General features: G+C 54.1%; 459 protein-coding genes, 8 tRNA genes and 9 pseudogenes (2 of these 476 running past the window's edge). 204 read left to right on the forward strand and 272 right to left on the reverse strand.

The genetic code is table 11. The features are described from left to right. From rpsD to lgt, 44 genes are all read right to left on the reverse strand, one after another. A protein-coding gene (gene rpsD, locus ABHF33_RS05575; protein ID WP_157670820.1) for a 30S ribosomal protein S4 crosses the window boundary here: on the reverse strand, positions 1 to 11 show its 5' end (the start). It extends 613 nt beyond the left edge of the window; the window shows 11 of its 624 coding nt (coding positions 1-11); the start codon lies at positions 9 to 11; the stop codon falls past the left edge of the window. A 14-nt stretch (positions 12 to 25) separates the two neighbouring features. Next, entirely contained in the window at positions 26 to 418 is a 393-nt protein-coding gene (gene rpsK, locus ABHF33_RS05580) for a 30S ribosomal protein S11 (protein WP_028448413.1), read from the reverse strand. Between the two features lie 15 nt (positions 419 to 433). After that, positions 434 to 796 carry a 30S ribosomal protein S13 gene (gene rpsM, locus ABHF33_RS05585; RefSeq protein ID WP_179355199.1) on the reverse strand — a complete coding sequence of 121 codons (363 nt, stop codon included), beginning with the start codon at positions 794 to 796 and terminating at the stop codon, positions 434 to 436. A gap of 58 nt (positions 797 to 854) precedes the next feature. Continuing rightward, a complete protein-coding gene (gene rpmJ, locus ABHF33_RS05590; RefSeq protein ID WP_018748524.1) occupies positions 855 to 968 on the reverse strand; it encodes a 50S ribosomal protein L36 in 114 nt (37 codons plus the stop codon). 255 nt (positions 969 to 1223) lie between these two features. Then, positions 1224 to 2531: a preprotein translocase subunit SecY gene (gene secY, locus ABHF33_RS05595; RefSeq protein WP_348946016.1), complete on the reverse strand. Its 1308-nt coding sequence runs from the start codon at positions 2529 to 2531 to the stop codon at positions 1224 to 1226. Positions 2532 to 2556: 25 nt separating this feature from the next. After that, positions 2557 to 2991, reverse strand: coding sequence for a 50S ribosomal protein L15 (gene rplO, locus ABHF33_RS05600; RefSeq protein WP_157670823.1), 435 nt, complete (start codon positions 2989 to 2991; stop codon positions 2557 to 2559). A 1-nt stretch (position 2992) separates the two neighbouring features. Then, positions 2993 to 3178, reverse strand: a complete 186-nt coding sequence (rpmD, locus tag ABHF33_RS05605; RefSeq protein WP_157670825.1) for a 50S ribosomal protein L30 — start codon at positions 3176 to 3178, stop codon at positions 2993 to 2995. Further along, positions 3175 to 3690 carry a 30S ribosomal protein S5 gene (gene rpsE / locus ABHF33_RS05610; RefSeq protein ID WP_179355202.1) on the reverse strand — a complete coding sequence of 172 codons (516 nt, stop codon included), beginning with the start codon at positions 3688 to 3690 and terminating at the stop codon, positions 3175 to 3177. The genes rpmD and rpsE overlap by 4 nt, the downstream gene beginning before the upstream one ends. A 14-nt stretch (positions 3691 to 3704) precedes the next feature. Continuing rightward, positions 3705 to 4058 carry a 50S ribosomal protein L18 gene (gene rplR, locus ABHF33_RS05615; RefSeq protein ID WP_157670828.1) on the reverse strand — a complete coding sequence of 118 codons (354 nt, stop codon included), beginning with the start codon at positions 4056 to 4058 and terminating at the stop codon, positions 3705 to 3707. A gap of 13 nt (positions 4059 to 4071) precedes the next feature. Then, positions 4072 to 4605, reverse strand: a complete 534-nt coding sequence (gene rplF, locus ABHF33_RS05620) for a 50S ribosomal protein L6 (RefSeq protein WP_348946017.1) — start codon at positions 4603 to 4605, stop codon at positions 4072 to 4074. Between the two features lie 12 nt (positions 4606 to 4617). Beyond that, complete coding sequence (gene rpsH, locus ABHF33_RS05625) at positions 4618 to 5010, reverse strand: 30S ribosomal protein S8 (RefSeq protein WP_348946018.1); 393 nt, start codon at positions 5008 to 5010, stop codon at positions 4618 to 4620. 15 nt (positions 5011 to 5025) lie between these two features. Further along, on the reverse strand, positions 5026 to 5331 hold the full coding sequence (rpsN, locus tag ABHF33_RS05630; protein ID WP_157670831.1) for a 30S ribosomal protein S14: 306 nt from the start codon (positions 5329 to 5331) through the stop codon (positions 5026 to 5028). A gap of 7 nt (positions 5332 to 5338) precedes the next feature. Continuing rightward, positions 5339 to 5878: a 50S ribosomal protein L5 gene (rplE, locus tag ABHF33_RS05635; RefSeq protein ID WP_157670832.1), complete on the reverse strand. Its 540-nt coding sequence runs from the start codon at positions 5876 to 5878 to the stop codon at positions 5339 to 5341. 11 nt (positions 5879 to 5889) lie between these two features. After that, positions 5890 to 6210: a 50S ribosomal protein L24 gene (gene rplX, locus ABHF33_RS05640; RefSeq protein WP_348946019.1), complete on the reverse strand. Its 321-nt coding sequence runs from the start codon at positions 6208 to 6210 to the stop codon at positions 5890 to 5892. Between the two features lie 12 nt (positions 6211 to 6222). After that, positions 6223 to 6591 (reverse strand): 50S ribosomal protein L14, encoded by a 369-nt coding sequence (gene rplN, locus ABHF33_RS05645; protein WP_157670834.1) that lies wholly within the window; start codon positions 6589 to 6591, stop codon positions 6223 to 6225. Between the two features lie 197 nt (positions 6592 to 6788). Next, positions 6789 to 7052, reverse strand: a complete 264-nt coding sequence (gene rpsQ / locus ABHF33_RS05650; protein WP_348946020.1) for a 30S ribosomal protein S17 — start codon at positions 7050 to 7052, stop codon at positions 6789 to 6791. Between the two features lies 1 nt (position 7053). Then, positions 7054 to 7242, reverse strand: coding sequence for a 50S ribosomal protein L29 (gene rpmC / locus ABHF33_RS05655; protein ID WP_157670849.1), 189 nt, complete (start codon positions 7240 to 7242; stop codon positions 7054 to 7056). Continuing rightward, the gene (gene rplP, locus ABHF33_RS05660; RefSeq protein WP_157670836.1) at positions 7242 to 7658 is read right to left on the reverse strand and encodes a 50S ribosomal protein L16; all 417 of its coding nucleotides are present in this window, start codon (positions 7656 to 7658) and stop codon (positions 7242 to 7244) included. The genes rpmC and rplP overlap by 1 nt, the downstream gene beginning before the upstream one ends. Then, positions 7642 to 8346: a 30S ribosomal protein S3 gene (rpsC, locus tag ABHF33_RS05665; protein WP_157670837.1), complete on the reverse strand. Its 705-nt coding sequence runs from the start codon at positions 8344 to 8346 to the stop codon at positions 7642 to 7644. Before rpsC ends, rplP begins: the two co-directional genes overlap by 17 nt. Before the next feature lie 10 nt (positions 8347 to 8356). Further along, positions 8357 to 8686 carry a 50S ribosomal protein L22 gene (gene rplV, locus ABHF33_RS05670; protein WP_157670838.1) on the reverse strand — a complete coding sequence of 110 codons (330 nt, stop codon included), beginning with the start codon at positions 8684 to 8686 and terminating at the stop codon, positions 8357 to 8359. 9 nt (positions 8687 to 8695) lie between these two features. Continuing rightward, entirely contained in the window at positions 8696 to 8971 is a 276-nt protein-coding gene (gene rpsS, locus ABHF33_RS05675; protein ID WP_157670839.1) for a 30S ribosomal protein S19, read from the reverse strand. A gap of 6 nt (positions 8972 to 8977) precedes the next feature. Beyond that, a complete protein-coding gene (gene rplB / locus ABHF33_RS05680; protein ID WP_157670840.1) occupies positions 8978 to 9811 on the reverse strand; it encodes a 50S ribosomal protein L2 in 834 nt (277 codons plus the stop codon). 12 nt (positions 9812 to 9823) lie between these two features. Further along, complete coding sequence (gene rplW / locus ABHF33_RS05685) at positions 9824 to 10126, reverse strand: 50S ribosomal protein L23 (RefSeq protein ID WP_198314672.1); 303 nt, start codon at positions 10124 to 10126, stop codon at positions 9824 to 9826. Beyond that, entirely contained in the window at positions 10126 to 10746 is a 621-nt protein-coding gene (rplD, locus tag ABHF33_RS05690) for a 50S ribosomal protein L4 (RefSeq protein WP_157670842.1), read from the reverse strand. Before rplD ends, rplW begins: the two co-directional genes overlap by 1 nt. Beyond that, the gene (gene rplC / locus ABHF33_RS05695) at positions 10746 to 11390 is read right to left on the reverse strand and encodes a 50S ribosomal protein L3 (protein ID WP_348946021.1); all 645 of its coding nucleotides are present in this window, start codon (positions 11388 to 11390) and stop codon (positions 10746 to 10748) included. Before rplC ends, rplD begins: the two co-directional genes overlap by 1 nt. Positions 11391 to 11532: 142 nt before the next feature. Further along, the gene (gene rpsJ, locus ABHF33_RS05700; RefSeq protein WP_157670844.1) at positions 11533 to 11844 is read right to left on the reverse strand and encodes a 30S ribosomal protein S10; all 312 of its coding nucleotides are present in this window, start codon (positions 11842 to 11844) and stop codon (positions 11533 to 11535) included. A gap of 12 nt (positions 11845 to 11856) precedes the next feature. Beyond that, positions 11857 to 13047 carry an elongation factor Tu gene (gene tuf, locus ABHF33_RS05705; protein ID WP_348946022.1) on the reverse strand — a complete coding sequence of 397 codons (1191 nt, stop codon included), beginning with the start codon at positions 13045 to 13047 and terminating at the stop codon, positions 11857 to 11859. 20 nt (positions 13048 to 13067) lie between these two features. Then, the gene (gene fusA, locus ABHF33_RS05710; RefSeq protein ID WP_348946023.1) at positions 13068 to 15164 is read right to left on the reverse strand and encodes an elongation factor G; all 2097 of its coding nucleotides are present in this window, start codon (positions 15162 to 15164) and stop codon (positions 13068 to 13070) included. A 27-nt stretch (positions 15165 to 15191) separates the two neighbouring features. Further along, positions 15192 to 15662, reverse strand: a complete 471-nt coding sequence (gene rpsG / locus ABHF33_RS05715) for a 30S ribosomal protein S7 (RefSeq protein WP_157670999.1) — start codon at positions 15660 to 15662, stop codon at positions 15192 to 15194. Between the two features lie 111 nt (positions 15663 to 15773). After that, a complete protein-coding gene (gene rpsL / locus ABHF33_RS05720) occupies positions 15774 to 16148 on the reverse strand; it encodes a 30S ribosomal protein S12 (protein ID WP_179355219.1) in 375 nt (124 codons plus the stop codon). Positions 16149 to 16328: 180 nt separating this feature from the next. After that, positions 16329 to 20552 carry a DNA-directed RNA polymerase subunit beta' gene (rpoC, locus tag ABHF33_RS05725; RefSeq protein WP_157671001.1) on the reverse strand — a complete coding sequence of 1408 codons (4224 nt, stop codon included), beginning with the start codon at positions 20550 to 20552 and terminating at the stop codon, positions 16329 to 16331. 85 nt (positions 20553 to 20637) lie between these two features. Beyond that, positions 20638 to 24810, reverse strand: a complete 4173-nt coding sequence (gene rpoB / locus ABHF33_RS05730) for a DNA-directed RNA polymerase subunit beta (protein ID WP_348946602.1) — start codon at positions 24808 to 24810, stop codon at positions 20638 to 20640. Between the two features lie 200 nt (positions 24811 to 25010). Beyond that, positions 25011 to 25385 (reverse strand): 50S ribosomal protein L7/L12, encoded by a 375-nt coding sequence (gene rplL / locus ABHF33_RS05735; protein WP_157671002.1) that lies wholly within the window; start codon positions 25383 to 25385, stop codon positions 25011 to 25013. A gap of 53 nt (positions 25386 to 25438) precedes the next feature. Further along, entirely contained in the window at positions 25439 to 25978 is a 540-nt protein-coding gene (gene rplJ / locus ABHF33_RS05740) for a 50S ribosomal protein L10 (protein ID WP_157671003.1), read from the reverse strand. A 235-nt stretch (positions 25979 to 26213) separates the two neighbouring features. Next, positions 26214 to 26906 (reverse strand): 50S ribosomal protein L1, encoded by a 693-nt coding sequence (rplA, locus tag ABHF33_RS05745; protein ID WP_157671004.1) that lies wholly within the window; start codon positions 26904 to 26906, stop codon positions 26214 to 26216. Continuing rightward, entirely contained in the window at positions 26907 to 27338 is a 432-nt protein-coding gene (gene rplK / locus ABHF33_RS05750) for a 50S ribosomal protein L11 (protein ID WP_157671005.1), read from the reverse strand. 96 nt (positions 27339 to 27434) lie between these two features. Continuing rightward, a complete protein-coding gene (gene nusG / locus ABHF33_RS05755) occupies positions 27435 to 27968 on the reverse strand; it encodes a transcription termination/antitermination protein NusG (protein WP_348946024.1) in 534 nt (177 codons plus the stop codon). A gap of 18 nt (positions 27969 to 27986) precedes the next feature. Then, positions 27987 to 28340 (reverse strand): preprotein translocase subunit SecE, encoded by a 354-nt coding sequence (gene secE / locus ABHF33_RS05760; protein WP_157671007.1) that lies wholly within the window; start codon positions 28338 to 28340, stop codon positions 27987 to 27989. Positions 28341 to 28407: 67 nt separating this feature from the next. Continuing rightward, positions 28408 to 28483 (reverse strand) — tRNA-Trp (locus ABHF33_RS05765). Positions 28484 to 28529: 46 nt separating this feature from the next. Then, positions 28530 to 29720, reverse strand: coding sequence for an elongation factor Tu (gene tuf, locus ABHF33_RS05770; protein WP_348946025.1), 1191 nt, complete (start codon positions 29718 to 29720; stop codon positions 28530 to 28532). 53 nt (positions 29721 to 29773) lie between these two features. Continuing rightward, positions 29774 to 29848 (reverse strand) — tRNA-Thr (locus ABHF33_RS05775). 9 nt (positions 29849 to 29857) lie between these two features. Beyond that, a tRNA-Gly gene (locus ABHF33_RS05780) sits at positions 29858 to 29931 on the reverse strand. Between the two features lie 50 nt (positions 29932 to 29981). Beyond that, positions 29982 to 30067, reverse strand: a tRNA-Tyr gene (locus ABHF33_RS05785). A 99-nt stretch (positions 30068 to 30166) separates the two neighbouring features. Continuing rightward, a complete protein-coding gene (lgt, locus tag ABHF33_RS05790; RefSeq protein WP_348946026.1) occupies positions 30167 to 30976 on the reverse strand; it encodes a prolipoprotein diacylglyceryl transferase in 810 nt (269 codons plus the stop codon). 168 nt (positions 30977 to 31144) lie between these two features. Here lgt and ilvD point away from each other — a divergent pair, with 168 nt between their 5' ends. Next, on the forward strand, positions 31145 to 33004 hold the full coding sequence (gene ilvD, locus ABHF33_RS05795) for a dihydroxy-acid dehydratase (protein ID WP_348946027.1): 1860 nt from the start codon (positions 31145 to 31147) through the stop codon (positions 33002 to 33004). Positions 33005 to 33178: 174 nt separating this feature from the next. On the opposite strand, the gene ABHF33_RS05800 is transcribed toward ilvD, so the two are convergent. After that, a complete protein-coding gene (locus ABHF33_RS05800; protein WP_157671057.1) occupies positions 33179 to 33382 on the reverse strand; it encodes a cold-shock protein in 204 nt (67 codons plus the stop codon). 329 nt (positions 33383 to 33711) lie between these two features. On the opposite strand from ABHF33_RS05800, the gene ABHF33_RS05805 reads away from it, so the two are divergent. Then, positions 33712 to 34422 (forward strand): hypothetical protein, encoded by a 711-nt coding sequence (locus ABHF33_RS05805; protein WP_348946028.1) that lies wholly within the window; start codon positions 33712 to 33714, stop codon positions 34420 to 34422. A gap of 132 nt (positions 34423 to 34554) precedes the next feature. Here ABHF33_RS05805 and ABHF33_RS05810 read toward each other — a convergent pair whose 3' ends face one another. The 3 genes from ABHF33_RS05810 to ABHF33_RS05820 form a co-directional block, all read right to left on the reverse strand. Further along, a complete protein-coding gene (locus ABHF33_RS05810; RefSeq protein ID WP_348946029.1) occupies positions 34555 to 34974 on the reverse strand; it encodes a BLUF domain-containing protein in 420 nt (139 codons plus the stop codon). A gap of 11 nt (positions 34975 to 34985) precedes the next feature. Then, positions 34986 to 35693, reverse strand: coding sequence for a GTP cyclohydrolase I (gene folE / locus ABHF33_RS05815; protein ID WP_348946030.1), 708 nt, complete (start codon positions 35691 to 35693; stop codon positions 34986 to 34988). A gap of 188 nt (positions 35694 to 35881) precedes the next feature. Continuing rightward, a tRNA-Phe gene (locus ABHF33_RS05820) sits at positions 35882 to 35957 on the reverse strand. A gap of 188 nt (positions 35958 to 36145) precedes the next feature. Between ABHF33_RS05820 and ABHF33_RS05825 the strand changes: the two genes are divergently transcribed. Beyond that, on the forward strand, positions 36146 to 36625 hold the full coding sequence (locus ABHF33_RS05825) for a DUF456 domain-containing protein (RefSeq protein WP_348946031.1): 480 nt from the start codon (positions 36146 to 36148) through the stop codon (positions 36623 to 36625). Between the two features lie 59 nt (positions 36626 to 36684). On the opposite strand, the gene corA is transcribed toward ABHF33_RS05825, so the two are convergent. The 4 genes from corA to rpiA form a co-directional block, all read right to left on the reverse strand. Further along, positions 36685 to 37803, reverse strand: a complete 1119-nt coding sequence (gene corA, locus ABHF33_RS05830; RefSeq protein WP_348946032.1) for a magnesium/cobalt transporter CorA — start codon at positions 37801 to 37803, stop codon at positions 36685 to 36687. Further along, entirely contained in the window at positions 37752 to 39245 is a 1494-nt protein-coding gene (locus ABHF33_RS05835) for a Ppx/GppA phosphatase family protein (protein WP_348946033.1), read from the reverse strand. Before ABHF33_RS05835 ends, corA begins: the two co-directional genes overlap by 52 nt. 183 nt (positions 39246 to 39428) lie before the next feature. Next, positions 39429 to 40142, reverse strand: coding sequence for a phosphate signaling complex protein PhoU (gene phoU, locus ABHF33_RS05840; RefSeq protein WP_157670178.1), 714 nt, complete (start codon positions 40140 to 40142; stop codon positions 39429 to 39431). A gap of 180 nt (positions 40143 to 40322) precedes the next feature. Continuing rightward, complete coding sequence (rpiA, locus tag ABHF33_RS05845) at positions 40323 to 40979, reverse strand: ribose-5-phosphate isomerase RpiA (RefSeq protein WP_348946034.1); 657 nt, start codon at positions 40977 to 40979, stop codon at positions 40323 to 40325. Positions 40980 to 41318: 339 nt separating this feature from the next. Between rpiA and rarD the strand changes: the two genes are divergently transcribed. After that, positions 41319 to 42194 (forward strand): EamA family transporter RarD, encoded by an 876-nt coding sequence (gene rarD, locus ABHF33_RS05850; RefSeq protein ID WP_348946035.1) that lies wholly within the window; start codon positions 41319 to 41321, stop codon positions 42192 to 42194. A gap of 2 nt (positions 42195 to 42196) precedes the next feature. Here rarD and ABHF33_RS05855 read toward each other — a convergent pair whose 3' ends face one another. From ABHF33_RS05855 to gltB (ABHF33_RS05875), 5 genes are all read right to left on the reverse strand, one after another. Continuing rightward, positions 42197 to 42796 carry a MarC family protein gene (locus tag ABHF33_RS05855; RefSeq protein WP_157670175.1) on the reverse strand — a complete coding sequence of 200 codons (600 nt, stop codon included), beginning with the start codon at positions 42794 to 42796 and terminating at the stop codon, positions 42197 to 42199. Between the two features lie 63 nt (positions 42797 to 42859). Beyond that, entirely contained in the window at positions 42860 to 43903 is a 1044-nt protein-coding gene (locus ABHF33_RS05860) for a tetratricopeptide repeat protein (protein ID WP_348946036.1), read from the reverse strand. Next, a complete protein-coding gene (locus tag ABHF33_RS05865) occupies positions 43903 to 45201 on the reverse strand; it encodes a tetratricopeptide repeat-containing diguanylate cyclase (protein ID WP_348946037.1) in 1299 nt (432 codons plus the stop codon). Before ABHF33_RS05865 ends, ABHF33_RS05860 begins: the two co-directional genes overlap by 1 nt. A 63-nt stretch (positions 45202 to 45264) precedes the next feature. Beyond that, complete coding sequence (locus ABHF33_RS05870) at positions 45265 to 46677, reverse strand: FAD-dependent oxidoreductase (RefSeq protein WP_348946038.1); 1413 nt, start codon at positions 46675 to 46677, stop codon at positions 45265 to 45267. 140 nt (positions 46678 to 46817) lie between these two features. Next, positions 46818 to 51263, reverse strand: a complete 4446-nt coding sequence (gene gltB, locus ABHF33_RS05875) for a glutamate synthase large subunit (RefSeq protein WP_348946039.1) — start codon at positions 51261 to 51263, stop codon at positions 46818 to 46820. A 407-nt stretch (positions 51264 to 51670) separates the two neighbouring features. Between gltB (ABHF33_RS05875) and ABHF33_RS05880 the strand changes: the two genes are divergently transcribed. Next, entirely contained in the window at positions 51671 to 52234 is a 564-nt protein-coding gene (locus tag ABHF33_RS05880; RefSeq protein ID WP_348946040.1) for a hypothetical protein, read from the forward strand. A 215-nt stretch (positions 52235 to 52449) separates the two neighbouring features. Here ABHF33_RS05880 and ABHF33_RS05885 read toward each other — a convergent pair whose 3' ends face one another. The 3 genes from ABHF33_RS05885 to gltB (ABHF33_RS05895) form a co-directional block, all read right to left on the reverse strand. Further along, complete coding sequence (locus tag ABHF33_RS05885) at positions 52450 to 52770, reverse strand: hypothetical protein (RefSeq protein ID WP_348946041.1); 321 nt, start codon at positions 52768 to 52770, stop codon at positions 52450 to 52452. A 124-nt stretch (positions 52771 to 52894) separates the two neighbouring features. Next, positions 52895 to 54358: a glutamate synthase subunit beta gene (locus ABHF33_RS05890; RefSeq protein WP_348946042.1), complete on the reverse strand. Its 1464-nt coding sequence runs from the start codon at positions 54356 to 54358 to the stop codon at positions 52895 to 52897. Then, positions 54358 to 59016: a glutamate synthase large subunit gene (gene gltB, locus ABHF33_RS05895; protein WP_348946043.1), complete on the reverse strand. Its 4659-nt coding sequence runs from the start codon at positions 59014 to 59016 to the stop codon at positions 54358 to 54360. Before gltB (ABHF33_RS05895) ends, ABHF33_RS05890 begins: the two co-directional genes overlap by 1 nt. Before the next feature lie 387 nt (positions 59017 to 59403). On the opposite strand from gltB (ABHF33_RS05895), the gene ABHF33_RS05900 reads away from it, so the two are divergent. The 12 genes from ABHF33_RS05900 (at position 59404) to ABHF33_RS05955 (ending at position 73020) form a co-directional block, all read left to right on the forward strand. After that, positions 59404 to 60498, forward strand: coding sequence for a methyl-accepting chemotaxis protein (locus ABHF33_RS05900; protein WP_348946044.1), 1095 nt, complete (start codon positions 59404 to 59406; stop codon positions 60496 to 60498). 29 nt (positions 60499 to 60527) lie between these two features. Continuing rightward, complete coding sequence (locus ABHF33_RS05905; protein WP_157670167.1) at positions 60528 to 60896, forward strand: response regulator; 369 nt, start codon at positions 60528 to 60530, stop codon at positions 60894 to 60896. A gap of 62 nt (positions 60897 to 60958) precedes the next feature. Then, positions 60959 to 61288, forward strand: coding sequence for an STAS domain-containing protein (locus ABHF33_RS05910; protein ID WP_348946045.1), 330 nt, complete (start codon positions 60959 to 60961; stop codon positions 61286 to 61288). Further along, positions 61285 to 63477: a chemotaxis protein CheA gene (locus ABHF33_RS05915; RefSeq protein ID WP_348946046.1), complete on the forward strand. Its 2193-nt coding sequence runs from the start codon at positions 61285 to 61287 to the stop codon at positions 63475 to 63477. Before ABHF33_RS05910 ends, ABHF33_RS05915 begins: the two co-directional genes overlap by 4 nt. A 29-nt stretch (positions 63478 to 63506) precedes the next feature. Beyond that, on the forward strand, positions 63507 to 65147 hold the full coding sequence (locus ABHF33_RS05920) for a methyl-accepting chemotaxis protein (protein WP_348946047.1): 1641 nt from the start codon (positions 63507 to 63509) through the stop codon (positions 65145 to 65147). Positions 65148 to 65156: 9 nt separating this feature from the next. After that, the gene (locus ABHF33_RS05925; RefSeq protein ID WP_348946048.1) at positions 65157 to 65717 is read left to right on the forward strand and encodes a chemotaxis protein CheW; all 561 of its coding nucleotides are present in this window, start codon (positions 65157 to 65159) and stop codon (positions 65715 to 65717) included. A gap of 11 nt (positions 65718 to 65728) precedes the next feature. Further along, positions 65729 to 66583, forward strand: a complete 855-nt coding sequence (locus ABHF33_RS05930; protein ID WP_348946049.1) for a CheR family methyltransferase — start codon at positions 65729 to 65731, stop codon at positions 66581 to 66583. Then, positions 66580 to 67089: a chemotaxis protein CheD gene (locus ABHF33_RS05935; RefSeq protein WP_348946050.1), complete on the forward strand. Its 510-nt coding sequence runs from the start codon at positions 66580 to 66582 to the stop codon at positions 67087 to 67089. The genes ABHF33_RS05930 and ABHF33_RS05935 overlap by 4 nt, the downstream gene beginning before the upstream one ends. A gap of 79 nt (positions 67090 to 67168) precedes the next feature. Then, entirely contained in the window at positions 67169 to 68254 is a 1086-nt protein-coding gene (locus ABHF33_RS05940; protein ID WP_348946051.1) for a protein-glutamate methylesterase/protein-glutamine glutaminase, read from the forward strand. Then, positions 68244 to 69500, forward strand: a complete 1257-nt coding sequence (locus ABHF33_RS05945; RefSeq protein WP_348946052.1) for an EAL domain-containing response regulator — start codon at positions 68244 to 68246, stop codon at positions 69498 to 69500. Before ABHF33_RS05940 ends, ABHF33_RS05945 begins: the two co-directional genes overlap by 11 nt. 11 nt (positions 69501 to 69511) lie before the next feature. After that, positions 69512 to 72289, forward strand: coding sequence for a response regulator (locus ABHF33_RS05950; RefSeq protein ID WP_348946053.1), 2778 nt, complete (start codon positions 69512 to 69514; stop codon positions 72287 to 72289). Continuing rightward, positions 72286 to 73020: a response regulator gene (locus tag ABHF33_RS05955; RefSeq protein WP_348946054.1), complete on the forward strand. Its 735-nt coding sequence runs from the start codon at positions 72286 to 72288 to the stop codon at positions 73018 to 73020. Before ABHF33_RS05950 ends, ABHF33_RS05955 begins: the two co-directional genes overlap by 4 nt. A 6-nt stretch (positions 73021 to 73026) precedes the next feature. On the opposite strand, the gene hemF is transcribed toward ABHF33_RS05955, so the two are convergent. Continuing rightward, on the reverse strand, positions 73027 to 74040 hold the full coding sequence (gene hemF / locus ABHF33_RS05960; RefSeq protein ID WP_348946055.1) for an oxygen-dependent coproporphyrinogen oxidase: 1014 nt from the start codon (positions 74038 to 74040) through the stop codon (positions 73027 to 73029). 295 nt (positions 74041 to 74335) lie between these two features. Between hemF and dusB the strand changes: the two genes are divergently transcribed. From dusB to prfA, 9 genes are all read left to right on the forward strand, one after another. Continuing rightward, positions 74336 to 75373, forward strand: a complete 1038-nt coding sequence (gene dusB / locus ABHF33_RS05965) for a tRNA dihydrouridine synthase DusB (protein ID WP_348946056.1) — start codon at positions 74336 to 74338, stop codon at positions 75371 to 75373. A 22-nt stretch (positions 75374 to 75395) separates the two neighbouring features. Continuing rightward, on the forward strand, positions 75396 to 75635 hold the full coding sequence (locus tag ABHF33_RS05970) for a helix-turn-helix domain-containing protein (protein ID WP_180305985.1): 240 nt from the start codon (positions 75396 to 75398) through the stop codon (positions 75633 to 75635). An 84-nt stretch (positions 75636 to 75719) separates the two neighbouring features. Beyond that, a complete protein-coding gene (gene purH, locus ABHF33_RS05975; RefSeq protein WP_348946057.1) occupies positions 75720 to 77282 on the forward strand; it encodes a bifunctional phosphoribosylaminoimidazolecarboxamide formyltransferase/IMP cyclohydrolase in 1563 nt (520 codons plus the stop codon). 420 nt (positions 77283 to 77702) lie between these two features. After that, on the forward strand, positions 77703 to 78977 hold the full coding sequence (purD, locus tag ABHF33_RS05980; protein WP_348946058.1) for a phosphoribosylamine--glycine ligase: 1275 nt from the start codon (positions 77703 to 77705) through the stop codon (positions 78975 to 78977). A 178-nt stretch (positions 78978 to 79155) separates the two neighbouring features. Then, positions 79156 to 79422 (forward strand): FeoA family protein, encoded by a 267-nt coding sequence (locus ABHF33_RS05985; protein WP_348946059.1) that lies wholly within the window; start codon positions 79156 to 79158, stop codon positions 79420 to 79422. Continuing rightward, complete coding sequence (gene feoB / locus ABHF33_RS05990) at positions 79419 to 81191, forward strand: ferrous iron transport protein B (protein WP_348946060.1); 1773 nt, start codon at positions 79419 to 79421, stop codon at positions 81189 to 81191. The genes ABHF33_RS05985 and feoB overlap by 4 nt, the downstream gene beginning before the upstream one ends. Positions 81192 to 81336: 145 nt before the next feature. After that, a complete protein-coding gene (locus ABHF33_RS05995) occupies positions 81337 to 82641 on the forward strand; it encodes an NAD(P)/FAD-dependent oxidoreductase (RefSeq protein ID WP_348946061.1) in 1305 nt (434 codons plus the stop codon). Between the two features lie 147 nt (positions 82642 to 82788). Further along, a complete protein-coding gene (gene hemA / locus ABHF33_RS06000) occupies positions 82789 to 84042 on the forward strand; it encodes a glutamyl-tRNA reductase (RefSeq protein WP_348946062.1) in 1254 nt (417 codons plus the stop codon). A gap of 139 nt (positions 84043 to 84181) precedes the next feature. Further along, the gene (prfA, locus tag ABHF33_RS06005) at positions 84182 to 85261 is read left to right on the forward strand and encodes a peptide chain release factor 1 (RefSeq protein WP_348946063.1); all 1080 of its coding nucleotides are present in this window, start codon (positions 84182 to 84184) and stop codon (positions 85259 to 85261) included. Between the two features lie 96 nt (positions 85262 to 85357). On the opposite strand, the gene ABHF33_RS06010 is transcribed toward prfA, so the two are convergent. Continuing rightward, a complete protein-coding gene (locus tag ABHF33_RS06010) occupies positions 85358 to 88297 on the reverse strand; it encodes an AAA family ATPase (RefSeq protein WP_348946064.1) in 2940 nt (979 codons plus the stop codon). A 200-nt stretch (positions 88298 to 88497) separates the two neighbouring features. Between ABHF33_RS06010 and ABHF33_RS06015 the strand changes: the two genes are divergently transcribed. From ABHF33_RS06015 to ABHF33_RS06030, 4 genes are all read left to right on the forward strand, one after another. Continuing rightward, positions 88498 to 90348 (forward strand): ribonuclease catalytic domain-containing protein, encoded by a 1851-nt coding sequence (locus ABHF33_RS06015; protein ID WP_348946065.1) that lies wholly within the window; start codon positions 88498 to 88500, stop codon positions 90346 to 90348. A 70-nt stretch (positions 90349 to 90418) separates the two neighbouring features. Beyond that, complete coding sequence (locus ABHF33_RS06020) at positions 90419 to 91003, forward strand: hypothetical protein (RefSeq protein ID WP_348946066.1); 585 nt, start codon at positions 90419 to 90421, stop codon at positions 91001 to 91003. 80 nt (positions 91004 to 91083) lie between these two features. Continuing rightward, a complete protein-coding gene (panD, locus tag ABHF33_RS06025) occupies positions 91084 to 91464 on the forward strand; it encodes an aspartate 1-decarboxylase (protein WP_348946067.1) in 381 nt (126 codons plus the stop codon). A 262-nt stretch (positions 91465 to 91726) separates the two neighbouring features. Further along, positions 91727 to 93691, forward strand: coding sequence for a M60 family metallopeptidase (locus ABHF33_RS06030; protein WP_348946068.1), 1965 nt, complete (start codon positions 91727 to 91729; stop codon positions 93689 to 93691). Positions 93692 to 93788: 97 nt separating this feature from the next. Here ABHF33_RS06030 and ABHF33_RS06035 read toward each other — a convergent pair whose 3' ends face one another. From ABHF33_RS06035 to ABHF33_RS06055, 5 genes are all read right to left on the reverse strand, one after another. Next, positions 93789 to 94142 (reverse strand): 4a-hydroxytetrahydrobiopterin dehydratase, encoded by a 354-nt coding sequence (locus ABHF33_RS06035; protein WP_348946069.1) that lies wholly within the window; start codon positions 94140 to 94142, stop codon positions 93789 to 93791. A gap of 21 nt (positions 94143 to 94163) precedes the next feature. Further along, positions 94164 to 95054: a histone deacetylase family protein gene (locus ABHF33_RS06040; RefSeq protein WP_348946070.1), complete on the reverse strand. Its 891-nt coding sequence runs from the start codon at positions 95052 to 95054 to the stop codon at positions 94164 to 94166. A 156-nt stretch (positions 95055 to 95210) separates the two neighbouring features. Beyond that, on the reverse strand, positions 95211 to 95450 hold the full coding sequence (locus ABHF33_RS06045; RefSeq protein WP_157670137.1) for a CDGSH iron-sulfur domain-containing protein: 240 nt from the start codon (positions 95448 to 95450) through the stop codon (positions 95211 to 95213). A gap of 61 nt (positions 95451 to 95511) precedes the next feature. Beyond that, on the reverse strand, positions 95512 to 96018 hold the full coding sequence (locus tag ABHF33_RS06050) for an SRPBCC family protein (RefSeq protein WP_348946071.1): 507 nt from the start codon (positions 96016 to 96018) through the stop codon (positions 95512 to 95514). A gap of 74 nt (positions 96019 to 96092) precedes the next feature. Then, positions 96093 to 96437 (reverse strand): YkgJ family cysteine cluster protein, encoded by a 345-nt coding sequence (locus ABHF33_RS06055; protein WP_348946072.1) that lies wholly within the window; start codon positions 96435 to 96437, stop codon positions 96093 to 96095. A gap of 223 nt (positions 96438 to 96660) precedes the next feature. Here ABHF33_RS06055 and ABHF33_RS06060 point away from each other — a divergent pair, with 223 nt between their 5' ends. Further along, on the forward strand, positions 96661 to 98289 hold the full coding sequence (locus tag ABHF33_RS06060; protein ID WP_348946073.1) for a methyl-accepting chemotaxis protein: 1629 nt from the start codon (positions 96661 to 96663) through the stop codon (positions 98287 to 98289). Between the two features lie 1589 nt (positions 98290 to 99878). Here ABHF33_RS06060 and ABHF33_RS06065 read toward each other — a convergent pair. The 7 genes from ABHF33_RS06065 to gatC are packed head-to-tail and all read right to left on the reverse strand — an operon-like array spanning position 99879 to position 105865. After that, the gene (locus tag ABHF33_RS06065) at positions 99879 to 100325 is read right to left on the reverse strand and encodes a hypothetical protein (RefSeq protein WP_348946074.1); all 447 of its coding nucleotides are present in this window, start codon (positions 100323 to 100325) and stop codon (positions 99879 to 99881) included. Between the two features lie 28 nt (positions 100326 to 100353). Next, positions 100354 to 101241, reverse strand: a complete 888-nt coding sequence (locus ABHF33_RS06070; protein WP_348946075.1) for a GTPase domain-containing protein — start codon at positions 101239 to 101241, stop codon at positions 100354 to 100356. A gap of 26 nt (positions 101242 to 101267) precedes the next feature. Further along, entirely contained in the window at positions 101268 to 102725 is a 1458-nt protein-coding gene (gene gatB / locus ABHF33_RS06075; RefSeq protein ID WP_348946603.1) for an Asp-tRNA(Asn)/Glu-tRNA(Gln) amidotransferase subunit GatB, read from the reverse strand. Positions 102726 to 102740: 15 nt separating this feature from the next. Further along, positions 102741 to 103487: a GNAT family N-acetyltransferase gene (locus ABHF33_RS06080; RefSeq protein ID WP_348946076.1), complete on the reverse strand. Its 747-nt coding sequence runs from the start codon at positions 103485 to 103487 to the stop codon at positions 102741 to 102743. Between the two features lie 3 nt (positions 103488 to 103490). Then, positions 103491 to 104057 carry a Uma2 family endonuclease gene (locus ABHF33_RS06085; protein WP_348946077.1) on the reverse strand — a complete coding sequence of 189 codons (567 nt, stop codon included), beginning with the start codon at positions 104055 to 104057 and terminating at the stop codon, positions 103491 to 103493. Between the two features lie 12 nt (positions 104058 to 104069). After that, positions 104070 to 105521, reverse strand: a complete 1452-nt coding sequence (gene gatA, locus ABHF33_RS06090) for an Asp-tRNA(Asn)/Glu-tRNA(Gln) amidotransferase subunit GatA (RefSeq protein ID WP_348946604.1) — start codon at positions 105519 to 105521, stop codon at positions 104070 to 104072. 56 nt (positions 105522 to 105577) lie between these two features. Beyond that, on the reverse strand, positions 105578 to 105865 hold the full coding sequence (gene gatC / locus ABHF33_RS06095; protein ID WP_157670677.1) for an Asp-tRNA(Asn)/Glu-tRNA(Gln) amidotransferase subunit GatC: 288 nt from the start codon (positions 105863 to 105865) through the stop codon (positions 105578 to 105580). Positions 105866 to 106097: 232 nt separating this feature from the next. Here gatC and ABHF33_RS06100 point away from each other — a divergent pair, with 232 nt between their 5' ends. From ABHF33_RS06100 to ABHF33_RS06130, 7 genes are all read left to right on the forward strand, one after another. After that, complete coding sequence (locus tag ABHF33_RS06100) at positions 106098 to 107144, forward strand: rod shape-determining protein (protein ID WP_157670678.1); 1047 nt, start codon at positions 106098 to 106100, stop codon at positions 107142 to 107144. Positions 107145 to 107282: 138 nt separating this feature from the next. Beyond that, the gene (gene mreC / locus ABHF33_RS06105) at positions 107283 to 108167 is read left to right on the forward strand and encodes a rod shape-determining protein MreC (RefSeq protein ID WP_348946078.1); all 885 of its coding nucleotides are present in this window, start codon (positions 107283 to 107285) and stop codon (positions 108165 to 108167) included. Next, positions 108167 to 108673, forward strand: coding sequence for a rod shape-determining protein MreD (gene mreD / locus ABHF33_RS06110; protein WP_348946079.1), 507 nt, complete (start codon positions 108167 to 108169; stop codon positions 108671 to 108673). Before mreC ends, mreD begins: the two co-directional genes overlap by 1 nt. Before the next feature lie 37 nt (positions 108674 to 108710). Continuing rightward, positions 108711 to 110657, forward strand: a complete 1947-nt coding sequence (gene mrdA / locus ABHF33_RS06115) for a penicillin-binding protein 2 (protein ID WP_348946080.1) — start codon at positions 108711 to 108713, stop codon at positions 110655 to 110657. After that, entirely contained in the window at positions 110650 to 111762 is a 1113-nt protein-coding gene (rodA, locus tag ABHF33_RS06120; RefSeq protein ID WP_348946081.1) for a rod shape-determining protein RodA, read from the forward strand. Before mrdA ends, rodA begins: the two co-directional genes overlap by 8 nt. A 182-nt stretch (positions 111763 to 111944) precedes the next feature. After that, on the forward strand, positions 111945 to 112904 hold the full coding sequence (locus ABHF33_RS06125; RefSeq protein WP_348946082.1) for a septal ring lytic transglycosylase RlpA family protein: 960 nt from the start codon (positions 111945 to 111947) through the stop codon (positions 112902 to 112904). Positions 112905 to 113102: 198 nt separating this feature from the next. Beyond that, positions 113103 to 113450 (forward strand): DUF805 domain-containing protein, encoded by a 348-nt coding sequence (locus ABHF33_RS06130; protein WP_348946083.1) that lies wholly within the window; start codon positions 113103 to 113105, stop codon positions 113448 to 113450. A gap of 69 nt (positions 113451 to 113519) precedes the next feature. Here the strand turns inward: ABHF33_RS06130 and ABHF33_RS06135 are convergent, their stop codons facing one another. The 18 genes from ABHF33_RS06135 to ABHF33_RS06220 all read right to left on the reverse strand — a co-directional run bounded on the left by ABHF33_RS06135 (position 113520) and on the right by ABHF33_RS06220 (position 135023). Continuing rightward, positions 113520 to 113855, reverse strand: coding sequence for a YnfA family protein (locus ABHF33_RS06135; protein ID WP_432803958.1), 336 nt, complete (start codon positions 113853 to 113855; stop codon positions 113520 to 113522). Positions 113856 to 113955: 100 nt separating this feature from the next. Beyond that, positions 113956 to 114315 (reverse strand): membrane protein insertion efficiency factor YidD, encoded by a 360-nt coding sequence (gene yidD, locus ABHF33_RS06140; protein WP_348946084.1) that lies wholly within the window; start codon positions 114313 to 114315, stop codon positions 113956 to 113958. 144 nt (positions 114316 to 114459) lie between these two features. Further along, positions 114460 to 117279, reverse strand: coding sequence for an EAL domain-containing protein (locus ABHF33_RS06145; RefSeq protein WP_348946085.1), 2820 nt, complete (start codon positions 117277 to 117279; stop codon positions 114460 to 114462). Between the two features lie 138 nt (positions 117280 to 117417). After that, on the reverse strand, positions 117418 to 118728 hold the full coding sequence (argA, locus tag ABHF33_RS06150; RefSeq protein WP_348946086.1) for an amino-acid N-acetyltransferase: 1311 nt from the start codon (positions 118726 to 118728) through the stop codon (positions 117418 to 117420). Between the two features lie 98 nt (positions 118729 to 118826). Next, positions 118827 to 120299, reverse strand: coding sequence for an undecaprenyl-phosphate galactose phosphotransferase WbaP (gene wbaP, locus ABHF33_RS06155; protein WP_348946087.1), 1473 nt, complete (start codon positions 120297 to 120299; stop codon positions 118827 to 118829). Between the two features lie 14 nt (positions 120300 to 120313). Then, positions 120314 to 121399 (reverse strand): glycosyltransferase, encoded by a 1086-nt coding sequence (locus ABHF33_RS06160; protein WP_348946088.1) that lies wholly within the window; start codon positions 121397 to 121399, stop codon positions 120314 to 120316. Next, entirely contained in the window at positions 121396 to 122226 is an 831-nt protein-coding gene (locus ABHF33_RS06165) for a glycosyltransferase (RefSeq protein WP_348946089.1), read from the reverse strand. The genes ABHF33_RS06160 and ABHF33_RS06165 overlap by 4 nt, the downstream gene beginning before the upstream one ends. Then, the gene (locus tag ABHF33_RS06170) at positions 122217 to 123038 is read right to left on the reverse strand and encodes a glycosyltransferase (protein WP_348946090.1); all 822 of its coding nucleotides are present in this window, start codon (positions 123036 to 123038) and stop codon (positions 122217 to 122219) included. The genes ABHF33_RS06165 and ABHF33_RS06170 overlap by 10 nt, the downstream gene beginning before the upstream one ends. Next, positions 123035 to 124168, reverse strand: a complete 1134-nt coding sequence (locus ABHF33_RS06175) for a glycosyltransferase (protein ID WP_348946091.1) — start codon at positions 124166 to 124168, stop codon at positions 123035 to 123037. The genes ABHF33_RS06170 and ABHF33_RS06175 overlap by 4 nt, the downstream gene beginning before the upstream one ends. Then, complete coding sequence (locus ABHF33_RS06180) at positions 124165 to 125175, reverse strand: glycosyltransferase family 2 protein (RefSeq protein ID WP_348946092.1); 1011 nt, start codon at positions 125173 to 125175, stop codon at positions 124165 to 124167. The genes ABHF33_RS06175 and ABHF33_RS06180 overlap by 4 nt, the downstream gene beginning before the upstream one ends. Further along, a complete protein-coding gene (locus ABHF33_RS06185) occupies positions 125172 to 126503 on the reverse strand; it encodes an oligosaccharide flippase family protein (RefSeq protein ID WP_348946093.1) in 1332 nt (443 codons plus the stop codon). Before ABHF33_RS06185 ends, ABHF33_RS06180 begins: the two co-directional genes overlap by 4 nt. Before the next feature lie 160 nt (positions 126504 to 126663). Then, positions 126664 to 126969, reverse strand: coding sequence for a hypothetical protein (locus tag ABHF33_RS06190; protein WP_348946094.1), 306 nt, complete (start codon positions 126967 to 126969; stop codon positions 126664 to 126666). Further along, positions 126966 to 127580 carry a hypothetical protein gene (locus tag ABHF33_RS06195; protein ID WP_348946095.1) on the reverse strand — a complete coding sequence of 205 codons (615 nt, stop codon included), beginning with the start codon at positions 127578 to 127580 and terminating at the stop codon, positions 126966 to 126968. The genes ABHF33_RS06190 and ABHF33_RS06195 overlap by 4 nt, the downstream gene beginning before the upstream one ends. Beyond that, complete coding sequence (locus tag ABHF33_RS06200) at positions 127580 to 129154, reverse strand: hypothetical protein (protein WP_348946096.1); 1575 nt, start codon at positions 129152 to 129154, stop codon at positions 127580 to 127582. The genes ABHF33_RS06195 and ABHF33_RS06200 overlap by 1 nt, the downstream gene beginning before the upstream one ends. Further along, a complete protein-coding gene (locus ABHF33_RS06205) occupies positions 129151 to 130347 on the reverse strand; it encodes a type II secretion system F family protein (protein ID WP_348946097.1) in 1197 nt (398 codons plus the stop codon). The genes ABHF33_RS06200 and ABHF33_RS06205 overlap by 4 nt, the downstream gene beginning before the upstream one ends. Before the next feature lie 2 nt (positions 130348 to 130349). After that, positions 130350 to 132050 (reverse strand): GspE/PulE family protein, encoded by a 1701-nt coding sequence (locus ABHF33_RS06210; protein WP_348946098.1) that lies wholly within the window; start codon positions 132048 to 132050, stop codon positions 130350 to 130352. Continuing rightward, positions 132034 to 133176, reverse strand: a complete 1143-nt coding sequence (locus ABHF33_RS06215) for a tetratricopeptide repeat protein (RefSeq protein ID WP_348946099.1) — start codon at positions 133174 to 133176, stop codon at positions 132034 to 132036. The genes ABHF33_RS06210 and ABHF33_RS06215 overlap by 17 nt, the downstream gene beginning before the upstream one ends. Then, positions 133173 to 135023 (reverse strand): hypothetical protein, encoded by a 1851-nt coding sequence (locus tag ABHF33_RS06220; RefSeq protein WP_348946100.1) that lies wholly within the window; start codon positions 135021 to 135023, stop codon positions 133173 to 133175. Before ABHF33_RS06220 ends, ABHF33_RS06215 begins: the two co-directional genes overlap by 4 nt. A 324-nt stretch (positions 135024 to 135347) precedes the next feature. Between ABHF33_RS06220 and ABHF33_RS06225 the strand changes: the two genes are divergently transcribed. The 16 genes from ABHF33_RS06225 (at position 135348) to hisD (ending at position 145955) form a co-directional block, all read left to right on the forward strand. Then, positions 135348 to 136139, forward strand: coding sequence for an ABC transporter ATP-binding protein (locus tag ABHF33_RS06225; RefSeq protein ID WP_348946101.1), 792 nt, complete (start codon positions 135348 to 135350; stop codon positions 136137 to 136139). A 7-nt stretch (positions 136140 to 136146) separates the two neighbouring features. After that, a complete protein-coding gene (mlaE, locus tag ABHF33_RS06230) occupies positions 136147 to 136938 on the forward strand; it encodes a lipid asymmetry maintenance ABC transporter permease subunit MlaE (protein ID WP_348946102.1) in 792 nt (263 codons plus the stop codon). Next, positions 136939 to 137409: an outer membrane lipid asymmetry maintenance protein MlaD gene (gene mlaD / locus ABHF33_RS06235; protein WP_348946103.1), complete on the forward strand. Its 471-nt coding sequence runs from the start codon at positions 136939 to 136941 to the stop codon at positions 137407 to 137409. A 1-nt stretch (position 137410) separates the two neighbouring features. Further along, on the forward strand, positions 137411 to 138022 hold the full coding sequence (locus tag ABHF33_RS06240) for an MlaC/ttg2D family ABC transporter substrate-binding protein (RefSeq protein WP_348946104.1): 612 nt from the start codon (positions 137411 to 137413) through the stop codon (positions 138020 to 138022). Further along, positions 138022 to 138294: an STAS domain-containing protein gene (locus ABHF33_RS06245; RefSeq protein ID WP_348946105.1), complete on the forward strand. Its 273-nt coding sequence runs from the start codon at positions 138022 to 138024 to the stop codon at positions 138292 to 138294. Before ABHF33_RS06240 ends, ABHF33_RS06245 begins: the two co-directional genes overlap by 1 nt. A gap of 58 nt (positions 138295 to 138352) precedes the next feature. After that, positions 138353 to 139177 carry an MlaA family lipoprotein gene (locus ABHF33_RS06250; protein WP_348946106.1) on the forward strand — a complete coding sequence of 275 codons (825 nt, stop codon included), beginning with the start codon at positions 138353 to 138355 and terminating at the stop codon, positions 139175 to 139177. After that, positions 139174 to 140067: an ABC transporter ATP-binding protein gene (locus tag ABHF33_RS06255; protein ID WP_348946107.1), complete on the forward strand. Its 894-nt coding sequence runs from the start codon at positions 139174 to 139176 to the stop codon at positions 140065 to 140067. The genes ABHF33_RS06250 and ABHF33_RS06255 overlap by 4 nt, the downstream gene beginning before the upstream one ends. Before the next feature lie 208 nt (positions 140068 to 140275). After that, the gene (locus ABHF33_RS06260; RefSeq protein ID WP_348946108.1) at positions 140276 to 141031 is read left to right on the forward strand and encodes an ABC transporter permease; all 756 of its coding nucleotides are present in this window, start codon (positions 140276 to 140278) and stop codon (positions 141029 to 141031) included. A 69-nt stretch (positions 141032 to 141100) separates the two neighbouring features. Continuing rightward, positions 141101 to 141349, forward strand: a complete 249-nt coding sequence (locus tag ABHF33_RS06265; RefSeq protein ID WP_157670720.1) for a BolA family protein — start codon at positions 141101 to 141103, stop codon at positions 141347 to 141349. Then, positions 141346 to 141528 carry a hypothetical protein gene (locus tag ABHF33_RS06270; protein WP_348946109.1) on the forward strand — a complete coding sequence of 61 codons (183 nt, stop codon included), beginning with the start codon at positions 141346 to 141348 and terminating at the stop codon, positions 141526 to 141528. Before ABHF33_RS06265 ends, ABHF33_RS06270 begins: the two co-directional genes overlap by 4 nt. A gap of 137 nt (positions 141529 to 141665) precedes the next feature. Next, positions 141666 to 142916 (forward strand): UDP-N-acetylglucosamine 1-carboxyvinyltransferase, encoded by a 1251-nt coding sequence (gene murA / locus ABHF33_RS06275; RefSeq protein ID WP_348946110.1) that lies wholly within the window; start codon positions 141666 to 141668, stop codon positions 142914 to 142916. After that, positions 142916 to 143320, forward strand: a complete 405-nt coding sequence (locus ABHF33_RS06280; protein WP_348946111.1) for a DUF4870 domain-containing protein — start codon at positions 142916 to 142918, stop codon at positions 143318 to 143320. Before murA ends, ABHF33_RS06280 begins: the two co-directional genes overlap by 1 nt. A gap of 51 nt (positions 143321 to 143371) precedes the next feature. Next, positions 143372 to 144025, forward strand: coding sequence for an ATP phosphoribosyltransferase (gene hisG, locus ABHF33_RS06285; RefSeq protein ID WP_348946112.1), 654 nt, complete (start codon positions 143372 to 143374; stop codon positions 144023 to 144025). A gap of 11 nt (positions 144026 to 144036) precedes the next feature. Continuing rightward, the gene (locus tag ABHF33_RS06290; RefSeq protein WP_348946113.1) at positions 144037 to 144267 is read left to right on the forward strand and encodes a hypothetical protein; all 231 of its coding nucleotides are present in this window, start codon (positions 144037 to 144039) and stop codon (positions 144265 to 144267) included. A 78-nt stretch (positions 144268 to 144345) separates the two neighbouring features. Continuing rightward, positions 144346 to 144486 (forward strand): hypothetical protein, encoded by a 141-nt coding sequence (locus tag ABHF33_RS06295; protein WP_348946114.1) that lies wholly within the window; start codon positions 144346 to 144348, stop codon positions 144484 to 144486. A gap of 170 nt (positions 144487 to 144656) precedes the next feature. Then, on the forward strand, positions 144657 to 145955 hold the full coding sequence (hisD, locus tag ABHF33_RS06300) for a histidinol dehydrogenase (RefSeq protein ID WP_432803959.1): 1299 nt from the start codon (positions 144657 to 144659) through the stop codon (positions 145953 to 145955). A gap of 28 nt (positions 145956 to 145983) precedes the next feature. On the opposite strand, the gene ABHF33_RS06305 is transcribed toward hisD, so the two are convergent. From ABHF33_RS06305 to ABHF33_RS06315, 3 genes are all read right to left on the reverse strand, one after another. Further along, on the reverse strand, positions 145984 to 147024 hold the full coding sequence (locus ABHF33_RS06305; protein ID WP_348946115.1) for a hypothetical protein: 1041 nt from the start codon (positions 147022 to 147024) through the stop codon (positions 145984 to 145986). A gap of 126 nt (positions 147025 to 147150) precedes the next feature. Continuing rightward, positions 147151 to 147978, reverse strand: a complete 828-nt coding sequence (locus ABHF33_RS06310; RefSeq protein WP_348946116.1) for a polysaccharide deacetylase family protein — start codon at positions 147976 to 147978, stop codon at positions 147151 to 147153. A 10-nt stretch (positions 147979 to 147988) separates the two neighbouring features. Next, positions 147989 to 148426 carry a nuclear transport factor 2 family protein gene (locus tag ABHF33_RS06315; protein ID WP_348946117.1) on the reverse strand — a complete coding sequence of 146 codons (438 nt, stop codon included), beginning with the start codon at positions 148424 to 148426 and terminating at the stop codon, positions 147989 to 147991. A gap of 182 nt (positions 148427 to 148608) precedes the next feature. Here ABHF33_RS06315 and ABHF33_RS06320 point away from each other — a divergent pair, with 182 nt between their 5' ends. From ABHF33_RS06320 to ABHF33_RS06390, 15 genes are all read left to right on the forward strand, one after another. Further along, a complete protein-coding gene (locus tag ABHF33_RS06320) occupies positions 148609 to 149157 on the forward strand; it encodes a TetR/AcrR family transcriptional regulator (RefSeq protein WP_348946118.1) in 549 nt (182 codons plus the stop codon). A 201-nt stretch (positions 149158 to 149358) separates the two neighbouring features. Further along, positions 149359 to 149952 carry an imidazoleglycerol-phosphate dehydratase HisB gene (hisB, locus tag ABHF33_RS06325; RefSeq protein ID WP_157670246.1) on the forward strand — a complete coding sequence of 198 codons (594 nt, stop codon included), beginning with the start codon at positions 149359 to 149361 and terminating at the stop codon, positions 149950 to 149952. Between the two features lies 1 nt (position 149953). After that, complete coding sequence (gene hisH / locus ABHF33_RS06330) at positions 149954 to 150598, forward strand: imidazole glycerol phosphate synthase subunit HisH (RefSeq protein WP_348946119.1); 645 nt, start codon at positions 149954 to 149956, stop codon at positions 150596 to 150598. A gap of 80 nt (positions 150599 to 150678) precedes the next feature. Next, positions 150679 to 151419 (forward strand): 1-(5-phosphoribosyl)-5-[(5-phosphoribosylamino)methylideneamino]imidazole-4-carboxamide isomerase, encoded by a 741-nt coding sequence (hisA, locus tag ABHF33_RS06335; protein WP_348946120.1) that lies wholly within the window; start codon positions 150679 to 150681, stop codon positions 151417 to 151419. 5 nt (positions 151420 to 151424) lie between these two features. Further along, positions 151425 to 151778: a hypothetical protein gene (locus ABHF33_RS06340; RefSeq protein ID WP_348946121.1), complete on the forward strand. Its 354-nt coding sequence runs from the start codon at positions 151425 to 151427 to the stop codon at positions 151776 to 151778. Between the two features lie 36 nt (positions 151779 to 151814). After that, positions 151815 to 152582: an imidazole glycerol phosphate synthase subunit HisF gene (gene hisF, locus ABHF33_RS06345; RefSeq protein WP_180305909.1), complete on the forward strand. Its 768-nt coding sequence runs from the start codon at positions 151815 to 151817 to the stop codon at positions 152580 to 152582. Between the two features lie 15 nt (positions 152583 to 152597). Next, complete coding sequence (locus ABHF33_RS06350; RefSeq protein ID WP_348946122.1) at positions 152598 to 152930, forward strand: hypothetical protein; 333 nt, start codon at positions 152598 to 152600, stop codon at positions 152928 to 152930. Beyond that, entirely contained in the window at positions 152927 to 153322 is a 396-nt protein-coding gene (gene hisI, locus ABHF33_RS06355; RefSeq protein ID WP_348946123.1) for a phosphoribosyl-AMP cyclohydrolase, read from the forward strand. Before ABHF33_RS06350 ends, hisI begins: the two co-directional genes overlap by 4 nt. 75 nt (positions 153323 to 153397) lie before the next feature. After that, complete coding sequence (locus tag ABHF33_RS06360) at positions 153398 to 153724, forward strand: phosphoribosyl-ATP diphosphatase (protein ID WP_348946124.1); 327 nt, start codon at positions 153398 to 153400, stop codon at positions 153722 to 153724. Positions 153725 to 153735: 11 nt separating this feature from the next. Beyond that, positions 153736 to 154056 carry a histidine triad nucleotide-binding protein gene (locus ABHF33_RS06365; protein WP_348946125.1) on the forward strand — a complete coding sequence of 107 codons (321 nt, stop codon included), beginning with the start codon at positions 153736 to 153738 and terminating at the stop codon, positions 154054 to 154056. Between the two features lie 66 nt (positions 154057 to 154122). Further along, entirely contained in the window at positions 154123 to 154326 is a 204-nt protein-coding gene (tatA, locus tag ABHF33_RS06370) for a Sec-independent protein translocase subunit TatA (RefSeq protein WP_348946126.1), read from the forward strand. Positions 154327 to 154329: 3 nt separating this feature from the next. Continuing rightward, the gene (gene tatB / locus ABHF33_RS06375) at positions 154330 to 154809 is read left to right on the forward strand and encodes a Sec-independent protein translocase protein TatB (RefSeq protein WP_348946127.1); all 480 of its coding nucleotides are present in this window, start codon (positions 154330 to 154332) and stop codon (positions 154807 to 154809) included. 19 nt (positions 154810 to 154828) lie between these two features. Then, entirely contained in the window at positions 154829 to 155575 is a 747-nt protein-coding gene (gene tatC / locus ABHF33_RS06380; RefSeq protein ID WP_432803960.1) for a twin-arginine translocase subunit TatC, read from the forward strand. Positions 155576 to 155588: 13 nt separating this feature from the next. After that, on the forward strand, positions 155589 to 157397 hold the full coding sequence (locus tag ABHF33_RS06385) for a PglL family O-oligosaccharyltransferase (RefSeq protein WP_348946128.1): 1809 nt from the start codon (positions 155589 to 155591) through the stop codon (positions 157395 to 157397). An 8-nt stretch (positions 157398 to 157405) separates the two neighbouring features. Next, the gene (locus tag ABHF33_RS06390) at positions 157406 to 158335 is read left to right on the forward strand and encodes a pseudouridine synthase (RefSeq protein WP_348946129.1); all 930 of its coding nucleotides are present in this window, start codon (positions 157406 to 157408) and stop codon (positions 158333 to 158335) included. Between the two features lie 207 nt (positions 158336 to 158542). On the opposite strand, the gene ABHF33_RS06395 is transcribed toward ABHF33_RS06390, so the two are convergent. The 3 genes from ABHF33_RS06395 to ABHF33_RS06405 are packed head-to-tail and all read right to left on the reverse strand — an operon-like array spanning position 158543 to position 160643. Further along, a complete protein-coding gene (locus ABHF33_RS06395) occupies positions 158543 to 159340 on the reverse strand; it encodes a TlyA family RNA methyltransferase (protein WP_348946608.1) in 798 nt (265 codons plus the stop codon). Further along, a complete protein-coding gene (locus tag ABHF33_RS06400) occupies positions 159303 to 159860 on the reverse strand; it encodes a cold shock domain-containing protein (RefSeq protein ID WP_348946130.1) in 558 nt (185 codons plus the stop codon). The genes ABHF33_RS06395 and ABHF33_RS06400 overlap by 38 nt, the downstream gene beginning before the upstream one ends. Positions 159861 to 159878: 18 nt before the next feature. After that, positions 159879 to 160643 (reverse strand): pseudouridine synthase, encoded by a 765-nt coding sequence (locus ABHF33_RS06405; protein WP_348946131.1) that lies wholly within the window; start codon positions 160641 to 160643, stop codon positions 159879 to 159881. A gap of 178 nt (positions 160644 to 160821) precedes the next feature. Between ABHF33_RS06405 and ABHF33_RS06410 the strand changes: the two genes are divergently transcribed. Further along, positions 160822 to 161208, forward strand: coding sequence for a SirB2 family protein (locus ABHF33_RS06410; RefSeq protein WP_348946132.1), 387 nt, complete (start codon positions 160822 to 160824; stop codon positions 161206 to 161208). A 43-nt stretch (positions 161209 to 161251) separates the two neighbouring features. Here ABHF33_RS06410 and moaC read toward each other — a convergent pair whose 3' ends face one another. From moaC to moaA, 6 genes are all read right to left on the reverse strand, one after another. Continuing rightward, on the reverse strand, positions 161252 to 162388 hold the full coding sequence (gene moaC, locus ABHF33_RS16930) for a cyclic pyranopterin monophosphate synthase MoaC (RefSeq protein ID WP_432803961.1): 1137 nt from the start codon (positions 162386 to 162388) through the stop codon (positions 161252 to 161254). Then, positions 162330 to 162848: a molybdopterin synthase catalytic subunit MoaE gene (gene moaE / locus ABHF33_RS06425; protein WP_348946133.1), complete on the reverse strand. Its 519-nt coding sequence runs from the start codon at positions 162846 to 162848 to the stop codon at positions 162330 to 162332. The genes moaC and moaE overlap by 59 nt, the downstream gene beginning before the upstream one ends. A gap of 1 nt (position 162849) precedes the next feature. Next, on the reverse strand, positions 162850 to 163098 hold the full coding sequence (gene moaD, locus ABHF33_RS06430) for a molybdopterin converting factor subunit 1 (protein WP_348946134.1): 249 nt from the start codon (positions 163096 to 163098) through the stop codon (positions 162850 to 162852). Then, positions 163099 to 164319 (reverse strand): molybdopterin molybdotransferase MoeA, encoded by a 1221-nt coding sequence (locus ABHF33_RS06435; protein WP_348946135.1) that lies wholly within the window; start codon positions 164317 to 164319, stop codon positions 163099 to 163101. Further along, the gene (gene mobB, locus ABHF33_RS06440; RefSeq protein WP_348946136.1) at positions 164312 to 164827 is read right to left on the reverse strand and encodes a molybdopterin-guanine dinucleotide biosynthesis protein B; all 516 of its coding nucleotides are present in this window, start codon (positions 164825 to 164827) and stop codon (positions 164312 to 164314) included. The genes ABHF33_RS06435 and mobB overlap by 8 nt, the downstream gene beginning before the upstream one ends. Before the next feature lie 166 nt (positions 164828 to 164993). Further along, a complete protein-coding gene (moaA, locus tag ABHF33_RS06445; protein ID WP_348946137.1) occupies positions 164994 to 165965 on the reverse strand; it encodes a GTP 3',8-cyclase MoaA in 972 nt (323 codons plus the stop codon). 379 nt (positions 165966 to 166344) lie between these two features. Between moaA and ABHF33_RS06450 the strand changes: the two genes are divergently transcribed. Continuing rightward, complete coding sequence (locus ABHF33_RS06450) at positions 166345 to 166935, forward strand: hypothetical protein (RefSeq protein ID WP_348946138.1); 591 nt, start codon at positions 166345 to 166347, stop codon at positions 166933 to 166935. After that, positions 166835 to 167947, forward strand: coding sequence for a mechanosensitive ion channel family protein (locus ABHF33_RS06455; protein WP_348946139.1), 1113 nt, complete (start codon positions 166835 to 166837; stop codon positions 167945 to 167947). The genes ABHF33_RS06450 and ABHF33_RS06455 overlap by 101 nt, the downstream gene beginning before the upstream one ends. Here ABHF33_RS06455 and ABHF33_RS06460 read toward each other — a convergent pair. Continuing rightward, positions 167936 to 168466 (reverse strand): NAD(P)H-dependent oxidoreductase, encoded by a 531-nt coding sequence (locus tag ABHF33_RS06460; RefSeq protein ID WP_348946140.1) that lies wholly within the window; start codon positions 168464 to 168466, stop codon positions 167936 to 167938. The two genes, ABHF33_RS06455 and ABHF33_RS06460, sit on opposite strands and share 12 nt — an antisense overlap. Positions 168467 to 168901: 435 nt before the next feature. Here ABHF33_RS06460 and ABHF33_RS06465 point away from each other — a divergent pair, with 435 nt between their 5' ends. Continuing rightward, entirely contained in the window at positions 168902 to 169633 is a 732-nt protein-coding gene (locus ABHF33_RS06465; RefSeq protein WP_348946141.1) for a peptidylprolyl isomerase, read from the forward strand. Between the two features lie 73 nt (positions 169634 to 169706). On the opposite strand, the gene ABHF33_RS06470 is transcribed toward ABHF33_RS06465, so the two are convergent. Continuing rightward, positions 169707 to 171818 (reverse strand): ATP-binding protein, encoded by a 2112-nt coding sequence (locus tag ABHF33_RS06470; RefSeq protein ID WP_348946142.1) that lies wholly within the window; start codon positions 171816 to 171818, stop codon positions 169707 to 169709. Positions 171819 to 171820: 2 nt separating this feature from the next. Then, positions 171821 to 172297, reverse strand: coding sequence for a molybdopterin-dependent oxidoreductase (locus ABHF33_RS06475; RefSeq protein ID WP_348946143.1), 477 nt, complete (start codon positions 172295 to 172297; stop codon positions 171821 to 171823). A 151-nt stretch (positions 172298 to 172448) separates the two neighbouring features. Between ABHF33_RS06475 and ABHF33_RS06480 the strand changes: the two genes are divergently transcribed. The 6 genes from ABHF33_RS06480 to ABHF33_RS06505 all read left to right on the forward strand — a co-directional run bounded on the left by ABHF33_RS06480 (position 172449) and on the right by ABHF33_RS06505 (position 181478). Further along, positions 172449 to 174452: a methyl-accepting chemotaxis protein gene (locus tag ABHF33_RS06480; protein ID WP_348946144.1), complete on the forward strand. Its 2004-nt coding sequence runs from the start codon at positions 172449 to 172451 to the stop codon at positions 174450 to 174452. A 352-nt stretch (positions 174453 to 174804) separates the two neighbouring features. After that, the gene (locus ABHF33_RS06485; protein WP_348946610.1) at positions 174805 to 176091 is read left to right on the forward strand and encodes a D-amino acid dehydrogenase; all 1287 of its coding nucleotides are present in this window, start codon (positions 174805 to 174807) and stop codon (positions 176089 to 176091) included. A 237-nt stretch (positions 176092 to 176328) separates the two neighbouring features. Next, positions 176329 to 178362 (forward strand): BCCT family transporter, encoded by a 2034-nt coding sequence (locus ABHF33_RS06490; protein WP_348946145.1) that lies wholly within the window; start codon positions 176329 to 176331, stop codon positions 178360 to 178362. A gap of 128 nt (positions 178363 to 178490) precedes the next feature. Then, complete coding sequence (hemB, locus tag ABHF33_RS06495; RefSeq protein ID WP_348946146.1) at positions 178491 to 179492, forward strand: porphobilinogen synthase; 1002 nt, start codon at positions 178491 to 178493, stop codon at positions 179490 to 179492. After that, positions 179477 to 180064, forward strand: a complete 588-nt coding sequence (locus ABHF33_RS06500; RefSeq protein WP_348946147.1) for a hypothetical protein — start codon at positions 179477 to 179479, stop codon at positions 180062 to 180064. The genes hemB and ABHF33_RS06500 overlap by 16 nt, the downstream gene beginning before the upstream one ends. A gap of 322 nt (positions 180065 to 180386) precedes the next feature. Further along, a complete protein-coding gene (locus tag ABHF33_RS06505; protein WP_348946148.1) occupies positions 180387 to 181478 on the forward strand; it encodes a carbohydrate-binding protein in 1092 nt (363 codons plus the stop codon). Positions 181479 to 181646: 168 nt separating this feature from the next. On the opposite strand, the gene ABHF33_RS06510 is transcribed toward ABHF33_RS06505, so the two are convergent. The 4 genes from ABHF33_RS06510 to ABHF33_RS06525 form a co-directional block, all read right to left on the reverse strand. After that, positions 181647 to 182996, reverse strand: coding sequence for an MATE family efflux transporter (locus tag ABHF33_RS06510; RefSeq protein ID WP_348946149.1), 1350 nt, complete (start codon positions 182994 to 182996; stop codon positions 181647 to 181649). A gap of 154 nt (positions 182997 to 183150) precedes the next feature. After that, the gene (locus tag ABHF33_RS06515) at positions 183151 to 184020 is read right to left on the reverse strand and encodes an AraC family transcriptional regulator (RefSeq protein WP_348946150.1); all 870 of its coding nucleotides are present in this window, start codon (positions 184018 to 184020) and stop codon (positions 183151 to 183153) included. Between the two features lie 79 nt (positions 184021 to 184099). Beyond that, positions 184100 to 184723 carry a hypothetical protein gene (locus ABHF33_RS06520; protein WP_348946151.1) on the reverse strand — a complete coding sequence of 208 codons (624 nt, stop codon included), beginning with the start codon at positions 184721 to 184723 and terminating at the stop codon, positions 184100 to 184102. A gap of 137 nt (positions 184724 to 184860) precedes the next feature. Then, positions 184861 to 185820 carry a LemA family protein gene (locus ABHF33_RS06525; RefSeq protein ID WP_348946152.1) on the reverse strand — a complete coding sequence of 320 codons (960 nt, stop codon included), beginning with the start codon at positions 185818 to 185820 and terminating at the stop codon, positions 184861 to 184863. Positions 185821 to 186229: 409 nt separating this feature from the next. Here ABHF33_RS06525 and ABHF33_RS06530 point away from each other — a divergent pair, with 409 nt between their 5' ends. Then, the gene (locus ABHF33_RS06530) at positions 186230 to 187003 is read left to right on the forward strand and encodes a substrate-binding periplasmic protein (protein WP_348946153.1); all 774 of its coding nucleotides are present in this window, start codon (positions 186230 to 186232) and stop codon (positions 187001 to 187003) included. Between the two features lie 64 nt (positions 187004 to 187067). Here ABHF33_RS06530 and ABHF33_RS06535 read toward each other — a convergent pair whose 3' ends face one another. The 4 genes from ABHF33_RS06535 to ABHF33_RS06550 form a co-directional block, all read right to left on the reverse strand. Then, entirely contained in the window at positions 187068 to 187523 is a 456-nt protein-coding gene (locus ABHF33_RS06535; protein ID WP_348946154.1) for a hypothetical protein, read from the reverse strand. Positions 187524 to 187536: 13 nt separating this feature from the next. Next, positions 187537 to 188013 carry a cupin domain-containing protein gene (locus ABHF33_RS06540; RefSeq protein WP_348946155.1) on the reverse strand — a complete coding sequence of 159 codons (477 nt, stop codon included), beginning with the start codon at positions 188011 to 188013 and terminating at the stop codon, positions 187537 to 187539. Between the two features lie 101 nt (positions 188014 to 188114). Then, positions 188115 to 189215: a carbohydrate-binding protein gene (locus tag ABHF33_RS06545; RefSeq protein ID WP_348946156.1), complete on the reverse strand. Its 1101-nt coding sequence runs from the start codon at positions 189213 to 189215 to the stop codon at positions 188115 to 188117. A gap of 144 nt (positions 189216 to 189359) precedes the next feature. Then, positions 189360 to 190574 (reverse strand): glycoside hydrolase family 18 protein, encoded by a 1215-nt coding sequence (locus tag ABHF33_RS06550; RefSeq protein ID WP_348946157.1) that lies wholly within the window; start codon positions 190572 to 190574, stop codon positions 189360 to 189362. Positions 190575 to 190772: 198 nt separating this feature from the next. Here ABHF33_RS06550 and ABHF33_RS06555 point away from each other — a divergent pair, with 198 nt between their 5' ends. Then, complete coding sequence (locus ABHF33_RS06555; RefSeq protein ID WP_348946158.1) at positions 190773 to 191111, forward strand: zinc ribbon domain-containing protein YjdM; 339 nt, start codon at positions 190773 to 190775, stop codon at positions 191109 to 191111. Positions 191112 to 191151: 40 nt separating this feature from the next. Here ABHF33_RS06555 and ABHF33_RS06560 read toward each other — a convergent pair whose 3' ends face one another. Continuing rightward, positions 191152 to 191376, reverse strand: coding sequence for a hypothetical protein (locus ABHF33_RS06560; RefSeq protein ID WP_348946159.1), 225 nt, complete (start codon positions 191374 to 191376; stop codon positions 191152 to 191154). A gap of 347 nt (positions 191377 to 191723) precedes the next feature. Continuing rightward, the gene (locus tag ABHF33_RS06565; protein ID WP_348946160.1) at positions 191724 to 192320 is read right to left on the reverse strand and encodes a YitT family protein; all 597 of its coding nucleotides are present in this window, start codon (positions 192318 to 192320) and stop codon (positions 191724 to 191726) included. A 138-nt stretch (positions 192321 to 192458) separates the two neighbouring features. Between ABHF33_RS06565 and ABHF33_RS06570 the strand changes: the two genes are divergently transcribed. Next, positions 192459 to 193088, forward strand: a complete 630-nt coding sequence (locus tag ABHF33_RS06570; RefSeq protein WP_348946161.1) for a hypothetical protein — start codon at positions 192459 to 192461, stop codon at positions 193086 to 193088. A gap of 42 nt (positions 193089 to 193130) precedes the next feature. Here ABHF33_RS06570 and ABHF33_RS06575 read toward each other — a convergent pair whose 3' ends face one another. Both ABHF33_RS06575 and ABHF33_RS06580 read right to left on the reverse strand, forming a co-directional pair. Next, complete coding sequence (locus tag ABHF33_RS06575; RefSeq protein WP_348946162.1) at positions 193131 to 194177, reverse strand: hypothetical protein; 1047 nt, start codon at positions 194175 to 194177, stop codon at positions 193131 to 193133. Positions 194178 to 194320: 143 nt separating this feature from the next. After that, a complete protein-coding gene (locus ABHF33_RS06580; protein ID WP_348946163.1) occupies positions 194321 to 195232 on the reverse strand; it encodes a LysR family transcriptional regulator in 912 nt (303 codons plus the stop codon). Positions 195233 to 195364: 132 nt separating this feature from the next. Here ABHF33_RS06580 and ABHF33_RS06585 point away from each other — a divergent pair. Then, positions 195365 to 196180 (forward strand): annotated as a pseudogene (locus ABHF33_RS06585) (DMT family transporter); the annotation flags it as partial. Positions 196181 to 196210: 30 nt separating this feature from the next. On the opposite strand, the gene ABHF33_RS06590 reads toward ABHF33_RS06585, so the two are convergent. From ABHF33_RS06590 to creD, 4 genes are all read right to left on the reverse strand, one after another. Beyond that, on the reverse strand, positions 196211 to 197440 hold the full coding sequence (locus tag ABHF33_RS06590) for a TIGR03862 family flavoprotein (protein WP_348946164.1): 1230 nt from the start codon (positions 197438 to 197440) through the stop codon (positions 196211 to 196213). 81 nt (positions 197441 to 197521) lie between these two features. Beyond that, the gene (locus ABHF33_RS06595) at positions 197522 to 197722 is read right to left on the reverse strand and encodes a SlyX family protein (RefSeq protein ID WP_157670203.1); all 201 of its coding nucleotides are present in this window, start codon (positions 197720 to 197722) and stop codon (positions 197522 to 197524) included. A gap of 130 nt (positions 197723 to 197852) precedes the next feature. Continuing rightward, on the reverse strand, positions 197853 to 198248 hold the full coding sequence (locus tag ABHF33_RS06600) for a hypothetical protein (protein ID WP_348946165.1): 396 nt from the start codon (positions 198246 to 198248) through the stop codon (positions 197853 to 197855). A gap of 61 nt (positions 198249 to 198309) precedes the next feature. Then, a complete protein-coding gene (gene creD, locus ABHF33_RS06605) occupies positions 198310 to 199737 on the reverse strand; it encodes a cell envelope integrity protein CreD (RefSeq protein WP_348946166.1) in 1428 nt (475 codons plus the stop codon). 197 nt (positions 199738 to 199934) lie between these two features. Between creD and ABHF33_RS06610 the strand changes: the two genes are divergently transcribed. Next, positions 199935 to 200693, forward strand: a complete 759-nt coding sequence (locus ABHF33_RS06610) for a M48 family metallopeptidase (protein WP_348946167.1) — start codon at positions 199935 to 199937, stop codon at positions 200691 to 200693. Positions 200694 to 200763: 70 nt separating this feature from the next. On the opposite strand, the gene ABHF33_RS06615 is transcribed toward ABHF33_RS06610, so the two are convergent. From ABHF33_RS06615 to creB, 3 genes are all read right to left on the reverse strand, one after another. Beyond that, the gene (locus ABHF33_RS06615) at positions 200764 to 201495 is read right to left on the reverse strand and encodes a substrate-binding periplasmic protein (RefSeq protein WP_348946168.1); all 732 of its coding nucleotides are present in this window, start codon (positions 201493 to 201495) and stop codon (positions 200764 to 200766) included. A gap of 131 nt (positions 201496 to 201626) precedes the next feature. After that, complete coding sequence (gene creC, locus ABHF33_RS06620) at positions 201627 to 203054, reverse strand: two-component system sensor histidine kinase CreC (RefSeq protein WP_348946169.1); 1428 nt, start codon at positions 203052 to 203054, stop codon at positions 201627 to 201629. 179 nt (positions 203055 to 203233) lie between these two features. Further along, the gene (gene creB, locus ABHF33_RS06625; protein ID WP_348946170.1) at positions 203234 to 203986 is read right to left on the reverse strand and encodes a two-component system response regulator CreB; all 753 of its coding nucleotides are present in this window, start codon (positions 203984 to 203986) and stop codon (positions 203234 to 203236) included. A gap of 161 nt (positions 203987 to 204147) precedes the next feature. On the opposite strand from creB, the gene ABHF33_RS06630 reads away from it, so the two are divergent. The 3 genes from ABHF33_RS06630 (at position 204148) to ABHF33_RS06640 (ending at position 205929) form a co-directional block, all read left to right on the forward strand. After that, positions 204148 to 205029, forward strand: coding sequence for an HDOD domain-containing protein (locus ABHF33_RS06630; protein WP_348946171.1), 882 nt, complete (start codon positions 204148 to 204150; stop codon positions 205027 to 205029). A 91-nt stretch (positions 205030 to 205120) separates the two neighbouring features. Then, positions 205121 to 205384, forward strand: a complete 264-nt coding sequence (locus ABHF33_RS06635) for a hypothetical protein (RefSeq protein WP_348946172.1) — start codon at positions 205121 to 205123, stop codon at positions 205382 to 205384. A gap of 41 nt (positions 205385 to 205425) precedes the next feature. Further along, positions 205426 to 205929 (forward strand): hypothetical protein, encoded by a 504-nt coding sequence (locus ABHF33_RS06640; protein WP_348946173.1) that lies wholly within the window; start codon positions 205426 to 205428, stop codon positions 205927 to 205929. Positions 205930 to 206020: 91 nt separating this feature from the next. On the opposite strand, the gene ABHF33_RS06645 is transcribed toward ABHF33_RS06640, so the two are convergent. Further along, positions 206021 to 206239, reverse strand: a complete 219-nt coding sequence (locus ABHF33_RS06645; RefSeq protein WP_348946174.1) for a hypothetical protein — start codon at positions 206237 to 206239, stop codon at positions 206021 to 206023. A 351-nt stretch (positions 206240 to 206590) separates the two neighbouring features. After that, complete coding sequence (locus ABHF33_RS06650) at positions 206591 to 207772, reverse strand: PQQ-dependent sugar dehydrogenase (RefSeq protein ID WP_348946175.1); 1182 nt, start codon at positions 207770 to 207772, stop codon at positions 206591 to 206593. 107 nt (positions 207773 to 207879) lie between these two features. Here ABHF33_RS06650 and ABHF33_RS06655 point away from each other — a divergent pair, with 107 nt between their 5' ends. Both ABHF33_RS06655 and ABHF33_RS06660 read left to right on the forward strand, forming a co-directional pair. After that, entirely contained in the window at positions 207880 to 208731 is an 852-nt protein-coding gene (locus tag ABHF33_RS06655; protein WP_348946176.1) for an NAD(P)H-hydrate dehydratase, read from the forward strand. Between the two features lie 97 nt (positions 208732 to 208828). Beyond that, entirely contained in the window at positions 208829 to 209464 is a 636-nt protein-coding gene (locus tag ABHF33_RS06660; protein ID WP_348946177.1) for a hypothetical protein, read from the forward strand. 566 nt (positions 209465 to 210030) lie between these two features. On the opposite strand, the gene ABHF33_RS06665 is transcribed toward ABHF33_RS06660, so the two are convergent. The 5 genes from ABHF33_RS06665 to ABHF33_RS06685 all read right to left on the reverse strand — a co-directional run bounded on the left by ABHF33_RS06665 (position 210031) and on the right by ABHF33_RS06685 (position 213351). After that, the gene (locus ABHF33_RS06665; RefSeq protein ID WP_348946178.1) at positions 210031 to 210621 is read right to left on the reverse strand and encodes an IMPACT family protein; all 591 of its coding nucleotides are present in this window, start codon (positions 210619 to 210621) and stop codon (positions 210031 to 210033) included. 211 nt (positions 210622 to 210832) lie between these two features. After that, positions 210833 to 211306: a hypothetical protein gene (locus tag ABHF33_RS06670; protein ID WP_348946179.1), complete on the reverse strand. Its 474-nt coding sequence runs from the start codon at positions 211304 to 211306 to the stop codon at positions 210833 to 210835. A gap of 206 nt (positions 211307 to 211512) precedes the next feature. Continuing rightward, positions 211513 to 212496, reverse strand: coding sequence for a TerC family protein (locus ABHF33_RS06675; RefSeq protein WP_348946180.1), 984 nt, complete (start codon positions 212494 to 212496; stop codon positions 211513 to 211515). Positions 212497 to 212536: 40 nt separating this feature from the next. Then, positions 212537 to 212977: a hypothetical protein gene (locus tag ABHF33_RS06680; protein ID WP_348946181.1), complete on the reverse strand. Its 441-nt coding sequence runs from the start codon at positions 212975 to 212977 to the stop codon at positions 212537 to 212539. 41 nt (positions 212978 to 213018) lie between these two features. Then, positions 213019 to 213351, reverse strand: coding sequence for an HPF/RaiA family ribosome-associated protein (locus ABHF33_RS06685; RefSeq protein WP_348946182.1), 333 nt, complete (start codon positions 213349 to 213351; stop codon positions 213019 to 213021). 109 nt (positions 213352 to 213460) lie between these two features. Between ABHF33_RS06685 and nhaR the strand changes: the two genes are divergently transcribed. After that, complete coding sequence (gene nhaR, locus ABHF33_RS06690; RefSeq protein ID WP_348946183.1) at positions 213461 to 214360, forward strand: transcriptional activator NhaR; 900 nt, start codon at positions 213461 to 213463, stop codon at positions 214358 to 214360. A 35-nt stretch (positions 214361 to 214395) separates the two neighbouring features. Here nhaR and ABHF33_RS06695 read toward each other — a convergent pair whose 3' ends face one another. After that, positions 214396 to 215439: a site-2 protease family protein gene (locus tag ABHF33_RS06695; protein WP_348946184.1), complete on the reverse strand. Its 1044-nt coding sequence runs from the start codon at positions 215437 to 215439 to the stop codon at positions 214396 to 214398. Positions 215440 to 215661: 222 nt separating this feature from the next. Continuing rightward, positions 215662 to 217143 carry a B12-binding domain-containing radical SAM protein gene (locus ABHF33_RS06700; RefSeq protein WP_348946185.1) on the reverse strand — a complete coding sequence of 494 codons (1482 nt, stop codon included), beginning with the start codon at positions 217141 to 217143 and terminating at the stop codon, positions 215662 to 215664. A 386-nt stretch (positions 217144 to 217529) separates the two neighbouring features. On the opposite strand from ABHF33_RS06700, the gene ABHF33_RS06705 reads away from it, so the two are divergent. The 3 genes from ABHF33_RS06705 to ABHF33_RS06715 all read left to right on the forward strand — a co-directional run bounded on the left by ABHF33_RS06705 (position 217530) and on the right by ABHF33_RS06715 (position 220386). Next, entirely contained in the window at positions 217530 to 218627 is a 1098-nt protein-coding gene (locus ABHF33_RS06705) for a hypothetical protein (RefSeq protein ID WP_348946186.1), read from the forward strand. Beyond that, a complete protein-coding gene (locus ABHF33_RS06710) occupies positions 218600 to 219049 on the forward strand; it encodes a GGDEF domain-containing protein (RefSeq protein WP_348946187.1) in 450 nt (149 codons plus the stop codon). The genes ABHF33_RS06705 and ABHF33_RS06710 overlap by 28 nt, the downstream gene beginning before the upstream one ends. Before the next feature lie 578 nt (positions 219050 to 219627). Then, the gene (locus ABHF33_RS06715) at positions 219628 to 220386 is read left to right on the forward strand and encodes a substrate-binding periplasmic protein (RefSeq protein WP_348946188.1); all 759 of its coding nucleotides are present in this window, start codon (positions 219628 to 219630) and stop codon (positions 220384 to 220386) included. Positions 220387 to 220395: 9 nt separating this feature from the next. Here ABHF33_RS06715 and ABHF33_RS06720 read toward each other — a convergent pair whose 3' ends face one another. Then, positions 220396 to 220842, reverse strand: coding sequence for an MEKHLA domain-containing protein (locus ABHF33_RS06720; protein ID WP_348946189.1), 447 nt, complete (start codon positions 220840 to 220842; stop codon positions 220396 to 220398). A 104-nt stretch (positions 220843 to 220946) separates the two neighbouring features. On the opposite strand from ABHF33_RS06720, the gene ABHF33_RS06725 reads away from it, so the two are divergent. The 7 genes from ABHF33_RS06725 (at position 220947) to ABHF33_RS06755 (ending at position 225083) form a co-directional block, all read left to right on the forward strand. Then, on the forward strand, positions 220947 to 221336 hold the full coding sequence (locus tag ABHF33_RS06725) for a VOC family protein (RefSeq protein WP_348946190.1): 390 nt from the start codon (positions 220947 to 220949) through the stop codon (positions 221334 to 221336). A gap of 5 nt (positions 221337 to 221341) precedes the next feature. Beyond that, on the forward strand, positions 221342 to 221794 hold the full coding sequence (locus ABHF33_RS06730; RefSeq protein WP_348946192.1) for an EVE domain-containing protein: 453 nt from the start codon (positions 221342 to 221344) through the stop codon (positions 221792 to 221794). Further along, positions 221791 to 222591 (forward strand): sulfite exporter TauE/SafE family protein, encoded by an 801-nt coding sequence (locus ABHF33_RS06735; protein WP_348946193.1) that lies wholly within the window; start codon positions 221791 to 221793, stop codon positions 222589 to 222591. Before ABHF33_RS06730 ends, ABHF33_RS06735 begins: the two co-directional genes overlap by 4 nt. Further along, a complete protein-coding gene (locus ABHF33_RS06740) occupies positions 222588 to 222986 on the forward strand; it encodes a hypothetical protein (RefSeq protein WP_348946194.1) in 399 nt (132 codons plus the stop codon). The genes ABHF33_RS06735 and ABHF33_RS06740 overlap by 4 nt, the downstream gene beginning before the upstream one ends. Before the next feature lie 83 nt (positions 222987 to 223069). Beyond that, positions 223070 to 223444, forward strand: coding sequence for a PliI family lysozyme inhibitor of I-type lysozyme (locus tag ABHF33_RS06745; RefSeq protein WP_348946195.1), 375 nt, complete (start codon positions 223070 to 223072; stop codon positions 223442 to 223444). Then, complete coding sequence (locus ABHF33_RS06750) at positions 223441 to 224307, forward strand: DMT family transporter (RefSeq protein ID WP_348946196.1); 867 nt, start codon at positions 223441 to 223443, stop codon at positions 224305 to 224307. The genes ABHF33_RS06745 and ABHF33_RS06750 overlap by 4 nt, the downstream gene beginning before the upstream one ends. A 269-nt stretch (positions 224308 to 224576) precedes the next feature. Beyond that, a complete protein-coding gene (locus tag ABHF33_RS06755) occupies positions 224577 to 225083 on the forward strand; it encodes a hypothetical protein (RefSeq protein WP_348946197.1) in 507 nt (168 codons plus the stop codon). A gap of 23 nt (positions 225084 to 225106) precedes the next feature. On the opposite strand, the gene ABHF33_RS06760 is transcribed toward ABHF33_RS06755, so the two are convergent. Then, a complete protein-coding gene (locus ABHF33_RS06760) occupies positions 225107 to 226246 on the reverse strand; it encodes a PLP-dependent aminotransferase family protein (RefSeq protein WP_348946198.1) in 1140 nt (379 codons plus the stop codon). A gap of 61 nt (positions 226247 to 226307) precedes the next feature. On the opposite strand from ABHF33_RS06760, the gene ABHF33_RS06765 reads away from it, so the two are divergent. Next, positions 226308 to 226769 (forward strand): MarR family winged helix-turn-helix transcriptional regulator, encoded by a 462-nt coding sequence (locus ABHF33_RS06765; RefSeq protein WP_348946199.1) that lies wholly within the window; start codon positions 226308 to 226310, stop codon positions 226767 to 226769. A gap of 14 nt (positions 226770 to 226783) precedes the next feature. Here ABHF33_RS06765 and ABHF33_RS06770 read toward each other — a convergent pair whose 3' ends face one another. Genes ABHF33_RS06770 through waaC form a run of 3 tightly spaced genes read right to left on the reverse strand, consistent with a single transcriptional unit; the run spans position 226784 to position 229825 of the window. Then, positions 226784 to 227452, reverse strand: coding sequence for an HD domain-containing protein (locus ABHF33_RS06770; RefSeq protein ID WP_348946200.1), 669 nt, complete (start codon positions 227450 to 227452; stop codon positions 226784 to 226786). Positions 227453 to 227510: 58 nt separating this feature from the next. Further along, entirely contained in the window at positions 227511 to 228809 is a 1299-nt protein-coding gene (gene waaA, locus ABHF33_RS06775) for a lipid IV(A) 3-deoxy-D-manno-octulosonic acid transferase (RefSeq protein WP_348946201.1), read from the reverse strand. After that, the gene (gene waaC, locus ABHF33_RS06780; RefSeq protein ID WP_348946202.1) at positions 228806 to 229825 is read right to left on the reverse strand and encodes a lipopolysaccharide heptosyltransferase I; all 1020 of its coding nucleotides are present in this window, start codon (positions 229823 to 229825) and stop codon (positions 228806 to 228808) included. Before waaC ends, waaA begins: the two co-directional genes overlap by 4 nt. Before the next feature lie 158 nt (positions 229826 to 229983). Between waaC and ABHF33_RS06785 the strand changes: the two genes are divergently transcribed. From ABHF33_RS06785 to ABHF33_RS06805, 5 genes are all read left to right on the forward strand, one after another. Beyond that, on the forward strand, positions 229984 to 230595 hold the full coding sequence (locus ABHF33_RS06785) for a GGDEF domain-containing protein (RefSeq protein WP_348946203.1): 612 nt from the start codon (positions 229984 to 229986) through the stop codon (positions 230593 to 230595). 73 nt (positions 230596 to 230668) lie between these two features. Further along, a complete protein-coding gene (gene cobT / locus ABHF33_RS06790; protein ID WP_348946204.1) occupies positions 230669 to 231715 on the forward strand; it encodes a nicotinate-nucleotide--dimethylbenzimidazole phosphoribosyltransferase in 1047 nt (348 codons plus the stop codon). Between the two features lie 2 nt (positions 231716 to 231717). After that, positions 231718 to 232326 (forward strand): histidine phosphatase family protein, encoded by a 609-nt coding sequence (locus tag ABHF33_RS06795; RefSeq protein WP_348946206.1) that lies wholly within the window; start codon positions 231718 to 231720, stop codon positions 232324 to 232326. Further along, complete coding sequence (gene cobS / locus ABHF33_RS06800; protein WP_348946207.1) at positions 232326 to 233060, forward strand: adenosylcobinamide-GDP ribazoletransferase; 735 nt, start codon at positions 232326 to 232328, stop codon at positions 233058 to 233060. Before ABHF33_RS06795 ends, cobS begins: the two co-directional genes overlap by 1 nt. Before the next feature lie 103 nt (positions 233061 to 233163). Beyond that, on the forward strand, positions 233164 to 233430 hold the full coding sequence (locus ABHF33_RS06805) for a hypothetical protein (protein ID WP_348946208.1): 267 nt from the start codon (positions 233164 to 233166) through the stop codon (positions 233428 to 233430). Positions 233431 to 233482: 52 nt separating this feature from the next. Here ABHF33_RS06805 and msrB read toward each other — a convergent pair whose 3' ends face one another. The 9 genes from msrB to yihA all read right to left on the reverse strand — a co-directional run bounded on the left by msrB (position 233483) and on the right by yihA (position 246725). Further along, positions 233483 to 233875 (reverse strand): peptide-methionine (R)-S-oxide reductase MsrB, encoded by a 393-nt coding sequence (gene msrB, locus ABHF33_RS06810; protein ID WP_348946210.1) that lies wholly within the window; start codon positions 233873 to 233875, stop codon positions 233483 to 233485. A gap of 22 nt (positions 233876 to 233897) precedes the next feature. Beyond that, positions 233898 to 234953 carry a hypothetical protein gene (locus tag ABHF33_RS06815; RefSeq protein ID WP_348946212.1) on the reverse strand — a complete coding sequence of 352 codons (1056 nt, stop codon included), beginning with the start codon at positions 234951 to 234953 and terminating at the stop codon, positions 233898 to 233900. Continuing rightward, positions 234950 to 236596, reverse strand: coding sequence for a GGDEF domain-containing protein (locus ABHF33_RS06820; RefSeq protein WP_348946214.1), 1647 nt, complete (start codon positions 236594 to 236596; stop codon positions 234950 to 234952). Before ABHF33_RS06820 ends, ABHF33_RS06815 begins: the two co-directional genes overlap by 4 nt. 91 nt (positions 236597 to 236687) lie before the next feature. Continuing rightward, a complete protein-coding gene (locus ABHF33_RS06825; RefSeq protein WP_348946216.1) occupies positions 236688 to 242204 on the reverse strand; it encodes an Hpt domain-containing protein in 5517 nt (1838 codons plus the stop codon). Positions 242205 to 242261: 57 nt separating this feature from the next. After that, a complete protein-coding gene (locus tag ABHF33_RS06830; RefSeq protein WP_348946218.1) occupies positions 242262 to 244325 on the reverse strand; it encodes a methyl-accepting chemotaxis protein in 2064 nt (687 codons plus the stop codon). A 151-nt stretch (positions 244326 to 244476) separates the two neighbouring features. Further along, positions 244477 to 244950, reverse strand: coding sequence for a chemotaxis protein CheW (locus ABHF33_RS06835; protein WP_348946220.1), 474 nt, complete (start codon positions 244948 to 244950; stop codon positions 244477 to 244479). A gap of 63 nt (positions 244951 to 245013) precedes the next feature. Further along, positions 245014 to 245376, reverse strand: coding sequence for a response regulator (locus tag ABHF33_RS06840; protein ID WP_157315073.1), 363 nt, complete (start codon positions 245374 to 245376; stop codon positions 245014 to 245016). Positions 245377 to 245403: 27 nt separating this feature from the next. Further along, the gene (gene pilG / locus ABHF33_RS06845) at positions 245404 to 245787 is read right to left on the reverse strand and encodes a twitching motility response regulator PilG (protein WP_348946222.1); all 384 of its coding nucleotides are present in this window, start codon (positions 245785 to 245787) and stop codon (positions 245404 to 245406) included. A gap of 308 nt (positions 245788 to 246095) precedes the next feature. Continuing rightward, entirely contained in the window at positions 246096 to 246725 is a 630-nt protein-coding gene (gene yihA / locus ABHF33_RS06850; protein WP_348946224.1) for a ribosome biogenesis GTP-binding protein YihA/YsxC, read from the reverse strand. Between the two features lie 133 nt (positions 246726 to 246858). Between yihA and ABHF33_RS06855 the strand changes: the two genes are divergently transcribed. From ABHF33_RS06855 to ABHF33_RS06870, 4 genes are all read left to right on the forward strand, one after another. Further along, complete coding sequence (locus tag ABHF33_RS06855) at positions 246859 to 247473, forward strand: c-type cytochrome (RefSeq protein WP_348946226.1); 615 nt, start codon at positions 246859 to 246861, stop codon at positions 247471 to 247473. Positions 247474 to 247544: 71 nt separating this feature from the next. Continuing rightward, positions 247545 to 249569 carry a cytochrome c biogenesis protein ResB gene (locus tag ABHF33_RS06860; RefSeq protein ID WP_348946227.1) on the forward strand — a complete coding sequence of 675 codons (2025 nt, stop codon included), beginning with the start codon at positions 247545 to 247547 and terminating at the stop codon, positions 249567 to 249569. Positions 249570 to 249574: 5 nt separating this feature from the next. Next, complete coding sequence (gene ccsB / locus ABHF33_RS06865; protein ID WP_348946228.1) at positions 249575 to 250693, forward strand: c-type cytochrome biogenesis protein CcsB; 1119 nt, start codon at positions 249575 to 249577, stop codon at positions 250691 to 250693. Positions 250694 to 250938: 245 nt separating this feature from the next. Next, positions 250939 to 251460, forward strand: a complete 522-nt coding sequence (locus ABHF33_RS06870) for a hypothetical protein (protein ID WP_348946230.1) — start codon at positions 250939 to 250941, stop codon at positions 251458 to 251460. On the opposite strand, the gene ABHF33_RS06875 is transcribed toward ABHF33_RS06870, so the two are convergent. The 9 genes from ABHF33_RS06875 to ABHF33_RS06915 form a co-directional block, all read right to left on the reverse strand. After that, a complete protein-coding gene (locus tag ABHF33_RS06875) occupies positions 251457 to 252563 on the reverse strand; it encodes a CobW family GTP-binding protein (RefSeq protein WP_348946232.1) in 1107 nt (368 codons plus the stop codon). The two genes, ABHF33_RS06870 and ABHF33_RS06875, sit on opposite strands and share 4 nt — an antisense overlap. Positions 252564 to 252576: 13 nt before the next feature. Beyond that, positions 252577 to 253194 (reverse strand): aminoacyl-tRNA hydrolase, encoded by a 618-nt coding sequence (gene pth, locus ABHF33_RS06880; RefSeq protein WP_348946234.1) that lies wholly within the window; start codon positions 253192 to 253194, stop codon positions 252577 to 252579. Between the two features lie 74 nt (positions 253195 to 253268). Continuing rightward, complete coding sequence (locus ABHF33_RS06885; RefSeq protein WP_348946236.1) at positions 253269 to 253721, reverse strand: GNAT family N-acetyltransferase; 453 nt, start codon at positions 253719 to 253721, stop codon at positions 253269 to 253271. Between the two features lie 78 nt (positions 253722 to 253799). Continuing rightward, entirely contained in the window at positions 253800 to 254378 is a 579-nt protein-coding gene (locus ABHF33_RS06890) for a 50S ribosomal protein L25/general stress protein Ctc (RefSeq protein WP_157315063.1), read from the reverse strand. 155 nt (positions 254379 to 254533) lie between these two features. After that, positions 254534 to 255484 (reverse strand): ribose-phosphate pyrophosphokinase, encoded by a 951-nt coding sequence (locus ABHF33_RS06895; protein WP_157315062.1) that lies wholly within the window; start codon positions 255482 to 255484, stop codon positions 254534 to 254536. Between the two features lie 62 nt (positions 255485 to 255546). Further along, positions 255547 to 255623: transfer RNA gene (locus ABHF33_RS06900), tRNA-Gln, on the reverse strand. Positions 255624 to 255653: 30 nt separating this feature from the next. Next, positions 255654 to 256574 carry a 4-(cytidine 5'-diphospho)-2-C-methyl-D-erythritol kinase gene (ispE, locus tag ABHF33_RS06905; RefSeq protein WP_348946239.1) on the reverse strand — a complete coding sequence of 307 codons (921 nt, stop codon included), beginning with the start codon at positions 256572 to 256574 and terminating at the stop codon, positions 255654 to 255656. After that, positions 256553 to 257089: a lipoprotein insertase outer membrane protein LolB gene (lolB, locus tag ABHF33_RS06910; RefSeq protein WP_348946241.1), complete on the reverse strand. Its 537-nt coding sequence runs from the start codon at positions 257087 to 257089 to the stop codon at positions 256553 to 256555. The genes ispE and lolB overlap by 22 nt, the downstream gene beginning before the upstream one ends. After that, a complete protein-coding gene (locus ABHF33_RS06915) occupies positions 257090 to 258844 on the reverse strand; it encodes a tetratricopeptide repeat protein (RefSeq protein ID WP_348946243.1) in 1755 nt (584 codons plus the stop codon). It lies immediately after the preceding gene. Between the two features lie 181 nt (positions 258845 to 259025). On the opposite strand from ABHF33_RS06915, the gene mutM reads away from it, so the two are divergent. The 4 genes from mutM to ABHF33_RS06935 all read left to right on the forward strand — a co-directional run bounded on the left by mutM (position 259026) and on the right by ABHF33_RS06935 (position 263640). Further along, positions 259026 to 259841: a bifunctional DNA-formamidopyrimidine glycosylase/DNA-(apurinic or apyrimidinic site) lyase gene (mutM, locus tag ABHF33_RS06920; protein ID WP_348946245.1), complete on the forward strand. Its 816-nt coding sequence runs from the start codon at positions 259026 to 259028 to the stop codon at positions 259839 to 259841. A gap of 88 nt (positions 259842 to 259929) precedes the next feature. After that, entirely contained in the window at positions 259930 to 261924 is a 1995-nt protein-coding gene (locus tag ABHF33_RS06925; protein WP_348946247.1) for a dynamin family protein, read from the forward strand. 175 nt (positions 261925 to 262099) lie between these two features. Then, positions 262100 to 262852, forward strand: coding sequence for a copper homeostasis protein CutC (locus tag ABHF33_RS06930; protein WP_348946249.1), 753 nt, complete (start codon positions 262100 to 262102; stop codon positions 262850 to 262852). A gap of 74 nt (positions 262853 to 262926) precedes the next feature. Continuing rightward, positions 262927 to 263640, forward strand: a complete 714-nt coding sequence (locus ABHF33_RS06935) for a hypothetical protein (protein WP_348946251.1) — start codon at positions 262927 to 262929, stop codon at positions 263638 to 263640. Between the two features lie 198 nt (positions 263641 to 263838). Here ABHF33_RS06935 and ABHF33_RS06940 read toward each other — a convergent pair whose 3' ends face one another. The 6 genes from ABHF33_RS06940 to ABHF33_RS06965 all read right to left on the reverse strand — a co-directional run bounded on the left by ABHF33_RS06940 (position 263839) and on the right by ABHF33_RS06965 (position 270548). Continuing rightward, the gene (locus ABHF33_RS06940; RefSeq protein ID WP_348946253.1) at positions 263839 to 264885 is read right to left on the reverse strand and encodes an oxidoreductase; all 1047 of its coding nucleotides are present in this window, start codon (positions 264883 to 264885) and stop codon (positions 263839 to 263841) included. Positions 264886 to 264996: 111 nt separating this feature from the next. Continuing rightward, positions 264997 to 265350 carry a YkgJ family cysteine cluster protein gene (locus ABHF33_RS06945; RefSeq protein WP_348946255.1) on the reverse strand — a complete coding sequence of 118 codons (354 nt, stop codon included), beginning with the start codon at positions 265348 to 265350 and terminating at the stop codon, positions 264997 to 264999. After that, positions 265343 to 265804 (reverse strand): GNAT family N-acetyltransferase, encoded by a 462-nt coding sequence (locus ABHF33_RS06950; RefSeq protein WP_348946257.1) that lies wholly within the window; start codon positions 265802 to 265804, stop codon positions 265343 to 265345. The genes ABHF33_RS06945 and ABHF33_RS06950 overlap by 8 nt, the downstream gene beginning before the upstream one ends. 100 nt (positions 265805 to 265904) lie before the next feature. Next, positions 265905 to 268130 (reverse strand): ATP-binding protein, encoded by a 2226-nt coding sequence (locus ABHF33_RS06955; protein ID WP_348946259.1) that lies wholly within the window; start codon positions 268128 to 268130, stop codon positions 265905 to 265907. Positions 268131 to 268246: 116 nt separating this feature from the next. Next, on the reverse strand, positions 268247 to 269635 hold the full coding sequence (argH, locus tag ABHF33_RS06960; RefSeq protein ID WP_348946261.1) for an argininosuccinate lyase: 1389 nt from the start codon (positions 269633 to 269635) through the stop codon (positions 268247 to 268249). Positions 269636 to 269828: 193 nt separating this feature from the next. Next, positions 269829 to 270548: a pseudouridine synthase gene (locus ABHF33_RS06965; RefSeq protein ID WP_348946262.1), complete on the reverse strand. Its 720-nt coding sequence runs from the start codon at positions 270546 to 270548 to the stop codon at positions 269829 to 269831. A gap of 220 nt (positions 270549 to 270768) precedes the next feature. Between ABHF33_RS06965 and ABHF33_RS06970 the strand changes: the two genes are divergently transcribed. The 3 genes from ABHF33_RS06970 (at position 270769) to ABHF33_RS06980 (ending at position 272655) form a co-directional block, all read left to right on the forward strand. Further along, the gene (locus ABHF33_RS06970; protein WP_348946264.1) at positions 270769 to 271800 is read left to right on the forward strand and encodes an extracellular solute-binding protein; all 1032 of its coding nucleotides are present in this window, start codon (positions 270769 to 270771) and stop codon (positions 271798 to 271800) included. A gap of 83 nt (positions 271801 to 271883) precedes the next feature. Continuing rightward, a complete protein-coding gene (locus ABHF33_RS06975; RefSeq protein ID WP_348946266.1) occupies positions 271884 to 272405 on the forward strand; it encodes a GNAT family N-acetyltransferase in 522 nt (173 codons plus the stop codon). A 22-nt stretch (positions 272406 to 272427) separates the two neighbouring features. Continuing rightward, positions 272428 to 272655 (forward strand): TIGR02450 family Trp-rich protein, encoded by a 228-nt coding sequence (locus ABHF33_RS06980; protein WP_348946267.1) that lies wholly within the window; start codon positions 272428 to 272430, stop codon positions 272653 to 272655. Positions 272656 to 273050: 395 nt separating this feature from the next. Here ABHF33_RS06980 and ABHF33_RS06985 read toward each other — a convergent pair whose 3' ends face one another. Together ABHF33_RS06985 and ABHF33_RS06990 are read right to left on the reverse strand one after the other, a co-directional pair. Then, positions 273051 to 273329 (reverse strand): peptidylprolyl isomerase, encoded by a 279-nt coding sequence (locus tag ABHF33_RS06985; protein ID WP_348946269.1) that lies wholly within the window; start codon positions 273327 to 273329, stop codon positions 273051 to 273053. A 101-nt stretch (positions 273330 to 273430) separates the two neighbouring features. Beyond that, positions 273431 to 273778, reverse strand: coding sequence for a hypothetical protein (locus tag ABHF33_RS06990; protein ID WP_348946271.1), 348 nt, complete (start codon positions 273776 to 273778; stop codon positions 273431 to 273433). Positions 273779 to 273850: 72 nt separating this feature from the next. Here ABHF33_RS06990 and ABHF33_RS06995 point away from each other — a divergent pair, with 72 nt between their 5' ends. The 3 genes from ABHF33_RS06995 (at position 273851) to ABHF33_RS07005 (ending at position 277098) form a co-directional block, all read left to right on the forward strand. Beyond that, positions 273851 to 274606 (forward strand): competence/damage-inducible protein A, encoded by a 756-nt coding sequence (locus ABHF33_RS06995; protein ID WP_348946273.1) that lies wholly within the window; start codon positions 273851 to 273853, stop codon positions 274604 to 274606. Between the two features lie 90 nt (positions 274607 to 274696). After that, positions 274697 to 275791, forward strand: coding sequence for a patatin-like phospholipase family protein (locus tag ABHF33_RS07000; protein ID WP_348946275.1), 1095 nt, complete (start codon positions 274697 to 274699; stop codon positions 275789 to 275791). A 194-nt stretch (positions 275792 to 275985) separates the two neighbouring features. Further along, positions 275986 to 277098, forward strand: coding sequence for a GGDEF domain-containing protein (locus tag ABHF33_RS07005; protein WP_348946277.1), 1113 nt, complete (start codon positions 275986 to 275988; stop codon positions 277096 to 277098). Between the two features lie 26 nt (positions 277099 to 277124). Here the strand turns inward: ABHF33_RS07005 and ABHF33_RS07010 are convergent, their stop codons facing one another. After that, complete coding sequence (locus ABHF33_RS07010) at positions 277125 to 278324, reverse strand: MFS transporter (protein ID WP_348946279.1); 1200 nt, start codon at positions 278322 to 278324, stop codon at positions 277125 to 277127. Positions 278325 to 278411: 87 nt separating this feature from the next. Further along, positions 278412 to 279716, reverse strand: a complete 1305-nt coding sequence (locus tag ABHF33_RS07015) for a hemolysin family protein (RefSeq protein WP_348946280.1) — start codon at positions 279714 to 279716, stop codon at positions 278412 to 278414. Between the two features lie 130 nt (positions 279717 to 279846). Between ABHF33_RS07015 and ABHF33_RS07020 the strand changes: the two genes are divergently transcribed. Continuing rightward, positions 279847 to 280266, forward strand: a complete 420-nt coding sequence (locus ABHF33_RS07020) for a hypothetical protein (protein ID WP_157315040.1) — start codon at positions 279847 to 279849, stop codon at positions 280264 to 280266. 64 nt (positions 280267 to 280330) lie between these two features. Here the strand turns inward: ABHF33_RS07020 and ABHF33_RS07025 are convergent, their stop codons facing one another. Both ABHF33_RS07025 and ABHF33_RS07030 read right to left on the reverse strand, forming a co-directional pair. After that, positions 280331 to 280540: a cysteine-rich CWC family protein gene (locus ABHF33_RS07025; RefSeq protein WP_348946281.1), complete on the reverse strand. Its 210-nt coding sequence runs from the start codon at positions 280538 to 280540 to the stop codon at positions 280331 to 280333. Next, positions 280530 to 281138, reverse strand: coding sequence for a purine phosphorylase (locus tag ABHF33_RS07030; RefSeq protein ID WP_348946282.1), 609 nt, complete (start codon positions 281136 to 281138; stop codon positions 280530 to 280532). Before ABHF33_RS07030 ends, ABHF33_RS07025 begins: the two co-directional genes overlap by 11 nt. Before the next feature lie 160 nt (positions 281139 to 281298). Between ABHF33_RS07030 and ABHF33_RS07035 the strand changes: the two genes are divergently transcribed. Beyond that, positions 281299 to 281793 carry a hypothetical protein gene (locus ABHF33_RS07035; RefSeq protein WP_348946283.1) on the forward strand — a complete coding sequence of 165 codons (495 nt, stop codon included), beginning with the start codon at positions 281299 to 281301 and terminating at the stop codon, positions 281791 to 281793. Between the two features lie 58 nt (positions 281794 to 281851). On the opposite strand, the gene ABHF33_RS07040 is transcribed toward ABHF33_RS07035, so the two are convergent. Further along, entirely contained in the window at positions 281852 to 282133 is a 282-nt protein-coding gene (locus ABHF33_RS07040) for a hypothetical protein (RefSeq protein ID WP_348946284.1), read from the reverse strand. Positions 282134 to 282230: 97 nt separating this feature from the next. Further along, positions 282231 to 283172, reverse strand: a complete 942-nt coding sequence (rlmF, locus tag ABHF33_RS07045; protein WP_348946285.1) for a 23S rRNA (adenine(1618)-N(6))-methyltransferase RlmF — start codon at positions 283170 to 283172, stop codon at positions 282231 to 282233. Positions 283173 to 283325: 153 nt separating this feature from the next. Here rlmF and ABHF33_RS07050 point away from each other — a divergent pair, with 153 nt between their 5' ends. The 7 genes from ABHF33_RS07050 to ABHF33_RS07080 all read left to right on the forward strand — a co-directional run bounded on the left by ABHF33_RS07050 (position 283326) and on the right by ABHF33_RS07080 (position 291549). Continuing rightward, complete coding sequence (locus ABHF33_RS07050) at positions 283326 to 284621, forward strand: tryptophan--tRNA ligase (RefSeq protein ID WP_348946286.1); 1296 nt, start codon at positions 283326 to 283328, stop codon at positions 284619 to 284621. 77 nt (positions 284622 to 284698) lie between these two features. Next, the gene (locus ABHF33_RS07055) at positions 284699 to 285439 is read left to right on the forward strand and encodes a substrate-binding periplasmic protein (protein WP_348946287.1); all 741 of its coding nucleotides are present in this window, start codon (positions 284699 to 284701) and stop codon (positions 285437 to 285439) included. 205 nt (positions 285440 to 285644) lie between these two features. Continuing rightward, positions 285645 to 286208 carry an alkyl hydroperoxide reductase subunit C gene (gene ahpC, locus ABHF33_RS07060; RefSeq protein WP_348946288.1) on the forward strand — a complete coding sequence of 188 codons (564 nt, stop codon included), beginning with the start codon at positions 285645 to 285647 and terminating at the stop codon, positions 286206 to 286208. 295 nt (positions 286209 to 286503) lie between these two features. Continuing rightward, a complete protein-coding gene (gene ahpF, locus ABHF33_RS07065; RefSeq protein WP_348946289.1) occupies positions 286504 to 288075 on the forward strand; it encodes an alkyl hydroperoxide reductase subunit F in 1572 nt (523 codons plus the stop codon). Positions 288076 to 288258: 183 nt separating this feature from the next. Continuing rightward, a complete protein-coding gene (locus ABHF33_RS07070; RefSeq protein ID WP_348946290.1) occupies positions 288259 to 289173 on the forward strand; it encodes an esterase-like activity of phytase family protein in 915 nt (304 codons plus the stop codon). Next, positions 289137 to 290768 carry an esterase-like activity of phytase family protein gene (locus ABHF33_RS07075; RefSeq protein ID WP_348946291.1) on the forward strand — a complete coding sequence of 544 codons (1632 nt, stop codon included), beginning with the start codon at positions 289137 to 289139 and terminating at the stop codon, positions 290766 to 290768. The genes ABHF33_RS07070 and ABHF33_RS07075 overlap by 37 nt, the downstream gene beginning before the upstream one ends. Before the next feature lie 160 nt (positions 290769 to 290928). After that, entirely contained in the window at positions 290929 to 291549 is a 621-nt protein-coding gene (locus tag ABHF33_RS07080) for an NUDIX hydrolase (RefSeq protein WP_348946292.1), read from the forward strand. A 6-nt stretch (positions 291550 to 291555) separates the two neighbouring features. Here ABHF33_RS07080 and ABHF33_RS07085 read toward each other — a convergent pair whose 3' ends face one another. The 4 genes from ABHF33_RS07085 to ABHF33_RS07100 all read right to left on the reverse strand — a co-directional run bounded on the left by ABHF33_RS07085 (position 291556) and on the right by ABHF33_RS07100 (position 294883). Next, positions 291556 to 292827 carry a chloride channel protein gene (locus ABHF33_RS07085; protein ID WP_348946293.1) on the reverse strand — a complete coding sequence of 424 codons (1272 nt, stop codon included), beginning with the start codon at positions 292825 to 292827 and terminating at the stop codon, positions 291556 to 291558. Positions 292828 to 292942: 115 nt separating this feature from the next. Next, positions 292943 to 293680, reverse strand: coding sequence for a dihydrodipicolinate reductase C-terminal domain-containing protein (locus tag ABHF33_RS07090; protein ID WP_348946294.1), 738 nt, complete (start codon positions 293678 to 293680; stop codon positions 292943 to 292945). A 22-nt stretch (positions 293681 to 293702) separates the two neighbouring features. Then, positions 293703 to 294224 (reverse strand): NUDIX hydrolase, encoded by a 522-nt coding sequence (locus tag ABHF33_RS07095; protein ID WP_348946295.1) that lies wholly within the window; start codon positions 294222 to 294224, stop codon positions 293703 to 293705. 176 nt (positions 294225 to 294400) lie between these two features. Then, positions 294401 to 294883: a MarR family winged helix-turn-helix transcriptional regulator gene (locus ABHF33_RS07100; RefSeq protein WP_348946296.1), complete on the reverse strand. Its 483-nt coding sequence runs from the start codon at positions 294881 to 294883 to the stop codon at positions 294401 to 294403. Positions 294884 to 295210: 327 nt separating this feature from the next. On the opposite strand from ABHF33_RS07100, the gene ABHF33_RS07105 reads away from it, so the two are divergent. After that, positions 295211 to 296440: a tyrosine-type recombinase/integrase gene (locus ABHF33_RS07105; protein ID WP_348946297.1), complete on the forward strand. Its 1230-nt coding sequence runs from the start codon at positions 295211 to 295213 to the stop codon at positions 296438 to 296440. A 19-nt stretch (positions 296441 to 296459) separates the two neighbouring features. Here the strand turns inward: ABHF33_RS07105 and ABHF33_RS07110 are convergent, their stop codons facing one another. Genes ABHF33_RS07110 through ABHF33_RS07120 form a run of 3 tightly spaced genes read right to left on the reverse strand, consistent with a single transcriptional unit; the run spans position 296460 to position 300438 of the window. Next, complete coding sequence (locus tag ABHF33_RS07110) at positions 296460 to 297776, reverse strand: caspase family protein (RefSeq protein WP_348946298.1); 1317 nt, start codon at positions 297774 to 297776, stop codon at positions 296460 to 296462. Positions 297777 to 297826: 50 nt separating this feature from the next. Further along, positions 297827 to 298834: a DUF4384 domain-containing protein gene (locus tag ABHF33_RS07115; protein ID WP_348946299.1), complete on the reverse strand. Its 1008-nt coding sequence runs from the start codon at positions 298832 to 298834 to the stop codon at positions 297827 to 297829. 8 nt (positions 298835 to 298842) lie between these two features. Beyond that, positions 298843 to 300438 carry an ATP-binding protein gene (locus ABHF33_RS07120; RefSeq protein ID WP_348946300.1) on the reverse strand — a complete coding sequence of 532 codons (1596 nt, stop codon included), beginning with the start codon at positions 300436 to 300438 and terminating at the stop codon, positions 298843 to 298845. A 26-nt stretch (positions 300439 to 300464) separates the two neighbouring features. Here ABHF33_RS07120 and ABHF33_RS07125 point away from each other — a divergent pair, with 26 nt between their 5' ends. Next, complete coding sequence (locus ABHF33_RS07125; RefSeq protein WP_348946301.1) at positions 300465 to 301100, forward strand: response regulator transcription factor; 636 nt, start codon at positions 300465 to 300467, stop codon at positions 301098 to 301100. Between the two features lie 36 nt (positions 301101 to 301136). Here the strand turns inward: ABHF33_RS07125 and ABHF33_RS07130 are convergent, their stop codons facing one another. The 8 genes from ABHF33_RS07130 to ABHF33_RS07165 form a co-directional block, all read right to left on the reverse strand. Further along, on the reverse strand, positions 301137 to 301499 hold the full coding sequence (locus ABHF33_RS07130; protein WP_348946302.1) for a hypothetical protein: 363 nt from the start codon (positions 301497 to 301499) through the stop codon (positions 301137 to 301139). 23 nt (positions 301500 to 301522) lie between these two features. Continuing rightward, positions 301523 to 302221 carry a hypothetical protein gene (locus ABHF33_RS07135; protein WP_348946303.1) on the reverse strand — a complete coding sequence of 233 codons (699 nt, stop codon included), beginning with the start codon at positions 302219 to 302221 and terminating at the stop codon, positions 301523 to 301525. Then, positions 302212 to 303084, reverse strand: coding sequence for a hypothetical protein (locus ABHF33_RS07140; protein ID WP_348946304.1), 873 nt, complete (start codon positions 303082 to 303084; stop codon positions 302212 to 302214). The genes ABHF33_RS07135 and ABHF33_RS07140 overlap by 10 nt, the downstream gene beginning before the upstream one ends. Positions 303085 to 303104: 20 nt before the next feature. Then, positions 303105 to 303692, reverse strand: coding sequence for a hypothetical protein (locus tag ABHF33_RS07145; protein WP_348946305.1), 588 nt, complete (start codon positions 303690 to 303692; stop codon positions 303105 to 303107). After that, complete coding sequence (locus tag ABHF33_RS07150) at positions 303670 to 303903, reverse strand: hypothetical protein (RefSeq protein WP_348946306.1); 234 nt, start codon at positions 303901 to 303903, stop codon at positions 303670 to 303672. Before ABHF33_RS07150 ends, ABHF33_RS07145 begins: the two co-directional genes overlap by 23 nt. Positions 303904 to 303949: 46 nt before the next feature. Continuing rightward, positions 303950 to 304804 carry a DUF4852 domain-containing protein gene (locus ABHF33_RS07155; RefSeq protein WP_348946307.1) on the reverse strand — a complete coding sequence of 285 codons (855 nt, stop codon included), beginning with the start codon at positions 304802 to 304804 and terminating at the stop codon, positions 303950 to 303952. Positions 304805 to 304827: 23 nt separating this feature from the next. After that, positions 304828 to 305517 (reverse strand): hypothetical protein, encoded by a 690-nt coding sequence (locus ABHF33_RS07160; RefSeq protein ID WP_348946308.1) that lies wholly within the window; start codon positions 305515 to 305517, stop codon positions 304828 to 304830. A gap of 280 nt (positions 305518 to 305797) precedes the next feature. After that, a complete protein-coding gene (locus ABHF33_RS07165) occupies positions 305798 to 306964 on the reverse strand; it encodes a hypothetical protein (RefSeq protein WP_348946309.1) in 1167 nt (388 codons plus the stop codon). Positions 306965 to 308925: 1961 nt separating this feature from the next. Here ABHF33_RS07165 and ABHF33_RS07170 point away from each other — a divergent pair. The 20 genes and pseudogenes from ABHF33_RS07170 (at position 308926) to ABHF33_RS07250 (ending at position 318155) form a co-directional block, all read left to right on the forward strand. After that, on the forward strand, positions 308926 to 309183 hold the full coding sequence (locus ABHF33_RS07170) for a hypothetical protein (RefSeq protein WP_348946310.1): 258 nt from the start codon (positions 308926 to 308928) through the stop codon (positions 309181 to 309183). An 11-nt stretch (positions 309184 to 309194) separates the two neighbouring features. Beyond that, on the forward strand, positions 309195 to 309812 hold the full coding sequence (locus ABHF33_RS07175) for a TolC family protein (protein ID WP_348946612.1): 618 nt from the start codon (positions 309195 to 309197) through the stop codon (positions 309810 to 309812). Positions 309813 to 309846: 34 nt separating this feature from the next. Next, a complete protein-coding gene (locus ABHF33_RS07180) occupies positions 309847 to 310047 on the forward strand; it encodes a hypothetical protein (RefSeq protein WP_348946311.1) in 201 nt (66 codons plus the stop codon). 228 nt (positions 310048 to 310275) lie between these two features. Then, complete coding sequence (locus tag ABHF33_RS16935; protein WP_432803972.1) at positions 310276 to 310452, forward strand: heavy metal-binding domain-containing protein; 177 nt, start codon at positions 310276 to 310278, stop codon at positions 310450 to 310452. A 32-nt stretch (positions 310453 to 310484) separates the two neighbouring features. Further along, the gene (locus tag ABHF33_RS07185) at positions 310485 to 310706 is read left to right on the forward strand and encodes an efflux RND transporter periplasmic adaptor subunit (RefSeq protein ID WP_348946313.1); all 222 of its coding nucleotides are present in this window, start codon (positions 310485 to 310487) and stop codon (positions 310704 to 310706) included. Then, positions 310676 to 311390, forward strand: a pseudogene (locus tag ABHF33_RS07190) (efflux RND transporter periplasmic adaptor subunit). Before ABHF33_RS07185 ends, ABHF33_RS07190 begins: the two are co-directional and overlap by 31 nt. A 59-nt stretch (positions 311391 to 311449) precedes the next feature. Then, positions 311450 to 311674: a copper-binding protein gene (locus ABHF33_RS07195; protein WP_348946314.1), complete on the forward strand. Its 225-nt coding sequence runs from the start codon at positions 311450 to 311452 to the stop codon at positions 311672 to 311674. Continuing rightward, entirely contained in the window at positions 311671 to 313152 is a 1482-nt protein-coding gene (locus ABHF33_RS07200; protein ID WP_348946315.1) for an efflux RND transporter permease subunit, read from the forward strand. The genes ABHF33_RS07195 and ABHF33_RS07200 overlap by 4 nt, the downstream gene beginning before the upstream one ends. Continuing rightward, positions 313149 to 313370: a hypothetical protein gene (locus ABHF33_RS07205; protein ID WP_348946316.1), complete on the forward strand. Its 222-nt coding sequence runs from the start codon at positions 313149 to 313151 to the stop codon at positions 313368 to 313370. Before ABHF33_RS07200 ends, ABHF33_RS07205 begins: the two co-directional genes overlap by 4 nt. Continuing rightward, positions 313294 to 313803 (forward strand): efflux RND transporter permease subunit, encoded by a 510-nt coding sequence (locus ABHF33_RS07210; RefSeq protein WP_348946613.1) that lies wholly within the window; start codon positions 313294 to 313296, stop codon positions 313801 to 313803. Before ABHF33_RS07205 ends, ABHF33_RS07210 begins: the two co-directional genes overlap by 77 nt. Beyond that, positions 313742 to 314146: an efflux RND transporter permease subunit gene (locus ABHF33_RS07215; RefSeq protein WP_348946317.1), complete on the forward strand. Its 405-nt coding sequence runs from the start codon at positions 313742 to 313744 to the stop codon at positions 314144 to 314146. Before ABHF33_RS07210 ends, ABHF33_RS07215 begins: the two co-directional genes overlap by 62 nt. Then, on the forward strand, positions 314146 to 314808 hold the full coding sequence (locus tag ABHF33_RS07220; RefSeq protein ID WP_348946318.1) for an efflux RND transporter permease subunit: 663 nt from the start codon (positions 314146 to 314148) through the stop codon (positions 314806 to 314808). The genes ABHF33_RS07215 and ABHF33_RS07220 overlap by 1 nt, the downstream gene beginning before the upstream one ends. Positions 314809 to 314981: 173 nt before the next feature. Further along, positions 314982 to 315491, forward strand: coding sequence for a hypothetical protein (locus tag ABHF33_RS07225; protein WP_348946319.1), 510 nt, complete (start codon positions 314982 to 314984; stop codon positions 315489 to 315491). A gap of 242 nt (positions 315492 to 315733) precedes the next feature. After that, entirely contained in the window at positions 315734 to 316138 is a 405-nt protein-coding gene (locus ABHF33_RS07230; protein ID WP_348946320.1) for a disulfide bond formation protein B, read from the forward strand. Beyond that, positions 316135 to 316362, forward strand: a complete 228-nt coding sequence (locus ABHF33_RS07235) for a thioredoxin domain-containing protein (RefSeq protein WP_348946321.1) — start codon at positions 316135 to 316137, stop codon at positions 316360 to 316362. Before ABHF33_RS07230 ends, ABHF33_RS07235 begins: the two co-directional genes overlap by 4 nt. Further along, the gene (locus ABHF33_RS07240; protein ID WP_348946322.1) at positions 316359 to 316664 is read left to right on the forward strand and encodes a DsbA family protein; all 306 of its coding nucleotides are present in this window, start codon (positions 316359 to 316361) and stop codon (positions 316662 to 316664) included. The genes ABHF33_RS07235 and ABHF33_RS07240 overlap by 4 nt, the downstream gene beginning before the upstream one ends. Before the next feature lie 321 nt (positions 316665 to 316985). Continuing rightward, a pseudogene (locus ABHF33_RS16940) lies at positions 316986 to 317033 on the forward strand (hypothetical protein); the annotation flags it as partial. A 10-nt stretch (positions 317034 to 317043) separates the two neighbouring features. Further along, a complete protein-coding gene (locus tag ABHF33_RS07245; RefSeq protein ID WP_348946323.1) occupies positions 317044 to 317205 on the forward strand; it encodes a hypothetical protein in 162 nt (53 codons plus the stop codon). Next, positions 317202 to 317405 (forward strand): SEC-C metal-binding domain-containing protein, encoded by a 204-nt coding sequence (locus tag ABHF33_RS16945; RefSeq protein WP_432803973.1) that lies wholly within the window; start codon positions 317202 to 317204, stop codon positions 317403 to 317405. Before ABHF33_RS07245 ends, ABHF33_RS16945 begins: the two co-directional genes overlap by 4 nt. Before the next feature lie 507 nt (positions 317406 to 317912). Beyond that, complete coding sequence (locus ABHF33_RS07250) at positions 317913 to 318155, forward strand: hypothetical protein (protein ID WP_348946325.1); 243 nt, start codon at positions 317913 to 317915, stop codon at positions 318153 to 318155. Positions 318156 to 318183: 28 nt separating this feature from the next. Here ABHF33_RS07250 and ABHF33_RS07255 read toward each other — a convergent pair whose 3' ends face one another. Then, entirely contained in the window at positions 318184 to 318327 is a 144-nt protein-coding gene (locus tag ABHF33_RS07255; protein WP_348946327.1) for a hypothetical protein, read from the reverse strand. Between the two features lie 67 nt (positions 318328 to 318394). Then, positions 318395 to 318619, reverse strand: coding sequence for a MerR family transcriptional regulator (locus tag ABHF33_RS07260; protein WP_348946328.1), 225 nt, complete (start codon positions 318617 to 318619; stop codon positions 318395 to 318397). Positions 318620 to 318850: 231 nt separating this feature from the next. Here ABHF33_RS07260 and ABHF33_RS07265 point away from each other — a divergent pair, with 231 nt between their 5' ends. The 7 genes and pseudogenes from ABHF33_RS07265 to ABHF33_RS16955 all read left to right on the forward strand — a co-directional run bounded on the left by ABHF33_RS07265 (position 318851) and on the right by ABHF33_RS16955 (position 323555). Then, complete coding sequence (locus ABHF33_RS07265; protein WP_348946329.1) at positions 318851 to 319000, forward strand: hypothetical protein; 150 nt, start codon at positions 318851 to 318853, stop codon at positions 318998 to 319000. A 266-nt stretch (positions 319001 to 319266) separates the two neighbouring features. Further along, a complete protein-coding gene (locus ABHF33_RS07270) occupies positions 319267 to 319515 on the forward strand; it encodes a hypothetical protein (protein WP_348946330.1) in 249 nt (82 codons plus the stop codon). Between the two features lie 19 nt (positions 319516 to 319534). Further along, on the forward strand, positions 319535 to 319717 hold the full coding sequence (locus tag ABHF33_RS07275; RefSeq protein WP_348946614.1) for a hypothetical protein: 183 nt from the start codon (positions 319535 to 319537) through the stop codon (positions 319715 to 319717). Further along, positions 319708 to 319854, forward strand: coding sequence for a hypothetical protein (locus ABHF33_RS07280; protein WP_348946331.1), 147 nt, complete (start codon positions 319708 to 319710; stop codon positions 319852 to 319854). The genes ABHF33_RS07275 and ABHF33_RS07280 overlap by 10 nt, the downstream gene beginning before the upstream one ends. Continuing rightward, positions 319842 to 320156: a hypothetical protein gene (locus tag ABHF33_RS07285; RefSeq protein WP_348946332.1), complete on the forward strand. Its 315-nt coding sequence runs from the start codon at positions 319842 to 319844 to the stop codon at positions 320154 to 320156. The genes ABHF33_RS07280 and ABHF33_RS07285 overlap by 13 nt, the downstream gene beginning before the upstream one ends. 2170 nt (positions 320157 to 322326) lie before the next feature. Then, a pseudogene (locus ABHF33_RS16950) lies at positions 322327 to 322412 on the forward strand (signal peptidase II); the annotation flags it as partial. A 921-nt stretch (positions 322413 to 323333) separates the two neighbouring features. Next, positions 323334 to 323555 carry a TSUP family transporter gene (locus ABHF33_RS16955; RefSeq protein ID WP_432803974.1) on the forward strand — a complete coding sequence of 74 codons (222 nt, stop codon included), beginning with the start codon at positions 323334 to 323336 and terminating at the stop codon, positions 323553 to 323555. Positions 323556 to 324752: 1197 nt separating this feature from the next. Here ABHF33_RS16955 and arsJ read toward each other — a convergent pair. From arsJ to ABHF33_RS07300, 4 genes are all read right to left on the reverse strand, one after another. Further along, positions 324753 to 325592 carry an organoarsenical effux MFS transporter ArsJ gene (gene arsJ / locus ABHF33_RS07290; protein ID WP_348946333.1) on the reverse strand — a complete coding sequence of 280 codons (840 nt, stop codon included), beginning with the start codon at positions 325590 to 325592 and terminating at the stop codon, positions 324753 to 324755. Positions 325593 to 325683: 91 nt separating this feature from the next. Beyond that, positions 325684 to 326412 (reverse strand): hypothetical protein, encoded by a 729-nt coding sequence (locus tag ABHF33_RS07295; protein WP_348946335.1) that lies wholly within the window; start codon positions 326410 to 326412, stop codon positions 325684 to 325686. Between the two features lie 5 nt (positions 326413 to 326417). Next, a complete protein-coding gene (locus ABHF33_RS16960; RefSeq protein ID WP_432803962.1) occupies positions 326418 to 326582 on the reverse strand; it encodes a glyceraldehyde 3-phosphate dehydrogenase NAD-binding domain-containing protein in 165 nt (54 codons plus the stop codon). Next, positions 326551 to 326691 (reverse strand): glyceraldehyde 3-phosphate dehydrogenase NAD-binding domain-containing protein, encoded by a 141-nt coding sequence (locus ABHF33_RS07300; RefSeq protein ID WP_348946336.1) that lies wholly within the window; start codon positions 326689 to 326691, stop codon positions 326551 to 326553. The genes ABHF33_RS16960 and ABHF33_RS07300 overlap by 32 nt, the downstream gene beginning before the upstream one ends. 557 nt (positions 326692 to 327248) lie before the next feature. On the opposite strand from ABHF33_RS07300, the gene ABHF33_RS07305 reads away from it, so the two are divergent. The 11 genes and pseudogenes from ABHF33_RS07305 (at position 327249) to ABHF33_RS07340 (ending at position 331886) form a co-directional block, all read left to right on the forward strand. Continuing rightward, positions 327249 to 327383: a hypothetical protein gene (locus ABHF33_RS07305; protein WP_348946337.1), complete on the forward strand. Its 135-nt coding sequence runs from the start codon at positions 327249 to 327251 to the stop codon at positions 327381 to 327383. Between the two features lie 433 nt (positions 327384 to 327816). Beyond that, positions 327817 to 327894, forward strand: a pseudogene (locus ABHF33_RS16965) (hypothetical protein); the annotation flags it as partial. 41 nt (positions 327895 to 327935) lie between these two features. Continuing rightward, on the forward strand, positions 327936 to 328496 hold the full coding sequence (locus tag ABHF33_RS16970) for a hypothetical protein (protein ID WP_432803963.1): 561 nt from the start codon (positions 327936 to 327938) through the stop codon (positions 328494 to 328496). Between the two features lie 20 nt (positions 328497 to 328516). Next, positions 328517 to 328690, forward strand: coding sequence for a hypothetical protein (locus ABHF33_RS16975; protein ID WP_432803964.1), 174 nt, complete (start codon positions 328517 to 328519; stop codon positions 328688 to 328690). Between the two features lie 46 nt (positions 328691 to 328736). Continuing rightward, entirely contained in the window at positions 328737 to 328928 is a 192-nt protein-coding gene (locus tag ABHF33_RS16980; RefSeq protein ID WP_432803975.1) for a hypothetical protein, read from the forward strand. Between the two features lie 23 nt (positions 328929 to 328951). Further along, on the forward strand, positions 328952 to 329308 hold the full coding sequence (locus tag ABHF33_RS16985) for an arsenic resistance protein (RefSeq protein ID WP_432803965.1): 357 nt from the start codon (positions 328952 to 328954) through the stop codon (positions 329306 to 329308). Positions 329309 to 329381: 73 nt separating this feature from the next. Then, positions 329382 to 329621, forward strand: a complete 240-nt coding sequence (locus ABHF33_RS07320) for a hypothetical protein (protein ID WP_348946338.1) — start codon at positions 329382 to 329384, stop codon at positions 329619 to 329621. Between the two features lie 252 nt (positions 329622 to 329873). Beyond that, positions 329874 to 330287 carry a hypothetical protein gene (locus ABHF33_RS07325; RefSeq protein ID WP_348946339.1) on the forward strand — a complete coding sequence of 138 codons (414 nt, stop codon included), beginning with the start codon at positions 329874 to 329876 and terminating at the stop codon, positions 330285 to 330287. Positions 330288 to 330336: 49 nt separating this feature from the next. Continuing rightward, positions 330337 to 330681, forward strand: a complete 345-nt coding sequence (locus ABHF33_RS07330) for a hypothetical protein (protein WP_348946340.1) — start codon at positions 330337 to 330339, stop codon at positions 330679 to 330681. 129 nt (positions 330682 to 330810) lie between these two features. Continuing rightward, positions 330811 to 331104, forward strand: a complete 294-nt coding sequence (locus tag ABHF33_RS07335) for a phosphatase domain-containing putative toxin (RefSeq protein ID WP_348946341.1) — start codon at positions 330811 to 330813, stop codon at positions 331102 to 331104. A 221-nt stretch (positions 331105 to 331325) separates the two neighbouring features. Then, complete coding sequence (locus ABHF33_RS07340) at positions 331326 to 331886, forward strand: NAD(P)H-dependent oxidoreductase (protein WP_432803966.1); 561 nt, start codon at positions 331326 to 331328, stop codon at positions 331884 to 331886. A gap of 241 nt (positions 331887 to 332127) precedes the next feature. Here ABHF33_RS07340 and ABHF33_RS07345 read toward each other — a convergent pair whose 3' ends face one another. The 11 genes from ABHF33_RS07345 to ABHF33_RS07395 form a co-directional block, all read right to left on the reverse strand. Further along, the gene (locus ABHF33_RS07345; protein ID WP_348946342.1) at positions 332128 to 333621 is read right to left on the reverse strand and encodes a multicopper oxidase family protein; all 1494 of its coding nucleotides are present in this window, start codon (positions 333619 to 333621) and stop codon (positions 332128 to 332130) included. A 173-nt stretch (positions 333622 to 333794) separates the two neighbouring features. After that, a complete protein-coding gene (locus ABHF33_RS07350) occupies positions 333795 to 334166 on the reverse strand; it encodes a hypothetical protein (protein ID WP_348946343.1) in 372 nt (123 codons plus the stop codon). Positions 334167 to 334201: 35 nt separating this feature from the next. Next, a complete protein-coding gene (locus tag ABHF33_RS07355) occupies positions 334202 to 337303 on the reverse strand; it encodes an efflux RND transporter permease subunit (protein ID WP_348946344.1) in 3102 nt (1033 codons plus the stop codon). A gap of 10 nt (positions 337304 to 337313) precedes the next feature. Beyond that, a complete protein-coding gene (locus ABHF33_RS07360; protein ID WP_348946345.1) occupies positions 337314 to 337595 on the reverse strand; it encodes a hypothetical protein in 282 nt (93 codons plus the stop codon). 38 nt (positions 337596 to 337633) lie between these two features. After that, the gene (locus tag ABHF33_RS07365; protein WP_348946346.1) at positions 337634 to 338077 is read right to left on the reverse strand and encodes an efflux RND transporter periplasmic adaptor subunit; all 444 of its coding nucleotides are present in this window, start codon (positions 338075 to 338077) and stop codon (positions 337634 to 337636) included. After that, a complete protein-coding gene (locus ABHF33_RS07370; protein WP_348946347.1) occupies positions 338059 to 338364 on the reverse strand; it encodes a hypothetical protein in 306 nt (101 codons plus the stop codon). The genes ABHF33_RS07365 and ABHF33_RS07370 overlap by 19 nt, the downstream gene beginning before the upstream one ends. A gap of 46 nt (positions 338365 to 338410) precedes the next feature. Beyond that, positions 338411 to 338719 carry a hypothetical protein gene (locus ABHF33_RS07375; RefSeq protein ID WP_348946348.1) on the reverse strand — a complete coding sequence of 103 codons (309 nt, stop codon included), beginning with the start codon at positions 338717 to 338719 and terminating at the stop codon, positions 338411 to 338413. Then, the gene (locus ABHF33_RS07380; RefSeq protein ID WP_348946349.1) at positions 338670 to 338981 is read right to left on the reverse strand and encodes a hypothetical protein; all 312 of its coding nucleotides are present in this window, start codon (positions 338979 to 338981) and stop codon (positions 338670 to 338672) included. Before ABHF33_RS07380 ends, ABHF33_RS07375 begins: the two co-directional genes overlap by 50 nt. Beyond that, entirely contained in the window at positions 338978 to 340159 is a 1182-nt protein-coding gene (locus ABHF33_RS07385) for a TolC family protein (RefSeq protein ID WP_348946350.1), read from the reverse strand. Before ABHF33_RS07385 ends, ABHF33_RS07380 begins: the two co-directional genes overlap by 4 nt. 177 nt (positions 340160 to 340336) lie before the next feature. Next, positions 340337 to 340693, reverse strand: coding sequence for a DUF2946 family protein (locus tag ABHF33_RS07390; RefSeq protein WP_348946351.1), 357 nt, complete (start codon positions 340691 to 340693; stop codon positions 340337 to 340339). Between the two features lie 167 nt (positions 340694 to 340860). Then, entirely contained in the window at positions 340861 to 341067 is a 207-nt protein-coding gene (locus tag ABHF33_RS07395) for a helix-turn-helix domain-containing protein (protein WP_348946352.1), read from the reverse strand. A gap of 152 nt (positions 341068 to 341219) precedes the next feature. Between ABHF33_RS07395 and ABHF33_RS07400 the strand changes: the two genes are divergently transcribed. Then, positions 341220 to 342260 carry an HD domain-containing protein gene (locus ABHF33_RS07400; protein WP_348946353.1) on the forward strand — a complete coding sequence of 347 codons (1041 nt, stop codon included), beginning with the start codon at positions 341220 to 341222 and terminating at the stop codon, positions 342258 to 342260. 378 nt (positions 342261 to 342638) lie between these two features. Continuing rightward, positions 342639 to 342827: a helix-turn-helix transcriptional regulator gene (locus ABHF33_RS16990; protein WP_432803967.1), complete on the forward strand. Its 189-nt coding sequence runs from the start codon at positions 342639 to 342641 to the stop codon at positions 342825 to 342827. 174 nt (positions 342828 to 343001) lie between these two features. Here the strand turns inward: ABHF33_RS16990 and ABHF33_RS07405 are convergent, their stop codons facing one another. After that, positions 343002 to 345137: a hypothetical protein gene (locus ABHF33_RS07405; RefSeq protein ID WP_348946354.1), complete on the reverse strand. Its 2136-nt coding sequence runs from the start codon at positions 345135 to 345137 to the stop codon at positions 343002 to 343004. Positions 345138 to 345511: 374 nt separating this feature from the next. Next, positions 345512 to 345587 (reverse strand) — tRNA-Thr (locus tag ABHF33_RS07410). Positions 345588 to 345844: 257 nt separating this feature from the next. Here ABHF33_RS07410 and ABHF33_RS07415 point away from each other — a divergent pair. Then, positions 345845 to 346534 (forward strand): SPOR domain-containing protein, encoded by a 690-nt coding sequence (locus tag ABHF33_RS07415; protein WP_348946355.1) that lies wholly within the window; start codon positions 345845 to 345847, stop codon positions 346532 to 346534. A 48-nt stretch (positions 346535 to 346582) separates the two neighbouring features. Beyond that, positions 346583 to 347236, forward strand: a complete 654-nt coding sequence (locus ABHF33_RS07420; RefSeq protein ID WP_348946356.1) for a thiol:disulfide interchange protein DsbA/DsbL — start codon at positions 346583 to 346585, stop codon at positions 347234 to 347236. Positions 347237 to 347292: 56 nt separating this feature from the next. On the opposite strand, the gene ABHF33_RS07425 is transcribed toward ABHF33_RS07420, so the two are convergent. From ABHF33_RS07425 to ABHF33_RS07510, 18 genes and pseudogenes are all read right to left on the reverse strand, one after another. Then, the gene (locus tag ABHF33_RS07425; protein ID WP_348946357.1) at positions 347293 to 348081 is read right to left on the reverse strand and encodes a hypothetical protein; all 789 of its coding nucleotides are present in this window, start codon (positions 348079 to 348081) and stop codon (positions 347293 to 347295) included. 206 nt (positions 348082 to 348287) lie between these two features. Beyond that, positions 348288 to 348515, reverse strand: coding sequence for a hypothetical protein (locus ABHF33_RS07430; protein WP_348946358.1), 228 nt, complete (start codon positions 348513 to 348515; stop codon positions 348288 to 348290). Between the two features lie 150 nt (positions 348516 to 348665). Beyond that, positions 348666 to 348881: a VF530 family DNA-binding protein gene (locus ABHF33_RS07435; protein WP_157315021.1), complete on the reverse strand. Its 216-nt coding sequence runs from the start codon at positions 348879 to 348881 to the stop codon at positions 348666 to 348668. Between the two features lie 131 nt (positions 348882 to 349012). After that, complete coding sequence (locus ABHF33_RS07440) at positions 349013 to 349795, reverse strand: ChaN family lipoprotein (protein ID WP_348946359.1); 783 nt, start codon at positions 349793 to 349795, stop codon at positions 349013 to 349015. A 47-nt stretch (positions 349796 to 349842) separates the two neighbouring features. Continuing rightward, positions 349843 to 350220: a VOC family protein gene (locus tag ABHF33_RS07445; RefSeq protein WP_348946360.1), complete on the reverse strand. Its 378-nt coding sequence runs from the start codon at positions 350218 to 350220 to the stop codon at positions 349843 to 349845. After that, positions 350221 to 351033: a heme ABC transporter ATP-binding protein gene (locus tag ABHF33_RS07450; RefSeq protein WP_348946361.1), complete on the reverse strand. Its 813-nt coding sequence runs from the start codon at positions 351031 to 351033 to the stop codon at positions 350221 to 350223. Next, positions 351030 to 352067: a FecCD family ABC transporter permease gene (locus ABHF33_RS07455; protein ID WP_348946362.1), complete on the reverse strand. Its 1038-nt coding sequence runs from the start codon at positions 352065 to 352067 to the stop codon at positions 351030 to 351032. Before ABHF33_RS07455 ends, ABHF33_RS07450 begins: the two co-directional genes overlap by 4 nt. Continuing rightward, positions 352064 to 352915 (reverse strand): heme/hemin ABC transporter substrate-binding protein, encoded by an 852-nt coding sequence (locus ABHF33_RS07460; RefSeq protein WP_348946363.1) that lies wholly within the window; start codon positions 352913 to 352915, stop codon positions 352064 to 352066. Before ABHF33_RS07460 ends, ABHF33_RS07455 begins: the two co-directional genes overlap by 4 nt. Positions 352916 to 352988: 73 nt before the next feature. Beyond that, positions 352989 to 354059 (reverse strand): hemin-degrading factor, encoded by a 1071-nt coding sequence (locus tag ABHF33_RS07465; protein ID WP_348946364.1) that lies wholly within the window; start codon positions 354057 to 354059, stop codon positions 352989 to 352991. A 498-nt stretch (positions 354060 to 354557) separates the two neighbouring features. Beyond that, the gene (locus ABHF33_RS07470; protein ID WP_348946365.1) at positions 354558 to 356726 is read right to left on the reverse strand and encodes a TonB-dependent hemoglobin/transferrin/lactoferrin family receptor; all 2169 of its coding nucleotides are present in this window, start codon (positions 356724 to 356726) and stop codon (positions 354558 to 354560) included. Positions 356727 to 356873: 147 nt separating this feature from the next. Then, the gene (gene hemP, locus ABHF33_RS07475; RefSeq protein WP_348946366.1) at positions 356874 to 357038 is read right to left on the reverse strand and encodes a hemin uptake protein HemP; all 165 of its coding nucleotides are present in this window, start codon (positions 357036 to 357038) and stop codon (positions 356874 to 356876) included. Positions 357039 to 357285: 247 nt separating this feature from the next. Then, a pseudogene (locus ABHF33_RS07480) lies at positions 357286 to 358229 on the reverse strand (IS110 family transposase). A gap of 395 nt (positions 358230 to 358624) precedes the next feature. Further along, positions 358625 to 359602, reverse strand: coding sequence for a sulfite exporter TauE/SafE family protein (locus ABHF33_RS07485; RefSeq protein ID WP_348946367.1), 978 nt, complete (start codon positions 359600 to 359602; stop codon positions 358625 to 358627). Between the two features lie 155 nt (positions 359603 to 359757). Then, positions 359758 to 360099: an FKBP-type peptidyl-prolyl cis-trans isomerase gene (locus tag ABHF33_RS07490; RefSeq protein ID WP_348946368.1), complete on the reverse strand. Its 342-nt coding sequence runs from the start codon at positions 360097 to 360099 to the stop codon at positions 359758 to 359760. Positions 360100 to 360137: 38 nt separating this feature from the next. Beyond that, positions 360138 to 361478, reverse strand: a complete 1341-nt coding sequence (locus ABHF33_RS07495; protein WP_348946369.1) for an ATP-binding protein — start codon at positions 361476 to 361478, stop codon at positions 360138 to 360140. Next, positions 361475 to 362167 carry a response regulator transcription factor gene (locus ABHF33_RS07500; protein ID WP_348946370.1) on the reverse strand — a complete coding sequence of 231 codons (693 nt, stop codon included), beginning with the start codon at positions 362165 to 362167 and terminating at the stop codon, positions 361475 to 361477. The genes ABHF33_RS07495 and ABHF33_RS07500 overlap by 4 nt, the downstream gene beginning before the upstream one ends. 18 nt (positions 362168 to 362185) lie before the next feature. Then, on the reverse strand, positions 362186 to 362425 hold the full coding sequence (locus ABHF33_RS07505; RefSeq protein WP_157314993.1) for a PepSY domain-containing protein: 240 nt from the start codon (positions 362423 to 362425) through the stop codon (positions 362186 to 362188). A gap of 97 nt (positions 362426 to 362522) precedes the next feature. Next, positions 362523 to 363074: a glycine zipper 2TM domain-containing protein gene (locus ABHF33_RS07510; RefSeq protein WP_348946371.1), complete on the reverse strand. Its 552-nt coding sequence runs from the start codon at positions 363072 to 363074 to the stop codon at positions 362523 to 362525. 157 nt (positions 363075 to 363231) lie between these two features. Here ABHF33_RS07510 and ABHF33_RS07515 point away from each other — a divergent pair, with 157 nt between their 5' ends. After that, a complete protein-coding gene (locus tag ABHF33_RS07515) occupies positions 363232 to 363909 on the forward strand; it encodes a hypothetical protein (RefSeq protein WP_348946372.1) in 678 nt (225 codons plus the stop codon). A gap of 72 nt (positions 363910 to 363981) precedes the next feature. Here ABHF33_RS07515 and ABHF33_RS07520 read toward each other — a convergent pair whose 3' ends face one another. Both ABHF33_RS07520 and ABHF33_RS07525 read right to left on the reverse strand, forming a co-directional pair. Next, positions 363982 to 364698 (reverse strand): EAL domain-containing protein, encoded by a 717-nt coding sequence (locus ABHF33_RS07520; RefSeq protein WP_348946373.1) that lies wholly within the window; start codon positions 364696 to 364698, stop codon positions 363982 to 363984. 124 nt (positions 364699 to 364822) lie between these two features. Continuing rightward, positions 364823 to 365995 carry an AAA family ATPase gene (locus ABHF33_RS07525; protein ID WP_348946374.1) on the reverse strand — a complete coding sequence of 391 codons (1173 nt, stop codon included), beginning with the start codon at positions 365993 to 365995 and terminating at the stop codon, positions 364823 to 364825. Between the two features lie 238 nt (positions 365996 to 366233). On the opposite strand from ABHF33_RS07525, the gene ABHF33_RS07530 reads away from it, so the two are divergent. Together ABHF33_RS07530 and ABHF33_RS07535 are read left to right on the forward strand one after the other, a co-directional pair. Next, positions 366234 to 368930, forward strand: coding sequence for a carbohydrate-binding protein (locus ABHF33_RS07530; protein WP_348946375.1), 2697 nt, complete (start codon positions 366234 to 366236; stop codon positions 368928 to 368930). Beyond that, complete coding sequence (locus ABHF33_RS07535) at positions 368914 to 369477, forward strand: hypothetical protein (protein ID WP_348946376.1); 564 nt, start codon at positions 368914 to 368916, stop codon at positions 369475 to 369477. The genes ABHF33_RS07530 and ABHF33_RS07535 overlap by 17 nt, the downstream gene beginning before the upstream one ends. Before the next feature lie 50 nt (positions 369478 to 369527). On the opposite strand, the gene ABHF33_RS07540 is transcribed toward ABHF33_RS07535, so the two are convergent. Both ABHF33_RS07540 and ABHF33_RS07545 read right to left on the reverse strand, forming a co-directional pair. Further along, entirely contained in the window at positions 369528 to 370232 is a 705-nt protein-coding gene (locus ABHF33_RS07540; protein ID WP_348946378.1) for a DsbA family protein, read from the reverse strand. Next, positions 370226 to 371092 carry an MBL fold metallo-hydrolase gene (locus tag ABHF33_RS07545; RefSeq protein WP_348946379.1) on the reverse strand — a complete coding sequence of 289 codons (867 nt, stop codon included), beginning with the start codon at positions 371090 to 371092 and terminating at the stop codon, positions 370226 to 370228. The genes ABHF33_RS07540 and ABHF33_RS07545 overlap by 7 nt, the downstream gene beginning before the upstream one ends. A gap of 145 nt (positions 371093 to 371237) precedes the next feature. Between ABHF33_RS07545 and ABHF33_RS07550 the strand changes: the two genes are divergently transcribed. Together ABHF33_RS07550 and ABHF33_RS07555 are read left to right on the forward strand one after the other, a co-directional pair. Then, positions 371238 to 372128 carry a LysR family transcriptional regulator gene (locus ABHF33_RS07550; protein ID WP_348946380.1) on the forward strand — a complete coding sequence of 297 codons (891 nt, stop codon included), beginning with the start codon at positions 371238 to 371240 and terminating at the stop codon, positions 372126 to 372128. A gap of 44 nt (positions 372129 to 372172) precedes the next feature. Beyond that, the gene (locus ABHF33_RS07555; RefSeq protein WP_348946381.1) at positions 372173 to 372670 is read left to right on the forward strand and encodes a GNAT family N-acetyltransferase; all 498 of its coding nucleotides are present in this window, start codon (positions 372173 to 372175) and stop codon (positions 372668 to 372670) included. A gap of 17 nt (positions 372671 to 372687) precedes the next feature. Here the strand turns inward: ABHF33_RS07555 and ABHF33_RS07560 are convergent, their stop codons facing one another. From ABHF33_RS07560 to ABHF33_RS07605, 9 genes and pseudogenes are all read right to left on the reverse strand, one after another. Next, positions 372688 to 373380: a M24 family metallopeptidase gene (locus tag ABHF33_RS07560; protein ID WP_348946382.1), complete on the reverse strand. Its 693-nt coding sequence runs from the start codon at positions 373378 to 373380 to the stop codon at positions 372688 to 372690. A 166-nt stretch (positions 373381 to 373546) separates the two neighbouring features. Further along, the gene (locus ABHF33_RS07565) at positions 373547 to 374479 is read right to left on the reverse strand and encodes a TIGR01777 family oxidoreductase (RefSeq protein ID WP_348946383.1); all 933 of its coding nucleotides are present in this window, start codon (positions 374477 to 374479) and stop codon (positions 373547 to 373549) included. A 118-nt stretch (positions 374480 to 374597) separates the two neighbouring features. Then, positions 374598 to 375065 (reverse strand): DUF2269 family protein, encoded by a 468-nt coding sequence (locus tag ABHF33_RS07570; protein WP_348946384.1) that lies wholly within the window; start codon positions 375063 to 375065, stop codon positions 374598 to 374600. Between the two features lie 75 nt (positions 375066 to 375140). Then, positions 375141 to 376451, reverse strand: a complete 1311-nt coding sequence (locus ABHF33_RS07575) for an SDR family oxidoreductase (RefSeq protein WP_348946385.1) — start codon at positions 376449 to 376451, stop codon at positions 375141 to 375143. Next, on the reverse strand, positions 376448 to 376828 hold the full coding sequence (locus ABHF33_RS07580) for a hypothetical protein (protein ID WP_348946386.1): 381 nt from the start codon (positions 376826 to 376828) through the stop codon (positions 376448 to 376450). The genes ABHF33_RS07575 and ABHF33_RS07580 overlap by 4 nt, the downstream gene beginning before the upstream one ends. 57 nt (positions 376829 to 376885) lie before the next feature. Further along, positions 376886 to 377326, reverse strand: a complete 441-nt coding sequence (locus ABHF33_RS07585; RefSeq protein ID WP_348946388.1) for a thiol-disulfide oxidoreductase DCC family protein — start codon at positions 377324 to 377326, stop codon at positions 376886 to 376888. A gap of 36 nt (positions 377327 to 377362) precedes the next feature. Next, a complete protein-coding gene (locus tag ABHF33_RS07590; protein ID WP_348946390.1) occupies positions 377363 to 377917 on the reverse strand; it encodes a GbsR/MarR family transcriptional regulator in 555 nt (184 codons plus the stop codon). Between the two features lie 128 nt (positions 377918 to 378045). Continuing rightward, positions 378046 to 378396: a hypothetical protein gene (locus tag ABHF33_RS07595; protein ID WP_348946391.1), complete on the reverse strand. Its 351-nt coding sequence runs from the start codon at positions 378394 to 378396 to the stop codon at positions 378046 to 378048. Between the two features lie 92 nt (positions 378397 to 378488). After that, positions 378489 to 379615, reverse strand: a pseudogene (locus tag ABHF33_RS07605) (GGDEF domain-containing protein). A 334-nt stretch (positions 379616 to 379949) separates the two neighbouring features. On the opposite strand from ABHF33_RS07605, the gene ABHF33_RS07610 reads away from it, so the two are divergent. Then, positions 379950 to 380156 carry a DUF2845 domain-containing protein gene (locus ABHF33_RS07610; protein ID WP_348946394.1) on the forward strand — a complete coding sequence of 69 codons (207 nt, stop codon included), beginning with the start codon at positions 379950 to 379952 and terminating at the stop codon, positions 380154 to 380156. A 102-nt stretch (positions 380157 to 380258) separates the two neighbouring features. Beyond that, the gene (locus ABHF33_RS07615) at positions 380259 to 382172 is read left to right on the forward strand and encodes a B12-binding domain-containing radical SAM protein (RefSeq protein ID WP_348946395.1); all 1914 of its coding nucleotides are present in this window, start codon (positions 380259 to 380261) and stop codon (positions 382170 to 382172) included. Positions 382173 to 382372: 200 nt separating this feature from the next. On the opposite strand, the pseudogene ABHF33_RS07620 reads toward ABHF33_RS07615, so the two are convergent. From ABHF33_RS07620 to ABHF33_RS07630, 3 genes and pseudogenes are all read right to left on the reverse strand, one after another. Beyond that, positions 382373 to 383380: pseudogene (locus tag ABHF33_RS07620) on the reverse strand (IS110 family transposase); the annotation flags it as partial. A gap of 362 nt (positions 383381 to 383742) precedes the next feature. After that, positions 383743 to 385377 (reverse strand): NAD(P)/FAD-dependent oxidoreductase, encoded by a 1635-nt coding sequence (locus ABHF33_RS07625; protein WP_348946396.1) that lies wholly within the window; start codon positions 385375 to 385377, stop codon positions 383743 to 383745. A gap of 97 nt (positions 385378 to 385474) precedes the next feature. After that, positions 385475 to 386767 (reverse strand): GGDEF domain-containing protein, encoded by a 1293-nt coding sequence (locus tag ABHF33_RS07630; RefSeq protein ID WP_348946397.1) that lies wholly within the window; start codon positions 386765 to 386767, stop codon positions 385475 to 385477. A 145-nt stretch (positions 386768 to 386912) separates the two neighbouring features. On the opposite strand from ABHF33_RS07630, the gene aceK reads away from it, so the two are divergent. Continuing rightward, a complete protein-coding gene (gene aceK, locus ABHF33_RS07635) occupies positions 386913 to 388652 on the forward strand; it encodes a bifunctional isocitrate dehydrogenase kinase/phosphatase (RefSeq protein ID WP_348946398.1) in 1740 nt (579 codons plus the stop codon). 165 nt (positions 388653 to 388817) lie between these two features. Beyond that, positions 388818 to 390485, forward strand: a complete 1668-nt coding sequence (locus ABHF33_RS07640) for an LTA synthase family protein (RefSeq protein ID WP_348946399.1) — start codon at positions 388818 to 388820, stop codon at positions 390483 to 390485. Between the two features lie 45 nt (positions 390486 to 390530). On the opposite strand, the gene ABHF33_RS07645 is transcribed toward ABHF33_RS07640, so the two are convergent. Genes ABHF33_RS07645 through ABHF33_RS07655 form a run of 3 tightly spaced genes read right to left on the reverse strand, consistent with a single transcriptional unit; the run spans position 390531 to position 393050 of the window. Continuing rightward, on the reverse strand, positions 390531 to 391454 hold the full coding sequence (locus ABHF33_RS07645; protein WP_348946401.1) for a Dyp-type peroxidase: 924 nt from the start codon (positions 391452 to 391454) through the stop codon (positions 390531 to 390533). A 22-nt stretch (positions 391455 to 391476) separates the two neighbouring features. Further along, positions 391477 to 392046, reverse strand: coding sequence for a YqiA/YcfP family alpha/beta fold hydrolase (locus ABHF33_RS07650; RefSeq protein ID WP_348946402.1), 570 nt, complete (start codon positions 392044 to 392046; stop codon positions 391477 to 391479). After that, a complete protein-coding gene (locus tag ABHF33_RS07655; protein ID WP_348946403.1) occupies positions 392043 to 393050 on the reverse strand; it encodes a quinone oxidoreductase family protein in 1008 nt (335 codons plus the stop codon). Before ABHF33_RS07655 ends, ABHF33_RS07650 begins: the two co-directional genes overlap by 4 nt. A 194-nt stretch (positions 393051 to 393244) precedes the next feature. Here ABHF33_RS07655 and pta point away from each other — a divergent pair, with 194 nt between their 5' ends. Next, positions 393245 to 395293, forward strand: a complete 2049-nt coding sequence (gene pta / locus ABHF33_RS07660) for a phosphate acetyltransferase (protein WP_348946404.1) — start codon at positions 393245 to 393247, stop codon at positions 395291 to 395293. A gap of 332 nt (positions 395294 to 395625) precedes the next feature. Next, positions 395626 to 397239, forward strand: a complete 1614-nt coding sequence (locus tag ABHF33_RS07665; protein WP_348946405.1) for a methyl-accepting chemotaxis protein — start codon at positions 395626 to 395628, stop codon at positions 397237 to 397239. 23 nt (positions 397240 to 397262) lie between these two features. Here ABHF33_RS07665 and ABHF33_RS07670 read toward each other — a convergent pair whose 3' ends face one another. Next, positions 397263 to 397631 carry a hypothetical protein gene (locus tag ABHF33_RS07670; protein ID WP_348946406.1) on the reverse strand — a complete coding sequence of 123 codons (369 nt, stop codon included), beginning with the start codon at positions 397629 to 397631 and terminating at the stop codon, positions 397263 to 397265. Positions 397632 to 397838: 207 nt separating this feature from the next. Here ABHF33_RS07670 and metH point away from each other — a divergent pair, with 207 nt between their 5' ends. After that, positions 397839 to 401558 carry a methionine synthase gene (gene metH, locus ABHF33_RS07675; RefSeq protein ID WP_348946407.1) on the forward strand — a complete coding sequence of 1240 codons (3720 nt, stop codon included), beginning with the start codon at positions 397839 to 397841 and terminating at the stop codon, positions 401556 to 401558. 108 nt (positions 401559 to 401666) lie between these two features. On the opposite strand, the gene ABHF33_RS07680 is transcribed toward metH, so the two are convergent. Both ABHF33_RS07680 and ABHF33_RS07685 read right to left on the reverse strand, forming a co-directional pair. Next, entirely contained in the window at positions 401667 to 402800 is a 1134-nt protein-coding gene (locus ABHF33_RS07680) for a hypothetical protein (protein ID WP_348946408.1), read from the reverse strand. Further along, positions 402773 to 404323 carry an AAA family ATPase gene (locus tag ABHF33_RS07685; RefSeq protein WP_348946409.1) on the reverse strand — a complete coding sequence of 517 codons (1551 nt, stop codon included), beginning with the start codon at positions 404321 to 404323 and terminating at the stop codon, positions 402773 to 402775. Before ABHF33_RS07685 ends, ABHF33_RS07680 begins: the two co-directional genes overlap by 28 nt. 215 nt (positions 404324 to 404538) lie before the next feature. On the opposite strand from ABHF33_RS07685, the gene ABHF33_RS07690 reads away from it, so the two are divergent. Together ABHF33_RS07690 and ABHF33_RS07695 are read left to right on the forward strand one after the other, a co-directional pair. Continuing rightward, positions 404539 to 404724 carry a hypothetical protein gene (locus ABHF33_RS07690; protein WP_348946410.1) on the forward strand — a complete coding sequence of 62 codons (186 nt, stop codon included), beginning with the start codon at positions 404539 to 404541 and terminating at the stop codon, positions 404722 to 404724. Between the two features lie 116 nt (positions 404725 to 404840). Further along, positions 404841 to 405365 carry an REP-associated tyrosine transposase gene (locus ABHF33_RS07695; protein ID WP_348946411.1) on the forward strand — a complete coding sequence of 175 codons (525 nt, stop codon included), beginning with the start codon at positions 404841 to 404843 and terminating at the stop codon, positions 405363 to 405365. A 493-nt stretch (positions 405366 to 405858) separates the two neighbouring features. Here ABHF33_RS07695 and ABHF33_RS07700 read toward each other — a convergent pair whose 3' ends face one another. From ABHF33_RS07700 to ABHF33_RS07715, 4 genes are all read right to left on the reverse strand, one after another. Further along, the gene (locus ABHF33_RS07700) at positions 405859 to 406320 is read right to left on the reverse strand and encodes a hypothetical protein (protein WP_348946412.1); all 462 of its coding nucleotides are present in this window, start codon (positions 406318 to 406320) and stop codon (positions 405859 to 405861) included. Between the two features lie 409 nt (positions 406321 to 406729). Further along, complete coding sequence (locus ABHF33_RS07705; RefSeq protein ID WP_348946413.1) at positions 406730 to 407461, reverse strand: DUF2278 family protein; 732 nt, start codon at positions 407459 to 407461, stop codon at positions 406730 to 406732. Positions 407462 to 408034: 573 nt separating this feature from the next. After that, on the reverse strand, positions 408035 to 409279 hold the full coding sequence (sstT, locus tag ABHF33_RS07710) for a serine/threonine transporter SstT (RefSeq protein WP_348946414.1): 1245 nt from the start codon (positions 409277 to 409279) through the stop codon (positions 408035 to 408037). A gap of 532 nt (positions 409280 to 409811) precedes the next feature. Then, on the reverse strand, positions 409812 to 410438 hold the full coding sequence (locus tag ABHF33_RS07715) for a hypothetical protein (protein ID WP_348946415.1): 627 nt from the start codon (positions 410436 to 410438) through the stop codon (positions 409812 to 409814). 685 nt (positions 410439 to 411123) lie between these two features. Here ABHF33_RS07715 and ABHF33_RS07720 point away from each other — a divergent pair. Beyond that, the gene (locus ABHF33_RS07720; protein ID WP_348946416.1) at positions 411124 to 411435 is read left to right on the forward strand and encodes a hypothetical protein; all 312 of its coding nucleotides are present in this window, start codon (positions 411124 to 411126) and stop codon (positions 411433 to 411435) included. A gap of 310 nt (positions 411436 to 411745) precedes the next feature. Further along, the gene (locus ABHF33_RS07725; RefSeq protein WP_348946417.1) at positions 411746 to 413083 is read left to right on the forward strand and encodes an erythromycin esterase family protein; all 1338 of its coding nucleotides are present in this window, start codon (positions 411746 to 411748) and stop codon (positions 413081 to 413083) included. Positions 413084 to 413187: 104 nt separating this feature from the next. Here ABHF33_RS07725 and ABHF33_RS07730 read toward each other — a convergent pair whose 3' ends face one another. Continuing rightward, positions 413188 to 413889, reverse strand: coding sequence for a glutathione S-transferase family protein (locus ABHF33_RS07730; RefSeq protein WP_348946418.1), 702 nt, complete (start codon positions 413887 to 413889; stop codon positions 413188 to 413190). A 149-nt stretch (positions 413890 to 414038) separates the two neighbouring features. On the opposite strand from ABHF33_RS07730, the gene ABHF33_RS07735 reads away from it, so the two are divergent. The 9 genes from ABHF33_RS07735 (at position 414039) to ABHF33_RS07775 (ending at position 423840) form a co-directional block, all read left to right on the forward strand. Further along, positions 414039 to 414887, forward strand: a complete 849-nt coding sequence (locus ABHF33_RS07735) for an AraC family transcriptional regulator (protein ID WP_348946419.1) — start codon at positions 414039 to 414041, stop codon at positions 414885 to 414887. 136 nt (positions 414888 to 415023) lie between these two features. Continuing rightward, complete coding sequence (locus ABHF33_RS07740; RefSeq protein ID WP_348946421.1) at positions 415024 to 415791, forward strand: substrate-binding periplasmic protein; 768 nt, start codon at positions 415024 to 415026, stop codon at positions 415789 to 415791. Positions 415792 to 415887: 96 nt separating this feature from the next. Next, positions 415888 to 417033 carry an acyltransferase family protein gene (locus tag ABHF33_RS07745; protein WP_348946422.1) on the forward strand — a complete coding sequence of 382 codons (1146 nt, stop codon included), beginning with the start codon at positions 415888 to 415890 and terminating at the stop codon, positions 417031 to 417033. Positions 417034 to 417042: 9 nt separating this feature from the next. Beyond that, the gene (locus tag ABHF33_RS07750; protein ID WP_348946423.1) at positions 417043 to 417360 is read left to right on the forward strand and encodes a hypothetical protein; all 318 of its coding nucleotides are present in this window, start codon (positions 417043 to 417045) and stop codon (positions 417358 to 417360) included. Positions 417361 to 417663: 303 nt separating this feature from the next. Beyond that, on the forward strand, positions 417664 to 419619 hold the full coding sequence (locus ABHF33_RS07755) for a type IV pilus assembly protein FimV (protein ID WP_348946424.1): 1956 nt from the start codon (positions 417664 to 417666) through the stop codon (positions 419617 to 419619). A 125-nt stretch (positions 419620 to 419744) separates the two neighbouring features. Next, positions 419745 to 420686: a hydroxymethylbilane synthase gene (gene hemC, locus ABHF33_RS07760; protein ID WP_348946425.1), complete on the forward strand. Its 942-nt coding sequence runs from the start codon at positions 419745 to 419747 to the stop codon at positions 420684 to 420686. Beyond that, positions 420679 to 421464, forward strand: a complete 786-nt coding sequence (locus ABHF33_RS07765; protein ID WP_348946426.1) for a uroporphyrinogen-III synthase — start codon at positions 420679 to 420681, stop codon at positions 421462 to 421464. Before hemC ends, ABHF33_RS07765 begins: the two co-directional genes overlap by 8 nt. Positions 421465 to 421600: 136 nt before the next feature. Continuing rightward, entirely contained in the window at positions 421601 to 422644 is a 1044-nt protein-coding gene (locus tag ABHF33_RS07770; RefSeq protein WP_348946427.1) for a uroporphyrinogen-III C-methyltransferase, read from the forward strand. Then, complete coding sequence (locus ABHF33_RS07775; protein WP_348946428.1) at positions 422641 to 423840, forward strand: heme biosynthesis HemY N-terminal domain-containing protein; 1200 nt, start codon at positions 422641 to 422643, stop codon at positions 423838 to 423840. The genes ABHF33_RS07770 and ABHF33_RS07775 overlap by 4 nt, the downstream gene beginning before the upstream one ends. A gap of 49 nt (positions 423841 to 423889) precedes the next feature. Here ABHF33_RS07775 and ABHF33_RS07780 read toward each other — a convergent pair whose 3' ends face one another. The 5 genes from ABHF33_RS07780 to ychF form a co-directional block, all read right to left on the reverse strand. Beyond that, positions 423890 to 424033, reverse strand: coding sequence for a hypothetical protein (locus tag ABHF33_RS07780; RefSeq protein ID WP_157314959.1), 144 nt, complete (start codon positions 424031 to 424033; stop codon positions 423890 to 423892). A gap of 282 nt (positions 424034 to 424315) precedes the next feature. After that, positions 424316 to 426436: a polyphosphate kinase 1 gene (gene ppk1 / locus ABHF33_RS07785; protein ID WP_255446424.1), complete on the reverse strand. Its 2121-nt coding sequence runs from the start codon at positions 426434 to 426436 to the stop codon at positions 424316 to 424318. Positions 426437 to 426460: 24 nt separating this feature from the next. Then, on the reverse strand, positions 426461 to 426727 hold the full coding sequence (locus ABHF33_RS07790; protein ID WP_348946430.1) for an oxidative damage protection protein: 267 nt from the start codon (positions 426725 to 426727) through the stop codon (positions 426461 to 426463). Between the two features lie 371 nt (positions 426728 to 427098). Then, positions 427099 to 429399 (reverse strand): hypothetical protein, encoded by a 2301-nt coding sequence (locus tag ABHF33_RS07795; protein WP_348946431.1) that lies wholly within the window; start codon positions 429397 to 429399, stop codon positions 427099 to 427101. 1552 nt (positions 429400 to 430951) lie between these two features. Continuing rightward, positions 430952 to 432043 carry a redox-regulated ATPase YchF gene (ychF, locus tag ABHF33_RS07800; RefSeq protein ID WP_348946432.1) on the reverse strand — a complete coding sequence of 364 codons (1092 nt, stop codon included), beginning with the start codon at positions 432041 to 432043 and terminating at the stop codon, positions 430952 to 430954. Positions 432044 to 432209: 166 nt separating this feature from the next. On the opposite strand from ychF, the gene ABHF33_RS07805 reads away from it, so the two are divergent. Continuing rightward, the gene (locus ABHF33_RS07805) at positions 432210 to 432563 is read left to right on the forward strand and encodes a hypothetical protein (RefSeq protein ID WP_348946433.1); all 354 of its coding nucleotides are present in this window, start codon (positions 432210 to 432212) and stop codon (positions 432561 to 432563) included. Between the two features lie 60 nt (positions 432564 to 432623). Here ABHF33_RS07805 and ABHF33_RS07810 read toward each other — a convergent pair whose 3' ends face one another. Then, on the reverse strand, positions 432624 to 433235 hold the full coding sequence (locus ABHF33_RS07810) for a YecA family protein (protein WP_348946434.1): 612 nt from the start codon (positions 433233 to 433235) through the stop codon (positions 432624 to 432626). Positions 433236 to 433450: 215 nt separating this feature from the next. Between ABHF33_RS07810 and aas the strand changes: the two genes are divergently transcribed. Beyond that, on the forward strand, positions 433451 to 435604 hold the full coding sequence (gene aas, locus ABHF33_RS07815; protein ID WP_348946435.1) for a bifunctional acyl-ACP--phospholipid O-acyltransferase/long-chain-fatty-acid--ACP ligase: 2154 nt from the start codon (positions 433451 to 433453) through the stop codon (positions 435602 to 435604). 63 nt (positions 435605 to 435667) lie between these two features. Here aas and ABHF33_RS07820 read toward each other — a convergent pair whose 3' ends face one another. The 3 genes from ABHF33_RS07820 to ABHF33_RS07830 all read right to left on the reverse strand — a co-directional run bounded on the left by ABHF33_RS07820 (position 435668) and on the right by ABHF33_RS07830 (position 440399). Further along, positions 435668 to 436999 (reverse strand): DUF4397 domain-containing protein, encoded by a 1332-nt coding sequence (locus ABHF33_RS07820; protein WP_348946436.1) that lies wholly within the window; start codon positions 436997 to 436999, stop codon positions 435668 to 435670. 360 nt (positions 437000 to 437359) lie between these two features. Next, positions 437360 to 439846: a carbohydrate-binding protein gene (locus tag ABHF33_RS07825; protein WP_348946437.1), complete on the reverse strand. Its 2487-nt coding sequence runs from the start codon at positions 439844 to 439846 to the stop codon at positions 437360 to 437362. A gap of 382 nt (positions 439847 to 440228) precedes the next feature. After that, positions 440229 to 440399 carry a hypothetical protein gene (locus ABHF33_RS07830; RefSeq protein WP_157314951.1) on the reverse strand — a complete coding sequence of 57 codons (171 nt, stop codon included), beginning with the start codon at positions 440397 to 440399 and terminating at the stop codon, positions 440229 to 440231. A 222-nt stretch (positions 440400 to 440621) separates the two neighbouring features. Here ABHF33_RS07830 and ABHF33_RS07835 point away from each other — a divergent pair, with 222 nt between their 5' ends. Continuing rightward, positions 440622 to 441731, forward strand: coding sequence for a DUF1513 domain-containing protein (locus ABHF33_RS07835; protein ID WP_348946438.1), 1110 nt, complete (start codon positions 440622 to 440624; stop codon positions 441729 to 441731). 106 nt (positions 441732 to 441837) lie between these two features. Here ABHF33_RS07835 and ABHF33_RS07840 read toward each other — a convergent pair whose 3' ends face one another. From ABHF33_RS07840 to ABHF33_RS07855, 4 genes are all read right to left on the reverse strand, one after another. Beyond that, positions 441838 to 442371: a M15 family metallopeptidase gene (locus ABHF33_RS07840; protein WP_348946439.1), complete on the reverse strand. Its 534-nt coding sequence runs from the start codon at positions 442369 to 442371 to the stop codon at positions 441838 to 441840. Beyond that, positions 442371 to 443000: a glycine-rich domain-containing protein gene (locus ABHF33_RS07845; protein ID WP_348946440.1), complete on the reverse strand. Its 630-nt coding sequence runs from the start codon at positions 442998 to 443000 to the stop codon at positions 442371 to 442373. The genes ABHF33_RS07840 and ABHF33_RS07845 overlap by 1 nt, the downstream gene beginning before the upstream one ends. Continuing rightward, a complete protein-coding gene (gene parC / locus ABHF33_RS07850; RefSeq protein ID WP_348946441.1) occupies positions 443001 to 445376 on the reverse strand; it encodes a DNA topoisomerase IV subunit A in 2376 nt (791 codons plus the stop codon). Between the two features lie 130 nt (positions 445377 to 445506). Next, on the reverse strand, positions 445507 to 446352 hold the full coding sequence (locus tag ABHF33_RS07855) for a transporter substrate-binding domain-containing protein (RefSeq protein WP_348946442.1): 846 nt from the start codon (positions 446350 to 446352) through the stop codon (positions 445507 to 445509). A 690-nt stretch (positions 446353 to 447042) separates the two neighbouring features. Between ABHF33_RS07855 and ABHF33_RS16995 the strand changes: the two are divergent. Together ABHF33_RS16995 and ABHF33_RS17000 are read left to right on the forward strand one after the other, a co-directional pair. After that, positions 447043 to 447336 (forward strand): annotated as a pseudogene (locus ABHF33_RS16995) (methyl-accepting chemotaxis protein); the annotation flags it as partial. Positions 447337 to 447387: 51 nt separating this feature from the next. After that, positions 447388 to 447738: a CZB domain-containing protein gene (locus ABHF33_RS17000; RefSeq protein ID WP_432803976.1), complete on the forward strand. Its 351-nt coding sequence runs from the start codon at positions 447388 to 447390 to the stop codon at positions 447736 to 447738. 74 nt (positions 447739 to 447812) lie between these two features. Here ABHF33_RS17000 and ABHF33_RS07865 read toward each other — a convergent pair whose 3' ends face one another. The 7 genes from ABHF33_RS07865 to queE all read right to left on the reverse strand — a co-directional run bounded on the left by ABHF33_RS07865 (position 447813) and on the right by queE (position 452677). Beyond that, the gene (locus ABHF33_RS07865) at positions 447813 to 448019 is read right to left on the reverse strand and encodes a tautomerase family protein (protein WP_348946444.1); all 207 of its coding nucleotides are present in this window, start codon (positions 448017 to 448019) and stop codon (positions 447813 to 447815) included. 119 nt (positions 448020 to 448138) lie between these two features. Then, positions 448139 to 449503 (reverse strand): bifunctional UDP-N-acetylglucosamine diphosphorylase/glucosamine-1-phosphate N-acetyltransferase GlmU, encoded by a 1365-nt coding sequence (gene glmU, locus ABHF33_RS07870; RefSeq protein ID WP_348946445.1) that lies wholly within the window; start codon positions 449501 to 449503, stop codon positions 448139 to 448141. A gap of 212 nt (positions 449504 to 449715) precedes the next feature. Further along, positions 449716 to 450033, reverse strand: a complete 318-nt coding sequence (gene grxD, locus ABHF33_RS07875; RefSeq protein ID WP_157314946.1) for a Grx4 family monothiol glutaredoxin — start codon at positions 450031 to 450033, stop codon at positions 449716 to 449718. A 148-nt stretch (positions 450034 to 450181) separates the two neighbouring features. Beyond that, complete coding sequence (prmC, locus tag ABHF33_RS07880) at positions 450182 to 450997, reverse strand: peptide chain release factor N(5)-glutamine methyltransferase (protein WP_348946447.1); 816 nt, start codon at positions 450995 to 450997, stop codon at positions 450182 to 450184. Positions 450998 to 451142: 145 nt separating this feature from the next. Further along, positions 451143 to 451219 (reverse strand) — tRNA-Gln (locus tag ABHF33_RS07885). Positions 451220 to 451290: 71 nt separating this feature from the next. After that, complete coding sequence (gene queC / locus ABHF33_RS07890) at positions 451291 to 451977, reverse strand: 7-cyano-7-deazaguanine synthase QueC (RefSeq protein ID WP_348946448.1); 687 nt, start codon at positions 451975 to 451977, stop codon at positions 451291 to 451293. Between the two features lie 55 nt (positions 451978 to 452032). Continuing rightward, positions 452033 to 452677, reverse strand: a complete 645-nt coding sequence (gene queE / locus ABHF33_RS07895; protein WP_348946449.1) for a 7-carboxy-7-deazaguanine synthase QueE — start codon at positions 452675 to 452677, stop codon at positions 452033 to 452035. Between the two features lie 330 nt (positions 452678 to 453007). Between queE and ABHF33_RS07900 the strand changes: the two genes are divergently transcribed. Next, positions 453008 to 454222 (forward strand): Bcr/CflA family multidrug efflux MFS transporter, encoded by a 1215-nt coding sequence (locus tag ABHF33_RS07900; RefSeq protein WP_348946450.1) that lies wholly within the window; start codon positions 453008 to 453010, stop codon positions 454220 to 454222. Between the two features lie 229 nt (positions 454223 to 454451). On the opposite strand, the gene ABHF33_RS07905 is transcribed toward ABHF33_RS07900, so the two are convergent. Then, positions 454452 to 454584: the end of a DUF4253 domain-containing protein gene (locus tag ABHF33_RS07905; RefSeq protein WP_348946451.1), read on the reverse strand. Its footprint extends 584 nt past the window's final position; only the last 133 of its 717 coding nucleotides appear in the window; its start codon lies beyond the right edge, outside the window; the stop codon is at positions 454452 to 454454.

Raw genomic sequence — 454584 nt, forward strand, 5'->3', positions numbered from 1 at the left:
TAACGAGCCATTTCTTACTCCAGAATTAGATACGACGCTTTTTCGCAGGACGGCAGCCGTTGTGCGGAACAGGCGTCACATCCGAGATACTGGTGATCTTGAAGCCCAGTGCGTTCAGAGCACGCACTGAAGATTCACGACCAGGGCCCGGACCCTTGATGCGTACTTCTAGGTTTTTAACACCATATTCTTGGGCAACTTTACCAGCCGCTTCTGCTGCAACCTGTGCAGCAAAAGGTGTACTTTTACGAGAGCCCTTGAAACCAGCACCGCCCGAGGTAGCCCAAGATAAAGCATTGCCTTGGCGATCAGTGATGGTAATGATCGTGTTGTTGAAAGAAGCGTGAACGTGCACGATCCCTTCCGACACGCTCTTTTTGACTTTCTTACGTACACGAGCTGTGTTTGCTTTAGCCATAATTTATGTCCTTAATTACTTCTTGCCAGCGATAGACTTACGTGGACCCTTACGAGTACGCGCATTTGTCTTGGTACGCTGACCGCGAACTGGCAGGCCTTTGCGGTGACGGAAACCACGGTAGCAGCCAAGGTCCATCAGACGCTTGATGCTCATAGTTACCTCACGACGCAGATCACCTTCAATAGTGAATTTGCCTACTTCGTCACGTAGTTTTTCAAGTTCAACATCACTGAGATCTTTTACTTTCTTGCTAGGCTCAATTGCAGTAGTTGCACAAATCGCTTTAGCGCGAGTTTGTCCAATACCGTAAATAGCCTGAAGACCGATCACAGTATGCTGATGATTAGGTATGTTAACCCCAGCAATACGGGCCATACTTCTTACCCCAGGTTAAAAAGTGGTGGATTTTAACACCAATAGCCGATTGACTCAATCAGCCTTGACGCTGCTTGTGCCGTGGGTCAGTACAAATTACACGCACAACACGGTTGCGACGAATAATTTTGCAGTTACGGCAGATTTTCTTGACCGATGCTTGAACTCTCATGGTCTATCCTTTGAGAACAAAGTAAAATCCCAGTCAACAAAAATTGACTGGAATACGTTGCGACTACTGTTTTTGCAGACTGCACTAAAACAACCAGAGCACCCGAATTCCAGTAAAGCCCACGAATATAACACATAAAGCTTCAACAAGAAAACAAAAACAACAACCGCACGTCAGTTAAAAGAAAAGATCTTACATGTAAGATCTTTTCCGAACATTTGAACGTAGATCCGAGGCCTGAAACCAAGCTATAGACTACGAACCCTTGAAGTTAGCTTTTTTCAGCAAACTATCATATTGATGCGACAGAACATATGACTGCATTTGAGCCATAAAATCCATCGTCACAACAACCAGAATCAAAAGAGAAGTACCGCCAAAATAGAACGGGACATTCCATTTCAAAATCAAAAACTCTGGAATCAAACAAACAAATGAAATATAGATAGCACCGATTAGGGTCAACTTCATAATCAGCTTTTCAATATATTTCGCAGTGTGATCACCTGGTCGATAACCCGGAACCATTGCACCGCTCTTCTTCAGATTTTCAGCAGTTTCACGCGGATTGAAAACCAAAGCAGTGTAAAAATAACAGAAGAAGATGATTGCTGCAGCGTAGCAAAGAACATACAAAGGCTGGCCGGGATGCAATTTATCACCGATAGATTTCAGCCAAGAGAAGTGTTCGCTATTTCCTGTCCACGACAACACGGTAGCAGGAAATAGAATAATAGAAGAAGCAAAAATAGGAGGAATAACACCAGCCATATTTAACTTCAAGGGCAGATGTGAACTCTGTGCCTGCATTAAGCGATTACCAACCTGCCGCTTCGCGTACTGAATAGGCACTTTACGCTGGCCGCGTTCGACGAACACAACTGCAGCAGTCAGCAGAATCACACCAACAAAAAGAAATAGGACAAGAAGAATTGGCAAAGCGCCTTGACTAGTCAAACTGAGCGTTTGACCAATCGCAGTAGGCACACCAGAGGCAATACCTGCGCAAATAATGATAGAAATACCATTACCAATACCACGCTCGGTAATCTGCTCACCAAGCCACATCAAAAACATAGTACCAGTAACGAGAGAAACCATCGTTACTGCAACAAATAAACTTTGATCCATTACAACCAGATTCGGTTGCCGGAAAAGCATCAGAGCAATACCAAAACTCTGAGCAGTAGCAAGGAGGACAGTGAAATAACGCGTGTACTGAGTTAATTTACGCCGACCAGCCTCACCTTCTTTTTTTAATTGCTTAAGATTAGGCAGAACTTCACCGGCAAGCTGAATGATAATCGATGCCGAAATATACGGCATGATACCAATCGCAAACACGGTAAAGCGTGACAAAGCACCACCAGAGAACATGTTAAACATATTCAAGAGGCCCGTCTGCGAAGACTGGAACAGATTTGCCAATTCAACAGGATTGATACCAGGAACTGGAATGTGTGCACCGATGCGATAAACAATCAATGCACCCACTACAAACCAAATACGTTTCTTCAGATCAGCAAATTTACTTGCTGAACCAGCCAATGCGGGATTTGCCACGTTCTGCCTTAACCTTTAACAATAATTACTCACCAACAGAGCCACCAGCAGCTTCAATAGCAGCCTTCGCACCTTTAGTAGCAAGAACACCTTTCAGTGTTACTGCTTTTTCAAGCGTACCAGACAAAACTACTTTGCAGCTAATAGAATGCTGAGAAATCAAACCAGCCTGAATCAAACTCAGCATATCAATCTCGACGATTGGCAACGCTTGCAACTCAGAAAGCGTCACTTCTGCGTTTTTGCCCTGAGCCAAAGACTTGAAGCCACGCTTAGGCAAACGGCGCTGCAAAGGCATTTGACCGCCTTCGAAGCCAACCTTGTGAAAACCGCCTGCACGTGATTTCTGCCCCTTATGGCCACGACCACAAGTCTTGCCAAGGCCAGAGCCAATACCACGACCAACACGCTTGCTAGAGTGCTTTGCACCAACGCCCGGAGTTAAAGTATTCAGTTCCATCTTAACCCTCGACTTTCAGCAAGTAGCTAATCTTGTTAACCATACCACGATTTTCTGGTGTATCGATAACTACAGCAGAGCTGTTTGTTTTACGAAGACCTAAACCGCGTGCGCAGGCTTTATGTGACTCAAGACGACCAATCAGGCTTTTTACCAAAGTCACCTTAATTGTTTTAACGTCGCTCATTGCGCACCCCCAAGAATCTCTTCAACTGACTTGCCACGTTTAGCAGCAATTTCAGCCGGTGTATGCAATTTAGACAGACCATCTAAAGTTGCACGCACGATATTGTATGGGTTAGTTGAACCATGACATTTTGCAGTAATGTTATGAATACCCATTACTTCAAAAACAGCACGCATTGGACCGCCAGCAATAATGCCAGTGCCTTCCGGAGCTGGTTGCATAAACACAGTTGTAGCACCGTGCTTACCAAAAACCGTATGCTGCACAGTACCGTTGCGCAAACTAACCTTAACCATTTTGCGACGAGCTTCTTCCATCGCTTTCTGTACGGCTACAGGCACTTCTTTTGACTTGCCTTTGCCCATACCAACGCCACCATCACCATCACCAACGACAGTAAGAGCAGCAAAACCAAGGATACGACCGCCTTTAACGACTTTGGTAACGCGATTTACGCTTACCATCTTCTCCCGAAGGCCGTCCTGACGATCTTCCATTTCGTTCTTAGCCATTATTTGAACTCCAATTAGAAGACGAGGCCAGCTTCACGAGCCGCATCAGCCAGTGCTTTAACACGGCCGTGGTATTGGAAACCTGAGCGATCGAAAGCTACGTTTTGTACACCAGCAGCTTTTGCTTTTTCAGCAATCAGCTTACCAACAGCAACCGCACTTGCCACATTGCCACCATTCTTAACTTCGGAACGTAGCGCAGCTTCCAGTGTATTAGCTGAAGCCAAAACTTTACTGCCAGTCTCATCAATGATCTGAGCGTAAATATGGCTATTGGTACGATGCACCGACAAACGCACGACCTTGAGCTCCGCAATTTTGGCACGGGTTTTACGTGCGCGACGAAGTCTGCTTTGATTCTTATCCATAATTCAGCCTCGATTACTTCTTCTTGGTTTCTTTGATAACAACCACTTCATCAGCATAACGAACACCCTTGCCTTTATATGGCTCTGGAGAACGGTACGCACGAATTTCGGCTGCAACCTGACCAAGAAGTTGTTTATCGGCACCCTTCAACAGGATTTCGGTCTGAGATGGAGTCTCACACTTGATACCTGCGGGCATTTGATGTGCAACTGGGTGGGAAAAACCCAACGACAGATTCAACACATCGCCTTGAGCTTGAGCACGATAACCAACACCAACCAGAGTCAGCTTACGCTCAAAGCCTTTATTAACACCTGCGACCATGTTGTTAACAAGCGCACGCAATGTACCAGACATTGAACGGGCAAACTTGCTATTGCCGTTTGCAGCAAAAACGACAGAACCGTCTTTCACTTCAACAGCAACGTCGGCAACTACAGGGTGAGACAAAGTACCTTGCGGGCCTTTGACTTCAATTTTACCAGCAGCGAGTTTCACCTCAACACCAGCAGGAATTACAACCGGATTTTTAGCTACGCGAGACATTGTGACACCTCATCAAGCAACGATGCACAGCAACTCGCCACCAATACCATTGGCGCGCGCTTTGCGGTCGGTCATCACACCCTTGGAAGTGGACAAAATTGCCACGCCAAGACCATTCATCACACTTGGGATGTCGCCAGTACTGCGATAATCACGCAATCCAGGCTTTGAAATACGGTCAAGGCGCTCAATAACTGGGCGGCCAGCATAGTACTTCAATTCGATAGTCAGAACGGGCTTAACATCACCGCTCACAACAAACGATTCAACATAACCTTCTTCGTGCAATACTTTTGCAATTGCAACCTTCAACTTTGAAGATGGCATCACTACCGAAGCTTTATCAGCGCGCTGTGCATTGCGAATACGAGTCAGCATATCGGCGATAGGATCATGCATTGCCATGTTATTTCTCTCCTATTACCAGCTTGCTTTAACAAGACCCGGGATTTCACCTTTAAAGGCGAGATCACGCAACTTGCTACGGCCAAGACCAAACTTACGGTACACACCACGTGAACGACCTGTCAATTTGCAACGGTTGTGCAAGCGTACAGGAGATGAATTACGTGGCAACTGCTGGAGTTTCAAACGAGCCTGGAATTGATCTTCCTCACTCGCATTTTGATCATTAATAATGACCAAAAGCTTTTCGCGCTTTGCAGCATATTTAGCAACTGCCGCAACACGCTTAGCTTCACGATTAATCAGTGCAAGTTTTGCCATGATCGCCTCAATTCTTGAACGGAAACTTAAAGGCTGCGAGCAAAGCGCGCGCTTCCTCATCAGTCTTAGCCGTAGTCGTAATGGTAATGTTCATGCCACGCAAAGCATCGATCTTATCGTACTCAATTTCCGGGAAGATGATCTGCTCTTTAACACCCATGTTGAAGTTGCCGCGGCCATCAAACGATTTGCCACCAACACCACGGAAGTCACGTACACGCGGAAGCGCGATCGTTACCAAACGATCCAAGAATTCGTACATACGCTCACGGCGCAAAGTCACCTTACAACCAACTGGGTAACCATCACGAATTTTGAAGCCTGCGATCGATTTTTTTGACTTAGTCACTACTGGCTTCTGACCTGCAATTTTTTGCATATCGCCAACAGCAAATTCCATTACTTTCTTATCTGCAACTGCTTCGCCAACACCCATATTGATTGTAATTTTTTCAATACGTGGCACTTGCATAGCTGATTTGTAGCCAAATTGTTTTACCAATTCAGGAACGATCTTGCTTTCATATACTTCTTGAAAACGAGCCATTGTAATTCCCCTTAGGCGCCGACAACTTCGCCGCTAGACTTGAATACACGAACCTTTTTGCCGTCTTCAAGAACCTTGAAGCCAACACGATCCGCCTTTCCTGTCGAAGCATTGAAAATAGCAACATTCGATACGTGAACTGGCATAGTCAGCTCAACGATACCACCTTGAATACCACGCATTGGATTAGGTTTTTGGTGTTTTTTGACCACATTAACACCTTCAACCACAACACGATCAGTGGCAGGCAACGCACGTACAACAGTACCGCGCTTACCTTTATCTTTACCAGTCAGAACTACAACTTCATCGCCTTTGCGAATCTTATTCATACTGGAATCCTCTTATAAAACTTCTGGCGCAAGTGACACAATCTTCATGAAGCGCTCAGTGCGCAATTCACGCGTCACTGGCCCGAAGATACGAGTGCCAATTGGCTCAAGTTTTGCATTAAGAAGAACCGCAGCATTACCGTCGAACTTAATCAACGCGCCATCCGCACGACGAACGCCTTTTGCAGTACGTACAACTACCGCATTGTATACGTCACCTTTCTTCACACGACCGCGTGGAGCCGCATCCTTGATGCTCACCTTGATGATGTCACCAACAGATGCATAACGACGCTTAGAGCCACCCAACACTTTAATGCACATAACAGAACGTGCACCAGTGTTATCAGCAACCTCTAGCTTTGATTGCATTTGAATCATTTAGAACAAACCTCCAACTTAATCCACCTAAATTAGCCTGGTTCAACCAGGTGCCCGGATGAACCGAGCCAAGAGTGGCCAGTTTTGGATCCCGATGGGAAAACAGCGCACCACACCACGACAGCGTGACACGCAAGGAAAACGGGCATTCTACACAACGTAGAATGCCCGCGCAAGCAAATACGTTATTTTATCAATTAAATAACGCGTGCTTTTTCTACCAAGCCCGTTACAACCCAAGATTTAGTCTTAGACAGTGGACGGCACTCTTCAATCGTCACAACATCGCCTTCGGCGTATTGATTAGACTCATCGTGAGCATGGTATTTTTTAGATTGACGCACCATCTTGCCGTAAAGCGGATGTTTAACCAAACGCTCAACCAACACAGTAACCGTCTTATCCATCTTATTGCTAACCACTCGACCAGTCAGCGTACGCTTGAGTTTAGCTTCGCTCATATTAGGCAGCCTTCTGAGTGAGAACGGTAAGAACACGCGCAATATCTTTACGCACGCGCTTGAGTTCGCTGGTATTTGCCAATTGGCCGGTCGCATGCTGCATGCGAAGGCTAAACTTGGCTTTCAGCAGCGCCGTCAATTCGCCTTTCAGCTCTTCAACGGATTTCTGTTGCAGTTCAGTCGCTTTCATCATTGCCCCACTTGGCGAGAAACCATGGTCACAGCAAAAGGCAGCTTAGCGGAAGCCAAACGGAAAGCCTCACGAGCAATCTCTGCTGATACACCATTCAATTCATACAAAACTTTACCAGGCTGAATCTCAGCAACGTAGTAGTCAGGAGAACCTTTACCCCCACCCATACGAACTTCGGCTGGCTTAGTCGAAATTGGCTTATCAGGAAATACACGAATCCAAACACGACCGCCACGTTTAATGTAGCGAGTGATTGCACGACGAGCTGATTCAATCTGACGAGCAGTCAAACGACCACGGCTAGTTGCCTTCAGACCGAATTCGCCGAATGCAACGGTGTTACCGCGGGTAGCGATACCGGTATTGCGGCCCTTTTGGACCTTACGGAATTTAAGTCTAGTTGGCTGCAGCATTGCGTGGCCCCTTACGTGGTTTTTTCTGAGTTTCTACAGGCTCAGCAGCAGATTTTTCACCTGGCTTTACATCACCTTTATAAACCCAAACTTTTACACCGATAATACCGTAGGTAGTCTTAGCTTCTGAAGTCGCGTAATCGATATCAGCACGCAGAGTATGCAATGGCACACGGCCTTCACGATACCACTCAGTACGCGCAATCTCGATACCATTCAAACGACCTGAAGACATGATCTTGATACCTTGAGCACCAAGACGCATCGCATTTTGCATAGCACGCTTCATGGCACGACGGAACATCACACGTTTCTCAAGCTGAGAAGTAATGCTATCAGCAATGATCTGAGCATCGATTTCTGGCTTGCGAACTTCTTCGATATTTACATGAACTGGTACATTCAAGATTTTTTGCAATTGAGATTTCAATTGCTCAATATCTTCGCCTTTTTTACCAATAACCACGCCTGGACGGGCAGAGTAAATAGTAACTTTAGCGTTCTTTGCTGGGCGCTCAATAACTACGCGACTAACAGCAGCACCGGCAAGTTTTTTCTTCAAAAACTCACGCACCTCAATGTCTTCATTCAACATCTTGGCGAAATTGGTGCTGTTAGCATACCAGCGTGACGACCAATTTTTTGTTACAGGTAAACGAAAACCTGTTGGATGAATTTTCTGACCCATGAGTCGCTCCTTAATCGCCAACAGTGAGAGTAATGTGGCAAGTTTGCTTCTCGATACGATTACCACGGCCTTTTGCGCGCGCAGAAAAACGTTTCAAAGAAGGACCTTTGTCCACATAAATCGTTTTCACTTTGAGTGTGTCGATATCGGCACCTTCATTGTGCTCGGCATTGGCGATAGCCGACTCAAGAACCTTCTTAATCAAAACTGCACCCTTTTTAGGGCAGAAGGCCAGAATATTCAGCGCCTGCTCTACGGGCTTGCCACGAACGAGGTCTGCGACAAGACGCGCTTTCTGAGCTGAGAGGCGAGTGTTGCTTAGTACAGCAGATACTTGCATTTCTTCACCTTATCGCTTGGATTTTTTGTCCGCGGCATGACCTTTAAAAGTACGGGTCAGTGCAAACTCACCCAACTTATGGCCAACCATGTTTTCATTCACATACACAGGAATGTGCTGTTTGCCGTTATGCACAGCAATAGTCAAGCCAACAAAATCTGGCAAGATAGTAGAACGACGCGACCAAGTTTTCACTGGACGCTTATCGTTGTTAGCACGTGTTGTTTCGACCTTCTTCAGCAAGTGCAGGTCAACGAATGGACCTTTTTTCACGGAACGTGCCATGTTGCATTACCCCTTGTTCGCGAAGCGACGACGTACAATCATATTGTCCGTACGCTTGTTACGACGAGTACGATAGCCCTTAGTAGGTTGACCCCACGGACTAACTGGTACGCGACCTTCGCCTGTACGACCTTCACCACCACCGTGTGGGTGATCAACAGGGTTCATAGCAGTACCACGAACTGTTGGACGAATACCTAACCAACGTTTTGCACCTGCTTTACCGTATGAGCGCAAGCTATGCTCGCCATTACCCACTTCACCGATGGTTGCACGGCAATCAACGTGAACCTTACGGATTTCGCCAGAACGTAGACGCAACTGTGCATACGCACCTTCGCGAGCCAGCAGCTGAACACTTGTACCAGCAGAACGAGCAAGCTGAGCGCCTTTACCTGGCTGCAACTCGATGCAATGGATTGTTGAACCCACTGGAATGTTACGGATTGGCAGAGCATTACCCACTTTAATCGGAGCATCAGAGCCAGATACTACAGTCATGCCAGCAACCAAACCCTTAGGGGCGATTACGTAAGCACGTTCACCATCTGCATAACACAGCAAAGCAATATTAGCAGTACGATTTGGGTCGTACTCAATACGCTCCACTTTCGCAACGATACCATCTTTGTTGCGACGGAAATCGATCAAGCGATAGTGCTGCTTATGACCACCACCGATATGACGGGTAGTGATATGACCATTATTATTACGGCCGCCTGTTTTAGACTTTTTCACCAACAAAGGAGCATATGGCGCACCCTTGTGGAGGTCAGGACTAACAACTTTAACAACCGCGCGGCGACCTGGTGATGTCGGTTTTACTTTAACCAAAGCCATTTCTCAGTCTCCTTATTGCGCAGCAGCCAAGTCAATTTCCTGACCGGCAACCAAGCTAACGTAGGCTTTCTTCCAGTCTTTACGGCGACCAGCTGTGCGGCCGAAACGTTTAGACTTACCCTTTACGTTAATTGTTGTTACTGCATCTACTTTCACTTTAAACAACAGTTCAACCGCAGCTTTAATCTCAGCCTTGGTAGCATCAGTAGATACGCGAAATACAACCTGCTCTGATTTTTCAGCCAGCATTGTGCTTTTCTCAGACACAACAGGAGCCAAAATCACTTGCAGCAGGCGATTTTCTGCGAATTTGATCATGCGAACATCTCCTCAAACGCCTGAAGAGCCTCACGAGTCAAGACCACCTTCTTGAAACGCACCAAGCTGACTGGATCAGCTTGTGCAGGCTCAAGCACGAGAACGTGTGGCAAATTACGCGAAGCAAGATACAAGTTCTCATCCAACTCTTTAGTCACGATCAGCACGCTATCCAATTGCATTTCAGCCAGCTTCTGGGCAAATGCTTTGGTTTTCGGAGCTTCAAGCACAAAAGAATCAACCACAATCAGACGATCTTCACGCACCAATTGCGACAAAATTGTTGCAATACCAGCACGGTACATTTTGCGGTTAACTTTCTGAGAAAAATTCTCGTCAGGGCTATTTGGAAATGCCTTACCACCACCACGCCACAAAGGCGAAGAAGACATACCAGCACGAGCACGGCCAGTACCTTTCTGACGCCAAGGCTTTTTCGTGGTGTGCTTTACTTCAGTACGATCTTTCTGAGCACGATTACCGCTACGCGCATTAGCGAAATATGCAGTAACCACTTGATGCACAAGTGCTTCGTTGAATTCACGACCAAACAAAGAATCCGAGCCAGCTACAGCCGCTTGGGCCTCGCCTTTGAGATTAACAGATTTAAGTTCCATTACGCACCCACCTTCACGCCCGGACGAACGATGACTTGATTGCCCTTAGAACCTGGCACGCCACCTTTAACCAGCAGCAATTGACGCTCAGCATCAACGCGAACGATTTCAAGATTTTGCACAGTACGCTTGGCATTACCGTGCTGACCAGCCATGCGTTTACCAGGAAATACGCGACCAGGATCTTGCGCCATACCGATAGAACCAGCAGAGCGGTGCGACACCGAGTTACCATGCGACTCACGATTCGAACTAAAGTGATGGCGCTTAATAACACCAGTAAAACCCTTACCTTGGGTAGTACCTGTTACATCAACAATTTGACCAACACTAAACAGCTCAACAGAAAGTGCATCACCAGCTTTTAGGCCAGCGATTTTATCTGCCGACAGGCGAAACTCAACGAGCGCCTCACCAGCTTCCACACCAGCAGCAGCAAAATGACCTGCCTCTGCTTTATTTACGCGACCAGCTTTCTTTGCGCCGAAAGTAACTTGAACAGCTGAATAGCCGTCAACTTCCTGCGTTTTGATTTGCGTGACGCGATTTGCGGCCATATCAAGCACCGTCACAGGGATAGACAAACCATCCTCTGCAAAGACGCGAGTCATACCGACTTTGCGACCTACAAGACCTAAGCTCATAGTTATTCCCTTTATCAAGGGCCAGTTACGATTGACTGGCTATGACCATTAAAAAATAAAACGGACTTGCCATTAAGGAATGACAAGTCCGCGATACTAACACATAATTTCTTTTAGCCGCAAGCAGTTAGCTTGCAAAAAATTAGTTTAGTTTGATTTCTACATCTACACCAGCTGGTAGATCAAGCTTCATCAACGCATCAACAGTTTTATCCGTTGGATCAACGATATCCATCATGCGCAAATGCGTACGGATTTCGAATTGATCGCGTGAAGTTTTGTACACGTGCGGAGAACGCAAAATGTCAAAACGCTCAATTTTAGTTGGCAAAGGAACTGGCCCCTTAACAACCGCACCAGTACGTTTTGCAGTTTCAACGATTTCTTGAGCAGAACGATCGATCAAAGAATAGTCGAAAGCTTTCAAACGAATACGGATTTTTTGGTTTTGCATAATCAATCCCTATTATTCAAGAACTTTAGCAACAACACCAGCACCTACCGTACGACCACCCTCACGAATCGCAAAGCGCAGACCTTGCTCCATCGCGATCGGGCAGATCAACGTCACAGTGATAGATACGTTATCGCCTGGCATTACCATTTCAGTACCTTCTGGCAACGCGATCGCGCCAGTCACGTCCGTTGTACGGAAGTAGAACTGTGGACGGTAGTTACTGAAGAATGGCGTGTGACGACCGCCCTCTTCTTTCGACAGAACGTAGATTTCTGAAGTGAACTTAGTATGCGGCGTGATTGAACCCGGTTTAGCCAATACTTGACCACGCTGAACGTCTTCACGCTTAGTACCGCGCAACAACGCACCAATGTTGTCACCAGCCTGACCTTGATCCAGCAATTTGCGGAACATCTCAACGCCGGTACAAGTTGTCTTGATAGTTGGAACAATACCAACGATCTCGATCTCTTCACCCACTTTAACGATACCGCGCTCTACACGACCAGTAACCACAGTACCACGACCTGAAATTGAGAACACGTCCTCAACTGGCATCAGGAATGTACCGTCAACTGCGCGTTCTGGCAGAGGAATGTAAGTATCCAAAGCTTCAGCCAAGCGGAAGATTGCTGGCTCGCCGTATTCGCCTTGATCGCCTTCCAGTGCAGCACGTGCTGAACCAGTGATGATTGGAGTGTCATCGCCCGGGAAGTCATATTTAGACAACAGATCACGAACTTCCATCTCAACCAGTTCCAACAACTCAGCGTCGTCAACCAGGTCAGCTTTGTTCATGAATACGATGATGTATGGAACACCAACCTGACGAGACAACAAGATGTGCTCGCGAGTTTGTGGCATAGGACCATCAGCAGCAGAAACCACCAATACCGCGCCATCCATCTGAGCCGCACCGGTAATCATGTTTTTTACATAATCCGCGTGACCTGGACAATCTACGTGAGCGTAGTGACGAGTTTCAGTTTCGTATTCAACGTGAGCAGTATTGATGGTAATACCACGTGCTTTTTCTTCTGGCGCGCTATCGATCTGTGAGTAGTCTTTAGCTTCACCACCAAACTTGCGAGTCAACACAGTTGTAATCGCTGCAGTCAGGGTAGTCTTACCGTGGTCAACGTGACCGATTGTACCAACGTTAACGTGCGGCTTGGTCCGCGTAAACTTTTCTTTAGCCATTTTTCCAAATTCCTATTAAATTATTTCTTAGCCATAATTGCGTCAGCAATATGCTTAGGCGCGATTGAGTAGTGCTTGAATTCCATAGAGTAAGTAGCGCGACCTTGCGACATTGAACGCAGAGTAGTCGAGTAACCAAACATCTCAGACAACGGAACTTCGGCTTTAACCATCTTGCCACCAGCAGGATTATCATCCATACCTTGCAAAATGCCACGACGAGACGAGATATCACCCATGATATCGCCCATGTAGTCTTCTGGAGTCTCGATCTCAACAGCCATCATTGGCTCAAGAATCACCGGACCCGCACGACGCATAGCTTCTTTAAATGCCAACGAACCTGCCAACTCAAACGCGATCTGCGATGAGTCAACATCATGGTAAGAACCAAACGTCAAACGAACCTTAACGTCAACTACAGGGAAGCCGGCCAACACACCTGATTTCAGTGTATTTTGAATACCTTTATCAACCGAAGGAATGAATTCACGAGGAATTACACCACCTTTAATTTCATCAATAAAGCTATAGCCATTACCTTCACCAGCTGGCTCGATGGTAATCGTACAATCACCGTACTGACCTTTACCACCAGACTGCTTAGCATGCTTACCTTGCACGTCCGCAGCGATTTGGGTAATCGTCTCACGATAGGCAACCTGAGGCGCACCTACGTTAGCTTCAACACCGAATTCGCGCTTCATACGGTCAACCAAGATCTCGAGGTGCAACTCACCCATACCAGACATGATGGTCTGGCCAGTCTCTTCGTCTGTACGCACACGGAAAGAAGGATCTTCTTTCGCCAAACGACCCAAAGCCAAGCCCATTTTTTCTTGGTCAGCTTTAGTTTTTGGCTCAACAGCTACGTGAATTACCGGCTCAGGGAATACCATGCGCTCCAAAATGATTGGATTTGCAGGGTCACACAAAGTCTCACCTGTTGTTACATCTTTCAAACCAATCGCAGCAGCAATATCGCCAGCACGAACTTCTTCGATCTCTTTACGATCATTGGCATGCATCTGCACGATACGACCAATACGCTCTTTCTTATCCTTAACCGAGTTAAGAACAGAATCACCTGAATTCAAAACACCTGAATAGACACGGAAGAAGGTCAACTGACCAACGTACGGATCATTCATCAATTTGAACGCAAGAGCAGAGAATGGCGCAGCATCAGAAGCAGGACGGGTAGCCTCTTGCTCACGATCATCGACACCCTTCACATCATCAATATCAAGCGGCGATGGCAGGAACTCAATGACCGCATCCAGCATGCGCTGAACACCTTTGTTCTTGAACGCTGAACCGCACAGCACCGGCTGAATTTCACAAGCCAAAGTGCGGGTGCGCAAAGCTGCAATAATCTCTTCTTCTGACAGCTCGCCAGTTTCAAGATATTTATTCATCAGGTCTTCACTAGCTTCAGCAGCAGTTTCAACCATCTTTTCGCGCCACTCCTGAGCAACTGATACTAAATCTGCAGGAATGTCACCATACTCAAATTTCATACCCTGAGATGCATCATCCCAGATAATTGCCTTCATTTTGAGCAGGTCAACAACACCTTCAAACTTATCTTCAGCACCGATAGGCACAACAACTGGGACTGGGTTAGCTTTCAAGCGAATTTTCATTTGCTCGACAGCACGGAAGAAGTTGGCACCCGAACGGTCCATCTTATTCACAAACGCCAGACGTGGAACATTGTACTTATTAGCTTGACGCCATACGGTTTCCGACTGGGGCTGAACACCACCCACAGCACAATAAACCATACAAGCACCATCCAATACACGCATAGAGCGCTCAACTTCAATCGTGAAGTCAACGTGCCCTGGAGTATCAATAATATTTACCAAGTGCTCCTGAAACTGCATACCCATACCTTTCCAGTATGTAGTAGTTGCAGCAGAAGTGATGGTGATACCACGTTCTTGCTCTTGCTCCATCCAGTCCATAGTGGCTGCGCCATCATGAACCTCACCGATTTTGTGATTTACACCGGTGTAGAACAAAATACGTTCAGTCGTAGTAGTCTTACCTGCATCGATATGAGCAGAAATACCGATATTACGGTAACGCTCAATGGGGGTTTTACGTGCCACGGCTTAATCCTTATTCGGAGTACGCAATTAGAAGCGGAAGTGAGCAAACGCTTTGTTTGCATCAGCCATACGATGTACTTCATCGCGTTTTTTCATTGCGCCGCCACGGCCTTCAGCAGCATCAAGAAGCTCACCTGCCAGACGCAGATCCATTGATTTTTCACCACGCTTGCGCGCCGCTTCGCGGACCCAACGCATCGCCAATGCCAGACGACGACTTGGGCGTACTTCTACTGGTACTTGGTAGTTAGCACCACCGACACGACGGCTTTTAACCTCAACAGCTGGCTTAACATTGCCAATTGCCGTGTTGAAAATTTCTACTGCATCCTTACCCGTCTTTTTCTCGATCTGGGCCAATGCACCATAAACAATGCGCTCTGCAACGGCTTTCTTGCCATCCAGCATTACAACGTTCATGAATTTCGCGAGTTCTGTACTGCCGAATTTTGGATCCGGCAAGACGTCGCGTTTCGGTACTTCTCTGCGTCTTGGCATAATTTACTTCCTTAATGTGACATTCAGTTGGGGACTAACCCCTGGGACGCCCAATGGGACGGCCACTTACTTGACAGCTTTTGCTCTGCGCTGCCGCACAGACTGCACCAATTACGCCTTAGGACGTTTAGCACCGTACTTAGAGCGAGACTGCTTACGATTTTTCACGCCAGCCAAGTCAAGGGAGCCGCGTACGCAGTGATAGCGAACACCTGGCAAATCTTTAACACGACCGCCGCGCAACAACACAACACTGTGCTCTTGCAGATTATGGCCTTCACCGCCGATGTACGAAATCACTTCGAAACCGTTGGTCAAGCGAACTTTACAAACTTTACGCAATGCAGAGTTTGGTTTTTTTGGAGTGGTTGTATATACGCGAGTGCATACACCACGCTTTTGCGGGCAAGCTTCCAGAGCAGGTACTTTGCTCTTGAAAGTTTCCGCAACACGGCCTTTACGGACGAGTTGGTTGATAGTTGGCATTGTTTTAACATCCTACCACGTTAAAAAAAACCAGCCTGAACATCAGGCAGGCTATAAGTTTCCACAATGGAAACACTGCGGGAAGCGATTAATTTCGCTTCCCGCAGCAAAAGACTTTGAATTATAAGGAAATCAAAGCATTGGAGTCAATGGAAACCGACAAAAGTCAGCCTCCATCAATTACTCCGACACCTCTCCTGAAGATTCGGCCATCACCTCAGCAGCGACTTCGGCAAAAGGCAGCAATGATTCTACCTTGCTTTGCAGACGCTTACGGTTTTTGTGATAAGCCAAACCTGTACCAGCTGGGATCAAGCGACCGACGATCACGTTTTCTTTCAAACCACGCAGATCATCCACTTTACCCATAATGGCAGCTTCGGTCAGAACGCGAGTTGTTTCCTGGAACGAAGCAGCTGAAATGAACGAATCGGTCGACAACGATGCTTTCGTGATACCCAGCAAGATATTGTCGTACTTGGCCAACTCTTTACCTTCAGCAGCCAATTTGTCATTGGCAATCAGCACTTCAGCACGCTCAACCTGCTCACCCAAGATGAAATCTGAACCACCAGAGTCAGAAATCACAACACGGCGCAACATCTGACGCACAATTACTTCAATGTGCTTGTCATTAATCTTCACACCCTGCAAGCGGTAAACCTCTTGCACTTCATGAACGATATAACGCGCCAGAGCTTCAATACCTTGCAGACGCAAGATATCGTGCGGATCAATCGGGCCGTCAACAATCGTCTCACCACGATTCACCACCTGACCATCGTGCACCATCACATGCTTATCTTTGGAGATCAGATACTCATGGGCTACGCCTTCCAGATCAGTCAATACGAGACGCTGCTTACCTTTGGTATCTTTACCAAAGCTTGCAGTACCAGTGACTTCGGCCAGCATACCCGCGTCTTTTGGTGAGCGAGCTTCAAACAGCTCAGCCACACGTGGCAGACCACCAGTAATATCACGAGTCTTAGCTGATTCCTGTGGAATACGAGCCAATACATCACCCACACCAACTTGCTGGCCATCTTTCACAGTAATAATCGAGCCAACCTGGAACGAAATTGTTACTGGCGTATCAGTACCAGCCAGCTTCATTTCATTGCCAAATTCATCGATCAATTTCACCAATGGACGCAGACCTTTGCTTGAAGTTACTTTCGCTTTAGAAGCAATAACCACCAACGTCGACAAACCTGTTACATCATCGACTTGCTTAACAACGGTCATGCCTTCTTCAACGTTTTCAAACTTCACTGTACCTGAGTACTCAGTAATGATTGGACGCGAGTGAGGATCCCAAGTACCCAACACAGTACCAGCCTTGATGACATCGCCGTCTTTTACTGTCAGCGTTGCACCATAAGGTACTTTATGCGTTTCACGTTCGCGACCATTGTCATCCAAGATCAGCACTTCGGCCGAACGAGCGATAACAACAGGCTCACCTTTCGCATTGGTCACATAGCGCATGTTGGAGCTATAAGCGATATTACCGCTAGATTTAGCTTCAACCTGATTGGCCGCTGCAGCTCGAGATGCCGCACCACCGATGTGGAAGGTACGCATCGTCAACTGAGTACCAGGCTCACCGATTGACTGAGCAGCAATAACACCCACTGCTTCACCACTATTAACCAGATGACCACGACCCAGATCGCGGCCATAACACTTGGCGCACAGGCCATAGCGGGTTTCACACGACAGCGGCGTACGTACAACCACCTCATCAACACCACGCAGTTCGATTTCATCTACCGCGTCTTCATTGAGCAGGTAGCCCGCTTCAAACAATGTTTCTTGTGACGATGGATCAACCACGTCTTTAACCACTACACGACCCAAGATACGCTCGCGCAAGGCTTCAACAACGTCACCACCTTGAACCACAGCTTTCATCGCTACACCGTTCTTCGTGCCGCAATCATCTTCGATCACCACCAAGTCTTGCGTCACATCGACCAGACGACGAGTCAGGTAACCCGAGTTCGCTGTCTTCAATGCCGTATCCGCCAGACCTTTACGTGCACCGTGTGTTGAGATGAAGTACTGAAGTACCGTCAAACCTTCACGGAAGTTGGTCGTAATCGGCATCTCGATAATCGAGCCATCAGGCTTAGCCATCAGACCACGCATACCAGCCAACTGACGAATCTGCGCTGCCGAACCACGGGCACCTGAGTCAGCCATCATGTAAATCGAGTTGAACGACTCTTGCTCATCTTGCTTGCCATTGGCGTCAAGTACTGGCTCTTTACCTAGTTGATCCATCATCGCTTTCGCGATCTGATCACCGGCACGGCCCCAGATATCGACAACCTTATTGTAACGCTCGCCCTGAGTTACCAGACCTGAGCTGTATTGCTGCTCGATCTCTTTCACTTCAGATTGCGCAGCCGCCAGCAACTCAACTTTCTTCGCAGGAACCAACATATCATCGACGCAAATCGAGATACCGCCACGCGTAGAGTATGAGAAACCGGTGTACATCAATTGGTCAGCAAATACGACTGTATCTTTCAAACCGCAGCGGCGGAAAGAGGCATTGATCAGCTTACCAATTTCTTTTTTCTTCAATGACTTGTCGATATGCGAGAAATCCAGACCTTTTGGCAGGATTTCAGACAAGATCGCGCGGCCAACCGTCGTATCACGACGAACCATCTTGCTTTCCCATTCGCCAGATTCATTTTTGAACCATTCTTTCAGGCGAATTGAAACACGAGTTTGCAGTGTTACATCTTTGTTAGCGTATGCGCGCAAGGCTTCAGACACGTTAGAGAAGATAGTCAGACGCTGACCATCGTCGTTCAAACGCTCGCCTTTGGCGTATTTCGCTTCGCGAGTCATGTAGTACAGACCCAAGACGATGTCCTGCGACGGTACGATGATTGGCTCGCCATTGGCTGGTGCCAATACGTTATTCGACGCCAACATCAGCGTACGCGCTTCCATTTGCGCTTCCAGCGACAATGGAACGTGAACCGCCATCTGGTCACCGTCAAAGTCGGCATTGAATGCCGCACAAACCAGCGGGTGCAACTGAATCGCTTTACCTTCGATCAGCGTCGGTTCAAACGCTTGAATACCCAAACGGTGCAGCGTTGGCGCACGGTTGAGCAGAACCGGATGCTCGCGGATCACGTCTTCCAAGATATCCCAAACTACCGGCTCTTGGCTTTCAACCATTTTCTTCGCGGCTTTAATCGTCGTTGCTAGACCCATCACTTCCAATTTATGGAAAATGAACGGTTTGAACAATTCCAATGCCATTAACTTTGGCAGGCCGCACTGATGCAGGCGCAAAGTTGGGCCTACGGTAATCACCGAACGACCTGAGTAGTCAACACGTTTACCCAGCAAGTTCTGACGGAAACGACCGCCCTTACCTTTGATCATGTCAGCCAGTGACTTCAGCGGACGCTTGTTCGCGCCAGTCATCGCTTTACCGCGACGGCCGTTATCGAGCAATGAGTCAACCGACTCTTGCAACATACGCTTTTCGTTGCGAACGATGATTTCAGGCGCGCGCAATTCGAGCAGACGTTTCAGACGGTTATTACGGTTAATCACGCGGCGATACAGATCATTCAGATCGGAAGTCGCAAAACGACCGCCATCCAATGGCACCAAGGGACGCAATTCTGGCGGCAAGACTGGCAATACTTCCAAAATCATCCACTCAGGTTTGATACCTGAACGCTCAAACGCTTCCAATACTTTCAAGCGTTTCGCAATTTTCTTGATCTTAGTTTCAGAGCCGGTGCTTTCCAACTCAGAACGCAGACGGCTGATCTCTTGATCAACGTCCATCGACTTGAGCAATTCGCGAACCGCTTCAGCGCCCATCATTGCGACAAATTCATCGCCGTATTCTTCGACTTTAGAGAAGTAGTCTTCTTCAGTCAGCAATTGGCCACGCTGCAGCGGCGTCATGCCTGGCTCGATCACGATGAACGCTTCGAAATACAGTACACGCTCGATATCGCGCAAAGCGATATCCAATACCATACCCAAACGAGATGGCAATGACTTCAGGAACCAGATGTGCGCAACTGGACTAGCCAGCTCAATGTGACCCATGCGTTCGCGACGGACTTTAGACAAAGTCACCTCAACGCCACATTTTTCACAAATCACGCCACGGTGTTTCAGACGTTTGTACTTACCGCACAAACATTCGTAATCTTTAATTGGGCCAAAAATACGAGCACAAAATAGACCATCACGCTCAGGCTTGAACGTACGATAGTTGATGGTTTCTGGCTTCTTCACTTCGCCAAAAGACCAAGAACGGATTTTCTCAGGCGATGCGAGCCCGATTTTAATCGCGTCAAATTCTTCGTCTTGTGCGACTTGCTTGAAGAGTTCGAGTAAGCCTTTCATTCCAATATTCTCCAGTGAGGGCAATCAGGGTATTAGCTGCAAGGCCAGATTAAATCTGGCCTTGCAGCCCTATACCTCACAGCAATCAATAGGTTTCCAGATCGATATCGATACCGAGCGAGCGGATTTCCTTAACCAATACATTGAATGACTCTGGCATGCCAGCATCAATGCGGTGATCACCCTTCACAATGTTTTCGTATACTTTGGTACGACCATTCACGTCGTCGGACTTCACAGTCAACATCTCTTGCAAGGTGTACGCTGCGCCGTAAGCTTCCAGTGCCCAAACCTCCATCTCACCGAAACGCTGACCACCGAACTGAGCTTTACCGCCCAATGGTTGTTGCGTTACCAGAGAGTATGGCCCCGTCGAACGCGCGTGCATCTTGTCATCCACCAAGTGGTGCAGTTTCAAGTAATGCATTACACCCACAGTGACTTTACGTTCAAACGGCTCACCCGTGCGGCCATCAAACAGCTGCATCTGGGTCTTGCTGGAGTTAAACGCCAGTTGCTGCGTACGCGCATCTGAATCTGGATAAGCCAGATCGAGCATTTCACCGATTTCGCTTTCTTTCGCGCCGTCAAATACCGGGCTCGCAAAAGTCATACCGGTGCTCAGACCTTTGGCCAACTCCAACACTTCGCCATCATCCAGACCTGCGATGTCTTCTGACTTGCCATTGGTGTTGTAGATTTTCTCAAGGTAAGCGCGCACTTCGGCGGTGTTTTGCTGTTCGCGCAACATCGCATTAATGCGTTGACCAATTCCTTTCGCCGCCCAACCGAGGTGAACTTCCAAGATCTGACCAATATTCATACGTGATGGAACGCCCAATGGGTTCAACACGATATCCACTGGCGTACCGTCGGCCATGTGTGGCAAGTCTTCAACTGGCAGGATCTTCGATACCACACCCTTGTTACCGTGACGACCGGCCATCTTATCGCCGGGTTGCAGACGACGTTTCACCGCAACGTAAACTTTAACCATTTTGATCACGCCTGGTGGCAATTCGTCACCTTGCGTCAATTTACGTTTTTTATCTTCGAAACGCAGTTCAAACTCGGCTTTAGTCTGGGCGATCAGGTCTTTATTCGCTTCAAGCTGTCGTGCGCTTTCTTCGTCAGACAAACGGATATCAAACCAGTCATGCTTGCTTGGCAAATCTGCCAAGTAGTCAGCAGTCACCGTCGCACCTTTAGCGAGTTTTTTCGGGCCGCCGTTGGCTACTTTACCAACCAGCATCTCTTCAATACGCTTGAACAAGTCGGCTTCAACGATACGCAACTGGTCATTCAAGTCTTGGCGGTAACGACGCAATTGCTCTTCGATAATCGCTTGAGCACGTTTATCACGCTCAATCCCTTCACGGGTAAATACTTGAACGTCGATCACCGTACCGGTCATGCCTGATGGCACGCGCAGCGACGTGTCTTTCACGTCAGACGCTTTTTCACCGAAGATCGCACGCAGCAGTTTTTCTTCTGGCGTAAGTTGAGTTTCGCCTTTAGGCGTTACTTTACCAACCAGAACATCACCAGCTTCAACTTCAGCACCGATGTAAACCACACCTGCATCATCCAAACGACCCAGCATACGCTCAGACAAGTTTGAAATATCGCGGGTAATTTCTTCAGGGCCCAGCTTGGTGTCACGCGCCATCACGTTCAATTCTTCGATGTGGATCGAAGTGTAACGATCATCAGCAATGACCTTCTCGGAGATCAGAATCGAATCCTCGAAGTTGTAACCATTCCAAGGCATGAAGGCGATGGTCATATTTTGACCCAGCGCCAATTCACCCAGGTCAGTTGACGCGCCGTCAGCAACCACATCACCTTTAGCCAGCAAATCGCCTTTCTTCACGATTGGACGCTGGTTGGTGTTGGTATTCTGATTAGAGCGGGTAAATTTAACCAAGTTGTAGATATCTACACCGGCTTCACCCGCAATCACTTCGTCATTGTTTACACGAACAACGATACGAGTCGCATCAACGTAATCAACCACGCCGCCGCGCAAAGCAGTGACCGCCGTGCCTGAGTCAGTCGCACATGTGCGCTCGATACCGGTACCCACGAATGGTTTTTCTGCACGCAAGCAAGGTACTGCCTGACGCTGCATGTTGGCGCCCATCAATGCACGGTTGGCGTCATCGTGTTCCAGGAATGGAATCAATGAAGCGGCAACCGATACGATCTGGCTAGGCGCAACGTCCATGAATTGAACGCGATCTGGCGTCGCCACAATCGTTTCGCCCGCTTCACGGCAAGTGACCAATTCGTCAGTCAGATTGTTTTCGTCATCAGTCTGGGCATTGGCCTGAGCAATAACGTATTTACCTTCCTGAATCGCCGACAGGTATTCGATTTCAGCGGTTACCTTGCCGTCAACCACTTTGCGGTATGGCGTTTCAAGGAAACCATATTCATTAGTACGTGCGTAGCAAGACAGAGAGTTGATCAAACCAATGTTTGGACCCTCTGGTGTCTCAATCGGACATACGCGACCGTAGTGCGTTGGATGTACGTCACGAACCTCAAAGCCTGCGCGTTCGCGCGTCAAACCGCCTGGACCCAGAGCAGAAACACGACGTTTGTGCGTGATTTCAGACAATGGATTCGTTTGGTCCATAAATTGCGACAGCTGTGACGAACCAAAGAACTCTTTCACTGCTGCTGATACAGGTTTGGCATTGATCAGATCATGTGGCATTAGGTTGTCTGATTCAGCTTGCGACAGACGCTCTTTCACTGCACGCTCAACACGAACCAGACCAGCGCGGAATTGGTTCTCAGCCAACTCACCGACCGAACGCACACGACGGTTACCCAAGTGATCGATGTCATCGACTTCGCCACGGCTATTACGCAGCTCAAGCAAGATACCGATTACAGCAATGATGTCTTCAGTCGACAGAATGCCTGGGCCAGTAATGCCTTTGCCACCTACGCGCTCGTAGAAACGACGCTGCCAGCCCGGCGCTTTTTCATCCAGACGATCCGGATAAGCACGGCTGTTAAATTTCATGCGGCCAACTGCAGACAGATCGTAACGATCTTCCGAGAAGAACAAACCATTGAACAAGGCTTGTACTGCGTCTTCAGTTGGCGGCTCGCCTGGACGCATCATGCGATAGATCGCCACACGGGCTTGCCATTGATCTTGCGTATCATCGGTACGCAAAGTCGAAGAAATGAAGCCACCTTGGTCGAGGTCATTGATGTACAACGTCGTGATTTCTTTCACTTCGTTGGCATCCAACTTCACCAGCAAGTCTTCAGTAATTTCTTCATTGGCCTTAGCGACCACTTCACCCGTTTCCGGGCTAATCACATCTTTAGCCAATACACGGCCATACGTGTAATCAAGCGGAACTTGAACACGCGTCATGCCGGCATTGTTGATATCACGAATGGTTTTAGCTGTGATGCGCTTGTCTTTTTGTGCCAGAACTTTGCCATCGTCAGCAACGATATCAAACTTGGCCACTTCGCCACGCAAGCGATCAGACTGCAAATGCCAGAACACACCATCTTCAGTTAGGTAGAAGGTATCTGTGTCAAAGAATTCAGCCAGAATCTGTTCAGGCGTATACCCCAGTGCTTTGAGCAGGATAGACACCGGCATTTTGCGACGGCGGTCGATACGGAAGAACAGCAAATCTTTCGGATCAAACTCGAAATCCAGCCATGAACCACGGTAAGGAATAATACGAGCCGAGAACAGCAATTTACCCGAGCTGTGGGTTTTACCCTTGTCATGCTCGAAGAACACACCCGGAGAGCGGTGCAACTGAGACACAATCACACGCTCGGTACCGTTGATCACGAACGAGCCGTTACGTGTCATCAACGGAATTTCACCGAAATACACGTCCTGCTCTTTCACTTCCTTGATCGTTGGTTTTGAGGATTCGCGATCCATAATCACCAGACGAACACGGGCGCGCAAAGGCGCGGCAAACGTGATACCACGTTGCTGACATTCCTTCACGTCAAAGGCAGGTTCACCCAATGAGTAATGCACAAACTCAAGGCGTGCATATTCGTTGTGCGAAACAATCGGGAAAATTGAGTTAAACGCAGCCTGCAGACCAATTTCACGACGCGCCTCAATCGGCACGCCTAGTTGCAGGTATTCGGAATAAGAGTCGATCTGAGTAGCCAACAGAAACGGCACTTCAAGGACACTTGCCCGCTTCGCAAAACTCTTGCGAATGCGTTTCTTCTCAGTGAACGAGTATTTCATACTCATAAACTCTCCATGGGTGGGGCGCAATGGACAAACCGCAAAACGCCCGCTAACAATTAGTTGTGAGCGGTTTCTGGTTTGTCTGCTGCAAATTCTAGACTTACTTGCCAAAATATTTTGTAAGCAAGCCGCAGTATACAAACGCAAAAGGGCAGACGGATTGCTCCGTCTGCCTGTACTACTTAGCTAGCTAAAGATTACTTAACTTCAGCAGTTGCGCCAGCTTCGATCAATTTCTTAGCGATAGCGTCAGCGTCAGCTTTAGAAACGCCTTCTTTAACTGGTTTTGGTGCGCCGTCAACCAAGTCTTTAGCTTCTTTCAAGCCCAGACCAGTTACTTCACGAACAACTTTAATCACGCCAACTTTCTGAGCGCCAGCGCCAGTCAGGATAACGTCGAATTCAGTTTTTTCTTCAGCAGCAGCAGCAGCGCCGCCAGCAGCTGGGCCAGCTACAGCAACAGCAGCAGCAGAAACACCAAATTTTTCTTCGAATGCTTTTACCAAGTCATTCAGTTCCAGAACAGTCAAAGCACCTACTGCGTCAAGGATATCTTCTTTAGATACGGCCATTTGTTAATACTCCTGAAAATCTTATCTGATTAATACAATTTAGATACGAAAAATTAAGCTTCTGTCGCTTCTGCTGGAGCCGCTTCGGCTGCAGGAGCGGCTGAGCCCTCGCCTTTCTTCTCTGCCAGAGCTGCCAGGCCGCGGACAAAGCCAGCCACCGGTGCTTGCATAACGTAGAGAAGTTTCGAGAGCAATTCTTCGCGGCTTGGTACTGATGCCAAGGCAGCAACTGCTGCAGCATCCATAACTTTGCCATCATAAGAACCCGCTTTCAGAACGATTTTGTCGTCTTTTTTCGCGAATGTGTGCAGCAACTTAGCAGCAGCAACTGGGTCTTCGGAAATACCGTAAACCAAAGGACCGACCATTTGATCAGCCAATTCGGCAAACGGAGTTCCTTGTACCGCACGACGTGCCAGCGTGTTTTTCAAAACACGCAGGTAAACGCCTGACTCACGCGCTTGTTTGCGCAGTTCAGTCATGCTGGAAACCTCGATACCACGATATTCAGCGATCACGATGGTTTGAGCATTTGCAACTACTGCTGCAATCTCAGCCACTACCGCTTTTTTGTCGTCAAGATTTAGACTCAAGGTCAACCTCCATTAGTTAAGTTCAGCATGTTTTCACATGCCACCCAATCAAACGGCGACCAATATTCAGGAGACTTTTACCAAACAAGGGTGTTTAGTGAGAAGCCTGCATTGGGAGCACCGTCTGCGTAGGCTGGTGTTTGGGCACCTTGATTAAGCCAGCCAAAGGCTGGCACCTACGGTCTTTGACTATCTGAAGCACCGATACAAATCGGCGCTCCAGCCCAAAGTCAGATTACAGGACAGACGAAGTGTCTACGCGAACACCCAGGCCCATCGTGCTTGAAACTGCGATTTTCTTGAAGTACACGCCTTTTGAGCTTGCTGGTTTAGCTTTTTGCAAAGCATCAACCAGAGCGGCCAAGTTTTCGCGCAGATCAGCAGCTTCAAAAGAAGCGCGACCCAATGTAGCGTGAACGATACCGCCTTTGTCAGTACGGTATTGAACCTGACCTGCTTTCGCATTTTTAACTGCTTCAGCAACGTTAGGCGTTACAGTACCTACTTTTGGGTTTGGCATCAGGCCGCGTGGACCCAAGATTTGACCCAAAGTACCAACGATACGCATAGCATCTGGAGACGCGATCACCACGTCAAAATCCATATTGCCAGCTTTAACTTGTTCAGCCAGATCTTCAAAACCAACTACGTCTGCACCAGCAGCTTTGGCCGCCTCTGCATTAGCACCTTGTGTAAACACAGCAACGCGTACTGATTTACCGGTACCTTTAGGCAAAACTACAGCACCACGAACAACCTGGTCAGATTTACGTGGATCAACGCCCAAATTGAACGAAACATCGATAGATTCGTTAAATTTGGCAGTCGCTGCACCTTTTACCAAAGCAATTGCTTCGTCGATTGCGTACAGTTTGTTGCTATCAACAGTTGCGCGCAATGCTGCAAGACGTTTAGAAACCTTAGCCATTTACACGCCCTCCACTTCGATACCAATCGAACGAGCTGAACCAGCAATCGTACGAACAGCAGCATCCAAATCGCCACCAGTCAAATCAGCTTGCTTGGTTTTTACGATTTCTTCGAGTTGAGCGCGAGTCACTTTACCTACTTTATCGGTATGTGGCTTTGGCGAGCCTTTAGTAATGCCCGCCGCTTTTTTCAGCAAGATAGTTGCTGGAGGCGATTTCATTACAAAAGTGAATGATTTGTCTGCAAAGGCAGTAATCACAACTGGAATTGGCAAGCCTGGCTCAACGCCTTGAGTTGCAGCGTTGAACGCTTTACAAAATTCCATGATGTTCAAGCCGCGCTGACCCAGAGCTGGACCAATTGGAGGCGATGGATTTGCTTTACCAGCTGGCACTTGCAGCTTGATGTAGCCAATGATTTTTTTTGCCACAGTACTACTCCTAAAAATGGGTCAAACGCTAGCCAGAACAGCTAGCTCCCCTACCAATAACGCCAGCACCGAGGTGCCAACGCCTCTACACGCAGATTAGGTTTTTTCAACCTGCGAGAATTCCAAATCTACTGGTGTTGCACGACCAAAGATCGACACAGTCACTTTCAAACGGTTCTTGTCGTAATCAACGTCTTGCACGGTCGCAGTAAAATCAGCAAACGGACCATCAGTAACCCGCAGAGTCTCGCCAACTTCAAACAGGATTTTGTGGCGAGGCTTATCAGCGCCATCCTGCACCTGCTGCATCATGCGCTCGACTTCTTTCACTGGAATCGGCATCGGCTTCGTACCTGAGCCACCGATAAAACCAGTTACTTTTGGCGTACTTTTCACCAAATGCCAGCTATCGTCAGTCATATCCATTTCAACAAAAACATAACCTGGATAGAATTTACGCTCAGTTAATGCCTTGCGACCGGCCTTTACTTCCATTACTTCTTCGACTGGAACAAGAATCTGACCAAACAGATGCCCCATTTCCAAGCGACCAATTTTCTCGATTAACGCCTTCTGTACGCTTTTTTCAAAGCCTGAGTACGCGTGAACTACATACCAACGCATTGCCATGCTCGATTCCCCGACTGATTAACCGCGACCCAGCACGATATCGTAAAACAACCAAGCCAAGCCAGAATCAACCACCCACATAAACAGGGCTAACACAGCTACAAACAAGAATACAACGCCAGTCACTTGCCACGTTTCTTTCTTGCTTGGCCAAACAACCTTCTGAGCTTCCTTTACCGAGTCGCGGGCATAATCGACAAAAGAGCGCCCCAACTCACTAAACCAAAGCACAACCCCTGCAGCCAGCAAACCGGCCACAACAGAGAGAGAGCCAACAAAAGACTGCCCAGCAGGCACCAAATAAAAACCAGCAACACCCAAAGCCACGAGGGCCAGAGCTGCCATTACTTTCAGTCGTTCTATGCTTTGCATTACGTTTCCGGCGACCCATAAAACAAAGCCGCCCCAGATTAGATCTGGAACGGCTCCGCTGATAATGTGGCAGGCGAGGAGGGCTTCGAACCCGCAACCCCCGGTTTTGGAGACCGGTACTCTACCAATTGAGCTACTCGCCTGGGGAGACCAAAACTATAAACTAGCTTTGATCATTTTGCAACAATTTTATTCAAGAACTTTAGCAACAACACCAGCACCAACCGTACGACCACCTTCACGAATCGCAAAGCGCAGACCTTGCTCCATCGCGATCGGGCAGATCAACGTTACAGTGATAGATACGTTATCACCTGGCATTACCATTTCAGTACCTTCTGGCAACGCGATCGCGCCAGTCACGTCCGTTGTACGGAAGTAGAACTGTGGACGGTAGTTGCTGAAGAATGGCGTGTGACGACCACCCTCTTCTTTCGACAGAACGTAGATTTCTGAAGTGAACTTAGTATGCGGCGTGATTGAACCTGGTTTAGCCAATACTTGACCACGCTGAACGTCTTCACGCTTAGTACCGCGCAACAACGCACCAATGTTGTCACCAGCCTGACCTTGATCCAGCAATTTGCGGAACATCTCAACGCCGGTACAAGTTGTCTTGATAGTTGGCACAATACCAACGATCTCGATCTCTTCACCCACTTTAACGATACCGCGCTCTACACGACCTGTTACTACAGTACCACGACCAGAAATTGAGAACACGTCCTCAACTGGCATCAGGAATGTACCGTCAACTGCGCGCTCTGGCAGAGGAATGTAAGTATCCAAAGCTTCAGCCAAGCGGAAGATTGCTGGCTCGCCGTATTCGCCTTGATCACCTTCCAGTGCAGCACGCGCTGAACCAGTGATGATTGGAGTGTCATCACCCGGGAAGTCATATTTAGACAACAGGTCACGAACTTCCATCTCAACCAGTTCCAACAACTCAGCGTCGTCAACCAGGTCAGCTTTGTTCATGAATACGATGATGTATGGAACACCAACCTGACGAGACAACAAGATGTGCTCGCGAGTTTGTGGCATAGGACCATCAGCGGCAGACACAACCAGAATCGCGCCATCCATCTGAGCCGCACCGGTAATCATGTTTTTTACATAATCCGCGTGACCTGGACAATCTACGTGAGCGTAGTGGCGAGATTCAGTTTCGTATTCAACGTGCGCAGTATTAATCGTAATACCACGTGCTTTTTCTTCTGGTGCGCTATCGATCTGTGAATAGTCTTTAGCTTCACCACCAAACTTGCGAGTCAACACAGTTGTGATCGCTGCAGTCAGGGTAGTTTTACCGTGGTCAACGTGACCGATTGTACCAACGTTAACGTGCGGCTTGGTCCGCGTAAACTTTTCCTTAGCCATCGCTTTATTTCCTTCTCGAGAACTTGAAATAACAGAATAATGACACTACGAATTGGTGCTGATGGGGGGAATTGAACCCCCGACCTCTCCCTTACCAAGGGAGTGCTCTACCCCTGAGCTACATCAGCATTTGATTCTGGAGCGGGTGAAGGGAATCGAACCCTCGTCGTAAGCTTGGAAGGCTTCTGCTCTACCATTGAGCTACACCCGCGCTTAGTACTTAAAATTCGTTTCTACCAAAACCCGCAACATATGGGTGTTTGGTGGGGGGAGAAGGATTCGAACCTTCGAAGGCTGAGCCGCCGGATTTACAGTCCGGACCCGTTGACCGCTGGGGTAATCCCCCCCTTTAGAGACCCGCATTATGGAGAGGATGGACAACATCGTCAAACATTTTCCACCCTAGCGCCATTTTTTTTCAATAAAGGCTTATTTCAAAAAGACAATTAGGCCGCAACCGGTGATGAATTCTGTTTTGAAGCCCACCAATAGAGCAGCAAACCAGCCGTAATCATCGGCAAGCTAAGCAATTGCCCCATCGATAGATTCATCGCCAAGAGGCCCAGATAATCATCAGGCTCACGGGCAAATTCAGCAACAAAGCGGAAGAAACCATAGCCCAACAGGAATAAGCCGGAAGTCTGCCCCGCTTTGCGCGGCTTAGCTGAGTACATCCATAAAACGATATACAGCAATACTCCCTCTAACGCGAACTGATACAGCTGCGATGGATGACGTGGCAAGCCATCGTGCGCCTGCGGAAAAACCATTGCCCACGGCATAGTGGCATCAGTTACTCGCCCCCACAGCTCACCATTAATAAAGTTGCCAATCCGGCCTGCAGCCAAACCCAAAGGCACCAAAGGCGCAATAAAATCAGTTACCTGTAAAAAGCTGCGGCCTGTTTTGCGAGCAAACAGATACATCGCCAGCAAAACGCCAAGAAACCCACCATGAAAAGCCATACCACCTTTCCAGACCATCAGCACTTCAGCAGGATTGGCCAGATAGTAATCAAATTTGTAAAACAGCATATAACCTAGGCGCCCACCCAGAATTACCCCCAGCACACCATAGAACAGCAAATCATCCATCTCACTGGTTTGCCAGCCTACAGGTTGCCCGCGCCGAATGCGCCAGCGCCCCATCAGCAGGAACATGACAAAGGCCAACAGGTACATCAGACCGTACCAGTGAACGCCAAATGAGCCGTAAACATAAAAGGCTACGGGATCAAACTGCGGATGAACTAACATGGCTTTCTGCTTTCGGTATCCAAGGTGGCTGCGATTATATCCGGCAATCCGCCCAATCACCCACCCTTGAGTACAAATTACAATTTACAAGCGCAGCGAAGCATGAAAGCCAAAGCAGGTTTTTTTGTTACAATTGCCACACAGCTTCAGCCACTTAGAGAAAACATCATGCCTGTATACCGCTCCCGCACCACCACCCACGGTCGCAATATGGCCGGCGCTCGCGCTCTCTGGCGCGCCACCGGCATGAAAGACGGTGACTTTGACAAACCCATCATCGCAATCTGCAACTCGTTCACCCAGTTCGTCCCCGGCCACGTTCACTTGCAAAACCTGGGTCAGCTGGTGGCACGCGAAGTCGAAAAAGCAGGCGGTGTAGCGAAAGAATTCAACACCATTGCTGTTGATGACGGTATCGCGATGGGGCACGGCGGCATGCTGTATAGCCTGCCTAGCCGCGATCTGATCGCCGACTCGGTCGAATACATGGTCAACGCACACTGTGCTGACGCCATGGTCTGCATTTCCAATTGCGACAAAATCACCCCCGGCATGCTGATGGCCGCCTTGCGCCTCAATATTCCGGTGATTTTCGTTTCTGGCGGCCCAATGGAAGCGGGCAAAGTGAACTGGCACGGCGAAACACGCAAGCTTGATCTGGTTGACGCCATGGTGGAAGCCGCCAACCCCAACGTGTCTGATGAAGAAGTTGACGCCGTTGAACGCAGCGCCTGCCCGACCTGTGGCTCGTGCTCGGGTATGTTTACCGCCAACTCGATGAACTGCCTAACCGAAGCACTGGGGCTATCATTGCCGGGGAATGGCTCACTTCTAGCCACTCACGGTGACCGCAAGCAATTATTCCTGCAAGCAGGTCGCACGATTGTTGAATTGGCCAAGCGTTACTACGAAGGCGAAGATACTTCGGTATTGCCGCGCAATATCGCCACCTTCGAAGCCTTTGAAAACGCGATTGCACTTGATATCGCCATGGGCGGCTCGACCAATACCGTTTTGCACCTGCTGGCTGCAGCCAACGAAGCCGGCGTTGATTTCAAGATGCAAGACATCGACCGCATGAGTCGCAAAGTGCCTTGCCTATCAAAAGTAGCGCCAGCAACACAGAAATACCACATGGAAGACGTGCATCGCGCTGGCGGCGTCATCGGCATTCTGGCCGAGCTTGACCGTGCAGGCCTGATTCACCGCGATGTACCGACGGTTCACGCCAAAACCCTGGGCGAAGGACTGGATCAGTGGGATATTGTTAAAAACTCAGCCGACAGCCTAGCGCACCTACTCTACCGCGCAGCTCCTGGCGGCGTCGCTACCACGATCGCCTTTAGCCAGAGCATGCGCTGGCCAGAGCTGGATCTGGATCGCGAAAACGGCTGCATCCGCAGCAAAGAACACGCGTACTCGCAAGATGGCGGCATTGCCGTGCTGTACGGCAATATCGCCGAGCGCGGTTGTATTGTTAAAACCGCTGGCGTTGACGAATCCATCCTGAAGTTCACCGGCCGCGTGCGTATTTTTGAAAGTCAGGACGACGCAGTAGCTGGTATTCTGGCCGATCAGGTGGTTGCCGGTGATCTGGTATTGATCCGCTATGAAGGCCCGAAAGGCGGCCCGGGCATGCAGGAAATGCTCTACCCAACGTCTTATCTGAAATCAAAAGGCCTAGGCAAAGAATGCGCCCTGTTGACTGACGGACGCTTCTCGGGCGGCACTTCCGGCCTGTCGATCGGCCACGTTTCACCAGAAGCCGCCGAAGGTGGCGCAATTGGCCTAGCGCAGGAAGGCGATCAGCTTGAAATCGACATTCCAAACCGCACGATCAACCTGCTGGTTAGCGATGAAGAACTGGCAGCGCGTCGCGCAGAAATGGAAAGCCGCGGTAAGAACGCATGGAAACCCGTTGATCGTCAGCGCTATGTGAGCGCTGCGCTGCGCGCCTATGCCGCAATGACCACCAGCGCCGACACCGGCGCGGTACGCGATGTATCGCAGGTCGAGCGCAAAGACTGATACCTGCAACACAAAACACAAAGCGGCCTGCGGGCCGCTTTTTTATTGCCTAGGTATTGCCCTACAGGGCAATTAGATATTGGCCTATAGAGTAATACCCTGCATAAATTCTAAAATCTGCGCAATAAAAAACCCAGCCTAAGCTGGGTCCTGAGCATCAGAGTCTGTAGTAAATTACAGAGGCTGAATGTTTGAAGCTTGCTGGCCTTTAGGGCCGTTAGTCACTTCAAAGCTAACTTTCTGGCCTTCTTGCAGTGTTTTGAAACCGCTAGTAGTAATTGCCGAGAAGTGGGCAAACAAGTCTTCGCCGCCTTGATCAGGAGTAATGAAACCGAAGCCTTTTGCATCGTTGAACCACTTAACTGTACCAGTTGCCATCTTTAATTTACCTTAAACTATAAAATTGAGCAGTCGCTCAAGTCCTACATCATACACAACTATCCATGTCGTGCTCGGTAAAAATTGGTTTTATTTCTATTTTTGTCGGCAAACGCAGCGCAAAGCCCGATAAATATTGACTTTGATGCCAGAAAAAACAGCCAGACGGTCGATATTTGTGCCACAAATCCGCTCAGCAAAGCCAAAAACGCGGCAAGTGCGCATTGAGCAATGATTTAAATCAACATCAACCACCATTTATCTGCCCCGCCTCAGCTTTGCGTCTATTCACCCGATAAGCTACTCAATACCCTCATGAGGCCACTATCATGTCCTTACTTCCAGCACTCAGCACTCGCGATCTATTCGCCCAAAGTAGCAATCACATCGGCGAGCTTCAACGCAGCAATAAAGCTGCCGAGGGGAAAATCGACAAAACCGACAAAATCGAACAGCGCGTTGCCTTATTGCAAAAAGACACGCTCAAACTGGCCCAGGATTTCCTAGGACAATTTGCCAGCCAGCTGTTTGGCGACGCCGCCAAGGGGATGCAAATCAGCTTTGATCAGCTCGAACTGAGCGCCAGCAGCGAGGCAAGCATGAGTTTGTCGCGCAGCAGCGACGGCACCAGCAGCACCCGCTCCGCTAGCTTCAGCCTAAACGATAGCAGCAGCTTTACCGGGCGCGGCACCATTCGCACGACGGACGGGCGACAATTTGAGTTCGAACTCTCGGTGACTTATGAATCACGCCAGCAGATGAGCTACACAGAGCAATCTACACGCAATAGCAGTCCAAATAGGGCAACACAGCCTGCGGATACCAGCACCGCACGCGGCATGGATTTCCAGGGCACAGCTGATGAACTACTAGATAGCATCAGCGCAATACCCGTGCAGCTACCCTTCAAACTCAAAGATCAAAATGGCGAAGAGCAAGTCATGGGTGATCTGGTATTGAAACTACTTAACCTTAGCGGTGGCGACCGCTTCTACGACTGGTTTGGCAACAAGGAGGCTAGAATCGACCAGAGCGCTTAATTGCGCCGCTTTGAGCTACCGGATAAGCCAATCCAAATGAAAAAGGCGCTCCAAAGAGCGCCCAAAAATGACTCCAGCATTGTGTAGCTTGAAATCACAGCAGCTTGGAACTGATTTATTTTCCAATCAGATTCATTTGCCAATCGCCGCACTAGCAATCAAATCATCCAGCAGCAGCAGCACCATCGGGCCGCTCATCTCAAACGGGTTGAATTCATTGCGCGCCGAATATTTCAGCAGCAGCGCATGATTGACCTTGGAAATATTCACCTGGCCCATCGTCCAGTCGGCAAAATGGCGTTCGCTGATTTCTTCAAAATTGAGCAGCTCGACATGCTCGTGGCGCGGGTCGCGGATAATCACATTGTAAAGCGACGATACCGCACTGCGGCTCCCTTCCAGCACCTGCACAAACATACCGGCGCTGTAACACAAGACGCCGGTAATGCCGATGGCCGGATTATTCTGGCGCGAACTGCGCAACAAGGCATCGAGCAACTCCGCGTTTACCTCACCTGCGGCCCGGCTGGCATAAATCAAACGGACAAGCATGCGAAACCTCTTTAACGTTGATTGTTAATCAGGGACAAAAACTCGCGGCGCAAATGCGTATCTTTCAAGAACAGGCCACGCATCACGCTATTGATCATTTTGGAATCGGAATCCTTCACACCACGCCAGTGCATGCAGAAGTGATCAGCTTCCATCACAATTGCCAAACCATCTGGATTGACCTTGCTTTGCAGCAGATCAGCCACCTGCGTGACAGCCTCCTCCTGAATTTGCGGACGCGACATCACCCACTCGGCCAAGCGGGCATATTTTGACAGGCCAATCAGGTTGGAATGTTGATTGGGCAAAATACCGATCCACAATTTGCCGATAATCGGGCAGAAATGATGTGAACATGCGCTGCGTACCGTAATCGGGCCGACAATCATCAATTCATTGAGGTGCTCGACGTTCGGAAACTCAGTCACCGCCGGTTGTTTAACGTAGCGACCACGAAACACTTCATTCAAATACATCTTGGCCACACGACGTGCGGTGTCCTGCGTATTGTGGTCGTGCTCAGTATCAATCACCAGGCTTTGCAGCACGCCCATCATTTTTTCCTGCACTTCATCGAGCAATTGGGCCATTTCGCCTTCCTCGATAAAATCTGCAATATTGTCATTGGCGTGAAAACGTCGCTGCGCCTGATGCAGGCGATAGCGAATTCGCTGTGATACGGGGATCGTTGTTGGGGCAGTCGAATCAGATTGACTCACAATAAAATCCTTGGCTGGGCACAGAGCGTGACAAAAAAACACTACGACACGGAATGAAATAAAGAAGTAGAGCAATGCTACTGATCAGTAGCGTACCATAAACTCGCGTGTTTGCTGAGCTTAATCGGCCTTGATGCGGTACAAGCGGCAATAAAAAAGCCCGCTCAATGAGCGGGCTTTAAAATTTGTGGTGGCCAATCGCGGAATCGAACCACGGACACGCGGATTTTCAATCCGCTGCTCTACCAACTGAGCTAATTGGCCACTTTCTCACCGACGCAGGTCAGCGAGAAGCAGAATTAAACACCAGAGCGCGCGGTGCGTCAAATGTTTCAATTCAGATAAATTCATTAATTTGCCTAGTTCACTGATTTGATTCAGATAATATTTCCGAACATTTTAATGGGCTCTAGGTCAAAATGGACTCTTATTGATTGAAAAGGCAATTGGGCATGGATGCAATTTGGTGGGTTTTAAGTATCGGTCTGATGCTGATGGGCGTGGCAGGGATTATTTTGCCGGTGCTGCCATCAACGCCGCTGGTCTTTGCTGGCATGTTGATTATTGCCTGGCAGCAGGATTTTCAAACCGTCAGTGGGTACACCATGCTGGCGCTGGCGGCACTCGCTCTGATTGCCAGCGCACTGGACTATATCGCCGGGGCCATGGGCGCCAAGGCCGCCGGAGCGAGCAAGCAGGCCATCTGGGGGGCGACGATAGGCGCTTTGCTGGGGATTTTTGCCGGGCCATTCGGGCTGATTTTCGGGCCTTTATTCGGCGCAGCGGCGGGTGAGTTTTATGCGACACGCGCTGCGCTGCAAGCCGGTAAAGTCGGGCTTGCCAGCTGGATTGGCATGCTGGTTGGTACCATTGCCAAGGTAGGGATTGTCTTTGTGATGTTTGGCCTGTTCTGGCTGGCTTACCTGATCTAAGCGCACCACGGGTATAAGGCTGTAAAGCATACCCAAAAAGGCCTACAGCGCTATACCCATCAGACCGGATTAATCCAGCGCCTAGACCAGAAGAACCAGCCCAAACTACCACCGAGCAAACCCATGACGCCCAGCACGGCAAAATACGCCCACGACCAGCGTAGTTCGGGCATGTAATCAAAATTCATGCCGTAGATCCCGGCAATCAGCGTCAATGGGCTGAAAATAATCGTGAACACCGTGAGCGTGCGCATTTGTGTATTCATGGTTTGCGATTGCAGTGCCAGATAAATATCCTGCAAGCCCGATACAGCTTCACGCAGCGCTTCAACGCTTTCGATCAGTTGCACCGTATGGTCGTACACATCACGCAGATACAGCTGTGTTTCGTCCTTAAAAAAATCGGCATCGTCGCGTTGCAGCACATTGATCACCTCGCGCAAAGGCCACAAACCGCGCTTGAGCGATTGCAGCGAACGGCGTAAATGCTGCACTTCCTGCATCTGATCGGGATTTAACTGCTCGATGATTTCGTCTTCCAGCTCATCAACGCGCTCGCCGATTTGCTCAAGCACCGAGAAATAGCGATCAACCACTTTATCGAGCAAGGCGTACACCAGATAGTCGCTGCCAAACTTGCGCAGCTGCGATTCGCCATTGCGAAGCGAGTCACGAATGCTGGCAAACGTACCGGTTGGTTTTTCCTGAAAAGTCAGCAAAAAATTACGCCCGACCACCAGACTGATCTGTTCCGAATCAACCGAGCCAAATTCATCCAGAAACATCAGCCGCGCGGTGATAAACAGATAACCGGGGTAGCTTTCAATCTTGGGGCGCTGCTGGGTATTGAGAATGTCTTCGAGCACCAAGGGATGCAAATGAAAGCGCTTGCCGATCAGCTGCAGTTGCGCCAGATCTTCCAGCCCGTGCAGATTGAGCCAGTAATTGCTATAGGTAGGCTGAAAGTCGCGGCCTTGCTCCAGCGCGGTAAAGCGGGTTTCCAGAAATTCACCGTCATTCTGGCCAAATTCAATCAGCGTCGCCAACGTGGGCAGCGGGTCTGCGGCACCGACGTATTGCAGCGAGCCTGGCGCAAGGCCAGCCTTGCTGGATTTAAGATGCGCCTTTATTCGGCGGCGATGGCCTGCACTTGTAGCGTCACGCCGATGTTTTGCCATGCAGTCGTTTCCTCAGTAAGCGCAAATGCAGTCAGCGGGTGCGCATTCAGCCAGAGCGCATCAATGGTCAGCGTATAGCCTTCACTCTGGCGCACCAGCTCGAATTCGGGCGGGGTTTCGTCCAGCCGCGAACGATAAAACAGCACGGCCAGCCGCAAAGCCAGAATGGCGTCCCATTCGGCAGCGCTGACGCTCTCGCCCGATAGCTTGGTCAAGCTGCCAGCATGCGCCAGCACCAGACGCGACAACCAAAGCTGCTCACGGCGGGAAAAACCCGGCATGTCGGCATGCTGCAAAATATACGCCGAATGTTTGTGATAGCTGGCGTGGGCGATTGAGCGCCCCACTTCGTGCAATAAAGCCGCCATATGCAGATGACGGGCCAGCACAGCGTCGTCCGGCACGGCTTCGCCGCGCAAGGCCTCGAATAATTGCATCGCCATCGCGGTAACCCGGTTGGCTTGCAAGCCATCGACATGGTAGCGGCGCTGGAAAAAATCGACGGTGCGGTCGCGCACATCATATTGGGTCTGGCGCTGCATCAGATCGTAGAGCACCCCATCGCGCAAAGCGCCATAGGTGATATTCATCCGCTCGATGCCCAGCATGTCAAATGCCGCCTGCATAATGGCAAAACCCCCTGCCACCACAGCGCGTCTATCGTCACGCAAGCCGTTGAGCACCAGCTTGTCCACATGCCCGGCGGCCAGCATTTTCTCACGTAGGGCGGCCATGCCGGAACGGGTGATACCCAGGGGGGATAAATCGTTCAACTCAAGGATATCCGCCAGCGAGCGGGCAGTACCCGAGGTGCCAATCGCCCGCTGCCACTCGCTGGTGTGAAAATCGGGTACCAGCGGCAAAAATGCGCCCCGCGCCGCCAGCTCAGCCGTTTCCAGCCGCTCGCGGGTGATCACGCCATCAGGGAAGTAACGCATGCTCCAGCCCACGCAACCGAGCTGGATACTTTCAGTGCGGAAAGAGCGATATTGGCTACCAATAATCAGCTCGGTCGAGCCGCCGCCTATATCAACCACCAAGCGGCGCTCGCGCGTATTGGGCAGGCTGTGCGCGGCACCGATATAAATCAGCCGTGCTTCTTCACGGCCAGCAATAATCTCGATCGGAAAACCCAGCGCCGCTTCGGCCAGGGGGAGGAAATAGGCCGAATTGCGCGCCACACGAAACGTATTGGTCGCGACCGCCCGCACGCATTGCGGCGGCAAGCCCGCTAGCCGCTCGCCAAAGCGTGATAAAGCGGCGATCAGCTCGGCAATTGCCGCCTCGCTCAGGCAGCCCTGCGCATCAAGCCCGGCGCCAAGGCGCACGGTCTCTTTCAGCGAATCGAGCGGGAATAAAGAGCCCTCAACCACACGGGCCACTTGCAGGCGAAAACTGTTCGAGCCAAGATCAACGGCAGCGATGATCGAGTGATCGCTCATGAAGGGGGTTGCTCCAAAATCTCAACAAATCGCCAGCATCTGCAGGCCAGAGCTGGCCAATGCTGAACAATTTCTGGATTATTTATTCTTTAGGTGCGTCAATTTACCGTAATCAGGCAAAAAAAACACGAAAAAAAGGGGCAATCAGCTTGCCCCTTTTTTTACTGCAACACCTGATTCAGATCAGGCTTTGGCAATCGCATCGACTTCGGCTTGCGATTTGTGGCGTACATCACGCCCTTTCACCAGATACACCACATGCTCGGCCACATTGACCGCCAAATCGCCGATACGCTCGGTGGCTTTGGCAATCCACAGAATATCGAGCGTCAGCGAAATCGAGCGCGGGTCTTCCATCATCACGGTAATCAGCTGGCGTTGCAGCGCGCGGTATTCCTGATCAAGTTGCTCATCAGCGGCAATCACTTCTGCGGCTGAGGCCGAATCCAGACGGGCAAAGGCATCCAGTGCGCGCGTCAGCATGTCCAGCGCCAAGGTGGCGATGTGATTGACTTCCTGGAATTTGGGCACCTGCATCTTGCCGCTATCAAAAATCGACTTGGCGCGCAGACAGATTTTGTGCGCCTTGTCGCCAATGCTTTCCAGATCTTCAACCGACTTGATCACCGTCATCACCAGGCGCAAATCCGATGCCGCAGGCTGGCGGCGGGCGATCATGTGCACGCACATATCGTCCAGCTCCAGGTGCATGGCATTGACCTTCTGCTCTTGCGCGATCACCAGATTGATAATGCCCATATCGCCAGAAGCCAGCGCCTTCATGGACAGGCGAACCTGCTCTTCCACCAGGCCGGCCATCGCCATCACCTGGGTACGAATCGCGTTCAGATCCGCGTCAAACTGGGTAGAAATGTGTTCCGAGAAATGTTCAGGCATGCGCAATAACTCCAAGATAATTGTCCAACACCTTAGCAGCTAAAGATGACAAAAATATTTCATTTCATCGCCCTACCCGCATTCCGGTGTGCAACTGCACAAAAGCTTCGCCTTTACCAAAGGCGCGAGCGAAAACTTTTGTCTTGCCGCTTGATGCGCTCAATTGTAGTGCCGAATGCCTTACTTGATGGTTTTTACGCCGCTGGCCGTACCCAGTAGCAACACATCGGCGCGACGATGCGCAAAAATGCCATTGGTCACCACGCCGACGATTTGATTGAGCTTGCTTTCCAGCTCATTGGCTTGCGTAATTTTCAGGCCATGCACATCGATAATGATATTGCCATTGTCGGTCACCACGCCTTCGCGGTAGGCCGGATAGCCGCCGAGTTTGACAATTTCGCGCGCCACATACGAGCGCGCCATTGGAATCACTTCCACCGGCAAGGGGAATGCACCCAGTACGTCAACCAGCTTGGACTCGTCGGCGATACAGATAAATTGCTCCGCCACCGCCGCCACGATTTTTTCGCGTGTCAGCGCTGCGCCGCCGCCTTTGATCATTTGCAGCTGATGGTTGATTTCATCTGCGCCATCAACGTACACCGGCAGCTCGTCGATGGTATTGAGCTCGTACACCGGAATACCATGCGATTTCAGCCGCGCCACGCTGGCTTCGGATGACGAGACCGCACCTTTGATACGGCCTTTGATTTCGGCCAGAGCGTCAATGAAGTAGTTGGCCGTCGAGCCGGTGCCCACGCCCACAATACAATCATCAGGAATATACGCAATGGCCGCACGGCCTACTGCTTCTTTGAGTTCATTTTGAGTCATGGCAGCTCCTAGGTGAATGCCCGCAATTATATATCGCCGATACCGATTACGTACCAGCAGCATCATGACGCCGATTGTGCCGCCGTAGTGGCCTGAGTAACTTGCTGCGCATCAACTCTGCCGCAATTAGACTGCGGCCATGTGCCTCAGCGCCAACTACGTGCTGCTGACGCCGAACATACCCATTGATGTATATGCGTAAAAGACAATACATACATAGACTACAAGCATATACCCATAGGCCAATGCAATTGTGTACCTTGATCAGAGACTGAACTGTTGCTGTTGCCGCTGATTGGGCCTCGTTATACTAAATAGCCAATCTACCGAGCCGCCATCATGAATTCAGGCCTACTCTCCGCCACGCTGGCCTATCTGCTCTGGGGTCTTTTTCCGCTGTATTTCAAAACCATCCAATTTATGCCAGCGGGCGAAATTGTTTTGCACCGCATCGTCTGGGCGCTGGCTTTTTTGCTGGGGATACTGGCTCTGCGCAAGCAATGGGCCTGGCTTGGGCAGCTGAAAAATCGCCGCTTGCTGGGTGGGTTTGCGCTGAGCGCCGTGCTGCTGTCGATTAACTGGCTGGTATATATCTGGGCGGCGAATTCAGGGCGTGTAGTGGACGCCAGCCTGGGCTATTTTATTAATCCGCTGATTAATGTGCTGCTGGGCGTGCTGATTCTGCACGAGCGGCTGCGCCCGGTGCAGTGGCTCAGTATTGGAATTGCGGCAGCCGGTGTAGCCTGGCTCACCGTGGCAGCGGGTCAGCTGCCTTGGGTGGCGCTCACCGTCGCGACCACTTTCGGCATTTATGGCTTGCTGCGCAAAACGGCCAGCCTGGGTGCACTGGAGGGGCTCACACTGGAAACGGCAATTCTATTTCCGGTGGCGGTGTTGGGACTGCTGTTTCTGAGCGCCAGCGGCGGCAATCATTTCAACCATGCCCCATTAGGTATACAGATCAACGTCATGCTAGCCGGGCCCATTACGGCAATACCCCTGTTACTCTTTGCTGCTGCAGCGCGAAAAATCAGCATGACGCAATTGGGTTTATTGCAATATCTGGCACCGACCGTGCAGCTGATTCTAGCCATCTGGCTATGGCACGAACCCTTCGGGCCTGAACGGATGGTGGGATTTGGCCTGATCTGGATTGCCCTGATCATCTTTAGCGGCGAAAGCCTCTGGCAGCGGCAGGCCAGAATCGTTGCTTAAGTTTAAAGTCCAGCCAGATAAGTCTTGATGCCATCGAGCAGCATTTGCACGGCAATCGCGGTCAGGATCAGACCCATCAGCCGTTCAAATGCCGTGGTCACCTGCTCGCCGAGTACTTGGGAGATTTTTTCGGAAAAAGCCAGCGTTAAGGCGCACACCAGCATGGTCAGCGCCAGCGCGCCCACCCAGAGCCAGATACGCTCCGGGTCACGCGACACCAGCAGCAATACCGTGGCCAATGCCGAGGGGCCAGCCAGCAGCGGAATTGCCAGCGGCACAATATAAGGCTCGCCCTGCTGCGCATCGCCAAACACACCATCGGGATGTGGGAAAACCATGCGCAGCGCAATCAGGAACAAAATTACCCCGCCTGCAATGCCCAGCGATGTTTGCGAGAGATGCATGACCTGCAGAAACTGGCGGCCAAACACCATAAACAGCAGCAAAACCCCAAAGGCCACGCTGACTTCACGAATAATCATGCGCCAGCGCCGCTCTTTGGGCACCTGCTTCATCAGCGAGACAAAAAGCGGAATGCCGCCGAGCGGGTCGGTCACCAGCAGCAGCAAAATAAAAGCAGAAAGAAAAGTCGGGCTATCCATGCCACGAGTTTAACGACAGCGCCCGGTTCGCCATATACGGGAAATCGGCGAGTGATGCGGCCATTACAAGCCGAGTTGTGAGCCGACCAGACGTATCTGGCTGCGACTCATCAATTGCTGGATCTGGCGTAGCTGTGCAACCGACATTTTGCTACTCGCCTGCTGCTGATCATGCAGCAGATCGCTGTAATACGGCAGCGTCGCCGAAAGATTGCCCTGCTGCAGATACCAGCCGAGCAAGGCCTGATTGCAGCGGCGCTCCAGTGCGGCCTGACTGCCTTGCCGCGCCAGTTGCAAAGCTTTGAGCAAAACCTGCTCGGCGCTGGCATCGCCCATCTTGAACAACACTTCGCCCAAGGCAGTGAGCGCGTGCGATTTGCCCCATAGATTGTCATTCTGCACGTTCAGCTCGTAAGCCGTTTCCAGCTCGATCCGGGCTTGTGCATAGTGATGCTGGGCACCGTGCACCAAACCACGGTAATACACCACCTCGGCTGACCAGATTTTGTTGGTAATGGTGGCTTCAAGCAGTTTTTCTGCTTCGTCGATGCACTGCATGGTGTAGCTGTAACGCTGCAGCCGGAAGGCGTCGCTGGCGATATTGAGCAGCGCTTCGCAGCGGCGCTCGTCGTGATTGATTCTGCGCGCCATTTCCAGCGCCAGCTCGTTGAATTTCAGCGCCGAGTGATAGTCGCCAAAGCCGATATACACCTGGCCTATTCCCAGATAAACCCGAATGCACAATTCGCGATCATTGATCTTGCGCGCGATCTGCAGCGCAGATGACCAGTGATCCAGCGCGAGCAAGGGTTCACCGGATAGCAGGTGCGATGTGCCTAGCAGAATCATGGCCTCGGTTTCATCGTGCGGAGCAGGCACTTTGCGAAATTCGGCAATCGCCGTTGAAAACGCCATCTGCGCCTTGTGATGTTCGCTGATATGCTGCCAAGCATGCCCCAGAATCACCGAGGCCAGCGCCATTGCCCGCACATTGCCGTGCGCCGATTTAAGCAATTCCAGCGCAACAAAAGGCGATGGTGGCGAGCCGCAATGAGACTCTCTGGCAATGGTTTCCAGCTCCAGAATCAAACGCTCATCGACCGACATTAGAGTTCTCCATCCCAGCTGATTTCATTCATTTCCTTGCGCTGTGCCAGAAATAGCGCCAGATTGGCCCGCAGCTGGAAAATATCACGCGTTTCTCCAGGCTGATAATACGCCCCGCCAATACTAATGCCCAAAGGCTCGGGCAAATGCCCCTGCTCCAGCGTGCTCATATGCTGCTGCACCCGCGCCATCATCTCTTCGATCTGCTGCTTGGGCATATCCAGAACCAGCAGCTCGAATGCGCCGGTGCCCGATGTCATCAAAATGGCGTCAGCCGGGCATTCGGCCTGCAAAATCTGGGCAATCTGGATATATATCAGCAGTGCCGCTTCCTTGCCCAATACCTCGCTGATGCTGGCATACAGATCAATCCCGATGCTCAATAGGCACACGGGTTTGCCGCCTTCGGCCTGCCGCAGTAAAGCATCCCAGCGCATCGAGAAATAACGGGGGTTATACAGGCCAGTAATTTCATCCCGGAAACCCACGGTTTCCAGCTGCTGCACCTGCTGATGCTGAGCCGCATTTTTCTCGCGCAGCAGCTCGATCTCGATTTCATTGGTGATTTGCTGCAATTTGAATTCGATTGCCGATAGTCGGCGTGGTTTGTGCTGAGTGGGCAGGGCACCACCAGCCAGCGCCAGTGCTTGCCCGAAATAATCAGCGGCCTGTGCTTCGTGCCCCACAATTCGACAGGCGCGCCCCAGCTCGATCAGCATTTGCTGGCGATCACCTTCGAGCAGGTGCAAATGTCGACAGGCAATCTCGATGGCGCGCACCAGGCGCTCATCCTCAACAGCAGGTCGCTGGGCATACAGTTGCAGCAAAGCCAAGCTGCAATGCGCCTGCGCCAGATCATCATCGGCATACAGCTCGATAGCCAGCTCAAGCGCCACACGCGCCTGCGCATAATCGCCCAGATGCGCATGAATCTGGCTAATCAGCTCTTGCAAAATAGGGCAGCAGGCAATATCGGGAAAATCATGCGCCTTGTGCAAGGCACGCAGCGCCAGATCGGGCTGCGACAAATCAATCAGATCAAGGCCAAGGTGCAATTGCAGCAGGCTTTGCAAATACCGGTCATTAGCCGATAGCTGTAGCGCATGCGTATGCATCGCCAGAGCTTGCTCGATTTGGCCAGCCTGCCGAATCTGCGCGCCCAGCACGGCCCAGTATTGCACTTCTTCATACAGGCTTGCTGCTGCTTGCAAGCCAGCCAGCCAAACCTTGACCGCACTTTTCAAATGCCCCTTCCGCGCCAAGGCCAGACCTTTGTCCAATTGTTGCTGCTGATTCACGCTACACCTTTCAGTTCTCATAAAAAAAGCCCCGCGAGCGGGGCTTTTCTTACACACAGATGATTACCACTCGCCCAAGTACGCAAGTATACCCTCTGCGGCGTTACGACCTTCATAAACTGCACGCACAACGAGATCTGCGCCACGCACCTGATCGCCGCCCGCAAAAATTTTCGGGTTAGACGTCTGATGTTTGAAGGCTTGCTTCTCTGCGGCAATCGTGCGACCCCAGTCATCGGTTTTAACGCCTTGCGCGTCAAACCAAGACTCTGGCTCGACCGAGAAACCAAAGGCCACGATCACATGATCGCATTCGATCACACGCTCAGAACCAGCCACCAATTCTGGACGACGACGGCCTTTCTCATCTGGCGCGCCCAATTGCGTTGAAACCAGCGTCAGCGCCAAGCTGCCATCGGCATTCTTTTCAATTTTCACCGGTTGGCTGTTCCACGCAAATTCAACGCCTTCTTCTTTGGCATTAGCGACTTCACGTTTCGAGCCCGGCATGTTTTCTTCATCACGACGGTAAGCACAGATTACGCTGGCTGCACCTTGGCGAATTGAAGTGCGGTTGCAATCCATCGCGGTATCGCCACCACCCAGCACGACAACACGTTTGCCTTGCATTGAAACGAAGGCTTCACCTTCCAATGTCCCCATGCTGTTACGCACGTTGTTCACCAAGAATGGCAAAGCTTCCAGCACGCCAGGCAGCTCTTCACCGGCAATACCGCCTTTCATGTATTTGTATGCGCCCATGCCCATGAATACGGCATCGTAATCAGCAAGCAGGGTTTCGATTGTCACGTCTTTGCCGATTTCGGTATTCAGACGGAATTCAACGCCCATCTCTTCCATGATCTTGCGACGCGTCACGATGACATCTTTTTCCAGTTTGAATTCTGGAATACCAAAAGTCAGCAAGCCGCCGATTTCTTCGTAGCGATCAAACACCACTGGCGTTACACCGTTGCGCACCAGCATGTCGGCACAACCCAGACCTGCTGGGCCAGCACCGATCACGGCCACTTTTTTACCAGTCTGAATCACGCCAGACATGTCTGGGCGCCAGCCGGCCTTGAAGGCTTCGTCGGTAATGTATTTTTCGACCGAACCGATTGAAACCGCGCCAGCATCAACCTGGTTCAGCGTACACGCACCTTCACACAGGCGGTCTTGCGGGCAAACGCGACCGCAGATTTCTGGCAATGAATTGGTTTTGTGGCTCAATTCAGCCGCTTCAAACAGCTTGCCTTCTTCAACCAGTTTCAACCAGTGCGGAATGTGGTTGTGCACTGGGCACTCCCACGAGCAGTAGGGATTACCACAGGACAGGCAACGACCAGCTTGCTCGCCAGACGTTACTTTATCCAATGGGCTGTAGATTTCTTTAAATACGAATTTGCGCTTTTCAACGGCGACTTTCTCGCCTGGGTTGCGCGCAACATTCAGAAACTGAAACACGTCTGACATGGGTATACCTCGGTAAGGAGTGAGGAGCAAGGCGTAAGGGGCAATACCCCCGAATACTCACTATCTCATCCTGAATTCTTACCGTGTGAGGAGGAGCGGGCTGTTACACCTCACACCTCACACCTCACACCTCACATAAATCAATCTTTCAACAAGGCATCGAGCTTGGCGACTTTTGGTTTTACCAACCAGAAGTAATCCACGGCTTCGTCAAAGTTCGCCAGCAGCTCAGCCGCTTTGCTAGAACCTGTCAGATCAGCGTGCGCTTTGATCTTGTCTTTCAAGAACGCACGGATCGCGCCGTAGGCTTCGCCATTGATCAGATTGGTATCAATCAGCTCGTTGTTGTAGCGATAAGCGAATTTCTGCGTTGGATCGTAAACCAGTGCAAAACCACCCGTCATACCCGCGCCGAAGTTGTAACCGGTTTCACCCAGTACCACCACGCAGCCGCCCGTCATGTATTCACAACCGTGATCGCCCACGCCTTCAACAATCGCTGTCGCGCCCGAGTTCCGCACCGCGAAACGCTCACCGGCCATACCTGCAGCGTACAACTCACCACCGGTCGCGCCGTATAGACACGTGTTACCAACAATGGTGGCTTCGTGTGAAGCAAACCCGCTGCCTTTTGGTGGGTAGATGACGACTTTACCGCCGTTCATACCTTTACCGACGTAGTCGTTCGCGTCACCGGCCAACTCAATCGTCAGACCTTTAGCATTCCAAACGCCGAGCGATTGACCCGCAGAGCCGTTCAGTTTGATGTGCAATGAGCCATCCGGCAGACCCGCTGCACCGTGTGCTTTAGCGATCTCGCCTGACAAACGTGCACCAATCGAGCGATGGATATTGCGTACATCGTATTCAAAGCTTTGCTTAGTACCGGCTTTGATACCTGCCAATGCGTCACGCACCATTTCTTCCGCCAACTCGCCTTTATCGAAAGACGGGTTGCTCGCTTCAACGCAGAAACGCGGAACTGAATCAGGCGTCGTGCCTTGGCTAAGCAAGGCATTCATCGCCAATTTTTTCTGCTTCTCGGTTGCGCCTTCGATCAGACCCAAGAGTTCAGTGCGGCCAACCAGATCTTCGAATTTACGAATACCCAGGCTTGCCATCAACTCGCGAGTTTCTTGTGCGATGAAGGTGAAGTAATTGACGACCATTTCTGGCAAGCCGATGAAGTATTTGCTGCGCAGTTTGATTTCTTGCGTTGCAACGCCGGTCGCGCAGTTGTTCAAGTGGCAAATCCGCAAGAACTTACAACCCAAGGCCACCATCGGGCCAGTACCAAAGCCGAAGCTCTCAGCACCCATGATCGCCGCTTTCACAACGTCCAGACCGGTTTTCAAACCACCGTCGGCTTGAACGCGAACGCGGCCGCGCAGACCATTGGCACGTAATACTTGCTGCGCTTCGGTCAGACCTAACTCGAACGGCGAACCTGCGTATTTTACAGAGGCCAGAGGCGACGCGGCAGTACCACCGTCGTAACCAGAAATCGTGATCAAGTCAGCGTAGGCTTTCGCTACACCGGCGGCAATCGTACCCACGCCTGGTTCGGCAACCAACTTGACCGAAACCAGGGCAGCAGGGTTGACCTGTTTCAAGTCAAAAATCAGCTGCGCCAAATCTTCAATCGAGTAAATATCGTGGTGCGGTGGTGGCGAAATCAGGCTGATGCCTGGTTTGCTGTGACGCAGTTTCGCGATCAATGGCGATACTTTATCGCCTGGCAGCTGGCCGCCTTCACCCGGTTTTGCACCTTGGGCCACTTTAATCTGCAGCACTTCAGCGTTCACGAGGTAGTGCGGTGTAACACCGAAACGACCTGAAGCTACCTGCTTGATTTTCGACATTTTCGGCGTGCCGTAGCGAGCTTCATCCTCACCACCTTCACCCGAGTTCGAGCGCGCGCCCAAACGGTGCATCCCTTCGGCCAAGGCTTCGTGCGCTTCTGGGCTCAAGGCACCCAGCGACATACCGGCCGAATCAAAACGCTTCACAATGCTTTCGAGCGGCTCAACTTCATCAATCGAGATTGATTTCGCTGGATCGATCTGTAGCTCCATCAAGTCGCGCAACATCGCGACTGGGCGTTTGTTTACCAAGTCGGCGTATTGTTTGTACGCTTTGTAGTCGCCGTTCTGGACTGCTTTTTGCAGCGCCATCACCACGTCTGGGTTGTAAGCGTGGTATTCCTCGCCGAACACGTACTTGAGCAAACCACCTTGCGCCAATGGACGCATTGGGTTGAATGCCAGCTTGTTCAATTTAGCTTGGTCTTCTTGGAAATCGCCGAAGTTCGCACCAGAAATACGCGAAACGGTGCCGGTTAAGCACAGATCGATGACTTCTTCACCAATACCCACGCCTTCAAACAATTGCGAACCACGGTAAGAAGCAACGGTCGAAATACCCATCTTCGACAAGATCTTCATCAGACCTTTGTTGATCCCTTTGCGGAAATTGTTCGCTGCTTTTTCGAGTGTCGACTCGATTTGACCCATATCGATCAATTCTTTGATCGTTTGGTAAGCGAGGTACGGTACAACCGCCGTCGCGCCGTAGCCGATCAAACACGCAAAGTGGTGTGGATCGCGCGTGGTCGCGGTTTCAACGATGATATTGGTTTTGCAACGCAGGCCAGCGTTGATCAAGCCATGGTGAACTGCACCGACGGCAAACAATGCAGGAATCGGCAAGCGACCTTTGGCAATGTTTTTATCCGACAGCACCACAATCACCGTGCCGTTATTCACGCTAGCCAGCACGTCGGCAGTCAATTGCTCAATTGCAGCTTTCAGTGTGGTCGTTGCGGCGTCAAAACAGATTTCAAAACGTGCTGATTTGAAGTCCGGATCGTTTTGACCAACGATGGCGTCGAACTTATCGGTCGACAACACTGGCGACGTCACTTCCAAGCGCTTCGCGTGGCTTGGGCCGTCTTCAAACAGATTGCGCTCTGGGCCGAAACACGTATTCAGCGACATCACGATCGCTTCACGGATCGGGTCGATCGGCGGATTTGTTACTTGCGCAAATTGCTGGCGCAGGTAATCGAATGGTGAACGTACTTTTTCGCTCAACACAGCCATTGGCGTGTCGTCACCCATCGAGCCAATTGCTTCCTGACCATCCGCAGCCAAGACGCGCAAGATCTGATCGCGCTCTTCAAACGACAACTGGAATTGTTTCTGGTAGGTCAACAGCGTTGCCTTATCCATTTCTTCCAGTGGTTTGTTGTCCTCAGCCATTTCCAAGTGTGTCGCATGCTCTTTGAGCCATGCGCGGTAGGGCTGCGCCGATTTCAGGTTGTTATCGATGGTTTCGGTATCGATAAACTCGCCGGTTTTCAGGTTAACGGCAACGATCTGACCTGGTTTCACGCGGCCTTTTTTCGCCACTTCTTCCGGTTTGTAGCCCCAAACGCCGATTTCGGAGGCGATGGTGATATGACGATCTTTGGTGATGACATAACGCGCAGGACGCAGGCCATTGCGGTCGAGCGCACAACCGGCGTAGTCGCCAGCGGCCCAAACGATACCGGCCGGGCCATCCCATGGTTCCATGTGCAGCGAGTTGTATTCGTAAAATGCACGCAGATCGCGGTCGTTCGAATCCACATTCTGCCAAGCTGGTGGCACCAGCAAACGGAAGGCGCGGAACACGTCAACGCCGCCGAGTACCAGGCTTTCGAGCATATTGTCCAGACTCATCGAGTCCGAACCGTTGGTTTGCACGATAGGACGAATCGCGTCCATATCGAGTTGTTCGCTGCGCATGATCGCTTCGCGCGCTTTAGCCCACGCACGGTTACCGGTCAGCGTGTTGATCTCGCCGTTGTGCGCGAGGAAGCGGAATGGCTGCGCCAGTTTCCATTGTGGCCAGGTATTGGTCGAGAAACGCTGATGGTAAACCGCCAGACTTGAAGCGAAACGCTCGTCTTTCAAGTCGAGGTAAAACACTGGCAAGTTGTCTGGCGTAACCAGACCTTTGTAGGACATCACGTACGGGTTCAGCGTCGGGATGTAGAAATCTTTGTCGCCCGCATTGGCTTTTTCAGCCAAGCGACGCGCTTGATAGAGTTTGCGGGCAAATTCGATCTCGGCCAAACCGGCTGGCGCATTAACGAAAATCTGCTTAATCGATGGCAATGAAGCCATCGCCGCTTCGCCGAGCGCATCCAGATTCACTGGAACGTCACGTACGCCTGCTACAGTCAGGCCTTGGCTCTCTACTGCGGCCACCAGATTGGCGATTGATTTTGCACAGGTATCTGCATCCAGCCCAGAAAAAACAAGGCCTGCAGTAAATTGCTCTGCCAGGGTATAGCCATTGTCTGCGGCGACTGCTTGCAAAAAGCCAGTTGGCTTGCGGAACAATAACCCGCAGCCGTCACCTGACTTGCCATCGGCGGCTACGGCACCGCGGTGAGTCAAACAGGCCAGAGAATTAATCGCAGTCGATACCAGCCAATGCGACGGTTTATCATCCATCTGCGCGATCAAACCGAAGCCGCAGCTATCTTGCTCGAACTCTGGGCGGTACAACGTGCCTTCTAACCAGCTTTGTCTATCCATCACAACGGAACCCTTAAAAGCCAAAAAACAAACCCACTAGGGATTGACCCTAGTCAAGCGAAAGGGCTTGATTCTAGCTTTTAAGGGTGCTAAACGCAACCCAAGACCCCGCCTGCTAGACAATCGGGGATATCCCTGAAAGCAAAAATTACCAAGGCTTCACGCCAAGTAAGCCAGATTTAAACGCGTCTTAAAGTTCACCCTGCTCACAGCACTCTTGTGGCGCATTCAAACGCAAACACAGCATCGCAGGCGATCGCTCTGTGCATTGATGAAATTGCAAAAAACAGACTGCATATCATGATCAGCACTGCACATCGTCAGCGCCCGATACGAAAGTCGCATACACGCGGATTGATCTTATCTACGATGGAAATACAGGAAACGACTTGACGCAGGGGGTTAATATGCAAACCCACCAAATCATCATGGTATGCAGCTGTGCAGCCCTGAGTGCCTGCACCTCGCTCTTGCCGCACACTGAATCACAAAGCCGCGCGCCCTGGCCTGACTACCCGAGCGCCGAGCTGGCTTTTTCCCGCGTTGACACGGAAAAAACGACGCTCACACAACTACACGAGATGGGGATAGATCCGAAAAAAACGCCCAATATCCTGCTATTGAGCCATGCGGACTTAATGCGCAGACTGGCACTCAGCGGCGGAGGCGACCCCACTTTGCTTGCCCCGCAAATCCAGAATTGCATTAAGCAGCCGACGGCCTGCTTTGCTTATGAAATCGAGCAGCGCAGCATCAATCGCCAGCGCGATGGCAATTTTTTGCTCGATTTTCTTGGTTTCAAACGCAGAACCGCTATCTCGGGCTGGCAATTTAACGCCATCTTTATCATCCAAGGCGATTTGGTTGTCTACAAGCTCTGGAGCGGCACGCCCAGCATTGAAAGTGTCGAACAGGAAACAACACCGCTAGGGCCTTTGCAAAACTTCAGTCCATCCATCTTGGGTTTTTGAGCGTACAAAACAAAGCCCGCATTTGCAGGCTCGGATTGATGACAAACCCCACTCGCGAAGCGAGGCTCCCCTCAAGGAGGGGACGGGAGGGGTGGAATAAAACATAAAGGCTGCAAGTACAAGGCCTTATTTCTTAGGCTCGGCTTTGCCGAGACTTGAAAATCGTGCCCTCCCCACTTTGTCAGCAGCCTGAGCCCGCATTTGCGGGCTTTTCATTAGCGTCGTTTCGACGCTTCACTACGCTCGATGGCAATCGCAATCAAATAATGCACCAAATCCCTATCGTGACCGATCACTTCAACGCAGGCGTGACGCAGACGATCAACCAGGAATTTCTCCGGTGAGTCAATCACGCGCTTAAAGCGGTTATATTTAAATTTTGCATCACCCACGATTTCTTCCAGCTGCGCCAAACGCTCGGGCTGATTATTGCGCAAACGATAGAGCTTGCTTTTGGCCGCCACTTTGCGGTCGTGATTCGGACGCAAGATAACGTGCCAGTCTGCGGGTACTTCGGGGTTTACTTGCTCGCTCATCTTCAATCCTTCGTCATCCAGCCAATTCAATCGTCCGATTATACGGCTAATTAAGGCGCGTGCCTTGGCAATAAAAAAAGCCGGCAGGATTGCCGGCTTTTTTACCCGATCCAAAACTAGTCGCTTAGCGCGGCAAAGTACTAGTGCCCATCAGATAGGCATCCACTTCACGCGCAGCTTGGCGGCCTTCGCGGATCGCCCAGACGACCAAAGATTGACCGCGGCGTACGTCACCGGCTGCAAACACTTTGGCGACGCTGGTTTGGTAGCAACCCGCACCATCGGTCGTCGCCTTGGCATTGCCGCGGGCATCTTTTTCGACACCGAAGCTGTCGAGCAAGCTGGCCACTGGATTGGTGAAACCCATCGCCAAGAATACCAGATCAGCTTTCAGCTCAAACTCGCTACCCGCAACCGGGGTAGGCTTGCCGTCAACCCAATCCAATCGCACCAGTTTCACCGCTTTAAGCACGCCGTTTTCGCCGACGAACTCTTGCGTTTGCACCGCGAAATCGCGCTCAACGCCTTCTTCGTGACTGCTCGACGTACGCAGCTTGACCGGCCAGTAAGGCCAAACCAGCGGTTTGTCTTCGACTTCCGGCGGGATCGGCATCAGTTCGAGCTGAGTCACACTCGCCGCGCCATGACGGTTACTGGTCCCCACGCAATCGCTGCCTGTATCGCCGCCGCCGATGACGACCACATGCTTGTCCTTGGCATTGATCGGGTTAGCTGCGCCACCGACGTTTTGCTTGTTTTGTGCGATCAACAATTCCAACGCGAAATGCACGCCTTTGAGCTCACGCCCCGGCACAGGCAAATCGCGCGGCACTTCGGCGCCACCGGCCAAAATCACCGCGTCGAACGCTGCTTCAAGCTCGGCTGGCGTGACAACGGTTTTCGCGTCATTAACAATACCTTTAGGTATATCACTAGAGCCAATGACTGTATTGGTCTTGAAGGCAATACCCTCGAACTGCATTTGCTCCAGACGGCGATCAATCACTTCAGCTTCGAGTTTGAAATCAGGAATACCGTAACGCAGCAAGCCACCCGCCGCGTCATTTTTCTCGAATACGGTCACCGAGTGACCCACGCGAGCGAGCTGTTGTGCAGCGGCCAGACCCGCCGGGCCAGAGCCAACAATGGCAACCTTCTTGCCCGTTTTGACTTTGGCAGGCTGTGGCACGACCCAACCGTTATCCCAGCCTTTGTCGATGATTGCGCGCTCGATGGACTTAATACCGACCGGATCAGCATTAATACCCAGCGTACAGGCTGCTTCGCACGGCGCAGGGCACACGCGGCCAGTAAACTCGGGGAAGTTATTGGTCGAGTGCAATACAGTCAGCGCGTTTTGCCAGTCTTGCTGGTACACCAGATCGTTAAAATCGGGGATCACATTATTGACTGGGCAGCCGTTATTGCAGAATGGAATACCGCAATCCATGCAGCGCGCGCCTTGCAATTTGGCTGCAGCGTCATCGAGTGCAGGTACAAACTCGCGGTAATGCGTTAAGCGTTGCGCCACTGGCTCGTAGCTATCTTTGACGCGCTCGATTTCTAGAAAACCTGTTGGCTTACCCATTATGCGATCTCCTTCTGGGCAGTTTGCACTTTGGCTGCCGCCATTTCTTTCAGTGCACGACGATATTCGTTCGGGAATACTTTTACGAAAGCAGCACGGCTTGCTGACCAATTTGCCAAAATCTCGGCGGCGCGCACGCTGCCAGTCAAGGCAGCGTGTTTTTCGATCAAGGCTTTGAGCTGAACTTCATCAGCCACGCCATTGTGGAATGGAGACTGCTCGATGTTCTTGGCTTGCTCATCGCTCGCCACGACTTGCTCCAACGCCACTTGCGCCATATTGCAGCGGCTAGCAAATACGCCTTCCGGGTCGTAAACATAAGCAATCCCGCCCGACATCCCCGCCGCGAAGTTGCGGCCAGTATTGCCCAGCACCACCACCGTCCCGCCAGTCATGTATTCGCAACCGTGGTCGCCTGTTCCTTCAACGACTGCGGTTGCACCGGAATTACGCACCGCGAAACGCTCGCCGCCAACGCCAGCGAAGAACGCTTCACCGGCAATCGCACCAAACAGCACGGTATTGCCGACGATAATGTTTTCCCATGTTTTACCGACAAAGCTGGCGTCAGGACGAATCACAATTCGACCACCCGACAGGCCTTTACCGACGTAATCATTGCCTTCGCCAGTCAGCGTTATTGTGATACCCCGGGCGAGGAATGCCCCGAAGCTCTGTCCTGCCGTGCCTTGCAGAGCAATACCTATGGTATTTTCTGGCAACCCGGCATGACCATAGCGGCGCGCCACTTCACCCGACAGCATCGCGCCCACGGTACGGTTGATGTTTTTCACTGGCAGGCTGATTTGCGTAACTTCACCGCGCTCAAGCGCCGGTGCAGCTTGTTTAATCAGCTCTTGGTCAAGGGCTTTATTCAGGCCGTGATCTTGCACTTCAGCGTGCAGGCGAGCCACTTCGGCAGGTGCTTTGGGCTGGTAGAAAATCTTGCTGAAATCAAGACCCTTGGCTTTCCAGTGCTCAACGCCAGCTTGTTTATCGAGCAAATCAGAGCGACCAATCAAATCGTCAAACTTGCGGATCCCCATTTGCGCCATGATCTGGCGTGCTTCTTCGGCGACGAAGAAGAAGTAATTCACCACATGTTCAGGCTGACCTGAGAAGCGTTGGCGCAGGACTGGATCTTGCGTTGCCACCCCGACCGGACACGTATTGAGGTGACACTTGCGCATCATAATGCAACCCTCAACGACCAGCGGCGCAGTCGCAAAACCGAACTCATCGGCCCCGAGCAAGGCGCCAATCACGACGTCGCGACCCGTTTTCATTTGGCCATCGACCTGCACACGAATCCGACCACGCAATTTATTCAGCACCAGCGTTTGCTGGGTTTCAGCCAAACCGAGTTCCCACGGCCCGCCTGCGTGCTTGATCGACGATTGCGGCGAAGCGCCAGTGCCGCCGTCATGACCGGCAATGACCAGATGATCGGCTTTGGCTTTGGAAACACCTGCCGCCACGGTACCCACCCCCACTTCGGCAACCAGCTTGACCGAAATCGAAGCAACAGGATTGACGTTTTTCAGATCGTGAATCAGCTGCGCCAAATCTTCGATCGAGTAAATATCGTGGTGCGGTGGTGGAGAAATCAGGCCAACACCCGGCACCGAGTGACGCAACTTACCGATGTACTCGGAAACCTTGTGACCTGGCAGCTGGCCACCCTCACCCGGCTTCGCGCCTTGTGCCATCTTGATCTGGATTTGATCGGCATTAACCAAGTATTCAGTCGTCACGCCAAAGCGACCCGAAGCAACCTGCTTAATCGCTGAGCGCAGGCTATCGCCTTCTTTGAAGGTATAGTCACGCTCAATGCGGTTTTTACCGATCACTTCAGACAGCGTTTGTCCGGCCTGCAGCGGTTTGAAGCGCGTTGCATCTTCACCACCTTCACCGGTATTTGATTTACCGCCAATGCGGTTCATCGCAATTGCCAGCGTTGAATGCGCTTCGGTCGAAATCGAGCCGAGCGACATCGCGCCGGTGGCAAAACGTTTCACGATGTCAGCGGCAGATTCAACTTCTTCGAGTGGTACTGGTGCGCCGGCCGATTTAATTTCAAACAGGCCACGCAAAGTCAGATGACGTTTGCTCTGATCATTAATCAGTGCGGCATATTCTTTGTACGTTGAGTATGAATTGCTGCGCGTTGCGTGTTGCAACTTGGCGATGGAATCCGGCGTCCACAAATGGTCTTCGCCGCGGGTGCGGAAGGCGTATTCGCCACCGGCGTCGAGCATATTGGCCAGCACTGGATCGCTACCAAACGCAGCGGTATGCAGGCGCACGGCCTCTTCGGCCACTTCAAACAGACCGATACCCTCAACATTGCTCGCGGTGCCGGTGAAGTATTTCTTAACAAAGGCTTTTTGCAGACCGATCGCTTCGAAAATCTGCGCGCCGGTGTAGGACATGTAAGTCGAAATACCCATTTTCGACATCACTTTCAGCAAGCCTTTGCCTACGCCTTTGATGAAGTTTTTCTGGTATTTGCTAGCCAGTTCAGCATCACCGCCATTTGAAGAAGCCAGATCAGCCAAGGTTGCGAGCGTGAGGTAAGGGTAAACCGCTTCCGCGCCATAACCGCCGAGCAGCGCAAAGTGGTGCGTTTCGCGCGCCGAGCCGGTTTCAACCACCAGACCGGTGCTGGTGCGCAAGCCGCGTTTGACCAGATGCTGGTGTACTGCAGAAGTTGCCAGCAGCGCGGGGATCGCCACGTGTTCGGCATCCATTTTGCGATCGGACACAATCAGGATATTCGCGCCGGACTTCACTGCATCCTCGGCTTCAGCCACCAAGGATGCCAAACGCGCTTCAACGCCGTTTTTGCCCCAAGCGGCGGGGTAGCAAATATCCAGCTCGTGCGAGTAGAACTTACCGCTGGTGTATTGGCCGATATTGCGGATTTTCTCGAATTGCTTGGTGCTTAAAATTGGCTGCGCCACTTCCAGACGGATCGGTGGATTGATGTCGGTTGTACCGAGCAAGTTCGGTTTCGGGCCGATAAACGACACCAGCGACATCACCATATCTTCGCGGATTGGATCGATTGGCGGGTTGGTTACCTGCGCAAACAATTGCTTGAAGTAGTTGTACAGCGGCTTGTCTTTGCGCGACAACACGGTCAACGCCGCGTCGTTGCCCATCGAGCCGGTGGGTTCTTCGCCATTCTTGGCCATTGGCTCAAGAATGAATTTGATGTCTTCTTGCGTGTAGCCAAACGCTTGCTGCTGATCAAGCAAGGCGTGAGAAGTAAGGTGTGAGGCGGGAGTGAGCTCGTCACCTTCAATGTCATCCAATTTGACGCGAATTTTGTCGATCCATTCGCGATACGGCTTGGCGTTGGACAGACTGTCTTTCAGCTCTTTGTCGTCGATGATACGGCCTTGCTCCAAGTCGATCAGGAACATTTTGCCCGGTTGTAGGCGCCATTTTTTATTGATGCGATCTTCTGAAATTGGCAACACACCAGATTCAGATGCCATCACGACCAGATCGTCGTTCGTGACGAGATAACGTGCTGGGCGCAGGCCATTACGATCGAGCGTCGCGCCGATTTGACGACCATCGGTGAACGCAACGGCAGCCGGGCCATCCCATGGCTCCATCATTGCAGCGTGATATTCGTAGAAGGCGCGACGTTTTTCGTCCATTTCGCTGTTCTTTTCCCATGCTTCAGGGATCATCATCATCATCGCTTGCGCGAGTGAATAGCCGCCCATCACCAGTAATTCGAGCGCATTATCAAAAGACGCCGAATCGGATTGATTTGGATAAATCAGCGGCCAGATTTTATCGATGTCTTTGCCGAGCACAGGCGAGCTAATCGCTTTTTCACGCGCGCGAATCCAGTTCACATTGCCGCGCAGTGTGTTGATCTCGCCGTTGTGCGCGATATAGCGGAATGGATGCGCCAGATCCCAGGTCGGGAAGGTATTGGTCGAGAAGCGTTGATGCACCAAGGCCAGCGCCGAGATACAGGCAGGGTCTTGCAGATCGAGGTAATACTCACCGACTTGATCAGCCAGCAACAAGCCTTTGTAGTTCAGCGTACGCGCCGAACAAGACGGAATGTAATACTCGCCACCGTGCTTGAGTTTCAGCGCGCGAATCGCGTGCGAAGCGCGTTTGCGGATGATGTAGAGCTTGCGTTCCAGCGCATCGGTAACCAGCACATCATTGCCGCGACCGATGAACAGCTGACGAATCACCGGCTCGGTAGCTTTAATCAGCGGCGACATTGGCATCTCGCGATTCACCGGCACATCGCGCCAGCCCAACACAACTTGTTTTTCCGCGCGGGCTGCGCGCTCGATTTCTTCTTCACAGGCGGCACGGGCGGCAGGCTCTTGCGGCAGAAAACACATCGCCACGCCGTAATCACCCACTGGCGGCAACACAATACCCTGGGTAAGCATCTCTCTGCGCAGCAATGCATCCGGGATCTGGATCAAGATACCTGCACCATCACCTGCCAATGCATCGGCACCGACGGCACCACGGTGATCGATGTTTTTTAAAATAAGCAAACCTTGCTCAATGATGCTGTGGCTCTTCTGGCCTTTGATATGAGCGACAAAGCCCACACCACAGGCGTCGTGTTCGTTGGCGGGATCGTACATCCCCTGCATCGTTTCCATGACTCATCCCTTTGAAAATCGCTCAAAAACCAAGTGCTTTTATGTCGCGGCTAGTTTGCCAGATTTAGGTGATTACCCGTACAAAACTTCCAGAAACCTTAATTTAAATCAGGCTCGGCTACTTTTTGGCAACGATGGACCAGCCCGAATCAGCGACAGTTTCGCAGAAAAAGCTGACATCTGCTGACATCTTATTTCGCCATGACAATTGATTGTTCATGTCTTATACAGATACAGGCTTGCAGCTTTTATGCATGTCGGCGAAAGCATGCGCGATGGTACAAAAAACCAACACAAGTCGCTGATCGCAATTCGCCGTTGAGCACCCAACAGTAAATTAGAGAATACTAATTATGCTGCGCAAATAATTACAGGAGAGGGGACAGCGTGAAAACAGATCAAATTCGTCAGCTTGGCATCGGGATACTCAATCTGATTGCCGTGGCTTTGCTGGCATCAACATGGTGGCATGGCCTGATACTGGGGGCGATTATCCTGCTGCTCCTTTTAGCATTTACTCCCAGCTCAACCAAAGAAGAAGACATTGTTCGCATCGAGCACGCCCCTGTGCCCCCCATCCACAGTGATTTACCTCCGCTGATGGTCGATGTACTACCGCTCTGGAAAAGAAATCTATCCCTCGCCCGTTCGCAAAGCCAGGAAGCCATCGACTCGCTCGCTATGCGTTTTGGCAATATCAATCACGGGCTAAATGAAACATTGCAACTGGCATCGGGCAGCAGTGGCGGTCAGGTCATCACAACCATCCAGAAGGCCGAACAGGGTCTGGGCGGAATTGTCTCGGCGCTGGAGCAAATATTGAAGGACAGGGAAACACTGCTCAGCGAGATCGAAGGTCTGGGACAATTCAATACCGAACTCAAACAGATGGCCACGTCGGTCGCAGAAATTGCCGCACAAACCAATCTGCTCGCGCTTAATGCCGCCATTGAGGCCGCCCGCGCTGGCGAGGCCGGACGGGGGTTTGCCGTGGTCGCCGATGAAGTACGCAAACTCTCGACCCAATCGGGCGAAACCGGCAAGCACATCAGCAGCAAAGTTGAATCGATCAACGCCACCATTCAGGGCGCATTGGCTTCGGCGCAAAGGCTGTCGCACAGCGAAGCACAAATGATAGGCAACTCCAAAACAACAATCAGCGAAGTCATTGCCGATTTTCATCAGGTGGCAGTCGAGCTGGGCACCACCATCGAGCAGCTCACCAATGAAGGGCGCGCGGTTGAACATGAAGTGCAGGATGTGATTATCAATCTGCAATTTCAGGATCGCGTTAGCCAGATCATGGATCACATCGAACGCGATATCGAAAAACTGGCCGATCTACTGGCCCGCCAGCAGGCGCTACCCGATCGCCAGCAATGGCTGAACGAGCTGCATAAAACCTACACCACCAGCGAGCAACGCCAGGCACATACCGGGCAAAAAGCGGCAGCCACCACCACTTCAATCGACTTTTTCTAACCTCAGCCACTTATTCAGGAATAGCGAACATGGCCAAGACCATTCTTATTGTTGACGATTCATTCAGCATGCGACAAACCGTCAGTATCGCGCTCAAGGGCGCGGGTTACGAGGTAGTAGAGGCCAGCGATGGCAAAGATGCACTGAGCAAACTGGATGGCCGCAAATACAATCTGATCATCTCCGATGTGAACATGCCCAATATGGATGGCATCAGCTTTGTCAAAGCAGCCAAGCTGCTGCCCAATTACAAATTCACACCCATCATCATGCTCACCACCGAAGGTGACGACAGCAAAAAACAGGAAGGCAAAGCAGCTGGCGTACGCGCCTGGGTGCTCAAGCCTTTTCAGCCCCCGGCACTGCTCGACGCGATCTCCAAGCTCATCATGGCCTAACGGGTATATTCATACAAACCAATAATAATAAGTCATAGCGACATATACCCACAGGAGCGAGAATGAGTACGCCATCCAGCCCGCCCCCAGAAACGGCCGCGATTCAGGCCAATCACAGTTTGACTATTTTTGAAGCCGCAGAGCAGAAAACCGCGCTCCTTACTGCGTTATCAAATAGCAGCGAGAGCCTGGAAGTCAATCTTTCCGGTGTTGATGACATTGACAGCACCGGTATCCAGCTCTTGCTCTTTCTCAAACAGGAAGCGCAACGCCAGCAAAAAACCATGGTGTACACGCACCACAGCCCGACAGTACTGGGCGTCATTGAATTGCTCAATCTGGCAGCTCAACTGGGCGACCCCCTACTGATGCCCCGAGGAGAAACAGCATGAATCTGGACGCGGCTCGCGCAGCGCTGGTCGAAGAAGCGCGTGAACTCCTGGTAGCGATGGAAGACGCCTTGCTGCAAATCGAGGCTGGCACGGGAGGGCCGGACGGCATCAACGCCATTTTTCGCGCCGCACACACCATCAAAGGCTCGGCCGGCCTGTTTGCTTTTGACAATGTCGTCAGCTTTACGCATATCGTTGAAAGCGTGCTTGATCGGGTTCGCAATGGCAAGCTGGAAATCGACGAAGCCATGCTCTCGCTGCTGCTGAAGTCGGGCGACTATATTGCGACGCTCGTCGACGCCATCGAGCGCAATACCGAACAGGAAGAGCCCAATCCGGCGCTACGCTCAAAACTGGAAGCCGAGCTTAAAAGCTACCTGGATACGCCACCCGTAGCGCAAACCGCACTGGAAGCGGCCGAGCCAGAACCTGCCGCCCAGTTCGAAATCGACGAAGGCGAGCGTGTGAGCAGCGACAACTGGCATTTGTCGCTGCGCTTTAATGAAGATGTACTGCGACAGGGACTCGACCCGCTGTCGTTTATCCGCTACCTGTGTACGCTGGGCCAGATTGTCCATTTGCACACCATCAGCGAGCAAATTCCCGACGCTGAGCATTACGATGCAGAAAGCAGCTATCTGGGTTACGAAATCGATTTTGAATCGGACGCGACCCGCAGCCAGATCGAGGGCGTCTTTGAATTTGTCCGCGAAGAAAGCCAGATCCGCATTTTGCCGCCGCACAGCAAAATTGATGAATATATCCAGCTGATCGACAGCCTGGCCGAGCCTGCCGGGCGGCTCGGCGAAATCCTGATTCATGGCGGTGCGCTCAGTGAAAGCGAGCTGGAACGGGTGCTCAATCAGCAGCAGGAGCAAGACAGGCCACCGCCGCTCGGCACCATGCTGGTCGAACAGCAAATGGTGCCGCCCAATGTGGTTTCAGCCGCGCTGAGCAAACAAAAGCAAAGCGAAGAGAAACGCAGCCACGAGCAGAAATTTATCAAGGTTGAAGTTGGCAAACTTGATCAACTGATCGATCTGGTTGGCGAGCTGGTCATTGCCGGCGCGGGTGCCAATCTGGTTGCCAAGCAAAAATCGGTCAATGCCTTTGAAGAAGCTGCGCAATCGGTATCGGTACTGGTTGAGCAAATTCGCGACGCGGCGCTCACCTTGCGCATGGTGCCGATTGGCGAAGTATTCCAGCGTTTTCCTCGGGTGGTGCGCGAGGTGTCGCGCGATCTGGGCAAGGAAATCGAGCTGGTCATTACCGGCGCAGAGACCGAGCTGGATAAATCCATGGTCGAAAAATTGTCCGACCCCTTGATGCATATCGTGCGCAATGCCATGGATCACGGGCTGGAATCAACCGAAGACCGCATTTTGCTGGGCAAACCTTCGTGCGGGATTATGCGGCTGAATGCCTTTCATGATTCGGGCAGCATCGTGATTGAAGTCTCCGACGATGGTCGCGGGCTCAATCGCGAACGCATACTGGCCAAAGCCATCGAACGTGGGCTGATTACCGCCGAGCAGCACTTGTCGGACAACGAAATCTACCGCCTGATTTTCGAGCCGGGTTTTTCTACCGCAGAAAAAGTCACCAATCTGTCGGGGCGTGGCGTCGGGATGGATGTCGTCAAAAAGAATATCGAAGCACTTCGAGGCGAAGTTGAAGTCGATAGCACGCCTGGACACGGCGCAACCATCCGTATCCGGCTGCCGCTGACACTGGCGATCATTGATGGCTTCCAGGTCATGGTCAATGGCTCGGTCTACGTGATTCCGCTGGAGATGGTGATTGAATGCGTGGACCTCGTGCATCAGGATTACCGGCACAACATCATCAAACTGCGCGGTGAACCGCTGCCCTTTATCCGTTTGCGCTCGCTATTTGGCCACCCGCCTTCAGCAGCACAGCAGAGAGAAAGTCTGGTCGTTGTTCAATACGGTTCACAAAGAGCAGGACTGGTCGTCGATCAGCTACTAGGCGAATTTCAGGCTGTCATCAAACCACTGGGGCTGTTATTTCAGCATATGAAGGGCATTGGCGGCTCCACCATTCTGGGTAACGGGCAGGTTTCGCTGATTCTGGATATTCCGCACCTGATCCATATGACCAGCCAGCGGGAAATGCCTCCAGTGCTCGCTGCAAGCAACACCGAAGTATCAGAAAAAATCAATCATTAGAATTCAAAACATTTGTGGGGGAATTGAACATGCAATGGTTTTATCAGCTACGCCTTAATACAAAACTGGTCAGCACGTTTTTAATCGTAGCCGCACTGACCTTGATTCTGGGCGCTTACGCTTATGTGCAAATTGACAAAATAAGCGGCATGCTCAGCTCGACGTATAACGATCGCCTGATTCCGATTCGTGATCTGGGGGAAGTCAAAAGCTATCAAATTCAAAACTATCGTCGACTTTATGTGGCAGTGGCACTGAATGAAGCTGAGTCAATTGCAGACCAGAAAGAGAAAATTGCACTCGACAAGAAAAATAGTGACGAGTTATTTGCCACTTATAAAAAAACGCTACTAGCCCCCGAAGAAGCTCAACTGATTCCTGTTTTTGAGCAGCAATACAGCAAGGTCAATGCGGCTACAGATAAAACACTGGAGCTACTGGCTGCTGGCCAACATGCCGAAGCAATCCACCTGATGCGGACAGAAACCAAGCCCCAGTTTGACCAGATGCTGGTGACACTGCAAAACCTGATCAAAATCAACACCGACGTTGCCGATCAGACCAACAAAGCCAGTGAAGCAATTACCGCCAGCATCAGCAAAACCATGATTATCATGATGTTGTGCGCTTTTGCGCTGGCCATCGTGATCGGGCTGTGGATTACCCGCCTGATTGTCAAACAGATCGGTGGCGAGCCTGCTCTGGTCGTCGATACCTTGAAAAAAATCTCCGAAGGCGATTTAACGGTGCAAATCCAGCTGCGTCCGAATGATCAAAGCAGCTTGCTATTCAATACCCAGCAAATGGTCAGCAAGCTGACCAGCGTGATGGGTGAAGTGAGCGATACGGCCAATGCTCTGGCTTCGGCGTCCGAAGAAGTTTCTGCCTCGGCGCAATCGCTAAGCCAGAACGCCTCCGAGCAAGCGGCCAGCGTGGAACAAACCAGCGCGGCAGTCGAAGAAATTTCTTCAACCGTTTCGCAAAACTCGGACAACGCCCGCGTCACCGATGGCATGGCGAGCAAATCATCCAACGATGCCGTCGAAGGTGGTGAGGCAGTCAAAGAAACTGTGGCGGCCATGCGGCAAATTGCCAAAAAAATCGGTATTGTTGACGACATCGCCTATCAGACCAATCTGCTGGCGCTCAATGCAGCGATTGAGGCTGCGCGTGCTGGCGAACACGGCAAAGGCTTTGCGGTTGTTGCCGCCGAAGTACGCAAGCTGGCCGAGCGCAGCCAGATTGCCGCACAGGAGATTTCCGAAGTGGCCAGCAGCAGCGTAACCCTGGCCGAAAGAGCAGGCACGCTGCTGGATCAAATGGTACCGGCAATTCGCAAAACGGCCGATCTGGTGCAGGAAATCAGCGCTGCATCGCGCGAACAAACCAATGGCCTTGACCAGATCAACTCTGCCGTTGGTCAACTGGCCAATACCACGCAAATGAACGCAGCAGCCTCGGAGCAACTTTCGTCCACTTCGGAGGAAATGAGTGCGCAAGCCATCCAGCTGCAGGAAATGATCCGCTTTTTCCGTCTGAACAATGCCGCACACAAGCGGGTATTGCCATCCAAACAGAACGTAGCTCGCAGCAGCGTTGGCGGAGGCCGGGTTTCCATGCTGGACTCTGGTCATGACGCGGTGGATGAAGCGAATTTCTCGCGCTTTTGATTGGAGAGCATGATGGGCAGCTTACTAACGCAAAGCATGGCAAGATCCACAGTCCGTGCAGAAGAAACACCGCAGGGCAAACAATTTCTGACCTTGACGCTGGGTGGTGAAATATTTGCCATCCCGATCGAGAATATTCGCGAAATCATCGAGTTTTCCGGCCTGACCGAAATCCCGCTGATGCCTGATTTTCTGCGCGGCGTGATTAATTTGCGCGGCTCGGTCGTGCCGGTGATTGATCTGGCTGCGCGCTTTGGCCGCAGCAATACACAGATTTCTCGCCGTACCTGCATCGTCATTCTGGAAGTCAGTCAGGAAGAAAACGTACTGGCGCTAGGAGTCATGGTGGATGCAGTCAATGAAGTGCTGAGTATCGAGCCCAGCCAGATCGAACCTGCGCCCAATTTTGGCGCGCAGATTCGCGCCGATTTTATTGATGGCATGATCAGTCTGGGTGAGCGCTTTGTAATTGCGCTCGATATCCAGCGTGTGCTGGCTGTTGACGAAATGTCCAGCCTGATTGGATTGGCGGGCAGCTCGTCGCCTGACAATGCGGTGACTGCTACATGATTTTAAGCCCGATGAAAACAACGCGCCAAACCGCCAAAGTAGCAACAAGTCAGCAAACCCTTGACGTAAGCGATGCTGAAATGGCGCTTTTTCGTGATTTTTTCCAGCAAAAAATCGGTATCTATCTCAGTAGCAGCAAAAAGTCATTGCTCACCAGCAGGCTGGCATCGCGGGTTCACGAATTGGCGTTACCCAGCCTGCGCGCTTACCACGAATTTCTGCTCAGCCCAGGTCAAGAGGCCGAGCAGCAAAGAGCGATTGATCTGATCACCACCAATGAAACTTACTTTTTTCGCGAAGAGGAGCATTTTAGGTATCTGGCCCAGCATATTCTGCCGCGCAAAGCCGCCCAGAACGATTTTCGGATCTGGTCTGCCGCCAGCTCGACAGGCGAAGAGGCCTACTCGATTGCCATGCTGCTTCACGCACAGCGCAATCCGCAGCCGTGGCATATCGAGGCTTCCGACATCAGCACCCGTGTTCTGGCTTACGCCAAACGCGGGCTTTACCCTTTGCACCGGGGACAAAAAATCCCGCCGGATTACCTGAAAAACTATTGTCTGCGTGGCAGTGATGCCTACGAAGGGCATCTGCTGGTCCAGCAAGCGGTGCGGGATAGCGTGCATTTTTCGCAAAAAAACCTGCTCAACTTGCCCAAAAGCACGGGTTTGTTTGATGTCATTTTCCTGCGCAACGTACTGATCTACTTTGACCCGCCCACCAAGGCACAGGTTATCCAGAATGTTTGTCGGCATCTGAAACCCGGCGGCTGGCTGTTGATCGGCCATGCGGAAACGCTCAATGGTCTGGATGGCAATCTGCAGCTCAAGGCATGCGGCCCTTCCATCTATCAGATCGGGCCATGAGCGCGCGTCGACTGATTTTGAATGTGGGCGACTGGTATCTGGGTCGGGAGTATGACTTTATTGAAACGCTGCTCGGTTCTTGCGTTGCCGTCACGTTCTGGCACCCGCAAGCACGACTGGGCGGCATGTGCCACTACCTGCTGCCCCGCCGCCCAAAGGAGCACAGCGGACAGCTTGCAGATACCAGGTACGGCGATGAAACTCTGCAACTGATGCTAAAACGGATCAAAGCGCTGGGTTTTCATTGGCCCGATTTTGAAATCGGGCTCTACGGTGGTGGCCGCATTTTCCCGGCCGAACCGGCGACAGAATCGATAGGACGGCAGAACACGCAATTTGCGCTGGATTACTTCAAGCAACTCAAGCTGGGTATTGCCCGCAAAGACATTAATGGCAAAGGCTACAGGTATATACGTCTGAATGTATACAAGGGAACGATAGACATGCTGCGCGACAAGAAATTACTGGGCTCAAGCCATGCAGCCGCCAAAGAGTCAGAACAATGAAACCGCATTTACGCAGCCTAGGCCTGCTCGCCAGCGCTCAGCACAACAAAAAAACCATCGCCCGCAAAGAGGCACAGACATGACCATCAAAGTAATGATCGTAGACGACTCATCGGTGGTGCGTCAGGTCATGCAGGACTTGTTGCTCAAGCATCGCGATATTGAAGTGATCGGCACGGCGCCCGACCCGATTTTTGCCATGAGCAAAATGCAGAACCAGTGGCCCGACGTCATCTTGCTGGATATTGAAATGCCCAGGATGGACGGTATTACCTTTTTAAAACAGATCATGAGTACACGGCCAACACCGGTGGTAATTTGCTCAACGCTAACAGAACGCGGAGCCGACATTACCATTGAGGCAATGGCCGCTGGCGCGATCAGCATCATTACCAAGCCCACACTGGGCTTGCGCGATTTTCTGCAGGAAAGCGCCAATCAGCTCACCTCGGCCATTCGCGAAGCAGCAATGGCCAAAGTAGGCATTGCACGCGCTCGCCCCAGCACCAGCGCAATCAGCCAGGAAAGAATGAACGCCCCCAAGCTGACCGCCGACGCGATTATGGACGCGCCAGTGAACAGCCAGCATCTACCCACCACCGAGAAAATTATCGCCCTGGGCACGTCAACCGGCGGCACGCAAGCGCTAGAGCAAGTTCTTACCGCTCTGCCCGCCACCTGCCCGGGCTTGGTTATCGTTCAGCATATGCCGGAAAAATTCACGCAAAGCTTTGCCAATCGCCTCAACAACCTGTGTGCGATTGAAGTATTTGAAGCCAAAAACAACGACCGGATTGTGCCTGGCCGTGCTCTGATCGCCCCCGGCGGCAAGCATATGCTGGTCAAGCGCAGCGGCGCGCAGTATTACGTTGAGGTCATTGATGGCCCACTGGTATCGCGTCATCGCCCATCGGTCGATGTGCTGTTTCGCTCAGTAGCCAAAAACGCAGGTAAAAATGCCATCGGCATCATCATGACCGGCATGGGCGACGACGGCGCGCGCGGCATCAAGGAAATGCACGACACCGGCGCAGTCACGTATGCGCAGGACGAAGCCAGCTGCGTGGTATTTGGTATGCCCAAAGAAGCCATTGCGCTGGGCGGCATCAAGCAAATCGTCAGCCTAGACAAAATTTCACAGGTTATTGAGCAATATGGCCGCTAATACCGAGTTGTCGAACAAAAGCATTCTGATCGTCGACGATAGCCCGCTGCAACGCAGCTTTGCCGTCGAAATGTGCGAGAAGCTGGGTATTCGTTTGATTTTTCAGGCGGGCAACGGCCTTGAGGCACTAGAGCTACTGGCACTGCTGAAAAAGCAACCCGACATCATGATGGTCGATCTGGAAATGCCGGATATGGATGGCGTCGAACTGATCCAGAAATTGCAGGAATTGCATTACCAGATTCCGCTGATTATCGCGTCAAGCCGCGAAGAAAGTCTGATCAGCAGCGTCAGCACCATGATTACCACATTGGGGCAACCCTTGCTTGGCAGTCTGCGAAAACCAATCAACCCGGCACAATTGCTCGCCAGCTTGAATGGTTTAAGCCAGCTGCAACGGCAACCGCATCACAAGCATTCGCCGATCACCGCGCAGCTTCGGCAGGAAGACCTGATCGAAGCCATTGCACATGGCCAGATTGTTCCTTTTTTTCAACCCAAAGTCGATGTTGCAACAGGGCTGATCAAAGGTGTCGAAGCGCTCGCGCGCTGGCAGCACCCCGAGCTGGGTCTGATTGCACCGGACTTTTTCATTCCGCTGGCAGAAAAGTCCGATCACATCATCCGCCTGCTTACGCTAGCGATTGCCGAACAAACCATCCGGCAATGCGCAGCGTGGAATCAGCGCAGCCTGCATTTAAGCTACGCCATCAATCTGTCGCCGCGCCTGCTCAGCTCGATCAATTTTTTCCAGGAAATCACCAAAATCCCGGCGCTGCATGGGATATCGAACGAACAGATTACCTGGGAAGTCACCGAAAGTTCGGTCGTCAATAATCTCGCCGCTGCATTGGGCACATTGGCCAGACTCAGGCTAAAAGGCTTTGGCCTGTCGATTGACGACTACGGCACGGGTTTTTCATCCATGCAGCAACTGGCACGCATCCCGTTTACCGAGCTCAAAATTGACCGCTCGTTTGTCAACGGCGCTTGCCAGCAGCAAAACCTGTCGATCATTTTGCAATCGGCCATCGACATGGCGAACCGGCTGGGCATGTCGACCGTCGCTGAAGGCGTTGAAACGCAGCAAGACTGGCGTTTATTACAACAATTTGGCTGCGAAATTGCCCAAGGTTACTTTATTGCCAAACCCATGCCGGCAGCCGAATTGTTTACCTGGCTCAAAGGGCACAATCAACGCCTCTCGGAGTTGAGAGCACCAAGCCATGTCGGCAAACCCGCCTAGCCAGGCCTGCCATGTTGCGAAAAGCGGCAAAAAACAGCAATCTGGAGCTCATCATCATCACGATCCTGGTGGTGAGCGCAGTCTTGTCAGCCACCGGGTTTTATAACTACACCCAGAAAAAAACCGCACTGCTCAATGAAAGAGCGATTGCCAGCAACAGCATCCTGAATCGCCTGTCCATCTCCCTGCCTAGCGCGATCTGGGGTTTTGACGAAAAAACTGCACGTGGCATTACGCTATCGGAAATGGACAACCATTTTGTCGATTCAATCGCCATCGATACCGATTCATTCAAGATGATAGAGCTGACCCGTAGCGCCGACGGCAAGATCCGGGATGGCTTCGGGCACATCGGCGCAGCCAAGCAGCTCAAGACATTTGAAATCACCTCTACGGCTTACGGCACGATAGGCACGATCCGCTTACTGATCAATAACGCCGACATTGAGCAAAAGCTGGGTGAAGAAGCCAAATTTGTTATCGTGCAAATGCTGGCGCTCAATCTGCTGCTGATTTTCTTTTTGGGTATTGCCTACTATTTTCGCCGCAACAGCCAATTGGCTGAAGACGCCAATCAGGCCAAAAGCGCCTTTCTGGCCAATATGAGCCATGAAATCCGCACCCCGATGAATGCCATTATCGGTTTGGCCAATCTGGCATTACGCAGCGATTTAAGCCCGCAGCAGCGCGACTATCTGCAAAAAATCCATTCAGCTGGCCTCTCCTTGCTCGGCCTGCTCAATGACGTGCTCGATTTATCCAAAATCGAAGCCGGTAAAATGCCGATCGAGAATATCAGTTTTAATCTGGACGACGTGATGGCTCACGTCGCAACGATGACGCAAAACAAGGCCAACGAAAAAAATCTGGAATACCTGTTACAGATTCAGGCCGACGTGCCAACGACCTTATATGGAGACCCAACCCGTTTGGGGCAGGTACTGATCAATCTGGTCAGTAACGCCATTAAATTTACCGAGCAAGGCGAAGTTCACATTAGCTGCAGCGCCCGCTTTCCCGCCCCCAATCAGGTCAAACTGCGGTTTACTGTCCGTGATACCGGCGTTGGCATGAGTACCGAGCAATGCGCCAGACTATTCAGACCGTTTAGCCAGGCCGATGAATCAACAACCCGCCGTTTTGGTGGCACAGGGCTGGGTTTATCGATTTGCAAGCGACTGGTAGAACTGATGGGCGGCGATATCTGGGTCGAGAGCCATCCCGGACAAGGTTCAACCTTCAGCTTTGACTGCACTTTTGGCGTTGCCGAGCAACAGACGTCCATCCTCGGCTTACCCGGTAATCTGGATGGCATGCGTATTCTGGTGGTTGACGACAATGCCGCAGCCCGCGAAATTTTGTCCACCGCACTGCGCGCCTACTCCTGCCGCGTTGATACGGTGGCTTCAGCCTGCGAAGCGCTGGCGGCCATCAAGATGGCCGAACAGACAGCGCCGTATTCGCTGGTTTTTACCGACTGGATCATGCCGCAAATGGATGGTATTGAATTGATCAGGCAGATCAAATCAGGGTTTGGCGCAGCGCCAAAAACGGTACTGGTCACCGCTTACGATACCAGCACCATGCACAATAGCGTCGATCAGGCCGATGCCATTTTGCCCAAACCGGTGAACCCGTCTGCACTATTCAATACGCTGCTCAGCCTGCTACACACGCCAAACCAGCCTGCCCCGCCTATTAGCGAGCAGCTACCCAATCTGTCTGGCGCGCATATCCTGCTGGTAGAAGACAACGACATCAACCGGCAAATCGCCACCGAATTGCTGCAGGCCAGCAGAGCTCAAGTCAGCATTGCCCACCATGGACAAGAAGCGCTAGATAAAATCCGTACCGCTGCACCAGATTATTACAGTCTGGTGCTGATGGATTTGCAGATGCCGGTTATGGACGGGCATCAGGCCAGCCAGCTGATACGGCAGGATCACGCCTACGATCATTTGCCGATTATTGCGATGACCGCGCATGCCTTTGCCGACGAAAAAGAGCGCTGCCTCAAAGAGGGCATGAATGATCATCTGTCCAAACCCATAGACCCCGAGCGCATGTTCCGGGTACTACAGCAATGGCTCAAGTTCTCGCCGTCCCAGCACCAGCCCGGCCTGCAGCTCGAGGCAGCGCCAGCATGGCTCAATCGCTTAACCCAGCTCGATACCGAGCGGGCGCTGGAGCGTGTCGCGGCTAATCACGGGCTGTATCTGGATTTGCTGCAGCGCTTTGCACGCACCCAGCTCAATAGCGCCGCCGAGATACGCCAAGCCTTGGCCAGCCACGACACATCATCTGCCTTGCGCCTGGCACATACCCTGAAAGGCGTGGCTGGCAATATTGGTGCCGGGCACGTCCAGAAACAAGCGCAGCGGATCGAGGAGCGCTTGCGCCAGCATGGTACAGAGACCCGACTCGAGGCTGATCTGGAAGCCGAACTGGAATCTTTTCTAGAAGCCGAACTGGCAGAGCTGGAGGCACGACTTGGCGCACTGGCTCAAGACATGCTTGGCCTGCCAGCCAACGAAGCATTGCAATGGGATCACCGCACGGAGGAAGAGACCATCGGCATTTTGCAGCAGCTTGCAAGCATGCTGGAGCGGCAAGACGGCGAATCGGGCGATTACTTCAGATCAATCGAAGCCAGGCTGGGGCTGTTATCAGCCGACACAGTGGCCCAAATACATCACTATATTGAACAATACCAATTTAAAGCCGCGCTGACGCTCGTTATTAGTGCGCAGGACAACCTCTCTAATTACGATGGAAAGGCACAAGAATGAGCAATACGCTAGAGAGACAGACCATTCTGATTGTCGATGACACGCCCGATGTCCTGAGCTTGCTAACGGCCTTGCTGAAAGACAATTACAAAACCCAGATTGCGACCAATGGCGTGAATGCACTGGAAATACTCACCAAACCGCCCTACCCCGACCTGATTCTGATGGATGTGCTGATGCCGGAAATGGGCGGCTATGAAACCTGCCAGCGGATTCGGGAAACGCCCAGTCTGGCCGATATTCCAATTATTTTTCTCAGTAGCATTTCGGAAAATCAGGACGTTGCGATGGGGCTGGCACTGGGCGCGACCGATTTCATTGTCAAACCCATTTTTCCGGCGATCCTGCTCTCGCGCGTCGCGGTACACCTGAGTCTGCGACGGAAAATCCAGCTGCTTGAAGCCGAAAACCAGCAATTGCGCGCCAGCCTTGACGTCGCATCGGGTTCAGCCAATGAAGCAGCCAGGACAATAGAAGATGAAGCGATCACGCCTACCACACCAGCTCTGGCTGAGCCAGCCAGCGCCAATAGCCCGATTGCCTTGCTGCGCCAGTTTGCCCGCCTGCTTGATCAGCAAGACGCGCTGGCAGATGAATTTCTCACCCAGTACCAAAAACCACTGGCACAAATCATTCCGTCCATTGTGCTGGAACAGGTTTTACTGCATCTTGCTGCAGGTGCCCCGCTCAAGGCCAAAGCACAATTGAACGAGCTATTTCATTTGCCTTGAAATACCTTAAAGCCAATCGCGATGCGGCAAGAAATCGGTGTATAGCGCAGCCTCCGGGCTGCCCGCCTCGGGGTGATAGTCGTAGCGCCAGTTGGCCACTGGCGGCATCGACATCAGGATAGATTCGGTGCGCCCACCGGATTGCAGGCCAAACAAAGTACCGCGATCCCAGACCAGATTAAATTCGACATAACGGCCACGGCGATAAGCTTGCCAATCACGTTCACGCTCACCATATTCGCAATCGCGCCGACGCTCGACAATCGGCACATAGGCTTTCAAAAAAGCGTCGCCCACCGATTGCAGCATTGCCAGCGAGCCGTCAAAGCCCAACTCGGAAAAATCATCAAAGAAAATGCCGCCGACACCGCGTGCTTCATTGCGGTGCTTCAAGAAGAAGTATTTATCGCACCAGTCTTTGAATTTGGGATACAGCTCACCACCAAATGGATCAAGCGCGTCTTTGCAGCTTTGGTGGAAATGTCGCGCATCATCTTCGTGACCGTAATAAGGCGTGAGATCCATGCCACCACCAAACCAAAAAACCGGCTGCGATTGCGGGTCTGCGCCTTCGTTGGTTTCGTCGCGTGCTCCTTGCGGTACTTCCTTGTACCGTTGCGTCGCACTCTCCTCACCGCCTTGGCTCGATCCCGCACTCTTTGCCGGTTCATTTTCAATCGGCTTGGCGATAAAGAAACGCACATTCATATGCACCGTCGGGATGTAGGGATTGCGCGGATGCAGCACCAGCGACACCCCCATTGCCTCCCAAGCACGGCCTGCCAGCTCGGGGCGATGTGCGCTGGCCGATGGCGGCAGTTGCGCGCCCATCACATGCGAAAAGTTCACCCCGCCGCGCTCGAATAATGCACCGCCTTCAATCAGACGGCTAATCCCGCCGCCGCCCTCCGGGCGATCCCAGCTGTCGGTACGAAAGCATTGACCATCGAGGTTTTCCAAGGTGGCCACAATGTTTTGCTGCAAGGTCAGCAAATAGTCTTTCACAGCAGTGATATTCATAGCGTTTGTCCGCAGGCAACGATCGAAGGTGGCAGCATGATACCTGCCGCATCGTTCGCGCTCCAGCCTTGCGCTGTTGTACAAAAAAATGAAGCGACGTATTGCCCGCAAATCAAAGCCCGATCTGGCCCGCATGGCCATACCGCGGCTGGTATTTTGAATACCCCTTCTTTCTGATTGCCTATTTTTTAGTCAGGCGGTACAATCCGCGCCTTCCCTGATTCCCCCATGAAAGCGAGCGTCAAATCGGCCCGAAAGACCCCTCTTTCCTGACGTTTTGGTGTGCACCCCGACTATGCAAATTGGCCCCTATCAGCTCAAAAATAATCTGATCGTCGCGCCGATGGCCGGGGTGACGGATAAGCCATTTCGCCAGCTTTGCAAAAAATTTGGCGCGGGCCATGCCGTCTCCGAAATGATCACCAGCGATCAATCGCTGCGTGCAGCCAAAAAATCGCTCAATCGTGCCAATTTTGATGGCGAGCTCGCGCCGATTTCCGCTCAAATCGCCGGCTCTGATCCTGCCGCGTTGGCCGAGGCCGCGCGCTATCAAGTCGCCAATGGTGCGCAAATCATCGACATTAATATGGGCTGCCCGGTGAAAAAGGTCTGCAATAAGCTCGCCGGCTCGGCGCTATTACAGGATGAAAAGCTGGTCGGCGAGATTCTTGATGCCGTCGTCGACGCGGTAGAAGTCCCTGTCACGCTTAAAACCCGGCTTGGCTTTGCCAATGGCGCCGAAAATATCATCCGCGTCGCCCAACGCGCCGAGCAAGCTGGCATCGCCGCCTTGGCGATTCATGGCCGCACGCGCGAAGACATGTATAACGGCGATGCGCGTTACGAGCTAATCCGCGCCGTCAAACAAACGATTTCAATCCCAGTAATCGCCAACGGCGACATCGATAGCCCGCAAAAAGCGGCGCACGTCCTCAACACCACCGGTGCTGACGCCATTATGATTGGCCGCGCTGCGCAAGGCCGCCCGTGGATTTTCCGCGAAATCGCGCATTACCTTGCCACAGGGGAAGAACTCCCCGCGCCGCAAGTGATCGAGATTCGCGATGTATTGCTCGGGCATCTGGACGATTTATACAAGTTTTACGGTGAATACTCGGGCTGCCGCATCGCCCGCAAGCATATTGCCTGGTACACCAAAGGCCTGCACGGCAGTAATGAATTTCGGCAGGCGATGTATGCCGAGGACAGCACCGCTGCGCAAGCGGCATTTACCCGCCAATTTTTTGACCACTTGCTGCAGTTTGGTGACCGATTGCAATACAACTCAGGCTTGCAATACCAAGAAATTAGCGCTGTCGTTGACGCGCAATAAAAAAACAAAAATAGGAAGTTTTATGAATGCATCCACCGATGTGATTGCAATCGCGATTAAAGAATCGCTGGCGCAATACTTCAACGATCTTGATGGTGAGCCACCGAGCGCCTTGTACGACATGGTGCTGGGCCGGATGGAAAAGCCTTTGCTGATCGAAGTACTGGAACGGGTTGGGGGTAATCAGACCCAGGCCGCAGAAATGCTGGGCATTAACCGCAATACCCTGCGTAAAAAATTACAAACCTACGACTTGCTGTGAGGCGTGAGGAAAGAGGTGTGAGGTGTAAAAACCGCCACGCCTTACTCCTTACCCCTCACTCCTCACATTCAACAAGGAAAAACGATGAGCAAAATCACTCGTGCGCTGATTAGCGTATCTGACAAAACTGGTGTTCTTGAATTCGCCCAGGCGCTGGCTGCGCAAGGCGTTGAAATTCTATCAACTGGCGGTACCGCCAAATTGTTCGCCGACAACGGCGTTCCGGTAATTGAAGTCGCCGATTACACCGGCTTTCCAGAAATGCTCGATGGCCGCGTGAAAACGCTGCACCCAAAAATCCACGGCGGCATCTTGGGCCGTCGCGATCTGGACAGCCACGTTGACACGATGAAAGAGCACGGTATCGGCAATATCGATCTGGTGTGCGTGAATCTGTACCCATTCGAAGCGACGATCGCTAAACCAAATTGCAGCTACGAAGACGCGATCGAAAACATCGACATCGGTGGCCCAGCCATGGTGCGCTCGGCAGCGAAAAACCACGCTCATGTGGCGATCGTGACCGATGCGGCTGACTACAGCGAGCTGATCGCTGAAATGCAAGCCAACGACGGCGGCTTAACTTTAGCAACGCGTAAAAACTTGGCGAAAAAAGCCTTCAGCCACACTGCAGCCTACGATGGCGCAATTTCAAACTACCTCACCGCTTTGACTGCCGACGGCGAAAAAGCGGCTTACCCTAACCGCCTGAACTTGCAATTCGAAAAAGTGCAAGACATGCGTTACGGCGAAAACCCACACCAGTCTGCTGCGTTCTACCGCGACCTCGATCCAGCTGCGGGCAGCTTGGCCAACTACAAGCAACACCAAGGTAAGGAATTGTCTTACAACAATATCGCTGACTCGGACGCCGCTTGGGAATGCGTGAAGCAATTTGAAGAGCCAGCTTGTGTGATCGTCAAACACGCCAACCCATGTGGCGTGGCGGTAGCGAAAGACCTTTACACCGCGTATCGCACGGCATTTACCACCGACACGACCAGCGCTTTCGGCGGCATTATTGCGTTCAACAAGGTCGTTGACGTTGACACACTTGAAGCTGTTTCGGCGCAGTTCCTCGAAGTGCTGATCGCACCGGGCTACACGCCGGAAGCGTTGGCACTGGTAGCGAAAAAACAGAACGTGCGCGTATTGGAAGTGGCGATTGAAAGCGGCGAAAACCGTTTTGATCTGAAACGAGTGGGTGGTGGTTTGCTGGTACAAACCCCAGACGTACACGCTTTGACTTTGGCCGACTTGAAAGTGGTGACCAAGTTGCACCCGAACGATCAACAATTGAAAGACCTGCTGTTCGCCTGGAACGTGGCGAAATTTGTAAAATCGAACGCGATTGTGTTCTGCGGTAAAGGCCAAACGCTCGGCATTGGCGCGGGCCAAATGAGCCGTGTGGATTCAACCAAAATCGCTGCGATCAAAGCGCGCAGCGCTGGTTTGGAATTGCGTGGCTCGGTAGCGGCGTCAGACGCCTTCTTCCCGTTCCGCGACGGCGTGGATGTAATCGCTGAGAACGGTGTTTCGGCGATTATCCAACCGGGCGGCTCTTTGCGTGATGAAGAAGTGATTGCAGCAGCGGATGAGCATGGCATTGCCATGGTGATGACCGGCATTCGTCACTTCCGCCACTAAAATTATCGGCTGCAATGCGTTTGGACTTCGTCATCGGATCGCTCGTGTACTCGACGTACACGTCGCAATCCGATTCCTTGCCCATCCGCATTTCGCTCGCTAATTAAGATTTTTGGCTGCGCGCCGCGCTGGCTTTGTCGCTACGCGGCTCGTGTACAGTATGTGCACGTCGCCACTAGCTTCGCACCAGCACAGCGCTCGCTCAAGAATTTAAATGGAAATAAATGCGTTTGGGCATCGCCCTCGGATCGCTCGTGTACTTAGAGTACACGTCGCAATCCGGTTCCTTGCCTGTACGCATCTCGCTCGCTAATTGATTTGGCTACGCGTTAGAAATCTAAATCATTTAATTGGCTTGTGCGTGTCGAGCTGCGGGGTTTTCACCTCACACCTCACACCTCACACCTCACAGGAAAAACCATGAATATTCTGGTCATCGGCTCTGGCGGCCGCGAACACGCGCTGGCGTGGAAGCTGGCGCAATCGGAACGCGCGAGCAAAGTTTTTGTTGCGCCGGGCAATGCGGGCACTGCGCTCGACAAAACGCTCACCAACGTCAATATCACCGATATTGCGGCGCTGGTGGAGTTTGCCAAAACCGAAAACATTGTGCTCACCGTGGTTGGCCCGGAAGCGCCCTTGTCGCAAGGCGTGGTCGATGCTTTCCGCGCCGCAGGCCTGAAAATCTTTGGCCCGACGCAAGCCGGTGCACAGCTTGAATCATCCAAAGACTTTGCCAAAGCGTTTATGAAACGCCACGGCATTCCCACTGCCGATTACGAAACCTTTGCCGATGCGGCTAAAGCACACGCCTACATCGACGCCAAAGGCGCGCCGATTGTGATCAAGGCCGACGGTCTGGCGGCTGGTAAAGGCGTGGTCGTGGCCATGACTTTGACCGAGGCACACGACGCCGTTGATGCGATGTTGTCCGACAACAAGCTCGGCGACGCTGGCGCGCGCGTGGTAATTGAAGAATTCCTCACCGGCGAAGAAGCCAGCTTTATCGTGATGGTTGACGGCAAAAACGTGCTGGCGATGGCATCAAGTCAGGATCACAAACGCCTGCTTGATGGCGACGAAGGCCCGAACACCGGGGGTATGGGCGCGTATAGCCCGGCGCCAGTGGTGACGCCGGAGATACATGCCCGGGCATTGCGCGAAGTGATTATTCCTACCGTACAAGGCATGGCCAAAGACGGCATCGAATACACGGGCTTTTTGTACGCTGGCCTGATGGTGTCTGAAGATGGCAGCCTGAAAACACTGGAATTTAACTGCCGCTTTGGCGACCCGGAAACGCAGCCGATTATGTTGCGTTTGAAATCCGATTTCGTCACGCTGATCGAACACGGCGTGAATGGCACGCTCGATCAGATCGAATGCGAGTGGGATCGACGCGTTGCACTGGGCATTGTGATGGCCGCGGCCAATTATCCGGAAACACCGCGCAAAGGCGATGTCATTACTGGCTTGCCGGGCGAGCTGGAAGACGGCCACGTTTTCCACGCTGGTACAGCGCTGAACGCCGATGGCCAGCCTGTCACCAGCGGTGGCCGCGTACTGTGTGTGACCGCCTTTGGCGACAGCTACAAAATGGCGCAGAAACGCGCGTATGAGATTCTGGAAGGCATCCATTTTGACGGTGCACAATATCGCAGCGACATCGCGTGGCGCGCCATCAACCGCAAATAATGCATTTAGCAACATCCATCAAAGCGGCCTCGGCCGCTTTTTTTATGTCTGCCATTCACGCACAACGTGACACAAGCAGCAAATCTTAATCCAGATCAAACCTGCGCAAAACAAGATTGATTTTCAATTAGCACAGGTAGATGATTTGCAGACTTAATGAAAATCAGTCTCGCTTATCATGAATCTCGCTCAACTCCCCCACGGCCAATATGCTCAGGTTTGCGCTTTGAATCTTCCCCCCGAGCTGGCACAACGCCTTGCGGCGCTGGGCTTGCGGCTCGATAGCACGGTGACAGTGCTGCGCCGGGGCTGGCTGGGTGGCCCCTTGCAATTACGCGTTGGCGGCACCGAGCTGATGCTGCGCCGCGATGCTGCGCAAGGCATTGAAGTTCAACTTTTGAATCGTAATGTACCGCTGGGCGTGATTGCCGAGGTGGCAGCATGAAACGCATCGCGCTGGTTGGCATGCCCAATACGGGCAAATCGACTTTATTTAATCGCCTGACCGGCGGAACGGCACGCGTCGCCAACTGGCCGGGGCTCACCGTTGAGTTGGCTTCAAGCCGGATTCTGCTCGGCGCGCAAATGGTGCAGGTGTTCGATCTGCCGGGTATTTATGATCTGACCGGCGGCGCGGAGGACGAGCAAGTTGCGCAGCGTTTTTTAAGCGAGGCCAAACTCGACGCCGTGGTGCTGGTACTCAACGCCTGCCAGCTTGATCGTCAGCTGGCGCTGGCTTTGCAGCTCAAAGCACTTGGCGCGCCACTGATCATTTGCCTGAATATGCATGATGAGGCCAAACGCGCTGGAATCAGCATCGACGTCGCCACACTGAGTACAGCGCTGGGGGCGCCAGTGCAATTGCTCAGCGCCAAATATGGCCAAGGCCTTGCCGAGAGCAAGAAAGCCATTGAGGGTATATTCAGCCAGGTAGCAGAACAAATAGACTTCAACCATATACCCCATACAAACGATTCAAGCATCTTGCACGCACAGGAAAAGCAGCTGTTTGATCGCTGCGTGCAGCAAGCGCCGACACTCAACGAGAGCGCAACGGCCAGACTGGATCGCTTCGTCTTGCATCCATGGCTGGGTTTGCCGCTGTTTGTACTGATGATGCTGACCTTGTTCCAGCTCACCTACGCCATCGGTACGCCATTGCAAGATTTGCTCGAAGCGGGCCTCACCTGGTTTAAAGACAATGCACTCGTTCCCGCCACCGCGAGCCTGCCTTCATTCTGGCAAGGCGTTATCATCAGTGGGCTGTTTGACGGCGTGAGCACGGTGCTGACCTTTGCGCCGATTATCTTTTTATTCTTCTGCCTGATGTCGGTCATCGAAGATTCGGGCTATTTCGCCCGCGCCGCTTTTATGATGGACGGGCTGATGAGCCGGATGGGGCTCGATGGCCGTGGCTTTGTCATGCTGATGATGGGTTTTGGTTGCAATGTGCCGGCAATTATGGGAACGCGCGTCATCCGTGATCACAAGGCGCGACTGCTGACGATGCTGACAATTCCATTCTCACTGTGCTCGGCGCGGCTACAGATTTTCCTGTTTTTAAGCGGCGCGCTCTTTAGCCCGACACATGCGCCGTGGGTCGTGCTCTCGCTGTATCTGGCCAGTATCCTGATCGCGATGTTCACTGCGGTGCTGTTCAAATCAAAATTCAAATCGAGCGAGCCTTTTGCGCTGGAATTACCACCGTATCGCCTGCCGCTGCTGACCCATATCTGGCGGCGCGGCTGGGGCGAAGCACGCGACTTCCTGCGTCTGGCCACAACGATGATCGTACTCGGCGTCGTGCTGGTCTGGCTGCTGACCAATTTCCCCAACCCGCAACACAGCTACGCAGCGATCATTTCCGATTTTCTCGCGCCGGTGCTGCGCCCAATTGGGATTGAATCAACGCTGTCGATTGCGCTGATTTTCGGCTTTGTCGCCAAGGAAGTGGTACTTGGTGCACTGTCGGTCATCACCGGCCACGAAGGTGCCGCGCTGGCCACCCAGCTCTCGCACACACTGGACCCCGTTTCGGCGTACAGTTTTATGCTGTTCTCGCTGATTTATATTCCGTGCGTGTCGGCGATTGCCGCGATCAAGAAAGAATCCAAATCCAGCCTCTACACCGCGTTTTCGATGAGCTGGTCGCTGGGTTTGGCGTGGATGGTGTCGTTTGTGTTTTACCAATCCGCGCGCTTATTGGGGTTCTAAAATGGCTCACACAAAAAGCCCGTTAGTGAATGCTAACGGGCTTTTTGTACTTGATTACTGCTAATATCTGATTGCATCTCTCGATCAAAGCGATGAGTCTACCCAAAAAGAGCGGCCGTTCTTTCCACCCAAAAGGTAAACCAGAATGAGCAAACCATTACACAGAATTGTGATTGTCGGCGGTGGCGCAGGCGGTCTTGAACTGGCCACCAAACTTGGCCGTGAACTCGGTGGCAAGAAAAAGGCCAACATCATTCTGGTCGATGGCTCACCGACGCATATCTGGAAACCGCTGCTGCACGAAGTGGCCACCGGCGCGCTCAATACCGGCGAAGACGAAGTCAATTACTTTGGCCATGCTTACCGTAATGGCTATCAGTTTGAATTTGGCTGGATGCAAGGCGTTGATCGCGAGCGCAAAACCATCACGCTGGCCGCAGTGCGCGATGCGCAGGGCGATATCCTCACCGGCGAGCGCGAAATCTGCTACGACACACTGGTACTGGCATTGGGCGCGATCGCCAACGACTTTGGCACGCCAGGCGCGCAGGAACACTGCATGTTCCTGAATACGCCCAGCGATGCCGAGCGCTTGCGGCGCCGGATTCTGGATTTGTCATTTGCCGTCGGCGCCAGCGGCCACGGTGCAAGCAAGCTGACCATCGGCATTGTCGGCGGCGGCGCCACCGGTGTCGAGCTGGCCGCCGAAATCGACCACACCATCCGCGAGATGCATAACTACGGCGCCAATCTAAGCCCGGCGCAGCTGGAAATCACCATTATTGAAGGCGCGCCACGCATTCTGTCCGGCGCGCCCGAATCACTATCACACTACGCCACCGAAGCGCTGGCGCAGCGCGGCATTATGGTCGCGTGCAATGCGCGCGTGGCCGCAGTCTCAGACAGCGGCTTTACGCTGGCCGACGGCCAGCAGCTCAAGGCGATGATCCGCGTCTGGGCCGCTGGCGTTAAAGCAGCAGACTGGTTATCCGGCCTGGGTCTGGCGACCAATCGCAATAATCAAATCGAAGTGACCACCTGCCTGCAAACGCAGACCGACCCGAATGTGTTTGCCATTGGCGACTGCGCCGCGGCCAGCGACGGCGAAGGCGGCCCGCAGCTGGCGGCCACCGCGCAGGTTGCCCACCAGCAAGCCAGCTGGCTGGCTGACGCGCTGATCAGAAAGCTCAATGGCCGCGAGATCACGCCTTTTGTCTTCAAGCCACAAGGCATGATGGTCTCATTGGGCAAGCACACCGCCGTTGGCAGCCTGGCCGCGATTGTCGGCCCGCAGCGCAATTATTATGTCGAAGGCCGCGGTGCAAAGCTGATTTATGCCTCGCTCTACCGCCTGCATCAGGCCGCCGTCCACGGCTGGGTGCTCGCAGGGCTGTTGTGGATAGGCGACAAGCTGCGCCGGGTTGCCCGCCCAACGCTGAAACTGCACTAAGCCCAAAGGGGTAAGGCTTTTGCCGTGACATTCGTCACCAAAGGCCTGATTTCAGGGTAAAATAGCGCTCTTTTGTCTTTCATTTGCTTTGCTATCCGGCTTTTCGGCGGCAAAGCCGATGCACTCTTGCAGCGATTATCCGGCACCATGAATCTCGTCGTTTTAGGGCTTAACTACCAGACTGCGCCTGTCGCAGTACGGGAGCGGCTTGCCTTTAATCCGGACGAGATGAACGTCGCGCTGGCCGAGCTGGTGAGTCTGAAAGGCGTGTTTGAAGCCGCGATTGTCTCTACCTGTAATCGCACCGAGCTGTACTGTCACGCCCGCGATTTGGATGCAGTGAAGTATTGGCTGGCAGAAAATCGCCATCAAGACCTACAGAGCATTACCCCCCACCTGTATATTCATCAAGGCACCGAAGCTGCGCGGCATGCGTATCGCGTCGCCTGTGGACTCGATTCAATGGTGGTGGGCGAAACGCAGATTCTGGGCCAGCTTAAAGACGCCGAGCGCACCGCGCGTGAAGCGGGCACGCTGGGCACGCTACTCAATGGTGTTTTCCAGCGTGCTTTTTCCACCGCCAAGGAAGTCAGAACCCGCACGCGCATCGGTGCGGCCTCCGTCTCGATGGCAGCAGCGTCAGTTCGGCTAGCCGAACGGATTTTCCCGACCATTGCCGAGTGCAAAGTGTTATTTATCGGTGCGGGCGAAATGATCGCGCTCTGCGCCACGCATTTTGCCGCCCAGTCCCCCTGTAAGATGGTAGTTGCCAACCGCACGCTGGAACGCGGCCAGGAATTGGCCAGCGAGCTGGGGGGCGAGGCGATTTTGCTCAGCGATTTACCCGAGCGCATTCACGAATTCGACGTGGTGGTGACATCGACCGCAGCACCGCTGCCTATCGTCGGCAAAGGCATGATCGAGCGCGCACTCAAGCAGCGCCGCCGTCGGCCGATGTTTATCGTCGATCTGGCGGTGCCGCGTGATGTGGAAAGCGAAGTGGGCGAATTGGCCGACGCCTATTTGTACACGGTCGATGATCTGGCGCAGGTGGTACAGGAAGGCATGGCCTCGCGCAGCATGGAAGTGAACAGCGCCGAAACAATGATCAGCGAAAAGGTCAAAGAATTTGACAGCTGGTTAGCCAGCCGCGCCGTGGTGCCCACCATCCGCGATTTGCGTGATCATGCCGACCGCATCGCCCGCAGCGAAGTACAGCGGGCGCAGAAAAAGCTCGCCAATGGCCAGGACCCGCAACTGGTACTGGAGCAGCTGGCGCAGCAGATCAGCAATAAATTCCTGCACGCCCCGCTGGCCGCGCTCAATGGCGCCCCCGCCGACGAACAGGAGGCACTGGTCAATCTGGTGCGCCGCCTGTACCGCCTGCAGGATATTGATTAGATATTGATTAATCAGTGAGGCGTGAGGTGTCAGGATATATCCCCAAGCGCCAACGTCTTGAAGTCATAATTTCGGGTGATGAGCAGGTGATTTGAGGTTTTCTCCTCACACCCACTCCTCACTCCTCACCGGAACAACAATGAAACCATCAATCCTCGCCAAACTGGCGCAATTGGCCGACCGGCTCGAAGAAGTGGGTGGCCTTTTGGCTTCCGAAGAAGCCACCCGCGATATGGATCAATATCGCAAACTGAACCGCGAATTTAGCGAGCTGACGCCGGTGGTCGAGCTATGGCACGAATTTAACCGCATTAACGCTGATCTGGCTGATGCGCAAGAGATGCTGGCCGACCCGGAAATGGCTGAAATGGCGGCCGAAGAAATCAAAGACGGCAAGGCCAGACTAGAGCAACTTGACCTCGATCTGCAAAAAGCCTTGCTGCCGAAAGACCCGAACGACGAGCGCAATATTTTTCTGGAGATCCGCGCTGGCACGGGTGGCGACGAATCGGCGCTGTTTGCCGCCGACCTATTCCGCATGTATAGCCGCTATGCCGAGCGCAACCGCTGGCAGGTGGAAATCATGTCGGCCAATGAATCCGATCTGGGCGGCTACAAGGAAATCATCGCGCGCATCGTCGGCCTTGGCGCGTATTCCAAGCTCAAATTTGAGTCCGGCGGCCACCGTGTACAGCGCGTACCGGCGACCGAAACACAAGGCCGGATTCACACCTCGGCGTGTACCGTGGCGGTGATGCCGGAAGCGGATGAACTGGAAGAGGTGAATATCAACCCGGCCGATTTGCGCATTGATACTTTCCGCGCCAGCGGCGCGGGTGGTCAGCACATTAATAAAACCGATTCGGCCGTACGCGTGGTGCATATCCCGACCGGCATTATCGTCGAGTGTCAGGACGATCGCTCACAGCACAAAAACAAGGCGCGCGCGCTGGCCGTACTGTCGGCACGGATTAAAGATGCGCAACTGCGCGAGATCCAAAGCAAGGAAGCGGCCGAACGTAAATCACTGATCGGCTCGGGTGATCGCTCCGAGCGCATCCGCACCTACAATTTCCCGCAAGGGCGAATGACCGATCACCGGATTAATCTGACGCTGTATAAACTCGACTACATCATGGACGGCGATTTGACTGAGCTGACACAAGCCTTGATCAATGAGCATCAAACCGAGCTACTGGCGCAATTGGGCGACGCGTAATTAACATAGGTATATGGCTAAAAGCCAAATCTGAATTGAGTTTCAGCCATATACCCAATAGCACCTCAATCTGAACCAGATAAAAAAAGCCAAGTCTCAAGACTTGGCTTTTTTATTCAGAAATGCACCGAACTCGCGCCGAATTTGTGCCGAGATACCTGCCGCCCCCCATAGATCGTAGTGCTCGATGGCCAGCTTGAGCATCTGGCGGGCGTGGTGAAAATGGTGCCGCCCCAGCAGAAAGCGACCATAGTGCAGGGCCGCCATGCCGTATTCATGGTGATGCTGGTTCACCCGGGCGGCCTCGATTGCGGCGTGGAAATAGTGCTGCGCCTCGTCGTACTGCTGTCTGGCGCTGGCAAACTGAGCTTGCAGCAAAGCGAGCGGGCTGGCAAACATGCTCGGGTTTTGTGCGGCCCAGCCTTTCAGGCGAGCGATGGCACGCGTGATCTGCCGCCGCCACCACCAGCCCCGCCGACCAGGTTCCAGGCAAAGATTGAGCGCAGACAGATAGCGGTATTGCGCCTCAAGCACCGAGCCCCGAATCGATTCCAGATACGGTCTGGCTTGCGAGAGCGCATCGCTCGCGGCCTCGCTGGCGTGACAAAAGCTCGCCATATACGCCGTAAGCAAATAATAGTTGAACAGATTCAGCGCATCGCGCCGACGATACAGCTCGGTCAGCGAATCGGCAGAAAACTGCCCGCCTTCGCACAACCACGGCTGCGCATCGGCGGCGTGTACCAGATTGTGCAAGCATTGGCGAAACACGGCCGACATCGGCAACAAGTGCTGCTGGCGAGTGTGGCGCAAATCTTCGTCGATTTTGGCCGCTTCTTTTGCCAGATGGGGCAGCGGGCTGCCATTCAGTAGCGAATGCCCGATGTAAAACATATGGGCGTAGCCGGCAAACTCGAAATCACCATAAGAATAGGCATTCTGTTGCCAGCGCCACAGATCGGGCAGCAATTGCTGCAGATTCTGCCGCCAAGGCTGAACCAGCCCCAAATCCAGAATCGGTACGCGGTGCCGCTGCCTTTCGCTAGACTGCGCCTTGGCCATTTGATTGGCTTTTTCTGCGACAGCAAAAGCCGCGTCATACCGGGCAAAAACATTGAGCATCATCGCCGCGCAAATTTGTGCGCCAGCCGTCATCGGCCCTGCCCCATATTGGCGCGAGAGTATCAATTGCTTGAGAGTAATGGCCGCCAGCAGCCGTGGGCGGGCAAAAAAACAGGGGCCAAACAGATCAGCAAAAATTTGCTGCGCGGCTTCGATATTCGGCCTCGCCGCATCGGTATCGGCTTTCTGCTCTACCGGATCATCTGAATCAATACCCGGATCAGCATCGGTTTTTTGCTTGCCAGCAGCGTATTGCCACCATGCCCATTGCAGCAACAGGCTAAGCAGCTGCGGCGTGCTGCCGCTCATCGACATTTTCATGCCCAGCGATTTGAGGCCCAGCTCGGCGGCGGCAAAGGCCAGCGGATAGTCATGCCCCAGCAGCGCCAGACGCAGCTGCGTACTGGCCAGCATGGCCGTGAGGCGCGGGCTGGCTGCGGCAGACAGATTGTTCAGCAGCACGGTAGCGTCTTGCAGTTGCGCGGGCTCTTGCCAGCTGGCACACCAGATTTCGACAATCTGCTCGCTGAGCTGCGGCTGCTCGCTCCAGACCGATTCGCCCAGCAAGGCCAGCAATTGCTCCAAGATCTGCCCAGCGTGCATGGGGCTGCCCTGCTGTACGGCTTGCGCGGCAACGTCGAGCGATTGGTGGGCAAAGCGGATTTTGTCCTGGGGCGTCATCAACTGCCCGGCTTGCTGCGCATGGCGCAGCGCCTGCAGAACAAAATTGGGAAACTTCATCATCCGCTGCGCCAGACGTGCGTGCAGATCGGCTTCGGTTTGCTGCTCGAAAGTATGCTGCGCCAGACGCAGCAGATGCGGGTGCACAAAGCGCCAGATATCGCCTGATAGCACCTCGATCAAGCCCTGCTTTTGCGCCAGATACAGATGCTCCTGTACCGCACTGGTACTCAGATAATCGTGCAAAAGCCGGGCATCAAACTCCATGCCGATCAGGCTGGCGCTTTGCAGGATTTCCAGCCCGGTTTCGGTCAGCGAGAGTAATTGCTCACGAAAATAAGCCTCGGCCTCGGGCGTGCGCAATTGCAGTGAAATCTGCTGGATACGCTGCTGCCATTGCGATTCGGGCACCACGCCCAGCAAATTGTGTGCAGCCAGGCTATCGAGCAAAAAGCGACACAGCTGCAAATTGCCCTGACAGGTTTGCTGCAAAAAAGGCGCAATTTCTGCTGCCAGCCGCGGGTTCAGGTTTTGCTCTTCGATCAGCCAGGCGACGGTATCGCGCACGCTAAACGGCGCCAGCGGAAAGACCTGGCAATGCGGCAAGGCTTTCCAGCGCTGTGTCGCGGGCAAATGCTCATCACGCACACACAACAGAAACATCAGATACGGGCTGCTGCGGTGTTCAATCAGATAATCAAGCAGCGCCAGCGCATCCTGATCGAGCAAATCCACATCGTCGATAATCCAGACCAGTGGCTTGAGTTGCTGGCTGGCATAAACCAGCAGCTCGCCCACCAGCAGATGCAGGTGCAGCGCCAGCGATAAATCAATATCGGTATCAATCTGCTGGATCAGGCCCAGGCGGCGCGACAGCTCCAGCACGGCCTCCTGCCCGCTCAATCCGGGATTACCCAGCTGGCGCGTCAGCGGCTGGCTGAGCTGGCTTAAACCAAGCAGCAGACTATCGAGCGGTTTGCTCCAGTTGAGCGATTCAATCCGGCTTTCAATCAGCATGCCGCCGCGCTGGCGAACAAAGGGCAATAAATCATGCGCCTGCTGGGTTTTACCCGAGCCGGGCTCGCCCACCAGCATCACCAGCTTGCTGCCTCCGGCCGATGTTTCGGCCAGCGCAAAGCGCAGCTCGCTACTCACCACGCGACGATCAAAAAGTCGCGGGGCAGGCTGCGTCTGGGCTGGATGCACCGTGGCGGATTGCGGCTGAACTGACAAGATTAGACATTCTCGAGTTATTTTCGAGATTGTCGCTGATTTAGCCATAATTTGCCATGCTCGGGCGTAAAAACAGCACAAACACCACGCCAGCGTATTGGTCAACCAAACGTCAACAGAGCCCGAGTTTTTAAAACATCAGAGGAATGGCTTTGATATAATTGCCGGTTTTGGCCTTGGCGCAACGGTTGATAATCGCGATGAATGTTTTTTACGAGGAAGATGGCAGCTTTAAAGTCGCCAGCATCAATGATGAGCAGGCTGCCAGCATGCAAGTGGAAGACGCACGCGGCAAACGCAGCAAAATCAAAACCGCCAATGTGCTACTGCGTTTTGATCGCATCAGCCTCGACGATTTTTTCAAATCGGCACAGAGCCTCGCCGCCGAAGTTGATGTCAATTTCCTGTGGGAATGCTGCGGGCAAGATGAATTTGGCTTTGCCGAAATTGCCGCCGAATACTTTGGTGCCAACCCCAGCCTGACCCAGCAAGCCGCCGCGGCCATCGCGCTGCATACCGCGCCGATGTATTTTTATCGCAAAGGCAAAGGCCGCTACAAAGCTGCACCCGAAGAAAACCTGAAAGCGGCGATTGCCGGACTGGAGCGCAAAGCGCGTGAAGCCGAGCAAATGGCTGCGTGGGAAGCTGATCTTCTGGCAGGTATCTTGCCACAAGCCTTGCAGGAAAAGATCTCTAGACTAATACATCGCCCCGACAAAAACAGCCTCGAATACAAAGCACTGGCGCAAGCGGCTGAAAGCGCACAAACATCAACGCTGCGCTTGCTAGAAAAAGTGGGCGCAATTCCCGACGTGGCGCAATATCATCTCGACGGCTTTTTGGTCGAGCATTTCCCCAAAGGTCGTGGCTTTCCGGCGACCGAGCCCGTGTTTGCGCCTGAAGATTTGCCGATTGCCGATGTGCAAGCCTTCTCGATTGACGACGCGAGCACGACCGAAATTGACGACGCATTCAGTTTGAAAAAGCTCGCCAACGGCAACTGGCAAGTCGGTATCCACATCGCCGCACCTGTACTCGGTATTTTGCCAGGCTCAACGCTAGATCAAGTCGTACTCGATCGCTTGTCGACCGTGTATTTCCCCGGCGACAAAATCACCATGCTGCCCGACGACGCAGTCGAAGTATTCACATTGCAAGAAGGCGCGGCGCGCCCGGCGGTGTCGATGTATCTGGAAGTCTCGCTCGGCTACGACATCATCAGCCATCGCTCGCTGATCGAGCGCGTGCCCGTGGTCGCCAATCTGCGCCATCACGATATCGAGCCGTATTTCAATGAAGACACCGTCGGCAAGGAGGGCGAAGACTATCCGTGGAAAGCCGAGCTGACGCTGCTGTGGAATCTGGCTGGCGCGCTCGAAGGCCGTCGCGGCAAAGCCGATCAGCCGCAGCAACAACGCCTTGATTACAGTTTTTATATTGATCGGGAAGAAGGCCAAGCCGAGCGCGTCCGCATCGTACCGCGCAAACGTGGTGCGCCAATGGATAAACTCGTTGCCGAGCTGATGATTCTGGTCAACAGCCTGTGGGGAGCGAATCTACGCGATGCGCAAATCGCCGGCATTTATCGCTCGCAAGGCGGTGGCCGCGTCAAACTATCAACTCAACCGACTGCGCACGCTGGCCTCGGTGTTGATTGCTATATGTGGTCCAGCTCGCCGCTGCGCCGCGCGGTCGATTTCATCAACCAGCAACAACTGGTGGCGATGATACGCAATGAAAAGCCGCGCTATCAGAAAAATGACGCCGAGCTGTTTACCGCAATTTCGTCGTTTGACGCCGCGTACGCCGCTTATGCCGATTTTCAGGACAAAATGGAGCGCTACTGGTGCATCCGTTATCTAGAACAAGAGAATATGCGCGAATTCACCGCGCAAGTGATCAAGGAAAATCTGGTGCGCGTTGATGGCATGCCTCTGGTCTTGCGCGTGGGCGGCCTGCCAGAACTCCCGGCTGGGATGACAGTCTCACTACAGCTGATCAAGGTTGATTATCTGGAGCTGGCCGTCGAAGCCCGGATCGCCACCATTTAAAAAATGTAGGTCGGGTTAGCATAGCGTAACCCGACATTCAGCAGGCCAGCCTGCCATGAAGGACCACCCCATGCAGCCCAATCGTCGCCTTAGCGATTTTCTGCCATTGAAGTTTGCCAACGGGCAGGAAATCAAGCAATTCTCCAAACCCTGCGTTTCCTGCGGCACCATGCTGCACGCCAAAGACATGAATGGCGTTGCGCGGCTGGTTGAAGACCATATTGCCATTGCCGCCAAAGCGCATTGCCATTCCTGCGGCGCTGACTTTGGCGTGGCTTGCGTGATCAATTCGCAAAAGCAGGTCAAACGCGTGGTGTTGCCGCGCCTGCTGTTTAACTGGTATTTGCGCAGCTTGCCGCTGCAAGAGCGCGAAACCGCCCCGCAAGCCATGGTGCGCAATCTGCCTCTGCCTGAGGAGCGGGACGCGCGCGAAGACGCTGCCGAGCTGGCTCGAATGACACCGCCTGCCAGTAGCATGCAGCCGCGCGAGATTATTCGGGCGACAGAAACTCTGGGCCGTTTTCAGGAAAAACCCATTCCGGCCTGGCTGATTCTGGATGGCACCCGCTTTGAATTTGACCGCATCGCGCCAGACGCCAGAACCCAGGAAGGGGAATATTTGCTCGATGGATGTTTGATTTATCGCGCGAGCTGATGCACTTTCGCTTGGCTTTTTGATGCAAAGTTTTATAATCGCGCCTATCTTTTGGGTCACGCCCCAAGCGGGAGAACACCATGCAACGCAATATGCTTAAATCCAAACTGCACCGCGTTACTGCAACGCATGCCGAATTGCACTACGAAGGCTCGTGCGCCATTGACGAAAACCTGCTTGAAGCGGCCAATATCCGCGAATACGAAGCAATTGATATCTGGAATATCAATAATGGCGCCCGTTTTTCGACCTACGCCATTAAAGGCCAACGTGGCTCGGGCATTATTTCGGTCAATGGCTCAGCCGCTCGCCACGCCCAGGTGGGCGACTTGCTGATTATTGCCACGTTTGCCGATTACAGCGATGACGAGCTGCACAATCACAAACCATCGCTGATTTATGTAGACAGCAATAATCGCATTACTCACAGCAGCAACGCGATTGCAACACAAACCATATAAGGTCTTCACCGTACGTCGAAAAACCCGCTTTCAAGCGGGTTTTTTATTGCTTTCAATCTGCAAAAGCAGCGAATAAACAACTGATTTAAATCAGCATTTAAAACTCCAGCCGCTCACGCGTCGCCAGCAAAGGTGATGCAAATAACAAAGCCCGCTTTTGGCACATCACTAATTCCTAATATTTCTGGTAAATTCGCGCTGCTGTATGCCAGACACATGAACAGAAACTTGTGCGCAAACAAAAAATAGCTCTGGAGGAGCAATGAATTTCTTTTCTAAAGCGGGCCTCGTGGCCGCAATCATCGTCCAAGCTGGCGTTGCTCACGCTGCCACAGAATGGAATAACAATACCGTATACGCCGAGCCTGGCCAGATTGTGAGCTATCAGGGGCAACTGTATACCAACGGCTGGTGGACCAAGGGCGAAAACCCGGCCAGCAGCGGGCCATGGGGTGTATGGCGCACAGTCAGCGGCCAAGTCGCTGCAACCAGCGCGCCGACTGCTGCACCAAGCAGCAAACCGACTACGATCCCAACCCTGACAGCCAGCCCTAAACCTACTGCCAGCGCAGCCCCCACCAGTACACCTATCAGCACAGCGGGCAGCACGGCCAATGCGTGGAATCCAGCCACCACCTATGCCGAGAAAGGCAATGTCGTGAGTTATCAAGGCGAGCTGTATCGTAATGAATGGTGGACACGCGGTGACGTGCCAAGTGCATCGGGCGCTTTTGGCGTGTGGCGCAAAATCAGTGCGGCCACTGCAACACCGACTGCAACAGCCAAGCCTGTCGCGACGCCTGCCCCAACTGCAGCACCAACCGCAGCCCCGACTGCCACAGCCAAACCAACGGCGACGCCAGTGATCACGGTCAAACCTAGCCCGACACCTGTCGTCACTGCTGCACCCACAGCAACGCCAACGCTCGCACCAACGGCCACGCCTAAACCAAGCGCAACGCCCGCCCCGGTTGGCAGCCTGATTCCACCACGCAGCCTGACACTGGAACAGCCAGGCGATATTGGCACCCTGCGCGCCGCGCAGCTGCGCAGCTTTAACCACTCTCCATTCCAATCGACGGGTTACTGGGTGCAGCCTGGCGATGTACTGCTGGTGAACTACAGCTACACCGGTAGCACGCCGAACAAACAGCCGGAAATCTGGCTGCACAATATCGACGATGACACCTGGAACTACGACACCGCGCAAAAAGTGAAGCTCAATGTCGGTAGTAACAGCATTGTGTCCAACGTGAAAGCCGCCGTGTACGTTGCCGCCTTCAATACGCCAACCAATGGCGAACTCAAAGTCGAGCTGGCTTCGGGTGGCCGCGTGATGCCGCGCTTTGTATTGGGCCAGCACACGCAGGACGACTGGCTCAAAATGCTCAGCCAGAATGGCGATGCGCCGTACGCCGAGCTGGTTAGCACACGCATGATGCTCACCGCCAGCCTGGCCAAAGCGATGCGCCACGTTGATGATCCGGTGGCGTTGATGACGCTATGGGATGAAATCGTCCGTCTGGAAGACGAACAATACGGCATCAAACCGGGCAACACCTACCCGCATAACCCGACGCCGCACCGCTTCCACTTTGTTGAGCTGGCGCCTTACGATGGCTGGATGTATGCATGGCAATACCGCATGGCTTCGGCATCGGATGACGCTGCAATTGGCTCGGTACTCAATAGCAAAAAGCTCAAAACTGACGGCTGGGGCCCTTGGCATGAGCTGGGTCATCAATACCAGATGAGCACTTTCACCTGGAAAGACCAGACCGAAGTGACAGTGAATCTGTCTTCGGCCTATGTGCAACGTGGTTTGGGTCAGCCTTCGCGCTATGAAACCCAGGGCACCTGGACCAAAACTTTTGCTTATCTGAATCAGGCCACGCGTGATTTTGCGACGCAAAGCGATCTGTTTGTCCGCGCCACGATGTTCTGGCAGCTGGACCTGGCTTTTGGCAAGGATTTCTACGCCAAGGTTGGTACCAGCTACCGCAATATGAGCGCCGCACAACGCCCAACGACCGATGCTGCAGAGACCCAAGCCTTCGTCATCGAAGCGAGCCGCGCCGCAGGCTATGATCTGACGCCGTTCTTTACCCAGTGGGGCATTGCGGTAACGACCGACACGCAAACCAAACTGCGCGGCATGGGGCTCAAAACACTGACCGACCCGATCTGGCTTAATCGCGACAGCAAAGTGCTTTATCAGCCACGCTAATTAGGGTATATGGCTACAAGCCAAATACTAGAATAGCTACAGGCCAATACCCATAAAGGTATTGGCCTGTTTTATTTCAACCCCGTAAATCATGGGATTAAGGTGTAAATAGGCGATCCGTTTTGGCTGCCAGCTCGAAATCCATCCGGTGTAGGCCACGGATCTTGTGCGACCACCAGCTCACGGTGAGCTGCCCCCACTCCAGCAGCAACGCCGGATGATGGCCAACGTCTTCGGCCAGCGCCGCCACGCGGTCACACATCGCCCAGGCCTGGGCAAAATTGTTGAACTGATACACCCGCTGCAATTGCAGCACGCCGTCAACGACGACCGGCGTCCAATCCGGGATGGCGCGGATCAGCAACGCCAGCTCTTCGTCGCTCACTTGCGGCGCGCCCGCGCGGCAGGCTTCGCATTTTTGTGCCAGATCGGCAGCCAGATCATCACTCATTGCTTCACTCCTGTGGGTTGTTCAGGCAAAACGTTGTACGGCAGCGCGCACCGTGGCCGCGTAAATCGCGACCGTATCGGCAATCGGCTCGGCGTAACCCCCGCCCATGGTGATTGCCAGCGGCACGCCAAAGCGCTGACAATAATCCATCACCATCTCGTCGCGCGCCAGTAAACCGGCCATGCTCAGATTGAGCTTGCCCAGCCTATCGCCCGCGTAGGCATCGGCACCCGCCAGATAAATCACCAGTTCAGGCTGCGCCAGCGAAAACAGCTGCGGCAAAGCGCCCGCCAGCTCGGCCAGATACAATGCATCGTCGCAAGCATCGGGCAGCTCGATATCCCAATCGCTGCTTTGTTTGTCAAACGGATAGTTATTCGCGCCGTGCATGGAAAAAGTAAACAGCTGCGGCTCGCTGGCCAGCATGCTGGCCGTACCATTGCCCTGATGCACGTCCAGATCAATCACCAATGCACGCTCAATTGCGCCTTCGGCCCGCAGGCACTGCAGCGCCACCGCACTATCGTTAAACACGCAAAAACCACTGCCATGGTCGGCAAACGCATGGTGCGTGCCGCCCGCCAGGCTAACGCTGCAGCCTTGTGCCAATGCGCTGCAACAGGCCGCCAGCGTAGCGCCGGTCGAGGCGCGTGAACGCTCGATCAGCATCGGCGACCATGGCAGGCCGATCACCCTTTGCTCGGCGGCGCTTAATGCGCCATCGCTGACTTTTTGCACATAGGCAGCAGTATGTGCCTGCCGAAGCTGCTCATCACTAATAACAGGGGTATCAACCAGCAAGCCATTGGCAAATTGGGCTACAGCCTGATACAGCATGGGGTATTTGTTAGCCGGAAAACGATGCCCGGCAGGTAGCGGCAAGGGATACTGGTCGGAACGGTAAATCAGCACGGACAACTCACAAAAGAAAGGCGCTCAAAGGGAAGGCGCTGAAACGGGCACGCAAACCGAGTGTGCGCATGATACGGCAAGTGCGCGCCACCGTGCGGCTGGCCGCGGATGGGAGCGGATGGGAGCGGATTGCAGCGAATGCCCGCCAGCTGCGACTTACAGGTGTGCGTGGGTGCCATCGCAAAATGGTTTGGATTCGCTGTGCTTGCAGCCGCACAGGTACACCGTTTCGCTGATTTCGGCGACAAACTTGATGGGGCTCATATGGGTATGCCGATGCGAGCCATCACAGAAGGGCTGGGTGCGGCTATGGCCACAGGCGCACCAGTGGTAGGTTTTTCCGGCTTCAACGTCGACAACATACGGTGCTTTCTGGGTGATCATGGGTTCGGACATGGTGCAGGCCTCCGGCTAAGCGATGAGATTTCAGCCTAGCCGCAGCCTGCAGCAAGCGCAATCAGGCCGCTTGCATATGCGCCACCAACTGCTCCAGCGCCTTGCCCCAACCTTCCTCGAACCCCATTGCCGCGTGCTGCGCGCGGCCGTCGGCATCGCGGTGCGTCACAATCGCCTTGTATAGCGTGCCGCCCGGTGTTGGCGTCAGCTCGATGGTGGCGGTAAACGGAAAATCACCGCAGCTGCTATCGGCAAACGACGGGTTGGGCCGGAAACCGGGCAGCAAGGCATTGGTCCAGACCAGACGGCGCTGGGGAATGATGTCCAGATAGCAGCCGACACCGGAAAACTGCTGCCCTTCCTCCGGGCCTTTCATTTCGGTATGAAACAACCCACCAGGGCGCAAATCGATCTGGCACTCGGTGGTACGCCATGGCGCGGGCGTAAACCAGTGCACAAGATGTTCGGGTTGGGTCCACGCCGCCCAGATCGCCTCGGGTGGCAAAGGGACTTCGCGCTCAAAAGCAAGATCCAGTTGCGGATCAAACTGCTCGCCAGTTGTCGTCATCTGATACCTCGTCCATGCAATCGAAAACCCTGTTTTAGCAGCCCAAGATGACATCTGCAATAAAGCGCGACATCTCAGGCGCAAGCATCCGGCGTCGGTACCCCGTGTTCATCAATCGCCGGCAGTCCATAACGCGCACGTGCGGTATTACAACGCTCATCGCCCACGTCCACTTCGCGGCAGGTGCTAGCGCGCAACTCATAAATGCCACAGCTGGCCGCCTCGCCCACCCGGCCCTGCAAAGCCGTGCAATGCGGCTGCGGCTGATTGGTGCCGCGCATCGCCACCAAAAAAGGCGTCACTGGCTCGACCAGCGCATTGGGCACCGTGCCACCGGGTACGGCATCGCTTTCGCCAAAATAGAAGGACACGCGAAAGCTGGCGCAACACGCGCCGCAGCTCATACAGACATGGCTCATGATCAGACGGACCGTAGAAATCGAATGCCGCGATTTTAATTAAAAAGCCGCCTGCGTGCAGTGCCACGTTCGACCCTACCATGCTCGACGATCTCTCTCGACAATACCGCCGCATGGCAGCTTTCATCAAAAATGCGAAAATAAAACACATCTCGACATCCCTGATTAAATTTGCACTACCAGTGGGATAAGATGGGTCATTACTTTCTGCCCGGTTACTGTCATGAAAACACTTAAAGCTAAAATACGGCTGGTACTGATTTTGCTCACCTCGCTGGCCGTGGTGACGTTCTGTATCTTCAGCTACTTTGAAACCCGCGCTGTCGCCATTGAAGCGATAGATGGCAAACTCACCGCCGCCGCCAATGGCTACCGTTTTATTGTTCCGGAGCAAGTACACGCCCAGCTCACTGGCCGCGATAGCGCCGATCTGAAAGCCATGCGCGCCGAAAGCGTCAAGCTGACCCGCTTTGCCGAATCGCTCGGCCTGCCTTATGTCTACAGCTTTGTATTAAAAGACGGTAAACCGCACTATGTGCTGTCTTCGCTCTCGCCCGAAGAAGAGCGTGACCCGAATGCCGAGCAATACCTCAAAGTGTACGAAACGCCGAATGCTGAGCTACTGGCCGCACTGAATCAGGGCAAGCTCAGCTGGGCCGAATACAGCAGCAGCTACGGCGACTTCCGCTCGATTTACCTGCCGTTTCGCACCGCCAACGGCACCACGATTGTCGCAGTGGCCGATGCCGACCTGAGTGCCGTCAAAACCACCTTGCGAACCTTGTTAATCAAGGAAGCTGGCACTGGCTTGATTCTGATTTTGATCGCCATCGTCGTCTCATTCTGGCTGGGTAATGTGGTAACCCGCCCGCTGGATCGTCTGCTGGCCGCCATGCGCCAGCTCACCAGTGGCGAAGCCGATCTAACCATCCGCCTCGATGATCGCCAGCAAGACGAAACCGGCCGCATCGCCGCCGCGTTCAACCAATTTATCAGCGAGCTGCACAAGCAAATCCGCACGGTAGAAACCGAAAGCACCCGCCTGAATCAGGGCGTGCAGGCGATTGAGCAAGTGGTCGATCATCTGGCCCGCGAATCGCGCTCGCAAGCCGATCTGGTCTCCGAAACCGCCGCCACCATCGAGGAAGTGACCGTCAGCATAGCCCACATTGCCGACAGCACCCATGAGGTCGAACGCGCAGTCAGCCACGCCGACGAAGGCGCACGCAGCAGCGCGCAAGCGATGAACACCATGCAGCAGCGCACCGACGCGATGGGCAACACGCTGCATGTGCTGGCCGAATCGATCAGCCGGCTGGATCACGAATCCAAGCAGATCAACAACATCACCAATGTGATCAAGGACATCGCCAACCAGACCAATCTGCTGGCGCTGAACGCCGCCATCGAAGCCGCCCGCGCCGGCGAGCAAGGCCGTGGCTTTGCCGTGGTCGCCGACGAAGTGCGCAGCCTGGCCGAGCGCACCGCCCGCGCCACGGTAGAAATCGAAACACTGCTAGGCTCAATCTGCGACGAAACCGCCCAGGCCGTCGAGCGCACCACTGCCACCGCCAGCGGCGCCGAATCAAGCCGCCAGATGGTGGGCGACGTGAACACCCGCATCGCCGCCATGCAGCAGGAAATGCAAGGCGTACTCACCCAGATCAACGAAATCTCCGCCGCCACCCGCGAGCAATCGCTCGCCACCGAGCAGATCGCCCAGGTATCCGAGCGCATCAGCCAGCAGGTCAACACCACCGACCAAGCCCTGCAGCAAACCCGCCAAACGCTAGCTGGCATCAACCAGATGGCCGGCTCACTACACGGCGTGGTACGGCGATTCAAGCTGTAATTCTGGCCAGCACCAAAAGCAAAAACCGCCCGGATGGGCGGTTTTTTTATCTGCACACAGCACAGATTGTTTAATCACGCGGGAGATAGCCTGCTGCGCAGGCGGTAAACCCTGACGGCCATTTTTCAAACGGCGCGCGTCCACGGGCAGTCCGTTCTAATTAGCTGCAATGGTAGGGTCGGCTTCAGCCGACCAGCCAAAGCAAAAAAGGTCGGCTAAAGCCGACCCGACAGGTATATTCCTTGAAATCATGCTGGATCTAACATACAGAGCAACACCTAGGCATGTATATGCAAAAATCGTCGGTCTGCGCGGATTCCCCTGTCATCAAGCCGAGCGAGGAACAAGCGGCAAGGGAATTCGGCGGGCTCTGTTTTGTTAAAGCCCGCCGCCTTGCCGATTGTCCGCAGCGAGGCGTGACGGAGCTTGGCAACTTGTTGCCTTAGCGTAGGCCGTGGCCTAAGGCTAACATTTTGCACAGCAAAACTTGATGAGGGGCGGCCTTCTTTGACTTACCTTTCTTGGCCGTTCAAGAAAGTGCCGCGGTGCACAGCCGCCAATCCAAGGTAAATGCGTTGTTGCAAGCAAAGCCTGCTGCGCAGGCGGTGAACCGGCGGTTTCGCCCGCCGGACGAGCAAGGGGCAGTCTTGCCTTGCCCCTTGCAACCCTAACGCGCCCGATCGCCGCGAAACCCCGCTTGAAAAAAGCCCGTCAGGGCGCCGCTACAACTCGCGTTGCGCTAGCGTCGCAACGCTCAAACACTACGCGGCTTAAAACCCTGACGGCCATTTTTCAAACGGCGCGTCTCCACGGGCAATCCGTTCTAATTAGCAATGGGGTATATCAGCCAAAACCAATTCAGAATTAATCTTCAGAGCAAAACCCTGGCATGTATACACCGAAATCGTCGGTCTGCGCAGCTTCCCCTGTCATCAAGCCGAGCGAGGAGCAAGCGGCAAGGGGTTTCGGCGGGCTCTGTTTTGTTAAAGCCCGCCGCCTTGCCGATTGTCCGCAGCGAGGGCATTTTGCGTAGCAAAACTTGATGAGGGGCGGCCTTCTTTGGCTTACCTTTCTTGGCTGTTCAAGAAAGGTAAGTGCCGCAGCGCACAGCCGCCAATGCCCGTTGATTGAATGTTGCAGGTAAAGCAAAACACCGTAGGGCGCGGTTAGCCGAAGGCGTACCCGCCAATCAGCCTCTGAAACCACAAACATCAATCAGCGCGGGTCACGACCCGCCCTACAAGGCTGCCGCCAGTATTTACCGCGCTGGTGAAGCTGGGGCTTGGTTTCCCGTGTAGCGAAAACCGCAGCAAGGAGAGAGACAAACGGCCTTTTGTTTGGCTCACGACGAAGCAAGGGCAGCGCGGAGCGCTTTTCGCCCGGGTCGCCTTCTCTTGCTTACTTCTCTTGGCGAAGCAAGAGAAGTAAGTGCCGCGGCGCACAGCCGCCAATGCGCGTGGATTGAATGTTGCAGGTAAAGCAAAACACCGTAGGGCGCGGTTAGCCGAAGGCGTAACCCGCCAATCAGCATCCGAATTCACAGACATCAATCAGCGCGGGTCACGACCCGCCCTACACGGCTACACGGCTCACCAAAAGTAAAATCCACGGGTTCTTAATGATAATTCTACCCTAGACAAACGAGTATCAAAAATCGTTCTCTTGATGATTTGATCACTCAGCAAAACCTTACACTCATCAATTGTTTGCACAACTTTGCTCAAAATAGCCTTTTCAACAATCAAATCATCCTTACGTCTTTTCAAGTTAACATACATTCTCATTCCATAGCCAACGCTAGAGCCAATCACAAAACAAAAACCAATGTATACAAATGGACGATAATGAGAAAAAACATCAGACTTGAGGTAGGAAATAGAAAAAGCAAAGAGCAAAAGAAAAAAATAAAACCCAATCACAGAAGCAAGAGCCTTCTGAAATGATCTAGATATATCAACCCTAATATCGTTGATATTTTTTGCAATTTGCTCGGCAAGAACTAGCAGCTGCTCAATATCTTCAGTTGCATTATTCATTTATCAACTCCATTAAATTGCAATGTTCTTACCTTGCAACATGCGCAACGGTATCAAAAAAACTACGCAAATAGCTACGATGCAAATCAACATCAACTATTTGGGGGGATATTTCAACACCATTCCAACTGTATTTTTTTGTAAGCGAACTAACGGCCACAACCTCAATTTTAATATTAGCCGCACCAATCACGCCAGTAAGTTTCTCTGATAAAATCTTAGAAAACGCACTATTTCCATGCGGACTATAATAACTCTCAGCCTTAGCCAAATCATTAAAAAATAAATCAGCCTTATTTATTACAATTACGAGCCACTTTGGTAAACCTCCTGAAATTGCGGCATTTCGTATACGCTCGCAAACCTCCGAGAACTCATTCAATTCTTTCTGCAAATTAACACTACGCAATTTATCGATTGTATCCACACCCTCAGCCATTAATGCACTCACACTGGCTGACGTGCGGATTGTTGTATATCCCCAATCAACGACATGAACAACGCCTTCTGCACAAGATTTCGAGGCAAAAGCAACCTCCATACCTAAAATCCGCTCGCGACTATTTTGCCCCGGTATAACATGAACAATTTTAGTCCAGTCACCAATTGAAATTGGTTTAATCTCTACATCTGTAGACGCGGCAACAGGGGAAACCCATGCTAAATCATTTGCTTCACCATGCCATAGAGAAGTTAATGAAGATTTTCCCGATCCAGCCCGCCCCGTTACTACAACATTAACCCGACCGAGACCAAGCATGACTTGAAGCTTTTTCCAGTAAGCTTGGATATCTGAGCGATACTTATAAAGAATAACTCCACCACGAATCGCAGTCCCAACACCAGGTGCGGGCACATCTATTAACTCAGGCATAAATAATCCAACTAGATATATTTTAAAAATAGGCAGAGCCATTTTCTGCACTGCCTAGTATAGGATTGTTACCCCACCTTCTTCTTCAACAACTCCAACGCCATTCCCGGGTTGGCCTTGCCGCCTGAGCCTTTCATTACTTGGCCGACCAAGGCGTTCAGCGCCTTTTCCTTCCCGCTGCGATATTCCTCAATCGCTTTCGGATTGGCCGCGAGTACCGCATCAACAATCGCTTCGATCGCGCCGGTGTCGGTTTCTTGTTTCAGACCATCGCGCTCGATAATCACATCAGCCGCATCGCCGCTTTCCCACATTTTTTTCAAAACGTCTTTGGCGGTTTTGTTGTTGATGGTGTTATCCGAAATGCGACGGATTAAGCCAGCCAGCGCGTCAGACGATACCGGGCTATCGCTAATCGTTTTTTCTTCGCGATTCAGCGTGGCCGAGATGTCGCCCATGATCCAGTTGGCGGCGAGTTTTGCGTCTGCACCAGCGGCAACGGTGGCTTCAAAGTAGGCGGCCAGATCTTTGCTGCTGGTGAGCATCCGCGCGTCGTATTCAGACAGATCGTATTGCGTCGCGAAGCGCGCTTGCATCGCCACAGGCAACTCGGGTAGTTCGCTGCGAACGCGGTCAATCCATTCCTCGCTGATCACCAGTGGTGGCAAGTCTGGATCGGGGAAGTAACGGTAATCGTGCGCGTCTTCCTTGCTGCGCATCATCCGTGTTTCGCCCGTGTCGGGGTTGAACAGGATGGTGGCTTGCTGGATTTTGCGGCCCGATTCGATTTCGTCGATCTGCCATTGCACTTCGTACTTGATCGCCTGCTCGATGAATTTGAATGAGTTCAGGTTTTTGATTTCGCGGCGCGTGCCGAATTCTTTTTGGCCTTCGGGGCGCACTGACACGTTGACGTCGCAGCGGAACGAGCCCTCGCTCATATTGCCATCGCAAATACCAATCCACGTGACCAAGCTATACAAGGCTTTGGCATAGGCCACGGCTTCGGCGGCCGAACGCATTTCTGGCTCGGAAACGATTTCGAGCAGCGGCGTGCCTGCGCGGTTCAGGTCAATGCCCGATACGCCATGAAAGCCTTCGTGCACCGATTTACCCGCATCTTCTTCCAGATGCGCGCGAGTCAGGTTGATGACTTTTTCGTACGGATCACCCTTGGCCGGTTGCACCTGAATCGTGATCGCGCCGCCTTCAACAATCGGCAGCTCAAACTGACTAATCTGATAGCCCTTGGGCAGATCAGGGTAGAAATAATTTTTGCGCGCAAAGATGGATTTGCGATTGATCTTCGCGCCAATCGCCAAACCAAATTGGATGGCTTTTTCGGCCGCCGCGCGGTTCATCACCGGCAAAGCGCCGGGCAGCGCAATATCGACTACCGCGGTTTGCGTGTTCGGCTCAGCGCCGTAAGTCGTGCTGGCGGCGGAGAAAATTTTTGATTTCGTGGTGAGCTGGGTGTGAACCTCAAGCCCGATAACGACTTCCCATTTCATGGTGTGTCTCTCTATTTTTAATGTTGTCCGTCAAACTGGCTGACGGCGATACCAGTAAGGATATTGTTCAATAAACCCGAGTTTGGCATAGAGGGCGAGCGCGGGCGTGTTGGCGGCGACAACTTGCAGCACTGCTTTTTCCGCACCTTGCGCTTGCGCCCAAGCGAGCAAATGCCCAACCAAACGGCGGGCATAGCCTTGGCGGCGTTGTCCAGCAAGGGTTACCACGTCATACAGGAGTACGGTATTGAATTGCACGACCGCCAATGCACACGCGACTGCTTTGCCTTCGTGATACAAAGTGGCAAATTGCGTCGGGCAAGCGTAGCTGCCCAGCATCTGCCGTGCGCTACTTTGATGAGCGGCAGAGACATTATTCAGCGCGACAAATTGTGCAAACCACGCTTCGCTCAGCGTATCGCTGCTTTGCACTGCGGCATCGAAGGCAAAATCACCCGCTTGCAGTGGGCGGGTTTGCACTGAGCTTGGATCGACGAGCTGATAGCCACGCACAGCGAGCGCCTCATCGAGCGATTGCGAAGCAGGCGTGAGCTTGAACACCACAGGCAAACCTTGCTGCTGGTAACGCAGCTCGCAATAGTCGAGCTTTTGCAGCATAGGTAAATCACCTTGCCACAGTGGCGTGACCGAATTAGCGCGCTTGGTGTAGCCCTGTGCAAAGCGCAGCACCCAGCCATCGAGATACTCGCTAGCGAGCGCTGGCCACGCACTGGTGGTCAGCGTTTCGTAGTGCGCAATGCCCGGCGTCTGCTGCATCAATCAGGCCTCGATTCCGGTGTCGTCGTACAAGTCGGCAAGCGTCACGGAAAAATCAATACTGGCTAAATGCAAAGTCTCCTCTGGGGTATAGCCTTTAAAGATCCATTCTCCATTATCTGTACGGCGATACACCTGCACGTATCTGGACTCACCATCAATTAGCACATATTCCTGCAAAGAATCGAGCTGGCGGTAAATTGCGAATTTTTTCCCCAGATCATAACTACTGGTCGAGGGCGACAGTACTTCAGCGATAACTTTGGCCGATTCCAGCGTCGTGGTTTTGGCTTGCACTGGCTCGCAGGTGATGACCAAATCAGGGTAAAAATAGCAATTCGCTGTAGCCACCTGCAGGCGCATGTCGTTCACATACGCTCGGCAAGATGAACCTTTCAAGTGCGGATACAAAGCACGGTGCAAATTCAGTGCCAGCGTATTGTGTGCCGAGGTTCCACCCGTCATCGCATACACCAGCCCGTCGTAATACTCATGACGTTCTTCAGACAAGCTCTCGTGAGCCAGATACTGCTCGGCCGTGATCTTGGATTCAGTCTGTGCGTAGCCCATGCTTTGCTCCGTTTACAGTTGCGGCGCGCGTGAGTGCCAATCGGTGACTTGCTGATATTGGTGCGCGACGCCGAGCATTTTGGCCTCGGCGAAGTAATTACCAATAATCTGCAAACCAATTGGGTGGCCATTGCTCGCAAAACCAACGGGGACGCTCATGCCCGGCAAGCCGGCCAAGTTCACGCCCAGCGTGTAGATGTCTTCCAGATACACGGCGATCGGGTCGGCGTTTTTCTCGCCGATATTCCACGCGGTAGTGGGCGTCACAGGCCCCATGATCACATCGCATTGCTCAAACGCGGCCTGGAAATCATTGGCAATCAGGCGACGGATTTTTTGCGCTTGGATGTAGTACGCATCGTAGTAGCCGTGGCTGAGTACATACGCGCCGGTCATGATGCGGCGCTTCACTTCAGCACCAAAGCCTTCCGAGCGCGTTTGCTCGTACATATCGTCCAGATTGCCGGTTTTAGCGGTGCGATGGCCGTAGCGTACACCGTCAAAACGGCTCAGATTGCTGGAAGCTTCAGCCGGGGCAATGACGTAATACGAGGGGATCGCGAGCTTGGTATTGGGCAAGCTGATGTCGACAATGGTCGCGCCCAAGGCTTTGTATTGCTCTACCGCAGCTTTGATTGCAGCGGCGACTTCAGCATCTAAACCTTCGGCGAAATATTCGCGTGGCAGGCCGATTTTCAGGCCAGCTAACGGTGCATTCAAATCGCGGGTGTAGTCTTCCTTGGCGTGCTCCAGACTGGTGCTATCACGCTCATCAAAACCCGCCATCACGTTCAGCATCAGCGCGCAGTCTTCCGCCGTTTTGGCCATTGGGCCGCCCTGATCGAGCGAGCTGGCGAACGCCACCATGCCGAAACGGCTCACGATGCCATACGTTGGCTTGATGCCGGTAATGCCGCAGAACGCCGCGGGCTGGCGAATCGAGCCGCCGGTGTCGGTGCCGGTTGCGACTGCCGCAAAACCCGCCGCCACTGCAGCGGCCGAGCCGCCCGATGAGCCACCCGGTACGGCCTTGGTATTCCACGGGTTTTTCACCGGGCCGTAGAAGCTATTTTCATTGGCCGAACCCATTGCGAATTCGTCCATATTGGCTCGACCGACGACGACAAAACCGGCTGCGTCGCAGTTTTCAGCCACTTGCGACGAGTACGGCGCGATAAAGTTGTCGAGCATTTTGCTGCCGCAGCTGGTTTTCCAGCCTTCGTGGCAGAAGATGTCTTTGTGAATCAGTGGCACGCCCAACATCGCTCGTGTGTCGCCTGCTGCGCGTGCAGCATCGGCGGCGGCGGCGACGGCGAGCGCTTTATCGGCATCCACCGTAATCAGCGCGTTCAATTGGCTATTGTGCGCTGCGATCTGTTTCAGGCATTCGCTCACCAGCGCCACCGAAGTGGTCGTACCGGCAGCGAGTGCGTCAATTTGCTGTTTTAAAGTGTTCATCACTATTCAGGCATCAGCTGCGGGTTACACCTCACACCTCACACCTCACTCCTCACACGTAATCACTCGATAACTTTCGGTACCAGATACAGGCCGTTTTCCACACTGGGCGCTACGGCCTGGAAGGCATCGCGGCGATTCGGGGCGGTGGCGACATCTTCACGCAGGCGCAACATCACGTCCTGCGCATGCGCCATCGGCTCGATACCGTCGGTGTTGACGGCGCGCATTTCTTCAATCAGCGCAAAAAGTTGATTGAGCTGAGACTGGCTCTCTTGCACCTCATCGTCGCTGACCGCAATGCGGGCCAGTCGTGCAATGCGGCGTACATCGTCCTGTGACAAAGACATGGTCGTATTTACCCCGTAAAACCTTCAATAACGTCAACACAATAGGGTATCATATCGGGTTTGTTTCTCCCACCCGCGCGCTGGTCGCGCTGAAAACGGGAACAAGAGTAGATGTACGTGCGCTGTACCAATGCCGCAACGCAACATCGAAACACCAAATTTCAGGGAATTGATGGGCAAAGCATCGCCGATTGATGCCGCTTTATACCGCTATAGACACGTGAGATTCGCAATGTTTGGACTTCTTTCCGGCTACTTTGCCAACGATATCGCCATCGACTTGGGCACCGCCAATACTCTGATCTACATGCAAGGCAAAGGCATCGTGCTTGACGAGCCATCCGTAGTTGCCATCCAGCAGGAAGGCGGCCCATCGGGCAAGAAAACCATTCTGGCCGTTGGCGCGGAAGCCAAAAAAATGCTGGGCCGCACGCCGGGCAATATCAATGCAGTGCGCCCGATGAAAGACGGCGTGATTGCCGACTTCACGATTACCGAACAGATGCTCAAGCAGTTCATCAAGAAAGTGAACCCAAGCCGCATGTTTTCATCGCCACCGCGCATCGTGATTTGCGTTCCTTGCGGCTCAACGCAAGTAGAGCGCCGTGCAATCCGCGAATCGGCGCTGGGCGCTGGCGCACGTAAAGTGGAATTGATCGAAGAACCAATGGCCGCAGCGATCGGTGCTGGCCTGCCAGTGGAAGAAGCCACCGGCTCGATGGTGGTGGATATCGGTGGCGGCACCACCGAAGTGGGCGTGATTTCTCTGGGCGGTATCGTTTACGCATCCAGCGTTCGCGTGGGCGGCGATAAATTTGATGAGTCGATCATCAACTACATCCGTCGTAACTACGGCATGCTGATCGGTGAAACCACCGCTGAAGAAATCAAGAAACGCATCGGCTCGGCCTTCCCTGGCGCTGAAGTGCGCGAGATGGAAGTGAAAGGTCGCAACTTGGCCGAAGGTATTCCACGCTCGTTCACGATTTCTAGCAACGAAATCTTGGAAGCGCTGACCGACCCGCTAAACCAGATCGTGTCGGCAGTAAAACAAGCGCTGGAACAAACTCCACCCGAGCTGGGCGCCGACATTGCCGAAAAAGGCATGGTACTGACTGGCGGTGGCGCATTGCTGCGTGACTTGGATCGTTTGTTGATGGAAGAAACTGGCCTGCCGGTGATCGTGGGCGAAGATCCGCTGACTTGCGTGGTGCGCGGTTCGGGCAAAGCGCTGGAGAAGCTCGACAAGGGCGGCATTGGCATCTTTACCAACGACTGATTGGTGAGGAGTGAGGTGTAAGGGGCAAGGCGTAAAACCTGCGCCATCCTTGCGCGCCGTTCAACACAGTTTTATTCAGAACAAGGGAGGGTGTGATGCACAACGCCTCACACCTCACTCCTAACTCCTCACAAAGACATGCAAGCCACTCAACCTACGTTCTTTAAGCAAGGCCCCAAGCCACTCACGCGGGTGTTGATTTTCTCAACCCTGTCAGTGGCTTTGATTATTGGCGACGCTTACTTTCAGCTCCTTGGCCGCGTGCGCGAGCAGGTCTCTGTCGTGCTGTATCCGCTGCAGTGGCTCGCCACTGCACCGACCAATGCGGTCATCGAAGCCAGCGCCTTTTTGCAAAAGCAAAGCCATCTGATCGCCGAAAACCGCCAGCTCAATGATGCCAAGCTAATCGCACAGGCGCAGGAAATGCGGCTGAAAGCACTGGAAGCAGAAAATGCCCAGCTGCGGGCGCTGAAACTGGCCAACGAGCGCAATCCGCGCCAAAGCCAGCTGACGCAGATTTTATACAATGGCCGCGATCCTTTTGGCGCCAAGCTGATTGTTGACCTAGGGCAACGCTCGGGCGTGAGCGCCGGACAAATCGCGCTCGATGCCAGTGGTGTCGTCGGCCAGGTGATCCGCGTGCAGCCGATGACCAGCGAAGTGAGGCTGATTTCCGACCGCGAACACATGGTGCCAGTGCTGGTAGCGCGTAACCAGCTACGCACCGTGGTGTATGGCACCGGGCGGCAAAACCCGCTGGAAGTGCGCAATATGGCACCCAATGTAGACATCAAGCCAGGCGATATTCTGCTGACCTCGGGGATTGATGGTATCTATCCTGCTGGCTTGCCCGTGGCCAGAGTGAGCAAGGTTGAACGCGCGGCGGGCAATGCCTTTGCCCGTATCCAGTGCCAGCCACTGGCCCAGATCGACCAGCACCGCTTCCTGCTGCTGCTTAATGCGCCCGCACCATTGCCAGCCTATCCGCAGACTACACCTGCACCCAAACCAAAGGGACAGTAATGCCGATCAGTCGCCAGATGTTGCGCCCTGTTGGGGGCGGCTTTATTTTCTTTTCCTTTATCATTGCTCTGCTGATCAATCTGTTGCCCTGGCAAATCAGCAGCGTCAGCTTTGCACCTGATTTTGTCGCCTTGCTGATCGTCTACTGGACGCTCAATCAGCCACGCCGCTTTGGTATTGCCAGCTCGTTTGTGCTGGGCATACTGATGGACGTGGCCGATGGCAATGTGCTGGGTCAGCATGCGCTGGCCTATACCGTCATCGCCTATCTGGCGCTGTCGCGCCAACGCCAGCTGGCGGTATTTCCATTCTGGCAGCAGGCACTGGTGGCACTCGCCCTGCTGTTTTTATCGCAAGCCATCATGCTGGGTATTCGCATGAGCATGGGCGCGAGCTTTATCGGCTGGGGCTATTTTGCCGGTACGCTGCTGGCGGCCTTTCTGTGGCCACCGCTATCGAACCTGATGATTATGTACCAGCGCAAGGACGTACCGGACGAGCTATGAAGTACAGTCACTTGCTTGCACACGGACGCTTATCCCGATGAATCGCCGTGTCGTTATGAATCAGCACGGCGAGCGCAATGCCTTTCAGGTGCGTCTGGCCGCTGCCGCGTTTTTTATTCTGGCCATGTTCGGCGTGCTGGTCGCCCGCTTTGTCTGGCTGCAGGTCATGCAGCACGATCGCTACCTGACGCTGGCCGAGCAAAACCGCATTTCACTGGTGCCGATTCCACCGTCACGCGGCATTATCCGGGATCGCAATGGCGTGGTACTGGCGCACAATTTCTCGGCCTATACGCTGGAAATCACGCCATCCAAAGTGGGTGATCTAGAAGAAACCATCACCCGCCTCAAAGGCATTGTTGATATCACGCCTAAAGATCGCCGCCGTTTCAAAAAGCTGCAGGAAGAAACCAAAGATTTTGAAACGCTGCCGATCCGTACCAAGCTCTCCGACGACGAAGTCGCCCGTTTTGCCGCGCAAAGCTATAAGTTTCCCGGCGTTGAAATCAAGGCACGTCTGTTCAGGCAGTATCCGCTGGGCGAATCGGCCAGTCATCTGATCGGCTACATCGGCCGGATCAATGACAAAGACATCAAGCAGCTAGAAGACGATGGCCGTCTGGCCAATTATCGCGGTACCGATCACATCGGCAAGCTGGGGCTGGAACAGAGTTACGAGGAATACCTACACGGCATCACTGGCTTTGAGCAGGTCGAAATCGATTCAGGCGGCCGCGCAGTCCGCACGCTCAAACGCACACCACCGCAATCGGGCAAAGATTTGACGCTGTCGGTTGATATCAAACTACAGCAAATGGTCGAGCAGCAATTTGCCGCTCGCCGTGGCTCGCTGGTGGCGATTGACCCGCGTACCGGCGGCATTCTGGCGCTGGTGTCGCAGCCGGGGTTCGATCCCAACCTGTTTGTCGATGGCATTGACCCGCAAAGCTGGTCCGAGCTCAATGAATCACTCGACAAGCCTTTGCTCAATCGGGCCATCCGTGGCGAATACCCGCCCGGCTCGACCTTCAAGCCCTTTATGGCGATTGCCGCGCTGGAGCTTAATACACCGATTGTGAATCAGGTGATTTCCGACCCCGGCTATTTTATTTACGGCGGCCATCGCTTTAATGACTCGAAAAAAGGCGGCTACGGCTCGATGAGCTTCGATCGCTCGATTGCGCTCTCGTCCGACACCTATTTCTACCAAATGGCCGTGCAAATGGGCATCGACAATATCGCCAAATCAATGGCCATGCTCGACTTTGGTGTGCCCACCGGGGCCGATCTACCCGGCGAGCGCCCAGGCATTTTGCCCAGCCCGGAGTGGAAGAAAAAACGCTTTAAAAAACCTGCCCAGCAAAAATGGTATTCCGGTGAAACCGTCTCAATCGGGATTGGCCAGGGCTATAACGCCTACACACCGATGCAGCTGGCCCATGCGACCGCCACGCTGGCCAACCGTGGCGTGATGTTCAAGCCACACGCCGTGCAATCGATTCTGGATGTGGCAACCGGCAAAAAAATGATTGTGGAGCCCAAACCGGTCAAAACCATGCCGTGGAAGCCGCACAACATCGAACGGGTTATCCGCGGGATGGAAGGCGTAATGACCGTGGGTACAGGCGCTGGGGTTTTCCGTGGCGCTCCTTATGTTTCAGCGGGCAAAACCGGCACCGCGCAGGTATTTAGCCTGAAAGGTGCCAAATACAATGCCAACGCCATCAAGGAGCGCCTGCGCGACCACTCGTGGTTTATCGCCTTTGCACCATCGGACAAGCCGACGATTGCACTGGCGGTCATCGTTGAAAATGGCGGCTTTGGCGCGCAAGCTGCTGCGCCGATTGCGCGCAAAGTGCTTGATTATTATCTGACAGGCAAACTGCCGCCAGATCCTGCTGCACTCGCAGCTTCGGCAGCAGCCAAAGCATCTGCACCGCAACCAGCATCCACCGTATCAGCCGAGGTAGTGCCGCGTGATTAAGCATCTCTGGGATCGCATCAAACGGCCAATTGATCCGTGGCTACTGCTGTTTATTATTTTCCTGTTTATTGTGTCGTCTGTTCTGCTGTATTCGGCGTCCAATCGTGATCTGGACAAGGTGATGGATAAAGTCACCTTTATGGGCATTTCGCTGTTTGGCATGTGGTGCATTGCCAATATCCAGCCTCGCGTGCTGATGCATCTGGCCTTGCCTGCGTATATCGTCGGGGTGATTCTGCTGCTGGCGGTCGAGTTTTTTGGCGTCACCAGCCATGGTGCCACGCGCTGGCTCAATATCGGGATTACGCGCATCCAGCCCTCCGAGTTGATGCGCCTCGCCCTGCCGCTGATGCTGGCGTGGTATTTCCACCATTTTGAATCGACGCTGAACTGGCGGCATTTTGTCGGTGGTGCGCTGATTATTGCTGCGCCATTTATCCTGATTCTGAAGCAGCCCGATCTGGGGACCTCGCTCTTGATTGCCTCATCAGGCTTTTACGTGCTGTTTTTTGCCGGGCTGTCGTGGCGCTTTATTGGCCTGATGTCGGGCTGCATTGCGGTCTTTGCCTATATCGTGACGCATTGGGATATGTGCATCAATGTGCTGCACGAATATCAATGCCGCCGGATCGCCACCATGCTCAACCCAATGGAAGACCCGCTAGGTGCGGGCTACCACATTATTCAGGGCACCATCGCGATTGGCTCGGGTGGCTGGTTTGGCAAAGGCTGGCTGGCTGGCACGCAAACGCATCTGGACTTTATCCCCGAGCGCACCACCGACTTTATCTTTGCTGTGTATGGCGAAGAATTTGGTCTGGTCGGCAATTGCATTCTGCTGATTCTGTATCTGCTGGTGATTTTCCGCGCTCTGATGATTTCCAATAGCGCCAATACGCTATTTGGCCGCCTGCTCGCAGGCGCGATTGCGATGAACTTCTTTACCTATGCCCTCGTCAATATGGGCATGGTCACCGGTATGTTGCCTGTTGTTGGCGTACCCTTACCGCTGATTTCGTATGGTGGCACGTCGATGGTCTCGATTCTGGCTACGTTTGGCCTGTTGATGAGCATCCAGCGTGACCGATCACTGATGAAAGGTTGAGGCGGCTGCGGTGCTGCGTGAGTATTACCTGTGCAGGTTCCTAGAAGCCACCGGATTGTGTTGCAGCCTGATGTTCTATTCCCACACCCCCCGCCCTCTCCCTGAGAGGGGGCCTCGCTAAGCGAGCGGTGTTCTTTTGGAATCAACGCAAGGCTGGGTGTTTACAGGATAAAGGCTTAGAAATGAAATCAAGTAGCAAGGGTATATTAATCGGGGCATTGCTGATCAGTGCTTGTAGCACAACACCCCCACCCAGTACCCCCAGCAAGCCAGCCCCTGTTCCCACGGCCACACCGGCCAGCACGCAAAGCAGCTCGCCATCGCCCTATCGCTGCACTTACGCCCCGAAAGCCGGAAATGGTGCGTTTTACAAAGACGATGGCCCGATGAGCGATTTGCCTAGCAATCTCGATTACATCGCCGAGCCCACGCCCCGCTGGGAGCCACTGCACAAATGGGCCAATCGCCCCTATACCGTGCTGGGTTTGTCGTTTACGCCACTACAGGCTCCCGGGCAATTGCAGGAACAAGGCATGGCCAGCTGGTACGGGCGCAAGTTTCACGGCCAGAAAACCAGCACCGGCGAAGTCTATGACATGTTTCAGATGACCGCAGCGCACCCCAGCCTGCCGCTACCGAGCTATGCGCGCGTCACCAACGTCAAAAATGGCCGCAGCGTGATTGTGCGCGTCAATGATAGAGGTCCATTTCATAAAGGCCGCGTGATGGATCTGTCTTTCCTCGCTGCCTGCCGCCTGGGCTATGCCACGCATGGCAGCGCCGAAGTCAGGGTGGAAAGCCTGCTGCCGGGTGATGCGCCCAGCCAGATTGTTAGCGCGGCAGCGCAGCCATTACCAAGCCGTCCACCTGTAAGCGCCACTGCCCCGCGCCCCATCCCGGTGAGCGATCAGGCTGGCGGCGTGTTTGTCCAGCTCGGCGCATTTAGCTCGGCGCAAAATGCCGACAATTTCAAAGCCCATCTGGCTCGGGAGCTGGATCAGGATACCGACAAACTAAGCATCCAGACAGCCAATCAGCTTTATCGCGTCCGCCTTGGCCCTTACGCGAGCCGTGATCAAGCGCTCGGTGCGATCAGCCGGATTACCGGCGAGAAAAACCTGCAAGCCGTCATTAGCCGCTAGCGGTGGACGGCTGGTTTGCCGATCATACGGGTGTTGATTTGGAGGGCTGGCAATCCATAACTGCACGCCAGATTGACGGTGCTGACACATATCCGGCACGAAATTGACGGGATGATTTCATTTTTTCTCTGGCAATAGAATAATAGCTAGCCAAGCTGGCTTTCTATGACCTTCTATCACTCACCGAGCAGAGCGACTATGACATTCCAAGAATCCATCCAGACGTGCTTTAAAAAATACGCCGATTTCAATGGCCGCGCCTCACGCGCCGAATATTGGTGGTTTGCCTTGTTTATCTTTTTGGTCAGTGTGGTGCTGGGCATTGCCGGGGCGGGGCTGGTTTCAGGCCTGTTTTCACTGGCCACCCTGGTTCCGAGTCTAGCCGCCGGTGTTCGCCGCCTGCATGATCTGGGCAAAAGCGGCTGGTTCCTGCTGCTCTCGCTGATTCCGGTGATTGGTGCCCTTGTGCTGCTCTACTGGTTTATTCAACCAAGCAGCGATAGCAACCAATACGGCGAGCCTGCTGAAGGCATCGCTCAGGCATAGGCCACAAACTGGCATCAGCCCATCCACCAGCCACCGACACCGGTGGCTTTTTAGTATCTGCATTCAGCGCTACTTGCTCAGCGGCTGCAAAGCAATCACGGCCATGCCCAGCAGGGCCAGCGCTGCACCTGCCAGATCCCAGCGCGTGAGCGTAATGCCGTCCACGAATCTAAGCCAAAGCAGCGCAATCACAATATACATGCCACCGTAGGCCGCATACGTTCGCCCCGCAGCACTGGGGTGCAAAGTGAGTAACCAGGCAAACAGCGCCAACGAAACCGCCGCCGGGAGCAATAGATACAGCGGCTTGCCCTGTTTGAGCACCAGCCACGGCAGATAGCAGCCGACAATTTCAGCCAGCGCAGTCATGGCAAACAAAGCGGCGATGCGCAACAAGTCCATCATACTTACTCCAAGTAAACAGGGTATATCTCTACAAGGCAATTGGGCATTGACCTATAGATGTATACATCAAGGTAATTTTCCCGTTTCGTGCTGATTTTTGCTAGCGCCTGAACAGGCTGCGTTTTTTTGGCGGTCTGGGGTTTTTCTTCGAGCGGCTGGGCCAGTCGCAGCTGAGGCAATCAAGGCAATCAGGATCACAGCCCGGATCGCAATCGCCGCGCTGGTAGCGCGATGGGCGTGGCGGCATACTGACTGCATGTATATCGCTGCAGCGCTTTAAGCGATTGCGTAGCAGGGCTATACCCCTGATTACACCAAAACGCCGGATGACCCGATAACCCAAAGCCGAGCAGCTGGCGCGCCCGGTGTGGCAGCGATAGGCGCAGTGAAAACCTTTATACGGCGAGAGGTAGCGCTGGTAGGCACGAATCAGCAATAAGGCCGCGGCGCGTGCAGACATTAGCAGGCCGTTGAAAAAGGTAGCGAGAGGCTCAAAGGCAAGGCCAAAAATGGCGAAAAACCAGCGTTTACAGGTAGTAAATGAGGATTTTGAGCCATTTTTAAACGCAGAATTTGAGTCTCGTCGTCGTTTTTCATCGGCATGCTAGCGCAGCCCCGGGTGATCACGCTGTGGTTTGTCCAGCCAGTAACCTTGCACCTGGTCAACGCCAAACTCGACCAGCATATTGAAAATGGCTTCGTTTTCGACGAATTCGGCGATGGTGACTTTACCTAAATCGTGGGCAATGCTCACCATGCCGCGCACAAAGACCTGGCTGTCGGGGTCATTTTGCAAATCACGGATAAACAGGCCGTCGATTTTCAGTACATCGGCTTTCAATTGCTTCAGATAGGCAAACGAGGCAAAACCTACGCCAAAATCATCCAGACACACCACGCAGCCAGTGGCACGCAAGGCATCGATAAAGCGCTGCGCATCGGTCATATCGGACACCGCCGAGGTTTCGGTCAGCTCGACCAGCAGGCGCTGCGGGCAAACCTGATATTGCGCCAGCAGATTATGGATGTAGGCAGGCAATTCCGGGTCGTCAAACGAGCGACCAGACACATTGACCGCAATCGACGGGCAATCGGGATAATTGGCGAGCTGGCGAATCACCTGCGCAATCACCCAGCGATCCAGATCGAGAATCTTGCCGGTTTTTTCGGCGTGCGGAATGAAATGATTCGGCATAATCACGCCATTGGGCGCTTCGGCGTCTTTCATCCGCACCAGCGCTTCCAGATGCGCCAGCGATTTGTCATGGCAGTAGTAAATGCCCTGGAAATGCAGCTCGAAGCCGTTGTTTTCCAGCGCATCAACAATGCGCTCTTTCCACGACAGGCGGCTTAGCTCGTTGCGCGAGTGGTCGGCATCGGGGCGATACAGCCGCCAAGTGCCTTTACCGGCCGCCTTGGCCTGATACATCGCCGAATCGGCGTGCGCAACCAGATCTTCGGCGTTTTCAGCGTGCTGCGGATACAGCGCGACGCCGACCGACGTACTCGGGCGCATCAGGTGCGAGCCCGCCATAAACTGGATTTGCGAAATCGAGCTGACAATCCGGTCGGCCAGCTTGCTGACTTCAAACTCGCCACATTCGGGCAACAAGACCGCAAATTCGTCGCCACCCAGACGCGAGAGCACTTCGTGGCGGCGCACCTGTTTGCCGATTTCGCGGGCAATCGCCTTGAGCAGCTCGTCGCCGACGGCGTGACCAAAGCTGTCGTTAACATGCTTGAATTCGTCCAGATCAAAGAACACCAGCGCCATCGATTGCTGGCGGCGATCTGCCTCGGATACCATGCGCTCCAGTTCCTGCTGGAAGCGATGGCGGTTATACAGGCCAGTGAGCGCGTCGCGCTCGGCCAGATTGACCATATGTTCAGCCAGCGCACGCTGCTGCGTGACATCCTCATAGACCCACAGGCGACCATTGGTATTGCCTTTCTGATCGAGCACGCGGTAGCAGTTCTGCGTCACGATCCGGCCATCATTCATCGTGATTTCGCCAAACTCGACCCGATCTTCCATCAGCGAGAGTTCTTCCAGATAGATAGACAGAATATCGCCCATGGCCGGGCGATTATCGGCCTGCTGCAGCACCTGGCCGATCGGGCGATGGCTATTGAGGTCGCTGCTGGATACCCCCCATAGCTCGCAAAATGCCGGGTTGAAAAACACCACCCGGTTATCGTTATCCAGGAACAGGACGCCAAAGCGCATCGCCGCCAGCAGCGCCAGCATGCGGGCACGCTCGGATTCGGCGCGCAGCAGATAGCTTTGCCCCAGCGACTGGATCTGCCGCAGCTCGACCACGGCCTTGCGCAATGCCAGCCGATCGTCTTTCATTTCCGAGTTATCGCGCAAGCTGGCGCGCAAGCCCAGATACTGGCCCTGCGCATCGATCAGCGGCATCCAGCTAGCCGAAGCCCAAAACAAGGTGCCATCGCGCCGCACGGCACGGAATTCATAATCCTGCTGCACGCTACGCTCTTGCAAGGCCTGCTTGAGTGCGGCGTCAAAACGCGAGCGCTCTTCGGACGTAGCGAGCGATAGTGGAAAATCGGGCAGCAGTTGGCACTCATTGACCGAATACCCGGTCATGCGCTCAACCGAGGCATTGACCCAAACCAGTTTGCCCTCCGGGTCCAGCCACAATTCAGTACTGTAAGTGTGGTCGGCAATCGCGTGGAATTTGGCTTCCGACTGCGACAGGGCGTAGACGCGCTCGCGAATCACGCGGGCCATTTCATTAAAGCGGCGGGTAATCTGCGCCACTTCATCATGCCCTTTGGGCTCGGCCATCGCTTCAAAATGCCCCTGGCTCGCCGTTTCAGCTGCGCTGATAATGCGGTAAAGATGCCGGGTGAGCCAAATGCCCAGCACAGCCATCAAAACAATCGTCACCATCAGCCCGGCCACCAGCGCCAGCGCGCTTTGCCAGAGCAGGCGCTTGGCCGCGTCGTGCATGATGGCATTGGACAGGCCAAAACGCAGCTCGCCAAGCGACTCGCCGCCCTGCTCGATCCGGGTGGCGGCATGAATCAGCACCGGATCGGTCTGATCCATCGTCGCCACCGTGGTCAGTACGGGCAGCTGCTGCGAGACATCCCAGCCGCGTGCGGCAATAATCTGCTGCTTGGCATCAAGCAGAATCAGGTAGTCAATGCCGTCATTGGAGCGAATGCCATCAAGCAAATCGCTGGCCTTGGCCAGATCACCCCCCGCCAGCGGCGTGGTAAAAGCAGCGCTGAGCAAGCGGGATAATTCCTGCACCCGCACCTCGGTGACGTGCTGCACCATTTCGCTCCAGATTCTGGAGGTATTGAAAAGCAGAACGATCAACAGCAGTGATTGCACCAGAATACTGGCGCCAATCAGGCGGGCTCGCAGCGAGGAAAAGGCGGAAGGACTTGGCATAGCGTGGAGCTTACTATTTCTTGACCCTTCTGGACTAGAAAAATACAGAAAATGGGGCAAAACCACATCGGAAAAACCGGCCAAATCCTAGGGTCTGTTGAGATTTGATTCACAATCGCAAATCAAATCTCAAGCAGGCTAGCGCGTCAGCGACTTAATAAAGACTTTCGAGCGGCGCTGGTAGTTATAGAGCTGTTTTTTCTCGATCGGCAGCACGTCCACCGTCGCCTGCGTAAAGCCGCGCTCGACAAACCAGTGGCTGGTGCGCGTCGTCAGCGCGAACAGCTTCTCCATCCCCAGCCCACGCGCCTGCTGCTCGACGTGGCGCAGCAAATCGGCACCACGATCTTCATCACGATAATCGGGATGAATCACCAGGCAAGCCAGCTCGGCCATCCGGCTTTCGGCAAACGGGTGAATCGCCACAATGCCGATAATTTTACCATCGTGCTCCAATACCGAGTACCGGTGTACCTCGCGCTCCAAGAGCTCACGCCCCCTCTTGACCAATACCCCCTGATCTTCCAGTGGTTCGATCAGCGCCAGCATCCCGCCAATATCGTCAATCGTGGCGTGGCGCAGCGTTTCTAGCGAGGCGCGCGAGATCATCGTCCCGATGCCATCGTGGGTAAACAGCTCCATCAGCAAGCTGCCATCGACGTGATGTGTCACCAGATGCGCCCGCTTCACACCATAGCGCACTGCGCGGATCGCACAGGGCAGATAGAGCTGCACGTCTTCGTTCACGTTCGGATGATCGGCCAGAAACTGCTCGGCCTCTACTGCAGTCAGCTCGGTTTGCAGCTCGCCCGCCTCATCAACGACGCCTTGCGAGCCAAACATAAACAGCAATTTATCGGCTTTGAGTGCAATTGCCGCGCTAGTGGCGACGTCTTCGAGCGTTAAGTTGAAAATCTCGCCAGTGGGCGAATAGCCGATGGTCGACAGCAGCACCATTTCGCCGTCATCCAGCCGGTAATTAATCGCAGTCGTATCGACCTTGCGCACTTCACCTGTGTATTGCAGATCGATGCCGTCGCGCACGCCCATCGGTTGGGCAGTCACAAAATTACCCGCCGATACGCGAATATCAGCGTTCGCCATCGGCGAGTTGGCCAGCCCCATCGATAGCCACGATTCAATCTCAACGCGCACATGACCGGCGGCCTGAATCACGCATTCAAGCGCCTGCTGGTCAGTCACCCGCACGCCATTGTGATATTGCGGCGGCAAGCCGCGCTCGGCCATCCGCGCCTCGATCTGCGGCCGTGCGCCATGCACCACCACCAGGCGCACACCCAGACTGGTCAGCAGATTAATATCGTGCGTCAGCGTGGCAAACTTGCCATCGCGTACCACCTCACCGCCCAGCGCAATCACAAAAGTACGGCCACGAAAAGCGTGGATATACGGCGCAGCCTGACGGAACCATTGAACAAAATCTTGCATTACCTACCTCCGGTAGGTGAGGAGTAAGGCGTGAGGCGTGAGGGGTAAAAGCTTTTGACTTTACACCTCACATCTGACACCTAAGACCTCACACACGCCTAATACGCCCCGCGCCCGCTGACCACCGTACGAATGGTTTTGCAGACAATCGCGATGTCGTACCATAAATTCCAGTTTTTCACGTACCACGCATCCAGCGCCACGCGCTCGGCATACGTTGTGTCGTTGCGCCCGGACACCTGCCACAGGCCCGTCAGCCCGGGGCGGGCTTCCAGATAGAAATCGACTTTATCACCGTAGCGTTCCAGTTCGGCGTCAATGATCGGCCGTGGGCCAACCAGACTCATTTCGCCTTTTAATACATTCCACAGCTGCGGGATTTCATCCAGGCTGGTTTTGCGCAAAAACGCGCCGATACGGGTAATCCGCGGATCATTCTTGAGCTTGAAGTCCAGCTCCCACTCGGCTTTGGCTTGCGCGTCGCTCGCGAGCAATTTTTCCAGCACTTCCTGGCTATTGTGCACCATGGTGCGAAATTTCCAGCATTTGAACGGCACGCCATTCATGCCGATACGCACATGACCGAAAAACACCGCGCCGGGGCCGCCTTCTTTCTTGATCCGCAGCACCACATAGGCCAGCAACGGCGACAGCAACAGCAAACCGACGCTAGCGCCAAACAAGTCAAACGCGCGCTTAAGCAGGATCAGCGGTTTGACCATCAGATTATTGCGCACGCGCAGCAGCAGCACTTCATGACTAAAGAAATGATGCGGCACCACGCCAAACAAGGGCAAACCGGCGATTGGCGGAATAATGTGGATGTCTTTGTAGCGCAGCGACAACTGCTCAACCTGACTCCCCAGCTGGCGCAGCTCTTCTTCATCGACCGCAATCACCACATGCGGGCGGCCATGATCGCTCAGCCATGGCAGCAAGTCCTCGCGCGCCAAGCGCACAACAGGTAAAGATGCTTGACCAAAAGTCAGCTGATCAGGCGCTTGCGCGTCAATCGACACAAAGGCCTGCACCTCAAATCCAAGCTGGCGCTCGGACGTCATCGCCCGATAGGCCTCTTGGGCATTGATGCCAGCGCCAATAATCACCGTTGGCAGCTGCCAGACGCGCAGTCTGAGCAATAAAGCCTTCATTGCCGAGCGTGCATACGGCAATAAAATCAGCGCCATCCCCCAGGAAACCGGCCATAGAAAACGCGAAATGGTAAATTTGCCCAGCAGCACCAGCATGCCGTTGAGCAGTGCAGCCAGCAACAAGGCGCGCAGCACTTCAAGCAATTCGTCCCAGAATGGCAGGCGCAGGCTGTAATGCCCTCGCCACCAGAAATTGGCCACCGTCATCATGGCCAGACCGAGAAACGCCAGCCCCTGCTGCTGCCCTTCCCAAACCCACCACAGCTCCATGCTCGCACCAATACGGTGGTAGCGAAACAGCCACAGCAGCAACATGGCGATACCAAACGACACGCACAGCGCCAGAAAATCAGCCAGTGCCAGCCAGGGTTTCGCCCGCTCGGCTTGCAAATGCTTGTTTTGTGTATTTTGCGAAGTCACAACTTGTCCATTGATTAAAATCCGTACGCGGCGTAAAGCTCACCCATCATCCGGTCGAGCGAATAATTGGCCTGCGCAAAAGCTCTGGCCTGCGCGCCAAGGCGCAAGCGTAGGTCAGCATCGTTGACCAATTGGCCAATGCGTTGCACAAACTCGGCGGCGCTTTCTGCCAGATAGCCATTTTCGCCATTTTTGACCAGATCGCGATTACCAACGACATTGGTCGCAATCACCGGCAAACCGGCGGCCATCGCCTCGATCACCGCCACCGGCAATCCTTCCCAGCGGCTGGTTTGAATATAGATATCGAGGCTAGCCAACTGCTGCAAGGCAAAGCTACGATCGCACCAGCCGCTGACCGATACCCCGACATTTTTCAGCGCGGTTTCTCCACTCTCATCCCCGCCACCAACCCAGACAAACTCAAGCGGCAAATCACGGCATTGTGCGGCAATATCGGCGAACAATTCGGGATTACGCGCCAAAGTGACGCGCCCAACCGTACCAATTCGCAACACGCCTGATCGTGATGACACCCCAGTCGCAGCAGGAATTGCCGCCAAATCCACCGCATTGTTCACCACTTTCACATTCGGTGAAAGATGTTGCCGTATTTCTTCGCCCTCAGAGGGCGAGCAGGCCAGAAAAGTCACCGGCACACCAGCCAGTATTTTCTCGATCCCTAGGAAAATACTGTTTTTCAAACGCCCTTCGGCGCGCTGCAAAAATGACAGGCCATGCGGCGAAAAAAACCAGCGTGGGCCGCCTTGCCCCGCCCACGCCAGGCTCACCAAACGCCCCACCGCCCCGGCCTTGCTCGAATGCAGGTGCACCACATCGGGCTGCAAGTCTTTAATCCAGCGATACAGCGCACGACCCGAGCGAAAATCATTAATTGGATTAATCGCGCGCTGCATCGGTAAATGAATGCATTTGATCGCCGCCGCAAACAATTGCGGCCAATTTTCCGGCGTTTCCTCGCGTACCGAGTGAATAATCGTCACCCGATGGCCATCGGCACTTTGCCGATTCGCCATCGCCGACACCATAGACAGCGTACCGGCGCCAAAAGATTCAACCACGTGCAGGATGTGTTTCATGCTTTATTCCCGCGTAATTTGGATTTGAGTTTGAACACCAGCTCATACGGCAGCGCCAACAGCGCCGCCGTTCTGGCCATTCCCGCCAAGGCCGCTGGCGAACCATCAAAGTATTTGCGCTGCAGTTTCAATCGCGATTTGAGCTGCACTTGGCGCTTGCCCAGCGAAATACCGTTGGGGTCCAACTCGTAGCGGATCAGCACATCGGGCAGATTGGCCACCTTAAACTGGCGTGCCATCGCCCAGAACATCGCATAGTCTTCGGCCGCAGGCGCATCGAGCGGATACATCCCCACTGTATCGGCCGCTGCGAGTTTAAACATCACGGTTGGGTGAATATACGCCGAGTTTTTTTTCATAAACGCCAGAATGTCGGCGTGCTTGGTCGGATGACGCAATACAAACTGCTCGACGCCCTGCTGATCAACAAAACTCGCCGCACCACCGAGCAATACTACATCCGGGTATTGCGCCAGAAACGAGAGCTGGCGGGCGATACGATCAGATACATTGCAATCACCACAATCGAGCCGGGCAATCCATTCGTAGCCCCGCGCTTTGGCCCAAGCCAGGCCAGCATTGAGCGCGCCTTCGATGCCCTTGTTTTGCGGTAAATTCAAAATACGTAAAGTACCTTGACCTTTAAACGCCGCCTGCGCAGCCGCCGCATCAATAGTCTTGCGCACACTGCCGTCGTCAACCACCAGCACATCGCACGGCTCATCGGCACCAATGCTCGCCAGCGATTTATTCAAGCCTTCCGGGTTATTGTAATGAGGGATCAGCAGCAAAACTGGCTGAGCTGCCTTGTCGTTGTTCAATTCCATTTTCCAATCCCTAAGCCCCGTTTCAAGGCGCGTGTGACCGACAAGGGTAAAACATACGACACACTAGCCTTGGCCAGTTTGATTGCCGAGTTGGCTCGCCAGTCAAAATGTCGCGCCAGCAGTTTTAGCCGCATCGCCTGTTGTTGCCGACGGCGGCTCATCGAGATGCCGCTGTCGTTGTATTCACTTCTGGTTAAAACTTCGGCTAAATTCGCCGTTTGGTAGCGTTTCACAAACTGCCAGAAATAGGCAAAATCCTCCGCCGCCTTGCAATCGAGCGGATAGAGGCCAATTTCGCGCACGCCAGCCACGCGGAACATTACCGTCGGGTGGGTAAAGGCATTGTCATCGTGCATCTGCCGCACAATTTGCTGATGCGTCTGTGGCTGGTGAATGGTAAAGCGATCTTGCTGACGGCCATCGGACAGGCATTCAAAAAAAGTCACCGCCGAGCCTAGCAAATAGATCGCCGGATTTGCGTCAAGATAGCTGACCTGTTTGGCAAAACGATCTGCCGCCACCACATCATCGCAATCAAGCCGCGCTACGTAGTCATACCCAGCCGCCAAAATCGCCTCTAGCCCGGTATTGAGCGCATATTCAATGCCGCAATTGGCAGGCAGATACAAAAAGTACACAACTCCCTGCGCCTTAAACACAGCACGCGCTTGATCTTCGTTGATCGTCGATCGAGCGCTGCCATCATCGACGATAAAGACGTCAATTTGCTCTGTCTCACCAATCGAAGCCAGCGAGGCACACAGACCAGTGGGGTTATTAAAATGCGGGATTAATAGTGCCGTGCGGTTCATAGCGACTCGGAAGATGGCTGGGTTGGAGCAAGCAAGTGCGCCCATTGTTGCAGAATTCGCGCTTGCGAATAATGTGCGGCGCGTTGCTGCAGGAAGTTTTGCAGTAACTGCCGCTGGCCTTGCTGGCGCACAATCAGCCGGGCCAAGGCTTCACCAGTCGCCTCAGGCACAACAAAATCATCACGCCGGCTATTGGATCCATCACCAAACAATTCATATACCCCACCGGCGTTTGTACTGGCAACCAGCAGGCCAATTGGCATAGATTCCAATACCACCAGGGGGCAACCCTCAAACCCTGAGGTTAGCAACAAAACGTCAGCATTGGCCAGATATTCGCCAACATTCTCCCGCCGCCCCGCAAATACCACCTGGGACGTCAGCCGCCTATCCTGCACAGCCGCTTGCAAATCAGCCTCCAGCGGGCCATCACCAACAATGGTCAGCTGTGCGGCCACGCCCTGCATATTGAGCGCGACCAAGGTATCGAGCCAAAGCTGTGGCTGCTTTTCTTCGGCAATGCGGCCAACAAACAGCAGGCGCAGCGGCGCACCTGCCTCGCGCTCAATCCGCGGCAATAGCCCTTGCTGCGCGTCGACAAAATTGGGCAATACCTGCCAGCTTGCAGACGGCGCCTGCTCCAGCCAGCGCGCCATCGAGGTGCGCGCATGCTCGGACACAAACACCAGCTCTTTCAGGCGACGATAAACAAATTGGCAAGCACGGCGATGCACCACATTCATGCGGGCAAAAGCATCGAGCTCATAAAATGGGCCGTGCACCCAACCCAGCACCCGCTTGCCCAAGCCTAGGCTGGCGGCATAGGCCATATACAAGGGCAGCAAAAATGTACCGGCAATCAGCACATCATGTTCGCGCACCACTTGCCGCGCAGCGCGCCAGCCAGCCAGCCAAGTCAGCGGCTTTAAGGGCTGCCACTGACTCGACAGGTCAAGCACCTTGATGTTTTTAATTCGCGAAGCCCATAGATTGCGCGAGCCACCCAGCAGCACCAGCGTCACCTCGAAGCCCTGAGCAGCCAGCCCTTCACCCACCAGCACCGCGCAGCGCTCCACGCCACCCAGCCCGAGGTCACGCAGAAAAATAGCCACTTTCTTCGATTCACTCATGGCTTGATCTTCCGCCAGACACAATCGGACATTGCCAGCCGCAGGCTTTGCTTGAGCATTTTTTTGCGCTCGGCTTTGGGTGGCGGCATGTGCAAGGCGAGTTTCAGTACGCGTGGCAAATCGAGCAGGTTTACGCCGCGACTGCGCTGCAGAGTATCCAGCCAGATTTCACCCAAAGCACCTCGGCTTTCCGGGCGCAGCGCCAGTAATTGGCTGAAAAAATCGACCATCCACAGCCATTCGGCATGATTCAATATCCGGCTCGGCTCGGCCAGCTTGGCGAACTCGGCGGCCAAAGGCTGCAAGGCGACGGGCAAGGCGGTACGGGCGTATTGCTCGCGTACACATTGCGCGGTAATCAGCAAAGCGGCTTTTTTGGCCTGCGTGACCTGCCCGGGGTGGGTGCGATAATGCAGCAGTACTTGCGGAATATTGGCAAAACGCGCGCTCGTGGTTGCAGCGATCTGGCACCACAGCGCGTAGTCTTCGGCATGCGGCGCATCATTTGGGTAAGGGTGCACCTTGAGCAAGGCCGCGCGTGCCAAGATCGACGGATGGGCAATGGGCGTATTAAACAGCAAGGCCAGGCGGATTTCGGCATCGGACTCTGGCGTGTGCCATTCGCCGCTGCGATCACCAATAAAGCCAACCCAGCTACCGCAGATGTCCACCTGATTCGTCTGGCAATAGTCAAGCTGCTTGAGCAAACGATCGGGCGTGCAAATATCGTCGGCATCAATTCGCGCAATCCACTCGCCACTGGCTGCGGCAATGCCTTCGTTCAGACTGGCGATCAGGCCACGATTTTCACGACTAATAATCTTAAAGCGCGGATCTTGCTGCGCAGCTGCCTGCAAAATACTCAGCGTGGTATCGCTTGAGCCATCATCAATTGCAATACACTCCCAGTGCGTATAGCTCTGCAGACTAATTGCATCAATTGTTTGCTGCAGATACTGCCCGGAATTAAAGCAAGGCAATACAAATGAAACCAGAGCTGAACTCACGACACCTCTCCTTGCGCAATTCGAGCATCTTCTTGAGCAATTTGTCGCCGCACATCACGGCATACCTGACGGGCACGCCAGGCAAAAGCGGCGACAATAAAGGCCTCGACAATCAGCACCGATTGCGCGGCGCGCAAACCGGCCTCTTGAGCGCCCGGCACCAGCAGACACATCAGCGCCACATTGAGCACGCCAGCCACAACCAAGACCCGACTAAAATAACGCTCCTGACCAAACACCAGCAAGGTTTGCTGACCAAAGACCAAGGACACCGCGCCGAGCAAAATCACCGGTGCAAACCAGTACAAAATCAGTTGCGAATCGGCCAGCGCCAAAAATGCGCGCGACAGGCCAAAGTCGGCACCAAACAGCGCCACGCTAAGTGGAGTAAATAGCGGCACAAAGAGCGCGAGCGCTAATGTCATCGTCAAACCAATACCGCCTTGAATCAGCAAGGCTTTACGAATCAGGGTCAGCGCACCGGCTTTATTGCTAACCGCCAATTGCGCAATCCTTGGGTACATCGCCTGAATCAGTGGGCCAATCAGCCCCTGCGCGATATACACCAGCTTGCTGGCGGCGGCAAACAGACCAACCTGCACCGGCGCAGCAAACATCCCGAGCAGCACCGTCGTCGAAGTCGTATAGAGGCTGGTTGAAATTGCCGACAGGAAAAACGGCCAGCTGGCGCGCAGCGCATCGCGCAATTCGCCCAGCTGGACAACCACCCATTGCGGCCGCGCAATCCCCCAGCCGCTAAACCACCACACTAAACCTGCCAAAATCTGCGGCATCGCCTGCAAAATCACCGCCAGCACAATATCTTGCGGACCACTGACCCAATACAGCAAAAAGCCCAGCATCAGCGCACGCGCAAACACCATCAGCCCCGAGGCGAGCTGCAGTTTTTCAAAACCTTGGAAATACCACAGCGGAAATAGCACCGAGCTGGCGATATACAGCTGGCTCCATAAAAACACCTCGCTGTGGCTGCGCCAGCTATCCAGGCTAAAGGTCAGCACCAGCAAAATCAGGCTGGAGGCCACCATGAGCAGCACTTTGGCCCAAGTCACACGCCAGAAAATCCGCGCGGCCGCCTTCGGATCATCGCGCACCTGCGCCACATCGCGCACCGCTGATAAATTAAAACCAAAGTCGGTGAGCAGCACACCGTATTGAATGCTGGCAAAGGCAAAATTCATCACGCCAAAGCCTGCGCTACCAAGCTGCACCAGTAAAAACGGGAAAGTTACAAACGAGACGACGTAATTGAGGCCCTGTACCAAGTACAGCGCAAAAATATTCGCCCGCAAACGCGCATCAACCACACATCACCCCAAAGCTGCTCGCAACGGCGAGTCGCTGCGCATTTTACGCTTTTCAATTCAATTGCCTGTAACAGTATTCATGCATCAGCGTGGGCTAATCGAGGATTTCTGCGCACATAACCATGACAGACCAGTTGAAGGGAATAAGAAAGCGCGGGGATTAATCCTGCACAGCACGCTCGCCGGGGCGTAATTGGCGCGGTTTTGGCGCGCTCTGGCCGTCAACCCAATGCGTCTGCTGGCGCGGCCCCTGCAAATAGCCATTGTAAAAATCAGGCGACGGATTCAATACGGGCGCAGTGCTGACTGCGCTGGCCGGCGAGGCCGTTTTGCTTTGCGCACGCAGCTGGGCGCGTTCACTCTGGCTGAAAAACAAAGTACCCCAATCGTCCGCTTGCACATTAATGGCCAGCATCATCAAAGCAAGCAGCGAGACCAAGCCCAGCAAAATCCGCTTTTTCATCATGATGCCTTGTGAAGGCCAATGCTCAGCCAGTCGTAGTGACATTCAACGGCGACCCCGCTGGCAGTATTCGCAGCAGAAGCACCAGCGCGGGCAAAGCGGCACTGCCGCGCCACCGCCATGCCGGGCAAGCGGGTCAGCCAGCGCTCAAACTGGCTTAAATCCCACTCGCTGCCAGCGCGCCAACTCACTGTCATTTTGCTCGCTAGTACAGCACTCTGCCCGTCTGCCACCGGCGCGCCAAGCTGCCTTTGCGGCGCAAACGCGTAGTCGAGCTGCCAGTGCGCTTGCTGCTGACGCAACTGCTCCAGCGCCTCGATCCAGTCCAGCCGGTGCTCGGAGCCCAACACGCGCATTTGCTGCAAATGCAGATAGGGCTGCTGGTACTGCCGCACCGTCTGCCATTGCTGCTGCTCTTGCGTGAACAATTGCCGCTGCTGATTGATCTGCGCGCTTTGCTTGGCCATGCTTTGATGGACACGCGCAAAAACAAACCAGCTCGACAACAGTAAAGCCAAAGCCAGCACAATGGCCGCCGCAGCCCACAGCAGTTGCGGCCCGATCAGGCGTAAGTCTTGCCAGGTGAGATCCCAATTGCGCCAATCGCCTCGCATCAAGCGCCCTCCTTGCTTACACCTGCTTTGAAAACCAGCTGCACGCGGATGATGAAATCCGGCTTCATCTCGCGTCCCCCGCCTTGCTTGGCAGCGGCAGGCTGCACACTGGCTGCCGGGCTAGTATCAAGCGGCCATTGCTCGACGGAAACAGTCGCATCCGGCCAGCGCTGCAGAGCTTGCACCAGCGCCTCAACCTCGGCGATGGCGGCCCGATAAGCCAGCCGGTTCTGCACTTGGCCACTGATCAATAAGGTTTGATCTCGCCACGCCACTGGATCGGGAGAGTTTGGCTCAGCATTTTCGCCCTGTGCCTGCGCCCCATATTGACCCGTCAACCAGCGTACTTCGCTGATCGACAAGCCCGGCAGCGCTTGCAAGACGTGGCTCAAGCGCCGCAAGGTGGGCTCAAACCTGGGCGCAGATTGCAGATGATCGCGCTGCAGTTGCATCACCTGCTCTAGCTGCCCAGCTTCGGCGGCGGAAAGCGGCGATTGCACCAGACTGCGTGCCAGTTGTTGGCGTTGCTGCTCAAGCGCTTGCCCGACCTGCTGGCCCAAGGCCAGCTGCCGGTGGCCATCAAATACCTGCCAGACCAAAGTTAATACCAGTATGCATGCGCAGACCAATCCAGCTATAGCCCCCAGCAATACACGCCTACCCAGTATATTAAGTTGATGGTATTTCATCACGCGAGCAGGCGCATACTGATTGGGTACGCCACGCACCACCAGCATGGCCACCAGCAGGTCGCACCAGTGATGACAGGTTTTGGGTAGCCCCAGCCGCACCGCCAGATCGCTGATGTTGGCCTGCATATTGATCTGCACCAGCTCGGCCACATCGCCCAGCGCCAGCAACACTTCGGCGTGCATAGGCGCGAGGGCTGCGTCAAAAAAAGCCAGAATATGCAGCGTTTCGTCGTGCCTGAGCAGATGCAGCGTCATCAGATATTGCCGTGCGCGGATAATTTCGCCCGCCATTCGGTTTGCGTGCGTGTCTTGCTGCGCGCGAAAAGTCGCCAATCGGGAAAAACGCAGCCCTTCGGGCGTGAAATAGCTCTGCCTGAGCTGGCCCGGCGCATTACACGACATTACCAGCGCGCAAGGCTGGCCGGGGTTGAGCTGCGAGAGCATGATTTGCGTCAGCAAGGCCACCGAATACACACCGACCACAGCGGCTTTGACCACGGCCAGATCGGCCAGAATCCGCTCCAACGCATCAGATTGAGTCAGCGCCGAAAGCTGCAGACTATCCTGCCCGCCACGCCGTGCGGCTGAGTGAACGCTGGCGCGGCGATATGGCGTGGCGCGAAAATGCTGGGCCAGCTTGCGCTCGCACAGCGTACGCTGATCCTTGCCCGACAGATGCGGGATTATTTCATGCTGAAAATCTTCCTCAACCAGATCGGTCACAATGCAGTAGCTCAGGCTGGCGTGACGGATAATCCATTCGCGAAAATCGCTAATACCCAGCTCATTGTGCGGAAAAAATGCCAGTGGCAGCGCGCTCTGCTCGCTCCAGCCATAGGCTGACACCACTTCATGCGTTAGAAACAGGACAATGGTTTTCATCGCAGCTGGCTCATCGCGTCAAAAATAGGGCCGAGCACCGCCGACATAATCCACGCCAGAGCCAGCCCCAGCAGCACAGTCATCACCGGTTCGAGCAGGGCATGCACCCGGGCGATGGCGTCCCTGATGTCGCGCTCATAAAAGTAGGCCACATTCCGCAGGGCCTCATCCAGCTGCCCCGAGCCTTCGCCGACGCGCAGCATTCTGAGGACCAACGGCGGAAACAGGCCGGTCTGCGCAAAGCTGGCCGACAAGCCCTGCCCGTCATTGATCCGGCTTTCAACTTGCAGCAAGGCCTCGGCCAGCACCCGGTTATTGATCACACCCCGGGTCATGCCGATGGCATCAAGCACCGGAATACCCGCGCCGTACAATAGCGCCAGCACATTGGCAAAACGCGCCAGCAAAATTCGGTTCACGATGCTACCTACCGCAGGCAGACGCAGCAGCCAGCCATCCAGCAAAAAGCGAAGCCGCATATCCACCCGCCAGCGCCAACGCAATCCGAGCACGATCAACGCCAACATAAATAGCATCGGCACGCCAAAATGGGTCAGCAGCCCCGATAGCCACAGCAAAAGCTGCGTGCTGGGCGGAATCTGCTGTTGCATCGCCTGCATAAACTGCAGCAATTGCGGCACCAGATACACCAGCAGAAAACACAGCACAGCCAGCACCAGCACCGCCACAAAAGCCGGATACATTAGGATGCGGCGGGTCTGTACGATCAGTTCATCCTGCCATTTGATCGAGTCGGCCAGACGTTTGAGCACGGCAGGCAGCTCGCCACTGAGCTCGCCCGCCTGCACCAGATTGACAAAAACCGGATCAAACACCGCCGGATGGGCGCGCAGCGCTTGCGACAGCAGCTTGCCGCCTGCAATGTCTTCTATCAGCACCGCCAGCAAGGCGCGGACATGGGGCTGCTCGTGGCTATCGCGCAAGTCACCCAGCCCTTCGAGCAGCGGCACACCGGCGCGGGTGAGCTGCTCCAGATGAAAACAGAAGTTGATCAATTCACGGCGGCTGATTCGGCTCGTACTAGAACTGGCGCTGACGTTTTCTTCACGTGCGTCGATCAGTGTTAAGGCCAGCTTTGACAGCCGCTGCTCAAGATCGGCCAGATGCGCAGCGGGCAAGACGCCGCGCCGGATGGTGCCTTGCTGATCGACAGCCCGGTAACGGTAGCGCATCTTTAGTGCACCCTATCGGTCAGATCGACCACTCGGCCAATTTCATCGAGCGAAGTCAGGCCCGAACGCACCAGACGACAGGCGTCGTCTGCCAGCGGTACAAAGCCCTTGCGCTGGGCCATTTGCCTCAGCTCGTGCGCCGTGGCTCGCCTGGCAATCAGCTCGTCGAGTTCGCTATCGGTTTTTAGCAGCTCCATCACCATGGTTCGGCCCTGATAGCCCTGATGCTCGCATTGAGGGCAGCCGCTGGCGCGGTAAAGCGTGCGTGGTGCATCGGAGCTCAGGCCCAACAGGGTTTGCTCGAACGCGTCGGCCTCGTAGGCCTCTTTGCAATGCGGGCACAAAATGCGCACCAGCCGCTGCGCGATCATCCCGATGATATTGCCGCACAGCACATCAGGCAGCACGCCCATATCCAGCAAACGCGGCAAAACACCGAGCGCCGAGCCGGTATGCAGGGTGGCATACACCTGATGCCCGGTCATGGCGGCGCGAAAAGCCATTTCGGCGCTGGCGTGATCGCGGATTTCGCCGATCAGAATCACATCCGGGTCCTGACGCAGTATGGAGCGGATACCATTCACAAAATCCAGCTTGCTGCTGTCATTAATCGAGGTCTGCCGCACCATAGGCAGCGGATATTCCACCGGGTCTTCCAGCGTCATGATATTCAGATCAAGCGAATTGATCTGATTCAGTATCGAATACAGCGTCGTTGTTTTGCCCGATCCGGTGGGGCCGGTGAGCAAAATAATGCCTTCCGGCCTGGCAATCATCAGCTGCAGCAAGGCCAGATTGGCAGCGCTGATGCCCAGCGAAGCCAGCGGCACCAGCCCTTGCTGACGATCCAGAATACGCAGCACCATATTTTCACCCCACGTTGTCGGATGCGCCGAAACGCGAAAATCCAGGCTGCGCCCGGACAGCATTAGCGACATCCGGCCATCCTGTGGGGCACGGGTTTCGGCAATATTCATGCTGGCCAGCACTTTGAGCCGCACCACCATCGCCGGCCAATAGGTTTTGTGCAATGAACGCACCTGCCTCAATACGCCGTCGATCCGGTAGCGAATCCGCACAAACGATTGCTCGGGCTCGAAATGCACATCCGATGCACCCCGCGTCGCAGCATCGGCCAGCAGGGCATCGATCAGGCGCACTACCGGCTGGCTGTACTCGCCCGCACTCAGGCTCTGGCTGGCGTAGTCGATTTCCCCGGTTTCAATCTCATGCAAAATGCCATCAATCGACAACTCGAAACCATAGTACTGATTGATCGCGTGCGTGATGTCCGACTCGGCAGCCAGCAGCGGCACAATCTGGTATTGATCTTTAATCTGCATCCGTAGCTGATCCAGCGCCAGCAGATTATCCGGGTTGGCCATCGCCACCGTCAGCTGCTGCGTGTGCGCATTCAAACCCAGCGGCAGCACCAGCAAACGCTTGGCCAGCTCCTTAGGAATCAGGCGAATGGCTTGTGGGTCGGCGATCATGCGCACCAGATCGGCGGTCTCGTGCCCAAGCTTTTCTGCCAATGCCTCCTGAAGCACGCGCTCGGACATAAAGCCGAGCAAAACCAGTATTTTGCCCAGCAGCAAGCCCGATTGCTTTTGCTCGAGTAGCGCGATGCGCAGCTGATCTTCGGTAATCAGACCTTGGGCAATCAGCTGCTGCCCCAGTAATTGTTTATTCTGCCCGGCCATCGGCATCCTCCTGCAGGCGAGCCAGCCGCACGCGCACGGCAGCAGGTTCGAATTGCGCCTTGCGTTGCGCCGCCAGCGTCAGTGCTTTCTGATAAAACTCGGCCGCCAGTGCGCTCTGGCGCAAATGATCCAGACTAATCGCCAGGTTGTAGGCCAGATCGGGGTGATCGGGCTGCTCGCTCCAGGCCAGAAAATACTGCGTTTGCGCCTCCTGCCAGCGCTGCCGGGCAGCGTAATACTGGCCCAGCAGAAAAGGCCGGGCTTGTGCCGCCTGCAGCCAGTCGGCTTCTGCGGCATTGGCTTTAATAGCGTCAGTGGCCGACTCCAGCGCCAGCTGTGCCGCGGCCACTTCGGCATCCTGCGGGTTCAGCTGCAGCAAATATTGGTAAATCCCCGCCGCCCGTCCCCGTTGCCCCTGTTGCAGCGCGATCGCAGCCAGCCCCAGCAAAGCATCGCGCTGATTTGGCTGGCTAGCCAGAATCTGCCGGTAGCGGGTTTCAGCCTGAGCCAGCTCGCCCGACTGAAAATCGCCCCAGGCCTGCAATAGCGCGGCAGGCGTCTGATTCCGGCTGGCAATCAGCCGCACCGGCTCGGCTGAAGGATCGTCACCCTCGGCAGGCACAGCAGCCAAGGGCAGCTCCTGTGTCTTTCCTTTCAATTCGTCATTAGAGGTATTGCCCGCAACATCAATCTGTAATTGATCTTCAAGCCTATACTCCTCAGCCAAAATGGGTGAGCTACTCTGGCTAACACTACGATGCACTGTACTCGGCGTGGGCAAGTGCGATGGCTGAGCCTGAACAACAGGCGCGGGCAAGGCTGGCCAGATCCGCTGCTGATAGCGCCAAGCCAGCCAGAGCAGCAACACCAGCACAAAGAGCGCGCCACTCAAACCCACCGCCGCCAGACGCAACGATCCGCGCGGGGTTGACGATGCGCCAGCCGGTGGCCAAACCGTGCCGGGCACTGGCGTGGCCGCCGGAATATCGTTGGCGACGGTAGTCACAGTGGCCACAGGCTCACCGCCAACCAGAGATGGCTCGATACGGCTGGGCATTGCTGATTCAGCCGCACCGTCGCTACCGAGCGCGCGTCGCAAGGCATTGATCGGCGCACTCCGATTCATTCCTGCGCCTCCTTCTTCTCAGGAATCTGTAAAGGAGCTTGCACAGGAATCTGCCCAGACTGAAACGCCGACAAGGCATGATCGCCCGGCGAAGCAAAGAAGTCTTGATCGGGCAGCCATTGCCGATACGCCGCCTGCTCGCCATTCACGCCTTGCTCGCCCACCAGCAGCGGGCGCAGAAATACAACCAGCTCGATTTTGCTCACTTTGTCATCCCGGTAGCTAAACACATCGCCGATCACCGGTAAGCGCGAAACACCGGGCAAGCCCTGGCGCGTATTGTTCTGCTTATCCTGAATCAGGCCACCGAGCACGGCAGACTGGCCACTGGCGATTTTGAGCGTGGAGTCAAATTCGCGCACCTGCAGCACCGGAATCAGGCTCTGCACACTTTTGCCCGAATCTGCCGCAATCAGCGCCACCGCCGGGTCTTCGACATAGCGGCTGATATTGGTAATCGTCGGGCGCACATTCATTGAAATCGCTCCCGCCTGCGAGACCTGTGGCGTCACCTGCATCACCAGCCCGACCGGCACGGTATGCAGCGTCGAGGTATAGGTTCGGCCAGTGACCACGCCGTCGGCGTTTTTATCTTCGTCGAGCGCAAGCGTGAAATACACCTGCTCTTCAACCACTTTCATCACCGCCGTCTGGTTATTGAGCGCAATGATTTTCGGGCTCGATAGCACGCGGGTACGGCCAAATTGCTCCAGCAGCCTGATCGTGGCCGCAAACTGATTGCTGGTATACGACACCACAGCAGCCGGGGCGGTGGCCAAATTAGCGCCCAGCAGACTTTGCCCCAGACTCCAGCCCTGCCCGGAGGCGATCTTTGACCAATCAACGCCAGCCTGATACTGATCACCCAGCGCCACCTCGACGATCGTCGCCTCAATCATCACTTGCCGCTGCGCCGAGCTTTGTACTGCCGCCAGAAATTCGGCCACTTTAAGCTGATCCTTGTGACTGGCGCGAATGCTGATGGTGCCGCTTTCCGGATTCATCACCACCAGATTGCCCGACGCAAGCGGTGGGCTTGCTGCCAGCAAGAGCTGCGGCGTGATGCCCTGCCGGGTTTTCTCGGTCTGGGCCAGCGTTTTATCGACTTTGGCCAAACCATCGGCCAGAGCCAGCGCCGCCTTCGGGTCATTGCCGCCGCCATTGAGCGAATGCGCCACTTGCTGGGCAATCGCGCCCACCATCGGTGAATTGGCCGCCCCTGTGGGCGAACCCTCCCTAATCCCCAGCATGTCTTTCAGATTGCCCTCCAGCCGACGCCAGAACTGGTTCAGGTTTTCACTCTCGATTGCGGTGCTCGAACTATTGCGCGCCGTTGCGCCGGCCTCGATTCGGGACGAGCTGGCCACCGAGTTAAACACCGCCACACTCGATTTCATCGTGCGGGATAAATTGAAATAATCAATCCGGTATGTTTTGAAATAAGGCTGATCCGGCCGTACCGTCAGTACGCCCTGCTCCAGCGTCCAGCGCAGATCAAGCTGGCTGGCCAGCCGGTCCAGAATTTGCGGCAGCGTCTGATTGATGGCGTTCAAGGTCACCAGCCCCTGCACTTGCGGGTGAACGTCGACATTGATTTGGGCATCGCGAGCCAGCGCAAACAGCAGGCGATTAACCGGCAACTGGCTGACCACAATACTATAGGCTTCCAGCTTAGGGCTGCTGCCGGGCTTGGGTAGATAGGGAATCAGCTCGACGGGCTTGGGAATGGCCGGATTCGCTGGCGCAGCCGCCTGCACATGCCGCCCCTCGGGATCGGCAGGCTTGCGCGTCGCCATGCATGCACTCAGGCTGCATAGCAGCAAAATAGGCCAGAGATATTCTTTCATTTTTTGTTTATTACTAGTAAGTTAAAAACCATTCTAGATAAGAGATTTTTAATTACCAACAATGAAAGTCTGATCTAGGCAAAAAACTAGCCTTTCACCGGTAAAATTGCACAGCCCAGCAGATATTTAAAGGGGTATAGCCCTGTAGGCAAGACCAATAAACAGCTACAGAAATATACCCACACCATCAAACAGACAGATGCCATGTGTAGGCAAAATCACCGCAGTACATACGCCGAAATACAGTAAAATCGCCGGTGCAATGCAGCAAAAACGTGCGTGTGAGTCTTTCTTCGCCAACCTGCTTTCTTTTAAAATTTGCCCATGCCATTAATTGATTTTCAGAATGTCAGCTTTGCTTACGGCGACACACCGATTTTGCGCGATGTTTCACTGCAGATAGAAGCAGGGCAGCTGGTCGCCATTATGGGCGGCTCGGGCTCGGGCAAAACCACGCTGCTCAAGCTGATTGGCGGGCAAATCCGCGCACAAAGCGGCAAAGTCTGCGTCGCCGGGCAGGATGTCGGCGCGCTGGGCGAGCGCGAGCTGTATCAGTTGCGCCGCAAGCTGGGCATGCTGTTTCAGTTTGGCGCGCTGTTTACCGATTTGTCGGTCTTTGACAATGTGGCTTTCCCGCTGCGCGAGCGCACCACACTGCCCGAGAGCATGATTCGCGATCTAGTGCTAATGAAGCTGCAAGCCGTCGGCTTGCGCGGCGCAGCGCAGCAAATGCCGCAGGAATTATCGGGTGGCATGGCGCGGCGCGTAGCGCTGGCACGCGCGATTGCGCTTGACCCGCAAGTGATGCTGTACGACGAGCCATTTACCGGGCTTGACCCAATTTCGCTGGCCACCGTTGGCCAATTGATCCGTGAGCTGAACGACGCGCTGGGTACTGCATCAATCGTCGTGACGCACGATGTCGCCGAATCGCTGGCGATTGTCGATTATGTGTATTTCCTGGCCGACGGGCAGATTGTTGCGCAAGGCACGCCTGCGCAAGTTAGAGCGTCGGAGCATCCTTTTGTGCAGCAATTTATCAATGCGCGCCCCGATGGGCCGCTACCGTTTCATAAACCCGCGCCAGCGTACGCTGACGATTTAAGGCTTGCCTGAGAGCGAGATGAATTTTCTAGTTGAATCGATTAGCCGCTTCGGGCGGCCGCTGACCAACAGCCTGATCAAGCTGGGCTTTGCCTGCCGCTTTCTGCTGGCGATTTTGCGCCACTCGGCAACTGCCTTGTTGCGCCCGCACCTGACTTTGCGCGAGATCTGGTTTGCCGGGGTTTTATCGGTCTTGATTATTACGGTTTCGGGCTTATTTGTAGGCATGGTTCTGGCACTGCAAGGCTATGACACGCTGCAACGCTTTGGCGCCTCCAGCTCGCTGGGCATTCTGGTGGCACTATCTCTGGTGCGTGAACTGGGGCCGGTTGTCGCAGGCCTCTTGTTTGCCAGCCGCGCTGGTAGCGCCATTACGGCCGAAATCGGCCTGATGAAAACCACCGAGCAACTGGCGGCGATGGAAATGATGGCCGTGAACCCGATTGCCCGTGTTGTGGCGCCGCGCTTCTGGGGCGGAGTGATTTCAATGCCGCTCTTGGCCGCCATTTTCAGCGCCATGGGTATTCTGGGCGGCTATCTGATCGGCGTGCAATTACTGGGGCTGGATTCGGGTAGCTTCTGGTCACAAATGCAGGGTGCTGTTGATTTCCGGCTTGACGTGATGAATGGCGTGATCAAAAGCGTCTTTTTCGGCGTAGCCGTTTCGCTGATTGCGGTTTTTGAAGGGTATGATGCGCCCCCAACCGCCGAAGGCATTTCCAGCGCGACAACGCGCACTGTGGTAACCAGCGCACTGACTATTCTGGCGCTGGATTTTATTCTGACTGCTTTTATGTTCCGGGGAGTTTAAATGAAACGCGGCATGATCGACTTCTGGGTTGGCCTGTTTGCGCTAGCCGGTATTGCAGCTTTGCTGTTTCTGGCGCTCAAAGTGAGCAGCCAGGGCAACCTGCCTGCGGGCAGCTCTTACCAGCTGATTGCCAATTTTGAAAATATTGGCGGCTTGAAAGTACGCGCACCGATTAAAAGCGCAGGTGTCGTGGTCGGCCGGGTGAGCAGTATCACGCTGGACCCCGAGCGCTATGTCGCCAAGGTCACCATGGATATGGACAGCCGCTATCACTTTAGCCGCGACAGCTCGGCCGAGATTCTGACCTCCGGCCTCTTGGGCGAGCAATACATCGGCATTACTTCGGGTGCCGACGAGAAAGTCCTTAGCGCAGGCAACACGTTTAAAATCACGTCTTCAGCGATTGTGCTGGAGCAGTTAATCAGTCGTTTCCTGTTTAGTCAGGCCGACCAAGAAAAGGAAGCCCAATAATATGTTCAATTCAATGCGCCTGATGCGCAATTCATTGCTTGCGATGTTAACGCTGTTTGTGAGCGCCGCGCTGTTTGCCGCAGAAAGCCCGGAGCAGATTGTCCGCTCGGCCAGCAAAGACGTGCTGGACATCATCAAGAAAAATGAAAAAGACGCCGCCAAAACGCGTGATCTGGTCGATGCCCGCCTGTCGCCGATGGCCGACTACAAACGCATGACCGCGCTGGCCACGGGTCAGTACTGGAAAAGCGCCACACCAGCACAGCAGGACGCGCTGACCGCCGAGTTTCGCGCCATGCTGGTTCGTACTTATTTAAGCGCGCTGACACTGTATAAAAACGCCCAGATCAATATCAAGGGCAGCCGCGCTGGCAACGATGCCGACGAGCAAACCGTGCGCACCGAAGTGACTTTGCCCGGCCAGAAACCCATTCCGCTTGATTTCAGTTTTGAGAAGAAAAACGACTGGAAAGTGTACGACATCAGCGTGGACGGCATTAGCTTTATCAATAATCACCGCAACCAGTTCGGCTCGGTGATCCGCAAAGACGGCATTGACGGCTTGATCAAACAGCTGGCCGCACGCAATGCGGCAGCCAAACAGGCTAAATAATGAGCGCGATCTACCACGCCCCCGCCTTGCTCAGCAGCGAACACTGCGGCCAGTTGCTGGGTGCAATTGACGATTTGCTCCGGCAAGGCGACGTGGAGATCGACTTTTCAGCACTCAGCAGCGCAGATTCCAGCGCCGTCGCCTTGCTACTCGAATGGCAGCGACGTGCGCAGGCTGCCAAACGGGCGCTGCGCTTTGCAGCCATGCCATCGACACTGCAGCAACTGATTAGCGTCTATGGCGTGCAAGAGCTCTTGCAAATCAAGAACTAAGCAATACACAATTCATTTATCCATTACTTCTATTGCGCCCAATAAGCGCATTGCCATCATGCGCCGCCTTCTATTGCTCTCTGCTGTTTTGCTGACAGCCTGTGCTACGCCACAGAATAATTATGATCCGCTCGAGAACGTCAACCGATCGGTCTACAAATTCAATACTGCGCTGGACGATGCCGTTGTGCGCCCGGTTGCGGTGGCCTACAGCGACTATATCCCGTCGCCACTGCGCACGGCCGTCGGCAATTTCATGGGCAATATTGACGATCTGTTTGCCATCCCGGCCTCCATTCTGCAAGCCAAGGGCACTTCAGCGTCCAAAAGCACCGCTAGGGTGCTGCTCAATTCCACATTTGGTCTGGCTGGCCTGCTTGATATCGCCAGCGAAGTTCCGATTGAAAAGCAGGACGAAGATTTCGGCCAGATGTTGGGCGCCTGGGGCGTGCCCAGTGGGCCGTATCTGATGGTGCCATTTTATGGCCCGCTGACAGTGCGTGATTCAAGCGACAAACTGGCTCGCCTAGTTTGGGGGCCAATCGACTATATCGACCCGCTGGCTGGCAAGGTGGCTTATTACAGCGTATTTATTACCGACACCCGTGCCAGCCTGCTGCCTTTTGACGCCACGATTGCCGAGCAGATCGACCCCTACGCTTTTGTTCGTGATACCTATCTGCAGCGTCGCTGGTTCAAAATCCACGATGGCAACCCGCCCCACCCATTGCCGCTGGGCGAGCCAGATAGCGAGCTGGTAGACGAGGCAGACAAAAATGCCGCAGCCGAAACAGCCGAGCCGGTCAGCCAGACAGTCAACGAGGTGGTCAGTAGCGCGGAGCAAGCCGCAACCAGCCCAGAAAATACAGAGCAGAGCCAGTGAACGCCATTCAATTTAACGCCGTTGGCAAGGATTTCGGGGCGTTCACCGCGCTCAAAGAAGTGAGCTTTGCTGTCGAGCAAGGCGATTTTTTCGCCCTGCTCGGCCCCAACGGCGCAGGGAAAACCACGCTGATTTCAATTCTGGCCGGATTAACCCGCGCCACACGGGGCACAACCAAGGTGATGGGGCTGGATGTGCAGGCCAACTACCGTGAAGCACGCCGCGCCGTTGGCATCGTGCCGCAAGAGCTGGTGTTTGATCCTTTCTTTAATGTGCGCGAAGCGCTGGTATTTCAGTCTGGCTATTTCGGCATCAAACACAACGATGCGTGGATTGATGAAATTTTGCACAATCTGGGGCTGACCGACAAAGCCAACACCAATATGCGTGCACTATCTGGGGGTATGAAGCGCCGCGTCATGGTGGCTCAGGCCTTGGTGCATAAACCCCCTGTCATTGTACTGGATGAGCCCACAGCGGGCGTCGATGTCGAGCTGCGCCAGACGCTGTGGTCTTTTGTCAAAAGCCTGAATGAAAAAGGCCATACCATCGTACTGACGACGCATTATCTGGAAGAAGCCGAAACACTGTGCAACCGGATTGCGATGCTTAAACGCGGCGAGCTGATTGCGCTCGAAGACAAAAACACCATGATGCAACGCGGCGCAGCACGCAGCGTGATTTTGAAGCTCAAACCAGCGCAATTACCCGCTAGCCTGCAGTCATTGCTGATTAAGCAGCAGGACAACCGCTTCGAGCTCAAACTGGCCGATATTAAAGAGCTCGATGCGATACTGGCCGCTTTGCGTATTGAGCAAATCGAGCTGAAAGACTTGGAAATCACACAACCCGATCTGGAAGAAATTTTTGTACAGATGATGCACGCGTGAGGCGTGAGGCGTGAGGCGTGAGGCGTGAGGCGTGAGGCGTGAGGCGTGAGGCGTGAGGCGTGAGGCGTGAGGCGTGAGGCGTTCAGATTGTTTGCGTCACATATCAAGAAATCAAAGCAATAATTAAGCATTTTATAGGAGCAGGCTGTCAGGGCTAAAGGAATAAAGGTTTTCCACCTCACACCTTTCCCCTTACACCTCACACACCATGACCGGTTTTTACACTTTATTCCGCAAAGAAGTCCTGCGCTTCTGGCGCGTCGCTTTTCAGACTGTGGCCGCGCCTGTGCTCACCGCGCTGATGTATCTGCTGATTTTCGCCCATGTGCTTGATGCGCATGTGCAGCCGTATCCGGGCGTGCAGTACACGGCATTTCTGATTCCGGGTTTGATGATGATGAGCATGCTGCAAAACGCGTTTGCCAACACCAGCTCCAGCCTGATTCAATCCAAAATCACCGGCAATATTGTTTACATCCTGCTGCCGCCGATCTCGCATCTGGAGTTTTTTGGCGCATACACGCTGGCTGGCGCGGCGCGGGGCTTCGTTGTTGGCGCAGGGGTATTACTCGCAACCTTAGTATTCTCAATACTGCCATTCAAATACCCCTTATGGATTATTGTATTTGGCTTGCTGGGCTGCAGCCTGATGGCGATTCTGGGTTTAATCGCCGGCATCTGGGCGGAAAAGTTCGATCAGCTGGCCGCGTTCCAGAACTTTCTGATCATGCCGCTGACGTTTTTATCCGGCGTGTTTTACTCGATACACAGCCTGCCGCCATTCTGGCAAACCGTGTCGCATTTCAACCCGGTTTTCTACATGATTGACGGTTTCCGCTATGGCTTTTTTGGCATCAGCGACGTCAATCCATGGCATTCGCTGGCGGTTGTCGGATTTACTTTGGCAATCCTCACCTTAATTAGCCTGAGCTTGATAAAATCGGGCTACAAAATTCGTCGCTGATGGCAAAATACAGCGAAATCAACACACAGCCGCTCGCACAGCGGCCTTAAACCATCGTACCCAAGAGCAATAATGACGCCAGAACACGTACAAAGCCTGATTTCCCAGATCATCCCCTGTGAGCATATCGAAGTGGAAGGCGACGGCCACCACTTCTACGCCACCATTGTTTCGGCTCAATTTGACGGGCTCAAATTGCTGGCCCGTCATCGGGTGATCAACGATGGTCTCAAATCCTATCTCGACTCGGGCGAACTGCATGCGCTGTCAATGCGCGCCACGCTGACGCCCGCCGAATGGGCCGCACGCCAGCAATGAGTACACGCGACCCCCGCTTTGACCTGGGCAGCATCGCCAAAAACAAAGCCATTATCGAGCAAGCCAAAGTCGACGCCAACAAACGCGAAGCCAAATCAGGCGGCCCTTTGATGGCCTTGGTCAACCTGCCCTGGCTGATCGCCGCAGGTGCGTGGGTCTGGTGGGAATATTTTCGTTAAGTGAAGCAAAAGTTCTCGCACTGGCTTGCCTCGCCTTGCGGGCAAACTGTTGTCAATCGACTTAAAGCCGTCTCGGGCGGCACATTTTTCGCATGAGCCTGTTAGGGTTCAAGCGCAGAGCAAAAGGCTAAATACAAATGGATAAACTCAGAATCATCGGTGGCAACCCAATCGCAGGCGAAATCACCATTTCTGGCGCCAAAAACGCCGCCTTGCCGATCTTGTGTGCGTCTTTGCTGACCGCCGATACCTTGCATCTGACCAATGTGCCACAGCTGGCCGACGTAAAAACCACGCAAAAATTGCTGCAAGGCATGGGCATGCGCGTGATGACCGATAACGTCCACGAATACGAGCTGACCGCCAACAACATCACCAGCACCATCGCGCCCTACGAGCTGGTGAAAACCATGCGCGCGTCGATTCTGGTGCTCGGCCCAACGCTGGCGCGTTTTGGCGAGGCGCAGGTTTCCCTGCCTGGCGGCTGCGCGATTGGTGCTCGCCCGATTGATCAGCACATCAAGGGCCTGCAAGCAATGGGCGCCGAGATCGTCATCGAGCATGGCTATGTCAAAGCCACCGGCAAACTCAAAGGCTGCCGTTTCCGCTCGGACATGATCACCGTCACCGGCACTGAAAACCTGTTGATGGCCGCCACCTTGGCCGAAGGCACCACGATTCTGGAAAACGCCGCGCGCGAGCCTGAAGTGGTTGATCTGGCCGAATGTCTGATCAAAATGGGCGCAAAAATCAGCGGCCACGGCACTGATACCATCACGATTGAAGGCGTGAAAGAGTTGCACGGCGCAAAACATGCAATTGTCGCCGACCGCATCGAAACCGGTACCTTCCTCGTTGCCGCCGCAGCAGCGCAGGGCAAAATCCTGCTGCGCAACACGCGTGCAGATATTCTGGGCGCGGTGCTCGATAAATTGACCGAAGCGGGTGCCTACATCGAAACGGGTGACACCTGGATTTCGCTCGATATGAAACAGCGCGCCAAAGCCGTTGATATTCGTACGCTGGAATACCCGGCCTTCCCAACCGATATGCAAGCGCAATTCACGCTGCTCAATTCGATTGCCGAAGGTACTGGGGTGATTACCGAAACGATTTTTGAAAACCGCTTTATGCACGTGCCAGAGTTGGCGCGCATGGGCGCAAAGATCAAGGTGGATGGCCATAGCGCGATTGTGACTGGCGTTGAAAAACTATCCGGCGCAACGGTGATGGCCACTGATCTGCGCGCCTCAGCCTCGCTGGTGATCGCCGGTATGATCGCCGACGGCGAAACGATTGTGGATCGCATCTACCACTTGGACCGCGGCTACGAACATATCGAAACCAAACTGGCAGGCGTCGGCGTCAACATCGAACGGATACGCTAATGTTTATTTTAAATCCCAAACCCGCTTACCAAGAGCAGGACGATAAACCCAAGCCACCTAAAGAACATGAAAAATTCTTTGCCGTGCTGGCGCATTTGGCGGGGCTGTTCTGGTTGCCCATCGTGCCTGCGCCGATTGTGGCGATTGCGCTGCCGTTTATCGTGCTGCAATTTGCCCGTGTACATTCGGATTTTGTCGAGCAACACGCGCGCGAAGCGTGCAATTTCCAGATGCTGATGGGTTGTTTTTATATTGTTGCGCTCATCGCCACCTCGATGCTCAATACCACCTTCCTGCTGTGGTGGGTGGGAATCGGCGCTTCGCTATTTAGCATGTGGCAAGGCGGGCGGGCGATGAATGGCTGGCAGGCAAAGTACCCGGCCAAACTGAATATATTCAAATAATAGGTATTGCCCTGCAGGGCAATACAGCAAAGACATACAGGCAGATACCCCATGATTACCATCGCCCTTTCCAAAGGACGTATTTTTGAAGAAACCCTGCCGCTGCTCGCCGCCGCAGGCATCGTGCCCGCTGAAGCGCCAGAGAGCACGCGCAAGCTGATCATTGGCACCAATCAGCCGGATGTGCAGCTGATTATCGTGCGTGCGTCCGACGTACCAACGTATGTGCAATACGGCGCGGCCGATCTAGGCGTGGCGGGCAAAGACGTACTGCTTGAGCACGGTGGTCAAGGGCTATATCAACCGCTCGATCTGGAAATCGCCAAATGCGCGTTAATGGTGGCGACGCAAAACGGCTTTGATTACGAAGGCGCAGTGAAGCAAGGCGCACGCATGCGCATCGCGACCAAATACACCGAGCAGGCCAAAGAGCACTTCGCCGCCAAAGGCGTACACGTTGATCTGATCAAGCTGTATGGCTCGATGGAACTGGCTCCACTGGTGGGCTTAGCCGACGCGATTGTTGATCTAGTTTCAACTGGCGGCACGCTGAAAGCCAATAATCTGGTGGCGGTTGAGCATATTCGCGATATTTCCAGCCGTCTGGTGGTGAATCAATCGTCGCTCAAGCTCAAGCACGAACGCCTGCAGCCAATGATTGACGCCTTTGCAACGACAGTCGCCGCACGACTGGCCACAGCCTAAAGAGACACAAGATGATTTTTCGCTTACTTGGTACCGCGCTCGGGCTGGCCTTTTTGGCACTGAGCGTGAGCCAATGGCTGCAACTGATCGATAGCGCCAGACCGGCTCGGGCGATCATCGGCCAGCTCTGGCAGATCATCATCGCGGCTAGCTTGCTGATTTATGGCCTGGGCGGCCAAAAACGGCTGGATCGCTACTTGCCATTTTTCCGGGCTAAATGGTGGAAGCGGCAAGGGTCTTAAGCTGTAAATCCTACGCCGATTGCGAATAGCGCGTATGCTGTCCTAGCCAGCTGGCATTTCACCCACTAGGGGTACACCATGGCCAAAGGTCAGATACGCAGCAATAAAGAAGCAAAAAAACCCAAGCAAGAGAAAAAAACCACCATCCCCGCCTCCACATTTGGCAACGCAGCGGCGCAAGCCAGCTCGCAAATCAGCGAAGCGAAGAAACACAAGTAAAGTGAGATCTTGCGCCAGCCACCTTCGGGTGGCTTTTTTACGCACTGATGATCTGCATTGCGATCTGGATTGATATCTATCAGGCTGATCGAAATTGCACGGGCTAGCCCAATGAAGACCGGCAAGTAAGGGTATAATCGGCTAACAGCATACAACTTTGGGTCGCAGCCATGATTCGCCGTCTAAATTCCACTTCCGCCGATTTCCAATCCGATCTCACCGCCCTGCTGGCCTTTGAAACCTCGCAAGACCCGCAAGTCGATCAGCGCGTGGCGGCGATTCTGGCCGATGTCAAAGCGCGCGGCGATGCCGCCGTGGTTGAGTACACCAATCAGTTCGATGGCACCAGCGCTCATTCAATGGTCGATCTGGAGCTGACGCAGGCCGAGCTCAAAGCCGCGTTCGAGCGTCTGCCCGCCGATCAAGCCACCGCTTTGCAAGCCGCCGCAGCGCGTGTACGCAGCTACCACGAAAAACAGAAAATGAGTTCGTGGAGCTATGAAGACGAAGACGGCACGCTGCTCGGCCAGCAAGTGACGGCACTGGATCGCGTCGGCATTTATGTACCGGGCGGCAAGGCGGCGTATCCATCATCGGTGCTGATGAATGCGATCCCAGCGCACGTCGCTGGCGTGGCTGAAATCATCATGGTGGTGCCTACGCCGAAGGGCGAGCGCAATGATCTGGTCTTGGCCGCCGCGTATGTTGCTGGCGTCAGCCGCGCATTCACCATCGGCGGCGCGCAAGCCGTTGGCGCACTGGCCTACGGCACGCAAACCGTACCGCAAGTGGATAAAGTCACCGGCCCAGGGAATGCCTATGTCGCCGCCGCCAAGCGCGCGGTATTTGGGATTGTTGGCATTGATATGGTCGCTGGCCCGTCGGAAATTCTGGTACTGGCCGATGGCACGACCAATCCGGACTGGGTAGCGATGGATTTATTTAGTCAGGCTGAACACGATGAAATCGCGCAATCAATTCTGCTATGCCCAGATGCGGGGTATGTCGACGCAGTGCACGCCAGCATTGAGCGCCTGATCCATACCCAGCCACGTAAAGACATCATCGCCGCTTCACTGAAAAACCGAGGCGCGCTGATTGTGGTGAAGGATTTGGACGAAGCATGCGAGATCTGTAACTACATCGCGCCAGAGCATATGGAATTATCAGTGGAAAACCCAGAAGCGCTGCTGCCGAAAATCCGCCACGCCGGTGCAATTTTCATGGGTAAATTCACTTCCGAATCACTCGGCGACTACTGTGCGGGCCCAAATCACGTTCTGCCAACCGCCCGCAGCGCGCGTTTCTCCAGCCCGCTGGGCGTGTATGACTTCCAGAAGCGTTCGAGCCTGATCAAGGTATCGGAAGTGGGCGCGCAAAAATTGGGGCAAATCGCTTCAGTACTGGCGCACGGAGAAGGGCTGACCGCGCATGCGAATGCGGCTGAGCTGCGCTTGAAAGCCAACTAAGTAAGCAGAATCAGGGGGGGTCGAGCGATCACCCGTTTTCTGTTTCCAGCAAGCTGAGCAAGCCGCCCAGCTCCAGACTGCCGGGCGGCAGCAATTGATCGTGCAGATGCAGATGCAAAAAGGATGCGCGCCTTTCGTATTCTGCCGCATGCACCGCCAGCCCCAGCTCGCCAGCATAGCGCTGCGCCTGACGCAGTAGCCGCATTTCCAGATGCTTGAATGCATCCTCCTCAGCCAGCCGCAAGCCTCTTTGCACTGCGGTATAGGCCTCCTGCCAATTGTGCTGCCGCGCCAGCAATTCGGCCCATTCAGCCAGCAGATTGACCTCCACCCAGTGATAAGGCGTGCTGCTGATGCCTAGCAAGCCTTCTTCAATACAGATTTCGGCCTCATCGAGCTGATCCTGCGCCAGCGCAATTTGCGCCAACCTGAACAGGCACTCGGCAGCATGGTGCGGCAGCTGATGCGCTTGGCTAGTTTGCAGCGCGGCGTTCAATAGCTGGCGGGCTTGCGGATAATCGGCGAGTTTAAGCACATTCACCGCCCAGTTGATCTGCGCCATCGTGATCAGATACGGGTCGTGCGTGCCGAGCAAAAGCTGATAACCCGCTTTATGCATGATCACGGCCAGCCGGTTATCGCCCACCGCATCGCAAATCCGCCCCAGGCCAACCAGCGCCAGCCCACGGGTTTGACTCAGCTCGCTTTGGTGGCCGCACATCAGCACGCATTGCTGCCAGTAGGCCAGCGCTTGCGGATAGTGCGCCAGCGAATAATGGCAACAACCGAGCTGCTCCAGGATGGCCGGCATCTGCTGAAACAGCCGGAATTCCTGCGCATACGCCATTGATTCGGACAAAAGATTGATCGCACTGGCAAAATCACCCAGCTGGTCTTCGATCAGCGATAACTGCAGCGCAGCGGCGATAAAAGTATGGACGTCATACACATCCCGAGCCACATTCAGCAGCACATGGCACTGGCTGCGTGCGGACTCGGGCTCAGTAAAAATCCGGGCTTGAATGGCGTCAAGCTGCATCTGGCGCAGGCTGGCTGGATTGGCGGGCATAGCATTCCTCTTAAGCTCTCTTTGTAGCACAAAGCCCGCACATGCAATACATTGCGATGTATATGGCCACAAGGCAATCTAAGCAATACAGATAGAGCCATACCCCCCAGCAAACCCGCCAGACGCTCAAGGTGCTACGGTGCTCACCTTGGCAGACGTGGGCAGCTTGGCCGGGATACCCAACAAGCGATCCACCGTTGTAAAGCGATAGCCCTGCTCGCGCAAAGCCGGAATCAGCGCTTGCACAGCCATCACGGTGGGCTGGCGGCCACGGCCACCGGCGTCGTGCATCAGCACAATCGCTTCGGGGTGAATGTACTGCCTGATCACGGCGTCGATTTTGCCGCTGGCCACGTCATCGGCGTTGTTTTGCCAAGTGTGATACCAGTCCGCGCTATCGACCGACCATAAAATGGCCGTCATGCCCTGCTCTTTGAGCTTGCTGATCTGGCTGTCATTCAAAAATCCATACGGCGGGCGCATCATTGCCGGCTGAAAGCCGACTACTTTTTGGAATGCCTGCTGCGTTCTTTGCAACTGCGCATCCCACCACTGTGCATCATCGGCCATTTTGCTCAGATTAGGGTGGCTAAAGCTGTGATTAGCCAGCACATGCCCTTCAGCCAGCGCCCGTTTCACAATATCCGGGTGTTGCAAAACGCTTTGCCCAAGCCAGAAAAAAGTGGCTTTGACGTTTTCTTTTTTCAGTACATCAAGCAAAGCGGGCGTATCGGCGCTGGGGCCATCGTCAAAAGTAAAAGCAATTTCCTTTTTATCACCCGCCCCTTCCAGAAAAAACGTCGCGGGAAACTGCTGCGCCTGCCTTTCCAGCGTAGCGGCCGGAACTTGCCCGCGATTATCAATCACAGGCGTGCGCAGGCGCGGCGGCGTTTGCGCCAGAACAAGGTGCGAGAGCATTAGACTGGCCAAGATCAAACCGGAAGACAGGCGCATGACAAACTCCTTATTTCAAACCCACATTCATAAAACCGTCGATCCGCTGCAGGCGGCCATCTTCGGCAAATTGCACGGCATCAACGCCATAAAACAGCGCCTCACCGGCTTCGTTGTAGACTTTCCATTCAAACAGCGCCGCCGCATCGATAAAACGCACCGGGCCGATAATTTCACCGCGCAAGCCCGGAATCTGCTCGTGCAACGTGCCGATCATCTCATTGAGCGCTGCTCTGGATTTCACCTGATTGAATTGATCACTGTAACGTACCGAATCGGTCACTAGTTTGCCCAGCAGTTTCTGCCTTTGCTCGGGCGATTTTTCGCTCCAGGCCTGAATGTAGGCATTGAGCACATCGGTACTGGTCGGGGCGGCATGCGCTGTGATGGTCATGCCCAACCACAGGGCGGCCAGCAATCCGGCTTTTAGAGAAAGCGATTTCAACATATTACACACTCCAAACTTGGGTCTGAGAAAGTAAAACGATTGAATTGTACCGATCGTTTGGTTTAATACTCAATCAAATCAGTCGGCCTTGTCAAGCACAGCGGTTTTTCCGTTAAACTTTTAAGCGTTTGCACCGCAGGGCGCGCCAGCGCTCCCCAAAGCAAACCGACAAGGAGGCAGTTTTGGCAATTACGCACGACGAATTAATCCGGCATTTGCGCACGGTGTTTCACACCTATGGCTACGATGGCGCGTCATTAAGCCTAATCAGCCAGGCCACAGGCCTGGGCAAAGGTAGCCTTTATCACCATTTTCCCAATGGCAAAGTGGAAATGGCCAGCGCAGTGCTGCAGGCCGAAGGCGTGTGGTTCCAAAGTGGGCTGGATCTACTGCGCCAAGCCGGAGAACCGGCACACAGGCTGGCGCGGTTTATGGAATTCGTGCGGATTAGCGAGGCCAACAAGGAGCAAGCCAGTACGCTGGATGTCTATACCATGGGTAATGCACGCACACTGTTCGGCCAGGATATGGGCATCGCCGTGCAGGAATGGATCGCGGCGCTGCAGCAGGTTATTTGCGACAGCGGCATCGCCCAAGCGCAAGCCCGCCAACGGGCCATTAACGCAATTGCCCGGCTGGAAGGTGTACGGCTGATGTGCCGCTGTCTGAACGACTGGCAAATCTTTGATGATCTGCTGCAACAGTTGCCACACGACCTCTTACAACCCTGAGTCGGGGCTTGCGGCTGTCTTGCGCCAGACAGGCACGCCTTGCGCTATTCAAGCATTTGCCCAAACATTGACCGTTTTGCGCCGCTCGATCCGGCTTTTTCTTGCGCCATTGTCGGGATTTGATGCCATGGCGCTTCCCGCCAAGGCCAATCTGTTGGAAAATGCAGTATTGATCGGCATTGCCCTATACGAGAATCATCGATGCGCCAAGTTACCGTTACTCGCAATACACTGGAAACCCAAATCACGATCACGCTGAACCTGGACGGCACAGGCGTGAGCAAATTTGATACCGGCGTACCTTTTTTCGAGCATATGCTCGACCAGGTAGCTCGCCACGGCCTGTTTGATATTGAAATCAAAGCCGTTGGTGATTTGCATATCGACGCGCATCACACAGTGGAAGACGTCGGCATCACGCTCGGCCAGGCTTTTGCCAAGGCGGTTGGTGATAAAAAAGGCATCGTGCGCTACGGTCACAGCTATGTGCCGCTCGACGAAGCGCTTTCGCGCGTCGTTGTTGATTTATCGGGTCGCCCCTGTCTGGAATACGAGTGCGAATACACTCGCGCGATGATCGGCGGCTTTGACGTTGATTTGTTTGGCGAATTTTTCCGTGGTTTTGTCAATCACGCCGCGATCAGCCTGCACATCGACAATCTGAAAGGCAAAAACGCGCACCACCAAGCTGAAACGATATTCAAAGCCTTGGGCCGCGCCTTGCGCATGGCGGTTGAATTCGACCCACGGATGGCAGGCATTACCCCGTCAACCAAAGGCACGCTGGTAGGTTGAGATGACACAAACCATTGCAATTGTTGATTACGGCATGGGCAATCTGCATTCGGTCACCAAAGCGTTCGAGCTAGTGGCCGGTGATGATGCGACGATTGTGCTGACCGCCGACCCCGCCGTGGTCGCCAGCGCTGATAAAGTGGTTTTTCCCGGCCAAGGCGCAATGCCCGACTGCATGCGCGAACTCAATGAGAGTGGCCTTAAACAAGCCGTGCTTGATGCGGCGGCGAGCAAACCATTTCTTGGCATCTGTGTTGGCGCGCAATTGCTGTTTGAACACAGTGAAGAAGGCGACATGGATTGCCTTGGCGTATTCAAAGGCAAGGTTGTTAAGTTCAAGCCGGAAAATATGGTTGGCGCAGATGGGCAGAAATTGAAAGTACCGCATATGGGCTGGAACGAAATGTTCATCAAGCAGCCTCATCCGCTATGGGCAGGCATTAGCGATGCGGAACGGTTTTATTTCGTGCATAGTTATCACTTCGCGCCCGACAGCGATGCAGATACCGTGATTGAATCGGCTTATCCTTCGCGTTTTGCCGTGGCCGTCGCGCGGGACAATATTTTTGCGATTCAGTGTCACCCGGAGAAAAGCCACACCCCCGGTCTGCAATTATTGAAAAATTTCGTACACTGGAAACTGTAAAGTTTGTGACCGGACGATGAAATGTCGTTTAATTACAAACCGTTAATTTATTCAACCCCCTCACTATATGCTTTCAAATCATGCTGATTATTCCTGCAATTGATCTTAAAGACGGCCAATGTGTTCGTTTACGCCAAGGCGAAATGGACGATGCAACGGTATTCTCCGACGACCCGGCCAGCTTTGTTTCACACTGGCTAGGTCAGGGCGCGCGTCGCATGCATCTGGTGGACCTCAATGGCGCGTTTGCTGGCAAACCCAAAAATCTGGCGGCGGTAAAGCAGATTCTGAAAGCAATGAATGGCGAAGTGCCGGTGCAACTCGGTGGCGGTATCCGTTCACTGGAAACCATCGAAATGTATCTGGACGCCGGGATTGACTATGTGATTATCGGCACCGCAGCGATCAAGCAACCCGGCTTTTTGCACGAAGCCTGTGACGCTTTCCCCGGCCAGATCATCGTTGGCCTTGACGCCAAAGACGGCATGGTTGCCACCGATGGCTGGGCTAAAATCACCGATCATGAAGTGATTGATCTGGCTAAACGCTTTGAAGGCTATGGCGTTGAAAGCGTGATCTACACCGACATTGGCCGCGATGGCATGCTCTCTGGCGTCAATATCGAAGCCACGGTGAAGCTGGCACAAGCGCTGACGATTCCGGTGATTGCTTCGGGCGGTCTGACCAATCTGGACGACGTACGCAAGTTGTGCGAAGTGGCCGAAGAAGGCATCGAAGGCGTCATTACCGGCCGCGCAATCTATGAAGGCACCATCGACTTTGCCAAGGCGCAGGAATTAGCCGACGAGCTTTGCGACTAAACGCCATGAGCGAGGTAGACGGCAGCAAGCCCGAATGGCTGGACTGGGCCACCGAAGAGCGACAAATTGGTCAGCTGCTGCGGGAATCCAATCCGGCCTGGTTTGCCGAAGTCTGCCAGATTCTGTTCGACACCGACCCGATGATGATTCGCTTGGTGGGCGAGCCGGAAGGCTATGCACCCGAAGTCGGCAGCATCATCCGCAGCCTGCCGCAGTGCATGAGCGTCGAAGACGTGCAGTTTGTTATTTTTAATGTGTTTACCCAGTGGTTTACACCCGAATTTGCAGGCGGACTGAGCCAGTACGCCGAGACAGCACAAGCCGTGTGGGCGAGCTGGAAAGCCCAACAGCAAGAATAGTAGCCAGCCCTTCAGCAGCGCTGGCGCGGAAAAAATATGCCATTAGCCAAACGTATTATCCCCTGCCTTGATGTCACCGCTGGTCGCGTGGTCAAAGGCGTCAACTTCCTTGAATTGCGCGACGCCGGTGACCCGGTTGAAATTGCCAAGCGCTACAACGATCAGGGCGCAGACGAGCTGACTTTTCTTGATATCACCGCCTCCAGCGACGATAGAGATCTGATTTTGCATGTGATCGAGGCAGTGGCCTCGCAAGTATTCATTCCGCTCACCGTCGGCGGAGGCGTTCGCAAAGCCGACGATGTCCGTCGCCTGCTCAATGCAGGAGCCGACAAAGTCAGCATCAATACCACCGCAGTATCGAACCCCGAAGTGGTCGAGCAAGCCGCCAGCCGTTTTGGCAGCCAAGCGATTGTGGTGGCGATTGACGCCAAAGCCACCGACGCGACCAATAGCCGCTGGGAAGTATTCACGCACGGCGGGCGCCGCGCTACCGGGCTTGATGCCGTAGAATGGGCGCTGAAAATGCAACAGCTGGGCGCAGGCGAAATCTTGCTCACCAGCATGGATAGAGATGGCACCAAAATTGGCTTTAATCTGCCGCTCACGCGCGCAGTTTCCGATGCAGTTGATATTCCGGTGATCGCCTCTGGCGGCGTGGGCAATTTGCAGCACTTGGTTGATGGTGTCAAACAAGGCCATGCCGATGCGGTATTGGCAGCCAGTATTTTCCATTTTGGCGAATATTCGGTGCGGCAGGCCAAAGAAGCCATGCACGCCGCGGGCATTGAAGTTCGCTTTTAACAGGACGGACAGAGCATGAAACAGATAGCTGCGCTGACATTATTCCTGCTGGCCACACTGGCGCAGGCGTGTGATATGAGCATTCAAACGCCGGCCAATGTCTCGATGGAAGTCGACAATATGCGGCACGGACTGAAAAATGAGCTGACGCTGTTTCTCACGGTCAAATCAGCGGTTGATCACGATTTCAAGCGTCCACCCAGTGTGGTCGACGCCAACGGCCAGATTGTTCAGGCGGTGAAAATGGAAGGTCAACTCGGTCAAATCAAAGCCAATGAAACGCGTCAGTGGGTTGTGTACTACACCCCGGCCGCCAATTTCACGGCAGAAAAAGTGGTCTTGCAATGAGCTGGCTTGATGAAATCAAATACGATGACGCTGGGCTGGTTCCAGTCATCGCTCAGGACGAAACAACTGGTCGCGTGATGATGTTTGCCTACGCCAACCGCGAAGCAGTGGCGCTGACAGCAGCAAAAGGCACGGCACATTACTGGACGCGTTCGCGCCAGAAACTGTGGCACAAGGGCGAAGAATCGGGGCATTTTCAGCACGTTTCCAGCATTCAGCTCGATTGCGACGGTGACGTACTGATCTACAAAATCCGCCAGCAAGGTGGGATTGCCTGCCATACCGGCCGCGAAAGCTGTTTCTTTCGCACGCTGCTTGATGGCCAGTGGCAAGTCACCGAGGACGTGCTGAAAGACCCGCAGGCTATTTATGGTCAGAGCCCTCACCCTTAAGAGTTAGCCCCTTAGCACGACATAAACTTGTCATCTAGGTGCAATATAATCGGATTGTTATTTTTGGAGCTAGACATGATTTCCGCCGAAATTCTGGAGCGTTTGTCACAAACACTGGCTGAACGTCGCCACGCTGACGCCAGTACCTCGTATGTGGCCAAGCTCTACAGCAAGGGGCAAGAAGCCATTTTGAAAAAAGTGGGCGAAGAGGCCGTGGAAACCATTATGGCAGCCAAAGATGGCGACAAATTGCATCTGGTACGTGAAGTGGCCGATTTGTGGTTTCACACGCTGGTTTTGCTGTCGTACGAAGGCTTGAGCCATGAGGACGTACTGGCCGAGCTGGCGCGCCGCGAAGGCATTTCCGGCATCGAAGAAAAAGCCGCCCGCAAGCCGGCATAAGGAGCCTTGTTATGCATGACTGCATTTTTTGCAAAATCGTCAAAGGCGAGATTCCTGCCAGCAAGGTGTATGAAGACGATGATGTGATCGCCTTCAAGGACATTCGTCCGGCTGCACCTGTTCATTTGCTGCTGATTCCTAAGCGGCATATCGAATCACTGCTCGACTGCACCGCAGACGATCAGCCGCTGCTGGGCAAAATGCTGGCGCTCACGCCGGTGCTGGCACGCGAGCAAGGACTGGGCGCGGGCTTTAAAACCGCAATCAACACCGGGCTGGCCGGAGGACAGGAAGTCTTCCACCTTCACCTGCACATACTAGGTACCCCATAACAGTAATTAACTGCAGGCCAGATACACACTGGCTCTGACAGCGATACCCCTAATAGAGAGTTCATCATGGGTTCATTCAGCATTTGGCACTGGCTTGTTGTACTGGCCATTGTGGTTTTAGTGTTCGGCACCAAAAAGCTGGGCAATGTCGGCAAGGATCTGGGCTCGGCCATCAAGGGCTTTAAAGATGGCGTCAAGGGTGAAGACGAGGCCAGCAAAAAGCCGGATACCGCGCGGGTGATTGACGCCAGCGAAAGCGACAAGAAGTAAGCCGTGTTTGATGTCAGCATGGGGGAGTTACTCCTCGTCGGGGTCGTCACGCTGGTCGTGATCGGCCCTGAGCGAATGCCCAAAGTGGCACGCACGGCAGGGATGCTGTTCGGACGCCTGCAACGCTTTGTCAATAATGTGAAAAGCGATTTGCAGCGGGAAATGCAGGCGAGCGAGCTGGCACAAATTCAGCAGGAAATCGAAGCTGAAACAGCGGCGATCAAGAACACCATCCATCAGCCGCTGGCCGAAACACGTCAGGCGCTCAGCGAGCTTGAAGCCGATTTTCAGCTAACCCACAGCGACGACCACCCTCCCGCCACAAGCAATGCAGCAAGCAATCCACCAAGCAATGCTGTAGCGGCTCCCCAAGATACCCCAACCACAGCCAGCGACAAGTCGGCTGCATCAGTCCATGAGCAGCAGCCTGATCTGTTTGCAGGGCTGCAGGCAGGGCCTCGCCCGGCTTCGGATCGGCGTTAAACCACAATGAAAGCAAGCCATGAGTGATCTGAGTGATAATCTGCAGCCGCTAATCAGCCATCTGATCGAGCTGCGCACCCGCGTTGTGCGCGGCATGCTGGTTTTTATTGTGGGCTTTGCAATTGCCTTTGCCTTCTCTGCTCAGCTCTACGATGTGCTGGTAGCACCGCTGTCTTCGGTTTTGCCGGGGCAAAAGCTGGTCACCATCGGCATCGCCTCGCCCTTTCTGGTGCAGGTTAAAATCGCGGCGCTGGTCGCTTTTGTGGCAACCCTGCCGCATACGCTGTACCAAATCTGGGCGTTTGTCGCGCCAGGGCTGTATGCGCACGAGAAAAAGCTGGTCGCACCGCTGGTAATTGCCTCCACCCTGCTTTTCCTGCTGGGCATGGGTTTTGCCTATTTCCTAGTGTTTGGCGTGGTATTCAAGTTTATTGCCTCTGTGGTGCCCGCCAGCATGCAGTGGCTGCCCGATTCGGGCGAATATCTTGATTTTGCGATGGGCATGTTTGTGGCGTTCGGCGTGACCTTTGAAGTGCCGATTGCGGTGATTGTGATGGTCAGAATGGGCTTTGTCACCGTGGCCAAACTCAGGGAAATCCGCTCCTACGTCATTGTGGGTGCTTTTGTGATTGCCGCCGTGGTGACACCACCTGATGTATTATCGCAATGCCTGCTGGCCATCCCGCTCTGGCTGCTGTACGAAGCCGGCGTGCTGGTCGCATCGTGGTTGTATCAGCCCAAGCTGAACGAATCACAATCATCCTGAATCGAGTCTAACCATGCCATTCCAACTCCGCCTTTATCAAGGCCTGCTCTTTCTATTGGCCGCCGTTCCATGCGGCATTCCGTTTCGCTGGGATCCCAACCCGGTCTTTCCGTCCGAGCTGGCGGCATTTTTCTTTTGCATACTGATTACGCTCACTGGCGTATTGGTTCCTAGCGACTCCCGCGAGAAAGCAAATCCGCCCTGGCTGGCACTAATGTGGCTGGGCTTTGCGCTGATGATCGCTGTGCAGGCGCTGATACTGCCGCATGGCTATGGGACCGAACGGCTGTACCCCATTATTTATTCGCTGGGTGCTGCAGGTGCCGCGTGGTCGCTTTCGCGTGCGATCAGCGTGTACGGTGCGCCGCAATTACTGAATATGTTTGCCTGGGGTTTGCTGGCAGGGGCAATTTTCAACTCTGGTCTGGCCGTACCGCAGATTATGCAGCTGATTCAGGATGGCCCGCGGCTGATCTTTGGCAATATTGGCCAGAAGAATATGTACGGACATTACCTCGCCTGGGGTCTGGCCAGCGCGGTCTATCTGGTGTCGCAAAAAGATGAAATGGCCAAGTGGGTATTCTGGATTGTGGCAGCATGGTTGTCACTATCGCTGGCCTACTGCGGCTCACGCTCGCCGCTGCTGTATGCGCTAGCCTGGCTGCCTATGGGTTTATTGCTATGGTGGCGTGGCGCAGAAACACTACGCGATTTTGGCCGTGCGCTAAGCATCACCGCCTTGCTGATGATTGCCATGCAGTTTATTGCCCCACTGATCACCGACATCTTGCAAAGCCTGCTTAAAGCACAAAACGAAGTGCCCACCGGGCTGGCGCGGCTGGACTCCAATGGTTCGCGCCGTCTGGTTGAATGGGAAAAAGCCTGGCTGACCTTTCTGCAGCACCCGCTATTGGGCACAGGCTGGGGCAGCTATGCCGCGCACAGCAATGCGCTGCAAACCCGCCCAGAATTTGCCATCGTATCGGAAAGCGTACTCTTTACCCACGCGCACAACTCGGTGCTCAATCTGCTAGCCGAAACTGGCGCCATCGCCACCGGCATCATTCTGGCAGGCATTAGCTATGCCTATAGCAATGTGCTGCGCGCCTGGCGCAATCCGGTGGTGATGTACGCCGCAGCATTGGCCACGGTCTCGGTGCTGCATAGTCTGGTTGAATATCCGCTGTGGTATTTCCATTTCCTGGGGCCTTTTGCGCTGATTCTGATCTTCATGCAATCAGGCACGGCCAAGCTGGGCGTTGCGGCCACCTGGGCCAGAATGAGCTGGGCGCTATGGGGCGGCATGGGGCTGGCGCTGTGCGTGCTGGGTGGACAAATTTACCTCAATATCTACCCCATCATGGACCCGGCACAGGACGAAAGCCTGAACGCAGACCGGATTGCCCGGCTGGAAGCCATGCGCAGTAACCCGCTGATCGATTATTACGCCGAACATGGCTTGTCCAATTACATTGTCGCCAGCAAGAGCGAAATGCCGTGGAAGCTGGCTATTTTGCGCGCACAAAACGCGGTACGCCCCTACCCTGGGCAGATGACCGATCAGGCCGTGATGGAAGCGCTGAGCGGTAATCAGGCGCTAGCGCATGAATTAATCCGCCGTGCGGCGTTTGCCTACCCGGAAAGCTTTGATTATTTCTATCAGACCATCGATGGCTTTAGCGAGCCAGCCGTGCGCGCTCTGCTCAAAGACGTCGATGAAGCTCGTGACTTTTTCAATGCCAAGCTGGACTTCAAAATCAAGCGCCCACTGCTGCGCGATGAGCTGACCGCCAGCGCGGTGCAAGCGTCAGCAGCACAGTAAAGCGCATCATGAAAAAAGCTGTGGCACCGCTCCCCCCGATTGACGGCCTTGCACCGAGCTGCGTGGCGCTCATTCCCGGCCCCTGGCCGACGATGCTGGCATTTCTGGAAGAGAAATTCCCGTATCTGGAGCCAGGCGTGCTGGCCACGCGGCTGCAAAATGGCGAAATCTACGATGACCTCGGCCAAGCCATCCCGGCCGACTCGCCCTATCAGCCTGGTAGCTATCTGTGGTACTACCGCACCGTGCGCAGCGAAACGCGCGTGCCATTTGAAATCGAGGTTTTGTACCGCGACGACCGAATTATCGTAATTGATAAACCGCATTTTTTGTCGGCAATTCCGGCCGGGCGCTTTGTCAAAGAAACCGTGCTGGTGCGGCTACGCGTACTGCTCGGCCAGCAGGATATTGCGCCTGTGCACCGGCTGGATAGGGAAACTGCGGGCGTGATGATGCTGTGTCTGGATAAAAACAGCCGCAGCGCCTATCAGCAGCTATTCGAAAGCCGCAATGTGCAGAAAACCTACGAAGCGATTGCGCCGTATCGCGCCGATCTGGCGCTACCGCTGGTTCACCGCTCGCGCCTTGCGCACGAAGATGGCAAGTTCTTCTCGATGTCCGAAGTTCCGGGTGAACCTAATAGCGAAACCAAAATCAGCTTGCTGGAGCGGCGTGGCGACTGGGCCCACTATCAGCTTGAGCCGCACACCGGCAAGAAACACCAGCTGCGCGCGCATCTGGCCGCGCTGCAGATCCCGATTCTGAACGATCCGTGGTATCCGGTGGTGCTTGACGATAAAGGCGACGATTTTAGCCAGCCGCTGCAATTACTCGCCCGCGAGCTGAAGTTCATTGACCCGTTTAGCGGCCAGGAGCGCGTCTTCACCTCGCGCCGAAGCTTGCAGTGGCCTGCCGCAGCCGACATGACACAAGCATGATTGCCCGTTACTTTGTCATGCCCGCAGCCACAAAAACTACCGCGACACCTGCAGGCGCAGGCCATAGAATGAATCTCATGGAATACGCCTTGAACACGGATTCCAAACCAAGAGAGTTCAGCCCGCGCAAGCGGGCTATTTTTTTGGTATACGCCTGAAGGGCAATTACAGAAAAGGCTGCAGAGCAATACCCTACCAGCTAAGCAATCAGATTGCGCGAGCGTAGATAAAGAATTCGCGATTGCCATCGCCACCGGCGATCGGGCTGGCAAAGTAATCGAGCACCGCAAAACCCGCATTCTCGGCAGCAGCACGGATTTTGGCTTCAACCTGCGGATACAGCGCCTCGTCGCGAACGATGCCGCCGCGCGCCAGAGCTTGCGGACCCAGCTCGAACTGCGGCTTGACCAGAAACAGCAGCAAGCCATCGACCGAAAGCACCGAGCGCAGCGCAGGTAGCACCAAGGTCAGCGAAATAAACGACACATCGCCCACAATCAGCTCAACCCGCGCGTCTTGCGGCTCATCGATCAAGGCTGGCGCAATCACTTCGGGCGTCAAATTACGCGCATTCACGCCCTCAAACTGCGTCACACGCGAATCAGAGCACAAGCGCGGATGCAATTGATCGTGCCCGACTTCAACGCCAATCACCCGGCGCGCGCCCGCTTGCAGCAGGCAATCGGTAAAGCCGCCGGTCGAAATGCCGACATCCAGCGCCAGCATGCCGCTCACATCGAGCCGGGCACTCGCCAGCGCGCCAGCCAGTTTCAGCCCGCCACGCGAGACATAGCGATCAACTTCATCGGGCGTAATCGTAATCTCGGCTTGCGCATCCAGCTTGAACGCCGCTTTGCTAATCGGCTTGCCATCGGCAAACACGCGCCCCGCCGCAATCATCGTTTGCGCTTGCGTGCGCGACGCGGCGTACCCCTGCTCGACCAGAAATAAATCAGCGCGGATCAAATCAGTGCCCACATAACTGCTCTTCACATGGCTTACCATCACCGTCGCCATCCATGATAGTTCCAGGGCAATTATTTAAATAAAAAACAGCTTCTTCACAACTATTCATTTCTGAACAATGGGACTTACTTCCGCAGGTAAACTGACTAACTGTAGTTGTAGTGGTAATTACGCCATTAGCTCGATCAACAGCTAGGGCTCTTTCTGGACTCATTCCGGAAAAAAATGACTGGTAAACAAAGTATGCAATCCCAACAATCAACCCTAGCGATAGAAGCGCGCCAACAACACCACCTGTAGATTTTTTCTCATGTTGATGGCGGCTAGTGCGTCCACGCTCAAACCCCTTATCACCAACAAACCGAATCGCAACCGCTTTCGGGCCTTTCGAACCTGTAGATTTGACATCAAACGTAACAATGTCACCAATGGACGGGCGCACACCTCGTGGAGAAAACTCAGAAATATGCGCAAAAATCTCTGCTGTTTGTCCATTTTGCTGAACAAATCCAAAGCCTCGATCATCATTCCATTTGATTACTTTGCCTTGCATCGCCATTGATGCCGATCCTTTGCATTAGATAAATGATTCATCACTGCGCAAATAGCGCCACTGCCCGCGCGGCAAATCACCGAGCAGAATACGGCCAATGCGAATGCGCTGCAGGCCCACCACTTGCAGCCCCACCAACTCGCACATGCGGCGGATTTGGCGCTTTTTGCCTTCGCGCAGAATAAAACGGAGCTGGTCTTTGTTTTGCCACCAAACGCGGGCGGGCTTCAGTGCCTCGCCATCAAGCGACAGACCATGATTGAGTAAGCGCAAGCCATCGGCTTTCAGATGGCCGGAAACGCGAACCAGATATTCTTTCTCAACTTGGGAATTCTCGCCGATCAGCGTTTTGGCGACGACACCGTCCTGTGTCAGCACCAGCAAACCGACCGAATCAATATCCAAGCGCCCCGCTGGCGCGAGGCCCTGAAAATGCACTGGCGAGAAACGAATCCCGCTGGTATCGCCTTCCCAGTGATTTTCCGGCTGTACCAACACCACCGCTGGCTCGTAGCCGTCTTCAGCCTGACCCGACACATAGCCCACCGGCTTGTTGATCAGAATGGTGACGCGATTGTCCTGAATCTGCTTGGCAATCGGGTCGAGCTCGACAGTTTGGCTGGGCAATACCTTGGTGCCGAGCACATTCACCACTTCGCCATCGACGCGCACCCAGCCTTTGGCAATATATTCGTCGGCTTCGCGGCGCGAGCACAGGCCCAACTGCGCCAGGCGTTTTGAAAGGCGCAACATCTCCTCTGCGGGTTGTTGCTCTACTTGATCTTCCATGATTTTTCTACGTTTGAAGCCGACAATCTGCCATTTTACTGGTTTAATCGCAGGCATAGAATATGTTTTCTGATTGGAGTTCAGACCAGCGAACTTATCTGGCGGGCAGCTGGTCTGACCCAGCAGTCAATTGCGCACCGCAAACCGCCTAACACTTGCCCATTCAATAGGATTTTCTGTGGAACATTATCTCGCCCTCAAACATCTGCATATGACGTTGGCGCTGCTCTCTGGCGCTTTTTTTGTTTTTCGTGGCGTTTTAATGCTGCGGCAATCGGCATGGCTGCAACACAAAATCTGCAAAATTGCACCGCATATTATTGATACAGGGCTGCTGGCCTCGGCGATTTATCTGGCCGTCATCCTGCAACTCAGCCCCGGCAATTCACCATGGATCGCCGCCAAAATCGGCGCTTTGCTGCTGTATATCGTACTGGGAACGATTGCCCTCAAGCGCGGCAAGACCTTGCCCATCCGCTGCTCGGCACTGATCGCAGCGTTGGCAAGCTATGGCTATATTGTGGCGGTGGCGCTGACCAAGAATCCGCAACCTTGGCTGGCCTGATCAGCACAAGAATAAATAAGGGCTGCAACGGCAGCCCTTTTGTTTAGATCAGCGGTGAATTTGATAGTGAGTTAGGCATAGAAGTGGTTGCAGCCGGAGGAGCGCTGGTCCAATGCCCCGATTTACCGCCAATTTTCTCGACCAGCCGGACATCGGTCATCACCATGCCTTTATCAACGGCTTTGCACATGTCGTAAATGGTCAGCAGACCCACTTGCACGGCGGTTAGCGCTTCCATTTCGATGCCGGTGCGACCAAAGGTTTCGCAGGTCACCGAGCAGCGTACCGTTGATTTCACCCGGTCGATGCTAAATTCCACTTCCACCGCAGTCAGCGGCAAAGGGTGGCATAGCGGGATCAGATCACTCGTTTTCTTGGCGGCCATAATCGCCGCAATACGGGCAATACCGAGGACATCGCCTTTTTTATGCGAGCCGCCTTCGATTAAGCGCAGCGTGTCGGGTAACATGCGGATATCGCCCTGCGCGGTGGCGCTGCGCTGGGTTTCGGCTTTGCCGCCCACATTGACCATATGCGCCTGACCGGCGGCATTAAAATGCGTCAGCTCACCCGCCATCGGGATTGCCTCGGCACCAGACAGGCGGCTAGCCAGGCTGGACAAATCCTCGGGCGTATTCAAATTGGGAAACTGGTTTTCCGGGAAAGTCACAAACACCGCGCCCTGAGCTTTAAGCCAGTCACCCAGGCGGTTCTGCCCGCTGGACAAGCACTCGACCAGCGACGGTAAAACATCACGGCGCAGCAGGCAGATTGACCAGTGCACCTGGCCATCGGGTGTGCGTGCTACCACGGCGGGTGCGCCAGTGGCATTGAGCGCGGCACGAAATTGCAACAGCAGATCGCCGGGCAAAAAAGGCACATCGCAAGGCACAACCAGCATCCAGTCCGCCGGAGAGGCCAGCAAGGCGGCGTGAATGCCCGCCATTGGTCCGGCCTGATTAGGGTAAACATCACGCAGTACGGCATGGCCAAAGCTGGCGTAGTCGGGCAGATTGCGGTTGGCAGAGATCAGGATGTGATCAACCAGCACGGATTGTTTTTGCAAGGATTCGAGCACCCAGGCCACCATGGGTTTACCCGATAATTCGATCAAGCCCTTGTCACGCCCCGCCATCCGGCGCGCTTCGCCCCCCGCCAATACCACTGCATCCAGCGTCATTTTCTCTTTCCCAGCGTTGCTGCGCCTCTTGGTCACTCTCTCTGGCCTCAACCCAGACACTGTGGGCGGCCGAGACTTCTTTTTTCCAAAAAGGCGCCTTGGTTTTTAAGTAATCAATAATATAGGTATTCGCCGCGTAGGCAGCAATTCGGTGTGCACTTGCAGTCAAAACCAACACAATTTGCTCGGCGGGCTGCAGCGCTCCGACGCGATGAATCACCGTCACCGCATCCAGCGGCCAGCGCTCGCGGGCACTCTCGACAATCTGCTGCAGCGCCTTGGCCGTCATCGCCGGATAATGCTCCAGATGCAGGCTGACCAGCTCAGGCTGCGGGTTCAGATCGCGCACCCGCCCGACAAACAGCACCACCGCGCCAATCGCGGCGTCGCCCGCCAGACGCTGATATTCGGCGGCCACATCAAAATCGGCTTCCTGAACAATAATCCGGTCTCCGTGCATACTAGCCTCCGGTCACAGGCGGGAAAATGGCGATTTCGGCATGGGCCGGGATCGCGTCATCGGGCTGCGCCATGTCCTGATTGATCGCCACTCTGAACACGCGTGCGCCGCCCAGCTCCTGCTCCCACACGCCACCTCGCGCGACGAGCTGTGCGATGAGTTCACGCACCGTGGCTGCGCCTTCGGGCAATTCTTCCTGCTCCACACCCAGCGCATCGCGCAAGCGCGCGAAATACAGCACATTCAACATTTATGCCCCCAAACCAGCAAATGGAATATAAGTCACCACATCACCCCGGGCGATGGTTTGCCCGGCCGGCAGATCGACCAGCCCGTCGCCCCAGACCATAGACGTCAGCACGCCCGAGCCTTGCTTGGCAAATAGCTCAAGCCGCCCGGCGGCATTGAGCCGAACGCGTAGAAACTCTCGCCGATCACCGGCTTTTTTCCAGTCAAAATCGGCGATCAGCGGCAATCGCGTCGGTTGAATCTGCTGCACACCTTGCCGCGCCAGAATAAACGGCCGCACCAGCATCAGAAAAGTCACCAGCGCCGACACCGGATTGCCGGGCAGGCCGATGAAATCGCAGCCGCCAATCCTGCCATAGGAATCTTGCTTATTGAGTTTGCCATAGGCAAAGGGTTTACCCGGCTTGATGGCGATTTTCCATAGATTTAATTCCCCGAGGTATTCGACTGCAGCCTTCACATGGTCTTCCTCACCGACCGATACCCCACCTGATGTCAGCAGAATATCGTGGCTTTCTGCCGCAGCTTGCAGTGCTGCAATCGTCGCCGCACGATCGTCAGGCACAATCCCCAGATCGGTCACCGCACAGCCCAAAACTTTCAGCGCATTGATCAGCACATAGCGATTCGAGTTGTAAATCTGCCCGCCCGCTAAGGGCTGCCCCGGCTCGACCAGCTCATCGCCGGTGCTCAGCAGCGCAACGCGCAGCGACGCCATAACCGGCAGTTCGGCCACGCCAACCGACGCCGCCAGCCCGATCATTGCGGGGCTCAACACACTACCGCGAGTCAGAATCACCGCGCCAGCGGCAATATCATCGCCAATGCGGCGGATATTTGCGCCGTCTTGCAAAGCAATATTGACCGTTAACTGGCCGTCGTTCACGCTGCACACTTCCTGCATCGCCACCGCGTTCGCGCCAGCCGGAATCGGTGCGCCGGTAAAAATCCGTGCCGCTTCACCTGGCTTTAGCGCCATGCCGACTTCACCAGCTGCAATACGTTGTACTACAGGGTATTGCTCTGGAGGGCATGCAAAATCTGGCACATGCAGCGCATACCCATCCATCGCGCTATTATCAAAGCCGGGGACATTAATGGCTGAAGTCAGATCACTCGCCAGCACACGACCCAAAGCGTCGGCGAGCGGCACGGTTTCAGTCGTCGTTACCACTCGCGCCTGAGCAATCAATTGAGCCAAAGCACTATCAAAATCAAGCATCTGGTTTTTCCGAAAAATAGTGAATGATAAATTGTGCCACGGCGGTGGCATCGTTCAGATTAAGGATGGGCAAGGCCGACGCAGGCAGTAAATCAGCCGAATCTGTAGCGATGGCCAGCACGCATTCATCGTCCGGGAACAGCGGCGGCTTGCCGTTGGTGGCGCGCCAGACTTCGATTTTCGGGATGGGCTCGCGCTTGAAACCTTCGACCAGCGTCAGATCGGCGGGCGCAAGTCGGGCGATTTGTTCAGCCAGCGGCGGAATCTCGCTCTCAGTTAATTCGTGAAAAATCGCATAGCGATACGGCGACACGACCATTACCTCGCCCGCGCCAGCGGCACGAAAACGCGCCGAATCTTTGCCCGGCGGCTCGAATTCCAGATCGTGATGCGAGTGCTTGATGACATTCACGCGCCAGCCATATCTGGCTAATTCAGGCAGCAAAGCGGTAATCAGTGTGGTTTTGCCGCTACCGGAAAATCCGGCGATGGCGAGGACGTGAGACATAAGCAATTGACCAAAAGTTTTCGCACAAGGCAGCGAAGCCGAAGATAGTACAAGTGGTACAGCGAGGCGAGCTAACGACGGACGGAAACTTTTGTCTGCCTACTTATAATACCTATGGATGTATCTTCACAGAGAGCATATATCAATTGACCTGCATACATATACCCTAGCCACCTGTCTGCGACATAAAGCGGATCAGCTTGGCAGGTTGTTCGACGAACTCATGCCGTTCCGGTTTTAGTTCGATGGCGTGCAGGATGGCTGCTTCCAGCTCGGCATCGCTCGCACCGCCACGCAATAGTGGGCGAAATTCGAAGGCACTTTCCTGCCCCAGACACATATACAAAGTGCCGTCGACGGTGAGCCGGACGCGATTGCAGGTGGCGCAAAAATGCTGCGACATCGGCGTGATAAACCCAATCCGCCCGATGCCATCGCGGGTTTTCCAGTAGCGCGCCGGGCCACCGCCCAACTCGATCACTTCAGGAATCAGATCATAACGCGCCACCAGCCGATCACGAATCGGCCCCAGATCGAGATATTGCGTATTGCGACCGGTATCGCCCATCGGCATCGCTTCGATCATGCGCAGAATATAGCCGTGCTCAAATGCAAATTCGGCCATCGTATCGATTTCAGCGTCGTTCACGCCGCGCATCGCGACCATATTGAGCTTGATCGGGTTCAAGCCGACCTCGGTGGCGGCGTGCAAACCCGCCATGACTTTATCGAATGAATCACTGCCAGTGATGGCGGAAACGCATTGTCGATCCAGACTATCGAGGCTGACATTCACTCGGGTAACGCCAGCGTCTTTCAGCGCCTGTGCGTGCTTGGCCAGCTGCGTGGCGTTGGTTGAGAGCGCCAGATCATCCAAGCCCAATGCTTTCAAACGCCCGGCCAGCTCGGGCAGATTGCGGCGCAATAGCGGCTCGCCACCGGTCAGGCGCACACGGCGTACGCCCAGCCGGGCAAAAGCACCGACCAGCCGCGTAATTTCGTCGAAAGTCAGCCAGTGCGCGGGCTCTTCAAACCCTTTGAATTTTGCGGGCAGGCAATAGCTGCAACGCAGATCGCAGCGATCCGTCACCGACACCCGCAAATAATCTATCGCTCGCCCAAACCGATCCTGCAACATCGTGCGCCCCTTCAAGCCGCCTTCAAACCAGCTTCAAAACCGTCTCCAAATCATAGCCTGAGTATGCACCAAGCCCGCACCGTACTGAATACCTATTCCGAGAGATCAAGGCCAGCCAATACTAAGGCAGGTATAGCCATACAGAGCACAACTAGAAACAACTACGGGCATATACCCTAAAAAATTGATTGGCCTGCCAAGTATGGCCATAATCACTGGCTGAATTTAGTCGGGCATGCCTGCCGTTTCTGACAAACTTTGCGACAGCTTGCCAACCGCCGATGGCGCGCACTTAAAAAAACCTCGACTATGATGCTGCGTAATTCCTAAATAGAGACCCATTATGCAATCAACACTTGTTCGCCTCTGGCTTGGACTGATGCTACTGATCTTAAGCAGCTTTGCGCTGGCGAGTGAAAAATCAAGCGATGAGCCGCAAGATGTCAGCAGTTATCCGGTGGTGGTGAACAACCGCACCCTGATCGAGTTTCGCAGCGGCATTCTGCACTACAGCGCTCAGGATCGCGCTCAGGCCGCCGAGCTGCGGGTGAAACGCATTCTGGCTAGGCATCCGGGCGGCACCGTGCGCCAGAATGCCATCAATACGCCTGCGGTAGGGGCGAGCATTACCCTGAATGGAGAGCAGCTGTTTATGATTCTGGCCAGCGATATCAATACGCTATCGGGTGAAACGCTGGAGGCCACCGCCCAGCAATCGGTGCATCAGGTCAGCATGCTGGTGGCCGAAAGCCGCGAGCTGCGCAATCCTCGGCAACTGCTACAGGCGGCGGCACTGGCCTTGCTGGCCAGCGCGATCTTTGCCGCACTGCTCTATCTGCTGTCCCGCACCCGTGTGGTGCTAATGAAAAATGGCCGACGCTACTTCACCCGGTACGATCAGCCGTCTGGCGCAAAAAACCACTGGGGTAAAAATATCCCTGCTCAATCGGGTACTGCGCTGGCTGATTAATCTGTTTACTGCGCTGGTCGGCCTCACACTACTGTACAGCTGGGCCACGCTGGTGTTCGGTCTGTTTCCCTTTACCCGAGCCTGGAGCGAGCGCCTGAATCAGGCCATTTTCAGTTTTCTGGGCGAGCTGGGGCAAGGCATATTAAAAGCCATTCCGGGCTTGCTGGTAGTGGTGTTTATTGTGGTACTGGCCCGCTATATCACGCGATTTCTGCACTTTGTTTTTGGCCGCATCGAACGCGGCGAGCTGCATTTAAGCTGGTTTGACCGCGAAACCGCCAGCACCACCCGAAAAATACTGTCTTTTCTAGTCTGGCTACTGGCTGTAGCCATGATTTATCCCTATTTGCCCGGCGCAGACACCGAGGCCTTCAAAGGGCTGTCGGTGATGGTCGGCCTGATGGTTTCGCTGGGCGCATCCAGCGTGGTTGGCCAGTTTGCCAGCGGCCTGATCCTGATTTACGCCAAATCGCTCAAACAGGGCGAATATGTCCAGATTGGCGAAGTGGAAGGCACGGTGATTCATATCGGCCTGTTTGCGACCAAAATCCACACCAATCTGCGCGAGGAAATCAGCATTCCCAATTCGGTACTGGTTGGGCAGAGCGTTAAAAATTACTCCCGTCTGGCCAGTGACGGCGGGGTAATTACCCAGGTGGGCGTCACCATCGGCTATGACACGCCCTGGCGGCAAGTGGAAGCCATGCTGATTGAGGCGGCGAACAAAACACCCGGCGTACGCGCAATCCCGCAAGCGCGGGTCTATCAGACGGCGCTATCGGATTTTTACGTTGAATATTTCTTGCGCATCGCCGTGGATGAACCCCGCCGCCGGCTGGAGATCCTGAGTGATTTGCACGCGACTATTCAGGATGTTTTCAATACCTACGGGGTACAGATCATGTCGCCGCATTATCGTGGTGATCCGCCCGAGGCTAAAATCATTGCCCCGGAGCAATGGTCACCCGCGCCTGCCGGTCAAACAGCACCGCCATCGGGCTCAACTCAGTAGCGCACGGTATTGCTGGGCAAAGACCTCAATCGCCGTTTGATGCTCCTTGTCAAACGGCGAGCGCGGTAGATGCTCGACATCGTGCAGCACCAGCGGCGTCTGCCAGTGCAGCCCCAGCGCTTCAGCGGTCAGGCGCATCGGATACCATAGCGCTTCGCTGGAAATATCGGTGGCACCATCGTACAAAGCGCCAATCGACGCCGTACTGACCACCAGCAGCAGGTTTTTTCCGGCCAGCGCCTGCTTGGTACCGTAGGCCCAGTCCAGCTCAAACACTTCATCCTGCCAGCGCTTGAGCATGGCCGGGCAGGCATGCCAGTACAACGGAAACTGCCAGATAATCCGCTCGGCCTTCTGGCAGGCTTGCTGCTCGGCCAGCACATCAATCTGCCCGTCCGGGTACATGCTTTCCAGATGATGGATTTTCACCTGTGGCAACTCGGCAATCTCATCCAGCAAAGTGCGATGCGTCTGCGAAGTGGCCAGATGCGGGTGCGAAAAGATAATCAGGTTTCTCATGGCTTATCCCCGGATCAATGCGTCTTGAAAGAGTTAGGCAAACATTTCACGCAGCACACAGCACAGAAAACAAGACCCTAAGGCGAGGCGAAGGAAGAAAGCGTGAGCAGTTTTGGTTTATTCCTTATGAGTATGGTTGCCGACCAAACAATTGCCCCCCATTAGCCAGAAAATAAAGTGATAGGTGGCACGTACGAAAAGCGCATTTTTGTGCCCACAACCGGGATTTAATCGGCATTTCATCGGCAATTTGACAAAATCCGCCTCCTCCACGGTTGATATTGGCTAAAATGCCCCCCATTGTCATAGCACCGACAAAACGCTGGAGAGCCCAGCGGGTAAACAAGCTTGCAAATGGCGGCTCAGACCCCCTTGCAACCGGGCGCCACTGCAAGCGCGGCGGCTTCATTTTTTTGAACAGGATTAACTAAACTCATGGCCATTATCGTAAACGGCGTTGAAATCAAAGAAGACATGATTGCAAGCGAACAAGGCAATCACACCGAAGCGCCAAGCGCGCGCGACGCTGCCATTCAGGAACTGATCCTGCGTGAATTGCTGCTGCAAAAAGCCACTGCTGCTGGCATCCACACCGAAACGGCCGAAGAAGCCATCGGTACTTTGCTGGAAAACGAAATCAAAGTAACAGAAGCCGACGAGGCTGCTTGTCAGGCTTTCTACGACAACAATCCGGAAAGCTTTACCCGTGGCGAAATGGCCGTTGCCAGCCATATTCTGTTCCCGCTGGGAGAAGGTCTGGCGGCGAGTCTGGCCAAGTCCAAAGCCGAAGGCGTGCTGGCTGAAGTACAAGCTAATCCGGCGCTTTTTGCTGCTTTGGCAAGCGAGCATTCAACTTGCCCATCTGGCAAACAAGGCGGCAGCCTGGGTCAATTCGGCCGCGGCCAGATGGTGCCTGAGTTTGAAGCGGCAGTATTTGCTACCGAAGCGGGTCAAATCACACCTGCTCTGGTAGAAACCCAGTTTGGCTACCACATCATTCAGGTGAACGAGCGCAGCAGCGGCGACAAAGTGAGCTTTGAAGAAGTGAAAGAGCGCCTGCAAGCCTTCCTGACCGATATGGCGGGTCGCAAAATGATGCACGACTATCTGGCCAAACTGGTTGCCGACGCGAAAATCGAAGGTTACAGCCTGCCTGCGATGTCTTAAAAACCGGCAGCGGTGAGCAAATCACCGCGCCAAGCTGCTGCAGCTCCCATGCTAGATCAGGAGCTGCAAGCCGCTACTGCTTGAGTAAAGCCAGGCAGTGAATCCGCAGCGCGGCAATTTCGTCCATGCCGGGCTCTTGCAATAATGGGTTGGCCTCGAACAAAGCCCAATTCTTTGCCAGCGCCAGCGCACCCAGTTGCGAAGCGATGCCCTTGGCACTATGGGCATGACGCTTGGCTTCATCAAGCTGCCCTTGCTGCAGCGCCAGTACAAAATCCTGCTCCAGATCCTGCAGACGAATAAAGCCTTTTTCGGCCAGCGCCAGAAAGCGCTCATTCGAAAAGCCCAGATAGGCCTGCGCCTGCTGCCAGGCCATCACCTTGTCATCGGCGTCCTCAACCGCCTGCACCAGCATAGGCTGTCCATTCAGGCCCAACATTTCAAGCAGATCTTGCGCCTGATAAGGCTTGCTCAGATACCCCGCCAGCAAGGCAAACTCGGGGCGCTGGCGTAACTCGTACTCCGGTGAGGCCGAAATCAGATAGACCGGCTGTGTCATTCCCTGCTCTCTCATCTGCGCACACGTCAGCAAGCCGTCGGGGCCGGGCATGTGAAAATCCATCAGCACAAAATCGATCTCTGGCTTTTGCCGCAAAATCTGCAGAGCATCCAGCCCATTTTCCGCGCCCAAAGGCTTAGCACCGGCTTCATCCAGAATTTCGCAGAGCAAATCCCGGTTCACTTCCTGATCTTCCACCACCAGAATGATTTTGCCCAGGGCAGACAGGCCTTCATGGTGAACGACTGCCTGAGCCTGAGCCCCGGCCTCATCAGCAATGGCCGCGATCAGTGTGACGATAAATTCACTCCCCTGCCCTTGCGTGCTGCTGGCTTGAATATCCCCCCCCATCAGGCGGGCAAAGTCGCGGCTTAAGGCCAGCCCCAAACCTGTGCCGCCCAGATGCTTGCCGCTTTCGGTTTGCTCGAAAGGATGAAACAGATTGGCCAGCTCGTACGCGGCGATACCACAACCACTATCGCTGACTTTGGCGCGCAACAAATACTGCCGGTTTGCCAGCGCAACCCCGCAAATTTCAAGCCGGACAAAACCCTGCTCGGTAAATTTCATGCTATTGCCGATCAGATTGATCAGGATTTGCCGCAATTTGCCTGCATCAAGCAGCAAGGAGCCCGGCAAGTCATCGGCATACTCAATTGATAAAGTTAGAGCCTTTTGCTGCGCCATCAGCGCAAACATGCCTTCCAGCTCACTTTTCAGCTTGGCCAAGCGCAATGGCTCATTCACCAGCTCGAGCTTGCCGCTTTCGGATTTGGACAAATCCAGCACATGGTTAAGCAAACTGAGTAAATGCTCGCCCGAATGCGCGATATGCCCCAGATGCAATTTTTGTGTTTCGCTCAGCTCGCTATTCTGGCGCAGGCGTTCGGTGTAACCCAGAATCGACGTTAATGGCGTGCGGATTTCATGGCTGATATGCGCCAGAAAACGGCTTTTGGTCGCATTGGCGGCCTCGGCCTGTTGACGGGCTTCGAGCAAGGACTGATTCAATTGTTGCAATTTGTGCCGCTGCTGCTCGCTGCGCCACAAGCCCCTGAGAGCCAGCGCGGCAAAGGCCAGCAGCAAGACCACCTGCAAAGACGCCAGCAACACACGCCAGAAGCCCAGCTTGGCCAGCCGGTCTTTTTTCAGATCATTTCGCTTGGTTTCTTCGGTGCGGATGCGCTGCACCATGTCTTCGATGGGCTCTTGCTGGGCATTAATTTGCTGCTGCAGCTGCGCCCAGCGCGCGGGCGTGAGTGGCCGGGTACGGATTTGCTGATCGATCGAGGTGACTAGTTGCTTAAGCGAGGGCAACAGGGCGGTTCGCAACACCGGATCGCTAAACTGCTTTAGTGTGGCATCCATTTCAAAGCTGTGAACCCGGCTGAACACAATATCAAACCGTAGCGACAGATCGTCCTCATCGCGGTTATCAACCGCCTCACGCAAGCGGTTAAACTCACCGCGAAACTGGAAAATCTGCCACAGCTGATTACCCACCCCCTGTTCGGCAAAATCCACCAGCTCGGCTTTTTGCTGCTGTTCGAAGTAAACGATCAGGCTGAAATTGAGCAGCAATACGCTGCTCATCACCAGCAAAATCAGCAAAAAGCGTCGACTCATTCTTATTCCACAATAATTTGTTTCAATTGCCAGGCACAACGGCGGTAATACTCGGTCTTGCGCAGTTTCTCATGCTGATCAAACGGGTACATGATAAATAGAGGGCCTTTTTCCCGTACCGACATGGTTTTACCGTTAAGTCGGCTGGCCACGATCACATCATACTGTTGTGAGTCAGCGGCAGGCACATCAATCGTGTAGTCATTGAGCGCTTGCAATTTCAGGGTTTCGCCCTTCAATTTGGCCTGCTGCAAGACATCGCGCAGCAAAGGCCCTTCAAATGTTTGCGGCTCTGGATACCACGGTGTTGATACCGTCATTTTCTTTTGCGGCAGCTTATCGAGCTCGGCCAGGCTAAACGCCAGCGGCGTAGTCACTTTACCCACCACATTTAAAATGACTTTGGGCTTGCCGGTTTCTGCAGCGTGGGCAAGGCCGGTTAGCATAACAAACAATACAAGCAATAAATGGCGCAGCATTGATTTTCCTTCCCAAGATTCAAAACCAGTCAAAACCCATACAAGTCGTAACCTAAAAGCCAGACAAAAACACAAAAACTGACCAACAACTTGCCTGAGTCCATCTATAAATTACAATCAATTCATACATTAAATACATGGGTTACCGATTATGCACATCCTCTTTGCTCCTGCAATTGCTTTGGTAGCCAAACTCAGATTTGCCCAGAAATTTATCCTGATTGCACTCATTCTGGCCATCCCCAGCTTTTACATGCTGGGACGCATCATCAGTAATTTCAATGAAAATATTGAATTCATCGAACGCGAGCACGCCGGGCTGCAAGCAGCGATCACGGTACGCAGCGTCATCGACCTTAGCCAGCAACACCGAGGCTTGAGCACCTCTTATTTGCAAGGCAAGACCGATTTTGCCGCGGCAATCGAGCAAAACGAACAAAAACTCAGCAATCAGCTAAACAGCACCGACACGCTCTTCACCCAAAGCAGCAATCCAACGCTGCAAAAACAATGGCAGGCGATCAGCCCACAAGTCGCACAACTAGCCAGCAGCTGGAAAAGCGCCAACCCCACAGACAATTTTGCCAGCCACACCAAAACAATAGACTTGCTGCTCGGGTTTATGGAAGCTATTTCGCATGAATCAGGGCTAGCGCTGGATTCCGAAGTGGACAGCTATTATCTGCAGGCCATTTTTTTTAATGACTTATTGCCGGTTGGCGAAACAGTCGCCAAGGCACGCGGTCTGGGCGCACGGCTTGCCAGTGCGGGTTCGGCCACGACTGCCGAGCAATTGCAAATGGGTACTCTGGCAGCAATGATCGGGATCACGCCGGGCAATATCGAGAAAAAAATAGCGCACACCAGCAATCAGGGCGCGATCGATAATGCCAAAAAACTGAATCAGGCACTCGCCGCACAGCAAAACTATCTGCAACAGTCTTTTGCCAATGACACGGTCACCGTCGATCCTGCTGCGCATTTTGCCCAGCTCAGCCAGACCATTACCCAGATCAATCAGCTATCTGACCAAATTCTGGGCGATGTCGGCCGCTCGCTGGAGCTGCGCACCGCAGCAATACGCCAGAACCGGCTGATTGCGCTGGGGATTTCCGGTGCCATGCTCTTGCTCGGCAGCTATTTATTAACCGGTGCTTTTTTGTCGATTATCCAGTCGGTCAAGCAACTGCGTCAGGGGGCAGAGCGGTTTGCTCAGGGCGATTTAAGCCAACTGGTGCAGCTCGACGTCAGCGACGAGCTGGCCGATGTCAGTGACAGCTTTAACAGCATGGCCAGCGGCTTGAAAAACATTATTGCGCAAATCCGCAGCAATGCCGGCGCAGTCTCCACGTCGGCCGCGCAATTGAACCGCAATACCGAATCGGTGGTGCAAGCCTCGCGCACGCAAGCCAATGCCTCGGGAGAAATGGCGGCGGCCATGGAAGAAATGAGCGTCAGCATTGCTTCGGTATCTGAGCATGCCGGTTCATCCGAGGAGCAGGCGCGTTCGGCGCAGAATGAAGTCGATCAGGGCCAGAAAATCATGCAGGCGGTGCTGGGTGAAATTACCGAGCTAGCCAGCGATCTGGAAACGCTGGGCGGCAATGTGGACAGCATGAAAACGCATTCGGTTGAAATCGGCAAAATTGTTCAGGTAATCAAGGAAATTGCCGAACAAACCAATCTGTTGGCGCTCAATGCCGCCATTGAAGCGGCACGGGCTGGCGAGCAAGGTCGCGGCTTTGCTGTAGTCGCCGATGAAGTACGCAAACTGTCTGAGCGCACTTCGTCATCCACCGGAGAAATCCATCAGCTGGTCGCCACCATCCAGAAAGACACCGAGGCCGCCGCCATCGGCATGGACAGGGCGCGCAAGGAAATGGATCGCGGTAGCCAGCGTGTTGGCGAGGCCAACGATGCCCTGGCGCATATTCGCGACAGCAGCCACGCCGAACTCAATGCCGTCGCCGAAATCAGCAGCGCGATGTCCGAACAAAAAGCCGCTTCGCATCTGGTGGCGCAAAGTGTCGAACGCATTGCACGCATGGCCGAAGACATCAGCCATAGCGCCGATCAGAATGCCGCACTATCGAGCCAGCTGCAGGACAGCGCCGCGCAGCTGGAACGGCTAGTTAGCCAGTTCAAGCTGAGCTAAATCATCACAGCAAAATACATCGCAAGGTATATTCATGCAGGCCATATCTATCAATAGTCTCATGAATATACCCCACAATGACAACTCAGATTAATCCGCCTCAGCGAGCCACTGCTTAGAGTCTGTTGATGTTTGGTTCGCCGTCGCACTAGCGCGAGTTTTTCGATGAGGCAAGACGTAGATCGCGCCGCCTAGTCATCCTATGTCAGCGCTCTACAACGCAGCATCATCGAAAAAATCGCCCAGCCGGATGCTTTATTTAAAGTCCTGGTTTGGCTGCAAACCAAACATCAACAGACCCTAATGGTTTCTCCGCATCGCGCCCGCTGCAGCAGGCATCTATGCTCTTGGTATCAATCCGAGGGTGGCAAGTATGCAGATCATCATCATTGGTGCGGGGGTCGTTGGCGTCACAAGCGCTTATTACCTGCAACGCGCCGGACATCAAGTCACAGTGCTGGAACACCATCCAGCTGCAGCACAGGAAACCAGTTTTGCCAACGCCGGGCAAATTTCACCGGGCTACGCTGCGCCATGGGCTGCGCCGGGCGTGCCGCTCAAAGCGATCAAATGGCTGGCGCAAACGCACGGCCCGCTACGCGTTCGCCCCAGTAGCGATGCATTTCAGTGGGAGTGGATGGCCAAAATGCTGGCCAATTGCACCGTAGAAGCCTATCAGCGCAATAAAAACCGCATGGTGCCGCTGGCAGAATACAGCCGTGACCAGCTCAAACTGCTGCGCGCCCAAACCGGGATTCAGTACGAAGGGCGCACGCTGGGGACTTTGCAGATTTTCCGCAAAGCGGCGCAATTGGACAATGGCCGCCGCGACGCCGATTTGCTAGCCAAAATGGGCGTCGTGCATGAATTGCTTGACCGCGACGGCATTGTCAAAGCCGAACCCGCGCTGGCGCACAAGGCTGCAGAGCTGGTCGGCGCACTGCGCCTGCCCAACGATGAAACCGGCGATTGCCAGCTCTTTACCCGCCAACTGGCCAGCATGGCCGAACAGGCTGGCGCCGTCTTTCGTTACGGCGTCGATGTATTGGGTTTGCCGGTAAAAAATGGCCAGATCACTGGCGTGCAGCTGTCAGGCGAAACGCTGCATGCCGATCAGATTGTGCTGGCTGCCGGCTGCGCATCACGGCAATTGGGTCAATTGCTGGGGCTCGATTTGCCGGTTTATCCGGTCAAAGGCTATTCGATCACCGTGCCACTGGCGCAGACCGGGGCAGCAGCCGAGGTCGCACCACGCTCGACGGTAATGGATGAGACCTACAAAATCGCCCTGACACGCTTTGACCAGCGCCTGCGGGTGGGCGGCATGGCCGAAGTTGCTGGTTACGACAAGGTGATCGATCCCAAACGGGTTGCGACGCTGAAAATGGTCGCCAATGATCTGTTTCCGCACGCCGGCGATTTAACTCAGGCTACGCCTTGGACAGGTTTAAGGCCGATGACCCCCGACGGCACCCCCATTATTGGCACTACCCGCATCCGCAATCTGTGGCTGAACACCGGCCACGGCACGCTGGGCTGGACGATGGCCTGCGGCTCGGCACGCGTGCTTACCGATCTGATCAATGGCGATCGCCCCGAAATCGACACCAGCGCACTGGGTCTGGCGCGCTACGGCTGATCGGCGTGAGCGCAGCTATAGGCCAGAGCAAGACGGCAGCATAAGTTCATCGAAGCAAGCGGGGATATTCACACTTGGTATTTATTGGGTAGCAAGCGCATGGGCAAGGCCGATACAGTGATGCTTTCTGTGCAGACCTTCTTTAATTAATCGCGGTCTGCTGTTCTTTTGATCGAGCTCCTCGCCTATTGCTATCCCAAACCCTGATCCAGAGGAGCTCCTTAAGTGGAGCTCAATATGAACAACACTGCCTCGCCACGGCTAACTCTCCCACGGCATACCTTCAATCTGCCGGTGCTCATCCCCAGCCTGATTACCATTGGCCTGCTGATCGCCCTAACTACGCTGGCCCCTCAAGCGGCTGAAAGTCAGCTACTAATCATCCAGCACTGGATTACCGTCCATTTTTCGTGGTTTTACACATTGGCGGTGTCCGGCTTTTTTATTTTCCTGATTGCTCTGGCCATCAGTGACTTTGGCAAAATCCGCCTGGGGGCCGACGATGCCGAGCCCGAATTTAGCCTGACCTCCTGGCTGGCCATGCTGTTTGCCGCTGGGATGGGCATTGGCCTGATGTACTACGGCGTTGGCGAACCCTTGATGCACTATGTTTCGCCCCCGCTGGCGCAAGGGCAGACGCTGGAAGCCGCCCGCGAGGCCATGAGCAGCACTTTCCTGCACTGGGGCTTTAATGCCTGGGCCATTTACGGTCTGGTGGGTCTGGTGCTGGCCTATTTCGGCTTTCGCTACAATTTACCGCTGTCGCTGCGCTCGGGCTTGTATCCGATTTTGCGCGAGCGCATTCATGGCCCGATTGGCCATACCATCGATGTCTTTGCCCTGTGCTGCACCTTGTTTGGCCTTGCCCCCTCTGTCGGGCTGGGCTCGGCGCAGCTGGCGGCCGGTTTGCACCAGCTCACCGGCTGGGATACCACCGGGCTAGCTGTCCAGCTGGGGCTGATTGCCACCGTCATTGTGCTGGCCGGCATTTCAGCGGCTACGGGTTTGGGAAAAGGCGTCCGCCGCCTTTCCGAGCTTAATTTGCTGCTGGCGGTCTCGCTGCTGCTGTTTGTGCTGTTTACCGGCCCGACGCTCTTTTTGCTTGGCGCGTTTGGCGACAATCTGGGGCATTACCTTAATCAGTTTATCAATCTGACCTTCCGCAGCTTTACCTACGAGCCCGGCAGCACCGCAGGCTGGTTCAGCGGCTGGACCATCCTGTACTGGGCGTGGTGGATTTCATGGTCGCCCTTTGTTGGTCTCTTTATCGCCCGCATTTCGCGCGGCCGCACCATCCGTGAATTCATCACCGGCGTGATTATTATCCCGAGTATCTTCACCTTCCTGTGGATGACCGTCTTTGGCAATACAGTGATCTGGCTGGATATGAATATTGCCCACGGCGCACTGGCGGCCACAGCGGGGAATGTGGACGCCTTGCTGTTCAAGTTTTTTGACTATCTGCCATTTTCCAGCATCGCTTCGGTCATTTCCATGCTGCTGATCCTGGTGTTTTTTGTCACCTCGGCCGATTCGGGCGCGCTGATGCTTGATACTTTATCGTCACGCGATCCTGAGCATTCGCCGGTTTGGCAGCGTTTGTTCTGGGCTGTATTGCTCGGCCTAACAGCCGCGACGCTACTCGGCGCAGGCGGGCAAAAAGCCCTGATGACGATGACGCTGATCGCCGCGCTGCCATTTACCATGGTGATGATTCTGCTGGCCTTTTCGCTCTGGCGCGGGCTGCTGGCCGATCAGCGCCATTCACAGCAGAAATTCACCCCGGCCAGCACCTTCTGGACCGGCCAGCACTGGAAGCAAAGGCTGGAGCAGATTCTGCACCAGCCTAGCCAGGATGATGTAGCACGCTTTATCCGCGAGACCGTCAAACCGGCGCTCGACGAAGTCGCGCTGGAAATGCAGCAACGCGGCTGCAAAGCCACCGTGACCACGCACGATGATGGCGCCATTGCGCTGTGCGTACCGCAGCCGAATCTGCGCGACTTTATCTATGGTGTACGCGCCCACGCCCGCCCAGTGGCCAGCTTTGCGCTGCGCGACGCCAACCTACCAGCCAGCGAGCGTCAGCACACCTTCGAGCCCGTCACCTTCTTTGCCGATGGCCGCCGTGGCTATGATATTGAATACCTGCGCACCGAAGAGCTGATTGCCGATGTGCTCAAGCAATATGAGAGGTATCTTTCGCTAAGCCATAGCCAGAACGCCCATCTGATCAATACTACCCCGGAGCATAGCCAAGGCCTCGCATAATCCACAGCCATGGACTGGCCTTTTTGCGCCGAAACGCGCATAAATCGGAGTAAAATCAGCCCAATCTTTTTCAACCGCGCGGCCCTGCTCCACAAGAGCAGCGGCCCAGCACTGCCACGGGATGTCTCATGCACACCAATCGCCCTTTCCCAACGACCCGCCTGCGCCGCATGCGCCGTGATGATTTTTCCCGCCGCCTGATGCGTGAAAACACGCTCACCGCCAGCGATCTGATCCTGCCCGTGTTTGTGCTCGACGGCTGTAATCGGGTGGAAGACATCGCCTCAATGCCGGGCGTGCAGCGCATGAGTATGGACAAACTGTTTGCCGTCGCCGAAGAAGCGGTCAAGCTCGGCATCCCGGCCTTGGCGCTGTTTCCGGTCATTGAGCCGCAACTTAAAACGCTGGATGCGCGCGAAGCGTGGAATCAGCGTGGCTTGGTGCCGCGCACCGTCGAAGCCTTGAAAATGCGTTTTCCGCAGCTAGGCATCATCACCGACGTCGCGCTCGATCCCTACACCACGCACGGTCAGGACGGCATTATTGATGACAGCGGCTATGTGCTGAACGACGAAACCATTGCCGCGCTGGTGCGCCAGGCCGCCAGCCACGCCGCTGCGGGTGCTGATATTATTGCGCCATCGGACATGATGGATGGCCGCGTCGCCGCCATTCGCGCCGCGCTCGATCGCGACAATCACATCCACACCCGCATCCTCGCCTACTCAGCCAAATACGCCAGCGCCTTCTACGGCCCATTCCGCGACGCGGTTGGCTCGGCGGGCAATCTGGGCAAGGGCAATAAATACACCTACCAGATGGACCCGGCCAATAGCAATGAAGCGCTGCACGAAGTGGCCTTAGATCTGGCCGAGGGCGCTGATATGGTGATGGTGAAACCAGGCATGCCTTACTTGGACATCGTGCGCCGCGTCAAAGATGAATTCGCCGCGCCGACTTTCGTCTATCAAGTCTCCGGCGAATACGCGATGCTCAAAGCCGCAGCGCAAAACGGCTGGCTGAACGAAGAAGCAGTGGTGATGGAAAGCCTGCTCGCCTTCAAGCGCGCTGGTGCCGATGCGATTTTGACTTACTACGCGATTGAAGCGGCGAAGTGGTTGCAGAAATAATCAACCATGCAGCTAAAAACCCATCAACAGGAATAATCATGGCTAGCAGATATATCTTTGAAGGGTTTTTAGAGCGTTTTGAGACTAAAAATGAGGGGGTCGAGATTCGATTAAGTACAGGCCAATTCGACCCCGCGCCCAGAGAAGCTCCCATTCTCTACATATATGCCAAACACCCAGAAAATATAGCGGCACTTGCTACAGAGCTAAACGCCATTCTTTTGGAAGATGATTACGTGTATGTGGAAGAAATCGCCGAAAGTGAAATACTCATTCACTCAAATCTAGAGACTCCAACAATCATCACGGCCAGAGAAATAACCACGCGCTTAGAAAACTATGAAGCCTGCGATTTTGAATTTCTTGCATACAAAAATTATGCGTTAGCGATGCAATATCATGAAGCACAATCAAAAGCCAATGAGAAAATCCACGTAGCCTTACAACTTAGCCACAATCAAATGCAGCGCCTTGCGGTCAAATGCAATTTACATGAAACAGGCTCAACGCCTCACACGCTTTATGCACAACAGCTATTATTCTTGCAGCGAATTGTTGAAGCGCTGAAGTAACAGGGTATATAGCTAGGCAACATAACCAGCAGTGCTGGACGCTGCGCTGTACCCTTTAGCCCCCCAATCGAGCTGCGTCGATTTGCAATACACCACCCATGTATAGCCACCAAAATAAAATCAAACCATAGCTTCAGAGATATACCCCACGATCAAAATCCGTAAACTGGCCCCACTGTAAAGCCAGTGTTCACCAGATCACAAACTCACTGACTACAGCTTGACTTTAGCAAATGACTTGATGATATTGATCACGGCTGCAAGACAGCCTTTCCGGCACCCATAGCCGGAAAATATCAAACATAATCAAGGATGGAAGACCATGAATATCAAGCTTTTAGCGTTGAGCCTGGGCGGCACATTGTTGGCGCAAGCCAGCCTGGCCTGCTCGCCACCACCACAAATGACACCACCGCCGCTGCCTGCCGGTCTGGATGGCCGCCTGCCAGTGACTTACCCGGATAAAGACCCAAATTTTCCCTACATTCCACCCGTGAGCAACGGCCAATGCCCGGTGCAACTTGAGCGTTACACCAATCAGGCCAGCCTGCCGGGGCTGAACGATGCCGAAACGGATCGCGTTTATGGCGCAGCCAATCCGCTCACACCAGTCTGGGATGCGGGCAAAGTCTACAATACAGGCGATCTGGCCAGCCTGGACGGCATCACTTATAAAGCCAAATGGTGGACGCAAAACGAAAAACCCGGCCAGGCCTGGGGCGCTTGGGAAGTGCAAAGTAGCGGCAATCAGGGTGCAGGCCCACAGCCCTGGAGCAGCAGCAAAGCCTACAGTGGCGGCGAGCAAGCGGCATTCAATGGCCGGATTTATCAGGCCAAATGGTGGACACAGAATAATCCGCCCGATCAGGCTGGCAGCCCGTGGGAAGACAAAGGGGCGCTGCCTGTTAGCAGCACCAGCCGCCCTCCGCAATTTAGCGCCCAGATCAACCGGCAAGCCGATGGCAGCTTGAAAGCCAGCTTTGTCAGCCCGCAAACGGTCTACCTGATTACCTTCACCGAAAAAGTGGGCGCAGCTTGCCGCACTGAAGTGCATGTCGACACCAGCTCTACCGGCTTACCAACACCAGTCACCATGCTGGAACGCTGGGAAGTACGGATCGACGGTAAAGTGGTCAGCAGCCTGCCGGGCCCGCAAGCCATCCGCACGCCTAGCGTGCTGCCCCCAGCACCACGTTATCTGCCAAGCAACCCCGATGGCAGCTGCAGCGTGGCTGAAGGCACGGTATTGAGCAAAACCACGCATCCAAACGGGATGGTGTTTGTTGCCAACACCGACATCAGCGCCAGCAACGCCGCGGGCAATTACGCCAGCGTATGGCTGTGCAACGGCGACGCATGCCGCCCAAGCACGCTGCTGGCCAAATACCGCTTTGCCCAGCCAATCTGGCCATAACGCCACGCCTTAAAACCCTTGCCCGGGCACAAATACGGGCAAGGGTTTTAGGTTTTCATCCCACAGATTAGCTTTAGCCACTCTCTGTGGACACTTGAAATGCAGGCTCTTTTTGAGCAATGGCCATAGCGTATTGGCGGACTAGCCTAGGCTCTGTTGACGTTTGGTTTACGATCCCGCTGATTGGGTAATTTTTCTGATCCAGATGTATTTTCTGATTCGTGCCGTTGTGAGTACCGCCTTGCAGATGTCTTCGAGCATCACCAGCGCAAAGACCAAAGGCAGGCTGAGTTTGAGGATAAAGGCACCGATCAGGGCGATTGGGATACCTATGCCCCACTGGCCTATCATGTCGATTTTCAGCCCGGCACCTACATCACCGCCGCTGCGTAACACACCACTAATGCCAACGGCGTTGATGGTTTTCACCCAGAAGGTAAAGACCATGATCATGTAGACCGCAGTGGCGATACCGGCTTTGTCGCCCGTCAGTTTGAACATCGTCAGAAAGAGCGGCATGATCAGAATCAGCAACACACCCAGACCCAGAGAAGTACATACACTGTATTTGAGGTATTTAAAGCCGTTCTCCTTGGCTTGGCGAAACTCGGATTGCCCCAGATAATTACCGAGCAAAATGCCGGTTGCCGTAGCCAGCCCCTGTTCGACCGACGCCGCAATCGATTCCAGCGGCGTCAGCGAAGCCATCACCGCCAGCGCTTCGGTGCCGATCCGGCCATAAATCACGCTGTAGGTAAAAATCCCCAGCGCCCAGAGCAAACCATTGATCGTCGATGGAATTGCAATAGCCAGATAGCTTTTCAGCTCAACCTTGCTAATCGCTGGTAAATCAGCAAGGCGGGGCAGCAAATCTTTTACCTTGCGGGAAAAGATCAGCAGCATGATCAGGACCTCGATCACCGAGCTGATCACCGTCGCCCAGGCTGCACCCAAAATGCCCAGTGCAGGCAATCCCAGATGGCCAAAGATCAGGACATAGCTGATTACAATATTGAGCGCGACGCCAATCAGGCTGCAGTAGGTCGCCAGCGAAGCGCGGCCCGACACCCGCAAGGCAATCCCCAGACAGTTGCTGATCGCCAAAAAGACAAAAGCCAGCCCGAAAATACGCAAATAATCGGCGGCGTTGCTAATCAGCGCTGGGTCGGTACTCGCCAGCGAGATCAACCATTCGGGGGTCAGCCCGAACAGAATCAGCATCGGCGCAAGTACCAGCAAGGCTGACGTCATCAGCCCCAGCCAGATCGATTTACGCAGGCCGCTGGTATTGTTTTCACCCCAATACTGGGCACCCAGTACGCTGCTGCCGCTGGCCAAGCCGCCCATTGCCACCATCCCCACCATAATGGCCTTGCTGGCAATCCCGACCGACGCCACGGCGACGATGCCCAGTGAGGAGGTCATCAGAATATCGGTAATATTGCGTGCCGATAGAAACAGGATCTGAATCGTAATCGGAATGGCAAGGCGATAAAAACGCAGTAATTCTGGACTCATGCTATCAATCTCCGGATTTGTCAGACGCTCGCCCCCAGGGGGCAGCAATGCAGCGCTCATGGCCTGCAGTCCATGACTGTGCCGATTGCTGGAGCATGCGCCAATGGGCCGGGCATTGCCCGGCATATAGCGTGCGTACAGTGGCTAATCAGGGTTAAGTTTTGTCGCTTTCGCGATTGAATCGGGCGCGAAATTCACTGGGGGAAAGTTGCTTGATGCGTTTGAATTGCCGGTTGAAATGCGTCAGATGGGTGTAGCCAACGCGGTAGGCAATGACGGAAATGGGCTCCTGCCCTTCGATTAGCGCTTCGCAGGCACGGGCGATGCGCAGCTGGCTTAAATAATCGGACAAAGTCATGCGGGTGTGTTGCTTGAAACTGCGGCACAGACTGTTGGCCGACAAATTGGCCAATTGCGCCAGCCGCACCAGATCAAGCGGTTGATCGTAGTGATCGAGTAAATATTGCGTGACGCGATTGAGCCGCTGCTCGCTGCGTGGTGGTGTCGGGCTGGAAAAAGTAGCCGCCGACAGCGGCGTTGGCGTGTCTTGCGCCAGCAGCTGCAGCACTTTAAACAGCAGCACCAGCCTGTTCATCATCGAGGCATTCAGCATCTCTTCCATCAGCGGCTGCACTTGCGCCAGCGTCGCCGCCGAATACAGCAAGCCATGCTGCGCCTGCGCAAAGGCTTGCAGCAATGGGGTGCACTCAGGACAAACCTGACACAGCTGGGCCAGCCATTCGTGCGTAAACCAGATCACGCGCACTTCAATCTGCGCCTGCTCATTGAGCGCCGATACCGCCCAGGTATGCGGCAGATTAGGTCCAGTGAGCACCAGATCATGCCCATGAACCGCCGCAATATGGTCGCCAATATAGCGCTGCCCTTTGGCATTGAGCACCAGCGACAATTCGTACTCGGGGTGATAATGCCAGTTGAATGGCAGGCTGCTTTGCTGATGGCGAGTGAAAAATGACCAAGACTCGCTGTGCGCCACACTCACGACTTCATAACTGGCTTTCATTGGATAGCAGGGCTTTGGCTATGGTTCTTGATGCGAGAACAAAATGGTTAAACATGATAGGGAACGAGAGCGCTGCGCTTCATCCTGCGCTGGTCATTACAGCCAATCCATACATGCAAGCAAGGACGAAAAGCAGGGATAACAATAAGAAAATCATCCGGGCAAAACTGGCATTGCTGTCTTTCGAACGATTTTTAGCAAGGCCATTCAGATCAAGCTTTAAAGGAATACCAAGCATATCTGCCAGCTGCTCGGCATACTTGATCGTTTCTTGTTCATTGGATGAACCACGAAAATAAAGCTCGTCATCCTTTAATTTAATCACTGCCGAATACTGGGTTGCGACTGTTTGCGTGCGCTCACTCAACTCCGTTTTGTGTGTTGTTGAAGCCATTCGAACCTGTACCGCTCGCATATTCCCATAAGAATAAAATGTCTTTTGCGGTGCAAACCATAAGCCATTCACACGTTTGAGTTGCTGGTTCTGATGGTCAAAGTAGCGGTAATCGACATAGCTTGCCAAATACACTCCCGCCATTGAAACCCCCAAGGCAAAAGTGTAAATGATGGCCTTTATCAACGGCTCCAACTGCACATTCGAATAGCCAGCAAAGCCAATCCACAGGCCAAAAAGCAGGCAGATCAGCCCAGCAATCGCCTTCCAGAGGGTAATCCGGACATTAAAGAAGTCAATGGTCGGCATATCAGTTTTCCTTGCCCGAGGGGCTGCGCATCTGCCAGAGACACCAATTGAATGAATACCGATTGGCTTGCCGTGGGTAATGCGGCTGACCCGCTCGAATTTGAATCCAATTCAAGCAAACTGATACTTTGCCTGACTTAGTGCGTTTTTTCTGCTTCAGCCGGAATGGGCGGCAATTCTGGAATCGGTGGCAAGGCGCTGGCTTGCTCAGCTTCGATCAGGATTTTGAGTGCCTGCCAGTCGCTGCTGCCCATTTGCGATTTGCTGCAGACCAGAGTCTCATCGCCAATGTGCCCGTCGGCGTGCAAGGCCAGCAAGGCATCCCATTGCACCGGGCCTTGCGGCTTGCGCTCGGCATCGAGGTAGAAATAATCGACGACGGTAATTTCTTTGAGCTTGCTGCTGCCTTTATCAAGCAATTGCTTGCCTGCTGACGCGGCCTGCTTGCCGATTTGCATGCCTGCCCCAGCGGCGGTTTTGCCCAGCTGCAGCACTTTGCCACTGGCGTTGCCGATCAGCGCATTGAGGCGCTCGGCATCGTCGCCACCGATGGTCTTGAGCACGCCCATGTCGTGGATTTCTTCGCCACCGCTAAATTCCAGATAGGGGGCTGATTTGAAGCCCAGCTGGCTGGAAATGAACACATGCGGAATCTTGCCACGCTCGACGTTATACGCCTTGGTCACCGCATTGTATTGCTCGCGATAGCCGTGCAGTTGCGCCTCAACCTGCTGGATGCTATCGATCAGGCGGTTGTACTGCTGATTGCTTTTCAGGTCGGGAAACTTCTGCGCCAGACCCGCCATGGTGTTCAAGGCTACGGTCGACTGGTGCACCATATTCTGGATCGACGTCAGACTGCTGTCTTCGGACACTTTCAACATCACCAGCTTTTCGCTGTCTTCATAGCTTTTGACCACATCGATCAGCTGGTTGATCAGCGAAATCTGCTTTTTGGCCACTACGCCAATATTTGACCAGGCTTCTTTGACGTTTTCGGCGCTGCGGCGCAAGCCGTTATAGCACCACAGAGCTAGGCCACCCAGAATCAGCGCAGCCCAAAACAAGAAACTGAACACATCAGAAATAAACTCCATACCACCCCCGCATGACACAGTGAATGAAACACCCGAAAGCCAGGTGTAGCCGCCACGGAGCAGCCGCACTGTTTAACTTTTACAAGACTGACTATTTTATTTCATCGCCATGTCTTTGCCATTGAATGCGTGCAAGTGTTGCTTATAGGTAAAAACACTGATGCCACACAGCCAGAGCACTTGGCGCGTCTTGCCTTGTACCGGGCGGCTAGATGGGCTTGGTAAAGCCAGTCGCCTGCAATTACCCCATACGTGTATTACGCCACAAACCAATATGAACAAAGCCCCCGTGCAAATACCCATATAGAATAATCTTTACCAAGGCCAGCAGGTCGGGCGGTTCAGGCTTGTGCTTTATTCCCTGAGGGTGAATACTGCACTATCGCCTTCGCAAAAACGGGATTTCATCGTGTGGACGCGCCTTCAAGCCCGCCTTCGCGCCACTCGCGTAGGCGGGCTACCGCTGATCTTGCTGCCCCTGCTGCTGGCCAACCCGGCCAGGGCCGAAGATTTGCGCGCCTATACCGAGCGTTTTCCGCCTTTTAACTATCAGCAAGAAGGTCAGCAAGCCAGCGGCATTTCGTACGAGCTGCTGATGCTGATCGCCAACAAGGCGCGTTTGCGCATTAAAACCGAATTTTTACCCTGGCCCAGGGCGGTGAGCAAAAACAGCGCCGACGCCAACAGCATTCTGTTTACCACGGTGCGCACGGCACCGCGTGAAAACAGCTATCTGTGGGTGGGGCCGGTAGACCCTTGCGATATTGCGCTGATCAGGCTGAAAAGCCGAAACGACATTCAGCTGGGCACACTGGCCGACGCCCACCAGTACAAGGTGGGCGTACCGGCGTATGGCGCAGATATCGAGATTTTGCAGCGGAATAATTTTCCGGCCGAACAGCTGGAAAAAATCCCGTCCTCGGGCAGCATTACCAGAATGCTGTACGCCGGACGCTTTGATCTGGTCTCCGGCATCCTGCTGAGCCATGCCTACGAGGCCAAAACGGCCGGACTCAATCCGACCGAAATGACGGTGGCCTACACGCTGCAACCGGGGCTGGGCTGCTATTTCGCCTTTAACCCCAAGGTTCGCGCCGACTTTTACCAGCGATTTCTGCACGCCTACCAAGCGCTGGTACAGGATGGCACGCTTAGCCGCCTGCAGGCCAAATACCTGCGCTAAAATCGCCTGAAGACTTCTGAAGCCATCAAAAACCATTCGCTCCAGCACGCCCCCAAAGAGTGCTTTATTCAAAAGGCCAGATGATTTCCAGCACTTGCACATCGTCACTGAGCCAGACTTCGCGTGCGTCATCAATAATCATGCGGCCTTGCTCATCGAGCCAGCGCTTACCTTGCTGATAGGCCTCGATCACCTGCGGATAAGCGGCAGCATCGCCACTAACTGCAATCACCGCGCCCTGCACTGCGGGCTGGAATTTAACGTCAAAACCGACACATTCGGCGGCCTTTCCCACAAACGGCAGGCAAATCTCAATCGGGCCATCGGCAGACTCGCTAATATCGCCCCGGTAAATTCCCCAAGGGGCACCGGCCGCAACAAGCCCCTCCAAGGCTAGTGCAGTGTGCATTTCTGCCAGCGTAGCCTCAATACACGGCAATAAATCGGCGACAGTGACATAGCAACAGCGGGAGATAAAGTGCTGCGCGGGCTGTAATCGGACTTCAATATTGAAATTCATCGATAACTTCCAGTTATTTCTGGCACGGGTAGTGTACAGCAAGCCAGAGCGCCCCTTCACTCACCCGGCGTACCGTATGCGGGGTTTGCGCCGGGATTAGCAGATAGTCACCCGTGCGCAGCGTAATCTCTTGCCCGGCCACCTCCAGCGTGGCCTCCCCCTGTAGCAGCAACACCCATTCATCCTGAGTCTGAATGTATTCCTGCTGCGCGATCCGCGCTGAGCTGACGATCCGCTCGATCAGCAGGCCCGCCTGCTGGTGCAATGGCTCAAAGCGCTCGCCATCCTGCGGCGGCTGCGCATCGGCAAACAGATTGCCCATAGGCCACCTCACCGTCGCAGGCGGATCAGCAGGCATCGCCCGCTCCGGCTGCGTATTCGTCAGAATCTCGAGCACCTTGCCCAAGCCGGCAGGCATCTGCTCTTGCCCGGCGCGAGTATCCAGCTGATAGCGCGAGTGGGCTGATGATGTTTTGGGGTGATCGCTCATGGCAGACTCCGATGTATCGCAGTAAAAAATACGCAGCGCAGGCATCACCGGATGCCCACGCTGCGGATGTGACCAGCAAGCTTCAGCTAATCAGGCGTACTTTACTTCGCCGGATACACCTTGGGCAGCCCCAATCGGCTGGCCTGTGCCGGGGCCAGTAGATGGCTGGCGTCGGGAATGATCCGGGTATGCGGGTTGAGCTGGCGCTGCGCCAGCACAGTAGCGTATTCTTCCAGCAATGGACGCTCCTGCGTTTCTTCGGCACCAATGCTCAAATACAGCTGCTGCACACCGGCCAGACTGGCCGCACTCTGGCTGGCGGTACGCTGCAACGTAGCCATATTGTCGTACCACAAGGACGGGCTATTGAGCAGATAGCGGCTAAACAGGCGATCATGGTTCAACAATTGGTCAGCGCCCCACAGGCCCGCCAACGAAGTGCCCAACCAGCCGCGCTGATGCGGGTCGGCTTTAAAACGCCGCTCGACCGATGGAATAACCGATTCGCGGATAAAACGGCCAAAATTGGCGCCGCCACCGCTTACCTGCTGTGTGGGGGACAAGTCCGGCATCAGCCAGCTGCGGATATAGTCGTCCTCGGCGGCAGAATGAGTCGGGGTCAAATCACGCGAACGACGCACCAGACACGGCCCCAGCTCATCCGGGCACTCGATACCGACCAGAATCACCGGAGCAGCTTCACCGGCGGACTGGGCTTCGGCCACTTGTTCGGGCACGCTGCGCCATTGCGCCAGCGGAACGTCACGCCCTTCAAACTCCATGAGCAGCGCTTGCATGGTTTCGCGCTGCCCCAGCCAGCTCCAGTCCGCCACGTACAGCACCGGATAGGCGCGCTGGGGCTGATAGTCTGCCGGTAGGCGGACATGAATCCGGTAGCGGGTGCCCACGGTCATGCTCGGGCTAGTGAGCGCTTGCAATTGCTCGCCCGGCAACTCGAACACGCTGTGTTGTGGATAGCTGCACTGGCCCAAATCGGACCATTCGCTACGGCTTTCCACGCGATCAGGGCGCATGGCGTAGGTCCACCAGTTGGCGCGATAATTGCGCCCCAGATGGCTCACCGTTTGCCCTTGCGTATACGATTGCTCTTTCTGCCAGTAATCGGCGCAATCGTTTGCCGCCTGCGCCATCGATGCCACGCCACTGGCCAACACCAGCATAATCCAGCTGCCCATTTTCATAGGGTATTCCTCCATCCTTTATATTTATAAATAGCTACAGAGCAATACACCGGCAGGTATATGGCCTACCAGCAATTGCTCGCTTGTTATCCTACATGCGGCCAGCAGCCATATGCAGGCAGATTGCCCCCGCATCGGGCGCATTCATTCTTTGACTGCGGGCGCCCGCAGTGCCCGACTCACTTGACCCGCCAGTTCGTCGTCACGGTCGGCGGTGACTTCCCACACCATGACGCCACCCAGCTGCTGCTGGTGCAGAAATTTGAGCTTTTCAGCCAGCGCTTGCGGATCTTCGTAGCTGACCAATGCACCCAGCTCGGGGTTGAACAGCCAGGCGGCCTTGGCGGCATCCGACCAGTAACGCACGTAGCCGTTTTTATTCAGGTAATTGCGTTTGATGTCCTGATAATCGAGCGCTCCCTCGGTCGGGTAATCCCAGGTGCTTTTGCCGATGGCCTTGCAGCGCACGGCACGGCCCTGATTGCCCGGCGCACAACCCGTCCAGATATGACCGCTGTATTGCAAACCCAGCACCAGCTGCCGGGCAGGCACGCCTTGCTGCAAATAGGCCTCGATGGTGCCGCTGACATGGTAGCGCGCCGGTTTGCCCATCTGCGGATCAGCCTGTAGCGGCGCAATATGCCCGGCCTCCAGCGACCACGGGCCGCTGTACTGATAGCTCATCACATTGATCCAGTCCACCGTAGCCGCAATGGCCTTCCAGTCGTACTTCGGCAGATTGGTCGGATTAGCCTCCGCGGCCAGCGTCAATAGATAGGGTTTGCCATCGGCCTGCGCAGCCGCATTGAGCTTGCTGCGCAGCGTTTTGAATAATTTCAGGTAGTTATCCATATCGGCACGCCGCCACAGATTGTCCGGGTGGACGGCAAAGCTTGGAAACTCCCAGTCGATATCCAGACCATCAAAACCATGGGTGCGCATAAACGCAATGGCACTGTCGGCAAAACGCTCGCGGCTTTGCACGCTTAAACCGGCATTGGAAAAATACTTTGACCCCTTGCCACCTCCGCCAATTGAAATCAGCGTTTTGAGCTGCGGATGCTGCTTTTTCAGCTCGGCCAAACGGGCAAAATTGGCCTGATCGCCCCAGCCCTGGCCATTGCGCCACTCGCCGGGATCGGCCATCACCACCTCACCCGCTTCATTGACTGCAGCAAAAGCATAATTGAGGTGGGTGTAATGCTCGGCCTTGATTTTCAGCGGCGTGAAATGACCAAAAGTCGGGTACTGCCCCCAGGAGATGTAATAACCCACGACCTTGTACGAATCCGCCGCCAGCGTCGCCCCGCCCGCCGTGGCAAGCAGGATGGCAAGGCATAAGGCATTGATTTTTTTCACGATGAAGTCCACGGTAAATCGCAGGATTGCTGACACCAATTTAGAGCTAGCCCCAGGCCGATGGAATGTTTGATCCTGCGCTGCAATTTGTCCGATTCTTGCAGTGCCGCTCGCCAGGCGGCCTTGATACAAGGCAATCAGCCCCAGCGGGCGTGGGCGTATAATGCCGGCTTGTTCAAACAGAAATCAGGAATCGTCATGTCGAATTTGCCACCCTGTCCGGCCTGCAGCTCAGCTTTTGTCTACGAGGATGCCGGATTGCTGATCTGCCCCGAATGCGCACATGAATGGACTCCGGGCGAGGGCGCTGCGGCCGAGGAAGCGCGGGTCTGGAAAGACGCCAATGGCAATGTGCTGCAAGACGGTGATTCGGTGACGGTGATCAAGGATTTGAAAGTGAAAGGCTCGTCGCTGGTCGTCAAGGTGGGCACCAAGGTGAAAAACATCCGTCTGATCGACGGCGATCACGATATCGACTGCAAGATTGATGGCATTGGTGCGATGCAGCTAAAAACCGAGTTTGTGAAAAAGGCCTAGATTTTTCGTTGAGAATAGACAGCGCCCGCCCAGTGCTGTCTTAATGCTTGTGCTGGCGAAAACGAACGGTGGCACCGCTCACCTGACTGAGATACATCAGCCCAATGTAAATCCCGGCAAAAATCAGCATCCATGCCACCGGCAACAACAGCAATAACACCGCCTGAAACGTTGCAGGCAACACGCTACTTAATACGCCAAACGCCAGCAGGCACAGCACGCCAGCCAGAATCGGCATGACGCACATTTTCATTGATAACTGCATGTTTTGATCTCCGGTTTTTTATGTCTTGTGATTGCAGTTAAGGACAGAAAAACCAGTTCTCACAGCGCCGTTTATCCGCCAACCTGCAGCATACGGTCGGTGCCTCAGGGTATGGGCAAACAGCTTGATGCGCGACAGGTGTGCGCCCATATACCGTACGCTGGTATGGCTTATTGACGCGCAAAAACGAACTGACGAATGGTGAAATTCAGCGCAGCCGCCGCAATTCATGCAATACCGGATCACAGCAATGCAATGGGTATCTCGCTACAGAGCAATTATTAATTAATCTCTAGAGATATACCCATATACAAACCAAAAAATCAGCTCAAAGCAGCGCAAGCAGATCACATCCCCATATAACGGCCGGGGCGGTGGTTGATGGCAATTACCAGATTAAGCGCCAGCGCACCGGCCACCGAATAGAGCAATTGCGGCGTACTCACCATCGCCGCGCCGCAGGCCAGAATGGCCAGATCAAAACCCAGCTGCACATGCCCGGCACGCCAGCCAAAACGTTGCTGCAAATACAACGCCAGTACCGTCACGCCGCCCAAGCTAGCCTTGTGCCGGATCAGCATCAGAATGCCGACACCAGCGAGCAGGCCGCCGATAATGCTGGCAAACAACGGGTCTAGCCGGGCAAAGCCGATCCAGCGCGGCAGCAAATCGGCCAGCAACGATAGCCCAGCAATGCAGGCAAAGGTTTTCAGCGTAAATTCACGCCCCAGCACCCGGTAGGCAAACAGGTAAAACGGCAGGCTAATGGCAAAGAAAATCAGCCCGTATGCCCAGTGCGTGGTGTAGTGCAGCAAAAAGGCCAGCCCGGTTACGCCGCCCGTTAGCAAACCGGCCTGCTTAAAAAACTGGATCGCCAGCGCCATCAGCAATACGCCGGACAGCAGCCCCTGCGCGTCCTCCAGCCAGGTATGTCGTTTTGGCATCGCAGCCCTCCGTTTTAAAGGTGCTGCAGCATAGCCAAAAAGCCGCGCCGCGACAGTTGGGAATAACAGCCAGGCCGCTTGGCAAGACCGGCAAAGCTGCATATGCTGCACAGCAATATTTATCCCAAGGGGCACACCATGAGCATGACGGTCAATATCCAGCGCACCGACGGCTGGACCGGCGCCTACCAGCAAGAGAATCTGCAAGCGATTAGCGATTGGCTCACGCACCTGGAGCCACGGCAATTATTCCGCCGCGCCAGCCTGTGCATTGCTGGCAAAGACGCTGTCTCTCTGATCGCCACCCGGCACATTGCTTGGATCGACGTGCACACCGACGAGCCTTACGAGATGGTGTTTCGCCGCGTACCCGCTTATGGCTATGTGGATGAAGCGTGTGCCATTCTGGGACGGGCGGCCTTTCTGGCCGAGCTGGAAGCGGCAAAATATCGCTGGCGCAGCGAGTTTGCAGGCAGCAGCAAAGCAGGTCAACCATTTGAAGCATTGATCGAGGTGCTGTTTGAAGGCGGCTTTGAGTATTACATCGAGATCAAGGGGCGGCTGGCCTCGGATAGCGAGCGGGTATCGCTGCTGAACGGCTTACTGGAGCAAGGCACTTTTCTGATTCGCCTGCCCACTGGCGGCTTTACCATGATCAACACACGCAATGTCACCCGCGCGCGGATTTACCAGAGCCACAACGCCGAACGCACGCCACCTGCTACGCTATTTGCCGAAGCGCTGGACGACGATCTGGCGCGAATCTAAACACGACCTGCTAATGCTAGGCTGTCAGGCTAGGCATAAAGCCTAGCAAACCCAGCGCCCGTTCACGTACAGATTGTCGTCGCCCAGCCAGACGCCGCCTGCGACATCGACAAACACATCAATATGAAAGCGCGTGTCTTTGCGCTTGAATTGCGGCTTGTTATAGCTGCCGTGTTTGGTACCCAGCGATAGATGCACGCCGCACAAGCGCTCGTAGGTGCCAATATCGCTCACGGTGTGCTCGCGGCTGAATGCGCGGTTCAGCCCCAGACCCAGCTCGCGCAACCAGACTTCGCCTTCCACCTCGCGGATCTTCGCCAGCACAGCGTCAAATTCCGGCGTACTGTGCTCAACGGCAGTGATTCTGCCAGCTTCAACGACAATGGTAATCGCCTGCGGCGGAAAATTGCAGTGAAAGGTGGTATCGCCAAAAACAAAAACATCGGCACGCCCGCTCACCGCCTCCAGATCAATCGCCTCGGTGAACACCTCGCCAATCGGAAACTGGCCGCCGATATTTTTCATCGCTCGGTAGTCGCCCACATTGAGCTTGGCGGGCTCCAGCCGCGTTGCGTACGTCAGCGTATTGCCACTGCCGCTGACTAACCGCGCGTGGGGCGCTGCGCCAATTCGGGCCTGCAAGGCCGCGCCAGTGCCGCGATAGTAGTCGGCGTCATAAGCCAAAGCCTCGATATAGCGTGGCGCTTCAATGCCCACCATGCGTGACAGATGCACATGCTCGATCACCTTCAAACCCTGCGCAAACAGCTGCACGCGCAAACGGTAGGCGTCCAGCCGGAAATGCGTCGACTGGATCAGCACCACCAGCGCACCGGCAGGCTGCGCAGCAAAAGCGGCCATCACCGTGTCGTTGTCTACCGTACTGATTTCGATCACCTGCGCCTGCGGCAGCGCCGCGCGGTAGGCATCGGCCAGCACCAGAGCGAGCGGGCATTCGGTGTCGTAGATAATCAGCGCAGGCTCGTCGGCAGTATGGCCAATCGCCACCTGAACAATATCACGCACATGCCGGACGGCAGCGGCTCGGTGTTCAGCGCTGAGTTCACAGTAAGACAGCTCTTCACTCATGGGGTATACGATCCAAAATCAATATCATTAAAGCCTAGCACCACATACATAGCTTGGTATATATACAGCAACAACCGCACGCCGCATTATCGCACGGGCGCAACCAGCAGCGCAGCCGGGCTGCGTAACGGCAGCACAGCGCATCAGCCCCGGCAATGCGCAATCAGCGCGTCAATCACGCAGCGTAATTTGGGCGGTACATAGCGATGCGCCGGATACAGCAGATACGCCATTCCGGCGTATGAAGTACCGAGCTGCCACTCGGGCAGGACGCGAATCAGGCGGCCATCAGCAAGCGCGGCGCTGGCGGTGAAGTCGGGCAGGCTGGCAATGCCAAGGCCGTCGAGCGCGGCGTTGAGCCGCATTTCGCTGTGATTGACTCGCAGCGGCCCAGTCACCGCGACGGTAATTTCTTCTTTGTCGCGACTCAAGCGCCAGCGATGGTCTACTGGCGTTTCGCCGAGGCAAATACACGGATGGTCGAGCAAATCCTGCGGCGTGAACGGCGTGTCATGGGCGGCCAGATACGCGGGACTGGCGCACAGCACTTGCGTCACCTGCTGTAGCGGAATACCAATCAGCCCCGGCGGCGGCTGATCGCCGATGCGGATCACCAGATCGATTTCGTCGTCGAGCGGGTCGAGCACGCGGTCGGTGACGAGCAGATGCAGCTCGATGCCGGCGTGCTTATGCAGCAAAGGCGTAATCAGCGGCTGCAACACCGCGCGCGCAAAACCCCGTGGCACGCCCAGCCGAACTCGGCCTTGCGGCGCGGCCATATACTGTTCGGAAACATTCAGTGCGTCCTGCCCGGCGGCGAGCATGGCCTGACAACGGCTTAGCGCGGCGTGTCCGGCTTCGCTCAGGCGCAGGCTGCGCGTGCTGCGCTCCAACAGCCGCACCGATAGCGAGCGCTCCAGCCGCGCAATTTGCCGGCTCACCGCCGAAGCGCTAAGGCCCAGCTCCTTGGCCGCCGCCGAAAAACTGCCACATTCGACAACACGAACAAACACCGCCATATCGGGCAGCAATTGAATCAAGGTATTTGTGCTCATAGCGCATCAATGTTTTGCATGAACTATGGATTATCGCGCATAGCGAAGCAATTGATAATCGGCTCATCAAACAGGATGGGCGTGACGATGAAACAATTAGAAACTCGATGGGATCACATCTCGGCACAACTGATGTTGCTCGCCGTCGCGATAGTGTGGGGCAGCAGCTATGGCGTGAGCCAAAGCGCCTTGTTGTTTTATCCGGTGCTCGGTTTTCTGGCCTTGCGGTTTTTAATCACTTTTATCGTGCTATTACCGGCTTTTATTCGCCTATCGGCGATAGATAGGTGGCAATCGCTGCGCACTGGTGCGCCGTTGGGCATCTTGATGGCGGCGATTTTTGCATGCGAAACCTATGGCGTCACACACACCAGCGCCAGTAATGCGGCGTTTTTAATCAGCCTGTGCCTGCCGCTCACGCCCTTGGCGCAATGGCTCTTGCTCGGGCAAAAGCCTGCAGCGAGAACCTGGGGCTGGCTCGCGTTGGCGCTGCTCGGCGCGGCCTTGCTCAGCGGCATCTCGCTGCAAAATACAGCGCTTAATGTGGGCGATGGCCTGATTCTGCTCGCCGCCGTGTTGCGCGCGCTGGTCGTGACGCTAACACGCAAACTGACACTCAATCGCCCCACCTCTGCCTTGGCGCTCACCACCATACAGGCAGGTATTATCGGCAGTAGCATGCTGGCATTGGCCTCCATGGCAATACCCTTAGGTCAATTGGCTTTACCTACTCATGCTGATTTTTGGGTCAAGCTGCTGTACCTGATTTTCTTTTGCACGATATTCGCTTTTTTTGCGCAAAACTGGGCCGCGAGCCGACTAGCGCCAACTCGCGTTGCGGTGTTGATGGGGCTGGAGCCGCTATTCGGTGCGCTGTATGGCGTGATGGCACTTGGCGAGGTCATCAGCCGCAGTGGCATGTTCGGCGCGGCGCTGATTTTGCTGGCGGTGTTTGGTTTGACGGGATTGCTGGACGGTTTATTTTCCTGTGTTCAACCAGCGCAACATCCCGCCTGCCGCATGGCGGCCGGTCGCAAAACAAGCGGTGAGCAGGTAGCCGCCGGTGGGCGCTTCCCAGTCGATCATTTCACCAGCGACAAACACACCGGGCACGACCTTGAGCATCAAGCCATCATCCAGCGCGTCCCAGCGCACGCCACCGGCGGTGCTGATTGCTTCGTCAATCGGGCGCGGCGCGATCAGCTTGATCGGCAATGATTTGATTGCAGCAGCGAGCTGATTAACATCCATAAACTGCTCTTTTGACAGCATTTCATGCAACAAGGCCGCTTTTAAGCCTTCTATTTTGAGTTTTCGCCGCAAATGATTCGCCATCGAGTCGGCTCCGCGTGGCTGCTCCAGCGCGGCGATCACATCATTCAATGATTTTTGCGGCAATAGATCGACGTATACAGTGGCAAAACCGTCGGCGTTAATGGCCTCGCGCAGGTCGTGCGAGAGCGCGTAAACCAGACTGCCTTCAACGCCGCCTTCGGTCACAACAAATTCGCCGACTTTCTTTACGCCATCCGCACTGGCACTGGCGGCAATGGCTTTGAGCGGTGTTCCGGCGAATTTTTTCGCCAGAAACGGCGACCAGCCGACGTCAAAACCGCAATTGGCCGCCTGCAACGGCGCAACTGCAACACCCTTGTCACCCAGCAGTGGCAGCCAACGACCGTCCGAACCCAACTTCGCCCAGCTAGCACCGCCGAGCGCGAGCAATACGGCGTCAAACTGCCGCGTGATTTCGCCGTCGGGCGTGGCAAATTTCAGCGCCTTGGCGTCATTCCAACCCAGCCAGCGATGACGCGGATGTACCGTGACGCCACTGGCTTTTAGCCGCGCCAACCATGCGCGCAGCAAAGGCGCGGCTTTCATTTCAGTTGGAAAAACCCGCCCCGACGTACCAACAAAAGTCTGAATCCCCAGGCCATGCACCCAGTCGCGCACCGCTTCGCCGCCAAATTGATCCAGCATCGTTTTAAGCGGCACCGCGGCTGCGCCGTAACGAGCCAGAAACGGCTCGGCGGGCTCGGAATGCGTGATATTCATGCCGCCAACACCGGCGAGCAGGAATTTGCGACCGACCGACGGCATGGCGTCGAACACCTCAACCCGCACGCCAGCCTTGCTCAGCACTTCGGCGGCCATCAGCCCGGCCGGGCCGCCGCCAATAATGGCGATGGATTGAGGATGTGTGCTCATAAAATCTTCCAGTAAAAACCAATGCAATAAAAAAGGATGATGCAGTAGGCCCTGCAATGCGGCTTGAAATTGAATCGTGGATTAATAATGCGGCGGGATTTCGTCAAATAGGCTGCGCGGCGCTTGCTGATCGGGTACGGCCTGATTTTGTTGCAGCGCCTGCAATGCGGCGGCCAGCTGGTCGATCTGCAACTGCTGGCGCGAAATAATCTGGTTTAGCTCGTCGAGCAAATCGTCCTGCAAGGCCAGACGGATTTCCAATTCGGTAATACGCTCGTCCATGATGATGTCCTCTGTTTGAAAGCGCCCATTATCCCCCGAAACGGCGCTGCCGCGCGCCAAAATCACCGCGCACGAAGCACCTAAGCGATATTCCCGCCTATCGCTGCCCTGCCTGACGTGTCGGGTGAACCTAGGCTTGCCCTCTCACTGACTTGAACGGCAACACAGAGCGGATTTTTCCCTGCCACAGCATCGGCAGCAAGCACCACACAATCCAGCAAAAACCAAATAAAGACGCGCTCGCGCCAAAATTCACCCAGCGCAGTTCCAAAGTCATTGCCATCGCCTGCAAATAGGCGGTGTAAGTGGTATCGACACAGAACACCAGAATCAGCGCCGCGACCAGCCAATCGCGCTGCAGCAGTGCGGCGTGAAAGCGGGGCATCAGCGCATACGTGGCCAGCGCCATCAGCACGCTAATGCCGTAATCCCAGTCACCAAACTGGTAATAATCCGCGCCCAACACCAACAGGAGCAAACCAATCAACAAAGTAGCAATACGCCACGGCATTAAATACCAGCTCATCCGATTAACTCCCTGTAAAAATGGCAGACTGCGCCGACCCCTTAGAGTCGGCGCCAGTCAATTAGCCAGCCACTTCGTCGCGATGCGCTTTCACCACCGCCATCATTTTAGCGTCGACCTTGCTGGGGCGATACTGGGAGTGGGTATTGCCTCCCAGCTCTTTCCAATCAATGTTCCGGGTGAAATACATCACGCAGGCCAGCAGTGCAAACATCGTCAGGCTGCCCATTAGCAAGGCCATGTCTTCCGATTGCAAGATGCCGAACAGCAAACCATACAGCGCGACCAGTACCGCAGCAAAACCCACGCCACGTCGCCAGCCCGCCAGCACAAAGCTGATATAAAAACCCTGTAGCGCCGCCGAGGCCAGCGCCGCCAACCAGTAGGCTTTGTTAAAGCCAATATGCTCGGACAAGGACAATGTGAGCAGAAAAAACATCGCCAGCCCCAGCCCGACCAGACTGTATTGCACCGGATGCACCGACAACTTGTGCATGACTTCCATTAAAAACACCGCGCCAAAAATCAGCAGCATAAATAGCTCGGCGTATTTCATGGTGCGCTCGTTGAGCACATAGCGGTCTACCGGGTCGATCAGGCGCAAGCCGACACGGGCGGCATTGCAATTGGATTCGTCCTTATTGCTGCAGTGCATGGTCATGCTGCCGCCAGTGGCCAGTTCGCTGGTTTGCCAGCGGGCGCTAAAACTATTGGCGGTAATCGTGCGTTCCAGCGGTGCAAAATTGCCGGCAAAGCTGGGATGCGGCCAATTGCCGGATAAAGCGATCTGGCTGCTATCGCCCACGGGCTCGATCAACAACTGGGTGCTGCCCGCCAGATTGAGCTTGAAATTGAAATCCAGTTGCTGGCCTTGCTGCTGAAGCACAGCGGGTTCAGCCAGCGCCAGCGGTGCATGGACACCTCCTCCTAATCTGGCATGCCTGGCACCGGGAGCAAAAGTCAGCGTCTGGCTGGCAGCCACACCGCTCAATTGCTGAATACCGCGCACATCGCTTAGACCCAGCGCCAGATAGGGCGTTTGCCACTGGGTGGTAATGCGCTCGCGCGCTGAGCTCGCCTTGGCCTCGTACTGCCCCAGCGCAGGCACCGCAAACCGGCCACTGAGCTGCAGCTGGCTGCGGTAAATCGGCGCTTCGAATAAGCCACGTTTCAGCACTTCCACCGCCAGCTGACCACGCGCATCAAACTGGCTGGGGGTCAGCACTAGCTGATCGCTCACTTGCGTATCTTCCCAATAACTGGCCTTGTCCTTGGTCGCCTCAATCAGCTTGCTACTGGTCTGCACATAGGGCAGCACCAGAAATGGCCCCAGCAGCGTTTGCTCGCCCGCGCTGAACTGGGCGATTTCACTGCGTACGGTGTCGGCACGCTGCTGGCGCTCGTCCACCAGATCCCGCACAAAAGCCAATACCACCAGCATTAACACCATCAAACCCAGCATGGCAGCCAGTTTCATTCCGATTTTCATGATCATCTCCTGTGTGTTCATTGCACGGATTGATCATGACGCAGGGATATGGATAACACGCGCAGGCAATATGGAGATTGTGTGAAGAACATCCATAGCAGCCGGGCAAACTACCAAAGTGTGAAATACGCCACAGCTTTTTTGACTAGAAGCTGACACAGGCCTAAGATTCAGCCTTTCGATTTTTCTGGGTATGAATGATGAAACTGCATTCGATTGTATTGGCGGCTCTGCTGGGCACCGCATTGGCACCATCGGCAATGGCATTTGACATTGGTAAGGCGCTAAAAGTCGGCACGCAAGCGCTCCAAGCGGCCACGCTGACCGACGCTGACGTGAAATCGCTGGCCGATCAAGCCTGCGTACAAAGCGATGCCGAATCAAAAATCGCGCCAGCCAAAAACAAATACAGCAAACGCCTCGATACCATTGCCAAAAAACTGGGCAAGGAAATCAACGGCCAGCCTGTGAATTACAAGGTCTATCTGGAGCCGGAAGTGAACGCCTGGGCGATGGCCAATGGCTGCATCCGTGTCTACAGCGGCCTGATGGATCTGATGACCGACGACGAAATCATTGGCGTACTGGGCCATGAAATGGGCCACGTGGCATTGGGCCATAGCCGCAAAGCCATGCAGACCGCATACACCGTATCGGCTGCCAAATCGGCAATCGGCGAATACGGCGGCAACACCGCAGCAGCGCTCAGCGGCTCGGAGCTGGGCAAATTTACCGAAACACTGATCAATGCCCAGTTCTCGCAATCACAGGAGCTGGACGCCGACAATTTCTCTTACGATTTGCTCACGCAAAAGAAACTCAAACGTGAAGCACTGGTCAGCGCCTTCCAGAAGCTGGCTCAACTGAGCGGCGGCGAGCACAGCATGCTGGCCTCTCACCCAGCCTCAGCGGATCGGGCCAAAAACATCGAAACCCGGATTGCCAGCAATAAATAATCTGTCGCCAATCATAAAAAAGGGCGGTGATTTCACCGCCTTTTTTAATATCTGCAAAGTACAGATTCGTTCAGCGCGACTCGCGCTGTTTGGCCCACTTCTCGAATGACTGATACAGCCGGCTTCGCGTGGCCTGATCTAGGCTGCCTTTGCGAAAGGCGATATGGATCGGGTCTTTGAATAGCTTGGTAAAAACCAGAAACTCGTCGGCGTGGGCTTTGAGCTCAGGATCGTTGGCGACAAACTGGCTCAAGCCTGCTGGCGCGTTGGCAAACAGGGCAGCGTCAATGCGACCGATCAGCAGATTTTTCAGCCGCGCGCTGTGCGATGAATCTCGCACAAATTCAAACACGCCATTTTTGGCCGCCTGATCAAGCTCTGCGCCATAGCTCACGCCAATTAGCGCGCCGATTCGCTTGCCGGATAAATCGGCCACGCTCTGATAGCGGATCTGGCGGTTTTTATGCATGACCAGCGTAATGCCGCTATCAAAAATCACCGGGGAATAATCAAACAGCTCGGCGCGCTCGGGCGTGTACGAAATGCCGATAATGCCGCCCAGCCCGTGTTTGGCCAGATTGTAGGCGCGGTTCCACGGCAGCAGTTCGGCCTTGAGCTTAAGGCCAGTGTCTTTTTGCACAAAGTCGATCGCCTCCAGCGCAATGCCTTTGGGATTGCCCTGCTCGTCAAGCCAGCTGATCGGGCGATAAGTATCCGAGGCGTAGATGGTAATCTCGGCAGGCGCTGCCGCTGCCATTGCTACGCAGCAAGACGCGATCAAAGCCAATACAAACCGTTGCATGCCATTTCCCTTCTGGTGACCGTGAATCATCTTAGCTTGCCGCCTGACAGGCTGCGAGGCGCAAATTTGATTAATACGGGATTAATGCGGATTAATGGAAGATGATTGGGCTAAGTGGCGCAAATTAACGCCTAAACCAGCGGCAGCAGCAGCTGGGCCAATACGCCCCGTGGGTGATTATCCAGCCGGATCTGCCCGCCGTGCAATTGGACTATCGCACGGGTCAGCACCAGACCCAGCCCGGTGCTTTTCTGGCCGTTGCCGCGCGGCAGGGAATAAAAACGCTCAAATAACCTGCCCAGCGCATAGTCAGGTATTGGCTCACCATCGTTGATAATATTGAGCTGCAGCTCATTACCCAGCCTGAGTATATTGATCTCGATCTTCCCATCGCGCTGAGTAAAATCAATGGCGTTTTGCAGGATATTGCGCACCGCCTGCCCCAGCAGAAAGCCTTCCCCCCAAATCAGCGGCGCTTCAGGCTCCCAGTCTCCCGTCCAGCTGATTTGCCGTGTGCCCAGCTGGCTATGCAGCGCCTCAATTTGGGTGCGAATCAACGCGGCCAGATCCAGCGCCTGCGCATCGTGCAATTCATGCCTGGCCTCCAGCGAAGCCAACTGCAGTAAATAATCGACAATTTTCTGCATACGGACAACTTCTGCATCAATATGCTGCAAAAATCGCAGCCGATCTGCAGCGGCCAGTTCGTCCTGCAAAATTTCGGCCGAGGCGCGAATACCCGCCAGCGGCGATTTAAGCTCGTGCGTCAGCTCATGCACGTAATTTTCGATATACGCCTTGCCGTCGAGCTCATCGCGCATCGCGCCCAGCGCGCTGGCAAGGCTGGTCAGCTCGCGATTGGCGATAAAACGCGGCACCGGCGCGGGCTTGCCTGCGCTCACGTCGCGGGCAAAATCGGTGAGCTGCGTAATACCACGGCTTAGCCACCATGAAAACAGCGCCCCGGCGATCAGCCCGGCCAGAATCACCGCAATCACAATGCGCGACAGCTTGCGCTCACTGCGTTCGATATACGGCTGCATCGCCAGATTGGGGCGGCTCACGGTGACAACGCCGATAATTTGGTCGCCATTTTTGATCGGCGCAGCAACATGCATCACGGTAGAGAGCGGATTGTTCGGGTCGGCCAAGGTGGTGCGTGCGCCGTATTCGCCGCGCAAGGTGCGCACCACGTCGCGCCACTGGCTGTAATCCTGCCCGACGGCTTTACGCTCCGAATCGAGCAACACTATGCCGCGCGCGTCGGTGACATACACGCGCAAATAAGTGCGTTCATGTTTGACATCGGTAATCTGCGCCTGCGGCCGACGCAGGGCAAACTGCGCCATCGCGGCGGCAAAGCGCCCGTCGTCGAGCCGCCCGGCGACAAAATCGGGCTGTATCATCGCCGCCAGCAAATTGGCAGTATCGAGCAGCACCTCCTCGGCCGACTGGCGCATCGCCGGTTTGACCTCTTCGCGCACCAGATTGAGCACATACGCCGCCAGCAAGGCAACCAGGAGGAAATAGCCGAGGAAAATTCGCAGCGAGAAACGCATTTAACGCTCCATGAATGAGGCGTGGATAACAACACCGTAGGGCGCACTGAGCAACGCGAATTGCGCCGCGAAGCAAGTACTCTTGGGGTACGCCGCGCAGCAAGGAACTCCTGCGGTGCGCCAGCACACTGCACATTGGTGCAATTCGCTTCGCTCAGTGCACCCTACGAAAACTGGCACTACGTCGCCAGCGCATAGCCAAAGCCGCGATGCGTGGCAATCGGGTCCAGATCGGCGCGGATTAACTTGAGCTTGGCGCGCAGGCTTTTGATATGGCTGTCGATGGTGCGCTCGAAACTATCCTCGGCCGCATCGCCCAGCGCGTCGAGCAATTGCGCCCGGCTCAGCACATGCCCTGGGCGCGTCAGCAGCGATACCATTAGATGGTATTCGCTGGGAGTTAGCACCAGCATTGCCCCACAGAAAGATACCCTTCTGGCTGCTGCATCGTGAACAAACAGGCTTTGCATCGGAGCAGAAAGTGGCGCGGCTGATTCAGCCGCCTCTGGCGCAGGGCTGGCTGCACGGCTGCGTTTCAGAATCGCCCGTACCCGCGCCGCCACTTCGCGCGGGCTGAATGGTTTGACGACATAATCATCAGCACCCAGCTCCAGCCCCAGAATACGGTCAAACTCCTCGGCGCGCGCGGTCAGCAGCAGCACCGGCATTTCGCTGGAACGGCGCAGGCGCTTGAGCACTTCAAAGCCGCTATCGTCGGGCAGACCCACATCCAGAATCAGCAAATCGGCACGATGCGTGGCCAGATACGCCTCGCCCGCCTGCGCCAGGCCAAAATGCCTCACCTGCCAGCCCTCGCGCTGCAAGGCAAAGCCCAGCGTATCGGCGATGGCCGGTTCGTCTTCGATCAATACAAGCTGGGCGGGCTGGGTCATGGCGAGCGGTGAAAAATACGGAAAGCCTATTGTAACCATTCTGCCGCCGCAGCCCGCAGATTTGGCCGCAATTGCGGCGAATGTCGCGAATATCACGCCGGAATCGGCGCAAACGCGCCCGGCCCAGCAAATCTCAACAAGCCCTCGCCAGATTACGCTAAGCTGAGAGCACGCACGCTGACCTTGTACAAAGAGCCATCATGTCCAGTAAAGCCTTTACCGATTTGCAGCAATGGGTGACCTATCTGGCCGAGCAGCCGATCCCGATTCTGACGCACACGCATCTGGAAATGCGCGGCTACCATGCGCGGATCGACGAGATCGGCCTGCGCGAAATTGGCGAGCTGATCCGGCACGACCCCTTGTTGACGCTCAATATCCTGCGCTATCAGGAAGCGCACCGCCACAGCCGCCAAACCACCGACGTCACCACCATCGAACGGGTCTTGCTGATGATCGGCGTCACGGGATTTTTCCGGCTGTTTGGCTCCTTGCCCAACCTAGAAGCGCAGGCCGATACGCAAAAAATCGTGCTGTATGGCGCCCATCGCACCTGCTCACGCGCCTATCTGGCCTCGTGCATTGCCGAAATGTTGAGCCATTACCGCCGCGACATCGAGCCCGCCGAAGTCATCACCGCCGCCTTGCTGCACGACACCGCAGAAATATTGCTCTGGCTCACCGCACCACGGCAGATGATGCAGATTCAGGAAACCTTGCGCAGCAACCCCAGCCAGCGCAGTCAGGAAGTACAAATCAAAATCCTCGGCTGCAAAATCAACGACATCCAGCAAGGGCTGGTGATGCAATGGCATTTGCCGCGCACGCTGCTGCACCTGATCGACGATCATTTTGCCGACGAGCCGCGTGTACGCATCGTCAATCTGGCCGTCGCGATGGCGCGCCATCTGGAAAAAGGCTGGGACAGCCCGTACTTTCTGGACGACCTGCAGCAATGCGCTCTGCTCATCAAGCTCGAACCCTATTTGCTCTACGAGCAAATTCGCGACGTCGCGCTCCAAGCCGCCCGCCACTGGGCCTGGTACGAAGAACAACCCGCCGCCGCCATGCTGATCCGCTAAACTCAACATTCACCCATTCAACCACAGGGTATAGCCAGCAAGATAAGCTATATAGCCATCTTTAGGCACATACCCATCATAAAGAGCAAAAATGAGTATTCAATTTAACGGCGTCAATCTCTACACCATCGCCCAGGCCTGCGAATTTGACCCACCGCTGCACGCCCGCATCCTGAATCTGGGCGGCGACTGGCTGGTGTTATTTGGCAAAAAACTCGCCTTCACCGACGACGCTGATCTGGTCGGCATCCTGTATGAAATCGGACAAACCGCCCCTGTTGCATTCAGCAGCAAAACCGCTGCCGCCGATTTTCTGGATCAGCACGCGCAACGCTTTGCGAGTGTGTCGTGCTAATTCAATCCGGACATCAAACACCAAAGGTCGTAGCAGTGCGAATGACGTGCTTGCCCAGCCTTTTCGCTTTGCTGATCTTAAGCAAAAGCACACTTGCGTATATCGATCCTGCCTATTTGGAAACGGCGGCTGCGACCGGCGGCGAAGTGATGGTTGTGCCGCGCGAAGTTATGGCGGCAGGCGATGCGCCTGTGTCACTCGGGCGTTATTTTCAAACGGTTGAGTTTATTCGTCCGAGTAATAATCTACTCACACCGCATGTAATGAATAAGCCGATCAAGACACTGCGTTCAGGGCCAAGAAAATTACGGATGGTGCTGCAAGACAGAAAACAGATTTTTCCCGAGGCAATTATTTTATTAGAAGCAAAAACACAATCGCCCAGCAAGCTCAGCACAACGTGTGAGTTACTCGGCAGCAACGAGATTTACTGCAGTGGCACTGTGGAAGTGCCTAAATCGGCGTTTTACATTGCCGCGTCCTACCCCACACCCAGTGGAAACGTCTTACGCATTTATCCGAAGCTATTTAAGCCCATATGGTAATCAGGCTTGATTTGCAATCAGGTGATTGCCCTAACGTCAAAACACAAAGCCACCTCAACGGTGGCTTTTGTATTTCAGACTTGCATCCGAATTAATGATATTGCTGTGCGATCTGCTGGCTGGCGATCTGGGCTGTGCTGTGCAGCACGCGGTGCAGTGCCATATCACGCGCTTGCGGCGCGGGTTGCCAGTCGGTGACGGGCTTACGCTGGTCGCCACGGCAGATCACGATTTGAAACCAGCCTTCCATTTCGCTAGTGCGAGTGGATGGACGGGCTTCGATATTGAAGTCAAAAGTTGTTGAGGCCATGATGGCTGCTCCCTTTATTTGGGCGCTTTGTTTTTATTTGAACTGAATCATTGGATAACACGCGCCTTACACACCATCACATGCTGGATGGAAAAGCACCAAGAAGAAGAGCACTGGGTTCACGAAGGAACTTCTGAATCAGCGGGCTTGGGTAAGGCCAAGCAAGAGCGGCAGATTCGTTTCAGATAAGCTGAGGAGGCTTGCTGGAGGGAACTGCTGGAAACACATTCACGACTCTGTTTTGTTGAAGTCGTGCTGGGTGCTCAATCAAATTAGTGCCGCGACTTTACGGGATAAAAAAAGCCCTGTCAAATCATATATTTGCTCAATGTCACTATTTACACTTCGCGATCAGCGTACCGGCTCTAGCCTGAGCAGTGCGCCGTCGGCTGCGTCGGTGAGCAAATAGATTAAGCCATCCGCGCCCACGCGCACATCACGAATGCGCCCCAGCAGATCTTTCAGCAGGCGCTCTTCGTGCACCACGCGGTTGCCGTTCAGCTCCAGCCGCACCAGCATCTGGTATTTGAGCGCACCGACAAACAGTTGCCCCTGCCAGCGCGGAAAAGCCTTGCCCTGATAAAAAGCGAGGCCAGATGGCGCAATAGATGGTGTCCACTGGTAAACAGGTTGCTTCATGCCTGCCTTGGCCTTGCCTTCGCCGATCTTGGTGCCCAGCCCGTAATTCACGCCATAGGTAATCACGGGCCAGCCATAGTTGCGCCCGGCGCGCACGATATTGAGCTCATCGCCACCTTGCGGGCCATGCTCGGTAGCCCACAATTCACCCGTGGAAGGGTATATGGCTGCGCCCTGCATATTACGATGGCCATAGCTATATACCTCTGGTTTTTGTGCAAATGCTACTTCGGCAGGGAAGCGCCCATCATCGTGCAAACGCACCGCTTTGCCGGCCAGATCATCGAGCTGCTGTGCTCTGTCCTTGTCGCCACGGTCGCCCTGCGTAATCAGCAGCATGCCTTGGCGATCAAACACCAGCCGCGAGCCAAAATGCACCCCGCTGCTACTGACTGGCCGCTGGCGGTAAATTTGCTGCACATTATTCAGCCGATGCCCGCTCGAATCGCTCACCCACTGGCCACGTGCGACGTGGGTAGCTGTACCCCGGCCTTCACGCCCTGCATAGGAAAAATACACCCAGCGATTTTTGGCAAAATCCGGGTGCAGCACCACATCGAGCAAACCACCCTGCCCGCTGGCGACCACCGGCGGCAAACCGGCAACGGGGCGCGGGTCTAGCTCGCCATTGGCGGCAATCAGCCGCAAACGCCCCGGCCGTTCGCTCACCAGCATACGGCCGTCGGGCAGAAACGCCAGCGCCCACGGATGATCCAGACCGCGAGTCAGCGTCTTGACGCGAAAATCATGTCGCTCCGAGCGGATAATCTCATCGCTGGCGGCCGCTGCGGCGCTCAACAGGCCCAGACCAATCAGCAGCATAGTGCGTGCATCAATCAGCCCGATCCGGGGCAGGCCACGATGGGCATGATGTGTCTCTGGCAAGGCAGGCATGGCAATACTCCGCGGGGTTCGATTGAAGTTGGATGCACAAGATCAAGCACACTGTTGCGTGTGAGCGCTATGCTGATTGATAGTTCACCACATTCATCAGGCCAAGCATGCAAGAGATCAGCATACTTCCCAGCAGCGCCTTGGCACTATGCCGTGGCCTCGACACCCACAAAGGGCATTTTGGCAGCGTGGCCGTGATTGGCGGCGCAGAGGGTATGTGCGGCGCGGCCTTGCTGGCCGGACGTGCGGCGCTATTACTGGGGGCGGGTAAGGTCTGGGTTGGCCTGCTCGATGCGCGCCTGAGCGTGGATATCCTGCAGCCCGAGCTCATGCTGAGCCCTGCAGAAACGCTATTAAGCCAGCACCAGCCCAGCCATATTCTGGCTGGAATGGGCATGGGTATATCGCCAGAAGCGGCGCAGCTATTGCTCCGGTGCATGGATACCCCGGCACCATTATTGCTGGATGCCGATGCACTCAATCTGATTGCCACCGATACCACGCTGCAGGCGCAATTAGCCCGGCGCAGCGCACCCACCGTCCTGACACCACACCCAAGCGAAGCCGCGCGCTTGCTGGGCATCAGCACTGCCGCAGTGCAAGCAGACCGGCTGGCAGCGACCCGTGCGCTGATCGGGCGCTATCAATGCCATATCGTCCTGAAAGGCCACGGCACGCTCGTCGGCGTCGGCGCTGATGAGCTCACAATCAATCGCAGCGGCAATGCGGCACTAAGCAGCGCCGGGCAAGGCGATGTGCTCTCGGGCATCATCATGAGCCTGTGCGCGCAAGGGCTGGCGCTGATCGATGCGGCGCGCTGCGGTGTGTATCTGCATGGCCGCGCCGCCGATGACTGGCTGGCCAGCCATCCCGCTGGCATCGGCCTCACCGCGTCGGAAACGATCATGTTGGCACGGCAAGCGCTCAACAAGACCCTATCGACTATATCCAACACTTAATTTTTACGTCATAAAACTGCAACACACTGCAAGGCTAAATAAGGGCAAAATGGTTAGAGAAACAATATAAACCGTTTATATCTTTCAGGAAAAAACCATGCCCAGCAAATCTGCCCTGCTCAATTCAGCCGAATCGATCGCCAACGCCAATCAATCGGCTAATCAACCCGCCAAGCCAACCCCAGCCTCAGCGGGTAACAAGCCGCACACGGCAGCCAAACCCGCCACCCGCACAGCAGCACCCAAAGCCAGCGCCCCCGCGTCACAAGCAGCGAACAAGGCCGCCGCGCGTCCGTCTGCGCCGGCAAGCAAACCGGCAGTAAAACCTGCAGAGAAGCCCGCCGTAGCGCCTGCAGCAGCAGTAGAGAAAGCCGAAACCGCAGCAGAAAGCGCCGCGCTGGATCAGGCCATCGAAAAAGCCGCGCAGCCGCCCAAGTTGCGCGCCAAACAGGCGGCAAAACCCGTCGCACCGCGCGAAAGCAAGGCCGAAAAAACCGCCAAGCCCGCCAAAACCAAGAAACCCAAGCTGGTACGCGATAGCTTTACTTTCCCCGCCAGCGACTACGCGCTCATCGCCGAAACCAAGCAACGCATCATCACCGCAGGCGTTGAAGTGAAAAAAAGCGAGCTGATCCGCGCTGGGCTGAAAGCACTGGCGGCAATGGACAACGCCCAATTGCTGGCGCTGGTGGAAGGGCTGGAAAAAATCAAAACAGGCCGCCCAAGTAAATAAGTAGCAGTAAATCACACCGCAGCAGCTTCATGCCCGCAGCGGTGTCTATTTGCGCCGCTAGCTGTGACGAACCGCGAGCCGCTGGTGAGGCCAGCCCCCAATCCAACTAATCACGCTAATTTCTTATCTCTAATTTGCAACTGGAGCGACCCATGGAAATATTGCCGCGTACAAATATACGGACAGGCAAATCACTAAGTTTGTCAGAGCAAATGTGATAATAGTAATTTTAAGTCGACTATCGTTAATTTTGTGAGAAAAGATAATAAAAATAGCAGAAATAGTTGATTGATAAAAAATCATAAAACCTAAAGCAGAATACACACGAATCGACTTGCTATGAAAAAGACCACCATCACTTGAAAGACTTAATATAAACAATGCAGAATCATTGTTAAACGCAACAAAGCTCAACGACAAAAACAAAAGAAAAAACATCAAAAAAATCAACTTTAGAGAACGAACACTAAATATTTTCACCATACGTCTCATGTATTATTTTTGCGGATTATAGATAATTTTACTGAATACTGACGGAAAAAAACCAACGTCTTAAAAAAATACACTTAACCTAGCGATAACCACCCTAGTTGCCCGTGGCAGCTTTCATTAAGCTGCGCCATCAAGGCATCGGCCACATCGGCGGTAACGGCAAAGTTGAAAATGACTTGGCTGCCGTGCTCCACCTCCAGTTGCACGGCAGTATAGGCCGCCAAGGCACGCCGTATATGGCCTTCCAGCGCATACGGTGCGCAGCAACGCAGCGAAGTCATTTTCAGTAGCGGGATTTTCTCGGCCAGGAGCAGCGCTTGCGCCACCGAATCGGTATAGGCACGCACCAGCCCACCCGCGCCGAGTTTGACGCCGCCAAAATAGCGCACCACGGTAGCCAGCACGCCTTCCAGATCCTGATGCCGCAACACATCCAGCATCGGCCGCCCCGCCGTTCCCGATGGCTCACCATCATCCACCGCCGCCGATTGCCCATCGGCCAGCAGCGCCCAGCACACATGCGCCGCCGTCGGGTGCGCGGCCTTGAGCCCAGCCACAATCTGCTGCGCCGTACTGCGATCACTCATCGGCTGCACACAAGCAATAAAACGGCTTTTTTTGATAACGAGCTCGTACTGAACTGGGGCTTTGAGGCTAAAAGGCATAATGGCGCGCGGCAAAGGTAAGCCGCACAAAGTAGGCCAAGCCGATGCAGAGATCAACTGTTTTTTGCGGTAAAAGGGCAGCGTGGGGCGGGGATGAATCTGGCTGCAGCCGATCCAAGGCGGATAGTGGGTACGATGAGCCGTAGGGTTTGAAACGCGAAGCGTTGCGCACGGCGCCCCCTACAAAGCTACTATTTGAACTCGCGTTAGATTAAACCCACTCTTCATTTGTTAATCTCTTGAATTCATTGCATGCAGATAAAAACTCATCATATTTAAACTTGACGCTCTGATTTCTTTTGTCCCAGCTTACTGAAACTGGGATATGGTTAATCACATGAGTGACCAAGCCAAACTTATGCCATATAACAGTTTCATTAGTTATCTCTTGTTCAACAGCAATGACCGTGCAACTCAAATCCATATCGTCTGGACATATGAGTAAAGGGACAATAGTTGAACAATCGACACTGCTGGGCATGAGTATTTCCCATGCAGCGTCCAAATCCTCATCATCAATTAACCATCCTTGTGCGGGGACAAGGTGGTTAGTTATATCTGTACCATCAGAGTCAAACACGAAACCGGTAACCCACATTTCAAGAGGAACATCATTAATTAAAAGTATTGGGTGCGGATTCTTAGCAATCTTTGATTTATGTAGAGTCGCAGATATTTTATCCATCAACCGTCAGTCCTTATATTCTTAATAGTCCGCTGCTGGCCGATTACAGCCTCCCTACAGTCTAACCCAGCCCACTCATCCGAGCACCATTGCGCTTTTTGCGGTGGTGAAATTGCCAAGTATGCTGGATAGATTGAATCATATTTCGCCAGCGCAAAACGCCCACCGATTCAGGTGGGCGTTTTGTGGGCTTAAGTTCGATCAACTCAATGCGCCGGCCTTGCGTCTTTGCGGGTTTTCCACAGCGAGAACAACACCCCGGCAGCGAGCAGGCCAAAAGTCACGGCCAAGGATAAGACGGCGGGTACTTTGCCATCGAATACAAAGTCGCCGAGGAAGATCTTCGAGCCGATAAACACCAGCACCAGCGCCAAGGCGTATTTCAGGTAGTGGAAGCGATGGATCACCGCCGCCAGCGCAAAGTACAGTGCGCGCAAACCCAAAATCGCAAAGATGTTCGAGGTGTAGACGATGAATGGATCGGTAGTGATGGCAAAAATCGCCGGCACACTATCGACCGCAAACACCAGATCGACCAACTCGACCATACACAGCGCCAGAAATAATGGCGTTGCCCACCATACCTGCTTGTCACTGCCCGGCGCCGCTGGCGCACGAACAAAGAAACGCTGACCGTGCATTTCTTTGGTGACTCGCATCCGGCGGCGCAGGAAACCCAGCAGCGGGTTATTGGCCATATCGGTGGTTTGCTCACCGGCAAACAGCATTTTGAGGCCGGTAAAGATCAGAAACACCGCAAAGACATACAGCGTCCAGTAGTATTGCGCCACCAGCGTAGCACCCAAGCCGATCATGATGGCCCGCAGCACAATCACCCCCAAGATGCCCCAGAACAACACCCGGTGCTGATAAATCCGGGGCACCGCAAAGTAGGTGAAGATCAGCGAGATCACAAACACATTATCCAGCGACAGGCTTTTCTCGATTAAAAAGCCGGTGAAATACTGCATACCGGACACCGAGCCCAAATACCACCACACCCAGCCGCCAAATAACAGGCCGGCCACGATATAGAAGGCCGATAGCTGCAAGCTTTCGCGCACGCCGATTTCATGGTCTTCCTTGTGTAGCACGCCTAGATCAAACGCCAGTAGTGCCAACACAATGGTCACAAAAGTCAGCCATAACCAGATCGGCTGACCTAACCATACACTTGCCAGTATCTCCATTATCTTCACTCCATGATTGGTCTACGGGGCAATACCCCCATCAACTTCGCACCACACTGCGCGCCATACGCGCATAAGTCGGTATCGGTTGCAGCGCATACCAGTCGTACTGCCAACACGCCATTGCCCGTGAAATCAGTACCGCCTCACCATCGGCCAACCAGCCATCGGCATCAACAATGCCCAGCATGGCCCGCAGCACAGTCATTTGCAGCAGCGGCTCGTTGATTTCGGCTAGCAGCTGATCAATCAGTGCATCGTCGAGCTCCAACTGACCCAGACCATTGGCGTAGAGCAGCAAGTCATCGCACAGGCCTTGCATCACGCTGTGCAGCGTGACTTCACTGATGCCCAGCTGCTGCAACACCTTGCTATCGCGCAAGGCTTGATATTCCGACTGATCAAGGCCGCCGTCCGACAGCAGAGACAGCGCAAGTAATCGGCAAATTGCTTCATCACTATTCATGGCATAACGGCGCATGGTGGTTCTCCGGCAGAAAGGCATAGAGGCGTGAAGGCTGATCAGTAGCTCAGCTGCATTGGCGGGGCAAAACCGCGGCTTTGGCGGATTTTGCGGCTCACGGTGCGGCTGGCCCGATCAGCCGCGCGATTGATCGCAAAAATCAGATCGCTCGCCACGTCTTCAATCACCACATCAGGAATCTGCTCCAGGCTGATCACCAGCTGGCAGTGCTGATCCACCCCGCCACGTGGGCCGTTAATATCGGTCAGGCGCACGGTGACTTTGCGGATATGGCTTGCCAGACGCCCCAGGCCAAATTCGATTTGCCGGGCAATATGCCGTTGCAGATTTTCGGTCAGCACAAGGTTTTGACTTTTGATTTCGATTTTCATGATTCAGCTCCAGAGGGTTGGACAACACAGCCAATATAAACCGGCTGAAAATGAAATAAAAATCGTATATTCTTGGTTTTATATTCAGTTTTTTGGAACAATAGCCGCCATGCAGGCCTTGAATTACAAGCATTTGTACTATTTCTGGATTGTCTGCAAATCAGGTGGCGTAATCCGCGCCAGCGAACGGCTGTTTCTGACGCCACAAGCGATTAGCGGCCAATTGAAAGCGCTGGAGGAGCAAATCGGCAGTCCGCTGTTTCGCCGTGATGGCCGCCAGCTGGCGCTGACTGATATGGGAAAGCTGGTGCAAAGCTATGCCGATGAAATGTTCAGCATTGGTGAAGAGCTGCAAGAGGCGATTGCCCACGGCCCGCAAGGCGTGGCGCAGGAGTTTCGCGTCGGCATCGGCGATATGGTGCCCAAAACGGTGGCGTTTGAGCTGCTGCAACCGGCATTGCAGCTGGACTACCCCTCGCGGCTGATTTGCCGCGAAGGGCGGCTACTCAATTTGCTGGGCGATCTGGCCACGCACAAGCTTGATCTGGTCTTAGCCGACCGACCACTGCCGCCCGAGGCCAATATCCGTGGCTTTAATCATCTGCTGGGTGAGAGCACGCTCAGCGTGCTGGGCTCGAAAGCACTCTGCAGCCAATGGGCGGGGGATTTTCCGCAGGCGCTGGATGGTGCGCCATTTTTGCTACCCGGTGCCGACGCGGTGATACGCCCACGACTGGAGGCCTGGCTGGAGCGCGCGCATATCCGGCCACAGGTGGTGGCCGAATTTGACGATGGCGCTTTGCTCAAAGCCTTTGGCAAAGCGGGTGCCGGCTTTTTTGTCGTCCCCACCGTGCTAGCGCAGAGCATCTGCGAGGAATATCAGGTGGGATTGCGCGGGGAAATTAGCGAGCTCAAAGAGCAGTTTTACGCCATTTCAGTCCAGCGCCAACTGCGCCACCCCGCCGTGATCGCCGTCACCGAACGGGCGCGGCACGAATTATTTGCCTAGGTCGCAGCAGAGCAAACGGCGGGATATAAAGCCGATTAACTGCGCAGAATTTGCAATGGCATGCTCAGCATCTGGTCGCCTAGGCCAGCGAAATACCAGATGATGCCGATCAAAGCGCCCACGGTGAGCAAGTACCAAACTAGCGAGAAAACCTGCCCATAGCGATCAAGCGGCAGCAAATGGCTTTGGTGGCGGCTGCGCCATTCAAAAATGATTTCCAGGCTGCCGATCAGCAATAAAAAGCCCAGCAGCGCCAGACCAAAAGCGTAGCTGACCGCAACGCCAATCGCTGCGCCGAGCACGCAAGCGATCAGGCCCACGACGCTATTCATCGAAAAACTGATGCTTTTTAAAATATGCCCGCCGTCGAGCGGCAAAATTGGCAGCAAGTTGAACAGATTGAGCAAGGCGTTAAACGTCGCCAGACCAGCAAAAAATGGCACGTCGGTAAGCCAGTAGGCCAGCATTGCCAGCAGCGACATCAACAGGCCAAAAGTTGGCCCCATAATCGAGATCACCACGTCTTGCCAGCGCGTATTGATTTTCTCATCCGACAGCGCCAGCCCGCCCATAAACGGAATCAGAAAAATGCCCTTGGTTTTCATACCAAAATATTTCATCGCGCGCACATGGCCATATTCGTGAAACACCAGACACGCGATCAACGCGAGCGCAAATTCAAACGAAAACAGCCACGAATACGCCGCCACGCTCGCACCCGCCAGCGCGACTTTGATCATCTTGGCGCTTTTGAGTAATTTGAGCGCCAGCGCACCCAGCCCCAGCAGATTGAGCTTACCTGCGGGTTTGACTGGCTGCACGCTCGGTACCTGACGCTCGATATCATGCGTATCGCGCTGACCTTCGGCTGCGGTTTGCTCGTTAATCAGCAGGCGATAGCGCAGGCTAAACGGCTGCCAAGTCAGTTGTGTTTCCAGCCGCACCGACACCTGCTGCTCGGCATCGCTGGTTAATACAAATTGCAGCGCACTGGCTGCGCCGCCTTCAACACTGGCCGCGCTGGCGGTCTGCTCGGCCACCAGCGTGTTATCCCAGAACAAGCGCTGCCAACCAGACATTGTGCCCTCCAGTCGCAAGGGTTTGCCCAGGCAATCAATATTCAGTAATTCCACGGTCTTATTCCAAAAAAACGACGGGGTTTGCCTCCCCCTTCAATAAAGGGGGCTAGGGGTAATACCTTTCACTTAAGCTGATTCGCTTTAAGTTCCCCCCTTCATCGAAGGGGGGCTAGGGGGGATTTCTGCACTATTTGAATCTATTTGCAGATTGTTGAAGCAGTGCTACGCCGCCAAACGCACCACTTGCCGCTGCAGCGCGGCTGATTTCTTCTCATCGTTCACTTTGGGCTGTTTGCCGGCGTAATCGCTCTCGAGCAAAGCTTGCGCTTCATCCAAAGGCATACCCTGCCCCTGTAACCATGTGCAGACCAGCTTGGCCAAGCGATCCAGAGCAATACGGTGAGTGGCGTCGGTATTTGCATACAACCAATCCGCAAATGCCATAAAGTTGGCGAATGGCGCATCACCCAGCAGCACTGGCAGTGTATTGGCAAAACGCCCCGAGTTCGCCACCAGATCCCAATAGCGCGCGAAGCGCACCAGCCGCTGCATCGTTGTAAAGTCGATGTCGCGATTGGCCAGAATCGTATACGGCGGGAACGGGTCATACTTCATCGCAAATTCTTCGGTATGGCGAATAATCGGCGTACCACGCAGCCGCTTCAAAATGCCAAACTGAATCTCGTGCGGGCGCAGCGCGTAGAGCTGATCGAAACCGATACCGAAACTTTCCACCGTTTCACCGGGCAGACCTGCGATCAAATCGACGTGCAAATGCGCCTGCGTGTGCTCAACCAGCCAGCGGATATTGTCAGCCGCTTTTTCGTTATTCTGCTTGCGGCTCACCAAGGTCTGAACCTCAGGGTTAAAGCTCTGAATGCCGATTTCAAACTGCAGTGCGCCGGGCGGGAATTTCATAATCCCTTCACGCAGCGCTTCGGGCAAATGATCGGGAACGACTTCAAAGTGCGCAAACACTGGGTCGTCAGGATGCGCTGCGATCTTGTCGAGAAAAAACTGCATAATCTGCAAACTGGTGTTGATATTCAGATTAAACGTGCGGTCAACAAACTTGAACAGCCGCGCACCGCGCTGATACAGCGTTTCCATCTCGTCCAGAAAGCGCGTCAGCTCGAATGGCCACGCGGTTTTATCCAATGCGGAAAGGCAAAACTCGCATTTGAACGGACAGCCGCGCGATGCCTCGACATACAGCGTGCGGTTTTTGATGTCCTCGTCGGTATAGAGCTGATACGGCAACGCCAAATCGGCGAGCTTGGCCTGCACGCCAGCGTGGATTTTCATTAGCGGCTGCGGGCCATTCAAAATCTGGCGGCAGAGATCAGGCAACGTGATTTCGCCCCAGCCGGTGATGACAAAATCGGCTTCTTTGACAATCGCCTGTTCAGCGCTTTCGTACGAGACTTCAGGGCCGCCGAGGATAATTTTGACTTCAGGCGCTACGCGCTTGAGCAAGGCAACGAGGCGTGCGGTTTCCTCGACATTCCAGATATACACGCCAAAACCGATGATTTTGGGTTTTTTCGCCAACAGCCGCTCGGCAAACTCGGCGGTTTTGCCGCCAATCACGAACTCCATAATCTCGGTCTGCGGCTGCAAATCACCCATATTGGCCAGCAAATAACGCAGCCCTAGCGAAGCATGCGTGTAACGGGCGTTCAGCGTAGACAGAATAATGGACATGGGAAAACCGACTGTGAGCGTTGCGAAGCAAAACGCTATTTTACGGGTTTAGCGCTAGGTGCGGGTGTTGATTGCTAGGCGGCGTGCTGCTGCGTGTGTGTATCAGCGAACACTCGACGATTAGAAACGAATTGAACCCAGATATATGCCAGATGTGTCGGTAAATATGGCCGCTAGCCAGTCAGCTTTAAATGCCTTCCTGAATGTGCTGGTCTAGACTCAAACCGACGGTGCTGTTGCCTTGATTCAACCCCTTAGATTGCCATGATTTCCGCTGCAATCTTAACCCTTGGATTGCCAAGGCGGAAAGAGTCAACAAGAAGCCCGCGACACTAGAAGCCACCAATTGCGAACAAGCTCGTACTATCTCAATGGAATCAAATGCCATGACTTTGCCAAATCAAAAATCCATATTCAGGAATCTGGGTTTCAAGCGTTTCTTACTTATGCTTTTTATCGGTCTTCAGGTTTTTTCTGTGGCTATTTATCTGGCCGTCTCGCGCCAGCAACTAGAGATCAATGTCGCAAAAACACTGGAAAATACCGCCGTCTTGTTAGCCAGCCAATACCAATCATTCAATGAATTGATGGGTTTACAGCTGCAATTATTAGCGACCAAGAATGGGCAAGGACACATTGATCAGCCTAGTCTGCAGCGGGCATTGGAGAAAGACTGGCTTGATGCGGTATTTATTATTGATAAGACAGGAAAAATAGTCAGCCACGCCAGCCTGATACCATTAAATCGCGTATTGAGTGCTGACATACTGTCCGGCATGTCATTCGAAAAACACCCTATTTTTCAGGGTTTGAAACAACAAAACGCGGAACAACAACTGGTTTTCTGGCGCAAGGCAAAGAACACGAATGATGCCCTGCTTTTTCATCAGTCAGTAAAGGGCCCACAAGGCGAATATCTGGGAAGTATTGTTGGCATGCTAAGTAGCCGGACGATGGACCGGATTTTTCAAAAAAATGTCGCAAATGGCTTAACACTCAGCGATCACGAAGCCTTCGTTATTTATAACTCGAGCGAGAAAACACTACTTTATTTGTACGGCGCAGGAATGAATGCGACATTGGGCGACAAATACGCACTCCAAGGGACAACAGCAAGTCCATTTAGTGAAGCGGTAAAATATTATCATTCGCCAATCGATGGGCAGCGCAGACTAGGCGCCTTTAAATCACTGCAACAGGGACACTGGACCTTGCTTATGTCTGTTCAGCCCAAAGAGTATTTGCTCGGCTGGTGGATTCAGGTCGTGATCAGTATGGTGACACTTTCATTGATGGCGCTAATGCAATGGCTGCTACTGAATTCTTTTCATCGCAATCAAATGCAACGTGATCGCTTAGCTCACGACTCATTACACGATCCATTAACTCAGCTCCCCAATCGTCGACATTTTGATCAATGGGCAGAAGCGGTACCGCTAGTCAGGCAAAACGCTATATGCAGCCACTTACTCTGCTGGCGCTAGATCTGGATCATTTCAAACGAGTCAATGATGTTTACGGCCACGATGCCGGGGATGCTGTCCTAGTCACCGTAGCGAAAACCCTGCGCGGCATATTGCGCGAATGCGATTTGCCTGCCCGGTTTGGTGGAGAGGAATTTATTGTCGCACTGCCACAAACGACAATAGATGGCGCAATGATTATCGCAGAGCGGATTCGCACCGCGATTGCTGCGCAGGCGATCAGTGTGAATGGGCAAGAAATTCACTGCACAGTCAGCATTGGGGTCGTTCAGGTAAAAGGAAAAGCGTTTGATTTGGCACTCAAACAGGCCGATCAGGCGCTGTATCAAGCCAAAGAAGCTGGTCGAAATTGTGTCATTGCTGCCAGTGCTGATTTGCAGGAGACAGAGCCCGATTGCTCATCAGAAAAACAGCATCCTTGACAGATGAATCGCTCAAACAAGGAAAAATATCGCACACCTAATGCAGTACGCACAGCAATTGTGCGCTGCGGGGTATCGACTCAAAGCGCCAAGGGTGTCTTTATCCAAGGTGTAAGAAAAAACACTCACTTGAATGGACGGCCACGAGACGCCCCGACAATCACATGTGGTTTTGCATACCTTCATCGATATCACTCTGGATGGCAAAGCCACGTACGCGAACCTAACCTAGCTTGTATAGTTGCTTTGAAAGAATAATCGACATGAAAAACCAGCAGTACAAACACCGTTTGGTGTGTTTATATCCTTCTATGGGCTGCTGATTGGCTTTCTGACAGAGCTAAATGCTCGGATTCAAACCTTTGTAGTATTCGGGCTTTACTCTTGATTAGATTAGATAGATATCAGTATCCAGTTACACCGTGACGACCAGATAGGCCTAGGTCAATATCGGTTGGCGAATGCCGAATTCCATAGACGATGGGATGGCGAGCAGCCTAATGCAGAGCTCGTCGCCAATCTGCCGCATACGGATACCCCGAATTGACGTGCCAAACGGCAAACTCTACAGTGGTGCCATGCCAAATTCTTATACAAAGCTTTCAGTTAGTATCATATTTGCGTTACTCAGCGCCCATGCTGCAGCGCTGCAAATTACGCTGGCCAATGGTGAATGGCCGCCGATTCTGGGGCAGAAACTGCCGGGGCATGGCTATGGCAGCCAGATTGTCAGCCGCGCTTTTGCCCATCAGGGCATTACGGTCAACTACGCATTTATGCCGTGGCGGCGTGCACTCGAAGCGACTAAACAGGGGCAATATCATGGCACGCTGCTGTGGAGCAGCAACCCGGAGCGCCAGCGTGATTTTCTGCTTAGCCAGCCGGTGTATCGCAGCCAAACCGTGCTGTTTTACCACCGTCAGCAGGCACGCTCATGGCGGCAAACCGATTCGCTACGCAATGCCCGGGTGGGCATCAGCAATGGTTATAACTATGGTGCACGCTGGCGCAGCCTGCAGGAGCAAGGTTTTTTTACGGTGGATCAGGCCAACAGTGATGCGCAGAATCTGGCCAAGCTCTATATCCAGCGCATTGATGCTTTTCCTTGCGAAGCGATTGTCTGCCGTCATCTGATCGCGACCACATTGCCCGCTCGCGCTCGTACCGAGCTACGGCATGATCCGCAGCCAGTCCATAGCGAAAACATGCACCTGATGCTAAGCCGGAAAACAGCGCAAAGCGACTGGCTACTACAGCAATTCAATCAGGGCTTGCAGCGTATGCGGCAATCGGGCGAGCTGGCCAGATTACTGGGTGCAGCCCAGCTGCAGCGCTAGACCCATCAATCAGGCGTCTTCCCAGGCGGCATACACGGCCGCCTGTCCATGGCAAACGCCTGCGGCATCCAGCAGATTCCAGACCGTAACATCCTTGATCCAGAACCGCCGCCCGGATTTAGCAATCCGCAGGCCACGATAGCCGCTGGCATAGCCCTGCTTGCTCACCGCATCGAGTAATTGCTGGCGCTCTTCGCGATTGGGTGCTTCGGCAGACAGCCGCGAAGGCAGGCCGATCAGCTCGCTGGCCTGATATTCAAAACAACGCAAGGCGGTGTCATTGGCAAAGATAAAGCGCGGATCAGCGCTGGCTTCGTGCGCCAGCACGCAAAATGGCGCTTCATGCTGCAGCCAAGTGGCGGCCTGTGCAGGCGAAAAATTGGACGGAGCCAGCTCGCGGCCGAGCAGACGGCGGTGGCTATCAAAAATCAGTTGCAATAATTCAGGCTGGGTCATGACCGGTTCAGCAGTCGTTGGTCTACGCCGATTATATCGCGGCCTTGACTTTGGCAGGCTGGCTGGGCAGATTAGACGTTTGTTTCACGGTACAAGGACCTGCCATGCACATTGCTCATCTGGGCCTCTGGAGCCGCGACCTTGAACGCAGCAAGCATTTTTACTGCCACTACTTCGGCGCCAGCGCCGGGGCGAATTACCACAATCCGGCCAAAGGCTTTCGCTCGTGCTTTTTAGATTTTGGCCATGGCAGCCAGCTGGAGCTTATGCACAGTACGGCGTTGGAGCTGCCCACGCAGCCACCCGGCCAGCAGCAGATCGGCCTGACACATCTGGCGATCAGCACTGGCTCGGCCAAGGCGGTGGATACGCTCACCGAGCGGCTGCGCAGTGATGGCTACACCATTGCCAGTGAGCCACGCCGCACCGGCGATGGCTATTACGAAAGTGTTATTTTGGATCCCGATGGCTGCCGCATCGAAATTACGGACTAAACCGAATGCAATATTGGCTGATGAAATCCGAGCCCGATGATGTTGCCATCACCGATCTGGCCTCGCGAGGTACAGTGGGATGGTATGGCGTCAGAAACTATCAGGCACGCAACTTTATGCGAGATACCCAGCAGGTGGGCGATGGCGTGCTGTTTTATCATTCATCGTGTGCCGAGCCGGGCATTGCCGGGTTTGCCCGCATTATCAGCGAGCCCTACCCTGATCCGACGCAATTTGACCCCGAATCCACATATTTTGACCCCAAAGCCAGCCCGGAAAAACCGCGCTGGATGCAGCGGGATGTGGGCTTTGTGCGCCAAACGCGGCTGCTACCTTTAGCTGAAATGCGGCAATACCCCGAGCTGGCGAATATGCTGGTGTTGCAAAAAGGCTCGCGCCTGTCGATCACGCCGGTGAGCGAGGCTGAGTGGACGTTCATTCAGGATCTGCTGGCATGATAACCATTTTGCAGGCCTGCCTTGGCGTCGGGCTGATCGCCGGATTTCTGGCCGGGCTGCTGGGCGTCGGCGGCGGGCTGGTGATTGTGCCTGCGCTGCTGCTGGTGTTTCATCAGGCCGGGTTTGCCAGCGAATTGCTGCAGCATCTGGCGCTGGGAACCAGCCTGGCGACGATCATTTTCACCGGCGCTGCCAGCGTGCGTGCGCATCACGCCAAGGGCGCGGTACGCTGGGATATTGTGCGCTCGATTACGCCGGGCATTGTGCTGGGCACCTTTGCTGGCGCGCAGATTGCCGCGCTGATTTCAACGCCGACGCTGCAGTGGATTTTTATCATTTTTGCCTATCTGGTCGCGGGGCAAATGCTGCTTGACCTGAAACCCAAGCCATCGCGCCAGCTACCCGCAGCGCTGGGGTTGGCGGGCAGTGGCAGCGTGATCGGGCTGGTATCAAGCTGGGTGGGCATCGGCGGTGGCTCGCTGTCGGTGCCGATGATGGGCGCCTGCAATGTACCGATGAAAACAGCCATTGGCACTTCATCGGCCATCGGTATTCCAATCGCCATGGCTGGTGCCGCTGGCTACATTTACAGTGGCATGGGTATTGCTCGCTTACCTGCGTACTCATTGGGCTACGTCTATATACCTGCACTACTTGCCATTGTGCTCGCCAGTTTTCCAATGGCCAAGCTGGGCGCAGCAGCAGCACACCGCCTGCCGGTGGCAACGCTGAAAAAATGCTTTGCGGCCCTGCTGATTGTGCTGGCCAGCAAAATGCTCTGGAGCCTGGCCGGATGAAATACCTGCTGACCCTTTTGCTGCTGGCAAGCCCATCAAGCTACGCACTTGAAACCATAAGCAGCGAGTGCCAGCATGCATTGACCGAGCTAAACCGCCATATCACGGCGCATAGCGGCAGCTTGACGCAGGCAGCGCTGGAAACCAGTCAGCCTGCCGATGCCGTTCGCCTTGCCTGCGATGGCAGCCCGGCGGCGTATCAGCAGTCGATAGCCCAACTGAGCCGCCGTTTTCTGCCTGCGCCCACTGCCGCCGCCACCGCGCCCAATGATTATCTTGAAACCGCAGGCGAGCTGCTGGCGCTGACCGCATGGATTGCGCTGATCGCCACCGGGCATAGCGGCTGCCTTGCCATCAACGCCTCACCCCTTACTCTGAGCGCCCTATGCAAATAGCACAAATAGTACAGATAGTTCAAAAAGCCCCTCTGCTTCTGCTCTGCCTCCCCTTGCATTGCATGGCGCTGGAAACGCGCCTTGTGCAGCAACTGCCGCTGCCTGATAATCGCAGCGTTATCCAGGTGGCCGAGGGCGATAACGAGCCGCGGAGCATCGGCAGCTACAGCATCCGGCTGTACGGTGGCAGCAATCCCGATTTTCCGCTGGATGATTTTATTGCCGGACAAATCTATCCGCGCGACGGCAGCATAGAGCGCGTGCTCAATACCGATGCCGACGGCGATGGCAACGGTGAAGTCGTGGTGGTCAGCCGCAGCGCGGGCAGCGGTGGCTATCTGACGATGGATGTCTTCAGCTGGCAAAACCGGCAGATCAAACGCATCTTTTCAATCAGCGATTTGCCGCCCAAAACCGATCCGCTGCGCGAGCTCAAACGCCTGATGCGCAAACGATGAAATCCAGCCTGGCCAGTGGCTACGCCCTGCTGATTGTCATCTGGTCGACCACGGCACTGGCGATTAAATGGGGGGTGAGCGGCATCCCCTTTACCTTGGCGCTCATGGTGCGCTTTGATCTGGCAGCTGTGCTGGGGCTATTGTTGCTGCTTTGGCGCAAGCAGAGCTTGCCGCTGGATCGTGAGCATTGCCGCGCTTACGCGATTGCCGGCATCGCCACCGCGCTGTCGATGCTGTGCTCATTCTGGGCTGCGCAGTTTGTCGCCTCCGGCCTGATCGCCGTACTGTATGGTCTGGCCCCGCTGGCCACCGGCTTATTTGCCGCCCGCTGGCTAGATAGCCCGCTACGCCGTGCCGAATGGCTGGCGATCCTGCTCAGCCTGAGCGGGCTGGCGATTATTTTCAGCCAGCACCTCAATCTAAGCCCGGCTGGCCTGCCCGGCATGGCGGTCTTATTGCTGGGCATGACTTTGCAATCGGGCGCGGCGGTGTTGCTCAAACGGTATGCCAGCACGCAATCGGCACTCAGCGTCAACGCCGGCGCGCTGCTGGTCTGCGCAGGCCTGAGCACGGCTTTCTGGCTCATCGCCAGCGCACCTTTGCCAGCGGCGCTGCCGGGGCGGGCGCTGGGCGCGCTGATTTATCTGGCCAGCATTGGCTCGGTGCTGGCATTTAGCCTGTACTACTGGCTGATTCGCGAATGTCGCCCGATCAGCGTTGCACTGATTTCGCTCATCACCCCCGCCAGCTCTTTGTGGCTGGGACACTGGCTCAATCACGAAACCGTGCAATGGCACGAGCTGGCAGGCACAGCGCTGATCATGCTGGGCCTGAGTCTGCATATTCTACAATCTCGTCGCTGATACCCCTACCCGTATCGCTTGCTGAGTTTTTATTTATTTAGCCTTGAGGCATATACCCCTTTGGGATCATTCTGAACATCCCAGAAAACGGCGTAAACAGCCCAGCGCGCAGCAGCAGCCAATTCATTTTTCCATTACCGATCAGCAACTTAAACGACAAACGGCGCACAAAACACTGTGTGATTTTACTCACAATGTAGTCAAACCATTGCAGTTACATCAGAATTCACTTATACATTAGCGACTAGCCAAGGCAAAAGGTGGTTCACATGGACGAACTCATTTACACCAAAACCAGCGCAGGGGTACAGGAATTGCAAACCCGCAGCGGCGCGATTGGGCAAAAAGAACGTCAACTCTTGTTTATGATCGATGGTCAGCGCAGCTCGGCCATGCTGGTGGCCATGCTGCCGGGACAAGAAGTGCTCGCCAACCTGAAAAAGCTACTCGACGCCGGGTTTATCAGCCGCAGCAATCACCAGCAGCAAGTGCTGGAGCAAATCCAGTTTTCCGGCCCCACCACCATCGCCCCGCCACCGCCGCGCAATAATAGCTTTCAGTTGAATGAAGCCCGCAAAGTGATTTTGTCGGTCACGCACGAATTTCTGGGGCAAAACTGGGAAGACAAGCTCGCCATCATGCTCAGCAGCGTCCGTTCAAGTGAAGAGCTTAAACCAATCGTGGAAGAATGGGCCAACGCCCTGCGCCGCTCCGGCCACCGCGGCGCAGCCTATAACGGCGAGCAGGCGATCGAGGCGATTTTCAAAAATCAGTAAACCTTAACCCAGTCAAAACCTGCCTAGGCCGATTCAAGCAAACTGGCCAGCCGCCGTACTCCATCCTCAATTTGCGCCAGCGTGCTGTGGCTGAAATTCAGCCGCAGCGTACAGCGCTGCGCCGATCCGGCCGGGTAAAACGGCGTACCCGGCATGATTGCCAGCCCTTGCGCCAGCGCCCGCTGCATCAGTGCCAGCGTGTCGCAGTGTTGATTCAGCGTCAACCAGAAAAACAAGCCGCCCGCCGGTTGCTGCCAGCTGGCTTTATCGCCCAGATAGTGCCTCAGCATCTGATCCATCGCATCGCGTTTCTGGCGGTAAACCGGCAAAATGCGAGCCACATGCGCGTCGAGCTCTCCGCTGTGCAAAACTTGGGTCACGATATGCTGACTCAGGCGATTGCTATGCAGATCGGCGGCCTGTTTGAGTCGGGTCAGCGGCACAATCAGATCCGGGTGGGCAATCAGATAGCCCAGTCGTAATCCGGGTGCTAGCGTTTTTGAAAACGAGCCCTGATAAATCCACTGCGCCGATTGCAGATGCGAGACCAGCGGCGCGGGGGCAGCCCCATCGAAAGCCAGATCGCGATACGGATCATCTTCAAACACTGGCATGCCCTGCGCATCCAGCGCCGCGGCCAGCTGCTGCCGACGCTGCGCGTCATAACAAGCACCAGTCGGGTTTTGGAAAGTGGGGATTAAATAGGCAAATTGCGCTGCACTGGCGGCAATGCCCTCCGGCTTGAGCCCTATCTCGTTCTGCTCTGCCGCTTGGCAATGAGCGCCAAACAGCTCGAAGGCCTGCAAAGCGGCCAGATAGGTGGGCGACTCACACAACACCGGGGTGCCATCGTCTATCCATAGCTTGGCCACCAGATCAATCCCTTGTTGCGAGCCATTCAGAATCAGCACCTGCGAGGCCTGACACGGCAAGCCCATGGCCCGCGCACGCGCGGCTACCAGCTCGCGCAAAGCAGGCTCGCCCTCGGAGGGGCCATATTGCCAGATCGAATCAGGAATCCGGCTGTGTGAGAAATCGGGCTGGAACAAGGTTTCTGCTGCGGGCAGGCCACCAGCAAAAGAAATTACACCGGGAGCTTGCGCAGCAGCTAAAATTTCCCGCACCAGTGAAGGTTTCAAGCGATCAATACGTTGGGCAAACATCACGGCACCAAATAGGTCAATAATATAGACCTATATTAACGCAAACAGGAAATACGTCAATATGGTTGACATTACCACTGATCACCCCGGTGCATCGCATACCGAATACGAACTCAATTGCGCACTGGAGCTGCTGTTTTATGGCTACAAAGGGTTTACCGCGCAGCCAGACGCGATTCTGGCGCAGCGGGGGCTGGCCCGGGTCCATCATCGGATCTTGTATTTTGTCGGCCGTCAGGGGGGGCTATCGGTTAACCAGTTGCTCGCCAAGCTGGGGGTGAGCAAGCAGGCGCTGAATGTACCGCTGCGCCAGCTACAGGAGGCCGGGCTCATTTGCGCCACGCCATCGGAAATTGATAAGCGGGTTAAATGTCTGGCGTTAACTAATGAGGGTATAGCGCTGGAAGAAGCACTATCAGGCGCACAGCGGGCAATACTAGATAGGGTATTTGCCGAGTGCGGCCAGGAGGCCGAAGCCGGATTCAAGCAGGTATTGGGTGTGCTAGCCAAAATGACGCAGTAAGAGCTGATGCTACGCTAGACTGATTCAGGGGCTGCAGCGCCCCACTCGGCAATAAAGGTATCGCGAAACTCGCGCAGCCAACGCAGGCGCTGCTCGCCCAATTTGCGGCCGGCCGCAGTGCTCATAGTGGCGGGCAATGTCGCCAGCTTCACTTCGATATGATCCAGTGCGTAGGCCTTATCATCCATCTCGCGCCCAAGCGCCTGTGGATCATCCGGATGCGCCAGCGCGCTACCCATCCTTCCTGCGGTGTAATACAGCCGCGCTAGCCCTACCGCACCCAAGGCATCCAGCCGGTCGGCATCCTGCACGATTCGGGCTTCGATGCTCTGTGCCGTGATACCCGCCGAAAAGCTATGGGCTTCGATCGCATGCACCAGCGCAGGGAGTTGATCGACCGGAAAGCCTAGCGGCGGCAACAACTCGCACGCCTTGGCAGCAGCCAGACGCGAGGCCAGATGCCGCTGCGGATCGTTCTTTGGCAGATTGACCAGATCGTGCAGATAGCAAGCCGCCAGCACAATCAGTACATCCGCCTCAGCGTGCTCTTTGAGCAGCACCTGTGCATTCTGCCAGACACGGTGCAAATGATTTAGGTCATGCGCACCATCGTTCTGCGCCTGCGTGTTTGCCAAATCAATCAGGCGCAAACGCCAGTTTGCGAGCAATTCCAAAGAAGCCATATTTTCAGGTCAGCGTATTAATTTAGAAGGGAAATTTCACAGGAGAAAACCAGCGCTTTTAGGTGGCCTGAGCAAGCCAGACTTGCACATGCCGCAGCAGCGTTGCTGTAGCGCCGCGATGCGCCTGACTGAAGGCCACCCCAGCCTGCCCCATTGCGCTGCGCCGCGCTGGATCAGCCAGCACCGCTAGGGCTTCGCGGCACACCGCGCTGGCATCATCGCCTTGCCAGGCCGCCCCGGCGGCGATGGCTTCGAGCGAGGCCTGTGCAAAATTGAAAGTCGATGGGCCGATCAGCACCGGGCAGCCGCAAGCAGCGGCTTCGATCAGATTCTGGCTACCATATTTGAGCAAAGAGCCGCCCATCATGGTGACATCGGCGGCGCTATACCACGCGGCCATTTCGCCCATAGTGTCGCCCAGCAGCACTGACGCTGTAATGGCTTCACCCTGCCACTGGCTTCGGCGCACATAGCTCAAGCCCATTGACTCGATTAGCGCCGCCACGGCATCAAAGCGCTGCGGGTGACGCGGTACGATCATCAGCAGCGTGTCTGACAGCCGATCTTGCAAAGCCTGCAGCACCAGCGCTTCTTCGCCATCGCGACTGGAGGCCAAGAGGATGGTTTTGCGCGCCAATGCACCTTTCCAGCCTTGCCCACGCTCGATCAATAATGGGTCAAGCTGGTTGTCAAATTTAACATTCCCCATCACCTGCACGTGCTGTGCGCCCAATTGCGTTAAACGTTCAGCATCTGCGCGGGTTTGGGCGTAAACACCAGCCAGCTTGGGCAGAGCCCAGCGAAACAGCGGTGCCAGTTTCAAATAGCCATTGAGCGATTTTTGCGATAGGCGCGCATTGGCCAGCACCAGTGGCACCCTCGCTTGCTGGCATTCGGCGATGCAATGCGGCCAGATTTCGGTGTCGATAATCAAGCCCAAGCAGGGCTTGAACGTGCGCAAAAAACGCCGGATAGCGACAGGATAGTCGTAGGGCAGAAACACCACGCGGGCATCAATACCTGACGCGGGGCCAAATAAATCCTGCGCGGTGGCACGCCCGGTGGGCGTCATGCAGGTTAGCAACAAGGGGCGTCGCGGGTATTGCTGATGCAAGGCCAGCACAATGCTTTGCGCTGCGCGCATTTCGCCAACCGAAACCGCATGCAACCAGACAGGACGGGTATCGCCCTGTAAGTCTTTTTCGGATTGCTCTAGCGAGTAATACCCCAAGCGTTCACCCCAGTAATGCCGGTATTCAGGCTGCTTGCGGCTGCGTTTTAGCAGATACAGCCAGACCAGCGGAAAAGCCAGCCACAGCAGGACGCGGTAGCAGGCGCGTGCCAGCCAGGCGCTCATGGTGTGTTTGATCCGGCCGGCCAGCCAGCCAGCATGGCATCCCACACCGCCTCAACGCCGGGCGCAGCCCCACGTTGCCCTAGGTTGACCGCGTAGCTGCTCGCCCGGATGCCAGTCAAGGCTGGATCTGAAGCGCAAAAAATCGCGATGGTTGGCACGGCCACAGCTGCAGCCAGATGCACCAGCCCGGTATCAACGCCCACCACCATCGTGCTACCCGCCAGCAAGATGGCGGCATCGGTTAAACTCAGGCGGGGAGCGACAATCGCCGCAGGCAATGCGGCGGACAGCCGCTCGGCACGTTCGCGCTCAGCCGTGCTGCCCCATGGAAACACCGGGCGAATGCCGCGTGCCAGCAATTTTTGCCCCAGTACAATCCAGTGCGCCTCCGGCCATTCCTTGTCGGCGCGGCTGGTGGCCGTCAGGCAGACGACATACGGCGAATCGGGCAGCCAGCTCAGTGCTGGCCGATTCGCGACTTGATCGGCCATCTGATCGCTCATCCGTAGCCCATAATCAATTTCGCCTTCGGCACGGTAGCCCAGCGCTGCGGCGCTCAGCTGGCGGTTACGCTCGATGGCGTGCAGCGCCTTGCTCACCGGATAGGTGCGGCAATAGGCCAGACTGGCTAGCGGTTCGCGAATCGAGTGACGATCAAACCCGGCCACCGGGCCGCACGCCATTTTGGCAATGGCCGCACTTTTGATCAGCCCTTGCGCATCAAGCACCAGATCATAACGGCAAGCCAGCAACTCGGTTTTAAACGCCTGCCATTCGCGATGCGTCTGCGTGGCCAGCAACGATTTGCGCCAGCGACGCAAGGCCACCGGAATCACCCGCCGGATGGCCGGATGCAAGCGGGGCAGCTCGGCAAAACCTTCTTCCACCACCCAGTCGATCACCCCTTCGGGATAGGCGCGCGCCAGATCAGTTACCGCAGGCCATTGATGGATCACATCGCCCATCGATGACATGCGGACAATCAGGATTTTCTGTACGGTCGGTTTACTTTTCATCCGCATATTCTAACAGGCTGGCTGGTCGCTGGCTGATGCTTTATCACGCTTGGCGGCAGCGCTTGCGCCTTGCATCGGCCACAGCTGATACGCGCACAAAACTGCAGATTTCAAATGCCCTGCTACGATAGAAGGTAAACTCAGGACGGGTGCGGCCCATGTGGATTATTCTCGGTATGGCATTATTGATGGTGATTGCCTGGCAGTGGCACATCATCCGGCAATTGCGGCAGGATTTGCTCAATAGCGGCCTGAACGACAGGCTGACCGGCCTCTATCATCGCCATCACCTGATGGCGCTGGCCGAAAGTGAAATCAACCGCGCTCAGCGCAGCAATAGCAAAGTATCGGCCATGATTGTAGATCTGGATTACTGCGCCAAAATCAATCATCAGCACGGTCATCAGGCGGGCGATCTGGCCTTGCAGCATGTGGCACGCGCGGCCAATGAGTCGATCCGCGACTTTGATCTGGCCGGACGTTTTTCTGGTGAAGAAATAGTGCTGATTCTGCCCAATACCGATGAGCATGGCGCATGTGTTGTTGCCGAGCGGCTACGCAACAAGGTGAAACAAAGCGCCGTCATGCTGCCCGATCAGCAGCAGCTGAATATCTCGGTCACCATCGGTATTGCCACGCTGCATGAAGAAACCGAAACAATTGAAGACCTGCTACTGGCTGCCGATACGGCACTGCAGACCGCGATGAAAGCCGGAATCGACCATGTCCACCTGTATCAAGTTGAAGCCGAGCTCGCAAGCCCGACGTAAAAAATCCATTTGCCCAAGCCCCGCCATACGGCTAAAGTCAGGCCATTCGTTTTTTGCCGACTAGCAGCCTACCATGACCCAAATACAGCAATCTCTGGCCGATGCCGCACGCGAGCGCCAGCAACAACTCACCAAACCTGCAGGTAGCCTGGGCCGGCTCGAAGAGCTAGCCATCTGGTTTGCCGCACGCCTGCCCAGCCCGCTACCAAGCAGGCTGAACCCCAAGCTGGCGATTTTTGCTGCCGATCACGGCGTTGCCGCCGAAGGCGTTTCGGCGTTTCCAGCCGAAGTCACCGCCCAGATGGTGATCAATTTCATGAACGGTGGCGCAGCAATCAATGTGCTGGCGCGCCAGCATCAGATTTCGCTCTCGGTCATCGACGTGGGCGTCGCCACCGAATACCCGATGCCAGCACAAAGTAATGCCCGCTTGTTCCGCACTCCGATTGCCAAAGGCACTGCCAATCTGCGCCATAGCCCGGCCATGAGCGCGGCCGACTGCACCAAAGCCTGGCAAGTGGGTTATGGCGCAGCCATTGAAGCGGCCAAGGCCGGTAAAAACCTGCTGATTGGTGGTGAAATGGGCATTGCCAATACCACGGCCGCAGCCGCGCTAATTTGCGCCTTAACGGGGTATAGCCCTGAAGAGATTGTAGGCAGAGGCACAGGGATTGATACCCTGGCCCATGAATTAAAAATCCAGGTGGTCAAAGATGCGCTGGCCCGGGCCTGTGCCGCAGGTGCGCATAGCGCGATGGACTGGCTGCGCGAAGTGGGCGGCTTTGAAATTGCCGCGCTGGCCGGCTTCTACGCGGGCGCGGCCGAAGCAGGCGTGCCAGTCTTGCTCGATGGTTTTATCACCACAGCAGCCGCGCTGGTGGCAGTGAAGGACAATCCGGCCGTTGGCGACTGGCTGCTGGCCAGCCATGTTTCGCAAGAGCAAGGCCACAAGCTGGCGCTCGATGCCCTGCAATTGCAAGCCATGCTCGATCTGGGCTTGCGTCTGGGCGAAGCCAGCGGTGCAGCCTTGTGCGTGCCACTACTGCAAAGCGCACTGGCCTTGCACGCTGAAATGGCCACATTTGCCGAAGCGGGCGTTGCTGCGGCCAAGATGGTGTAACAATGGCCTGCCGCTTGACACTGATCCGCCACGGCGAAGCCGAGGGCGCCAACGAGGCCATTTTTGGCCAGAGCAACCCGCCCCTCTCCAAGCTAGGCCGTGCTCAACTGCAAACCCGCTGGCAAATGCTCTCGGCGCAACCCGTTGATGCCATTGCCAGCTCGACCTTGGCGCGCTGCGCCGATTTTGCCCTCGATTGCGCACAGCAACTGCAAGTGCCGCTGCACCTCGATCATGGCTTTCAGGAAATACACCTGGGGTGTATTGACGGCAAAGCCAAGGCAGAATGGAGCCCAGATGACCATACCCATTGGGATAGCTGGCAGAGCAATCCACGTCAACATCCTTTACCCAATGGCGAAGGCTGGGATGATTTCCAGCAGCGCGTGCTGGCGGCACTGGATGGCTGGTTTGCCCAGGGCGAGGCCGAGCATCGTGTACTGATTGCGCATCAGGGCACGATCAAGGCGATTTTGCTGGCGGTGTTTAATTTGCCGCCCGAGCGCCATCAGCAATTCTGGCTCGCCACTGCAGGCGCGGTCACGCTATGGTGGGATGAGCACTACCCACCCATGCTGCTTGAGCTATCCAATACGCTGGCAGCCGACTGATGCGTACACTGTTCGATTGGCGCCTTCCGGTACTGGCCATTCAATTTCTGACCCGCTTACCAACCCCGCAAATCAAGCAATTTGAGCCGCGCTTATTGGCGCAGTCGGTAGGCTGGTTTCCAGCGGTAGGGACCCTGATCGGCGCACTGCTGCTGATCCCTGCCTATACCCTTGCCCACGAGCCTTGGCTGGCGGCGATTGTGGCACTGCTGGTCTGGGTGTGGGTCACGGGCGGCTTGCATCTGGATGGACTGGCTGATTTATCCGACGGGCTTGGTGCCGCGCATCGCGACCCCGAGCGTTTTCTGGCGGTATTGAAAGACCCGCATCTGGGCAGCTTTGGCGTCTTGAGCCTGATTATGCAGTTGGCGCTCAAACTGATCGTGCTGATGATCTGCATACGCGAGCAGCAATGGGTGGCGCTGCTACTCGCTCCGGCTTGGGCACGCAGCGGCGTGTATTGCTGGCAAACGCTGGCACCGCTCGCCCCCGGCATGGCCGAGCAATTTGGCTGGCAAAAAACACCTTATTTGGGCTGGTTTTGGTGGCTGGCGCTGTTTGCGCTCTCCGCCTGGCTTAGCCCGTGGCTGTGCGCAGCCCTGCTGGTGATCGTGGCTTATCGCTACTGGCTCAAGCACAAACTGGGCGGCATCACGGGTGACTGCCTAGGAGCGGGGATTGAAATCAGCGAAAGTGCCCTGCTCCTGCTGCTGGCCATCACCGCCAGTCTTTGAAGCGATAGTTTGAAGCCAGTCGTTGAAGCCCGCGGTGAGCACAGCTGGACGTCGCACGGCACAGTGGCGATAATCGCCTTTTTATCTTGGCCGGGTTTGCACCATGAAAATTATCCGCGTATTGGAAGTCTGGGAAAAAGGCATGGAGGGTGGCTTTGTCGGCACACTGCCACTGAGCGACGAGCTGCCAGTGGATTTTCTATTTAGCCTGTTCGCCGCCGAGCAGGACAAGCCCGACCCGGACATGAAACTTTCCTACTTACTCGACGAAACCCGGCTGGAAGCGCTGCAGCCCTTTTTGGCACAGGACACCGATTTTAGCCAGTTCGATTATATTCTTAGTGCGCACGGCATTCCGGATTACGAGTGAGTGGGTATTGCCACGCAGAGCTTACTAAACAAGACCTACAGGGCAATACCCATCACTCCGGATAAAACTGCAATGCCACCGAATTAATGCAGTAACGCTCGCCCGTGGGCTCGGGGCCATCGGGAAAAACATGGCCCAGATGAGCATCGCAGCGCGCGCAGCGGACTTCTTCACGGATCATGCCGTGGCTTAAATCGCGGTGACGCTCGATACTGCCCGGCTCGGCTTCCTGCCAGAAGCTCGGCCAGCCGCAACCCGCATCAAACTTCGTCCCCGATTTGAATAGCAGGCTATCGCAGCAGATGCAGTGATATTCGCCAGCCGCCGTCACCCGATACAGCTCGCCCGAAAAAGGGCGCTCGGTTCCGGCCTGACGGGTCACGCGAAAGGCTTCGTGGCTCAGCTGCAATTGCCACTCGGTTTCGGTTTTACGGATTTTGTCCATTTTGCTCTCAATCAATCAGTAATCAGGTGTAACGCAAGCGGCTTAACTCCAGCCGCAATGACAATTCAATCTGGCTAAGCGGCTTTTGAAATACCCGGGTCAATTTGCGCTCGGCCTGACGCTGGAATAAATCCAGCTGCTGGGCGTGAGCATATTCCAGATGCACCAGCGCGCCTTCGTAATCGCCTTGCTGGGCACATAAAGTCTCAAGTAGCTGATGGGCTTGCTGCCCCATGGCAAAGCCACGAATCTGCTCGCCCAGCTGTAGGCATAATTCCAGCGCTGCGCGCGCCTCGAGCAATTTTTGCTGTTTTAAGTAAATCCGCCCCAGAATCAGCGCCACATACGAGCGACACCACAAGCCCCCCCATTGTTCGGCCAGCACCCGGGCCAGCTGCAGTTGCTCGTTGGCCAGCTCAAGCTGATCCTGATCCAGATAAATCAGCCCGGTGTAGATGTGAAATTCGGCCTGGGTTTCCAGATGCGGTCGGAGCTGGAGTTTTTGCTGCAGGCGCGAGAGCAGGGTGTGCATTTCATCGTACTGCTGGCGCCGGTAGCACGTGGCTATCAGCGCCAGCAGGCAATCAATATTCAATGCGATATCATCAATACTACTGGCCAACGCCAGTGCGCGGCGCTGATATTCAAGTGAAATATCGAGCTGGTTAAATACTAGACACACCTGCGCCACACCGGAATAGCCACGGATAAAAGCACGGCTGTCCTCAGCCTCGATAGCGGTCTGCAAAGCCTGCAGCCAGACATCGAGCGCGCGCATGTATTCACCACGTAGCAGCTGGCTTTGCGCCTGCCAGTGCAGCGTTTGTGCCAGAAGGCTCCAGTTGCGCAGCTGGCGGGCAATCAGCCCGGCTTCGCGAAAGTCTTTCAGGGCAGCAACGGGCTGCTCGCCAAGATCAATCAGATATTCGCCACGATAGAGCAAAGCGACAGCCTGGCCCTGCGGATAAGCCATACGCCTAGCTTGCTCGATGGCTTGCGTCATCAGCTCCGGCTTTTTCTCCTGCAGCATGGTCTGCTTTAGTTCGGGCAGCGCAAGGTCAAATTCGTCCGGGCTCATACATAAGACTCCACACGGTTTCGGCCATCCCGCTTGGCGCGGTACAGCGCCTGATCGGCGTGCTGGAGCAATTCATTGCAATCGATCTCGCCACACAGCTCGGCCACACCAATACTGCAGGTGGCCTGCAGCTGCGGGTGTATATCGCTCCAGCTATAACTTTGCAGCCGGGCTCGAATTCGCTCGGCAACCTCGACCGCCACACTGGCAGCCGCACCGGGCAAAAGCAGGATAAATTCTTCGCCACCGAAACGGGCGAGCAAATCACCGCCGCGACAGGTTTGCAGCAAAATGGTCGCCGCAACCCGGATCACCTCGTCACCCACCGCGTGTCCAAACGTGTCATTCACGACTTTGAAATGATCCAGATCAAGCATCAACACCGACAAGGCACGCTGTTCTTCGCGGCAACGCTGAAAGAGCACCGGCATTTCCTGATCAAGCTGCCGACGATTGCCAATGCCGGTCAGCGGATCTTGCAGGGAGGCATTACGCAAGGTTTGCAGCAATTCCGAATCGGCACTGCTTTGCTGGCGCAACATGACATTTTCCTGCCGGGTTTGCAAAACCATCAACTGGGTATCGAGTTCGCGGATACGACGCTCCAGCGCGGTATTGAGCTTGTCTTTGGCTAATTGCTGTGCATTCTGAATGGCCAGCTCATGAAATTTCCGCCGGTTTTTCCAGGCCATTTCATGATCACCCATCAACTGCCCTAATTCGGACAACTGCGAATAAACCCGGAGCATCAAGGTTAATGCGCCAATTGAGGCAATTTTGTGCCGCGCCAGCTCAAGAAACTCGGCCGCTTGGGGGTAATCCTGCAAAGCAACACACACCTTGCCCAGATTGAGTAAATTAAGCGACTGGCTCCACAAATAGCTGGTTTGCCGGTTAATTTCCCAAGCCTTGTATAGCCAATCCTTGGCTGCGTCGAGCTGATTCAAAGCCAGATAGGCTTCGCCGCGATAGCTATACCAATCCGCCAACCAGGCTGGGTGCCGGGTATTAAGAAAAGCGGCTTCCCCTTTGTGCGAGAGCGCCAGCACCAGCTCATAATGCCCCAGCGCATTCATGTCTGCGACAGTATGCAAATAGCTTTCGGTGAGCAAATCCTGATCATTGACCTGCAAAGCAAATTCGAGTGCTATTTCATGCCAGCGCAGGGCATCACCCGCTTGCTGATGTGCAAAATAGACATTGCCAACCCCCAGGCAGGCCTCGATATACAGATCAACCGCCTGAATACTTAATGATTTTCTTAGGCAACTGATCCAGCTTTTCAGCGCAGCACCATATTCACTACCGGAGAAATACAACCGCCCGCGGGTAAGCTCAAGCTCTGCAGATAGGCGAGGGGATTTGATTTTGGCGTCCAGCACCAGCAAACGGGCGATGGCAGCATGGCCATCGGCCAAATTGCCCAAGGCCCAGTGGCTACGAGCCAGCAGTAGTTGCGCCTGTGCTTCCTTGTCCAGAATCTGCAGTTGCTGAGCCAAGCGAATTGCATCGGCCATCAATTCAACCGTACGCGCGCAATCTGGCACAAACCAGGCAACGCCTTCGGCCAGTAGTTCGTCCAGCTTGCGCTGCAGATCGTCGGTTATCGGTAAATTCACTACAGGCATAGTTAAACCAGCCATCCACCCCAGTCTTTCACTATAGCGTTGATTAAGCGTAAAAGCTAAAACCCTGCTCGCGCAGGGTTTTAGCTTTTATCGCCAACCATCCAATCTATACAGGCACACCTTCAGCGATGAACTGGCGAATCATGCCCAATAATTCATCTTCCTGATATGGCTTGCCCAGATAGGCATTCACACCCAGATCAAACGCATATTTCTTGTGCTTATCCGCTGTACGCGACGTAATCATAATGATAGGGATATGGCGCGTGTCATCAGCAACCCGTACATTCCGGGTTAGTTCAAACCCATCCATACGCGGCATTTCGATATCGACCAACATCACGGCCGGTTTCACATCGTGCAATTGCTGCAAGGCATCGACACCATCTTTGGCCGTTACCACCTGAAAGCCTTCACGTGCCAACAAGCGACCCGTGATTTTGCGCACCGTGAGCGAGTCATCAACAACCATCACCACAGGTGCAGTCGCCAGTTGTTCCGGCATAGTCGGTTGCGATGCTTGTGCATCAGCCATATTGGCATGTTGCTGCACCGAGCTGGCAATCTGCGTTGACTGTGCCAGCAAGGCCAGCGGATTCATAATCAGAATGATCTCGCCAGTACCGAGCACGGTGGCGCCAACCACACCGGGAATACGCGCCAGCTGCGGACCAATCGGTTTGACCACGACCTCCTGGTTTTTAACCAGCTGATCCAGATGCAAGGCAATACGCTCGGCTCCAGAGCGCAACAACACCACAGTGGAATAGCGCTTTTGCTCAGGAACAGCGTCAATATCGCCGAGCAAACGCGGCAAGTAGGCAAAGCGATAACGCTGCCCCATCCATTCCTGCGCCTGATTTTTGTAGAGGTCAGCCAGGGCTTCCTGCTTGAGCTCCTGAACTTGCTCCACCATCACCGATGGAATGGCAATCAACCGGTCGCCACCCTTAACCAGCAAGACCTGTGCAACAGCCAGTGTGAGCGGCAGATGGATCGTGAAGCTTGTTCCCTGGCCAGCCACAGTGGAAACATCGATTTTACCGCCTAGATTGCTGACTTCATTCTTGACCACATCCATGCCGATACCACGACCCGACAACTGAGTCACCGTCGAGGCCGTAGAAAAACCGGGCTCGAAAATCAGCTGGCATACATCGGCGTCAGACATGGTTTGTCCCGCTGCGATAAGGCCTTTTTCCAAGGCTTTCTGGCGGATGCGGGTAATATCCAGACCACGTCCATCATCCTTGAGCAACAAGACCAGCTCATTGCCTTCCTGCCGGACCTCAATCTGGATCTCGCCAAACTCCGATTTACCATTGGCAACACGCTCTTCGCTGGTCTCAAGACCATGGTCGATTGCATTACGCAGCATGTGCTCAAATGGCGAAATCATTTTATCGAGTACGCCACGGTCAATTTCAACCCGGCCACCTTTCAACTCCAGATTGACTTTTTTACCGACTTCCTTGCCAGCTTGCCGGGTCAAACGGTACAAGCGCTCGGAGACACTGGAAAACGGTACCATCCGTACGCGCATCAGGCTTTGTTGCAGCTCTTTGGTCATCCGCGACTGAGCCAGTAGCGCAGCAGATGATTCATCGAGATTTTTCAATAAATGCTGCTGCACCGTCGCCACGTCATTCACCGACTCGGCCATAAAGCGCGTCACTTCCTGCAGACGGCTAAAACGGTCAAACTCCAACGGGTCAAACTCCCGATGCATGTCCTGCACTTCTTTTTCACGCGCTTGCATCTGTGATTCGGCCTGAATTTCCAGCTCACGTAACTGGGCCCGCAAACGCGCTACGTTTTCAGTCAAGTCGATCAGTGATGATTTGAAAGCAATCATCTCAGACTCGATTCGGGTGCGGGAAATAGCAACCTCACCGGCCTGATTGACCAATTGATCAATCAATTCGGATTTAACACGAATCACTGTTTTATTATCAGGATCGGCTGCAGCCAACAGTTTAGGCATCACCGGCGAAACCTGGGCTTGCTCGACTTCGGCTTTTTCCGGTGCAGCAATCGCCGGTTTAGCGAGCTCGGCAAAGAGTGCCAGCACAATATCGTAGTCAGCCTCAAGGCGGGCAACCAGCGTAGGATCGCTCGCCTGGCTGTCGATCAGACGCGACTCCATAATGTGCGCAGCTTCACCCATACGCATTGCGCCGCTCATGCGGGCACTGCCTTTGAGCGTATGAAGAGTTCGTTTGAGTCGTTTGAAAATCAGCTCAGCATCGTCGCCTTGCGCCAGATTGCGAATATCCTCGCCGATCAAAGGCAGGAGCTCTTCCGATTCTTCGATAAAAATCGGCAATAACTGCTCATCAATATCGTCGTTAAGCGCGGCATCAAGTTCAAGTGCATTCACAGGACGAGGTTCGTCCACAGGTGCAAACAATTGCGCCACAGGCGAAGCATCATGAGGAGCTACATCTACCAGAGCTTCCGGCATGATCAATGCGGAAAGTACTGCTTCTGCTTCTGCTTCTGCTTCTGCTTCTGCTTCTGCTTCTGCTTCTGCTTCTGCTTCTGCTTCTGCTTCTGCTTCTGCTTCTGCTTCTGCTTCTGCTTCTGCTTCTGCTTCTGCTTCTGCTTCTGCTTCTGCTTCTGCTTCTGCTTCTGCTTCTGCTTCTGCTTCTGCTTCTGCTTCTGCTTCTGCTTCTGCTTCTGCTTCTGCTTCTGCTTCTGCTTCTGCTTCTGCTTCTGCTTCTGCTTCTGCTTCTGCTTCTGCTTCTGCTTCTGCTTCTGCTTCTGCTTGCAATGGTGTTGTCTCACCCAGATCCAAGTCCAGCGAAAGTTCTGCCAACTCTTCGCTTAATACCAAAGACTCGGGCAAACCAGTCCATTCTGGCTCTTCGGATTCTGTTGGCAAATCGAGTACCAACTCACCAATTGCGGCAGTGGTCTGCGTTTCAGGCAAGACATCAGGCAGACGAGATTCTTCCTGCTCGGCAGCAAGCTCTAGCGTAGGTTCCTGGTTCTGAATTTGGGCAAACAACGCCAGTAAATGAGGAGCTGTTGCAGGTGGCTCTTGCTGCAAAATACTCGAGAGCATGCCATCTAGCGCATCAGTTGCATCAGCAAACAATCCAACCTGCTCTACTGCATCTTGACCTAATTGCTGCAAAGCGTGCTCTACAGCATAGGCAAGCTCGCCCTGCGGCAGAAATCCTGCCGTTGATGCAATCCCGCCCAAAGTATGAGCAGCAAGAATAAACTGCGGCTCAACTTGTCTGGTTTCAGCCAATACCGCAACACCATGCTGCATGGACTGAATATGCTTTTGTGCCTCTTCGCAGAAAATACTGAATAAGATCGGTGAAACGCTAACACCACCAATATCCAGGCTGGCTTCTTCTTTCGCCTCGTCATCAAGGCTTAATTCAAGTGGCGCATCGGCAGTAGACTCATCCACTTCAGGATTCTGATCTGCGTCTTGGCGCAAGGCATTCGCCTCAGCTTCAATGGCGCTGGACTCAACAATAACCTGACCATTCTGTTGCAGCTGTTCAATCCAATGCACAAAAGCGGTATGGGTTTGCTGTAGCAGACTAAGCAGTCGTTTTGAAACCGGCTTTTCGAGCTGCAGCCACTTGTTCATGACCTGCTCGATAACCCATGCAACCTCACCCAGCTGGAACAAACCCACCATGCGGCCACTACCTTTCAAGGTGTGGAAGCTGCGACGAATAATGGTGATTGCTTCGTTATTCTGCGGGTCGAGCGCTAACACCTCAACATTGGCAGCAATTGCCGCCAAGACCTCAACGGCTTCTTCAAGATAAATTTCCAGCAGCTCGGCATCCATTGCCGCCTCAGACACAGGCAATGGTTTGTTAACTGGATCGTCTTCAATCGACACAGACAGCTGTTTGTCTTCGATTACAACGGCAGGCGCTTCGGACTCCATCTCCAGCGCAGAAGCTGCTTCTGGGGCGGCAGGCAATTGAACCACAACCTCAGGAAGGCTAGCCCCTCTCAAACGCGATAAAGCAGGCAACAGTTGGTCTTGCGTTTCACGCTGCTGAGCCATGTCATCAACATAAAAACCTAGTGCCGATAATGCTTCTGCAAGGTCTTCCAATTGTGACTGCTCAGGCGCTTCGGCTGATTGAATGTAATTGCCAATCCGCAGCAGACATTCCTGACAGAGCTCGACCGCAGCCTGGCGCTCAAGCATCATCAACGCACCTTGAATCTGGTGCAGCATCGGTTCGATCTGGGTCAAGCTCGCACTTTGAGTGAGATCCCGGAAATAGGCATCCAGAATTTCTTCCACCCCTAGCAAGTTGCTACGGATTTCATGCGACAACTGCCCGAGCAACATTCTTTCCTGGGCTTCGCGACTCACCTCATCCAGCTGTGGCAAGTCCAAGCTAGCAGCAGGATCATTCAAGCGTGCAATTAGTGCATTAACCTGCTCCAGATAGTCATCAGACTGACTAGGGAAAATCAGCAAGGCATTTTCGGCCAGCAATAAACCAGTTGCGATCTCCAATGCCAGAGCATCACTGGCATTCGGAGACTGGGCTGCTTGCAGCAGCGCATCCCACAGCAAATCAAAACCGACAATATGCAATTGAGCTGACTTTACTGCCAGCTGCTTCAAACTGGCCTGAACCGCTGGAATCTTTTCTGCACTACCGCTGGCAACTCGTGACCATAACTCTTTGGTCTGCAACACATCGTCGCGCAAAGCACGAGCGGCCTGCTGGGCTGCAATTGTTTCAGGCAGGATAAGATCTTGCTGCTTTGGCAATAACTGAGCCAGTTCAAACTGCTGTGCCAAGCCTTTGGCCAGCGGGCTATCCGAATCCATCTGCGCCAAGACATAGAGCAAATCGCGAAACAGACGTTCCGCAACTTTGCTTGAACCATCCGTCAAACGACGGATTTGCAAATTCAAGCGCAATAATAGTTGCCTGATTTCAAGATCAAGCTCTGTGCGATTGCTGCCCAAACCATCCACAACCCCTGCGGCAGTCCACCAAAACGTACGCGGAACGCTCAAACTCTGCGCCTTGGCAATATCCGCCAAGGCTGCAGCCATGACTGCGCTGACTTCACTTTGCCCTTTCAACCAGCGCAGCAAGCCACTTTCGTAACGGGTACGCTGCTGACGAATATGCTTGACCAAATCCTGAGCATTCAAAGGGCTGCTTGGTAAACCTGCTGGCAAATCCAAAATCAACTGGGGAAAAAACAGCTCAGCCCCCGAAGCACTACTATTGCGCAATTGCGCCAGCGCCCGAAAGGCGGGCAAGAGCGTCAAAGGCACATTGGGCATGCCAGCCATTAGTCGCATCAGGTACTGTTTAACATCTGCCAGCGCTTGCTGCAGTTGCGGAACGCATGAATTATCGAGTTCTCCGCGCTCAAGCAGCAAAACAACCTGCTCGATTTCCTCACAGAATCTCGCCGCTCCAGCCAACTCAACCAGCTCCAGCGCACCAAAGGCCTGATGCAAATAGCTGGCTGAGTGTTTCAGATTGGCAGCGTCTGCCGACTGTACAAAAAGTGCAAGCGCATCACCGGCTTTTGAGAGGGCGCTATCAATTTCAGCGTTCACCCACAACAAAGAGCCTTTATCAAATTCAGTATGCATGCTCATGGCAGAATCCCATGAAAGAAGGGCTGGATTGTTCATCCAACCCTCAGGATAGAAAAATTAGGACAGCTTAAAGCCGGAAACGGAAGATTTCAGTTCTGCAGCCAAACCGGTTAACTCACCAACGGCCGCAGCAGATTGCTTCGTGCCTTGGGTGGTTTGTTCGGTAATAGCAAGAATGTCACGCATGGTTGTTGTTACTTTCGATGCCAATGCGGTCTGGCCTTCGGTTTCGTGCGCAATCGACTCAATCAGACGCGCCAACTCACGAGATACCTTACCAATTTCAGCAAGCGCCGTACCGGCAGCATCGGACAATTTGGCCCCCTCAACTACCCCCTGAGTAGAGACTTCCATCGCGGCAACGGCATCGTGTGTATCGGCCTGAATTGTTTTCACAATCGCACCAATCTGTTTTGTTGCTTCGCCAGAACGCTCAGCCAGACGCTGAACCTCTTCGGCAACCACCGAGAAACCTCGCCCCGCCTCACCGGCAGCAGCGGCCTGAATAGCTGCATTCAAGGCCAAAACGTTAGTCTGCTCGGTAATGTCGGAAATCAATTCAACGATCTCGCCAATCTCTTGCGATGACTCACCCAGACGTTTAATCCGCTTGGCGGTTTCCTGAATCTGCTCGCGAATCTCCCCCATCCCTTTAATCTGGTTATTCACGGCATCTGCGCCCTGCTCGGCTACAGTCAGCGAAGTTTGTGCTACATGGGCAGACTCGGCGGCGGTGCTTGATACGCCTTGAATCGAATGTACAATTTGCTCGACATTATGATTGGTTGTTTCAATCTCTTGCGACTGGCGCTGCGCAGCAACAAGCAACTGCTCAGAAATGGCTTGCGCTTCCGTAGTTGCTGATGTCACCTTCTCTGTTGCGCGGTTAATACCCGTAATCAAAGCACGCAATTCTTCAATAGTGAAGTTGATCGAGTCAGCAATGGCCCCTGTCAGATCCTCCGTAACCGATGCACGAATGGTCAGGTCACCATCAGCCAAATCGCCCATCTCATTGAGCAAGCGCAAAATAGCATCCTGATTCTTGCGATTCTCAGCCTCTGATGCAATTCGACGCTTAACCGATTCCTGATTGAATACCCGCACCAGTAAGAGCAGGGAGCTCAATGCGGCCACAATCAGCAATAACTCGAAAATGCCAACCAGGAAACCGCCGACCTTATTTTGATACTGTTCAGCCAACTCAACAGAATCAACGAGCAATTTGTCCGAATCACGCACGATCGCCTGATTAGCCAGGCGGGTATTCACCAATGGCTGCATGTTTTTGGAGAATGAGGCTACGACCACTTCAAAGTCTTTAAACAGAACATTAATCTGCTCTAGTTTTTCAGCCAACTCGGCCGTTTCAACTGCACGCAGTTGCAAATCGGCATTACCATTGGAGAAGCCCTGCACAATTTCATTAAATGTAGAAACGTCTTTACCCAGCAAAAATACAACCTCTGGGTTGATCAATTCCGACGCCAGCATCGCATTGGCGTTCTTCGACATCCGCTGCGACAGCATTGACAGCTGGTTGGCATAATCGAGCTCACGGGCATTAGCTCCCGCATCGCTCAACATCGAAGTCAGCTGCTGAGTCTGCTCAAGCAACTTGGCATCGTTTGTATTGATACCGTCAACGCTTTTACCAATGGTAATCAACTGCGGTTTTTGTTTAAGAATGGTTTCTACCGTTGGACGGCTAGGATTGGGTCGATAGGAAGAATTCCAGGTTTCATTCAATTTATCTAGTTGCTCTTTGCCTGAGACCTGAAACAAACTGAAAATACCGCCGCCATCGGTCAACTCAAGCAAATTGCTATCGAATTTCTGGTAAGCCTCTTCCAGAATGGCAAACGAATCGGCGTTACCCTGTACGGCCTGATTAGACGCACGAGCTAGACGCTGCGAAAGCATCTGCATTTCTGTCGCAATCGCCTGATGACGGGCGTTATTTTCAGCGGCACGGAATGATAAAAATGCAGTTAGTGCAAACAGGATAAGGCTGCTCAACATCACAACCAGCAAGATTGCCATTTGTTGCCGTGGCGGCATATGCCCGATCACTGGCAATGGCTTGAGTGCTTGCGAGTCGCCAGCCTCGGGAAGGCGCATTTTGTCCAAAATCCATGTCGTTCTGGACGGATCAAATGACTGCTTTTTAGCAGTAGTTTTACCAGCCTGGTCACTACCGGAAAAAAGCCCTTTAATCTTATCTAACACACCCATTGCAGCCTCCCAAACCACACCCGTTGTGATCTAATTTTTATGCGATACCTGTTTGCAAAAAGCTCGGTTGTGCAACCAGCTCCGCGACATTTAATGTTTTCCAAAGCTGGCCCGCAGCATCCTGATATAAGTCGCCAGTCCATGGCTGTAAATCAGCTGAACGGGGTACAGGAGTCAAATCAGCCAAATGCTTTAAACCCAGCATTCGATTGACCAAGATGGCGGCATGAGGCAAATGGCGGGCCTGCAGCAAAATCAGCCGTGACATCGCAGAGAATCCAGGATTAGCAATGCCGAAAAAGGCAGGTAAGTCAGACACACTGACCAAGTTGCCACGAATATTGGCAACGCCTTTAAACCAAGAGAAGCCTAATGGCACAGAGGCCACCGCAGGTACAGGCATCACTTCGGCGACGTCAGACAAATCAACCAGCCAATTTTCGGTACCAATCATCAGCCCTAATCGGGCGTCGACCTGAGCGACCGCTGCAGCACTTTGCAATCGGCTCATTACCCCCTGCTGGTACTCGCGCAAACTAATGCGTTTTGCCATTTGATACACCCACCCAGTTAATTACAGACTGGCAATTTTGTTGAGCAGCTCTTGCGAATCGACAGGCTTCACGACGTACTCAACCGCACCTTGGCGCTTGGCCCAAACCATGTCGGTTTCCTGATTTTTGGACGTGCACATGATAATCGGGATATTTTTGGTCGCCTCATCACGGCTGATGGTGCGGGTGGCCTGAAAACCGTTCATGCCAGGCATCACAACATCCATCAGAATCAAGTCAGGCATCAGCTCTTTGGTCTTCAGCACAGCCTCTTCGCCCGACTCCAGAGTCATGATCTGAAAGCCGTTTTTAGTGAGCAACTCACCGAGAAAATGACGCTCGGTAGGAGAATCATCAACAATCAGAATCTTTTTGATCGCCATAATGCTTTATGTCCATAGATGAAAAATTCAAACAATACCCGCGTGCACACGCACCGCGGCTAACAAACTGTCTTTGGTAAATGGCTTGGTCAGATACTCGTCCGAACCCACCATGCGGCCACGTGCACGATCAAACAAGCCATCCTTGGAGGAGAGCATGACCACCGGAGTAGCCTTGAAACGGGGGTTTTTCTTGATCAAGGAGCAAGTCTGGTAACCATCCAGACGTGGCATCATCACATCAACAAAAATCACGGCAGGATGATGATCAGCGATTTTCGCTAGGGCATCAAATCCATCCTCAGCCAGAATGACTTCACACCCTGCTTGCCCTAGAAAAATTTCAGCGCTGCGGCGAATGGTATTGCTATCGTCAATTACCATGACCTTTACACCCGCTAAATTGGACATGACACTCCCCTGGATTAGGCTGTAGGCCTTCGCACTCAGCCATAACTAGCAACGATAACACACCAAAACAAAAGTAGATGCTATCAAGATCAGTTTTAGTTTTAAGGGAAAAATCATATGCTGCGTCCCTGTATTAGACAAGGGCAACGAGGAAAGCGTAGAAAAAAAGAAACCCCAGTCCGAAATTGGCAAGACTGGGGCCACAGATCGCTCCCGATCAAGGAGCCCCGCTCAGGGAGGAAAAGCGGGAGGTGCAGGGGCGCACCTACAGAGTAAGATAGCTGCCCTGACTCAATTCGCAAGGAGAATCATTCTCCGTCCATCGGCTCAAGCGATTCGCTTGGTTGCTGCACGCTGTCAAACCAGCCACCAATCACGTTTTCCACCTCGGCCACGCCTTGCTTTTTCAAACTAGAGAACAGCTGCACAGTAATTTGCGGGTTATTTTTGAACTCATCCTTCACGCCACGCAGAGCCAGTACTTTTTCCTGATTATTCAATTTATCCGATTTGGTCAGCACACAATGCACCGGCTTGCCCGTAGGCAAAAAGAACTCCAGCATCACGCGATCTAGATCGGTCAATGGGCGACGGCTATCCATAATCAAAACCAGACCAATCAGATTCGGGCGGCTTTCAAGGTATTTGCCCAGCAAACCCTGCCAGTGGCGGCGTACCGCTTCAGGTACGGCGGCATAACCATAGCCGGGCAAGTCAACCAGACGGCGCTCGGCGCCAAAATCAAAGTAATTAATATGCTGGGTACGGCCAGGCGTTTTTGACACATAGGCCAGCCGGGTGTGATTGGCCAGCGTATTAATGGCGCTGGATTTGCCCGCGTTGGAACGTCCGGCAAATGCCACCTCGATCCCCTCGGGTGGAAGTGCTTTTAAATCATTGACAGTAGTAAGAAAAGTGAGGCCTTGAAATAGGGACATCTGTGAGCGCCATAGTGGTTTGTATCGGGGTCTTGCTATAGAATACCAGCATTTGATAGACCATCGTCGGCATACTAGGGTGAAAACCCACAAACAAACGACCGACGTACGCTTAAATTATGGGAGCGGATTTATGCGCAGCATGACTGTGGCGGTAAAGCTAGCAGCATTTTTGATGATGGCACCGGCTGTTTTTGCCGCAGGTACCAAAGGTGACCCTGCCAAAGGGAAAGTAATTGTCGATCAAGTCTGCGCAGCCTGTCATGGCGCCGATGGTAATAGCGTTGCCAGCGCCAATCCAAGCCTGGCTGGCCAGCACCCAGAATATATCGTGAAGCAATTGCAGGAATTCAAAGCGCAAAAGCGTAAAAATCCGGTCATGCTTGGCATGGCAACTCCGTTGTCAGCGGCTGATATGGCCAACGTGGCAGCTTATTACAGCCAGCAAACGCCTAAAGCCAAAGGCGCATCAAACAAAGAGCTGATCGAAGCGGGCAAGAAAATCTACCGTGGTGGCATTGCCAGCAAGAATGTTCCTGCCTGTATGGCCTGTCACGGCCCTTCTGGCTCGGGCATTCCGGGTCAATACCCGCGCCTGTCTAGTCAGCATGCGTCTTACACCTCCGCACAGCTCACCGCCTTCCGTGTTGGCGAGCGCGCCAATAATCAGGTGATGAGCGAAATTGCGGCCAAATTGTCGGATCAGGAAATCAAAGCCGTTTCCGAGTATATCCAAGCCATTCATTAATCACTGATTAGGAACTGTTTGCTCTTGCAGCAGACCAAGAGGGGTCGCGATCAAGCGCCCCCTTTTTTGTTATGACTCAAAATACCCGCCATACCTCTTTTTCGCGTGCATTGTTTGAACTACTGTCATCCATGCGCTTTGCCATCAGCTTGCTGACCATTCTGGCAATTGCATCGATTATCGGCACGGTACTCAAGCAGAACGAGCCCTATGTTAATTACCGCGTCGAGTTTGGCGATTTCTGGTTTAGCATTTTTCAGCCACTTGGCTTGTTTGATGTTTACCATTCAAGCTGGTTTTTGCTGATTCTGGCGTTTCTGGTTTTATCGACCAGCTTGTGCATCTGGCGTCATTTCCCCGGCGTTGTACGAGACATCAAAGGCTATCGCGAAAAAGCCAGCGCCAATTCTCTGCGCCTGATGGGTCATCACGCAGAAACCAACATCGCGCTCGCCCCACAAACTGTGACCGAGCACCTTACCCAGCACGGCTACCGCTTCAAAACCCGGCAAGACGGTGACGTTACATTGATTGCGGGCAAAAAAGGCAGCTGGCAAAAGCTGGGCTACCTGTTTGCCCACGCGGCCATTGTGGTCATCTGTATTGGTGGTTTGATGGATGGCAATTTGCCGCTCAAGCTCCTGGAAACCAGCGGCCAGAAAACGCCGGAAACCCGTGATATACCGCAAAGCCAGATCCCACCCAGTGCGCGCCTAGATAGCAATAATCTGTCTTTCCGTGGCAATGTCACACTCTCGGAAGGTGGCTCGGCCTCGGTGGTGTTTCTGAATGCCGGGCAAGGCTATTTTGTGCAGGAGCTGCCATTTGTCCTCCAGCTCAAGAAATTCCACATCGAGCACTACTCAACCGGCATGCCCAAGCTGTTTGCCAGCGATGTAGACGTACTGGATTTGCACAGCGGCAAAATCATTCAAAGCGGCACCGTCAAAGTAAACCATCCACTCATTGTCGATGGCATCGCGATTTATCAGGCCAGCTTTGGCGATGGCGGCTCCGGCCTCGAATTTGTGCAGTGGGATCTGAACAGCGGCAAAACCCAGCCACTAAAAACGCGCTCGCAAACCACGCAGGCACTCAATCTGGGTCAGGCGCAATATCAGCTGGAAGTGGGCGATTTGCGCCCATTCAATATTGAAGATCTGGGCAAAGCGCAGACCGCCACCTCAACAATGGCCGTAGATCAGTTGCAGCAGGCGATGGCCAGCGCACAATCAGTGCGCAGCGATAAAAACCTGCGCAACCTAGGGCCGATGATCCAATTCAAACTGCGTGACGATACCGGTCAGGCGGTGGAATACCAGAACTATATGGCGCCTTTCTTTGAAAATGACGCAAGCTACTTTATGACAGGTATACGCCGGGAAGTCTCTGCTCCATTTAGCTTCGTGCGTATACCCTTTGATAACGACATGAAGCTTGATACCTTCATGCGCTTGCGCCGCGCCATTCTGGACCCGAACCTGCATGCCGAGATTGCGCGCCGTACCGCCGCCAAAGCGCAGGCCGGCGGCGGCGTTTCGGCGGAAAGCCAGGCTCAGTTTGCCGATGTCACCCGTAATGTCCTGACCCAGTTTGCCAGCGGCGGTCTGCCAGCCATTGATCGCTTTATCGCCGAAAAAGTCCCCGCAGACAAACGCACTGCCGTGGCGCAGACTTACCTGAAAATCCTGCAAGGCGCGATGATTGACGCCATGGATGTAGCCCAAGAGCAGGCTGGGTTGCCAGCGGTTCCAGTCAACGAAGCCCAATACCGGTTTCTGATGGACAGCCTGGTGGCCAGCAGCCAGCTGTTTGACTACGGTGCCCCTACCCTGCTGCAATTGAGCGGGTTTGACGAAGTGAAAGCCAGCGGCTTCCAGCTCACACGTTCGCCAGGGAAAAACGTCGTTTATCTGGGCTCATTGCTACTGATTCTGGGCGTGTTCTGCATGTTCTATATCCGTGAGAACCGGGTCTGGGTTCGTCTCAGCCCACAGGGCACCTTACTGGCGATGAGCAGCAACCGTAAAACGCCAGAGCTGGAAAAAGAATTCTCAATGCATCGCGATGCCTTGATCAACAACACCAAAGAGTAACCATCATGACCTCACTCTTGCAAACGCGCCGCTGGCCGGATTTTGTTTTTGCCGCGATCATCATCGCCACAGGCTTGCTGACCTGGAAGCTGTACGGCAATTACCTTGATTATTACGAGCAAGGCATTCTGATCGGCTCGGTGGCGGGTCTGATCTGGCTGGGCTGGTTCTGGGCACCGCTACGCTGGTTTTTCCCGCTGTGTGGCGCTGTTGCACTTGGCAGTATCGCCCTGTATCAGGGCGAGCTGGCGCGCGGGCAAAGCGCTTTCTGGCTGAAATATGTTCTGGCCAGCCAGTCGGCCGTGATGTGGATGTGCGTGCTGTTTTTCCTGGCCATGCTGCTGTACTGGCTGGGCATGTTCAAACGCTCGAACACGGTACTGGGCATCGCCAGCGGCCTAACTTGGGGTGCGGCAGCGATGGCGATGATTTCCAAGCTGGTTCGCTGGTATGAAAGCTATCTGATCGGCGCCGATGTGGGTCATATTCCGGTCTCGAATCTGTATGAAGTCTTTATTCTGTTCTGCCTGATGACGGCGCTGATGTATCTGTATTACGAAGCCAAATTCCAAGCCAAAGCGATGGGCGCATTTGTCTTGCCGATTATTTGTGCTGCGGTGGCCTTTATCATCTGGTATTCATTTGATCGTCAGGCACATGAGATTCAACCCCTGATTCCGGCACTGCAATCATGGTGGATGAAAATCCACGTGCCAGCCAATTTTGTCGGCTACGGGGCCTTTGCCCTGTCGGCGATGCTGGGAGTGGCGCAGTTGCTGGTCTCGAAAGGCTGGCTGGTCAATCGCCTGCCTAGCTACGATACGCTGGGCGAAGTCATGTACAAGGCCATTGCGGTGGGCTTTCTGTTCTTCACCATTGCCACCGTGCTGGGTGCCATGTGGGCGGCCGACGCCTGGGGTGGCTACTGGAGCTGGGATCCGAAAGAAACCTGGGCGCTGATCGTCTGGCTCAATTACGCCGCCTGGCTGCATATTCGCCTAGTCAAAGGCTGGCGCGGCGATGTGCTGGCCTGGTGGGCGGTGATTGGCTTGCTAATCACCACATTTGCCTTTATCGGCGTCAATATGTTCCTCTCCGGCCTGCATTCCTACGGCGGCCTGTAAAACCCACGCTAAGGCAGATGATGGCCGACCAAAGCGCCATCATCTGCAACCATTTCGCCACACTGGCAGCAAGTGCTGCAGTGCAACGCAAGCCCTCACAGATACTGGGTTTCCCCGTCTTTTCACTAGAAAAACACGCCGCTATCATGCTGATGTAACAATTTGATATGTTCAAGGCTGAAAGCAGGCTTTAACATGATTTCCCCGCATATTTCTACATTGCATGCAAGGTCAAAGTCATTGCCATGAATAACAACACCCTGTTTTTTCGGACCGAACTCGGTAATCACGAGCTGCAAGCCCGCACGCCCGGCTTTCCGATCAAGCAAAGGCAATTATTATTTCTGGTTGACGGACAAAAACGGATTGAGGATATGCTGGCCTTTAATCCGGATATCGAAGATTTAAAACTGCGCCTAGTCAAACTACAGGAAATGGGTCTGATCGCCACCGAGGATCTCAAATCCTTCGCCATGCCGAGTATTTTTGACGCCACCATTCAGGGCGAACCCGAGCCCGTGAGTAGTAATAAGGCGTTACCTTCAGCCAAGGCCCTGCAGAATGTACGCCGCATTATCACGATGACCGACCAGACTTATCTAGGCAACAAGCTTGAATTTATGCTGACCGATGTCTTTGACGTACTAAAAAGCACCGACGAGCTGCAATTCTGTATTGACCGCTGGCAAAGGGCGATGCGCGAAGCTGGGCACAGTGATCTGGCCGATAGCTATATGTGGCAAATCCGCAGCGCGCTCAGCGATTAAAGCGGCGTCATCAAGCAAGCGAGTAATCGCGCTTCCAGCGGAGCCCAGTCAGGCGCGGCGCTGGCTTCGACAATCACTTCAAAACGGCTATCGCGGCGATATGCGCTCGGCGCTGCGCCCACCATGCCTTCGACCCAATCAAAACGATACCAGTCGCGCTCGGTTTGAAAAACTCCCTTCGCACGACTCAAGCCGCGCAAACTCAGTCCGGCCCCACCATTCAAACCTGACTCAAGCAATCCCTGCCCACTATGCGACGCAAGCGCATCAAACAATGCCGCCACCTTGGCACTGGCAAACAGCGCTTGCGGCGGGAAAATCCAGCCGCAGCTGTGCGAGCCCAGACTTGATTGCTGCTTGCGTACCGGCCAAGCTGTCAGCTCACTCGACTCAGTCGCCACACTGACCTTGCGGCGCGGCATCAGCCGATGGGAATGCGTCTGGGCAATCGACTCTGGCGCATCAGGCCAGCGCTCGGGGTGTAATTCCAGATCGAGTAATTCGGCTGCAAAAACGCCTTGTCGCGCGTGTGCCACCGCCAGTTTGGGCGGAAATTGCGCAGCGGCCATTCTTTCGGCGGCAGCAAGTTGCTCGGCGTCAGCAAGATCGCATTTATTTAAAATCAGCACATCGGCCAGCTGCAACTGATCGCGCCAGGTTTCATGTGTGGTATAGCGACTATCGTTTAAATGTCGCGGGTCGAGCAGGGTAACAATCGCACGCAATTCAAATGCGCTGGCCAGCATGGGATCACGCAGCAAATCGACAATACCTGCCGGGTGTCCCAGGCCAGAAGGCTCAATCAGCAAGCGGTCTGGCCGTATACCCCTAGAACCTCTTGCGAAGTTAGTCAGCGTCACGCGCAACTGCGGGCTGGTCGTACAGCAAATGCAGCCGCCAGGCACTTCCGCCACCTGCAAACCTTCCCCGGCTGCCGACAGGCTAGCGCCATCAATGCCCACTTCGCCAAATTCATTCACCACAATCGCCCAGTATTCGTCGGCAGGCTTATTGGCGAGCAGATTCATCAAGGCCGTGGTTTTACCCACACCAAGAAAACCGGTGACGATATTCACGGGGATGGGCATTCTGGCTTCACTCATGGGCGTGGCTTCTTTATTCAGCGGCTTTGGGGGCGGGTTTATGCTCGCGTTTTTTGCTCTCGTCGGTATGCAGCAAACTCATTGCCGCGCCCGATTGTCCGGCGAGCAATTTAGGCAACACCACCAGCGATTTGATCAGTGCATCGTCGATCAAGGCTTGTTCTTCTTTGCGTGGCGGCTTGAGGACAAAATTTGCCACTTCGGCCTTATTGCCCGGATGCCCTACGCCCAGACGCAAACGCCAAAAATTGGGCGTCCCCAAATGTGCCTGAATATCACGCAAACCATTGTGGCCACCATGCCCACCGCCCTGCTTGAGCTTGGCCAAGCCCGGCGCAATATCGAGCTCGTCGTGCACCACCAAGATTTCGTCCGGCAAAATTTTATAAAACTGCGCCAAGGCCACGACCGCCAGACCACTGCGATTCATAAAAGTTTGCGGCTGCAATAGCCAGACTTCATGCCCGGCGATATTGACCCGGCCAATCAGGCCGTGAAATTTGCTGTCGTGGCGCAGCATAATCTTGCCATCGCGCGCGAGCCGATCGACCAGCCAAAAGCCGGCATTATGCCGCGTCGCCTCATATTCAGCACCGGGATTACCCAAACCTACGATTAATTTGATTGCCATATCCAACTCAATAAATAACCCGCAAAACAATCGGACACATCATACCGTACACAGGCTCAAACAGCCCAAGCAGGCTAACTAGCTAGCTGGCTAGCATATTCCATGATTTCCTCATCTGCACTCAGCACCTGCACCGAATGCCAGCCCTGCTGACGATAAAAACCATAAGCTCTTAAGCCCGGATCAGGTACGGCGCTCAGCCAGATTCGCGCCGCAGAGTGCGCCTGCAAAGTGGCCACCGCTTGCGCAAGCAACTTCCGGCCAATGCCCAAGCCCTCGTATTCAGGTGCAACGGCCAATACCAGCATTTCACCAGAGCGCACATCAACAGCGCAAAAACCGGCATAACACCCATCCAGCTCGCACAGCCAACCGATATGCCAACCTTGCTCCAGCGCAATAGCACTACTACTCGGGGTAATACCCAATGCTTCCAGCTGAGCCAAAGATACCGGGTTTTCCCGCGTCCGGGCACGCAAAGCAAACAGATGCGGTAAATCGTCGGCCTGTGTTTTTCTAACCAGCATTATTTTCCGCCAGATTGATATGAAAAAACCCCGCCAAAGCGGGGTTTCTCGTCAGGCAATGCCGAACAGGAAAAGGGATTAGCCTTTTGCGCCATTGAGCAAAGACACAGCCAGATCCGCGCCACGCAGCAGGGATACCAGTTGTACGCCTTCTGGCAATACCAGATCAGACAAGTGAACTGACAGATTACCAACGGCCAATTTAGATTGGTCAACGGTAATGAATTCTGGCAATTTAGAAGCAACGCAACGAACCATTACTTCGTTCAGTACGTTACTGATCGCGCCGCCTTGCAGCTTAACGCCCAGACACGTATCAGCACCAACAAAGTGCAGTGGCACTTTCAGTTCGATCACAGAGTCAGCAGTCACACGTTGGAAATCGATGTGCTGTACTTGCTGTTTGAACGGGTGGTATTGAACTGCACGTACCAGAACTTGTTCAGCAGCACCGCCGTCGATCGACAGATTGATCAGCGCAGTGTGGAATTTCTCGTCTTGCAGCGTGTAGTACATGCTGTTGTGATCCAGATTGATCGCTGTAGGGGCAACAGAGCCACCGTAAACGATACCTGGCAATTGACCGGCTTTACGCAGGCGGCGGCTCGCACCAGTGCCCTGCTTTGCGCGGCTTGTAGCATTCAATTCGAAAGTCATTTTGAAACTCCAGTATGGAAATAAACATCCGCCCCCCGCGACCAGAGAAGCAAATGATTCGAGGGTATAGCCTCGAATGAGTGAGGAGTGAGGAGTGAGGAGTGAGGGGAGGTGCTCTACACCTCACGCCTTACCCCTAACACCTCACGCCAGAATTAATCAACGAACAGGCTGGAAACCGACTCTTCGTTATTGATGCGGCGCATGGTTTCAGCCAGCAAACCGGCAATCGATACCACGCGGACACGGCCGCTAGCTTGCGCTTCTTCCGACACCGGAATCGTATCGGTCACCACAACTTCATCCAGCGCTGATTGCAAGATGCGCTCTACCGCCGCGCCCGAGAATACCGGGTGAGTGGCGTAAGCCATGACCTTTTTCGCGCCAAATTTTTTCAACGCTTCAGCCGCTTTACATAGGGTATTAGCGGTATCGATCATGTCGTCGATGATGATACAGGTGCGATCTTTCACGTCACCGATGATGTGCATCACTTCGGCCACATTGGCTTTCGGGCGACGCTTGTCGATGATCGCCATATCCACGCCCAACTGTTTCGCCATCGCACGGGCACGCAGTACACCACCGACGTCGGGGGAAACAATCATCAGGTCTTCGTGGTTTTTCGCACGAATGTCGGCGAGCAATACCGGCGTTGAGTAGATATTATCTACCGGAATATCAAAGAAGCCCTGGATCTGGTCGGCATGCACATCGACGGTCAGCACACGGTCAACACCAGCAACTTGCAGCATATTGGCGACGATTTTGGCTGAAATCGGTACGCGGGCAGAACGTGGGCGGCGATCCTGACGTGCATAGCCAAAGTATGGAATGGCGGCGGTGATCCGGCCTGCAGAGGCACGTTTCAGCGCATCAACCATCAGCATCATTTCCATGATGTTGTCGTTGGTCGGCACACAGGTCGATTGCAAAACAAAAACGTCGCGACCGCGCACGTTTTCCAGCAACTCAACCGTCACTTCGCCATCGGAGAAACGGCCAACGGTGGCGCGTCCCAATGAAATGTCGAGGTGGTTTACTACACGTTCAGCAAGGCGCGGGTTAGCGTTGCCGGTAAATACCATGAGGCTGTCGTAAGCCATTTCCGTTTCCTGAAAAAACGAAAAGCGTGTAATTGGTGATTACACGCTTTTCTTTTTATAGGTGGCAGGGGAAGAAGGATTCGAACCTTCGCATGTCGGAATCAAAATCCGATGCCTTAACCAACTTGGCGACTCCCCTAACGATGCTGTAGCAAATTAATCCAGAAGACTAATCAAGTACAAAATCGAATAACTGGTGCTGACTCAGCGTTGAACTAACAAAACCGGTCATCTCTTTAGGAAGGCAGGATATTACGGCATTTGCCTGATTTTGTGAAGCGTTTTTTTCACCGCTTTCCCTAACAAAACAGGCAAACACACAGCTGCCAGACCCGGTCATCCGCGCTGGTGCATACTGGCTAAGCCATTGGATATGCTGCGCAATTGCCGGATACTTCCTCACCGCAACACTTTCCAGATCGTTCCGCAGAACGCGCCAGTTGGCCTTGCCGTCGAGGAGCGAAACTCTAAGTGATGGCGTATCCCTTGTCAACCCAGCGTCACCGAAAATCGCTGGTGTCGGCACGTGAACCTGCGGGTGCAAAACCACAAAAGTCGCCGTTTCGGTTTCAATCGGCGTCATGATTTCGCCAATGCCCTCAACCAGCGCATTGCGACCAAAAATAAAGAACGGCACATCTGCACCCAATTGCACGCCCAGATCCATCAGCGGCTGGCGGCGCAGATTAACATGCCACAGGCGATTGAGCGCTAACAGCACAGTTGCGGCGTCCGAGCTGCCACCGCCCATGCCGCCGCCCATCGGCAGCCGTTTATCGACGCGAATATCAACACCCAGATTCGTTCCACTCGTCGTTTGCAACAATCGGGCAGCCCGAACGGTCAGATCGCTGTCGGCAGGCACTCCCGGCATCGGGTTATGGTGAACAATCTGTCCGTCATCGCGCACACGCAGCCAGATGGTATCGTGTACATCGACCAGCTGGAATATCGACTCAAGCAAATGGTAGCCATCAGCTCGGCGGCCAACGATGTGCAAAAACAGATTGAGCTTGGCCGGCGCGGGGTAAGCCGCAAAGCCCTGCTCGTCAACAGGCGGGATATAACTCATGGTGCTGCGGTATTCCATTCGGTAATCATGATGCGAACTTTCAGATCAGCACGCGATAGCTCGATGCGATACGGATAAGTGCCGGAGCGATAATCGCTGGCACTGATTCGCCAGCCATTTTGTATTAATACCTCGCCATCGCGCTCATACGGCGTATCGGGTCTGGCCTGCCCGCGCAGCCACCAGCGCAAGCCTGATACAGGCAATTGCAAGCCGGTTAGCGTGTGCAGCAGCGATTCGGGATCTTCAGCGCGGTCGATCTGCGTACCGCGATTAAGCTCAGCGAGGCGGATGACATCGCCCTGATAATGCAGCACCAGCTCGGCCAGCACGCTGCCAAATGGCGTGGACAGACTGAGCTGATCCTGCGCCGGACTCGCCAGCCAGACAAACTGGGCGGTATCGGATTGATTACCCTGGCGGATATTCACCTTGCCTTGCGCCGAAAAACCGGCGGCAGGCGGCGAGGGAAGATGCGTACAAGCGCCCAGAAAAAGTACAGCGCTGGTCAGCGCCAGCTTGATGCGCTGCATTTACAGACCCAGACGCAGGCGAACTTCCAGCGCCACTTCGTCGTCCGGCTGGATGCTCAATACATCGGTCAAAATTTGCTGCGCGCGAGCCTTGTCATCCTTGCCGCCTCTCACCCACAACACTTCGGCCAGATGCGCCCCCACCTCGGCGTCCGGCATCTGCTGGTAGGCTTTTTCCAGCAAGCCCAAAGCTTCAGACAGACGCCCCTGCTTGAAACGCAACCAACCCATCGAGTCGAGAATGACCGGATTATCCGGCTGCTGAGCCAAGGCTTTATCCAGTAGGGTATTGGCCTCCTCATATCTATTAGTGCGGTTTGCAAGGATATACCCCAGTGCATTCAGGCCATTAACGCTATTGGGTTCCATCTCCAGATACTTGCGCAAATCAGCCTCGGCGGCGGCAAAATCCCCGGCCAGATCCAGATACAGTGAGCGATCGTAATACAGCTCGCCCTCACCGGGCTGCTGCTCGATCGCGCTGCTTAGCACGGCCACGGATTGCGCCAGCTGTTTGCGCTCACGCCAGACTTGCGCTGCGACCTGTGCGTAATCCACCTGATCTTTCACGGTCTCTCTGGGCAAGGCGGCCAAAGCCTGATCGGCCTGTTCCTGCTGACCCAGCTTGGCGTGCAGACGCGGGATTCTTGACACAACACCCGCCTGACGCTCGGCAGCGACTTTGCCATACCAGTCCAGCGCCAGCGAATACTGGTGACGCTGCTCGGCCAGCTGCCCCAGATAAGGCGCCAGCTGCGGCACACTTTTTGGATTCATCTGCACAGCACGGGTCAGATATTGCTGGGCTTTGGCTACTTCATTGAGCTGCATGGCCACCAAGCCGCCACCAACCAAGGCTTCCAGCTGGTTCGGGTCACGTGACAACACGGTTTCATAGGCTTGATACGCCTGCAGATATTGCCCTGTGTCGGCCGCAATTCTGGCCTGCATCAGCAAAATCGAAGTCGAGCCAGGATTGGCCTTGGCCGCAGCGTTCAGCAGTGCGGTACTGGCTGCAGTATCTTTCCCATCGAGCAATTGCACTTTGTACAAAATGGCAGGCTCCCACTGGGGGCGCAAATTCAGAGCGCTATCGAGTGCCTGCTGGGCCTGACTGCTTTGCTGCGCATGGCCATAAGCCAGCGCCAGTGCAAAATAGGCTTCGGGCATGCCCGGATACGCGATGGCCAGATGCTGGGTGAGCGTCAACACAGCTTCCCGATCTGCGTCCTTGCCCCATAACTGGTGCATTTGCATAAAGAACGGCGCGACTTCCTCCGGCTTGGCGGCAAACATGGCATTCAAGTGCACTTCGGCGTCGGCAATCCGGTTGCTGCGTAGCAATAGGCTGACCATCAACTGGCGGGCAGGCAAGGCGGCGGGCGCAGCCGCAATCCAGATTTCGGTTGCTTCCTGCGCCAGAGCCAGCTGCCCCGAGGCCACCGCCAGCTGTGCCGCGCGCTGCGCCACGCGCGGGTCTTTAGTGCGGCGCGCCGAGTCAAGCCAGGCTTCGGTAGCCAGCGGCACATTGCCACGCTGGGCCGCCACATCGCCGAGCAAGAATCGCATCACCAGCTCGTCATCCAGCTCCTGCTTGGGCAAGAGCGCCGGGTCATAGTCGGGCAATGCAGCCCGCTCGCCAGTCTGCGCAGGCTCGGCAGCAACGGACTCCTCCGCTGGCGGCGCAGGATTGCTCGCGCAGGCCGTAACTCCGAATAGCAGGACAGCGAATAAAGCCGAAACGCGCAAGGTCATAAAGATGATCCAATCAGAGATAAGCACTCAGGAAAAGTTTGACGTCACATACGCCGCCAAAAGCGGCAAGCTGGGCACCCGAATCGCCAGACAAAAGCAGCGCAGGCTGTGGCGTATATTAAAGACAGAATGCCGATATTAGGTAAACTAGAACTCAAAGTCCAACCCCAAGCCTGCGACCATGCCCGAATTACCCGAAGTTGAAACCACCCGCCGTGGCATTCAAGACCATTTGCTCAATGCCACGATAGAGCAAATCATAGTCCGCAATCCCCGCCTGCGCTGGCCTGTGCCCGCCGATTTATCGGCGCTGGCCAGCGGCGAGCGCATACTGTCGGTGCGGCGGCGTGCCAAATATTTACTGCTTGAGCTGGCCACCGGCAGCATTCTGATTCATCTGGGCATGTCCGGCAGCCTGCGGGTACTGACCGAAGCGTTTCCCGCCGAAAAACACGATCATATCGATCTGGTGTTGCAAAATGGCATACGGCTGCGCTACCGCGACCCGCGCCGCTTTGGTGCCTGGCTGTGGCTAACTGGCAACCCGCTGGAACACCCGCACCTTGCCAGCCTCGGGCCAGAGCCATTAAGTTCCGAGTTCAGCTCAGCCTATCTGGGTGCACAACTGGCCAATAAACGCACCGCCATCAAACCGCTGATTATGGATAATCACCTGGTCGTCGGCGTGGGCAATATCTACGCATCCGAATCGCTATTTCGCGCCCGCATCAACCCGGCTAAATCCGGCCAGACTTTAAACAACGCAGAAATCCTGGCTCTGAGCGAGCAGATTAAAGCCACGCTCACCGAAGCCATTGCGGCCGGAGGCAGCACTTTACGGGATTACGTCGATAGCGACGGCAAGGCCGGTTACTTTATGATTAATAGCTATGTGTATGGCCGTGCAGGCCAGCCGTGCCGGGTGTGCGGCACACCCATCAGCCAGATTCGGCAGGCGCAGCGTGCAACTTTCTACTGTCCGCAATGCCAGCATTGACAATCTGACACGCAAGCGGCATAAATCAGAATACGAATAAGGCTTACCCAAGGCCACGCAGACGACGCACAGCGCGTAAGGGGACGAGATGAGTACCGATTACCTGCATCAACAGGAAGTGGCAGCAAACGATCACTTGGTCGCCAACTTTCAGGCCTACAGCGCCTGGCGTGGCAATCTGACGCAGTCAATAGCCCAGCTCTCGCGCTGGCTCAATGATCAGGACCTAAACGATTCGCAAACTGCCTTGCGCATTGCCGGCATGATTGAGCGCCTGAAAGAAGACAAACTCAATATCGCCTTTGTTGCCGAATTCTCGCGCGGCAAATCCGAGCTGATCAACGCCATTTTCTTTGCCCATTACGGCAAACGCATTCTGCCATCGAGCGCTGGCCGCACCACCATGTGCCCGACCGAGCTCTTGCACGACGGCAGCAAAGCACCGTGCCTGCAATTGCTACCGATTGAAACCCGCGCCGATAACGTCACCACCGTTGAATATCGCCGCTATCAGGACGAATGGCACAATATTGCGCTGGATATTGATGATGCCGATTCGATGCAGGAAGCCTTCAAGGAAATCGGCCGCACCCAGCGCGTTAATGTCGAGACAGCCAAAAAATTCGGCCTGTTTGATGAAAGCGACCCGGATCAGGTCGTTGCGCTCGACGCCAATGGCGAAGTCGAAATCCCGTGCTGGCGACATGCCATCATCAATTTCCCGCACCCGCTGCTTGAGCAAGGTCTGGTGATTCTGGATACGCCGGGTCTGAATGCCATCGGTACCGAGCCGGAATTGACGCTGAACCTGCTGCCGAACGCGCACGCGATTCTGTTTATTCTGGCCGCCGATACCGGTGTGACCAAATCGGACATCGAAGTCTGGCGCAATCATATTGTGCGCAACCAGAGCGGCAAACGTGGCCGCTTGGTCGTACTGAACAAAATCGACGGCTTGTGGGACGATCTGAAATCGGCCAATGAAATCGAAGCCGAAATCGTCAAGCAGGTAAAAACCACCGCCGAATTACTCGCGATGCCACCATCGCAGGTTTATCCGGTTTCAGCACAAAAAGCGCTGGTTGCCAAAGTACAGAATGATGAAAATCTGCTGACCAAATCACGCCTGATGGCGCTGGAAAAAGCACTGTCGGACGATCTGCTGCCCGGCAAACAGGATATCGTTCGCGATGCCACGCAAAGCGAAGTTGAAGACGTGGTGACTGCTGTGCGCGGGATTTTGCAGGCGCGTCAGGACGGCGTGAAAGAGCAGCTCACCGAGCTCACCGGCTTGCGCGGCAAAAACCAAGACGTCATCGTACAGATGATGGACAAAGTCCAGCTCGACAAAAAACAATTCGAGCAAGGTCTGGTGCGCTTTCAGGCGCTGCGCTCGGTCTTTACGCAGCAGACTAACAAGCTGTTTTCACTGCTGGGCAAAGACGCCCTCAAAGCCGAGATCGAGCGCATTCGCGACCAGATGGAACGCAGCCTGTTCTCGTTTGGCGACGGCGGCCTCTCGTCCACGATGGATAAATTCTTTGTCGATGTGAATGGCTCGATTTCCAAATCAGCCGAACAAGTCGCCGAAATTCAGGCCATGATGGCCGCGATGTACAAGAAATTCAGCGAAGAACACGGCCTGGGCACCGCCACACCGCCACCGTTCTCCACCTTGAAATATCACAAAGAGCTGGCGCGGCTGGAAAAATCCTTCCGTGAGCACTTCAACACCGTCGGCAATCTGCTCACCACCAGCCGCGGCCGCTTGACGCACAAATTCTTTGAAACCGTTGCCAGCCGGGTGGTGTATGTCTTTGAAGTCGCCAACCGCGATGTGGAAAACTGGCTTAAAGCGGTGATGGCACCGATGGAAACGCAAGTACGCGAGCACCAATTGCAGCTGCGCCGCCGTCTGGAGTCGATCAAACGCATCCACAAAGCGACCGATACACTGGAAGACCGCATCCAGGAGCTGGACGAAATGAGCCGCCAGCTGGTCGAGCAAATTGCCGAGCTCAACAGCCAGCTGCGTGGCGTTTACGGTGCGCTGCACGCCGAGATGCAAAGCAAAGCCGCTTAAGTGATCGACTAACGCAAAAAGACGCCGCAATCCTGCGGCGTTTTTTTATATCAACATGAATTTAAAACCTTTCCTGCCCACCAAACCCAAATCACCGTAAATACTGACTTGCCCTGCCAGAGCCGCAACACAGATAATGTTTTGATCCATATAGCCCACGGTAATCGAGTCCAAAATGAGCAATGAGATTGTGTTAGAAATCTGCGCCGGTTCGGTGACGTCCTGCTTAGCCGCGCAGGAAGGCGGCGCACACCGCGTCGAATTTTGCGACAACCTGCTCGAAGGCGGCACCACGCCATCGTACGGCGCACTCGCCGCAGCGCGCGACCGGCTGTGGATCGGTCTGAACGCCATCATCCGCCCGCGCGGCGGCGACTTTCTTTACTCCGAGGTCGAATTCGAAGTGATGGAGCGCGATGTACTAATGTGCAGAAAGATAGGGGTGGATGGTATTGTCATCGGACTATTGAACAGCAATGGCTCTATCGATATACCCCGCACAAAACGTCTGGTCGAATTGGCTGGCACCATGCCGGTGACTTTCCACCGCGCCTTTGACGTTGCCGCCGATCCGCAGCAGGCATTGGAAGACATCATCACCACTGGCTGCACACGGCTGCTCTCTAGCGGTCAGGCCGCCACAGCAATGGAAGGCGCGGCCTTGCTGAAACAATTACAGCAACAAGCAGGCGAGCGGCTGATCGTGATGCCTGGCGCTGGCGTGCGCGGCCACAATATCGCCGAGCTGGTGCAGCACACCGGCTGCCGCGAATTTCACAGCTCAGGCCGCGCGCCCTTCCCCAGCGCCATGACTTACCGCAACCCAAACGTCAAAATGGGCGCGCCGGGGCAGGACGAATACAGCATCGTCGAAACCGACGCAGCGTTGGTAAGGGAGTTACTGGCGAATGCGCAGGCGGGGTTGTAATGTACGGCCAAACTAAATTGGGCTGTTATCGGCCCAACGAGGCCTTTTGATAGTTTTTATGTATTTTGAGCACTATGACCGACCACAAAATCACTCCCGAAAAAGTTACAAAACCAATCCAACTGTTAGCGGCTTGGCTAGTTGGTCTCATTACGGTTAACGCCTCCTTCCTCCTTGCCGCGCAGCAAATCACCAAACCAGATTGGGCTACAGGAGCCTTGGTTATCGCTGCTATCGTGAATGTTCCAGTCTTTATCGGAGCGCTCTTTTTGCTTCAAACCAAGTTTCGGGCACAAATTCAAGAAGACTCCTATTATGCGCAGTATTTGGAAAATGAAAGACAGTTCACTCAGTCATCTAGAGCAGATGTAGCGAAAGTTGTAGAACAGGAAATTGCCCAAACAACCGAGAAGATTATCAAGAGCCTTGGTGTGGAAGGTAGAGGTAAAGAGCTACCAATTGCTGAGATTCTGCGAGAGTCTCAGCTGGAATTAATGGTTGCAAAATTGGGCAGCTCAAGGTCACTTGCAGAGCTATATGTCTCGCCCAAAACGTGGGCAGCCGTTTCCGGAAAGTTTTCAAAAAACGAGAGTTTTATCCGTGATATAGAAGCATTACTTGAAGAGGGTCTCGTTGAGAAGAAATTCCGAGGATATAAACATTGCAAGCTAACCAACTTAGGTACCCAGATTGCAAAAATCGCTGAAAAGCAAGGTCAGCTCTTCAATCAAATAAAACCCGAGTTCTGGGAGTTTGGGCACAAAGAACTTGCGGACGACGATGCATAACTTGTAGAAGTTCAGACTTGATCTGACAGCACCGCAAGTATTGCGCCGCAGGCAATTCAACTTTCACCATCAGGCGTATTGCCGCTTCGCGTCGAATACGCCCTACACACCGATACCAAGCCTAGGTATATCACCCAAAGCCAATCAGTTAAATATCCACAACGATATACCCACACAAAAAAAAGACGATTTGCCGTTTCAAATCACCGCAATCTTCCGCCCTTCTGCGCTGCTCTGGCGTGCTAGATCGAGGATGCGCATGACTTCACGGGCGTCGCGGGCGCTGACGGGATTGGGGGCGGAGCCGTGAATGGCGTCACGGATTGCGGCGTAATAGGCGGCGTAGTTGCCTTGTGGCAAGGGGTGCTGCTCGGTATTAATTTGATCGTCGATCGAGCGATACAGCATTGCGCAACGGGTATCAACGCCCCAATCGGCGCGATCCGGGCGTGATCCGGCTTTGAGCCAGCCTTCCTGCATGTCGAGCCCGTCCACCGAATACGCCGCTTCCGTGCCCTGTACCAGAAAACGCGGCGTGCCGCCGTGCACCAGCGTGCTGGCGGCCAGCACAGCGCGCATGGTTTTGTAGTGCAGCACGACATGAAAATCGTCCACCGCTTGCGCGCCATCACGGCGTAGATTCAGATCGGCGCTCACGGCATCGGGCAGGCCGAACAATTGCAGCGCCTGATCGATCAGATGCGGCCCTAGGTCGTACCACAGGCCGGCACCGGCAATATTGGCTTCGCGCCAGCGCGTGCGCACTTGCGGGCGGAAGCGATCGAAGTGCGAGCTAAACTCAACCACCCGCCCCAGCGCATCCTGCTCCAGCAGGGCTTTCAGATGCAGATAATCGCTATCCCAGCGGCGGTTATGAAACACCGACAAAATCTTGCCCGCCTCTTCGGCGCGTTGCAGCAAATCATCGGCTTCGTGCAGATCGAGCGTAAACGGTTTGTCGATCACCACATGTTTGCCTGCCGCCAGCGCGGCGCGCGCCAGCGGATAATGCGTGTCGTTGGGCGTGGCAATCACCACCAGATCAAGGCCGGGGTGAGTAATCAGCCGGTCGGGCTCGGTTTTGACCACAATATCCGGCCAGTCGGCAATCACATCGGCCGGGCGAGAGCTGGCGATGGCGGTCAATTTCAGACCCGGTGTGGCATCAATTAGCGGCGCATGAAAAGTTTTGGCTGCGTAGCCATAGGCAATCAGGCCAACGCGCAGGCGTTCAAACTGGCTCAAAGCGAGCTTCCTTCTGGTGAGCGGTGGCGAATTTATATCGAAAAGTGATCGTCTTGTCTGTAAGGTTTTGTCGCAAATGCATGTCCATCAGGGCAGTAGCCACCGGATGGCTCAGATCAGCACTTGCCGGATTTCAATCAAGAAACGAGCAATCTGCCGGTCTATCTGTGGCGCAACCATCACTGCCGGTGCGCGCCCATGCGGGCACGGCAGACGCGGCGTCGTGCCAAACAGGCGGCAGATCAGCGGCCGCTCGCTGTAGACGGTGCAGCCGTTTTCGCCCAAATGGACGCAGTTGTAATCGGCCAGCGCCTGCTCGCGCTGCGCTGCCGTTTTGCGCGGCAAGCGCGAGACTTCCTCGCTGGAAGCGAGCACCGGGCCGCAGCAATCATGGCAGCCGGGGATACAGTCAAAAGCCGGAATACTGGCGCGCAAGACACGAATCTGGTCGCGTTGCTCAAACATCGGCGACGCTCGCCTGCCAGAGCATATCAACGTGGGCAATGCCGTCTTCGTCGTACGGCTCGCTCACCGTCACAAAGCCGTGCGCGGCATAAAAAGCCTGCAAATGCGCCTGCGCGCCGATACGATTATTCTGCCCAGGGTATTGCTCTGTAGAACCTTTTAAACCAAGATCCAGCAACACATGCCCCACCCCTGTACCTCTGGCTTGTGGCGCGGTAATCACGCGGCCGATTGAGGGCTCGGCAAATTTCAGCCCGGGTGGCACCAGACGCAGGCAGGCGACGATCTGACCATCCTGCCAGCCAAGCAAATGGGTGGAGAGCCGATCCAGCTCGTCAATATCGGGATATACGCAAGCTTGCTCGACAATAAACACGTTCTGCCGCAAACGCAGATAGGCAAACAGGGTTTGCGCGTCAAAATCGGCAAAGGCATACCAGCGCCAGGTTCGCATCAGTACAGCTCAAGAGGGAAAAGCGCCATTTTAACCGAGTTTAAATCGCGCCGTGTTGCCGCCCGGCGTGGTGCCAGACAGTGCTGGCAGTTGGGGTGAATTATTCCGCAGGTGGGCTTGCTCCGCGCTCGGGCGCGCGTAGCGGCAGAATTAGCGTAAAGCTTGCGCCCTGCCCCGGCACACTCTGCGCCTCGATCTCGCCGCCCAGTACCGAGTGCACAATGTTGTAAACAATATTGAGCCCCAGTCCCGAGCCACCATGCCCCAGTTTGGTAGTGAAGAAAGGCTCAAAAATATGCGACAGATGTTCGGGCTTGATCCCGACCCCATTGTCGCGCACCTGCAAACGCACCCGCTCGCCATCCAGTACATCGGCCTCGATCATCACCTGACCATTGGCCACGCCGTCAAAGGCATGAATTTCAGCGTTCGAGATTAGATTGTTCAGCACCTGCACCAGCGCGCCCGGAAAACTATCCAGCACCAGCCCCTCGGGCAGACGCGCCTGCAGGCGGTCGTTACCATAGAGTACGCCCATGGTTTGCATGACCTGCTGCACCAGCTGGGCCAGATCAAACTGCCGCCGCTGATCGCTGGTCTGGTCAACCGCCACCTGCTTAAAACTGCTGACCAGCTGTGCGGCCTGCTCCAGATTACGCATCAGGATTTGCAAGCCCTGCTCGGCCACCTCGACATAATCGGCTAGCGCGGCCTTGCGCAAGGTTTGCGCAGTGATTTCCTGCGCCAGCTCGCGGTTTTTTTCCTGTAATGTGGAGCCCATTGTGACGCTCACGCCAATCGGGGTATTGAGCTCGTGCGCAACCCCGGCCACCAGCGAGCCCAGCGCAGCCATTTTCTCCGATTCAACCAGCATCTTTTGCGTGGCCTTGAGCTGATCTATCGTCTGCCGCAATACATCGTTGGCTTGCAATAGCTCGCGCGTGCGCAGATTCACCGTCTGCTCCAGGCTTTCGGAATGCCCCTCCAGCTCGGCCAGATAGTCGGCGCGCTCTTTCGCCGTGGCCGCCACCTGGCTAAACGAGGATTGCCAGACCTTGGGTACACTGGGCAAGGCCGACTGCGGATTGCCCTGCAAATGATTCAGAAAATCAACCAGTCTGAGCGCCGGCACTGCAAACAGATAGGATATGGCCCAGATGGCCATTAGCAACACCGCCAGCAAGCCTAGCAGAATCAGCGGCGTATTGATCACCTGACGCGCCTTGGCCTGCGCCAGCTCCAGCTCGGAAAAATACACCAGCAAATACCACTGGCTGCCGCGCAAGGGCAGCACCCGCCAGCGCCACTGCCCGTTCGATTGCAAAGTGCTTTTGTCTTTGAGTAGCTGCGAGAGCGGCAATTGCAGCATGGCAGCGGGCAGCACCTGATCGGCCTTCAGAATATCCTTGCTCTCCAGCACCTGCCCGGCGTCATCGGCCAGCACATGGCCCAGCGAGTTGAGCACCAGCGCATGCCCCAGCTCGCCACCTTCCTTGTGCAATACCTCGGCAAACATGCGCAAGGTGACATCCGTCCCCAGCACCCCGGCAAACTGATCTTGCAGATACAGGGGGCGCAGCAGGCTGACCATGGCGCCTTTGCCACCGGCATCATAGTAGGGTGCCGTCCAGCGGCTTTCGCGCTGCGGATTGCGATTGGGCGACATCATCTGCACCGGCGTCGTGCCGCCTGCGTCAAAAATCACCTTCAGCATGGCGTCAATATCCTGCGTGCCCGTGGCTTGCAAAATATCGCGCTCGGCAACAAAAGGATAAATGCTGGAAAAATCTTCGCGGGGCGAATAGAAATACGACCATTGAAAATACGGGTGTGCCTGATGAGCGGCATACATGGCCGGAAACAGCGCCAGCGAAGCACGAATTTCCCGTGCCAGATCAGGCTGTTTGAGCGCGCGCGGCGCAACAAACAATTGCCCGAAACGCGCCTGCCACCACGGATCAAGCTGGGGATCGATCAAGGCTCCGCTGCCCATACGCCGGGCACCGTATTTTTCCAGCGACCGCCAGGCACCGGGGTCCAGCCCCAGCTCCGGGCGCGACATCGAGTCGCCCATTTGCAGCGCCAATCTTTGCAGATGATTGGTCGCCACCTGCAGCACCTGCTCGAAAGCCAGTTGTTGTTGCAAAACATGCGATTCGGTAGAAGCCAGCAGGCGGGATTCTTCAACCGATTCGGCGTAATGCTGATACCACCACAGCGCCAGCAACGTTGGCGTCAACACCGCCAGCAGCAGCACAACAAAATGCCGTTGCAAGCGCCGCAGCGCCAGCAAGGACGGTGGCTGCGCAGCTGGGCTGGTCTGCATGATGCACCTCGAACGCCAAAAAAGCATACTTGACTATAGCGAGGGCAGGCACGCTGCGCCAGCAACGAAAAACCCCGGCTGAAACCGGGGTTGCGGGCTCGAATCAGCGGCTTGGTTTAGCCGCCCAGACGCTCGCGCCATTTGGCGATCTGCACCAGCACCTGGAATGGCGCAGTGCCGCCCACGTGGTTGCGTGCATCGAGCGAGCCTTGCAAAGTCAGCACGGCTTGTACGTCGGCTTCGATCAGTGCCGAGAAGGATTTAAGCTCGACCAGCGTTAGATCGGCCAGATCTTTTTTCTTCTCTTCGGCGTAACGCACCGCCAGCGCCACCGCTTCATGCGCGTCACGGAATGGCAGGCCGCGTTTGACCAGGTAATCGGCCAGATCGGTCGCCGTCGCAAAGCCTTGCTTGGCCGCGCGCTCCATTGCTTCCGGTTTCACGGTGATGCCGCGCATCATGTCAGCGTAAATTCGCAGCGTGTCAGTCAGCGTGTCAACGGTATCAAACAGGCCTTCTTTGTCTTCCTGATTGTCTTTGTTGTACGCCAGCGGCTGGCCTTTCATCAATGTGAGCAGCGCGACCAGATGGCCATTCACACGGCCAGTTTTGCCACGCACCAATTCGGGCACGTCCGGGTTTTTCTTTTGCGGCATGATGGAAGAGCCGGTGCAGAAACGGTCGGCAATATCGATAAAGCCGTAGCGCGGGCTCATCCACAAGATCAGCTCTTCCGACAGGCGCGACAGATGCGTCATGATCAGCGAACCAGCGGCGGTAAATTCAATCGCAAAATCACGGTCTGACACGGCGTCGAGCGAGTTTTCACAAATACCTTCAAAGCCCAGCAATTTAGCGGTAATGCTGCGATCAATCGGGAAAGTCGTTCCCGCCAGCGCCGCCGAGCCCAGCGGCATACGGTTGACGCGTTTACGCGTGTCGACCAGGCGCTCGGCGTCGCGACCCAGCATTTCGACGTAGGCCAGCATATGGTGGCCAAACGTCACCGGCTGCGCCACTTGCAAATGCGTAAAGCCGGGCATCACCGTGCTGGCGTTGCGCTCAGCCAGATCAAGCAGCGAATGCTGCAAGTCACGCACCAGACCCAGCAGCACATCAATCGCGCCGCGCAAATACAGGCGAATATCGGTTGCCACCTGATCATTGCGCGAACGACCGGTGTGCAAGCGTTTGCCCGCGTCGCCGATTTTGTCGGTCAGGCGGCGCTCGATATTCATGTGCACGTCTTCGAGGTCGAGACTCCACTCAAAACGGCCAGCACGGATGTCGTCCAGAATATCGGCCATACCGCCCTGAATCGCACGCAGATCGTCGTCAGACAGCACCCCGACCTGATTGAGCATACCGGCGTGCGCCAGCGAGCCCTGAATGTCTACTTCCGCCATGCGGTTATCGAAAAACACCGATGCGGTATAGCGTTTTACCAGCTCGGACACGGGCTCGTTAAAACGACCGGACCAGGCTTTATGAGCGGAATCAGACATTGCAAAACTTCCTGAAAAAGATAGGGAAAATCGTTCGCGATTATACGGGAAAACACGCAGCAAGGTGCGCGCTTCGGCGTGAACTGACGAGTGCGCACGGATACAGCTTTGGGAGTACGCAAGTCAAATACGAACGGGTATATCAATACAAGACAAGCCTATAAAGACCTTTATAGATATACCCATAGCAGACCTAATCTTGCCGATTCAAAATCGCCAGCTCGGCCTCGCTCAGAAAACGCCATTCACCGATTTCCAGATCCAGATCGGCCAGCTGCAAATCGCCAATTGCGGTGCGGCTCAGCGCCGCGCAATGGTTGCCAGCGGCAGCCAGCATGCGTTTAACCTGATGGTATTTGCCTTGCTCAAGCACAATTTCGATCTGATGGTCGCCGCGCTTCACCGCTGAAACCGCGGCAATCGGCTCGTCCTCGTCGATCAGCTTCACCCCCGCGAGCAGATCGGCAACCAGTTTGTCGGTCACCGGCTCGGCAGTCGTCGCCAGATAGGTTTTGGGTTGATGGCGTTTGGGCGAGCTTTGCGCGTAAATAAAAGTGCCATCGTCCGATAGCAACAACATGCCGGTGGTGTCGTGATCGAGCCGCCCCACTGGCTGCACGTCGCGCCATTCCATGTTTTCCGGTAGCAGCGTCAGCACTGCCGGGTGGTGCGTTGGCTTGCGCGAGCACTCATAGCCGCTGGGTTTATTGAGCACCAGATAGACTTTTTCGCGATACTCCCACTCCTCGTCAAAGACGGTAAATTGCAATCCGGCCGGGTCAAACTCGGTTTTCCATTTGGTCACCAGCTCGCCATTGACCTTCACCTCGCCTTCTTCGATCAGGTCGCGGCACCCTTTGCGCGAGCCAAAGCCCTGACTTTGCAAAATACGATCCAGCGAGGTTTTTTTCATTATGCAGCTCTTTATCGGTTAATCAGTTCAAGGAGCGTATTGTAAAACGGCCAGCCAGCGCATGGGCGAGGTTTTAGCCCCTTTGCAAGCATTCCGCCCAAAAGTAGTGCACACCGCAGCTTTCGTACTACACTGCAAACTGTTTGTAATCAGCGGCTTGTCATTAAGGCGCTAGCCCAGCATCAGCGCGCCCAAGATCCATACAGAACCTAAGCACATCATGAAAAAAAACGCAGCGATCACCAAGCTTTTTTTCGCCAGCCTGACGTTGCTGGCGGCATGGCCGGCAGCGGGGCAGGACGTGCTGCGGGTGCTGGCCTGGCCGGGCTACGCCGAGCCGGAACAGGTCAGGCTGTTTGAAAAGCAGCATGATGCGAAAGTCGAAGTCAGCTATGTCGATGATGACGACGAGCTGTGGCAACGGGTCAACCGCAATCATGGGCGCAATTTCGACGTGGTAGCGCTCAATACCGCCGTACTGCAACAACTAATCGATCAGGCGCTGGCCGTGCCTATCGATCTGAAGCAGATTCCCAATAGCAAAAAACAGCTAAGCCGCTTCCGGAATATCCCGGTGCTCAGCCGCAACAATACCCGCTACGCCGTGCCCTACACTTACTCGGAAATGGGGCTGATTTACAACCGCAAGCTGGTGAAGAAACCACCGCAGTCGATGAACGAGCTGTGGAATCCGGCGTATAAAGATCAGGTGCTGGCTTTTGACGGCAGCGCGCACAATTTCAGCATTGCCGCCATGCAGCTAGGCTATCGCAACCCCTTCCAGCTCAGCCGCGAGCAAACCTTCAAATCCGTCAGCAAGCTGGTTGATTTGCGGCGCAATGTGTACCGCTTTTATAAAACCCCAGAAGAAGTGGTCGAGATTTTCAAAGACACGCCGATTGCGCTGATCTACGCCAACTACGGCAGCCAGCAGGTCAGTTTGCTGAAAAAAGCCGGCGCTGACATCGACTATGTGATCCCCAAGGAAGGCGCGCTGGCCTGGCTGGACTGCTGGGCCATTCTACCCGGCGCGGAAAACCTACCGCTGGCCCACGCCTGGATCAATTTCACGCTGGGCAAGGAAATGAGCCGCCAGTTGGTCGAGCAGCAAGGCCTAGCCAATACCCTGCAGGAATCGGATACGGCGCACGCCCAAGACAAGCTGATCTGGCTCGAGCCAGTAGAAGACAGCGCCGAGCGCGCCCGGCTCTGGACGCGTATTCTGTCGGGGCATAAAAAAGACGGCTTTTAAACCAGCAAAGCGGGTAAGATCAATTCATATTGTCGGGTGACGCCCGGCACGGTTTCTGACCCACTTCCAAGCCATACACCACCATGCTTTTAGTCCAATGCCAGTTTGATCGTCACGCCGCCGCCATTCTGGCGATTTTCAACGACGCCATTGTGCATACCACCGCGCTTTACGATTACCAGCCGCGCACCATGGCCAATATGGCCGACTGGTTTGCTGCCAAACAGGCGGGCAATTTCCCGATCATCGGGCTGGAAAACGAGCAAGGCGTGCTGATGGGCTTTGCCAGCTACGGGCCATTTCGCGCTTTTCCGGCCTACAAATACACCGTCGAACACGCCGTCTATGTCGAGCAAAGCCATCGTGGCCGCGGGCTGGGCGAAATACTCTTGCGCCATCTGCTCGACGCGGCACAAGCGCAAGGCAAGCATGTACTGGTCGGCGCCATCGATGCCGAAAACAAAGGCAGTATTGCCCTGCATGAGAAGCTGGGCTTTGCCTACAGCGGTATACTCCCACAAGTTGGTTTCAAATTCGGCCGCTGGCTCGATCTGGTTTTTTATCAGAAAATACTGAGCACACCGCAGCAGCCGGTGGATGGCTAAACCGGACAGCAAGGAGATCACCATGCCCCAACGCAGCTGGCACCCGAAAAAACTGCTCCATAGCAAATGGACCGCCGTGGTGCCGCAACATCGTGAAAAGCACTTTATCGTCGTCCAAGTGACAGCCAACCCTGACGACGCACAAAAAGTTGAGCAAGTCACACTGGAAGCGGTGCTGAGCAAGCGCCATTTCACACAGCACTGGAGCGCGCTGGCCGACGAAATGCAGTGGCGAGTCGGCTGGCACTAGAATGAACTGGCGATGTTCTCAATACGTGTTGATCCGAACCACCGCTGGTGGGTCTAGGGCTTGAAATCCCCTCTCGCCCATCGCCGAGGGAGTGGAGCGAGACAAATAGCTTTACCGTTTGGCTCGCGACCGATCGAGGGAAGCCCGGAGGGCCGCAGGCGGGGGGGCGCCTTTCTTTGCTTACTTTCTTTGGCGAAGCAAAGAAAGTGAGTCCCTGTCGCGGATTGCGACTGTAAAACACCGCGCCGAAGGCGCTAAAAACGATCAACACGAAACGAGAACATTGCCAATGTACTATGGGTATTGCTCCGTAGCACTTATCCAGCAAGCGCTACAGAGCAATACCCATTCAGTTAGCACCCCGTCTGCAACAAGCGCAGACGGGCTCAGATCAATTAGCCGCGGCTAGTCACGATCAGCAAGTGGTAGCCAAATTGCGTTTTCACCGGGCCTTGCACTTCGTTCAGCGGCGCGCTGAATACCACTTTATCGAATTCCGGCACCATCATGCCCGGGCCAAACGAGCCCAAAGCGCCGCCCTGTGCGCCCGATGGACAGCTAGAGTGTTCTTTAGCGACGGCGGCAAAATCTGCACCAGCGGCAATTTGCTCTTTCAGAGCGATACATTGTGCTTCGGTACTCACGAGCAAGTGGCTGGCGGTGGCTTGAACCATGGGAAACTCCAAATTTAAACAATAAAAAAGGCGATTGATTCATCGCCTACTGCTGGCTAGGTCGTGGCAGACACTTGGTTTTTCAAGCGCAGCCGACCCAATTAGTCCAGAAATTCATCCACTTCGATGGCGGGGTCGAAATGATGCAACAGCAGGCAATCTTCCCAGCCGTCATCGCCCTGCGCAATGGCCATGCTGGCGCGCTGCAATTGAAAAGCCAGCAAGGAGTTCTGGTAAATCCGCTCTTTGCATTCATGCCATAGCGCCGCCAGATCTCTGGTTTTGTATTCAAAATTGATAAATGCGCCGTTTTCGTCGCCTTCGGTGACGCGGTGGCCAATCACCAGCGGCTGCTGGGCAAAATCGGCCAGCGCCGCACGGGCTTTGGCTTCATCCATGGTCGGCACCCGATGCGGCTGCAATTGGATCATTAAAATTCGTGTGCTCATTCGATTTCCACTGTGGCGATTCAAGCGCTGATTTTACGCGGTAAAATCGCTTTCTCGCAAAGGAGCACGGCTATGGCGCAATTTCAGGTTTTTATCATTGGCGATGAGATTTTAAGCGGTCGGCGGCAGGATCAGCATTTTGCCGTGGCTTTAAAAACGCTACAGCAGCATGGCCATCAGCTCGCCGGGGTGCGCTATTTGCCGGATGTGCCTGCCGTGATCGAGCGTGCGTTCCGGGAAACGCTGCATGATGGCGCAAATGTGATTTCCTTTGGTGGCATCGGTGCCACGCCGGATGACCATACGCGGCTGGCGCTGGCTCAGGCCGCCAACGTCGACTTGCAGCGCCACCCGGAAGCCGCCGCCTTGATCGAACAACGTTTTGGCGCAGACGCCTTCCCCTATCGCATCCAGATGGCCGATTTTCCGGCAGGCAGTAGCCTGATCCCCAATCCGGTCAATCAGGTGGCCGGGGCTTTTTTCCGCCAGCATGCGCTATTGCCCGGCTTTCCCAGCATGGCCTGGCCGATGCTGGAATGGGTGCTTACCACGCACTACACCGATGGCATCGCCCCCCATATTTGCAGCATCATCGTTCCCGATGCCAAAGAAGGCGAGCTGGTTGGCGTGATGCAGGCGCTGCTCGACGCTCACCCCGGCATCGGCTTTAGCAGCCTGCCCAGCTACGGCAATGCGCGCCACGCCACGCCGCATATCGAGTTCAGCACCAGCGGCGAGCCCACCAGCGCCCAGGCGGCGATGGCGCTGCTGCAAGCGCAGTTGGACGCGCTGGGCATCCGCTGGTTTACGCCGGATAGCCTGACCTGATGGCATTGCGCAACAGCGAAGATAAATTTAATTTGTGCATTGCGACATAAAAGCTTACCGTCTTTGTCATTCACCCCCCAAGCGGAGCACATGATGGCAAAACACAAACGGGCCCTGATTATCAGTGGCGGCGCACCCAATGCCACGCTGGTGGCCGGCGCACTGGAAGCTTTTTACGAACAAGGCGTCGAGTTTGACATTATCTCGATGGCCGGTGCCGGCGCCTTGCTCGGCCTTTTGTACGCCGCGCCAAAAAATGGCGATGCCGTCGCCTCGCTGCGCGGCATGCAGGAAATGGGCATCGCCGATTTTCTGTATCAGGCTTTTCCGGTCAATTTCAAAGTCTTCAACAAACCCGGCCCGCTGGCCGACGTGTATCGCAGCCTGCTCGCCAATAATCCAATGGTGCAAGCGCTGCAAAGCTGGCCAGCCAGCAATCCGGTGACGCAAACGCTCAAGGATACAACTGAGCTGATGCTCGCTTCAGCCTGCCCCAGCGATTTGTCGGCGCAATCGCTCGGCCTGTGCGCGCACGTGCCGTTTGCCGAAACGCTGATCGACTTTGCCGCGCTCAAAGACAGCCCGGTGGATCTGTGGGTCAACGCCTACAATCTGAGCCAGCGCAAAATGGTGAACTGGTCGCAAGCCGACATCGACAACCAGAAGCTGCAAGCCGCGCTGTCTTTCCCCTATCTGTATCCGCCCACCGAGCTCGATGGCGATTTCTATATCGAAGGCGCGGCGATTGACTGCCTGAATTTCAAAGCACTGGTCGATCATTACGACGGCGACTTGGGCGAGATTGTGGTGTTCGACTTGCTCGGAGCAGAAAAGCTGCTGCGCAAACCGCGCGATCTGTACGACGCCTGGGTGATGTCGATTATCACGCCGCTGGTCGAAATCGCCCGCGACGACGTGAAACTGTTCGAAGCGCTGCACAATGCCGACGAGCAGATCACGCTGCATAAAGTGCCGCTGCTCGATGCGATTACGCCGGAAGACCTGCCTGATGTGTTTGACTGGTCGCGCAGCAATCTGACTACGCTGTATCAAGTGGGCTATCAAACCGCCAAAGCGTACGCAGCGCAGCACTTTGCAGCGCCCAACCCAAAGCCTAACAGTCCAAAACCCAATAATCCAAAACCCAACAGCACAAAACCCAAATCATCAGGTATAGCCCTGTAATCATTGATGGGCATGGCCTACATGGCCATACCCATCAAGTTGATCTATAACTGACTTGACCACAACTCGCCAAGCAGTTGTAAATAGATAAGTCCCTGTTTATACCTAGAAAATGTTGACGTTGGCTTGATTGAATAAGCCAATCTCAACCACCCCAAGCTTCAGTTCATCCTCTGACACGCAAAGGAATCTGAGTGAGACAGACTGACCAAACACTGCTCGAGCAGATGCGGATTACCGATTTCGAGGTTGAGTATCGCAAAAACCTGTTCAACTTTGCCGACGCCGACATCGATGCGCTGGTGCGCTTCAAAACGATGGCCGAGTTGCGCATCGACACCGTCGTCGCCAAGTTTTACGAGCTGCAAACCAGCGTGCCCGAAATCGCGCTGCTGATTGGCGACGCCGATACGCTGGGGCGGCTGCGCATGGCGCAACGCAAGTATGTGATTGATTTATTCAGCGGCGTGTACGACCTAGAATACGTTAATAACCGGCTGCGCATCGGGCTGGTTCACAAGCGGATCGGCGTCGAGCCCAAGCTGTATCTGGCCGGCATCCATACGCTGAAACAATTGCTCAATGAGCTAATCGAGCTGACACTGAACGACGAGACCGAGCGCAAAGCCACGCTGCTGGCGCTGGAAAAGCTGTTTATGTTCGATATTGCGCTGGTGTTCGAAACCTATATCCGCAGCCTGGTTTCCGAAATCGAAACTTCGAAAAACAAATCCGAACAATACGCCCGCTCGCTGGAAGAGAAAGTACGCGATCGCACCCGGCAGCTGGAAAACGCCTCGCGCACCGACCCGCTCACCGGCCTGTTCAATGTGCGCGACCTGAGCGAGACGCTGACCAAGGCGCTGCGGCTGGCCGAGCGGCGGCATGAAACCGTGTCGCTGGTGTATATCGATATCAACGACTTCAAGCAGACCAACGATACGCACGGCCATCAGCGCGGCGATGAAGTCTTGCGCTATGTCGCCAGCGCAATCCGCCGTATTTCGCGCATCGAAGACAGCTGCTTTCGCTACGGTGGCGACGAATTCTGCATTATCCTGCCCAATTGCACGCTAGCGCAGGCCGAAGAAATCTATATCCGTCGCCTGTTCGAAGAAATGTATAAACGCGAGGAATGCATTTCGCTCAGCATTGGCTGCGCCGCAACCGGGCCGGAAGTGTATTGCTCGCCCGAAGAGCTGATTCATCACGCCGATGCGCAAATGTACATTATGAAAAGCGCCTACAAGGCGCACAAAGAAAGCGACTCACAAGACTCAGAGGGTATTGGCCTGCAGATCAGCTAAATCAAGATCTACGCAGCCATACCCCATTATGAAACCGCATGCACCCGCCTTGCCATCCAGATCGCCACCAGGCCGGCCACGCAGCTGAGCAAACCCACCCAACCGTAATGGCTTAGATAGCCGCCCGGCTGCTGCGTCAGAATCAGCCCGGCCAGCAGAGATGCCGCACCGGAAGCAAAATTCTGGATCGCCGAATTAAACGCCATCAGGCGGCCGCGCAAATGCGGCTGCGTCGCGCCAGTCACCAGCGCGGTCGCCGGGATAAAGCGGCCGCTGACAAAAACAAAAAACAGCAATGAAAACAGCAAATGCCAAGCCAGCGAGAGCTGCAGCGTCTGAGTCACCAGCACAATCGGGATAAAGCTAAGCACCACCAGCACCGCCACCACATTGGCCAGCGGGTAGCGATCGGCCAGGCGGCCAATCAGCGGGCGACTAATCATGGTGCCAGCGCCACCCACCAGATAGATATACATCAAATCATGCGGCGAAATGCCCACATTGGCGACCATCGTCGGCGCAATATACGGAATAACCAGAAAACCGGACACCATCAGCATCGCCGTCAGCCCCACCGCCCACCAGTGATTTTTATTCTGCAATAGCTCGCGATAATTCTCGACCCAGCTGGCATCGCGATTAAACGTCGCCAGGTGCGAACGCACTGGCGGAATCCAGCGCATAATCGCCAGAGCCACGGCAACACACATCAAGGTTAACACCAGAAACGGCACGCGCCAGCCATAATGCGCCGCCAGCCACAGCCCCAGCGGGACGCCAGCAACCGCCGACAGCGAAAAGCCCAGCATCACCCAGCTCATAGCCTGCCCGCGTCGCTCGGGAGGAATAACATCGCCCACAATAGCCAGGCAGATCGAACCGATCACGCCGCCAAAAACACCCGCCAGCACCCGCGCCAGCAGCAGGCTGTAAAACCCGCCCGCCAGACCGCAAGCCAGCGTCGCCAGCATCAGCCCGGCATAACAGAACAGCAGCGCATGGCGGCGATCAAAACGGTCGGCCTGCGACGAAGCCAGCAGCGCCGATGCCCCCGCCGCCAGCGAATACGCTGACACCAGCAAGCCAAATTGCGCGGCGTTGACGTGCATCTCGGCCATCAGATACGAAGCCAGCGGCATCATGATCATAAAGTCGGCAATGGTGGTAAACATCACCAGCATCAGGGTGATCAGCATGGCCATTTCCTGGCGCGGATTCTTCGGCATGGCTGCCTCGCTTAAATTTACAAGGGGTATATTCTTGCAGAGTCGATACAAAATAGCTTGTGTAGCAATACACTGGCATGTATCTACTCAAAGTGAATCAGTCTCGCTAGCCTGCCGCGTCACCAGCAACTGGTCGATTTTGTAATGGTCAATATCGACCACCTCGAACTTGAAACCGGCGTGCAACACAAAATCGGTGCGCTTGGGCACTTTGCGCAGCATATACATCATAAAACCGGCGATGGTTTCGTATTGATCATCATCGGGAAATGACTCGATCTGGAAAACACGCTCCAGATCGCCAATCGCCGTGACGCCATCGACCAGCCAGCTATTGGCGTCACGTTGCACGATCTGCTCCTCATCAAGCGCCACACTATGATCGCCCATCAGCGCGCCGGTAATGTCGTTCAGCGTAATCAGGCCAACGACCAGCGCATATTCATTGATAATCAGCGCAAAGTCTTCGCGCGCCGATTTGAATTGCCCCATGATTTCGGCCAGCGACAGCGTTTCGGGCAGGATCAGCGCATTGCGCAGCAAGCCATCACCACGCAGCGAAATACTCTCGCCGCGTAAAACATTGCACAGAATATCCTGCGCATCCACGTAGCCGATGACCTGATCAATATGGCCGATGCAAACCGGAAACTTGGCGTGCGGATTGGCCAGAATCTTGGCCTTGATGCTGTCTTCCGATTCCAGCCGGTCAATCCAGATGATGCTCTCGCGTGCAGTCATGCTCGACGGCGCGGTGCGCTCCTCCAGCTCGAACACATTTTCAATCAGCTGCTGCTCCTGCTTGGCCACCACGCCGCTGAGCGCCCCTGCGCTGGCCATCGCCAGAATATCGTCGGTGGTAATGTCATTGGCGCGGGCATCGGGCAAGCCCAGCGCTTTCATCGCCTGATTGGCCAAACCGTTAAAAAACCAGACTAGGGGGCGCAGGCACAGCACGCAAAAGCGGATGGGCCGCACAATCCTGACCGCCACGGCCTCGGAAACCACCATGCCGATTCGCTTGGGAATCAGATCTGCCAGCAGGATAAATGCCCCCGTGACCAGCAAAAAGGCCGAGGCCGAGCCCAGCGTTTGCGCCAGCTCCGGCGCAAACAGGCGCGAGAAAAACCCGGTCAGCGCCGCAGAATAGACGCTTTCACCCAGCACACCGGCCAGAATCGCCACGGCGTTCACGCCAATCTGCACCGCAGTAAAAAAATGCCCCGGCTGCGCCAGCAAATCGAGGACCAGCGCGGCACGCTCGTCGCCTTCATCGCGCATCTGCGCCAGCTTCATTTTCCGGCTGGCCGCCAGCGAGATTTCCGAAATCGAGAAAAAAGCGCTGATCAGAATCAGCAATCCGATCAGCAGGGAGCTTGTCAGCAGATTCATCGTTCAAATCCTAGGAAGTGCATACCCAATGATAGAGCAAAGTGATGATGTTCTTGTGTTCGCCCACCGCCTCCTGACGCAATAGTGCTTGGGCTTTATGGCCGGAGCTGCTACACCAAAAGAGCAGCTAGTGAATCTTGCATTTGAAGATGTGGAGGACAAAATGGGAAATAGCAAAACCAAAGGCCGTATTACCGTTTCTTCGCGCATTGATTTTGTTCGCCTGGCTTCCGAACAGATGAGCGACGCGATTCTGGTGCTGATCTACGATCATGCCGACGAGCGAACCACCAAATCCCGCACCAGTCTGGTCAATTATCTAAACGACATTGGCATGATGACACTGGCGCAAGCCATCGAAGCCCACAAATCAATTGTGATGTTTGAAAACCCCGACGACGCCATCCGCGCCTGGCAACAAGTCAGCGACCATAGCCATGCCCTAGGCGCGCATTTATTCTGGCAAGGCTTGCAGGACGATGCAGTCCACCACGCCAGCGTGCAAGCGCGCCCGAAAGAGACCAGCCCGCTGGCTCACCATCATGCTTAGCAACAGCAGGTATATTCACCTAAGCCAATATTAATAAGACCTGTGACAATATACTCCAATAGCATCAACAGTCCTGACGGTCTGTTGATGCAGGCCACACCCCGCTCCCCTGCAACCTCGCAGCCAAGCAAGTCGGACACAGACAGCTGGCGTCTGCTTCAGGCACAGGCAATACCGGCGGCAAGGCCATGCACCAGCAAGGCGCGTCCATGTCGTCGGCGCCACAATGAAACGCTGCGCCGCACGACGCGCAGGTCAAGGCCTTAGCAGACATCGGGCTGCGCCGCCAGATGCTCGATCAACTGTGTTAACGCCTGCGTTAATTGCCGGATCGAGCCGGTAAAATCCCATTCGTCATCGCCGACACGTACTACATTGGAAATCGCGCGCAATTGCAAAAAGCGCTGCTGCTCGGCCAGACACACGCGGAAAAATGCGGCGCCTTCCATATTTTCAATATCAACGTCCTGCTGCGAGACAAAGGGCGCCATCGCGGCATTGAGCGAATTACTGCGCGCCACGGCAAAAGGCGGATGAGCCGGAATGTAGGGGCAATGCCAGTCACGCTGCCGGTCAAAATCCATCTCCAGAGCCAGTTCAGCCAGATGGGTAAACCCTTGCGGGGTAAAAAACCCCAGATCCGCCTCGCACTCATGACCCACCAGCACTACCTCGCCAATCTGCAGCGACGAGCTAGGGTACACCCCGGCGATGCCCGCCATAATCAGCCAGTCAGGCTTATGTTGGGCAATAATCTGGCTGGTACGGTAGGCCGCACTGCTTAAACCGACGCCACAAAATTCAACGATCACATCCGGATGGCTAAAAAACTGCGCCTCGGTACGGGTGGGAAAAACAACGACGATTTTCATATTTCTACAGACCGAATTGAACGGGCAGAGCCCGTTTGTTGATGACTTTTCTTGCGCGAAAACGACACACTCACCCATGTATTGAGCAATTTTCCATTACATCAGAATTTATAAATAAACTAATAAATCTCTCTCCTCCCGACAACCCGAGGTGGTTTAAATGGATCGTCAGGCCGCATTAAACGAATTTTTTGAACACTTTGGACTGGCCTATTCGGCTCTGGACGTTGACCGCGTCGCGGCGACATTTGTGATGCCATTCACCACCAATGTACAGGGCGATATTACGCACTGGCCGGAATTTGAGCCATTGCGTCATACCACAGCGGTGCTGTTTGACTGGTATTACCAGCAAGGATTTCGCAGTGCGCATTATCGGGTTGTCGAGCAAGTGATGGTTGGGCGTGATCACGCCACGGTCGAGCTATGCTGGCATGTCGCCCGTGCCGACCAGCATTTCTGGGTTCATCATACGGGCTATCAATTGCGCTGGGTGAATGAAGAATGGAAGATTTGCGGCATCATGCAAATCACCGAACCAGAGCAAACCCGTCTGGTGGGTGAAGATGAGGAAGTCTGGACGCCGCTGGCGCTAGCTGAAGCGGCATTGGCTCACGCCATTCAAAGGCCGGGCAGCCCGTTAACAACCGAGTGATTCAATTAAGTATAGCCAGGCAATCTTTATTCTAATTAACCTGCATGGCTATACCCTTCTATTTCCCCGTCAAGGCACTAAGGATTTGCTCGGGAGTTTCATTACTGAGCAGGATTTCGCGCAGACGATTGAACGCCGCAGCGGCTTCTTCCGGGTATTTGCCAAACGAGGTCAGATTGCTGTGCTTCCAGCCTGCGGCCAGCATTACCTGATTACGAAATTTTGGCCCGTCCAGTTTGCCCTCTGCCATTTGCAGCAGGGCGCGCTCGATCAGGACATGCGGAAAAGGATCGCGGGCGATGGTACTAAAATGCTGGGGCAAGACTTCATTGAACTGCATGATGGCACCTGAACAGACAAAATAAGGTATCTGTATCTAAGGCCATAATGCGCGATATTGCCAGCCCTAAAGTCGTTACGCTGGCGCATCTGCACAGCTAAAAACGCCAGGCCACAAGACGGCTGACTTTTTGTCCTTGTGCCATTGACTCGGTTTTGACTTCACGGGCATTCAGGCGCTTTAAGGCACGATAGATGCCCGGCAGGTTTTCGCTTTTTGACACCAGTGTGCTGAACCAGCCCACTTGCGCGGCAAACTGGGCGCTTTCTTCTATCATGCGGCCGATAAAGCGCGCCTCTCCGCCCTCGCACCACAATTCATTGCTTTGCCCGGCGAAATTGAGCTGAGGCTTGGGCTGGTTTTTATTTGCTAAACCAAGATTACGCAGCTTGCGATTGCTCCCCGCCGCCGCATCAGCGGCCGAGGCGTGAAACGGCGGATTGCACAGCGTGAAATCAAAATAATCATCAGGCCGGATGATGCCCGTGAAAATCTGCGTGGCCCAGGTTTGCCGCCGCGTTTCCAGCGCGCCCGCCAGCGCGGGGTTGGCTGAAAAAATCTGCTCGGCATTAGCCAGAGAAACGGGGTCGACATCCGAGCCGACAAAACGCCAGCCATAGCTTGCCCGCCCCAGCAGCGGATAAATGGCATTGGCCCCCACACCAATATCGAGCCCGCGCACCGCATCGCCACGCGGAATCTCACCATGACGAGCAGCCAATAAATCAGCCAGGGTATGTATGTAATCAGCACGACCGGGAATGGGTGGACACAAATACCCCTCCGGCGTATCCCAGTGCGTAATACCGTAAAAATGCGCCAGCAAAGCCCGATTAAGCGCTTTGACCGCCTGCGGATTGGCAAAATCAATACTGTCATCGCCATAGGCATTGGTCGCTACATACGCGGCCAGCTCGCCACTGGCGGCAATCAGCGCAGCAAAATCATAGCGCCCCTGATGCAGATTACGCGGATGCAAGCGGCTTTTTTGCTCCGGGCGGGAGGAAGACGGGGCAGGTTTGGCGGCAGAACGGGACATAGGCGGCACAGGGCAGACAATCTGAAACAGGCTGCCAGCCTAACAGAATTTAGCTTGGAAACCAGCGCAATCTTGTGCCAAAACACACACATCGGGCGCTGACGCTGCTAGACTTGTCCGCTATTTCGCTTTACTCGCTTCAGGGATATAAAAATGAGCAGCACGCGTGTTTTAACCGGGATTACGACTTCAGGCACACCACATCTGGGCAATTACGTTGGCGCAATTCGCCCCGCCATTGTGGCCAGCCAATCGCAAGAGACCGACTGCTTCTTTTTTATGGCCGACTACCATGCGCTGATCAAATGTGACGACCCGGCGCGGATCGAGCGCTCGCGGCTGGAAATCGCCGCCACCTGGCTCGCCGCCGGGCTAGACCCCGAACGCGTGACTTTCTACCGCCAATCCGACGTACCCGAAGTCACCGAGCTGAACTGGCTGCTGACCTGCGTCACCGCCAAAGGCCAGATGAACCGCGCACACGCGTACAAGGCCAGCACCGATGTGAACGAAGCCGCCGGTGAAGACCCCGATCATGGCGTGACGATGGGGCTATTCTGCTACCCGATTCTGATGGCCGCCGACATTCTGCTGTTCAACCCGCACAAAGTGCCGGTGGGACGCGACCAGATTCAGCACATCGAAATGGCACGCGACGTTGCCGCGCGTTTCAACCATATGTTTGGTGCGGGCAAAGAGCTGTTTGTGCTGCCCGAAGCGCATATTGAAGAGCACGTTGCCACCCTGCCCGGCCTTGATGGCCGCAAAATGAGCAAATCGTACGACAACACGATTCCGCTGTTTGAAGGCGGCAGCAAGGCGCTGAAAGACGCGATTGCCAAGATCGTGACCAACAGCCTGCTGCCGGGCGAGCCAAAAGACCCGGAATGCCATCTGGTCACAATCTATGAAGCGTTTGCGACGCCAGAACAAGCAGCGAAATTCCGCGCCGACTTGGTGGCAGGTCTGGGCTGGGGCGATGCGAAAAAACAATTGCTTGACCTGATCGAAAGCCAGATCGGCCCGATGCGCGAGCGCTACGCCGAGCTGATGGCACACCCGGAACGCATTGAAGAATTGCTGCAAATCGGCGCAGCCAAAGCGCGCGCAGTCGCAGCGCCACTGCTCAAGGAAGTGCGCGAAGCCGTCGGCCTGCGCCGTATGAACGCGATCCCGCAGGCGAAAGAAAAAGCCGTGAAAGTGGCGCTGCCGACGTTCAAGCAATTCCGCCTAGCTGATGGCCAGTTCTACTTCAACTTCAGCGATGCGCACGGTCGTTTGCTGCTCGAAAGCCAGGGCTTTGCCTCGGGCAAAGACGCGGGCCAGTGGGTTGGCAAGCTGAAAAAAGAAGGCATTGCGGCACTGGATGCCGATGCGCCGGTCAAACTGGCCGATGGCGTGGTGGCAAACGAAATTGCCGCAGCACTGGACGCGCTGAACGCCGCCTAAGTTACACATCCCCGCCCCGTCCGGCATCACCAGCGCTGATGCCGGACAGGACGACGGACAATCCTGTGAGGTATTTGATGCGAGCACTGCTAGCCAGCATTGGATTATTACTCGCCAGCGGCGCGATGTCGGCACCGCTGTTTCGCGTCGCGGTGGGCGAACACAAACCGCCGTATATTCTGCAGGATACACATTCGGGCGTGGAGTACGAGCTGATTGTCACCGCGCTCAAACGCGCCGGATTCCAGCTCGATATCCAGCATATGCCAAACAAGCGCTCGCAAGGCCTGCTGGCCGTCGGTAAGCTGGACGCTACCATCGCCGCAAGCGGTGCCATCGCATCCGAGCCCTATATTATCTACCAGAATATGGCCGTGACTTTATGCAAGGACAAGATCCGGCTGCAGCAAATCAGCGATCTGACGCGCTACAATATTGCGGCCTTTCACAATGCCAGCCAGTTGCTGGGTGCCGACTTTGCCCGCATCACCAACGATAAACAGCGCTATCGCGAAGTCAGCCCGCAATACCTGCTCAACCGCATGCTCTGGGCCGGGCATATTCAGGTCGCGATCAGCGACATCAATATTTTCAAGCACTTCAACCGTGAAGTAGACCCGAAAAACAGCCGCGCCTTGTGTCCGTTTGCACTTTTTCCGCCAACACGCTACCGGCTGATTTTCCGCGAGGCCAGCGCGCGTGACCGTTTTGATCTGGCGATGCGCGAACTGCGCAACAACGGTTTTTACGAAATGCTGGCGCAGAAATACCAGTTATCGTCCGGCATGCAGCGCCCCTATTTCAAACCATTTGACTGAATCAGCGTAGCAAGCACAGCTCAGTCAAGCAGGTATAGCCATCAAGGCCAATCATTTCCTAATCTTCAGCGGTATACCCAGCCATCAAATCCAATTGATTGTTTTTTCCTAACAATTCAATTAAAACATACAATTTTATCTATCAATCCATCCTCTCTATCATCGCTCCTGTCTCTTTTAACAACACCCCTAACAAGGAACGACAATGGCGATCATCAATACTGTAATCAAACCTTTCAAAGCAACGGCTTACCAGAACGGCCAATTTATCCCTGTGAGCGACGAGTCGCTGAAAGGCAAATGGTCGGTAGTGTTCTTCTATCCTGCTGACTTTACTTTTGTTTGCCCGACTGAACTGGGTGACTTGGCCGATGTGTACGGCGAATTCCAGAAAATCGGCGTTGAAGTTTACTCCGTTTCAACTGACACGCACTTCACGCACAAAGCGTGGCACGACGCATCCGAGACAATTGCCAAAATCCAGTACCCAATGATTGGTGACCCAACTGGCACGATCACGCGCAATTTTGACGTGATGATCGAAGAAGAAGGCCTGGCATTGCGCGGTACTTTCGTGATCAACCCAGAAGGCGAAATCAAAGTAGCTGAAATTCACGACCTGGGTATTGGCCGTGATGCGAAAGAATTGTTGCGCAAAGTCCAAGCCGCACAACACATCGCCAACAATCCAGGCGAAGTGTGCCCAGCGAAATGGACACCCGGTGAAGCAACGCTGAAGCCATCACTGGATCTGGTCGGCAAAATCTAAGAAATCATCCCAAAACGGCTGCGAGACGCGATCGCTGCGCTCAAGCTTGGCTCAAAATCCTCATGTACTTGATGTACATTCCGGTTTCTCGCCAAACTTGGCCTTGCCCTCACGTCTCTCGCCCGTTTTATGCCTGATTTCATGCTGCACCCAGTGCAGCATGGATTTTAGTGATCAGCCCAAGCCTTCACCCAAATACATAGCCAGGTATACACCTGAAGAACATTCCACAAGATACCTTCAGACACATACCCCTCGCGTTGGCTAATCAGTAAAATTCTGTTGGAGTACACCTATGCTTGATGCACAAATCAAAGCCCAGCTATCGGCTTACCTTGAAAAACTGCAACACCCGATTGAACTCATTGCCTCACTGGACGAGAGCGCAGCAGCGGGCGAGATCCGCACTTTGCTTGACGAAATCGCCGCATTAAATAACAAAATCAGTGTGCGTCATGACGGCAACGGCTTGAATCCAAATCAGCCACGCAAGCCGTCGTTTGCAATTGCTAGACAAGGCGAAAATCCGCGCGTGAGCTTTGCCGGTATTCCGCTGGGCCATGAATTTACGTCCTTGGTCTTGGCCTTGCTACAAACCGGCGGCCATCCACCGCGCGTCGACGATGCAACCATTGCGACGATCAAGGCACTGAAAGGCACGTTTGAATTTACAACATTCGTCTCACTGTCCTGCCATAACTGCCCGGATGTGGTGCAGGCGCTCAATTTGCTGTCGGTGCTAAACCCGAATATTCGTCATGAAATGGTTGATGGTGCGCTATTCCAGACTGAAGTCACCGAGCGGCAAATCATGGCGGTGCCGACGATTTTGCTCAACGGCCAGCCTTTTGGTCAGGGCCGGATGACGTTGGAAGAAATCATCGCCAAAATCGACACTGGCAGTGCCGAGCGTCAGAGCGAAGAAATCAACGCTAAAGCGCCATTTGATGTCCTGATCGTTGGCGGTGGCCCCGCCGGATCGGCCGCGGCGGTCTATGCCGCACGCAAAGGCATTCGCACCGGCGTGGTGGCTGAACGCTTTGGCGGCCAGGTGCTCGACACGATGGGTATTGAGAACTTTATTTCGGTTAAAGAAACCGAAGGCCCTAAGCTCGCCGCCGCGCTTGAGAGCCATGTGCGTGAATACGATGTCGATATTATGAATCTGCAACGCGCCAACAAGCTGGTGGCCGATGCCGCCAGCCAGCTGATTGAAGTGCAACTGGCCAGCGGCGCGACGCTCAAAGGCCGTAGCGTGATTATTTCCACCGGTGCGCGCTGGCGCGAAATGAATGTACCGGGCGAGCAGGAATATCGCGGTCGTGGCGTGGCCTATTGCCCGCATTGCGATGGCCCGCTGTTTAAAGGCAAGCGAGTCGCGGTGATCGGCGGCGGCAATTCCGGCGTGGAAGCGGCGATTGATCTGGCCGGGATTGTGCAGCATGTGACTTTGCTAGAGTTTGGCGATGCCTTGCGCGCCGACGCGGTGCTGCAAAACAAATTGCGCAGCTTGGCCAATGTCACCATCATCACCAATGCGCAAACCACTGCCGTACTGGGAGATGGGCAAAAAGTGAATGGCTTGGCATACACCGACCGCGTCAGTGGCACCGCACAGCAAGTTGAGCTGGAAGGCATTTTTGTTCAGATCGGTTTGCTGCCGAATACCGACTGGCTCAAAGGCACACTGGATTTGAGCCCACGTGGTGAAATTGAAGTCGACAGCCACGGCCGCACCTCAATGCCCGGCGTTTTTGCGGCGGGCGATGCGACCACGACGCCATTTAAACAAATCATTATCGCGATGGGCGAAGGCGCCAAAGCATCACTGAGCGCATTTGATTATCTGATTCGCAGCGGGCAGTAAGCTCAGCACTGAAAACGATACTGCAAACCCGCTGGCCTTAGGCCTGCGGGTTTTTTGCTGGAGCCAGGATATTGCCTCAGTCAGCACAAAGGTATTTCACAAATCTGTCTTGTGCTTGAGATTAGCGTGTAAAGAAGCACTCGTAAGCTCGCCGTTCTTTAAAAGAACAGGGAGAGCATAATCATGCACCTCAAACCCAAGCACCTGACAATCGCGATGACCCTCGCAACAGCCCCTTGGCTGCTGACCGGATGTGGCGGCGGCAGCTCAGCAGTCGCAACCCCACCATCGACCACCGTACCAACACCTCAGCTCGCTGGTCGTGCCGTCCTCGCCGCGGCGAGTTTTGCCGATGGTCCGGTCTCTGGCCAATATTTGGGTGGCAGCTTGTTTAACGGCCACACAGCACCCTTTGCCAAGCAACCGATCCAAGGCTTTTCGGCAATTCTGAAAAATGCAGATGGCTCTTTCCTGGCGATGCCTGACAATGGTTACGGCGGCATCGAGAATTCAGCCGACTTTAATCTGCGCGTGTACACCATCCGCCCGAATTTCAAAACCGCGACCGGCGGCGATGGCAGCATCAAAGCGGAGAAATTCATTGAGCTGAAAGACCCGAATAAACTGATCCCGTTTGCGATCACCAATCAATTCAGCAAAGAGCGCGTGCTCACCGGCGCCGATTTTGACATTGAATCGATGCAGCGCGCGCCGGATGGCACGCTATGGTTTGGCGACGAATTTGGCCCTTTCCTGCTGCATACCGACGCCAATGGCGTGCTACTGGAAGCGCCAATCAAGCTGATGGATAACGAAAACGCGGGTCAGGAAATCCGCTCGCCGCAAAACCCCTACAGCGAAGAAGGCAGCGCCGTGCGCATCATGAATGCTGTGCGTGCCCATGCCCAGAGCTTTGGTGCCAAACGTGCGCCGGTATTTTCGCCCTACTTTGTGCAGCTGAAATACGATGCCAATGGCGTGAAATCGAGTCCGGATGCCCACTACGCCCGCGGCAAAATCCGCAACCGGGCCTCACCCCGGCCACCAGCGAGATTTTTGATGTGGCGTCGCTCAAGAGCGCTGGCTATCAGGTGGTGACCTGGACGGTGAACGACAAAGCCAAAATGACCGAGCTATTAAAAGCTGGCGTCAGCGGGATTATCTCTGATCGCCCCGATCTGCTGCTGGCAGCGGTGAAAGAGTTTGATGCCAACAAAGACGGCGTGCCCGGCGATTACCTGACCAAAGACGGCCTGATTGATCCGGCCAAATTTGACGCCCAAGGTCACCGTGGCGCGCGCAATCTGCGCCCAGAAAACACGCTGCCTGCACTAGAAGCAGCGCTGGATCACCTGATGACCACGCTGGAAACCGATTCAGGCATTACCAAAGATGGCGTGTCAGTGCTTAAGCATGATCCGTACATCGAAACGCAAAAATGCCGTCGTGCCGATGGTCAACCGTACGATCAGATCAGTCAGGAAGTACTGATTAAGGATCGGACGCTAGCAGAAATTCAAAGCACCTTTATCTGCGACAAACTGTTCCGTGGCGCCGAGCAGAAAAACGATCTAGCGCTGTCGCCAGTTTCGGTGGCTCTGGCTAAAACCAAAGGTTATCAAAACCCCTATGTATTGCCCCGTACGCAAGACGTATTCGACCTTGTAGCCGCATACATCGACTATTACAGCAACGGTGCGGGCAAAACCCATCCGGAAGCGGCCAAACGCGTCGCCAACGCCAAAACCGTACGCTTTAACATCGAAACCAAGATCAATCCACGCGGTGATAAGGATAATCACGGTCTGATGTACAAAGACCGTACCGTGGGCTTTGAGCAAATGGCCGATACCTTGGCCAAAGTGATTGTCGACAACAAGATGGAAGCGCGCGCCGACATCCAGAGTTTCGACTTCCGCACACTACTGCGCGTGCAGGAGAAATTCCCTGCCATCCGCACCGTGTATCTGTTTGGCGATTTCCCGATCTATCCGGATCCGGCCAATACCGATGACGGTACCAATATGCAGGATGAAAACGGCAAAAATACGCCGTGGATGGCCGGCCTGTACTGGCCATATCGCAGCACCGCCACCAGCAATCCATTCCGTGCGAAAAAATCAGGTGGTTTTGAAGGCATGGCGATCTCTAGCGATGGCAGCAAGCTGTACCCGCTGCTGGAACAGCCACTGAACGGCCACGATGAGAAAACACTGCTGATCAGCGAATTTGATATCGCCAGCCGTAAATACACCGGCAAAACCTTCAAGTACAAGCTGGATGCCAAAGGCACGAATATCGGCGACTTTATCGTATTTAACGCCGAAGAAGGCATTATTATCGAGCGCGATAACAGCACTGGCGATCTAACTGGCTTTAAAAAGCTCTTCAAGATCAAGCTGGGCAAAGCTGGCGATTACGTTGAAAAAACCGAACTGGTCAACCTGATGGACATTAAAGATCCAAAAGGCATCAGTGGCACGGCCAGCAATGGCGATATCGGTTTGGGTGGCGTCTTTGCGATGCCGTTTGTCACCATCGAAGACGTGGTGGTGATCGATGAAAACACCCTCGGCGTGCTCAACGACAACAACTACCCATTTAGCGTGGGTCGCCACATGGGCAGTAAATCTGCTGATGATAATGAGTTTGTCTTGATTACCTTGCCTAGCCCACTGAAACTGGCCAAATAAATCACAGTGTCAGCTCGCTGACTCATCCCCATCAAACCCCGGTCGATTTATCGCCCGGGGTTTTACTTTAAGTGAATATTAAAGCGATGGACTTCCGATATCGATAAAATGAGGAATGCAGCCTGTTTCACGCCCGCCGGAGGATTGTTGGAAAAATGATTTGTCCACAATATCCTGTTGCGAACCATCGAGTGGGCGGCGACACCTGCTTGAATCACTTGGCATTTTTATGGAAGACATGGAAGACGCGCACTTGGAACTCCTGACCACCTTAATTCACCCCAATGTCACCACCATTGATGGCCGCATCGCCAATCGCCACGCGGTACGGGCGATTGTGCAAGACGGTGATGACATCTTGCTGCTCTACACTCGCCGCTATGACGACTACAGTTTACCCGGCGGTGGCGTTGATGAAGGGGAAGATTTGGCTGCGGCATTGCGACGTGAGCTGCAGGAGGAAACGGGCGCGCAGGATATTCAAATTGTCAGCGAATATGGCTATCTGGATGAATACCGCCCCAGCCTAAAGCCGGATCACGATGTGTTGTTTATGCGCTCTTATATTTACGTCTGCCAGATTGCCCGCGAGCTGGGCGAAGCCAAAATGGAGCATTACGAAATCAAGAATGGCATGGAAGCCAAGTGGGTTAATCTGGCGCAGGCGATTGCTCACAATGAGCAAATCATCGCCACCCAATCTAGCAGTATGGGGATGTCAATTTTGCGCGAAACCTGGCTATTACAACGACTGCAAGATCAAGCGATTAATCAGCGTTAAGCCGGTTTATTTCTCCTTCAAAGCCAGCACAGCAAGCGCCCTGTTGGCCAGCTCGTGATACAGATTGGCATTAAATCGGCGAGCAACCATGGACGCAATCATGGTGGCCACCAGCAAAGAAATCACCATTGAATGCCCATCGGTCATTTCCATCAGAATAATGGCGGCAGTAATGGGTGCGCGTGTTACTGCGGCCAGCATGGCCGCCATGCCAATGGCCATCAGCTTTGCCGTGACAGGCTCAGCAAAAAAGCCCGCAAACCAGCTCCCAACACCTGCCCCCATGGCCAGCGATGGTGCAAAAATACCGCCAGGCAAACCCGTTAGAAATGTGGTGAGCAGGCCAATAAATTTAAGCGGCAGAAAATACCAGGGTAAGGCCTGCTGACTTTCAATGGCGGCACGAGTCACCTCAGCACCACTGCCGTGGATAGGCGCCAGCATACCCAAACAAGCAATCAGTAACCCGCAGCAGGCCACAAAATGATAAGGCCTAGCTTTTTGCCAGAGCTGAACCGGCAACGGTAGCCAGCGCTGAGTATTGAGGCATAGCCAGGCAAAGCTGCCACCGATCAAGCCGCACAACAGGCTGATTGAAATCACGGGGAGCAGCTCAATCACCGCAAATGCAGGTGCATGGATTCGACCAAAGTAAACGTAGTCTCCCTCAATCGCCAGCGAGACAATACCGGCCAGAATCACTGCGCCGAGTAATTTGCCCGAGGTTTTTTCTTCGACCGAGCGCGCCATTTCTTCAAAAGCAAAAACAATCCCGGCCAGCGGTGTGTTAAAAGCGGCGGCAATGCCGGCTGCGCCGCCCACCAGAATGAGCTGCCGGCGCACTTCGGCATTATTGTCCGGCATGAGATCACGCAGCGAATACATAATACTGGCGCCAATTTGTACGGTTGGCCCCTCACGCCCCAAGACAAAGCCGCTGGCCAGCCCCAGCACAATGCCCACGGCTTTGAATGCCGCAATTTTCAATGACAGCAGACGCCGGGTGACAAACAGCTGATCGGATACCTGCAGCGCGGCCTTGGCCTGAGGAATACCGCTACCCTGCGCACCAGGGCCATGCAAATTCATCAGCCAGTAAATCAATACGCCGCCGCCAGGCGCCAACACCAAGGGCGACCACCACCAGCGTGCTTGCGCCCAGCTGAAGAAACCCGATGCCCATTCAGCGACCGTGGCCAGCGCCACCGCAGCCAGGCCGACCAGAACAGCACCAAGCCAGAACAGCAGCTGGGTCTTGGTTTTCAGTGGAACGCCCAAGATCCTGACCCGGATTGCATTAACAATGGACAGCAATGATGTTGACTGAAGGCTCACGTCTTTCTACCGGATAGGTGTCGTGTGAAGTGAAGAATTAAAACCGGGATAGCAACACTTAGCTGGCTTCCAGCAAGGTTGACATCACTTCCTGACGCATCAGGCTGGCAAACTCATACATACCCGGTGGCTGCTTGGCCATCAGCGACAAGGCATAGATGGCCCCCGTGCCAAATGCTTCCCGGCTGATCGAGTCATGAATAAATCTGACCGTTTGATAGGGAAAACCAAACACCACCTGGTGATGGCCAACAATGCCCCCGAGGCGCAAGGAGGTGACATCACCCACATTCAGCTCATGCGCCAGTTTTTTAGCCGTGCCCGAGATGTCTTTTTTCTCTTTGAAGTGCTCTTCAAGCACTGCAATATCAACATGCGGTGCAATTTTCTGCAGAGCTTTGGCGGCGATCATCAGAAAATTAATCCCAACCGTAATATTGGGGCTGCACATCACCACAATCTGATCGGCCAGGCTCTGGGCAAAAGCAAGCTGCGCTTCATCATGATTCGAGTTGGCAGACAGGATATGGATACCGGCAGCGGCGGCTGCCCGGCCATAGAGCATGATATTGTCGGGGGAAGAAAAATCGATCACATAATCAACAGGGTGATTGTTAAATAAAATCTCGAAGTCGGCGGCGCTTCTGATTGTCAAGACCGGATAGGATTCTGTGAATGTCAGGTTTTCATTATTGCGATGCGCTACCCATTTGAGGTTGACAGCAGCATCCGCATTCAAAACGCGCGCAACGGCTTTACCTGCCCGCCCGTAACCAATTAAACCTACATTTTTCATAAAAATACCCTTGCCAGTTGAATTAGTTCCGCATGGATGTGCGGATAAACTTCAGCAGCCAGGTTTCCCGCTGAATTGAAATCCCCATCTGTGACGGTGTTTGCGCCAGCATGGCCTCGCTGTGCGCGATGGCCTCATCCAGCTTGATCCAGACCGGTTTAACACCATTGCCGATTTCTCTGTGGTGCAATGACAGCGCCGTGAAATCTTCTTTAACCGCGCAGCGATAGCAGTAGGAGCGCAGAAACACCACATCGAACTTTGCTCGTGGGCTAGGCCGGTATTCATCCAGATAGCCAATATATTCCTCGATCACAATATCGCTAGCGCCCACCTCCTCACGCAGCTCTCTGCGCAGCGCACTGATCACGTCCTCCCCTTTCTCCAGGCCGCCCCCCGGCAGACTGTAATCATGGTGTTTGGCGGTATACATCAGCAAAATCTCGTCCCCGCGAACAATAATCGCCCGCGCAGCGCGGCGATTCATAATGCGGCGATCAATGCTCTGGATCGCGGAATGAATAATCGTCGTGAGTTTTTTCATCTGTATCGAATGGGTAATCCAAAGGATTGAGTCGGTAGATCGCGGCACATACGCGCCGACTCAATCTGTTTTCTTCACTCGATCATGCTGGTAAACCGTGTTCACTGGCAAATTATTACATTTGTACAAATGTATTTGGTGGTCAAATTGTCACAATAAGCGGCAAAAAGGGGGAATTAATGATCAGAAAGTGGGTTGCTTTCACCAGCATCAAGCTCGAGCTGACTCATGGTATCGAGCAAGGCAGAGAGCGATTCGTGAAGCCTGGCCAAAGCAGGCGCGGGTAGCCGCCCCAGCGCGTCAGGCAGCAGGCCTTTGACCGGATGTGGGGCCAGACTGAGTTTGTCGACCCCGTATTGGGTGGGATAGAGGCGCACGGAACGAGCATCCTGACTGGATCTTTTACGCTCGACCAAACCCGAGCTGACCAGCTTTTCAACCAGATTGCTGGTGGTCGACTGGTGCAATGACATGGCCTTGGCCAGCACAGACAGCGTTAAACCGGGCTGGGCATCAATCTCCGACAAAGCCCACAGTTGGGCACCGCTCATGCCCAGCTCTTGCTCTACCGATTGAAAATGCTTGCGCACCGACCTGAAGACAATCCGGAACTGCTTGAGCACTTCAACATCCAGGTAATTGGGCTGTTCGATATTCATCGGGAAACCTACATCTGCGCGCCATTCAAAACGAGGGGCATTATGCGCTTGTGGGGATGATTTTGTGCAGAGGGCATGCGGAATATTTGCTTGGCCACTGACTGCGCACCAGCAGATGCAGCACCAACGAAAAAAGGGTTCCAGCTAAAAAGCTGGAACCCTTATATTCTTGGTGCCGACGGCAGGCACCAAGAAACAATATCACAGTGTTTCACTTTGTTCTTTTCCTTTGAAAAATCAGCAAACTACAAGCGGTAGATGTATCATAAAGTTCCAATCAATACCGATGTACCCCACTGTAAATGTGGGGTATCGTGTGGGGTCAACATGGCACTTCTAACTGATGCAAAAGCTCGAAACATTAAACCAAATGACAAACCTGTTGCTCATGGTGGCGTTCCGGGGCTGCGACTATTGCCTTCCAAGACCAAAGGTCATGGTCGTTGGGAGCTTCGGTTTGTTTCACCGTTAACTGGCAAACGCCGAGACGCAGGCTTAGGTGGCTATCCTGCTATCGGCTTGGCTGCAGCACGGGAAAAAGCCGAGGCAATGCGAGAACTCTTAGCCTTGGGGATCGATCCCCTCTCACAAGCTGCACTTGAAACTGCTGTAGCTAAAAACAAAAAAATCCCGACGTTTGAAAAGGCAATGTTGGCTACGCTTGAAGTACGTCGGCTGACTTGGAAAAATGAAGTAACTGCTACAGTTCGCTGGCTTGGACGTATCCAAAAACACGCATCCGACTTATTGCCTTTGCAGGTCGATGCCATATCACCCGAGCATATCAAGGCCACGCTACAACCAATCTGGGCCAACCAACCCGATACGGCTCGTAAGCTAAAAACAGCCATCGCACAGATCATGGACTGGGCTGAGGCTCATGACTTCATCGAATCTTCACCGATGCAAAAGGCACTGAAACAGCTTGGGGATGTCCACAAGACGGCCATTTCTCACCAACCGGCAATGCCATTTCAACAAGTCCCATCTTTTGTCCGTGAGCATCTGTATCCCACAGATACAGCGACGCAGAACCTGATTCTGTTCGTGATATTGACTACAGTTCGTTCTGCCAATGCTCGGCACGCCACATGGGCGCAAATTGATTTCCAACGTAAGGTGTGGACGGTTCCTGCTGAATCAATGAAGTCGAAAAAACACGAAGGGCATTCATTGGAGGTGCCACTCAGCACGGCAGCACTAGCCGTTCTTGAAAGCATGCTTGGCAAACATCCGGAACTAATTTTCCCAAGTCCAAGAAAAGAAGTCGCGATGAGCGACATGAGTGCGACGTCATTTCTGCGCAACAGAAATGCGCCAAGTGATATTCAAGGGCGCACAGCCACATTGCACGGCTTCAGGTCTAGTTTCAAAAATTGGGCACTAGAAGAAACTGATTTTTCTGACGAATTAAGTGAAGCAGCCCTTGCGCACGCGGTAGGAAATCGAGTTCGCCGTGCCTACGCCAGAACATCGCAACTAGAACAGCGTAGAGCATTGATGACACAATGGGCAGATTTTGTAATGTCTGTATGTTCACAAAAAGTCTACAAATAGAAGACGTCCGATACTGAGTTCATTCAGGCGACCACAATTGCCGTGCCGCAGCATACAAATCACGCGCCTGCAGCTCATCACCTTGCAGCAGTGCGATACGAATGCCCAAACAATTTTTGGTATAAATTTCCGTCCATGGCGCACGCATACCGGTCATTTTTTGTTTTACTTTTGTGCAATAACTTTCAGTCTCTTGCTGAAAAACTTCTCGTAGCTCACTGGCTTTTACTCCCCGAGTCGGATCAGTCAACTCAGCAACGGTTTTAAGCGTTTGTTCTGCGACCAGTAATTCCTTCGATTGCAGCTGTTGATTGAATCGACTTTGCAAGGCCACCACATTGGCAATCGGAATTTGTCCTTTACTCTGAATCGCTAGCATACTCGCCTGCTGAAATACACTGCGTGACCTTGACTCCAGTCTGATGCCCTGCTCCAAATCGGCGGCGCTAACAACACCGTCAAACAAAGGAAAAAGTTCGGCGGCGCGTAATGTCTGCGCTTTATCGGTGACTACGCTATTGGTGCTGGATTTGGGTTCACTTGGAGCTTGCACAATCACGTTCACTTGCCCTTGGCTGCCCTCCACAAAATAAAAGTCGCCTTCCAGCGAGGTATTTTCCCATGGGGTTTGGCTACCTTGGGTCATCTTGCGCACTTGCCCACGCACCAGCTTGAAAACATCCTCAATTTTCAATCCCGGCTTACTCATTGTGGCGAGCAATTGTTCGGTATATGGGCTGTGCGTGCCATTGCCATCAGCTGCGGTTTGACCTGGCGCAGTCGAGAATGCAATCAGCGTGCCGCTGGGCGCATCCATTTTTGCCAAACCCGATTGCGCAGAACGAGATCGTTTAGCCAGCGGCGCGTCGCGGCACGCGTCCATGATCAGGATATTTAACCGGTTTTCCGCTTCGCCCATTTTGTCGATAATTGCATTGGCTGGAACCGACTGCAGTGGCAAATCTTCTTCGAACTTGAGCTCAACATCCACGGGCAACAAATAGTTTTCCCCGTGCGACTGAATGCCATGCCCAGCGAAAAAAACTAGGCCAACCCCTTTTTTGCTTTCAAGCCTGTCGCCGTATTCCCGTATCGCCTGTAGCATCTCATTGCGCGATGCATTTTCACGGTAAATAACCTCAAAACCTAATTTCCGCAACTTATCCGCCATGGCCTTGCCGTCATTCGCCGCGTTTGGGAGTGGAAATTTGGCATATCGGCTATTGCCAATCACGAGCGCAGTGCGGGGTTCATTTTCAAGTCGGGTAATCGCAGATAAGCCAATGCCGCGCTCAACGGCAACAGCCATCTGCACATTGATCAATAACCCAATCAAGCTGCACACCAAGCAAATTACCATTCGCTTCAAACAGGCAAAATGCAACGTCATTGTTTACTCTCAAACGGCAATACTATTTCAATTACTCCGACCGGAAGTCGGGCTTTATCCTGCTCGCGCCATGTAGCAAAGCCCGTGCTTACCAGCGAAATTGGCTCCAATGGTTGTTCGGATGCGTAAATCTTCATTTGTTCCTGACCGAATGGAGCTTGAACATGCAAAGCCCATTCCGCCGTTGCACTGGGGTATTTAACTGGGTGATAAGGCGCTAATACATCCTCTCGTTGATAGCTATTCGGCAAAATCAATGTCTGTTTACCCCGTACATCTAGGTATACCCAGCGAATAAATGCGGGCTTATTTGATTGCAGAGTTAGCGCAATCGGCTCGCCGTTTTTCAAAATCTGCTTAGCTAATTTCGCCGTGACCTCTAGCGGAAAATGTGTTTCATCCTGCGCTGCTGCATCCTGCAATCCCGCTTGGCGCAATAAACGAGCCCGCAGAGCAAATGATCCGGCGGCCTTGCTCTGCGTTTTTTCCGAGACGGCATCTATGAGATCGTACCAATAACCAGTGGCAGCCAGCTGCTGCAGCGTTTTGCTACCTGCACCACCGATGGGACGAACCATTAATGCCGCACTCGCCTTGCGCGTTCGGTTGCCAACAGTTGGAAGCTCAGCTTCCCAAACACAACGCTGCTGAACTGGTAGCTGTACATTTAACTTCGTCAAATCCAGCACATGAAAACCAGCACTTTGCTTGCTTTGCTTTAAAGTCCAAATTGGTTTGGCATCACCTGCGCACTGAATACTAAATGTAAGTGAGCTGATCTCCGCCGTGGCAAACCAATAGAGCTTAGGCTGGGTTGTCGAGGACAATGCTGCAGAGCTAGGAGCCAGCAACGATAACCGCGCCCCTTCGGCTCGCCCACCCACGGTTGGCTGCAAATTTGGCGATTCATCAATGTATGGATCGGAAAAACTCAACTCCGGATCTGCAGCCAATGCAGAAATCGAGGCCAGCAAAGAAATAGATAGGGCAAAAAATTTCAACATAGTTGGCATCACACAGAATGAATGGGCAGCTGAATAATGAAACGGGCTCCGCCATATTCATTGTTTTCCACCTCAATTATGCCATGGTGATCATGGACGATTTGCTGGCAAATACGCAGCCCCATCCCCATACCCTTCTCTTTCGTAGTGAAAAACGCCTCAAAAAGATGAGCTTTAGCGTCTTCACTAATGCCAGGGCCATTATCAGACACAATAATCCGAAGCGATTTGGCGATACATTGATGAGTAACGAGAATTCTGCCGTCCGGCGTACCTGAAGTCATAATTGCTTCCGCCGCGTTGCGGACAAGATTGATCAGCACATTTTCAATCGCAACCAGTTGCCCCATTACTTGAACATCTTGCACGGGCGTTTCAACCTGCAATGCACACCCCATTTCCAATATGCTCGCTTCACACAGTTCAAAGGACGATTTGAATAGCTCACGCAAAGAAAAGCTGCCATTTTTAAGCGACTGCCGTTTTAAAAAATCTCGAATGTAATCGACAAATTCAATTGCGCCATCTGCTTGCTGGACAATTTGTTCAAAGCCCTCAGTCATCAATTCCTGATTCAACGTTTCTCTTGATTGTCTAATTTGTAACGCTTCGGTTTGGTAGCGTATAGCAGCCAAAGGCTGTTTCAATTGATGCGCCAATGCTGCTGACATTTCGCCCAGCAATGAAAGCTTGGAGAACTGCTCCAACGCCATTTGCTTATCATGCAACTGGCGTTCCAAACGTAAGCGAACCAGAATAAAAACCAATGCACTCAGCAATAACCCTAATAAAGTCACTGCAGCACCTTTAAGCATGCTGCGGCTAGAAGCGCTTTGTTGGCTGACGATGACATCGAGATTATTGGCCGAAAAAGACAACTTCAAGTGCTCTTTAAAAGCACCGGCGAATTCTTCAGCCCCATCCACCGAGTCATAGATTTTGTGATTAATGCTGGCAGACGTGGTTGAACCGGGCATCTGCATGGGCTCTTCAATAAACACTTGAACACGCAAATCACCTGTATTCAAGCCAGTAAACATGCGGCCAATGTTAAAGCTGGCTCCGATGCTCCCCGAATAGGCAGAGCGCCGTTGTTCCGCCGTTTCCAGTGATACCCCTTTGGAAAAAATAGGCAATCGAAAGGTTAGTGCCGATTCGAGAGTAGCCTTATTTGCCTCCGTCACGCTGCGACCAGCAGCAGCAATGCTTGGACTATCGGCAGCCACCACCGTTGCAGTCGTCAACACAGGATCACTATCAGTCTGGCTGTTCTCAATCACAGGAGGGAAATACTTGATTTCATCGCTTGAATGAGGGGGTTCAATATATTCAAGCAATAACAGGCCAGGGTATCGCTGATTTATTTTTAGTTTTTTGACAAACGCGGCGTAATCATCGCTCTGCAGCACCCCAAAAGTGCTGAAGAGGCTTTGCAGGCTCCGCAAAACCCCCTCATAATCTTGCGTCTGACGGACGATTTGTTCCTTGACGACTTGAGCCTGCCTGTCAAACTGACTTTTGGCTTCCTGCTCTGCCAAGCGCTGCGCCATAATGCCCGCGTACCCAGAGAGCACTACGCCAACCAGCAGCAGCAAATTCGACATCCGAATTTTTTGATTGAGACGAAATAATGGCGCACGAACAACGGTTCCCAAGTGCAGAATCAATCCACATAATTGTACTGGACGATGATGATGGCGTCCGCAAAGGCCTGAACTCCATCTTGACAGCGCTAGGCTATCGGGTGACCAGCTTTGCAAGCAGTGGTGAGCTATATCAGTTTTTAAAAAAATACCATGCAGACTGCCTGATTTTGGATGTTTGCCTGAGCGGCGAGGATGGACGCGACGTGCTGCGCGAACTTCAGTCCCTCACCCCCAACTTGCCGGTCATTATGCTGACCAGCCATGGCGATATTGATCTGGCGGTGAAATCGATGAAAATGGGTGCGTTGGACTTTTTGCAAAAACCAGCCAAAGCACACGAACTCAATAGCGCCATTCTTGAAGCCATTAAAAAACAAAAGCACACAACACAAGCCCTACCGGATCAACTGGCCGTTGCCCTTTACACGTCCCTAACCCGCCGGGAAAAAGAAGTCATGGACGGCGTTATTGAGCATTTAAGCAATGTCGAAATTGCGGAAAAGCTCAACATTTCTGGAAAAACCGTCGAAACCCACCGCGCCAATCTGATCAAAAAAATTGGTAGCAGCTCACCTGTCGAAATGTACTTGATCCGAGAAAAGAAAGCCCCGGCTGTATAAACAGGACGGGGTATCTAAATAACCCGCTTTATCTACCTATTGTTTCGGCATATACATCTTAGTGCTACATGGCGCATCTTCATACATCAGATCACAACCTTTCTCGGGTTTACCATGGCTCAGTGATGTGATCATCTCGCCCTTGATCTCGTAACCAGAGCCATCTTTCAGATTAAGCGGATTTTTATATTTACCTTTGTAAATGACGCTTTCACCAAATTTGCCAATACTTTTAATCACCGTAGCACCGTCAGCCTTGATGGTGATTGCCTGCTCCGTACCCGTTCCACCCATAAAATTGAAATAGCGGGTTCCGACAAAAGGCAAACCCGTATCTGCAAAACTCGAAGCCGCCAGCATTACTGCAATCGCGCCAATCCACAGATTAATTTTCTGCATTTTTTACTCCATCATTTGGTTTCTTAATCAACATCACCGGAATTCAGATTACATTTCAGACCGTCGGCAACACGGCTCACACTGCCGTCTGGTTTCACCATCCAGCCAACTTTGGCACTGAACACGCCTGATTTGTCTTTTTTGCTTCGCTCGGGGTTAGCCAAAGCAACAAACTCTCGATCCTGCTGACCACCCTTGCCCTGCCAGCACCCGCCCCACCAGCCACTGAGAATCAACGTTGCGCCAGACGCAGCCTGAGTAACGGTCTCATCCCAGCGAATCATGCCACTAGGGTCAATCAAAAACACACGCGCCTGATCGCCCTTGGTCAATAAGCACATGCCATACTTATTGCTCACGCCGCGCTCGCCATCAAACCCAAAGCGAGAAGTTTTCTTACCATCAGCACCAGTGGTACTCATCACCTTCCAACCTGCTTGCGCCAGCTCAGTGCAATCTTTGACTGCGTTAAACGCTTGCACCTTCTGCGGAGCAGTTTGTGTCAATGTTGATTTCCCATTGGCGTCGGTCAACTGCGTGTCCGCATAGGGCAATGATTTTGTCTTTCGCGCCGAATTGACAGAATTTGGAGTAGAAGAGGAATTAAGCGGTTTATTGCTCGGTGGCACAGCACAAGCGACCAACAGCAGGCTGCTTGTCATCAACAAGCCACCAGCAACCTGACGCAATGACACAGCGGACTTCTCTTTTTTTACTTCCATGGCGCAGCTCCTGTTAATAAATTGGGGCGGCCATCGTTGATGCTGTCGATCATGCCGACTCCTATCATTGGGCTGCGCTGCGGGTTAAATGTAAAAAAGTTGATAATTTCGGCATCACTCTGCGTGGCTGTCGGCCCGGTTGCAATGACACCATCTGGCATGATGATATAAGGCGTGCCTGTTTTATCAATCCCCTTGGTGGCGGACAAAATTTCCCGCATATCCGCGACTTTATTAGGGTCATATACACAATCTGCCGACGGAGTTTTGAGTTGCACTGGACGCCCCAGCATCGTGTCATACCAAGCTCTAGCACTTCGCGAGCACGCCAATGCTTTAGCCATGGGCCTCGTCTCACTGCGCAGACTGGTCGGGAAAATAGCCAAGGTCAAATTAAGCTTGCTTTCTACCCGCTTCAAATTCTCAACCAACTTGCGGGCAAAAGGACAATCATGCGCAGTGACCAAAACATATACTGGGCCAGGCTTGCCAAATGTCGCCACAATCGGAGCCTGAGCCAGATCAATACTTTGCACCAAGTTCTTATAAAGGTCAGGGTAACTGGCTTTCGGCACTAAATTATCGGGGTCATTCACCTTCTTGAATGCTTGCAATTTCTCCCATTTGTTACCGTCAGCGTCATTAAAAACCATCGTGGCACTTTCATTAAAGAAACGGGTATAACCACCAGCACGAAGCGGAATGCCATACAGTCCTTTAAAAAGCGTCGGCTCCGCACGAGCCTCAATCACACTAGGATTGAATTTGTAATATTTCTGCATTGCAGCCAATCCATCATCAGGACTGGCTGCCACATACCCGGCCAACAAACAAAGTGCAGTGGCAAGAATTGTCTTTTTCATCACAGCATCATCCTCAAAAATCAAACCGAAGTTAATGCCATGATCGCGTGGTAAGTCCGCTCAGCTTCCTGATCCGCCAAGCCAATTGTTTTATAAATCGGAGAGTCCGGATTGTTGGTCGACAACACAATGATATTGCCACCAGTAGGGACACCAATATTGCCAATCGCTTTACGAGCCGAGTTGTAGCCAGCCCCATGTGCCGCATGTGCCGATGCCTGTACAGCAATGCCCGCCATATCATTACTAATACCCGCGCTAATCCTACTACGGCCAGTGGCACCATCAACCGCATTACTAACAGCGCTATTTATTGCGCTGGAGCGTTTCATATCTTGAGCCAAACTACTCATTTTGGCGTTGTGTCGGTCTTGAGCGGTAGCAAACTGCTCAATACTGATTCCTCTTAAATCATCAAAGTCATACAAATGAAATTGCGATTTATCCAATACTACGCTAAGAAATTTTTTGTTTTTTGCATCGAAATTGAAAAAACCATTAGAGAACTCGTGCGTCACCTCAAAGCCAAGGCTGTGCATAATTTTCTTGGCTTCATTTTTTACAACATCCACATTGCCTTGAACACTACCCTTTGCCATTTTCACCATGGCAGGCTTTACATAGAAAAAAAAGCCCTAAAATCCAAGCAATAAATCCAAACCAAAATCCACCAAGTCCGAATGCCATAGCCAAAACAATAAATGCACAAGGCCCACCAAGCATAAACATCAACATCATTTTCTTCAGTTTCGATGCTGTTGCCTTCGAATCAGTTATTTGCGCAGAGATTTGATGCGCAACAATTACTTCACAAGCCATTTTCAACCCCTTACAATTCTAAAGATCATTGATTAATTATTAGTATTCAAAAAAACTTAGTGCCATCCTGTTTATTAACAACCAGTTTCATGATTTGACCAACTACCATATTACGACCATTTTTATCTTCGGCAGCCTGTGCAAACACATAAGCTTTCGCTGAATAATTGACCCAACTGCCTTGACTGTTGCGTAATGCTTCGATTTCTCTGGCACTGCTTTCGTCCGCATTCGCAAAGAATGAATAGTCATTAGCATTAGAAAATTTCAGAGCATATGCCGCGCCAACATCACGGTAACTCAAGAATCCATCTTCTGAAATTCCATTAATTGGAAATCCTTTTTTATTGAAGTCATAAGCACCAAGCTTCACCGAAATATCAATAACCATATAAGGCTTCGCTTTTAGCGCAGCCATTTGCTGCTCCAATTTAGGCTGTATAACTTTCAAAAGATCCTGCTTTTTAAAGCTATCATTCTCACGCGCATAGTCATTCGATGCCAATGCGGCCATCAAATCAAACTTTGCGGGCATGCCATTTAAAACGTAATACGCTTGCACAATTGGCAATGAATTGGAAACTTCAGTGTACTGATTCAATGGAAAAGCTTTATCTCCTAATGGGAGTGTCGGCGCAGCTGCTTGAGCGGCAGCAAACACTTCAGAATTTCCACCAGCAGACTGCTTTACGTCATTCTCATCATATATTTTTTTATAGCGATCAAAATTGCTCATACACTCACGAACAAACGGCTCAACATTTACCATTTCCGGATTTTTACTAGCCGCAGCCTTGAAATAGGCTTCACAACGTTCTTGTGGTGTTTGATTCTGGGGTGATTTACTACAACCCGACAATGCTACGCATGCAGTCACCATAGCCAATGCAATATTTTTCATTTTAATTTCCATTGATTGATCAATTACGCTGACTGAACAGCCCATTTTTTAAATGCGCATAACGCCAAGAAAGCCGAGCTTGCTAATGCAAGGTAATAACCCAAGCCAAGCCCCATATATCGTGAAATCAAATCAAAAAATGGGACGTTGTATCCGCTAAAGCGGCTATAAACACTCCAAGTCACACCGAGGATGACAAAAAGCGGCAATGCTAATGACCATACTGCGTTCTTATTGGGAATAAAAAACGGAATTGCTGGAGAAAACCAAGCAACAAACAACATGAATTTCCAGCCGGAACCTAAATAGGTCAACGCATCCCACAGTGCTGCGCCACGCCCCATGGTTTCAATGGCAGGAAGAAATAATGTAGAAATAAAATAAACAGCAATTGCAATCAATGCAGGCTTGCCAATTGCTGCAAGCAAATTTGCCACTAATCCATTATTGGCTGAATCGGCGTTTGACTGTGATAGCATTGCACCGAATTTTCCGGTCAATTCAGCAGCCTTTTCGCGAACCAAAACATCATCAGGGACAATACAAATATGGCTAACAACACCATTTAATAAGCCAACATCAACCAATCGATTTACATTTGGAGCAACATCGCTATGCCATTGCTTAATTGTAAAATCGTGTTGTTTTCCATCTACCGAAATAACACCTTCGCCACTCTGATTGTTGTACTGGATAATCTTGCCGCGCTGCATTTGATTAACTCCTGCTATTGGATAATAAACAGGGCAAATATTATGCAAAATGAATTAGCGTAGTAATCCGGATAACCAATGAGTCGACTCAGGGTTTCTATGTAGGGTTCCTCGAAAAACCCCATGCTACGTCCACGCTGATACAGCAGAACCCACCCAGCGAGCAATCCAACTCAGCTATGGGAGGCTAGATGCGCAAAAATGGCTCATATTGAGCACGCTCTACTACCGTGTCGACGAGTGCAAAGTTCAACTACAGTATGCAACCATACTTACAAATTTATTTGGCCAAGCTTGGCAGCCGAAAATCGGAAACACCCTCAGCTTCATTTGACGCATTACCCATTAAAGCCGCCCGAACATTCTTGCAGTAACCAGCTTTTTTCTGATTTATTTTAAATTGATGACGTGCGCTATAACGCACTGGATATGACTCGCGAAAACCCAATGCGTCTCTTGATATTTTCCCCATGTCTCTTGACATACTCATACTTAAGTTGTCCCTTGCTTTTTTCTCAATATCAAGATACTCATTGAATATATTCATTTCAAACTCAGTTAAATCTTCCAATTCTTTACTGGATAGTTGTTGCAACATATGACGAAACTCTTCATAACGACTATTGGCCCAAGCATTCATTGTATCTTTGCTTATTTTTTTGCAATCAATACCTTGCTCTTCTTTTTCTTTAATTATTTCTAGCTTAATTTTATTAAAGAGCATTAGCCTTACTTTAGCTCTTCTTATCTTGTCGAAATTTTTGCAAACGCGAGAAACAAGATCACCTTCCTCTTCAGTAAAATCTTCGAGATTAAGTACTCTGTACTTTCCACCCTCTCTATTTTCATCTTCCTTTGCATTCAAAACAATCAACTGGTTTTTCTCATCATTTAATTCTGCGTCATACCACTCACACGGTCTTAATCCAGTGAGTAAACTTGCAAGAAACGAATCACGAAGCAGAATTATTCTATCTTTTGTCTTATAGTCTTTTACCGTTCGAATGCGAATCTCTTCATTAAATTTAGCCATGATTTTATCAAGGTCTTTTTTTGCCAATACTTTTTTGGTATTTCTTATCACTCCTGTTGACGTACAAGCTTTGATCGTCTTTATTGCCTCTTCACAATCAGTAAACGACTTGTTTTCACAAAGAAAATAAATCACCATCAGAATCCTTTGTTTCATGGTTCTAAATAAGTTGCTACTTATATTAACTCTATAATCATCAAACCACTTTGCTATCTCCATCGGTTTTGCTATCTCACCATCTGGATAGCCCATCTGTTTTGATGCCTTTCTTATTATTTGACATCCTTTAATGTAATAGTCATACAGTGTTGAATCCTCTACCATCTTATCGCCCACAGGATTCCTAACCTCAAGACCACAGGGCTTTGGATACTTTAATTTATCAAGAATATCTTTTGTTGATCTTCTTCCCATTTTAAAACCCCATCACTGATTAAAAAAACAACAAAATAAATACAGACAATCTATTTAAAAATAAAACACCAACTTTGCATCCACCAGAAAATTTATTACGGCAACAACTTTCAATCAACCACTTCCAAAACAGCAAAGCAGCGGGTTAGCAAAAAAAACACAAATACATTATACAAGCCACTCTTCATCTAACAAAACATTTTTTCACTAAATACAAAGGCACTCCCAACTTTTAACACAAGCAACATCCATCACCTCTCCAATAACTGGCAAAACAATTCATCAACACAAACTACTTAAAAATCAAATAAACATCGAAATAAAACTGGCAAAACAATATTTTGCCAGTTTTATTTTTTCTCCTTTCTTTACCCATTCCAAATAGAAGTTAATTTTATTATTTCAATCTCTCAGACTGCACCTCCTATACAAGCACCAAGTATTTCCTCATCAATTCATTGATAATATTTTCAATCAATTAATGCATTCTTCGACACTAGCTTCTATCCGCGCTTATTCCGTTCCTACGTATTTTCTTTCAAAAATAATTCAAAGGTCATTCGAACAAATAATTCCAGTGTCACGAAACGACTTTTTCCTTTTCGCTCTTTTGGGGGTCGAACAAAACACAACTTTCCTGCGCTTCGCGTCATCAAACCCCACGTTACCCTAATTTTCTTTCCTCCAAAATGGGTGTCAAAACGGTCTGTTTTTACAAATTTTTCAGGTGTCAAAGCAGCCTTTCTTTACAAAAACGTACTCCAAAGCAACGTGATTGCGTTTTTATATATCCAACAATGCGTCACCTTAACGTTGCCTTTCCATTAATAATCAACATGTTACCCATGCAAAACTACTCAGTTTTTACAAATTTTATAAATGAATTTTTAGGGGCATTTACCCGACACCTTACGGTTTGTTAACCTTATGATTCTATTGAAAATAAGAATGTTTCCAGCTACATGCCTTTACAAATTTAATAAATAATTAAGGCAACGCTACATTGACCGGTTTTGAAAAAACCAACGAGGCGTCTTTTTGGGGAAATTAGGGTAACGTCCGAATCGTTCGCTGCGCTCACTTCAAGTGCTCGCGCGAAAAGGCACAAACCAGCAACACTCGCAAAATGACAAATAATCATTTCATGAGAATTTTTACTTGATCGAGTCAAAAAATCGCTTGCGCAATTTTTCTGCTCTCCGACTTCAAATTTTCGTTTTCGTTAACCTGGAAATTGAATTTTCTAAGCGGGATGACAAAATCCTGAGGTTAAAAAAACGCCTCAATGACTAGCCGAAAGGGGAATGTGACGGCCAATTTTTTGTGATGCCCGTGCTTCAAACAGAGCATTTCTGCGATCAGAACCACACACGCACATTGCGGATGGGTCTACAACGGCAACGCTCAAACGCGCTAAGTAACACGTCTTCTAGCATTGCTTTCAACTCTGATCTCCATCAGACTTATTGAAAAATTTTTAGCGCCAGCACATCATGCGGCTTATACTACGACAATGAAATTCATCAGTTATTTCCTTCTCGTGTTGATCATGGCGTTTTCAGGCGGGGCAAACGCTCGACCTCAAAAACCAGACTGCATGATGAAAGAAATGGCATACGCGCAAGCTCTGCAGCAAAATTGTGACGAAGCGATGCCTGCGTGCGGCGATCAACATCACGCATCAAGCAAGCCTTGCTGCAAACTCACCGTTGATTGCCAATCCAGTTCATTAGGTGTTGTCGCAATCTTACTGAATGTCTTACCTCCACCTAGTGAGACTGTTTACCACTCAACGAGCGACTCTCTCCCTCTTTCCTCTGCCAATTCAAATGTCTGGCGTCCGCCAGCTCGTGCTTAATTCCATCAATCAATCTCACCTTCGATCTATCGCTGCCTAACTGATCGAGGGTGGTTTTTGCATGCCGTTTTATACGGTCTGCTAATTAGATTTGGAGTTAATCATGAGAACCTTCTCGTGGAGCCTGTTGGCGACCAATATGGCGCTCGCAGGGCTCATCGCAGGTGCACCGTTGTCAGCATATGCCCTCACATTCGAAGCGGCACAAACGATTGCCTTGCGCGATGCACCGCAATTACAAGCAAGTCATGCGCAAATTACTGTCGCTCAACAATCTGCAATTCCTGCTGGTGAATTGCCCGATCCGAAAATTGAGTTAGGCATTGATAACCTACCTATTTGCAGGCCCAGATCGATTTAATCCCGGCCCCAATGGCATGGCGATGCAAACCTTCGGGATCATGCAAGAGTTTCCTCAATAGCGACAAACGTAATGCACGGGTTCAGGCCGCAAATGCGCGAATCAGCGTCAGTGAAATGGAAAATAAAATCGCGCGTAAAAATGTCGCTCGCGAGACTGCTCAAGCGTGGATTGCGCAGTATGGCCTTGAGCGGCAATTGACCTTGATTGATGAGCTTGAAGCTGAAAAACAAACTTTTAGCAAAGCAATTCAGGCGCAGCTTGCCTCCGGTAAAGGCAGCATCACCGATACCGTTTTACCCAAACAAGAATTGGCAAGACTGGAAGAAATGCGTGACGAGCTGACTGCTCGCCGACGACAAGCTACAGCGCAACTTCGCCGCTGGGTGGGCGTCGCCGCAGATGAAGGCGTCTCAGGCAACTTACCGGCATTTAATATTGATCAGCAATCACTACAAAACCGTGTCACAGATCGCCCAGAACTCGCAGCCTTTGACCCGAAAGGCAATGTGTTGGATGCCGAAATTGCCGAAGCCCGAGCCGGTAAAAAACCGAACTGGGGGTGTAGAGCTGAAATACCAGCGCAATCCTCAAGACGACGATTCAGTCATGCTGGAATTTACGTTTGATTTGCCTGTTTTTTCTGGCAAACGGCAAGACCCAATGATTGCGGCAAAAATCGCCGAACGTACAGCACTGGATGCCGAGCGCGAAGCTTCTCTGCGCGAACGAAGTGCCGAATTGGCCAATGACCTCGCTGATTTGCAACGTTTACAGCAATCTGATCAGCGTTATCAAACAACATTGCTGCCATTAGCAAAAGAAAAAAATCGCCCTGTCATTAACAGCTTGGAAAAGTGCTAAAGGCACTCTCAGCGAAGTGATTACTGCTCGTCGTGACCTGCTAGATACGCAGCTTAAAGCCATCGCAACTCTGACCGAGTTGCAGCAAATCCAAGCTCGAATGCACTTCACTTATCCGAATGGCCACACCTCTCGCAGGAGCTGAAGCAATGGAAAACCAAACAAACCATCATTGCACTCTCAATTGGTGCTGCACTTTTGGGCTTGGTATTGTCGGCGGTAGAATCAGTGCTTACGCCACATCAGGAGGCCAATACATCACCCACAGCCACTGAGAAAAAAGTTTTGTACTGGTTCGATCCAATGAAACCGGACGTTCATTTTGATAAACCAGGTCAATCGCCATTTATGGATATGGCCTGGTACCCAAATATGCAGGCGATACCACTGAATCATCTGGGGTAAAAATTGATCCTCAAACTTTGCAAAATACGGGCATGCGCCTAGCTCATGTTGAGCGCCACGCCGTTGCACTGAGTATTGATGCTACAGGCGTACTTGCCTTCAATGAGCGAAATATCTCTATTGAGCAGGCACGCAGCAATGGTTTTGTTGAGCGCGTGTGGGCCTTGGCACCTGGCGACATTATTGCTGCGGGCCAGCCTTTGGCCGAAGTGCTGACTCCAGAATGGACTCTACCGCGCAACATGAATTTTTAGCCATTCGCGATAGCGGCGATGCCGGTTTAATCAGCGCCGCTCGGGAACGATTGCGTCTAACTGGAATGCCTGCGGGTTTGATTTCTGAAGTTGAGAAAACAGGCAAAGTGAGCGCGCGTCAGACGTTACGCAGTACGCAAGCAGGTGTAATTCAAGAACTGTCAGTACGCAGTGGCATGACGCTAACGACTGGGCAAACCTCGCCAAAATCAATGACATCAGTTCGGTCTGGCTTGATGTTGCCGTACCGGAAGCACAATCGGCAGCAGTACAAATCGGCGGTAAGGCTGAAGTTTTATTAGCCGCCTTCCCCGGTATGAGCTGAACGGCAAAGTCACCGCCATTTTACCGACTTTGAATGATGCAAGCCGTAGCCTCAAAGTACGCGTGGAGCTACCAAATAAGGATGGCCACTTACGTCCTGGCATGTCTGCCCAAGTAAAATTGGCCAGTAAGGCCTCAAACTCAGCGCTCCTTGTTCCCACTGAAGCCATTATTCGCACTGGCAAACGATCTCTAGTGATATTAATCAGTAGTGAAAATCACTTTGAGCCCGTTGAAGTCACTTTGGGCGCTGAAGTGGGCGATAAAACCATGATTGTTAACGGCTTAAGTGAAGGTCAAAAAATCGTCGCGAGCGGGCAATTCCTGATCGATTCTGGAAGCCAATCTAGCTGGTGTTAAAACCAAGCTAGTGAGCAATAAAGCGGCTTCATCTGCTTCAAGGGCTGCCATGGCAATTGATGAAGCGGATGCAACGATCAAAGCCATTGATGGGCAGCAAAGTCACCTTGGCACATGGACATTTCAAAGTGGTTGGCATGGCTGCAATGACCATGGCTTATCCAGTTGCTCGCATCGAGATCCTTAAAGGGCTTAAAGTCGGCGACAAAGTCCGTGCCGGTGTTCGGCAAAGTGATGATGGCCTCGTTATTGAACAGCTTACCAAGCAAGGGGTTCAGCCATGATCGCCCATTTGATTCGCTGGTCGGTTGCCAACCGGTTCTTAGTACTGCTGGCCATGGCATTTTTAACGGCTTGGGGTGTCTGGGCGGTAAAAACCACACCGATCGATGCTCTGCCCGATTTATCTGATGTACAGGTGATTATTCGCACCAGTTATCCGGGGCAAGCACCACAGATCGTTGAAAACCAGGTTACTTATCCACTTACAACGACGATGCTATCCGTGCCCGGCGCAAAAACGGTGCGAGGGTTTTCTTTCTTTGGCGATAGCTTTGTCTATGTGCTGTTTGATGACCAAACTGACTTGTACTGGGCGCGTTCGCGGGTGTTGGAGTATCTAAATCAAATCCAGAGCCGCTTGCCCGCCTCGGCCAAGTCATCACTTGGCCCTGATGCCACAGGCGTTGGCTGGATTTACCAATATTCACTCGTCGATAAAACAGGTAAGCATGATTTATCTCAGCTTCGTGCTTTGCAGGATTGGTATCTGAAGTTTGAACTCAAAACACTCCCCAATGTGGCCGAAGTGGCCACGGTCGGTGGCATGGTCAAGCAATATCAAATCGTCATAGACCCGATTAAATTGGCGAGTTACGGCATTACTCAAACCGAGGTACGCGAAGCCGTTGAGAAAGCCAATCAGGAAACTGGTGGCGGTGTGCTTGAGGCCGGTGAAACCGAACTCGTAGTACGTACCGACGGCTATCTCAAGTCTATCAATGACTTCAAGGCTATACCCATCAGATTGGCCAATAATGTGCCTGTTTTGCTGGGCGATTTGGCGACCATCCAGCTCGGGCCGGAAATGCGGCGTGGGATTAGCGAGCTTGATGGCGAAGGTGAAGCCGTTGGCGGCGTCATCATTCTGCGCTCAGGCAAGAATGCGCGTGAAACCATTGCCGCCGTGCACGCCAAACTGGAGCAGCTCAAACCCAGCTTGCCTGCTGGCGTTGAGATCGTCACGACCTACGACCGTAGCCATTTGATCGATAGCGCCATTGATAATCTGAGTTTTAAATTACTAGAGGAATTTCTGGTCGTCGCGCTGGTGTGCGTGATTTTTTTGGGGCATTTTCGCTCTAGTTTGGTAGCGATTGTTTCCTTGCCATTGGGCGTTTTGATTGCGTTCCTCGTCATGCGCTATCAAGGCGTGAACGCCAATATCATGTCGCTGGGCGGGATTGCGATTGCCGTTGGCGCAATGGTCGATGCCGCTGTCGTCATGATTGAGAACGCGCATAAAAAAGTCGAAGCCTGGCAGCACGAACATCCCGAAGAGCAGCTTAAAGGCGAAGCGCATTGGCATGTAATGACTGAGGCTGCAGTAGAAGTCGGCCCTGCACTGTTTTTTTCCTTGCTAATTATCACGCTGTCTTTCATTCCAGTGTTTACGCTCGAAGCACAAGAAGGGACGACTATTTTACGCCGTTGGCATTTACCAAAACCTACGCGATGGCGGCAGCGGCGGCGCTTTCTGTGACGCTGATTCCCATTCTGATGGGCTACTGGATACGTGGCAAATTACCTGAAGAAAAACAAAATCCGCTTAATCGTTGGCTCATTAAAATTTATCGCCCTCTGCTTGACGCCGTATTGGCAAAACCAAAAACAACACTTGTCGTTGCTATGCTCGTATTTCTGTCTCGCGTTATGGCCAGTCAGTCGTCTGGGTGGCGAATTTCTGCCGCCGCTCGATGAAGGCGATTTACTGTATATGCCATCAGCCCTACCGGGTTTATCGGCGCAAAAAGCCAGCGAGCTGCTGCAGCAAACCAATCGGATGATTAAAACCGTTCCCGAAGTGGCGCGTGTTTCGGGTAAAGCTGGCCGCGCGGAAACTGCGACCGACCCTGCTCCACTGGAAATGTTTGAAACGACGATTCAGTTCAAACCTCGCGATCAATGGCGACCAGGCATGACGCCGAAAAAATTGATTGAGGAACTCGATAAGGCGGTGAAAGTACCTGGCATGGCCAACATTTGGGTACCGCCGATTCGTAATCGGATCGATATGTTGGCGACGGGGATTAAAAGCCCGATTGGCGTCAAAATTGCGGGCAGTAATTTGGATGACCTCGATAAAATTGCCCAGCAAGCTGGAAACCATCGCCAAAACGGTGCCTGGTGTTAGTTCAGCATTGGCCGAGCGGCTCACCGGTGGGCGCTATGTGGATGTCAAAATCGATCGTGCAGCCGCCGCACGTTACGGGCTCAATATCAGTGATGTTCAAGCCATTGTTGCCAGCGCTATCGGCGGTGACAATATTGGTGAAACAGTCGAGGGGTTGGCGCGCTTCCCCATCAATCTGCGTTATCCACGCGAATGGCGCGACACTGTTGAGAAAGTGGCCAATCTACCTATCGTTACGCCGCAAGGTATGCAAATAACCTTAGGCATGGTCGCAAAAATCTCGGTAAGTGATGGCCCGCCGATGCTCGCAAGAGAAAATGCGCGTCCAACCGGCTGGGTTTGATGTCGATGTGCGTGATCGTGATTTGGCTTTGTCGCGCACGACCTACGGCGTGCAGTCACCGAGCAAGTCGGCTGGAGCCGGGTATCAGCATCAGCTACTCAGGCCAGTTTGAATTTCTGGAGCGCGCCAACGCAAAACTCAAATTGGTGGTTCCAGCTACTCTACTGATTATCTTCGTACTGCTGTATCTGACGTTTAAACGCTTTGATGAAGCCTTGCTGATTATGGCGACACTGCCTTTGGCGCTCACAGGGGGCATCTGGTTTCTGTACTTACTGGGCTACAACCTGTCGATTGCAACCGGAGTCGGATTTATCGCGTTGGCTGGGGTATCTACCGAATTTGGCGTGATTATGCTGCTGTATCTGAAAAATGCATGGCAAGAGCGCTTGGATGATGGCAATCACGGCGATAAAGCCTTGCTCGAAGCGATTACTGAAGGGGCTGTATTACGAGTCCGACCCAAGGCGATGACTGTGGCGGTGATCATTGCAGGCTTGCTGCCGATTTTATTGGGTAGCGGTATTAGGCAGCGAGATCATGAGTCGAATTGCAGCGCCCATGGTGGGGGCATGGTGACAGCACCATTGTTATCGCTATTTATTATTCCTGTTGCTTATCAGTTAATGAGAAAGCAAAAGCCTAAAAAATTGATGAACTAACATACAACTGATGCTGCTGGTGTTGGATCTACTAAAAGGCCCAACACCAATATCCTTGCCACTGGTCAAGAATGACGCAAGATCATCCTCGACCATGATCAGCTCAAATGAATCATTGATTTCGCCCACTTCGGGCTTGAGTGAAAAAACTTAAACAGCGATAGAATCAACGCATGCAAAGCCAATACCGTGCAACCTCTTTTCGTAAAACGCAGATCGTGATCTTTTGCATCATGCTGTTTTGCGCATGGCTGCCTGTATCAAATGCATTGTCACTTGCTCATCAACCCTTGCCTGATCAATTCCAAATTCATAATCCATTGGACGTTGGCGATTACACTAAAGATGAAGCCGAGCAAAAGCTACAGCTCCCAGGTCATTCTCATGGTCATGTCAGCTTCGACCATACACACGATCTCCCCCAATGGTTCACTATTGGCTCAAATGTAAGCGCATCCTCGCATTCTGTGTGGCCACGCACTGACCAAGCCGAACCTCATTCGGCATCCACTAGCCCAGCAAAAACCACCCAAATTCCAATTTCGCTTGATTCTCACCGCGTAACACGGCAACTCATCACTGAAATGGAATTCCTATGCTTCAAGATCTCATTACGGGCTCATTACGCCTGTACTTGTGCGCGCGACAATCGCGTTCGCGCCAACGCACCTCTGCAATTCTAATTCTCCACATGCTCGAACAATCGTGGCCGCATGATGTTGAATTTGTGCGGCCAGCCTCAAGAGCGGTCTCGACATCTTCGCGCAAACGCTCATTCAATTTCACGGCCCCCACTCTAGCTTATAGGCATAAGTACAATCTTCATCGCCGAATTCATCTGACGGCGAGTAGATCAGGTACGTGAAACAACTCTGTTTTTCTATTACCAGAGCCAAACCATGACGCAGCCGACTCAATCCCCCCTGTGGAATTTGATTTTTTCTGCTGGATCATTGCCGCCGTTTCAACTTTAGGCAGCCTGTTCTTTAGCGAAGTGATGGCCATGCCGCCCTGTGTGTTGTGTTGGTATCAGCGCATTTTTATGTACCCACTGCTTTTTATTTTTAGTGTCGGCTTATTTCCGTTTGACGTGCGCTGTACCCGTTATGCGATGCCATTGGCCATCGGTGGCTGGTTGTTCGCGCTCTACCACACCTTGCTCTACAAGGGGTTCATCCCAGAGAACCTACAGCCTTGCTCGCAAGGTATTTCATGCGCCGACATGAAGCTCGATCTATTTGGTTTTATCACTATCCCACTTTTATCTTTAGTGGCTTTTTCCATTCTTATCGCGCTGCTGATTGCAGTGCAAAAAGGGACACAGAAATGAAGCGTTCAACTCTAATTATTGGCAGCAGCGTTGCTCTAATCACCGCATTTGCGGTGGGTACTTATATGTATACCAACCAGCAAAAACAGGAACAGCAGCAAATCGCCCAAAACAGCGGGCAAGAACTCAATCGCTTTGGCGCTCCATCGATAGGCGCAGCGGATGCGAAAGTCCATATCGTTGAATTTTTCGATCCCGCTTGCGAAGCTTGCCGTGCGTTTTGATCCGGTTGTTAAAAATACCCTTAATTTCAATGGCGACAAAGTCAAACTCACCTTGCGCTATGCCACTTTCCATCAAGGCTCTGATTACGTCGCCAGCGCTGGAAGCGACTCGCTTGCAAAATAAATACTGGGAATCTATCGAAGCAGTATTGGCCGCACAGCCCGAATGGGCTGCTCATGGCTCACCACAACCTGAACTGATCTGGAATGCTTTCGCTCAAATTGGCCTAGACGTTGAGAAAGCCAAGCTTGATATGAATAGCCCACAAATTGCCGCTCGCCTCGCTCAAGATGCGTACTGATGTGGTCACGCTGAAAGTTCAGAAAACACTGAGCTTTTTTGTAGAACAGCACCCCCTCACGAAGTTTGGTGCTGATGAATTTAACTCATTAGTGCAGTCGAAAGTCGATCTCGCCTACCCAAAATAATCCGTTCTTAATCAATAAACCTAAAGGGTATATGCCAATAAGCCAATTTTTAAAGGCGCTTTATCCATATACCCAATGCTAAAATCAGATGGGAGCATCTCAATGTCTCAATGTCCTTGTGGTTCAAAAAAGATTTAGCGGAATGCTGCGCGCCAATTATTGCGGGCACACCAGCGCCAACAGCGGAAGCGCTAATGCGTTCTCGGTACACCGCTTTTGCAACCAAACAGCTGGATCATCTTGAGCGAACACATGCACCTGAAGTTAAAGCAGACTTTAACCGAGCTGGAAGCCGAATATTTGGCAGAAAGTTGCGAATGGCGCAGTTTGGAAATCCGCAATGCAAAAGAAGATGGTGACAGCGCACAAGCTCGAATTTGCCATTCTGGTTTCGACGTGACCAAAAAGAAATGATTCAGGCTGAATTAGCCGGTTTTCGCCGTGAGGATAGCCAATGGCTTTATGTCAGTGGTGATTTGAACCCACATATCCCACAGCGCCATGTGAATAAAGTCTGGCGAAATGATCCTTGCCTTTGTGGCTCGGGCAAAAAAGCCAAAAAGTGTTGCGGCACGACACATAGACCAAGCTTAATTCATGGCTCAGCATTTTAATTGCACGGTTTGTGGCAAATGTTGTCATGGCCAGTTTTACTAACGTTGAAAGATGCTTATACCCATGCAAATCTTTTTCCTTTGGCTTCTTTGTGGACACCATTGAGACAAGGCCATAAAGATTACGATATGGCCTCTCGGTTAGGCATAACTAATCAGTGCTGGACAAAAAGCATGAGCTAGCAGCCACGATTACGGTTGCTGTTATATACCGACGACATTTGCGTGCCCCGCATTACGCGCCGATAAACTGTGCAGGTAGTACACGAAACGAAACCACTTCGCTGTCGCTCAGTGCCATTTTCGCCCTACCGCGATGAACAGTACCAAGCAGAAGCATTTAAATTTCCAGCCGATTGGGAATGCGATACTTCGGACATCTGCGCCGATTGTGTTTCAGAAACAAAAAATAGTCGTTCGCGAAGATTTTGATTTGAGCGCCAAGCGTTGTTGTCCGATGTGCCAACGATACGCAGCTATGCAGATTACACCCTTAAATATTCGCCGATGATCGTTAATAACCTAGCGCAAGCTTCTCTGAAAGCTAAGTCTGAGCCAAATTATCACCAGCTTATCTTCTTTTTAACCGCAACGCGGCATCCTGATGCGCAGCTTATTGCAGCAAAACAGCTTTTCATATTGAGGCAATTCGTAGCTCAAACTGCGGAAACAACAGATTTGGCCGAGTACCACCAACGTTATATTTGCTGGGAAAAAGAGATGAGCTTTTTGGCAAACCGCAACACTTAAGGAGTGGAGTTATGCTGGCATGCGGGTTTCAGCCTAAATGCGTGTGTTTTTTGTCTGGTTTGGCCTCGATATTCATATCGGCCAAGCCTTGCAAAATACCGCAAGAATCTACCGTTTGCTCGGTTTGGCATTGTCGGCGCAAATCAGCCAATTGCTGTTTGAGATGCTCCACTCCTTAATGCGTACTTCAACATGCTCAATGTGCTGGTCAAACACCGAATTGATAAGCACTACAACCATCAGCGGGCTTGATCGGCTAAACGCAATAAGGTATGGATTTCTTCGTGGCTCATATCGAGCGCACGGCAGTTTCGAATGAAGCGCAAACGCTCTGACATGTTCGGCGTTATAGGTACGGAAATTGCCAGAGGTTCGCGCTGGCGCAGCCAATAAAGTTCTTTTTCGTAAAAACGAATGGTTTCAACCGAACATTGTGCGATATGCGCTAACTCACCGATTTTCATAATCGACTCCAAATAGGTCTTGACCCTGTAGTTACTTCATGATTTTTAATGTACTGCATCATAGCTTGAGGAATAGATCATGTCCAAGTACCAGCGCTTTCAAAGTGCCAGTAAAAATGAAAGCACGCCGTGTGCACCCTCATGTTGTGGGGGTCATAACTTCAATTGAAGCGCAGAAATCCCGCAGTGGATTTGGAACCACTCGCAGCGACAAAAAGCAGCCAAGATGATATGCAGACCCCGATTCGCATTATGCAAATGGATTGCCCGACCGAAGAGGGCTTGCTGCGCAAAAAACTTGGCGAGCATGGAGGTGTTAGCGGCATGCAATTCAATTTAATGCAGCGTGTGCTAACGGTAACGCACGAGCCAGACGGCTAGACGCGGTGCTGGACGCGGATTCGCTCTTAGGCTTTACACCTGAACTCGCTAGCGACGCCGCGCCTGCAGCCGAGCCCGCCAAACCATGGTGGCCATTGGCTCTGGCAGGTATTGCCGCCATTGCATCAGAAATAGCGCATTGAGCGGTTTACCCCAGTGGAGTATTGCCACGCTGGCAATTATCGCCGTATTGGCTTGTGGTCTCACGACGTATAAAAAAGGCTGGGTCGCGATTCGCAATGGCAATTTAAATATCAATCGCCTTGATGAGCATCGCCGTCACTGGCGCTTTGCCAATCGGTCAATGGCCGGAAGCAGTGATGGTGATGGTGCTGTTTACGATTGCCGAGCTGATCGAAGCCAAATCGCTTGATCGCGCGCGCAATGTGCAATTCTGGTTTGATGCAACTCACGCCAGAAGTGGCCAGCAGTACAGACAGGCTGACGGCAGTTGGCGCGAAGCCGCCGCTAAATCGGTAGCGCCCCAAGCGCGCGTGCGGATTGAAACTGGGTGAGCGTATTGCACTCGATGGCGTGATTGTTAGCGGGCAATCGAGCATAACTAAAGCGCCGATTACCGGCGAGAGTTTGCCGATCGAAAAAACCATCGGCGATGCAGTGTTTGCTGGCACGATCAGTGCAATTGGGTTCGTTCGAATACACAGTGACAGCGGCGGCAGGCGACAGCACGCTGGCGAGGATTATTCATGCGATTGAAGCGGCGCAAGGCGCGCGCGCCGACGCAGCGTTTTGTCGATCAATTTGCCCGCGTGTACACGCCGATTGTGTTTGCGATAGCGCTTTGGCGATTGCCGTCGCCGCCGCTATTTTTCGGCGGTGAATGGCTGGCGTGATTTATAAAGCGCTGGTGCTACTGGTCATCGCTTGCCCGTGCGCGTTGGTGATTTCAACACCAGTCACCATCGTTAGCGGCTTGCTAGAAGCTGCGCCACCGGGATTTTGGTTAAAGTGGCGGCGTGTATTTAGAAGAAGGGCGCAGTTAGCGTGGCTGGCGCTGGATAAAACCGGCACGATTACGCATGGCAAATCGGTGCAACTGATTTCATCGTGCTCGGCGCGCATGATGCTGCTGAGGTACAAAGCCTCGCCGTCAGCCTTGCCAGTCGCTCCGATCATCCGGTTTCGCGCGCCGTAGTGCTAGCGGCGCAAAACATTACGTGTACAAAAACGCTCGCGATTTGAGCAATAGCTGGGCGCGGCACTCGGTGGCGTCATTAACGGTCAGCAATATCATCTGGTAATCATCGACTAGTTCATGAATAGCTGGTGCTCGCCTCGAGCTCGAAACGGCAGCTCTTTGCGCTGGAACAGCGGCAAAACAGTGATTTTGTTTGCCAATGAAGCGAGAGTAATCGCGCTATTTGCCGTTGCTGATACCGTCAGAGAGCAGTAGTCGCATGGCGATTGCCGAGCTGCAGTAAACCGGGCGTTAAAACCATTATGTTGACCGGCGACAATGCTCACACGGCGCGCGCGATTGCCGATCAAGTCGGCATCGACGAAGCGCGGTGGTGATCTGCTGCCCGAGGATAAATTACAAGTTATCGAAAGTAAACCCAGTGAACACAGGCAAAGTCGGCATGGTCGGCGATGGTATTAACGACGCGCTGGCGCTGGCGCGCCGATATTGGTTTTAGCGATGGGCGCTGCGGTACGGCACGGCAACTGAAACGGCCGATGTGGCACCTATGTGACTGATGATTTACGCAAATTACCGCGCTTTATTCGGCTTTCGCAGCGCACCCACGCGATTTTGCTGCAAAACATTGCAGCTGGTTTTGGGCATTGAAATTGTCTTTTAGAGTTGACTTTAACAGGCAACGGCAACGATGGTGTGGCCAGTCTTTGCTGACGTGGGTGCAAGCCTATTAGTCGTATTTAACGGCTTACAGGCTATTACAAAAATGACTTGGAAATTTCTACTCTACGATTGGGCGGGGCTGGGACTGTATAGGAGGGAGATAAAAAAAAACTAAAGGGATATTGTTATGTCTTCTGGGATAATGAAATCGTGAGGTGATTAGAAAAAAATAAAAAATTATAGGTTAGGAGGGAATATTTTCTATGACGAAAATAAGATCTAATCAGGGGAGGATGTTGCTAAAATCAGTGGGGGTGTTGATTATGAAATAGCTCACCCAATGGAGTAGAAATTTTCTGTATTTTGATAGTTTGGGTTAAATATAAACCAAAAAAGGATCAATGTGGTGCGGGCATAAAAAAAATTTTAATCAAAAACCAGGATTTTGCTGAAAAATTGCTGTTGGGAAGTATGAAATAATTTTTAGCGATTTAAAGGAAGAAAGGAGCTCTTTGAGGGGGATGTTATTTATTTAAATATAAATAAAAAGAGAAAACTTTTACAGATTAACGCAGTAACTATTTCGCATCATTAATCAAAGCACACCGAGCGACCTCTCCTTTGGCTTGGATGTTTAGCAACATCCTCGGCAACTACTGGAATGCTCCAATAGTTATGCTAGGGCTATGGCTCTATTCGAGATCGACTAACCAAATCAGCCAAACATCTAAGATCCGGCTGAAACCATTTATTTTATTGTTGCTTTCGGGCTAGCATATGTCCGCAGTCACTGTTTTAAAACAGTTCTTCAATTTTCCGCGACCACTCACCGTTTTTTGGTGATTTAGCACGAGTGATTGGAATGCCCGAGTGGAATACAGCTTCGCCAAGCGGGCATTCAACTTATGCAGACACTCTGTTGCTGGCACGCTGTGGCCACTCGATCAAACCTCGCCTGCAAGTCTTCGCTCATAGCGTACCCCGTCCTTGTTGGCTGGTCTCTGTATTGCATCTGGAATGCACTTCCCCGCCGATGTTTTACTTGGTTGGGATTATTGGTTTTTATGCGCCGTGTTTACGACAAAAAAAGGTCTCACTAGGGTGCTCCAATTTGTAATGGAATTCAGTACTCGATATGAATACAAGCAGTACGAACTGGCTATCTGCACTGAATTAATTAACTCCTTCAGTCAACGAATACAGCTCTAAACCGTTATTTCTGGTTTGGTTTTTCTGGCCTGCGATGTTGACCTTTCTTGATCAGGCGATCAAAATCAGTGCACCGCGACGCTATTACTCATTGAACGGCTACATGGCTCGGATTACGCCGTGGTTTAACTGGGTGCATGTTTTAAATCCGGGTGCAGAGGTTTTCATTTCTCGCTGACGCTGGCGGTTGGCAACGGCACTTTTTCACCATTGTGGCGGGCGTCGTCTGCACTTATTTGCTCTGGTTACTGCGGCGCGCTGAAAAGCCGCTTAGAAACTGTCGCTTGGCATTTTGATTGTTGGCGGTGCACTAGGGAATGTGATTGATCGAATCAGAATCGGTCGGTGGTCGATTACTTAGATTTTTACTGGCAGACGTGGCATTAGTCAGTGGTTCAATTTGCATGATATTTTCGTAAAGTGCTCACGCTTTGCTGATGGCCATTTCAGCTATTTACCATCAAGAAAAATAAATAATAGAGTAATGAAAACTCCGTCATATTATCTTTCTACTTCTTGGTTTTCTAGCCAGCCCATTGGCTGCTGCAAACGATGAAATGCTCAATCGGACAGTTCATATTGCAAAGCGAAGCAGTGCTTATCGATGCGCTCTCAGTCACCTTGCAGCACGCCATTATGACCTCAAACGCTTATCAGGGCAGCAATCCAAGCTTCGAAACGTCTAGCCAAGATAGAAATGAGTAAACGCCAACAAGACTTGCAACGATTACATCAACTGAGCAAAACCCAAGTACCCACCCCAAAGTCACCGGTCAACCTCAACAATAATGGCCTCGCCTACCAAAAGTCGATGTTACAAAACCATGCTCGACTTATTGAGCTCGCAGAATTTGGCTCTAAGCTGAAGCTTCAAATCCAATTGACGTTATTTGAAGTCATTATCAGGTGACGTAACTTGAGTTTTCTATGCTGAACAATATTCTTAGTATCCTAAGACATAATTGATTTGCAATAAAAATCAAGCTTTTATCGAGGGTTTGATGGATACTTTATGGCTGCAGAGTATTGTAATCGGATTAACGCTACTGATATGCCCAGCGGCGGCGTTGTATTCTCCGTAGGGCACGCGGGGGCATCCGGGTATTTGGCAGCAATGGCCTTATTTGGTTAGCTCCAGCGATGATGAAACCCACTGCTTTAACCCCGAACATCCTTTGTGGTGATCATTGCCACGACCAAGTTTTACCGGGCTGGCTGCTTCTCATGGAAGTTGTTTACCCCTTGCCATCAGCTCGGTGCCGTTTGCCTTCATAGGCGGGTCGATTTCTTTGCCGGGAGTACCTGTACAAGCCTGTTGTTGGCCTTGTCCTGCTGTATTCAGCCTACCGGACTGATTGCTGGGAGAGGGGTCAAAACGGAGTAACGCAGCCGCCGCTACTACCGGTTGCGGCATCTGGCGCAGGCATAAGCATGCTATCCGGGCTGACAGGCGTTGGCGGTGGTATTTTCCTTAGCCCACTGCTATTGTTTGCGGGGTGGGCTGAAACACGGCAAAGCATCTGAATGTCGCAGCCGCATTCATTTTGGTGAATTCGGCTGCCGCTTTGCTCGGACACTACTCTGGCGGTGTCCCATATCCTCCGCTGAGGTTGTCTTTGGGCTCCAGCAGCAATTCTTGGTGGTTGGATTGGGGCGCATAGGCAGCAAACAACTTCCAGCCCCGTGATTTTGAAGCTGCTCATGCTGTTTTGCTCGGTAGCCGCCTGAAGATGCTTTTCAGCATTTACTAGCCCCTGTAACCAACGGGAATACTGAGTTTTCGGCTAGCCCTTCTTTGCGATGACCAATAATCCGGCAACATCAGCCCAGCGCCAATCACCAGTGCGCAAGGCATGATTACTTTCGTAAACAAGCCATGCCAAAGAGCATGGCCACTATCACGCTGCCCTTGTCGATTAGCGCCACGGTAGCCACGTCGCCAACCTTGAGCGCCTTGTAGTAAAAAAAATCCACGATAGCGCCGTTGTAACCCCCGGACAAACCTAGTTGCACAGTAGACTGCGCTGCCCCACTGACGCCAGTTCTGCAATGGAACGGAGGCTGCAGCAAAAAGCAGCACTAAACCACACACGAACAGAGTTCGAATGGTCAAAACCAGCTCCCCAGATATGCCTGCTAACCCTATCTTAGCAATAACCGAAGTGAACTCCGCAAAGAACATTGAAACAAACGCGTAAACCAACCCATTTCTTCATCCCCCCCCCTATTGCCGTTTCTTGGCGGCTATCTCCTACCCCATTAGCACAACAGATTTTATTTGAATCCACAATTCTAACCCAAGGACCAACTTGAGCGAGACTGCGGTTCGTTTAGTTAGGTTTTACCAGCAGCATATTAGAACCGATGCTCTAGGTAACCAAATAGAGATGAATGCCGCCAAGCCAATAAACGCAGCTGAAATCCACAAGCAGGCGCGCCAAGTCGCCACCTGAAACACCCAGCCTGACAAGACGGTTCCAATTAAACGCCCCAGGCGTTAGCCATGTAGTAAAGCCAATATCCAGTGATGCACCGTCTTCTTTGAGCGTAGCTCACGATCAAATAGCGTGCAATGATGAGTTAATTGCAAATAGCGCGCCAAACAAGAGCAAGCCACCGACTAGCAGCGTTTCTAAACTGTGGGCTACTGTTGAGGCCAAAGGCGATGCCAGCCGTTAAGGCCGCAAGCGGGATTGCCCACAATATGGTGGCGCATGACTATCAGGCACTTGCCTGTTTTTTTGCCTGTGAGGTAAGGGGCAAACGATTGAACGATACCGTAGCCATGACCCAAACCGCAAAAAGTCCCGACTCGCCAATCACCCAGCCCAAGGTTTGCGCCATAAATACGGGCAATGCCACAACAAACCAGACATCACGCGCCCCAAACAAAAATAGTCGTGCAGCTGAAAGCACGTTAACTGCTCGGCTTTTCGAAAACAAATCGCCAAACTTAGGCTTGTTTTTGGCCTTGCCCAAATCGGCTTTGAGGCTGATTAGGCTGGCGACCCAGACCACAATCAAGACGCTTGCCATTGCCCACATTGAACCGGCAAATCCCAAAGCAGTCAGCAGTACACCGCCCAAGAAAAACCCAACGCCTTTCAGCGCATTTTTAGAGCCAGTGAGAATCGCCACCCATTGAAATAATTTGCCTTCCGCGCCAGCGGGCACCAGTGTTTTGATGCTGCTTTTGGCGCTCATTTTGTTCAAGTCTTTGGCAATGCCTGATAAGGCTTGAGCCGCCATTACCCAAGACACCGTCAACATCGCTGTTGGCACCGTGAGCGCGAGCAAGGCAACGACTTGCAGGCCAAGGCCGATGTTCATCGTTTTGTTCAAACCAATCCGCGCACCCAACCAGCCGCCGACCAAGTTAGTCACTACGCCAAAAATCTCGTAAAACAGAAACAGCATGGCGATCTGAAGCGGTGAATAGCCCAGCTGATGAAAGTGCAGCACCACCAACATTCGCAAAGCACCATCGGTCAGCGTGAACGCCCAATAATTGCCGGTGATGATGAGGTACTGCCGAATGGCGGGAGGTAGGCTGGCAAGCATGATGTGAACCAAGGTAGATGAAGTAGGTATTGCTCTGAGCGCCAATTATTTATTGATATTCAGAGCAATACATCATTAGGTATAAGGCCGGTTATTGGTCAGCCAAGCCAACTTGGCGTACCAATTCCGCCGTACGATTTACGTACCCCCACTCATTGTCGTACCACGCGTAAAGTTTTAATTGCGTGCCATTTATGACCATTGTTGAGAGTGCATCAATGATCGACGAGCGTGCATCACCACGGTAGTCAATTGACACCAATGGGCGTTCTTCGTAGCCCAGAATATCTTTCAGATAAGTTTCCGATGCGGTTTTGAGTAATGCATTGACCTCCTCAACCGTTGTGGCTCGTTCCAGCTCGAACACGCAGTCGGTTAACGAAGCATTGGTGAGTGGCACGCGGACGGCATGACCATTCAGGCGGCCTTTAAGCTCCGGAAAAATCTCAGTAATCGCCGTCGCTGAACCGGTCGAAGTCGGAATCAAGCTGGTGCCGCAAGAACGCGCTCGGCGCAGGTCTTTATGGGGTGCATCAATAATGGTTTGCGTATTGGTCAGATCATGGATGGTGGTCATGCTGCCGTGGCGAATGCCAAGCTGCTCATGAATAACTTTGACGACAGGGGCGAGGCAGTTGGTTGTGCAACTGGCCGCAGTCACGATCTGGTGCAGTGTTGGGTCAAATAAATGATCATTTACGCCGACGACGACATTGAGCACGCCTGCTTCTTTAACCGGCGCAGTCACTACGACGCGTTTTACCTTTTGCTCAAGGTAGCTTGGTAAGAGTGCAGTGGTGCCATTTTGCTGGAAGCTCATCACCACTATCGCAACCTCGACCAGTCCGTTGCGCCAATGTCTGTATTGCGACTGGTTTTGATGCGGGTATTGCCCACAACAATCACATCGCCATCGGTGGTCGCTTCGTGCGCCCAACGGCCATGTATTGAGTCAAAGTTAAGTAAATGCGCCAAAAGTAGCGGTATCACCGGCTGGGTCGTTGATCTGCACGAATTCAATTTCAGGCCAGCCCCATGCTGCGCGAAGCGTTAAACGCCCCATACGGCCAAAGCCGTTGATGCCTACTTTAATGGTCATTGCTCAATCCTTTCTTTGTTTCAGAGGCGCACAGCGCCCAGCAGAGATACGGTATTTTCGGGAAAAAGTCATTGCCCACTTAATGGATAAAATTTATCATACGATCAATTTCGATAATTGTCGTATAGTCGTCTTATGGAAAAAATACAGCAACCCTCATCTTGAAGTGCTGTCGTCTGGCGTTCGTTTAGACGTGTTTCGACTGCTGGTGAAGCAAGGGCGAGAAGGCATGGTCGCGGGCGATATTGCTGAACGACTGCAAGTAACATCGAGCAGCTTGTCTTTCACTTGAAAGAGCAAGACGCGAGAATTGATCACATCAGAGCAGTGAAAGCCGCTTTATCCGCTATCGGGCAACATCGCGCACGATGGAGGATGGATTGCGTATCTGACGGAAGAATGCTGCCAAGGCCATCTAGAAGAGTGCTTAGCGGGTGTGCACCAGAATCTGACTCGTAACCCCTGCGGTGGTACCTTTATCGTCCACATGCAAACCCAGTGAGACGGAAAGTATGAATATCTGATTTCTGTGTACCGGCAACTCTTGTCGCTCAATTTTGGCGGAAGCGGTTTTTAATCATCTCGCACGCAGCGGGATGGCAGCCATCAGCGCGGGCAGTCAACCCACAGGCCAAGTTCACCCGCGTTCACTTGCCTTGTTGGCACGTGAAGGTAGTGCGACGGATGGCTGAACCAGTAAAACATGGGACAACTTGCCAGGTGACGCCCGATGTGGTGATTACGGTTTGTGCTGCAGTGCCGCAGGTGAAACCCGCCCAGCTTACTCTGGCGCAGTAGTACGAGGGTCATTGGGGCGTAGCCGACCCAGCGCACGTCATCGGCAGTGAAGCTGAAATTGAAGCCGCATTTACCGAGGCATATCGAATCCTTCGGGCACTGCATTGAAACGTTGTTTGCGTTGCCGATGGTGTTGATGACCTTAAAAATGATCCCGCTTTGTTAAAAGCGAGCTTGATCGCATTGGCTCGCTTTTTTCAATAAGCAACATTTCCATATTTTGAAGATATTGGAATTAACGTCGCCTCTGTCTTCCAAGTTATTGATTGAACGCACTCACCTTGAGAAAGGAAACTAAGATGTCTCGCTCAAACCTATAACGTTTTATTTGTCTGCACGGGCAATCTGGCTCGCAGCATCATGGCAGAAGTCATTATGCAATCAGCCTCGGCGCTGTCAATTTGAAGCTTATAGCGCGGGCAGTCACCCACGGTGAAGTGCACCCAATGACACTGCGAGCGTTAAAGCATCAGAAATATGATCTGGGCACATTGCGCAGCAAGAAGCTGGGCAGAGTTTGCTGCACCCGATGCACCAAAAATGGATTTCATTTTTACGGTCTGCACCAGCTGTTGGTGAAGCATGCCCAGCTTGGCTGGGACAGCCCATTACTGCGCATTGGGGCTTTGCAGACCCTGCAAAGCAACGGCTCAGACGAAGAGTTGTTCCAAACCTTTACCCACGTACAGTCGCAGATTGCCAATCGGATTCGTCTATTTCTGAGTTTACCGATCGACAAAATTGATCGCATGTCACTGCAAACCAAGTTGCGTGGAGCTGAAACCAATCCAATAAGCAGGGAGAATAAGCTAGCGTCAGTACAGTGTGATGCGCTCGCCCAAAATCCAGCTGCGGGCGCGCCAATGAATGTCTTTGAACGCTACCAACCGTTTGGGTGTTTCTTTGCATTATTGCGGGCATTGGATTGGGGCAGTTGCTGCCTAACGTATTTCAAGCCATTGGCCGGATGGAGTTTGCACAGGTTAACTTACCTGTGGGCGTCCTAATCTGGGTCATGATTATCCCCATGCTGGTTAAGGTGGATTTTGGTGCTCTGCATGAAGTTCGCAAACATGGGCGCGGCATTGGCGTTACGTTGTTTGTGAACTGGCTGGTGAAGCCATTCTCAATGGCATTCTTAGGCTGGCTTTTTATACGCCATCTGATTTGCGCCACTATTGCCCGCAGATCAACTCGATAGTTATATCGCCGGTCTGATTTTGCTGGCCGCTGCGCCTTGTACCGCAATGGTTTTTGCTTGGAGCAAGCTCACGAATGGCGACCCGCTCTTCACGTTGTCACAAGTCGCGCTCAATGACAGCATTATGGCTTTATCGCTTTTGCGCCTTTGGTTGGCCTCTGCTGGGTATCTCGGCCATCACCGTGCCGTGGGACACCTTGCTCACTCTCAGTCGTGCTTTACATCGTTATCCCCGTGATTCTGGCGCAGTTATGGCGCAAAATGCTGCTTCGCAACGGGCAAGCAGCATTTGATGCCGCAATGGAAAAAATTGCACCGTGGTCGATTACGGCCTTGTTAGCCACCTTGGTATTACTCTTTGCATTCCAAGGCGAAGCCATTATCAAGCAGCCGCTGGTTATTGCACTGCTGGCCGTGCCGATCCTGATTCAAGTGTTTTTCAACTCAGCACTGGCGTATTGGCTGAATCGTGCCGTAGGCGAAAAGCATAATATTGCATGCCCATCCGCTTTGATTGGCGCATCCAATTTCTTCGAGCTGGCGCCGTCGCTGCGGCGATTAGCCTGTTCGGTTTCCACAGTGGGCGGCGCTCGCCACGGTCGTGGGCGTGTTGATTGAAGTACCAGTCATGCTGCTGGTGGTGAACATCGTGAACCGCAGTAAACCTTGGTATGAGGCACGGAGCTAAATCATGCTCGCTACCAATACCTTGCAACCGGCGAGTTCCGGACTGGCAGAGCTACTCAATCGGCGATGTGCTTGTCAGTTTCTCGACCACGATTTGCTGAAGGCGCAACTGGAGCTCAGTCCCGATATGGCTGGCCTCAGTGAAGAGATTGCACACAGCCGACCTCATCTGTTTTCAGCCACGATGGTGTTTATCACGCCAGAACAGCGAGCGCAGATGCAGGCCATCATTCAAGCTCATTGAAACGGTGATTGCAACAGCGGCGTGGAAAAACGAAGCACTTGCTCAAGCGCCTGAAATTGCGAAACTGGACTTTGGTCTCGACAGCGTTTTCTTTGGCTATGATTTCCATTTGGGGAGCAACGGTGCACAGCCTCATTGAAATCAACACCAATGCAGGCGGTGCTTATCTTAATCTCAGCGCTAGCACGGGCTCAAACCGCGTGCTGTGAGGCATCCCCACCGCTTTCAGCTTCGCCCAAAACGCTGGAGAGTATGGAAGAGCGCTGGCTGAATATGTTTATGGCTGAGTGGCAAGCACAGCGCGATTCGGCTCAACCGCGCACCATCGCCATTGTTGATGAACAGCCAGAGCAGCAATACCTCTACCCAGAGTTTTTGCTATTTCAGCGTCTGTTTGAGCGATTTGGCATTCGTTGCTTGATTGCCTCACCCGAGGAGCTGCGTTGGGAGTCCGGACAGCTTTGGCTGGGTGATGAGGTGATTGATCTAGTCTACAACCGCCTCACCGATTTCTATTTTGACGAAGCGGACTCCGCCGCTTTGCGTGACGCCTATCTGGCGGGGGCTGTCGTTGTGACGCCGACTCCACGAGCGCATGCCCTATATGCCAACAAGCGCCATTTGGCTTGTTTGAGCCAGCCTGAAAGTTTGGCGAAGCTAGAGTAGATGCAAAGACGAGCGACATCTTGCAAGCAGGTATTCCCTCATACTCGCTATGTCACTGCCAGTACCGCCGAAATATTGGTCGCAGCGGCGGCAGCTGTTTTTTAAACCGGCAAACGGCTATGGCAGTAAGGCGACATATCGCGGCGATAAGCTCACCAAGCGAGTTTGGGACGACATTCTTAATGCGGATTATGTGGCGCAAACGCTGGCTCCGCCGAGTGAGCGCGTCGTCGCCGTAGATGGCATCCAAACGTGTGACCTTAAGTTGGACGTACGAGCTTATGTTTATCGCGGTGAAGTCCAGCTGTTTGCTGCTCGGCTTTATCAGGGGCAGACCACGAACTTTAGAACACAAGGCGGCGGCTTTGCCCCCGTCTATATCACTAACACATGACGCACATGAATCATTTCACGGAGAAGACAATGCAACATCCTTTTGACCTGATGCCTTTGCCAGAAGGCGGCGGCCTGATTTTTACACCTTGCCCTGGCACCAAGGAAGTCGATCTTGAGCAGGCATTGCATGACCTTCCACGCAGCGGGCGCTGCTGCGATCATCACGCTAATGCCCGAGCATGAGATGCAGGAAAACAGCGTATCCGCTTTACCGAACGTATGTCAGCAGCTCGGATTGGCTTGGTTTCATTTCCCTGTCGAAGATGATGCAGCTCCGGCTGAAGAGTTCGAACGCCAATGGAGCACGCATAGCGCTGAGATTCTACAAATGCTGGCGGACGGTAAAACCATCGCGGTTCATTGCAAAGGCGGCTCAGGTCGCACAGGTTTGATGATTGGCAAATCTGTTGCTTGCCCGTGATGTGCCGCTCGATCAAGTAACCGCACAAGTTCAAGCTACTCGGCCAAAGTCACTGCGTATTCCTGCCCATATTGAGTATTTGCAGGGAATCGCTTCGCAAGCCGAGTGATTAATACCTCAAATAGAAGATTGAGGTGATGGCGATGGACACAATATGAATAAGATATTCCCGTGCCCATTCGCCGCTAGCCCCATTGATACAGGCTAGAAAAGGAGAAGTTATGTCGAATGCCAACTCAGAACAACTATTAGATTTGCCACAAGTTGCAGCTGAGCATTTTAAGGTGCCAGAGCTGACCAAATTGCATCCTGCTCAACAGTCATCGCATCCACCGCGTATTTTGATGCTGTATGGGTCTGTACGCGAACGCTCATTTAGCCGCTTGCTCACCGAAGAGGCTGCTCGTTTATTGCGGGCGATGGGCGCAGAAGTAAAAATCTTCAATCCGAGCGGACTCCCTTTGCCGGATGATGCCCCTGATAACCACCCAAAAGTGCAGGAACTGCGTGAGTTAGCGTTGTGGTGCGAAGGCATGGTCTGGACTTCACCAGAACGTCACGGCGCAATGACAGGCATTATGAAAGCCCAAATTGACTGGATTCCACTGTCGGCAGGAGCTGTTCGGCCTACTCAAGGTAAAAACGCTCGCCGTGATGCAGGTTTCAGGCGGTTCGCAGTCTTTCAATGCAGTGAACCAAATGCGCGTGCTAGGGCGCTGGATGCGCATGATTACGATCCCGAATCAATCATCCGTGGCAAAAGCCTTTCAAGAGTTCGATGAGCACAATCGCATGAAGCCATCGAGTTACCACGACCGAGTTGTAGATGTGATGGAAGAGCTCGTTAAGTTCACGCTACTGACTCGCGATGTGAGTCCATATTTAGTGGATCGCTACAGCGAGCGCAAAGAAAGCGCAGAAGAGTTGTCACGTCGAGTGAATTTATCAAAAGCAACATAGTTTTGGACGATAAGGCTGCCTCTGATAAAAGCAGCCTTAAACCAATTTAAATAACTCGTCGATTTATTTAACAAGTAACTGCGCCATCATGCCCTGCCCTTCGTGCTCCAGAATATGGCAGTGGAACATCCGCAAGCCTTTATCGTGTTGGACGGTTTTGATGCGCACTGTTTCGTAAGGGCGAAGATTGATGGTGTCGTGCAGTGCGCGATACGGCGCATTGCGTCGCTTGCCGTTCAGTTTTGAATCTAGAACGATAAATTGTGTGCCATGAATATGGAACGGGTGGTCCATGTGCGAGTTATTAAAGATTTCCCACACCTCAACTTCGTTGAGTTTGCTGGTCAGATCAACCCGATTCATATCAAAGCTTTTGCCATTCACCAGAAATGCCATGCTGTGCACGCCATTGTCCATGCTCATCGTTTCGCTAAATTCGACTTTCTTGAGTGCAGTGGCGCGACCGAAGTCTGCAATTTTTCGCAATTGAATCGGAATCGCTGGTGTTGGGCCGCTAGCAAAATTGAGTTGTATCAATACGCGATCCACTTCGGGGGCAACATTACCCATTTTTTCTCGATCATAAGCCAGTGCCTTAAGGGGCAATGTGGCAGCTTTGCCATCGCCGACAATGACTTCAGTCCGTTGTCCTGGCACGAGTAAAATTTCGTCTTTGAGTATCGGTTTTTCCAGCAAACCGCCATCAGTCGCGACCAGCGTCATTTTTTGCCCCGGTATAGCTAGGCGCAAATAACGCGCGCTGCAGGCATTCCAGATTCGCAGGCGTTGCCGGCCAGCAATTGTCACTACCGGTTCACGCTGGCCATTGACCAGAACAAACTGGCCTTCACGGCCATTCATCCAATCATTGGCCGTGTTATCGGGAATCAGGCCTTCAGTATCGAGCTTCAAATCAGAAATGACTAAATGCTGCTCGGCAAATGCCGTAAGCGGATCATTCTTGCTACGAACAATAAATAATCCGGCAAGGCCGCGATACGCTTGCTCAGGTGTGTCGCCATGCGGGTGCGGGTGATACCAATACGTTCCAGCGCAGTTGTCTGGCAGCTTAAAACGGTAAACGCGCTCGCCTCCGGCGGGTACGGCATCGTGCGGATTGCCGTCTTGCTCGGGCGGTACCGGCAAGCCATGCCAATGTATTGTCGAGGCTTGTGCAAGCTGGTTAATAAAGCGAATCTCGACTTCATCGCCTTCAAAAGCTTCAATCAACGGTCCAGGTACTTGGCCGTTATACAACCACATTGGTGTTTTCTTGCCCGTGGTCAATTCGACCTCATGCGCTGCGGCAGTTAACGTTGCTTCAAAACGCTGGGGCGCAGTAGCGGTATTGCGCAAGGGGGCCAGTGGTACATGCGACTGCCCTGCTGTCAGCGCTGTTTCGGGTAGCAAGGGCATATCAGCAACAGTTTTCAAGGCTTGCGGCATCGCCCCGCCATCGCGCTTGGCGTGATCCATCGCCGCCCAAACTGGGTTCGCGCCCAACCAGCCCATCGCGCCCATACCGGCTGACACGGTTAAGAATTGTCGTCTATTCATAACGCTCTCCTAGAGCGGCAACATCGTTAAATCATAATCCTGTTACCGCATCACGTTTGCAAACAAACTCGTGATCTGACTTACTTAGCTCAGAGCAGTCCTTTGGAATAAATACAAGGGTATTGCTATAAAGTCATTTATTTTCAATGCATAGATGGCAATACCCATGACTCTTACTTCAAAGCAAATCGGAATTGTTCCGCCGCTTTACCAGGTAAAGTAACTTTTAATAGGGCTTTCGTACCTGCAACGGCTTTGTATTGACCGGTAGCCATCAGGCCATCACCCATAGGCATTAATTTCACCGTCTGTTTCTCACTCCCGTTCAGAAGTGTCAATTCAGCAGCTACACCTTTCGCTGCGACCGCTTTGCCTGCGTGGTCAGATAAATAAATCATCAGCATATTGCCATCGAGGCTGAGCTCTGCACGATTACCGGATGTTGCTTCGGCCATGACACCATTGTGCATCGGCTTCATATCGCCATCAGCGAAAGCCAAATTAGCAGCAAGTACAAAACCGAATGCAATTAGCGTTTTTTTCATGATATTTCCTTGAGTAAAATGCCCGAAGGCGAGGGTTAAAACGCAATCTGGTTGTTTTCATCCAGCAAGCGTTGTAATGGTTTTTGACCGAACAGCCAGAACATCAGCGGGGTCAGTAATGTATCGAGAATGGTCGAGCTAATCAGTCCGCCAAAAATCACCACGGCGACCGGATGCAAGATTTCTTTGCCCGGCGCATCGGCAGCAAACAACAGTGGCACCAAGGCCAAAGCGGCCGTTAATGCAGTCATCAATACCGGCGTCAAGCGTTCGAGCGAGCCACGAATAATCATGGCTTGGCTAAAATGCTCGCCTTCAAACTTGCAAAGATTGATGTAATGACTGATTTTCAGAATGCCGTTACGCGTTGCGATGCCAGTCAGCGTAATAAAGCCAACCAAAGACGCGACCGAGAGCGAAATCCCAGCCAGCCACATTGCAATCACGCTGCCAATCAGCGCCATCGGGATATTGCCCATAATCATTGCAGCCAAAACCGCAGATTTATAACGGCTATACAGCACCATAAAAATCAGCGAGAGCGAAACAATCGACAAACCAGCAATTAATTGGCTGGCGGCTTCTTGTGCCTGGAACTGCCCTTCCAAACTCACAAAATAGCCATCCGGCAATTTGTTTTGCGCCAGCACACCTCGAATTTGCTTGATGATCGTCGCCATGTCCGAACCATTGGTATTGGCTGATATCACAATCCGGCGTCGGCTATTCTCGCGACCAATTTGATTCGGCCCATCGCTTTCCTCAACACTGGCCACTTGCGACAACGGCACTTTGCCGTGCGGCGTATCGATCAAGATATTGCCCAAGCCCTGCGGATCACGCGCAGCGTCGGGCAAGCGAATTACCAGATTAAAGCGCTTGTTGTTATCAACAATTTGCGCGACGGTATCGCCTTCGGTGAGTGTTTCCAGCGTTTTAAGCAATGCCCCAGGTGACACGCCAAGCTGCGCGGCACGGTCGTAGTCGATTCGCACTTTGATTTGCGGGATCAACACCTGCTTCTCAATCTGCAGATCAGTCAACCCCGGTATCGCAGCCAACTTCTCTTTCAGATTGGCCGCTTCACCGCGCAGCGCATCCAGATCATCACCGTAAATCTTCAACGCAATTTGCGCCCGAACGCCGGATAGCAAATGATCAAGTCGATGTGAAATCGGTTGCCCAACCGTCGTCGTGGCAGGTAACGGCGCGAGGCGCGTACGAATATCGGCCATAATGTCTTCGCGCGAACGCTCGGACTTCTTGAGGTCAACATCAATCTCGCTCGAATGTACACCTTCGGCATGCTCATCCAGCTCCGCCCTGCCCGTGCGCCGCCCTACACTTTTCACTTCGGGCACTTCAGCAATCAAAGTTTCGGCCAAACTCCCGACTCGATTGGCCTCTGTCAGCGATGTACCGGGGTTGAGCAGCAAGCTAATCGTTAATGTGCCCTCGTTAAACGCCGGTAAAAACGCTTTTGGAAAGTACGGCACCGTTGCCAGCGCAGCCACGAGTAGCAAAACGGCCAAACCAAGTGCCAGTTTTGCGTGCGCAAACGAAGCGACTAATACCCGTTTATCCCAACGCTTGAGAAAGAGCACGAGCTTTGAATCGCCGTGCTCAATCTGCTTCATTTTGGGCAATAGGAAGTAGCACATCACTGGCGTCACCGTCAGCGCCACCAGCAAACTGGCCAAAATCGACGTGATGTAGGCTACGCCCAATGGTGCAAACAAGCGCCCTTCAATCCCCGGCAAAGCAAACAAAGGCACAAACGCCAGCACCACAACCATCGTCGCAACGACTACACCGGAGCGGACTTCATTGCACGCAGCTGCAATCACTTTGATGATGTGCGTTACGCCTTTGGGTTTGTTTTCTTTCAATCGTCGCAGCACGTTTTCGACATCGACCAGCGCATCATCAACCAACTCGCCGATGGCGATAGCCAAACCACCGAGCGTCATGACGTTGATTGACAAACCCATGACCTTGAAAACCAGAAAGGTAATCGCCAGCGACAGTGGGATTGCGGTCAATGAAATCAACGTCGTGCGGCCATTCATCAAGAACAAGAACAGAATGACCGCGACCATGATCGCACCATCGCGTAAAGCTTCTTGCACGTTGTGAATCGACGCTTCAATAAAATCGGCCTGGCGGAACGAAATTTCTGGCTTGCTGATCCCCGGTGGTAAAGATTTGCTCAAACTAGCGAGCGCATCATCAATTTCGCGACTTAAGCGAATCGAGTCTGCATTAGGCTGCTTTTGCACACTGACAATCACCGCTGGCTTGCCCGCGAAACCAGCATCGCCGCGTTTAAACGCTGCGGCAAACTTCACCTCGGCGACTTGCTTGAGCAGAATTGGCTGGCCATTGATCACCTTGACCGCCAGATTTTGCATGTCCTCCAGACGGGTCGTGCGCCCCATGTTACGGATCAAATATTCACGCGCATTTTGCTCCAGATACCCGCCACTGGTATTGCTAGAAAACCCTTTAAGTGCAAGCTCTACATCTTCATACCCAACACCAAGCTGCGCCATCATGGCGGTGTTTGGCTCAACCCTGAATTGCCGGACTTCACCGCCAATTGGAATCACTTGCGCGACACCAGGGATCGATAACAAGCGTGGGCGCAGCACAAAATCAACGTACTCCCGCACTGCCATAGGGCTAGCTTTGTCGGGGTCGGCAGGGAACGCAATCAGCATGATCTCGCCCATTACTGACGAAATCGGCCCCATTGCAGGCTTAACGCCTTCAGGAAGCTGCTCTTTCACTTCGGCTAAGCGTTCAGCGATGAGCTGCCGGTTGCGGTAAATATCCGAACCCCATTCAAACTCGGCATACACAATCGACAAACCAACCCCAGACACCGCACGGACGCGAGTTACGCCGGGCATGCCGTTGAGTGCCGTTTCCAGCGGAAAGCTGACCAGTTGCTCCACCTCCTCCGGCGCCATCCCACCCGCCTCGGTCATGATGGTGACGGTGGGTTTGTTTAAGTCAGGAAAGACATCGACTGGCATTTTGCTGGCAGTTAAACCGCCATAGATCAATAAAATGGCCGCAATGGCGACGATAAACAGTCTGTTCTTCAGACTTTGATTCACAATCCAGCTAAACATGGCTTTCCCCTTAGCGGATTTGATTAATCAAAGTGGCGCCCTGCGTCACGACGCGGCTGCCCGGTTTGAGCTGTGTGACGAGCACAGTTTTGCCATCGACCGGAATCGGCGTGACAGGCACCGCGCGGAAAACGAGCGCACTGTCGTGCAGCCAAACCACAGATTCATTCGCTGAGTTTTTGACGACGCTGCTGGCCGGTAAACGAATGCCCTTGGTTTGTTCGCGCGTCTGCACGACCAATTTGACGGTTTGCCCCAGCGCGAGTGACGTAGCTTCGGTAGGTGCAAACAAGAGTGGTAATGCGCCATCCCGCAATACGCTCGCACCACCTAAATAGCGCAGCGATACCCCTGAAATGAGGCGCTAGCGATATTGCCGACTAAGGCCGGATCGTAGGCCAGCGCTTCAATCAGCATGCTTTTGGGCTCAACAATTTCGAATAACACTGCGCTGGAATCAACGACCTGCCCATTGATCGCATTGCTGGCCGCTAATACGCCCGACACTGGTGCGCGCAAAGCTTCACCATCACTGGCTTTGGCGAGCGCAGCAAAGCGAGCGCGTAGCCCATCCAGCTCGGCTTGTGCCGCCTGAATTTCCTTTCGCGGCACGCTATTGGAGAGTTCGTTCAGGCGCGCAGCAGTTTGCTCTGCTAATTTCAGTTTGCTGCGTGTTTTGGCCAACTCAGCCTGCTGTTGCGCCAATTCGTATGAACTGGCAGCGGGTTTCACCCAAGCCAGAACTTGCCCCTGACTCACTTTGCTGCCCAGCAAAGGCAAGCCCCCTGCGGGGCGCTAATGCGACCGCCACTACTGGCCTGCACTCGGCCTCCGCGATTGGGGTCCATCACAACATGACCATTAAGCTCAATTGCGCGTGCAGCAGTGCCTTCACTTGCAAGCAATGTACGAATTTCCAGGCGATGTTGCGCCGTTTTGGGCAGCAGTACGCGACCATCGGGCAGACGCTGTGGCTTGTCACTGTTCGTTGTTGCGACGACAGGTGCTGCACCGTGATCTTCATCGCCATGCGCCCATAGCGAACCGCTCGTTGACGCCAAAAGAGCTAGGCCAATGAGATTGATTTTAAGAATTTTTTACGCGACATTATGCTTTGACTCCCGTAACTCCTGAAGATTGACCACTTGAACGACGCTGACGAATAACGATGAACGCCAGTGCAGCGATGCCTGCCAGACCACCACCGAGCCACCACCTAACCGTTCCCGATGTAGAAGCATGCTCTTCAGTCAGAACGGGTTTAGCGACCTTCAGCGTGGTTTCAAGCAAATCAGATTGCTCGCCAACAATTACGGTAAAAACGAGGGCATATTCACCAACCCCAGCTAAAGCAGGCAATTTGGCGCTATACTCTCCAGGGGCAATAGACTTGAATTCTCGCTTTAATAGCGCCACTCTCAACTTCAATCTGCGCCTTCTCAACCGGCGAATTGTCGCGATAGCGATCTAAATAAACCTGCAGCGTATTGCCTTTCATTTGTGCCAAAAGCTCAAAATCTTCCGATTTGGCTTCGGCAGTAGGCATGCCGGTCGAGCTCACAGCGGCAGGTTTTGCACCGCCGCTATGGTCTTCATCACCATGGGCAAAGGCTGGGCTGGTACTCATGAAACACATCCCACTCAACATGAGTGATAACAGTAATTTTTTGGGGATCATGGCAAGATTCCTGCGGCTTGATTCATTCGGGAAATGGCGCGATCGACAGCGAGACGCGTGCGGGCCTGCTCGGATTCGGCAGCAAAACGGTCTTGCAGGCTTTTAAGCTGCGTTGTCAGATCGAATTGACCCATGCGAAAGCCTTTCTCTATCCATTGCGCACGCTCATTGGCCAATTGCAATTGTTCGGCGGCAATGTCTTGTTCGGCACGGCTTTGTGCCAGCTCAGACTGCGCTGCTTTCAAAGCATTGGTCACCTGCTGCTTTTCAAGATCTAGCTGGGTTTGTGCTTGAATCAGTGCTGCGTTGGCCGCAGCAATACGTGGCCGATTTCTGGCTTCAGAGCCAAATGGGATTTTGATGCCCACTTTCACACGACCGCGATAGGGCTCGTCGGAGGCGTCTTTTTCCGAGGTGTACGTCAGTGCGACTTCGGACGCATTGCGTGTATCACCTGCCGCCTGTTGTAGCTTGGCTTGTGCGCTCTTGGCATTGAGATCAAGGCTGGCTAACTGTGGATGCTCACCAGCGCGTTCTTGCAAAACCTCTGCATGTTCCGGTAGAGCTACACCACGGCTGAGTAAGGCAAAGCTTTGCTGTGCGCGTTCGAACGCAAGCTGAGCAATCCCGACTTCTTTCTTGGCTTGCAACACGGCAATTTTGCTTTGTCTGTCATCTGTCGGAGCCAAATCACCGGATTTAATTCGGCGGTTCACATCGATGGCGATTTCTTGCTCGGCAGCCAATTTCCGCTTGGCCAGATCAAAATCCAATTGGGCCAGCCGAGCGTCCCACCAAGCTTCGCGAAGCACTCCCGCCAAGCTCAGGCGAGCGAGTATAGATTCGCCAGTGAAAGCGGCTTGTTCGGCCAGTGCCACATTGGTAGCGCGTTCACGCTGACCATAAGTCCAAACAGACGTAGATAGTTCCACTTCCCATTCGCGGCGGCCAGTATTGTCATTAAGTTGATCGGTCGTATGAGAAAACCCAATACTGGGCGGTTCGGGTGTCCAGGCTTGGCTCGCTTGAATGTCGGCACTATAGCGCTCGTTTTGTGCATTTTGCGCAGCTGCGTGTACTGACCAGGCTTGATCGAGTGCTTCGCGCAGGGTTGCGGCTTGCGAATTGGCGAGCACAAACAGGCTGGCCAGTATGCAAGCTGTCTTAACAGCAGACATGATGAATCCTTGTTGAGTGGAAAACGTATCAAGACGTTCCAGCGCAACCCGGATTGACTGCCACAAATAGCGGACAAGATTAAAAAATGCAAAATGCGCCAATAAATCTGCGGCCAACCCAAAGGCTAGCTCAGTCGCTATTGTTTACAGCAAAGAGGAGTTAAGGTCGCGCCAGAATTAGGCGCGAAAGAAAGGGGGACGTAATGGAGGGGGTGTATTCAAACTCAGCAGCACTTGCAGGGTAGCTGCATTTTGCACAGAGCGCAGCGGCGCTATCATTGTGATGTCTGCCGCCAAAGGCACCGCTGAAGTGCACGTATTGCAGTGGCTACCTTGGCTTTTTTTACTATCCGCCGAGTGATGATCCTTCACTTTCGAGTCATCGACACTACCGTGATGATCAGAACTCACAATCATTTCATTGTGATAATTCGAGTGAGTATCTTCCGCCGACGGAAATTCCTTCGCCGCAGCCACACTCAGTGACAGCGCGAATGAAATCAATATCAAAAGAAAAGTGCGGAAAATTTGCACGTTAACTCACAAATAGCGGATAGACGAAGTGTAGATGAATCAGCGCAATAAAATCAACTGTAGCAGAACGCATATCGGCCACGTACTGGCAGCTGTCTTCATAAACATAACTACCAATAAAGATCGCTCAGCGACTCAAAACAACAGGCACCCCTGAATCAGCTGGGTCAGGCACTATCTTTAAACTCAAACAAATCTTGGATTTCGCAGCAAAAATACCGGCAAAGCTCATCCAGAACCTGCAGCTCAATCCTTTCAGCCGTTTCGTAGTACAGCCGAGTGAGCGTTCCGCGATTTATGCCCGTGTCACGTGCGACATCGCTGATCTTTAATTTACGTTCGCCCATGATTCGAGATAAGTGGCATTTAACCATTTTACCCTCTAAAAGATGTAAATAATCTACAGGAGATCAAAAATAACTTGAAAAATGCAAAAAGAAGCACATAATGATCTTCAGGGGGTCATTTTACTTTTCGCAAGGCCTAAATGATCTCATGAGTTTACATTATCCTTGAGGAGATTCCCATGTCGAGCCATATAAAAGAAGCACAATCAACTTTGGTAACAAGCACCCAGCCTTGCACAAGTGATGCGACGCCAAGCCAAATTGGTGCATTTTTAATCAAACACAGTGACGCTTTTATGAATTTACAGAAAGTGCCTTCACCATCATCGTCCATGGAACACACTTCAGGTCATTATTTTATCGAAGAAATCATACAAGGCCGCCACAAAAATGGAGAAGAATCAATCGCGCTTGTTCTCACCAATTTCATTACGAAAAAAATTGCAATTATTGATAGTAAAAAAATTAGAGAAATAGAAAGAGCTACACAACTAGAACCGCTTTATTTCAGGCTTAGAAAAATAGATAAAAACACTTACAAAGTGGTAAAAATAAAAAAAACGACAGAACAAGTCCCATTCCCACCGGAAAAATTAAGCGCTGATGTTTTAAAACAATTTGGTATCTATGACAAACGTAGCAGCCAGTTAATTAAGTTAATCAACAAAATTAATCATCCAGAATTGGAGCAGTTCGTATCAATCGTGCTGTCCAATCCATTAATTGCAACCCCTTTCTTCAATTGCAAGGCCAGCTGGTCATTCCACCATTCCGTACCAGGAGGACTTTTAAAGCATAGCTTGGAGGTCGCCGAAATGGTATTTGCCTGGCCAGGCATGGATACAACGGAAAGAGCGATAGCGACGGTCGCAGCACTCTTGCACGACATTGGAAAAATCAGAACATTTGGCCCCGATGGATCAACCTATTCTCGCCTAATACAGCACGATGCATTAACGCTTGAAGTCCTAGCAAATGGCCTCCACTGGCTTGATGGCGTCGACAAGGAAATTGCACTTGCACTGCGCCACCTATTCACAGCCGCGTCCCCTGGCGCACGGTATGGTAAGCCAGCCATGATGCGAATTGCCTACTTGATTCACTTTGCCGACCGCTGGAGTAGCGAGACCGATCTACAAGATATGGCAACGCCGACAAAAAATGGATTCAAAAGTTGGAAAGGAAACGATTTTTGGTCGCCTCAGGATAATGATCAATAAACGATGTATCGCTATAAATTAAAAACCATGTAAATCCTTGCCGAAATTAATATTTTTGGCAAGGAAACCTTCCAGAAATTCATCAAAAAAATCTCATAGGACAAGTAAAGTAATAAATAAACACAAACAACATTACAAAAAACTTCAAAAAACTTCAAAAAACTTCAACTTAGTTTGAGGTTATAAAAAATCATAACGAGAACTTTACCGAATAGATTAATTAAAAAAATTAGTCATGTTGCATTATGGATACACCGCATAAAAATACATCATTAATTGAAACATTCCTTGTCAACACAAAAAAATTCATACACGAAAACAATCACTTTACGGCAACTTAAATAAAAATTAAAAATATAAAAAAACAAAGGAGGTTGTATGGAAAGGCGATTGGTTAGGGTTGCACAATTGACGGGGAAAGGCGGAATTCTTGGTATTAGTCGATCAACATTATTGCGAATGATTGCACGAGGAGAGTTTCCTGCTCCGATGAAAATTGGATTTATAATCGCATGGGATATTACTGACGTTAATAATTGGATCGACCAGCATAAAATTGAGTTGTGATTTCTCAATCATGAGCAATAGAATGCAACGTTGCCGCTAATGTGTAGCGGCAACGTTGTAAACTGACGAAAATAGTGCATTCATGCGTATAGCGTTAGTCGCTATAAACACCGAGCAGTCCCACTCACCATGATATATACATTGCTACAAAATAGACGTAGTATTTTTGACGGCTTAATTATCAACTCGGCAAAGATTTAACTTGATCTTATTTTGATAAATACCGATCCGTTTTTTCGCCCGTTCAATCACATCGCTAAAATGCAAGATTTCAAAATAAGTTTCACCTAGCTGGCTCCGGGTATAGGGATCGAGAAGCGGATTCGAGTAAAACCAGCCCTGTCCAACAGGAAATGGAGTCCATCCATTTAGCCGCAAAGGATTGACCGTGTCACCAATCAGATATCCATAGAATTTTTTGAGCTTTCCACCCGATTTAGCCGCGAGAAGATGGGCATACTCTGAAAGGTCACCGATATGCTCATCCATGGAAACGCCTGGTGCTTTGAATTCGACGATAATTGCCGATCCTTCCTTGCTGAAGAGGGCAATATCAGGTCGTTTCCCTCCATTATCAGCCGCTCTTTTGGCTAGTAACTTTTGCAACTCCTGATCGATATCGCTTTCGAATACTTTTTCGCCATTATCCCAAGAAATATTCGCAAGCGGCATGTCCGAGGCAATATAGTCATAATAGTGATATTCCTCGCTCAAAAGCCACATGTCATGATCTGCAACCTCGGTGCAGTCCTTGCGCATAGGAAAGAAAATGCTGTGTATGATCCGTTCGTCTTTACGACGGCTCCCAGTAGGCACCGTTTTTTGCATCGTGAGGCTTTTGCTGCAAGCCAATCCGAGTATATCGACAATCGCAGCGCGACGAACTATGAGCTGTGACAGATTGGCCATGTCAAAACTCTTCAGCGATGCCGTGTATTTCCACGACAACTCATTGACCTTTTCCCGGAACTCTTCCGAGTCAGGTTCTGCCCTGATGATTTCTTCTTTCAGATTGAAGATAGCCACAGTTTCATTGATAACACGTTCCTGGTACTTCTTCAGTACGCGTTCGGCAACAGCTTGCGCTGATTCTCCATATACAATGCGCGTCGCTGTATCCTGAAGCATGGCCTCGTTAACCCCAAATTGATCAGTAATTTCCTTGAGTACAAGCTCTTTGTTCCAGTCTGCGGGTACAACCAACTCGTCAATCACAGGATCGATCGCTTCGTAAATCGTGGCATAGGACAGCTTTTCTGAGGAAAAAAAGTCGCCGCTTGAAATTTCCGCTGGAATACTGTCGAAGTTGTCGCGCTGCTCGTTGACGCGCGGATCTAAATAGTCACTTTCGATTAGGACAATATGGTGAAAGCCACCAACCGGATTGTTCTGTTCCTGCCGAGTTCGCAGATATCGGGCTGTAATGTCCACCACAGGGGACGATTTCGCACAAAACGCTACAGCATTCTTCGGGAGGTCATACTGCTCGGCATTGAGTTTGTAATGGGAAAGTTTAAAGCGCTGGTGAGAGCCAAGCCCTTCGCCTGTGTCAGGATCGCGCTCTTCAATATCAACCATGCGTTCGGTGGTGATAGTCGGCAAGTCAGTGCTTTTAATAAAGTCTTGTTGCACGCCATTTTTCCTGTGGCGTGTGATAAAACTGATCTCGAAATCGCCAAGACGGGAATCAAGACCAATTAACCGTTGTAGGAAGGTAATGAGCACCTGTTTTTTGAGAATAGGTGCAGAGAAAAACTCACTCAGAGTATTCCCTCGAAAAATTCGTTCGCGTATGGAATCCTTAAGGCCGTTCAGCCTGATGAGGGTCCCAACTTCGTTTGTGCTTCCTTGGCTTGCGATGAAATCACCTGCCTCAATCTGCTTCGTCGGCTCAGTGTAAAGTAGCTCACGCTTAGTGGCCTCGCTTCCGTTACGAGAGGTGCTACTGATCGAAAGGGTCGAAAAGTAATGAAAAAACTGGACTCGACCTGCTCCCTTGCATTTGCCGATCCCTGAAATAGGAAGATCATCCTTGTAGGAGGTGTCTTTAGTCAGAAATGCTTTAAGTTGATCCTCACCAAAGCCGCAGCCATTATCTTTGCAGGAAACGGTCATCACTTCTAAATCGCCAAGCAGGTCTGCATGCGAAAAATCTATCTCGATTTCAACGCGCATACTGGGAGTAGAAGGATCGTTGTGCTTTCGAATAAGGAAAGCATCTATGGCGTTGGAAACCAGCTCTTCGAAAACGACATAAGGATTCGAGCTTAGTTTAGTATTTTTTATACTTCCTCTGATATCGAGTGTCATTTTCGTTTAGATTTAAATACTCAATAAGATGAACAGCAATTATTTCTGGTTACTCAACGTATGGCAAGCCACGCCTGTGCAAACCTTTGGATTTGCTCAGAGAACGGTGGATAAAGTAAGGTTTTGAATATCGATCTGGACTTGTAGATAAAGCCACCATTTATCGTCGACACCATAAAAGTCTGCAGACCAGATAGGAGATTGCGATTTCCTTCTTGGAATCGCCGATATAAGTGCAGACACAGATTTGATCGAGGCTAGCTCTGATAACCACCAAGTTTTCTCTAGCCGTTCAGATGTGGGGTGTACATGTGGGGCATTGAAACGCAGAAAAGCAAAAAGCCCTTGAATATCAAGGGCTTTTTGCTTTGTCTTGGTGCCGACGGCAGGAATCGAACTCGCGACCCCCTGATTACAAGTCAGGTGCTCTACCAACTGAGCTACATCGGCTAAGAGCTGCGCATTCTACCAGAGAAAAAATTATGCGCAAGCCCCCGTTGCAACTTTTCTGCAAGCAAGCGGTCTGATTTGTTTTTCAAGCCCAGTGCCGCAATGTCCCTCCACTTAGTCCACGCCCGATCTGACGTTAAAAAACCTCGCAGTCATGCAAACCGTTGTCAACAGTACTGGTTCAACTGGACAAGGCTGACAAGCGGGGTAGAATCACGGCTCAAGCAGTTTTCCAAGGTTCGCGCACCGGAGAAAGTATGAGCCGCGACATGAAGTCAAGCCGCCCTAGCGGCCGTTCAAATCATTCAAGCAGTACAAAATCGGGGAGTGGTTCTTTGTGGACCGGCCTGCTGGTTGGCCTGTTTATCGGGATTGCGATTGCTGTTGCCGTTGCTATTTTTCTTAACTACAGCGGTAATCCGTTTAATAAAGAGCGCGCTACCCCAGCCGAAATGCTGGCCAGCGGCCCGGAAACGGCAACTAGCGCGCCAGAAATACTGCAGCCGGGCAATGGCAAAGATGCCGTGCCGGTGATCACTGTGCCACCGGTTGCCAGCAAACCGGAGGCAGCCAACGCCAGCGACGATCGCTTTGATTTTTACAAAATGCTGCCTGAAGCAAGCGAAAGCGCCAACACGGCCGCCAAAGAGCCCGTCGCCAGCCCGCGCCCCAAACCAAGCGCATCGGCAGCCCCTGCTGCCAGCGCGGCACCAGCCAAACCGGGCCTGTTGCAAGTGGGCGCATTCCAGAATGAAAATGATGCCGACAATCTGAAAGCCAAACTGGCACTGCTGGGGATTGAATCGCGTATTCAAACCACCGAATTGCCAGAAAAAGGCATCTGGCATCGCGTCCGCGTTGGCCCTTTTCACGAACAGGCCGATCTGGATCGCACCCGCAATCTGTTAAAAAACAATGGTATCGATAGTACGGTGATCAAAAACTGAGTTTTTGCTCACGCCCTGCACGTTTGTGTTCAAGCCTAACCGGAGCCGATGATGTTGAAACACTGGATTAAAACTATTGTTGTAAGTGCCACCCTGCTCGCGGCTGCGGGCGCGCAAGCCTTTACCGAAGGCAAAGAATACAAGGCGCTGGCCAAGCCACAGCCTGTGGCTGTCGCAGGCAAGCAGGAAGTGATCGAATTTTTCTGGTACGGCTGCCCGCACTGCTTCGCGGTTGAACCAGTCGTTGAAGCCTGGGAAGCCAAGCTACCAAAGAACGTGAATTTCCGCCGTGTGCATGTGATGTGGGATGGCCGCAATGATATGGAAGGCCACGCCCGGATTTTCCTGGCACTGGAAGGCATGGGGCTGACCAAAAAACACCAGATGGCGGTATTCAAAGCCATTCAGCAAGACCGCATCGAGCTGCGTAAAGAAGACGTGCTGTTCGACTGGGTGAAAAAGCAAGGGCTGGATCTGGCCAAATTCAAAACCAACTACAATGGCTTTTCCACAAAAATGCAGTTGAACAAGCTATCGGAAATGACGCGCAATTACGCGGTTGATGGTGTACCGATGTTTATCGTCAATGGCAAATGGGTAACCAGCCCGTCGATGGTGGGCCGTGAAGATGGCACCATTACCAAGGTGATTGACAGCTTGCTGAGCAAAAGCGCTGGCGCGAAAAATAAGCAGAGCAAATAGCCTGCACACCAAAGCCACCGCGAGCGGTGGCTTTTTTTGCGCCTTTAACCCTCGACTCACACTTCGCGGTAAAGCTTTTTATCGGCTGATTTCATTTTTTCGTATTCGCTGCGCAAAATACAAACCAGCTCGTTTTCGCCAATGCCACGCACCGAGATTTCGCGGGTGATGATGTGGTCAGTGAAAAAACTGGTGGTTCTGTCGTCTTCCAGATCAAACCCCCGCCGATTGAAAGCAAAACCGATTCCGGGCAACTTTTGCAGGCGAGCCGCCATATTGACGCAAGAGCCCACATAGTCGTTGCCCTCGCCCACTGAATACACAGTCCCACGTGCCACGCCGCAGCGCAGGCGGCTTGGCGGCTCTGCCACGCGGGATTTCAGCGTGGGCAGAAACTCATGTTGATACTTCTTGCAGATACTCCAGGTGCTAGCAATCACATTGCGCATCGCAGCCTGCGATAGCCCCTTGCTGGACCAGATCACCAGCAAGCCATCGCCCATGAATTTGGTGAAAAACGGCAAGGGACACCAGAGCGCGACGCCTTCGTCCTCGTCTTTCTGCTTCATTTCATTGCGCAGCTCGGCCATCAGCCAGCTTAGAAACGGGTGCAAAAAGCTGGGCACCGACAAATGCGGGTCAATCTGATTGCAAAACTGGGTAAAGCCTTCCAGATCAAACACTGCAGCAATCGCATCGACGGCTTTGGATTCGCGCGTCAGATCACCCAGCCCCAGCATCGACGCATTAAAGCGGTCAAAGGTTTGGTGACGGAGCAATTTGCGACGCTGCCCGTCAATCTCGACCCGGACATAATCGGTACTACGCGGCTTGAAAGTGGGCATGATTGCGCTGCAAGTGGTCTTGGGATGATTAAGATACTAATGCCAGCCAAGGATAATAATGCCAATAGGGGTAATCGCGAAAGCTTTACCTTACAACTGCGCACGCACCACGCCGCGCCGATGGCTACGGGCAAAATACAGCTAGTGGTATATCCATCAAGGCTAATCTTAGCAAGCGCTCTGTGGATATACCCCTGTTAAATACATCAATGCCAGATCAGGTCTTCGTCGATCGGCACCAGATCGCTCAGGTACTCGTCGGTTTTCTCACCTTTGGGCCAGCAGACGCGGGCGCGATTGCCTTCTACTTTCAAAACACGGCCATCGAAACGTTCGCCGCCAAAATGATCGATCCGGTTCACACGGGCATTCACCGGAACATGAACCGCATTGCCCGACCAGCGTTCAATCAGTGATGAAATCAACATTAACATGATTCACTCCTTGGTAATTGTGTAGTTGTTATCGCTATTTTATGCGCAATTACTACGTAGTTCAATTACATTTTGTGTGAATAATGTACATGTCGTATGCCGCCAGCATCAGCTTAAAGTGGTGGGCTGGCCAGCTACGTTCAGCAGACCTTAACGGCGCATTTTGGCGTCCAGCTCTTCCACCTTGGCGCGCGCCCATGGCGTGCGGCGCAGAAATTTCAGGCTGGATTTGATTGAAGGCTCATTGAAAAAGCATTGCAGCGGAATCTGTTTGTGCAGGCCTTTCCAGCCAAAATGCTCGACCAGATCGGTGAGCATTTGCTCCAGCGTTACGCCATGCTGGGGGTTGTTTTTCTGTTGCGTCATACTGCGGTCTCCTTGCCGGGGCTGGCTTTGCAGCAAGCCAGCCCGATTGATTCCGGCAGTATAAGACCTAAGCGTCGATAGAGGTTAGGCAGCGTTAAGGGCTGCCTATGCTTGCAGGTGCCAATCTCTACTTAGCGCATTGCGCACACATCGCCGCGTTGCACGGCCTTGACCAGCACACTGCTGTCATACATACCCTGCGCCGGGGCGGCTTCAAGGTAAGCGGTGCTGTGAAGCGGGGCGCTCTTTAGCCATTGCGGCACGCCCAGATCGCGGCGGACGTGGCCGTTACCGGCGATCAGCACAACATCGCGACCAGTGCTTTTCATCGATTCGAGCATCACTTCGGCCATCACCACATCGCGGGCAATCTGCGCGCGCGCCATGCCGGGCAGCAGACTTTCCGGCAACTGATTGCAATGCCCGCTGCGCACCGCTTCAATCTGCCCAGCCAGCAGTGCTGCGGGGATGTGCTCCAGCTGATAGCGCTCAATCAGCTCAGGTTTAAGCGCGGCGGCAAAGCCGGTTTTCACAATTTTGCTCGCATCGGCGCGCGACAAATTGGCCGCCAACAGCGGCAACTGGTATTGCTGCGCCAGCGCCAGCAGCGGCGCGTAATACGACCATTCCCAGCGCTTGCTGCCTTGCGCGGCGTCGATGATGCAGCGGGTATCGCTGCCGCAGCGGCTTTGCGCAGCGCTCAGCTGCGGCTGAAATTCGTAGTCAAATTGCTCCAGCGCAATGGCTGGCCGCCAGCCAGCCGCTACTTTGGCGCGCAAATCGGCAACGCGCTGCTGATGGCCTTCAGCGTTGTCGTGCACTTCGCCCAGCAATACATAGCGTGGCTGCTGGGTCACGCTGGCGCAACCCGATAAAAGCACAAGGCCAGCTAGGCTGCAGATCAGTAGTTTCATGGTGTTTCCTGCAATAAAAATAAATTCTGCCCCACTCAATTCCGGCCTTAATGTGCAGGCCAGCGCTCACCGCGCAGATTTTCGGCGATCCGCCATAACACGCCGCTGGGGTCGATCAGCACAAAATCACGCTGCCCCCACGGCTGATCTTGCGGTGGCACCAGCCGTACGCCGTACTGCATGGCCAGCGCTTGCGCCCTTTCCCACCACGGCGCAATGTGCTCGACCAGCAAATGCTGCATGCTGTTGCTGGCCCAGTCGGCAACGTAATAGTTTTGCAGAAAGAAGGCGCAGTCGCCGTGCTGCAAGCGCGCCAGCTCGTCGCTGCGAAAAACCAGCTCAAAACCCAGCGCCTGATAAAACTGCAAACACAGTTCGTAATCTTGCGCGGGGATAAACGTACACAGTTCCAGACTTTTCATCATTCAAGCAAACAGCACCAATGGCCGCTCCGGGTGTTGGGGGTGGACAATCACCTGACTATCCAGCTGATAAGTTTGCCGCAAATAGCCGCTTTGCAATACCTCGGCAGGTATGCCCTGCGCAATCAACTGCCCTGCGGCCAGCAGCACGATACGGGTGCAATAGGTAGCGGCCAGATTGACATCATGCAAGACCACGGCCACGCCCAGCTGCTCCTGTTTCGCCAGCATGGCCGCTGCGCCCAGCAAGCTGTGCTGATGGCGCGGATCGAGGCTGGCCGTGGGTTCGTCGAGCAATAAATACCGCGCTTCACCGGGATTTCGCGCGATCAGCGCCTGCACCAGTACACGGGCAAATTGCACGCGCTGCTGCTCGCCGCCGGATAATTCGGGGTAGCGGCGCTCGGCCAGATGCGCCACCTCGGCGCGTTGCAGCGCAGCCTTGATGGCGCTGGCCACGTCGCGTTCCGCTAACTCGGGAAAAGGATAAGCGCCCATCGCAACGACTTCGCGCACTGCCAGATTAAACGCCAGAGCGGCTTGCTGCGGCAGCACGGTGCGGCGACGAGCCAGCGCGCCGACCTTCATGCTGCTAATCGGCACGCCATCGAGCAGCACCTGACCCGCATCCGCTGGCAGCTCGCCAGAGAGCAAATTAAGCAGCGTTGATTTACCCGCGCCATTCGCGCCCAGAATACCCAGCACTTCGCCCGGATACAGCTGACAGCTGATGCGATCCAGAATCAGCTTATTGCGTCGGCTCAGGCTCACGCTGTCGAGCGCCAAGCCATGCCTTGTGTGATCATTGGTATTCATACCGGCCGCCCTTTCAGTAGCAAGTACAGAAAAAACGGCCCGCCAATCAGGCTGGTTACAATGCCAATCGGCAGCTCGGCGGGCATCACCACGATGCGAGCCAGCCAATCGGCCGCCAGCAATGCGCAAGCGCCGCCGAGGATGGCTGCGGGCAGCAGGCTGCGATGATCAGCGCCCAGCACCATACGCACCAGATGCGGCACCACCAGACCAATAAAGCCAATCCCTCCCGTCGCCGCCACCAGTGGCCCCACCAGCAGCGCCATCAGCACAATCAGCTGGCGGCGCAGCGCCTTGATCGGAAAACCCAGATGCAGCGCTTCGCGCTCACCCAGCAGCAAGGCATTGAGCCCACGCCAGTAACGCAGGGCCAGCAGCGACAAACCCAGCAACCACGGCGCAAGCCACGCCAGCAGCGACCAGCGCGCGCCGGCGAGCGAGCCCATATTCCAGAAAGTCAGCGTACGCAATTGCGTATCGTCGGCCAGATAAGTAAACAGCCCGATCAGGCTAAAACAGATCGCATTGATTGCCACACCGGCCAGCAGCAAACCGGCCACACCGGGATAACGGCGACCCAGGTGATACGCACACACCGTCGTAATCAGGCTGCCGATAAACGCCGCCGGGGCGAGCAGTAAAAAGCTGCCACCACCCAGCACAATCACCCCCACCGCGCCCAGCGCACCGCCGGACACCATGCCCACCAGCGCAGGCTCGGCCAGCGGATTGCGAAACAGCGCCTGCGCCAGCACACCAGTCAGCGCCAGCACACCGCCAGCCAGAATGGCAAACAGCGCACGGGGCAAACGCACCTCAAGCAACACCGACTGCCACAATTGCATTTCCAGATTGTCAGCAGGTATCTCGCCAAAGACCAATTGTGGCATTGCCTGCAGAGGAATACCCACAGCACCTTGACTCAGCGACAAGAGCAGCAAAACCAGCAGCACCAGCGCAAGCACCAGCACGGCGCGCAGCGGCGTGAGCAGGCGCAAGCCGGGCGAAGCCAGCGTCAGCGTAGCGCCACTCATTGCCCACGCCCCAACTGGCTGACCCGCGCTGGACGCGGCGCGCGCTGCAGCTGGGCAATCGCCTCCGGCAGGCGCGGGCCAAAGCCGAGCAGCAGCAAATCATCCAGCACCAGCACCTTGCCCTGACGCACTGCTGGCGTGGTGGCTACGCCCGGCAAGGCCAGCACTTTCTCCATTCCGCCCAGCGCAGCCACCGACATGGTGGTGGTGATCAGATACTGCGGCTTGAGCAGCGCAATGCCCTCCAGCGACAAGGGTTTGTAGCCTTTTTGCCCAGCCAGCACATTATGAAAGCCCGCCAGCCGCACCGTGGCATCGGCCGCCGTCTCGCGCCCCGCGCCTTCGGGCGCGCCGCCACGGCTAAACAGCACCAGCGCATTCGGGCGCGCTGCTGCGGGCTTGTTGGCCAGCAGTTTCAACTGTGCGCGCAATTGCGCCACCTTGGCGCGACCATCATCGCGCAGCTGCAAAGCCCCCGCCACGCCGTAGATTCTTTGCTCCAGCGCATCCAGCGTTGCCGCGCTCGACAGTACCACCACGCGCTTGCCCAGGCTGCGCAGCTGCGCAATTGCTTCGGGCGGCCCGGCCTGATCGCTGGCCAGAATCAGATCAGGCTTGAGCGAGAGCACGCCTTCAACCGAAAAGCTACGGTAGTAACCCACTTTCGGAATACTGGCCGTCGCTGCCGGATAAACGCTGGACTGATCAACGCCAACCAGACGGCTTTGCGCGTCAAAGGCATACACAATCTCGGTCAAAGCACCGCCAAGCACGACAACGCGCTGCGGCGCAGCCGCATTGGCCCAGTGCGATAGCAGCATAAAGACTGCGGTTAACAATATTCTCACGGTAGTTCCACGGTGAAATAAATGAGAAGGGAATATTCGGTGCGCAAGCTTGCAGCTTGCACACCCTACGCTTTTATTCGGCCTGCAGCGCCGGGCACACGCTGGCCAGCGGCGTGGTGCATAGGCTTTCCATCAAGGCGCGCCAGGCTTTGTCTTCCGGAATGCCCGGTTTGCGCACGCCAAAGAATTGCACGATCAGCTCGTCATTGGCCGCGTACAGCTCCAGCGAGGTCACCCAGCCATCGCTGGTCGGCTTATTGACAACCCAGCTGCTGGCCACGGCGGCGGTATCCAGGTGCAGGTTGAAATCGGCGTCGAGCACATTGAACCAAGGGCCGGTGCGCAGCAGCTTGCTGACCGTGCCTGAATGAATCTGCACCACGCCACGGCTGCTGACAAAGCACATGATGGGCAGTTGCTGTTCGGCGGCGGCGTTCAACATGGTTTCAACCGCATCGGCGGCAACCACTTGCGCCAGATCGCTACCGGCGGCTTCGAGTGCGCCCAAGCGTTGTACATTCGCACGGCGCAACAGCGGGAAAAAGCCATGCGTGTCAGTCAAGGCCAGCCACGCTTCGCGCAGCGCTTGCGGATCGGCAGCGTGGCGCGCTGCGGTGTCGGCCGGATAAGACTCGAGCGCCAGCGGTGCAATCTCGTCCGCCTGATACTGCGCCAGGTATTGCTCCCAATAGCTTGTATTACTTGACTCAGTGAGATATACCTTATGAACTGCTACGCCGTCGGCGGCGAAAAACTGAATACTGCGACGCTCGCCCTCGATCACGGCAAAGGCGCTGCGCCAGTAATTAAAAAACAGCCGCAAGTCGATGTCTTTGCCCAAAACCAGCCCGATGGCTTTTTCGGCTTCGACTTCTTCGTACTCGCCGTGGCGCTCATGCACGCAAAAATCATTGCGCGTCAGCACCATTACGCGGCCAAAGCCTGGCAGGGCGCGGAATAATTCCTGCGGCGTCCCCGTCAGCTGCACGCTGCTCACGCCACACTGCGCAGCAACCAGCTCGGCCTCGCTCACCTGCAGGCGGCGCGCCACTTCGCGGGCGCGCAGTTTGGGAGATTCAGCACATAAAGCCTGATAAGCCGCGTGCAGATGCTGGCGCTGCTCGGCATGATTGATTGCGTTCATGGTTTGTCCTTGCTTGGTGTTGCAACAGCCTGCGATATCGCACAGGCTGTTGTTGATGAAAAAGTGCCGCGGCTTGTCGGCATAAGTATTTGCACAAGTTTTCGTATTTGTGCCCCCTCATCGAAGGCAATTCGAAGGCAATGCTCTCTATTTGTGTTGATCGTTTTTAGCGCCTTCGGCGCGATGTTTTACAGTCGCAATCCGCGACGGGGACTTACTTTCTTTGGGATGTTATGTAACTCCGTTCCCAAAGAAAGTAAGCAAAGAAAGGCGCCCCCCGCCTGCGGCCCTCCGGGCTTCCCTCGGTCGGTCGCGAGCCAAACGGTAAAGCTGTTTGTCTCGCTCCACTCCCTCGGCGATGGGCGACAGGGGATTTCAAGCCCTAGACCCACCTGCAAGGCTCGGATCAACATCTATTAAAAACAGCACCCCATCGAAAGGGAGAACGACAAAGATTGATTGATTAAGCATGCCCAACACGTATTGAGCCCATCGCTCTTAGTATTTCCAGTTCACGCTCAGGCGGGCATTGATGCCTGGCTGGCTATAGCGATCGATGATTTTGCTACTGGCGGGCACGCCCACTACGTCGCTGGAGAGCCAGTATTTCTTGTCGCCCAGATTGAAAATGCCGGCGTTCAAGCGCAGATCTTTCACTGGCTCCCACCAGCTGGTCAGATCGAGCACGCCATAGCCCGGTGCTTTGAAATACGTCGCTTGCGACACTTTGTCGTGGCGGCCTGCCGCGGTGAGCATCAGCGAGCTGCCCCAGTTGCTGCTGGCAAATGTCAGCCCCAGCTGGGCTTTGAGCGGCGCCACGCTATCGAGCGCGGCACCACTATCGCTATTGCTGCCACGCGCCCAGGCCAGATTGGCCCAGCTGCGCCAGCCGAGTGCAAACGCCCACTGCGCACGGGCTTCAAGCCCGTAAATCTCGACGCGGGACTGGTTTTGCGATTGATACACCAGCGACATGCCCGGCAGACATTGCGCGCTGCCTGGGCAAGCAATCGTGACTTGCTCGATAAAATTGCGGTAATGGTTGTCATACACCGTGAGGCTGGCACCAAGCTGCTCGTCACCCAGACGGGTGCCCACTTCAAAACCACGGCTGGTTTCTGGTTTCAAAGCCGGATTGGCCACGGCGGCGTAGCCCATTGGCGAGACATAGCTGCCGTTCAGCTCCATCGGGTTCGGCGCCCGAAAGCCCTGGCTGTACTGGGCAAAGAAACTGAGCTTGTCGGCCACTTGCCAGCGGGCGGCGAGCTTGGGCGACAATTTGCCATCGCTCAGGCTGACCGACTTGCCGCCCTGTTTGATAAAAGCGGCGTCATTGTCGGGTTGCAGATCGTAGCTGTCGTAGCGCAAACCGGGCGTGAGCGTGAAGCCGCTCTGACCGAGAGCGAGCCCGTCCTGCACAAAAACGCCCCACTGCGTGGTGGTGGTGAGCGGTAAATCGCGCACATTCAGCGTGGCATTGAGCGGTGTGCCGCTGCGGAATTGCGTCAGCTCGGAGCGGCTGATCTCAAAGCCCGCCAGCAGATGATGCGCCACCGAACCGCTTTGCCATTGCTTGCCCAGCTGCGTGCTCAGGCCCAGCTGATCTTGCGAATACTCGGAAATACGGCTCCAGTTGGGCGCATTGGTGCGCGTCTGGAATGTAGCCTGCTGGCTGTCCTGCTGCTGCGTGTAAACGCGCACGCTGGCGCTGTCGAGCACGCCACCAGGCTGCTCGGCGGCATAATCGTATTCGCCGGAAATACGCCAGCGGCGGGTCTGGTCTTCGGAGCGGCTGGCGCGCACGGTGGGCAGCATCGGGTCGCCCAGATCGGTATAAAGCTCGGCGTCGAGATCGCGGCGGAAATAATCAGCGGTCAAGCCCAGCGTATGCCCGCCATTGAGCAAGGTACGCACTTTGGCCAGCGCGCTGCGGCTGCTGCTGTCTTGCGGGTTAGCGCGGGTGCGCAAATTGCTGCGGCTATCGTTCTCGCCTTTGTTATCCAGCTCGCTACCTTCGCGGCCTCCGGCTTGCAGCAGCCAGAATGTACTCTGCCCTGCCGCGCCCGCTACGGTGGCGCGTGCGCCGGTGCTTTTATCGCTGCTGTCGTAATCAAGCCCGATCTGGCTGGCAAAACGACCACGGCCTTGCAGAAAATCCAGCGGCTCGAGCGTGCGCAAGCCGACCACACCACCCAGCGCATCCGAGCCATACAAGGACGACGCTGGCCCACGGACAATTTCAATCGCCTGCAAAGCGCCAAAATCAACGGTATCGCGGCCATTATTCTGGTATGGGCCAAAGCTGAAGGTATCGGCCAGACGGATGCCATCGACCATCATCAACACCCGGTTGCTCTCCAGGCCACGGATATTCACACTCGACAAACCATAGCGCGGATGACGGCTGATACTGATATCCGGCTCGCCTTTGCCCAGATCGGTGTAATCGCTGACAAACTGCTGATCCATCTGCTCGCGGCGGATGGCGCTCACCGACGGCGGCAAGCTGCCCAGCTCGGCCTCGCTACGGGTAGCCGTCACCACAATGGTGGGCAATAGCGCATCGGCAATGCTGGCCTCGGCGGCGTACAGGTTGTGCATCGCGCTAGCGAGCAGGGTCAGGGCGAGATAATGCGGTACGGCTTTCATTCCAGTCCTTGTAGTCATGGCGGTGCTGCCTGCGCTAAAGCGCATCGGCAACTTGCGGCTGGCTACCACACCAAAAAGGCGGGACTGGCTGGCTTGCAGGGGTTTGAAATGGCTCGGGGAGCCGGTTTAAATGGCAAACAGTTCAGAAGCGCAAGGGTCTGAAACTTATTTGGTCAGGATCAGCTTGCCCTGACTGGTTTCGCGCAATACATACCGTTCACCATGGTGCTCAATCACAATCTGGCGCTGACCGCCCAGCAATTGCTGACTTTGCACCACAGGCCGGGAGACGGTTGCGGCCGCTGAAGCAGATGGTTTATGCGTGTTCATGGATCGGATAATAACAACAATGATTCTCATTTACAACCAACACCGCAGCAGCGCCAGCAGCACCTCGACGAACGGCGAAAAAGCCTGCAATATCCACTCTTTTAAATTCAATTTCACGCAAGAAAATGGAAATTTAATGCCAATAATTAAGTAATTATTAATTAGCTAGCACGGCTCAGAACGCCAGAATAAATAGAGGTCATGTTCAGATTTTGTGTTGATCACGCGTAGATACTGTTATTTCGCGTCAAGCGCCATGCAGTGTCGGATCAAAAGATTTTCCTGATCGCAGTACGCCAAAGGCGACATGCACCAACTTACGCATCATGGCGCCAATAATCAGTTTGGGCGCTTTTCCTGAGGCCGCAAGGCGGGCGCGGAACTGCTGGCCCCACGTCGTTTTATACAGCGTCACCATCGCGGGCATGTACAAGGCTTTACGCAAAAAAGCATGGCCGATTTTCGACAGCCGTGGTTTACCCTTCACGCTACTGCCCGATTCGTGCTGGCGCGGATCAAGCCCTGCGAAAGCCACGGCTTGCCGCGCATTATCAAAACGGTCCAAATCAGCATAAAAGGACAGCAGTATGGCAATCGTGCGTTCGCCCAAGCCGGGCACACTATCGAGTAGCTCGCGCTTGTTTGTCAGGTCGGGATCGTTATCCATATGCTCATTAATTAAACGAATCAACGCCTTGATTTCGGTGTCCAGCCATTCAATGTGACTGGCGATACCAGCGGCAACTGCTTCTCGCGCCACTTCCAGCCGATTGCTCTCTTGGGTGCGCATTGCTTGCAAGGCATCCAGACGTAACACCATGGCACGCAAGGTTCTTTAGCTGGCGGACGGCGCTCAAAACAAAACTCGGCGATCAGCTGGGCATCGACTTTATCGGTCTTGGTGCGTACCAAGCGCGACGCACCAAAGGCTTTAATCTGGCTGGGGTTGATGACACTGACGAGCAGGCCTTGTTCGGTCAAATGCTCGGCGACGGCCTCCCAATACACGCCGGTAGCCTCCATGCAAACATGGACGTTGGTGGCCGAAAGCTTATCCAGCCAAGCGACCAACACCTTGAAACCGGCGGGATTATTTTCGATGACTTTATTACGATGTTTGCCATCGGCAAGGCGCAAAGCGCAATCTAATTTGGCTTTAGCGACGTCGATGCCTAAATGTAACTGCTGCATAACAACAACCTCTGGTGATCTTCCTTGTGAATGCGGGCTACCGGCAAGCCGGGCCAAAGATACTGTCTGATCTGTACTGGAGGGTGAGCAACTGCTGCAAAACTCTACGTAACTGGCTCAAGACCAAAGGGTGGGCACAGCATCCAGTTGCTCGATCTTGGTATGCCTACCAAGAACTGTCCTACCTCTTGATTGCGGGATGATTTAGATTCATCCACCGAAAAAACATAATACAAGGGTGGGTTACGGCATAAAACCGCCTACCCTACAGAAATTCGCAATATTGAGAATGACTGACTATCAGGGGTATTGCTCTGCAGATCTTTTATAGAAATAGCTACAGAGCAATACCCCATTTCTATTGCCGGGGGTGGTCAATCCCCATGCTTGGGCATTTATGTCAGAGACTGAACCAGATTGTAAACACTCAAGGCGCTGATCAGGCTGCCTACCAGCCAGAGCAGGGTGCGGGCATTGAGCTTGTGGCACAGCCATGCGGCGAAAGGCGCGGCAAACAAGCCGCCGACAATCAGGCCAGCGACCAATACCCAGTGCTCCATTTGCGCCCACAGCAAAAACGCGCCCGCGGTTGAAAACGCGATAAAGAATTCGGCCGCGTTCACCGAGCCTATGGTCTTGCGTGGATCGTTGCCACGGCCCACCAGCGTTGACGTGACCACCGGCCCCCAGCCACCACCGCCTACGGCATCGACAAAACCGCCAAGCAAAGCCAGTGGCCGGACGTGTTTAATCTCGTTGGAATGTGGTTTCGGGTGCGTCGCCAGCCAGGCTTTGCGCAGGATATACAGACCCATCAGCAGTAAATACGCGGCGATATATGGCTTGATCAGCTTGCCATCAATACTGGTCAGGATAAACGCGCCGGTTACGCCACCGATCACGCCGGGAATCACCAACCGCTTGAACAGTGCTTTATCAATATTGCCAAATTTCAGATGCGACAGGCCGGAAAAGCCAGTGGTAAACACCTCGGCCACATGCACTGCCGCCGAAGCCGACGCCGGGCTGGCGCCCACGCCGATTAGAAAGGTATTCGAGCTAATGCCGTACGCCATGCCCAGCGCGCCATCAATCGCTTGCGCGGCAAAGCCCACCGCCACCGCCGACCAGAAAGCCGGTGAATACAGCACCTTTTCAATGCCGCTCATAATGCGCTGCTCGGCGGGTAGCTCGATGTTCTGCAGATAAAAGCCAATCGCGGTGATCAACACCAGCAAGGCCAAGCCCAGATAGCGCTTGCGCTGCCATAGCTTGCGCTCGCTGCCTATGGCGGTATCCAGCGGCGGCAGGCCAATGGCCTGATGCTCCAGATTTTCGGGGCTATCGCTCAGGTCAGGGTGACGGATTTTCATGCTGCGCTCTCGGATTGATTTGAGCGCGAGTATAGGGTGAATGGTTTAGTTTTATATAGTCTATTTGGTTAATTTTATATGCCAAAAAGAGCTAATAACCTCTGGCCTCGTACTGCGGCCGCGAATATGAAAATGTCCAGCCGCGACGGTGGAGATTAATCGTCCCGCGTTAAAACTTCGAGCAATTCGATTTCAAACAGCAAGTTGGAGTTGGGTTTGATGTGCGCGCCGATCTGGCGCTCGCCGTAGGCCAGATGAGCGGGAACGAAGAGCTTGCGTTTGCCGCCGACCTTCATCCCCATAATGCCCTGATCCCAGCCCTTGATCACGCGGCCAGTGCCGATCACGCACTGAAATGGCTTGCCCTTGGCGATGGATGAATCAAATACGGTGCCGTCTTCCAGCGTGCCGGTGTAATGCGTGGTAATCAGTGCGCCACGGACGGCTTCTTTTCCGTCGCCAACGATGAGGTCTTCGATAATCAGTTCTGTGTTCATGGCAGGAGTTCTGTTCAGGATTGAGTGCAGCGACGATTTTAACGCGGATCGGGCAGCAGCAGCGTCACGCTGGCACCGCCCAGCGCGCTGCGCCCCAGCTCGATACGCCCCTGATAGGCCTGCACAATGTCGGCCACCACCGACAGGCCAATGCCGTGGCCTGCTACGCGCTCGTCGAGCCGGATGCCGCGTTGCAGCGGTGCCGTGGTGTCGACAAAACCGGCTCCATCGTCGGCAACGCTGATTTTCAGCTCGCTGCGGCTGGCACTCAGCTGGAGCTGCACTTCGCTTCTGGCCCATTTGCCCGCGTTATCAAGCACATTGCCGATAATTTCAAAGGCGTCGCCTTCATCCAGCGGCCATTGCAGTTCGTCGGCGCAAATCAGCGTAAATTGCAGCTGGCGTGCGGCGTGGACTTTCTGCATGGTGGCAATCAGCCGCTCGGCCACGGGTTTGAGCGCGAGCGGCGCGGCCAGCGTGGCTTCGCCGCGCAGTGCAGCGCGGCTGAGCTGGTGCTGGACAATATGATCCATGCGGCTGACTTGCTCTTTAACATGGCTGCGCAATTCCTCGTCGCTAACGTCGGCACGCAGGATGGCCAGCGGGGTTTTCAGGCTGTGCGCCAAGTCGCCCAGCGCTTCGCGGTAGCGCTGCTGGCGGGCATGTTCCTGCTCGACCAGCCGATTCAGGCGCGCGGCCAGCGGGGCGATTTCGCGTGGGTAGCTGCCTGCTACCTGAGTTTGTTCGCCCTGCTCGATGGCGGCCAGCTCGCGTTCGAGCTTTTGCAGTGGCAGCAAACCCCAGCGCAGCAGCAAAGCTTGCGCCAGCAACAGACACAGCGCTGCTGCGCCCAGCCAGCCCCAAAGCGCGGTTTGAAAGCGTCCCAGCTGCGCGGAAAAACGTTGCGTGTCTTCAAGGACGATAAAACGCAGCGTTTGCGCTTTTTGCCCCGCGCCCTCCATACCAATTACCCAGCGCACCTGATAAGCGGTCGATAGATATTGCTGGCCATGGTGCGTGATCTCTTGCTGCTGCCATTGCCCGGTGCTCAGTGCAGGCGCAGGAAACTCGCCAATCTGGATGGACGATGGTGACTGCCAGCGCTCTTGCCGTTCCGGGTTATCAATCTGGGCATACAGGCCGGAAGAGGGCACCGCCAGCTGCGGCTCGCCAATGCCAGCGGGCAATTGCAGCTGCCCTTGTGTGCCCAGCTCGGTAATCGCAATCAGCATATACACCGTGCTTTGCAGCCGGGCGTAATGGCTTTGGCGCAGATGTTCGGAGTAGACGTTTTGCACAGCCAGCCCGGCTAGGCAGAAAAAAGTCAGCATGACGATGCTGGCGCCGAGATGCAGGCGGGTGCGGATCGAGTAGTTCATTCGTGATTCACATTCAGGCGATAGCCACGGCCACGCAGGGTTTCGATCAGGCCCAGCTGGCCATCGGGGTCGAGTTTGCGCCGGATGCGACCAATCAGCACTTCGATCACATTGCTATCGCGGTCGTCGTCATGCGGATAAAGATAGTCGCTCAGTGCCTGCTTGCTGACCACATTCGGGCGCTGTTGCAGCAGATATTCAAGCAGGCGGTATTCGTAGGCGGTCAGCTCGATCACGTCGCTGGAGCCGTTTGCATCCTGTCGCCGTACTTCCTGCCGGGCCAGATCAATCCGGAACGCGCCCAGATCAAGCCCGTCGGGCTGCGCCTTGATCGCGCGGCGCAAGAGCGCCATCACGCGGGCGGCCAGCTCGGGGTATTCAAACGGTTTGGTCAGGTAATCGTCGGCACCCGCTTCCAGACCCGCCACTTTGTCCTGCCAGTTGGCGCGTGCGGTCAAAATCAGAATGGGCATATCATGCCCGGCGGCGCGAACGCGCTTGATGAGCTCGACGCCGTTGAGCTTGGGCAGCCCCAGATCGACGATCAACAAATCAAACGGATACTCGCAAGCCTGATACAGGCCATCTGCACCGTCGCTGGCGGTATCGACGCGATAGCCCTCGGCCACCAGCTGCCGCGCCAATGGCTCGCGCAGCGCTGCTTCGTCTTCGATCAGCAGTAAACGCATCGGCTGGCGCTGGCCGGTTTAGCGCACTGCGCCGCTGGCTTCGTCAACAAACACCGCGCGCACATCGCCGCCGCTGGTGAGTACTTTGACGCGCCAGACCGATTTGTCGCCATCGACAAATTTTTCAACATTCAGCACTTTGCCGCCATTGGTTTTTTTCTGTGCCAGCGCCGCGGCGTCGTCACGGCTGACGGCGGCGTAGGCTGAGCCTGAAGCGATGCACAGCGCGACAATCATGACTTTGATCAGTGATTTCATTTCAGTTTTCCTTTTCAGCTACCTTTATTGTACCTGCAAGCACTGCGACAGACCTACGACCCCGCTCACTAGTGACAGATCGCTGCATCAACAGAGCCTAGTCATCCAGCTCTACGCTGACCCGCACCGGAATCCGCTCGCCCGGTTTGCCGGGGTAGCGCTGCGTGGTGGTTGAGTAAATCCGTGAACGATATTCGTAATCTACCCGATAATCGCGCACTTGTTGCGTGTAATCATTCACCTGGCGGCAGCGCTGTACTTCGCGCTGGACGCGCTCGGCTGGCGGCTGGTTGGTGCTGGCCAGATGATTACCGACCATGGCACCAATCAGCGTGCCTGCCACGGTGGCGACATCACGGCCACTGCCTTTGCCCACTTGATGCCCCAAGATACCACCGGCAACGCCGCCGATCACCGTGCCAGTTACCGGATATGCGCCATTATTTGGCGCGTTATCGCTCACCCATTCCGAATAGCATTCTTGCCGTGGGCGCGATACCTGCTCGTACTGCGGTGTTACGCTGCGGATAATGGCGGTGTCGCGCTGGGCGCGGGCATTCTTGCCGCCGTAATCCCAGTCCTGATGGCCAGCCCAGGCGCTGCCGGTCAACAAGGTGAATCCCAATACGGTAAGAGTCAATTGACGCATGATGTGTACTCCTGTGGCCTTGCTTGAGTTGATGCCTGCAGCATGCGCCTTGCTGGCTGAATCAAAGCTGAACCAGCGTACAGCGATGAAAACTCTGCGCCGGAACTTCGGACGCAGGGCATGATCTATACAAAAACCTTTACCGGAGCGAGCGATAATGAAGCATGAAAGCCAGGCCCTAAACCCGCCAAAACGCCGTCAATTCGGGCTGCTATTGCCCGCTATTTTGCTGGTCGGCACGCTGAGCGCGTGTGATCAGGCCTCGCAGCTGGGGCAGAATGTGGCCTCGTCGGTGGCGGGCATTGTGGGTGAAGAAGTCAAACGCCAAACCGATGGCGTGATTGATCAGGTGGCCAACGAAGCCAATGAAGTCTTGCAGCCGCTGGGGCTGGACGCCAGCCAGCTGGCTAGCGCGGCTAAATCCCAGACCGTCCAGCTGGTGCAGCAGGTGCTCAAAGCCGATGGCGACTGGCTGCAGCTGGTGCAGTACAAAGGGCGTTTTCCCAATGATATTGGCCTGCTGACCGAAGTGAGCCCGATTATGCCCGAGCTCAAACGCCTGCTCGGCAGTGATCTAACCTGGTTCCTCAGCCAGATGAGCGCACCCGGCTCGCTGCAATTTGACCGCGTACTGTATGTGCTGGGCAATAAGCCGCAAGCGGGCAAAAACGATAGCGCGTGGTTGTTGATCGACGCCGAAAACCGCAAGCTGGAAGTGGGCCTGATTCGTGATGGCCAGCTTAAAACCTTTGCCAGCCCCGGCGAAGCGCTTTATCGCCCGGCTGAAGTTAATCAGCTGATCGAGAAAACCAGCAAGGGTATTGCCAGCAAGTAATCGCTGGTATTGGGCTGCAAGGCTATACCCTTGTAGCCCAGATTGAATTGTCGACAGGCCATCCGGCTTGGCTCAGCCTGCTGATTTGAACAGCGGCCGATACAGAAAACCCTGCACCAGATCAACGCCCAGCGCGCGTGCTTTAGCCAGCTGGGCCTCATTTTCAACCCCTTCCATCACGGTCTGTTTGCCGGTCTCGCGGGCGTAGGCAATCAGGCTGACCAGCGCGGCGTGGTAGAGCGGGCAATCGAGCTGCGCAAACCAGCTGCGGTCAAATTTCAGGCAATCTACCTGGATCAGTAGCGGTAACGACAGCATGGAATGCGGCGCGCCAATATCGTCCAGCGCCAGCCGGATTTGTCGTTGCGAGAATGCATCGGCCATCCGCGCACTTTGCCGCGCATCGGACAAATCGCTGTTTTCAATGATTTCCAGCACCACATCGGCCCGCTGGCCGATCAGATCAAGCAGAGGATTGGCCTGCGCAGGCGTTTCGGCCACAGTGTAGGCATCGGGGTCCAGATTCAGAAACAGCGTCCCCGCCGGGGCTTGCTCAATCTGCAACTGTTTCATCTGGTACTCCACCTGAAACAGTGTCAGCGGGCTATCGTGCAAGGCGTGAAACACATGATCGGTGCGCAAAGTCTGGCCGGATTGATCGTAAAAGCGGGCCAGCGCCTCGTAGGCGACCACTTCGCCGGTGGCGGGCTTGAGCAGGGGCTGGTATTCCACCCCGAAACGTTGCCGCCCCAGTACATCCAGCAAGAGGCTGGCAGATAAATGATTCATTGGCTTTTATATTGAGAACAATTCTCGTTATTGTAGCAATGAAGCGCCTGTCACCCTACTGTTTTTGCTGCCTAGGCGGCAGGCCTGTGATCAATATCAAACCTAGCGCAGCTGGCAGTCGTCGCTAGCGGCTAGGCCAGTGCCAGGCCGGGCGCTCCAGCGGAGTCTGGTCGAGCAGCTGCGTAGCGCCCAACGTTTTTTCCAGTGGCAACACCTGCGCTTCGCGCAAGCGGCCCAGCGCAGTGACCAGCCGTGCCGCGTGGCTCACCACAATGATCTGGCTATGCTGCGCGGCTGCGCCGATCAGCCTGGCCAGTGCGGGCAGCAGATCGGGGTGCAGGCTGGTTTCCGGCTCGTTCAGAACCAGCAATTCGGGCGGGCGCGGGCTGAGCAGGGCGGCTACCAGCAATAAATAGCGCAGCGTGCCATCGGACAACTCGGCGGCGGCCAGCGGGCGTAGCAGGCCGGATTGCCACATTTGTACGCTAAATCGCGAATGTTCAACGATGATCTCGACCCTTGCGCCAGGGAAAGCATCGGCAATGGCCGTGTCCAGCTCGTCGCCCCGGCCCAGCTCGCGGATGGTTTGCAGTGCGGCGGCCAGATCAGCGCCATCGTGCGCCAGAATCGGCGTGTAAGTGCCGATTTGTGCCTGCCGCGCCGGAGCCTGTGCATCGCTGCGCAAATGGTCGTAAAAGCGCCAGGCGCGCATGCGCTCGCGCAGCGCCAATACTTCGGGCGCGCGTAGCGGATCGGCGCAATGGCTAAACAGGCTGTCGTAGGCCGGAACATGGCGGCTGAGAATTTGCCAATCGCGGCCATGGTCGCCAGTGCGCACCTTGCACAGGCTGCGATCCCGTTCGGCCAGCAAGGCCGACTCGCGCAGGATGGGCCCGGCCCAGATGGATTCGCGCTTGATGTGCGGGTCGCCGCCAAACATCGACGTCGAATCGGGCGTTGGCAGGCCCAGATCAATCGCGTAGCCAAAATCATCGGCGGCAAAGCCCAGCTTGAGCGCAATGGCGTCCTGCCGCGTGGTGCCCTGAATCGGCACATCGCCCCGCTGCATGGCGCGGCTAATCGTTTCCGGCCCGGCCCACAGGGTGGATGAAAAGCCGCCTTCCTGCGCGAGGCTGGCCACCAGCCGCCCTTGCGCGCTCTCGGCCAGCAGACGCAAGGCGCGGTACAGGCTGGATTTACCCGAGCCATTGGCGCCGGTAATCACATTGATCTGGCCCAGCGGAATAATCAGCTCGCGCAAGGAGCGATAGTTGGCGATGGCAACGGTATTGAGCATGCAAAGTCCGCTTCAGGTGCAGTCAAACAGCCGCCCAGCATAAGCGATCTGCCGTGCTTTTGCATGGCAGAAAGACCACGGTTTGCTGAGCAGAATATTGCCGGCTTATTAGTAAATAGTAATTTACAAGAAAGCTATGACGTGATTCACACAGATAGTCGCCAATTATCGGTGCCGCGAAATTCAGGCGTCATTTCTGTAGTAGCATGGCCGCGCATAAAAAAATAATGGAGACGATATGCGCAAAAATACACTACGTTCGCACACCGGCAGCCTGTTGTGCATGGCCTTGTTCAGCAGCACGCTCTGGGCGGCCCAGCCGTGGCAGGAAGGCCGCCAATACCAGGCGGGCGAAGAAGTCAGCTATCAGGGTTTGCGCTATCAGGCGCGGGTCAAGCATGAAGCGCTGATGGGCGCAGGCTGGAACCCGCAGCAGGCTCCTTCATTGTGGACGCTGGTGAAATCCGGCGCTGGCAGCGCAAGCAGCACGTCCGGTACGGTTAGCACGGCGGGCGCTACTGCCTGCCCGGCCAGCTGGGCGAGCAGCGCCACGTATACCACGGGCAATCAGGTGAGCTACAACGGGCGTACCTATGAAGCCAAATGGTGGACCAAGGGTGATACGCCCGGCACGACTGGCGAATGGGGTGTCTGGAAAGACCTAGGGGTATGTGGTGGCAGCGCAGCAACAGCGGCGCCAGCGAGCAATACCCCCGTGCCGACCGCAGCGCCTACCCTAGCTCCTACTCTTGCACCAACGGCAAAACCCAGCGCGGCACCGACCAGCGCACCTACGGTGAGCCCGGCTCCAACAGCGATTGCGACGGCTGCACCAACGCCTGCCAGCAGCTGCTTTGCCGCCTGGTTGAGCAGCAAGGCGTATGTGGGCGGCGATAAAGTAACTTATAACGGCCGCAATTATCAGGCGCAATGGTGGACGCAAGGCAATCCACCCGATACCAATACCGGCTCGGGTAAACCCTGGCTTGATCTGGGGGTATGTGGCGCAAGCCCAGCAACAGCAACACCAGTGAGCAATACCCCTGCACCGACTGCTGTCCCAACGGCCGTTCCGAGCGCCACACCGACCATTAAACCAAGCGCGACGCCAACGGCCAGCCCTGTCGCGACCGCTAAGCCGACTCTGACTCCGACAGCAACTCCGACAGCGGTCCCAACTGCAACACCAGCAGTAACGCCGACACCGACCGCCACCCCGCAAGCCAGCGCAGCGCCGTCACTCGGTCTGGTGATTAATGAAATCGCCAGCGACCCGAATGGCAGCGGCAGCTGGTTCGAGATTCGCAATGGCAGCGCCAGCAGCGTGAATCTCTCTGACGTCAAACTGCGCATCCGCAACAACGCCGGTGTGGTCAGCGAATACCCGCTGGGCGCGATCACGCTGCCTGCCGAAGGCCTGCTGGCGGTTGCTGCACGCAATAGCGCCACCGGGCTGACCAATACCAGCCAGATTGTCTATCTGGGGCAAACCAGCAATTATCCGCGCTGGACCAGCGCCAGCGGCGCAATCGAGCTGGTGCGCAACGGCCAGACCGTTGATTTTGTCCGTTTTGGCAGCAGCAGCGATCAGCCATTGAGCGCAGGCCAGTGGAGCGGCAGCAATGCACCAGCCCTGAGTGCCAGCTATGGGTATGCGCTGGTACGCCCCTATTTGCAAGGCATAGACAGCAATACTGCTGCAGATTGGCAGAATGTGGCTTTCTCAACGCCCGGTGGGCGTAATGATGTACCGAGCGGCGTCACCGATGAAGACGGCGACGGCATCCCGAGCAGCGCCAAAGTGCCGGGCGGCACGTATGCGGGCTTGGATTTATACAGCATGGGCGCGCGCGCAGGTCGTCCGACTTTGCTCATCCATGTTGATACCATGCAAACCACCGATGAGGGCGTCAAGCCGCAACGCGAAGCGCTGCAAGCCGTGGTCGACGCCTTTGCCCGCCGCAATATCGACATTCTGTTTGACGTCGGCAGTATGTACACAGCCAGCTTTAGCCCTGCCAACTTCAATCTGGGTGGCGGCAAAATGGTAGCTTTTGCCGCGTGTGTCGATCTGAACCCGGCCAGTGGCTGCAGCCGGCTGGCCGATTACAAAGCGGCCAGCATGGATTTGCGCCGCCGACAGGTGTTCCATTACCTGCTGATGGCCAGCAGCCGCAATGCCGACGGTAGCTCAGGTTCGTCCGGCGTGGCGGAAATCGGCGGCAATGACTTTATTGTGTCGCTGGGCAAATGGGGCTTGAACAGCAATACCGCCAGCAACCGTTATCGCCTGATCAACTATCAGGCTGGCACCATCATGCACGAGCTGGGGCACAATCTTGGCCTGCGCCATGGCGGCTTTGAAAACACCAATGACAAGCCCAACTACTACAGCATCATGAACTACCTGTACCAGCTGCAAGGTCTGGGCGATCGCGCCACCAGCATTGGCCCGGTGCAGCGCTACTATCTGGACAAAGGCTACAACAGCTTGTCGACGTGTTCGCTGGAAGGCAGCGCGTGTAGCAGCACTTTCCGCATCGACTACTCGGACGGCAGCAGCGAGCGCCTGAACGAGAACAGCCTGCTGGAAGCCGCCAGCATTGGCCGGGGTGCCGATAGCGGCGTGTACGCCGACTGGAATAACAGCAAGGCCCTGAACAGCAGCGCCTATGCGCTGGATGTGAATGGTGACGGTGTGCTGGGCTATCTGCAGGACTATGATGACTGGGGCAATATCAGCCTGCGCTTTGCGCGCACCAGCCAGGGTAGCGCTGGCGCTGCCATGCTGCGCAGTATCAATTCGGAGCGCAAGCAGGCGAAAAAATCGCGTGCCTTTATGCACGATCAATTCGAGCACTCGGAAGAAAAACCACCGCGTCCCGAGTTTTTCCATGAATTAAGAAAGGCTTCTCCATATGCCCAATTTGATTAAATCCGCGCTATTGGCCTTAGTCGCCCTGAGTGCTACATCGCTGCTGGCCGCACCGCTGCAACTGGAAAGCAGCCTGCCGGTTGGGCAAAGCTTGAGTGGTAAAACGCGTGTCAAAGCGCAGGCCGACGATAGCTACAGCCTCACGCTGCAAGGCCAGAGTGTGCAAATTCGCGGCCTGGGCGCAACGCCGCGCCTGCCGCGTCAGGCGGCGCAGCTGCACTTCGAGCGCCGCGCCCATCCGGCTGGCCCGCAAAGCTGGCTCACACTCACGCAGGGCGCGCAAAGCTGGCTGCTGGCCAGCAATCTGACTGGCGGCGCAACGCTAGCTGCTGGCCGCCAGCTGGTCTGGCAAGCCGAGCGCGTGCAGCTCTCCAACGGTCAGGGCCAACTGCAAACGCTGCCCGCTGATGACGATCTGGGCGTAAAAAACGGCTGGCGCGAATGCCTGCGCCTGCTCGACGTCCGCCTCCCCGCCGCTGAAACCAGCGATAGCGAAGCCCAATTCGACATCGCCTACTGGAACACCCGCGCCAAAGACTGCCGCTGAGTCGGTCTCAGCCAACGCAAAAAACGCCGGTTCAAACCGGCGTTTTTTCATTAAATCGCACACCCCTGCGGCGTGCATAGTGCGTCTGTCCCGCCAGCTTGCGCTGTAATGCCGTGCGCTTGCAGGGATTGTACAAAGGCATCGGCCTGGCCCAGAAATGGCGAGATGTCGATGCGCTGTAGCTGCCCATCATGCTCCAGCAGCAGCGATGGGAAGCCGCGCAGGCCGTGCTGTTGCATTAGCTTGCGCGTTGTAGCAAAGCGCTGTTCGATCTGTTGCGCCTGCACATCGAGCTGTGCCAGAAAACTAGCGCTATCAATCCCCAGCTCGCTAGCCAATTGCAGCAACACCGTGCCATCGCTGATGCGCAAACCTTTCGCATAGTGCGCATGCTGGATCTTGCCCAGCATCGCCAAGCCATCAAAGCCCAAAGCCTGTGCGGCCAAGATCGCCAGCGTTGGCGGGGTTGAATCGAACACGGCGCTGGTGTCGAGCAACAAGCCATTAAAGTAGCCGTCACCAAACGGCTGGCCGGTCAGCTCGGCAATGCGCTGATCGTGTGGCATCACATAGTTGCGCAGCGCTGGGCTCACCGTTTGGCGGTTGGCCCCGCTCATCATGCCACCCGGATGCAAGGCCACTTCCAAGCCTTGCAGTTGCGCCGCGGCGTGGATCAGCGGAGCCGCGGCGTAGCACCAGCCGCACAATGGGTCGAACACATAGTGCAGCTTGCTTTGATTGCTGGTGTTTACCATTTCATTTCACCTTTATTCACTTTGGCGCCGATATCGAGCGCAATGCCCAAACCCGCTTGCGGATAGGCCGCTTTCATACTGTCGATCAGCTCGGCACCGGTTTTCGCCTTGCCCAAGTTTTGCTCAAACGTCTGCAAATACGCCTTGGTGTAATCAATCGCGCTGATGTCCATTTTCGCGCCAGCTTGCATATGGCCAGGCACAACGACAGCGGGTTTCAATGCCGCCATTTCATCGAGCTGCGCGATCCACGCTTTGCGCTCGGCGACGCTTTGCGTATCGGCAGTCCAAACGTGCAGGCCATTCAGAACACCGACATTGCCGGTAATGGTTTTGATCGATGGAATCCACACATACGGACGATGCGCCAAGATGCCGCTGGTGCCACGGATTTCGACTTTCTGGCCGTCAACGCTCAAGGCATTGCTGCTCAAGGCTACAGGCAACACGGGTTTTTTCGGGGCATTCGCGCCCATTTTCGGGCCCCAGAATGCCACTTTGGCATCGACTTTGGCCTTGATCTTTTCCAGCACGGCTGGAGTAGCCAGCACTTGCGCGTTCGGGAAAAATTCTTGCAGCGTTTCTACGCCGAAATAGTAATCTGGGTCGGCTTGGCTAACGAAAATCGTTTTGAGTTCTTTGCCGCTATCGAGCACATTGGCCGCGATGCGCAGCGCGTCGGCGCGGGTAAAGCCAGCGTCGATCACCAGCGCTTCTTTGTCGCCATGAATCAGCGTTGAATTGACATGAAAGCTCGCGCCATCGGCGTTATACACCTTGATTTGCAATGGGGCGGTTTCGGCTTGCGCTGCGCCAAAAACCAATGCGAAAGAGGCGGCGAGTAGAGTAGTGCGGATCATGGTTTTGCTCCTAAATTAGTTGGCGCCTCATCTGGGCTGCCGTGGTGAATTGAAACTGACGCTAGTTTAGTTGCAACAATCGACCAGATAAATGCGCTAAACTGCGCATGATTATTGCAATATTCGAACAAATAGAGGTTTGGCGATGGACAGACTCACCGCGATGAAGGTGTTTTGCGAAGTCGCCGCCAGCGGCAGTTTTAGCGCCACGGCCGACAAACTCGAGATGTCGCGCGCGATGGTCACCCGCTATATTGGCGAACTTGAAACATGGCTCGATGCTCGGCTATTGCAACGCACCACGCGCAAAGTCACGCTCACCGACGCCGGTGAAAGCTGCCTACGCCGCAGCCAGCAAATGCTCGCGCTGATGGACAATATCGAAGAAGAAACGCTGCGGCACGACGGCGAGCTGCGCGGGCAGTTGCGCCTTACCGCCAGCATGTCGTTCGGCTTTGCGCATCTGGCCGCAGCGATTAGCGATTTCCTAGCGCAGCACCCGCAACTGAAAATCGACTTGAATGTGAGCGATCGCGCGGTCAATCTGGTCGAAGAACGCATCGATCTAGCGATCCGCATCAGCAGCGAGCCCGACCCAATGCTAATCGCCCGCCCGCTGGCGCGCTGCGATTCGGTGCTGGTCGCCTCGCCGGGGTATCTATCGGAAAACGGCATTCCGCAATCACCAGCCGCACTTACCCAGCATAGGTGTCTAAGCTACGCCAACTTTGGCCGCAGTATTTGGTCTTTCCTGCGCGGTGACGAACACGAACAAGTCGCTGTCTCCAGCCGTTTTAGCGCCAACGAAGCCACCGTGCTACTGCACGCTGCGCTCGCCGATGGCGGCATCGCGCTACAACCGACGTATCTGGCCCAACCCTACCTCGACAACGGACAACTCATCGCGCTGCTGCCCGACTGGCAAGTACCCGCGATGACCATCTACGCGCTGTATCCATCACGGCGACATTTATCGCCAGCAGTACGGGCGCTGCTGGATTTTTTGGTGGAGCGGTTTGCGGCGCAATCTTGGTGAGCTCGAAGCGGATGAGCTACAACTTTGCATTCAAGAGAATAGACATGACTATCAATCCCGTTACACCAGATCAGTATGAGTCACTCACGGATTTACTGTTTGAGTTGCACTCTTTTTACAACCATCCACCAACGGCAAGCCGCGCGGAAATCAATGATCATTTGCTCAAAAATTTGCTCGCAGGCGACTCAAATATTCAACTCATCGTTGCGAGTGAGCATTCGACAGTGATTGGATTTGCCGCCATTCTCTGGCAATACTCGCTAGTCGAACCTGCTGCAGAGCAGCGTAAACAATGCCAATTAAAAGAACTCTATGTGCGCTCTGCTCATCGCGGCTCTGGCGCAGGAAAAGCGTTAGTCACTTGGATTGCTCAGTTCGCACTAGCCAATGGTTGCGGGCGCATGGATTGGCATGTGAAAGCATCCAACGAGCGTGGGATAAAGTTCTACAGTAAGCTCGGTGGCGAGTTGGTTGCCGATAGATTGAGTTTTAGGCTGCCGAGCGCATCGATGCTGAAGCTGACGCAAAATCAGTATTAAAGCCAATCAGCCCAATTTCAAATTGCGCTCAATCGCCCTTCAGCATCAAAAGCATAAATTTCTTCATGCTTAAAACCCCAGCGCTCATCGGCAGCAATATGCGGCTCGAAGGTGAAGCACAGCATGTCGCCCAAGCGTTGTTGCTGGCCTTGCTCGATAAAATATCGGTCCTCTCGCCGCGTGGCGATGCTGTGGCCAACATTGCCGAGAAAATCGAGATTAGAAAAACCCAGCGCTTTAATCCGCGCATTGGCCCAGTCGAACAATTCGCCGCCGCTCATATCTGGCCGCGCAAATTCAATTAACTCGGCATGCAGCTGGCGTTCAGCCAAAATGCCTTGCTGAAAAATGGGCGAGGCTACTTCAGTGCTGACGCGGCCATTTTCTACGCAAAAAGAGCGCGCACAATCGCCCCACACCTCGCCCAGTGACGGGCTTAAATCCACGGTAACGAGGTTAAATTCGCCCACCTTCTCGCTCGCCGGGCGATAGTCGTGGCCAGAAATCGAGAGCTGGCTACGGCTGCCAAGCAATACAAAAGCCGGGCAATCGTAATACCAAGTGGTATGTATATTGTGAGAGGCCATAAGCTGGCTGGCTTTGGCGGCAATACTGGCCTCGGTATCGTCAGCAGTGATCAATCCGGCCAGTGCATCTTGAACTTGCCGGGCGATGTTTTGAATTGCCCGATGGGCATGAAGTAAAGCCAAATTTCACCTCAAGAGATTGAAAAGTCTGCTAACGCAGGCGGTAAACCGGCGGTTTCGCCCGCCCTAATGACCCAATGGGTATATCCACAAAAGCCAATGCTAAAAAGGACTCCAGAGTAACACTACGGCATGTATATACAACAACCGTCAGCCTGTGCAGATTTCCCTAAGCCAACTCATCCCGCAATGCCGCCTCCAGCGTGGCAAATTCAAATTGATATCCTTCATCGAGCAAACGTTTAGGTACAACACGTTGTCCCTTGGTAAACAGCGCGGCCATTTCGCCCAGTAGCAGCTCGAGTATGAAAGCGGGCGTGACGAATAGATTGGGGCGGTGCAGTAGTTTGGCGGCGAGCGCGGCGAATTCCGCTTGCGTCGGCGCTTGCGGCGCGGTCATATTGTAGGCGCCGCGCATGTCCGGGTTGGCGATTGCACGCGCGATCACAGCGATCACGTCGTTGCGGTGCACCCAGCTCATCACTTGCCGACCATCACCCATCCGCCCGCCGACGCCAAGCTTGAACGGCAGCAATAATTTGGGAAAAGCGCCGCCGGTGCCAAACACCAGCCCCAGGCGTAGCCGCACCACGCGCACGCCGAAGGCTTCGGCTTTGATCGCGGCTTCTTCCCATTCGCGGCATAAATCCGACATAAATTCATTTTGCGTGCCGGCGTTTTCATCCAGTGGTTCGTCGCCACGACAGCCGTAGTAGCCAATCGCTGAGCCATTAATCAGCACGGCAGGCTTATGCGCCGCGCCTTGCAGCCAGCCTAGCAATTGATTCGTCACACCCACGCGGCTATCGCGCAAAACCTGTTTGCGCGCTGCGCTCCAGCGCGGGCCGACGACGGGCGCGCCCGCCAGATTGATGATGGCGTCAAATTGCGTATCGCTGGCCAAAGTTTGCCAGCTTGAAAAGGCCGAGATCTGCCCTGGTGCGGGGGAGAAGGTGCGGGCGGCACGCTCGGGCTGGCGGCTAAATAATGTGACGCGATGCCCGGCTGCCAGCAATTGATTGACCAGCTCGCGGCCAATAAAACCGGTGCCACCAGTAACAAGGACATGCTGCGACGCTAAATGGCTAAAGTAGTTTGACATGATCTATTCCTGAATACCGGTTCAAAAATAAGTATTTGCTTGTAACTATCGATCGGGCGGATTGAAGATCGTTCCTATGATTTAAAACATCAAGCGGCCGGATCAATCATCAATGCGCTTAAAACGGCTTGTGCACCATCAGCCAGTACACCACGATCAGCCCGCCAAAAGCCGGGAAGCCCAGCGCAGTCCACCCTTTTTCATAGCGCCAGTAGCGCTCGGGCAGCGCGGCGTGGCTTTGCGCGGCGACTTGCGCCATATCGCGCATTTTCAGTTGCAACCATAGCACGGGCAGCCAGCAAACACCGGCGACTGCGTACAACAGCAGCGATAGCCAGACCCACAGCGATTGCAGGGGAAAACCCGCCCAATACAGCATCAGCGCGCCCGAGATCGGCTGAATAATCACCGCTGGCGTGGTAAACCAGGTATCGGCCTTGACCACCCAGTGACTGACGACGGCGATGGCCTGCACATTGCCGCTGCGATTGGCGGTAAACAGATAAAACGCCGTCCCTAAACCAGTGCCAAACATGATGGTTGCCGACAGAATATGCGCCCATTTCACCCATAGATAGTATTCCATCACGTTCTCCTCGATTTTTGGCCAATGTGTTCATGTGCCCTCGCATTGTCTTGCGGCCCTGCCTGAACATGTTTGCTAACGTTTGTCATGAGGCTGCTCGCATTGATCAAGTAGTAACAAGACCGCCAGGATCGGCAGATTTTTCAAGATCGGGCCGAATGGGTGTAGCAGGTATTCGCTCAGACCCCAGCTAATCAGAGCGCTGTAGAGCAATACCAGCGCTATTTGTAGTTTCCAGCTGCGCCAGCGCGACATTAAGCAAGACACGCCCAGCGCCAGATCGCAGCCAATCGCGCCAAGCAGCAGCGGCCATTGCAGTGATTCGGCGATCCCCAGTTGCGCCAGCAGCGCCAGTGATTGCGGCCAATTGATGGTGCTGACCATCGCGGTGATCAGCCAGACCGCCGCCATCGTGTAGCGCAGCAGTGGAACGAGCCAGCCAAGCTGCGCTATGGCTGCCAGACCTTCACTTAACGCTGCATCGCTCGAACCCTTCACGTCAGATGCTGCGGCTTTGGGCGAATGCCTCAGTAGTTTTGCTAGCGGCGCTGTATCAGCGACATTGCCAGCGCGCAGCATCGCCAAGCTGGTCGGGCTGAACAAGCTACCCGGCAGGTATTGGGTTGCAGCTGCCGCTATGTCTTGCATCCAGCCATATACAGGTAGATTTATAGTGGCGGGCAAACCCATGCCCGCGCGCAAAACCGCCAGCCATTGCGACAAACTCATTGCCGATGGGCCTACCAGATTGACCACTTGCTGGTTTGGCGCGGCGAGCAGCGCCAGAATTGCCGCAATCACATCGTCCAGATGCACCGGCTGCACCGCCGCGCAGCCGCGCAAATCGGGCAGCAGCGGCCAGCTCGCCATCTGTAAAAACTGCTGGCAACTACGGCCATTGGGCGAGTAAATCAGCGATGGTCGGACAATCGCCCAATCCAGATCACTCGCTATCAGCGCCGCGTCGGCCTGACCTTTGCTGCGCCAGTATTCAGTCGCAGCGTTGACATCGGCGCCGAGCGCGGAAATATGAATCACTCGCGGCGCGCCGCTTCTTGAACTGTTCGAGCCGTTCAAACCAGCTTGCTCACACGCGGCAAACAAGGCGGTGGGCATCGCGACGTGGAGTGCAGCAAATGATTGCTGCGCATTTTCGGCAAAAATCCCCACTGCGTTAATTACAATATCCACATGAGCCAGCGCGGGCTGCCAGTCTTGCGGCTCAGTCCAATGTGAAATATCGGCTTGCAGTTGGTAAATACCTTGCCGGGTATTGCCGTCAATCGCTTTTCTGGAAATCGTTGTAACACAATACCCCTGATCAAGTAGCGTGAGTAGCAGGGCTGAGCCGATCAGCCCGCTGCCGCCAAGCAACAAGATGTTCATCTTGCTCCCCTTGTCGGCAGCGGATTGGCCGCAACGGGTGAATGCGGAATTGGCGCTGGCGCACTGGGCACCAGGCGACGCCAGATCATTTTGGCGATGGCACCTATCGCCAGCAGGTGGCCAAATACCACGCAAATCAGCATGGTGCGAAAGACGCCAATCGCGTTTTTCTCGTGGCCATCAATAAACAGCAGCACCAGCAACATGGGCAGCAGCAATTGCAAAGCGGCCAGCGTGTGCCGCCAGTAATGTGCGCCGCTGCCGGGGCAGCTTTCGTTCAGCAGCGGCCCCAAAGCGCGCTGTTGCCAGGCAATCAGCAGCACGCTCAGCGCCAGATTGATCACCAGAATCGAGATGAAGTTGCCAAAGTTCAACATGATGATGCTCCTGTTTGCTGATGGGGTTTTCTATTGTTTCTGTATAGGCAGAAATAATTACACCAATTTTTTGCCGCTACAGCCATTGATACTACACGCCGCAGCCGGTTTGGCCGCAAAGCCCAGCCCGGCGCTGATCCGGTAGCGGTTGGCCGCAAACCAGGCGTACAGAGCGGCCAGCGTTGGGCGGGCAAACTGCCATTGCACGGGCGCAGTCCACCAGCCTCGGCCAATCGCCCGGTACAAGGCGGCAATTGCGTCGATTCCGACCAGTAGCACCCCATCGTTGCGGCGGATATGCAGTAGTACGCCCAGCGCGGCCGGGTCAAAATCGCTGGCAAAGCCATAAGCGCTGGCATCAAAATCTGCCGCGCTGATGTCCACCATCGCAAACAGCCCCGGCGTGCTAAGGCGCTGCAGGCGCAGCATTTCAAAGCGGCATAGCGGGCAGGCGTCGTCGTAGAAAACCTGATAGTGCAGATCAGTAGCGTTATTCATGATCAATCTCCTGAGTCGTGAATCCAGCGGGTGAAACTATTTGGTAGCCACATCGTCGTCTTTGCCGAAGATCGCCACCAGTTGGCCGAGCTTGCCGCCCATTTTTAGCAATTTCATCACCACCGATGGCGGCAAATGCTTGAAGTCGTCGTAGCCTGAGAGCAGCATTTCCAGAAAAACCAGCACATCGTCCATTTTCTGCCGTGTTGCTGCTTCAATCTCGGTGTCGTTTTCGGCTTCGATGGCGCATTCGCGCAGCACGGTTAAAGTCGGATCAAGCTCGCGTTTTTTACGCTCTTCGGTAATCACGCGGAAAATCTCCCACACGTCCTGCAGGGCGACAAAATGATCGCGCCGATCACCGAGCACATGTTGCACCTTGACCAGGCCCCAGCTTTGCAATTCTTTCAGGCTGTTGCTGACATTGGATCGCGCTACATTCAGCGTTTCAACAATGTCTTCGGCGTTCATCGGCTGATTGGCCAAAAACAATAAGGCATGAATTTGCGCTACCGTGCGGTTCACGCCCCAGCGCGTTCCCATTTCGCCCCAGTGGACGATGTATTTCTGCATGGTTGGACTGAGTTTCATGATGGATTTCCTTAATTTCTGTCTTTGCAGAAATTAAATACTCAATTGAGCTGCAAGGCAAGGATTATTTGTTCAAGGTAGGTTGATCTTGGTGCAGCAAGTCACGGGAGGCCAAGCGCTGGCTGGCCCTAGCGCCGTGGTAGCCACTGGATCACGCTGATGGCCTGCTCCAGCTTGAGCAGGGCGGCTTGCTGTTTGGCCAGCTGCATATTGAGCGCCGCCAGTAGCGGGATGGCGCGGCTGGGCTCGCCTTGCGAATTTTTCAGCGCTTGCGCGATCATTTGCGCATCTGCTTCGGTAAAGCGGGTGGCCAGTGCCAGCTCGACCACGGTGGCGCTGACGGGCTTGCGCTGCTGCATGACAAACTGAAAGGCTTTGTCGCCCTGCATCACAATGTATTGTGCGCTGCGCGGGTCCAGACGGCGAATCAGCGCTTCGGTTTCGGCAATCTGCTCACGCAGCTGGGTGGCAAGTGGCACGGCGGTATCCTGCAAAGAAAGCGCCATTATAAGTGCGATTGGGCGGCTTTTTGTGCGGGTGCTGGCGCGTATGAGCAGCGGGCTTTGGCTGCTCAGGCCGCGCTGGTGCTTTGGCCGACAACGCAATTGCGTCCGGCGTTTTTGGCCTGATAGAGCAAATCATCGGCACGGGCAAAATTGCCCGCGTCGCTCAGGCTGTTTTGCCATTGGCACACCCCGGCTGAAAAGCTGCAGCGAAATTCGGGCGCTGTGCTGAGCGCGCTGTGGCTGGCAAAGGCGGCGCGGATCTGGTCAATGCGTTGCTGAGCCGTGCTGGGGCTCACGCCGGGCAGTAGCAGGCAAAATTCTTCGCCGCCGTAGCGGGCGACCATATCGCTGCCGCGCAGCGATTTTTGCAGGAAAAAACCAGCTGCCGCAAGATCTCATCGCCTGCGGCGTGGCCGTGCAGATCGTTAATGCGCTTGAAATGGTCGATGTCGAGCAGTGCAATGCAGACCTCTGGCGTGGCGGTTTTTCTTAACTGGGCCAGTTGTTCCTGCAGCCCGCGCCGGTTCAGCGCACCGGTGAGCGCGTCGTGCAAGGCCAGATGCCCCAGCGCATGATTACTGCGCTGCAGCAGGAATATTTGCAAGCCCATGCTGTTGTAAATCGTCGCGGTCGATGCCAGCAGATAGAGTATATCTTCGCCCAGCTCGGAATAGCGCTCGTCGTGAGCGAGCAGCGTGATGATGCGCAATACAAAGCACAGTGAGGCCAGCGCGCCGATCACCGGCAGCGGGCCGGGGTAGCGCTTGCCCAGCTGCCGTTCCAGCCGCCAGAATTGCCATGCTTCCAGCGCAAAGCACAGGCCAAACGCCAGCCCCGTCAGGCACATGCCCAAGTGGCGCGGCAGCGGGCTTAGGTCGGGGATTATTTCGCCGCCAACGCCCAGTATGAGAATGCCGATCCAGAGCCAGCTCGGCAGCCTGCTTTGTGCCAGCCGGCCCAGCACGCTCAATTGCAGCAGCGCACCGCCGATCAGTAGTAGCATGGCCAGGCTCATGCCCCAGTGCGGTAGCGCCATACTGCTAATTTCCAGCGACAAGCCCGCCGCCATCAGCAGGCAGGCGGCCAGCCAGCGACGGCATTCATGCTCATGCTCGCTGCGGCTGGCATACAGCCAGCAACCCAGCCCCACCATCGCCAGCGTCAATGCATAAATATATTGCCCCAGACTCATTGCGCTATCCTGAATGCACTCTGCTTAAGGACTTAATCCTAGCACCGGCTGGCCGCCACTGCCGCTGGCGAAACACCGAGCGCCGATGTAAATAGGTCGGCGCGCGGTGCGGGACTCATCACTTATCATCACCGTTATGGCCGCTGGCTAGGTCTACACCAGCAATCATACTGCATGGGAGTAATGCAATGAATGCTTTATTGATTAATCTCCGCAGAGCAATACCCATGGCTATGTGGCTGATGCTGCCATTCGCCGTGCAGGCCGAGACTAATTTTCGCTGTGGTAATAGCCTGCTGGGCGTGGAGAGCAGCATGGCCGAGATTGTGAGCAAATGCGGCGAGCCTGCCGAGCGGCAGGTGTCCTACCTGCGCCACTGCGCTATCGCAATCACGCGGGCGAGTGGAAAACCGATCCGCGCCAAACGGGCAGCGAAGTGAGCGAATGGCTCTACAATTTTGGCCCCGACCGGCTGATGTTGCAGCTGCGTTTTCTGGACGGCCAGCTGCAGGATGTCAAAACGCTGGGCTACGGGCATTAGGACATGGACTCACGACTATCATCCCAGCCCAAGTTTGCAGCGCTAAGCGTGTAAAATAAGCCCGCGTTACCATTTGGTACGCGGGTTTTTTGTGTGAGCGCTATGACTGCATTTCGTGTTTTATCCCTGATTCCTCCGATGACGCAATTGAATACACCGTATCCATCGACGGCGTATATCACGGGCTTTTTGCGCTCCAAAGCGGGGGGCGAGGTGGATGCGGTGCAGGCTGATCTGGCGCTCGCGCTGGTGTTGCGGCTGTTTTCGCGTCAAGGTTTGGCCGAGATTCGCGATGCGGCGAGCAAAATCCCCGCGCGTAAGCAAAGCCATCAGGTGCAGCATTTCCTGCTCAATTTTGATCATTACGACGCGACGATCACGTCGACCATCGCCTTTTTGCAGGGGCGCGATAGCACGGTGAGCCACCGGATTGTGAGCCGCGCATTTTTGCCCGAAGGCGCGCGCTTTGCGCCGATAGATGCGTACACGATTGATGATAGTGAAGACACGCTGGGCTGGGCGTTTGGCGCGCTCGGCACGCAAGACCGCGCCCGCCACTTGGCGACGATGTATCTGAATGATCTGTCTGATGTGATCCGCGAAGCGATTGATCCGCGCTTTGAGTTCGTGCGCTACGCCGAATCCTTGGCGATGTCACAGCCGACTTTCCAGCCGTTGGCCGCCGCGCTGGCCGCGCCGCATAATCTGGTTGATGCAACTTTGCATGATTTAACGCTGGCGGCGGTGGAAAAAGAGCAGCCCGCGCTGGTGCTGGTATCGGTGCCATTCCCCGGGGCGGTATATGCTGCTTTCCGAATTGCACAAAGCATTCGGGGGCAATACCCCCATATCAAGCTCGCGCTCGGTGGTGGCTTTGTCAATACCGAATTGCGCGAGCTATCTGAAACCCGCGTGTTCGATTATTTCGATTTTGTCACGCTCGACGACGGCGAGCGCCCGCTGCTGGCGCTGATTGAACACTTAAAAGGGAAACGCTCGGCGCAGCGTTTGGTGCGTACTTTCATTCGTAATGAACAAGGCAAAGTACAGTACATCAACTGGCCCGAGCCCGATGTGCCGTTTTCCGATGTAGGAACGCCGACTTGGGACGGTCTGCCGCTTGATCGCTACCTGTCGCTGCTCGATATGCTCAACCCGATGCACCGCCTGTGGTCGGATGGACGCTGGAATAAGCTGACGATTGCGCACGGCTGCTATTGGAAAAAATGCAGCTTCTGCGATATTACGCTCGACTATATTTCGCGCTACGAAACGACGACGGCCGAAATGCTGGTTGATCGCATCGAGGCGATTATCGAAGAAACAGGTCAAACGGGTTTCCATTTTGTCGACGAAGCCGCGCCGCCGAAAATGCTGCGCGCGCTGGCCGAGGAGCTGCTGCGCCGCAAGGTATCGATTTCGTGGTGGGGCAATATCCGCTTTGAAAAATCGTTCACGCCCGAGCTGTGCCAGCTGCTGGCTGATAGCGGCTGTATCGCGATTTCGGGCGGGCTGGAAGTTGCGTCCGATCGCCTGCTCAAACTGATGAAAAAAGGCGTCTCGGTCGATCAGGTCGCGCGCGTGACCTATGGTTTTGCCGAAGCGGGGATTCTGGTGCACGCCTACCTGATGTACGGCTTTCCAACGCAAACGGTGCAAGACACCGTCGATGCGCTCGAATACGTGCGCCAATTGTTTGAGCACGGCTGTATTCAATCTGGCTTTTTCCACCGCTTTGCCTGCACGGTGCATTCGCCAGTGGGCAAAAATCCGGAAGAATACGGCGTCGAGCTGATTCCACTGCCGCCGGTGAGCTTTGCCAAAAATGACGTCGGCTTTATCGACACTACGCCGATTGACCACGATCTGATGGGGCAGGGGCTGAACAAGGCGCTGTATAACTTTATGCACGGCATTGGCCTGGATGAAGACGTGCGCGCCTGGTTCGATTGCAAAGTGCCCCGCCCAACGGTGAACCGGCATTTTGTTGGCAAGGCTTTGCAAGCTAGGGGCTGATGCGGCCCCGCATCAACACAACAATAGAAAACTCTATTTATGTCAGGGTATATGCTTACAGATTAATGATTGATTAATCTGTAAGCATATACCCTATCTATTTAGGCAATGTTCAAATTGTGTGTTGGTATGGTCAAATATTGTGATTTCTTGATGACAAATGATTTTCGTAGATACCGTCTTGCCGGTCGAGAATTTTGGTATTCAGCTTGATACTGTTTTTGCGTTTTCAGCACGCCGAAGCACAGATGAACTAATTTGCGCATGCAAGCCCCCAACGCCAACATTTTGCTCTTACCGCGTGCAAGTAAACGCTCAAATAAGGCTTTGACATGAGGGTTGTACTTGGTTGCGACGACCGCCGCCATGTAGAGCACCGCACGAACCTTTGCAGGGCCTGCTTTAGACAGTTTGGCGCGTCCAAGAATCGATGAACCCGATTGCCGCTCCACGGGCACCAAGCCCAAATAGGCCGACAATTGCTCTGCCGTATTGAACTGGTGCGTATGCATTATCGCAAGCAATTGCGTGCCACTTTGGGGGCCGATTGCGGGGATGCTTTGCAGCAAATCGAGGTCGTTTTTCAAACCAGGATGACGGTCGATATGGTCATCAATTTGGCTTTGTAGCTTTTTAAGCTGGGTATTTAAAAAGGCAATACTGTCGTGAATGGATTGATGAATTAACTCGGGCGTGACGGTCGATTCGGCTTTTTCTTGGCGATTTTGTTCACGGAGCAGATCCTGCAAAATCGCTTCACGCCGGGCAAGCAATACTTTGAGAATGCGGGCTTCAGGTGGTGGAGGCATCCAGGCTGCGGGTTTAATCATCGCGCAATAACGGGCAAGAACTTGGCTATCGACACCATCGGTTTTGGTGCGAACCGCAAGGCCTTGGCCGAAGTGTTTGACCTGAGCAGGGTTGGCAATCGAGACGCAGGCGCCAGCGTCATGTAGTAGCGTGGCGGCCAGTTCGTGATACACGCCGGTGGCTTCCATCGTGACGTGCAGCTGATTGTGCGGGATGTGATTTTTAGTTAGCCAAATGAGTAAATCGGCGAGTCCTTTGGTGGTATTTGCAACCACTTTGGCTTTGCCTTTAAGTGGATCAAGCTGTGTTAATAAGTAACAATCAAGCTTGGCTTTGGCCACATCGATGCCGAGATAAAACACGAGAATGCTTCCTGTAAAAATGCCTAATTCGCCCACTTGCCTTGTGCATACAGGGTCAAGCCCTTGGCTACCGTTCAGTGTCTGATTTGGCGAAAGAAGTGAGGACGAAGGGTTTAATCTACAAAACAAGGTCAATGCCTTAAGGGTGGGCTCAAACTCACTTCGCCTCATGTGGTAGTAGCTAACCACCACGGGGAGAAAGATACAAGGGTGCACTGAGCGCAGCCAATTGCACCAATGCTCGGCGTAGCGGCGCAATTCGCGATTGCTCAGTTCACCCTACCTACTGCGGGAATCCACGAGGATGCTTTTCAGCAGGAAAAAAGACCAATGGCGGGAGATACCCGCCATTGTATTAACCCACAGCGCAATCTGTGATTAGCTCGCAGCCACATACCCTAGCCCATCATATCCAGCGCCAGCGCTTCGGCTACTTTAATCCCATCTACCCCTGCCGACAAAATCCCGCCCGCGTAGCCTGCGCCTTCACCGGCTGGATAAAGGCCGCGCACATTCAGCGATTGGCAATCGTCACCACGCGTAATGCGTAGCGGCGAGCTGGTGCGCGTTTCGACGCCAGTTAGCACGGCGTCGTGCATATCGTAGCCACGGATTTTCTTGCCAAATTCAGGCAGTGCTTCGCGCATTGCGGTGATGGCATAATCGGGCAAGGCGCTGGCCAGATCGGTCCAATTCACGCCCGGTTTGTAGGATGGTTCGACGCTGCCAACATCTTTCGATGCGCGGCCAGCCAAGAAATCGCCAACGAGCTGCGCAGGTGCATTGTAATTGCCACCGCCGAGCACATAGGCATGGCTTTCCAGCTGGCGTTGGAACTCGATCCCCGCCATTGCGCCGCCCGGATAATCGCTGGGGTTAATGCTGACGACCATGCCTGAGTTGGCGTTGCGCTCGTTGCGCGAATACTGGCTCATGCCGTTGGTGACGACGCGACCTGGCTCAGAGGTAGCGGCGACAACCGTGCCGCCCGGACACATACAGAAGCTATACACCGCGCGGCCATTGGCGGCGTGATGGACGAGTTTGTAGTCGGCTGCGCCCAAAATCGGATGCCCGGCGTATTTGCCCCAGCGCGCTTTGTCGATCAGTGATTGCGGGTGCTCGATCCGAAAGCCCACCGAGAATGGCTTGGCTTCCATAAACACGCCGCGCTCGTGCATCATCGCAAAGCTGTCGCGCGCGCTGTGGCCCAGCGCAATGACGACGTGTTCGCTGAGAATTTCGCTACTCGGATGGCCTTCAACGCCGAGTTCCGTCACGCGCACACCACGGACTTGCTTCATGCCATCGGCGCTATCTTGCAGAATCAAATCATCCACGCGCTGCTGAAAGCGGATTTCGCCGCCAAGCGATTCAATCTCGGCGCGCATTTTTTCCACCATGCCGACCAGTTTGAACGTGCCGATATGCGGCTTGGCAATATACAGAATTTCATCCGGCGCACCGGCTTTCACAAACTCGGTGAGTACTTTGCGGCCCAGATGACGCGGGTCTTTAATCTGGCTGTAGAGCTTACCGTCGGAGAACGTCCCCGCGCCGCCTTCGCCAAATTGCACATTGGATTCGGGATTCAGCGTATTTTTACGCCATAGGCCCCAAGTGTCCTGCGTGCGCTCGCGCACCTTTTTGCCGCGTTCCAGCACGATGGGTTTAAAACCCATCTGCGCCAGAATCAGCGCGGCAAAGATGCCACAGGGGCCAAAGCCGACGACGATGGGGCGATGCTTCAATTGCGCCGGGGCTTGCGTGACAAAGTGATACTGGGTATCCGGCGTGGGCATGACATGGCTGTCGGCTTTGAATTTGGCCAGCAGTTTGCCCTCGAGCACGCCAACGTCCAGATCAATGATGTAGGCCAGCTGCATCTGGCTTTTGCGCGCGTCAAAGCTGCGCTTGTAAACCAGATAACTGGCAATGTCGGCTTCGCCAATGCCTAGGTATTTGGCAATGGCGGTTTTCAGCTCGGCATCAGAATGATCGAGCGGCAGTTTGAGTTCGGTAATGCGCAGCATAGCTATCCTTCACAGGGTTGAGGTTTATTCAACAAGCTGCGCATTGTAAGAGTTTGTGGCTAGCTTGGGGAGTACAAACTGCCAGACGCAGTGGCGATCAGGGCTGGGCGTACTCTACCCGGTTGCGGCCATTGGCTTTGGCGGCGTACAGGGCTTTGTCGGCGCGCTCAAGCGCTTTGCCAAAGCCGTCAGGGCCAACCACGCTGACGCCAAAGCTGGCGGTGAGCGCAATCCCGGTCGGCCAGATGGCGTTTTGCACCGCTTCGCGCAATTTTTCGGCGACCAGATGCGCCTGCTCACCTTCGGTTTGCGGCAGAAAGAGCACAAATTCTTCACCACCCCAGCGCACCACATAATCGCCATGCCGGACATGCGCGGTCAGAATCTGGGCAAATTTGACCAGCACTTCATCGCCGCGCGCATGGCCGTGTTGATCATTCACCTTTTTAAAGTGATCAATATCGCAAATCACCATGGCCAGCGGGGCGGTGGCGTCGGCTTTTTCCATTTCCCGCGCAATATCATTGCGGATGCCCGAACGATTGCGCACCTGCGTGAGCGGATCGAGTTTGGCCTGATCGGCGATCCGGCGTTTTTCTTCCTGTAGCGAGGCGTTGGCAATAATCAGCTCGGACGCGTGCAGGCGGGCTTTTTGCAGGCGAAGGTGCAAACCGAGCAGCATTTTGATCATCACGGCAATACCCAGCAGCCCCCACAGCAGCACAATCAGCAGGAGCATCTGTTCGCGACTGATGTATTTACCTTCAAAAATCACATAGTCGATGTCAATCGTGTGCATACCGGGCTCTTGCAGACCGGCGGTGGAAATAATCAGCAAGGGCACATTGCTAAGGTCTACGCCGTAATGATCTAGCGGGATATTCTTGTCGGCCAGCCACCATGAGGCAACGTTAAATTTGTCCAGCGGCAAACTGACTTCTACGCCGTCCTGCACAATAAATTGCACTTCATTGAGCTTCCAGGTGGTGCTCTCGTGCAGATCGCTATATACCGGGTGGTAGTTGCGCATAAAAAAACGCACCCGGTGCTTGCCGGGGCCGGTGTAGCTCATTTTCATACGCACGCTTTTATAGCTACGAAAATCAATGCCATTGGGTGGTGTGGCGAGCTCGACACCCATTTCGCAATATGGCCAGGTAAACGATTTATCGAGCGCGCACTCCAGCCGCAGCGCTGACCCGATCCGGCTAATGGTCGCCACCGATTGCCCGCCATCGAGTCTGTCGTCTGCCACCACGATGTCAAAGGGCGCCTTGGCATTAATCACCAGACTTTTGTTCAGACCATAATGCTGCCACACCAGCAAAACCAAACTGATTCCAAACAAAATGCTGATCATGCCCGGCAGGCTAAGGCGCTGAAACATCATGAATCCTTCAACTCGATGTTCTTATACTGGCAGCTAGCGCGACGCTTCACAAATCAAATTACGCCGATCCATGCACATTGCAATGCAGCAAATTTGGCCGCGCCGCCTACACTGAAAGCATTGTGACTTGATAATGGGTTTTCTGATGAATGCACCCAGCGTACGGAATGATCTGGCTTTGGGCCATGCGATTGCGCAAGCTTTGCTCGATGGCTTTAACCATCACTATCAGCTGTTTCGCGAGGCCAGCCGAGCCGCGCAGGCCAATTTTGAAACCGGCGACATTCACGCCCAGCAAACGCTGGTGCGCGACCGGATTGCTTTTTATGATTTGCGCGTCAAGGAATGCGTGCAGCGACTGAAAGAAGAATTTAACGCCGACAGTTTGCCCGATCCGGTGTGGCAAAAAGTAAAGCAGCAGTACATCGGCCTGCTGATCAATCACCAGCAAATGGAGCTGGCGGAGACCTTTTTTAACTCGGTCTGCTGCCGCATTTTGCACCGCACGTATTTCCACAATGATTTCATTTTCTATCGCCCGGCGGTGTCGACCGAATATATCGAAGCCGATGGCCCGGCGTTTCGCACCTATTACCCCAATGAAGCCGGGCTAGCGGCAACGATTAGCCAGATCATCAGTGATTTTGGCTTTACCCAACCGTTTGCCGATCTGCCCGGCGACGTACGCCGCATTATTCTGGCGCTGCGCCGACATGTGGGCAAACCGTTCAAAGCCAAATTCAGCAGCTATATCCAGGTGCTGGCTTCGCCGTTTTATCGCAATAAATCGGCGTATCTGATCGGGCAGGCCACGTATGGCCGGCGCAAAATTCCGTTTGCACTGCCGGTCTGCCGCGACAATGGGCAACTGCAAATTGATGCCGCGCTGTTCAAGCCAGCGCAAATCCGCCATCTGTTTTCGCTGTCGCGCGCCTATTTTCTGGTCGATATGGCCGTGCCATCGGCGTATGTGCAGTTTTTGCACGATATGCTGCCCAATAAGCCGCGTGCCGAGCTGTACACCATGCTGGGGCTGGGCAAGCAAGGCAAAACCATGTTTTACCGCGAGCTGTTTCACCATTTGCGCCATTCAAATGATCAGTTTGTTTTTGCGCCGGGCACCAAGGGCATGGTGATGAGCGTGTTTACGCTGCCCTCGTTTCCGTATGTGTTCAAAATCATCAAGGATGTGTTTGCGCCGCCCAAGGAAGTCGATCACGCCACGGTGCGCGCCAAGTATCTGCTGGTGAAGCAGCATGATCGGGTGGGTCGCATGGCCGACTCGCTGGAGTTTTCCGATGTAGCCTTGCCGCGCGCCCGCTTTGCCGAGGAAGTGCTGGCCGAGCTGCGCGAGCTGGCACCCAACGCCATCGAGGAAGACGGCGACACCATCGTCATTCGTCACCTGTTTATCGAATGCCGGATGAAGCCGCTCAATCTGTATATCCAGAACCGCAAAGGCGAGCAGGTAGAAGCGGTGATTCGCGATTATGGCAATGCGCTGCGCGAGCTGGCGATTGCCAATATTTTCCCCGGCGATATGCTGTTCAAGAATTTTGGCGTCACGCACGCTGGCCGCGTGGTGTTTTACGATTACGATGAAATCGAATACATGACCGATTGCGATTTCCGCCGTATCCCGCCGCCGCCCTCGCCCGAGTTTGAAATGAGCGGCGAAACCTGGTTTAGCGGCAATAAAAACGAAGTCTATCCGGAAGAATTCGGCAACTTTCTGCTCACCCGGCCCGACGTGCGGGCGGCCTTTATCAAATATCACGCCGACCTGCTCACGCCCAAATTCTGGCAAGACTGTAAAGCACGCATCCAGCAAGGCATCGTGGAAGATTTTTATCCTTATCCGCAATCATTGCGCTTCCATCAATAAGATAGGGGTATTGCCTTGTAGCCAATATTAAAATTGACCTACATGGCAATACCCTCAATTAAAATCTAGCGCTCCTCATCCGCATATCGGATCGGCACTTGTGCCGCTGCAGCAGGGTCACAATTGCGTCATAATTCGGCCTCTTTATCCGGGTTGTGCATCAAAGTGAAGTGGTCTTTCAAACTCCCGCCGTTTATGCAACAAAAATGGTTTGCCGTGCCGGCCATCATTCTGATGTTGCTGCTGGGCCGTTTTGCCGTGGACGGACAGTGGAATATTCCGCGCATCGGCTTTTCGGCTTTGCTGTATCTGTTTTTTGCCATGTTTCTCAACCGCTGGGCGGCAGTCTGGGCAACGCTGAGCCTCGAAGCGCTGCTATACAACATCAGCTATGTGAAAAACAAGGCCACCGGCGAGCCCTTGCTGGGGCGTGATCTGCTGGAAGTTGGCCAGGGCATGGCACTCACTTCCTACATCAACTGGGACATTATTGGCTACGGCGTCGGCACAGTGGCGGCGATTGCGCTGGGTTTGTGGTTACGCCCCAAGTTCAAGGCCCGACGCATTGCGCCCGGCCTGATACTGTGTGTCATTGTCGGTGTGCAATTTGACAGCACTGGCCTGTACGCGGCGCAATCGCAAGCGGTACTGAGCAAAACACTTAGCACCAATTATGTGTTTTACAATTTCCGCGAAAACGTCAAACAGAACGGCATTCTGGGGCATCTGATCCTAAGCGCGGAAAGCATGCACCTGCCCAAAAGCGGGCAGCACGATTTTTACACGCGGCAATTGCCCGCACCGAGCGGCAATACCGATCCCGACATCGTCGTGGTGATGTGCGAGTCGTGCTACACCAGTCGTGACGAGAAAATGTCAACGCCGATGAACCGGCTCTCACCAGCCGGTTTTGTCGCCTCGCGCATTATCAGCCCGGTTTATGGTGGCGGCACGGCCGATGCCGAGTTTGAAGCGCTCACCGGCCTGTCTTCGCTGGCCTTACCCGGGATTGATTTTCAGAATTTTTCCGATCGCTACGATGAGCGCAGCGCCACGCTGGTGAGCGAGCTGAAAAACCACGGCTATCTGACCACCGGCATGCACAATTACTACGGCAGCTTTTACAAACGCGCCGAGGTGTACCCCAAATTCGGCTTTGACCGCACCCGCTTTGTCGACAAAATGAAATGGAATCGCAAGGCGGGCTGGCCCAAAGATTCGGCGATGTACGATGAGGCGCTGGCGCAATACCGCAGCACGCCGCCGCAGCAAAAACAGCTGATGTTTCTGGTCACCGTCTCGACGCACGGCCCGTTTATTGCCAATCAGGACGCCGGTTTAAGCCAGTACCGCGCCCGGCTTGATCTGGCGGTCAGCGATTTGCTGGCGTTTAACACCGCCTTGCAGCAGCAAGCCAAAGCGCGCGGCCGCGAGCTGATTGTGGTGGTGTTTGGCGATCACAAACCGGCGCTGAATAAGGAATTTGTTAAAAGCGGCATTCTGCCGCCAACCATGTTTGAGGTCGATCACAAAGGCGCACTGGCCTTTAAAAACCAGCTCAGCCCGCAAGACCATCGCATTCGGGGGGATGTACCGCTATATATCGCATCGAGCCGCGCCGATCAGGCCGACGCACTGGCCAGCGAGCTGGCCGATAAGCCGCTGTTCTGTCTGCCCGCCAGCCTGTCACGCCAGACCAGCAGTGTCAGCCCGTTTTTCAACGCCGTGGCCGAGCGCTGCCAGCGCAATGAAGGCTTTTACAGCCAGGGGCTGTGGTGGCGCAATATCTTCCCCGAAGGTCTATACGCCGAGCGACTGTTCGGCAATTCCTGATACAACGCGGCGATGGGAAGACCATCGCCGTGAATATCAGCGGCGCTATGCCAGCCGCTTGAGCGCCTCGATACTGGGCACAAAAAACGCCGCGCCAGTGACTGCCCGGCTGAAGTTGAGCAAATGGTCAACGCGGCCATCCGACGTCGGGGCGACCATGCGGGCGAGCATTTTCTCGAAAATATCCGGCGTTTTGCAGTAGGACGTGAAATACAGCCCCTTATCGCCGCTGGGCGAGCCATACGGCAGCGATTGACGCAGAATTTGCAGCTCTTCCCCGTCCTGCTCGATCACCACCCGGCTGATGTGCGCGGTAAACGGTTTATCCTCGTCGGGCAATTCTTCGTCGCTTTCCTTGGTGCGGCCAATCACGGCTTCCTGCTGCTTGACCGGCAGCTTGTTCCAGCTTTCCATGCGGTGCACATAGCGCTGCACGTGCAGATAGCTGCCCCCAATCCATTGTGGGTCTTCGTCGCCAACCAGCGCAGCAGTCGCGCGCTCGTCACCATCGGGATTTTCGGTGCCATCGACAAAGCCGGTCAGGTCGCGTTTGTCGCGATAGCGAAAGCCATGCACGGTTTCAATCGCGTCAAACCACTCGGCCATGTCCTGCGTAAACTGCTCGGCAAACTCGTACAGCACGTCAAAACGCTCGGCGCGCAAATGCAGCATCATGTCGCACTGCGTGGCTGGCGCAGGATGAATCGCCCCGGCGATGCGTGGAAAAGCCCTTAATTTGGCAGGCTTTTGCAGGCCGTAGACTTCGGGCCACAAATCAGCGCCAAAACCCAGGCAGGCCACAAAACCAGCGTCCGGATTCGCATCGGCCAGCGCGGCAACGCGCTCTGCCCACTGGGCAAACAAAGCCTTGCAGCGCGCGTCGGCACGGCGGCCCAGACGGCGGCGAAACAGCATAAACAAACCATTACTCGATGCAGCAGGCAAAATGCCACTTTGCGGTGTGGTCATAGTTCTTCTTCTCGATGGATGATTAATCAGGGCAAGCAAAGCGCCAGATTTGCGGCAAATAGCGCTCAAAATCGGTAAAACCATGGTCGCCGCCGGGTTCGACAGTTTGCAGGCAACCCCGGTAATAGTCTACGCCAATTCGGTAATCGAGCACTTCGTCGCCCTCTTGCGTCAGCAGCCAGTAGTGCGACAAACGGGTGGGTGCGCGCTCGTATTGCTGCAATTGCACCGCAAAAGACGCGTCAATTTGATGAATTTCACCAGTGTAGTAGTTTTCCTGCGGCCCCAGATATTGATTGATCAGATCGTAAGGCCTGACCGCTGGGTTCACCAGCACCGCCCGCCCGCCAAACTCCTCCACCGCCCAGGTAGCAAAAAAACCGCCCAGCGAGCTGCCAACAACGCAGAAGTCGCCCTTGAGCGGCTGCAATATCGAGCCAATCAGCGCAATCGCTGCATCGGGCTGCATCGGTATTTGCGGGCAGATCAGCCGGTCTGCCAGCCCTTGCTGCGCCATCCATTGCTGCGTGAGCTGGGCTTTGTCCGATAGCGGGCTGGATAAAAAGCCGTGCAGATAAACCAGCTGGGTCATGGGATCAGCACCGTTGCACCGCTGGTTTTGCGCTGCGCCAGATCACGATGCGCCTGTGCAACGTCGGCCAGCGCATAGCGCTGACCAATCACCGGGCGGACCCGGCCTTGCAGCAGTGCCTGCCAGTAGTCATTGGCGCAGGCCAGCAGCGCAGCACGGCTGGCGGTGTAATGCGCCAGCGTGGGGCGGGTTACAAACAGCGAGCCTTTGCTCGCCAGTACGCCCAGATTAAACGCGTCCACCGCGCCCGAGGCGTTGCCAAAGCTGACCATCAGCCCGCGTGGCGACAGACAATCGAGCGAGGGCAGAAAAGTTGCTGCGCCCACGCCGTCGTACACCACGGGCACGCCCTGGCCTTGGGTCAATTCGCGCACCTGCGCCACCCAGGCCTCGCTACTGTAATCGAGCACGTGATCGCACCAGGCTTGCGCTTGCGCCACTTTGGCCGCACCGCCCGCCGTGCCGATTACCGTGACACCCAGGCTTTGCGCCCACTGGCATAATATCTGCCCTACGCCGCCCGCCGCAGCGTGCACCAAAATCGTTTGCCCTGCCGTGACCGGAAATGTCTGCTTTAGCAAATACTGCGCCGTCATGCCGCGCAGCAAAGTTGCGGCGGCCACATCGTCGGGTATGTGCTCAGGCACCAGCACCAGCTTGGCCTCTGGCATGATACGGTGCGTGGTATAAGCACCAACAGCACCGCCCGCATAGGCTACCCGGTCGCCCACTAGAAATTCGCTCACGCCATCGCCCACGGCTTCAACCACGCCGCACGCCTCCAGCCCCAAGCCACTGGGCAGGCTGAGCGGATAGAGGCCGGAGCGATGATAGGTGTCGATAAAATTAAGGCCAATCGCCGTTTGCCGCAGCAGCACTTCGCCCGCTGCAGGCGCATTGATCGTCGTGGAACGCAGCAGCATCTGCTGCTCGTCGCCGTGTTGCTCGATGATGATCTGCTGAGCAGATGTGTTGGTTGGTGTGTTGGCTGCAGGTGGGCTCATGCGCGTGGTTTCCGGGCGAAGGTCATTTGAGAATAGACATTTTGCCCAGCCCCGCAGCATGTGTCTGGTACAAAATCAAAAAATGTCATGGCAATATTTCCATTCGAGCGACTTTTTAGAGCTATGTCATGCTGCGGTGCACGAGGATTGTTTATAGTGGCGGCTGTATTGCTTAACGTAAGTGGAATTCAATCATGCAAACCTTTTTTATTGCGCCAACCCGCCACAATGTGGGCCTGACCTCGGTGACATTGGGCGTGGTGCGCTGCCTGCAAAACCAAAGCTTGAAAGTAGGGTTTGTAAAACCGGTCGCTCAGGACCAGACCGCCAGCGAAATCGAGCGCTCCAGCCATTTTGCCCGCCGGATCTGCCAGCTGGATGTGCCTGATGCACTGCCAGCCCAATACGCCATCGAGCAGGTGTCCATTGATGAAACCGACGATCTGCTCGAAGAAATCGTCACCATGAGTATGGCCGCAGGCAAAGATGCCGACGTGCTGGTGGTCGAAGGCCTGCACCCCGATCCGGCCAATCCGTTTACCACCCAGCTCAACACGCAAATGGCGCTGGGCCTGCAGGCCACGGTGATCCTGGTGACTGACGCCAGCGCGGGCAATGTGGCCGAAGAAGTTAAAGTGGCCGAGCGCCAGTTCCGCAACGAAGGCGTGCAGGTGGGCGGCGTGATTTTCAATAAAGCGCCGGTTAATTTTGATAGCGACGCGATGGCCGCCGCGATTGGCGATTTGCCGATCTGGGGCGTGATCGAGTTCGATCCGCACCTGCTGGCACCGCGCACGCTCGACGTGGCGCTGCATCTGGACGCCGAAATCGTCGTTAAAGGCGAGCTAACCAAACGCCGCGTCACCGAGACCGTCGTGGCAGCGCGTGCCGTCCCCGAAGTGATCCGCCGCCTGCAGCCGGGCGCGCTGATTGTCAGCTCAGGTGATCGGGATGACGTGATTCTGGCCACCGCGCTGGCGGCCAGTAATGGCGTGCAGCTGGCCGGGCTGGTGCTCACGCACAGCACGCACCTGAACGATACCGTGCGAGATTTCACGCAAATGGCGTTTCACTCGGGCATTCCGGTGCTGCGCACCGACGGCGACAGCTTTGGCACGGCATTGGCCATCAGCCAGGTGCCCACCGCTGTGCCTGCCGACGACAAAGACCGCATGACGCGCGTGATCAACGCCGTGGCCGAGCAGCTGGACGTCGAAGGCCTGATGGTCGGCGTCAACACCAAGGGCGTACACCACCTGAGCCCGCCTGCTTTCCGCTACCAGCTGATCCAGAAAGCGCGCTCAGCCAACAAACGCATTGTGCTGCCCGAAGGCGAAGAGCCGCGCACCATTTGCGCGGCGATTGTCTGCGAAGAGAAAGGCATTGCACAGTGTATCCTGCTCGGCAATCGCGCCACCATTGAGGCTGTCGCCGCCACGCAAGGCGTGACGATTCCGCCGACCTTGCAGATTCTGGACCCGGAAGAAATCCGCAGCCGCTACGTGGCACCGATGGTTGAATTGCGCAAATCGAAAGGCCTGACCGAAATCCAGGCGCTGCGCCAGCTCGAAGATAACGTCGTGCTCGGTACGATGATGCTGGCAATTGATGAAGTCGATGGCCTGGTTTCCGGCGCCATCCACACCACCGCCAACACCATCCGTCCGGCCCTGCAGCTGATTAAAACTGCGCCAGGCAGCTCGATTGTCTCGTCGGTCTTCTTTATGTTGATGCCCGAGCAAGTGCTGGTCTATGGCGATTGCGCAGTCAATCCAAATCCAAGCGCCGAGCAGCTGGCCGAAATCGCCGCGCAAAGCGCCTATTCGGCCAAAGCGTTTGGCATTGACCCGAAAGTGGCGATGATCAGCTACTCCACTGGCCAATCGGGCACCGGTGCCGATGTTGATAAAGTGCGCACCGCCACCGAAATCGCCAAAGCACGCAATCCGCAGCTCACCATCGACGGCCCGCTGCAATACGACGCGGCGTCGGTGTTTGAAGTCGGCCAGCAAAAAGCGCCGGGTAGTCAGGTTGCCGGTCAGGCCACGGTGTTTGTCTTCCCCGATCTGAATACCGGCAATACCACTTACAAGGCCGTGCAACGCAGCGCCAATGTGGTCAGCGTCGGCCCGATGCTGCAGGGCTTGCGCAAGCCGGTCAATGATTTGTCGCGCGGCGCGCTGGTGGACGATATTGTCTTCACCATCGCCCTGACAGCCATTCAGGCAGTGGAAATGATCTAAGCATTTCAACCACGGGTATCGCCATGCAGCCTTTCATCAGTAGTGGCTGCATGGCAATACCCATACACCAAAATCCATTAGCTGCCGTTCTGGCCACTCACCTCACCTCGATTTCCCCCACCAGCACCAGCATCACCCGGCTTTATTTGCAGCCAAGCTGATCTGGATCAAACAATTCCGATCATGACTTCGCCTGCCGGGCTTAAATTGCCTGTAATCGGAGTGGACTAGCTCTAATAGGCTGACAAACTTACTTCGCAATTCAGAATCATCCAAAATAATCACAGGCCCCCCGCTTCGGGCAAGCCTGGTTTACCGACCACGGGAACCGTATGAAAATCGCACACAAAATATCCGCGCTATTGTTATTAGCCGCTTTAGCCATTGTGCTACTGGCCGGCATCAGCTTTTACAAAGCGCAGCATGTGAAAGAAGACGCGCTGGGGATTACCGAAAAACTGGTTCCCGGCCTGATTGAAATGAGCGATATGCAGCGCAGCTTTGCGCAGGCGCGCTACGCCGTGCTGTTTCATATTGTGCAAACCGATGCGGCCACCAAACAGCAGGTTGAGGCCGATTTTCGCCGCTATGTCGGCACCTTGGACGAAAGCCTGGCCAAATTTGAAGCCGCCGCGCTCACCAGCCAGGGCAAGGCCATGGTAGCGACCTTGCGGCAGGAAATTGAAGCCTGGCGACCATGGACTGAAAAAATTCTACAGGCCTCCAACGCCAATGACACCGCACTGGCCAATCAACTGATCCGCGACAAATGCGCGCCGCAGGCGGCCAAGGTGTACGTGGCGATGGATAATGTAGAGCGCCAGAAAGCACAGACTTCAAATCAGGCCGGTGAAAAAATCACCGCCGACATTCAATCGAGCATTAATGCCAGCGTGATTGTCGGCCTGCTGCTGCTGATTGCATTGGGCGTAACAGGCTGGCTGATCGGACGCAGCATCATTCAGCCGCTGACGGCCTTGCAGCAATTCTTGCAACGTCTGGCCAGTGATAATGATTTCACCCGCCGTATAGAAACGCAGAGCGACGATGAAGTGGGTGTGTCGCTCAAGTCGCTGAATGCCCTGCTGGACACGCTGCAGGCCAGCCTGCGCAAGCTGAACCGTGTTGGCCACGAGGTTGCAGGCTCGGTCAATGGCCTCTCTGGCACCAGCCAGACCATGTCGCAATCGTCCAGCGGCGTCAGCGAATCGGCCTCTGCCATGGCGGCCGGAATCGAGCAGGTGACCGTCAGCATCGGCCACGTGGCCGACCGGGCGCAGCAATGCGACCACACCGCCAGAGAAGCCGGTCAGCTGGCTGCCACTGGCGGCCAGGTGATTGAAAACACCATCACCAGCATTAACCAGATCGCCGATCAGGTGCGCACTTCGGCCGCGCAGATCGACTCGCTCAAGCAGCGCACGGCCAATATCAGCACGATTGTGAATGTGATCAAGGACATCGCCGACCAGACCAATCTGCTGGCACTAAACGCCGCCATTGAAGCTGCGCGCGCAGGCGATCTGGGGCGCGGCTTTGCCGTAGTGGCCGACGAAGTGCGCAAGCTGGCCGAGCGCACCGCCAATTCAACGCAGGAAATCATCAGCACCGTCACCGCGATCCAGAACGAAGCCAATAGCACGGTCAACACCATGCAACACACGGTAGAACAGGTGGATGAAGGCGTGCATCGCGCGCACGAGGCCAGCGTGGCCATTGCCAATATCCGCCACAGCGCCGATCAGGTGGTGCAGCAAGTGAGCGAGATTTCAGTGGCGATGCGCGAGCAAAGCGCCGCCAGCCTGGTGATGGCGCAGCAGGTCGAGCGCGTGGCGCAAATGTCCGAAGAAAGCAGCTCGGCCGCCGCCAGCACCGCCAGAGAAAGTGCAAGGCTGGGCGAGCTGGGCCGGGAGCTGGATCAGTCGGTCTCGCTGTACCGGGTTTGATCGCACCTCTGCTGCTGCAAGCGCTACACGCTTAGCGACACCTTGCTCCCCACTCCCGCCGTGCGCGGCCAGTAGGCCTGTTGCACGGCGTCTTCGCGCAGTGAAGGGCTATGCAGATGCGCTGCGCGATTATGCTGGCGCACCATTTGCTGTGTATCCCTCTGGAATAGCTCGGGCTGTGTGTCGCCCGGTACTGGCAGGAATGTCAGCGATGGCGGCGATAGACTGTGTGCCAGCTCGCCGCCCGATTGGGCAGCAGTGAGCCTGAGCAAATCTTCGCGCCACAGGCCGTGGCTATCGCTGGCGTCGGTACGCGCCAGCTGGGTGGAGATGCCTTTGCTGGCGATATGGCTATAGCGCTCGGCGCGTACTGAAGCAAGATTGGCGGTCATTGTTTCCCCCTCTGGCAGCATTAATCAATCTCATGCTTTATCGTATGCCGATCCACCCGGCAGAAAAATGCAATATCCCCAAGCACTTACGGTAGTAATTCACAGCCAGACAGGCAAAGCGCGCGCTGGCGGCGGCGCGCCTGATCTGGCGCTCTCATGCTAAAATCGCCGCCTGCTTTATATCAGATCATCAGACTTGGATAGACCATGACCCGCCTCACCCAATTAAAGAACCTGCTTGAACAACGCGTCCTGATTCTGGATGGCGGCATGGGAACGATGATTCAGCAATACAAGCTGACCGAAGCGCAATATCGCGGCGAGCGTTTTGCCGACTGGCATACCGATGTGAAGGGCAATAACGATTTGCTGGTGCTGACCCAGCCGCAGATCATCGCCGAAATCCACCAGCAATACCTCGACGCTGGCGCCGACATTATCGAGACCAACAGCTTTAACGGCACCGCGCCAGCAATGGCCGATTACGAGATGCAAGAGCTGGTGTGGGAGCTGAACTTCGCCGCTGCCAAATTGGTGAAAGACCTGTGCGTGGCACAAACGGCGAAAGACCCGAGCAAACCGCGTTTCTGTGCCGGTGTACTTGGCCCGACTAGCCGCACCTGTTCGATTTCGCCGGATGTGAACGACCCGGGCTACCGTAACGTGACGTTTGACGAGCTGGTGACGGCCTACCTCGAAGCCATCGACGGCCTCGTCAAAGGTGGCGCGGATATTCTGCTGGTTGAGACGATTTTCGATACCTTGAACGCCAAAGCCGCCGTGTTCGCGATTAAAAAATACTTCGCTGAACGCCCAGACGAAGAAGAATTGCCGATCATGATCTCCGGCACGATTACCGATCAATCGGGCCGTACGCTCACCGGCCAAACGACCGAAGCCTTCTACAACTCGCTGCGTCACGCCGACCCGATTTCGTTTGGCTTAAACTGTGCGCTCGGCCCTGATCTGCTGCGCCCCTACGTCGAAGAGATGAGCCGCATTTCCGATTGCTATGTGTCGGTACACGCCAACGCCGGTTTGCCCAATCCGCTGGCGCCCACCGGCTATGATTTGCTGCCCGAAGACATGGCGCCGCAAGTGCGCGAATGGGTCGAGTCGGGTTTGATCAATATCCTGGGCGGCTGCTGCGGTACCACGCCAGCGCACATCGCCGCGATGTACGCCGCAGTCAAAGATTTGCCCGCGCGCAAATTGCCAGAGATCGAGCCAAAATGCCGTCTTTCTGGCTTGGAGCCGTTCAATATTGGCGACAACGATCTGTTTGTGAACGTCGGCGAGCGCACCAACGTCACCGGCTCAAAAGCCTTTGCGCGCCTGATTTTGGCCGGCGACTACAGCGCCGCGCTCGACGTGGCGCGCCAGCAGGTGGTGAACGGCGCGCAAGTCATCGACATCAATATGGACGAAGGTATGCTCGACGCCACCAAGGCGATGACGACCTTCCTGAACCTGATCGCCGCCGAGCCGGACATCAGCCGCGTGCCAATCATGATCGACTCATCGAAATGGGACGTGATCGAGGCGGGTCTGAAATGCGTGCAGGGCAAATGCATCGTGAACTCGATCTCGATGAAAGAGGGCGTTGAGCAATTCAAACACCACGCGCGTTTGCTGAAAATGTACGGCGCCGCCGTGATTGTGATGGCGTTCGACGAAGTCGGTCAGGCCGACACCTACGCGCGCAAAGTCGAGATTTGCGAAAAATCCTACCGCATCCTTGTCGATGAAATCGGCTTTAACCCCGCCGACATTATTTTCGACCCGAATATTTTCGCCGTGGCCACCGGTATCGACGAGCACGCCCGCTATGGCCTCGACTTTATCGAGGCGACGGGCTGGATTACCAAAAACCTGCCGCACGCCAAAGTGAGCGGCGGTGTATCGAATGTGTCGTTTAGTTTCCGTGGCAATAATAAGGTGCGCGAGGCGATCCACGCCGTATTCCTGTACCACGCGATTAAGCAGGGCATGACGATGGGTATCGTCAACGCCGGTGCGCTGGAAAACTACGACGACGTGCCGGTCGTGCTGCGCGATGCGATTGAATCGGTCGTACTGATGAAGACCGATGATGCGCTGGCCGCCACCGAGGCGCTGATCACGCTGGCCGAATCATTCAAAGGCGACGCCAACGCCGCCAAGGGTGAAGACCTGAGCTGGCGCGAGCTACCGTTGCAAGACCGGATTACGCATTCGCTGGTGAAGGGTATTACGACCTACATCGTCGACGACACCGAAGAAGCGCGTACCAGCGTCGAACGCCCGATTCACGTCATCGAAGGCCATTTGATGAACGGCATGAACGTCGTTGGTGATCTGTTTGGCGCCGGTAAAATGTTCCTGCCGCAGGTCGTGAAAGCAGCGCGCGTAATGAAAGCCGCCGTCGCGCATCTCGAGCCCTTCATCGAGGCCGAAAAAATTGCCTTAGGGCTGCAAGACGAGCCCGCCAAAGGCGTGATTATCATGGCGACGGTGAAAGGCGACGTACACGACATCGGTAAAAACATCGTTGGCGTCGTGCTGCGTTGTAATAACTACCAAGTGCACGACTTGGGCGTGATGGTGCCGTGCCAGACGATTCTGGACAAAGCCCGCGAGGTCAAAGCCGACATCATCGGTCTATCGGGTCTGATTACGCCAAGTCTGGAAGAAATGAGCCACGTCGCCAAAGAAATGCAGCGCCAGGGCTTTGATATTCCGCTGCTGATCGGCGGTGCGACCACATCCAAAGTGCACACTGCGGTGAAAATCGAGCCGCACTATCAAAATGACCAAGTCATCTACGTGCCCGACGCCAGCCGCGCTGTCGGCGTGTGTTCAAGCCTGTTAAGCGACGAACTCAAGCCCGCTTTCGCCGCCGAAGTAAAAGCCGAATACGCCAAAGCGCGCGAGATTTTCGAGAGCAAAGATCGCACCAAACTCGTTAGCCTTGAAGAAGCCCGCGCCAACAAGTTCGCACCAGATTGGGCGACGTATACGCCGCCAGCGCCTAGCTTTACTGGTGTACGTGAATATACCGACTATAAACTCGAAGACATCGAGCCATTTATCGACTGGACGCCGTTCTTCCAAAGCTGGGAATTGCATGGTCGCTACCCGGCGATCTTGCAAGACGAAGTCGTTGGCGAAGCCGCCCGTCATCTGTACGCCGACGCTAAAGCCATGCTGCGTAAAATTGTCGACGAAAAATGGATCGCCGCCGCAGGCGTGATCGGCTTCTTCCCAGCTAATAGCGTGAACCACGACGACATCGAGCTGTACGATCCGGCCACCGGTGAAGTCGCCATGACATGGCACAATTTGCGCCAGCAATTGCCCAAGCCAAAAACGGGCGATGTGAAGCCGAACTGGTGCTTGGCCGACTTTATCGCGCCGAAAGAAACCGGCATCAAAGACTACATCGGCGCGTTTGCCGTCACCGGCGGCATCGGCATCGACGCGCCCGTCAAAGCGTTTGAAGACGCCAACGACGACTACAGCGCGATCTTGCTCAAATCGCTCGCCGACCGATTTGCCGAAGCCTTCGCCGAGCACATGCACCACCGCGTCCGTACCGAGCTATGGGGCTATGCGGGCAGCGAAAATCTGAGCAACGACGAGCTGATCGACGAAAAATACGTCGGCATCCGCCCAGCCCCCGGCTACCCAGCCTGCCCAGATCACACGCCAAAAGTGGAATTGTTTAAGGTGCTCAACGCGCCCAACATCGGCATGACATTAACTGAGGGCTACGCCATGCTGCCAACCGCAGCAGTCAGCGGCTTCTACTTCAGCCACCCCGAATCGCGCTATTTTGGCGTGGGGAAAGTAACGCTGGATCAGGTGGAAGATTATGCGGCTCGGCGTGGGGTGAGTCTGGCGCAGGCGGAGCGGGATTTGGCACCGAATTTGGGGTATGTGGCGTGAGGCCTTGCTGAATTATGGTTTGGTAGTGATACCTATGAAAAGCCCCGCGGATGCGGGGCTTTTCACTTTTGCATATTTCTACACAAGTTATATATGAGATGACCTATACTAGGTTACTCGAATTTTATTGCAAAACGCCATAGAGAAAATCAATTGACTAAATTTATTCCATTGATTTGGTAATTTGTTACTTAAGTGCTTAATTGCTCGATTGTTTTCTGAATTATTGAAGTAGTTAAAGAAATGATTGAGCAAATTTTTACAGAGAGGGTGAACGAGATAATGGCCCGTACAGCCCTTGCTACAAGTGCACCGTTCTTCTGTCTGGGGTATCTCATTGTAAAATATTTTTACACATTCAGATTTACTTTTTACCCATGCGGTGCACGTGCCATCCTTAAGATCAATATATTTGTAATGATTTGGATGCAAGTTAAAAAAGCTCTCTAATCTTTGATAATTGACCAGCATGGAATCTATGTTGGTTGTCTTTTCTAAAGATTCAATTGTTTTCTTAATCAATGGAAGCGGGATGAAGTTTTCAATTTCTCTTTCTTCTATGCAATGAAAATGTACTAACCCTTCATTGGATGTAATTATATTCTTGCACTTTTGAATTGCAGCTGATCCAACATGATCCGGGCTCAACTTATCACTATCAATGATTAATAATGTTGGTGATATTGCATCATTAAAACGTTCCTTTAGAACAATATCTGCATTGCCACATCCTCCTGTCATTTCTGTTATGGCGTTCACCATTCTTTGTCCAAAAGGCTTGGATTCGGCGTAATGTACTGCAGCTCGTTTAAAAATGTTGCTATCAATTAAATGCTCGCCGTATAGTTTTAATGGTTGCGAAAGCCACTTAATAGCAGCTTTGATTCCTAGCTCCCATACACTTTTCCCTTCATTTTCTGTTCTTCTAATAGTCATTCCAAGAGTGGGCCGTAGTATAGAATACATGGATAACTCAGATCTAATTGATTCTAATTCGTGAGATTGAGTTTTGATTTGCTTCAAAGTTTGTAGCGTACGGTTACTAACTTTACTATCAAGATCGTTAATCAAACGATCGATGATTACTTTGGACGCTCCAATATAATGAATCATCTTTTGATGTAGCGAGATAAAATCTTCAAAGTCTTCTAGGTCTTTTGGGTTGCCAGTAAGTATGTCTTCGATTGCTATTTCTTGAATTATTATCAGCATGCTTATACCGCCAAAAAACCAAATGGCCAATTAATTAGTTCTCCATCAGAGTTGAACCCAGTAGAACGAATCGTTGTTTCTGAATTGTTGCCCGTTTGTTCAAACAATAGGATTTGAACGTCATCTGATTTCAGTTCATTCTCTAGTATCAAATCTCCGATTTCATTGATCATTGATTGACTATGAGTCTCAATAATAAAAGAAATATTTGATTTTTGCGCTGCCTTAATCGTTTTTGCAATTAGTGATGTCAGTTTTCTTTGCATGGCTGGATGTAAATGTAATTCAGGTTGCTCCCAGACCAAAATTTTATCTGATGTATCAATCCTATTGCTTTGCCTTGCAAATATTGATGAAGAAATCCATGCTTGGACTGCCAAAGGCAAAACTTGTGAAAATCCAAAACCCATATCTGCCATATTGTCTATTCGATTGGACGTTAAATCATGAATCTTAATCATGACGTGTCCTTTTTCTGAGTCCAGAATAACATTCAAGTCTAAATTATCACTTAGCCATAAATTAAGCTTTTCCAGTTTCGATGTTGAGAGCGACTCAAGGTAAAAGGCTAGATTAGAGCCATTTGAGTCAATGTTATCTATTGCTAAATCTTGTCTTCTGTAATAACGTTGTGCGGTTGCCCTGAAAGGTTTTATATAATTAACTGAAGAAAAGTTGTCTTTAATGAAAGAGTCTAGGTCTCTTGAGAAATATTCACTTGCGGCAAAATTGACAGCTTCGTGGAATCTAGCTAAAAGCTTGGGGTTTGCTTCGGCCTTTTTGAGGAAATCTTGCCATGTTTTATACTTGTGCTGAAGGTTTCGACAAATTTCAATTAATTCTTCTTTGTTGCAAATAACCTTTAGACTCGAGCAGATCTCATGTACACGTTCGTCGGTTAATCGGCTGTGCAATTCATCTCTTAATACTCGAAATAGGCGCATTCGCATTGGTGAGTGCGCACTTACGATCTGATCATTTATTTTCACAAAATAACTTATTTCAGGGAGGATGTAACCGATCCTTGATTCGGTTATGTAACTTTTGTGTAGGTTAATATCAACGCCGTTGATTGTTATTGATTCAAGTTTTGATTCTTTGTCGAACTTGTTTTGAATTAGTGTTTCCCCGATTTTTATTGAAAAACTTGAGCATAATGTTGTGTATTCATTACCTCCTCTGCACAAGGAAAGAGAAACATCAATATCCTCATTGATTAGGTTTTTTACTAATGAGCTCTTGTGCAGAAATGAACGTCGCAGTATTTCAGTGTTTTGTTTTTTTGTTAGTGTGAAATTGAATATAATGTTCTTTTTTTCTGAGTAGCGCGAAAGGACGTCATCAAATGATCCAAAGTCAACTAAGTCGCCATTCCAAACAATTGGGGAGCGTTTCCCAATTTGAATTCCTTGGTGCAATAATGGCCATAAACGCCCAAATGAACTTTTTCCTATACTATTTTTTCCAATAAGAAAGTTTAGCGGTTTAAGTTTTACATCTCCAGAATTAATGAATCCCCTGAAATTTTCAACCCGAAGACTTGCTACTTTCATTTTTTATCTCACAAGAAATTTCTATTTACCGTTTCCAGCCTTGTAGGGCGGGTTGGGTTTATCAACCCGCGCTGATCTGTCCGTCGATATGGCTGAACCGTTGCTTGATCTGCCACTCCTAATTACCGTCTAGCTTACCACGCCTGAATGGCGGGTTACGCCTTCGGCTAACCCGCCCTACGCTTGATGTATCATTTTTTCCGTGGGGTTTGCGTATGTCGTGTTATCGGCGTTCGAACGTGGCGGGTGCTTCGTATTTCTTTACCGTGGTGACGGAGCGGCGGCAGCGGATTTTGACTGATGATGTGTTTCGCGTGGCTTTGCGCGAGGCGATTCATCGCGTGCGGCGTGAGCGGCCGTTTCAGATTGAGCCTTGTAGGGCGGGTCGTGACCCGCGCTGAACTTCCGCTTGTTCAACCACTTCCTTTTTGACCGTTCAACATCTCCATACTGATTGGCGGGTTACGCCTTCGGCTAACCCGCCCTACGCTTAAATCTCCTTTTTTGGGGGTTGCGTATGTCGTGTTATCGGCGCTCGAACGTGGCGGGTGGTTCGTATTTCTTTACTGTGGTGACGGAGCGGCGGCAGCGGATTTTGACTGATGATGTGTTTCGCTTGGCTTTGCGTGAAGCAATTCATCAGGTGCGGCGTGAGCGGCCGTTTCAGATTGAGGCTTGGGTGCTGTTGCCCGATCATCTACATACGATCTGGACTTTGCCGGTGGGTGATGCCGATTTTGCGACGCGCTGGCGCTTGATCAAATCGGCGGTCACACGCTCGGTGGGCGAACATTATTTCCGAAGCACATGGCAAACTCGGCGCCGCGAGCATAAGCGTTGTGGCACGATCTGGCAGCATCGGTATTGGGAGCACTTGCTTAAAGACGAAGACGATTTTCGCCATCATGTGGATTACGTCCATTTCAACCCAGTCAAGCATGGCTTGGTCGCGCGCGCATGCGATTGGCCGTATTCGACGTTTCACCGTCTGGTTGCGCAAGGCGTTTACCCTGAAGGTTGGTCTGGTGTTTCGTGCGACTAAGGTCTGACCCAGGCGGGTTTGGGTGTGCGTACCGCCGCGCAAACGGGAATTCAAGCCCCAGAGCGACCAGAGCGACCAGAGCGACATATACATGCCGTGGTGTTGCTCTAAAGATTATTTCTGCATTGGTTTTGGTGAATATACCCCTGCGCTAATTAGAACGGATTGCCCGTGGAGACGCGCCGTTTGAAAAAGTTACGGCGAGGTTTTAAGCCGCGTAGTGTTTGAGTGTCGCGACGGTAGCGCAACGCGAGTTGTAGCGGCGCCTCGCCGTGGCTTTTTCAAGCGGGGTTTCGCGTCGATCGGGCGCGTTAGGGTTATCAGGGGCAAGGCAAGACTGCCCCTGATTCGTCAGGCCGGCGAAACGGCCGGTTCACCGCCTGCGCAGCAGGCTGGCCATCTGCGATATGACCTATTCATGCAGTGGTATAGCTCCAAAGCCGATGAGGAATAAGTCTTGTGTGGCTATACCCATGCATTTAGCTGCCACGCCCTAGCAAAATATCCGCCCCATGCCTCGAATGCCATTAAGCACACCGACTAAAAACACCACATCCAGTGCGCACGACACGGCGATGCCGTATAGCCGCCATTGCCGCTCGGTGCGGTGCTGGCCGCACCAGAGCTGGCCCCAGCTGAGTTTGCCTGCGGGCATTAGCGGCACGATCAGGCCCCATTCAAACCAGCGGATCGGCACATATACCAGTAGATAGGCCAGGGCCTGCACGCCGGTGAGCTCAAGCACCATGGCATGCAGCGCTGCCATCGGGATGCCAACGCCAAAGCCGATCAGCAGCCGGATCATACCTAGCTCCCAACTACGCCGGCGTATCGCGTCGGCGCTGAGCTCGGGCCTCAGCCACGTCAGCCCCACGCCACACCACCAGCGATAGCCCAGCACTTTGGCCGTGCCGTAAATCAAAGTGCCGAGTATTACGCCGCCAATACCTTCCATCTTGTCCCCTTGTCTTTGATCAGGCTCGGCCTGAGTGTTGTCGCTCAGTATGCTGGGCGCGCGGAATGGCGACGGTAAGTTTTTGTAATCGGCGCGGCGCGTTGTGAGGCAGATTGCAGCGGGTCAAACTGGCTATGTGGGCCGTATTCAATGTTTCACTGTCTGCTGGCGCAGGGTGTTTTTCCGGCGGATTGGGCGGGCTGATGATATGGCGTATTGTCGCTGCGCGGCGTATGTATGGGCCTGAGAATTCAAACCCCGCTCAGGGATCAAGCCTGAGACCCTTTACGGTATTGCCATGAAGGCAATATATATATTGGCCTTGCTGGATATACCCATGCAGGGGTTTGGCCGGATAGGCTTTGGGTACGCCGCTAAGGGGTTGGGCTAGGCCAACCCCTGGCTGGGCTTAGGCTGGTGTGGCTGCGGTTTCGCTTTGCTGCGTGCTGCACACGCCGTTGACGCAATTGCCGTTGCTGTCGGTTTGCAGGCATTGGCCAGCAAACATGAAGAAGAAGGCGTTGGCGCTGCCGTCGCTGTTCAGAATAAACAGTGCGCCATCTTGGTAGATGCCGTTGTCGCGGCATTGCTCCTGGCTATCTGGCGTGCCTTGGTTCAGGTGCACGTCGTCCATGCCGCGCGGGGGCAATTGGCTGTTGGTTTGCGCGCGATCGCGGCCATAGCGTGATTCGTTGCTGTTGTCGTTGTCGTCGTAGTAAGTGCCAAAAACCACGAGTGAAGCGCCTACGCTGAGCGCGGCCGATAGCTGGCTGCCGATCTGATCGGCCGAGCTGGCTGTGCTGCTTTGCCAGGCACTCACGACGGGGGCAAACAGGCTTTGCCGCAGCAGATCAAGCGCGCCGGTGCCTGGCTGGCTGCTCAGAGCCTGAAAACCGGGGTTGCTGCCGCCTGCGGCGTTCAGGATATTTTGCATGTCGCTGCTGGCAATGGTGGCGTTATACAACACGACATTCGGATTGCTGCTGCTTTGCAAGTCGATGTTGATCTGATAACTTTTCTGGCCGTCGCTGCCGAGCAGGTTGAAATGCGATAGCCCCGAGTAGGACGAGGTGTGCGTGCCTTCCACATCGGTGACTTGCAGTTGCAAAATGCCGTAGGTTTTATTGGCGGGAAATGGCATCAATGGCTCCTGATTAAGATTGAATCACGAATCAATATGCATACGGCATATTGCATCCCAGATTGGCAGCCAATGATCCGGTCGGCAAGTTTGATGTTGGGTTTTTTACGCAGGCTTGACGTGTTTACAACAGCAGCACCAGCGGCAGCGCTGAATCAAAGCCCGGCTGCTGCGCAGGCATTTAGCTCTATACCTGCCGCGGTGTTGCCACAGAAGCATTGATGAAACTGGCCTTGATGGATATACCCCGATCTATGCGGCAATACGCTCAAGACGTGCTGATCGGGTTGATCAATTGCGACTGCCACGCCTTCCCTCTCGATAGGGCATGAGTATCTACAGAATGCCACTGCTGGCTTAAACCACAGCAAGTTGAGCTGCCGCGGTAGTTTCCCCCTTTGTAAAAGGGGGATTAAGGGGGATTTGGCGATACTTCAAGCGTCAATGAAGCTCAAACAATGCCAAATCCCCCTAGCCCCACCTCAAAGAAGGGGGAAACTTACTACCTATCAGCTTAAGTGAACTGCATTACCGCATTCACGAGGCTGTGGCTTGACGATACGGCGGCGGGTTTTAAGCGCGTTCGCTGGCCAATTCGCTGCGCGCTTCGCTGGCGCTTTCGGCGGCCATGCATGCGGCGGCGGTGAATAGCACGTCGGTGGAGCTATTGAGCGCGGTTTCGGCTGAATCTTGCACCACGCCGATGATAAAGCCGACGGCCACCACCTGCATGGCCAGATCGGCATTCATGCCAAACAGGCTGCACGCCAGCGGGATCAGCAGCAGCGAGCCACCGGCCACGCCCGATGCGCCACATGCACCGATGGCCGAAATCACACTCAGCAGCAGCGCGGTTGGCAGGTCGACCTGGATGCCCAAGGTCTGCACCGCCGCCAGAGTGAGCACGGTGATGGTAATGGCCGCACCAGCCATATTGATGGTGGCGCCCAGCGGGATCGAGACCGAATACGTGTCTTCATCCAGCCCCAGCTTTTTGCACAAAGCCAGATTCACCGGAATATTGGCCGCCGAGCTGCGGGTAAAAAACGCGGTCAGCGCGCTTTCGCGCAAACACATCAGCACCAGCGGATACGGGTTGCGGCGCGTAACCAGAAAGACGATCAGCGGATTCACCACCAGCGCCATAAATACCATGGCCCCCACCAGCACCAGCAGCAGATGCGAGTAGCCCAGCAGCGATGATAGCCCGGTGGTGGCCACCGCTTCGGCCACCAGACCAAACACGCCAAACGGCGCAAAGCGGATCACCATTTGCACCACCTTGCTCACCGCGCCCGCCAGATCATCCAGCGCCTGTTTGGTGCTGGCGCTGGCGCGCTGCAAAGCCAGGCCCAGCGCTACGGCCCAGGCCAGAATACCGATGTAATTGCCGCTGGACAGCGCCTTAACCGGATTATCAAAAATCTGGAACAGCAGCGTGCGCAATACTTCGCTAATCCCGCCCGGCGGCGTGGTGCCACTGGCTGGCGCGACTAGCGTGAGCGTCGACGGAAACAGAAAGCTGGCCATCACGCCGATCAGCGCGGCGCTCAATGTACCGAGCAAATACAGCACAATCACGCCGCGCATCTGCGTTTGCGCGCCCTGTTTTTTGCCCGCAATGGCGTGCATCACCAGCAGGAAAACCAGCACGGGTGCTACGGCCTTGAGCCCGCTAACAAAAATTGCGCCCAACAGCGCCGCTTGCTGCCCCGCTGCCGGAAAAAACACCGCCAGCGCAATACCGGCCAGCATCCCAAATATAATCTGCAGCACAATATTGCCCTGCAGCAGCTTATCTATCATCACCTTGAACATCTGCCCACCTCCATTGACTGCTTGCCATGCCCAATCAGGCTGGCACGCATTGATGGGCGTATCAGACCATGCCGCTGAGTTTGTAAGAATTAGGGCTTGCACCAATCAGGCCAAATAGTTTGCGCCAGCGCAAACTAGGCATGCGAGCGGGCACAGCAGGGTAAGCGCAGGAACAGCGTCAATCGTGAAATGAGCCAGCCGAATACGGCGGCACTGGCTTAATCATGGCCATGCTCAGATATTGTGTTGATCACGCGTAGGATGGGTTAGGCCGCCACTATCATCTTGCTTAAAGCGACAAAGGCTTTTCGGCCGTAACCCACCATAACGCAGCTCTTCTTAATATTGCATCCCGGTGGGTTACGGCATAAAACCGCCTAACCCACCCTACGAATATTGTTTTTCATCGCTAAATACAATGTTCGGTCATATCAACACACAATCTGAATACAAACGTACTTACATGGGTATATATCCGCAATAGCCACCCAACAAAGGCTATAGAGCAATACCCATTAGAAAGTACTCAGAATCAGGGTAGGTTAATCCAGTCGCCGTAGCGAAAGCTCGGGTCTTGCTCCAGATATTTGCCGGATATCAGCTTCACCGTGGTGGTAATAATTTTCGGCTTTTGCGCGGCATCCATCGTGGCCATAAATAGCTGATCTTTCCCCACCAGATCGGCAGCTTCCGGGTAGGGCTCCACTTGCTCGACGGTGTATTGCACGCCAATCAGTGTTTGCTCGTTCAGCCGCATCGACGATTGCGCCGCCATAATCTCTTTGAGCTTGAGCTCTTTGGCCATGCAAAACTGCCCTGACAGGCCTTTGCTACCCTCCGGGTTTTCCTGATACAGCGCCTGCCCTTTGCTGGTCAGGACAAATTCATACGCCTGCTCGCCAGATGGGCTAATGGTCGGCTTTTTCACAATCAGCCCCATCTCCTGATGCAGATCGCAGTGCATACAGCTCGATCGGCTATCGGCCAGCTGCGTGAGCGGGTAATCCGCATACGCGCTCACACAGCGCGACGCCGCCAAGTCGTGATTCAGGCCCTGGGTAATTTCGGCCAGATTATTTTTGGCATCGCTACTGACCTTGCCACACGCCGTCAGTGCCAGCGCTGCCGCGGCCAGCACAACTGATTTTTTCAAATTCATACACCGTCCAATCTGCATTTGAGTGAAAGATTCATCCGCTCGTTAGCTGCGCAATCTGTAATCGAGCTTGAATACATCATCTGCACCGATCTTCACCCCAGCGCGCAGGCTAAAGAGCGGCCATCTTGCCTACGCCGTCGAGCCAGCGCAAACAAAGCTGACTTTATATGTTGGCTTTTCGTTATATATCGACAGATTCGCATCGCCAGTGGCCAGACTCCGCGAGCAGGATCAGGGGCGCGGCAGCTTTAAAGCTCAAATTCCGGCGCCATACCTGGCACGGTGTTGCCATATAGATCACTTATTAATTGCCTTCTAGCGACATACCCACCCCTTTTTGTATTTGCTCTTTGAGCCGGGCGTGGATGTCCACTGAACGATAGGCAAAGCCAATTACACAAGCCCGCCATCATTCCTACAGCCGCAAGCCGCTTGCGCACCTGCGCACTTGCAGGCCCAACGTCAACAGCCCCTGGCATCAATCACCCTGCACTCACTTTTCAGCAGGCAATGGGTATTGCCATATGAGCATTACCATTCATTGAGTACAGAGTTATACATGACGTGGGTATCTTGCCATTGCCGTTTAACTGCCCAGCGCGCTGGTGGCTCTGGTGTGTGGCGGGCAGCGGGTCTAGCGTTAAAGCCGCTGTGGCACGGTGCCACATGACTTAAGGAGAACATCATGATGATTGCTCGCTGGAGTATTGATGTGCGTTTCGGGCATAAAGCCGAGGCGGTGGCACTGATGCAGCAGTGGTTGCGCGAGATAGGCAGCCAGATTGGCTGGACGGCAGACAAGGTGCGGCTACTCACCGGCTCGGTGGGCGCGAACGAATCCTTGCTGGTGTCCGAGCTGCAGGTGGCCGATCTGGCCGAGCTTAATGCGGCGTGGGACAAGCTGGGCCAGATTGCCGCACATCAGGCTTGGGGCAAAGCGCTGGAGCCGCACATTGTTTCAGGCACCCCGCGCTGGGAAATTTTCCGCGTCCTGTAGGCCGCGTACGCGGGGCGATGTCTGCACAAAATGGTTTTTACGGCGATCGCGCCCTCGTCCCGCTTTGAATGCACCAACCTGAGTTTCTCTGCTCCACTCAAATGGTATTGTTTCAATTTCACACAACTACCAATTCACTTGCTGACTGAAAAATTCAATACATGTAAGCTAAAAGTCCAATCATTATCAATTAATAGAAAGGGCTGAAATGTCACGGAATCCTGCAGTCTGCGTATTACCATTGCTGCTCACCTCTTTGCTTGCTGCTTGCGGTGGTGGCGGAGGAGAGGGAAACAGTACAAGTTCCGGAGTGTCCACAGAGGATGGCACCGCGGTCTCAACTGCTTTTAACGGTATCAAGTACGAGATTTTGCTCCCCAATAGTGTGCTCAATTGGGTGAAAGCCAGTGCAAGCCCGGTACGCAGCATTACGGCCAGTGCGGCTGATGATTTTGCCGACCTGGCTCCCTTTGGGGCGGCAGTAGGAGATGCACGGATTGTTTCGCTGACCGAAGACACGCATGGTGATGCCAATGCTTACGAGCTGATGAATCGTCAGGTGCAATATCTGCATCAAAAGAAAGGCTTTGACGTGCTCATTATCGAAAGTGCGATGTTTGATACCGATGCAGTGTGGCGCAGCGCTACGATGAAAGGCGCCAATCTGCTCGATCTGGCGCCGGGCCGTCTCTTTTTCATGTATTCAAAAGTCGATAGTGCACGCAAAGTTTTGCGCTATGTCGACGAGCAGAAATTCAGTCCCCGTCCTTTAACTCTGGCCGGTTTTGATGAACCCGCCGGTGGCGATACCTCGATCAAGGAGCTAGTGCCTGCATTGACCCAGTTTCTGAATGCGCGAGGCTCTGCGCTGCCTGCCGATCCGGCGTGGGGTAATTTTGCCAGCGTGGCCAATCAGGCTGCGGCGCTGACGATTACTGATAAAACCAATACCAGCACTTTTTTTGCCATGGCTGATCGCGTGAAGGCCGAGATTTGTCCGGCAGGCAAACCTGTGAGTAGCAATCTGCGTGAAGACCCTAGCTGGTGGTGCTTGCAGGTCAATGGCCTGATCGCCGCAGCACAGCGACTACCCATTATTGCTAAGACACAATTAACCCCGCGCAAAGACCCACGCGAAGTGCAAATGGCGGCCAATGCGCTTTGGCTGGTAACTCAACTTTATCCAAACAAAAAGATTATATTCTGGGCAAACTCGCAGCACGGTTTGCGCACCTATCAGGATCGCTGCATTGTGGAGGAAACGACCTGCGGAGCCAATGAGGTACAGGTAGCAACCGGCTCAATGTCGATGATTAGCGGGCAACTGGGCAAGTCGCTGTATGTGGTAAAAAATACTCCGCTCAGTGGTTCAATTTCGGTTTTCGAGAGCGACAATACTTGGCCCATCTCAAATCTGCCAGAAAATATACTGCTGTCACTGAATAAATTGGGGATCAATCAGGCTTTCATCAACGCACCAACAGATCAAAACGTCCTGACAAAACTCAATTACGTGAACGTACTCAGACCGGATGCAAGCAAGATGTACACCCAACCGATTCTTGGTGCCGAAATGGATGGGTTATTTGTCTATCCACGGGCGGTGCCTGCAGTCAAACTTGATTTGCCGGTTGTACCACTTCCCTAACCCGGAGCAATTCACCCAAGGCTGATGACGTTTGCCTTGTAAATCGCGGTTGTGCTGAATTGAGCTGGGACAAGTCGGGATCAGCTCAGATCTGCACGGCCGCCTCAAGTGGCCGGAAAGTACAACATATTCATCCGGTACACATAGGCTTTGAGCGTGTCGTGGCTTTCGGCGGCAGTTCGCAGCGTTGAGTCAAAGGCCGGGCACAACGCGGTGCTGACAAAGGCGTAGGCGCTGGCGTCAAAGCCGCACGGCTTGTCACCCAGCAGAAACGGTTTATTGCCCAGCAGCGTCGCCAGTGCGGCTAGCGTGCGCTTTGCCAGCTCGGCGCGCTCGGCGTCGCTGTGGCGGCCCATGCCTTGCGCGTTCAGCGCGGCGAGCATTTTTTTGCGCACTAGCATGCGCGCCAGTGGCCGGATAGGCCAGGGCATACCGTCAAATATCCGCCGCGTAGCCGAATTGAAATTGTGATCAACAGCCCAGCGGGCGTGAAGCCCCAGCCAGTACAGATGGTCTTCAAGCATTTTTTCTACCGCCCAGCCCAGCGCCAATTGCTCAGCCGAATAGCCGCCAGAAAAATCGCAGCCGTGCTGCTGCTCCAAGTGCAATCGGATAAAGCTCGAGTCGGCAATGCGCTGCTCGCCATCCTGCAACCAGGGTAGCTTCCCCTTCGGTGCGCCTTTCATACCCTGACGGCGGGTTTCAAAAGGCAGACCGCTCATTTTCATCAGCAGCAACGTTTTGGTCACAAACGGGCTCAGGTCGGGCAGGCCAAAAGCGTGGCCAAAAACGTTGAGGATGAGCATGGCGACGGATACCAGCGGAAATTAAAACAACAAATTAAATGAGAATTACTAACAAAGTCAACATTACTATCGCACCTTGGCTGGCCGCACCGTAAAATGCGCAACAATCATCAATTCGCTCTCACTATGCTGTCCGGCATGGAGACATCATGAAGAAAACCGCCACCCTGTACGATTATTCCCGCCGCCTGCAGCGCGTGCTGGGTCTGATCTGGCAACACCCGCAGCAAATGTATTCGCTGGATCAGCTGGCCGACGCGGCGCATTTTTCGCCCTATCACTTTCACCGCATTTACCGCGAAATGATGGGCGAAAGCCTAGGGATGACGCAGCAGCGCTTGCGTTTGCTGCATGCTGCACGCGCTTTGGGCAAGCCGGGCGAGCTGCCGCTGAGCCGACTGGCGCAGCAAACGGGTTACGGTAGCAGTGCGGCGTTTGTCCGCGCTTTTGCCGCCAGCTATGGGCAAACGCCCGGCGCGTATCGGCGCGAACGCTTAATGATGCTCCAACGTCATCATCAACAGGAGAGCACGATGTATCAGGTTCGCATTCACACACAAGATCAGCCGCTGCCTTTGGGCATTTGCCACCATCGGGGGCCGTATATCCAGATTGGCGAAGCCTTTGCCAAGCTGCAACTGACGAAAACCGCACTACCGGTGGCGTTGCCGCTGGGCTGGTTTGGACTGTATTTTGATGACCCGCAATCGGTCGCGCCCAGCGAGCTGCGCTCGGCGGCAGCGTTGACGGTGCGCACCGGCGAAGCGCTACCCGATGGCGTCGAAGCCTTTGCCATCCCGCCGGCACGTTACGCCATCATCGAGCATCTTGGCCCGTATAGCGAGCTGGAGCAGGCGTATCAGTGGCTCTATGGTGTCTGGCTGCCCAGCAGCGGAGAACAGCCGGGGTATGTGCCGCTGATCGAGCACTACCTTAACCTACCCATCGATACCCCACCCAATGCGCTACGGACGGAAATCTGGTTGGCCTTGCAGTAAAACCCGTGCAATGAGCTGCGCTCACTGCGCATGACCAATCCGCACACGCAAGCCCGCAATTGCGCCAATCGAATGAGGGGCAGCAATCTATACTACTGTGCATGCAAGGCTGTGTATGACATCACAGGGGCTGAAGATGCTGCTGCCAATCAGGCTGCTGATTCTGGGTGTACTGCTGTGCGCGCTCTCGTGCGCGCGGGCAGCGGAGCAGATTCCGCTTTACACCTATTACGATGAGCCGCCATTTGCGCTTGATCAGCCGGGCAATCTGAGCGCAAAACTAGCCAGCTGGCTGAGCAGCCATTCGGCTGGGCGCTATCAATTTGTGCCGGTTCAGCTGCCGCGCAAACGGCTGGATCTGGTGATCGGGCAGCCACAATGGCGCGGGGTAGTGGCGTGGGGCAATCCGGTGTTTTTCCATGATGCGCAGCAGCGCAAGTATCGTTGGTCCAAGCTGTATATGCAGGATGTGAATCTGGTGGTCAGCCATCGCAGCAAGCCGGTGGCGTTTAAAAATGCGGCGTCTTTGCATGGTTTGCGCGTCGGCGCGGTGACGGGCCGCCAGTTGGAAGACTTCGAGGCCGATATTGCCGCGGGCAAAATCACGCGGGAGGACAGCACCAGCGTGCTGAGCAATCTGAAAAAGCTTAAGTTGCAGCGCATTGATGCCACGTTGATCTCGGCCAGCTCGCTGGGCAGCTATCGCCAGTCGATCAGCGATCTGGATGATTGGCTGTATATCGCCCCCACGCCGCGTGCGATTGTGCCACGGCATTTTTTTATCGCGCCCGATCAAGCGCCGCTGCTCGATTTTCTGAACGAGATGGCCAATCGCTTAGCAAAAGATCCGCAGTGGAAAACTCTTTTTAACGATTTACAGCTTGCCAAGCGCCATGCCCGCTAGCGGCGCTTGATAACCGCCCAGTCAATTGATTCTCCCTTTCCTGACGGCTTGCGCCTAAAATGCGCTCTTTGCTTTCAGCGCTAAATACCACGTCGCATGAGTTCTGCTGCTTCCCAACGTTTTATCGTCCTCGATAGTTTTCGTGGCTTGTGTGCCGTCTCGGTGGTGCTGTTTCATTTGCACCTGTGGCAAAGCGTGGGTGAATGGCGATTTTTTCGCTCGGCCGGCTTGCTGGTAGAGTTCTTTTTTGTCCTTAGCGGCTTTGTGCTGGCGCATCGCTATCACCAGCAAGTGATGAATGGCGCGGGCTGGCGCGATTTCATGATTAGCCGCAGCTGCCGCATTCTGCCTCTGCATCTGGCTACGCTGCTACTGATCAGCGTGTTGATGCTGCTGCGCCCGTTGCTATTTGACGTCCCGCTGGCGCAATTGCCCGCCTTGTTCTGGCACGATGATCTGCAGCAGCAATGGCTGTATAACGCCCTGCTGCTGCAGGCCTGGTGGCCCAAGGCCAATCTGTTTTCTTTCAATGGCCCGGCGTGGAGTATCAGCGTTGAATATTACATTTACGTCGTCTTCGGGCTGATCGTGCTGCTGGCACGGCGGCGCAGCGTGTGGGCCTACGCGGGCATGGTGCTGCTCGGTTCGCTGGCCACGGCCTGGCTGGCGCCCAAAATTGCGCACAGCCCCGGCTTGCGCGGGCTGATCTGTTTTTTTCTCGGCGCAGCAGCGTATTCGCTGCACCTGCGCTGGCGCGATCTATCGCTGGGCAAGCACTGGATGACGGTGCTGGAAGGCGCAACGCTGCTGGCGCTGTACTGGATGATTACGCTGAAATACCCGCACAAGGCGTATTGGGCCAGCTGGGGTTTTACTGCGGCGATTCTGGTCTTTGCCAGCGAGCGCGGGCAGATTTCGGCCTGGCTCAAGCACAAAGCTTTCCTGCAGTTGGGCGAATGGTCGTTTTCAATTTATCTGATTCATTTCGTCTTGCTGTATCTGCTGAGTACCTTGCTGATGCATTTTCAGCCCGAATGGTTCTGGCAGGTGGGCAAGGTGCGCTATATCCACACCGGCAGCGTGCTGGGCAATAATCTGCTCTTACTCGCCATCCTGGCGCTGGTGCTAGGGTGTGCACGGGCCAGCTATCGCTGGATTGAGCGCCCCGGCATGCGGCTGGGCAAGCGCTGGCAGCAATGTCACACCAGCCCCAAGCTCACACTCGCCAGCGTACGCGGCTAAAGGACTTTCATGCCTGTTTTTAAAATCCAGCCCGATTTTGACGCCGCTGCACTGGGGCTTAACGAAGCGGAAAGTGCGGTCTACCAGCTGCTGTGTTCGCGCCGCCAATGCACCAGCGCCGAGCTGATCAAACACGGCCGGGTGCATCACCCGCAAGACATTGTTGAGGCCATTAACGAGCGGCTGATTGCAGCCGGGAGCATTTGGCTGATTTTATGCAGCAGCACTCGCACCCCAATGGCCGGGCCCACCCAATCCATGCGTACACCACTGGCTTATTATCGGCTGCGCTGTACCTCACATTTTGCAAGTAGTGCAAAAGCGTAAAATATGGATTGGGTAACCCCAGCAAAAATCAAAGACCGCAAGGCATGTATACGCCCACAGAGCAATACATACAAAATCTGCAAGGCTATACCTGCCTCATGTATGCAAAATGGCGGTATAAAGCAAACAGAACTCAAAAAATGATCAGTTTAAAAATAAGCGTTCACCGCTAAATTGAATTAGAGCTTCATTATTTAATTATGTAGATTTGCATAAACCTTTCAAATATAAGGTTTTATGTGTCATAAAGGCTTTATTCTGGTATAAAACGCCATGCTGAATGCCAATTGAAAAATGCGCGCCATGACTTCCATCACATTTCCTTGCCGAACACGGATCGCCAGCAGCCTGGCATTGATCGGTTTTCTACTGCCCATGTCCAGCCAGGCCCTCACTTTGGGCGAGCTGGAATTGCAATCGTACGTCGGCCAGCCGTTTCGCGCTGCAGTACCTTACAAGACGCACAGTGGCGAAACGCTCACCGCAGATTGCCTGAATATCACGGCAGCCAGTAGCACCGATCTGCCCGGATTGGGCCGCGCCAGCATCAGCCTGAGCAGCCACAATGATCGCGGCGGCCTGATCCATATCGCCTCGCAACAAATGATTGGCGAGCCCACCATCGCGTTCGGGATTCAGATTGACTGTAGCGGCCTGCAATTAACGCGCAATTTCACCGCCTTTCTGAATATTGCACCGGCTGGCGAACCACCAGCGCCAACGCAACTCAAGCGCGCCGACAGCAGCACGGCTAATAGTTTGCCCAATCGCGACCCGCAGATTCTGATTGCCCGCAGCAATACCACGCTGGCCGAATTGACCAAGCGCTATTACCCGCGCGGCACGCCGCAATATCCGCGCTATCTGAACAAACTCATCAGCGTCAACCCCGGCTACGACGCCAATACGCCGATTGCTGCGGGCACCGAAATTGTTATTCCTGACCTGCTCAAGTCGGTGAAAAAACCTCGTCCGCCGGTAGCCAAAGCCGAATCGGGCCTGTTACGGCTGGACGGCGAAGCTCTGCCGCCAGCCAAACCCAAAGCCATTCCCGCCAGCAGTAGCGACTACACGCGCGAGCTGGAGCAAAAAGTCAAAGACCTGAATGAATTGCAGGCCAAAATGCAGCTGGAAATCGCCCAGCTGAATTTGCGGCTGGCGCAAATGAACAGCCTGATCGCCAGCGATGTCGCCGCCAGCATGGTGGCGCCTGCAGCACCCGCCATCGCCAGCTCCGCAAGCACAGCGAGCACCGCACAGCCTGCCAGCAAGCAAGTTCAAGCCCAGCCGGAAGCGGCCTCTACCCCGGTGCAAACCAGCGAGAACACCGACTGGATCTGGTGGCTGGCAGGCACAGCGGGGCTGGCTGCCATTGCAGCAGCGATTGCCCTGCTGGTGCGGCGCAAACGCAACGTGACCTGGCATGAAGACGATTTAAGTGTGCAGGACACCAGCCATTTTGGCCCCAACCCTGTTCCCCGCACGGCGATGGGCATGCTGAGCAAAAACACCATGATGTCGATGCTGCATCTGGGCGGCAGCAATCAGGGTATAGAAGTAGAAGAAGGCATCGGCAATGATATGGCCAGAGCGCAAATGCTGATTGCGCAAGGCGAGACGCTGGAAGCCATTGATGTGCTGTATCACTGCATCGACGAAGACCCGACGGATATTGAAAACTGGCTGATGCTGTTCCGCCTGTTCCGCCAGCAAGGCATGAAAACCGAATACGCGCATCTGGCACAGAATCTGAAAATGATCGAGCACGATTCCGCCGACTGGGAGCTGGTGCGCAATATCGGCGCCAAGCTGGACCCGGAAAACCCGCTGTATTTCCGCGAGCCACCCAAAACGACGTTTGAACACACCGCCAGCTACGCCCACGCCTTTGGGCTGGATCAACCCGAAGCCAAGCCGGAGCTCAAACTCGATCTGGAAGCGCCGGTTAGCCCCGAATTGTCGATGATGGCTTCGCTCTCACAAGCCAGTGCCATTCCGCCGCAATACGGCTCATTGTTGATCAAGCCCGAGCCAGAAGCGCCGCAAGATCACACGATTGAGCTGCCTTCGCTGGACGCAGAGCATTCGCTGCCTGATTTATCGGCGCTGGAAATCCAGGAGCAGGACGATGAGTTGCTAAGTTTTCAGGTTGAAGAACTTGATCTGGCGGCCATCAGCGACACCCCGGACGAGCACACGTTCGATTTCACGCTCGACCCGCAGGATGACACGGCCAACGATCAGAAAGACGCAAAATAATACCTCCCCACCCCGACCACGCAGCAAGAAGGCGGCGCTGGCTCGGGGCTGACACGCTCTGCTTTATTCCTCGGTGCACGCGCATGGTAAACTGCCGTCTTTGCCCATAATCCGAGGTGTGCCCGATGTCAGAATCCAACCATTTACGAAAAATCGTAATTGCTACTCGGGAAAGCCCTCTGGCGCTCTGGCAAGCGCATTTTGTCAAAAACTGGTTGGAATCGACTTATCCCGAATTGCAGGTTGAGCTGCTGGGCATGACCACGCAGGGCGACCGTATTCTGGACGTGACGCTCAATAAAATCGGTGGCAAAGGGCTGTTTGTCAAAGAGCTCGAGCAGGCCTTGCAGGATGGCCGCGCTGATCTGGCCGTGCATTCAATGAAAGACGTGCCAATGGTGCTGCCCGAAGGCTTTAGCATCGCCGCCATTGGCGAACGCGAGGACCCGCGCGACGCTTTTGTTTCCGGCAAATATGCCAATCTCGATGAATTGCCGGAGGGTGCGATTGTCGGCACCGCCAGCTTGCGCCGCGAAAGCCAGCTGCGCATGCGCTACCCGCACCTGACCATCAAACCACTGCGCGGCAATGTGAACACCCGCTTGCGCAAGCTCGACGACGGCGAATTTGATGCAATTATCCTCGCCGCAGCCGGGCTCAAACGACTGGGGCTGGGCGAGCGGATTCGCGGTGAACTTTCGGCCGAGGTGAGCCTGCCTGCTCCCGGGCAAGGCGCGCTGGGGCTGGAAATTCGTAGCGATCGTAGCGATCTGGCCACGCTGCTGACCCCTTTCAATCACCCCGCCACCGCCGCCGCCGTCACCGCCGAGCGCTCGCTTTCGCGCCGCCTCAATGGTTCGTGCCAGATTCCGCTGGCCGCCTACGCGACCAGCGACGACGGCTTTTTGCGCTTGCGCGGCCTGATTGCGCTGCCTGATGGCTCGCAAGTGGTGACCGCCGAATCGAATGGCTCGTTTGCCGCCGCCGATGGACTGGGCCGCACGGTGGCCGATTTGCTGTGTACCGAAGGCGCACGCGAGATTCTGCAACAGCTATCGCATGACTAATTTCGCACTGCCGCCGCTGGCATCGCGCCGTTTGTGGGTGACGCGCCCAGCTGCGCAAGCCGCGGCCTTGAGCGCTGCGCTCGCTGAACAAGGCGCAGACGTGCTGCAATTTCCGCTACTGGAAATCGCCCCGCCGCAGGACCCCGCACCACTGCGAGATGCGCTAGCGCGCCTGGCCGATTACGATCTGGCCATTTTCATCAGCCCCTCGGCGATTGAAGCGGTATTTGCCCAATTGACCACCGGCTGGCCAGCGCTGCCGGTGGCCGTGGTCGGCCCCGGTAGCGCCCAACGCGCCGCCGAGCTGGGTATCAGCCAGATTATCTGCCCAAGCACGCAATTTGATAGCGAGGGCTTGCTGGAACAGCTACGCAGGCCGCAGATGCAGCCGCTGGCTGGCCAGCGCATCGTGATTTTCCGGGGTCAGGGCGGACGCGATATTTTGCCCGCCGCGCTGCAGGCCGCCGGAGCCAGCATCGAGCTGATCAGCTGCTATCAGCGGCTGGGCCCGCGCTGGAGTGCAAGCGAATTATTGACACAGCTTGATCGCGGCTGTGATGGTTTAATCGTCTCCAGCTCGGAAGCTGCACAACACTTGTTCGCCTTAGGTGGAGAGCAAACGCGGCACAGGCTACAATCAGTACCATATTTCGCGCCGCATCCACGCATTATCAGCGCGCTGCAAGCGCTTGGTGCCGTGCAGACGCAGCTGACCGAAGCGGGCGACGCAGGCATCACCCGTTCGATTTGCCGCTACTTTGCGCCAAACTCAAACTGACTGCTGCAGATCAGCACGATGGATCTGCCAGATGAAAAGCAAAAGTTGCGTGCACCATTGCCGCGCCATGCACGACAACCTTTGAAGTACTGACAGGATTTTCGCTTCGTTTTTCACCGGCCAGGTAAAAAAGCTCATGACCCAAGAAAACAACTCTGATTCACTCTCCGCTGCACTGCAAGTACCCCAGCGCCGTACCATGCCACAGCCCGCTCTGATATTGGCTTTGGCGGCTATACTCTCTAGTGGTGGCGTCTGGCTATACCAGCAAAATGCCATGGAGCAGCTCAAGGCCGATCTGGCCAGCCAGCTGGGCAGCAACCAGAAACTGCAAAACGAGTTGCGCAGCAATCAGGCCCAGATGGCGCAAATCCAGCAGCAATTGCAGGTACAGGTAGAAACTCAGGCGGGCAAGCTGGCCGAATCGGAAAGCCGCCAAGAAGCGCTCACCGGCATGTACGATATGCTGACGCGCACCGAGTCGGTGCATACGCTGGCCGAGCTGGAACAGATGCTCACCTTTGCCAGCCAGCAATTGCAATTGTCGGGCGATGTGAATCTGGCGCTCACCGGGCTGACCAGCATCGACCAGCAGCTCTCGCGCCTCAATCGCCCCGAGCTAATCAGCGTGCGTCAGGCCGTGACCCGCGATATGGACGCGCTGAAAGCCACACCGTATCTGGACGTGGTTGGCGTCACCGCCAAGCTCGACAGCCTGATCAGCAAGGTCGACAAGCTGCCGCTGCTGATCGACGAAGGCCACGACACGCCGAAAAAACACACGCCCAATACCGAGGCGCACAATACGGCGCAGCAGCTGATCGCCGAGCTGTGGCATGAATTCAAACAATTGATCCAGATTCGCCGCATGGATAAACCCGAAGCGGCTTTGCTCACGCCCGATCAGGCTTTTTTCCTACGCGAAAACATCAAGCTGCGCCTGCTGAGCGCACGCTCGTCGGTACTGCAGCGCAACGAGTCGGCTTTCCGCACCGACATTAGCGCCATCCAGCGCTATCTGAACGATTATTTCGACGTACACATGCCCGCCACCCAGGGCGCTTTGCAGGTACTCAAACAGCTGGAAGAGCAGCAATTGAGCGTGGCCGTGCCTGATCTGTCGGCCAGCCTGACCGCCGTGCGCAGCGCCCGCACAACGGCGGAAAGGGTGAAACCATGAAAGCACTGCTCTGGATTATCGGCCTGTTTTCGGTCGCCGTCGGCATGACGCTGTTTGCCCAGCTCAATACCGGCTACGCCCTGATTTTCCTGCCGCCGTGGCGCATGGAAATCTCGCTGAATGTGTTTATTGTCTTGCTGATTGCCAGCGTGATTGCGCTGTATTTGCTGCTGCAAATGCTGGTTGAAATTGCTGGCCTGCCGCAGCGCGTGCGCCGCTATCAGGCCAATCAGGCACGGGAAGCCTCGGTCAAGCTGGAGCGCGACGCGCGCATTGCCTTTTTTGAAGGGCGCTTTCAGCGTGCAGCCCGGCTGGCCAGCGAAGCCATGCAAGCCAGCGCGCGAATTGGCGAGGATGATACCTTTGCCGTCAATGGCCTGCTCGCCGCCCGCGCCGCCCACGCCATGCGCGATTTTGCCCAGCGCGATACTTTGCTGCAGCAGCTCAAAGATCGTCTGGGCGATGGCCATCTGGCTACGCTGATGACCTGCGGCGAACTGCTGCTCGACGAGCGCCGCTTTGTCGAAGCGGGGCAGAATATCAGCGCTGCGCGCGAACTGGCGCCCAAGCTGACGCACGCAATGAAGCTGGAATTGCGCCTGCGCCAGCGCGAGCAAAACCCGGAAGCGGTCCTCAAACTGGTCGAGCAGCTGGGCAAAACCGACGCACTGGATGCCGAACAGGCAGGCCATATCCGCGTGGCAGCGCAGTTGCAATTGCTGCGGCAGCACCCGATGACGCCGCTGGAATTGAAAGACTGGTGGAAAAAACTGCCGAGCAGCGAACAGCATCATCCACAGCTGGCGCTGGCCGCAGCGCAACGCTATATCGCTCAGGATGCGCCATTGCAGGCCAAGGAAACGCTGGAAAAAGCACTGGAAGCCAACTGGCATCCCGAGTTATTGATGCCGTATAGCCAGCTGGCGCTGGATTTGCCGCAGCAAATGGCGCAATTGCAGCAAGCGGAAAACTGGCTTAAATCGCATCCGCGCGACGAGCTGCTGCTGCTAACGCTGGGTCGGCTGTGCCGCAAACGCGAGCTCTGGGGCAAGGCGCAAAGCTATTTTGAAGCCAGCATTGCCGTGAACCCCAGCGCGATTGCACACGCCGAGCTAGCCGAATTGCTCACGCAGCTGGAGCGCGCCGACGAAGCCGCGCAGCACTATCGTGCCAGCCTGGCGCTGGCGCTGAAGTAGATCGATTGACGCAAAAAAGGCTGCCGAGGCAGCCTTTTTTATTGCTGGTTTATTTCTGTTCGGTTTTGCTATCCACCTTGATCCATTCAAACGGCTTTTGCCCTGCCAACCGTTCAGCCAACGGTTTTTGTTGCTGCTTCTTGGCCTCTGCAGGGGTTGTCTTTGTTGGATTTTGTTCCTTCACTTCAGCCATTGGTATTGCCTCTTGTTCAATCTAGTACCACATTATGATCCACGCGTCTGCCCGGATAATTGGGGATATCCAGAACAGGCTTACAAGCAAGCGCAAAAACTCACGCTTACAGACCATCAAGTTACCAGCTAATTGTTACGGTTTATTGACAAGTAGCATCATAAATTCCAGCGACATGTTTTGATTTTCAAATCTACAGGTAATGAAAAAGCCCTATACACCATCATGTATAGGGCTGAAGCCGAATATTCACCTAGCCTACAAGGCAATACCCCTTGTTAATCAGGTACGGATACCGGCACTTAGCTCGCTCAGGGTCAGGCCTTGCGCCGAGCGGACCTTGTCACCGCGTGCGACTTTGCGGCGATAGCGACCGTCAGAGAGCATTTCCCACGCCTGCGTGTTATCCACCAGGAATGGTCTTAGGCTCTCGCGGATCACGCGGCGTTTTACTTTCGGGCTGAGCACCGGGAAGGCAATCTCGATGCGGCGGAACAGATTGCGCCCCATCCAGTCGGCACTCGACAGATACACGTCTTCTGCGCCATCGTTAAAGAAGTAATACACGCGGTGATGCTCAAGGAAACGGCCCACAATCGAGCGCACGCGGATATTTTCCGAAATCCCCGGCAAGCCCGGGCGCAGCGCGCATACACCGCGCACGATCAGGTGAATGGTTACGCCAGCACCCGACGCTTCATACAGCTTGTCGATGATCGACGGCTCCAGCAGCGCATTCATTTTGGCGATGATGACTGCTTTTTTACCTTCTTTGGCGTGGGTAATTTCGCGGTCAATCGCGGCGATAAAATTGCTGTGCAGCGTAAATGGCGCTTGCCAGAGCTGATGATGATCACCCGCCAGCCCCAGGCCGGTGAGCTGCATAAAGACATCGTTCACGTCGCTGGTCATTTCGCGGTTGGCCGTGAAAATGCCAAAGTCGGTGTAAAGCTTGGCGGTGCGCGGGTGGTAATTGCCGGTGCCAACGTGCGCGTAGCGCTTGAGCTGGCCTTCTTCGCGGCGAACCACCAACAGCATTTTGGCGTGGGTTTTATAGCCGTACACGCCGTACACCACGTGCGCGCCAGCGCGCTCGAGTTTGGCCGCCCAGTTGATATTGGCTTCTTCGTCAAAGCGCGCCATCAGCTCGACTACCACGGTCACTTCCTTGCCACGCGCAGCCGCTTCCTGCAGTGCGTCCATCAGTGTGGACTCTGCGCCGGTGCGGTAAATGGTCATCTTGATCGCCACTACGGCCGGATCACGTGCGGCTTGCTGCAGAAAATCAACCACCGGAGTAAAGCTCTGGTACGGGTGGTGCAGCAAAATATCGCCCTGGCGAATGGCCGAGAAATAATCGGCCTGCTTGCGCAGCTCGGGTGGAATGCCGGGCATAAACGGCGGGTATTTCAAATCAGGCCGGTCAACCTGATCGGGCACCTGCATCAGGCGCACCATATTAACCGGACCATTCACGCGATAGACGTCGGCGTCGGTCAGACCAAATTGCTGCGACAAAAAGTCCTGCACATGTTTCGGGCAGTTATCGGCCACTTCGAGGCGCACCGCATCGCCATACGGGCGCTGCGACAATTCGCCCTGAATGGCTGCGCGCAAATCTTTCACGTCTTCGTCATCCACCGAAACATCCGAATCGCGCGTCACGCGGAATTGGTAGCAGCCCAGCACATGCATGCCGGCAAACAGCTCATCAATATGCGCGTGCATGATCGACGATAGGAAAACAAAGCCATGCTCGGTACCGGCGATCTCGGCAGGCATTTTGACAAAGCGCGGCAGAATGCGCGGCGCTTGCACAATCGCAATGCCCGAATTGCGGCCAAAGGCATCACGACCTTCGAGCTCGACGACAAAGTTCAGAATTTTATTCGACAGGCGCGGGAAGGGATGCGATGGATCAAGCCCGATCGGCGTCAGAATCGGCATCAGCTCGCGGAAGAAATAATTGCGCACCCATTCGCGCTGCGCCTCGGTCCACAGGCTGCGGCGGAAAAAGAAAATCCCCTCTTCTTCCATCGCCGGGAAAATCGTTTCGCGCAAGACGCGGTATTTGCGCTCAACCAGATCATGCGCTTCGATGCACACCAGATCAAAAGCCTGATGCGGCGTCAGCCCTTCGGGCAACAGCCGCGTCGGGTTATGGCGCATGTTTTCTTTCAGCCAGGCAATGCGTACCTCGAAAAACTCATCGAGATTGCTCGACACAATACATAGAAACTTCAATCGCTCCAGCAAAGGATTGCGGGCATCTTCGGCTTGCGCCAGCACCCGGCGGTTGAATTCCAGCAAGCCCAATTCACGATTGAGCATCAATTGATTGTCGGCAGGTTTGTACGTCATCACATCGCTCTTTCTGGATTCTAAAGACACATCAGGCCGCATTATGCGGCCTGAATCATTACTGTATTACTGCGGAACAAAGCCCTGAATCGAATCAGCACCAGCACCCCAGAAATAATTTTCCAGCTGCTGCTGCAAATACTTGCGTGCGCTTGGATCAGCCAGGCTCAGACGGTTTTCATTGATCAGCATGGTCTGGTGTTTCACCCAGGCTTGCCATGCTTCTTTCGACACGTTGTCGTAGATTTTCTTGCCCAACTCGCCCGGAACAGGCGGAAAATCCAGACCTTCCGCTTCACGACCCAGTTTGACACAGTAAACAGTGCGGCTCATTACGCTACCCTCGATCATATGACATTAATGTTACATCAGGGTGACAAGCATTCACCCAACCCCAGCGCACAGACGCCAAGCCTAAATAGTGAGTAGCAAACCACTGTTTGATACTCTGCATGCACCGATCAGATAAAGACACAAAACCGTAGATGATGCCTTTTGATCTCGATTCAGTCCAGTATTAGGGGTCAGCTAAGTACACACCGACAGCTCTTTATTAAATTGCAGGCCTAGCAACATCCAGAACAACAATCTCTACCCTGCCATTATGCGCGGCCTTACTGCGCTGAATCAGCACGTCCCTTAACTGTTCAGGTGTTTGCGGTTGAGTAAATCCTCTGCCCGCAGATTTCAATTGTTTGCCCGGCTTAACTTGTTCGCCAAACCAGAGAACCAGATAGATACCCCGATCTCCAGCACGCCAGTCGGGCGTATACAAACCATCGAGCTGCAGATCGTACCGCTGCCCATAAATCCCGATGCCATTGCCCCTTGATTTCGATGGGAAGCCGCCAATTACCAGACGAGCAGGTGATATCGACTTCCTTGTCATCGGCGACGTGAGTTTCTGGTTCAAGTTCGACGAGTTGCTGACCTTGCCGCAGCAGGCCCAGCAAATGATCGCGGCAGCGTTCTTCATCAAAAGGTACGCCTTGATCATCATAAAAACCGCGCCATGAGTCCACATCGTCGCTGCGGATTTTTTTGGCCACTAACTTAAGCTCTTCAAGCATGAAGGTTTGTAAATCCGCTTCCGAGTTGGGGCGGCCATCAGCCAGGATGCTGCTCAGTTCCGGTAAGGTTAGAGTCGCGTGTTCTGCATCGGCAATTGCCCGTATTTGCTCAGAAAGCGCACGTCGTATGGATTCCGAATAGCCATCCTCTGCTTCGTCGCGTAATCGCAATAACGCCGTCCTCGCCGCATCACTGGTATCGGCGCCCAGCAGAAAAATAAGCTCTTGCAGGTATTTGCTGGCATCCCGAGGGTGGCTTCGCCCGACCCAATCACCTTTGGGAAATTCAGCGCAAAAACTCCATAGCTTGCGGAAATTGCGCACTATCCACTCAGCGATTACAGGCATTAGTGTTGTATCTTCGTGACTTTGCCAGAAATTGCGGCTCGTATATTCTTCCAAAACCCAGATCAGACTGGGGTCAGGCGGAGCCGCAGCAAATTGCGTCGAAAATGTCTCGAAATCGAGCAACAAACCGAGGACCGTCCATAGATGACGCTGTTCGACATTGGTGCTCTCTTTACGTGTTCGGGCAAGCTTGAGCAAATCTGTGTAACGGGTGGCTTGCCAGAGCAAATTGACCAATCTCTCCTCAGCTGCCCACGGCAGGCCGTCAAATCGATGTAACCACTCAACAGCCAGATCATGCCCGTAAGTAGACGACTTTCTCGACCCCTCCAGCCAGCAGACATGCTCACGTCTTGCAACCAGCTGGGGCTCATGGAATAGCCGCATTGTCTGTTCCCAACTACCACGGGCTTGCAATTCTGTGCTCAAGGCGACCATCAAGTCATGCCTAATAGACTCGTCCGAAAAATGACGGAAAGCGAGTACGAATAACCCCGCCATCAGACGCTCATCACGCAGATCGGCAAAGCCCGTTCCATTTCTTAGACGCTCCGCTAAGGCGGTAACAATGATATAACCGGCATCCCATGATTTATGCTGGGCGAGGCTATCTGCAATATCGGTAGCGGTTGGGTGTGGCGGTATTGCAGTCAGGTAGGCTTCGAAGCCATGGAATGCCGCTACACTGATTTCTTTACTTAACCAAGCTGTTATACGTTGATGAGGTACTTCTTCTTTATGGTCATAAATCAGCCCGAGATAACACCGAGCCGGGTCAATAATGCAGTTATATTTTCCGATACGAACGCCATCCAGATTATCCCGATAGCTTTGACGGATCGTTTCTAACTTGGCCTGCTCTTTGGCTTTCCGTTTAAGCTGTTCTTTCCTTTCGCGCAATTCCCATTCGGGTGGTGTCCCCCATTGCGCTAGGTGCTTTTCGCCATCAGTGCTGCGCATAGCAAAAGGTCGCGCGGCAGCCCGTACCGCGTCGCTATCTGCTTGATCATGGCGGGCGATGTACAGCAGGTCGCGCCAACGCTCGTCAGCGTAGTCAGCAGGATTTAACTCGACGAAAAGTTCGATGACTCGGGCATTGTCTGGATACAGGTCGGCGACCAAAGCATGCAAAGTCCGAGCTCGAAAACGAAGATTGTCGTCTCCAACGGCTTCGAACAAGACAAAGTGCTGTAGCTCTCGGCACAGTTCTGGCTTTTGCAGCAAACAGGCAGCCAAGTCTTTTCGACGCTCACGTGTGCCACCATAACGATGCGCAAGTGGCTCAAGCCAACTCCACAAGCGCGGCACTTCGATTTGTTCTTGCTGAGACAGGCGGCGGGTGACTAGGCTGGCTAGCAAATCAATCAATTCGCACTCGCGCAACCAGTCGCTTTCTTTTTGATCACCGGCTAATTTGGCAAGAAGGTCGAGAACACCCCCAAGACGAACATCAGGAATGTATGTCTCTAGCCCGTATAAAACCCCAACCGTCCTGCTGTTACTGATGCCATGCGTGAATGCCAGCTCGGCAATTTGTTGATCACTAAAAGACTCGAAACCAACCAATCGGAGCAGGTTAATAGCCAACCGTAGCGAGTCTTCATTTCTACTTGCCCGGGTCTGATCAACAACAGACGACCAATCCTGCTGCTGCGAGGCAACAACAAGCGCTTCAGTACCGCGTGGATGCGACAGGCATAGCAATCCATCTCATCCAGTACAAGTGCCAGCAATGACTTGCTCAACTCATCAGCAAGCTGGCGCCCCTTGATTGATTTCAATAGCAGCATACGCACGCCAAATGGTGTTTCGAGCGAGAAGATCAGGCGATTAACATCTTCGCGCAGTTCTGGCCGCACCAATGCAGGTATGCCCGGCTCATCCCACAAACGCGATTCGGGCTGTTCTGCCGCCATTTTTTCCAAGGCATGAAGCAAGCATCGGGCTTGCGACAAGCTCAAATTGTCGGCGCTGCCATAGGTGATCAGTCCCAGTGGGTCGATCTCAATCACACGGCTTGCCAAGGTTGGATCATAGGCAAGCCAGGCATGCAGTCCGCGCAGGCTGGAAGGGACAACGCCATGCGAGCGCAGCCGTGCCAGCAGGCGGCGGCGTTTGCGTTCGGTATCGGCCAAGCCTGCCAGATAACGCGCTGCCAGAAACTCGGCGATGCTGCGATGGCAATATGCAAAACGATCCGAACTCAAGGCGATAAAGAGGCGCGAGCCAAGCACGGCATTGAGGTGATCTCCGCAGGGCAGGCCTGTCGCCTCTACGGCAGCCAGATCACCTGCAGCCAGTGCTGTTTTGGTTTGGCGGCTAAGCGCACTACTGCCGGTCAAAATCAGTGCGGCACAGGCCGCACCAGCGGCACTCAATGCGGCATCTGATTCGAGCGCGGGAGTTTGTGCTTCCTTTAGCTCATTGAATTCAACCACCAGAACATGGATTGCGCGCTCGAACAATTCACTGCGGCTAGTTGGCAGTACCCCTTGTCGGGCGACACTCGCGATCATGTCCAGCGTCTGCGGATTACGCAGCAGCTCCTCCAAGCCTCGCTCGGCAAAGTGCGTAATGACCTCATGCGGGTTCGCAATTTCCTTCTGAGAGAGAAAGTGCAGAACATCCTCGTCATCAAACGGTAGCAGCTGCAATTCAACCGGAGCGGCCTGATACTGTTCCGTAATGGCGACTTTGCCGGTTGCGCCTCGCCAGTCGGCCACCCGGCACGACAAGACAAATCGTGGATAGCCCAGCTCGCCCAATTTTTGCAGCACCGAGTCAAGAACGGTGCCAACCCTGCTTTCACTGACCTCGTCGAGTGCGTCGATCAACAGAACATCACTCTGGTCTGACAGCTTGAATGTTGAAGGTTTGATTAGCAGGGCGCGAGCGGTGAGGCGTGTACAGCCCCATTGCTGCTCAAGCCATTTCAGCAACGTCGTTTTGCCCATCCCTGCGTCGCCGAGAATCAGTAGCGGCTCTGGCAAAGCTGATAATTCATCCTGCGCGAGGATGACGTCCTCTTTCTCAACTTGGCGTTTGAAACGGCGCGGAATCAGTATTTGGCTCATATGCACTTGATGGCTGGTAGCAAAAAGCCGCGACTGGCGCGGCTTTGGAATGGAGCAACTTAGGCTTAGACGTTGAACAAGAAATTCAAGACGTCGCCGTCTTTTACGACGTATTCCTTGCCCTCGGCGCGCATTTTGCCGGCTTCTTTGGCGCCTTGTTCACCCTTGTACTGGATGAAATCGTCAAACGCGATGGTTTGCGCGCGGATAAAGCCGCGTTCGAAGTCAGTGTGGATCACGCCGGCGGCTTGCGGTGCGGTATCGCCTTTGTGGATCGTCCACGCGCGTACTTCTTTGACGCCAGCGGTGAAGTAGGTTTGCAGGCCCAGCAAATCGTAGCCAGCGCGGATCAGGCGATCCAGACCTGGCTCTTCCTGACCAATCGATTCCAGAAACTCGGCTTTGTCAGCGTCGTCCAACTCGGCGATTTCCGATTCAATCGCAGCACACACCGCAACGACTGGCGCGCCTTCGGCATTGGCGTGGGCGGTCACTTTATCGAGCAGCGGGTTGTTGTCAAAGCCGTCTTCAGCAACGTTGGCAACGTACATCGCCGGTTTGATCGTCAGCAGGCAGAGCGATTTGATCGCCAGTTTTTCTTCGTCAGACAGGCCAGCCGAACGCGCTGGTTTGCCTTCGTTCAGATGCGGCAGCAGTTTTTCCAGTACGGCCACTGTGGCCAACGCGTCTTTATCGCCCGAACGCGCTTTCTTGCCGTCGCGCTGGATGGCTTTTTCTACGGTAGTCATATCTGCCAAAGCCAGCTCGGTGCCGATGACGATAATGTCGTCAATCGGGTCTACGCGGCCCGCAACGTGAATGATGTTGTCGTTCTCAAAACAGCGAACCACATTCACAATTGCGTCGGTTTCGCGGATATTGGCCAGAAACTGATTACCCAAGCCTTCGCCTTTGGATGCGCCAGCAACGAGGCCAGCAATATCGACAAACTCGACAATCGCAGGCTGGATTTTTTGCGGATTGATAATCGCTGCCAGCTGGGCAAGGCGCTGATCGGGTACTTCAACGATGCCGACATTTGGCTCGATGGTACAAAACGGATAGTTGGACGCTTCGATACCGGCTTTGGTCAAAGCGTTAAACAGCGTGGATTTACCCACATTCGGCAAGCCGACGATGCCACACTTGAGGCTCATAAATATCCTTGCACGGCGAAGCGTCGCCGTTAGTCAAAATCAAAACGCCATTTTACCCGATCAAAGCGCCGCGCGCAGGCCTAGGTGTTTTTCTGCCGGTGATCCGCAGTGGCTGGCCGAATCTATGCGACGATATGGGCCCCAAGGATTTTCCGGCACCACATTCATGAATCAGAGCATTCGCCTGCAGCTGCCGTCATCTGGCGATGATCAGGCCGAGCAGGTCAATCAGACGTATATCGCTAGCCAGCTCGAAATACTGCGCGCCGCGATGGATTTGGACGTCAGCGATTATGACGAGCTGGCGCAACTTGACGAGATCATCATCACCGCCATCACGCTCGATCAGCAAGCGGTAAAAATTGATTACCAGCTGCGCTTTTCGGCTTTTTATGGCTGCCAGGATATTGATTATCACGGTAGCTGCCAGCGTGTTCTGCGCGGCCGCCGCGAGGGTAATTGCCTGCTGTTCACGCCCTATACCGCACCCGACAGTGCTGATGGTGCCGACGCACTGTAAACGAAAAAATGGCCATGAATCGCTTCATGGCCATCGGCTTGGTGCACATATCATTGCCGATCAATGCAGGCGGTGCTTGCTGCCTTCGCTGATTTGACGGTTGCGGAAAAAGTCGCGGATTTCGAGCACCATTTCTGGCAGCTGCTCGGCGATTTCATTATCGTGCTGAACCAGATTAATGCCCTCGCGCTCCATATCGGCGCGCATTTCATCGTCCGAGCCGCTCATGATCGCCATGAACATAAACTGGCCTTCTTCTTCATCGAGCAGCGGCTGCCATTCTTCTTCGGCCAAGCCAGCGCCAAAACAGAAGCCCAGGCTCCACTCTTCGATGCTGGAATGCTCTTCGGTTTCGTCTTCCCAGTACAGCAAAGGCTCGTAGACTGGCGGGTCTTGCGCCAGCTCATCAGCGATCTGGTTGTAGAGGCGCATCACCAGATCAATCATTGCATCGGCTTCAGGCAGCGCAAAAATCACGGCTTCGGGCTTGTCCCAGATCTGCCCCATCCATTCGGTCGGCATCACTTGCGCCGGGCCGACCAGAATCGCGGTGAGGTAACCATGCAACATGGACAGGGACATTGCGTCCTTACCGACGGCATCCGAGTATAAAAACTGATCGAGCTGATCGAGTTCCTCATCGCTTAGCGCTTGATCCAGCATTTTTGCCATGATGTATTCACCTGAAGGTCATATTGATTGAGACTTGCACAGCAATACCCATATTAGGTATTGGTCGCAGCTTTTCTTAGTGCTCATTATACCCAAGCCATTGAAGCACCTAGGGTCTATTACCGGCTTTTTTGTCGCCAAACAGTGAAAAGGCACAATTGCAAAAGTATTTATTGCTAAGATATGACGTCAAATTGACGGCCACAGTAGATACCATGCTCAAAGCCCTGTTCCGCACCACCATGAAAACCCTGTTCCGCGTGCTGTACCGCCTGACGATCAAGGGCGATTTCAGCGTCTTTCACAACCCGCGCACGCTGATTGTGGCCAACCATGAATCATTCCTCGATGGCATTTTTCTGGCCGCGCATTTGCCGATTGATGCCACTTTTGTCGTGCATACCAAGGTGGCTGAAAACTGGTTCTTCCGGCTGTTTCTGAGCCTGACCGACTTTCTGGCAGTTGACCCGACCAATCCGCTGGCCATCAAGGCCGTGGTGCGCTTGCTTGAAGCGGGCAAACCGGTGGTGATTTTCCCCGAAGGGCGCATCACCACCACCGGCTCGCTGATGAAAGTCTACGATGGCGCGGCCTTTGCGGCGGCGCGCACGGGCGCAACGATTGTGCCAGTGCGAATCTCTGGCGCTTCGCGCACCTTCTTTAGCCGCCTGGGCGGCATTTACCCGCGCACGCTGTTTCCGAAAATCAGTCTGCAAGTGCTGGGCCGCCGCAGTATTGCGATGCCCGATTTGCCATCGGCCAAAGAGCGCCGCCGCAAAGCGGGCCAGCTGATGCGCGATATTTTGCTGGAAATGCTGGTCGCCACTCGCCCCGAACGCACTCTATATCGCGCCTATCTGGATGCGCAGATTGCCTTTGGCAGCGCGTTTAGCGTGGTGGAAGATATTTCGCAAAACGAAGAAAGCTATGGCAGCCTGACCAAGAAAATCCTTGGCCTGTCGCGCATTGTGGATAAAATCTCGCGCCCGCAGGAAGCCGTTGGCGTGCTGTTGCCCAATACCACGCCGACGCTGGCTTTGTTCTTTGCACTCAGCGCAAGGGCACGTATACCCGCAATGCTCAATTACAGCGCGGGTCGCGAAGGTATACTGGCGGCATGTATTGCGGCGAATATCAAAACCATTGTCACTTCGCGCACCTTTATCGCCAAAGGTAAGCTCGAAGGCTTGATCGACAATTTGCCGAATATTCAGGTGTTGTATCTGGAAGATTTGCGTCCACTGATTGGCTTGGGCGACAAACTATTAGTTTTGCTCGGGCTGCTACGCCCGAGTAGCTTTGCCAGCAAACAATCGCCCGACGATGCGGCGGTGATCCTATTTACCTCGGGCTCGGAAGGCAAGCCCAAAGGCGTGGTGCACAGCCACAATTCGATTTTGGCTAATGTGGCGCAAATCCGCGCGCTGGCCGACTTTACGCCGCGCGATAAATTTATGGTCGCGCTGCCGCTATTTCACAGCTTTGGCCTGACTGCTTGTGCGATTTTGCCGCTGGTCACCGGTGTGCCGGTATTTCTCTACCCCACGCCGCTACACTACCGCATCATCCCCGAGATTGTTTACGATCGCGGCTGCTCGGTGCTGTTTGGCACCAGCACCTTCCTTGGCAATTACGCCAAATACGCCCACCCCTACGATTTCGGCCGCCTGCGCTATGTGGTGGCTGGCGCGGAAAAACTCAGCGAAGTGGTGCGCAGAACCTATATCGAGAAATTTGGCATCCGCATTCTGGAAGGTTACGGCGTTACCGAATGTGCCCCCGTGGTGGCAGTGAATGTACCAATGGCCAGCAGGCTGGGTACTGTCGGCCAGCTCACGCCGGGCATGCGCCACAAGCTGATACCCATCCCAGGTGTACCCGAAGGCGGCCAGCTTTTAGTTAGTGGCCCGAACGTGATGAAAGGCTATTTGCGCTATGAAAACCCGGGGCAACTTGAAACGCTGCCATTCGAAGATGGAATTGCTTGGTATGACACCGGCGATATTGTGAAGCTGGATATCGATGGCTTTATCACGATTCAAGGCCGTGCCAAACGCTTTGCCAAAATTGCCGGTGAAATGATTTCGCTGGAAGTCGTCGAAGCCATTGCCCGCAAAGCCTCGCCCGACTTTATGCATTCAGCCAGCTCCCGCCCGGATGAAGCCAAGGGCGAAGCGATTGTACTGTTCACCACACAAACTGACTTAAGCCGCGATCACTTATTGGCTGCAGCACGCGAGATCGGCGCACCCGAGCTGGCGGTGCCGCGTGAGATTCGCGTCGTGGAGGCAATTCCGCTGCTAGGCACCGGCAAAACCGATTATGTGACGCTGAAAAAATGGGCAGCCGATGTTGTAGCGGCTGTATAAATTTTTTTCAGTCTAAAAAACAAAAGCCGCTGATGCGGCTTTTGTTTTATTCATGAGTCGATCTTAATTGTCGTTCAATACCGTCAGAGTAAAGTCTTTACTACTATCGCCAGTACCATTTGGCAGCAGACCACGCGCAACAACCGTGTAGATTTTTCCGGCGCTAGTACTTACTGCGGGTGAAGTAAATGCAGGAGCCGAAGTCGCTGCAGCACCAGCAACACGCAGTTTAAATACATAATTGCCTGCTGGTACTTTCAAATAGGCACCTGCAGCCGGGAAGGACACATTACTCATCACCAAAGCATCATTGGCATACACATCCACCGCAGGCGCATTCGGTGAGGCATGGACAACACGTACCTTGATCTGGCCAGCGGGTGGTAAGCTGGCATCATCTTTGGCGACCAGATATTGCAAAGCAGGGTTGCCAGCCAGCAGTCCCACAGCAAACACCGTGTAGTTATTGGCTTTATCCAGCGCTAAATCTGCGGTCAGTGCCTGAGTAGCAGTACCCGCCGCATTGAGTGCCACGGTGTATTTCTTGGCTTCAACCGTCAGATAATTGGATGCTGTAAAGAATGGCACATTGCTTAGAATGGCGCTGCCGTTGGCCAACACATCAACGGCTGGCGCATTCGGTGAGGCATGAACAACCCGCAGTTTTGCATTCACGTCATTCACTTCGCTCACATTTGCAGAGCTTCCACGGTTGATAAGCAACACGCTGATTGGCGAGCTGCCATTAGCTTGTGGCACTGCCACCGCAAGCAGATCGGCACCTGCTGGCACTGGTAATGTGCCGGAATCAAACACGACAGTTTTGCTGCCTGCAGGCGTCACGCGCACGCGATAATCGGCTGCGGGTACTTCAAGCCCGCCGGAAAAGGCTTTGAATGCCACATTGCTTAGTGTGGCTGTGGTGTTGCCCAGATCAGCGCCCGGTGCTGTCACATAGACATCGACAGCAGGTGCTGTGGCTGCAGCATGCACAACTCGAAGACGGGCTTGACCAGCGGCAGGTTTAGCAGTGCTCTCGGTAATGACCAGAGGTTCGATTTTGGCTACTTCATTCACGGCAATGACGGTTGTTAAGGTGTCTTTCGCCAATTTAAGCGTTGCACTGATCACACCGGCATCACTACCAGCGGGCGTTACTTTAACGGGCAGGTCACCAGCATTCACTGTGAGCAAACCGCTAGCGGCTTTATACGGCACATTACTTAATGCTTTTGCCCCTGCGGCATAGACATCAACATTTGGCGCATCAGGCGATGCGTGAATCACGCGCAGCTGCGCTTGATCAGGAACAGGCACAGGATCACTCCCGCCACCACAGGCCACCAGGCCAGCGCTTGCAGCTACGACAAGCAACCATTTACTGAGTTTGATCATGATTATTCTCCGGCTGAGTAAGGAAATACCGTCACTTTCTAAACTGCACTGATGAATCAAAGCTACCGAAAAGTAAATATAGTACTTTTTAGTAAAAAAGAAAACCAATCGGTAGTTTTTTGTTCGATTGAGTACGCCGGCAATTTATAGCACAGCAAAAGTCAGCCCGTTTGGGAGTCGATCAGTGGAGAGACAAGCAGACTATGCACTATCGTTTTTGCGGACAAAGCCGGGCAACAGCATGCGCTGTGGGGCTCTGCACGCAGAAAAACACAATGGCGGGCACAATACCCGCCATTGTGAAGCGCAAAGATATATTCAATATCCGGGCACTATTGATTGCCGCAAAATTTAATCAGCTTACCGTGGCAGCAGATAAGCCGGTGGAGGGCTTTCTTTGGCGACTTCGGCTGGCTGCTCGATCAGCTGGCGCTGTGGTCGTGAATTGCTGCTTTCATCCTGCGCGCTGCGCATTACGCTATAGCCCACATTGGCAAAGGCCAGCTGGATCTGCGCCCAGTCGTTGTAGTCGTTGATCTGGGTTTGCAGCTGGCCATCGCCATTGCTGTCATAGCTCACAGCAGCGCTATCCTGGCTGAAGTTGGCATTCCAGTCGGCATACGCGCCGCCGCTGCTGCCCCGGCCCAGCATCTGGCTTTCGCTTAGCGCGGTTTCATTCAGCGGCGTGCTGCTACCGTCGGAATAATCGATCACAAAGCGGTTGCCGCAAGGGCCATCGAGCAGATCGCACACATTGTAGCTATTGGGTGCGCGCCCCGGCGTGGCTTTGCCTTGATGATTCAGACGGAAATACACGCGCTCGCTGGTGCTGCTGCCGCTCGGATCGCTCGGTACGCCGTCGAGCTGGTAGGCGTAATTCATCACGCTCAGATAATTGAGCTTGTTGTTCAGCCCCTCATTGCCGCCGTGGCTCAGCCCCAGATTGTGCCCCAGCTCGTGCATGATGGTGCCAGCCTGGAAGTTGATCAGCCGATACAGATTTTCTGCGCTGCTGCTCGTTAGCCCCCAGAAGCCCAGCGTGACCAGCAGATCGTTGCCATTGACTTCGGCCAGCCCCGACGAGCCGCCGTAGCCATTGGTGTTTTGCGTGCTGCCCATCAGCATGTAGTGAAAAATCAGGCGGCGGCGCACGTCCATGCTGTCGTTTTTGTAGGCCATCACGTCGGCACAATCGGTATTGCGATACAGCGTGACGCAGCGGGCAAACGGAACTTCCTTGCCATTGCCCAGATTGAAATCAGCCGGGCTAAAGCTGGCGCTATACAGCTGGCCGGTGTCGATCAGCAGATCGATCCCGCGGCGGGCAAACGCGGCCTGGACCATCTGCAGCGCTTCTTTACGCGGCGTCAGGCCTTCGTCGGTGCCCGGCGTCATCCAGTCCACATGCAGCAGAATGGTCGGCCGCCCAGCACGGGCACCCATGGCGTACAGATCGAGTCCGGCGTAAGTGCCGCCCGGCCGTTTGGCGCTGCTGGGAATGCCATCGCGATCTTCATCGCTGGCATTGCTATCCACATCATTGCGCCCGGCTGGCGTGCCAAATGGCACCAGTCGCCAATCACTGGCAGTATTGCTGTCCAGGCTATGTGTGTAATAGCGTACCAGCGAATACCCCCCATTGTCGCTGATCGACGCCACATTGCTGCCCTGCCAGTGGCTGGCGCTCAGCGGGTTGATGCTATTGGCGCCAAAGCGGACAAAATCAATGGTCTGATTATTGCGAACCAGCTCAATTGAGCCATCGGTATTGCTCCAGACCGGGTAATCCTGATAGCTGCCGATGTACTGCGACTGGCTGGTTTTTTTCGGCGTGAAATTGTCGGTATTGCCCACTATCACCAGATAGGATTTGGCCGCAATCGAGCCGCTCAGCGGCCAGGTTTTCACCCAGCCACCGGGCTTGCCCAGCGTGCGCAGGCTAACGTCGTTCAGCGAAATGGCGCGCTCGGTCGGGTTGTAAATTTCAAACCAGCTGCCGCTGCCGTACTGGTCGGCGGCCACTTCATTGATCAGTAGATCATTTGGCGTATTACCTGCTGGCGGGGTCGGCGTTACTGCCGGAGTCGGGCTCGGTGCCGGTGTGGTCGGTGCGGGTGTCGTTGGCACCGGTGTAGTTGATGCTGGCGTTGGCGAGGTTTGCGCTGTACTTGTGGGGGTATTGCTCGGCGTAGCCACAGGCGAAGCGGCGCATTGCTCCAGCTTTTGCCACGGCTTGCCCTCCCCGTGCTCGGTGTCGGGCGAATTGCTTTGCGTCCACCATTTGGCCTGATAATTCACGCCCTGATAGCTCACTGTTTGCTTGGCCAGATAGGCCGTCTGGCTGCGCCACTCCGGCTGGCAGCCATTGGATGAATTGGGCGTCGGGCTCGCCGTCACAACAGGGCTGGGAGATGAGCTAGGCCGTGGCGTTGGGCTGGCCGAGGGAGCTGGTGAAGCCGATGGTGTCGGCTTGGGTGATGCGGACGGCGATGGGATCGGCGACGCCGCAGGAGATATTGTTGGTGAAGTACTGGGGAAAGGCGTTGGACTTAGGGGTATTGCAGTTGGTGTAATACTAGGTGTGGCTTTTGGCGTGATACTTGGCGTAGGTATATTTGCCTCGCATGCGCCGATCAGCTGCCACACTTGACCTGTGCTGGCGTTCTGGCTGGGGTTTTCGCCCAGCGTCCACCATTTGGCCCGGTATTCATAACCCTGATGGCTGGCAGCATGCCCAGCCAGATACGTTGTTCCTGCCTGCCAGCTGGCCGGGCAAACCGCCGCAGCGGCGGGCAAAGCACTGGCGGCCATCAGCAGCGCCAGATAGTGAGGTGCAATGATCTTCATAAACCCTTCCCTAGAGTTATTTACCGAAACTGACTTTTGTTGTCATTTTTATTCCGGCATTGTCCAAGGTCTGGGGCGCGTACTCAAATTTAACTTACTACCACCCATTAAAATTGAAAGTTAAAATTAAATATATTTGAAATAAATGTAAATAACCCAGCAGAAACAGCCACTTGAGCGCAGTTCCCGCCCGCTTAAGGCCAAGATTTTCCGTCATCGCAGCGCGTAGGCTGGTCAAATCTGTGCGATGTGACGGCAGGATAAAAATGGGATTACACGCCCGTTAAACTTATTAAATCGCTATAAATCAGTAGCTTGGCAGATAAAATAGCAGGGTGAGCCACGGCCAGCGTGTAGCCGCAGAAAGCAGGCTTACAGAAAACTACTTGGGTTTGCTATGGCAAATCAGCTGCTGGCGCAGATTTTCGATCGTAGACAGGCGGATTGCCCGGGCAATCTCCACCTCGCCCTGCTGACAAATCTGATAAAGCCCGTAGCGCAGCGTTTGTGGGCGCTGGGTGGTGGTCCAGATGGGGTGAATGGCGTAGCGCATGATATCGGTCTCCAGCACACGCTTGGCACAGCGTGTAAAACCAATATCGTTATGCCTAGGCAAAAATGAAGTACCGTTAATCCCCTACTGGCAACCCTTGCTCGGCTGCGCATTGAGTTGACCCAGATCAAGCCGGAGCAATTGATTCATATCGCCACCCTTATTTTAAATGATAATTATTCTCTTTTTTCATAGAGAACAACCTTGAATCGACGTGAATTAATGGCAGCCATGTTGGCCTTGGGTACACTGCCCATCTGGCCAGCCAGAGCACTGGCCGCGGACAAAACCCCACGCTGGACGCGCATCGCCGCAGCCTGGAGAGACCCCAAAGAAAGCGACCCGTATTTTGCCGGGATTCTGCTGGCCGACTGGCAAACAAAATCATTGAGCATCGACAGCGCCGTAAAGCTACCGACGCGTCCACACGGTATTTGCATCGAACCTGACGGCCATTTGCTAATCGTTGGCGTACGCCCCGGTACATGGCTAATGCGCTGCGATGCGCAAGGCAATGTAGTTGGGCAGCACAGTATGCAGGCCGAAAACACAAGGCTAAACGGACATGCCCTGCTGAGCGCAGACGGCAGCAAGGTGTTCACCAGCGAAACCGAGCTGGAGACAGGGCGTGGCGTGATCGGTGTTCGCGAGCGTGATACCCTGAAAAAAATCGCCAGCTGGGATAGCTGGGGTATCGACCCGCACCAGCTGGCGTTTGACGCGCAAGGGCGTCTGATGATTGCCAATGGTGGCGTGCCCAGAGATGCGCGGGATGCCAAATATGATCTGCACCGGATGGATTCAACCCTGGTAAGGCTGGATGCCAGCAGCGGCCAGAAGCTGGGACTCTGGCGGCTACCCGATCCGCGCCTGAGCATGCGACATCTGGCATTGGCTCAGCGCCCCGATGGCAGCGAACTACTTGGGCTGGCGCTGCAAGCCGAGCATGGCAGCGAGGCGGCACGGGCTGCAGCACCGGTTTTTGCTTTACTGGCCAATGATCAGCTGCAGATTCCCAGCACGGACAATGATGGTATAGGGCTCAGCGGCGACATCGTGCCAGCGCTACAAGGCGGATTTGTTTTGTCGTGCAGCAAAGCGAATCAGGCTCTGCTTTGGCAAGCTGCAGCAGCCAAGAAGCTGAGCAAAGCGATTGAATTCAAAGAAACCTATGCACTGGCCGCTTGGCCAGGGCCTGACCGGGGTAATGGTGTATTGGCCGCGACCGCCTATGGCCTAGTGCGTTGGCACCCCAGCGCACCAGGCCAGTTTCTGGCATGGCCCAAACCGATGGCGCTGGATAATCACTGGGTAGTGCACAGCGAGGGATAGAGACGTGACTGATGGTACAGTGTGTGTTCGACAGCTCAGCAATACGATAAGGGTATTGCCATGCAGCAATTGCCAATATTGGCTTAGCGATATATACCCAATCAAATCAATTTGATTGATAGCACCAGTGCCACGGCTCGTAGACGTAGCCGTAGGCGTTATTGCGTGGGAAGGAGAGTGTAAAGCCAAAGGTGGCGGCGTGCTGGCTGAGCCAGGCATAGGCGCTGGTGGTTTCAAAGGCTTCTTCAACGACAGGGCCGCCAGGCTGGTAGATATCGACGGCGCGGCCAGTGTGATGCTCGCTGCAGCCGGGGGGCGCGAGCACTTGAAGGATGTCGGCGATCTGCTGGCCCAGATCGAGCTTGCGCTGGATCAGCTCGACTTGACGGCTGCTGGCACGATAGGCCGAGGCGATTTTCAGCGTGATCCCGTCGGCGTCTGCAGCGGCCTGCATGCGCAGCCAGGCGTCTGCGGCCTCTGGTGTCAGCTGCCAAACTCGGCCGTCAAAGGTGGTTTCTACATCAACCAGCTCGGTGGCTTCGGCAAACACGCACAGCGATTTCTGCTGCAAGACTTCGGGCGCAATGCCAAGCTGTTGCCAGCTGCTTTGCAAGTGGGCGGGTAATTTCATCTGTTGCATCAGTCTCCTCCGCCGCCACAACTGCTGGAGCAGCCTGAATCGCCGCTGTCGGAGTCATTGTCATCGCTGCGGTCTGTGCTGCTGCAGCCGGACGATGAGCAGCTGCTGGTGGATTGCGCTGCTGCGGCCAATTGGGCGCCCGAGTAATGCTGGCCACCGGGAATGGCCAGCGCGGCATCAATGGCGAAAATCAGTGGCAAGGTCGCCAGCGCCGGGTTGAGCCCTTCATCACGGCAGGCGCGCACCCAGGTGCGTTGCAAATCAGCATGGCCCTGCGCGCCCGTTGCCGGGGTGTGATGCAGAAAGCGGCCGAGGGCTTTTTTGCAAAATTCCTCGTAGACGGCGGTGTGCAAAATGAATTCGTGCCAGTATTCATCGACAATGAGCGATGGCATGGCCAGCGCAGCTTTGCTTTTGGCGTGCAGGCGGAAGTATTGCCGCATGGCGTTTTCAACCTGCTGCCATTGCGCGTCGTTTAGCTCGGGGTATTTCAGCGCCAGACGCCGCCGGATGCCGCTGGGGAAGCGGTAATGATTCAGGTAATAAAACTGCTCTTGCTGCCGACGGCGCTTCAGATAGTGATAAATGACGACGCCGACCAAAATCAGCAGCAAGAATTTAAACAGCATTTAAAACCCCGGAAATTTAAACCCTGCGTTAATCGGCTTGCCTTTGCGCGCGCGTTTGCCGATGTACGGCGCCATTTCATTGGCGTCCAGATTCATTTCTTTTGGCACGCCGCCGCGACCTGTGCCGGTCAATTTCAACGATTTGCCATCGCAAACGGTAATCGCCGCCAGCTCGTCCTTATCGTCCAGCGCCATCGTAATCACGCCGCGACCACCGCCAGCCAGTTGCTTGAATTCGCTGTAGGCAAACAGATGCAGCTTACCGGCTTTGGACAAACACGCCACGATCGCGTCGGCGCTTGGGCTAAAGCTGGTGACGCGCAGCAGCGTTTCATTGCCTTCCAGCGTGATAAAGCTCTTGCCGGCTTTCTGGCGGCTGATCAGATTATCGGCCTGACATGCAAAACCGTAACCCGATGAGTTGGCGATCACCAGCCATTCACCCAGTTTGGCGACGATCATTTGCGTAATGCGCGTTTTGGCGACCAGATCAACCAGCGTTGTCACCGGCACGCCATCGCCACGCCCACCCGGTACGACGGATGCTTGGATGGTGTACACGCGGCCATCGCTGCCAAAGAGTGCCAGCTGATCAACCGTGCGGCATTCAATCGCCGCCAATTGGCTATCGCCGTCTTTAAACGTCAGATTTTGCAGATCAAGGCCATGGCCTTGGCGCGAACGCAACCAGCCTTTTTCCGACAGGATAATCGTGCACGGCTCATCGACGACGGCTACTTCGACTGAAGCGCGTTCAGCCTGCTCGATCAGCGTGCGGCGCGGGTCGGCGTATTTTTTCTTATCCGCTTCGATTTCCTTGATGATTTGGCGCTGCATTGCCTGCGGGTTGGTCAGCAGGTTTTCCAGCTCGGCTTTTTCATTGCGCAAGTTAGTCAGTTCTTGCTCAATCTTGATGCCTTCGAGCCGTGCCAATTGGCGCAGACGGATTTCCAGAATATCTTCAGCTTGACGCTCGGACAGCGCAAAGGCCGCCATCAGATCGGCTTTCGGATCATCGGCATTGCGGATAATGCGGATCACTTCGTCGATATTGAGCAAGACCAGCAAGCGGCCTTCCAGAATATGGATGCGATCATTCACCTGACCTAGGCGATGCGTGACGCGGCGCGTGACGGTGACAAAACGGAAGTCGATCCACTCGGCGATGATGTCACGCAGCGTTTTCTGCCCCGGGCGACCATCGCGACCAATCGTCACCATATTGATCGACAGGCTGGTTTCCAGGCTGGTGTGCGCCATCAGCAAATTCATCAGCTCATCGGGATTCTGCCGCGATGATTTGGGCTCGAATACCAGACGCACATCACAATCACGGCCTGATTCATCGCGTACGCGATCGAGCACGCTCAGGATCAACTGCTTGGTCTGGATTTGTTCTTGCGAAAGCGCTTTTTTGCCTTTTTTGACCTTCGGATTGGTCAGATCTTCGATTTCTTCGAGGATTTTCTGGCTCGAAGCACCGTGTGGCAACTCGTTAATAATCAGTTGCCATTGGCCGCGCGCGAGGTCTTCTTTTTCCCAACGCGCACGTACTTTCAGGCTACCGCGGCCATTTTCATACGCTGCGGTAATATCGCGCGGAGAGGAAATAATCTGGCCGCCACCGGGCAAATCCGGGCCCTGGATATAGGCCATTAATTCGGCGGTAGTGAGCTTGGGGTTGCGAATCAAGGCCACGCTGGCGTCGGCCACTTCGCCCAGATTGTGCGACGGCATTTCGGTCGCCATCCCGACGGCAATACCGGAAGCGCCATTGAGCAGCAGCATTGGCAAGCGCGCGGGCAGCAACACCGGCTCTTTAAAAGCGCCGTCGTAGTTTGGAATAAAGTCGGTCGTGCCTTGATCAAGCTCGCCGAGCAGCAAGTCGGCAACGGGCGTTAAACGCGCCTCGGTGTAACGATAAGCTGCAGCGCCATCACCGTCACGCGAGCCAAAGTTGCCGTGGCCGTCGATCAAGGGATAGCGTAGCGAAAAATCCTGCGCAATGCGCACCAAAGCGTCGTACGCCGATTGGTCGCCGTGCGGGTGATATTTACCCAAGACATCGCCGACAATCCGCGCCGACTTCATTGGTTTGGCGGTGGCGGTGAGCCCCAGCTCGTGCATCGCGTACAAAATGCGGCGCTGGACTGGCTTCTGGCCGTCTTCCACTTGCGGTAAAGCGCGGCTTTTGACGACGCTCATCGCGTATTCGAGATAGCTTTTTTCGGCGTATAGCCCGAGCTGCACCGATTCGCCATCGTCTGGCGTGGCGGAGACCTGCGCTTCGATAAAGCGGCCGCCCTGCCCGCCCGAGCTGGCGGCATGGGCTGATTCGATGGTTTCTTCTGCTACTGGCGCGATCGGTTCCGACATGGTTTCCGTGACTACTGATTTAAATGTGCGGCTATTTTAGCGGGTAAACGGCTACTTTATCCAAGTACAAAAATCTAAGGCCTGCTTCACGTGAAACAGGCCTTGAGTTTGATGCTGCTGCTTTGGCGTTTTATAGCACGCGCAAGGTGAAGTATTTATAGCCCAGCTGCTGATGTTGCCCGCTTTCAATGATTTTGCGCAAAGCCATATTAAACTGGTCGCGCAGCTCGCCGTCTTCCTTGCGCAGCGCAATGGCCTCGCCGCGGCCTAGCCATTTGGGCGAATCAATGCGATTACCGACCATTTCAAAGCGATCCTGATTGCTGGCCGATTTCAGAAAATTGCCCAGCACCGCGCTATCGTCAAACACCAGCTTGATCTCGCCTTTTTCCAGCGCGCTCATCATCTCATCGGCGCTGGCAAAGCGTTTAATCATCACCTTGCTTTGGTCCATTTCATTGCTGATGTAATCATCAAACGTCGTTTTGGCCACCACGCCGATGCTTTCGCCGCGAATGCGCTCGGCGGTAATCACCGGCCAGATGATTTTGGATTTTTTGCTCGCCACATAGGTGCCCGGCACGCGCGAATACACATCGGTAAATTGCACCAGCTGTTCGCGCTCTTCGGTAATCGACAACGACGCCACAATGGCGTCGGCTTTATGCTCGTTCAGCGAGGGAATCAGCTGGTCAAAATCAAAGCGCGTGAATTCGCAGCGCACCTTCATCTCCGTGCACAGCGCATTGGCCAGATCAACATTAAAACCAGTGAGCTGCTGATTGGCATCCAGATATTCAAATGGCGGATATTTGCCTTCCAGCGCAATGCGCAGGGTTTTCTGCTCGCCGGCTGCAGAGGCTGCTACAGGGGTATTGCTCTCTAGCGCCTTTCCAGACTGGGCTTTACCAAGATACTGCCATGCAGTAAGTGCGCCACCTGCAATAACAATGGCCGCGATCAGCATTTTTTTCATCGTTGATCAATACAAAGCTTACAAAAAAAACGATGCTACGCGAAGTCGTAAGGAATGATATTAGGGTTTTCGCCAAGCAGTGATTTGGCAAGTGTTTGAATTTGAAAGATAAATTCTGCTGCACAGGATCATGGCACGCCGGGCTGTGGGCTGGGTCACAGCTGGGCGGGGATATAGGCTCCGGGCAGCGCTATGCGCCGTATCGTCTGCATTTTGCACCGATTGCATCCGAGTCAGGGCGTTGCCGCAGCTTGTTGACTATACTGGGCAAATTATCAAGTTGCGCAGGGGACTGAGATGTTTTTTGGTCAAAAAAAGCTGATTGCCAGTTTGTACGAAAGAGTGGCCAATCTGGAACAAGAAAATCAGAAGCTGAAAAAAGAAAACAGCAAATTGCTCAAAGACCAGGACTTTATCAGCAGCCTGCAAAATCAGGATAATGGCGAGGGCAAGTACTATATTTCGATGTTTGAATCGCTGGCGCAATTTGGCGTATCGCTCGATGCTTCATCGCATTCGCTGGGCAGAATGAATGAAAAAATGAAGGAAGAGCAGCGCTGCGCAGTCGCGCTCAGCCGGGTGGCCAGCGACAATACGCAAGCGATTGCGACCATTTCCGACAGCCTGACCCAGCTCTCGAGTACCGCCGCCCAATCTGTCACCGAGGTGGACAAACTGGATCAGCAATCAGACCAAATCAGTGGCATTGTGCAGCTGATCAAGGAAATTGCCGATCAGACCAATCTGCTGGCCTTGAACGCCGCAATTGAAGCCGCCCGTGCCGGTGAGCAAGGCCGTGGCTTTGCGGTGGTGGCCGATGAAGTACGCAAGCTGGCCGAGCGCACCGGCAATGCCACCAAAGACATTACCAAGCTGGTTGGCGAAATCCGCCAGGAAACCCAGTCGGTCAAACAAACCATGAACACCATGGCCGAGCAAACCGCACAATACAGCGATATGGGCCGCAACGCCGCCAGCGATATGGAGCTGCTGATTACCGTATCGGGCGAAATGGAAGAAATGGTCAACCAAAATATGCTGGCCAGCTTTGTCGAAGTGGCCAAGCTGGACCACCTGCTATTTAAGTTCCGCGTTTATCAAAGCGTATCAGGCGCGCCCAGCGGCGGCGGCCTGCATATCACGAACGACCCGCATCAATGCCGCTTTGGGCACTGGTATTACAACGGCGAAGGCCAAGCCCTGCTGGGCAAAAACCCCGCCTACCGCGAAATGGAAGCGCCACACGGCGAAGTCCATCACAACGGCACCGCCGCCATTTCTGCCTGGCAGGCCGGCAAAAAAGAGCAGGTACTCAGCGCATTGCAACAGATGGAGCAAAGCAGCACCCGCCTTGGCGGCATACTGGATCGCATTGCTGGCATTTAATCACCTGAATCAGCCGACCCCGACTCGGTCGGGGTTGGTGTACATCGCCGCTTGAGTGAACTGTGGGCGCGCCGTCACTTTTTTGACTGCACAGCCTTCCAGTCGTCCGTGAGCATGCCTGAGTAACCCCAATCCTCGTCTGCAATTTCTTGAATGACAATATGGGTGTGCTCAGGCTTTTTGCCGAGAACTCGAACGAGTGAGTCCGTAATGTCCTTAACGATCTCGGCCTTCTGCTGCCGTGTTGCACCTTTGGTGATCTGAACGTTTACGTACGGCATAGGATAGTCCAAAAAAGGGATTGAGAGGCTGCTTGACGAGCGGAGCCTAACAGGAAATAGCCAGCGATTGCGCGATAGGCCAGCCTCTCTTGCCAAGTAGCACACCAGCACCAATTACTTTACTTTTTAGTTGGCCGTTGCCACCCGGTAATGGTGATTTGCTTGGCTCTGGCTACCGTCAGCTCACCAGCTGGCGCATTCTTGCTAATGACCGAACCTGCCCCGGTAGTAGCACCCGCACCTATCGTCACCGGAGCAACCAGTACATTATTCGAGCCGATGCGCACATTGTCTTCAATAATGGTGCGGAATTTATTCACGCCATCATAGTTGGCCGTAATTGTGCCTGCACCTACATTGACACCCGTACCTATTGTTGTATCGCCAATATACGTTAGATGGTTTACCTTGCTACCTTGGCCAATGATTGATTTTTTAACCTCAACAAAATTGCCAATATGAACGTCAGCAGCCAGCTCGGCACCCGGACGCAGGCGAGCGTACGGGCCTATCAGGCTACCTGCGCCTACGACAGCATCTTCCAGGTGGCAAAAAGGATGAATCACCGCCCCATCGGCAATCGTCACATTTTTCAGATAGCAATGCGCACCTATGCTGACATTCTGACCGAGCACAATCCGGCCTTCAAACACGCAATTCACATCGATTGTCACATCCTGACCATGTTCAATCGTGCCGCGAACGTCAATCCGCGCTGGGTCGGCCAGACCGACTCCGGCGGTCAGTAGCGCCTTGGCAATCCCCTGCTGATGAATTCGCTCCAGAGCAGCCAACTGCAATTTATTATTGATCCCCTCCGCCTCCCAGTGGTCTTGCGGATGCACAGTGGCAATCTCGACGCCATCACGCACCGCTAGGGCAATCAGATCAGTAGCGTAGTATTCGCCTTGCGCATTGTCGTTTTTCAACTCGGACAACCAGCCTTTCAGTCTGGCGGTGGGCAACACCAGAATACCGGTATTCATTTCACGGATTGCCGCTTCTTCGGCGCTGCAATCTTTCTGTTCGACAATATGGGTCACCTGACCATCTGCATTGCGAACAATCCGGCCATAGCCGGTAGCATCGTCCAGAATATCGGTCAGAATCCCCAATTTCCCACCGGCACAGGCGGTCAGTAATTTCTCCAAAGTCGCTTGGCGGGTTAAGGGCACATCGCCATACAGCATCAGTGTGGTGTCGCCTTCAAGCTGCGGCACAGCCTGCGCCAGCGCATGACCAGTCCCCAGCTGTTCGGCCTGCAAGGCAAAACCAAGCTGCTGCCCTGCCAGAGCCTGCTGCAGTTTTTCACCCCCAAAACCATACACAACCACCAGCTTTGCCGGTTTCAGACCCCGCGCAGTATCAATCACATGCTGTACCAGTGGCTTGCCTGCCAACTGATGCAATACCTTGGGCAGGCTTGAATACATCCGCGTGCCTTTACCAGCCGCGAGGATAACAACATCCAGTACAGTGCTCATTTGCTTATTCCGTGCAATAGTCATATCCGCGCTATTCTAGCTGCTACTGTGCTGCTACGCAGCGGTGAAATGACCCTAGGGTCTATTGAGGTTTTTTCAGCGCTGCAAGGATGTGAGGAATGCTGGTTTCAAACAGCGCCAAGAAAATTGCAGAAAAAAACGCCGCTGGTCCAAACCTAGCGGCGTTTTTTAATTGGGGCGATGAAAACGAATTATTCGGCTTTCAGATCGGCAACCATTTCAGCCAGTTCACCGCTAGCGTACAGCTCTTTCATAATGTCGCTGCCGCCAACAAATTCGCCCTTGATGTAGAGCTGTGGAATCGTTGGCCAGTTGGCGAATTCTTTGATGCCCTGGCGGATTTCCGGGTCGGCCAATACGTTCACCGCAGCGAAATTCACGCCGAGGTTTTTCAGGATTTGCACCGCGCCGGCCGAAAAGCCGCATTGCGGGAAAGTTGGAGTGCCTTTCATATACAAAATCACTGGGTTTTCAGTAACTTGCTGGCGGATGGTGTCTTGAGTGCTCATGATTTTGGCTCTTCGTGGTTGGGCTAGCGGAGCGAATGAAAACAACATGCTCGCAAAGCTTGAATAATTTACTCGGGTATTGTAAGTCCGTTGCTTCCGGTGGGCAAGCCGTCGCGATTGATCCAGCGCAATCGCGCCTTTGCAATCGCTAAGGTTTCCGACCACCGCTGACGCGATCATTGACGCCCAAATCCTGCCAGGTCTGCACCTCGCTAAAGCCTGCTGCTGCCAGCATTTCGCGACAAGCGGCGCCCTGATCCCAGCCGTGTTCAAGCAGCAGCCAGGCACCCGGCTGCAAGTGGCTAGGTGCGGCGGTGATAATGGTTTGGAGATGAGCCAGCCCATCGTGGCCGTCAGTGAGCGCGCCGCTGGGCTCGAAACGCAAATCGCCTTGATGCAGATGATCGTCCTCGGCGTGGATATACGGCGGGTTGGAGACGATCAGATCAAATATTTCGCCCGCGACAGCGGCAAACCAGTTTGATTCAAGCCAGCGCACGTCAGCACTCAGGCTTTGCGCATTGGCTTGCGCCACGGCGAGGGCGTCGCTCGATAGGTCAAGCGCACTGACTGATAAATCGCCTCGTTCCAGCTTGAGCGTAATCGGGATGCAGCCCGAGCCTGTACCTAGGTCAAGCACCTTGCCATTGTTGGGGGCGCGCGCCAGCGCCAGCTCGACCAGCAATTCGGTGTCGGGGCGTGGGATCAGTACCGATGGATTGACGATAAATTCGCGGCCATAAAATTCGCGGCTACCGAGTAGATAGGCCACCGGCTCGCCATCGCGCCGCCGCGCAGCCAGCGCCTGAAAGGTGGCTATCTCGGCAGCGCTGGCCTCTTCATCATCGTGCGCAATCAGCCAGGCGCGGTTTTTCTTCAACACGTGCAAGAGCAGCACCTGAGCGTCAAAACGCTCGATCTGGCCTTGCTGAAGCTGACTCTGGATCAATTCGCGGTAAGTCAAAGATTGCTCCCGGTTTGAATGCTGAGCGGCATATTGAACAGGTATTGCTCTGTAGGGCACGCTGCGTTTGATATAGCGAGCAATACCCAAACGATAGACAACAAAAAAGCCGCTCGATACGGATATCGTTAGCGGCTTGATTGTTTGGCAGGGGAAGAAGGATTCGAACCTTCGCATGTCGGAATCAAAATCCGATGCCTTAACCAACTTGGCGACTCCCCTACTTAGGCTGCGCATTCTATAGGTGCTTTTTCAGCTTGGCAAGCACTTTTTGCAATTATTTTCGACGAGACTTATTGATTCGCCTGATAGCGCGTCGGGTCAGTCACGCCTGCGGCGGCAAAACCGGCTGCGCGCAAACGGCAAGCATCGCATACACCACACGCTTCACCGGCATCATTGGCCTGATAGCAAGTGGTGGTCAGGCTGTAATCAACGCCCAATTTTAAGCCTTCGGCGATGATTTGTGCCTTGGTCAAACGGATCAGCGGGGTGTGGATATGCAGCGCCGAGCCTTCAACGCCGACTTTGGTTGCCAACCGTGCCATCGCTTGAAATGCCGAAATATATTCGGGGCGGCAATCGGGGTAACCCGAGTAATCGACGGCATTCACGCCAATGTAAATATCGTCGGCGCACAGCACCTCCGACCACGCTAGCGCGTACGACAGCAGCACGGTATTGCGCGCTGGCACGTAGGTCACCGGGATTTCGTTCTCCATTGCGCCATCAACCGGCACAGCGATATTGGCGTCGGTCAAAGCCGAGCCACCAAAGGCCGCCAGATCAATCTTGATTACGCGATGCTCAACGGCACCAAGGCTCGCAGCAACGCGCTTGGCGGCGTCCAGCTCGGCATTGTGGCGCTGGCCGTAATCAAATGAGAGCGCGTAGCAATCAAAGCCCGCTGCTTTGGCCATCGCCAAGCATGTTGCTGAGTCCAGACCACCGGATAATAAAATAATCGCTTTTTTGTTCATGGCAAATCCCCATGGGGTATATCAATCAAAGACAGGATTAGAAAAGAGCAGCAGGCTATACCCCTGGCTTTTCACCCCAGAGTAATTTATGCAGCTGCACTTGCACGCGCACCGGCAGCTTATCGGCGATCACCCAGTCGGCCAGATCGACGGGCTTGAGGCTTTCCCAAACCGGCGAGAAAATCACTGGTGCTTTCTCGTGCAAGCGGTGCTCGCGCACATAATCCCTCGCCCATTCGTAATCGCTGCGATCAACCAGCACAAATTTGATTTCGTCGTGCTCGGTCACCGCATCGACGTTGGCCCACAGCATATTGTGCATTTCGCCCGATTTTGGCGTTTTAATATCCAGAATGCGCGACACACGCGGGTCGACACAATCAATTGGCTGGCCGCCACCGGTTTCGGTGCTCACGCTATAGCCAGCATCGCATAGACGTTTGAACAGCAGATGCACCGGCTTTTGCGCCAGTGGCTCGCCGCCGGTGACACAGACGGTTTTACAGCCGTAGGATTCAATTTGCGCCATGATCTCGTCAAGACTCATGGTTTTGCCGCCGGTGAAGGCATACGCGCTATCGCAATAGGTACAACGCATCGGGCAGCCGGTGAGGCGCACAAATACGGTGGGCAGGCCGATGCGGCTGGTTTCGCCTTGCAGCGAGTGGAATATTTCGGTGATACGCAAAGATTCGCGCATGTAGAGCTTTCCTTTCCGAAGAACAGTTCGGGGGATTTGAATAAAAACGGCCAGAGTGTGTTGCGCTTTGATTGGCCGTGCCGCCATTTTATACCGACGCGCCAGAGAGAGACAGGCAGGATTACCCCAGCGGATCTAGGCACTGTTGACGTTTGGTTTGCACAGAGCTAGCGACAAAGCACAAGGGTCAAGTGAGTTGCACTATTACACTTGTTCACCCGATAGATTCGGCATTTAATAGGTCATTGTACTTCAACAGTGTCAATTCCCTTGATCTATATGGGTATATCTCCCTAAACCATATAGAAAAAGACATGACAACATATACCCATGAAAAACACCTCTACTTCACCTGCCCCGCCACCCAGCCGCTTTGCGGGCTGGATTTTGCTACTCGCCGCGCTCACGGCGCTGGGGCCTTTGTCGATTGATATGTATTTGCCGGGATTGCCCGCGATTGCCAGCGGCCTGCACGCCGACGATGGCACGGTGCAGCTGACCCTAGCGAGCTACTTTATCGGCTTGGCGCTGGGGCAGATTTTATACGGCCCGCTCTCGGATCATTTTGGCCGCAAACCGCCGCTGCTGATCGGGCTGGGCGTGTATTTGCTCGCCTCCATCGGCTGCGCGCTGGCCAACAGTATCGAAGCATTGATTGCTCTACGTTTTATCCAGGCACTGGGCGGCTGCGCCGGGATGGTGATTGCCCGCGCGGTGGTGCGTGACCGTTGCGAGCCGCGCATGGCGGCGCAGGTGTATTCATCTCTGGTACTGGTGATGGGCGTCGCGCCGATTCTGGCGCCACTCCTCGGCAGCTGGGTGGTTGGCGTGAGCAGCTGGCGGGCGATTTTTGCCTTGCTGGCGATCTTTGCGCTGCTGTGCCTGATCGCAATGCATTACCTGTTGCCCGAATCACGTCCGGCCAAGCAAGACCAACGCTTTCACCTCGGCAACACCCTACGAGCCTATGTTGAGCTACTGCGCAACCGGCACTTTATGGGCTATGCGCTCACCGGCGGCCTGGCCGTGGCTGGGCTATTTGCCTACATCACCGGCTCGCCGATTGTGATGATGAAGGTGTATGGCCTGAGCCCGACGCAATACAGCCTGACTTTTGGTAGCATTGCGGCGTGCTACATCATCGCCAGCCAGTTTAATGCGCGAGCGCTGAAAAACCATTCGATTGATCAAATACTGCAGCGCTCAACGACCATGCTGGCGCTGGCTAGCGGGGTCTTGCTGCTCACCAGCCTGCTGACTCATCCGCCGTTCTGGCTGCTGGTGGGCTGCATTTATCTGTATCTGATGGCGCTGGGCTTTGCCGCGCCCAACTCGACTGCAGGCGCACTGGCGCATCACGGCGCGCAGGCCGGCTTAGCCTCGGCGCTAATGGGCACCATGCAATTTGGCATTGCCACGGTGGCAGGGGTACTGATGGGAATCTGGCACGACGGCAGCAGCCTGCCACTGGCGAGCACGCTGGCGTTTTGCGGGATCGGTGCGTTTGTGGCGTATCGCTTCGGGGCAATCAAGCTGGGGAACTAAGGTGGGGCAAGCAATACAGGACAGGGTGACGCCCTATCAGCACTGGATAAATCAGTGAGTCCAACGATAAAACGCGGCATGGCTATACCTGGACTAGTTGATAAGACCTGATTCAACTCGCCCCAAGAAGCCATAGCACGTCGCAGAACAAATCTTACCTATGTATTGCCCTGCAGGGCAATCCAGATTTAACTCACAGAGCAATACCCAAGTACTAGCAATGCGCCATTCAATCCCACCAGAAATACCACACCGGTGAGTGCAACAGGCTGCGAGCCAGCGCCTCTACCGTCTCAGTGCCCTGATCAACAATATCGGGGCAATATAAGTATTGTTCCTGCGCCAGCGCTAATGCGTCTTCC

Source organism: Chitinibacter sp. FCG-7, assembly GCF_040047665.1.
Lineage (GTDB): Bacteria > Pseudomonadota > Gammaproteobacteria > Burkholderiales > Chitinibacteraceae > Chitinibacter > Chitinibacter mangrovi.

What these genes read in the sequence shown, in the direction of transcription:
- ABHF33_RS06015 (WP_348946065.1), top strand. Translation starts at nt 88,498, where the DNA reads ATGAATGTTTTTTACGAGGAAGATGGCAGCTTTAAAGTCGCCAGCATC.
- rplV (WP_157670838.1), bottom strand. Translation starts at nt 8,686, where the DNA reads ATGCAAGTATCTGCTGTACTAAGCAACACTCGCCTCTCAGCTCAGAAA.
- rpmJ (WP_018748524.1), bottom strand. Translation starts at nt 968, where the DNA reads ATGAGAGTTCAAGCATCGGTCAAGAAAATCTGCCGTAACTGCAAAATT.
- aas (WP_348946435.1), top strand. Translation starts at nt 433,451, where the DNA reads ATGCTCAAAGCCCTGTTCCGCACCACCATGAAAACCCTGTTCCGCGTG.
- ABHF33_RS07585 (WP_348946388.1), bottom strand. Translation starts at nt 377,326, where the DNA reads ATGAATAACGCTACTGATCTGCACTATCAGGTTTTCTACGACGACGCC.
- ABHF33_RS06190 (WP_348946094.1), bottom strand. Translation starts at nt 126,969, where the DNA reads ATGATGAAAAAGCGGATTTTGCTGGGCTTGGTCTCGCTGCTTGCTTTG.
- ABHF33_RS07520 (WP_348946373.1), bottom strand. Translation starts at nt 364,698, where the DNA reads ATGAATCATTTATCTGCCAGCCTCTTGCTGGATGTACTGGGGCGGCAA.
- ABHF33_RS07820 (WP_348946436.1), bottom strand. Translation starts at nt 436,999, where the DNA reads ATGATCAAACTCAGTAAATGGTTGCTTGTCGTAGCTGCAAGCGCTGGC.
- ABHF33_RS07505 (WP_157314993.1), bottom strand. Translation starts at nt 362,425, where the DNA reads ATGAAATCACTGATCAAAGTCATGATTGTCGCGCTGTGCATCGCTTCA.
- ABHF33_RS07250 (WP_348946325.1), top strand. Translation starts at nt 317,913, where the DNA reads ATGATCGTTAATAACCTAGCGCAAGCTTCTCTGAAAGCTAAGTCTGAG.
- ABHF33_RS07735 (WP_348946419.1), top strand. Translation starts at nt 414,039, where the DNA reads ATGAAGAAAACCGCCACCCTGTACGATTATTCCCGCCGCCTGCAGCGC.
- ABHF33_RS07295 (WP_348946335.1), bottom strand. Translation starts at nt 326,412, where the DNA reads ATGAGCTTCCAGCAAAATGGCACCACTGCACTCTTACCAAGCTACCTT.
- tuf (WP_348946025.1), bottom strand. Translation starts at nt 29,720, where the DNA reads ATGGCTAAGGAAAAGTTTACGCGGACCAAGCCGCACGTTAACGTTGGT.
- lolB (WP_348946241.1), bottom strand. Translation starts at nt 257,089, where the DNA reads ATGCAGCGCATCAAGCTGGCGCTGACCAGCGCTGTACTTTTTCTGGGC.
- ABHF33_RS06050 (WP_348946071.1), bottom strand. Translation starts at nt 96,018, where the DNA reads ATGACGACAACTGGCGAGCAGTTTGATCCGCAACTGGATCTTGCTTTT.
- ABHF33_RS16980 (WP_432803975.1), top strand. Translation starts at nt 328,737, where the DNA reads ATGGTTTTTGCTTGGAGCAAGCTCACGAATGGCGACCCGCTCTTCACG.
- ABHF33_RS05950 (WP_348946053.1), top strand. Translation starts at nt 69,512, where the DNA reads ATGTTGCGAAAAGCGGCAAAAAACAGCAATCTGGAGCTCATCATCATC.
- argA (WP_348946086.1), bottom strand. Translation starts at nt 118,728, where the DNA reads ATGCAAGATTTTGTTCAATGGTTCCGTCAGGCTGCGCCGTATATCCAC.
- ABHF33_RS16975 (WP_432803964.1), top strand. Translation starts at nt 328,517, where the DNA reads ATGCTGGTTAAGGTGGATTTTGGTGCTCTGCATGAAGTTCGCAAACAT.
- parC (WP_348946441.1), bottom strand. Translation starts at nt 445,376, where the DNA reads ATGTCGGAACCGATCGCGCCAGTAGCAGAAGAAACCATCGAATCAGCC.
- ABHF33_RS05920 (WP_348946047.1), top strand. Translation starts at nt 63,507, where the DNA reads ATGCAATGGTTTTATCAGCTACGCCTTAATACAAAACTGGTCAGCACG.
- ABHF33_RS06055 (WP_348946072.1), bottom strand. Translation starts at nt 96,437, where the DNA reads ATGAGCCATGTCTGTATGAGCTGCGGCGCGTGTTGCGCCAGCTTTCGC.
- ABHF33_RS06955 (WP_348946259.1), bottom strand. Translation starts at nt 268,130, where the DNA reads ATGCAGACCAGCCCAGCTGCGCAGCCACCGTCCTTGCTGGCGCTGCGG.
- ABHF33_RS06770 (WP_348946200.1), bottom strand. Translation starts at nt 227,452, where the DNA reads ATGGCTTCTTTGGAATTGCTCGCAAACTGGCGTTTGCGCCTGATTGAT.
- ABHF33_RS07035 (WP_348946283.1), top strand. Translation starts at nt 281,299, where the DNA reads ATGGATCGTCAGGCCGCATTAAACGAATTTTTTGAACACTTTGGACTG.
- ABHF33_RS05890 (WP_348946042.1), bottom strand. Translation starts at nt 54,358, where the DNA reads ATGGGTAAGCCAACAGGTTTTCTAGAAATCGAGCGCGTCAAAGATAGC.
- ABHF33_RS06260 (WP_348946108.1), top strand. Translation starts at nt 140,276, where the DNA reads ATGACCGGTTTTTACACTTTATTCCGCAAAGAAGTCCTGCGCTTCTGG.
- ABHF33_RS05995 (WP_348946061.1), top strand. Translation starts at nt 81,337, where the DNA reads ATGAGCAAACCATTACACAGAATTGTGATTGTCGGCGGTGGCGCAGGC.
- ABHF33_RS07535 (WP_348946376.1), top strand. Translation starts at nt 368,914, where the DNA reads ATGCCCAATTTGATTAAATCCGCGCTATTGGCCTTAGTCGCCCTGAGT.
- ABHF33_RS06405 (WP_348946131.1), bottom strand. Translation starts at nt 160,643, where the DNA reads ATGGAAGATCAAGTAGAGCAACAACCCGCAGAGGAGATGTTGCGCCTT.
- ABHF33_RS07615 (WP_348946395.1), top strand. Translation starts at nt 380,259, where the DNA reads ATGACTGCATTTCGTGTTTTATCCCTGATTCCTCCGATGACGCAATTG.
- rplF (WP_348946017.1), bottom strand. Translation starts at nt 4,605, where the DNA reads ATGTCTCGCGTAGCTAAAAATCCGGTTGTAATTCCTGCTGGTGTTGAG.
- ABHF33_RS05945 (WP_348946052.1), top strand. Translation starts at nt 68,244, where the DNA reads ATGGCCGCTAATACCGAGTTGTCGAACAAAAGCATTCTGATCGTCGAC.
- ABHF33_RS06720 (WP_348946189.1), bottom strand. Translation starts at nt 220,842, where the DNA reads ATGACCCAGCCTGAATTATTGCAACTGATTTTTGATAGCCACCGCCGT.
- ABHF33_RS07015 (WP_348946280.1), bottom strand. Translation starts at nt 279,716, where the DNA reads ATGAATCTGCTGACAAGCTCCCTGCTGATCGGATTGCTGATTCTGATC.
- ABHF33_RS06890 (WP_157315063.1), bottom strand. Translation starts at nt 254,378, where the DNA reads ATGACTTTCGAATTGAATGCTACAAGCCGCGCAAAGCAGGGCACTGGT.
- prfA (WP_348946063.1), top strand. Translation starts at nt 84,182, where the DNA reads ATGAAACCATCAATCCTCGCCAAACTGGCGCAATTGGCCGACCGGCTC.
- ABHF33_RS07235 (WP_348946321.1), top strand. Translation starts at nt 316,135, where the DNA reads ATGAAGCGTTCAACTCTAATTATTGGCAGCAGCGTTGCTCTAATCACC.
- rplP (WP_157670836.1), bottom strand. Translation starts at nt 7,658, where the DNA reads ATGCTGCAGCCAACTAGACTTAAATTCCGTAAGGTCCAAAAGGGCCGC.
- ABHF33_RS06470 (WP_348946142.1), bottom strand. Translation starts at nt 171,818, where the DNA reads ATGAGTCGACGCTTTTTGCTGATTTTGCTGGTGATGAGCAGCGTATTG.
- tuf (WP_348946022.1), bottom strand. Translation starts at nt 13,047, where the DNA reads ATGGCTAAAGAAAAGTTTACGCGGACCAAGCCGCACGTTAACGTTGGT.
- ABHF33_RS06100 (WP_157670678.1), top strand. Translation starts at nt 106,098, where the DNA reads ATGTTTGGACTTCTTTCCGGCTACTTTGCCAACGATATCGCCATCGAC.
- ABHF33_RS06070 (WP_348946075.1), bottom strand. Translation starts at nt 101,241, where the DNA reads ATGGCTCTGCCTATTTTTAAAATATATCTAGTTGGATTATTTATGCCT.
- ABHF33_RS07160 (WP_348946308.1), bottom strand. Translation starts at nt 305,517, where the DNA reads ATGCAGCGCGGCAAGATTATCCAGTACAACAATCAGAGTGGCGAAGGT.
- ppk1 (WP_255446424.1), bottom strand. Translation starts at nt 426,436, where the DNA reads ATGCGGCCTGATGTGTCTTTAGAATCCAGAAAGAGCGATGTGATGACG.
- ABHF33_RS07610 (WP_348946394.1), top strand. Translation starts at nt 379,950, where the DNA reads ATGCGGCGAGCCTGCCGAGCGGCAGGTGTCCTACCTGCGCCACTGCGC.
- hisG (WP_348946112.1), top strand. Translation starts at nt 143,372, where the DNA reads ATGATTACCATCGCCCTTTCCAAAGGACGTATTTTTGAAGAAACCCTG.
- ABHF33_RS06125 (WP_348946082.1), top strand. Translation starts at nt 111,945, where the DNA reads ATGAAATCAAGTAGCAAGGGTATATTAATCGGGGCATTGCTGATCAGT.
- gltB (WP_348946039.1), bottom strand. Translation starts at nt 51,263, where the DNA reads ATGGATAGACAAAGCTGGTTAGAAGGCACGTTGTACCGCCCAGAGTTC.
- ABHF33_RS06215 (WP_348946099.1), bottom strand. Translation starts at nt 133,176, where the DNA reads ATGAATCGGAGTGCGCCGATCAATGCCTTGCGACGCGCGCTCGGTAGC.
- ABHF33_RS07650 (WP_348946402.1), bottom strand. Translation starts at nt 392,046, where the DNA reads ATGACCCAGCTGGTTTATCTGCACGGCTTTTTATCCAGCCCGCTATCG.
- ABHF33_RS07515 (WP_348946372.1), top strand. Translation starts at nt 363,232, where the DNA reads ATGAAGCATGAAAGCCAGGCCCTAAACCCGCCAAAACGCCGTCAATTC.
- moaA (WP_348946137.1), bottom strand. Translation starts at nt 165,965, where the DNA reads ATGTTGCAGGATCGGTTTGGGCGAGCGATAGATTATTTGCGGGTGTCG.
- panD (WP_348946067.1), top strand. Translation starts at nt 91,084, where the DNA reads ATGCAACGCAATATGCTTAAATCCAAACTGCACCGCGTTACTGCAACG.
- ABHF33_RS07705 (WP_348946413.1), bottom strand. Translation starts at nt 407,461, where the DNA reads ATGCCATTTCCCGCCAATAAAACCTACGGCATTTTGCAACTGCAAGTC.
- ABHF33_RS07140 (WP_348946304.1), bottom strand. Translation starts at nt 303,084, where the DNA reads ATGAAAAAGACAATTCTTGCCACTGCACTTTGTTTGTTGGCCGGGTAT.
- ABHF33_RS06160 (WP_348946088.1), bottom strand. Translation starts at nt 121,399, where the DNA reads ATGAAACACATCCTGCACGTGGTTGAATCTTTTGGCGCCGGTACGCTG.
- ABHF33_RS05810 (WP_348946029.1), bottom strand. Translation starts at nt 34,974, where the DNA reads ATGCTTGTCCGTTTGATTTATGCCAGCCGGGCCGCAGGTGAGGTAAAC.
- ABHF33_RS06085 (WP_348946077.1), bottom strand. Translation starts at nt 104,057, where the DNA reads ATGGGCTACGCACAGACTGAATCCAAGATCACGGCCGAGCAGTATCTG.
- ABHF33_RS06395 (WP_348946608.1), bottom strand. Translation starts at nt 159,340, where the DNA reads ATGGTAAGCCATGTGAAGAGCAGTTATGTGGGCACTGATTTGATCCGC.
- ABHF33_RS06860 (WP_348946227.1), top strand. Translation starts at nt 247,545, where the DNA reads ATGACTCAAAATACCCGCCATACCTCTTTTTCGCGTGCATTGTTTGAA.
- aceK (WP_348946398.1), top strand. Translation starts at nt 386,913, where the DNA reads ATGAATGCACCCAGCGTACGGAATGATCTGGCTTTGGGCCATGCGATT.
- ABHF33_RS06695 (WP_348946184.1), bottom strand. Translation starts at nt 215,439, where the DNA reads ATGTCTGGTTGGCAGCGCTTGTTCTGGGATAACACGCTGGTGGCCGAG.
- ABHF33_RS06700 (WP_348946185.1), bottom strand. Translation starts at nt 217,143, where the DNA reads ATGTCCATTATTCTGTCTACGCTGAACGCCCGTTACACGCATGCTTCG.
- ABHF33_RS06965 (WP_348946262.1), bottom strand. Translation starts at nt 270,548, where the DNA reads ATGAAAAAAACCTCGCTGGATCGTATTTTGCAAAGTCAGGGCTTTGGC.
- ABHF33_RS07040 (WP_348946284.1), bottom strand. Translation starts at nt 282,133, where the DNA reads ATGCAGTTCAATGAAGTCTTGCCCCAGCATTTTAGTACCATCGCCCGC.
- pth (WP_348946234.1), bottom strand. Translation starts at nt 253,194, where the DNA reads ATGGCAATCAAATTAATCGTAGGTTTGGGTAATCCCGGTGCTGAATAT.
- ABHF33_RS06590 (WP_348946164.1), bottom strand. Translation starts at nt 197,440, where the DNA reads ATGAGCACACATCCTCAATCCATCGCCATTATTGGCGGCGGCCCGGCC.
- mreC (WP_348946078.1), top strand. Translation starts at nt 107,283, where the DNA reads ATGCAAGCCACTCAACCTACGTTCTTTAAGCAAGGCCCCAAGCCACTC.
- ABHF33_RS07665 (WP_348946405.1), top strand. Translation starts at nt 395,626, where the DNA reads ATGAAAATCGCACACAAAATATCCGCGCTATTGTTATTAGCCGCTTTA.
- ABHF33_RS07775 (WP_348946428.1), top strand. Translation starts at nt 422,641, where the DNA reads ATGAAAGCACTGCTCTGGATTATCGGCCTGTTTTCGGTCGCCGTCGGC.
- ABHF33_RS07780 (WP_157314959.1), bottom strand. Translation starts at nt 424,033, where the DNA reads ATGGCTGAAGTGAAGGAACAAAATCCAACAAAGACAACCCCTGCAGAG.
- nhaR (WP_348946183.1), top strand. Translation starts at nt 213,461, where the DNA reads ATGCAGGCCTTGAATTACAAGCATTTGTACTATTTCTGGATTGTCTGC.
- ABHF33_RS06630 (WP_348946171.1), top strand. Translation starts at nt 204,148, where the DNA reads ATGTCCAGTAAAGCCTTTACCGATTTGCAGCAATGGGTGACCTATCTG.
- ABHF33_RS07455 (WP_348946362.1), bottom strand. Translation starts at nt 352,067, where the DNA reads ATGAGTGGCGCTACGCTGACGCTGGCTTCGCCCGGCTTGCGCCTGCTC.
- ABHF33_RS06665 (WP_348946178.1), bottom strand. Translation starts at nt 210,621, where the DNA reads ATGCCTTTTAGCCTCAAAGCCCCAGTTCAGTACGAGCTCGTTATCAAA.
- ABHF33_RS07565 (WP_348946383.1), bottom strand. Translation starts at nt 374,479, where the DNA reads ATGTCAAACTACTTTAGCCATTTAGCGTCGCAGCATGTCCTTGTTACT.
- tatA (WP_348946126.1), top strand. Translation starts at nt 154,123, where the DNA reads ATGGGTTCATTCAGCATTTGGCACTGGCTTGTTGTACTGGCCATTGTG.
- ABHF33_RS06570 (WP_348946161.1), top strand. Translation starts at nt 192,459, where the DNA reads ATGAGCATGACGGTCAATATCCAGCGCACCGACGGCTGGACCGGCGCC.
- ABHF33_RS07530 (WP_348946375.1), top strand. Translation starts at nt 366,234, where the DNA reads ATGCGCAAAAATACACTACGTTCGCACACCGGCAGCCTGTTGTGCATG.
- ispE (WP_348946239.1), bottom strand. Translation starts at nt 256,574, where the DNA reads ATGGAATACCGCAGCACCATGAGTTATATCCCGCCTGTTGACGAGCAG.
- murA (WP_348946110.1), top strand. Translation starts at nt 141,666, where the DNA reads ATGGATAAACTCAGAATCATCGGTGGCAACCCAATCGCAGGCGAAATC.
- ABHF33_RS05985 (WP_348946059.1), top strand. Translation starts at nt 79,156, where the DNA reads ATGAATCTCGCTCAACTCCCCCACGGCCAATATGCTCAGGTTTGCGCT.
- ABHF33_RS06765 (WP_348946199.1), top strand. Translation starts at nt 226,308, where the DNA reads ATGGTTGACATTACCACTGATCACCCCGGTGCATCGCATACCGAATAC.
- ABHF33_RS07750 (WP_348946423.1), top strand. Translation starts at nt 417,043, where the DNA reads ATGCCTGTTTTTAAAATCCAGCCCGATTTTGACGCCGCTGCACTGGGG.
- ABHF33_RS07025 (WP_348946281.1), bottom strand. Translation starts at nt 280,540, where the DNA reads ATGTCTGCTAAGGCCTTGACCTGCGCGTCGTGCGGCGCAGCGTTTCAT.
- ABHF33_RS07440 (WP_348946359.1), bottom strand. Translation starts at nt 349,795, where the DNA reads ATGAAACTACTGATCTGCAGCCTAGCTGGCCTTGTGCTTTTATCGGGT.
- ABHF33_RS06035 (WP_348946069.1), bottom strand. Translation starts at nt 94,142, where the DNA reads ATGAGTGATGATCTGGCTGCCGATCTGGCACAAAAATGCGAAGCCTGC.
- ABHF33_RS07405 (WP_348946354.1), bottom strand. Translation starts at nt 345,137, where the DNA reads ATGACACTCGATATCAGAGGAAGTATAAAAAATACTAAACTAAGCTCG.
- grxD (WP_157314946.1), bottom strand. Translation starts at nt 450,033, where the DNA reads ATGAGCACTCAAGACACCATCCGCCAGCAAGTTACTGAAAACCCAGTG.
- rpoC (WP_157671001.1), bottom strand. Translation starts at nt 20,552, where the DNA reads ATGAAAGGCTTACTCGAACTCTTCAAGCAAGTCGCACAAGACGAAGAA.
- rplL (WP_157671002.1), bottom strand. Translation starts at nt 25,385, where the DNA reads ATGGCCGTATCTAAAGAAGATATCCTTGACGCAGTAGGTGCTTTGACT.
- rpsM (WP_179355199.1), bottom strand. Translation starts at nt 796, where the DNA reads ATGGCCCGTATTGCTGGGGTTAACATACCTAATCATCAGCATACTGTG.
- mrdA (WP_348946080.1), top strand. Translation starts at nt 108,711, where the DNA reads ATGAATCGCCGTGTCGTTATGAATCAGCACGGCGAGCGCAATGCCTTT.
- ABHF33_RS06705 (WP_348946186.1), top strand. Translation starts at nt 217,530, where the DNA reads ATGACTTTGCCAAATCAAAAATCCATATTCAGGAATCTGGGTTTCAAG.
- ABHF33_RS07215 (WP_348946317.1), top strand. Translation starts at nt 313,742, where the DNA reads ATGACCTCGATAAAATTGCCCAGCAAGCTGGAAACCATCGCCAAAACG.
- hisB (WP_157670246.1), top strand. Translation starts at nt 149,359, where the DNA reads ATGCGCCAAGTTACCGTTACTCGCAATACACTGGAAACCCAAATCACG.
- ABHF33_RS05935 (WP_348946050.1), top strand. Translation starts at nt 66,580, where the DNA reads ATGAGCGCGCGTCGACTGATTTTGAATGTGGGCGACTGGTATCTGGGT.
- moaE (WP_348946133.1), bottom strand. Translation starts at nt 162,848, where the DNA reads ATGCACGGAGACCGGATTATTGTTCAGGAAGCCGATTTTGATGTGGCC.
- ABHF33_RS07335 (WP_348946341.1), top strand. Translation starts at nt 330,811, where the DNA reads ATGACCTTCCACGCAGCGGGCGCTGCTGCGATCATCACGCTAATGCCC.
- rpsN (WP_157670831.1), bottom strand. Translation starts at nt 5,331, where the DNA reads ATGGCAAAACTTGCACTGATTAATCGTGAAGCTAAGCGTGTTGCGGCA.
- creD (WP_348946166.1), bottom strand. Translation starts at nt 199,737, where the DNA reads ATGAAAATCGGAATGAAACTGGCTGCCATGCTGGGTTTGATGGTGTTA.
- ABHF33_RS06385 (WP_348946128.1), top strand. Translation starts at nt 155,589, where the DNA reads ATGCCATTCCAACTCCGCCTTTATCAAGGCCTGCTCTTTCTATTGGCC.
- ABHF33_RS07450 (WP_348946361.1), bottom strand. Translation starts at nt 351,033, where the DNA reads ATGAATACCAATGATCACACAAGGCATGGCTTGGCGCTCGACAGCGTG.
- corA (WP_348946032.1), bottom strand. Translation starts at nt 37,803, where the DNA reads ATGGCAAAACATCGGCGTGACGCTACAAGTGCAGGCCATCGCCGCCGA.
- ABHF33_RS06855 (WP_348946226.1), top strand. Translation starts at nt 246,859, where the DNA reads ATGCGCAGCATGACTGTGGCGGTAAAGCTAGCAGCATTTTTGATGATG.
- ABHF33_RS07030 (WP_348946282.1), bottom strand. Translation starts at nt 281,138, where the DNA reads ATGAAAATCGTCGTTGTTTTTCCCACCCGTACCGAGGCGCAGTTTTTT.
- ABHF33_RS06730 (WP_348946192.1), top strand. Translation starts at nt 221,342, where the DNA reads ATGCAATATTGGCTGATGAAATCCGAGCCCGATGATGTTGCCATCACC.
- ABHF33_RS07770 (WP_348946427.1), top strand. Translation starts at nt 421,601, where the DNA reads ATGACCCAAGAAAACAACTCTGATTCACTCTCCGCTGCACTGCAAGTA.
- ABHF33_RS06020 (WP_348946066.1), top strand. Translation starts at nt 90,419, where the DNA reads ATGCAGCCCAATCGTCGCCTTAGCGATTTTCTGCCATTGAAGTTTGCC.
- ABHF33_RS06305 (WP_348946115.1), bottom strand. Translation starts at nt 147,024, where the DNA reads ATGCCCGCCAATCCAGCCAGCCTGCGCCAGATGCAGCTTGACGCCATT.
- ABHF33_RS07280 (WP_348946331.1), top strand. Translation starts at nt 319,708, where the DNA reads ATGCGATTGAAGCGGCGCAAGGCGCGCGCGCCGACGCAGCGTTTTGTC.
- ABHF33_RS06315 (WP_348946117.1), bottom strand. Translation starts at nt 148,426, where the DNA reads ATGTTGAAATCGCTTTCTCTAAAAGCCGGATTGCTGGCCGCCCTGTGG.
- ABHF33_RS06175 (WP_348946091.1), bottom strand. Translation starts at nt 124,168, where the DNA reads ATGAGTGAATCGAAGAAAGTGGCTATTTTTCTGCGTGACCTCGGGCTG.
- ychF (WP_348946432.1), bottom strand. Translation starts at nt 432,043, where the DNA reads ATGAGCCTCAAGTGTGGCATCGTCGGCTTGCCGAATGTGGGTAAATCC.
- hisI (WP_348946123.1), top strand. Translation starts at nt 152,927, where the DNA reads ATGAGCTGGCTTGATGAAATCAAATACGATGACGCTGGGCTGGTTCCA.
- ABHF33_RS06290 (WP_348946113.1), top strand. Translation starts at nt 144,037, where the DNA reads ATGATTTTTCGCTTACTTGGTACCGCGCTCGGGCTGGCCTTTTTGGCA.
- ABHF33_RS06995 (WP_348946273.1), top strand. Translation starts at nt 273,851, where the DNA reads ATGGCGCAATTTCAGGTTTTTATCATTGGCGATGAGATTTTAAGCGGT.
- ABHF33_RS06945 (WP_348946255.1), bottom strand. Translation starts at nt 265,350, where the DNA reads ATGTTTGAGCAACGCGACCAGATTCGTGTCTTGCGCGCCAGTATTCCG.
- ABHF33_RS06195 (WP_348946095.1), bottom strand. Translation starts at nt 127,580, where the DNA reads ATGCGAGGCGATTGGCGCAATTGGGATCTCACCTGGCAAGACTTACGC.
- creB (WP_348946170.1), bottom strand. Translation starts at nt 203,986, where the DNA reads ATGGTTACAATAGGCTTTCCGTATTTTTCACCGCTCGCCATGACCCAG.
- ABHF33_RS06830 (WP_348946218.1), bottom strand. Translation starts at nt 244,325, where the DNA reads ATGCGCCTTCCCGAGGCTGGCGACTCGCAAGCACTCAAGCCATTGCCA.
- ABHF33_RS06935 (WP_348946251.1), top strand. Translation starts at nt 262,927, where the DNA reads ATGACCGACCACAAAATCACTCCCGAAAAAGTTACAAAACCAATCCAA.
- ABHF33_RS06170 (WP_348946090.1), bottom strand. Translation starts at nt 123,038, where the DNA reads ATGAACCGCACGGCACTATTAATCCCGCATTTTAATAACCCCACTGGT.
- ABHF33_RS06365 (WP_348946125.1), top strand. Translation starts at nt 153,736, where the DNA reads ATGCATGACTGCATTTTTTGCAAAATCGTCAAAGGCGAGATTCCTGCC.
- ABHF33_RS06350 (WP_348946122.1), top strand. Translation starts at nt 152,598, where the DNA reads ATGAAACAGATAGCTGCGCTGACATTATTCCTGCTGGCCACACTGGCG.
- ABHF33_RS07435 (WP_157315021.1), bottom strand. Translation starts at nt 348,881, where the DNA reads ATGACGCAACAGAAAAACAACCCCCAGCATGGCGTAACGCTGGAGCAA.
- ABHF33_RS07720 (WP_348946416.1), top strand. Translation starts at nt 411,124, where the DNA reads ATGATGATTGCTCGCTGGAGTATTGATGTGCGTTTCGGGCATAAAGCC.
- ABHF33_RS07400 (WP_348946353.1), top strand. Translation starts at nt 341,220, where the DNA reads ATGTCGAGCCATATAAAAGAAGCACAATCAACTTTGGTAACAAGCACC.
- ilvD (WP_348946027.1), top strand. Translation starts at nt 31,145, where the DNA reads ATGCCTGTATACCGCTCCCGCACCACCACCCACGGTCGCAATATGGCC.
- rlmF (WP_348946285.1), bottom strand. Translation starts at nt 283,172, where the DNA reads ATGTCCCGTTCTGCCGCCAAACCTGCCCCGTCTTCCTCCCGCCCGGAG.
- ABHF33_RS07545 (WP_348946379.1), bottom strand. Translation starts at nt 371,092, where the DNA reads ATGATCCGCACTACTCTACTCGCCGCCTCTTTCGCATTGGTTTTTGGC.
- ABHF33_RS07525 (WP_348946374.1), bottom strand. Translation starts at nt 365,995, where the DNA reads ATGCTCAATACCGTTGCCATCGCCAACTATCGCTCCTTGCGCGAGCTG.
- ABHF33_RS06840 (WP_157315073.1), bottom strand. Translation starts at nt 245,376, where the DNA reads ATGGCGATCAAAAAGATTCTGATTGTTGATGATTCTCCTACCGAGCGT.
- ABHF33_RS07245 (WP_348946323.1), top strand. Translation starts at nt 317,044, where the DNA reads ATGCACCTGAAGTTAAAGCAGACTTTAACCGAGCTGGAAGCCGAATAT.
- ABHF33_RS06675 (WP_348946180.1), bottom strand. Translation starts at nt 212,496, where the DNA reads ATGGAGATACTGGCAAGTGTATGGTTAGGTCAGCCGATCTGGTTATGG.
- ABHF33_RS07700 (WP_348946412.1), bottom strand. Translation starts at nt 406,320, where the DNA reads ATGGAAGGTATTGGCGGCGTAATACTCGGCACTTTGATTTACGGCACG.
- ABHF33_RS05970 (WP_180305985.1), top strand. Translation starts at nt 75,396, where the DNA reads ATGAATGCATCCACCGATGTGATTGCAATCGCGATTAAAGAATCGCTG.
- ABHF33_RS07165 (WP_348946309.1), bottom strand. Translation starts at nt 306,964, where the DNA reads ATGGGAAGAAGATCAACAAAAGATATTCTTGATAAATTAAAGTATCCA.
- ABHF33_RS06985 (WP_348946269.1), bottom strand. Translation starts at nt 273,329, where the DNA reads ATGGTTCAAGCCACCGCCAGCCACTTGCTCGTGAGTACCGAAGCACAA.
- pilG (WP_348946222.1), bottom strand. Translation starts at nt 245,787, where the DNA reads ATGTCCAATTTAGCGGGTGTAAAGGTCATGGTAATTGACGATAGCAAT.
- ABHF33_RS06565 (WP_348946160.1), bottom strand. Translation starts at nt 192,320, where the DNA reads ATGCCAAAACGACATACCTGGCTGGAGGACGCGCAGGGGCTGCTGTCC.
- ABHF33_RS07340 (WP_432803966.1), top strand. Translation starts at nt 331,326, where the DNA reads ATGTCGAATGCCAACTCAGAACAACTATTAGATTTGCCACAAGTTGCA.
- ABHF33_RS06390 (WP_348946129.1), top strand. Translation starts at nt 157,406, where the DNA reads ATGAAAAAAGCTGTGGCACCGCTCCCCCCGATTGACGGCCTTGCACCG.
- ABHF33_RS07590 (WP_348946390.1), bottom strand. Translation starts at nt 377,917, where the DNA reads ATGAAACTCAGTCCAACCATGCAGAAATACATCGTCCACTGGGGCGAA.
- mreD (WP_348946079.1), top strand. Translation starts at nt 108,167, where the DNA reads ATGCCGATCAGTCGCCAGATGTTGCGCCCTGTTGGGGGCGGCTTTATT.
- ABHF33_RS16970 (WP_432803963.1), top strand. Translation starts at nt 327,936, where the DNA reads ATGACACTGCGAGCGTTAAAGCATCAGAAATATGATCTGGGCACATTG.
- rpmC (WP_157670849.1), bottom strand. Translation starts at nt 7,242, where the DNA reads ATGAAAGCGACTGAACTGCAACAGAAATCCGTTGAAGAGCTGAAAGGC.
- ABHF33_RS07420 (WP_348946356.1), top strand. Translation starts at nt 346,583, where the DNA reads ATGATGTTGAAACACTGGATTAAAACTATTGTTGTAAGTGCCACCCTG.
- ABHF33_RS06710 (WP_348946187.1), top strand. Translation starts at nt 218,600, where the DNA reads ATGCAGCCACTTACTCTGCTGGCGCTAGATCTGGATCATTTCAAACGA.
- ABHF33_RS06510 (WP_348946149.1), bottom strand. Translation starts at nt 182,996, where the DNA reads ATGAGTCCAGAATTACTGCGTTTTTATCGCCTTGCCATTCCGATTACG.
- ABHF33_RS06970 (WP_348946264.1), top strand. Translation starts at nt 270,769, where the DNA reads ATGAAAAAAAACGCAGCGATCACCAAGCTTTTTTTCGCCAGCCTGACG.
- ABHF33_RS06455 (WP_348946139.1), top strand. Translation starts at nt 166,835, where the DNA reads ATGGCCGACGCTACTTCACCCGGTACGATCAGCCGTCTGGCGCAAAAA.
- ABHF33_RS05915 (WP_348946046.1), top strand. Translation starts at nt 61,285, where the DNA reads ATGAATCTGGACGCGGCTCGCGCAGCGCTGGTCGAAGAAGCGCGTGAA.
- ABHF33_RS07625 (WP_348946396.1), bottom strand. Translation starts at nt 385,377, where the DNA reads ATGCTGCGCATTACCGAACTCAAACTGCCGCTCGATCATTCTGATGCC.
- hemB (WP_348946146.1), top strand. Translation starts at nt 178,491, where the DNA reads ATGCACACCAATCGCCCTTTCCCAACGACCCGCCTGCGCCGCATGCGC.
- mutM (WP_348946245.1), top strand. Translation starts at nt 259,026, where the DNA reads ATGCCCGAATTACCCGAAGTTGAAACCACCCGCCGTGGCATTCAAGAC.
- rplO (WP_157670823.1), bottom strand. Translation starts at nt 2,991, where the DNA reads ATGGAACTGAATACTTTAACTCCGGGCGTTGGTGCAAAGCACTCTAGC.
- ABHF33_RS05805 (WP_348946028.1), top strand. Translation starts at nt 33,712, where the DNA reads ATGTCCTTACTTCCAGCACTCAGCACTCGCGATCTATTCGCCCAAAGT.
- rpiA (WP_348946034.1), bottom strand. Translation starts at nt 40,979, where the DNA reads ATGACTCAAAATGAACTCAAAGAAGCAGTAGGCCGTGCGGCCATTGCG.
- ABHF33_RS06735 (WP_348946193.1), top strand. Translation starts at nt 221,791, where the DNA reads ATGATAACCATTTTGCAGGCCTGCCTTGGCGTCGGGCTGATCGCCGGA.
- mobB (WP_348946136.1), bottom strand. Translation starts at nt 164,827, where the DNA reads ATGTCTCACGTCCTCGCCATCGCCGGATTTTCCGGTAGCGGCAAAACC.
- ABHF33_RS06725 (WP_348946190.1), top strand. Translation starts at nt 220,947, where the DNA reads ATGCACATTGCTCATCTGGGCCTCTGGAGCCGCGACCTTGAACGCAGC.
- msrB (WP_348946210.1), bottom strand. Translation starts at nt 233,875, where the DNA reads ATGGACAAAATCCGTAAAACCGAAACCGAGTGGCAATTGCAGCTGAGC.
- ABHF33_RS06655 (WP_348946176.1), top strand. Translation starts at nt 207,880, where the DNA reads ATGCAAGAGATCAGCATACTTCCCAGCAGCGCCTTGGCACTATGCCGT.
- ABHF33_RS06080 (WP_348946076.1), bottom strand. Translation starts at nt 103,487, where the DNA reads ATGCAGCAGACGCCGGGCATTGCGCACTACGAAACGCTGACCACCAGT.
- rpsK (WP_028448413.1), bottom strand. Translation starts at nt 418, where the DNA reads ATGGCTAAAGCAAACACAGCTCGTGTACGTAAGAAAGTCAAAAAGAGC.
- ABHF33_RS06805 (WP_348946208.1), top strand. Translation starts at nt 233,164, where the DNA reads ATGAAAATTATCCGCGTATTGGAAGTCTGGGAAAAAGGCATGGAGGGT.
- ABHF33_RS17000 (WP_432803976.1), top strand. Translation starts at nt 447,388, where the DNA reads ATGCTGGCCAGCTTTGTCGAAGTGGCCAAGCTGGACCACCTGCTATTT.
- hisH (WP_348946119.1), top strand. Translation starts at nt 149,954, where the DNA reads ATGACACAAACCATTGCAATTGTTGATTACGGCATGGGCAATCTGCAT.
- hisA (WP_348946120.1), top strand. Translation starts at nt 150,679, where the DNA reads ATGCTGATTATTCCTGCAATTGATCTTAAAGACGGCCAATGTGTTCGT.
- ABHF33_RS06060 (WP_348946073.1), top strand. Translation starts at nt 96,661, where the DNA reads ATGAAAACACTTAAAGCTAAAATACGGCTGGTACTGATTTTGCTCACC.
- ABHF33_RS06650 (WP_348946175.1), bottom strand. Translation starts at nt 207,772, where the DNA reads ATGCCTGCCTTGCCAGAGACACATCATGCCCATCGTGGCCTGCCCCGG.
- rpsQ (WP_348946020.1), bottom strand. Translation starts at nt 7,052, where the DNA reads ATGAGCGAAGCTAAACTCAAGCGTACGCTGACTGGTCGAGTGGTTAGC.
- rplB (WP_157670840.1), bottom strand. Translation starts at nt 9,811, where the DNA reads ATGGCTTTGGTTAAAGTAAAACCGACATCACCAGGTCGCCGCGCGGTT.
- rpmD (WP_157670825.1), bottom strand. Translation starts at nt 3,178, where the DNA reads ATGAGCGACGTTAAAACAATTAAGGTGACTTTGGTAAAAAGCCTGATT.
- ABHF33_RS07325 (WP_348946339.1), top strand. Translation starts at nt 329,874, where the DNA reads ATGGAAGAGCGCTGGCTGAATATGTTTATGGCTGAGTGGCAAGCACAG.
- feoB (WP_348946060.1), top strand. Translation starts at nt 79,419, where the DNA reads ATGAAACGCATCGCGCTGGTTGGCATGCCCAATACGGGCAAATCGACT.
- ABHF33_RS07805 (WP_348946433.1), top strand. Translation starts at nt 432,210, where the DNA reads ATGAATCAGAGCATTCGCCTGCAGCTGCCGTCATCTGGCGATGATCAG.
- ABHF33_RS06130 (WP_348946083.1), top strand. Translation starts at nt 113,103, where the DNA reads ATGACATTCCAAGAATCCATCCAGACGTGCTTTAAAAAATACGCCGAT.
- ABHF33_RS06685 (WP_348946182.1), bottom strand. Translation starts at nt 213,351, where the DNA reads ATGAAAATCGAAATCAAAAGTCAAAACCTTGTGCTGACCGAAAATCTG.
- ABHF33_RS07575 (WP_348946385.1), bottom strand. Translation starts at nt 376,451, where the DNA reads ATGAACATCTTGTTGCTTGGCGGCAGCGGGCTGATCGGCTCAGCCCTG.
- rplR (WP_157670828.1), bottom strand. Translation starts at nt 4,058, where the DNA reads ATGGATAAGAATCAAAGCAGACTTCGTCGCGCACGTAAAACCCGTGCC.
- rplA (WP_157671004.1), bottom strand. Translation starts at nt 26,906, where the DNA reads ATGGCTAAGGTTTCTAAACGTCTTGCAGCATTGCGCGCAACTGTTGAT.
- ABHF33_RS06400 (WP_348946130.1), bottom strand. Translation starts at nt 159,860, where the DNA reads ATGGCGATGCAAGGCAAAGTAATCAAATGGAATGATGATCGAGGCTTT.
- ABHF33_RS07225 (WP_348946319.1), top strand. Translation starts at nt 314,982, where the DNA reads ATGCAAAGCCAATACCGTGCAACCTCTTTTCGTAAAACGCAGATCGTG.
- ABHF33_RS06825 (WP_348946216.1), bottom strand. Translation starts at nt 242,204, where the DNA reads ATGAGCATGCATACTGAATTTGATAAAGGCTCTTTGTTGTGGGTGAAC.
- ABHF33_RS07840 (WP_348946439.1), bottom strand. Translation starts at nt 442,371, where the DNA reads ATGCAACAGATGAAATTACCCGCCCACTTGCAAAGCAGCTGGCAACAG.
- ABHF33_RS06870 (WP_348946230.1), top strand. Translation starts at nt 250,939, where the DNA reads ATGAATAACAACACCCTGTTTTTTCGGACCGAACTCGGTAATCACGAG.
- ABHF33_RS07835 (WP_348946438.1), top strand. Translation starts at nt 440,622, where the DNA reads ATGGCAGCCATGTTGGCCTTGGGTACACTGCCCATCTGGCCAGCCAGA.
- ABHF33_RS06595 (WP_157670203.1), bottom strand. Translation starts at nt 197,722, where the DNA reads ATGGACGAGCGTATTACCGAATTGGAAATCCGTCTGGCCTTGCAGGAC.
- rpsL (WP_179355219.1), bottom strand. Translation starts at nt 16,148, where the DNA reads ATGCCAACTATCAACCAACTCGTCCGTAAAGGCCGTGTTGCGGAAACT.
- hemC (WP_348946425.1), top strand. Translation starts at nt 419,745, where the DNA reads ATGTCAGAATCCAACCATTTACGAAAAATCGTAATTGCTACTCGGGAA.
- metH (WP_348946407.1), top strand. Translation starts at nt 397,839, where the DNA reads ATGACCCGCCTCACCCAATTAAAGAACCTGCTTGAACAACGCGTCCTG.
- ABHF33_RS05905 (WP_157670167.1), top strand. Translation starts at nt 60,528, where the DNA reads ATGGCCAAGACCATTCTTATTGTTGACGATTCATTCAGCATGCGACAA.
- ABHF33_RS07690 (WP_348946410.1), top strand. Translation starts at nt 404,539, where the DNA reads ATGTCGTGTTATCGGCGTTCGAACGTGGCGGGTGCTTCGTATTTCTTT.
- rpoB (WP_348946602.1), bottom strand. Translation starts at nt 24,810, where the DNA reads ATGAAATACTCGTTCACTGAGAAGAAACGCATTCGCAAGAGTTTTGCG.
- ABHF33_RS05860 (WP_348946036.1), bottom strand. Translation starts at nt 43,903, where the DNA reads ATGTCGGTCGATGAGCGTTTGATTCTGGAGCTGGAAACCATTGCCAGA.
- ABHF33_RS06505 (WP_348946148.1), top strand. Translation starts at nt 180,387, where the DNA reads ATGAATATCAAGCTTTTAGCGTTGAGCCTGGGCGGCACATTGTTGGCG.
- ABHF33_RS06670 (WP_348946179.1), bottom strand. Translation starts at nt 211,306, where the DNA reads ATGGATAAAATATCTGCGACTCTACATAAATCAAAGATTGCTAAGAAT.
- ABHF33_RS06540 (WP_348946155.1), bottom strand. Translation starts at nt 188,013, where the DNA reads ATGAGCGATCACCCCAAAACATCATCAGCCCACTCGCGCTATCAGCTG.
- ABHF33_RS06990 (WP_348946271.1), bottom strand. Translation starts at nt 273,778, where the DNA reads ATGAGCACACGAATTTTAATGATCCAATTGCAGCCGCATCGGGTGCCG.
- ABHF33_RS07090 (WP_348946294.1), bottom strand. Translation starts at nt 293,680, where the DNA reads ATGAAAAATGTAGGTTTAATTGGTTACGGGCGGGCAGGTAAAGCCGTT.
- ABHF33_RS07385 (WP_348946350.1), bottom strand. Translation starts at nt 340,159, where the DNA reads ATGTCTGCTGTTAAGACAGCTTGCATACTGGCCAGCCTGTTTGTGCTC.
- argH (WP_348946261.1), bottom strand. Translation starts at nt 269,635, where the DNA reads ATGTCTGATTCCGCTCATAAAGCCTGGTCCGGTCGTTTTAACGAGCCC.
- ABHF33_RS06270 (WP_348946109.1), top strand. Translation starts at nt 141,346, where the DNA reads ATGAGTACACGCGACCCCCGCTTTGACCTGGGCAGCATCGCCAAAAAC.
- ABHF33_RS06360 (WP_348946124.1), top strand. Translation starts at nt 153,398, where the DNA reads ATGATTTCCGCCGAAATTCTGGAGCGTTTGTCACAAACACTGGCTGAA.
- hisF (WP_180305909.1), top strand. Translation starts at nt 151,815, where the DNA reads ATGCCATTAGCCAAACGTATTATCCCCTGCCTTGATGTCACCGCTGGT.
- ABHF33_RS07490 (WP_348946368.1), bottom strand. Translation starts at nt 360,099, where the DNA reads ATGAACACAGAACTGATTATCGAAGACCTCATCGTTGGCGACGGAAAA.
- ABHF33_RS07790 (WP_348946430.1), bottom strand. Translation starts at nt 426,727, where the DNA reads ATGAGCCGCACTGTTTACTGTGTCAAACTGGGTCGTGAAGCGGAAGGT.
- ABHF33_RS06520 (WP_348946151.1), bottom strand. Translation starts at nt 184,723, where the DNA reads ATGCCGACCATTGACTTCTTTAATGTCCGGATTACCCTCTGGAAGGCG.
- ABHF33_RS05940 (WP_348946051.1), top strand. Translation starts at nt 67,169, where the DNA reads ATGACCATCAAAGTAATGATCGTAGACGACTCATCGGTGGTGCGTCAG.
- ABHF33_RS06575 (WP_348946162.1), bottom strand. Translation starts at nt 194,177, where the DNA reads ATGAGTGAAGAGCTGTCTTACTGTGAACTCAGCGCTGAACACCGAGCC.
- ABHF33_RS06280 (WP_348946111.1), top strand. Translation starts at nt 142,916, where the DNA reads ATGTTTATTTTAAATCCCAAACCCGCTTACCAAGAGCAGGACGATAAA.
- cobS (WP_348946207.1), top strand. Translation starts at nt 232,326, where the DNA reads ATGCGTACACTGTTCGATTGGCGCCTTCCGGTACTGGCCATTCAATTT.
- ABHF33_RS07345 (WP_348946342.1), bottom strand. Translation starts at nt 333,621, where the DNA reads ATGAATAGACGACAATTCTTAACCGTGTCAGCCGGTATGGGCGCGATG.
- ABHF33_RS07510 (WP_348946371.1), bottom strand. Translation starts at nt 363,074, where the DNA reads ATGCGTCAATTGACTCTTACCGTATTGGGATTCACCTTGTTGACCGGC.
- arsJ (WP_348946333.1), bottom strand. Translation starts at nt 325,592, where the DNA reads ATGCTTGCCAGCCTACCTCCCGCCATTCGGCAGTACCTCATCATCACC.
- hisD (WP_432803959.1), top strand. Translation starts at nt 144,657, where the DNA reads ATGATTCGCCGTCTAAATTCCACTTCCGCCGATTTCCAATCCGATCTC.
- purH (WP_348946057.1), top strand. Translation starts at nt 75,720, where the DNA reads ATGAGCAAAATCACTCGTGCGCTGATTAGCGTATCTGACAAAACTGGT.
- nusG (WP_348946024.1), bottom strand. Translation starts at nt 27,968, where the DNA reads ATGGCAATGCGTTGGTATGTAGTTCACGCGTACTCAGGCTTTGAAAAA.
- ABHF33_RS07300 (WP_348946336.1), bottom strand. Translation starts at nt 326,691, where the DNA reads ATGACCATTAAAGTAGGCATCAACGGCTTTGGCCGTATGGGGCGTTTA.
- ABHF33_RS07655 (WP_348946403.1), bottom strand. Translation starts at nt 393,050, where the DNA reads ATGAGCCCACCTGCAGCCAACACACCAACCAACACATCTGCTCAGCAG.
- ABHF33_RS06580 (WP_348946163.1), bottom strand. Translation starts at nt 195,232, where the DNA reads ATGAGCACAAATACCTTGATTCAATTGCTGCCCGATATGGCGGTGTTT.
- rplE (WP_157670832.1), bottom strand. Translation starts at nt 5,878, where the DNA reads ATGGCTCGTTTTCAAGAAGTATATGAAAGCAAGATCGTTCCTGAATTG.
- ABHF33_RS07830 (WP_157314951.1), bottom strand. Translation starts at nt 440,399, where the DNA reads ATGCGCTACGCCATTCACCCCATCTGGACCACCACCCAGCGCCCACAA.
- ABHF33_RS07270 (WP_348946330.1), top strand. Translation starts at nt 319,267, where the DNA reads ATGAGCATCGCCGTCACTGGCGCTTTGCCAATCGGTCAATGGCCGGAA.
- ABHF33_RS07050 (WP_348946286.1), top strand. Translation starts at nt 283,326, where the DNA reads ATGAGCAGCACGCGTGTTTTAACCGGGATTACGACTTCAGGCACACCA.
- mlaE (WP_348946102.1), top strand. Translation starts at nt 136,147, where the DNA reads ATGAATTTTCTAGTTGAATCGATTAGCCGCTTCGGGCGGCCGCTGACC.
- ABHF33_RS06245 (WP_348946105.1), top strand. Translation starts at nt 138,022, where the DNA reads ATGAGCGCGATCTACCACGCCCCCGCCTTGCTCAGCAGCGAACACTGC.
- ABHF33_RS05885 (WP_348946041.1), bottom strand. Translation starts at nt 52,770, where the DNA reads ATGAGCGAGCAAGTAAACCCCGAAGTACCCGCAGACTGGCACGTTATC.
- phoU (WP_157670178.1), bottom strand. Translation starts at nt 40,142, where the DNA reads ATGCCTGAACATTTCTCGGAACACATTTCTACCCAGTTTGACGCGGAT.
- ABHF33_RS06225 (WP_348946101.1), top strand. Translation starts at nt 135,348, where the DNA reads ATGCCATTAATTGATTTTCAGAATGTCAGCTTTGCTTACGGCGACACA.
- ABHF33_RS07550 (WP_348946380.1), top strand. Translation starts at nt 371,238, where the DNA reads ATGGACAGACTCACCGCGATGAAGGTGTTTTGCGAAGTCGCCGCCAGC.
- ABHF33_RS07130 (WP_348946302.1), bottom strand. Translation starts at nt 301,499, where the DNA reads ATGCAGAAAATTAATCTGTGGATTGGCGCGATTGCAGTAATGCTGGCG.
- ABHF33_RS06295 (WP_348946114.1), top strand. Translation starts at nt 144,346, where the DNA reads ATGGCCAAAGGTCAGATACGCAGCAATAAAGAAGCAAAAAAACCCAAG.
- rplD (WP_157670842.1), bottom strand. Translation starts at nt 10,746, where the DNA reads ATGGAACTTAAATCTGTTAATCTCAAAGGCGAGGCCCAAGCGGCTGTA.
- ABHF33_RS16945 (WP_432803973.1), top strand. Translation starts at nt 317,202, where the DNA reads ATGATTCAGGCTGAATTAGCCGGTTTTCGCCGTGAGGATAGCCAATGG.
- ABHF33_RS07900 (WP_348946450.1), top strand. Translation starts at nt 453,008, where the DNA reads ATGAAAAACACCTCTACTTCACCTGCCCCGCCACCCAGCCGCTTTGCG.
- ABHF33_RS06645 (WP_348946174.1), bottom strand. Translation starts at nt 206,239, where the DNA reads ATGGCCTCAACAACTTTTGACTTCAATATCGAAGCCCGTCCATCCACT.
- ABHF33_RS07380 (WP_348946349.1), bottom strand. Translation starts at nt 338,981, where the DNA reads ATGATCCCCAAAAAATTACTGTTATCACTCATGTTGAGTGGGATGTGT.
- ABHF33_RS06135 (WP_432803958.1), bottom strand. Translation starts at nt 113,855, where the DNA reads ATGATGGACTTGTTGCGCATCGCCGCTTTGTTTGCCATGACTGCGCTG.
- ABHF33_RS06815 (WP_348946212.1), bottom strand. Translation starts at nt 234,953, where the DNA reads ATGAGCCCGGACGAATTTGACCTTGCGCTGCCCGAACTAAAGCAGACC.
- rplN (WP_157670834.1), bottom strand. Translation starts at nt 6,591, where the DNA reads ATGATTCAAATGCAATCAAAGCTAGAGGTTGCTGATAACACTGGTGCA.
- ABHF33_RS07195 (WP_348946314.1), top strand. Translation starts at nt 311,450, where the DNA reads ATGAAGCGGATGCAACGATCAAAGCCATTGATGGGCAGCAAAGTCACC.
- ABHF33_RS06715 (WP_348946188.1), top strand. Translation starts at nt 219,628, where the DNA reads ATGCCAAATTCTTATACAAAGCTTTCAGTTAGTATCATATTTGCGTTA.
- ABHF33_RS07430 (WP_348946358.1), bottom strand. Translation starts at nt 348,515, where the DNA reads ATGTTAATGTTGATTTCATCACTGATTGAACGCTGGTCGGGCAATGCG.
- waaC (WP_348946202.1), bottom strand. Translation starts at nt 229,825, where the DNA reads ATGAAAAGTAAACCGACCGTACAGAAAATCCTGATTGTCCGCATGTCA.
- ABHF33_RS06875 (WP_348946232.1), bottom strand. Translation starts at nt 252,563, where the DNA reads ATGAGTGAAGCCAGAATGCCCATCCCCGTGAATATCGTCACCGGTTTT.
- ABHF33_RS06515 (WP_348946150.1), bottom strand. Translation starts at nt 184,020, where the DNA reads ATGAAAGCCAGTTATGAAGTCGTGAGTGTGGCGCACAGCGAGTCTTGG.
- sstT (WP_348946414.1), bottom strand. Translation starts at nt 409,279, where the DNA reads ATGTTCAAGGTGATGATAGATAAGCTGCTGCAGGGCAATATTGTGCTG.
- ABHF33_RS07105 (WP_348946297.1), top strand. Translation starts at nt 295,211, where the DNA reads ATGGCACTTCTAACTGATGCAAAAGCTCGAAACATTAAACCAAATGAC.
- queC (WP_348946448.1), bottom strand. Translation starts at nt 451,977, where the DNA reads ATGAACAAAAAAGCGATTATTTTATTATCCGGTGGTCTGGACTCAGCA.
- rpsC (WP_157670837.1), bottom strand. Translation starts at nt 8,346, where the DNA reads ATGGGTCAGAAAATTCATCCAACAGGTTTTCGTTTACCTGTAACAAAA.
- ABHF33_RS07555 (WP_348946381.1), top strand. Translation starts at nt 372,173, where the DNA reads ATGACTATCAATCCCGTTACACCAGATCAGTATGAGTCACTCACGGAT.
- ABHF33_RS06785 (WP_348946203.1), top strand. Translation starts at nt 229,984, where the DNA reads ATGTGGATTATTCTCGGTATGGCATTATTGATGGTGATTGCCTGGCAG.
- ABHF33_RS07350 (WP_348946343.1), bottom strand. Translation starts at nt 334,166, where the DNA reads ATGAAAAAAACGCTAATTGCATTCGGTTTTGTACTTGCTGCTAATTTG.
- ABHF33_RS05825 (WP_348946031.1), top strand. Translation starts at nt 36,146, where the DNA reads ATGGATGCAATTTGGTGGGTTTTAAGTATCGGTCTGATGCTGATGGGC.
- ahpC (WP_348946288.1), top strand. Translation starts at nt 285,645, where the DNA reads ATGGCGATCATCAATACTGTAATCAAACCTTTCAAAGCAACGGCTTAC.
- pta (WP_348946404.1), top strand. Translation starts at nt 393,245, where the DNA reads ATGCAAACCTTTTTTATTGCGCCAACCCGCCACAATGTGGGCCTGACC.
- ccsB (WP_348946228.1), top strand. Translation starts at nt 249,575, where the DNA reads ATGACCTCACTCTTGCAAACGCGCCGCTGGCCGGATTTTGTTTTTGCC.
- ABHF33_RS05930 (WP_348946049.1), top strand. Translation starts at nt 65,729, where the DNA reads ATGAAAACAACGCGCCAAACCGCCAAAGTAGCAACAAGTCAGCAAACC.
- rpsS (WP_157670839.1), bottom strand. Translation starts at nt 8,971, where the DNA reads ATGGCACGTTCCGTGAAAAAAGGTCCATTCGTTGACCTGCACTTGCTG.
- ABHF33_RS06200 (WP_348946096.1), bottom strand. Translation starts at nt 129,154, where the DNA reads ATGAAAACCATTGTCCTGTTTCTAACGCATGAAGTGGTGTCAGCCTAT.
- ABHF33_RS06950 (WP_348946257.1), bottom strand. Translation starts at nt 265,804, where the DNA reads ATGCGAACCTGGCGCTGGTATGCCTTTGCCGATTTTGACGCGCAAACC.
- ABHF33_RS07810 (WP_348946434.1), bottom strand. Translation starts at nt 433,235, where the DNA reads ATGGCAAAAATGCTGGATCAAGCGCTAAGCGATGAGGAACTCGATCAG.
- ABHF33_RS07465 (WP_348946364.1), bottom strand. Translation starts at nt 354,059, where the DNA reads ATGAACGCAATCAATCATGCCGAGCAGCGCCAGCATCTGCACGCGGCT.
- ABHF33_RS07695 (WP_348946411.1), top strand. Translation starts at nt 404,841, where the DNA reads ATGTCGTGTTATCGGCGCTCGAACGTGGCGGGTGGTTCGTATTTCTTT.
- ABHF33_RS07180 (WP_348946311.1), top strand. Translation starts at nt 309,847, where the DNA reads ATGATTGCGGCAAAAATCGCCGAACGTACAGCACTGGATGCCGAGCGC.
- ABHF33_RS07580 (WP_348946386.1), bottom strand. Translation starts at nt 376,828, where the DNA reads ATGTTGAACTTTGGCAACTTCATCTCGATTCTGGTGATCAATCTGGCG.
- ABHF33_RS07320 (WP_348946338.1), top strand. Translation starts at nt 329,382, where the DNA reads ATGCTCGCTACCAATACCTTGCAACCGGCGAGTTCCGGACTGGCAGAG.
- queE (WP_348946449.1), bottom strand. Translation starts at nt 452,677, where the DNA reads ATGCGCGAATCTTTGCGTATCACCGAAATATTCCACTCGCTGCAAGGC.
- moaC (WP_432803961.1), bottom strand. Translation starts at nt 162,388, where the DNA reads ATGACGCTGGATGCAGTGGTATTGGCGGGGGGCGAAGCGCGCCGGATG.
- ABHF33_RS06885 (WP_348946236.1), bottom strand. Translation starts at nt 253,721, where the DNA reads ATGCTGGTTAGAAAAACACAGGCCGACGATTTACCGCATCTGTTTGCT.
- ABHF33_RS06065 (WP_348946074.1), bottom strand. Translation starts at nt 100,325, where the DNA reads ATGAATAATGCAACTGAAGATATTGAGCAGCTGCTAGTTCTTGCCGAG.
- ABHF33_RS07000 (WP_348946275.1), top strand. Translation starts at nt 274,697, where the DNA reads ATGATGGCAAAACACAAACGGGCCCTGATTATCAGTGGCGGCGCACCC.
- ABHF33_RS07115 (WP_348946299.1), bottom strand. Translation starts at nt 298,834, where the DNA reads ATGTTGAAATTTTTTGCCCTATCTATTTCTTTGCTGGCCTCGATTTCT.
- ABHF33_RS07200 (WP_348946315.1), top strand. Translation starts at nt 311,671, where the DNA reads ATGATCGCCCATTTGATTCGCTGGTCGGTTGCCAACCGGTTCTTAGTA.
- ABHF33_RS07145 (WP_348946305.1), bottom strand. Translation starts at nt 303,692, where the DNA reads ATGGTGAAAATGGCAAAGGGTAGTGTTCAAGGCAATGTGGATGTTGTA.
- ABHF33_RS05800 (WP_157671057.1), bottom strand. Translation starts at nt 33,382, where the DNA reads ATGGCAACTGGTACAGTTAAGTGGTTCAACGATGCAAAAGGCTTCGGT.
- ABHF33_RS07150 (WP_348946306.1), bottom strand. Translation starts at nt 303,903, where the DNA reads ATGGCTTGTGAAGTAATTGTTGCGCATCAAATCTCTGCGCAAATAACT.
- ABHF33_RS06615 (WP_348946168.1), bottom strand. Translation starts at nt 201,495, where the DNA reads ATGCAACGGTTTGTATTGGCTTTGATCGCGTCTTGCTGCGTAGCAATG.
- rpsJ (WP_157670844.1), bottom strand. Translation starts at nt 11,844, where the DNA reads ATGCAAAACCAAAAAATCCGTATTCGTTTGAAAGCTTTCGACTATTCT.
- ABHF33_RS06555 (WP_348946158.1), top strand. Translation starts at nt 190,773, where the DNA reads ATGTCGAATTTGCCACCCTGTCCGGCCTGCAGCTCAGCTTTTGTCTAC.
- ABHF33_RS06480 (WP_348946144.1), top strand. Translation starts at nt 172,449, where the DNA reads ATGCACATCCTCTTTGCTCCTGCAATTGCTTTGGTAGCCAAACTCAGA.
- ABHF33_RS06610 (WP_348946167.1), top strand. Translation starts at nt 199,935, where the DNA reads ATGATGAAACTGCATTCGATTGTATTGGCGGCTCTGCTGGGCACCGCA.
- tatC (WP_432803960.1), top strand. Translation starts at nt 154,829, where the DNA reads ATGAGTGATCTGAGTGATAATCTGCAGCCGCTAATCAGCCATCTGATC.
- lgt (WP_348946026.1), bottom strand. Translation starts at nt 30,976, where the DNA reads ATGTTAGTTCATCCGCAGTTTGATCCCGTAGCCTTTTATGTTTACGGC.
- ABHF33_RS07170 (WP_348946310.1), top strand. Translation starts at nt 308,926, where the DNA reads ATGAGAACCTTCTCGTGGAGCCTGTTGGCGACCAATATGGCGCTCGCA.
- rplX (WP_348946019.1), bottom strand. Translation starts at nt 6,210, where the DNA reads ATGAATAAGATTCGCAAAGGCGATGAAGTTGTAGTTCTGACTGGTAAA.
- ABHF33_RS07010 (WP_348946279.1), bottom strand. Translation starts at nt 278,324, where the DNA reads ATGCCGAAGAATCCGCGCCAGGAAATGGCCATGCTGATCACCCTGATG.
- ABHF33_RS07485 (WP_348946367.1), bottom strand. Translation starts at nt 359,602, where the DNA reads ATGAAAATCCGTCACCCTGACCTGAGCGATAGCCCCGAAAATCTGGAG.
- rpsG (WP_157670999.1), bottom strand. Translation starts at nt 15,662, where the DNA reads ATGCCAAGACGCAGAGAAGTACCGAAACGCGACGTCTTGCCGGATCCA.
- ABHF33_RS06640 (WP_348946173.1), top strand. Translation starts at nt 205,426, where the DNA reads ATGACGTGCTTGCCCAGCCTTTTCGCTTTGCTGATCTTAAGCAAAAGC.
- ABHF33_RS05955 (WP_348946054.1), top strand. Translation starts at nt 72,286, where the DNA reads ATGAGCAATACGCTAGAGAGACAGACCATTCTGATTGTCGATGACACG.
- purD (WP_348946058.1), top strand. Translation starts at nt 77,703, where the DNA reads ATGAATATTCTGGTCATCGGCTCTGGCGGCCGCGAACACGCGCTGGCG.
- ABHF33_RS07220 (WP_348946318.1), top strand. Translation starts at nt 314,146, where the DNA reads ATGTCGATGTGCGTGATCGTGATTTGGCTTTGTCGCGCACGACCTACG.
- gatC (WP_157670677.1), bottom strand. Translation starts at nt 105,865, where the DNA reads ATGTCTTTGTCACAGGACGATGTACGCCGCATTGCACGACTGGCCCGC.
- ABHF33_RS06915 (WP_348946243.1), bottom strand. Translation starts at nt 258,844, where the DNA reads ATGACCTTGCGCGTTTCGGCTTTATTCGCTGTCCTGCTATTCGGAGTT.
- ABHF33_RS07825 (WP_348946437.1), bottom strand. Translation starts at nt 439,846, where the DNA reads ATGAAGATCATTGCACCTCACTATCTGGCGCTGCTGATGGCCGCCAGT.
- ABHF33_RS07495 (WP_348946369.1), bottom strand. Translation starts at nt 361,478, where the DNA reads ATGAACTACTCGATCCGCACCCGCCTGCATCTCGGCGCCAGCATCGTC.
- ABHF33_RS16990 (WP_432803967.1), top strand. Translation starts at nt 342,639, where the DNA reads ATGGAAAGGCGATTGGTTAGGGTTGCACAATTGACGGGGAAAGGCGGA.
- hemP (WP_348946366.1), bottom strand. Translation starts at nt 357,038, where the DNA reads ATGAACACGCATAAACCATCTGCTTCAGCGGCCGCAACCGTCTCCCGG.
- ABHF33_RS06535 (WP_348946154.1), bottom strand. Translation starts at nt 187,523, where the DNA reads ATGAATTTCAATATTGAAGTCCGATTACAGCCCGCGCAGCACTTTATC.
- rarD (WP_348946035.1), top strand. Translation starts at nt 41,319, where the DNA reads ATGAATTCAGGCCTACTCTCCGCCACGCTGGCCTATCTGCTCTGGGGT.
- hemA (WP_348946062.1), top strand. Translation starts at nt 82,789, where the DNA reads ATGAATCTCGTCGTTTTAGGGCTTAACTACCAGACTGCGCCTGTCGCA.
- ABHF33_RS06525 (WP_348946152.1), bottom strand. Translation starts at nt 185,820, where the DNA reads ATGGAGTTTATTTCTGATGTGTTCAGTTTCTTGTTTTGGGCTGCGCTG.
- mlaD (WP_348946103.1), top strand. Translation starts at nt 136,939, where the DNA reads ATGAAACGCGGCATGATCGACTTCTGGGTTGGCCTGTTTGCGCTAGCC.
- ABHF33_RS07470 (WP_348946365.1), bottom strand. Translation starts at nt 356,726, where the DNA reads ATGACTACAAGGACTGGAATGAAAGCCGTACCGCATTATCTCGCCCTG.
- ahpF (WP_348946289.1), top strand. Translation starts at nt 286,504, where the DNA reads ATGCTTGATGCACAAATCAAAGCCCAGCTATCGGCTTACCTTGAAAAA.
- gltB (WP_348946043.1), bottom strand. Translation starts at nt 59,016, where the DNA reads ATGGAAACGATGCAGGGGATGTACGATCCCGCCAACGAACACGACGCC.
- ABHF33_RS07845 (WP_348946440.1), bottom strand. Translation starts at nt 443,000, where the DNA reads ATGCTGTTTAAATTCTTGCTGCTGATTTTGGTCGGCGTCGTCATTTAT.
- ABHF33_RS07570 (WP_348946384.1), bottom strand. Translation starts at nt 375,065, where the DNA reads ATGGAATACTATCTATGGGTGAAATGGGCGCATATTCTGTCGGCAACC.
- ABHF33_RS06250 (WP_348946106.1), top strand. Translation starts at nt 138,353, where the DNA reads ATGCGCCGCCTTCTATTGCTCTCTGCTGTTTTGCTGACAGCCTGTGCT.
- ABHF33_RS06975 (WP_348946266.1), top strand. Translation starts at nt 271,884, where the DNA reads ATGCTTTTAGTCCAATGCCAGTTTGATCGTCACGCCGCCGCCATTCTG.
- ABHF33_RS07740 (WP_348946421.1), top strand. Translation starts at nt 415,024, where the DNA reads ATGCTGCTGCCAATCAGGCTGCTGATTCTGGGTGTACTGCTGTGCGCG.
- ABHF33_RS06205 (WP_348946097.1), bottom strand. Translation starts at nt 130,347, where the DNA reads ATGCGCTACCGTTACCGGGCTGTCGATCAGCAAGGCACCATCCGGCGC.
- ABHF33_RS06475 (WP_348946143.1), bottom strand. Translation starts at nt 172,297, where the DNA reads ATGCTGCGCCATTTATTGCTTGTATTGTTTGTTATGCTAACCGGCCTT.
- ABHF33_RS06680 (WP_348946181.1), bottom strand. Translation starts at nt 212,977, where the DNA reads ATGCGCCGTTATGCCATGAATAGTGATGAAGCAATTTGCCGATTACTT.
- ABHF33_RS06820 (WP_348946214.1), bottom strand. Translation starts at nt 236,596, where the DNA reads ATGGCTGGTTTAACTATGCCTGTAGTGAATTTACCGATAACCGACGAT.
- ABHF33_RS05925 (WP_348946048.1), top strand. Translation starts at nt 65,157, where the DNA reads ATGATGGGCAGCTTACTAACGCAAAGCATGGCAAGATCCACAGTCCGT.
- dusB (WP_348946056.1), top strand. Translation starts at nt 74,336, where the DNA reads ATGCAAATTGGCCCCTATCAGCTCAAAAATAATCTGATCGTCGCGCCG.
- ABHF33_RS16985 (WP_432803965.1), top strand. Translation starts at nt 328,952, where the DNA reads ATGCTGCTTCGCAACGGGCAAGCAGCATTTGATGCCGCAATGGAAAAA.
- ABHF33_RS06750 (WP_348946196.1), top strand. Translation starts at nt 223,441, where the DNA reads ATGAAATCCAGCCTGGCCAGTGGCTACGCCCTGCTGATTGTCATCTGG.
- ABHF33_RS07265 (WP_348946329.1), top strand. Translation starts at nt 318,851, where the DNA reads ATGCAGACCCCGATTCGCATTATGCAAATGGATTGCCCGACCGAAGAG.
- ABHF33_RS06460 (WP_348946140.1), bottom strand. Translation starts at nt 168,466, where the DNA reads ATGAGAAACCTGATTATCTTTTCGCACCCGCATCTGGCCACTTCGCAG.
- ABHF33_RS06895 (WP_157315062.1), bottom strand. Translation starts at nt 255,484, where the DNA reads ATGGCTTACGACAGCCTCATGGTATTTACCGGCAACGCTAACCCGCGC.
- ABHF33_RS07070 (WP_348946290.1), top strand. Translation starts at nt 288,259, where the DNA reads ATGCACCTCAAACCCAAGCACCTGACAATCGCGATGACCCTCGCAACA.
- ABHF33_RS06755 (WP_348946197.1), top strand. Translation starts at nt 224,577, where the DNA reads ATGGACGAACTCATTTACACCAAAACCAGCGCAGGGGTACAGGAATTG.
- ABHF33_RS07260 (WP_348946328.1), bottom strand. Translation starts at nt 318,619, where the DNA reads ATGAAAATCGGTGAGTTAGCGCATATCGCACAATGTTCGGTTGAAACC.
- ABHF33_RS06600 (WP_348946165.1), bottom strand. Translation starts at nt 198,248, where the DNA reads ATGAGCTGGTATTTAATGCCGTGGCGTATTGCTACTTTGTTGATTGGT.
- rpsH (WP_348946018.1), bottom strand. Translation starts at nt 5,010, where the DNA reads ATGGCAATGCATGATCCTATCGCCGATATGCTGACTCGTATTCGCAAT.
- ABHF33_RS07185 (WP_348946313.1), top strand. Translation starts at nt 310,485, where the DNA reads ATGCGCCTAGCTCATGTTGAGCGCCACGCCGTTGCACTGAGTATTGAT.
- ABHF33_RS07425 (WP_348946357.1), bottom strand. Translation starts at nt 348,081, where the DNA reads ATGCCCACTTTCAAGCCGCGTAGTACCGATTATGTCCGGGTCGAGATT.
- ABHF33_RS07125 (WP_348946301.1), top strand. Translation starts at nt 300,465, where the DNA reads ATGGCGCACGAACAACGGTTCCCAAGTGCAGAATCAATCCACATAATT.
- ABHF33_RS06835 (WP_348946220.1), bottom strand. Translation starts at nt 244,950, where the DNA reads ATGAGCCGATTGCAAAGTGCTGCAGCGGTCGCTCAGGTCGACGCCCGA.
- ABHF33_RS06045 (WP_157670137.1), bottom strand. Translation starts at nt 95,450, where the DNA reads ATGTCCGAACCCATGATCACCCAGAAAGCACCGTATGTTGTCGACGTT.
- ABHF33_RS06545 (WP_348946156.1), bottom strand. Translation starts at nt 189,215, where the DNA reads ATGAAAATGGGCAGCTGGATTATGCTGGTGTTGGCCAGTGGCGTGGCA.
- ABHF33_RS07500 (WP_348946370.1), bottom strand. Translation starts at nt 362,167, where the DNA reads ATGCGTTTACTGCTGATCGAAGACGAAGCAGCGCTGCGCGAGCCATTG.
- ABHF33_RS06310 (WP_348946116.1), bottom strand. Translation starts at nt 147,978, where the DNA reads ATGCGCCTGTCTTCCGGTTTGATCTTGGCCAGTCTAATGCTCTCGCAC.
- ABHF33_RS06465 (WP_348946141.1), top strand. Translation starts at nt 168,902, where the DNA reads ATGGCCATTATCGTAAACGGCGTTGAAATCAAAGAAGACATGATTGCA.
- ABHF33_RS06030 (WP_348946068.1), top strand. Translation starts at nt 91,727, where the DNA reads ATGAATTTCTTTTCTAAAGCGGGCCTCGTGGCCGCAATCATCGTCCAA.
- ABHF33_RS06925 (WP_348946247.1), top strand. Translation starts at nt 259,930, where the DNA reads ATGAGTACCGATTACCTGCATCAACAGGAAGTGGCAGCAAACGATCAC.
- ABHF33_RS06165 (WP_348946089.1), bottom strand. Translation starts at nt 122,226, where the DNA reads ATGGAATTGAACAACGACAAGGCAGCTCAGCCAGTTTTGCTGCTGATC.
- creC (WP_348946169.1), bottom strand. Translation starts at nt 203,054, where the DNA reads ATGCGTTTCTCGCTGCGAATTTTCCTCGGCTATTTCCTCCTGGTTGCC.
- ABHF33_RS07670 (WP_348946406.1), bottom strand. Translation starts at nt 397,631, where the DNA reads ATGACCGCCAATCTTGCTTCAGTACGCGCCGAGCGCTATAGCCATATC.
- yihA (WP_348946224.1), bottom strand. Translation starts at nt 246,725, where the DNA reads ATGTCCCTATTTCAAGGCCTCACTTTTCTTACTACTGTCAATGATTTA.
- ABHF33_RS06760 (WP_348946198.1), bottom strand. Translation starts at nt 226,246, where the DNA reads ATGTTTGCCCAACGTATTGATCGCTTGAAACCTTCACTGGTGCGGGAA.
- ABHF33_RS06340 (WP_348946121.1), top strand. Translation starts at nt 151,425, where the DNA reads ATGAGCGAGGTAGACGGCAGCAAGCCCGAATGGCTGGACTGGGCCACC.
- ABHF33_RS07645 (WP_348946401.1), bottom strand. Translation starts at nt 391,454, where the DNA reads ATGACCACACCGCAAAGTGGCATTTTGCCTGCTGCATCGAGTAATGGT.
- yidD (WP_348946084.1), bottom strand. Translation starts at nt 114,315, where the DNA reads ATGTCTGCACGCGCCGCGGCCTTATTGCTGATTCGTGCCTACCAGCGC.
- ABHF33_RS06980 (WP_348946267.1), top strand. Translation starts at nt 272,428, where the DNA reads ATGCCCCAACGCAGCTGGCACCCGAAAAAACTGCTCCATAGCAAATGG.
- ABHF33_RS07055 (WP_348946287.1), top strand. Translation starts at nt 284,699, where the DNA reads ATGCGAGCACTGCTAGCCAGCATTGGATTATTACTCGCCAGCGGCGCG.
- ABHF33_RS07685 (WP_348946409.1), bottom strand. Translation starts at nt 404,323, where the DNA reads ATGAAAGTAGCAAGTCTTCGGGTTGAAAATTTCAGGGGATTCATTAAT.
- ABHF33_RS07135 (WP_348946303.1), bottom strand. Translation starts at nt 302,221, where the DNA reads ATGGAAGTAAAAAAAGAGAAGTCCGCTGTGTCATTGCGTCAGGTTGCT.
- waaA (WP_348946201.1), bottom strand. Translation starts at nt 228,809, where the DNA reads ATGAGCGCCTGGCTGGCACGCGCCTGCTACCGCGTCCTGCTGTGGCTG.
- ABHF33_RS07730 (WP_348946418.1), bottom strand. Translation starts at nt 413,889, where the DNA reads ATGCTCATCCTCAACGTTTTTGGCCACGCTTTTGGCCTGCCCGACCTG.
- ABHF33_RS07100 (WP_348946296.1), bottom strand. Translation starts at nt 294,883, where the DNA reads ATGAATATCGAACAGCCCAATTACCTGGATGTTGAAGTGCTCAAGCAG.
- ABHF33_RS05855 (WP_157670175.1), bottom strand. Translation starts at nt 42,796, where the DNA reads ATGGATAGCCCGACTTTTCTTTCTGCTTTTATTTTGCTGCTGCTGGTG.
- ABHF33_RS07865 (WP_348946444.1), bottom strand. Translation starts at nt 448,019, where the DNA reads ATGCCGTACGTAAACGTTCAGATCACCAAAGGTGCAACACGGCAGCAG.
- ABHF33_RS07630 (WP_348946397.1), bottom strand. Translation starts at nt 386,767, where the DNA reads ATGATGTTTCAGCGCCTTAGCCTGCCGGGCATGATCAGCATTTTGTTT.
- ABHF33_RS07120 (WP_348946300.1), bottom strand. Translation starts at nt 300,438, where the DNA reads ATGTCGAATTTGCTGCTGCTGGTTGGCGTAGTGCTCTCTGGGTACGCG.
- ABHF33_RS05870 (WP_348946038.1), bottom strand. Translation starts at nt 46,677, where the DNA reads ATGTCAGACGTGTTTCAGTTTCTGAATGTTGCGCGCAACCCAGGCGAG.
- ABHF33_RS07765 (WP_348946426.1), top strand. Translation starts at nt 420,679, where the DNA reads ATGACTAATTTCGCACTGCCGCCGCTGGCATCGCGCCGTTTGTGGGTG.
- ABHF33_RS07175 (WP_348946612.1), top strand. Translation starts at nt 309,195, where the DNA reads ATGGCATGGCGATGCAAACCTTCGGGATCATGCAAGAGTTTCCTCAAT.
- ABHF33_RS07715 (WP_348946415.1), bottom strand. Translation starts at nt 410,438, where the DNA reads ATGAATTTGAAAAAATCAGTTGTGCTGGCCGCGGCAGCGCTGGCACTG.
- ABHF33_RS07395 (WP_348946352.1), bottom strand. Translation starts at nt 341,067, where the DNA reads ATGGTTAAATGCCACTTATCTCGAATCATGGGCGAACGTAAATTAAAG.
- ABHF33_RS06795 (WP_348946206.1), top strand. Translation starts at nt 231,718, where the DNA reads ATGGCCTGCCGCTTGACACTGATCCGCCACGGCGAAGCCGAGGGCGCC.
- ABHF33_RS07445 (WP_348946360.1), bottom strand. Translation starts at nt 350,220, where the DNA reads ATGATGAAAAGTCTGGAACTGTGTACGTTTATCCCCGCGCAAGATTAC.
- cobT (WP_348946204.1), top strand. Translation starts at nt 230,669, where the DNA reads ATGACCCAAATACAGCAATCTCTGGCCGATGCCGCACGCGAGCGCCAG.
- ABHF33_RS07745 (WP_348946422.1), top strand. Translation starts at nt 415,888, where the DNA reads ATGAGTTCTGCTGCTTCCCAACGTTTTATCGTCCTCGATAGTTTTCGT.
- ABHF33_RS07330 (WP_348946340.1), top strand. Translation starts at nt 330,337, where the DNA reads ATGTCACTGCCAGTACCGCCGAAATATTGGTCGCAGCGGCGGCAGCTG.
- rplC (WP_348946021.1), bottom strand. Translation starts at nt 11,390, where the DNA reads ATGAGCTTAGGTCTTGTAGGTCGCAAAGTCGGTATGACTCGCGTCTTT.
- moaD (WP_348946134.1), bottom strand. Translation starts at nt 163,098, where the DNA reads ATGTTGAATGTGCTGTATTTCGCGCGCTTGCGCGATGCGCTGGGTGTG.
- ABHF33_RS07855 (WP_348946442.1), bottom strand. Translation starts at nt 446,352, where the DNA reads ATGAAAAAAATGCTGATCGCGGCCATTGTTATTGCAGGTGGCGCACTT.
- glmU (WP_348946445.1), bottom strand. Translation starts at nt 449,503, where the DNA reads ATGAGCACTGTACTGGATGTTGTTATCCTCGCGGCTGGTAAAGGCACG.
- ABHF33_RS06145 (WP_348946085.1), bottom strand. Translation starts at nt 117,279, where the DNA reads ATGCCAAGTCCTTCCGCCTTTTCCTCGCTGCGAGCCCGCCTGATTGGC.
- ABHF33_RS07415 (WP_348946355.1), top strand. Translation starts at nt 345,845, where the DNA reads ATGAGCCGCGACATGAAGTCAAGCCGCCCTAGCGGCCGTTCAAATCAT.
- ABHF33_RS06210 (WP_348946098.1), bottom strand. Translation starts at nt 132,050, where the DNA reads ATGGCCGGGCAGAATAAACAATTACTGGGGCAGCAGCTGATTGCCCAA.
- ABHF33_RS07155 (WP_348946307.1), bottom strand. Translation starts at nt 304,804, where the DNA reads ATGAAAAATATTGCATTGGCTATGGTGACTGCATGCGTAGCATTGTCG.
- ABHF33_RS05880 (WP_348946040.1), top strand. Translation starts at nt 51,671, where the DNA reads ATGCAAACCCACCAAATCATCATGGTATGCAGCTGTGCAGCCCTGAGT.
- ABHF33_RS06635 (WP_348946172.1), top strand. Translation starts at nt 205,121, where the DNA reads ATGAGTATTCAATTTAACGGCGTCAATCTCTACACCATCGCCCAGGCC.
- ABHF33_RS07285 (WP_348946332.1), top strand. Translation starts at nt 319,842, where the DNA reads ATGGCTGGCGTGATTTATAAAGCGCTGGTGCTACTGGTCATCGCTTGC.
- ABHF33_RS07095 (WP_348946295.1), bottom strand. Translation starts at nt 294,224, where the DNA reads ATGAAAAAACTCACGACGATTATTCATTCCGCGATCCAGAGCATTGAT.
- ABHF33_RS07755 (WP_348946424.1), top strand. Translation starts at nt 417,664, where the DNA reads ATGACTTCCATCACATTTCCTTGCCGAACACGGATCGCCAGCAGCCTG.
- ABHF33_RS06220 (WP_348946100.1), bottom strand. Translation starts at nt 135,023, where the DNA reads ATGAAAGAATATCTCTGGCCTATTTTGCTGCTATGCAGCCTGAGTGCA.
- ABHF33_RS06490 (WP_348946145.1), top strand. Translation starts at nt 176,329, where the DNA reads ATGAACAACACTGCCTCGCCACGGCTAACTCTCCCACGGCATACCTTC.
- ABHF33_RS06435 (WP_348946135.1), bottom strand. Translation starts at nt 164,319, where the DNA reads ATGCTTGATTTTGATAGTGCTTTGGCTCAATTGATTGCTCAGGCGCGA.
- ABHF33_RS06450 (WP_348946138.1), top strand. Translation starts at nt 166,345, where the DNA reads ATGCTACTGATCTTAAGCAGCTTTGCGCTGGCGAGTGAAAAATCAAGC.
- secE (WP_157671007.1), bottom strand. Translation starts at nt 28,340, where the DNA reads ATGCAAAGCATAGAACGACTGAAAGTAATGGCAGCTCTGGCCCTCGTG.
- ABHF33_RS06240 (WP_348946104.1), top strand. Translation starts at nt 137,411, where the DNA reads ATGTTCAATTCAATGCGCCTGATGCGCAATTCATTGCTTGCGATGTTA.
- ABHF33_RS06660 (WP_348946177.1), top strand. Translation starts at nt 208,829, where the DNA reads ATGCCCAGCAAATCTGCCCTGCTCAATTCAGCCGAATCGATCGCCAAC.
- ABHF33_RS06930 (WP_348946249.1), top strand. Translation starts at nt 262,100, where the DNA reads ATGAGCAATGAGATTGTGTTAGAAATCTGCGCCGGTTCGGTGACGTCC.
- hemF (WP_348946055.1), bottom strand. Translation starts at nt 74,040, where the DNA reads ATGAATATCACTGCTGTGAAAGACTATTTGCTGACCTTGCAGCAAAAC.
- ABHF33_RS06740 (WP_348946194.1), top strand. Translation starts at nt 222,588, where the DNA reads ATGAAATACCTGCTGACCCTTTTGCTGCTGGCAAGCCCATCAAGCTAC.
- ABHF33_RS05910 (WP_348946045.1), top strand. Translation starts at nt 60,959, where the DNA reads ATGAGTACGCCATCCAGCCCGCCCCCAGAAACGGCCGCGATTCAGGCC.
- ABHF33_RS07540 (WP_348946378.1), bottom strand. Translation starts at nt 370,232, where the DNA reads ATGGTAAACACCAGCAATCAAAGCAAGCTGCACTATGTGTTCGACCCA.
- ABHF33_RS06560 (WP_348946159.1), bottom strand. Translation starts at nt 191,376, where the DNA reads ATGCAGTTATCAATGAAAATGTGCGTCATGCCGATTCTGGCTGGCGTG.
- ABHF33_RS05835 (WP_348946033.1), bottom strand. Translation starts at nt 39,245, where the DNA reads ATGAGCGATCACTCGATCATCGCTGCCGTTGATCTTGGCTCGAACAGT.
- rpsE (WP_179355202.1), bottom strand. Translation starts at nt 3,690, where the DNA reads ATGGCTAAGAACGAAATGGAAGATCGTCAGGACGGCCTTCGGGAGAAG.
- ABHF33_RS07355 (WP_348946344.1), bottom strand. Translation starts at nt 337,303, where the DNA reads ATGTTTAGCTGGATTGTGAATCAAAGTCTGAAGAACAGACTGTTTATC.